The 450,454-nt window shown below is 72.4% G+C and carries 396 protein-coding genes, 1 tRNA gene and 14 pseudogenes; 231 read left to right on the top strand and 180 right to left on the bottom strand.

Annotated elements, in window-relative coordinates; translation table 11 throughout:
* Positions 1 to 305 precede the first annotated feature (305 nt).
* The 3 genes from QNO07_RS02055 to QNO07_RS02045 all read left to right on the top strand — a co-directional run bounded on the left by QNO07_RS02055 (position 306) and on the right by QNO07_RS02045 (position 3,719).
* Positions 306 to 1,754: an NCS2 family permease gene (locus QNO07_RS02055; protein WP_283989583.1), complete on the top strand. Its 1,449-nt coding sequence runs from the start codon at positions 306 to 308 to the stop codon at positions 1,752 to 1,754.
* 70 nt (positions 1,755 to 1,824) lie between these two features.
* A complete protein-coding gene (locus QNO07_RS02050; protein WP_283989582.1) occupies positions 1,825 to 2,964 on the top strand; it encodes an XdhC family protein in 1,140 nt (379 codons plus the stop codon).
* A gap of 161 nt (positions 2,965 to 3,125) precedes the next feature.
* A complete protein-coding gene (locus QNO07_RS02045) occupies positions 3,126 to 3,719 on the top strand; it encodes a lytic polysaccharide monooxygenase auxiliary activity family 9 protein (RefSeq protein ID WP_283989581.1) in 594 nt (197 codons plus the stop codon).
* A gap of 192 nt (positions 3,720 to 3,911) precedes the next feature.
* On the opposite strand, the gene QNO07_RS02040 is transcribed toward QNO07_RS02045, so the two are convergent.
* The 3 genes from QNO07_RS02040 to gcl all read right to left on the bottom strand — a co-directional run bounded on the left by QNO07_RS02040 (position 3,912) and on the right by gcl (position 8,382).
* On the bottom strand, positions 3,912 to 5,108 hold the full coding sequence (locus tag QNO07_RS02040; protein WP_283989579.1) for a MarP family serine protease: 1,197 nt from the start codon (positions 5,106 to 5,108) through the stop codon (positions 3,912 to 3,914).
* A 312-nt stretch (positions 5,109 to 5,420) separates the two neighbouring features.
* Complete coding sequence (locus tag QNO07_RS02035; RefSeq protein WP_283989578.1) at positions 5,421 to 6,428, bottom strand: endonuclease/exonuclease/phosphatase family protein; 1,008 nt, start codon at positions 6,426 to 6,428, stop codon at positions 5,421 to 5,423.
* A 175-nt stretch (positions 6,429 to 6,603) separates the two neighbouring features.
* Positions 6,604 to 8,382, bottom strand: a complete 1,779-nt coding sequence (gcl, locus tag QNO07_RS02030; protein WP_283989577.1) for a glyoxylate carboligase — start codon at positions 8,380 to 8,382, stop codon at positions 6,604 to 6,606.
* Between the two features lie 263 nt (positions 8,383 to 8,645).
* Between gcl and QNO07_RS02025 the strand changes: the two genes are divergently transcribed.
* Both QNO07_RS02025 and QNO07_RS02020 read left to right on the top strand, forming a co-directional pair.
* Complete coding sequence (locus QNO07_RS02025) at positions 8,646 to 9,131, top strand: MarR family winged helix-turn-helix transcriptional regulator (protein WP_283989612.1); 486 nt, start codon at positions 8,646 to 8,648, stop codon at positions 9,129 to 9,131.
* A 13-nt stretch (positions 9,132 to 9,144) separates the two neighbouring features.
* Positions 9,145 to 10,434 carry an MFS transporter gene (locus QNO07_RS02020; RefSeq protein ID WP_283989576.1) on the top strand — a complete coding sequence of 430 codons (1,290 nt, stop codon included), beginning with the start codon at positions 9,145 to 9,147 and terminating at the stop codon, positions 10,432 to 10,434.
* A 6-nt stretch (positions 10,435 to 10,440) separates the two neighbouring features.
* On the opposite strand, the gene QNO07_RS02015 is transcribed toward QNO07_RS02020, so the two are convergent.
* The 4 genes from QNO07_RS02015 to QNO07_RS02000 form a co-directional block, all read right to left on the bottom strand.
* On the bottom strand, positions 10,441 to 11,166 hold the full coding sequence (locus QNO07_RS02015) for a hypothetical protein (protein ID WP_283989575.1): 726 nt from the start codon (positions 11,164 to 11,166) through the stop codon (positions 10,441 to 10,443).
* 312 nt (positions 11,167 to 11,478) lie between these two features.
* Positions 11,479 to 12,948: a catalase gene (locus QNO07_RS02010; protein ID WP_283989574.1), complete on the bottom strand. Its 1,470-nt coding sequence runs from the start codon at positions 12,946 to 12,948 to the stop codon at positions 11,479 to 11,481.
* Positions 12,949 to 13,166: 218 nt separating this feature from the next.
* The gene (locus QNO07_RS02005; protein ID WP_283989573.1) at positions 13,167 to 14,090 is read right to left on the bottom strand and encodes a 2-hydroxy-3-oxopropionate reductase; all 924 of its coding nucleotides are present in this window, start codon (positions 14,088 to 14,090) and stop codon (positions 13,167 to 13,169) included.
* Positions 14,091 to 14,124: 34 nt separating this feature from the next.
* Positions 14,125 to 14,967 carry a TIM barrel protein gene (locus QNO07_RS02000; protein WP_283989611.1) on the bottom strand — a complete coding sequence of 281 codons (843 nt, stop codon included), beginning with the start codon at positions 14,965 to 14,967 and terminating at the stop codon, positions 14,125 to 14,127.
* Positions 14,968 to 15,143: 176 nt separating this feature from the next.
* Here QNO07_RS02000 and QNO07_RS01995 point away from each other — a divergent pair, with 176 nt between their 5' ends.
* From QNO07_RS01995 to QNO07_RS01970, 6 genes are all read left to right on the top strand, one after another.
* The gene (locus QNO07_RS01995) at positions 15,144 to 15,404 is read left to right on the top strand and encodes a YkoF family thiamine-binding protein (protein WP_283989572.1); all 261 of its coding nucleotides are present in this window, start codon (positions 15,144 to 15,146) and stop codon (positions 15,402 to 15,404) included.
* A complete protein-coding gene (locus QNO07_RS01990; RefSeq protein ID WP_283989571.1) occupies positions 15,401 to 15,781 on the top strand; it encodes a helix-turn-helix domain-containing protein in 381 nt (126 codons plus the stop codon). Before QNO07_RS01995 ends, QNO07_RS01990 begins: the two co-directional genes overlap by 4 nt.
* A 167-nt stretch (positions 15,782 to 15,948) precedes the next feature.
* Positions 15,949 to 16,455: a 2-oxo-4-hydroxy-4-carboxy-5-ureidoimidazoline decarboxylase gene (uraD, locus tag QNO07_RS01985; protein ID WP_283989570.1), complete on the top strand. Its 507-nt coding sequence runs from the start codon at positions 15,949 to 15,951 to the stop codon at positions 16,453 to 16,455.
* Positions 16,456 to 16,459: 4 nt separating this feature from the next.
* The gene (gene uraH / locus QNO07_RS01980) at positions 16,460 to 16,879 is read left to right on the top strand and encodes a hydroxyisourate hydrolase (RefSeq protein ID WP_283989569.1); all 420 of its coding nucleotides are present in this window, start codon (positions 16,460 to 16,462) and stop codon (positions 16,877 to 16,879) included.
* A gap of 5 nt (positions 16,880 to 16,884) precedes the next feature.
* Positions 16,885 to 17,856, top strand: a complete 972-nt coding sequence (gene pucL, locus QNO07_RS01975) for a factor-independent urate hydroxylase (protein ID WP_283989568.1) — start codon at positions 16,885 to 16,887, stop codon at positions 17,854 to 17,856.
* A 172-nt stretch (positions 17,857 to 18,028) separates the two neighbouring features.
* A complete protein-coding gene (locus QNO07_RS01970; RefSeq protein ID WP_283989567.1) occupies positions 18,029 to 19,432 on the top strand; it encodes an 8-oxoguanine deaminase in 1,404 nt (467 codons plus the stop codon).
* A 242-nt stretch (positions 19,433 to 19,674) separates the two neighbouring features.
* On the opposite strand, the gene QNO07_RS01965 is transcribed toward QNO07_RS01970, so the two are convergent.
* The 3 genes from QNO07_RS01965 to QNO07_RS01955 all read right to left on the bottom strand — a co-directional run bounded on the left by QNO07_RS01965 (position 19,675) and on the right by QNO07_RS01955 (position 23,185).
* On the bottom strand, positions 19,675 to 20,589 hold the full coding sequence (locus QNO07_RS01965; protein WP_283989566.1) for a DUF4184 family protein: 915 nt from the start codon (positions 20,587 to 20,589) through the stop codon (positions 19,675 to 19,677).
* Positions 20,590 to 20,664: 75 nt separating this feature from the next.
* The gene (gene aceB / locus QNO07_RS01960) at positions 20,665 to 22,287 is read right to left on the bottom strand and encodes a malate synthase A (protein ID WP_283989565.1); all 1,623 of its coding nucleotides are present in this window, start codon (positions 22,285 to 22,287) and stop codon (positions 20,665 to 20,667) included.
* A 262-nt stretch (positions 22,288 to 22,549) separates the two neighbouring features.
* A complete protein-coding gene (locus QNO07_RS01955) occupies positions 22,550 to 23,185 on the bottom strand; it encodes a nucleotidyltransferase family protein (protein WP_283989563.1) in 636 nt (211 codons plus the stop codon).
* Positions 23,186 to 23,555: 370 nt separating this feature from the next.
* On the opposite strand from QNO07_RS01955, the gene QNO07_RS01950 reads away from it, so the two are divergent.
* Positions 23,556 to 23,888, top strand: coding sequence for a DUF5955 family protein (locus QNO07_RS01950; protein ID WP_283989562.1), 333 nt, complete (start codon positions 23,556 to 23,558; stop codon positions 23,886 to 23,888).
* 59 nt (positions 23,889 to 23,947) lie between these two features.
* On the opposite strand, the gene QNO07_RS01945 is transcribed toward QNO07_RS01950, so the two are convergent.
* Entirely contained in the window at positions 23,948 to 24,748 is an 801-nt protein-coding gene (locus tag QNO07_RS01945; RefSeq protein ID WP_283989561.1) for an IclR family transcriptional regulator, read from the bottom strand.
* Positions 24,749 to 25,124: 376 nt separating this feature from the next.
* On the opposite strand from QNO07_RS01945, the gene allB reads away from it, so the two are divergent.
* A complete protein-coding gene (gene allB, locus QNO07_RS01940; RefSeq protein WP_283989610.1) occupies positions 25,125 to 26,477 on the top strand; it encodes an allantoinase AllB in 1,353 nt (450 codons plus the stop codon).
* Positions 26,474 to 27,595: an allantoicase gene (gene alc, locus QNO07_RS01935; RefSeq protein WP_283989560.1), complete on the top strand. Its 1,122-nt coding sequence runs from the start codon at positions 26,474 to 26,476 to the stop codon at positions 27,593 to 27,595. Before allB ends, alc begins: the two co-directional genes overlap by 4 nt.
* Before the next feature lie 94 nt (positions 27,596 to 27,689).
* Here the strand turns inward: alc and QNO07_RS01930 are convergent, their stop codons facing one another.
* On the bottom strand, positions 27,690 to 28,721 hold the full coding sequence (locus tag QNO07_RS01930) for a Gfo/Idh/MocA family protein (protein ID WP_283989559.1): 1,032 nt from the start codon (positions 28,719 to 28,721) through the stop codon (positions 27,690 to 27,692).
* Positions 28,722 to 28,820: 99 nt separating this feature from the next.
* Here QNO07_RS01930 and QNO07_RS01925 point away from each other — a divergent pair, with 99 nt between their 5' ends.
* The 6 genes from QNO07_RS01925 (at position 28,821) to QNO07_RS01900 (ending at position 34,467) form a co-directional block, all read left to right on the top strand.
* On the top strand, positions 28,821 to 29,576 hold the full coding sequence (locus tag QNO07_RS01925) for a GntR family transcriptional regulator (RefSeq protein ID WP_283989558.1): 756 nt from the start codon (positions 28,821 to 28,823) through the stop codon (positions 29,574 to 29,576).
* A 148-nt stretch (positions 29,577 to 29,724) separates the two neighbouring features.
* Positions 29,725 to 30,750, top strand: coding sequence for a sugar ABC transporter substrate-binding protein (locus QNO07_RS01920; RefSeq protein ID WP_502961748.1), 1,026 nt, complete (start codon positions 29,725 to 29,727; stop codon positions 30,748 to 30,750).
* A complete protein-coding gene (locus QNO07_RS01915) occupies positions 30,747 to 31,823 on the top strand; it encodes an ABC transporter permease (protein WP_283989556.1) in 1,077 nt (358 codons plus the stop codon). The genes QNO07_RS01920 and QNO07_RS01915 overlap by 4 nt, the downstream gene beginning before the upstream one ends.
* Positions 31,820 to 32,767 (top strand): ATP-binding cassette domain-containing protein, encoded by a 948-nt coding sequence (locus QNO07_RS01910; protein WP_283989554.1) that lies wholly within the window; start codon positions 31,820 to 31,822, stop codon positions 32,765 to 32,767. The genes QNO07_RS01915 and QNO07_RS01910 overlap by 4 nt, the downstream gene beginning before the upstream one ends.
* Positions 32,768 to 32,782: 15 nt before the next feature.
* Entirely contained in the window at positions 32,783 to 33,940 is a 1,158-nt protein-coding gene (locus tag QNO07_RS01905; RefSeq protein WP_283989552.1) for an ROK family glucokinase, read from the top strand.
* On the top strand, positions 33,937 to 34,467 hold the full coding sequence (locus QNO07_RS01900) for a hypothetical protein (RefSeq protein WP_283989551.1): 531 nt from the start codon (positions 33,937 to 33,939) through the stop codon (positions 34,465 to 34,467). Before QNO07_RS01905 ends, QNO07_RS01900 begins: the two co-directional genes overlap by 4 nt.
* Before the next feature lie 27 nt (positions 34,468 to 34,494).
* Here the strand turns inward: QNO07_RS01900 and QNO07_RS01895 are convergent, their stop codons facing one another.
* On the bottom strand, positions 34,495 to 35,154 hold the full coding sequence (locus tag QNO07_RS01895) for a maleylpyruvate isomerase family mycothiol-dependent enzyme (RefSeq protein ID WP_283989550.1): 660 nt from the start codon (positions 35,152 to 35,154) through the stop codon (positions 34,495 to 34,497).
* A gap of 100 nt (positions 35,155 to 35,254) precedes the next feature.
* Between QNO07_RS01895 and QNO07_RS01890 the strand changes: the two genes are divergently transcribed.
* The 5 genes from QNO07_RS01890 to QNO07_RS01870 all read left to right on the top strand — a co-directional run bounded on the left by QNO07_RS01890 (position 35,255) and on the right by QNO07_RS01870 (position 39,011).
* The gene (locus tag QNO07_RS01890) at positions 35,255 to 35,731 is read left to right on the top strand and encodes a MarR family winged helix-turn-helix transcriptional regulator (RefSeq protein ID WP_283989548.1); all 477 of its coding nucleotides are present in this window, start codon (positions 35,255 to 35,257) and stop codon (positions 35,729 to 35,731) included.
* A gap of 167 nt (positions 35,732 to 35,898) precedes the next feature.
* Positions 35,899 to 36,111, top strand: coding sequence for a hypothetical protein (locus QNO07_RS01885; protein ID WP_283989546.1), 213 nt, complete (start codon positions 35,899 to 35,901; stop codon positions 36,109 to 36,111).
* A gap of 146 nt (positions 36,112 to 36,257) precedes the next feature.
* Positions 36,258 to 37,535, top strand: coding sequence for a bifunctional 3-oxoadipate enol-lactonase/4-carboxymuconolactone decarboxylase PcaDC (gene pcaDC, locus QNO07_RS01880; RefSeq protein ID WP_283989545.1), 1,278 nt, complete (start codon positions 36,258 to 36,260; stop codon positions 37,533 to 37,535).
* 26 nt (positions 37,536 to 37,561) lie between these two features.
* The gene (locus tag QNO07_RS01875) at positions 37,562 to 38,209 is read left to right on the top strand and encodes an MBL fold metallo-hydrolase (protein ID WP_283989544.1); all 648 of its coding nucleotides are present in this window, start codon (positions 37,562 to 37,564) and stop codon (positions 38,207 to 38,209) included.
* 22 nt (positions 38,210 to 38,231) lie between these two features.
* The gene (locus QNO07_RS01870; protein ID WP_283989607.1) at positions 38,232 to 39,011 is read left to right on the top strand and encodes an exodeoxyribonuclease III; all 780 of its coding nucleotides are present in this window, start codon (positions 38,232 to 38,234) and stop codon (positions 39,009 to 39,011) included.
* Between the two features lie 49 nt (positions 39,012 to 39,060).
* Here QNO07_RS01870 and QNO07_RS01865 read toward each other — a convergent pair whose 3' ends face one another.
* Positions 39,061 to 40,920: an SGNH/GDSL hydrolase family protein gene (locus QNO07_RS01865; RefSeq protein ID WP_283989543.1), complete on the bottom strand. Its 1,860-nt coding sequence runs from the start codon at positions 40,918 to 40,920 to the stop codon at positions 39,061 to 39,063.
* Positions 40,921 to 41,075: 155 nt separating this feature from the next.
* On the opposite strand from QNO07_RS01865, the gene QNO07_RS01860 reads away from it, so the two are divergent.
* Positions 41,076 to 41,516 (top strand): DUF6278 family protein, encoded by a 441-nt coding sequence (locus QNO07_RS01860; RefSeq protein WP_283989542.1) that lies wholly within the window; start codon positions 41,076 to 41,078, stop codon positions 41,514 to 41,516.
* Here QNO07_RS01860 and QNO07_RS01855 read toward each other — a convergent pair.
* Both QNO07_RS01855 and QNO07_RS01850 read right to left on the bottom strand, forming a co-directional pair.
* On the bottom strand, positions 41,492 to 42,274 hold the full coding sequence (locus tag QNO07_RS01855) for a GntR family transcriptional regulator (RefSeq protein ID WP_283989541.1): 783 nt from the start codon (positions 42,272 to 42,274) through the stop codon (positions 41,492 to 41,494). The genes QNO07_RS01860 and QNO07_RS01855 overlap by 25 nt on opposite strands.
* A gap of 157 nt (positions 42,275 to 42,431) precedes the next feature.
* Positions 42,432 to 43,208 (bottom strand): hypothetical protein, encoded by a 777-nt coding sequence (locus QNO07_RS01850; protein WP_283989540.1) that lies wholly within the window; start codon positions 43,206 to 43,208, stop codon positions 42,432 to 42,434.
* 156 nt (positions 43,209 to 43,364) lie between these two features.
* Between QNO07_RS01850 and QNO07_RS01845 the strand changes: the two genes are divergently transcribed.
* The 14 genes from QNO07_RS01845 to QNO07_RS01780 all read left to right on the top strand — a co-directional run bounded on the left by QNO07_RS01845 (position 43,365) and on the right by QNO07_RS01780 (position 61,992).
* Positions 43,365 to 44,870 carry a hypothetical protein gene (locus QNO07_RS01845; RefSeq protein WP_283989539.1) on the top strand — a complete coding sequence of 502 codons (1,506 nt, stop codon included), beginning with the start codon at positions 43,365 to 43,367 and terminating at the stop codon, positions 44,868 to 44,870.
* Between the two features lie 130 nt (positions 44,871 to 45,000).
* Positions 45,001 to 45,843 (top strand): nitrilase-related carbon-nitrogen hydrolase, encoded by an 843-nt coding sequence (locus tag QNO07_RS01840; protein ID WP_283989538.1) that lies wholly within the window; start codon positions 45,001 to 45,003, stop codon positions 45,841 to 45,843.
* Complete coding sequence (locus QNO07_RS01835) at positions 45,840 to 47,171, top strand: aspartate aminotransferase family protein (RefSeq protein WP_283989536.1); 1,332 nt, start codon at positions 45,840 to 45,842, stop codon at positions 47,169 to 47,171. Before QNO07_RS01840 ends, QNO07_RS01835 begins: the two co-directional genes overlap by 4 nt.
* A gap of 5 nt (positions 47,172 to 47,176) precedes the next feature.
* On the top strand, positions 47,177 to 48,586 hold the full coding sequence (gene hydA, locus QNO07_RS01830) for a dihydropyrimidinase (protein WP_283989535.1): 1,410 nt from the start codon (positions 47,177 to 47,179) through the stop codon (positions 48,584 to 48,586).
* 139 nt (positions 48,587 to 48,725) lie between these two features.
* Positions 48,726 to 49,730: a TIGR03842 family LLM class F420-dependent oxidoreductase gene (locus QNO07_RS01825; protein WP_283989534.1), complete on the top strand. Its 1,005-nt coding sequence runs from the start codon at positions 48,726 to 48,728 to the stop codon at positions 49,728 to 49,730.
* A gap of 55 nt (positions 49,731 to 49,785) precedes the next feature.
* Positions 49,786 to 51,285, top strand: a complete 1,500-nt coding sequence (locus QNO07_RS01820; protein WP_283989533.1) for an NCS1 family nucleobase:cation symporter-1 — start codon at positions 49,786 to 49,788, stop codon at positions 51,283 to 51,285.
* A 102-nt stretch (positions 51,286 to 51,387) separates the two neighbouring features.
* Positions 51,388 to 51,924 carry a DinB family protein gene (locus QNO07_RS01815; protein WP_283989532.1) on the top strand — a complete coding sequence of 179 codons (537 nt, stop codon included), beginning with the start codon at positions 51,388 to 51,390 and terminating at the stop codon, positions 51,922 to 51,924.
* Between the two features lie 58 nt (positions 51,925 to 51,982).
* Positions 51,983 to 52,798 carry a nucleotidyltransferase domain-containing protein gene (locus QNO07_RS01810; RefSeq protein ID WP_283989531.1) on the top strand — a complete coding sequence of 272 codons (816 nt, stop codon included), beginning with the start codon at positions 51,983 to 51,985 and terminating at the stop codon, positions 52,796 to 52,798.
* A gap of 19 nt (positions 52,799 to 52,817) precedes the next feature.
* The gene (locus tag QNO07_RS01805) at positions 52,818 to 54,671 is read left to right on the top strand and encodes a gamma-glutamyltransferase family protein (RefSeq protein ID WP_283989529.1); all 1,854 of its coding nucleotides are present in this window, start codon (positions 52,818 to 52,820) and stop codon (positions 54,669 to 54,671) included.
* Between the two features lie 41 nt (positions 54,672 to 54,712).
* A complete protein-coding gene (locus tag QNO07_RS01800) occupies positions 54,713 to 55,534 on the top strand; it encodes an inositol monophosphatase family protein (protein WP_283989528.1) in 822 nt (273 codons plus the stop codon).
* Positions 55,535 to 55,560: 26 nt separating this feature from the next.
* Positions 55,561 to 56,976 (top strand): phytoene desaturase family protein, encoded by a 1,416-nt coding sequence (locus QNO07_RS01795; protein WP_283989527.1) that lies wholly within the window; start codon positions 55,561 to 55,563, stop codon positions 56,974 to 56,976.
* Between the two features lie 329 nt (positions 56,977 to 57,305).
* Positions 57,306 to 58,943, top strand: coding sequence for a CAP domain-containing protein (locus QNO07_RS01790; RefSeq protein ID WP_283989526.1), 1,638 nt, complete (start codon positions 57,306 to 57,308; stop codon positions 58,941 to 58,943).
* Between the two features lie 989 nt (positions 58,944 to 59,932).
* The gene (locus QNO07_RS01785; protein WP_283989525.1) at positions 59,933 to 60,631 is read left to right on the top strand and encodes a response regulator transcription factor; all 699 of its coding nucleotides are present in this window, start codon (positions 59,933 to 59,935) and stop codon (positions 60,629 to 60,631) included.
* Complete coding sequence (locus QNO07_RS01780) at positions 60,628 to 61,992, top strand: ATP-binding protein (protein ID WP_283989524.1); 1,365 nt, start codon at positions 60,628 to 60,630, stop codon at positions 61,990 to 61,992. The genes QNO07_RS01785 and QNO07_RS01780 overlap by 4 nt, the downstream gene beginning before the upstream one ends.
* 59 nt (positions 61,993 to 62,051) lie before the next feature.
* Here QNO07_RS01780 and QNO07_RS01775 read toward each other — a convergent pair whose 3' ends face one another.
* Positions 62,052 to 62,318, bottom strand: a complete 267-nt coding sequence (locus QNO07_RS01775; RefSeq protein WP_349636798.1) for a hypothetical protein — start codon at positions 62,316 to 62,318, stop codon at positions 62,052 to 62,054.
* Positions 62,315 to 62,584: a hypothetical protein gene (locus QNO07_RS01770; RefSeq protein WP_283989523.1), complete on the bottom strand. Its 270-nt coding sequence runs from the start codon at positions 62,582 to 62,584 to the stop codon at positions 62,315 to 62,317. The genes QNO07_RS01775 and QNO07_RS01770 overlap by 4 nt, the downstream gene beginning before the upstream one ends.
* A 207-nt stretch (positions 62,585 to 62,791) precedes the next feature.
* Between QNO07_RS01770 and QNO07_RS01765 the strand changes: the two are divergent.
* Positions 62,792 to 63,037 (top strand): annotated as a pseudogene (locus QNO07_RS01765) (helix-turn-helix domain-containing protein); the annotation flags it as partial.
* 4 nt (positions 63,038 to 63,041) lie between these two features.
* On the opposite strand, the pseudogene QNO07_RS01755 reads toward QNO07_RS01765, so the two are convergent.
* A pseudogene (locus QNO07_RS01755) lies at positions 63,042 to 63,829 on the bottom strand (winged helix-turn-helix domain-containing protein); the annotation flags it as partial.
* A gap of 285 nt (positions 63,830 to 64,114) precedes the next feature.
* On the opposite strand from QNO07_RS01755, the gene QNO07_RS01750 reads away from it, so the two are divergent.
* From QNO07_RS01750 to QNO07_RS01740, 3 genes are all read left to right on the top strand, one after another.
* On the top strand, positions 64,115 to 64,459 hold the full coding sequence (locus tag QNO07_RS01750) for a hypothetical protein (RefSeq protein WP_283989522.1): 345 nt from the start codon (positions 64,115 to 64,117) through the stop codon (positions 64,457 to 64,459).
* Between the two features lie 189 nt (positions 64,460 to 64,648).
* Positions 64,649 to 65,254, top strand: a complete 606-nt coding sequence (locus QNO07_RS01745; protein ID WP_283989521.1) for an ABC transporter ATP-binding protein — start codon at positions 64,649 to 64,651, stop codon at positions 65,252 to 65,254.
* The gene (locus QNO07_RS01740; protein ID WP_283989520.1) at positions 65,251 to 67,458 is read left to right on the top strand and encodes an ABC transporter permease; all 2,208 of its coding nucleotides are present in this window, start codon (positions 65,251 to 65,253) and stop codon (positions 67,456 to 67,458) included. Before QNO07_RS01745 ends, QNO07_RS01740 begins: the two co-directional genes overlap by 4 nt.
* Before the next feature lie 36 nt (positions 67,459 to 67,494).
* Here the strand turns inward: QNO07_RS01740 and QNO07_RS01735 are convergent, their stop codons facing one another.
* From QNO07_RS01735 to QNO07_RS01720, 3 genes are all read right to left on the bottom strand, one after another.
* The gene (locus QNO07_RS01735) at positions 67,495 to 67,770 is read right to left on the bottom strand and encodes a hypothetical protein (protein ID WP_283989519.1); all 276 of its coding nucleotides are present in this window, start codon (positions 67,768 to 67,770) and stop codon (positions 67,495 to 67,497) included.
* Between the two features lie 131 nt (positions 67,771 to 67,901).
* Complete coding sequence (locus QNO07_RS27645; RefSeq protein WP_502961747.1) at positions 67,902 to 68,513, bottom strand: Clp protease N-terminal domain-containing protein; 612 nt, start codon at positions 68,511 to 68,513, stop codon at positions 67,902 to 67,904.
* A 6-nt stretch (positions 68,514 to 68,519) separates the two neighbouring features.
* Positions 68,520 to 68,744, bottom strand: a complete 225-nt coding sequence (locus tag QNO07_RS01720; protein WP_283989518.1) for a hypothetical protein — start codon at positions 68,742 to 68,744, stop codon at positions 68,520 to 68,522.
* Positions 68,745 to 68,892: 148 nt separating this feature from the next.
* On the opposite strand from QNO07_RS01720, the gene QNO07_RS01715 reads away from it, so the two are divergent.
* Positions 68,893 to 70,053 carry a glycerate kinase gene (locus tag QNO07_RS01715; protein WP_283989517.1) on the top strand — a complete coding sequence of 387 codons (1,161 nt, stop codon included), beginning with the start codon at positions 68,893 to 68,895 and terminating at the stop codon, positions 70,051 to 70,053.
* A 130-nt stretch (positions 70,054 to 70,183) separates the two neighbouring features.
* Here QNO07_RS01715 and QNO07_RS01710 read toward each other — a convergent pair whose 3' ends face one another.
* Positions 70,184 to 71,389 carry a PucR family transcriptional regulator gene (locus QNO07_RS01710; RefSeq protein WP_283989516.1) on the bottom strand — a complete coding sequence of 402 codons (1,206 nt, stop codon included), beginning with the start codon at positions 71,387 to 71,389 and terminating at the stop codon, positions 70,184 to 70,186.
* Positions 71,390 to 71,586: 197 nt separating this feature from the next.
* On the opposite strand from QNO07_RS01710, the gene QNO07_RS01705 reads away from it, so the two are divergent.
* Genes QNO07_RS01705 through QNO07_RS01685 form a run of 5 tightly spaced genes read left to right on the top strand, consistent with a single transcriptional unit; the run spans position 71,587 to position 76,444 of the window.
* Complete coding sequence (locus QNO07_RS01705; RefSeq protein WP_283989515.1) at positions 71,587 to 72,393, top strand: ABC transporter ATP-binding protein; 807 nt, start codon at positions 71,587 to 71,589, stop codon at positions 72,391 to 72,393.
* On the top strand, positions 72,390 to 73,208 hold the full coding sequence (locus QNO07_RS01700; protein ID WP_502961746.1) for an ABC transporter ATP-binding protein: 819 nt from the start codon (positions 72,390 to 72,392) through the stop codon (positions 73,206 to 73,208). The genes QNO07_RS01705 and QNO07_RS01700 overlap by 4 nt, the downstream gene beginning before the upstream one ends.
* Positions 73,205 to 74,095: a branched-chain amino acid ABC transporter permease gene (locus tag QNO07_RS01695; protein ID WP_283989514.1), complete on the top strand. Its 891-nt coding sequence runs from the start codon at positions 73,205 to 73,207 to the stop codon at positions 74,093 to 74,095. Before QNO07_RS01700 ends, QNO07_RS01695 begins: the two co-directional genes overlap by 4 nt.
* Complete coding sequence (locus QNO07_RS01690; protein ID WP_283989513.1) at positions 74,088 to 75,182, top strand: branched-chain amino acid ABC transporter permease; 1,095 nt, start codon at positions 74,088 to 74,090, stop codon at positions 75,180 to 75,182. Before QNO07_RS01695 ends, QNO07_RS01690 begins: the two co-directional genes overlap by 8 nt.
* Positions 75,179 to 76,444 carry an ABC transporter substrate-binding protein gene (locus tag QNO07_RS01685; RefSeq protein WP_283989512.1) on the top strand — a complete coding sequence of 422 codons (1,266 nt, stop codon included), beginning with the start codon at positions 75,179 to 75,181 and terminating at the stop codon, positions 76,442 to 76,444. Before QNO07_RS01690 ends, QNO07_RS01685 begins: the two co-directional genes overlap by 4 nt.
* A 90-nt stretch (positions 76,445 to 76,534) precedes the next feature.
* On the opposite strand, the gene pssA is transcribed toward QNO07_RS01685, so the two are convergent.
* The 9 genes from pssA to QNO07_RS01640 form a co-directional block, all read right to left on the bottom strand.
* Positions 76,535 to 77,386, bottom strand: coding sequence for a CDP-diacylglycerol--serine O-phosphatidyltransferase (pssA, locus tag QNO07_RS01680; RefSeq protein WP_283989511.1), 852 nt, complete (start codon positions 77,384 to 77,386; stop codon positions 76,535 to 76,537).
* Positions 77,373 to 78,020, bottom strand: coding sequence for a phosphatidylserine decarboxylase (locus QNO07_RS01675; RefSeq protein ID WP_283989510.1), 648 nt, complete (start codon positions 78,018 to 78,020; stop codon positions 77,373 to 77,375). Before QNO07_RS01675 ends, pssA begins: the two co-directional genes overlap by 14 nt.
* A 171-nt stretch (positions 78,021 to 78,191) precedes the next feature.
* The gene (locus tag QNO07_RS01670; RefSeq protein ID WP_283989509.1) at positions 78,192 to 79,400 is read right to left on the bottom strand and encodes an acyl-CoA dehydrogenase family protein; all 1,209 of its coding nucleotides are present in this window, start codon (positions 79,398 to 79,400) and stop codon (positions 78,192 to 78,194) included.
* A 1-nt stretch (position 79,401) separates the two neighbouring features.
* Complete coding sequence (locus tag QNO07_RS01665) at positions 79,402 to 79,926, bottom strand: MaoC family dehydratase (protein WP_283989508.1); 525 nt, start codon at positions 79,924 to 79,926, stop codon at positions 79,402 to 79,404.
* 68 nt (positions 79,927 to 79,994) lie between these two features.
* Entirely contained in the window at positions 79,995 to 80,972 is a 978-nt protein-coding gene (locus QNO07_RS01660; RefSeq protein WP_283989507.1) for an HpcH/HpaI aldolase/citrate lyase family protein, read from the bottom strand.
* On the bottom strand, positions 80,969 to 82,981 hold the full coding sequence (locus tag QNO07_RS01655) for an ethylmalonyl-CoA mutase (protein ID WP_283989505.1): 2,013 nt from the start codon (positions 82,979 to 82,981) through the stop codon (positions 80,969 to 80,971). Before QNO07_RS01655 ends, QNO07_RS01660 begins: the two co-directional genes overlap by 4 nt.
* A gap of 11 nt (positions 82,982 to 82,992) precedes the next feature.
* A complete protein-coding gene (ccrA, locus tag QNO07_RS01650; RefSeq protein WP_283989504.1) occupies positions 82,993 to 84,330 on the bottom strand; it encodes a crotonyl-CoA carboxylase/reductase in 1,338 nt (445 codons plus the stop codon).
* Positions 84,331 to 84,746: 416 nt separating this feature from the next.
* Positions 84,747 to 85,520 carry a TetR family transcriptional regulator gene (locus tag QNO07_RS01645; protein WP_283989503.1) on the bottom strand — a complete coding sequence of 258 codons (774 nt, stop codon included), beginning with the start codon at positions 85,518 to 85,520 and terminating at the stop codon, positions 84,747 to 84,749.
* An 86-nt stretch (positions 85,521 to 85,606) separates the two neighbouring features.
* Positions 85,607 to 87,391: a 3-hydroxyacyl-CoA dehydrogenase family protein gene (locus QNO07_RS01640; RefSeq protein WP_283989502.1), complete on the bottom strand. Its 1,785-nt coding sequence runs from the start codon at positions 87,389 to 87,391 to the stop codon at positions 85,607 to 85,609.
* Between the two features lie 304 nt (positions 87,392 to 87,695).
* On the opposite strand from QNO07_RS01640, the gene QNO07_RS01635 reads away from it, so the two are divergent.
* Entirely contained in the window at positions 87,696 to 88,352 is a 657-nt protein-coding gene (locus QNO07_RS01635; protein WP_283989501.1) for a HEAT repeat domain-containing protein, read from the top strand.
* An 8-nt stretch (positions 88,353 to 88,360) separates the two neighbouring features.
* Here the strand turns inward: QNO07_RS01635 and QNO07_RS01630 are convergent, their stop codons facing one another.
* Both QNO07_RS01630 and QNO07_RS01625 read right to left on the bottom strand, forming a co-directional pair.
* The gene (locus tag QNO07_RS01630) at positions 88,361 to 89,344 is read right to left on the bottom strand and encodes an arsenic resistance protein (protein WP_283989500.1); all 984 of its coding nucleotides are present in this window, start codon (positions 89,342 to 89,344) and stop codon (positions 88,361 to 88,363) included.
* Positions 89,345 to 89,388: 44 nt separating this feature from the next.
* Positions 89,389 to 90,189 carry a MerR family transcriptional regulator gene (locus QNO07_RS01625; RefSeq protein ID WP_283989499.1) on the bottom strand — a complete coding sequence of 267 codons (801 nt, stop codon included), beginning with the start codon at positions 90,187 to 90,189 and terminating at the stop codon, positions 89,389 to 89,391.
* Positions 90,190 to 90,372: 183 nt separating this feature from the next.
* Here QNO07_RS01625 and QNO07_RS01620 point away from each other — a divergent pair, with 183 nt between their 5' ends.
* Positions 90,373 to 91,422 carry a sulfotransferase family protein gene (locus tag QNO07_RS01620; RefSeq protein WP_283989498.1) on the top strand — a complete coding sequence of 350 codons (1,050 nt, stop codon included), beginning with the start codon at positions 90,373 to 90,375 and terminating at the stop codon, positions 91,420 to 91,422.
* A gap of 245 nt (positions 91,423 to 91,667) precedes the next feature.
* Positions 91,668 to 93,260, top strand: a complete 1,593-nt coding sequence (locus QNO07_RS01615; protein ID WP_283989497.1) for a peptide chain release factor 3 — start codon at positions 91,668 to 91,670, stop codon at positions 93,258 to 93,260.
* 88 nt (positions 93,261 to 93,348) lie between these two features.
* On the opposite strand, the gene QNO07_RS01610 is transcribed toward QNO07_RS01615, so the two are convergent.
* The 3 genes from QNO07_RS01610 to QNO07_RS01600 all read right to left on the bottom strand — a co-directional run bounded on the left by QNO07_RS01610 (position 93,349) and on the right by QNO07_RS01600 (position 96,659).
* Positions 93,349 to 93,837 (bottom strand): GNAT family N-acetyltransferase, encoded by a 489-nt coding sequence (locus tag QNO07_RS01610; RefSeq protein ID WP_283989496.1) that lies wholly within the window; start codon positions 93,835 to 93,837, stop codon positions 93,349 to 93,351.
* 107 nt (positions 93,838 to 93,944) lie between these two features.
* A complete protein-coding gene (locus QNO07_RS01605) occupies positions 93,945 to 95,420 on the bottom strand; it encodes a glycoside hydrolase family 16 protein (RefSeq protein WP_283989495.1) in 1,476 nt (491 codons plus the stop codon).
* A 210-nt stretch (positions 95,421 to 95,630) separates the two neighbouring features.
* A complete protein-coding gene (locus QNO07_RS01600; RefSeq protein WP_283989494.1) occupies positions 95,631 to 96,659 on the bottom strand; it encodes an Rv2578c family radical SAM protein in 1,029 nt (342 codons plus the stop codon).
* Positions 96,660 to 96,798: 139 nt separating this feature from the next.
* Between QNO07_RS01600 and QNO07_RS01595 the strand changes: the two genes are divergently transcribed.
* The 6 genes from QNO07_RS01595 (at position 96,799) to QNO07_RS01570 (ending at position 105,082) form a co-directional block, all read left to right on the top strand.
* The gene (locus tag QNO07_RS01595) at positions 96,799 to 97,245 is read left to right on the top strand and encodes an SRPBCC family protein (RefSeq protein WP_283989492.1); all 447 of its coding nucleotides are present in this window, start codon (positions 96,799 to 96,801) and stop codon (positions 97,243 to 97,245) included.
* A gap of 265 nt (positions 97,246 to 97,510) precedes the next feature.
* Complete coding sequence (locus tag QNO07_RS01590) at positions 97,511 to 99,904, top strand: ATP-binding SpoIIE family protein phosphatase (protein WP_283989491.1); 2,394 nt, start codon at positions 97,511 to 97,513, stop codon at positions 99,902 to 99,904.
* 195 nt (positions 99,905 to 100,099) lie between these two features.
* Positions 100,100 to 100,822, top strand: a complete 723-nt coding sequence (locus QNO07_RS01585) for a class I SAM-dependent methyltransferase (RefSeq protein WP_283989490.1) — start codon at positions 100,100 to 100,102, stop codon at positions 100,820 to 100,822.
* Positions 100,823 to 100,896: 74 nt separating this feature from the next.
* Entirely contained in the window at positions 100,897 to 101,727 is an 831-nt protein-coding gene (locus tag QNO07_RS01580) for a M55 family metallopeptidase (RefSeq protein ID WP_283989489.1), read from the top strand.
* Complete coding sequence (locus QNO07_RS01575) at positions 101,720 to 103,054, top strand: M20/M25/M40 family metallo-hydrolase (RefSeq protein ID WP_283989488.1); 1,335 nt, start codon at positions 101,720 to 101,722, stop codon at positions 103,052 to 103,054. Before QNO07_RS01580 ends, QNO07_RS01575 begins: the two co-directional genes overlap by 8 nt.
* A 12-nt stretch (positions 103,055 to 103,066) precedes the next feature.
* Positions 103,067 to 105,082, top strand: a complete 2,016-nt coding sequence (locus QNO07_RS01570) for a prolyl oligopeptidase family serine peptidase (protein ID WP_283989487.1) — start codon at positions 103,067 to 103,069, stop codon at positions 105,080 to 105,082.
* 10 nt (positions 105,083 to 105,092) lie between these two features.
* Here the strand turns inward: QNO07_RS01570 and QNO07_RS01565 are convergent, their stop codons facing one another.
* Positions 105,093 to 105,509 (bottom strand): CBS domain-containing protein, encoded by a 417-nt coding sequence (locus QNO07_RS01565; RefSeq protein WP_283989486.1) that lies wholly within the window; start codon positions 105,507 to 105,509, stop codon positions 105,093 to 105,095.
* 209 nt (positions 105,510 to 105,718) lie between these two features.
* On the opposite strand from QNO07_RS01565, the gene QNO07_RS01560 reads away from it, so the two are divergent.
* Positions 105,719 to 106,642: an NADP-dependent oxidoreductase gene (locus tag QNO07_RS01560; protein WP_283989484.1), complete on the top strand. Its 924-nt coding sequence runs from the start codon at positions 105,719 to 105,721 to the stop codon at positions 106,640 to 106,642.
* An 86-nt stretch (positions 106,643 to 106,728) separates the two neighbouring features.
* Here QNO07_RS01560 and QNO07_RS01555 read toward each other — a convergent pair.
* From QNO07_RS01555 to QNO07_RS01535, 5 genes and pseudogenes are all read right to left on the bottom strand, one after another.
* Positions 106,729 to 107,105, bottom strand: a pseudogene (locus QNO07_RS01555) (VOC family protein).
* Positions 107,106 to 107,137: 32 nt separating this feature from the next.
* The gene (locus QNO07_RS01550; protein ID WP_283989483.1) at positions 107,138 to 107,947 is read right to left on the bottom strand and encodes a class I SAM-dependent methyltransferase; all 810 of its coding nucleotides are present in this window, start codon (positions 107,945 to 107,947) and stop codon (positions 107,138 to 107,140) included.
* Positions 107,948 to 108,083: 136 nt separating this feature from the next.
* Positions 108,084 to 109,544: a bifunctional phosphatase PAP2/diacylglycerol kinase family protein gene (locus QNO07_RS01545; RefSeq protein WP_283989481.1), complete on the bottom strand. Its 1,461-nt coding sequence runs from the start codon at positions 109,542 to 109,544 to the stop codon at positions 108,084 to 108,086.
* A gap of 52 nt (positions 109,545 to 109,596) precedes the next feature.
* Positions 109,597 to 110,016: a CBS domain-containing protein gene (locus QNO07_RS01540; protein ID WP_283989480.1), complete on the bottom strand. Its 420-nt coding sequence runs from the start codon at positions 110,014 to 110,016 to the stop codon at positions 109,597 to 109,599.
* A 121-nt stretch (positions 110,017 to 110,137) separates the two neighbouring features.
* Positions 110,138 to 111,334 (bottom strand): baeRF2 domain-containing protein, encoded by a 1,197-nt coding sequence (locus QNO07_RS01535; RefSeq protein ID WP_283989479.1) that lies wholly within the window; start codon positions 111,332 to 111,334, stop codon positions 110,138 to 110,140.
* Positions 111,335 to 112,087: 753 nt separating this feature from the next.
* Between QNO07_RS01535 and QNO07_RS01530 the strand changes: the two genes are divergently transcribed.
* Positions 112,088 to 112,927 carry a SigB/SigF/SigG family RNA polymerase sigma factor gene (locus QNO07_RS01530; protein WP_283989478.1) on the top strand — a complete coding sequence of 280 codons (840 nt, stop codon included), beginning with the start codon at positions 112,088 to 112,090 and terminating at the stop codon, positions 112,925 to 112,927.
* A gap of 15 nt (positions 112,928 to 112,942) precedes the next feature.
* On the opposite strand, the gene QNO07_RS01525 is transcribed toward QNO07_RS01530, so the two are convergent.
* Positions 112,943 to 113,965: a PAS domain-containing protein gene (locus tag QNO07_RS01525; protein WP_283989476.1), complete on the bottom strand. Its 1,023-nt coding sequence runs from the start codon at positions 113,963 to 113,965 to the stop codon at positions 112,943 to 112,945.
* A 178-nt stretch (positions 113,966 to 114,143) separates the two neighbouring features.
* Between QNO07_RS01525 and QNO07_RS01520 the strand changes: the two genes are divergently transcribed.
* The 3 genes from QNO07_RS01520 to QNO07_RS01510 all read left to right on the top strand — a co-directional run bounded on the left by QNO07_RS01520 (position 114,144) and on the right by QNO07_RS01510 (position 117,349).
* Positions 114,144 to 114,902, top strand: coding sequence for an ANTAR domain-containing protein (locus tag QNO07_RS01520; RefSeq protein WP_283989474.1), 759 nt, complete (start codon positions 114,144 to 114,146; stop codon positions 114,900 to 114,902).
* Between the two features lie 102 nt (positions 114,903 to 115,004).
* On the top strand, positions 115,005 to 116,183 hold the full coding sequence (locus QNO07_RS01515; protein WP_283989472.1) for an aminotransferase class I/II-fold pyridoxal phosphate-dependent enzyme: 1,179 nt from the start codon (positions 115,005 to 115,007) through the stop codon (positions 116,181 to 116,183).
* Positions 116,180 to 117,349, top strand: coding sequence for an MBL fold metallo-hydrolase (locus QNO07_RS01510; RefSeq protein WP_283989471.1), 1,170 nt, complete (start codon positions 116,180 to 116,182; stop codon positions 117,347 to 117,349). Before QNO07_RS01515 ends, QNO07_RS01510 begins: the two co-directional genes overlap by 4 nt.
* A 52-nt stretch (positions 117,350 to 117,401) precedes the next feature.
* Here the strand turns inward: QNO07_RS01510 and QNO07_RS01505 are convergent, their stop codons facing one another.
* Together QNO07_RS01505 and QNO07_RS01500 are read right to left on the bottom strand one after the other, a co-directional pair.
* A complete protein-coding gene (locus QNO07_RS01505) occupies positions 117,402 to 118,043 on the bottom strand; it encodes a DedA family protein (protein ID WP_283989604.1) in 642 nt (213 codons plus the stop codon).
* A gap of 47 nt (positions 118,044 to 118,090) precedes the next feature.
* On the bottom strand, positions 118,091 to 118,867 hold the full coding sequence (locus tag QNO07_RS01500; protein ID WP_283989470.1) for an MBL fold metallo-hydrolase: 777 nt from the start codon (positions 118,865 to 118,867) through the stop codon (positions 118,091 to 118,093).
* Positions 118,868 to 119,125: 258 nt separating this feature from the next.
* On the opposite strand from QNO07_RS01500, the gene QNO07_RS01495 reads away from it, so the two are divergent.
* Positions 119,126 to 121,060: an alkaline phosphatase family protein gene (locus QNO07_RS01495; RefSeq protein WP_502961752.1), complete on the top strand. Its 1,935-nt coding sequence runs from the start codon at positions 119,126 to 119,128 to the stop codon at positions 121,058 to 121,060.
* 17 nt (positions 121,061 to 121,077) lie between these two features.
* On the opposite strand, the gene QNO07_RS01490 is transcribed toward QNO07_RS01495, so the two are convergent.
* From QNO07_RS01490 to QNO07_RS01465, 6 genes are all read right to left on the bottom strand, one after another.
* Positions 121,078 to 121,869, bottom strand: a complete 792-nt coding sequence (locus tag QNO07_RS01490; protein WP_283989468.1) for a helix-turn-helix domain-containing protein — start codon at positions 121,867 to 121,869, stop codon at positions 121,078 to 121,080.
* A 129-nt stretch (positions 121,870 to 121,998) separates the two neighbouring features.
* Positions 121,999 to 123,156 (bottom strand): S1 family peptidase, encoded by a 1,158-nt coding sequence (locus QNO07_RS01485; protein ID WP_283989467.1) that lies wholly within the window; start codon positions 123,154 to 123,156, stop codon positions 121,999 to 122,001.
* A gap of 112 nt (positions 123,157 to 123,268) precedes the next feature.
* Positions 123,269 to 124,228 carry a LysR family transcriptional regulator gene (locus tag QNO07_RS01480; RefSeq protein WP_283989466.1) on the bottom strand — a complete coding sequence of 320 codons (960 nt, stop codon included), beginning with the start codon at positions 124,226 to 124,228 and terminating at the stop codon, positions 123,269 to 123,271.
* 151 nt (positions 124,229 to 124,379) lie between these two features.
* A complete protein-coding gene (locus tag QNO07_RS01475; RefSeq protein ID WP_283989465.1) occupies positions 124,380 to 125,033 on the bottom strand; it encodes a fasciclin domain-containing protein in 654 nt (217 codons plus the stop codon).
* Positions 125,034 to 125,113: 80 nt separating this feature from the next.
* Positions 125,114 to 126,730, bottom strand: a complete 1,617-nt coding sequence (locus QNO07_RS01470) for a molybdopterin-dependent oxidoreductase (protein WP_349636797.1) — start codon at positions 126,728 to 126,730, stop codon at positions 125,114 to 125,116.
* Between the two features lie 189 nt (positions 126,731 to 126,919).
* Positions 126,920 to 127,642, bottom strand: coding sequence for a siderophore-interacting protein (locus tag QNO07_RS01465; RefSeq protein ID WP_283989464.1), 723 nt, complete (start codon positions 127,640 to 127,642; stop codon positions 126,920 to 126,922).
* Positions 127,643 to 127,745: 103 nt separating this feature from the next.
* Between QNO07_RS01465 and QNO07_RS01460 the strand changes: the two genes are divergently transcribed.
* Positions 127,746 to 129,821, top strand: coding sequence for a penicillin acylase family protein (locus QNO07_RS01460; protein WP_283989463.1), 2,076 nt, complete (start codon positions 127,746 to 127,748; stop codon positions 129,819 to 129,821).
* A complete protein-coding gene (locus tag QNO07_RS01455) occupies positions 129,811 to 130,389 on the top strand; it encodes a GNAT family N-acetyltransferase (protein WP_283989462.1) in 579 nt (192 codons plus the stop codon). Before QNO07_RS01460 ends, QNO07_RS01455 begins: the two co-directional genes overlap by 11 nt.
* A gap of 63 nt (positions 130,390 to 130,452) precedes the next feature.
* Here the strand turns inward: QNO07_RS01455 and QNO07_RS01450 are convergent, their stop codons facing one another.
* The 5 genes from QNO07_RS01450 to QNO07_RS01430 form a co-directional block, all read right to left on the bottom strand.
* A complete protein-coding gene (locus QNO07_RS01450) occupies positions 130,453 to 131,820 on the bottom strand; it encodes a cryptochrome/photolyase family protein (RefSeq protein WP_283989461.1) in 1,368 nt (455 codons plus the stop codon).
* Between the two features lie 77 nt (positions 131,821 to 131,897).
* Positions 131,898 to 132,653 (bottom strand): anti-sigma factor, encoded by a 756-nt coding sequence (locus QNO07_RS01445; RefSeq protein ID WP_283989460.1) that lies wholly within the window; start codon positions 132,651 to 132,653, stop codon positions 131,898 to 131,900.
* Positions 132,650 to 133,234: a sigma-70 family RNA polymerase sigma factor gene (locus tag QNO07_RS01440; protein WP_283989459.1), complete on the bottom strand. Its 585-nt coding sequence runs from the start codon at positions 133,232 to 133,234 to the stop codon at positions 132,650 to 132,652. Before QNO07_RS01440 ends, QNO07_RS01445 begins: the two co-directional genes overlap by 4 nt.
* Before the next feature lie 236 nt (positions 133,235 to 133,470).
* Entirely contained in the window at positions 133,471 to 134,298 is an 828-nt protein-coding gene (locus QNO07_RS01435; RefSeq protein ID WP_283989458.1) for an aldo/keto reductase, read from the bottom strand.
* 118 nt (positions 134,299 to 134,416) lie between these two features.
* Entirely contained in the window at positions 134,417 to 136,243 is a 1,827-nt protein-coding gene (locus tag QNO07_RS01430) for an AMP-dependent synthetase/ligase (protein ID WP_283989457.1), read from the bottom strand.
* A 206-nt stretch (positions 136,244 to 136,449) separates the two neighbouring features.
* Between QNO07_RS01430 and QNO07_RS01425 the strand changes: the two genes are divergently transcribed.
* Positions 136,450 to 137,484, top strand: coding sequence for a bile acid:sodium symporter family protein (locus tag QNO07_RS01425; protein ID WP_283989456.1), 1,035 nt, complete (start codon positions 136,450 to 136,452; stop codon positions 137,482 to 137,484).
* A 35-nt stretch (positions 137,485 to 137,519) separates the two neighbouring features.
* Here the strand turns inward: QNO07_RS01425 and fdhD are convergent, their stop codons facing one another.
* Positions 137,520 to 138,368 (bottom strand): formate dehydrogenase accessory sulfurtransferase FdhD, encoded by an 849-nt coding sequence (gene fdhD, locus QNO07_RS01420; protein ID WP_283989455.1) that lies wholly within the window; start codon positions 138,366 to 138,368, stop codon positions 137,520 to 137,522.
* 184 nt (positions 138,369 to 138,552) lie between these two features.
* On the opposite strand from fdhD, the gene QNO07_RS01415 reads away from it, so the two are divergent.
* Positions 138,553 to 139,038: a phosphatase domain-containing protein gene (locus QNO07_RS01415; protein WP_283989454.1), complete on the top strand. Its 486-nt coding sequence runs from the start codon at positions 138,553 to 138,555 to the stop codon at positions 139,036 to 139,038.
* 155 nt (positions 139,039 to 139,193) lie between these two features.
* Here QNO07_RS01415 and QNO07_RS01410 read toward each other — a convergent pair whose 3' ends face one another.
* Positions 139,194 to 139,370 carry a hypothetical protein gene (locus QNO07_RS01410; protein WP_283989453.1) on the bottom strand — a complete coding sequence of 59 codons (177 nt, stop codon included), beginning with the start codon at positions 139,368 to 139,370 and terminating at the stop codon, positions 139,194 to 139,196.
* A gap of 334 nt (positions 139,371 to 139,704) precedes the next feature.
* Between QNO07_RS01410 and QNO07_RS01405 the strand changes: the two are divergent.
* The 19 genes and pseudogenes from QNO07_RS01405 to QNO07_RS01315 all read left to right on the top strand — a co-directional run.
* Positions 139,705 to 140,340 (top strand): annotated as a pseudogene (locus tag QNO07_RS01405) (DUF6879 family protein); the annotation flags it as partial.
* A 36-nt stretch (positions 140,341 to 140,376) separates the two neighbouring features.
* A pseudogene (locus QNO07_RS01400) lies at positions 140,377 to 140,609 on the top strand (Scr1 family TA system antitoxin-like transcriptional regulator); the annotation flags it as partial.
* Between the two features lie 315 nt (positions 140,610 to 140,924).
* Positions 140,925 to 142,106, top strand: a complete 1,182-nt coding sequence (locus tag QNO07_RS01395; RefSeq protein ID WP_283989451.1) for an ROK family transcriptional regulator — start codon at positions 140,925 to 140,927, stop codon at positions 142,104 to 142,106.
* A gap of 300 nt (positions 142,107 to 142,406) precedes the next feature.
* Complete coding sequence (locus QNO07_RS01390; RefSeq protein ID WP_283989449.1) at positions 142,407 to 143,948, top strand: sugar ABC transporter ATP-binding protein; 1,542 nt, start codon at positions 142,407 to 142,409, stop codon at positions 143,946 to 143,948.
* On the top strand, positions 143,945 to 144,970 hold the full coding sequence (locus QNO07_RS01385; protein WP_283989602.1) for an ABC transporter permease: 1,026 nt from the start codon (positions 143,945 to 143,947) through the stop codon (positions 144,968 to 144,970). The genes QNO07_RS01390 and QNO07_RS01385 overlap by 4 nt, the downstream gene beginning before the upstream one ends.
* A gap of 75 nt (positions 144,971 to 145,045) precedes the next feature.
* The gene (locus QNO07_RS01380) at positions 145,046 to 146,122 is read left to right on the top strand and encodes a substrate-binding domain-containing protein (RefSeq protein WP_283989448.1); all 1,077 of its coding nucleotides are present in this window, start codon (positions 145,046 to 145,048) and stop codon (positions 146,120 to 146,122) included.
* Positions 146,123 to 146,135: 13 nt separating this feature from the next.
* Complete coding sequence (locus QNO07_RS01375) at positions 146,136 to 147,329, top strand: Gfo/Idh/MocA family protein (RefSeq protein ID WP_283989446.1); 1,194 nt, start codon at positions 146,136 to 146,138, stop codon at positions 147,327 to 147,329.
* A 17-nt stretch (positions 147,330 to 147,346) separates the two neighbouring features.
* Positions 147,347 to 148,351: a sugar phosphate isomerase/epimerase family protein gene (locus tag QNO07_RS01370; RefSeq protein WP_283989445.1), complete on the top strand. Its 1,005-nt coding sequence runs from the start codon at positions 147,347 to 147,349 to the stop codon at positions 148,349 to 148,351.
* A 313-nt stretch (positions 148,352 to 148,664) separates the two neighbouring features.
* Entirely contained in the window at positions 148,665 to 151,217 is a 2,553-nt protein-coding gene (locus QNO07_RS01365) for a PQQ-dependent sugar dehydrogenase (protein ID WP_283989444.1), read from the top strand.
* Positions 151,218 to 151,245: 28 nt separating this feature from the next.
* Positions 151,246 to 152,652 carry a ThuA domain-containing protein gene (locus QNO07_RS01360; RefSeq protein ID WP_283989443.1) on the top strand — a complete coding sequence of 469 codons (1,407 nt, stop codon included), beginning with the start codon at positions 151,246 to 151,248 and terminating at the stop codon, positions 152,650 to 152,652.
* 116 nt (positions 152,653 to 152,768) lie between these two features.
* The gene (locus QNO07_RS01355; protein WP_283989442.1) at positions 152,769 to 153,926 is read left to right on the top strand and encodes an inositol-3-phosphate synthase; all 1,158 of its coding nucleotides are present in this window, start codon (positions 152,769 to 152,771) and stop codon (positions 153,924 to 153,926) included.
* Positions 153,923 to 154,816 carry an SCO3242 family prenyltransferase gene (locus QNO07_RS01350; RefSeq protein ID WP_283989441.1) on the top strand — a complete coding sequence of 298 codons (894 nt, stop codon included), beginning with the start codon at positions 153,923 to 153,925 and terminating at the stop codon, positions 154,814 to 154,816. Before QNO07_RS01355 ends, QNO07_RS01350 begins: the two co-directional genes overlap by 4 nt.
* Positions 154,813 to 155,727, top strand: coding sequence for a sugar phosphate isomerase/epimerase family protein (locus QNO07_RS01345; protein ID WP_283989440.1), 915 nt, complete (start codon positions 154,813 to 154,815; stop codon positions 155,725 to 155,727). Before QNO07_RS01350 ends, QNO07_RS01345 begins: the two co-directional genes overlap by 4 nt.
* Positions 155,721 to 156,311, top strand: coding sequence for an EboA domain-containing protein (locus QNO07_RS01340; RefSeq protein WP_283989439.1), 591 nt, complete (start codon positions 155,721 to 155,723; stop codon positions 156,309 to 156,311). The genes QNO07_RS01345 and QNO07_RS01340 overlap by 7 nt, the downstream gene beginning before the upstream one ends.
* Entirely contained in the window at positions 156,311 to 157,177 is an 867-nt protein-coding gene (locus QNO07_RS01335; protein ID WP_283989438.1) for a TatD family hydrolase, read from the top strand. Before QNO07_RS01340 ends, QNO07_RS01335 begins: the two co-directional genes overlap by 1 nt.
* Positions 157,178 to 157,180: 3 nt before the next feature.
* Positions 157,181 to 158,437, top strand: a complete 1,257-nt coding sequence (gene eboE, locus QNO07_RS01330; protein ID WP_283989436.1) for a metabolite traffic protein EboE — start codon at positions 157,181 to 157,183, stop codon at positions 158,435 to 158,437.
* Entirely contained in the window at positions 158,434 to 159,900 is a 1,467-nt protein-coding gene (locus tag QNO07_RS01325) for an alkaline phosphatase family protein (protein WP_283989435.1), read from the top strand. Before eboE ends, QNO07_RS01325 begins: the two co-directional genes overlap by 4 nt.
* An 89-nt stretch (positions 159,901 to 159,989) precedes the next feature.
* Complete coding sequence (locus tag QNO07_RS01320) at positions 159,990 to 161,045, top strand: sugar phosphate isomerase/epimerase family protein (protein ID WP_283989433.1); 1,056 nt, start codon at positions 159,990 to 159,992, stop codon at positions 161,043 to 161,045.
* A gap of 268 nt (positions 161,046 to 161,313) precedes the next feature.
* Positions 161,314 to 161,398 (top strand) — tRNA-Leu (locus QNO07_RS01315).
* 91 nt (positions 161,399 to 161,489) lie between these two features.
* Here QNO07_RS01315 and QNO07_RS01310 read toward each other — a convergent pair.
* Together QNO07_RS01310 and QNO07_RS01305 are read right to left on the bottom strand one after the other, a co-directional pair.
* Positions 161,490 to 162,323 (bottom strand): pentapeptide repeat-containing protein, encoded by an 834-nt coding sequence (locus QNO07_RS01310; RefSeq protein ID WP_283989432.1) that lies wholly within the window; start codon positions 162,321 to 162,323, stop codon positions 161,490 to 161,492.
* Between the two features lie 99 nt (positions 162,324 to 162,422).
* Positions 162,423 to 163,895: a membrane-associated oxidoreductase gene (locus tag QNO07_RS01305; RefSeq protein ID WP_283989429.1), complete on the bottom strand. Its 1,473-nt coding sequence runs from the start codon at positions 163,893 to 163,895 to the stop codon at positions 162,423 to 162,425.
* A gap of 168 nt (positions 163,896 to 164,063) precedes the next feature.
* Between QNO07_RS01305 and QNO07_RS01300 the strand changes: the two genes are divergently transcribed.
* Together QNO07_RS01300 and QNO07_RS01295 are read left to right on the top strand one after the other, a co-directional pair.
* Positions 164,064 to 165,041 (top strand): universal stress protein, encoded by a 978-nt coding sequence (locus tag QNO07_RS01300; protein ID WP_349636796.1) that lies wholly within the window; start codon positions 164,064 to 164,066, stop codon positions 165,039 to 165,041.
* A 75-nt stretch (positions 165,042 to 165,116) separates the two neighbouring features.
* The gene (locus QNO07_RS01295) at positions 165,117 to 165,728 is read left to right on the top strand and encodes a hypothetical protein (RefSeq protein ID WP_283989428.1); all 612 of its coding nucleotides are present in this window, start codon (positions 165,117 to 165,119) and stop codon (positions 165,726 to 165,728) included.
* 72 nt (positions 165,729 to 165,800) lie between these two features.
* On the opposite strand, the gene QNO07_RS01290 is transcribed toward QNO07_RS01295, so the two are convergent.
* The gene (locus QNO07_RS01290; protein ID WP_283989427.1) at positions 165,801 to 166,238 is read right to left on the bottom strand and encodes a (2Fe-2S) ferredoxin domain-containing protein; all 438 of its coding nucleotides are present in this window, start codon (positions 166,236 to 166,238) and stop codon (positions 165,801 to 165,803) included.
* A gap of 81 nt (positions 166,239 to 166,319) precedes the next feature.
* A complete protein-coding gene (locus QNO07_RS01285; RefSeq protein WP_283989426.1) occupies positions 166,320 to 167,186 on the bottom strand; it encodes an Fpg/Nei family DNA glycosylase in 867 nt (288 codons plus the stop codon).
* A gap of 267 nt (positions 167,187 to 167,453) precedes the next feature.
* On the opposite strand from QNO07_RS01285, the gene QNO07_RS01280 reads away from it, so the two are divergent.
* The gene (locus QNO07_RS01280) at positions 167,454 to 170,648 is read left to right on the top strand and encodes an ATP-binding protein (protein WP_283989425.1); all 3,195 of its coding nucleotides are present in this window, start codon (positions 167,454 to 167,456) and stop codon (positions 170,646 to 170,648) included.
* A 108-nt stretch (positions 170,649 to 170,756) separates the two neighbouring features.
* On the opposite strand, the gene QNO07_RS01275 is transcribed toward QNO07_RS01280, so the two are convergent.
* The 3 genes from QNO07_RS01275 to QNO07_RS01265 are packed head-to-tail and all read right to left on the bottom strand — an operon-like array spanning position 170,757 to position 173,232.
* Positions 170,757 to 171,605, bottom strand: a complete 849-nt coding sequence (locus QNO07_RS01275) for an ABC transporter permease (protein WP_283989424.1) — start codon at positions 171,603 to 171,605, stop codon at positions 170,757 to 170,759.
* Complete coding sequence (locus tag QNO07_RS01270) at positions 171,602 to 172,627, bottom strand: ATP-binding cassette domain-containing protein (protein WP_283989423.1); 1,026 nt, start codon at positions 172,625 to 172,627, stop codon at positions 171,602 to 171,604. The genes QNO07_RS01275 and QNO07_RS01270 overlap by 4 nt, the downstream gene beginning before the upstream one ends.
* A gap of 14 nt (positions 172,628 to 172,641) precedes the next feature.
* The gene (locus tag QNO07_RS01265) at positions 172,642 to 173,232 is read right to left on the bottom strand and encodes an NADPH-dependent FMN reductase (protein WP_283989422.1); all 591 of its coding nucleotides are present in this window, start codon (positions 173,230 to 173,232) and stop codon (positions 172,642 to 172,644) included.
* A gap of 186 nt (positions 173,233 to 173,418) precedes the next feature.
* Here QNO07_RS01265 and QNO07_RS01260 point away from each other — a divergent pair.
* Positions 173,419 to 173,729 (top strand): annotated as a pseudogene (locus QNO07_RS01260) (hypothetical protein); the annotation flags it as partial.
* Positions 173,730 to 173,736: 7 nt separating this feature from the next.
* On the opposite strand, the gene QNO07_RS01255 reads toward QNO07_RS01260, so the two are convergent.
* Positions 173,737 to 174,492, bottom strand: coding sequence for a hypothetical protein (locus QNO07_RS01255; protein ID WP_283989420.1), 756 nt, complete (start codon positions 174,490 to 174,492; stop codon positions 173,737 to 173,739).
* A gap of 443 nt (positions 174,493 to 174,935) precedes the next feature.
* Between QNO07_RS01255 and QNO07_RS01250 the strand changes: the two genes are divergently transcribed.
* The 3 genes from QNO07_RS01250 (at position 174,936) to QNO07_RS01240 (ending at position 176,879) form a co-directional block, all read left to right on the top strand.
* Positions 174,936 to 175,670, top strand: coding sequence for a GNAT family N-acetyltransferase (locus tag QNO07_RS01250; protein ID WP_283989600.1), 735 nt, complete (start codon positions 174,936 to 174,938; stop codon positions 175,668 to 175,670).
* Entirely contained in the window at positions 175,670 to 176,578 is a 909-nt protein-coding gene (locus tag QNO07_RS01245; protein ID WP_283989419.1) for a lysophospholipid acyltransferase family protein, read from the top strand. Before QNO07_RS01250 ends, QNO07_RS01245 begins: the two co-directional genes overlap by 1 nt.
* 91 nt (positions 176,579 to 176,669) lie before the next feature.
* Positions 176,670 to 176,879, top strand: coding sequence for a hypothetical protein (locus QNO07_RS01240; protein WP_283989418.1), 210 nt, complete (start codon positions 176,670 to 176,672; stop codon positions 176,877 to 176,879).
* Positions 176,880 to 176,934: 55 nt separating this feature from the next.
* Here the strand turns inward: QNO07_RS01240 and QNO07_RS01235 are convergent, their stop codons facing one another.
* Both QNO07_RS01235 and QNO07_RS01230 read right to left on the bottom strand, forming a co-directional pair.
* Complete coding sequence (locus QNO07_RS01235) at positions 176,935 to 177,609, bottom strand: YidC/Oxa1 family membrane protein insertase (RefSeq protein ID WP_283989417.1); 675 nt, start codon at positions 177,607 to 177,609, stop codon at positions 176,935 to 176,937.
* A gap of 133 nt (positions 177,610 to 177,742) precedes the next feature.
* Positions 177,743 to 178,057, bottom strand: a complete 315-nt coding sequence (locus QNO07_RS01230; protein WP_283989416.1) for a DUF6412 domain-containing protein — start codon at positions 178,055 to 178,057, stop codon at positions 177,743 to 177,745.
* 113 nt (positions 178,058 to 178,170) lie between these two features.
* Between QNO07_RS01230 and QNO07_RS01225 the strand changes: the two genes are divergently transcribed.
* Positions 178,171 to 178,890 carry a DUF1707 SHOCT-like domain-containing protein gene (locus tag QNO07_RS01225; protein WP_283989414.1) on the top strand — a complete coding sequence of 240 codons (720 nt, stop codon included), beginning with the start codon at positions 178,171 to 178,173 and terminating at the stop codon, positions 178,888 to 178,890.
* A gap of 260 nt (positions 178,891 to 179,150) precedes the next feature.
* Positions 179,151 to 180,197 carry a LacI family DNA-binding transcriptional regulator gene (locus tag QNO07_RS01220; RefSeq protein ID WP_283989413.1) on the top strand — a complete coding sequence of 349 codons (1,047 nt, stop codon included), beginning with the start codon at positions 179,151 to 179,153 and terminating at the stop codon, positions 180,195 to 180,197.
* A gap of 23 nt (positions 180,198 to 180,220) precedes the next feature.
* Here the strand turns inward: QNO07_RS01220 and QNO07_RS01215 are convergent, their stop codons facing one another.
* Genes QNO07_RS01215 through QNO07_RS01205 form a run of 3 tightly spaced genes read right to left on the bottom strand, consistent with a single transcriptional unit; the run spans position 180,221 to position 181,841 of the window.
* Positions 180,221 to 181,189: an NAD(P)-dependent alcohol dehydrogenase gene (locus QNO07_RS01215; protein ID WP_283989412.1), complete on the bottom strand. Its 969-nt coding sequence runs from the start codon at positions 181,187 to 181,189 to the stop codon at positions 180,221 to 180,223.
* The gene (locus tag QNO07_RS01210; RefSeq protein WP_283989599.1) at positions 181,186 to 181,512 is read right to left on the bottom strand and encodes a helix-turn-helix transcriptional regulator; all 327 of its coding nucleotides are present in this window, start codon (positions 181,510 to 181,512) and stop codon (positions 181,186 to 181,188) included. The genes QNO07_RS01215 and QNO07_RS01210 overlap by 4 nt, the downstream gene beginning before the upstream one ends.
* Positions 181,413 to 181,841 (bottom strand): hypothetical protein, encoded by a 429-nt coding sequence (locus tag QNO07_RS01205; RefSeq protein WP_283989411.1) that lies wholly within the window; start codon positions 181,839 to 181,841, stop codon positions 181,413 to 181,415. Before QNO07_RS01205 ends, QNO07_RS01210 begins: the two co-directional genes overlap by 100 nt.
* Positions 181,842 to 182,137: 296 nt before the next feature.
* Here QNO07_RS01205 and QNO07_RS01200 point away from each other — a divergent pair, with 296 nt between their 5' ends.
* From QNO07_RS01200 to QNO07_RS01180, 5 genes are all read left to right on the top strand, one after another.
* Positions 182,138 to 183,388: an extracellular solute-binding protein gene (locus tag QNO07_RS01200; protein WP_502961751.1), complete on the top strand. Its 1,251-nt coding sequence runs from the start codon at positions 182,138 to 182,140 to the stop codon at positions 183,386 to 183,388.
* Entirely contained in the window at positions 183,385 to 184,293 is a 909-nt protein-coding gene (locus QNO07_RS01195) for a carbohydrate ABC transporter permease (RefSeq protein ID WP_283989407.1), read from the top strand. Before QNO07_RS01200 ends, QNO07_RS01195 begins: the two co-directional genes overlap by 4 nt.
* The gene (locus QNO07_RS01190; protein ID WP_283989406.1) at positions 184,290 to 185,129 is read left to right on the top strand and encodes a carbohydrate ABC transporter permease; all 840 of its coding nucleotides are present in this window, start codon (positions 184,290 to 184,292) and stop codon (positions 185,127 to 185,129) included. Before QNO07_RS01195 ends, QNO07_RS01190 begins: the two co-directional genes overlap by 4 nt.
* Before the next feature lie 38 nt (positions 185,130 to 185,167).
* On the top strand, positions 185,168 to 187,426 hold the full coding sequence (locus QNO07_RS01185; RefSeq protein ID WP_283989405.1) for a beta-xylosidase/alpha-l-arabinosidase: 2,259 nt from the start codon (positions 185,168 to 185,170) through the stop codon (positions 187,424 to 187,426).
* 87 nt (positions 187,427 to 187,513) lie between these two features.
* Positions 187,514 to 187,759, top strand: a complete 246-nt coding sequence (locus QNO07_RS01180; RefSeq protein ID WP_283989404.1) for a hypothetical protein — start codon at positions 187,514 to 187,516, stop codon at positions 187,757 to 187,759.
* Positions 187,760 to 187,795: 36 nt separating this feature from the next.
* Here the strand turns inward: QNO07_RS01180 and QNO07_RS01175 are convergent, their stop codons facing one another.
* The 4 genes from QNO07_RS01175 to QNO07_RS01160 all read right to left on the bottom strand — a co-directional run bounded on the left by QNO07_RS01175 (position 187,796) and on the right by QNO07_RS01160 (position 192,496).
* The gene (locus QNO07_RS01175; RefSeq protein WP_283989403.1) at positions 187,796 to 189,598 is read right to left on the bottom strand and encodes an acyl-CoA dehydrogenase; all 1,803 of its coding nucleotides are present in this window, start codon (positions 189,596 to 189,598) and stop codon (positions 187,796 to 187,798) included.
* A 362-nt stretch (positions 189,599 to 189,960) separates the two neighbouring features.
* The gene (locus tag QNO07_RS01170) at positions 189,961 to 190,491 is read right to left on the bottom strand and encodes a hypothetical protein (RefSeq protein WP_283989402.1); all 531 of its coding nucleotides are present in this window, start codon (positions 190,489 to 190,491) and stop codon (positions 189,961 to 189,963) included.
* A gap of 126 nt (positions 190,492 to 190,617) precedes the next feature.
* A complete protein-coding gene (locus QNO07_RS01165; RefSeq protein ID WP_283989400.1) occupies positions 190,618 to 190,890 on the bottom strand; it encodes a hypothetical protein in 273 nt (90 codons plus the stop codon).
* Positions 190,891 to 191,095: 205 nt separating this feature from the next.
* Positions 191,096 to 192,496 (bottom strand): CoA transferase, encoded by a 1,401-nt coding sequence (locus tag QNO07_RS01160; RefSeq protein WP_283989399.1) that lies wholly within the window; start codon positions 192,494 to 192,496, stop codon positions 191,096 to 191,098.
* Between the two features lie 152 nt (positions 192,497 to 192,648).
* Between QNO07_RS01160 and QNO07_RS01155 the strand changes: the two genes are divergently transcribed.
* A complete protein-coding gene (locus tag QNO07_RS01155; RefSeq protein WP_283989398.1) occupies positions 192,649 to 193,365 on the top strand; it encodes an endonuclease V in 717 nt (238 codons plus the stop codon).
* A 61-nt stretch (positions 193,366 to 193,426) separates the two neighbouring features.
* On the top strand, positions 193,427 to 193,540 hold the full coding sequence (locus QNO07_RS27640) for a hypothetical protein (RefSeq protein WP_502961744.1): 114 nt from the start codon (positions 193,427 to 193,429) through the stop codon (positions 193,538 to 193,540).
* Here the strand turns inward: QNO07_RS27640 and QNO07_RS01150 are convergent.
* Positions 193,507 to 194,712, bottom strand: coding sequence for a saccharopine dehydrogenase family protein (locus QNO07_RS01150; protein ID WP_283989397.1), 1,206 nt, complete (start codon positions 194,710 to 194,712; stop codon positions 193,507 to 193,509). The two genes, QNO07_RS27640 and QNO07_RS01150, sit on opposite strands and share 34 nt — an antisense overlap.
* Positions 194,713 to 194,958: 246 nt before the next feature.
* Here QNO07_RS01150 and QNO07_RS01145 point away from each other — a divergent pair, with 246 nt between their 5' ends.
* From QNO07_RS01145 to QNO07_RS01130, 4 genes are all read left to right on the top strand, one after another.
* Positions 194,959 to 196,101 (top strand): CaiB/BaiF CoA transferase family protein, encoded by a 1,143-nt coding sequence (locus tag QNO07_RS01145; protein WP_283989396.1) that lies wholly within the window; start codon positions 194,959 to 194,961, stop codon positions 196,099 to 196,101.
* Between the two features lie 172 nt (positions 196,102 to 196,273).
* Complete coding sequence (locus QNO07_RS01140; protein ID WP_283989395.1) at positions 196,274 to 197,416, top strand: acyl-CoA dehydrogenase family protein; 1,143 nt, start codon at positions 196,274 to 196,276, stop codon at positions 197,414 to 197,416.
* 97 nt (positions 197,417 to 197,513) lie between these two features.
* Positions 197,514 to 198,728: an acetyl-CoA C-acetyltransferase gene (locus tag QNO07_RS01135; RefSeq protein ID WP_283989394.1), complete on the top strand. Its 1,215-nt coding sequence runs from the start codon at positions 197,514 to 197,516 to the stop codon at positions 198,726 to 198,728.
* 82 nt (positions 198,729 to 198,810) lie between these two features.
* Positions 198,811 to 200,982: a 3-hydroxyacyl-CoA dehydrogenase NAD-binding domain-containing protein gene (locus QNO07_RS01130; RefSeq protein ID WP_283989393.1), complete on the top strand. Its 2,172-nt coding sequence runs from the start codon at positions 198,811 to 198,813 to the stop codon at positions 200,980 to 200,982.
* Positions 200,983 to 201,037: 55 nt separating this feature from the next.
* On the opposite strand, the gene QNO07_RS01125 is transcribed toward QNO07_RS01130, so the two are convergent.
* Positions 201,038 to 201,787, bottom strand: coding sequence for a MerR family transcriptional regulator (locus QNO07_RS01125; RefSeq protein ID WP_283989391.1), 750 nt, complete (start codon positions 201,785 to 201,787; stop codon positions 201,038 to 201,040).
* A 305-nt stretch (positions 201,788 to 202,092) separates the two neighbouring features.
* Between QNO07_RS01125 and QNO07_RS01120 the strand changes: the two genes are divergently transcribed.
* Together QNO07_RS01120 and QNO07_RS01115 are read left to right on the top strand one after the other, a co-directional pair.
* Positions 202,093 to 202,704 carry a TetR/AcrR family transcriptional regulator gene (locus QNO07_RS01120; RefSeq protein WP_283989390.1) on the top strand — a complete coding sequence of 204 codons (612 nt, stop codon included), beginning with the start codon at positions 202,093 to 202,095 and terminating at the stop codon, positions 202,702 to 202,704.
* A 108-nt stretch (positions 202,705 to 202,812) separates the two neighbouring features.
* A complete protein-coding gene (locus tag QNO07_RS01115) occupies positions 202,813 to 205,053 on the top strand; it encodes an MMPL family transporter (protein ID WP_283989389.1) in 2,241 nt (746 codons plus the stop codon).
* Between the two features lie 88 nt (positions 205,054 to 205,141).
* On the opposite strand, the gene sph is transcribed toward QNO07_RS01115, so the two are convergent.
* Positions 205,142 to 206,137 carry a sphingomyelin phosphodiesterase gene (gene sph, locus QNO07_RS01110; RefSeq protein ID WP_283989387.1) on the bottom strand — a complete coding sequence of 332 codons (996 nt, stop codon included), beginning with the start codon at positions 206,135 to 206,137 and terminating at the stop codon, positions 205,142 to 205,144.
* A 411-nt stretch (positions 206,138 to 206,548) separates the two neighbouring features.
* On the opposite strand from sph, the gene QNO07_RS01105 reads away from it, so the two are divergent.
* The 7 genes from QNO07_RS01105 to QNO07_RS01075 all read left to right on the top strand — a co-directional run bounded on the left by QNO07_RS01105 (position 206,549) and on the right by QNO07_RS01075 (position 215,213).
* Positions 206,549 to 207,550 carry a LacI family DNA-binding transcriptional regulator gene (locus tag QNO07_RS01105; protein WP_283989386.1) on the top strand — a complete coding sequence of 334 codons (1,002 nt, stop codon included), beginning with the start codon at positions 206,549 to 206,551 and terminating at the stop codon, positions 207,548 to 207,550.
* A gap of 259 nt (positions 207,551 to 207,809) precedes the next feature.
* Positions 207,810 to 209,474, top strand: coding sequence for an ABC transporter substrate-binding protein (locus tag QNO07_RS01100; RefSeq protein WP_283989385.1), 1,665 nt, complete (start codon positions 207,810 to 207,812; stop codon positions 209,472 to 209,474).
* Between the two features lie 32 nt (positions 209,475 to 209,506).
* On the top strand, positions 209,507 to 210,592 hold the full coding sequence (locus QNO07_RS01095; RefSeq protein WP_283989384.1) for an ABC transporter ATP-binding protein: 1,086 nt from the start codon (positions 209,507 to 209,509) through the stop codon (positions 210,590 to 210,592).
* Positions 210,589 to 211,569: an ABC transporter permease gene (locus tag QNO07_RS01090; protein WP_283989383.1), complete on the top strand. Its 981-nt coding sequence runs from the start codon at positions 210,589 to 210,591 to the stop codon at positions 211,567 to 211,569. Before QNO07_RS01095 ends, QNO07_RS01090 begins: the two co-directional genes overlap by 4 nt.
* Positions 211,570 to 211,572: 3 nt before the next feature.
* A complete protein-coding gene (locus QNO07_RS01085) occupies positions 211,573 to 212,649 on the top strand; it encodes an ABC transporter permease (RefSeq protein ID WP_283989382.1) in 1,077 nt (358 codons plus the stop codon).
* A complete protein-coding gene (locus QNO07_RS01080; RefSeq protein ID WP_283989381.1) occupies positions 212,646 to 213,737 on the top strand; it encodes an ABC transporter ATP-binding protein in 1,092 nt (363 codons plus the stop codon). The genes QNO07_RS01085 and QNO07_RS01080 overlap by 4 nt, the downstream gene beginning before the upstream one ends.
* Before the next feature lie 60 nt (positions 213,738 to 213,797).
* Complete coding sequence (locus tag QNO07_RS01075) at positions 213,798 to 215,213, top strand: GH1 family beta-glucosidase (protein ID WP_283989379.1); 1,416 nt, start codon at positions 213,798 to 213,800, stop codon at positions 215,211 to 215,213.
* An 80-nt stretch (positions 215,214 to 215,293) separates the two neighbouring features.
* On the opposite strand, the gene QNO07_RS01070 is transcribed toward QNO07_RS01075, so the two are convergent.
* From QNO07_RS01070 to QNO07_RS01050, 5 genes are all read right to left on the bottom strand, one after another.
* Positions 215,294 to 216,601 carry an MDR family MFS transporter gene (locus QNO07_RS01070; protein WP_283989377.1) on the bottom strand — a complete coding sequence of 436 codons (1,308 nt, stop codon included), beginning with the start codon at positions 216,599 to 216,601 and terminating at the stop codon, positions 215,294 to 215,296.
* The gene (locus QNO07_RS01065; protein WP_283989375.1) at positions 216,598 to 218,454 is read right to left on the bottom strand and encodes an ABC transporter permease subunit; all 1,857 of its coding nucleotides are present in this window, start codon (positions 218,452 to 218,454) and stop codon (positions 216,598 to 216,600) included. Before QNO07_RS01065 ends, QNO07_RS01070 begins: the two co-directional genes overlap by 4 nt.
* Positions 218,455 to 218,459: 5 nt before the next feature.
* Positions 218,460 to 219,947 carry an ABC transporter substrate-binding protein gene (locus QNO07_RS01060; protein WP_283989374.1) on the bottom strand — a complete coding sequence of 496 codons (1,488 nt, stop codon included), beginning with the start codon at positions 219,945 to 219,947 and terminating at the stop codon, positions 218,460 to 218,462.
* A gap of 110 nt (positions 219,948 to 220,057) precedes the next feature.
* Entirely contained in the window at positions 220,058 to 220,606 is a 549-nt protein-coding gene (locus QNO07_RS01055) for a GNAT family N-acetyltransferase (RefSeq protein WP_283989373.1), read from the bottom strand.
* Between the two features lie 77 nt (positions 220,607 to 220,683).
* Entirely contained in the window at positions 220,684 to 221,058 is a 375-nt protein-coding gene (locus QNO07_RS01050; RefSeq protein WP_283989371.1) for an RNA-binding S4 domain-containing protein, read from the bottom strand.
* Between the two features lie 131 nt (positions 221,059 to 221,189).
* Between QNO07_RS01050 and QNO07_RS01045 the strand changes: the two genes are divergently transcribed.
* On the top strand, positions 221,190 to 221,852 hold the full coding sequence (locus QNO07_RS01045; protein WP_283989370.1) for a nitroreductase family protein: 663 nt from the start codon (positions 221,190 to 221,192) through the stop codon (positions 221,850 to 221,852).
* A 143-nt stretch (positions 221,853 to 221,995) separates the two neighbouring features.
* Here the strand turns inward: QNO07_RS01045 and QNO07_RS01040 are convergent, their stop codons facing one another.
* The 4 genes from QNO07_RS01040 to QNO07_RS01025 all read right to left on the bottom strand — a co-directional run bounded on the left by QNO07_RS01040 (position 221,996) and on the right by QNO07_RS01025 (position 227,397).
* Positions 221,996 to 222,967 (bottom strand): acyl-ACP desaturase, encoded by a 972-nt coding sequence (locus QNO07_RS01040; protein WP_283989369.1) that lies wholly within the window; start codon positions 222,965 to 222,967, stop codon positions 221,996 to 221,998.
* A 198-nt stretch (positions 222,968 to 223,165) separates the two neighbouring features.
* A complete protein-coding gene (locus QNO07_RS01035) occupies positions 223,166 to 225,595 on the bottom strand; it encodes a Tex family protein (RefSeq protein WP_283989368.1) in 2,430 nt (809 codons plus the stop codon).
* Between the two features lie 69 nt (positions 225,596 to 225,664).
* Positions 225,665 to 226,528 carry an SCO6745 family protein gene (locus tag QNO07_RS01030; protein ID WP_283989367.1) on the bottom strand — a complete coding sequence of 288 codons (864 nt, stop codon included), beginning with the start codon at positions 226,526 to 226,528 and terminating at the stop codon, positions 225,665 to 225,667.
* 98 nt (positions 226,529 to 226,626) lie between these two features.
* The gene (locus tag QNO07_RS01025; RefSeq protein WP_283989366.1) at positions 226,627 to 227,397 is read right to left on the bottom strand and encodes an enoyl-CoA hydratase/isomerase family protein; all 771 of its coding nucleotides are present in this window, start codon (positions 227,395 to 227,397) and stop codon (positions 226,627 to 226,629) included.
* Positions 227,398 to 227,533: 136 nt separating this feature from the next.
* On the opposite strand from QNO07_RS01025, the gene QNO07_RS01020 reads away from it, so the two are divergent.
* On the top strand, positions 227,534 to 228,238 hold the full coding sequence (locus QNO07_RS01020; RefSeq protein WP_283989365.1) for an HdeD family acid-resistance protein: 705 nt from the start codon (positions 227,534 to 227,536) through the stop codon (positions 228,236 to 228,238).
* 153 nt (positions 228,239 to 228,391) lie between these two features.
* Positions 228,392 to 228,889, top strand: coding sequence for an ATP-binding protein (locus QNO07_RS01015; RefSeq protein WP_283989364.1), 498 nt, complete (start codon positions 228,392 to 228,394; stop codon positions 228,887 to 228,889).
* Positions 228,890 to 228,898: 9 nt separating this feature from the next.
* Here the strand turns inward: QNO07_RS01015 and idi are convergent, their stop codons facing one another.
* Positions 228,899 to 229,459, bottom strand: coding sequence for an isopentenyl-diphosphate Delta-isomerase (gene idi, locus QNO07_RS01010; protein WP_283989363.1), 561 nt, complete (start codon positions 229,457 to 229,459; stop codon positions 228,899 to 228,901).
* A gap of 46 nt (positions 229,460 to 229,505) precedes the next feature.
* The gene (locus tag QNO07_RS01005) at positions 229,506 to 230,441 is read right to left on the bottom strand and encodes a cation diffusion facilitator family transporter (protein WP_283989362.1); all 936 of its coding nucleotides are present in this window, start codon (positions 230,439 to 230,441) and stop codon (positions 229,506 to 229,508) included.
* A gap of 425 nt (positions 230,442 to 230,866) precedes the next feature.
* On the opposite strand from QNO07_RS01005, the gene QNO07_RS01000 reads away from it, so the two are divergent.
* The 11 genes from QNO07_RS01000 to QNO07_RS00950 all read left to right on the top strand — a co-directional run bounded on the left by QNO07_RS01000 (position 230,867) and on the right by QNO07_RS00950 (position 242,541).
* Entirely contained in the window at positions 230,867 to 232,645 is a 1,779-nt protein-coding gene (locus QNO07_RS01000) for a DUF5941 domain-containing protein (protein WP_283989598.1), read from the top strand.
* Complete coding sequence (locus QNO07_RS00995) at positions 232,642 to 233,379, top strand: phosphocholine cytidylyltransferase family protein (protein WP_283989361.1); 738 nt, start codon at positions 232,642 to 232,644, stop codon at positions 233,377 to 233,379. The genes QNO07_RS01000 and QNO07_RS00995 overlap by 4 nt, the downstream gene beginning before the upstream one ends.
* A complete protein-coding gene (locus QNO07_RS00990) occupies positions 233,367 to 234,431 on the top strand; it encodes an iron-containing alcohol dehydrogenase family protein (RefSeq protein WP_283989360.1) in 1,065 nt (354 codons plus the stop codon). Before QNO07_RS00995 ends, QNO07_RS00990 begins: the two co-directional genes overlap by 13 nt.
* Entirely contained in the window at positions 234,409 to 235,194 is a 786-nt protein-coding gene (locus QNO07_RS00985; RefSeq protein ID WP_283989358.1) for a CDP-alcohol phosphatidyltransferase family protein, read from the top strand. The genes QNO07_RS00990 and QNO07_RS00985 overlap by 23 nt, the downstream gene beginning before the upstream one ends.
* 11 nt (positions 235,195 to 235,205) lie before the next feature.
* Positions 235,206 to 236,087, top strand: coding sequence for a glycosyltransferase family 2 protein (locus tag QNO07_RS00980; protein WP_283989597.1), 882 nt, complete (start codon positions 235,206 to 235,208; stop codon positions 236,085 to 236,087).
* 62 nt (positions 236,088 to 236,149) lie between these two features.
* Positions 236,150 to 237,088: an ABC transporter permease gene (locus QNO07_RS00975; protein ID WP_283989357.1), complete on the top strand. Its 939-nt coding sequence runs from the start codon at positions 236,150 to 236,152 to the stop codon at positions 237,086 to 237,088.
* A complete protein-coding gene (locus QNO07_RS00970) occupies positions 237,075 to 237,890 on the top strand; it encodes an ABC transporter ATP-binding protein (RefSeq protein ID WP_283989356.1) in 816 nt (271 codons plus the stop codon). The genes QNO07_RS00975 and QNO07_RS00970 overlap by 14 nt, the downstream gene beginning before the upstream one ends.
* 212 nt (positions 237,891 to 238,102) lie before the next feature.
* Positions 238,103 to 239,032 carry a squalene synthase HpnC gene (gene hpnC / locus QNO07_RS00965; RefSeq protein ID WP_283989355.1) on the top strand — a complete coding sequence of 310 codons (930 nt, stop codon included), beginning with the start codon at positions 238,103 to 238,105 and terminating at the stop codon, positions 239,030 to 239,032.
* Positions 239,029 to 239,976: a presqualene diphosphate synthase HpnD gene (gene hpnD, locus QNO07_RS00960; protein ID WP_283989354.1), complete on the top strand. Its 948-nt coding sequence runs from the start codon at positions 239,029 to 239,031 to the stop codon at positions 239,974 to 239,976. The genes hpnC and hpnD overlap by 4 nt, the downstream gene beginning before the upstream one ends.
* Entirely contained in the window at positions 239,973 to 241,388 is a 1,416-nt protein-coding gene (hpnE, locus tag QNO07_RS00955; protein ID WP_283989353.1) for a hydroxysqualene dehydroxylase HpnE, read from the top strand. Before hpnD ends, hpnE begins: the two co-directional genes overlap by 4 nt.
* 22 nt (positions 241,389 to 241,410) lie before the next feature.
* Positions 241,411 to 242,541: a polyprenyl synthetase family protein gene (locus QNO07_RS00950; RefSeq protein ID WP_283989352.1), complete on the top strand. Its 1,131-nt coding sequence runs from the start codon at positions 241,411 to 241,413 to the stop codon at positions 242,539 to 242,541.
* 63 nt (positions 242,542 to 242,604) lie between these two features.
* On the opposite strand, the gene QNO07_RS00945 is transcribed toward QNO07_RS00950, so the two are convergent.
* Complete coding sequence (locus QNO07_RS00945) at positions 242,605 to 243,417, bottom strand: tyrosine-protein phosphatase (protein ID WP_283989351.1); 813 nt, start codon at positions 243,415 to 243,417, stop codon at positions 242,605 to 242,607.
* Between the two features lie 115 nt (positions 243,418 to 243,532).
* Between QNO07_RS00945 and QNO07_RS00940 the strand changes: the two genes are divergently transcribed.
* The 6 genes from QNO07_RS00940 (at position 243,533) to QNO07_RS00915 (ending at position 248,177) form a co-directional block, all read left to right on the top strand.
* The gene (locus QNO07_RS00940; RefSeq protein ID WP_283989350.1) at positions 243,533 to 244,174 is read left to right on the top strand and encodes an alpha-ketoglutarate-dependent dioxygenase AlkB family protein; all 642 of its coding nucleotides are present in this window, start codon (positions 243,533 to 243,535) and stop codon (positions 244,172 to 244,174) included.
* A gap of 210 nt (positions 244,175 to 244,384) precedes the next feature.
* Positions 244,385 to 246,193 (top strand): sensor histidine kinase, encoded by a 1,809-nt coding sequence (locus tag QNO07_RS00935; protein ID WP_283989349.1) that lies wholly within the window; start codon positions 244,385 to 244,387, stop codon positions 246,191 to 246,193.
* Positions 246,194 to 246,260: 67 nt separating this feature from the next.
* Positions 246,261 to 246,677 carry a roadblock/LC7 domain-containing protein gene (locus QNO07_RS00930; RefSeq protein WP_283989348.1) on the top strand — a complete coding sequence of 139 codons (417 nt, stop codon included), beginning with the start codon at positions 246,261 to 246,263 and terminating at the stop codon, positions 246,675 to 246,677.
* A 4-nt stretch (positions 246,678 to 246,681) separates the two neighbouring features.
* Positions 246,682 to 247,056, top strand: a complete 375-nt coding sequence (locus QNO07_RS00925) for a DUF742 domain-containing protein (RefSeq protein ID WP_283989346.1) — start codon at positions 246,682 to 246,684, stop codon at positions 247,054 to 247,056.
* Positions 247,034 to 247,654, top strand: coding sequence for a GTP-binding protein (locus tag QNO07_RS00920; RefSeq protein WP_283989345.1), 621 nt, complete (start codon positions 247,034 to 247,036; stop codon positions 247,652 to 247,654). Before QNO07_RS00925 ends, QNO07_RS00920 begins: the two co-directional genes overlap by 23 nt.
* Entirely contained in the window at positions 247,605 to 248,177 is a 573-nt protein-coding gene (locus QNO07_RS00915) for a GAF domain-containing protein (protein WP_283989344.1), read from the top strand. The genes QNO07_RS00920 and QNO07_RS00915 overlap by 50 nt, the downstream gene beginning before the upstream one ends.
* 28 nt (positions 248,178 to 248,205) lie before the next feature.
* Here the strand turns inward: QNO07_RS00915 and QNO07_RS00910 are convergent, their stop codons facing one another.
* Positions 248,206 to 249,408 (bottom strand): acyl-CoA dehydrogenase family protein, encoded by a 1,203-nt coding sequence (locus QNO07_RS00910; RefSeq protein WP_283989342.1) that lies wholly within the window; start codon positions 249,406 to 249,408, stop codon positions 248,206 to 248,208.
* 402 nt (positions 249,409 to 249,810) lie between these two features.
* Here QNO07_RS00910 and QNO07_RS00905 point away from each other — a divergent pair, with 402 nt between their 5' ends.
* Positions 249,811 to 250,752: an alpha/beta fold hydrolase gene (locus tag QNO07_RS00905; protein ID WP_283989341.1), complete on the top strand. Its 942-nt coding sequence runs from the start codon at positions 249,811 to 249,813 to the stop codon at positions 250,750 to 250,752.
* A gap of 95 nt (positions 250,753 to 250,847) precedes the next feature.
* Here QNO07_RS00905 and QNO07_RS00900 read toward each other — a convergent pair whose 3' ends face one another.
* Together QNO07_RS00900 and QNO07_RS00895 are read right to left on the bottom strand one after the other, a co-directional pair.
* Positions 250,848 to 251,750 carry a transketolase family protein gene (locus tag QNO07_RS00900; protein ID WP_283989340.1) on the bottom strand — a complete coding sequence of 301 codons (903 nt, stop codon included), beginning with the start codon at positions 251,748 to 251,750 and terminating at the stop codon, positions 250,848 to 250,850.
* Between the two features lie 28 nt (positions 251,751 to 251,778).
* On the bottom strand, positions 251,779 to 252,546 hold the full coding sequence (locus QNO07_RS00895; RefSeq protein WP_502961743.1) for a thiamine pyrophosphate-binding protein: 768 nt from the start codon (positions 252,544 to 252,546) through the stop codon (positions 251,779 to 251,781).
* Between the two features lie 54 nt (positions 252,547 to 252,600).
* Here QNO07_RS00895 and soxR point away from each other — a divergent pair, with 54 nt between their 5' ends.
* Entirely contained in the window at positions 252,601 to 253,101 is a 501-nt protein-coding gene (gene soxR / locus QNO07_RS00890; RefSeq protein WP_283989339.1) for a redox-sensitive transcriptional activator SoxR, read from the top strand.
* 97 nt (positions 253,102 to 253,198) lie between these two features.
* Here soxR and QNO07_RS00885 read toward each other — a convergent pair whose 3' ends face one another.
* Both QNO07_RS00885 and QNO07_RS00880 read right to left on the bottom strand, forming a co-directional pair.
* Positions 253,199 to 255,379 (bottom strand): putative bifunctional diguanylate cyclase/phosphodiesterase, encoded by a 2,181-nt coding sequence (locus tag QNO07_RS00885; RefSeq protein WP_283989595.1) that lies wholly within the window; start codon positions 255,377 to 255,379, stop codon positions 253,199 to 253,201.
* A gap of 8 nt (positions 255,380 to 255,387) precedes the next feature.
* Positions 255,388 to 256,200 (bottom strand): SAM-dependent methyltransferase, encoded by an 813-nt coding sequence (locus QNO07_RS00880; RefSeq protein WP_283989338.1) that lies wholly within the window; start codon positions 256,198 to 256,200, stop codon positions 255,388 to 255,390.
* 200 nt (positions 256,201 to 256,400) lie between these two features.
* On the opposite strand from QNO07_RS00880, the gene QNO07_RS00875 reads away from it, so the two are divergent.
* From QNO07_RS00875 to QNO07_RS00855, 5 genes are all read left to right on the top strand, one after another.
* On the top strand, positions 256,401 to 256,760 hold the full coding sequence (locus tag QNO07_RS00875) for a DUF8129 domain-containing protein (protein WP_283989337.1): 360 nt from the start codon (positions 256,401 to 256,403) through the stop codon (positions 256,758 to 256,760).
* Positions 256,761 to 257,104: 344 nt separating this feature from the next.
* Positions 257,105 to 257,464, top strand: a complete 360-nt coding sequence (locus QNO07_RS00870; RefSeq protein ID WP_283989336.1) for a hypothetical protein — start codon at positions 257,105 to 257,107, stop codon at positions 257,462 to 257,464.
* Between the two features lie 340 nt (positions 257,465 to 257,804).
* Positions 257,805 to 258,122, top strand: coding sequence for a DUF6343 family protein (locus QNO07_RS00865; RefSeq protein WP_283989335.1), 318 nt, complete (start codon positions 257,805 to 257,807; stop codon positions 258,120 to 258,122).
* A gap of 26 nt (positions 258,123 to 258,148) precedes the next feature.
* Positions 258,149 to 259,333, top strand: a complete 1,185-nt coding sequence (locus QNO07_RS00860) for an anhydro-N-acetylmuramic acid kinase (RefSeq protein WP_283989334.1) — start codon at positions 258,149 to 258,151, stop codon at positions 259,331 to 259,333.
* Between the two features lie 69 nt (positions 259,334 to 259,402).
* Complete coding sequence (locus QNO07_RS00855) at positions 259,403 to 259,849, top strand: SRPBCC family protein (protein WP_283989333.1); 447 nt, start codon at positions 259,403 to 259,405, stop codon at positions 259,847 to 259,849.
* Positions 259,850 to 259,925: 76 nt separating this feature from the next.
* On the opposite strand, the gene QNO07_RS00850 is transcribed toward QNO07_RS00855, so the two are convergent.
* On the bottom strand, positions 259,926 to 261,185 hold the full coding sequence (locus tag QNO07_RS00850) for a transglycosylase family protein (RefSeq protein ID WP_283989332.1): 1,260 nt from the start codon (positions 261,183 to 261,185) through the stop codon (positions 259,926 to 259,928).
* A gap of 141 nt (positions 261,186 to 261,326) precedes the next feature.
* On the bottom strand, positions 261,327 to 262,190 hold the full coding sequence (locus QNO07_RS00845) for a DUF6227 family protein (RefSeq protein WP_283989331.1): 864 nt from the start codon (positions 262,188 to 262,190) through the stop codon (positions 261,327 to 261,329).
* 635 nt (positions 262,191 to 262,825) lie between these two features.
* On the opposite strand from QNO07_RS00845, the gene QNO07_RS00840 reads away from it, so the two are divergent.
* Positions 262,826 to 264,487 carry an ABC-F family ATP-binding cassette domain-containing protein gene (locus tag QNO07_RS00840; RefSeq protein ID WP_283989330.1) on the top strand — a complete coding sequence of 554 codons (1,662 nt, stop codon included), beginning with the start codon at positions 262,826 to 262,828 and terminating at the stop codon, positions 264,485 to 264,487.
* A gap of 136 nt (positions 264,488 to 264,623) precedes the next feature.
* Here the strand turns inward: QNO07_RS00840 and QNO07_RS00835 are convergent, their stop codons facing one another.
* From QNO07_RS00835 to QNO07_RS00820, 4 genes are all read right to left on the bottom strand, one after another.
* Positions 264,624 to 264,830, bottom strand: a complete 207-nt coding sequence (locus QNO07_RS00835) for a DUF2277 domain-containing protein (protein WP_283989329.1) — start codon at positions 264,828 to 264,830, stop codon at positions 264,624 to 264,626.
* 126 nt (positions 264,831 to 264,956) lie between these two features.
* On the bottom strand, positions 264,957 to 265,547 hold the full coding sequence (locus QNO07_RS00830) for a GrpB family protein (protein ID WP_283989328.1): 591 nt from the start codon (positions 265,545 to 265,547) through the stop codon (positions 264,957 to 264,959).
* 33 nt (positions 265,548 to 265,580) lie between these two features.
* Entirely contained in the window at positions 265,581 to 266,291 is a 711-nt protein-coding gene (locus QNO07_RS00825) for a (2Fe-2S)-binding protein (RefSeq protein ID WP_283989326.1), read from the bottom strand.
* A 332-nt stretch (positions 266,292 to 266,623) separates the two neighbouring features.
* Positions 266,624 to 266,857, bottom strand: coding sequence for a metallothionein (locus QNO07_RS00820; protein WP_283989325.1), 234 nt, complete (start codon positions 266,855 to 266,857; stop codon positions 266,624 to 266,626).
* Positions 266,858 to 267,162: 305 nt separating this feature from the next.
* Here QNO07_RS00820 and QNO07_RS00815 point away from each other — a divergent pair, with 305 nt between their 5' ends.
* Positions 267,163 to 267,624, top strand: a complete 462-nt coding sequence (locus tag QNO07_RS00815) for an HIT family protein (RefSeq protein ID WP_283989324.1) — start codon at positions 267,163 to 267,165, stop codon at positions 267,622 to 267,624.
* A gap of 18 nt (positions 267,625 to 267,642) precedes the next feature.
* On the opposite strand, the gene QNO07_RS00810 is transcribed toward QNO07_RS00815, so the two are convergent.
* Positions 267,643 to 268,263: a TetR/AcrR family transcriptional regulator gene (locus tag QNO07_RS00810; RefSeq protein WP_283989323.1), complete on the bottom strand. Its 621-nt coding sequence runs from the start codon at positions 268,261 to 268,263 to the stop codon at positions 267,643 to 267,645.
* A 142-nt stretch (positions 268,264 to 268,405) separates the two neighbouring features.
* On the opposite strand from QNO07_RS00810, the gene QNO07_RS00805 reads away from it, so the two are divergent.
* Positions 268,406 to 268,618 carry a DUF4287 domain-containing protein gene (locus QNO07_RS00805; RefSeq protein ID WP_283989322.1) on the top strand — a complete coding sequence of 71 codons (213 nt, stop codon included), beginning with the start codon at positions 268,406 to 268,408 and terminating at the stop codon, positions 268,616 to 268,618.
* 87 nt (positions 268,619 to 268,705) lie between these two features.
* Here the strand turns inward: QNO07_RS00805 and QNO07_RS00800 are convergent, their stop codons facing one another.
* Genes QNO07_RS00800 through QNO07_RS00790 form a run of 3 tightly spaced genes read right to left on the bottom strand, consistent with a single transcriptional unit; the run spans position 268,706 to position 272,027 of the window.
* The gene (locus tag QNO07_RS00800) at positions 268,706 to 270,241 is read right to left on the bottom strand and encodes an ATP-dependent DNA ligase (RefSeq protein ID WP_283989321.1); all 1,536 of its coding nucleotides are present in this window, start codon (positions 270,239 to 270,241) and stop codon (positions 268,706 to 268,708) included.
* A 54-nt stretch (positions 270,242 to 270,295) separates the two neighbouring features.
* Positions 270,296 to 271,066: an ABC transporter permease gene (locus QNO07_RS00795; RefSeq protein WP_283989320.1), complete on the bottom strand. Its 771-nt coding sequence runs from the start codon at positions 271,064 to 271,066 to the stop codon at positions 270,296 to 270,298.
* Positions 271,059 to 272,027 (bottom strand): ABC transporter ATP-binding protein, encoded by a 969-nt coding sequence (locus tag QNO07_RS00790; RefSeq protein ID WP_283989319.1) that lies wholly within the window; start codon positions 272,025 to 272,027, stop codon positions 271,059 to 271,061. Before QNO07_RS00790 ends, QNO07_RS00795 begins: the two co-directional genes overlap by 8 nt.
* A 137-nt stretch (positions 272,028 to 272,164) precedes the next feature.
* On the opposite strand from QNO07_RS00790, the gene QNO07_RS00785 reads away from it, so the two are divergent.
* Complete coding sequence (locus tag QNO07_RS00785; RefSeq protein WP_283989318.1) at positions 272,165 to 272,941, top strand: TetR/AcrR family transcriptional regulator; 777 nt, start codon at positions 272,165 to 272,167, stop codon at positions 272,939 to 272,941.
* On the top strand, positions 272,934 to 273,443 hold the full coding sequence (locus QNO07_RS00780; protein ID WP_283989317.1) for a DUF309 domain-containing protein: 510 nt from the start codon (positions 272,934 to 272,936) through the stop codon (positions 273,441 to 273,443). Before QNO07_RS00785 ends, QNO07_RS00780 begins: the two co-directional genes overlap by 8 nt.
* Positions 273,444 to 273,513: 70 nt before the next feature.
* On the opposite strand, the gene QNO07_RS00775 is transcribed toward QNO07_RS00780, so the two are convergent.
* On the bottom strand, positions 273,514 to 275,694 hold the full coding sequence (locus tag QNO07_RS00775) for a TerD family protein (RefSeq protein WP_349636795.1): 2,181 nt from the start codon (positions 275,692 to 275,694) through the stop codon (positions 273,514 to 273,516).
* Positions 275,695 to 276,381: 687 nt separating this feature from the next.
* Between QNO07_RS00775 and QNO07_RS00770 the strand changes: the two genes are divergently transcribed.
* The 4 genes from QNO07_RS00770 to QNO07_RS00755 all read left to right on the top strand — a co-directional run bounded on the left by QNO07_RS00770 (position 276,382) and on the right by QNO07_RS00755 (position 279,685).
* A complete protein-coding gene (locus QNO07_RS00770; RefSeq protein ID WP_283989315.1) occupies positions 276,382 to 276,954 on the top strand; it encodes an ImmA/IrrE family metallo-endopeptidase in 573 nt (190 codons plus the stop codon).
* The gene (locus QNO07_RS00765) at positions 276,951 to 278,156 is read left to right on the top strand and encodes an MAB_1171c family putative transporter (RefSeq protein WP_283989314.1); all 1,206 of its coding nucleotides are present in this window, start codon (positions 276,951 to 276,953) and stop codon (positions 278,154 to 278,156) included. The genes QNO07_RS00770 and QNO07_RS00765 overlap by 4 nt, the downstream gene beginning before the upstream one ends.
* Before the next feature lie 102 nt (positions 278,157 to 278,258).
* A complete protein-coding gene (locus QNO07_RS00760) occupies positions 278,259 to 279,212 on the top strand; it encodes an NsdA family TPR-like regulatory protein (protein ID WP_283989313.1) in 954 nt (317 codons plus the stop codon).
* Entirely contained in the window at positions 279,209 to 279,685 is a 477-nt protein-coding gene (locus QNO07_RS00755; protein ID WP_283989312.1) for a DUF3574 domain-containing protein, read from the top strand. Before QNO07_RS00760 ends, QNO07_RS00755 begins: the two co-directional genes overlap by 4 nt.
* A 54-nt stretch (positions 279,686 to 279,739) precedes the next feature.
* Here QNO07_RS00755 and QNO07_RS00750 read toward each other — a convergent pair whose 3' ends face one another.
* The 6 genes from QNO07_RS00750 to QNO07_RS00725 form a co-directional block, all read right to left on the bottom strand.
* Complete coding sequence (locus QNO07_RS00750) at positions 279,740 to 281,023, bottom strand: PP2C family protein-serine/threonine phosphatase (protein ID WP_283989311.1); 1,284 nt, start codon at positions 281,021 to 281,023, stop codon at positions 279,740 to 279,742.
* On the bottom strand, positions 281,020 to 282,069 hold the full coding sequence (locus QNO07_RS00745; protein ID WP_283989310.1) for a SpoIIE family protein phosphatase: 1,050 nt from the start codon (positions 282,067 to 282,069) through the stop codon (positions 281,020 to 281,022). Before QNO07_RS00745 ends, QNO07_RS00750 begins: the two co-directional genes overlap by 4 nt.
* Positions 282,054 to 282,602 carry an anti-sigma regulatory factor gene (locus QNO07_RS00740; protein ID WP_283989309.1) on the bottom strand — a complete coding sequence of 183 codons (549 nt, stop codon included), beginning with the start codon at positions 282,600 to 282,602 and terminating at the stop codon, positions 282,054 to 282,056. The genes QNO07_RS00745 and QNO07_RS00740 overlap by 16 nt, the downstream gene beginning before the upstream one ends.
* The gene (locus tag QNO07_RS00735) at positions 282,586 to 282,996 is read right to left on the bottom strand and encodes an STAS domain-containing protein (protein ID WP_283989308.1); all 411 of its coding nucleotides are present in this window, start codon (positions 282,994 to 282,996) and stop codon (positions 282,586 to 282,588) included. The genes QNO07_RS00740 and QNO07_RS00735 overlap by 17 nt, the downstream gene beginning before the upstream one ends.
* Positions 282,993 to 283,874, bottom strand: a complete 882-nt coding sequence (locus QNO07_RS00730) for an STAS domain-containing protein (RefSeq protein WP_283989307.1) — start codon at positions 283,872 to 283,874, stop codon at positions 282,993 to 282,995. Before QNO07_RS00730 ends, QNO07_RS00735 begins: the two co-directional genes overlap by 4 nt.
* A gap of 668 nt (positions 283,875 to 284,542) precedes the next feature.
* Positions 284,543 to 285,049, bottom strand: a complete 507-nt coding sequence (locus QNO07_RS00725; RefSeq protein ID WP_283989306.1) for a MarR family winged helix-turn-helix transcriptional regulator — start codon at positions 285,047 to 285,049, stop codon at positions 284,543 to 284,545.
* A 96-nt stretch (positions 285,050 to 285,145) separates the two neighbouring features.
* Here QNO07_RS00725 and QNO07_RS00720 point away from each other — a divergent pair, with 96 nt between their 5' ends.
* Positions 285,146 to 286,315 carry a PP2C family protein-serine/threonine phosphatase gene (locus QNO07_RS00720; protein ID WP_283989305.1) on the top strand — a complete coding sequence of 390 codons (1,170 nt, stop codon included), beginning with the start codon at positions 285,146 to 285,148 and terminating at the stop codon, positions 286,313 to 286,315.
* A gap of 73 nt (positions 286,316 to 286,388) precedes the next feature.
* Here QNO07_RS00720 and QNO07_RS00715 read toward each other — a convergent pair whose 3' ends face one another.
* The gene (locus tag QNO07_RS00715) at positions 286,389 to 287,150 is read right to left on the bottom strand and encodes a PIG-L family deacetylase (protein WP_283989304.1); all 762 of its coding nucleotides are present in this window, start codon (positions 287,148 to 287,150) and stop codon (positions 286,389 to 286,391) included.
* Entirely contained in the window at positions 287,147 to 288,400 is a 1,254-nt protein-coding gene (locus tag QNO07_RS00710) for an SAM-dependent methyltransferase (RefSeq protein WP_283989594.1), read from the bottom strand. Before QNO07_RS00710 ends, QNO07_RS00715 begins: the two co-directional genes overlap by 4 nt.
* 267 nt (positions 288,401 to 288,667) lie before the next feature.
* Between QNO07_RS00710 and QNO07_RS00705 the strand changes: the two genes are divergently transcribed.
* The 5 genes from QNO07_RS00705 to QNO07_RS00685 all read left to right on the top strand — a co-directional run bounded on the left by QNO07_RS00705 (position 288,668) and on the right by QNO07_RS00685 (position 292,880).
* Positions 288,668 to 289,525, top strand: coding sequence for an SAM-dependent methyltransferase (locus QNO07_RS00705; RefSeq protein ID WP_283989303.1), 858 nt, complete (start codon positions 288,668 to 288,670; stop codon positions 289,523 to 289,525).
* A 204-nt stretch (positions 289,526 to 289,729) separates the two neighbouring features.
* A complete protein-coding gene (locus QNO07_RS00700; RefSeq protein WP_283989302.1) occupies positions 289,730 to 290,116 on the top strand; it encodes a DoxX family protein in 387 nt (128 codons plus the stop codon).
* Between the two features lie 100 nt (positions 290,117 to 290,216).
* The gene (locus tag QNO07_RS00695; RefSeq protein WP_283989301.1) at positions 290,217 to 290,657 is read left to right on the top strand and encodes a YchJ family protein; all 441 of its coding nucleotides are present in this window, start codon (positions 290,217 to 290,219) and stop codon (positions 290,655 to 290,657) included.
* Positions 290,658 to 290,713: 56 nt separating this feature from the next.
* Entirely contained in the window at positions 290,714 to 291,631 is a 918-nt protein-coding gene (locus QNO07_RS00690; protein WP_283989593.1) for a ribokinase, read from the top strand.
* A 178-nt stretch (positions 291,632 to 291,809) separates the two neighbouring features.
* Positions 291,810 to 292,880 carry an iron-containing redox enzyme family protein gene (locus QNO07_RS00685; RefSeq protein WP_283989300.1) on the top strand — a complete coding sequence of 357 codons (1,071 nt, stop codon included), beginning with the start codon at positions 291,810 to 291,812 and terminating at the stop codon, positions 292,878 to 292,880.
* A gap of 103 nt (positions 292,881 to 292,983) precedes the next feature.
* Here QNO07_RS00685 and QNO07_RS00680 read toward each other — a convergent pair whose 3' ends face one another.
* The 7 genes from QNO07_RS00680 to QNO07_RS00650 form a co-directional block, all read right to left on the bottom strand.
* A complete protein-coding gene (locus QNO07_RS00680; protein ID WP_283989299.1) occupies positions 292,984 to 293,298 on the bottom strand; it encodes a CDGSH iron-sulfur domain-containing protein in 315 nt (104 codons plus the stop codon).
* A complete protein-coding gene (locus tag QNO07_RS00675; RefSeq protein WP_283989298.1) occupies positions 293,279 to 293,935 on the bottom strand; it encodes a HemK2/MTQ2 family protein methyltransferase in 657 nt (218 codons plus the stop codon). The genes QNO07_RS00680 and QNO07_RS00675 overlap by 20 nt, the downstream gene beginning before the upstream one ends.
* Positions 293,936 to 294,029: 94 nt before the next feature.
* Positions 294,030 to 294,353 carry a plasmid stabilization protein gene (locus QNO07_RS00670; RefSeq protein ID WP_283989297.1) on the bottom strand — a complete coding sequence of 108 codons (324 nt, stop codon included), beginning with the start codon at positions 294,351 to 294,353 and terminating at the stop codon, positions 294,030 to 294,032.
* A 121-nt stretch (positions 294,354 to 294,474) separates the two neighbouring features.
* On the bottom strand, positions 294,475 to 295,029 hold the full coding sequence (locus tag QNO07_RS00665) for a cysteine hydrolase family protein (protein ID WP_283989296.1): 555 nt from the start codon (positions 295,027 to 295,029) through the stop codon (positions 294,475 to 294,477).
* Between the two features lie 87 nt (positions 295,030 to 295,116).
* Positions 295,117 to 295,641 (bottom strand): HAD-IIIA family hydrolase, encoded by a 525-nt coding sequence (locus QNO07_RS00660; RefSeq protein WP_283989295.1) that lies wholly within the window; start codon positions 295,639 to 295,641, stop codon positions 295,117 to 295,119.
* Positions 295,642 to 296,014: 373 nt separating this feature from the next.
* The gene (locus QNO07_RS00655) at positions 296,015 to 297,172 is read right to left on the bottom strand and encodes an NAD-dependent epimerase/dehydratase family protein (RefSeq protein WP_283989293.1); all 1,158 of its coding nucleotides are present in this window, start codon (positions 297,170 to 297,172) and stop codon (positions 296,015 to 296,017) included.
* Between the two features lie 148 nt (positions 297,173 to 297,320).
* Positions 297,321 to 297,755 carry a DUF4383 domain-containing protein gene (locus QNO07_RS00650; protein ID WP_283989292.1) on the bottom strand — a complete coding sequence of 145 codons (435 nt, stop codon included), beginning with the start codon at positions 297,753 to 297,755 and terminating at the stop codon, positions 297,321 to 297,323.
* Between the two features lie 296 nt (positions 297,756 to 298,051).
* Here QNO07_RS00650 and QNO07_RS00645 point away from each other — a divergent pair, with 296 nt between their 5' ends.
* The 3 genes from QNO07_RS00645 to QNO07_RS00635 all read left to right on the top strand — a co-directional run bounded on the left by QNO07_RS00645 (position 298,052) and on the right by QNO07_RS00635 (position 302,392).
* Positions 298,052 to 298,891, top strand: a complete 840-nt coding sequence (locus QNO07_RS00645; protein ID WP_283989290.1) for a SigB/SigF/SigG family RNA polymerase sigma factor — start codon at positions 298,052 to 298,054, stop codon at positions 298,889 to 298,891.
* Between the two features lie 96 nt (positions 298,892 to 298,987).
* Positions 298,988 to 300,259, top strand: a complete 1,272-nt coding sequence (locus QNO07_RS00640) for an ATP-grasp domain-containing protein (RefSeq protein WP_283989289.1) — start codon at positions 298,988 to 298,990, stop codon at positions 300,257 to 300,259.
* Positions 300,260 to 300,358: 99 nt separating this feature from the next.
* Positions 300,359 to 302,392, top strand: a complete 2,034-nt coding sequence (locus QNO07_RS00635; RefSeq protein WP_283989288.1) for a CocE/NonD family hydrolase — start codon at positions 300,359 to 300,361, stop codon at positions 302,390 to 302,392.
* Positions 302,393 to 302,462: 70 nt separating this feature from the next.
* Here the strand turns inward: QNO07_RS00635 and QNO07_RS00630 are convergent, their stop codons facing one another.
* Positions 302,463 to 304,100: an FAD-dependent oxidoreductase gene (locus QNO07_RS00630; RefSeq protein ID WP_283989287.1), complete on the bottom strand. Its 1,638-nt coding sequence runs from the start codon at positions 304,098 to 304,100 to the stop codon at positions 302,463 to 302,465.
* A gap of 172 nt (positions 304,101 to 304,272) precedes the next feature.
* Between QNO07_RS00630 and QNO07_RS00625 the strand changes: the two genes are divergently transcribed.
* Positions 304,273 to 305,649 carry a cytochrome P450 gene (locus QNO07_RS00625; RefSeq protein WP_283989286.1) on the top strand — a complete coding sequence of 459 codons (1,377 nt, stop codon included), beginning with the start codon at positions 304,273 to 304,275 and terminating at the stop codon, positions 305,647 to 305,649.
* A gap of 46 nt (positions 305,650 to 305,695) precedes the next feature.
* On the opposite strand, the gene QNO07_RS00620 is transcribed toward QNO07_RS00625, so the two are convergent.
* The 3 genes from QNO07_RS00620 to QNO07_RS00610 form a co-directional block, all read right to left on the bottom strand.
* Positions 305,696 to 306,226 (bottom strand): hypothetical protein, encoded by a 531-nt coding sequence (locus QNO07_RS00620; RefSeq protein ID WP_283989285.1) that lies wholly within the window; start codon positions 306,224 to 306,226, stop codon positions 305,696 to 305,698.
* Between the two features lie 130 nt (positions 306,227 to 306,356).
* Positions 306,357 to 307,331, bottom strand: a complete 975-nt coding sequence (locus tag QNO07_RS00615) for a fibronectin type III domain-containing protein (protein WP_283989283.1) — start codon at positions 307,329 to 307,331, stop codon at positions 306,357 to 306,359.
* 88 nt (positions 307,332 to 307,419) lie between these two features.
* Positions 307,420 to 308,370, bottom strand: a complete 951-nt coding sequence (locus tag QNO07_RS00610; RefSeq protein WP_283989282.1) for a Ppx/GppA family phosphatase — start codon at positions 308,368 to 308,370, stop codon at positions 307,420 to 307,422.
* Between the two features lie 59 nt (positions 308,371 to 308,429).
* On the opposite strand from QNO07_RS00610, the pseudogene QNO07_RS00605 reads away from it, so the two are divergent.
* Positions 308,430 to 308,738: pseudogene (locus QNO07_RS00605) on the top strand (hypothetical protein); the annotation flags it as partial.
* Positions 308,739 to 308,923: 185 nt separating this feature from the next.
* Here QNO07_RS00605 and QNO07_RS00600 read toward each other — a convergent pair.
* Entirely contained in the window at positions 308,924 to 309,703 is a 780-nt protein-coding gene (locus tag QNO07_RS00600) for a VOC family protein (protein WP_283989281.1), read from the bottom strand.
* Positions 309,704 to 309,908: 205 nt separating this feature from the next.
* Between QNO07_RS00600 and QNO07_RS00595 the strand changes: the two genes are divergently transcribed.
* On the top strand, positions 309,909 to 310,325 hold the full coding sequence (locus QNO07_RS00595) for a CBS domain-containing protein (RefSeq protein ID WP_283989279.1): 417 nt from the start codon (positions 309,909 to 309,911) through the stop codon (positions 310,323 to 310,325).
* Between the two features lie 10 nt (positions 310,326 to 310,335).
* Positions 310,336 to 310,554, top strand: a complete 219-nt coding sequence (locus QNO07_RS00590) for a hypothetical protein (RefSeq protein WP_283989277.1) — start codon at positions 310,336 to 310,338, stop codon at positions 310,552 to 310,554.
* A 145-nt stretch (positions 310,555 to 310,699) separates the two neighbouring features.
* On the opposite strand, the gene QNO07_RS00585 is transcribed toward QNO07_RS00590, so the two are convergent.
* On the bottom strand, positions 310,700 to 311,548 hold the full coding sequence (locus QNO07_RS00585) for a DUF1206 domain-containing protein (RefSeq protein ID WP_283989276.1): 849 nt from the start codon (positions 311,546 to 311,548) through the stop codon (positions 310,700 to 310,702).
* Positions 311,549 to 311,799: 251 nt separating this feature from the next.
* Between QNO07_RS00585 and QNO07_RS00580 the strand changes: the two are divergent.
* The 5 genes and pseudogenes from QNO07_RS00580 to QNO07_RS00560 all read left to right on the top strand — a co-directional run bounded on the left by QNO07_RS00580 (position 311,800) and on the right by QNO07_RS00560 (position 315,471).
* Positions 311,800 to 312,713: pseudogene (locus tag QNO07_RS00580) on the top strand (D-alanyl-D-alanine carboxypeptidase family protein).
* A gap of 218 nt (positions 312,714 to 312,931) precedes the next feature.
* Positions 312,932 to 313,552 carry a hypothetical protein gene (locus QNO07_RS00575; RefSeq protein ID WP_283989275.1) on the top strand — a complete coding sequence of 207 codons (621 nt, stop codon included), beginning with the start codon at positions 312,932 to 312,934 and terminating at the stop codon, positions 313,550 to 313,552.
* The gene (locus QNO07_RS00570) at positions 313,549 to 314,169 is read left to right on the top strand and encodes a hypothetical protein (protein WP_283989274.1); all 621 of its coding nucleotides are present in this window, start codon (positions 313,549 to 313,551) and stop codon (positions 314,167 to 314,169) included. The genes QNO07_RS00575 and QNO07_RS00570 overlap by 4 nt, the downstream gene beginning before the upstream one ends.
* Positions 314,170 to 314,331: 162 nt before the next feature.
* Positions 314,332 to 315,033, top strand: coding sequence for a DUF4230 domain-containing protein (locus tag QNO07_RS00565; protein WP_283989273.1), 702 nt, complete (start codon positions 314,332 to 314,334; stop codon positions 315,031 to 315,033).
* Positions 315,034 to 315,201: 168 nt separating this feature from the next.
* Positions 315,202 to 315,471, top strand: a complete 270-nt coding sequence (locus QNO07_RS00560; RefSeq protein ID WP_283989272.1) for a GlsB/YeaQ/YmgE family stress response membrane protein — start codon at positions 315,202 to 315,204, stop codon at positions 315,469 to 315,471.
* A gap of 97 nt (positions 315,472 to 315,568) precedes the next feature.
* Here the strand turns inward: QNO07_RS00560 and QNO07_RS00555 are convergent, their stop codons facing one another.
* The 3 genes from QNO07_RS00555 to QNO07_RS00545 form a co-directional block, all read right to left on the bottom strand.
* Positions 315,569 to 316,249: an HAD family hydrolase gene (locus QNO07_RS00555; protein WP_283989270.1), complete on the bottom strand. Its 681-nt coding sequence runs from the start codon at positions 316,247 to 316,249 to the stop codon at positions 315,569 to 315,571.
* Between the two features lie 423 nt (positions 316,250 to 316,672).
* A complete protein-coding gene (ctaD, locus tag QNO07_RS00550) occupies positions 316,673 to 318,406 on the bottom strand; it encodes an aa3-type cytochrome oxidase subunit I (protein ID WP_502961742.1) in 1,734 nt (577 codons plus the stop codon).
* Between the two features lie 150 nt (positions 318,407 to 318,556).
* Positions 318,557 to 318,913 (bottom strand): STAS domain-containing protein, encoded by a 357-nt coding sequence (locus QNO07_RS00545; RefSeq protein ID WP_283989268.1) that lies wholly within the window; start codon positions 318,911 to 318,913, stop codon positions 318,557 to 318,559.
* A 356-nt stretch (positions 318,914 to 319,269) separates the two neighbouring features.
* On the opposite strand from QNO07_RS00545, the gene QNO07_RS00540 reads away from it, so the two are divergent.
* Positions 319,270 to 323,502 carry a SpoIIE family protein phosphatase gene (locus QNO07_RS00540; RefSeq protein WP_502961750.1) on the top strand — a complete coding sequence of 1,411 codons (4,233 nt, stop codon included), beginning with the start codon at positions 319,270 to 319,272 and terminating at the stop codon, positions 323,500 to 323,502.
* The gene (locus QNO07_RS00535; protein WP_283989267.1) at positions 323,502 to 323,834 is read left to right on the top strand and encodes an STAS domain-containing protein; all 333 of its coding nucleotides are present in this window, start codon (positions 323,502 to 323,504) and stop codon (positions 323,832 to 323,834) included. The genes QNO07_RS00540 and QNO07_RS00535 overlap by 1 nt, the downstream gene beginning before the upstream one ends.
* Here QNO07_RS00535 and QNO07_RS00530 read toward each other — a convergent pair.
* Complete coding sequence (locus QNO07_RS00530) at positions 323,824 to 324,855, bottom strand: helix-turn-helix transcriptional regulator (protein ID WP_283989266.1); 1,032 nt, start codon at positions 324,853 to 324,855, stop codon at positions 323,824 to 323,826. The two genes, QNO07_RS00535 and QNO07_RS00530, sit on opposite strands and share 11 nt — an antisense overlap.
* Positions 324,856 to 325,016: 161 nt before the next feature.
* On the opposite strand from QNO07_RS00530, the gene QNO07_RS00525 reads away from it, so the two are divergent.
* Both QNO07_RS00525 and QNO07_RS00520 read left to right on the top strand, forming a co-directional pair.
* On the top strand, positions 325,017 to 325,139 hold the full coding sequence (locus QNO07_RS00525; protein ID WP_283989265.1) for a hypothetical protein: 123 nt from the start codon (positions 325,017 to 325,019) through the stop codon (positions 325,137 to 325,139).
* Positions 325,136 to 326,236, top strand: coding sequence for a winged helix DNA-binding domain-containing protein (locus tag QNO07_RS00520; RefSeq protein WP_283989264.1), 1,101 nt, complete (start codon positions 325,136 to 325,138; stop codon positions 326,234 to 326,236). Before QNO07_RS00525 ends, QNO07_RS00520 begins: the two co-directional genes overlap by 4 nt.
* Positions 326,237 to 326,391: 155 nt before the next feature.
* Here the strand turns inward: QNO07_RS00520 and QNO07_RS00515 are convergent, their stop codons facing one another.
* Positions 326,392 to 327,807 (bottom strand): FAD-binding oxidoreductase, encoded by a 1,416-nt coding sequence (locus QNO07_RS00515; RefSeq protein WP_283989263.1) that lies wholly within the window; start codon positions 327,805 to 327,807, stop codon positions 326,392 to 326,394.
* An 87-nt stretch (positions 327,808 to 327,894) separates the two neighbouring features.
* Between QNO07_RS00515 and QNO07_RS00510 the strand changes: the two genes are divergently transcribed.
* The gene (locus tag QNO07_RS00510; protein WP_283989262.1) at positions 327,895 to 328,902 is read left to right on the top strand and encodes a helix-turn-helix transcriptional regulator; all 1,008 of its coding nucleotides are present in this window, start codon (positions 327,895 to 327,897) and stop codon (positions 328,900 to 328,902) included.
* On the opposite strand, the gene QNO07_RS00505 is transcribed toward QNO07_RS00510, so the two are convergent.
* On the bottom strand, positions 328,884 to 329,828 hold the full coding sequence (locus QNO07_RS00505; RefSeq protein ID WP_283989261.1) for a LysR family transcriptional regulator: 945 nt from the start codon (positions 329,826 to 329,828) through the stop codon (positions 328,884 to 328,886). The two genes, QNO07_RS00510 and QNO07_RS00505, sit on opposite strands and share 19 nt — an antisense overlap.
* Before the next feature lie 174 nt (positions 329,829 to 330,002).
* Between QNO07_RS00505 and QNO07_RS00500 the strand changes: the two genes are divergently transcribed.
* The 4 genes from QNO07_RS00500 (at position 330,003) to QNO07_RS00485 (ending at position 335,833) form a co-directional block, all read left to right on the top strand.
* Positions 330,003 to 330,848 (top strand): EamA family transporter, encoded by an 846-nt coding sequence (locus QNO07_RS00500; protein WP_283989591.1) that lies wholly within the window; start codon positions 330,003 to 330,005, stop codon positions 330,846 to 330,848.
* Between the two features lie 231 nt (positions 330,849 to 331,079).
* Entirely contained in the window at positions 331,080 to 332,210 is a 1,131-nt protein-coding gene (locus QNO07_RS00495) for a hypothetical protein (protein WP_283989260.1), read from the top strand.
* A gap of 201 nt (positions 332,211 to 332,411) precedes the next feature.
* On the top strand, positions 332,412 to 333,938 hold the full coding sequence (locus QNO07_RS00490; protein WP_283989259.1) for an ABC transporter substrate-binding protein: 1,527 nt from the start codon (positions 332,412 to 332,414) through the stop codon (positions 333,936 to 333,938).
* 20 nt (positions 333,939 to 333,958) lie between these two features.
* Complete coding sequence (locus tag QNO07_RS00485; RefSeq protein ID WP_283989258.1) at positions 333,959 to 335,833, top strand: ABC transporter permease subunit; 1,875 nt, start codon at positions 333,959 to 333,961, stop codon at positions 335,831 to 335,833.
* Here QNO07_RS00485 and QNO07_RS00480 read toward each other — a convergent pair.
* Together QNO07_RS00480 and QNO07_RS00475 are read right to left on the bottom strand one after the other, a co-directional pair.
* Positions 335,785 to 337,398: a glycoside hydrolase family 53 protein gene (locus QNO07_RS00480; RefSeq protein ID WP_283989257.1), complete on the bottom strand. Its 1,614-nt coding sequence runs from the start codon at positions 337,396 to 337,398 to the stop codon at positions 335,785 to 335,787. The two genes, QNO07_RS00485 and QNO07_RS00480, sit on opposite strands and share 49 nt — an antisense overlap.
* Positions 337,399 to 337,496: 98 nt before the next feature.
* A complete protein-coding gene (locus tag QNO07_RS00475; RefSeq protein WP_283989256.1) occupies positions 337,497 to 339,518 on the bottom strand; it encodes a beta-galactosidase in 2,022 nt (673 codons plus the stop codon).
* Positions 339,519 to 339,714: 196 nt separating this feature from the next.
* Between QNO07_RS00475 and QNO07_RS00470 the strand changes: the two genes are divergently transcribed.
* The 7 genes and pseudogenes from QNO07_RS00470 to QNO07_RS00440 all read left to right on the top strand — a co-directional run.
* Positions 339,715 to 341,025, top strand: a complete 1,311-nt coding sequence (locus tag QNO07_RS00470; RefSeq protein WP_283989255.1) for an ABC transporter substrate-binding protein — start codon at positions 339,715 to 339,717, stop codon at positions 341,023 to 341,025.
* A complete protein-coding gene (locus QNO07_RS00465; RefSeq protein WP_349636794.1) occupies positions 341,022 to 341,963 on the top strand; it encodes a carbohydrate ABC transporter permease in 942 nt (313 codons plus the stop codon). Before QNO07_RS00470 ends, QNO07_RS00465 begins: the two co-directional genes overlap by 4 nt.
* Entirely contained in the window at positions 341,960 to 342,877 is a 918-nt protein-coding gene (locus QNO07_RS00460) for a carbohydrate ABC transporter permease (RefSeq protein ID WP_283989254.1), read from the top strand. Before QNO07_RS00465 ends, QNO07_RS00460 begins: the two co-directional genes overlap by 4 nt.
* 27 nt (positions 342,878 to 342,904) lie before the next feature.
* Positions 342,905 to 343,933 carry a LacI family DNA-binding transcriptional regulator gene (locus QNO07_RS00455; RefSeq protein ID WP_283989253.1) on the top strand — a complete coding sequence of 343 codons (1,029 nt, stop codon included), beginning with the start codon at positions 342,905 to 342,907 and terminating at the stop codon, positions 343,931 to 343,933.
* A gap of 138 nt (positions 343,934 to 344,071) precedes the next feature.
* Entirely contained in the window at positions 344,072 to 344,938 is an 867-nt protein-coding gene (locus QNO07_RS00450) for a helix-turn-helix domain-containing protein (RefSeq protein ID WP_283989252.1), read from the top strand.
* Entirely contained in the window at positions 344,935 to 345,120 is a 186-nt protein-coding gene (locus QNO07_RS00445) for a DUF397 domain-containing protein (protein WP_283989251.1), read from the top strand. Before QNO07_RS00450 ends, QNO07_RS00445 begins: the two co-directional genes overlap by 4 nt.
* A gap of 210 nt (positions 345,121 to 345,330) precedes the next feature.
* Positions 345,331 to 345,837, top strand: a pseudogene (locus tag QNO07_RS00440) (GNAT family N-acetyltransferase); the annotation flags it as partial.
* A 24-nt stretch (positions 345,838 to 345,861) separates the two neighbouring features.
* Here QNO07_RS00440 and QNO07_RS00435 read toward each other — a convergent pair.
* Positions 345,862 to 346,869 (bottom strand): LacI family DNA-binding transcriptional regulator, encoded by a 1,008-nt coding sequence (locus QNO07_RS00435; protein ID WP_283989250.1) that lies wholly within the window; start codon positions 346,867 to 346,869, stop codon positions 345,862 to 345,864.
* Positions 346,870 to 346,972: 103 nt separating this feature from the next.
* Here QNO07_RS00435 and galT point away from each other — a divergent pair, with 103 nt between their 5' ends.
* The gene (galT, locus tag QNO07_RS00430) at positions 346,973 to 348,040 is read left to right on the top strand and encodes a galactose-1-phosphate uridylyltransferase (protein ID WP_283989249.1); all 1,068 of its coding nucleotides are present in this window, start codon (positions 346,973 to 346,975) and stop codon (positions 348,038 to 348,040) included.
* 17 nt (positions 348,041 to 348,057) lie between these two features.
* Complete coding sequence (gene galK, locus QNO07_RS00425) at positions 348,058 to 349,263, top strand: galactokinase (protein ID WP_502961749.1); 1,206 nt, start codon at positions 348,058 to 348,060, stop codon at positions 349,261 to 349,263.
* A gap of 102 nt (positions 349,264 to 349,365) precedes the next feature.
* Here galK and QNO07_RS00420 read toward each other — a convergent pair whose 3' ends face one another.
* The 4 genes from QNO07_RS00420 to tdh form a co-directional block, all read right to left on the bottom strand.
* On the bottom strand, positions 349,366 to 350,862 hold the full coding sequence (locus tag QNO07_RS00420) for a DUF1996 domain-containing protein (protein WP_283989247.1): 1,497 nt from the start codon (positions 350,860 to 350,862) through the stop codon (positions 349,366 to 349,368).
* A 291-nt stretch (positions 350,863 to 351,153) separates the two neighbouring features.
* On the bottom strand, positions 351,154 to 352,068 hold the full coding sequence (locus QNO07_RS00415) for a LysR family transcriptional regulator (RefSeq protein ID WP_283989246.1): 915 nt from the start codon (positions 352,066 to 352,068) through the stop codon (positions 351,154 to 351,156).
* 26 nt (positions 352,069 to 352,094) lie between these two features.
* Positions 352,095 to 353,297: a glycine C-acetyltransferase gene (locus QNO07_RS00410; protein WP_283989245.1), complete on the bottom strand. Its 1,203-nt coding sequence runs from the start codon at positions 353,295 to 353,297 to the stop codon at positions 352,095 to 352,097.
* 50 nt (positions 353,298 to 353,347) lie between these two features.
* Entirely contained in the window at positions 353,348 to 354,376 is a 1,029-nt protein-coding gene (gene tdh, locus QNO07_RS00405; RefSeq protein WP_283989244.1) for an L-threonine 3-dehydrogenase, read from the bottom strand.
* A 269-nt stretch (positions 354,377 to 354,645) separates the two neighbouring features.
* Between tdh and QNO07_RS00400 the strand changes: the two genes are divergently transcribed.
* On the top strand, positions 354,646 to 356,508 hold the full coding sequence (locus QNO07_RS00400) for a cellulase family glycosylhydrolase (protein ID WP_283989243.1): 1,863 nt from the start codon (positions 354,646 to 354,648) through the stop codon (positions 356,506 to 356,508).
* Positions 356,509 to 356,564: 56 nt separating this feature from the next.
* Here QNO07_RS00400 and QNO07_RS00395 read toward each other — a convergent pair whose 3' ends face one another.
* From QNO07_RS00395 to QNO07_RS00355, 9 genes are all read right to left on the bottom strand, one after another.
* On the bottom strand, positions 356,565 to 357,818 hold the full coding sequence (locus QNO07_RS00395; protein WP_283989589.1) for a YncE family protein: 1,254 nt from the start codon (positions 357,816 to 357,818) through the stop codon (positions 356,565 to 356,567).
* Positions 357,819 to 358,160: 342 nt separating this feature from the next.
* A complete protein-coding gene (locus QNO07_RS00390; protein WP_283989242.1) occupies positions 358,161 to 359,678 on the bottom strand; it encodes a glycoside hydrolase family 43 protein in 1,518 nt (505 codons plus the stop codon).
* A gap of 143 nt (positions 359,679 to 359,821) precedes the next feature.
* Entirely contained in the window at positions 359,822 to 361,048 is a 1,227-nt protein-coding gene (locus tag QNO07_RS00385) for a 4-hydroxybenzoate 3-monooxygenase (protein ID WP_283989241.1), read from the bottom strand.
* A gap of 6 nt (positions 361,049 to 361,054) precedes the next feature.
* Entirely contained in the window at positions 361,055 to 362,206 is a 1,152-nt protein-coding gene (gene pcaDC, locus QNO07_RS00380; protein ID WP_283989240.1) for a bifunctional 3-oxoadipate enol-lactonase/4-carboxymuconolactone decarboxylase PcaDC, read from the bottom strand.
* Complete coding sequence (pcaB, locus tag QNO07_RS00375; RefSeq protein WP_283989239.1) at positions 362,203 to 363,573, bottom strand: 3-carboxy-cis,cis-muconate cycloisomerase; 1,371 nt, start codon at positions 363,571 to 363,573, stop codon at positions 362,203 to 362,205. The genes pcaDC (QNO07_RS00380) and pcaB overlap by 4 nt, the downstream gene beginning before the upstream one ends.
* Positions 363,560 to 364,147, bottom strand: coding sequence for a protocatechuate 3,4-dioxygenase subunit alpha (gene pcaG, locus QNO07_RS00370; RefSeq protein WP_283989238.1), 588 nt, complete (start codon positions 364,145 to 364,147; stop codon positions 363,560 to 363,562). Before pcaG ends, pcaB begins: the two co-directional genes overlap by 14 nt.
* Positions 364,147 to 364,917: a protocatechuate 3,4-dioxygenase subunit beta gene (gene pcaH / locus QNO07_RS00365; RefSeq protein ID WP_283989237.1), complete on the bottom strand. Its 771-nt coding sequence runs from the start codon at positions 364,915 to 364,917 to the stop codon at positions 364,147 to 364,149. The genes pcaG and pcaH overlap by 1 nt, the downstream gene beginning before the upstream one ends.
* Before the next feature lie 87 nt (positions 364,918 to 365,004).
* On the bottom strand, positions 365,005 to 365,649 hold the full coding sequence (locus QNO07_RS00360; RefSeq protein WP_283989236.1) for a CoA transferase subunit B: 645 nt from the start codon (positions 365,647 to 365,649) through the stop codon (positions 365,005 to 365,007).
* A complete protein-coding gene (locus tag QNO07_RS00355; protein WP_283989235.1) occupies positions 365,649 to 366,413 on the bottom strand; it encodes a CoA transferase subunit A in 765 nt (254 codons plus the stop codon). The genes QNO07_RS00360 and QNO07_RS00355 overlap by 1 nt, the downstream gene beginning before the upstream one ends.
* A 129-nt stretch (positions 366,414 to 366,542) precedes the next feature.
* Between QNO07_RS00355 and QNO07_RS00350 the strand changes: the two genes are divergently transcribed.
* Positions 366,543 to 368,309, top strand: coding sequence for an IclR family transcriptional regulator domain-containing protein (locus QNO07_RS00350; RefSeq protein WP_283989234.1), 1,767 nt, complete (start codon positions 366,543 to 366,545; stop codon positions 368,307 to 368,309).
* A gap of 13 nt (positions 368,310 to 368,322) precedes the next feature.
* Here QNO07_RS00350 and QNO07_RS00345 read toward each other — a convergent pair whose 3' ends face one another.
* The 4 genes from QNO07_RS00345 to QNO07_RS00330 form a co-directional block, all read right to left on the bottom strand.
* On the bottom strand, positions 368,323 to 368,781 hold the full coding sequence (locus tag QNO07_RS00345) for a MaoC family dehydratase (protein WP_283989233.1): 459 nt from the start codon (positions 368,779 to 368,781) through the stop codon (positions 368,323 to 368,325).
* A 95-nt stretch (positions 368,782 to 368,876) separates the two neighbouring features.
* Entirely contained in the window at positions 368,877 to 370,379 is a 1,503-nt protein-coding gene (gene menE, locus QNO07_RS00340; protein ID WP_283989232.1) for an o-succinylbenzoate--CoA ligase, read from the bottom strand.
* A gap of 12 nt (positions 370,380 to 370,391) precedes the next feature.
* A complete protein-coding gene (locus QNO07_RS00335) occupies positions 370,392 to 371,279 on the bottom strand; it encodes an amidohydrolase family protein (RefSeq protein ID WP_283989231.1) in 888 nt (295 codons plus the stop codon).
* A gap of 5 nt (positions 371,280 to 371,284) precedes the next feature.
* Positions 371,285 to 372,208, bottom strand: coding sequence for an SDR family NAD(P)-dependent oxidoreductase (locus QNO07_RS00330; protein ID WP_283989230.1), 924 nt, complete (start codon positions 372,206 to 372,208; stop codon positions 371,285 to 371,287).
* 232 nt (positions 372,209 to 372,440) lie between these two features.
* Between QNO07_RS00330 and QNO07_RS00325 the strand changes: the two genes are divergently transcribed.
* Entirely contained in the window at positions 372,441 to 372,866 is a 426-nt protein-coding gene (locus QNO07_RS00325; protein WP_283989229.1) for a MarR family winged helix-turn-helix transcriptional regulator, read from the top strand.
* A gap of 3 nt (positions 372,867 to 372,869) precedes the next feature.
* On the top strand, positions 372,870 to 373,658 hold the full coding sequence (locus QNO07_RS00320; RefSeq protein ID WP_283989228.1) for an IclR family transcriptional regulator: 789 nt from the start codon (positions 372,870 to 372,872) through the stop codon (positions 373,656 to 373,658).
* 52 nt (positions 373,659 to 373,710) lie between these two features.
* On the opposite strand, the gene QNO07_RS00315 is transcribed toward QNO07_RS00320, so the two are convergent.
* Positions 373,711 to 374,817, bottom strand: coding sequence for an NAD(P)-dependent alcohol dehydrogenase (locus tag QNO07_RS00315; RefSeq protein WP_283989227.1), 1,107 nt, complete (start codon positions 374,815 to 374,817; stop codon positions 373,711 to 373,713).
* A gap of 29 nt (positions 374,818 to 374,846) precedes the next feature.
* Positions 374,847 to 376,307 (bottom strand): aldehyde dehydrogenase family protein, encoded by a 1,461-nt coding sequence (locus tag QNO07_RS00310; RefSeq protein WP_283989225.1) that lies wholly within the window; start codon positions 376,305 to 376,307, stop codon positions 374,847 to 374,849.
* A 201-nt stretch (positions 376,308 to 376,508) separates the two neighbouring features.
* Between QNO07_RS00310 and QNO07_RS00305 the strand changes: the two genes are divergently transcribed.
* The 4 genes from QNO07_RS00305 (at position 376,509) to QNO07_RS00290 (ending at position 379,331) form a co-directional block, all read left to right on the top strand.
* Entirely contained in the window at positions 376,509 to 376,994 is a 486-nt protein-coding gene (locus QNO07_RS00305; protein WP_283989224.1) for a MarR family winged helix-turn-helix transcriptional regulator, read from the top strand.
* Between the two features lie 110 nt (positions 376,995 to 377,104).
* The gene (locus QNO07_RS00300) at positions 377,105 to 378,199 is read left to right on the top strand and encodes an aromatic ring-hydroxylating dioxygenase subunit alpha (protein WP_283989223.1); all 1,095 of its coding nucleotides are present in this window, start codon (positions 377,105 to 377,107) and stop codon (positions 378,197 to 378,199) included.
* Complete coding sequence (locus QNO07_RS00295) at positions 378,196 to 378,375, top strand: hypothetical protein (RefSeq protein ID WP_283989221.1); 180 nt, start codon at positions 378,196 to 378,198, stop codon at positions 378,373 to 378,375. Before QNO07_RS00300 ends, QNO07_RS00295 begins: the two co-directional genes overlap by 4 nt.
* Positions 378,372 to 379,331, top strand: a complete 960-nt coding sequence (locus QNO07_RS00290) for a PDR/VanB family oxidoreductase (RefSeq protein ID WP_283989220.1) — start codon at positions 378,372 to 378,374, stop codon at positions 379,329 to 379,331. Before QNO07_RS00295 ends, QNO07_RS00290 begins: the two co-directional genes overlap by 4 nt.
* A 48-nt stretch (positions 379,332 to 379,379) precedes the next feature.
* On the opposite strand, the gene QNO07_RS00285 is transcribed toward QNO07_RS00290, so the two are convergent.
* From QNO07_RS00285 to QNO07_RS00270, 4 genes are read right to left on the bottom strand one after another with little or no spacing between them, the layout of a single operon-like run.
* Positions 379,380 to 380,213, bottom strand: coding sequence for an ABC transporter ATP-binding protein (locus QNO07_RS00285; RefSeq protein WP_283989219.1), 834 nt, complete (start codon positions 380,211 to 380,213; stop codon positions 379,380 to 379,382).
* 13 nt (positions 380,214 to 380,226) lie between these two features.
* On the bottom strand, positions 380,227 to 381,009 hold the full coding sequence (locus tag QNO07_RS00280; RefSeq protein WP_502961741.1) for an ABC transporter permease: 783 nt from the start codon (positions 381,007 to 381,009) through the stop codon (positions 380,227 to 380,229).
* Between the two features lie 4 nt (positions 381,010 to 381,013).
* Positions 381,014 to 381,910, bottom strand: a complete 897-nt coding sequence (locus QNO07_RS00275) for an ABC transporter permease (RefSeq protein WP_283989217.1) — start codon at positions 381,908 to 381,910, stop codon at positions 381,014 to 381,016.
* Positions 381,907 to 382,884 (bottom strand): ABC transporter substrate-binding protein, encoded by a 978-nt coding sequence (locus QNO07_RS00270; protein ID WP_283989215.1) that lies wholly within the window; start codon positions 382,882 to 382,884, stop codon positions 381,907 to 381,909. Before QNO07_RS00270 ends, QNO07_RS00275 begins: the two co-directional genes overlap by 4 nt.
* A 338-nt stretch (positions 382,885 to 383,222) precedes the next feature.
* Between QNO07_RS00270 and QNO07_RS00265 the strand changes: the two genes are divergently transcribed.
* Complete coding sequence (locus QNO07_RS00265; RefSeq protein WP_283989214.1) at positions 383,223 to 384,623, top strand: alpha/beta hydrolase family protein; 1,401 nt, start codon at positions 383,223 to 383,225, stop codon at positions 384,621 to 384,623.
* Positions 384,624 to 384,675: 52 nt separating this feature from the next.
* Positions 384,676 to 385,560: a PaaX family transcriptional regulator gene (locus tag QNO07_RS00260; protein ID WP_283989212.1), complete on the top strand. Its 885-nt coding sequence runs from the start codon at positions 384,676 to 384,678 to the stop codon at positions 385,558 to 385,560.
* Positions 385,561 to 386,056: 496 nt separating this feature from the next.
* Here QNO07_RS00260 and QNO07_RS00255 read toward each other — a convergent pair whose 3' ends face one another.
* Positions 386,057 to 386,452, bottom strand: coding sequence for a hypothetical protein (locus QNO07_RS00255; RefSeq protein WP_283989211.1), 396 nt, complete (start codon positions 386,450 to 386,452; stop codon positions 386,057 to 386,059).
* Positions 386,453 to 387,068: 616 nt separating this feature from the next.
* On the opposite strand from QNO07_RS00255, the gene QNO07_RS00250 reads away from it, so the two are divergent.
* Positions 387,069 to 387,893 carry an SAM-dependent methyltransferase gene (locus QNO07_RS00250; protein WP_283989210.1) on the top strand — a complete coding sequence of 275 codons (825 nt, stop codon included), beginning with the start codon at positions 387,069 to 387,071 and terminating at the stop codon, positions 387,891 to 387,893.
* Between the two features lie 228 nt (positions 387,894 to 388,121).
* Here QNO07_RS00250 and QNO07_RS00245 read toward each other — a convergent pair whose 3' ends face one another.
* Positions 388,122 to 389,339 (bottom strand): methyltransferase domain-containing protein, encoded by a 1,218-nt coding sequence (locus tag QNO07_RS00245; RefSeq protein WP_283989209.1) that lies wholly within the window; start codon positions 389,337 to 389,339, stop codon positions 388,122 to 388,124.
* A gap of 179 nt (positions 389,340 to 389,518) precedes the next feature.
* Here QNO07_RS00245 and rfbA point away from each other — a divergent pair, with 179 nt between their 5' ends.
* Positions 389,519 to 390,397: a glucose-1-phosphate thymidylyltransferase RfbA gene (gene rfbA, locus QNO07_RS00240; protein ID WP_283989208.1), complete on the top strand. Its 879-nt coding sequence runs from the start codon at positions 389,519 to 389,521 to the stop codon at positions 390,395 to 390,397.
* Positions 390,398 to 390,434: 37 nt separating this feature from the next.
* On the opposite strand, the pseudogene QNO07_RS00235 reads toward rfbA, so the two are convergent.
* Positions 390,435 to 390,871, bottom strand: a pseudogene (locus QNO07_RS00235) (transposase domain-containing protein).
* A gap of 295 nt (positions 390,872 to 391,166) precedes the next feature.
* Positions 391,167 to 392,264, bottom strand: a complete 1,098-nt coding sequence (locus QNO07_RS00230; RefSeq protein ID WP_283989207.1) for a winged helix DNA-binding domain-containing protein — start codon at positions 392,262 to 392,264, stop codon at positions 391,167 to 391,169.
* A 209-nt stretch (positions 392,265 to 392,473) separates the two neighbouring features.
* Here QNO07_RS00230 and QNO07_RS00225 point away from each other — a divergent pair, with 209 nt between their 5' ends.
* The 3 genes from QNO07_RS00225 to QNO07_RS00215 all read left to right on the top strand — a co-directional run bounded on the left by QNO07_RS00225 (position 392,474) and on the right by QNO07_RS00215 (position 395,300).
* A complete protein-coding gene (locus QNO07_RS00225; protein WP_283989206.1) occupies positions 392,474 to 393,076 on the top strand; it encodes a dTDP-4-dehydrorhamnose 3,5-epimerase family protein in 603 nt (200 codons plus the stop codon).
* An 84-nt stretch (positions 393,077 to 393,160) separates the two neighbouring features.
* Complete coding sequence (locus tag QNO07_RS00220; RefSeq protein ID WP_283989205.1) at positions 393,161 to 394,309, top strand: nucleotide disphospho-sugar-binding domain-containing protein; 1,149 nt, start codon at positions 393,161 to 393,163, stop codon at positions 394,307 to 394,309.
* A 4-nt stretch (positions 394,310 to 394,313) separates the two neighbouring features.
* Positions 394,314 to 395,300, top strand: coding sequence for an NAD-dependent epimerase/dehydratase family protein (locus QNO07_RS00215; protein WP_283989204.1), 987 nt, complete (start codon positions 394,314 to 394,316; stop codon positions 395,298 to 395,300).
* Positions 395,301 to 395,379: 79 nt separating this feature from the next.
* Here QNO07_RS00215 and QNO07_RS00210 read toward each other — a convergent pair whose 3' ends face one another.
* The 5 genes from QNO07_RS00210 to QNO07_RS00190 form a co-directional block, all read right to left on the bottom strand.
* A complete protein-coding gene (locus QNO07_RS00210) occupies positions 395,380 to 396,105 on the bottom strand; it encodes a class I SAM-dependent methyltransferase (RefSeq protein ID WP_283989203.1) in 726 nt (241 codons plus the stop codon).
* 5 nt (positions 396,106 to 396,110) lie between these two features.
* Entirely contained in the window at positions 396,111 to 397,334 is a 1,224-nt protein-coding gene (locus tag QNO07_RS00205; protein WP_283989202.1) for a cytochrome P450, read from the bottom strand.
* Positions 397,335 to 397,419: 85 nt separating this feature from the next.
* Complete coding sequence (locus tag QNO07_RS00200; RefSeq protein ID WP_283989201.1) at positions 397,420 to 398,667, bottom strand: FAD-dependent oxidoreductase; 1,248 nt, start codon at positions 398,665 to 398,667, stop codon at positions 397,420 to 397,422.
* On the bottom strand, positions 398,664 to 400,223 hold the full coding sequence (locus tag QNO07_RS00195) for an alpha/beta fold hydrolase (protein ID WP_283989200.1): 1,560 nt from the start codon (positions 400,221 to 400,223) through the stop codon (positions 398,664 to 398,666). The genes QNO07_RS00200 and QNO07_RS00195 overlap by 4 nt, the downstream gene beginning before the upstream one ends.
* On the bottom strand, positions 400,220 to 401,293 hold the full coding sequence (locus QNO07_RS00190) for a ketoacyl-ACP synthase III family protein (protein WP_283989199.1): 1,074 nt from the start codon (positions 401,291 to 401,293) through the stop codon (positions 400,220 to 400,222). The genes QNO07_RS00195 and QNO07_RS00190 overlap by 4 nt, the downstream gene beginning before the upstream one ends.
* A 197-nt stretch (positions 401,294 to 401,490) precedes the next feature.
* Here QNO07_RS00190 and QNO07_RS00185 point away from each other — a divergent pair, with 197 nt between their 5' ends.
* From QNO07_RS00185 to QNO07_RS00165, 5 genes and pseudogenes are all read left to right on the top strand, one after another.
* The gene (locus QNO07_RS00185) at positions 401,491 to 405,450 is read left to right on the top strand and encodes an acyltransferase domain-containing protein (RefSeq protein ID WP_283989198.1); all 3,960 of its coding nucleotides are present in this window, start codon (positions 401,491 to 401,493) and stop codon (positions 405,448 to 405,450) included.
* Positions 405,451 to 405,518: 68 nt separating this feature from the next.
* Positions 405,519 to 411,653 (top strand): annotated as a pseudogene (locus QNO07_RS00180) (type I polyketide synthase); the annotation flags it as partial.
* 90 nt (positions 411,654 to 411,743) lie between these two features.
* On the top strand, positions 411,744 to 412,679 hold the full coding sequence (locus QNO07_RS00175; protein WP_283989196.1) for an aromatase/cyclase: 936 nt from the start codon (positions 411,744 to 411,746) through the stop codon (positions 412,677 to 412,679).
* Between the two features lie 74 nt (positions 412,680 to 412,753).
* Positions 412,754 to 413,011: an acyl carrier protein gene (locus QNO07_RS00170; protein ID WP_283989195.1), complete on the top strand. Its 258-nt coding sequence runs from the start codon at positions 412,754 to 412,756 to the stop codon at positions 413,009 to 413,011.
* A gap of 26 nt (positions 413,012 to 413,037) precedes the next feature.
* The gene (locus tag QNO07_RS00165) at positions 413,038 to 414,195 is read left to right on the top strand and encodes an acyl-CoA dehydrogenase family protein (RefSeq protein ID WP_283989194.1); all 1,158 of its coding nucleotides are present in this window, start codon (positions 413,038 to 413,040) and stop codon (positions 414,193 to 414,195) included.
* A 30-nt stretch (positions 414,196 to 414,225) separates the two neighbouring features.
* Here QNO07_RS00165 and QNO07_RS00160 read toward each other — a convergent pair whose 3' ends face one another.
* Positions 414,226 to 415,443 carry a beta-ketoacyl synthase N-terminal-like domain-containing protein gene (locus tag QNO07_RS00160; protein ID WP_283989193.1) on the bottom strand — a complete coding sequence of 406 codons (1,218 nt, stop codon included), beginning with the start codon at positions 415,441 to 415,443 and terminating at the stop codon, positions 414,226 to 414,228.
* Positions 415,440 to 416,708: a beta-ketoacyl-[acyl-carrier-protein] synthase family protein gene (locus QNO07_RS00155; RefSeq protein ID WP_283989192.1), complete on the bottom strand. Its 1,269-nt coding sequence runs from the start codon at positions 416,706 to 416,708 to the stop codon at positions 415,440 to 415,442. Before QNO07_RS00155 ends, QNO07_RS00160 begins: the two co-directional genes overlap by 4 nt.
* A 193-nt stretch (positions 416,709 to 416,901) precedes the next feature.
* On the opposite strand from QNO07_RS00155, the gene QNO07_RS00150 reads away from it, so the two are divergent.
* The 3 genes from QNO07_RS00150 to QNO07_RS00140 all read left to right on the top strand — a co-directional run bounded on the left by QNO07_RS00150 (position 416,902) and on the right by QNO07_RS00140 (position 419,176).
* Complete coding sequence (locus QNO07_RS00150) at positions 416,902 to 417,372, top strand: SRPBCC domain-containing protein (RefSeq protein WP_283989191.1); 471 nt, start codon at positions 416,902 to 416,904, stop codon at positions 417,370 to 417,372.
* The gene (locus QNO07_RS00145; protein WP_283989190.1) at positions 417,369 to 418,334 is read left to right on the top strand and encodes an MBL fold metallo-hydrolase; all 966 of its coding nucleotides are present in this window, start codon (positions 417,369 to 417,371) and stop codon (positions 418,332 to 418,334) included. The genes QNO07_RS00150 and QNO07_RS00145 overlap by 4 nt, the downstream gene beginning before the upstream one ends.
* A 62-nt stretch (positions 418,335 to 418,396) precedes the next feature.
* Positions 418,397 to 419,176: an SDR family NAD(P)-dependent oxidoreductase gene (locus QNO07_RS00140; protein WP_164616399.1), complete on the top strand. Its 780-nt coding sequence runs from the start codon at positions 418,397 to 418,399 to the stop codon at positions 419,174 to 419,176.
* Here QNO07_RS00140 and QNO07_RS00135 read toward each other — a convergent pair.
* Positions 419,145 to 420,026, bottom strand: a complete 882-nt coding sequence (locus QNO07_RS00135) for an IS630 family transposase (RefSeq protein WP_283989588.1) — start codon at positions 420,024 to 420,026, stop codon at positions 419,145 to 419,147. The two genes, QNO07_RS00140 and QNO07_RS00135, sit on opposite strands and share 32 nt — an antisense overlap.
* Before the next feature lie 247 nt (positions 420,027 to 420,273).
* On the opposite strand from QNO07_RS00135, the gene QNO07_RS00130 reads away from it, so the two are divergent.
* The 3 genes from QNO07_RS00130 to QNO07_RS00120 all read left to right on the top strand — a co-directional run bounded on the left by QNO07_RS00130 (position 420,274) and on the right by QNO07_RS00120 (position 422,995).
* Positions 420,274 to 421,350, top strand: coding sequence for an IS630 family transposase (locus QNO07_RS00130; RefSeq protein ID WP_283989189.1), 1,077 nt, complete (start codon positions 420,274 to 420,276; stop codon positions 421,348 to 421,350).
* A 329-nt stretch (positions 421,351 to 421,679) separates the two neighbouring features.
* Entirely contained in the window at positions 421,680 to 422,585 is a 906-nt protein-coding gene (locus QNO07_RS00125) for an AfsR/SARP family transcriptional regulator (RefSeq protein ID WP_283989188.1), read from the top strand.
* Complete coding sequence (locus QNO07_RS00120; protein WP_164616401.1) at positions 422,573 to 422,995, top strand: nuclear transport factor 2 family protein; 423 nt, start codon at positions 422,573 to 422,575, stop codon at positions 422,993 to 422,995. The genes QNO07_RS00125 and QNO07_RS00120 overlap by 13 nt, the downstream gene beginning before the upstream one ends.
* Positions 422,996 to 423,033: 38 nt before the next feature.
* Here the strand turns inward: QNO07_RS00120 and QNO07_RS00115 are convergent, their stop codons facing one another.
* Positions 423,034 to 423,528, bottom strand: coding sequence for a hypothetical protein (locus QNO07_RS00115; protein WP_283989187.1), 495 nt, complete (start codon positions 423,526 to 423,528; stop codon positions 423,034 to 423,036).
* A gap of 395 nt (positions 423,529 to 423,923) precedes the next feature.
* Here QNO07_RS00115 and QNO07_RS00110 point away from each other — a divergent pair, with 395 nt between their 5' ends.
* The 3 genes from QNO07_RS00110 (at position 423,924) to QNO07_RS00100 (ending at position 426,959) form a co-directional block, all read left to right on the top strand.
* Positions 423,924 to 424,901: an ATP-binding cassette domain-containing protein gene (locus QNO07_RS00110; protein ID WP_283989186.1), complete on the top strand. Its 978-nt coding sequence runs from the start codon at positions 423,924 to 423,926 to the stop codon at positions 424,899 to 424,901.
* Positions 424,898 to 425,701, top strand: coding sequence for an ABC transporter permease (locus tag QNO07_RS00105; protein ID WP_283989185.1), 804 nt, complete (start codon positions 424,898 to 424,900; stop codon positions 425,699 to 425,701). The genes QNO07_RS00110 and QNO07_RS00105 overlap by 4 nt, the downstream gene beginning before the upstream one ends.
* Positions 425,702 to 425,816: 115 nt before the next feature.
* The gene (locus tag QNO07_RS00100; protein ID WP_283989184.1) at positions 425,817 to 426,959 is read left to right on the top strand and encodes a nucleotide disphospho-sugar-binding domain-containing protein; all 1,143 of its coding nucleotides are present in this window, start codon (positions 425,817 to 425,819) and stop codon (positions 426,957 to 426,959) included.
* A gap of 67 nt (positions 426,960 to 427,026) precedes the next feature.
* Here the strand turns inward: QNO07_RS00100 and QNO07_RS00095 are convergent, their stop codons facing one another.
* Both QNO07_RS00095 and QNO07_RS00090 read right to left on the bottom strand, forming a co-directional pair.
* Entirely contained in the window at positions 427,027 to 428,145 is a 1,119-nt protein-coding gene (locus QNO07_RS00095; RefSeq protein WP_283989183.1) for a DegT/DnrJ/EryC1/StrS family aminotransferase, read from the bottom strand.
* A 22-nt stretch (positions 428,146 to 428,167) separates the two neighbouring features.
* Positions 428,168 to 429,124 (bottom strand): NAD-dependent epimerase/dehydratase family protein, encoded by a 957-nt coding sequence (locus tag QNO07_RS00090; RefSeq protein ID WP_283989182.1) that lies wholly within the window; start codon positions 429,122 to 429,124, stop codon positions 428,168 to 428,170.
* Positions 429,125 to 429,284: 160 nt separating this feature from the next.
* On the opposite strand from QNO07_RS00090, the gene QNO07_RS00085 reads away from it, so the two are divergent.
* Both QNO07_RS00085 and QNO07_RS00080 read left to right on the top strand, forming a co-directional pair.
* Positions 429,285 to 429,998, top strand: a complete 714-nt coding sequence (locus QNO07_RS00085) for a methyltransferase domain-containing protein (RefSeq protein WP_283989181.1) — start codon at positions 429,285 to 429,287, stop codon at positions 429,996 to 429,998.
* 128 nt (positions 429,999 to 430,126) lie between these two features.
* Positions 430,127 to 430,777, top strand: a complete 651-nt coding sequence (locus QNO07_RS00080) for an FMN-dependent NADH-azoreductase (protein ID WP_283989180.1) — start codon at positions 430,127 to 430,129, stop codon at positions 430,775 to 430,777.
* Between the two features lie 84 nt (positions 430,778 to 430,861).
* Here the strand turns inward: QNO07_RS00080 and QNO07_RS00075 are convergent, their stop codons facing one another.
* Entirely contained in the window at positions 430,862 to 431,836 is a 975-nt protein-coding gene (locus QNO07_RS00075; protein ID WP_283989179.1) for a helix-turn-helix transcriptional regulator, read from the bottom strand.
* 79 nt (positions 431,837 to 431,915) lie between these two features.
* Between QNO07_RS00075 and QNO07_RS00070 the strand changes: the two genes are divergently transcribed.
* The 4 genes from QNO07_RS00070 to QNO07_RS00055 all read left to right on the top strand — a co-directional run bounded on the left by QNO07_RS00070 (position 431,916) and on the right by QNO07_RS00055 (position 437,133).
* Positions 431,916 to 432,740 (top strand): NmrA family NAD(P)-binding protein, encoded by an 825-nt coding sequence (locus QNO07_RS00070; RefSeq protein WP_283989178.1) that lies wholly within the window; start codon positions 431,916 to 431,918, stop codon positions 432,738 to 432,740.
* A 234-nt stretch (positions 432,741 to 432,974) separates the two neighbouring features.
* Positions 432,975 to 434,459, top strand: a complete 1,485-nt coding sequence (locus tag QNO07_RS00065; RefSeq protein WP_502961740.1) for an NDP-hexose 2,3-dehydratase family protein — start codon at positions 432,975 to 432,977, stop codon at positions 434,457 to 434,459.
* A gap of 11 nt (positions 434,460 to 434,470) precedes the next feature.
* On the top strand, positions 434,471 to 434,797 hold the full coding sequence (locus QNO07_RS00060; protein WP_283989177.1) for an antibiotic biosynthesis monooxygenase family protein: 327 nt from the start codon (positions 434,471 to 434,473) through the stop codon (positions 434,795 to 434,797).
* Between the two features lie 53 nt (positions 434,798 to 434,850).
* Positions 434,851 to 437,133, top strand: a complete 2,283-nt coding sequence (locus QNO07_RS00055) for an ATP-binding cassette domain-containing protein (RefSeq protein ID WP_283989176.1) — start codon at positions 434,851 to 434,853, stop codon at positions 437,131 to 437,133.
* Here the strand turns inward: QNO07_RS00055 and QNO07_RS00050 are convergent.
* Entirely contained in the window at positions 437,118 to 437,525 is a 408-nt protein-coding gene (locus tag QNO07_RS00050) for a hypothetical protein (RefSeq protein WP_283989175.1), read from the bottom strand. The genes QNO07_RS00055 and QNO07_RS00050 overlap by 16 nt on opposite strands.
* Before the next feature lie 238 nt (positions 437,526 to 437,763).
* Here QNO07_RS00050 and QNO07_RS00045 point away from each other — a divergent pair.
* Positions 437,764 to 438,658, top strand: a pseudogene (locus QNO07_RS00045) (DUF8832 domain-containing protein).
* Between the two features lie 341 nt (positions 438,659 to 438,999).
* A complete protein-coding gene (gene rfbB / locus QNO07_RS00040) occupies positions 439,000 to 440,016 on the top strand; it encodes a dTDP-glucose 4,6-dehydratase (RefSeq protein WP_283989174.1) in 1,017 nt (338 codons plus the stop codon).
* Between the two features lie 182 nt (positions 440,017 to 440,198).
* Here the strand turns inward: rfbB and QNO07_RS00035 are convergent.
* A pseudogene (locus QNO07_RS00035) lies at positions 440,199 to 441,015 on the bottom strand (YncE family protein); the annotation flags it as partial.
* A gap of 76 nt (positions 441,016 to 441,091) precedes the next feature.
* Here QNO07_RS00035 and QNO07_RS27635 point away from each other — a divergent pair.
* Positions 441,092 to 441,250, top strand: a pseudogene (locus tag QNO07_RS27635) (transposase); the annotation flags it as partial.
* Between the two features lie 10 nt (positions 441,251 to 441,260).
* Complete coding sequence (locus QNO07_RS00030; protein ID WP_283989173.1) at positions 441,261 to 441,443, top strand: hypothetical protein; 183 nt, start codon at positions 441,261 to 441,263, stop codon at positions 441,441 to 441,443.
* A 404-nt stretch (positions 441,444 to 441,847) separates the two neighbouring features.
* Here the strand turns inward: QNO07_RS00030 and QNO07_RS00025 are convergent, their stop codons facing one another.
* Both QNO07_RS00025 and QNO07_RS00020 read right to left on the bottom strand, forming a co-directional pair.
* The gene (locus tag QNO07_RS00025) at positions 441,848 to 442,294 is read right to left on the bottom strand and encodes a lipoprotein (RefSeq protein ID WP_283989172.1); all 447 of its coding nucleotides are present in this window, start codon (positions 442,292 to 442,294) and stop codon (positions 441,848 to 441,850) included.
* A 1-nt stretch (position 442,295) separates the two neighbouring features.
* Positions 442,296 to 444,785 carry a S1 family peptidase gene (locus QNO07_RS00020; protein WP_283989171.1) on the bottom strand — a complete coding sequence of 830 codons (2,490 nt, stop codon included), beginning with the start codon at positions 444,783 to 444,785 and terminating at the stop codon, positions 442,296 to 442,298.
* Between the two features lie 1,110 nt (positions 444,786 to 445,895).
* Here QNO07_RS00020 and QNO07_RS00015 point away from each other — a divergent pair.
* The 3 genes from QNO07_RS00015 to QNO07_RS00005 all read left to right on the top strand — a co-directional run bounded on the left by QNO07_RS00015 (position 445,896) and on the right by QNO07_RS00005 (position 450,300).
* Entirely contained in the window at positions 445,896 to 447,473 is a 1,578-nt protein-coding gene (locus QNO07_RS00015; RefSeq protein ID WP_283989586.1) for a tyrosine-type recombinase/integrase, read from the top strand.
* Positions 447,474 to 447,745: 272 nt separating this feature from the next.
* Positions 447,746 to 449,401, top strand: coding sequence for an AAA family ATPase (locus QNO07_RS00010; RefSeq protein WP_283989585.1), 1,656 nt, complete (start codon positions 447,746 to 447,748; stop codon positions 449,399 to 449,401).
* A gap of 110 nt (positions 449,402 to 449,511) precedes the next feature.
* Positions 449,512 to 450,300, top strand: coding sequence for an NUDIX domain-containing protein (locus QNO07_RS00005; protein WP_283989584.1), 789 nt, complete (start codon positions 449,512 to 449,514; stop codon positions 450,298 to 450,300).
* Positions 450,301 to 450,454: the final 154 nt, after the last annotated feature.

The following is a 450,454-nucleotide window of genomic DNA, read 5'->3' as shown; positions in this document are numbered from 1 at the left end:
CGCCCCGGACCACCTGATCCCCCCCCCCCACCCCCCTCCCCCAGCTCCCCCCCGCGAACCCCCCGCACCAGGCGCCATCCCGCACACGGTCGCGTGCCCCACCACCGCCCCCCGGGCGGTGCCGCACCACCCCGCGGCAGCGCGCGGACCTGCACCGTCTACCGTTCTCCGGTGGCCGGCAGCCCGCCGCACCGCACACCCATCCCACGTTCGTCTCGGGCCGTCCCCCGCGTCGTGCATCCCAAATCCCGCGTACAGGCGCAGCGCGCCGCGGGTGCCCCTGTGAACCTTGGGAGTTGGCACACATGGCACAGACAGAAACAGAAGCGACCCCGCCGGCCGAGGCGCCGCGCGGCGGCCCGGCACAGGCAGCCGGGCCGGGGCGGCTCGACCGCTACTTCCACATCACCCGGAGCGGGTCGACGATCGGTCGGGAGGTCCGCGGCGGCGTCACCACGTTCATGGCGATGGCGTACATCCTGCTGCTGAACCCCTTGCTGCTGAGCGTCCAGGACGTCAACGGCAACACGCTGAACGCCTCGGCCGTGGTCACGGCCACCGCCTTCGCCGCCGCGGTCACGACCCTGCTGATGGGCATCGTCGGAAAGGTCCCGCTGGCGCTCGCCGCGGGGCTGAGCGTCTCCGGCGTGCTCGCCACGCTGGTGGTCCCCAGCATGACCTGGCCGCAGGCCATGGGCATGTGTGTGATCTACGGCGTGGTGATCATGCTCCTGGTGATCACCGGGCTGCGCGAGAAGATCATGAACGCCATCCCGATGGGACTCAAACACGCCATCACCATCGGCATCGGCCTGTTCGTCGCGATGATCGGCCTGGAGAAGGCAGGCGTCGTCGGGCGCGGCGGGGAGGGCGGGCCCCCTGTGACGCTGGGCGTCGGCGGCGCCCTGGCGGGCTGGCCGGTCCTCGCGTTCTGCATCACCCTGCTGGCGATCTTCATGCTGCTGGCCCGCAACGTGCCCGGCGCGATCCTGATCGGCATCGGCGTCGGCACGGTGTTCTCCCTGGTCATCACCGGCGTTCTCGGGCTCGGCGACGAGGAGTGGGGCCTGTCCACGCCGCACATCCCCAGCGGCCTGGTCTCCTCACCGGACTTCAGCCTCTTCGGGCAGGTCGAGTTCGGCGGCTTCGGCCAGCTCGGCGCGACCACCGTCACGATGATCGTCTTCACCCTGGTGCTGGCCGGGTTCTTCGACGCGATGGCCACCATCATCGCCGTCGGCCAGGAGGCGAAGCTCGCCGACGAGAAGGGCCGCATGCCGGGCCTGAACAAGGCGCTGCTGATCGACGGCGCCGGCGGCGCCATCGGCGGCATGTCCAGCGCCTCCGGCCAGACGGTCTTCATCGAGTCCGCGTCCGGCGTGGGGGAGGGCGCGCGGACGGGCCTGTCGGCCACCGTCACCGGCCTGATCTTCGCCGCGATGCTGCTGTTCACCCCGCTGGCGGAGATCGTGCCCGGCCAGGTCGCCGCCGCGGCCCTGGTGGTCATCGGCGCGATGATGATGCAGAACGCCCGGCACGTGGACTGGCGGGACCGCGGCATCGCCATCCCGGTCTTCCTGACGATCATCCTCATGCCGTTCACCTTCTCCATCGTCAACGGCGTCGCCGCCGGCGTGATCGCCTACTCGACGATCAAGCTGGCCGAGGGCAAGTGGCGCGAACCGGGCCTGTTCATGTGGCTGCTGACCGCGCTGTTCGTCTTCAACTTCGCCTTCAACGACGTCGCTCACTGACGGCTGCACGACCGCGCTCGCCGCACCACCGCAGGGTTCCGTCCGGAACCCGAAAGGGAAGGAGACCACCATGCTGGACATCGCCGCAGAGCTCGACCGGTGGTGCGCGCAGGGCCGCGACTTCGCCGTGGCCACGGTCGTGGCGACGCACGGCAGCGCGCCCCGCAGGCCGGGGGCGGCGCTGGCCGTCGACGCCGACGGCACGGCGATCGGCTCGGTCTCCGGCGGCTGTGTGGAGGGCGCGGTCTACGAGCTGTGCCAGGAGGCGCTGCGGACCGGCCGAGCCGCCACCGAGAGTTTCGGCTACAGCGACGAGGACGCCTTCGCCGTCGGACTGACCTGCGGAGGCGTCCTCGACATCCTGGTGGTACCGGTCCGGGCGGGTGCCGGCGCCACCGCGTCGTCGTTGGCCGCCGCCGCCCGCGGCGAGGCGACGGCCCTGGTCCGGGTGGCCGCCGGCCCGTCGGCGCTCCTGGGCCAGGCCCTGCACGTGCGGGCCGACGGCACCGTCGCCGGCACGCTCGGCGGCGCCCCGGCACTGGACCGCACCGCCGCCGCCGAGGCGGTGGCACTGCTCGCCGCCGGGCGCACCGCCACGGTGGAGGCCGGCGCCGACGGCAGCCGCTGCGGCAGCCCGGTGACGCTGCTGGTCGAGGCCAGCGTGCCGCCGCCGAGGATGCTCGTCTTCGGGGCCATCGACTTCGCCTCGGCCCTGGTCCGCGTCGGCCGGTTCCTGGGCTTCCACGTCACGGTGTGCGACGCCCGGCCGGTCTTCGCCACCGCCGCCCGCTTCCCCGACGCCGACGAGGTCGTCGTGGACTGGCCGCACCGCTACCTGGACTCCCAGCAGCTCGACGGCCGGGCGGTGCTGTGCGTGCTCACCCACGACGCCAAGTTCGACGTGCCGCTGCTGGAGCGCGCGTTGCGGCTGCCGGTCGCCTACGTCGGCGCGATGGGGTCGCGGCGCACCCACGAGGACCGGCTGTGCCGGCTCCGCGAGGTGGGCCTGGGCGAACTGGAGCTGCACCGGCTGCGTTCGCCGATCGGCCTGGACCTGGGCGCCCGCACTCCGGAGGAGACGGCGCTGTCGATCGCCGCGGAGATCGTCGCGGCCCGGCACGGCGGCTCGGGTGTGCCGCTGACCGGGGCGCACACCCCGATCCACCACGAGCCGGGCCCGGCGGCCGGCCGGATCGGCTCGGTTGCCTGAGGCCGCGTCGGACCGCGGGTCCGAGGCCGTGCCGGAGCCGGGGTCCGGTGGGAGCGATGCCATTGGTCTGGACATGACCAAAACTCGGCGCTAACTTCGTAAGTGGTCTGGACCAGGCACGCTCTCCGAACTTCCCCAGGTTCTTCAGGCAGGAGCGAAGCATGCGCAAGAAGATCACGGCGGCGGCAGTCGCCATGGGTATCGCGGCGGCGACGGCCGTCGCCACCGGAGGATCGGCCGCGGCACACGGCTACACCACCTCCACCCCCAGCCGGCAGATGCACTGCGCGCAGGGCACGGTGAGCAACTGCGGCGGCATCCAGTGGGAGCCGCAGAGCGTCGAGGGCCCCAAGGGCTTCCCCGGCGCCGGACCGTCCGACGGGCGCATCTGCGCCGGCGGCAACACCCGGTTCTCCGAACTCGACCAGCCGCGCAGTGGCGCCTGGCCGGCCACGCAGCTCAGCAGTGGCGCCAACCACACCTTCACCTGGCGCAACACCGCCAGGCACCGCACCACCGACTACCGGTACTACATCACCAAGAACGGATGGGACGCCAACCGCACCCTGACCCGCGCCGACCTGGAGCCGGCCCCGTTCCTCACCGTACCGATGGGCGGGGTCCAGCCCGGTGCCACCCAGAGCCACACCGGGCGGCTGCCCTCGGGCAAGTCCGGGCGGCACCTGATCCTCGCGGTCTGGAACGTGTACGACACGGCGAACGCCTTCTACGCCTGCTCGGACGTCAGGTTCTGAGCGGGGGCCGGTGACCGGCCGGGGCCCGGCCTGCGCCCCGGGCCCCGGCCGGCACCGGCTTCGTCCCTGCCTGCCGCTCCCGCCCCGACCGGCCGCCCCTCCTGCCTCGGCCACCCGGCCGGGGTCGGGGACGCTCAAGCCCCCGGACCCGCCCGGCACGACGGCCGGGGGCGGGGGCGGATGCGGCGCTGCTCAGAGCGCCGAGCGGTTGCCCGTGCTCACCGGCTCGGTGGAGGCGTTGCCCTGCTCGGCGGCCTGGCGCACCGCCGCGTTGGTCAACGCGTAGCCCGTCTCCGGGTCGGTCGCCGACCGGGCGAAGATCACGCCGTACACCCGGCCGTCGGGGGTCAGCAGCGGCCCCCCGGAGTTGCCCGGCCGCACGAGCGTGCGCAGCGGGTGGATGTCGCGGGTCACCATGCTGCTGCCGTAGATGTCCTGGCCGCGGGCCGCCGTGCGGCCCGCCACGGTCGCCGCGCGCAGGTCCAGGCCGCCGTTCTCCGGGTAACCGGCGACCACGGCCTGCGCTCCGCGCTCCGGCCCGCCCGCGAACTCCAGCACCGGCGCCTCCAGGTCAGGCACCCGCAGCACCGCCACGTCGGTGTTCGGGTCGAAGTAGACCACGGTCGCCTCCAGCCGGGCCCCGACGCCGCCGACCCGCACCGTCGGGCGCTGCACCCCGGCCACCACGTGCGCGTTGGTCATCACCCGCTTGTCGGCGTACACGAACCCGCTGCCCTCCTGGCCCTGCCGCCCGCCGTCCACCGAGGCCACACCCTCGACCTTGACCGTGCTGCGCTGCGCCGCCTGGGCGGCGGCCTCGGTCACCGCGTCACCCGAGGGGGCGGCGACCCCGGTCACCGGCTCGTTCTCGAACGGGTTGAAGACCTGCGGGAACCCGGCGGTGGTGAGCGCGCCGGTCGCCCGGCTGAACCAGGTCGGGGCCTGCTCGGGCATGCGCTCGTGCACCGCGCCGAGCACGGCCGAACCGCGGATGGCCTGGTTCATCTCCGGGGAGGGCGCCGTGACCAGGGCGCTCGCCGCCACCCACGCCACCAGCAGCACCGCGACCGCGTTGGCCAGTGCGCCGCCGACCCCGTCGACCCAGCGGACCGGGGCCCAGCTCAGCTTGGAGCGGATGCGCCACGCGAGGCGGGTGGCGAAGGCGTGCCCTGCCGCTGCGGGCAGCAGCACCGTCAGCAGTCCCACCACGGTGGCCGAGGTGGTCCCCCGCTCGACGAGGTCCAGGGCGAACGGCAGCAGCCACACACCGACCACCGCGCCGCCGACGAAGCCGGCCAGCGCGATCACGCCCGCGACCAGGCCGCGGCGGTACCCCGAGACCGCAAAAACGGCCACCGCCAGCAGCAACAAGACATCGAGCAGGTTCACGAACGTCCCCTTTCGCCGTACATTCCCCCGATGCCCCGCGTGAGCGGCACTGATCCTGTAAAACGCCACCTGGCATGCGCACGGTTCCCGGATGTGACCTGCGGCATGGCCCGGACGGAGCCGGGCAGGGCGGACGGCGGTCCGGCGGCGATCGGGGACCGCCGGACCGCCGTCCGCTACTGCTCCCCTGTACGCGTCCGGAACCCGCACGACTCATCGCCGTCCGCAGATGTCCGGGCGCGGTCTGCGGGGAGGGGCGCCCGCAGGGATGCGTACCCGTCCTCGACCGCATTATGGCTGGTCCGGGCGGGGTCAGTGCACGGCGAGGTCGACCAGCAGGGCCCGGTGGTCGGTGCCGGGCAGGTCCAGGAACGAGACATGCCGCGGCACCAGCCCGGGACTCACCAGCACGTGGTCGATCTGCGCGCCCAGCGGCGGAGCGGTCGCGGCCGGCCAGGTGGGGGTCCGCGAGTGCCCCAGCAGCCGGGCACTGTCCCGCATGCCGGTGTCCAGCAGCCGGCGGAAGGCGGCGTGGTCCGCCGAGGCGTTGAAGTCCCCGGCGATCACGGTCCGGGTGTCGCCCCTGGCCGCGGCGACCTTGCGCAGCGACGCCAGCTCGGCCCGCCACGCCGTCATGGAGTCCGGCATCGGCGGCATGGGATGCGCCACCTGCACCCGCACGTCGACGTCGCCGACCCGGGCGAGCGCGCTCGGCATGGACAGCGACGCCGGGATCTCGCGCTCGTCCGAGAGCGGGTACACGCTCAGCAGGGCCGAGCCCTCCGCGGGCTCCCGGCCGGCGATCACCCGGTGCGGGTACGCGGCGACCACGTCAGGCTGCGACAGCGCCGCCGCGCACCGGCTGTCGCACTCCTGCACCGACACCAGGTGCGGGCGCTCCCGGCGCAGCGCCTCCAGCAGGGCGTCGGTGGCGTTGCCGAACTCCAGGTTGGCCGTCAGCACCCGCACCTCGGCAAGCGGCTGCCCGGGCGGCGTCTCCCGTCCCGGCCCGTACGGCTGCACGAACCATCCGGTGGCCGCCAGGACCGCCATCGACCACCCGACCAGCAGCAGCCGCCGCGCGAGGACCGCCGCCACCAGCGCCAGCCAGCCCGCGACCAGGAACCACGGCAGGAAGGCCAGCAGCTGAGGCAGCGGTGGCGGACCGTCCACGTCCGCGGCCCGCGCGGCAAGCGGCGCGGAGGTCAGGAGCAGCAGCACCACGGCGCACCACGCGGGCACCGGCCGCCGCGCCCGCCGCCGCTGCGGCGCCGGTGCGGGCTCCGGGCCGCGCTGCTGTCGGATCTCCTCCGTGTGCACCCGACCGATACTGCCCTATGGGCCGCCGGCCGCCGCGAAGGCCGCCCCGGCGGCGCCGCGCGGTCCCACCCGGGCAGCCGCGGCGCGCACCGACGGCCCGGCCCCGCGGCGAGCGGGACCGGGCCGTGGGCGGTGCGGTGGGGCAGGCGGGCAGGCGGGCAGGCGGACGGCGGCGTCAGGCCATCGGCACGACGGCGGTCGGGGCGTGCGCGGCCTCGGTGGCCAGCTCCTCGAACTCGTTGACCTTGTCGATGTCGCCGCCGCTCATGGAGATGTTGGTGACCCGTTCCAGGATGGCCTCGACGACGACCGGGACCCGGAACTCCGCGGCCAGCTTCTTCGCCTCCTCGAAGGCGGGCAGCAACTGGTCCGGCTCGGTCACCCGAAGCGCCTTGCACCCCAGGCCCTCGGCGACCCGCACGTGGTCGACGCCGTAGACGCCCAGTTCCGGCGCGTTGAGGTTCTCGAACGACAGCTGCACCTGGTAGTCCATCTCGAAGTTCCGCTGCGCCTGCCGGATCAGCCCCAGGTAGGAGTTGTTGACCAGCACGTGCACGTACGGGATGCGGAACTGGGCGCCGACGGCCAGCTCCTCGATCATGAACTGGAAGTCGTAGTCGCCGGAGAGCGCGACCACGGTCGCCTCGGGGTCGGCGGTGGCGACGCCGAGGGCGGCGGGGATCGTCCAGCCCAGCGGGCCGGCCTGGCCGCAGTTGATCCAGTGGCGCGGGCGGTAGACGTGCAGGAACTGGGTGCCGGCGATCTGCGAGAGGCCGATGGTGGAGACGTAGCGGGTCTCCGGCCCGAACGCCCGGTTCATCTCCTCGTAGACACGCTGCGGCTTGATCGGCACGTTGTCGAAGTGGGTGCGGCGCTGGAGCTGCGAGCGCCGCTGGCGGGTTGATTCCGCCCAGGCGCCGCGGTCGGGCAGCCGGCCGGCCTCCTTCAGTTCGCGGGCCACCTCGACGAACAGGGCCAGCGCGGCTCCGGCGTCCGAGACGATGCCGTAGTCCGGGGCGAACACCCGCCCGATCTGGGTGGGTTCGACGTCGACGTGGACGAACTTCCGCCCGGCGGTGTAGACGTCCAGGTTGCCGGTGTGGCGGTTGGCCCAGCGGTTGCCGATGCCCAGGACGAAGTCCGACTCCAGGAACGTCGCGTTGCCGTAGCGGTGCGAGGTCTGCAGGCCGACCATGCCGGCGTTCAGCGGGTGGTCGTCGGGGATGGTCCCCCAGCCCATCAGGGTGGGGATCACGGGAACGCCGGTCAGCTCGGCGAACTCCACCAGCAGTTCGTCCGCGTCGGCGTTGATGACGCCGCCGCCCGCGACGATCAGCGGGCGCTCGGACTCGGCCAGCATGGCCAGCGCCTTCTCGACCTGCCGTCGGCTGGCCGCGGGTCGGTGCACCGGCAGCGGCTCGTAGGTGTCCGGGTCGAACTCGATCTCGGTCAGCTGGACGTCGAGCGGCAGGTCGATCAGGACCGGCCCGGGCCGCCCGGAACGCATCAGGTGGAACGCCTGCTGGAACGCGCCGGGGACCTGCGCCGGTTCGAGCACGGTCATCGCCATCTTGGTGACCGGCTTGGCGATGGACTCGATGTCGACGGCCTGGAAGTCCTCCTTGTGCAGGCGGGCCGTGGGCGCCTGGCCGGTGATGCACAGGATCGGGATGGAGTCGCCGCTCGCGGAGTAGAGGCCGGTGATCATGTCGGTGCCGGCCGGCCCCGAAGTGCCGATGCACACGCCGATGTTGCCGGCCTTCGTGCGGGTGTAGCCCTCGGCCATGTGAGAGGCGCCCTCCACGTGGCGGGCGAGCTTGTGCTCGATGCCGCCGCTGGCGCGGAGCGCGGCGTAGAACGGGTTGATCGCGGCGCCCGGGACTCCGAACGCGATGTCGACGCCTTCGCGCTTGAGGATCTCCACTGCTGCGCGCGCTGCGGTCATTCGAGGCATGTGAGCACTCCTGGGTGGGCCGGGGAGACACGCTCTCCGCTGCTGGCCGACTGGCCGTTATTCCACAATGCGAAAGAAGCGTTCTGCTATATGGAAGTCAATGTAGGAGGGTGTCGCTGTGGAGTCAAGGGAGGGTCGCGGTGTGGAGGTCGAGGAAGGTGATGAAGCGGGTCCGCCCACTGGGGAGGTGTTGTGGTGGCCGTGCGGTGCACAGGTGCGGTGCCCGGTTGTCACAGCACTGTTATATTAGCGCTGTGACATCAATGGACCCCACCGTGCTCCCCGACCCCTGGCACACCCTGCACGAGCTGCTGGCCGCCATGGACGCCGAGATCGAGCAGGTCTACGTCGAGCGCGGAATCGAGGGCGTGCGGCCCCGGTTCGCCTATCCGCTGATCCGGCTCGCCCACACCGGGCCGCTGACCATTCGAGAGCTTGCGCAGTCCCTGGGCCGCTCGCACTCCGCGATCAGCCAGACCGTCGCCGCCATGCGGAAGGAGGGCCTGGTCACCTCCGAGCCGGGGCCCGACGCCCGCACCCGGCGGATCGACCTGACCGAGCGCGGCCGGTCGCTGGTGCCGTTCCTGGAGGCGGAGTGGCGCGCCACCCACCAGACGGTCGCCGAGCTGGACAGCGAGGTCCCGTACGCGATGACCACCGTCGTCGAGGAGGTGCGGCGGGCTCTGGAACGTCGGCCGATGCGAGAGCGCATCCTCCACCACCTTGCCGACTCCGACCCACCCCGATGAGGGGCCTACCCGGTTGCGTGTGCGGTTCCTCGACACCCGTCCGCTGCGTCACAGCCGGCCGTTCCGCGACCTGTGGATCGGCACCTCGGTCTCCCAGCTCGGCGGCCAGGTGGCCAACGTGGCGGTACTTGCCCAGGTCTGGGACCTGACCGGCAGCCCGGTGGGCACCGGCGCCATCGGGCTGGCCACCGGCCTGCCGGTAGTGCTGTTCGGGCTGCTCGGCGGCACGTTGGCCGACACCGTCGACCGCCGCGCACTGGTACGGGCCACCACGGCGGGGCAACTGCTGGCCGCCGCAGGGCTGTGCGCACAGTCCCTGGCGGGGAACCGGAACGTCCTGCTGCTGTTCGCGCTGGTCGCCGCGATGGCGGGCTGCGGCGCGCTCGGGGCTCCTGCCCGGCGCACCCTCCCGGTCCGGCTGCTGCCGGGCGACCAGCTCGCGGCCGGTCTCGCGCTGACCAACGTCTCCTTCCAGGCGGCGATGCTGGCCGGGCCCGCCCTGGCCGGGTTGCTCATCGCCCGCTGGGACCTGCCCGCCGCCTACGCGGTCCAGGCCGTGGCCATGGCGGCCGCCGTGCTCGCGGTGGTGCGCCTGCCGGCCGTGCCGCCGGAAGGTGCCGGCGCCGCAGGCGGCAGACGTCGGGCCAGGCGCGGCGGTTGGTGTGTCGTGCTGCGCCGCCCGACCCTTCGCGGGACGATGCTCACCGACCTGTCCGCGACGCTGCTCGCCATGCCCGTCGCGCTGTTCCCCGTGGTCAACGAGGTCCGCTTCGGAGGAGACCCGCGCACCCTGGGCCTGTTCCTCTCGGCGGTCGCGGTCGGGGGGATCACGGCCGGCCTGCTCTCGGGGACGGTGACCCGCCTGCGCCGCGCCGGACTCGTCCAGTTGGTGGCTGCCGCCGTCTGGGGCCTGGCGCTGGCCGGATTCGGCCTGGCCGGGCCCCTGTGGCTGGCACTGAGCTGCCTGGCGGCGGCGGGCGCCGCCGACACGGTGTCCGTGGTCACCCGCAACGCCCTGGTGCAACGGGTGACGCCGGACGCGTTCCGGGGGCGGGTCTCCTCGGTGGAACACGTCGTCGGTGTCGCGGGCCCCGAACTCGGCAACCTCCGCGGCGGCCTGGTGGCGTCGGCGACCTCTGCCACGTTCTCGCTGGTCACCGGCGGCCTGGCGGCGGCCCTCGCGGTCGCCGCCGTGGCCGCGACGCACGCACCGCTGCGCGCCCACCGTGCGCCGCCCACCGGCGACGAGCCGACCGCCCTGGGGGTCGCAGGCGCGGCGGCACCCCCCGGCAAGATGCCGTGAGCCGCCTCAGACGCCGATGCGGACGAGGTCGTCGGCGGCGCTGTTCACCGGTTGCGGGGTGCCCGTCAGGTCGAGCACGAACAGCGGCAGCGCCACCTCGTCGGCCCGGATGCGGGCCTCGCCGGTGTAGCCGGCCAGGGAGAAGCAGACCGCCACCGAGGACTCGTTGAGCCCGTTCAGCCACAGCGTCTCGACCGCGCGCAGCCCGGTGGGCGAGGTGGTCGGGTCGACCCGGGCCACCACCGTCGGTCCGCGCAGGTCCACGCCGGAGGCGGGCCTGCTCTCGGCGGCCCGCACCTTGCGGAAGCCCAGCCAGTGCAGGTACTGCCCGGCGGCGAGCACCGCGTCCCTGGCGGTCCGGATCGTCACCGGTCGGAACGCCGGGCGGCGCGGCGCCGGTGCGGGCTCGGGTGCGGGCGCCGGTGCGGGGGAGGGCGGTCCGGACGCGGCGGCCTCGGCAGCGTCGATCCGGGCCGAGTCCATCGGCAGCCACAGCAACGCGCCGCAGGGGCAGCCCAGTTCGGGCTGCGGCCACTCCTCGCGCCGGCCGCAGCTCTCACACCGCAATGCCACCCACGAGTTGGCCCAGGTGCGGGTGTGCACCTGGGCGGGAATCCCGTACCGCAGCACCGGCGGGGTGACCGGTGCGCCGCAGGGGCAGGGGTAGGTCGGTGGGGTGTACGCGTGCTCTCGCCGACATGCCGGGCAGCGCACCGGCACGTTCTCCGTCATCTCACCCGTCCTCGCCGTCCGCGGCGCCGGGCGGGGGGACCCGCGCGCCTGTGCCTCCCATCGTCCCCGATGCGGCGGGTCCCCGGGACGACTCCGGGCAATCAGTCGAACCGGGGTCCCGGGAACCGGCGTTGGACGCCCGACGGCGCGAGGCTGGGCGTGACAGGACGTTCGCGCCGCCGGGCGGACTGTGGGACCGGGGCAGCCGGCCGGTGGTGGGTACGGCTGCCCCGGAGAGTGTTCCCCCGCACCGCCGGCCACCCCTCATCTGCGGGCCGGCGGTGCGGGAGGTGCGCGGGAGCGACCTCCCCGTCAGCCCTCGCGCAGCTCGCGCACGGCTTCCTCGACGCGCCGGCCGTAGTCCGGGTCTGCGGCGTGGAAGTGTGCCAGGTTCCGCTCCACGACGTCGTCCCGGGAGACCTGGGACAGTCCGCCGGCGATGTTCGCCACCAGGCGCCGCTTCTCGTCCTCCGCCATCAGCCGGTACAGCTCGCCGGCCTGGAAGAAGTCGTCGTCCTTGGTGTGGGCGGGAGCCTCGTGGGTGCCGGTGTGCCCGCCGACGGCCAGCGGTGCGGACAGCGGTTGGCCGGTCTCCACCGGGCCGCCGTAGGAGTTCGGCTCGTAGTTCTTCGCCTGCCTGCCCTGCACGTTGACGGCCATCAGCCCGTCCCTGCCGTGGTTCTCGGCGGGGTTGCGCGGCGCGTTGACCGGGAGCTGGGTGTGGTTGACGCCCAGCCGGTAGCGGTGCGCGTCGGCGTAGGCGAACAGCCGGCCCTGGAGCATCTTGTCCGGGGACGGGCCGATGCCGGGAACGAAGTTGTTGGGCGAGAACGCGGCCTGCTCGACCTCGGCGAAGACGTTCTCCGGGTTGCGGTCGAGTACCAGGCGGCCGACCCGCTGGAGCGGGTAGTCCGCGTGCGGCCAGACCTTCGTCAGGTCGAACGGGTTGAACCGGTAGTCCGCCGCCTCGGCCGCGGGCATCACCTGCACGTGCAGGGTCCACGAGGGGTGCATGCCGCGCTCGATGGACTGCAGCAGGTCCGTCTGGTGGCTGCTGGCGTCCGCGCCGGCGGTCTCCGCGCCCTGCTCGCTGCTGAGGCAGCGCACGCCCTGGTTGGTCTTGAAGTGGTACTTGACGAAGAAGACCTCACCGTCGGCGTTGGTCCACTGGTACGTGTGGGAGCCGTAGCCGTTCATGTGGCGGTAGGAGGCCGGTATGCCCCGGTCGCCCATCAGCCAGGTGACCTGGTGGGTCGCCTCGGGGGAGTGGCCCCAGAAGTCCCAGACGTTGTCGGGCTCCTGGCGGCCGGTGAAGGGGTCGCGCTTCTGCGAGTGGATGAAGTCGGGGAACTTCAGCGGGTCCTTGATGAAGAACACCGGGGTGTTGTTGCCGACGAGGTCGTAGTTGCCCTCCTCGGTGTAGAACTTCAACGCGAACCCCCGCGGGTCGCGGACCGCGTCGGCACCGCCGAGGCTGTCCGCGACGGTCGAGAAGCGGGCGAACAGCTCGGTGCGCCTGCCGACCGCACCGAGGAACGCGGCCCGGGTCAGGTGCGTGACGTCGTCGGTCACCTCGAAGTAGCCGTACGCGCCGGAGCCCCGGGCGTGCACCACCCGCTCGGGGATGCGCTCGCGGTTGAACCGGGCGAGCTTCTCCAGGAGGTACTGGTCCTGGATCAGGAGCGGGCCGCCGACGCCGGCGGTGGCGGAGTTCTGGTTGTCTGCGACCGGGGCGCCGGACTCGGTGGTGAGTGTCCGCGCCGACTGCGGGGGCTTCGACATGGTGACCTTCCGTACGGGGCTGCGGAAGTCGAGTTCCGCGGATGGGAGCGTAGGGACGGCTGCGACAGCACGTCAACACTTTGTTGAAATTCCGGGTGGCGGCGCCTTGGGCGCGACAGGACAGTTGTCGGCGCCGCCACCCGGAAGTCGGGGCCGCGCGGGGCGCGGCGGGGGCACGGGCGCGCCGGGTGCGGGCGGGCCCGTGGGGACGGGGACGCTCAGGCGTCGACGCGGGTGCCGGACAGCCGCTCGACGCCGCGCAGCAGCGCCGAGTGGTCCAGGCCGCCGTCGCCCTGGGCGCGCAGAGAGGCCACCAGGTTGGCGACGACCGCGCCGACGGGCAGGGCCGCGCCGACGTTGCGGGCGGCGTCGGTGACGATCCCCATGTCCTTGTGGTGCAGGTCGATGCGGAACCCGGGCTTGAAGTCGCGCTTCTTGAAGTTGTCCTTCTTGCGGTCGAGCACGGTGGAGCCGGCCAGGCCCCCCGCGAGCACGTCCAGGGCGGCGTCCAGGTCGACGCCGGACTTCTCCAGGAAGACCACGGCCTCCGCGCACGCCTGGATGTTGACCGCCACGATGAGCTGGTTGGCGGCCTTCACCGTCTGGCCGGCGCCGTGCGGGCCGCACAGGATGACGGTCCTGCCGAGTGCGTCGAAGATCGGCTTCACCCGGTCGAAGTCGGCCTGCTCGCCGCCGACCATGATCGACAGCACGGCCTCGATCGCGCCCGCCTCGCCGCCGGAGACCGGGGCGTCGAGCACCTTGAGGTCCTTGTCAGCCGCCGCGGCGGCGGCCGCCACGGTCTCGGAGGTCTGCGGCGTGATGGAGGACATGTCGATCAGCGTGGTGCCGGGCCTGACGTGGGCGATGACGCCGTCCTCGCCCAGGATGACGGCCTTCACCTGCGCGTCGGCGGGAACCATGGTGATGACCACGTCCGCCTCGCGCACGGCCTCGGCGATCGAGGCGGCCGGAGTGCCGCCGTTGCGGGCCAGGCGGTCCAGCTTGTCCTGCTCCAGGGTGTGGCCGGTGACCCGGTAGCCGGCCTTGACCAGGTTCTCGGCCATCGGGGAGCCCATGATGCCCAGGCCGATCCAGGCGATGGACGGCAGCTGCGCGCCGGTGGATGCGGGGTTGCTCATGCGGGTGCCTTTCAGAGTGGCTTCCTGGGAAGAGTCAGCGGCCGGAGGCGCGCAGCGGTACGGGCAGCCACGCGAACGACTGCGGTCCTGGCGGGTCGCCGGGCTTGTACTCCAGTCCGACCCAGCCGTCGTAGCCGGCCTTGCGCAGCCGGGCCAGCAGGTCGGCGACGTCGAGCGAGCCGGTGCCGGGCGCGCCGCGGCCGGGGCTGTCGGCGATCTGCACATGGCCGGTGAGCGCGGTGTGTCGCTCGATGACCTCGGGCAGGTCCTCGCCGTTCATGGCGAGGTGGTACAGGTCCATCAGGAACCGGGCGTTGTCCAGCCCGGTCGCGGCGTTCACCCGCTGCACGACCTCCACCGCGGCCGGTGCGCTCACCAGCGGATAGTGCGGCGACTCGGGCTTGTTCAGCGCCTCGACCAGCAGGACCGCGCCGACGCGGTCGGCGGCCCGGGCTGCGTAGGTGAGGTTCTCCAGCGCCAGCCGGTCCTGCTCGACCGGGTCAGCGCCCTCGACCCGGTTGCCGTACAGCGCGTTGAGCGCCCGGCACTCCAGCGAGGCGGCGAAGTCGGCGGCGACGTCGATGTTGGCCCGGAAGCGGTCGGACTCCTCGCCCGGCACGGAGAGGGCGCCGCGGTCGGGTCCGGGCAACTGTCCGGCGTAGAAGTTGAGGCCGGTCAGCCGGGTACCCGCGTCCCGCAGGGCCCCGCGAAGGGCGTCCAGTTCGGCCGCCTCCGGGGTCGGTGTGTCGGGCCACGGCCACCAGAGCTCCACCGCGTCGAAGCCGGCCGCCGCCGCGGCGGCGGGGCGTTCCAGCAGCGGGAACTCGGTGAACAGGAGGGAGATGTTGACTGTGAAGCGCGTGTCCGGGGAGACCATGTCGACCATGAGGTCTGCACTCCTTCCGTATAGCGGAAGTTAACTTCTATCTGACGGAAGAGTGCAGTCGATTCGCGGTGGCTGTCAAGTGGTGGGTCCGCATTGCAGTGGTTCGTGCCTCTGCCGGTCGTCCCCGCAGGGATGGCGGCGCGGGCCCACCGGGGTACGTTGAGCGCGTGCGAGTGAGAGTGGAGTTCACGACCGAACCGTTCGATCTGGACGAGGCCCCGCGCCATGCGGTGGTCGCCCGTGAGGTGGTCCAGGCCGCCGGGCTGGACGCCGTCGACGTCGGCCCCTTCGGCAACACCGCCGAAGGTGGGGCCGAGCAGGTCATCGCCGCCGTGCAGGACCTGTTGCGCGACACGCTCAGGGCCGGCGCCACCCGGGTGTCCCTCCAGGTGAACGTGGTGCCCGCCGATGCGGAGGGCGAGGCGTGAGCGCGGACGCGGAGCACCCGTTCGCCGCCGCGGTCCGCCCCCTGGTCGATGCCATGGGCGGCGAGATGCTCGGCCCCGAGGCCGCCGAGGGCGACGACGTGGTGCTGACCTGGGAGGGCCGCCCGGTGCTCGCCGTCCGGCTCCCGCACCTGTCGGACTCGCTCGACCACCTGCTGGCCGACCTGGAGCGGCGCCACGGCAAGCCGCTGCGCGAGTTGGACCGCAAGACCAAGCAGTCCGTGGTGCGCATACTCGAGACCCGCGGCGCCTTCTCCGTGCGGCACGGCGTGGAGACCGTCGCGGGCGCGCTCGGCGTGAGCCGCTTCACCGTCTACAACTACCTGAACAGGGAGAACGCCGCCAAGAGCGACGGCTGACCCTGCTCGCCTCCGGAGTCCGCGACCCGCCGCCGCCCGCTCCGAGGACGGCGGCGGGTCGCGGTTTCCGGCACGAAAAGAATTTCAACAAAGTGTTGACGCGGTGTGGCCGGGGGGTTTAGCTATTCCCAACCCGAACAGCAGCACGGCCACGAAAGGCCCGACACGTGAGTTCCAGCTCCACGCCGGGTCTCACCCGGTTCAACACCGCCGAGGAGGGTGACGCCCGCGCGTCACTCCTGGAAGTCTGCGCCTCGACGACCTGGGCGGACAGGCTGCTCGCCAAGCGCCCCTACCCCGACGCGGCGGCCCTGTTCGCCGCAAGCGACTGCGCGATGGCCGAACTCGGCGAGCACGACCTCGCCGAGGCGATGGCCGGGCACCCGCCCATCGGCCGCCCCACCCCCGGCGACCCGACGTCCTCGCGCGAACAGCGCGGCATGGCCGGGGCGACGGAGGAACTGAAAGCCGAGATGCTCGAGCTGAACCTGGCCTACCAGGAGAGGTTCGGCCACGTCTTCCTGATCTGCGCCACCGGCCTGACGGCCGCCCACATGCGGGACGCCGTGAGGGAGCGGATCGGCAACACACCGGAGCGGGAGCGGGAGAACGTCCGCACCGAACTGGTCAAGATCAACCGCATCCGGCTGACCCGCCTCGCCGAAGGAGCCTGACACCATGAGCACCGAGCCGACGACCCCAGCGACCTCGGTGTCCACGCACATCCTGGACACCAGCATCGGACGCCCGGCCGCGGACGTCGCCGTCCGGCTCGCCACCCGCACCGGCGGCACCGGCGAGTGGACCGCGCACGGTGCCTCCGCGACCGACGCCGACGGCCGCTGCAAGGACCTGCCCGCCCTCCCGGCGGGCACCACCCACGTACGCCTCCACTTCGAGGTGGAGCCGTACTTCTCATCCCAGCAAGCCGAGGAACAGCAGGACGCCCCCCGCGCAAGGGACAGCGGCCCTGACCCCAGGGACCGTGGCAGCTTCTTCCCCGAGGTGGCGATCGTCTTCGCCGTCCACGAGGGCGAGCACTACCACGTACCGCTGCTGCTCAACCCGTTCGGCTACTCCGTGTACCGAGGGAGCTGACACCCATGACTGCTATTTCCCGTGCCGAGACGCCCCGTCCCGCCCGGCTGACCGTGCTGGGCCAGAACCAGTACGGCAAGGCCGAGAACCGTGTCGTCAAGATCACCCGCGACGGCGACACCCACCACATCAAGGACCTGAACGTCTCCGTCGCCCTCTCCGGCGACATGGACGAGGTGCACTACTCGGGTTCCAACGCCAACGTACTGCCCACCGACACCACCAAGAACACCGTGTTCGCCTTCGCCAAGGAGCACGGCATCGAGTCGGCCGAGCAGTTCGGCATCCACCTGGCCCGGCACTTCGTGGAGTCCCAGGAACCCATCAAGCAGGCCCGGATACGCATCGAGGAGTACGGCTGGGACCGGATCGCCGGCTCGGAGTCCCGCGCCCGCTTCATCGGCGCCGACCAGGTGCAGCACTCCTTCGTACGCAACGGCCAGGAGACCCGCACCGCCCAGGTCACCTACGACGGCGAGACCTGGCAGATCTTCTCCGGGCTGAAGGACCTCACCGTCATGAACTCCACCAACTCGGAGTTCTGGGGCTACGTCAAGGACCGGTACACCACGCTGAAGGAGGCCTACGACCGCATCCTCGCCACCTCGGTCACCTCCGTGTGGCGGCACAACTGGGTGAGCGACGAGCAGCGCATGCCGCAGTGGGACCGCAGCTACGCCCAGGCGAAGAAGCACATGCTCGACGCCTTCGCCGAGACGTACTCGCTCTCGCTCCAGCAGACGCTGTACCAGATGGGCTCCCGGGTGCTGAACAACCGCAGCGAGGTGGACGAGATCCGGTTCTCGCTGCCCAACAAGCACCACTTCCTCGCCGACCTGGAACCGTTCGGCCTGAAGAACGAGTCCGCCGACGGCGCGGTGTACTTCGCCGCGGACCGCCCCTACGGCCTGATCGAGGCGACCGTGCTGCGGGACGGCGCCGAGGCGCAGATCCCCGTCGACATGACGAACCTGTAGGACGGCCGCCACCCGGCGGCCCGCCGCAGCCCCGACGCCCGCGCCGGCGTGCACCACCCGGGGGAGAGCGGGGGCATCTGCGCACCGTTCACGGCGGATCCGGTCGGCACCCCGCTCGACCCCGGGCCGCAACTGTCGGCACTTCGGCACAACGAAACACGAGGTACATCCCATGGCTGGTTCGGCTGGACCGCAGACCGCGGCGGTCACGCGCACGGTCATCGAGAACTGCGCGATCGCCACCGTCGACGCGCACGGCACCGAGTACGCGTCGGGCCACGTGGTGGTCGCCGGCAACGTCATCGAGTCGGTCGGGCCCGGCGCGGCCCCGGAGAACCTGGCCGACGTGGTCCGCCGCGTCGACGGCACCGGCCACCTCGCCACCCCCGGGCTGGTCAACACCCACCACCACTTCTACCAGTGGATCACCCGCGGGCTGGCGCAGAACGCCAACCTGTTCGACTGGCTGGTGGCGCTCTACCCCACCTGGTCGCGCATCGACGAGCCGATGGTGCACGCGGCCGCGCAGGGCTCGCTGGCGATGATGGCCAAGGGCGGTGTCACCACCGCCATGGACCACCACTACGTCTTCCCCCGCGGCGCCGGCGACCTGCTGGGCGCCGAGATCCGCGCCGCCCGCGAACTGGGCGTGCGCTTCACCGCCGCCCGCGGCTCGATGGACCGCGGCGCGTCCGACGGCGGCCTGCCGCCGGACTTCGCGGTGGAGACCACCGAAGGCGCGCTGCTCGCCACCGAGCAGGCCGTCGACACCCACCACGACGCGTCGTTCGGCTCCATGCTGCACATCGCCGTCGCGCCCTGCTCACCCTTCTCCATCTCCACCGAACTGCTGCGGGAGGGTGCCGCGCTGGCCCGCCGCAAGGGCGTGCGCCTGCACACCCACGGCTCGGAGACGGTGGAGGAGGAGAAGTTCTGCCACGAGCTGTTCGGCATGGGCCCCACCGACTACTTCGAGTCCACCGGCTGGCTCGGCGAGGACGTGTGGATGGCGCACTGCGTCCACATGAACGACTCCGACATCGCCGCGTTCGCCCGCACCGGCACCGGCGTCGCCCACTGCCCCTCCTCCAACGCCCGTCTGGCAGCCGGCATCGCCCGCGTGCCCGACATGCTCGCCGCAGGCGTACCGGTCGGCCTCGGCGTGGACGGCACCGCCTCCAACGAGTCCGGCGAACTGCACACCGAACTGCGCAACGCGCTGCTCGTCAACCGGCTCGGCCCGCACCGCGAGAAGGCACTCGACGTGCGGCAGGCCCTCCGGCTGGGCACCTACGGCGGGGCCCAGGTCCTCGGCCGCACCGCCGAGATCGGCTCGCTGGAGGCCGGCAAGCTCGCCGACCTGGTGCTGTGGCGGCTCGACGGCCTCGGCCACTCCACGATCGCCGACCCGGTGGCCGCCCTGGTCCTCGGACCCCCGGCCCCGGTCACGCTGTCCCTGGTCAACGGCCGTCCGGTGGTCGAGGACAACCACCTCACCACCGTCGACGAGGAGGGCATCGCCCGCCAGGCCCGCGCGGAGGCGAAGCGCCTGGCCCGGATCGCCGCCGCCGGCTGATCCGCCGCGCCCCGGCACGCCCGGGGCGCACCACCCCAGACCCCGGCCGGGAGGGACGGCTCCCGGCCGGTGGCCCAGGACCCCAGCGGGGTCCTGGGCAGCAACCAGGACGGGGGCGTGACGCCACATGCGCACGCCCCCGTTCTGGCACCCCCGCCCGCGCGACCGGCCGGTCCGTCCCGCTGCCGTGCCCGCAGGCGCCGCCCGCCCCCTGGAGGAGCGGGCCATCGCCGGGGCTGCCGTCACCCGCCGCGACGCCCGCCGGCCACCGCACCGTCCCCGCGGTCACCGGCCGCCGTTGTCCCGGCGCCGCCCGACCGGGCGCTGCCCCCGGCCAGGCCTGCGGCCTCTCCGCTCCCGGAGCGCTGCGACCAGTGGACGACGGCCGCCAGTACCGGCAGCGCCACCGCGAGTCCGGCGCCCGCGCCGAACAGCGAGGTGGGCACCAGGTCCATCGGGGTCAGCGGGACGTCCACCACCGCAGCCCAGCGCAGGCACCGGTGCACGGCTCCGACCACCGCCGCACCGGCCAGCAGCGCCACCGCGTACCGCCTGCCCCTCGTGCTCAGACGCGGCACCGACGCCGGAGGACCACCGGCGGGGAGCGACCGCAGCGCGCGGAGCAGCCAGGGGCCGAGCACGGCCAGCGCGACCGCCGAACTGCCGTACTGCGCAACCGAGTAGGCCGGAACGCCCGCCACCGTCCCGTCCAGGAAGGGCACCGTGCGCACACCCCACCGTCCGGCGTGCGTGAAGAGGTCCCACACCACGTGGGTCAGTGCGCCGAGCGCCGCCGACACGGCGAACCACCCGGCGAGCGGCAGCAGCGGCCGCCCCCGCCACCGGCCCGGGCCGAGCAGCGTCCACACCCGGAGCTGGGCGCGGTCCGGCAGCAGCGCCACCACTGTGCCGCGCACCAGCAGCCACACCGCCACCAGGCCGGCGGCGGCCAGCACGTCCACGGTGACGACGCCCCACGCCGAGTGCGTGACCTGCCCGAGGCGCATGGCACCGGGCAGCAGGCTGTCGGCGAAGTACACCGCGTCCGGCGCCAACGTGCCCGCGACCAGCGCGGACGGCAGCAGCGGCCCGCGCCCGCGACCGTCACGGCGGATACCGGGCAGGGCGGCGACGGCATGACTCAAGGTGAACGGCATGCGGCCATTCTCACCCGCCGGTCCGGCAGCCCCCTCGGCGCCCCGGCTACCGCCCGGCGGACCGGTGACGCCGCGTCAGTCCAGCAGCTCGTAGGCGGGGAGGGTGAGGAACTCGGCGTAGTCCTCGTCCAGCGCGACGCGCAGCAGCAGGTCGTGGGCCTGCTGCCAGGCTCCGGCGGCGAACGCCTGCTCGCCCAGTTCCGCTCGGATCGCGGCCAGGTCCTCGGCGGCGACCCGGCGGACCAGATCGGCGGTGGCACGTTCGCCGTTCTCGAAGACGACGCCCGCGTCCACCCACTGCCAGATCTGCGAGCGGGAGATCTCAGCCGTGGCGGCGTCCTCCATCAGACCGAAGATGGCGACGGCGCCCAGACCCCTCAGCCACGCCTCGATGTACCGGACGCCGACCTGCACGGCGTCCTTGAGTCCCTGGTAGGTGGGGGCGGCGTCGAGCGAGTCGACGGCGATCAGGTCGGCGGCCTCGACGTGCACGTCCTCGCGCAGCCGGTCCTTCTGGTGCGGCCGGTCGCCGAGGACCGCGTCGAAGCACGCCCGGGCGATCGGCACCAGGTCCGGGTGCGCCACCCACGAGCCGTCGAACCCGTCGCCCGCCTCGCGGTCCTTGTCGCCCCTGACCTTGGTCATCGCCCGCTCGTTGGCCTCGGCGTCGCGCCGGTTGGGGATGAACGCGGCCATGCCGCCGATGGCGTGCGCGCCGCGCTTGTGGCAGGTGCGGACGAGTAGTTCGGTGTAGGCCCGCATGAACGGAGCCGTCATGGTGACCGCGTTGCGGTCCGGGAGCACGAACTTCGCGCCGCCGTCACGGAAGTTCTTGACGATCGAGAACAGGTAGTCCCAGCGGCCCGCGTTCAGCCCCGAGGCGTGGTCGCGGAGTTCATAGAGGATCTCGTCCATCTCGTAGGCCGCGGTGATCGTCTCGATCAGCACGGTGGCACGCACGGTGCCCTGCGGTACGCCGAGCCGGTCCTGTGCGAAGACGAACACGTCGTTCCACAGCCGTGCCTCGAGGTGCGACTCGGTCTTCGGCAGGTAGAAGTAAGGCCCCTTGCCCAGGTCGATGAGCCGCTGGGCGTTGTGGAAGAAGTACAGTCCGAAGTCGACGAGGGCGCCGGGGACGGGCCGCCCGTCGACGGTGAGGTGCCGCTCGTCCAGGTGCCAGCCGCGCGGACGCATCACGACGGTGGCCAACTCATCGGCGGGCCGCAGCGCATATGACTTGCCGCGGTCGTCGGTGAAGTCGATGCGCCGCTCGTAGGCGTCGGTCAGGTTCAGTTGGCCGCCGATGACGTTGTCCCAGGTGGGGGCGGAGGCGTCCTCGAAGTCCGCCAGCCAGACCCGGGCCCCGGAGTTGAGCGCGTTGACGGTCATCTTCCGGTCGGTCGGGCCGGTGATCTCCACCCGGCGGTCCCGCAGCGCCGGCGGGCACGGCGCCACCTGCCAGTCGCCCTCGCGGATGTGCGCGGTCTCGGCGAGGAAGTCCAGGCTGCTGGTCCTGGCGATCTCCGCGCGCCGCGCGGCTCGCCGGGCGAGCAGTTCGTCGCGGCGGGGCGTGAACCTGCGGTGGAGGGCGGCGACGAACTCCAGGGCCGCCTCGGTGAGCACCTCGTCCTGGCGGTCGGGTGCGCGCTCCGGGGCGACGTCGACGATGGCCAGCGGTGACGGCGCTGGTGCTGACATGGGCGGTCACTCCTTCGGGGGCGGTCACTGCCGTGGGTGGTGGCCCCCGGAGCGCCACCAGGATCACGTGCGGTGGTGCTGCGCACGTGCGGCACTGGGTGCCACACGTCTTCTGTGTTTCGGAGACTAGTTTTCTTATCGCGGAATTTCAACGGTCTGTTGATATCGAGATCGTTGATGTCGAGATACCTGCCCGAGGCGGGTGGTGTCCGAGGTACCCGGCTGGGCGTGGACGACCGGCGTCCGCTGCGGAACGACAGGTTCAGGCCAGTCGGGTGAGGTCCTGCGGGGTGTCGATGTCGGCGGGGTCGGCGATGTCCGCGCACTCCACCAGGGTGAGCGACGCTTCCCGGTTCCGCAGGTACGCGCGTGCTCCGCGATCCCCGGTCGCCGCCTCCGCCACGCCCTGCCAGTGCGCCGACCCCAGCAGTACCGGGTGGCCCCGCCGACCTTCATAGTCGGCCGTCGCGAGTGAACTCGGCGAGCGGTAGGCGGCCCGCACCCGGCCGACCGCGGTCGCCCCCACGCCCGGTTGGTCCACCAGGCAGACGAGCGCCGCGTCGGCGGGCTGCTCCCCGTCCGCCAGGGCGGCGAGGCCGGCCCGCAGCGAGGAGCCCATGCCCGAGGGCCAGTCCGGGTTGCCGACCACGCTGCATCCGGTCAACTCCGCCATGGCGCGCACCTCCTCGGCCGCGGCCCCGAGTACCACCGTCACCGTGTGGCACCCGCCCTCACGCAGCGCCCGCACCGCGTGCTCGACCAGGGGGCGGCCGTGGTGGGTGAGCAGGGCCTTCGGCCGGCCGCCCAGACGCCGCCCGCCGCCTGCGGCGAGCAGCAGCCCGGCGATGCGGGGCGGGTGCGGGGGCGTGCGCGAAGGCGGGCGCGGTGGTGCTGTCATGCGGCGAGCGTAAGGGGTGGTCCGAGCGTTCCGGTGGACTGCGCTTGTCCGGGACCCGTGCCGGCACCCGCGCTGAGACCCGCACCGGCGCGCGGCGCCGGGCGACGCCTGGTAAACGCCTGGAGAGCGCCTGCGACGGTGAGGAGCGACGCGGGCGGAGGCGCGTGAGGTTCGTCCGGCCGGTCGAACGGGCGGCGGTAGATCGGGAATCGGGGGTGCCGAATTTCGCCCTCCGTGTAGCGCGGACAGCGGAGAGTGGCGTTTACTGTCCAGACCCTCGCGGTCGACCACCGTCGGCGGAGGGGTGAAGCGTGCTCACGGGGCGAGGACAGCCGTCGGACGGGAAGCTTCTTGGTGGGGGAGTACCGCTGTGCGAGGCGAACGCAACGAGCAGGCGCTGGTGCGCCCGAGGCGCCCGGTCGCCGCGGAGGATGCGCGGGGTGAGCAGCTGCGCCTCGCGGTGCACGAGCTGCGCCGAGCGCTGGCCGGCTACCCTCCGGAACTGCCCGACCGTCAGATAGCCGACGAGGAACTCGCCGCGCTCGCTGCCATGGCCGCCGCCGGTGAGTGCGACGCCGGGCGGCTCCGCAGCTCGTTACTGCTGGTGGTGGGCGCGCTCGGATCGATCAGCGCGCTCGCCGGACCGCTCTTCCGGGTACGTGCCGCGGTGGGCCTGTTCGGGGTCCCCTCGGTCCGCCGCTGACGCACTCCCCGCAGGCTGACGCACTCCCCGCACGTAGGACTGTCCGCCCCGGTGGCTGCTCAGCCGCCGTTCACCGGTGCGGGGTTGGCGAGGGCCTCGGAGAGGTCGCGGGCGACCTCCTGGAGCAGTGGCACCATCTTCTCGGTGGCCGCGTCGGTCACCCGGCCGGCCGGGCCCGAGATGGAGATCGCCGCGGCCGTGGGGGAGTTGGGCACCGAGACGGCGATGCAGCGCACCCCCATCTCCTGCTCGTTGTCGTCGAGTGCGAAGCCGCGCTCGCGGGTGGTCTCCAGTGCCTCCAGGAAGGCGTCGGCGGTGCCGATGGTGCGTTCAGTTGCGGCCGGCATGCCGGTGCGGGCCAGCAGGGCGCGCACTTCCTCCGCCGGGTGGTGGGACAGCAGGGCCTTTCCCACGCCGGTGGAGTGCGGCAGTACGCGGCGGCCCACCTCGGTGAACATGCGCATCGAGTGCCGTGACGGAACCTGCGCCACGTAGACGACCTCGTCGCCGTCCAGCAGTGCCATGTTGGCCGTCTCGCCCGTCTCCTCGACAAGCCGGGCGAGGTAGGGCTTCGCCCAGGTGCCCAGCAGGCGGGAGGAGGTCTCCCCGAGGCGGATCAGCCGCGGGCCCAGCGCGTAACGGCGGTTGGGCTGCTGGCGCACGTAGCCGCAGGCGACCAGGGTGCGCATGAGTCGGTGAATGGTGGGCAGCGGCAGTCCGCTGCTGCCGGACAGCTCGCTCAGCCCGACCTCGCCGCCGGCGTCGGCCATCCGCTCCAGCAGGTCGAAGGCCCGCTCCAGGGACTGGACGCCTCCGGTCGCGGCGGGTGCGGCGGTGCTCTTGGGCTCGGACGACGGCACGTCGCGGTTCCTTTCGGGCGGATGGGGCGCATGCTACCGGCCCTGATGAGGGCGGGGGCCGGTCAGGCCGGGCGTTCCCGGAGTGTGGACGCGGGGTCGGAGGCGGAGCGGGCTGAGGGAAGGTCCATACCGGCATGCGGTAGGAAGTTTCCGTTTCGTGGAATCATACAAGCTTTGACCTGGCGCTGTCACGGCAAACGGTGAACCCTTGACGGAGTGGCCCCCCGGAGGAAGACTCGTTCAACAGAACGTTGAATTCTGCGGCGCCGCCGTCCGGACCTCCGGGTGCCGCCCCGGCTCCGCGCGGCCCGGTCTGCGCGCTGCTCCGCCCACAGCAGCGGCGTCCCGCAGGGAAGAGGAGAGTCGGTTGTCCGAGCTGCCCACCGCCGAAGCCGGCGGAGAACTGCTGCTCCGCTCCACGCGGGTCGTCACCCCCGAGGGGGAGCGGCCGGCCGCGGTGGCCGTCTCCGGCGGCACCATCACCGCCGTGCTGCCGCACGACGCGCCGGTACCGGCCGGGGCCCGCCTGGTGGAACTGGGTGAGGACGCGCTGCTGCCCGGCCTGGTCGACACCCACGTGCACGTCAACGATCCCGGGCGCACCGAGTGGGAGGGCTTCTGGACGGCGACGCAGGCCGCAGCGGCCGGCGGTGTGACGACCCTGCTCGACATGCCGCTGAACAGCCTGCCGCCCACCACCACCGCGGCCCACCTCGACACCAAGCGGGCTGTAGCCGCTCCCAAGGCCCACGTCGACACCGGCTTCTGGGGCGGTGCGATCCCCGGCAACCTCGCCGACCTGCGCCCGCTGCACGACGCGGGTGTGTTCGGCTTCAAGTGCTTCCTGTCGCCCTCCGGGGTGGAGGAGTTCCCCGAGCTGGACCCCACCGGGCTCGCCGCCGCGATGGCGGAGATCGCCGGGTTCGGCGGCCTGCTGATCGTGCACGCCGAGGACCCCGGCCACCTGGAGCTGGCACCGCCGGTCGAGGGACCCCGCTACGCCGACTTCCTGGCGTCCCGTCCGCGCGCCGCCGAGAACGACGCCATCGCGCTGCTGATCGACCTCGCCCGCCGCCTCGGCGCCCGGGTGCACGTGCTGCACCTGTCCTCCTGCGACGCCCTCCCGATGCTCGCGGAGGCTAAGGCGTCCGGGGTGGCCGTCACGGTCGAGACCTGCCCGCACTTCCTCACCCTGACCGCGGAGGAGGTGCCGGACGGGGCGACGGAGTTCAAGTGCTGCCCACCGATCCGCGAACGCGCCAACCAGGACGCCTTGTGGCAGGCCCTCGCGGACGGGGTCATCGACTGCGTCGTCTCCGACCACTCGCCGTGCACGGCCGACCTGAAGGTGCCCGACTTCGGCCGAGCCTGGGGCGGCATCTCCTCCCTTCAGCTGGGCCTGCCCGCGATCTGGACCGAGGCACGGCAGCGCGGTCACGGTCTCACGGACGTGGCCCGCTGGATGTCCACCGCACCGGCCGCGCTCGCCGGTCTCAGCCGCAAGGGAGCCATCGCGGCCGGCCGCGACGCGGACTTCGCCGTCGTCGCACCGGAGGAGACGTTCACCGTCGACCCGGCCGCACTCCACCACCGCAACCAGGTCACCGCCTACGCCGGACGGACGTTGCACGGCGTCGTGCGCTCCAGCTGGCTGCGGGGACAGCAGATCACCGACCACGGCCGCACCCTGCAACGGGTGGGCCGACTCATCGAGAGGACCACCGCATGACAGAGGCGACCCACCGACTGCCCCGCTTCACCGGCGATGCCCGGCCCTACGGCGGCGGCGACCCGTACGCCGACTACCGCACGGCCGACCTCCCGTTCGCGGCACTGGTGGACCTCGCCGACCGCAGGCTGGGCGCCTCCGTCATCGCCGCCAACGACGAGTTCTTCGCCCACCGGGAGAACCTGCTGCGGCCCCACCCGGCGGAGTTCGACCCCGAGCACTTCGGCCACAAGGGCAAGGTCATGGACGGCTGGGAGACCCGCCGCCGCCGGGGCGCGGACCAGGACCAGCCGCACCCCACCGACGCCGACCACGACTGGGCGCTCGTCCGGCTCGGCACGCCCGGCGTGATCCGCGGCATCGTGGTCGACACCGCCCACTTCCGCGGCAACTACCCGCAGGCGGTCTCCGTCGAGGCGACCTCGGCGCCCGCCACCGCCTTCCCCGAGGACCTGCTCGCCGCCGAGTGGACCCCGCTGGTGCCGCGCACCGCCGTCGGCGGCCACGCCGCCAACGGCTTCGCCGTCGACGTCGAGCGGCGCTTCACGCACCTGCGTGTCAACCAGCACCCGGACGGCGGCATCGCCCGGCTGCGTGTGTACGGGGAGGTGGTGCCCGACCCGGCGTGGCTGGCGGCGCTGGGCACCTTCGACGTGGTGGCGCTGGAGAACGGAGGGTCCGTCCAGGACGCCTCCGACCGCTTCTACTCCCCGGCCGTGCACACCATCCAGCCGGGGCGCTCGCAGAAGATGGACGACGGCTGGGAGACCCGCAGGCGGCGCGACAAGGGCAACGACTGGATCCGCTACACGCTGACCGGGCAGGCCCGCATCCGCGCGGTGGAGATCGACACCGCCTACCTCAAGGGCAACGCCGCCGGCTGGGCCGCGCTGGTCGGCCGGGACGGCGAGGACGGCGAGTGGACGCAGCTGCTGCCGCGCACCCGTCTCCAGCCCGACACCGTGCACCGCTTCCTGCTCGACGACGCTCCCGCCGTCGACCACGTGCGGCTGGACATCTTCCCCGACGGCGGGATCTCGCGGCTGCGCCTCTTCGGCTCGCTCACCGACACCGGCGCCGCTCGCCTGGCGGACCGCCACCGCGCGCTCGGCGGCTGATCCGGCGCGACTGGCGGCAGCGACCCGCAGCGGGTCAGCCGATCGGGTCAGCCGATCAGCAGGCAGACAGGCAGACAGGCCCCCGGCCAACAGGTCAGCCGGCCGGGGGGACGGCTGACGGGTCCGGGGCGGCCTGCTCGTCGAGTGCGACGGGCCGTCCGGTCAGCCGGGACTGCTCGCACGCCTCGGCGACCCGGAGGGCGTGCAGCGCCTCGCGGCCGTCGCAGGGGTTGGTGATCTCGTTCCTCGCCACCTGGAGGAACGCCGCCAGCTCCGCGGTGTACGCGGGTGCGAACCGGTCCATGAAGTCGTGCCAGGCCTCGCCCGTCCGGGCGGGGGCCGACGGCTCCACCGAGATGAGGGGGGTGCGGGAGTCCCAGCCGACCGCGATCTGGTCCCGCTCGCCCGCAAGTTCCATGCGAATGTCGTAGCCGGCCCCGTTCATCCGGGTGGCGGTGGCGGTGGCCAGCGTGCCGTCGTCCAGGGTGAGCAGCACCGCCGCCGTGTCCACGTCACCGGCTTCCGCGAACATGGGCGGTCCCGCGTCGGAGCCGGTGGCGTAGGCGCTGACCACCTCCCGGCCGGTGACCCAGCGCAGGATGTCGAAGTCGTGGACCAGGCAGTCCCGGATCAGTCCGCCGGACAGCGGCAGGAACGCCGCCGGCGGCGGCGCGGCGTCGGAGGTGACCGCGCGCACGGTGTGCAGACGGCCGAGACGCCCGGACCGCACGGCCTCCCTGGCGGCCCGGTAGCCGGCGTCGAACCGCCGCATGAAGCCGATCTGCAGTGTCGTGCCCGCCGCCTCCACCTCCCGGAGCACCGCGAGGGTGCCGGCCAGGTCGAGGGCGATGGGCTTCTCGCAGAAGGTCGGCAGTCCGGCCCTGGCCGCGGCGACGATCAGCTCCGGGTGCGAGGAGGTGGCCGAGGCGATCACCACCGCGTCGGGCGCGGCGTCCAGCAGCGCCTCGGGGTGAGGTGCCGAACGGGCGCCGACCTCGGCGGCCACCTGCGCCGCCCGCTCCGGATCGGCGTCGGCGACGATCAGCTCCGTCACGCCGGGGAGGGAGCGGAGGGTGCGTGCGTGGAAGGAGCCGATGCGGCCCGCTCCGATGAGTCCTATCTGCATGCCCCCACGCTCGACCGTGCCGACGATCCTGTCAATATTTTGTCCGGACAATCAAACGTTTGACTTCCCGCAGGGCGCGCGGGGCACTAGGCTCACCCCGTGGCGAAGAACGAAGTGGCTGACCTCCAGTTCAGTGTGGACCGCAGCAGTCCGGTGCCGCTGTACTTCCAGCTCTCCCAGCAGCTCGAAGCCGCCATCGAGAAGGGCAGGCTCTCCCCGGGCAGCCTGCTGGGCAACGAGATCGACCTCGCCGGGCGACTCGGCCTGTCCCGGCCCACCGTGCGCCAGGCGATACAGGCGCTCGTCGACAAGGGCCTGCTGGTGCGGCGCCGCGGCATCGGCACCCAGGTCGTGCACAGCCAGGTCAAGCGCCCACTGGAGCTGAGCAGCCTCTTCGACGACCTGGAGGCCGCCGGGCAGCGCCCGGCGACCCGCCTGCTGCGGCTGGAGACCGAGCAGGCCACCGCCGAGGTGGCCGCCGCCCTCGGCGTCGCCGAGGGCACCGAGGTGCGCCTGGTGGAGCGGCTGCGGCTGGCCCACGGGGAGCCCATGGCCTACCTGCGCAACCACATCCCGCAGGACCTGCTCACGCTGGACGGGGGCGTGCTGGAGACCACCGGCCTCTACCGCCTGATGCGCTCCGCCGGCATCACCCTGCACAGCGCCCGCCAGTCGGTGGGCGCCTGTGCCGCCGGCGCTGTCGAGGGCGAACTGCTCGGCGAGCCCGTCGGGGCGCCGCTGCTGACCATGCAGCGCACCACCTTCGACGACACCGGGCGGGCCGTCGAGTACGGCTCGCACATGTACCGGGCCTCGCGCTACTCCTTCGACTTCCAACTGCTCGTCCGCAGCTGAGGCTCGCGCAGCAGCCCCGCCCGGACCGCGCCGCCCACCCGGCCCCCGGCGTACCGCCGCGTGGTCGTGTCGGATACTTGTGCGGTCGGTCCGCGGAGATCCACCGCGGGCCGACGGCAGGTACGGGCAAGCGAGAGGGAACGACCCAGTGGCCGTCGTGAAGTGGTGGAGCGCCCGGGGACGCAAGCGGGCGGCGGTGATCGCCGCGGCTCTCGCGCTCGCCGTGCCGCTGGCCGGATGCAGCAGCACCGGCGGCAAACGCGCCGAGGAGGAGCGGGCCAAGAGCGCCGGCGGACGGTCGGCGGTGGACACCCCGCGGTGGAAGTTCGCCATGGTCACCCACTCGGGAGACGGCGACACCTTCTGGGACATCGTCAAGAACGGCGCCGAGCAGGCAGCCGTCAAGGACAACGTCGAGTTCCTGTACTCGCACGACAAGGAAGCCGGCAAGCAGGCCGAGCTGGTGCAGGCCCGCATCGACCAGAAGGTCGACGCACTGATCGTCACCCTCGCCAAGCCCGACGCGATGAAGAACGTCGTCGCCAAGGCAGTCAAGGCGGGCATCCCGGTGATCACCATCAACTCCGGCCAGGACCTGTCCAAGGACTTCGGCGCGCTCGCGCACATCGGCCAGGACGAGGTCACCGCCGGCGAGGCGGTGGGCGAGGAGCTCAACGAACGCGGCCGGAGCAAGGCGGTCTGCGTGCTCCACGAGCAGGGCAACATCGGCCACGAGCAGCGTTGCGACGGGGTGCGCGAGACCTTCGACGGCACCGTGCAGAACCTGTACGTGGACGGCACCAACATGCCCGGCGTGCAGTCCTCGCTGGAGGCCAAGCTGCAGTCCGACCGGTCGGTGGACGCCGTCGTCACGCTCGGCGCGCCCTTCGCCGCGACGGCGGTCAAGGCGGCCGGGCAGGCGGGGTCCGACGCGGAGGTGGCCACCTTCGACCTGAACGAGCAGGTCGCCCGAGGCCTCGCCGACGAGTCCCTGGCCTTCGCCGTCGACCAGCAGCCCTACCTCCAGGGCTACCAGGCCGTCGACCTGCTGTGGCTCTACCGCTACAACAACGACATGCTCGGCGGCGGCAAGCCGGTCCTGACCGGCCCGCAGATCCTGCGCAAGGACGACGCCGAGGCACTGCGCGAGTACACCGCACGGGGCACCCGATGACGGGCACCGCCACCGGGACCGACACCGGATCGGCGGAGGAGACGGCCGGCGGGACGGCCGACGGCCGGCTCGTCCGCCGGTCGCTGCCGCGCCGCGCGCTCAGCCGCCCCGAGCTGGGCGCGGTCGTCGGCGCCGTCGCGGTGTTCGTGTTCTTCGCCGCCACCGCCGACAGCTTCCTCCAGCTCTCAGGCCTGTCGACCATCCTGTACGCGTCGTCCACCATCGGGATCATGGCGGTGCCCGTGGCGCTGCTCATGATCGGCGGCGAGTTCGACCTGTCGACGGGCGTCATGGTCACCACCTCGGCGCTCGTCTCGTCGATGTTCAGCTACCAGATGACGGCCAACGTCTGGGTGGGCGTGGGGGTGTCCCTGCTGGTCACCCTGGCCCTGGGCTTCTTCAACGGATGGCTGCTCACCCGCACCGGCCTGCCCAGCTTCATCATCACGCTCGGCACCTTCCTCATGCTGACCGGCCTCAACCTGGGCTTCACCAAGCTGATCAGCGGCACGGTCTCCACCAAGAGCATCGCCGACATGGAGGGCTTCCCCTCCGCCCGCGTGCTCTTCGCCTCCCAGCTCACCCTGGGCGGCGCCACGCTCCAGGTCACCGTGGTGTGGTGGCTGGTGCTCGTCGCCGCGGCCACCTGGATCCTGCTGCGCACCCGCGCCGGCAACTGGATCTTCGCCGTCGGCGGCGGAGCGGACGCCGCCCGCGCGGTGGGCGTGCCGGTGGCCCGCACCAAGATCGGGCTGTACCTCGGCGTGGCGCTGTGCGCGTGGATCTCCGGCCAGCACCTGCTGTTCAACTACGAAGTGGTCCAGTCGGGCGAGGGCGTCGGCAACGAGCTGATCTTCATCGCCGCCGCGGTGATCGGCGGCTGCCTGCTCACCGGCGGCTACGGCTCGGCCGTGGGAGCCGCGGTCGGCGCGCTCATCTTCGGGATGACCAGCAAGGGCATCGTCTACGCCCAGTGGGACCCGGACTGGTTCAAGTTCTTCCTTGGCGCGATGCTGCTGCTCGCCACCCTGCTCAACCTGTGGATTCGCAAGCGTGCGGAGGCCAGCCGATGACAACCGCCGAACCTGCCGAGCCCGTCGGCGCCGACCCCGGCCCCGATGTCGAGGGCGCTGCCGAGGGCGATCCCGAGGGCGCTGCCGAGGGCGCTGCCGAGGGCGCGGCCGAGCCGCTGCTGGCGCTGGACGGCGTCAGCAAGTCCTACGGCAACGTGCGCGCGCTGGCGGACGTCTCCCTGGAGGTCCGGGCCGGCGCGGTCACCTGCGTGCTGGGGGACAACGGCGCCGGCAAGTCCACCCTGATCAAGATCATCGCCGGGCTGCACCAGCACGACGCCGGCAGCTACCGCATCGAGGGAGCCGAGACCCGCCTCGCCTCGCCGCGCGACGCCCTGGACCGGGGCATCGCCACCGTCTACCAGGACCTCGCGGTGGTGCCGCTGATGCCGGTGTGGCGCAACTTCTTCCTCGGTTCGGAACCGCGCACCGGCTGGGGCCCGCTGCGGCGCATGGACGTCGACCTGATGCGCCGCACCACCCGCACCGAACTGCTCCGCATGGGCATCGACCTGCGTGACGTCGACCAGCCCATCGGCACGCTGTCCGGTGGCGAGCGGCAGTGCGTGGCCATCGCCCGCGCGGTGCACTTCGGCGCCCGCGTGCTCGTCCTGGACGAACCCACCGCGGCGCTCGGCGTCAAGCAGTCCGGCACGGTGCTCAAGTACGTCGCCGCCGCCCGCGACGCCGGCCTCGGCGTGGTGCTCATCACCCACAACCCCCACCACGCCTACCTGGTCGGAGACCGCTTCGTCCTGCTCAAGCGCGGCGCGATGGCGGGCAGCCACCCGCGCGACGGCATCAGCCTCGACGAGCTGACCCGCCAGATGGCCGGCGGTAGCGAGCTGGAGCAGCTCAGCCACGAACTGGCCCGTGCGACGGCGGGCCCCGGCCCCGGGAACGCTCCCGGCGGCCCCGGGAACGCTCCCGGCGGCGCCGGGTAGGGCACAATCGAGCAGATGAGTACGTTCCCCGACCGCACGCCACGGAGCTCCGCACGGGCGACCGTGCTGCGGACCGTCGCTACTCGCGAGCGCAGCTCCCACCTGTCCGCGCCGCGGGTGCCGACCGTCGGCATCGACATCGGCGGTACGAAGGTGATGGCCGGGGTCGTCGACGCCGACGGCACCATCCTGGAGAAGGTCCGCGCTGAGACACCGGACAAGTCCAAGAGCCCCAAGGTCGTCGAGGACACCATCACCGAGCTGGTGCTCGACCTGTCCGACCGGCACGACGTGCACGCCGTCGGCATCGGCGCCGCCGGCTGGGTGGACGCCGACCGCTCCCGCATCCTCTTCGCGCCGCACCTGTCGTGGCGCGACGAGCCTCTGCGGGAGTCGCTGCAGGCCCGGCTGGCCGTGCCCGTGCTCATCGACAACGACGCGAACGCCGCCGCCTGGGGTGAGTGGCGGTTCGGCGCGGGCAAGGGCGAGGACCACCTCGTCATGATCACGCTCGGTACCGGCATCGGCGGCGCCATCCTGGAGGACGGCAAGGTCAAACGCGGCAAGTACGGCGTCGCGGGGGAGTTCGGCCACATGCAGGTGGTGCCGCAGGGGCACCGCTGCCCGTGCGGCAACCGCGGCTGCTGGGAGCAGTACAGCTCAGGCAACGCGCTGGTCCGCGAGGCCCGCGAGATGGCCGTGGCCGAGTCCCCGGTGGCCTACAACATCATCGAGCGGGTGGGCGGCAACGTCGCGGAGATCACCGGCCCGCTCATCACCGAGCTGGCCCGCGAGGGCGACGCGATGTGCGTCGAGCTGCTGGGCGACATCGGCCAGTGGCTCGGTATCGGCATCGCCAACCTCGCCGCGGCTCTCGACCCGTCGTGCTTCGTCATCGGCGGCGGCGTCAGCGCCGCCGACGAGCTGCTGATCGACCCGGCCCGCGACTCCTTCCGCCGCCACCTCACCGGTCGCGGCTACCGGCCCGAGGCCCGCATCGTCCGGGCCGAGCTGGGCCCGGAGGCCGGCATGGTCGGCGCCGCCGACCTGGCCCGGCTGGTGGCCCGCCGCTTCCGCCGCGCCAACCGCCGCAGACTGGAGCGGTACGAACGCTACGAGCGCGCCGCGGCGAACCTGCGGCTCGCGTCCCGAGGCCGGGCGGTGGGCAGTTGACCAGCCCTCCGCAACGCGCAACGTCCCGCTGGCTGCGGGCGGTCATCGTCGTGCTGCTGATCGCCGTCCCCGCCGGCTACCTGGTGCTGTCCGCACACCAGAGCCGCGACAGCGGCAAGGACAAGCAGGCCGTCGCCTCCGCGACGGGCCTGGTGTGGGAATGGCCCAGCAAGGCGACCCGGCGCATCTACGACGTGCCGATCCCGCTGAAGTCCACCTACGTCGGCTACTTCGAGACCAACTCCTGGCAGGAGAGCGCGCTCTACGTCCAGTTCCGCACCTCGCCCGAGAAGCTGGACGCGTTCCTCGCCGAGGTCGGGACCAGTCGGGCGGAGCTGCGCCACGGAGAGCGCACGGTGACCGACAGGCAGGCCGGCCTGGTGGGCTGGAACCTCGGCGTGTCGGGCCACGACTACGCCGGTACCACCGTCAGGCAGCCCGGCTACCGGCCCGACCTGTCGATCACCGTCGACCTCACCCGCCCCGAGCGCCCCCAGGTCTACGTCGTCTCCACCGCGAAGTTCTGACCCGCCCTTCCCCCGGCAGCGCCGTGCTCAGGGGGCAGTCCGCGACTGCGGGTCCACGGAGGTGCTGAGGCCGGGGCCGTGCAGATGCGGGCGCGCCGCCTGCTCCCTCCCCGTGAGCAGAAGCAGCAGGGCGGCGATCGGGCCGCGGATCTCGGGGCCTTCGCCGCGGTCCCACGCGACATCGGTCGCGGTCAGCCTGCGGCCGCCGAGCCGCCGCCTGACCTGGAACGGATAGCTCATGCGGTACACCCGGTCGGCGGCGTCGCAGGCGGCGTCGACCGGCATCGGCCGTTCCCGGCCCACGGCCAGAGCGATGTCCTGGCCGTGCACCAGGATGTCCAGGAGCGACTCGCGCCGGGTCGTGCCGAGGACCGGTCGGTGCCAACCGGCCAGGGCGCGCAGGTCGGCGGCGATCACCTCGGTCGGCCGGGTCGCCGCCTGGCAGGCGGTGTCGTGGATCATCCGGTCGAAGTCCCCGCGGGCGCGGACGATCTCGCGCAGGATCCGGCCGAGGCCGATGCGCGGGGCGAGCGTGAGGTGCGCGGCGACGTCCCGTACCCGCCAGCCGTCGCACTGGGTGGGGAGCTCCCACTCCGCAGGGCTCAGAGTGTCGAGCAGACCGGCCAGGCTGAGCCGTTCCCTGTCGACCGCCCGCCAGCGCTCCTCGCCGGTCAGTGTGCCGCTCATGGTCGTCACCGCCTCAAAAATGGTAAGCTCACCTGACCAAAGTAGTCAGATGCACTGACTAATGTCAAGCGGTGGATGTCAAGCGGTGGGGAGTCGGCGGATGTCAGGAGCGGGTGGCGGGGCCATAGGGGGAGGAGTACCGGAGGAGCGGGAGCTGAACGTGGGCCTGTTGCTGTTCCTCCCCTATCGGGCGATGGAGGACCGGATCTTCGCCGCCCTCGCCGAGGCGGGGTTCGACGACTTCACCGTCGCCCAGGCGCGGGTCATGCAGCGCATCGGCCCCGACGGCACCCGGCTCACGGATCTCGCCGAGCAGGCGCAGATCACCAAGCAGACGGCCGGCTTCCTGGTCGACCGCCTCGAACGCGCGGGATACGTCGAGCGGGTCCCCGACCCCCGGGACCGCCGCGCCCGGCTGGTGAGGATCGCCGCACGCGGTGCCGCGGCGATCCCGGTCGCCGAGGCCGTGGTCGCCGAGGTGGAGGCGGAGTGGACCGGCCACCTCGGCAGGCGCCGGATGGCGCAGTTGCGCGAGACGCTCACCCGGCTGCGAGAGATCACCGACCCGTACGCGTGAGGCAGTGGACCGCCGGGTCAGCCGAGCAGCCGCCTGCGACGGCCGCCGGGGCCTTCGAGCGCTCGCCACGTCCGGAGCCGGGGTCGAACTCCGTTGACTCCCATGGAGACTGATGGCAGGTCAGAGATTGACAAACTGTCCATTCTTCGGGCTGGGACAGCGTCAGCATGTCGGCCGTCGCCGCGGCGACCGAGGTGTCCCGGCCCTCGGTCTGCAAGGAGCTCGGCGACCGGGCGGGCCTCGGCCGTGCCCTGGTGCTCAGGGAAACCCGCGGCTTCCTGGAGGGCGTCGCCCGCACCCTCCACTCCGGGCTCCCCGACGCGGACCCGCGGCCCACCGCGCGACGTCTCTCCCTGATGACGCTGAAGGTGCTGCGGTAGCACCGGGAGCCGGGCCCGGGGCGGAAGCCCCACGGGGCGCCTGCTGCCTGACCGGCCCACCGCCGGGCGCCCTGATGCGCGGACGGGCGAGTGTTCGGTGGGGACCGGCCGTGTGAGATCCCGCGGGAGATGAGAGGGTCTGACGGGTGAGCGAGACACTACCGAACCCCCTGCAATACCGCGTGGATGGCCCTGCGGGTGCCCCGCTACTGGTACTCGGCCCCGCGCTCGGCACGACCTGGCACATGTGGGACAGGCAGATGCCCGAGCTCACCCGGAACTGGCGGGTGCTGCGCTACGACCTGCCCGGCCACGGCGGCGCCCCCGCCCACCCGGCGACCTCGGTGCACGAACTGGCGATGCGGCTGCTGGCCGCGCTGGAGTCCGTCGAGGGCAGTGAGCGCTTCGGCTACGCGGGGTGCTCGCTGGGCGGTGCCGTGGGCACGCAGCTCGCGCTCACCCACCCGCACCGGCTCACCTCGCTCGCCCTGGTGTCGGCGTCGCCGCGGCACGGCACGGCCGACGAGTGGCGGCAGACCGGCGTCGTGGTCCGCAGCCACGGGCTCGACCCGGTCGCCCGCAGCACTCCGGAACGCTGGTTCACGCCCGGCTTCACCACCGTGCAGACGGCCATCGTCGACTGGGCCGTGCAGATGGTGCGCACCACCGACCCCGGCTGCTACATCGCGGCCTGCGAGGCGCTGGCCGCCTTCGACGTCCGCGACGCGCTGCCCCGCCTCAACGTGCCGACCCTCGTGGTCGCCGGGGCTGAGGACCGGGTGTCGCCGCCCGCCGACGCGCGGGCCCTCGTCGCCGGGATACCGGACGCCCGCCTGGCGATGGTGCCGGGCGCGTCCCACCTGACGCCGGTGGAACGTCCCGGCGAGGTCACCGAGCTGCTGCTGAAGCACTTCTCGACGGTGTGGCAGGACAGCTCGGCGACCGGCGCGCACACCGCCGCGCCCGCGCCGCTGGTGGACTCCCCGCCGCCGCAGAGCGCGGCCATAGCGGAGCTGACGGCCGCCGACGCCCCGACGGGCCGCCCGGACCCGTACGACACGGGCATGCGGGTGCGCCGCGAGGTGCTCGGGGACGCCCACGTGGACCGGGCGGCGGCGAACGCCGACGACTTCACCGGCGACTTCCAGGACTTCCTCACCCGTTACGCCTGGGGCGAGGTGTGGTCCCGGCCGGGTCTTGACCGCCGCACCCGCTCGGTGGTGACGCTGACCGCGCTGGTCGCCCGCGGACACCTGGACGAGCTGGCCTTCCACACCCGGGCCGCGCTGCGCAACGGCCTCACCCCGGCGGAGATACGCGAGGTGCTGCTGCAGACCGCGGTGTACTGCGGCGTGCCGGCCGCGAACTCGGCCTTCGCAGTCGCCCAGCGGGTGGTGCGGGAGGAGACCACGCCACGCCAGTGAGGCCCGCACCGCTGCACAATGGGCACATGCGGTTGACGAAGAAGAGCCACGCCTGCGTGCGGCTGGAGAAGGACGGCCGCACGCTTGCCATCGACCCGGGCGGCTTCAGCGAGGAGGACGCGGCTGCGGGGGCCGACGCGGTGCTGGTCACCCACGAGCATCCGGACCACTTCGACGAGGGCCGGATCCGGACGGCTCTGGAGGCCAACCCGGCCGCCCAGGTGTGGGCGCCGCGGAGCGTCGCCGAGCAGGTCTCGGCCGCCTTCCCCGGCCGTGTCCACACCGTCGGGCACGGGGACACCATCCGGGCGGCGGGCTTCGAGGTGGCCGTGCACGGCGAGCTGCACGCGGTGATCCACCCCGACATCCCGCGGATCGCCAACGTCGGCTACCTCGTCGACGGTTCGGTGTTCCACCCAGGCGACGCGCTCACCGTCCCCGACCACCCGGTGGACACGCTGCTGCTGCCGCTGCAGGCGCCGTGGAGCAAGTTCTCCGAGATCGTCGACTACCTGCGGGAACTCCAGCCGCGGCAGGCCTTCGACGTGCACGACGGCCTGCTGTCGGAACTCGCCCCGCCGGTCTACGGCCGCATGCTCTCCCCGCAGGGCCCGGGCATCGGTGCCACCGAGCACCGCAGACTGCTGCCGGGCGAGTCCGCGCAGGTGCGTTAGCCGGTAGGTTTGCCCCATGGGTCTGCGAATCGCCACCTGGAACATCAACGGCATCAATCCGCGCCTCGACCGGCTGCTGGACTGGCTGGAGAGCAGCGGCACCGACGTGCTGTGCCTCCAGGAGCTGAAGTGCACCGCCGAGCAGTTCCCGGCGGAGGCGCTGGGGGAGCGCGGCTACGAGGCCGCGATCAACGCCGACGGACGGTGGAACGGCGTCGCCGTGCTGTCCCGGGTCGGGCTTGAGGAGCCGGTGGTCGGTCTCGCGGGCGGCCCCGCCTTCGAGGAGGTCGAGGAGCCGCGCGCGATCAGCGCCACCTGCGGCGGCGTACGGGTCTGGTCGGTGTACGTGCCCAACGGCCGGGAGGTCTCGCACCCCCACTACGCGTACAAGCTGCAGTGGCTGTCGGCCCTGCGGGTCGCGGTCGGCGCGGAGTCCGGCGGCGAGCGGCCCTTCGCGGTGCTGGGCGACTTCAACGTGGCGCCCACCGACCAGGACGTGTGGGACCTCGGCCAGTTCGAGGGCGCCACGCACGTGACCGAGGCCGAGCGGGTGGCGCTGACGGAGCTGGGCGAGGTGGGTCTGCAGGAGGTCTACCCCAGGGCGCTCAAGTACGACGTGCCGTTCACCTTCTGGGACTACCGGATGCTCGGCTTCCCGAAGAACAAGGGCATGCGCATCGACCTGGCCTTCGGCAACGACCCGTTCCGGGCGGCGGTCAAGGACGCCTACGTCGACCGCGAGGCCCGCAAGGGCAAGGGCGCCTCGGACCACGCCCCCGTCGTGGTGGACCTGGACTTCTGACCCGCCGGCCCACCGCCCGGGGGAAGAGGCGCCCCCGGGCCGGGGGCCGTCAACGCCGCGGGGCGCGCGGGACGAGAGCCGAAAGGTCGACGGAGTCCGCCAGCGCCCGCAGGCCTGCGTCGCCGGGGTGCAGGTGGTCGCCGCTGTCGTACTGCGGCAGCAGCCGCCGCGGGTCGCCGGGGTCGCGCAGCACCGCGTCGAAGTCGAGCACCGCGTCGAAGGTGCCGCCGTGGTCCCGGACGAAGGCGTTCACCTGCTGGCGCTGCCGCTCCACCTCCGCCGAGCAGTCGGGCCAGCCGCCGCAGGGCGCGACGGTCGCGCCCACCACCCGCAGCCCGCGCTGCCGGGACCGGTCCGCGAGCGCCCGCAGCCCCTCGATCACGCTCTGCGCCGAGTAGCCCCAGCGCACGTCGTTGACGCCCTGGAACAGCACCACCGTGCGCACCCCCGTCTGGCCCAGCACGTCCCGGTCCAGCCGGTGCACCGCGCTGACGCCGCCGGTGTCGCTGCTGACGCCGTCGCCGTCGTAGCGGTCGGACACCACGCGGTTCGCGGAGATGCCGTGGTTGAGCACGCCGTAGCGCGGCACGCCGCGGCCGTCGGCGCGCTGGAGGCGCCGGGCCAGCACGTCCGGCCACCGCCGGTTGGCGCCGGGGGTGGAGGCGACACCGTCGGTGATGGAGTCCCCGAGAGTGACCACCGAGCCGGGGCCGCCCCGGACGTCGACGCCGGTCAGGAACGGCCAGCCGCGCAGCTCGCCGCGGAAACCCTCGCCACCGGCCTGCCCGGTGCGGTCGCCGGCGTCCTCGGCGCTGACGTAGGAGGTCTGCACGGCCTCGCTGTGCACGGGCGCCGCCGTCACCGTGCCCGGCAGGTGCAGGCTGACCAGCAGGTCCGCGTCGGGCGGCACGTCCAGGCCCACCGGGTCGCTGACCAGTTGCGCGCCCGCCGGGACGCGGGCGGTGGTCTGCCGCCCGAAGGTCAGCTCCCGGGGCCGCCCCGCCGCGGCCGCGCCCGCCGCACGGACCGCCACGGTGGCCCGGCCGATGTGCAGCGGTGCGTCGGCGAAGGTGTTGGCGAACCGGACGCGGGCGCTGCTGCCGCCGGCGCTGGTGTGCACCACCAGCCGCAGCGTGCGGTCGGTCCAGGGGCCGACCCTCGCGTAGCCGCCGGTGCTCGCCGCCCAGGTGCCCGTCCAGCCGTCGGCCGGCTGCTGCAGCGCCACGTCGAAGACGTGCAGGTCGGCGGCGCGGCCCGGGTCGCGGGGGAGTTCCACCGAGGCGAGCGTCCGGCCGCGTGCCACCGGCACGGTGACCACGTACAGGCGGGGCCGCTCGGCGCGGGTACCTTCCGGCGTGTTCAGGTACGGCAGCGCGACGGCCTTGGTGGCGGTCGGGCCGCCCCGCCAGTCGCCGGCGGTCAGCGTGTACGCCGACCGGCCGCCGTCGAGGTAGTGCACCTGGCCCCGGGCCCGCATCTGCGTGCCCGGCGCTCCCGGCGAGCTGGCCGCGACCAGGAAGGACACCGCGTCCCCCCGGCCGCGTACCCGCACCCGCTGGCCGTCGGCGCGCACGTTGTCGGGCCGGCCGGGGGCCGCGGCGGGCACCCGGACGAGGGCGCCGTCCACCAGTAGGCGCCGTCCCGGTGTCCACCCGGCGCCAGCCAGGGCGTCGGCGGAGAAGGAGTTGCCGGCCCCGTCGAAGTCCGCCTCGCCCGGCCGGTCGTCACGGCTCGCCGCGCGGTTGTCGTACAGCCGCTCCAACGGCCGGGGCAGCGCGGCCCGGTCTGCTGCGGGGTGCCTCACCGACTCAGCCGACTCAGCCGGCACCGCCGACACCGCCGGCCCGGCCGGTACCGAGGCGGCGGTCAGGGTGAGAACGACGGCGGTGCCGTACGCACGGATACGCAACACGTGCCCTTTCGCTGAGGCCAACTGCCGGGTGTGCGATGCCGATCCGACCCGCATCCGGAGTCCTGGGGGAGTACGCCCGGAGGCGCGGGGGTGTACATCGAGTGCCGCGCGCCTGTGGCGGGACGGCAGTTGCGGATGCGACCCTGAAGGGTATGAACATCCCCTTCCTGGACAACTGGCGCAAGCGTCACGGCCCCTCCCGCGGCGTGGCGCTCCACGGCCCCGGTCCGGAGGACGCCGAAGGGGTGAACCAGCTGCTCTCCGAGTGCGAGGCGCTGCGCCAGCAGGCGCTGGCCACCGGCTTCGCGCTCGACGACTCGCCGGACTCCCTGGAGGCCCTCGACCAGATGGTGCCGCGCTGGCGCGACGACCCGGAGGCGCTGGCACCGCTGGCCACCGACGCGGGCCTGTACCTGGGCACCGTCATCGTGCGGACCGTGCGGGGCGCCTTCTGGGAGGTCTGGCCGAACGGCCGCCCGGTGATCCGGTTCGCCTCGGGCCGGCAGCTGGACGTCCTGGACGTCGGACGTGCCTGGGCCGACAGCGGCACCCCCGAACTTTCGCAGGTCTACGCCGAGGTGTCCGACGCCTGAACCGGCTGCGGGGAGAACGCGATGCCGTACTCCAGCCGCCAGCGGTCGGCGCGCACCACCGTGTCCGAGGTCTCCACCGGACGGCCGAGCGCGTCGTAGTGGGTGCGTTCGACGACCGTCACGCACTGCCCCGGTGAGCAGCCCAGCGCCTCCGACTCCGAGGTGGTGGCAGAGCGCGACCCGACCAGCTCGGCGGCGCGCACCACGCGGATGCCGATCGCGGCGAAGCGTCCGCGTACCCCGCGCCGGGCGTACGGGCCGCGTTCGGGGTGCACCACGTCCGTGCCACCGGTCAGCGCCAGCGGCTCCCAGCTGGTGGTCAGCTGGAGCGGCCGGCGGTCGGCCAGGTACTCGTAACTGGTGCACGTCACCGGCGCTCCCGTCTCCACCGCGAGCCGTTCGGCGACGGGGGCCGGGGCCGTGGTGCTGCTGGAGTGGGCCTCCCACATCAGGTCGCACGGCTCGTCTCCCGCACTGATCCGGGCCGCGAACGGCGAGTCGACGGCACTGGTGGTGCGCAGCAGCGTGCCCAGGGCCGCCCGGTCGGCGACGAAGACGCCCCGCCCGAACTGCCCCTCCGCGTAACCGGCGGCCTTCAGGACCCGTACCGCCCGGTCCACCGTCTGGTCGCTGGCCCGGTAGACCTGCTTCAGCTCGGAGCGGGGCGGTATGCGCGCGCCCACGGCGAGCGCGCCGTCGTCGATCTGGCGCCGCAGATCATCGGCGATCCGCTGGTAGACCGGCCTGGTGTCGTCCATGCGGGCTCCCTTCCCCGAATCGGCCAGGCTAGGTACGCAGGGAGGGCTGGGTACCTAGGTGGACGGTGTGTCCCGGCCCTCCCCTGGGGTGGGACCGGTGACCGTCCGGGGTGGCGCCGCCTTTGACGCTCACCCGTCCGAGTGAGGGCTGCGGCTCTCAACTCGCGCGATGCGCACCGCGCTTGTCGCTGGACGCCGCGGGCAGTGCGGGGGCCGGCGCGGGCGGCGGGTCGGACGCCGCCCGGGTCACGTCGGCGACCAGCTCGACCACGTCCGCGCCGTACGCGTCGGAGTTGGCCACCTTCAGCAGCAGGCAGAAGTTGCCGTTGATCCCGTGCTTGCGGGCCAACCGCGCCTGGTTGCGGGCCAGGTAGCGGGCGGCGGCCTGGCTGGTGACGGACCGCTGCCCGCACAGCAGGAACACCGGCCGCGCGTCCTGCCCCGCCGTGAGCCGGGCGAGCAGCACGTACTCCGCCACGCCGCTCTCCAGCCGGTACCGCTCGCTGCCCACGGTGAAGCAGCCGCGGTCCGGGCCCGGTTCGGAGGCGGTGTTGATCCGCACGCCCGGCAGCAGCGACTGGAGGTGCGCGGCCGTCCGCCGGTTGGAGACCGGACCGCCGACGCAGAACTCCGTCCGCTCCCCGAACCCCTGCCGCGCGGTGTCGGCGGAGACCACTTGCACATGGGAACGGCAGTCCTTCACCAGCGCGGACAGCTCCAGCAGCGCGAACACGTCGTTGCGTCCCACCGCGCCGTCCCCGCCCGCGTCGCGGTTCACCACCAGCAGGCACTCGGAGTTGTCCGGCAGCCCGAGGAAGCGCTGCCTGCGGCGGAGCTTGCGCCGCCACAGCAACGTCCGCACGCACCAGCCGATCCCGGCGCCGAGGGCGGCGGCGGCCAGCACCAGGATGAGGTCCCGCAACGAGTCGTCCATGGGGCGGGAGCCTAACGGCCGGGCGGTCACCCGTTCGAGCCCCGGGACCCGGCGGATCCCTTCGACCCGGAACCTGCGGAAGCCCGTGCGCGGACGAAAACTCGCTGTAGCCTTCGCGTAACCGGTTTCGTAACACGACGGGTGTGGGATGCGGTCATGACGGATGGGGCGAACCGCCGCCGACTGCCCGACGCCGTGGTCGGTTTCGCGTCGGAGCTGCGCGCGCTCCTCACCCTGCTCGATCCCGGGCACGGCTGGTACCGCGTCTTCCTCCAGCGCGACCCGGACGGCGTCAGGGCCTGCGCGGAGGGCAGCGAGGTCCCGCCCTGGGACGTCGTGGAGGCGCTGCTGCAGGACGTCCGCGGCGGGTACGGCCCCGAGGCCGCGGACCACTGGGAACGCGGGCTGCGGGAGGGCTATCCGGCAGCCGTCGCCGCGTACGACCGCGAACTGAGCGGCCGGGACGGCCTGGAGGAGCGCCTGGCGACGATGCTCGACGCCCGCGCCCACGCCCGCCGCCGGGTCGGTGAGCTGACCGCCGCGCTGTCCGGGGCACGGGAGGCGGGAGACGCGGCGGGAACCGACCGCCTCTCCGCCGACCTGGCCTGGGCGCGCGACGACCTGAGCCGGGCCGCCGCCCGCTGCCGGGAACTCACCGCCCGCCTGGACGCGCTGCCGCCGCCCGCACCGCACAGGCGCACGGCACCCCCGCCCGCACCCCCGGAACCGCCCGCACCCCCGGAACCTCACGCACGCCCGGAACCTCGCGCACCGCAGCAGGCCCCCGCGGCCAGGGTGCCCGCCCAGCGCCGCAAGCCGCGCGGCGCCCGCTTCGCCGGCCTCGACGAGCCGGCCGGCGCTCCCGCCGTACCGACGGACGCGTTCGGCAACGCCGTACCCACCGACCCGTTCGGCAACCCCGTACCCGCCGCCGACCCCCGCCGCGGCACCGCCCCGGCCTCCGGCCCCCGGGACGCCTCCGGCACCCACGCCCCGGGCATCCCGGCCGGCGCACCCGAGGCGTCCCGCTCCGGCAGCGCCGCAGCGTCCCCGCGCGGCGCGCGGTTCGCCGGTGCCAGGAACGACGAGGACACCCCGGTCCCCGGCGGTGCCCCGGCGGGCCTCGGGCCGGGCGAGGTGCCGCCGCAGGCGCGCCGGGAGGTGGCCGACGCCGTCGGCCGGCTCGGTCGGCTGCGCGCCGACGGGCGCGGCGGCGAGGCCCACGCCCTGCTGTGCGAGTCGGCCGGCTGGCCACCGGACCGGCTGCCGCTGCTGGCCGAGGAGCTGGAGCGCGGCGGGCTGAGCGCTGATGTGGCCGTACTGCTGTGGGAGGTGGCCTGCCTGCCGCCGCGCCGCCTCGCGGCGGCGGACGCACTGGTCACCGGCGGACGCGCGGAGGACTGCCGGCAACTGCTGCGGCAGAGTGTCTCGCGCCCCGTGCCCGAGGTCGCCGAGGCGGCGCTCGCGCTGTGCGAGACCTCCCGCCAGGCGCAGGCCACCGACCTGCTGGCGGCGCTCGTGCGGGCCCGTCCCGCCGAGGAGGCGGCGGCTGCGGCGGCCGTCGACCGCGAGGCGCTGCCCCCGCTGCTGCGGGCCGCGGCCCGGTCGGTCTCGCTCCAGCACGGCCGGGACATCGACGGCGTGCTGGCCCGCGAAACCTGACCGACCCAAGATCAAAACGGTGACGTAACGAAGATGGCCTTGCCACCGAGGGTGACGCGGATTACGGTCGCATCCTCGCGTGGATCTACACGCGTCATGCCTGGCTGATGCCCCGACAAAGGAGCAGCTCATGGCCGATGTTGTGCGCGCCGCCCTGGTGCAGGCGAGCTGGACCGGCGATACCGAATCGATGATTGCCAAGCACGAGGAGCACGCCCGGGAGGCCGCCCGGCAGGGCGCCCGGGTGATCGGCTTCCAGGAGGTGTTCAACGCCCCCTACTTCTGCCAGGTGCAGGAACCGGAGCACTACCGCTGGGCGGAGCCGGTGCCCGACGGGCCGACCGTGCGCCGCATGCAGGACCTCGCCCGGGAGACGGGCATGGTCATCGTGGTGCCGGTCTTCGAGATCGAGTCGCCCGGTTTCTACTACAACACCGCGGCAGTCATCGACGCCGACGGCACGGTCCTCGGGACCTACCGCAAGCACCACATCCCGCAGGTCAAGGGCTTCTGGGAGAAGTACTACTTCAAACCCGGCAACCTGGGCTGGCCGGTGTTCGACACCGCGGTCGGCAGGGTCGGCGTCTACATCTGCTACGACCGGCACTTCCCCGAGGGCTGGCGGGCCCTCGGCCTGGCGGGTGCACAGCTCGTCTACAACCCCTCGGCCACCTCGCGCGGACTCTCCGCCCACCTGTGGCAGCTGGAGCAGCCCGCCGCGGCCGTCGCCAACGAGTACTTCGTCGCCGCGATCAACCGGGTCGGCCGCGAGAGTTACGGCGACAACGACTTCTACGGCACCAGCTACTTCGTCGACCCGCGCGGCCAGTTCGTCGGCGACGTCGCCAGCGACAAGGAGGAGGAACTGGTCGTCCGCGACCTCGACTTCTCCCTGATCGACGACGTCCGCACCCAGTGGGCGTTCTACCGCGACCGGCGCCCCGACGCCTACGGGGGGCTGGTGCAGCCGTGAGCGACCCGACGAGCACCCACCGATCCCTGCACGACCGCCACGCGGACGTGCTGCCCGACTGGCTGTCGCTGTACTACGACCGCCCGCTGGAACTCACCCACGGCGAGGGCCGCCACGTCTGGGACGCCGACGGCAACCGCTACCTGGACTTCTTCGGCGGCATCCTGACCACCATGACCGCGCACGCGCTGCCCGAGGTCACCAAGGCCGTCAGCGAGCAGGCCGGGCGCATCATCCACACCTCCACGCTCTACCTCAGTCGGCCGATGGTGGAACTGGCCGAGCGGATCGCCGCGCTCTCCGGCATCCCCGACGCCCGCGTCTTCTTCACCACGTCCGGCACCGAGGCGAACGACGCCGCGCTGCTGCTGGCCACCTCCTACCGGCGCAGCAACCAGATCCTGGCGATGCGCAACAGCTACCACGGCCGCTCGTTCACCACCGTCGGCATCACCGGCAACCGCTCCTGGTCCCCGACCAGCCTGTCCCCGCTGCAGACGCTCTACCTGCACGGCGGCATCCGGCACAGCGGGCCCTTCGCGCACCTGAGTGACGCCGAGTTCGTCGACGCCTGCGTGGCCGACCTCAGGGACATGCTCAACCAGACGTCCCGCGGGGTCGCCGCCCTGATCGCCGAGCCGGTGCAGGGCGTCGGCGGGTTCACCGCGCCGCCCGACGGCCTCTACGCCGCGTTCCGCGAGGTGCTGCGCGAGCACGGCATCCTGTGGATCAGTGACGAGGTGCAGACCGGCTGGGGCCGCACAGGCGACCACTTCTGGGGCTGGCAGGCCCACGGCGGCAGCGGCGCCCCCGACATGCTGACCTTCGCCAAGGGCATCGGCAACGGCATGGCCATCGGTGGAGTCGTGGCCCGCGCCGAGGTGATGAACTGCCTCGACGCCAACTCCATCTCCACCTTCGGCGGCAGCCCCGTCACGATGGCCGCCGCCAACGCCAACCTCGCGTACCTGCTGGAGCACGACCTCCAGGGCAACGCCCGCCGGGTCGGCGGCCTGCTCATCGAGCGGCTGCGCGCCGCAACCGCCGGCCTGGACAGCGTGCGCGACGTCCGCGGACGCGGCCTGATGATCGGCATCGAACTGACCGACGCCGCCACCGCCGGACTGGTGCTGGAAGCCGCCCGGGAACGCGGCCTGCTCATCGGCAAGGGCGGCCTGGACGGCAACGTGCTGCGGATCGCGCCGCCGCTTTCCCTGACCGTCGCCGAAGCCGAGGAGGGCGCCGCCCTGCTGGAAGCCGCACTCCACCAGGCTCCGCCTCAGCCGTCCCGGCCGTCCCGGACGCCCCAGCCCGCAAGGGAGGTCTGACCGCCATGGCAGCAGCCTCACGCACCGTCATCCGCGGCGGCCTCGTCATCACCGCCACCGACGAGGTCGAGGCGGACGTCCTCATCGAGGGCGAGCAGATCGCCGCCCTCGCCGCCAGCGGAAGCGCCTGCGCGGAGGGCTGGACGGCCGAGCACACCATCGACGCCACCGGCCGCTACGTCGTGCCCGGCGGCGTCGACGCCCACACCCACCTCGACTTCCCGTTCGGCGGCACCTTCTCCGCCGACACCTTCGAGACCGGCACCCGCGCCGCCGCCTGGGGCGGCACCACCACCATCGTCGACTTCGCGGTGCAGAGCCGCGGCCAGGCGCTGCGGCAGGGCCTGGACACCTGGCACGCCAAGGCCGAGGCCCAGTGCGCGGTGGACTACGCCTTCCACATGATCCTCTCCGACGTCAACGACGGCACGCTCAAGGAGATGGACCAGCTGGTCGCGGAGGGCGTCACGTCCTTCAAGCTGTTCATGGCCTACCCCGGCGTGTTCTACAGCGACGACGGCCAGATCCTGCGGGCCATGCAGCGCGCCGCGGGCAACGGCGGGCTGATCATGATGCACGCCGAGAACGGCATCGCCATCGACGTGCTCGTGGAACAGGCGCTGGCCGCCGGGAAGACCGACCCGCGCTACCACGGCGAGGTCCGCCGCGCCCTGCTGGAGGCCGAGGCCACGCACCGCGCGGTGCAGCTCGCCCGCGTCGCCGGCGCCCCCCTGTACGTGGTGCACGTCTCCGCCGAGGAGGCCGTCGCCGAACTCGCCCAGGCCCGCGACAAGGACCTGCCGGTGTTCGGCGAGACCTGCCCGCAGTACCTGTTCCTGTCCACCGACAACCTCGCCGAGCCCGGCTTCGAGGGCGCCAAGTACGTCTGCTCGACCCCGTTGCGGCCCAGGGAGCACCAGGAGGCGCTGTGGCGGGCCCTGCGGACCCGCGACCTCCAGGTGGTCTCCACCGACCACTGCCCGTTCTGCTTCTCCGGGCAGAAGGAACTCGGCCGCGGCGACTTCTCCAAGATCCCCAACGGCATGCCCGGCATCGAGCACCGCATGGACCTGCTGCACCAGGGCGTCGTGGAGGGCCGCATCTCCCGGCGCCGCTGGATCGACATCGCCTGCACCACCCCGGCGCGTATGTTCGGCCTGGCAGGGCGCAAGGGCACGCTCGCCCCCGGGGCGGACGCCGACATCGTCGTCTACGACCCGCACGCCGAGCAGACGCTGTCCGTCACCACCCACCACATGAACGTCGACTACTCCGCCTACGAGGGCAAGCGCCTCACCGGCCAGGTGGAGACGGTGCTCTCCCGGGGCGAGACGGTGCTGGACCGCCGGACCTGGACGGGACGCGCCGGCCACGGCCGCTACGTCCCGCGCTCCACCTGCCAGTACCTCGACTGACGGCCCGCCCGCCGCACCGGCCCCCTGCCGTCCACCGGCCCCCGGCGGTGGCGGCGCCGCCGGACCCGTCCGCCTCCGCCGTGCCGCAGCGGCACCACCCGCGCAGACCGCGGCCCACCGCGAGAAATGAGAAGCGATCATGGACTTCGGACTCGTGCTCCAGACCGACCCGCCGGGATCGGCCACCGTGGGCCTCATGCGCCGCGCCGAACGCAACGGCTTCCGCTACGGCTGGACCTTCGACTCGGCGGTGCTGTGGCAGGAGCCCTACGTCATCCACAGCCGCATCCTGGAACACACCGACCGCCTCATCGTCGGGCCCATGGTGACCAATCCCGGCACCCGCACCTGGGAGGTCACCGCCTCCACCTTCGCCACCCTCAACGAGATGTACGGCAACCGCACGGTGTGCGGCATCGGCCGCGGCGACTCCGCGATGCGCGTCGCGGGCCGCGCCCCCAACACCCTCGCCAGGCTCGGGGAGGCCATCACCGCCATCCGCGACCTCGCCGAGGGACGCCAGGCCGTCGTGGACGGCACCGAACTGCGCCTGCCCTGGGTCCGCGACGGCAAGCTGCCGGTGTGGATGGCCGCCTACGGCCCCAAGGCGCTCGCCATGGCCGGGCGCCTCGCCGACGGCTTCATCCTGCAACTCGCCGACCCGTACCTGACCGAGTGGATGGTGAAGGCCGTCCGGCAGGCCGCCGCCGACGCCGGACGCGACCCGGACGACGTCACCGTGTGCGTCGCCGCACCCGCCTACGTCGGCGACGACCTGGCCCACGCCCGGGAGCAGTGCCGCTGGTTCGGCGGCATGGTCGGCAACCACGTCGCCGACCTCGTCGGCCGCTACGGCGAGCACTCCGGCATGGTCCCCGACGAGCTGACCGACTACATCAAGAACCGCACCGGCTACGACTACTCCCACCACGGCCGGGCCGGCAACCCCGACACCGCCTTCGTCCCGGACGAGATCGTCGACCGGTTCTGCCTGCTCGGACCGCCCGAGGCACACGTGGAGAAGCTGCGCGCCCTGCGCGCGCTCGGCGTCGACCAGTTCGCCGTCTACGCCATGCACGACGCCAAGGAGGCCACCATCGACGCCTACGGCGAATCCGTCATCCCCGCCCTCACCGCCACCTGACGCCCCCGCCGTGCCTACCGGAACCCACCAGCGGCGAGACGAAGGAGGTGCGCCGATGACCGGAACCGCCCCACCCGACGCCGACCAGCCACCCATAGCCGGCGACGACCGGTTCACCAACAGCGACCTCAGCCCCGTCCCGCAGTCCGAACGCCACTGGACGACCTACAACTTCGCCGCGCTGTGGATCGGCATGGCCGTCAACATCCCGTCCTGGACGCTCGCCTCCGGCCTGGTGGCGCTCGGCATGGACTGGAAGCAGGCCGTGCTCACCATCGCCCTGGGCAACGTCATCGTGCTGCTGCCGATGCTGCTCACCGGCCACGCGGGACCCAAGTACGGCATCCCGTTCCCCGTACTGGCCCGCGCCTCGTTCGGGGTGGTCGGCGCCAACCTGCCCGCGCTGCTGCGCGGCCTCGTCGCCTGCGCCTGGTTCGGCATCCAGACCTGGATCGGCGGCCAGGCCATCTACTTCCTCGGCGGCAAGGCGTTCGGCTCCTGGTGGGCCGAGGCCGGCACGGTCTTCTCCTATCCGTGGACGCAGTGGCTGTGCTTCCTGCTGTTCCTCGCCATCGAGATCGTGGTCATCGTGCGCGGCATGGACGCCGTCCGCCGCCTGGAGAACTGGGCGGCGCCGCTGATGCTGCTCGGCGCACTCGCGCTGCTGGTGTGGATCGCACAGAAGGCAGGCGGCTTCGGACCGCTGCTGGACCAGCCGTCCGCGCTGGGCTGGGGCGCCGACTTCTGGAAGGTCTTCTTCCCCGCTCTCATGGGCATGATCGGCTTCTGGTCGACGCTCGCCCTCAACATCCCCGACTTCACCCGCTTCGGTGCCGGCCAGCGCGCCCAGGTCTGGGGCCAGACCCTCGGACTGCCCACCACCATGGCCGCGTTCGCCCTGCTGTCGGTGCTGGTCACGTCCGGTTCGCAGGCCGTCTACGGCGAACCGATCTGGGATCCCAGCCAGCTCGCGGCCCGCATGGACAGCACCCTGGGCGTGCTGTTCGCGCTGTTCATCATCCTGCTGGCCACGCTCTCCACCAACATCGCCGCCAACCTGGTGAGTCCGGCCTACGACCTGTCCAACCTGGCGCCCCGGCACATCGACTTCCGCACCGGCGCACTCATCGCCTGCCTGGTCGGCGTGGTGATCTTCCCGTGGAAGCTGATCGAGAGCCCCAGCGTCTACATCTTCACCTGGCTCGGCACGGTCGGCGGCCTGCTGGGCACGGTCGCGGGCATCCTCATCGCCGACTACTGGCTGCTGCGCCGCACCCACCTGGAGGTCACCGACCTCTACCGGGCAGACGGCCAGTACTGGTACCGGTCCGGCTGGAACCCGGCGGCACTCGTCGCCTTCGCGGTGGGCGGCCTGCTCGCCGTCGGCGGCTCGCACTCCGCGCCGGGCGAGGGCCCGTTCCCCGAGAACGGGCTGATCCCGCTGCTGCGCCCGCTCGCCGACTACAGCTGGGCCGTCGGCCTGAGCACGTCGCTGGTGCTGTACCTGCTGCTGATGCGCCGCCGCACCGTGGACCGCGGACCCGCAGCCCGCTGACACCCCGCCCGGACCCGGTGCCCGGGTCCGGGCACCGGGGCCCGGGCGGGGTACCGCCAAAACCGGTACCGGGACCGGGCGCCGGTGTGGCAGGGTGCGCCGATGCACGCCTCACCCCGCCGCGACCTGCTGCGCGGCCAGTTCAACCTGACCTGGGCCCTCTTCGAGTACCACCTGGAGCGCCTGGAGCCGGAGGACTTCCTCCGCGAGCCCCCCGCCCTCTGCTGGACGCTCCACCCCACCGGCGACGGGCACTGGACGCCGGACTGGGCGGACACCGAACCCGACCCCGTACCGGTACCCACCATCGCCTGGCTGAGCTGGCACATCGGCTGGTGGTGGGGCGTCACGCTGGACCACGCCCTGGGCCGTCCCGCGCGTGAGCACACCGACGTGCACTGGCCCGGCCCGGGAGAGCCCGCCGTCACCTGGCTGCGCGACCACCGCACGCAGTGGCTGGCCGTGCTCGACGCCCACACCGAGACCACACTCGACGCGCCCGCCGCCTTCCCCTGGCAGGACGACCCGACCCGCACCGCCGCTGACACCGCGGCATGGGTCAACGCCGAACTGATGAAGAACGCCGCCGAGATCGGCCAGCTCCGCCTCCTCCACCACGCCGGCCCCCGGCCTGCCTGAGACGCCCGGCAGGGCCGGAACCGGGATGAACGGCCGGTCCCGCTGCGACAATGCCCGCATGCCGGCCGCGCACCCCGCCCCGTCCACTCCGCCACCGGCGGCCCCCGCCCCGTCTCCCGACGCCCACGTCGCCGTGGCGCGGGAGTTCGTCGGCGTGCGCTACCCGGAGGCGCTGGGGGCGGTGCTCGGCGGCTCGTGCGCGCAGGGGGGCGCCACCGAGCGCAGCGACCTCGACGTGAGCGTGCTGCTGCCCGCCGGAGCGACGAGCCGCCGCGAGACACACCGGCACGCGGGCAGGCCGGTGGAGGTCTTCCTGAACACCGTCGCAGACCTGCGGGAGGCGTTCGTGGAGAGCCGGGCCACCCGCCGGGCCACCGCGCTGTTCCTCTTCGCCGACTCGGTCGTGCTGCGCGACACCGACGGCTGCGCCCGGCGGCTGCGAGCCGAGGCGCGGCACCTGCTCGACACCGGCCCCGACCCGCTCACCCCCGACGAGCGGGACGCCGGGCGCTTCCTGCTGACCGACCTTGCGGACGACCTGGCCGACACCGCCTCCGCCGGAGACCGCCACGAGCAACTGGCCGTCGCCGACCGGCTGCTGAGGGAGAGCGCACACCTGCTTACCGCCCACCGCGGCGCGTGGAACGGTGCCGGGAAGTGGCTGCCCCGCCGCCTGCGGGCGGCCGATCCCGCACTCGCTCCCGCCCTGTTGGACGGCCACCTCGCCGTTGCCGAGCGGGCGGACCCCGGCCCGCTCGTGACCGCGGCCGGCCAGGTCCTGGACCTGCTGGGCGGCCCGCTGCGCGAGGGCTACCGCGAGGTCTCGCCCAGACAGGCCGCGAGGCAGGCCGCGAACGCCGCCCACCTGCCCTGAACCCGAACCGAGGAGGACGATGTTCACCACCCGGCCCACCCTGCAGGGCACGTTCGGCATGGCGTCCAGCACCCACTGGCTGGCCTCCGGCACGGCGACGGCCGTACTGGAGGACGGCGGCAACGCCTTCGACGCGGCCGTCGCCGGCGCCTTCGTGCTGCACGTCGTCGAACCGCACCTGAACGGGCCGGCCGGTGAGGTGCCGATCATCCTGGCGCCCGTCGGCGGCCCGGTGCGCGTGCTCTGCGGCCAGGGCGTCGCGCCCGCAGGCGCGACGCCCGCCCACTACACCGGCCTCGGCCTGGACCGCGTCCCCGGCACAGGACCGCTCGCCGCAGCCGTGCCCGGCGCCTTCGACGCCTGGATGCTGCTGCTGCGCGACCACGGCACCCTCACACTGGCCCGGGTCCTGGACCGTGCCATCGGCTACGCCGAGCACGGCCACCCGCCCGTGGAGCGGCTCGGCGAGACCGTCCGCACCGTCCGCGAGCTGTTCGAGACCGAGTGGCCCACGTCCGCGGCCGTCTACCTGCCCGGTGGCCGTCCGCCCGAGCCCGGACGGCTGTTCCGCAACCCGGCGCTCGCCGCCACCTGGCGCCGGCTGCTCGCCGAGGCCACCGCGGCCGGGCCGGGGCGTGAGGAGCAGATCGACGCCGCCCGCCGGGTGTGGCGGGAGGGCTTCGTCGCCGACGCCCTGGTCCGCGCCGCCGCCCGCCCCACCATGGACACCTCCGGGCGGCGGCACACCGGCACCCTCAGCGGCGACGACCTCGCCCGCTGGTCGGCCGACTACGAGGACCCGGTCCGCCTCGACTGGCAGGGCTGGACGGTCTGCAAGGCCGGACCGTGGTCGCAGGGCCCCAGCATGCTCCAGCAGCTCGCCCTGCTCGACGGCGACCCGGGCCTGGGCACCCCCGAGGGCGTGCACCGCCTCATCGAGGGCACCAAGCTCGCCATGGCCGACCGTGAGGCCTGGTACGGCGACGCTGACGGCCCGGACGCCGTACCCGTCGGCACGCTGCTCTCCGCCGCCTACAGCGGCGAGCGACGCGCCCTCATCGGCGACCGGGCGTCCCTGGAGCTGCGGCCCGGCAGCCCGGACGGCCGCACACCCCGCATCGCCCGCCACGCGCGGACGCCCGCCGCGACCGCCGCCGCGGCGGCCGGGCAGCCGCCGGGCGCCGGAGAGCCCACCGTCGGCGGCCGTGACGCCACAGGCGGCGGACCCGCCGAACCCGGGGACCTCCACGTGGGCGGCGACGGCGCGACCCGCGGCGACACCTGCCACCTGGACGTCGTCGACCGCTGGGGCAACATGGTCAGCGCCACGCCCAGCGGCGGCTGGCTCCAGTCCAACCCGGTCGTGCCCGAGCTCGGCTTTCCGCTCGGCACCCGCCTGCAGATGACCTGGCTCGACCCCGGCCTGCCCTCGACGCTGACCCCGGGCCGCCGTCCGCGCACCACGCTCAGCCCCTCGCTGGCGCTGCGTGGCGGTGAAGCCGTGCTCGCCTTCGGCACCCCCGGCGGCGACCAGCAGGACCAGTGGCAGACCCACTTCTTCCTCGGCGCCGCGCTGCGACCGCCCGTCCGCGGCGGCCTCGACCTCCAGGGCGCGATCGACGCGCCCAACTGGCACACCGACAGCTTCCCCGGCTCGTTCCATCCGCGCGGCATGCGGCCCGGCAGCGTCACCGTCGAGTCCCGTATCGGCGCCGACGTCCTCGCCGGGCTGCGCGAGCGCGGCCACCGGGTCACCGTCGGACCGCCCTGGTCCGAGGGCCGGCTGTGCGCGGTGGCCCGGGACCCCGAGACCGGGCTGCTCAGCGCGGCGGCCAACCCGCGCGGCATGCAGGGCTACGCCGCCGGTCGCTGACCAGCGCCCGCGCCACCCGCTCGGCGTGCTTCCATGGACATATGATCGATGACGAGCTTTCCGCCCACGTTGCAGACGCCCTCCGCAAGGCCGCAGCCGAGGAGGTCATGCCCCGCTGGCGGCAGCTCGCCGACCACGAGATCGACCAGAAGACGGGGCCGCACGACCTGGTCACGGTGGCCGACCGGCGCGCCGAGGAGCACCTCACCGCCGCGCTCACCGCCCTGCTGCCCGGTTCGGTGGTGGTCGGCGAGGAAGCCGTGCACGCCGACCCCGCCAGCTACGAGGCGCTGCACGGCGACGCCCCGGTGTGGATCGTCGATCCCGTCGACGGCACCCGACAGTTCGTCCGCGGCGACGACGGCTTCTGCACCCTGGTGGCGCTGGCCCGGCACGGTGAACTGCTCGCCTCATGGACCTTCGCCCCGGCCCGCGACCAGATGGCCACCGCCCGCCCCGGGCGCGGCGCGCTGCTCAACGGCGAACCCATCACGGCGGGCTCGCCCGAACCGGGCGGCACCCTGCACGTGCTCAGCTCCCACCCCGACTTCACCACCGAGCAGGAGAAGCGCACCCTGGTCGCCCTGCGCTCCGGCGAGGTGATCTCCCGCCCCTGCGGATCGGCGGGGCTGGGCTACCTCGCCGTCGCCATGGGCGAGGCCGACGCCACCGTCTTCTCCTGGGAGAAGGCCTGGGACCACGCAGCCGGCCTGCTGCTCGTCACCGAGGCCGGCGGTACCCACGCCACCGTCGCCGGGGAGCCGTTCCGGGTCACCGGCGGCAACGCCCTTCCCTTCACCGCCGCCCGGGACGAGACGACCGCGCGGCGTATCCTCTCCTTGCTGGCAGGCGCTGCCGGCTGATCCTCACCGCCGAGGAGTGTGCACAGGTGCCGACGACGCGTGACGCGGTCGTGGTGGGAGCCGGACCGAACGGGCTGACCGCGGCCGTGGAACTGGCCCGCCGCGGGTTCTCCGTCGAGGTCTTCGAAGCGCTCGGCACCGTGGGCGGCGGCGCCCGCACCGAGGAACTGACCCTGCCCGGGTTCCGACACGACCCCTGCTCGGCCGTGCACCCCATGGGCGTCGGCTCGCCCGCCTTCGGCGCGCTGCCGCTGGAACGCCACGGCCTGACCTGGCTGCACCCCGAGCTGCCGCTCGCCCACCCCTTCCCGGACGGCACCGCGGTGACCCTGGCCCGGTCGGTGGGGGAGACCGCGATGTCACTCGGCCCGCGCGACGCCGGCACCTACCGGCGCCTGATGGCGCCCTTCGTCGGGCGCTGGTCCACGCTGGCCGCCGACTTCCTCAAGGTGCCCTGGGACGGCCTGCCCAAGGACCCGCTGACCCTGGCCCGCTTCGGCGCCCTCGGCCTGCAACCCGTCAGCCTGCTCAGCCGTCGGTTCCGCGACGAACGCGCCCGCGGTCTGCTGGCCGGCCTCGCCGCGCACGTCATCTCGCCGCTGCGCACCAACTCCACCGCGGCCATCGCCCTGGTGTTCGCGCTCGCCGCCCACGAACGCGGCTGGCCGGTCGCCCGCGGCGGCTCCCAGGCCGTCTCCGACGCGCTCGCGGACCTGCTGCGCGCGAACGGCGGTGTCATCCACACCGGCGTCACCGTCCGGCGGCTCGACGAACTGCCGCCCGCCCGTGCCTACCTCTTCGACACCTCACCCACCGCGCTGGCCCGCATCGCGGGCCTCGGCAGCGCCTACCGCGGCTTCCGCTACGGCGCCGCCGCCTTCAAGGTCGACTACGCACTGGACGGCCCCGTCCCGTGGACCGCGCAGCAGGCCCGACGGGCGGGAACCGTCCACCTCGGCGCGACCACCGCCGACATCGACACGGCGCTGCGTGCCGCCGTCTCCGGGCACGCCCCGGAGAAGCCCTTCCTGATCACCTCGCAGCCGACGGTCGTCGACCCCGGTCGTGCCCCGGAGGGCAAGCACACCTTCTGGGTGTACGGACACGTGCCCAACGGCTGGGAGGGCGACCTGACCGACGCCGTCGAGCGGCAGATCGACCGGTTCGCCCCCGGCTTCCGCGACCTGGTGCTCGGTCGCGCCGTCGTCGGACCACCGCAACTCGCCGCCCGCAACGCCAACTACGTCGGCGGCGACATCGCCTGCGGTGCCTACAGCGGACTCCAGACCCTGCTGCGCCCCCACCTCGCCCGCGTCCCCTACGCCACCCGCCACCCGGCCGTCTTCCTGTGCTCCTCGGCCAGTTGGCCCGGCCCCGGCGTGCACGGCATGTCAGGCCACAACGCGGCCAAGGCGGTGTGGCGCCGCCTGCGCGCGCGGTGACGGCAACCTGCCTTCCTTGATCCGCGTCGTCCGCGAGATCGCCGGCGGCCACGTCGGCACGACACCCCAGGAACAGGGCCCCCGCGGCTCACGGGACAACTCCCGTGAGCCGCGGGGGCCCTGTGCGTGCGCCTGCCGAACTGCCGATCGCCCTGGCCCGATCCCCGCCCGGTCGACCAGCATCCTGATCCCTGGAAGTAGGGCTTCTTAGCGCAGCCTTAGGGCTTCCTAAGGGATCGCACGGGAAGGCACTCAGGGCTCTGAGCAGGGCTTACGTTGGCTGTCACCTCCCAACCCACCTCTGATCCCCACGGAATGGAGCCACAACTGTGACGGCCAAGAAGCAAAGAGGTCGACGGGCGCGCAGGCGATCGGCCGCTTTCAAGGCGGGTGCCTTCATAGCGACGGCCTGTGCGGTTGCCGGTACGGCGGTCGTCGTCCAGCCCGAAGCGGACGCGACCCCCGCACCCCGGGCCGAGGCGGCTCCCGCGCCGCTGCAACTGGACGGCGTGAAGGCCGGCAAGCTCGCCACACGGCTTGAGAACACCCTCGGCGAGGACGGGGCCGGCTCCTACTACGAGGTCAAGACGAAGAAGCTCGTCGTCAACGTGACGAACAGCGCGGACAAGCGCCGGGTCCTCAAGGCCGGCGCGGTCGCGAGGGTGGTGAAGCGCAGCACCGAGGACCTCACCGAGGTCACCTCCTCGCTGAACCGCACCACGCGCATCCCGGGTACCTCCTGGACAGTGGACCCCCGCAGCAACCAGGTCCTCGTCACCGCGGACGGGACCGTGACCGGCAAGAAGTGGCGCGCGCTCTCCAAGACGGTGGAGGCTCTGGGAGCCGGAGCCCGCCTCGAGAAGGTCGACGGCGAGTTCAAGCCGTTCGTCGCCGGTGGGGAGGCGATCACGACTGGGGGCTCGCGCTGCTCAGCCGGCTTCAACGCGGTGAAGGGCGACGAGTCCTTCCTCATCACCGCGGGACACTGCACCCGGGTGGGCGCCAACTGGAGCGGCGGTTCTCCCCGGCAGCCGATCGGACCGGCCGTGGCGAGCAGCTTCCCCGGAGACGACTACGCGGTCATCCGGTACGACAACGCCTCAGCGCCGCGCCCCTCCGAGGTCAACCTCCACAACGGCACCAGCCGGGCCATCAACAACGCGGGCGAGGCCTTCGTCGGCCAGAGGGTGCAGCGCAGCGGCAGCACCACAGGAACACACGGCGGCACGGTCACCAGCCTCAACGCCACCGTGAACTACCCGGAGGGCCGGGTCCACGGACTGATACGTACCAATGTCTGCGCCCAGCCCGGGGACAGCGGAGGCGCCCTGTTCTCCGGCAACACCGCTCTGGGTCTCACCTCCGGCGGAAGCGGGGACTGCCGGAGCGGCGGTGTCACCTTCTTCCAGCCGGTCACCGAAGTGATGCAGCGTTTCGGGCTGAGCGTCGGCGACAGCCGGCCGCCGAAGCCGGACGCGGAAGCGACCCCGCCCCGCCAGACGGCCCCTGCCACCCCGCCCACCCCCAGCGCACCGCCCACTCCCAGTGAGCCGCCGGCCTCCAGCACGCCTCCGGAGCAGAGCGGTTCCGTGGCGGCGCAGGTGCTGCGTCTGGCCAACAGCGAGCGGGCCAAGGCAGGTTGCGAGCCGTTGAAGTCGGAAGCCAGGCTGACGAGCGCGGCCCAGAAGCACACCGACCTCATGGCCCGCAGCGGAGTCCTCTCGCACACGGGCAGCGACGGCTCGACCCTCTCCTCCCGCGTCAAGGCCGCCGGCTACCCCTTCTCCGCGGTCGGCGAGAACATAGCCCGGGGCCAGCGGACCCCGGAGCAGGTGATGGACGGCTGGATGCGCAGCCCGGGGCACCGCGCGAACATCCTGAACTGCAACTTCCGTGACATCGGCATCGGTGTGTCGACCCAGGCCAACGGCCCGTGGTGGACGCAGAACTTCGGCCGGACCCGCTGACGTCCGCACAACGTGGGCAACGTGACACGCGGGCCCGTCCGCCGACAGCAGGCGGAAGCAGCGGCGAGGAGTAGTGGCAGTCAGCAGTAGTACCGGCCTGTGCACGTCTTAGTGACGTGTCGCCGCCCCGGTGGGGCAGCTCCCAAGAGGGCTGCCCCACCGGGTTCTTGATGTGTCCGAACTTATGCGGATCCCGGCGCCCGGGCGGATATCCGCTGGTATGCGGACGTCCGGGCTACAGTGCGGTCACTGCGATATATGTGAGGCGGTATAGCGGGAGTTCGTAGAGGAGCGCCCGTCAAGGCGCATAAGCGCGGCGGTGTGACGGCGTGTTCACCCGCGCACCTGCCGTATCGTCACCCTGTTTCCCGGCATGCTGGCGGTTATCTCTGATCTCGAACCGGTCTTGGCAAAAGTGACCGTGAGATCCTGCGGACCGGGCCGGCTCACGGTGACGACAAAACCGTCTGTGGGCACCGCGGACAATAGGCAGACGTTGCCCTCGCCGAATCGGATCGACGCTCTTCCCCCTGCCGTCTGGAACGTGCGTACGCCGGCTGCCCCCTCTCCGCAGTCAGCGCTCCGTCGAGGGCTCGGCGTCACGGGCTTGCTCGATGAGGGGGCCGGTGAGACCGTTGTCTCCGGGGCCACCGGAGTGGGCGCGGGCGTGGGCGTTTCCCGGGTCGGCGACGGTGTGGGGGTCGGTTTCGGCTTCACCGGGCTGCGTGAACCCTCAGTCGCGGAGAGTGTGGGAAGTCTCTCCGGAGTGTCACGGGCAATGGGTGGCATCGGCCGTGTCGAGCCGTCGACAAACCGAATTGTGACGTTCACGGCCGTCACGCTGAGAGTGGTGCAAACCAACCACAGTGCCACTCTGCGCAGATGTCGGGTGGCCACCCAGAACTGCACCGCCTCGGGCCGACTTTACGTATGATGGTGAAGTGCAACAACAAGACACTACACCGGCGACCAGGGTGACGTGACGAAGCATGGCAACTGTGCTTCTTGTCGAGGACGACCCCGCGATTCGCGCCAGACTCATTGAGGTACTGACCGGGAACGGGTATGCCGTACGCAGCTCGGGTCATGGATTCGAGGCCTTGCGGGAGGTCACCCAGCGGCCCCCCGACATCGTCGTGCTCGATCTCGGACTGCCCGATATCGACGGCACGGACGTACTGCGAATGCTGCGCGGAATATCCCAGATACCCGTCCTGGTCGCCACCGCACGCGACGACGAGGCCGAGATCATCCGCCTTCTCAACGCCGGCGCGGACGACTACCTGGTCAAGCCCTTCTCCGGTGGGCAACTGGCGGCACGGCTGGGGGCAGTCCTGCGGCGTTCCCAGGTCGCGGCGTCACCGTCCGCCGCGCCCGGGAGACCGCAGGAGGTCCGTGTGGGGGGACTCGTGGTGGACCCGGAGGCGCGCTCCGCGATCCTCGACGGACGGGAACTGCAGTTGACCCGACGCGAGTTCGACCTCCTGGCCTATCTCGCCGAGCGGGCCGGCCGGGTCGTCTCCCGCCGCCGCATCCTCGCCGACGTGTGGCGGGAGTCCTACGTGGAGGACCAGACGATCGACGTGCACGTGTCCTCGCTGCGCCGCAAACTCGGTGAACGGGCCGCGCAGCCACGCTACCTGCACACGGTACGCGGTGTCGGCATGAAGCTCGTGGCGCCCAGATGAGGCGGGCGCTGGCCGGGGTCGCGCTGGCGGTCACGTCCATGGTGGCTCTGTCCTTCCTGATCCCGCTGGCTCTCCTGGTCCAGTCGGAAGCGCGCTCGCGGGCCATCACCGTGGCCGAGCAGCGGGCCGCTGCCCTGGCGCCCGTACTGGCCCTGACCACGAACCCCGACGACGTCCAGCAAGCCGTGGCCGGGATCGACGCTGCTGCGCATCTCGGGGTGCATCTGCCCGACGGGCGCTTGATCGGAGTGGCACACGCCCGCGACAGGGACTGGAAGCGCGCGGCTCGGCAACGTCGGACCTTCTCCGTGGACACGGCCTCCGGGTGGGTGTTCGTGCAGCCGGTCATCCTCGCCAAGGACCAGGTGGCCGTCGTCGAGTCGTATGTCCCCCGGGCGGACCTGAGACGCGGTGTGACCCAGGCCTGGATCCTGATGTCGGTTCTGGCACTGGTCCTGGTGGCCGGATCAGTTGTCGTCGCCGACCGGCTGGGCACCCGCGTGGTCCGCGCGACAAAGGACCTCTCGCTCGCCGCACACGCGCTCGGAACCGGCGATCTGCAGTTCCGGGTGGAGCCGGGTGGCCCGCCGGAACTGTCCGAAGCGGGCGCGGCGTTCAACTCCATGGCCGACCGCATCGTGGACCTGCTCGTCAAGGAACGCGAGCTGGTCGCTGACCTCTCCCACCGCCTCAGAACCCCGCTCACGGCGTTGCACCTCGAATCCGAGCGCATATCCACCGTCCTGCGACGGCAGGAGGCAGACCGTCTCCAGACCGCCGTCACCCAGTTGGAGAGCGAGCTCAGCTCCATCATCGCGGCCACGCGGTCGCCGCTGTCGGTCGCCTCGGAGCAAGCCGCCTCGGCGGGCGGCGGGTGCGAAGCGGCAGCCGTCGTCGCGGCGAGAGGCGAGTTCTGGTCGGTTCTCGCCTCCCAGCAGGGCCGCAGGTGCACCATCACCACCACCCAGGAGCCCACCCCCGTGCTGCTGCCGGAGGACGACCTCGCCGCGGTCGTCGACGCCCTGGTGGGCAACGTCTTCCGCCACACCCCGCAGGGCACGGCGTTCGCCGTCGAGGTGCGCCGGACAGCTCACACGGTCGTCCTGAGCGTCGACGACGCCGGTCCGGGGATCAGCGACCCGGACCGCGCGCTGACACGGGGGGAGAGCGTCGACGGGTCCACGGGTCTCGGGCTCGACATCGCCCACCGGGCCGCCGGAACCGGTCAGGGCAGCATCCAGGTGCTCGCCCGGGGCCCCATGGGCGGCGCGAGCATCCAACTGGAGTTCGCACTGCCGCCCCCCGCGCCTTCCCAGCGGCGAAGAAAGCGCCGCGAGCGCCGCCGGCGCTTCTTCGCCTGAAGGGACCCGCACGGTGGAGTCCGCCGCCGCGCGGACCGCGCCGCGCTGGGTCCGATCCTTCACAGGGTGCGGCGGCTGCGGGCGTTGAGTTCGGCGAGCAGGGCACTCAGCAGCTCGGACTGGCCCATGGGACGCAGGTGGCACGCTTCGGCGTCCCATTCCCGGCCATCGGCGAGCGGACGCAGCCGGACGCGGCGTCCTTCGCGTCCCGTGACCCGTCCCACCCGGTCGGTGGCGATGTCGCGCACGGCGTCGCCCAGGGCGGTCACGTCCCCGACGCGGGCCGTGCGCTCGGGGCCGGACCGGGCGGCGTCGCGGGCGGTCACCGGACGGCCCCAAGCCTGATCACGTCGGCGAGTGCGTGGGCCACGGGAGCCGAGCACACGCCGAGTTGCACGAGCGCATACCGCGGTTCGCCCTCCCGCACGTCCACCCAGGGAGTGCGGATGTCCATGGCGGGAAGCTCGATGCCGGCATGGGAGAGGGCGCGGGCAAGCGCGTCGCGGGCGTCCAGGGCCTCCTGGACCTTGGGGGAGGGAGGGGGGACGGTGTCGGGGGTTGTCGGGCGCGGGTCTCGTGGCGTGATGTCCATGGGGGTGGTCTTCCTTCGGGGTGAGCTTGTGCTGTTCTCCTGAACCGGCTGCGCAGGGTGGATTACCGTGCGTAGCGCCGGTGTGACGAGAATGCGCCCGGCTGGGAACGACCGGCGTTGTGGGCGGGCTGTACTGCCGGTGGGTGTGGGGCCGGTTCCACACGTTCCACATCGACCGCCGACGCCAGAGGTACGAGGGGGAGCGGCATGCCGCAGCGACGCGTCATCACCGGCCGGAGTCAGGAACCACGCCAGCGGTTCGCGCCGGAGCTGCGCAGGCTGCGGCTCACGCGGGGGAGGACCCTGCGGCAGCTCGGCGAACGGCTGGGCTGGGACTGGTCGTTGTTCGGGAAGCTGGAGAAGGGCGAGACGCTGGGCAGCCCGGAGGTCGCCCAGGCACTCGACACCCACTACGAGACGCCGGGTCTGCTGCTGGCCCTGTGGGAACTGGCGGCCGGATGAGCACGATCGGGCCGCCGAGCTGCTGGTGGGCGGCGATCAGCAGGTCGCGGTAGCCGCGCCAGGAGAAGCTCTTGCGTCCCGTCACGTCGGCTCGTCGTCCCCGCGGGGCCGGTAGATCAGCCGGGATCGGTGGCCGGGTCTGTAGCAGGTCAGCGCGGCAATGGATACGCGTCTGCGGGAACGGCCCCGGACCTGCACCACCGGGGTCCGGCCGCGCTGTGACCAGGTCTTCGCCTGCGGCGGCGTCATGGAGAAGCCGGCTTCGTCCTCGAAGACCAGCCGGGATCCACGGGCCGCCGCGAGTCTTCCGCGCAGGGCCACACCTCCTTGACCCACCCGGCCACCGCGTCGTCCCGCTCCATCGCCCGTCGGGCCGGGACCTGGCAGGACCAGCCGTTGCGTACCAGCAGTTTCCGCACTCCCCGGATGGTGTAGGTCAGGTGGAAACGCCGGCCGATCACCGTCTTGATCCGCACGAGCGTCCATCGCTGGTCCTCCCAGCCGTGCGCGGCCGGCCCCCTGGCCAGCTCTGCCTCCAGTTGGGCGAACTGCTTCTCGCTCAGCCTCGGCAGCGATGCCGGGGCCCTGTGACCGCAGAGCCCGTAGACCGCCCTCGTCCCACATCCGCCGCCATCGCTGCACGGAACGGACGCTGACCCGCGGGCCCTTGGCGATCACCGAGCTCGCCTCGCCCTGGGCGAACCTCTCGGCCGCCTTCAGCCGTAACTCCTCGCGGAACTGATGCCGTTCGGCGGTCAGCCCGCCCCCTTGTGGATACCGCATGCCCCAGTGATGCCGCACGGGCGACGAGCTGTCAGCCCCTACGACTCCACGAGTTCAACCTCAGTAGTCAGCCTCTTCCGCCCTGCTGGGAACCTCACAGATCCAGTAGGCGGATTTCGGCCGACATCGCAAAGACAGTTGATCGATAGCGTGTAAATGTGTTGATCATGAGCACGACGCAGGGAGCGTCTGCGACGGTCCTGTGGCGTGCACCTAGTGGGTGCCGTGCTGGCCACGTCGCGCTCACATCGGCCCCGTTTCAGGGGTGGAGGGGACCTCGTAAGCATGAGTGCCAAGAAGAGAATGGCTGCACTGGCTATCACTGCGGTTGCCCTACTGGGTTCCTCGCCGGCGTTCGCAGGGGACATGATCGCAAGCAGGACGGGCGTGTCGGCCTGGAGTAAGGGCACCAACGGGCAGGTCGCGGTGAAGGACACGAAGGCTGACAGCAGGGCGGCCTACGCTAACTACCACCGGCGCTACAACGACAACCACGAACTGCGCAATCACAGTGGCAGCGGCACCACTGTGTACAGCGGCATTGACACCAAGAACTACGTGCGCGCGCTGCAGGCATGTGTAGCCATCAACTTTCAGCCGGACGACTGCACGACCTGGAAGTACCGCTAAGTGTGATGTGACATCCTGCCGCGAGTGAGTTCTCGGGGGCGGTGCACATGCACCGCCCCCGGGCGCGTCTATGAGTGGATGACGTAGAGGGAGAATTGGGTGGCAGCGGGGAGCGGCCCGGTGAGTGAGTCGGTGCTACGCATCGAAGGCTTGCGGCACAGCGTCGGGGGTAGGGAGCTGTTCGCGGCTGTGGATCTGGACGTGCAGGCCGGCCAGTCGGTTGCCATCACGGGGCCGAGTGGCTCGGGGAAGAGCACGCTGCTTTCCTGCGTGCTCGGCCTGGTGCGCCCGGAAGCTGGGAGCGTCAAAGTCGCCGGTGCGGAGATCGCTGAGCTGTCGGGACATCAGCTGGCCGAGCACCGCAGTGCGAACATCGGCATGGTGTTTCAGTTCGGAGAGCTGCTTCCTGAGCTCTCTCCGGTCGACAACGTTGCCTTGGCCGCACTGCTCGCCGGCGTCGACAAGGAGCAAGCATATGAACAGGCATCTGGGCTTCTGCAGCAGTTGGGCGTACCCGGAGCGGAGTCGTGCCAGCACCTGTCCGGAGGTGAACGGCAGCGAACAGCGGTGGCGCGGGCGTTGATCAACGAGCCGGCACTGCTGCTGGCCGACGAGCCGACGGGAGCCTTGGACGCCGGGACCCGCACGAAGGTCGCCGACGTGCTGTTCTCTACCCCGCTGCGGTACGGGTGTGGCCTCCTGCTGGTCACCCACGATGCCGCCGTCGCCGCCCGAGCGGATCATGTACTTGCGTTGCGTGACGGCGTGCTCTGCACGGAAGCGGTGACGCCGTGAGTCAGCACGGATTGGGCAGCCGTCTCCTGCGTATCGGGAGCCTGGCCGGACAGCGCGCGGAGGCAGGACGAATCCGTTTCATCGCGCTGGTCTTGGCTGCGGCTCTTCTGGCGCTGGCGTTCATCTCCATGGTGGCGGTCTACGCCACCTACCAAGGTCAGGCACAGCGTGGGTTGGAGCGCACACCAGTACTGCACGAGGACGCGCCCGAGCTGCCTGCGCAGGTTCTGTGGGACGTGACCAACGATTCGGTGGGGGGCAGCATGCCCTTCCCCGTCATCTACCTATCGCCATTGACCGACGACGCACCTTTACCTCCCGGGCTTGCGAAGTGGCCGGCAGCAGGCGAAACCGCGCTGTCCCCCGCGCTACGGGAGCAAGGAGGCGACGAGGGGATCGACACCCGGTACGGGCAGGCAACACAGGACATCACGGCGCAGGGCCTGCAGTCACCGGACGAACTCCTGGCCTACGTACGGCCGCAGCTGGACCTGCCTGCCGATGAGGCCAAGGCGATTGTCGGGTACGGCCCCGACACGGGACCGGTCTACTACCAGGTAGGTCAGACGGAATACGCCAAGCCTCAATGGAACTTCCAGGTACTTCCGACACTGCTGCTGCTGTTGCCGGCAGGGGTACTACTGGTGGTCGCCGCGCGGACCGGGTCGCATGCACGTGACCGGCGCACCACACTGATCGAGACACTCGGCGGAAAGCGCAGGCACCGGGCACTGATCGTGGTGGGAGAAGCAGGTCTGGCCGTCCTGTGCGGCGCGGCAGCCGCCTCAGCGGTGGCCGCGCTGTTCTGGACGATGAACCTGCGTCTCCCATGGACCGGGCACATCTTGATGGCTGCAGATATGCGTGCCTGGTGGTGGGCCACGCTGCTGGCGGTCGCCCTCGCTGCGGTCACGGTCCTGGCCGTAGCCGTGTGCACCGACCAAATGGGCCGTGCACGCCAAGCGAGCAACCGCCCCATGGGCACGCGTAAGCCGCCGACCCGCTGGGCCATCTTGTGCCCGGTGCTCCTGCTGGTTGCCGTCCGAGGCCCGGACTTCTTCGATCCGGGCACTACCCCCTACGTCATGACCAACTGGCTCGGAGCGGCAGGCGCCTTGGCTACCTTGCCCGCAGCCATCGCGGTTACCACGGCCCATGCTGGTCGGCTCATCACTCGGGCAGGGCGCCACACCGGCAGCCCCGGCCTCATCATCGCCGGACGCCGGGCAACTGCTCACCCGGGCCCTGTAGCACGTATGACAGCAGGTGTGGCAGTTGCTCTCGGACTACTTCTTCAGGTGGTCGCCTGGCAAGGCCAATTCGGCGAAGCAGCACAGCAGGCGCGAAGCACAATCGAACGCATCGGCCAAAGCGCGCTGGTCGTCAGGCCAGGCCCCGGGAGCACGACTGAACAACTACGGGCCTTCGAAGCAGCCGTGTCGCGCGAGGCCCTACCAGTAGCCTTCCACGCGCCGCCGGAGCGGAACACACTGATCATCGAGGGCGCCTGCCCGTCCCTGAAAGCCCTTTCCCTGAGCTGTCCCGCCTCCCCTTCCAATCTCAATGGTCCGCCGGCGGATCCCAGGCTGCGGGAACTTCTGGGCTGGTACGCCGGACCGGAGGGGAACGTGAGTGTACAGGTGGGAGATCCGGCCGGCCCTTCAGCCGCTGACGGCGCCTTCACTAGCACTGTCCTCGTCTCACACGGAGGACGAGACCTACCGGCTGGTGAAATCAAACAACTTGCTTACCGCACGTTTCCCATGGGAGCAGAGGTGGCGACTGCCGGAGGGGAGTGGCTCGCAGGTAGCCAAGTGAACGAGAACCAGGGGCGCTGGCTTACCTTCTTCGGCTTCCTGGGCATAACGATCCTCGCGCTTGCAGCGGGAACCACAGGCATGGCTGAGTCTCTGCGCAATGGACTTGCCCTCGCACCACTGACCGCACTGTCGGGCAACCGACGCGTCTACTGGACGACCTCCGCGGTCAGCATTCTCCTCCCCCTCACTCTCGCCGGTGCTCTCGGATGCCTGGTCGGCGTCTGGCTGGCCTTCCCCAAAACGGCAGGTGGGGCGTCCTACATCTCAGGCACCTTCCTAGTTGTGTGCATGGCGTCCGTAGCCGCCATCGCCACTCTCGCGTGGGTCTGGGCCTCGAAGGTCTCCCTACGCCAAGCCACTGCATGGCGGCCCCGCGGCGAATGAGCCCTGAGTGCTGCCGCCTTTGAGCTCGTAACACGATCATGTGCGGGTCTTCTTGAGGTTTCTGCAGCAGACAAGGCTGCAGGCCAGGGAGATGAAGGCGTCGTGGAGTTCGGTGCGGCGTTCCCTTCGTGTGGCGAGGCGCTTGAAGTGGCGGAGGAGGGCGAAGGTCTGCTCGACGACGTAGCGGAGCTTGCCCGTCGCTTCGATGTTCGGGCAGCCCTTGCGCGAGATGACAGCAACAGGTCCTGCGTCATGGGACTGGTCGAGGGCTACGAGGAACTTCTCGATTAGCAGGACGGTCGTATCGCGCACCAGAGGCCGGGGGAAATTCGGTCCGGTGACGCCGAGGTCCCGTCCGCCGGGACGTTGCCCGGTCGCTCGGTCCGTTAGCCCCTGCCCGTACAGGCATGCCGTGCCGGGGTCCGGAGCCGAGGGGTCGGTGCTCAGGCGGCCTTGCGGAGGTCGGCCAGGACGGCGGCCCGGGTCTCGCGGGGGTCGACGCCCAAGCGGCTGAAGAGGCCGGTGGTGATGGGGTCGTCGCTGCGCAGCAGGGCCAGGAGCAGGTGCTCGGAGCCGATGCGGCGGTCGTTGCGGGCGATGGCTTCGCGCAGTGACAGTTCCAGGGCCTTCTTGGCCCGCCCGGTGAAGGGGACGTGCCCGCCGGTCCGCTCGGCGCGGGAGCGGCGCAGGCCGAACAGTCTGGGACGTGAGTCCTTCCCGCCGGGGTCCCGGGGCGCGTCGAGCGCGCCCGGGCCGAACCGGCGGTCGGTGCGTCGGCGCACCTCGTCCAGGTCGATGCCGAAGGCACGCAGTGCCTCGGTGTCCCCGGCCTCGAAGCCGTCGCCGCCACCCGCGACCAGCGCGGTGACGGCCGCCCTGCAGGACTCCGCCGTCACGCCGTGGCGGACGAGGGCGGCGGTCCCGGGGGCCTGCGGTTCGGCGAGCAGGGCGAGCAGCAGGTGCTCGGTACCTACCCAGGAGTGCCGGATGTCGCGGGACACCTCCTGGGCCCCGATCACCGTGTTCCGTGCCTCTTTGCTGAAACGCTCGAACATCGCCGGTTACCTCCTTGAGTGCTTCTTGTGCACGGCCTGCCTGCTGACACCGAGGGCGGCCCCGATGTCCTCCCAGGACCATCCCTGGCTCCTGGCGCTGTCGACCTGCAGTGCTTCCAGTCGTTCGACCAGCCGCCGCAGCGCCGCGACGGCCCGCAACCCCACCGAGGGATCGCGGTCCATCGCGGCCTCGGCTGCGGCGACGGCTCCCTGTGCTTCCGATCCGGCCATGCGTCAACCATGGTTGACGTGAGTCGCCGTGTCAACCCCAGTTGACGCGCTCGTTCCGGCCGGTGGACGGGCCGTGGTCGTCGGCGGTGGAGGCGGATAGGGTCGACATGGCGCGACAGCACGTATCGACGAGTGAGGAACGACCTGTATGACGTCTACAGCGCGCGTGCTGATCGCCGCGGACAAGTTCAAGGGATCGCTCACGGCCGTGCAGGTGGCCGAGCACGTCACCACCGGTCTGCGCCGTGTCCTGCCCGACCTGGACGTGGTCCCGCTGCCCGTCGCCGACGGCGGTGACGGCACGGTCGCCGCGGCGGTCGCCGCCGGGTTCGAGCGCCGGGAGGCGCAGGTCACCGGCCCGCTGGGCACGCCCGTCACGGCGGCGTTCGCCCTGCGGGACGGGACGGCAGTGGTGGAGATGGCGGAGGCCTCCGGCCTGCAACTGCTGCCCGCCGGCACGTTCGCCCCGCTGACCGCCACCACCCGCGGCACCGGCGAACTTCTCCTGGCGGCTGCCGCTCTGGGTGCCCGCACGCTGGTGCTCGGAGTCGGCGGCTCCGCCACGACGGACGGCGGCGCGGGCATGCTGGCCGCGCTCGGCGCCCGCCTGCTGGACGCCGACGGCCGCGAGATCGGACCGGGCGGGGGCGGGCTGCGCGACCTGGCGGAGGCCGATCTCTCCGGTCTTGACCCGCGCCTGGCGGGCCTGGAGATCGTGCTCGCCAGCGATGTCGACAACCCGCTGACCGGCCCGAAGGGCGCCGCCGCGGTCTACGGGCCGCAGAAGGGCGCCACCGCGCAGGACGTGTCGACACTGGACGACGCGCTCGGCCACTTCGCCCGGGTGCTGGAACGCGCGGTCGGCCCCCGGGCCGCCGAGTGCGCCCAGGCGCCCGGCGCGGGCGCTGCGGGCGGTATCGGGTACGGGGCGCTGGTCGGGCTGGACGCCGCCTTCCGACCCGGTATCGAGGTGATGCTCGACGTGCTGGGCTTCGCCCCCGAGCTGGAGCGGGCCGACCTGGTCATCACCGGTGAGGGATCACTCGACGCGCAGACCCTGTACGGCAAGGCCCCGGCCGGGGTCGCCGCAGCCGCCCGCAAGGCAGGCAAGCCGGTCGTCGCGGTCTGCGGGCGACTCGCCATCGACGAGGCGTCGGTGCAGGCGGCGGGCATCAACGCCGTCTATCCGCTGACGGACCTCGAACCCGACCCGGCAGTCTGCATCGCGCAGGCCGGCCCGCTGCTGGAACGCGCCGCCGAACGCCTCGCCCGCGAACAGCTCCCAGCTGCCGGCGGCCCGGCGGCCTGACCAGCCTCGTCGCAGACCCGCCCGCCCGGCTTCCCGTGGCGGGCCACCGACCCCCCGTGTGGCCGGTGGCCCGCCACCGAACCGCACTGCCCCTCAGCCCGCTCCCGCCCTCCCTCGCTCCCGCCGCCTCTCACATCCCCGCCTCCGCGAGGCGGAAGGCGTCGAGGGCGAGGGTCATCTCGGTCAGGTCGCGGGGGTGGGACAGCGAGCGTGAGGTCAGCTGCTCCAGGCGGCGCAGCCGGTTGAAGACGGTGTTGCGGTGGCAGAACAGCCGGGTCGCGGCCCGCCCGGCGGACGCGCGGCTCTCCAGCCAGGCGTCCAGGGTCTCCAGCAGCAGCGCGCGGTCGGACGCCTCCAGCTCGAGCAGCGGCCCGAACACGTCGGCGACCAGCAACCCGGCCAGTTCCGGCTGGCTCACCACCAGCGCGGTAGGCAGCCGCTCGACGAGAGGGAGGCTGCGTTCGGTGTCGGGGCCGCAGGTCCGCAGCGCGACCTCCGCCAGGCGCCGGGCGCGGCCCAGCTCGTCCAGGCCGCCCACCACGGGGGAGATGCCGCCGGGCCCGGGGCAGCGTTCGGCCAGCACGGCGGCCAGTTCGTCCAGCCCGGCGGACTCGCCGAGCGCCACCACGGCGACCTCGTAGTCGGTGCGCATGCGCCAGGTGAACGCCATGCCGTCCGCCGCAGGGATGCGGTGGAACGGTGCCTGGCCCACGTGCCGTTCGGCGCGCAGCGCGACCACCGCGTACCGGCCCTGCTCCGGTAGGTCCAGGGCCGCCGACGCCCGCTGGACCAGGCCTGGCGCGGTCTGCCCGGCCAGGAGCGCGTCCAGCAGCGCCTGCACCCGCTCGTCGGTGCGGCGCAGCATCTCCTGCTCGGTGGCGCGGTAGGCGTCGGCCGCGGTGGCCGCCTGCCGGTCGACCGTCGCCCACATCGCGGTCGCCGCCCGGGTCACCGCGGACAGTGACTCCGGCCCCTGGCCCGTCGCGGTGTCCAGCAGCGCGTCCCAGGTCACGTAGCCGGCGTGCCGGTAGGCGTGCACCAGTAGGTCCAGCGGCAGGCCCTGCTCGGCCCGACGGCGGCCGGTGCGCTCGGCCAGTTCCAGGTCGTGCCGCGGGGCGTTGACCGGGTCGGCGAGCACGGCGATGCCCAGCCGCATCGCGTTGCTCACCGACTCCCACTGCTCGTCGGGCGCGATCACCTGGCAGTACATCGACGAGTGCTCGTTGAGGTCGGTCACCAGCTGGTCGGTGAGCTTGGGCACCTGCTCCAGCAGCGTGCGGGCCGCCCGGGCCACGAGCCGGCGCTCCTTCTGGGTACGGGGCTTGCGGACGCTCACGAACCACCTCCCGTTGACGCGGGCCGTCAGCATGCCAGCCTTTCCCGCCCGTGCCTGAGGACTTCCCGGGGGTCTGTGCCCGTGCACAACGGGTCGGCGTCGCCGCTGGTCACGGGTAGCGATTCGGCCGCCGCACGTGGACGGGGCCGCCCGGCCGGTGCTGTGGTGGCGCGGTATCCCGGTGGAAGGAGGAGCCGATGACGGCTTCGGCACTGGAGGTGCGGGCGGTCTCCGTGGGCTACGGTCCGGTGCGGGCGCTGAACGCAGTCTCCGTGGAAGTGCCCGAGGGCGCGGTGGTGACCGTGCTCGGCGGCAATGGGGCGGGAAAGTCGACACTGCTGCGGGCGATCTCCCGCACCCTGCGGTTCCACGGCGGGGTGACCGGCGAGGGGTCGGTGCACTTCGCCGGGCAGCGGCTGGACGGCATGTCACCGGCCCAGGTGGTCGCGGCCGGGGTGGTGCAGGTCCCCGAGGGGCGTCAGGTGTTCGCCCGGATGACGGTGGCCGACAACCTGCGGGCCGGGCACCTCGGTGCGAGCGGCGGGCGCCGTACGGCCGCCGCGGCCCTGGACCGGGTCCACGAGCTGTTCCCGGTGCTCAAGGAGCGTGCGCGGCAGCGCGCCGGGCTGCTCTCCGGCGGCGAGCAGCAGATGCTCGCCATCGGCCGGGCGCTGATGGCCGGGCCGAAGCTGCTGCTGCTGGACGAGCCGTCGCTGGGGCTGGCCCCCATGATGGCGGCCCGCATCGCCGACACCGTGCGGGACATCAACGCGCAGGGCACGTCGGTGCTGCTGGTCGAGCAGAACGCCGCCATGGCGCTGCGGCTGGCGTCGTCGGCGTACGTGCTGGAGGTGGGCGAGGTGGCCCTGTCGGGACCGGCGGCGGAACTCGCCGCCTCCGACGAGGTGCGGCGCCGCTACCTGGGTGTGGTCGACGAGGAGGCCGCGGCGGACGCGGCCCCCGAGCAGCGGCCCGCCATGACGCTCAGCAGGTGGGTGCCGTGACGGAGACGACCCTGTCGGCCCCCTCGGCCGCGCCCGGCCCGGACATCCCTCCGCTCCAGGTGCGGGACGTGACGGTGCGCTTCGCCGGACTCACCGCCCTGGACGCCGTCTCGTTCACCGTGGAGCCGGGCAGCGTGCACGCCGTCATCGGCCCCAACGGCGCCGGCAAGTCCACCTGCTTCAACGTGCTGTCCGGGGTGTACCGGGCCGCGTCGGGCAGCGTGCGGTTCGGCGACGCGGAACTCACCGCGCTGCCGCCGCACCGCATCGCCTCGCTCGGCGTCGCGCGCACCTTCCAGAACATCGTGCTCTCGCCGCACCTGACCGTCGCCGACGCCCTGATGCTGGGGCGGCACCGGCTGACGAGGGCAGGCTTCCTCGCGTCCGGGCTGCGGCTGCCGTCGGCCGTGCGCGAGGCGGCACGGCACCGCGAGCGGATCGAGGAGATCGCCGCGTTCGTCGGCCTGGAGGGCACGCTCGACCAGCCGGCCGGCGCACTGCCCTACGGGCTGCAGAAACTCGTCGAGCTGGGCCGCGCCCTGGCCATGGAGCCGCAGGTGCTGCTGCTCGACGAACCCGTCGCCGGCATGAGCGGCGACGACCGGCGGCGCACGGCCGCCGTCATCGCCGGGGTCCGCGAGAGCCTCGGCATCTCGATCGTCCTGGTGGAGCACGACATGGGGGTGGTGATGCGGCTCGCGGACGCGGTGACCGTACTCGACTTCGGACGGCGGATCGCGGACGGCGCTCCCGCCCAGGTGCAGAACGACCCGGCGGTCGTCCGGGCCTACCTCGGTGAGGAGGACGCGTCGTGACGACCTTCACCGAGCTGCTGCTCAACGGGATCTCCCTCGGATCGGTCTACGCACTGATCGCGCTCGGCTTCGTGATCATCTTCAAGGCGACCGAGGTGGTGAACTTCGCGCACGCCTCGCTGCTGCTCGTCGGTGGCTACCTGACCGCCGTGCTCCAGGACGACATCGGCTTCCTGATGGCGCTGCTGGCGGGTGTGCTGGGCGCTGCGACGGTCGGCGCGCTGGTGGAGTTCCTGGTGATCCGCCGCTACCGCGGCAAGGACCACAGCGTGCTCGCCATCGTGACCATCGGCGTGGACATCATCCTCATCACCGAACTCACCCGCCGGATCGGCTCCGACGTGTACGGGCTCAACGACCCGTGGGGCGACCGGGTGCTGACGATGGGCGCGATGACCGTGCCGCAGAGCCGGCTGGCCGCGTTCGTGGTCGCCGCCGTCCTCATCACCGCGTTCCTGCTGGCGTTCCGCTACACCTCGTGGGGCGTGTCGATGCGGGCCGCCGCCGAACACCCCGAGACGGCCGCGCTGATGGGCGTCCGGCTGGGCCGGGTGTCGATGTCGGCCTGGGCGGTGGCGGGCGGACTCGCCGCGGTCGCCGCGCTGTTCCTGTCGGTCTTCCCGACCCCGGGGCTCGAACGCGGAACCGCACTCGCGGCGTTCAAGGCGTTCCCCGCGGCGATCCTCGGTGGGCTCGACTCCACGACGGGCGCCCTGGTCGGCGGCCTGATCGTGGGCGTCACCGAGGCACTGGCCACCGGGTACCAGGGCGACCTGATCTTCCTGGGCCGCGGCATCGGCGAGATGGCGCCCTACGTGGTGATGATCCTCGTCCTGCTGGTGCGCCCGGCCGGGCTGTTCGGAACGAAGGAGCTGAGCCGTGTCTGAGCGCCGTGCGGGATACCTGTGGGCGGCCTGCGGTGTGGTGCTGCTCGCCCTGCCCTTCTACCTGGACCGGTTCTGGCTCCAGGCCGGACTGTTCGCCATGGCCGCGGCCATCGGCGCCATCGGGCTCACCATGCTCACCGGCGCCACCGGTCAACTCTCCCTGGGGCACGCCTTCTTCCTCGCCGTCGGCGCCTACGGCTACTGCGCGCTCGCCGGTGACGGGCAGGAGGGCGAACTGACGGGTCTGGGCCTGCCGCCGTGGCTGGCGGCGGTGCTGGCGGTGCTCATCGCAGGCGCCGCGGGCGGCATCTTCAGCCCCATCGCGGGCCGGCTGCGCGGCGCCTACCTGGGCATCGCCACCCTGGCGCTGATCTTCATCGGCCAGCACGTGCTGTTCAACGCCCATGACCTGACCGGTGGTTACAACGGCCGGGACGTGCCGGCGCTGTCGCTGTTCGGCTTCGCCTTCGACGACACCCGGGTGATGGTGGCGTCCGTGCCGTTCCAGGCGGCGGAGAAGCTCTGGTACGTCGGCCTGCTGCTGGTCGCGTGCTGTGCGCTGTTCGCCCGCGGGGTGCTGCGTGGGCGTCCCGGGCGGGCGATGAACGCCATCCGCGACCACCGCGTGGCGGCCGGGGTGATGGGCGTGCCGGTGGCCCGCTACCGCGGCGCGGTGTTCGTGCTGTCGTCGATGTACGCGGGGCTGGCCGGGGTGATGCTGGCGCTGGTCTTCCAGCGCACGGTGCCGGAGTACTTCGGCTTCATCCTGTCCCTGGAGTACCTGGCGATGATCGTCATCGGCGGCCTGGGGTCGGTGGCGGGAGCGGTGGTCGGCGCCGCCTTCGTGTCGCTGCTGCCGCAGATCCTCAACCGCTACAGCGACGCACTGCCACTGGTGTCGGCGCCCGGCACCGGCGGCGTCGCCCCGGGCGAGATGGCCCGCTACCTCTACGGCGCGGCCGTCGTCGTCATCGTGCTCTTCCTGCCCGGCGGGCTGGTGCGTCTCGCCACGACCGGCGGGCCGCTCGCCCGGTTCCTCAAGAAGACGAACCGGAAGACCCTCAAGAAGGACGAGGTACAGGTATGACAAGAACCAGCGTGCCCCGCACGGCCGCCGCAGCGGCCCTGGCCGTGGCGCTGCTCGCCACCGCCGCGTGCAGCAGCAAGTCCGCGGGCAGCGACGAGCCCACCGCCGGCACCGGCGGCGTGAAGACCGGCAACGGTGTCACGGACAAGACCATCCCGCTGGGCGCGCTCACCGACATGACCGGTGTCTACGCGTCGCTGGGCAAGAGCGTCACCCAGGCCCAGCAGCTGTACGTCAAGCGCATCAACGAGGACGGCGGCATCTGCGACCGGCAGCTGAAGCTGACGGTGCGCGACCACGGCTACGACGCGGGCAAGGCCATTCCCGCCTACACCGAGCTGGAGCCGGACGTGCTCGGCTTCGTGCAGTTCATCGGCTCGCCGTTCGTGGGCGCCACCAAGGGCCGCATCGCCAAGGACAAGGCGCTGGTGCTGCCGCAGGCGTGGGCCGCCTCGCTGCTGGGCAGCGAGTACATCCGGGTGATCGGCGCCAGCTACGACGTGGAGACGATCAACGCCGTCGACTTCCTGGTGGAGGACAAGGGCCTGAAGAAGGGCGACAAGGTCGGCCACGTCTACTTCGAGGGCGACTACGGCGAGAACGCGCTGCAGGGTGCCAAGCACGCCGCCGAGGGCGCGGGGCTGGAGATCGTCGAGCAGAAGATCAAGCCGACGGACGAGGACATGTCCGCTCAGGTGGCCGCGCTGAAGCGGGCGGGGGTGAAGGCGATGCTGATCAGCGCGGGCCCGCGGCAGGCGGCCTCCCTGGTGGGTGTCGCGGCGGCCGGCGGGCTGAACGTGCCCGTGGTGGGCAACAACTCCGCGTTCGCGCCGCAGCTGCTCCAGACGCAGGCCGGACCGGCCCTGATGAAGGACTTCTACGTCGCCACCTCGACGCTGCCGATCGGCTCCGAGGAGCCCGCGCCCAGCCGGCTCGCCAAGGCGTACAAGGACGAGTACCCCAAGGACGTGCTCGACAACGGCGTGGTGGCCGGCTGGAGCGCCGCGTCGGTGTTCGCCGAGGCGCTGAAGAAGGCCTGCGAGGACAAGGACCTCACCCGTGACGGTGTCGCCAAGGCGCTCGCCACGATGGAGTCCTACGACAACGGGTTCGGCATCAAGCACGACTTCTCCGACCCGGCCGCGCCGTCGACCCGGGAGAGCTACATCCTGAAGCCGGACGACTCGGTCCCCGGCGGCCTGAAGGTGGAGAAGGAGGGCGCCGCGGCGCCCGCCGCCGCCGACTTCACCCCGGGCGGCTGACCGCACGGTACACACCGCAAGGACGCCGCGGCCCCGGGAGACGAGCAGTCTCCCGGGGCCGCGGCGTGTGGTGCGTGGCGTACCGTGCGGTCAGCCCTGGGCGGCGGCCCTGGCCTCGCGCCGGTTGTCGCGGAAGGTGTTGACCCGGCGGGCGGTGGCGAACAGCGGGATCACCGCGCCCAGTACCAGCTGGAGTGCGCAGCCCGTCTGGAGCAGCAGCTCGCCGCCGGGGGCGTTGAAGGCCCAGGCGGCCAGCATGCCCATGGCCAGCACGATCCAGCTCAGCATGCCCACCGCGAGCACCCCGCGCGGCTTGGGGTACTCGACCCGGCTCACCATCAGCCACGCGACGCCGACGATGGCCAGCAGCGTCGGGATGAACGGCAGCTCCAGCAGCACGATGGAGACGACGGTCAGTGCGCCGAACGGGCTCGGCATGCCCTGGAAGATCCCGTCACGCAGGGTCACGCAGGAGAATCTGGCAAGCCGCAGCACCACCGCCAGCAGTACCACGATGGCGGCCAGCGCCGAGACGTGCTGGTGGGCGTCGCTGGCGACCATGCCCCAGACCAGCACGAAGTAGGCCGGTGCCAGGCCGAAGCTGATCAGGTCGGAGAGGTTGTCCAGCTCCGCGCCCATCGCCGAGCTGCGCAGCTTGCGGGCCACGATGCCGTCGAACAGGTCGAAGATCGAGGCGAGCAGCATGAGCATCACGGCCGTCGCGGCGCTGTGCCGCGCCATGCCGCTGTCCTCGGCGCCGGTGAGGTGCGGGATGAGCACACCCGTGGTCGTGAAGTAGACGGCCATGAAGCCGCACGTCGCGTTGCCCAGGGTGAGCGTGTCCGCTATCGACAGTCTTGTCGACAGCGGCATCTCGTCCTCGTCGTCCGCCTCGTCCTCAAGAGTCCAGGACGGAGAACCGTCGGGATCAATCACGGTCAAGTCGGGTCACCCCCGCGGTGGTGGTCTGGCCGACCTCGACGTCGACCTCGACACCCTCCGGGAGGTAGATGTCGACTCGAGAGCCGAACCGGATGAGTCCGATCCGCTCGCCCTGCTCGACCTTGCTGCCCTGCGGCACGTACGGCACGATGCGGCGCGCCACGGCGCCCGCGATCTGCACCATCTCGATGTCGCCGAGCTCGGTGTCGAAGTGCCACACCACCCGCTCGTTGTGCTCGCTCTCCTTGTTGAAGGCGGGCACGAAGCCACCGGGCACGTGCTCGACCGACGTCACGGTGCCGGCCAGCGGGGCGCGGTTGACGTGCACGTTGAGCGGGCTCATGAAGATCGCGACCCGGGTGCGGCCGTCCTTCCAGTTCATGATGGACTGGACGACGCCGTCGGCAGGGGAGATCACCCGTCCGGAGGTGATCTCCCGCTCCGGGTCCCGGAAGAACCACAGCATGCCGGCGGCGAGCGCGGTGGCGGGTACGGCCAGGGCCGCCGCCCGGCGCGAGTGCCGCGCGCGGGCGAGGCTGAGAGCGGCGGTGGCCACCGTCGGCAGGAGCCACGGCGACGCTCCGCGCGCGAGGCGGACTCGCCCGCTGGGGGCAGAAGAGGGGCTGTGGGACATGGAAGACCTTCGTAGCGGAGGGTGCCGCGCAGAGTAAGGGTGGACCACGGCTTTGACTGAATGGTATCGGCTCCAAGGGGCAACTGGGAAAGCCAGAGCCGGGATCGGCGTTGCCGACCCCGGCTCACGGCGTGCCGGGACCCCGTGGAACCGGGGTGCATACCGGGACATTCAGCCCTGGAGGCGGTACTCCTCGAGCAGTCGCCGTCCGATGATCATTTTCTGGATCTCGGCAGTACCTTCACCGATCAGGAGCATCGGTGCCTCCCGGTACAGGCGCTCGATCTCGTACTCCTTGGAGAAGCCGTAGCCGCCATGGATGCGGAAGGCGTCCTCGACGACCTCCTTGCAGTACTCCGAGGCCAGGTACTTCGCCATGCCGGCTTCCAGGTCGTTGCGCTGCCCGGCGTCCTTCTTGCGGGCGGCGCCCACCATCAGGGCGTGCGCGGCCTCGACCTTGGTGGCCATCTCGGCCAGCTTGAACTGGATGGCCTGGTGCTGGGCGATCGGCTTGCCGAAGGTGCTGCGCTGCTGGGCGTAGGAGACGCCCAGCTCGAAGGCGCGCTGGGCGACACCGCAGCCGCGGGCGGCGACGTTCACCCGGCCCACCTCGACGCCGTCCATCATCTGGTAGAAGCCGCGGCCCGTCGTGCCGCCGAGTACCCGGTCGGCCGGGACCCGCAGCCCGTCCATGATCATCTCGGTGGTGTCGACACCCTTGTAGCCCATCTTGTCGATCTTGCCGGGGATGGTCAGGCCCGGCTTGACCTCACCGAACCCCGGCTCCTTCTCGATCAGGAAGGTGGTCATCGACTTGTGCGGCGCGGTGCCCTCGGGGTGGCCCTCGTCGGTGCGGCACAGCACGGCGACCAGCGTGGACGTGCCGCCGTTGGTCAGCCACATCTTCTGGCCCGTGAGCAGGTAGTCGCCGGCTGCGTCGCGGACGCCCTTGGAGCTGATCGCGGAGACGTCCGAGCCCAGGGCCGGCTCCGACATCGAGAAGGCGCCCCGGACCTCGCCGGCGGCCATCTTCGGCAGGAAGTGGTCCTTCTGCTCCTGCGTGCCGTGCTGCTTGAGCATGTAGGCCACGATGAAGTGCGTGTTGATGATGCCCGACACGCTCATCCAGCCGCGGGCGATCTCCTCCACGCACAGCGCGTAGGTGAGCAGTGACTCACCGAGGCCGCCGTACTCCTCCGGGATCATCAGCCCGAACAGGCCCAGCTCCTTGAGGCCCTCGACGATCTCCGCCGGGTACTCGTCCTTGTGCTCCAGCTCCGTGGCGACCGGGATGATCTCCTTGTCGACGAAGCCGCGGACGGTGGCGAGGATCTCCCGCTGGATGTCGGTCAGGCCCTCGGTCTGCGCGAGACGTCCCATCTCACTTCGCTCCCGTCTGCCGCGGCGCGGCAGGCTCCGGGCGGCCGGGCTGCTCGCCGCCGCGCTCGTCGATGTAGGTGGCGGTGGGCACCATCACCTTGCGCCGGAAGACACACACCACGGTGCCGTCCTGCTTGTAGCCCTTGGTCTCCACGTAGACGATGCCGCGGTCCGACTTCGACTTCGACGGCGTCTTGTCCAGCACGGTCGTCTCGCCGTAGAGCGTGTCGCCGTGGAAGGTCGGCGCCACGTGGCGCAGCGACTCGATCTCCAGGTTGGCGATCGCCTTGCCCGACACGTCCGGGACCGACATGCCCAGCAGCAGCGAGTAGATGTAGTTGCCGACCACGACGTTCTGTCCGAAGTCGGTGGTCTTGCCCGCGTAGTTGGCGTCCATGTGCAGCGGGTGGTGGTTCATCGTCAGCAGGCAGAAGAGGTGGTCGTCGTACTCGGTGACCGTCTTGCCCGGCCAGTGCTTGTACACAGCACCGACCTCGAACTCCTCGTAGGTGCGGCCGAACTGCATGGTGTGACTCTCCGGAGGGTGGGAAACGGGCCCGGGCCCCTTCGCGGGGCCCGGGGGAGGGGCCGCGCTCAGGCCGTCGGCGGCTCGAAGACGGAGGTGCGCTTCATGCCGGCGGCCCGGCCCTTGCCGGAGATCACCAGCGCCATCTTGCGGCTGGCCTCGTCGATCATCTCGTCGCCGATCATCGCCGAGCCCTTCTTGCCGCCCTCCTCGGAGGTGAAGTACTCGTAGGCGTCCAGGATGAGTTCGGCGTGGTCGTAGTCCTCCTGCGAGGGGGAGAAGATCTCGTTGGACGCCTCCACCTGGCCGGGGTGCAGCACCCACTTGCCGTCGAAGCCCAGCGCGGCGGCGCGCTGCGCGACCTCGCGGTAGCCGTCCACGTTGCGGATCTGCAGGTAGGGGCCGTCGATCGCCTGGAGGTCGTTGGCGCGGGCCGCCATCAGGATCCGCATCAGGATGTAGTGGTAGGCGTCGGCCGGGTAGCCGGGCGGCTGCTCGCCGACGACCAGCGACTTCATGTTGATCGACGCCATGAAGTCGGCCGGGCCGAAGATGATGGTCTCCAGCCGGGGCGACGCGGCGGCGATCTCGTCGACGTTGACCAGGCCCTTGGCGTTCTCGATCTGCGCCTCGATGCCGATCCGGCCGATCTCGAAGCCCATCGTCTTCTCGATCTGCGTCAGCAGCATGTCCAGGGCGTGCACCTGCTGGGCGTCCTGCACCTTGGGCAGCATGATGCAGTCCAGGTTCGGTCCCGCACCCTCGACGACGGTGATCACGTCCCGGTAGGTCCAGTGCGTGGTCCAGTCGTTGACGCGCACCACGCGGGTCTTGCCGGTCCAGTCGCCCTCGTTGAGCGCCTTGACGATGGTGTCCCTGGCGCCCTCCTTGGCGAGCGGCGCGCAGGCGTCCTCCAGGTCCAGGAAGACCTGGTCGGCGGCGAGGCCCTGGGCCTTCTCCAGGAAGCGCGGGTTGCTGCCCGGCACGGCGAGGCAGGAGCGGCGGGGACGCAGCCGGTTGACCGCGGGTGCGGTGGGGGCAGTCATGCGGGGACCTCCAGGGGGTCGAGCTTGTTCGCTGTGCGGATCTCGTCGACGATACGGCCGATGATCTCCGTGATGCCGAAGTCCTTCGGCGTGAAGACCGCCGCGACTCCGGCGGCGCGCAGCGCCTCCGCGTCCGCTGCGGGAATGATGCCGCCGACGATGACGGGCACGTCGTCCGCGCCCGTCCGGCGGAGCCGGTTCAGTACGTCCGGGACCAACTCGGCGTGCGAGCCGGAGAGGATGGACAGGCCCACGCAGTGCACGTCCTCGGCGACGGCCGCGGACACGATCTGCTCGGGCGTGAGCCGGATGCCCTGGTAGACCACCTCGAAGCCGGCGTCACGGGCGCGCACCGCGATCTGCTCGGCGCCGTTGCTGTGCCCGTCCAGGCCCGGCTTGCCGACGAGCAACCGGAGCTTGCCGCAGCCCAGTTCGGCGGCGGTGGCGTCCACCTTGCGGCGTACCGCGGCGAGCGTGGAGCCGGCCTCGGCGGTGACGGCCACCGGCGCGCCGCCCACCCCGGTCGGGGCCCGGAACTCGCCGAACACGTCCCGCAGGGCCCACGCCCACTCGCCGGTGGTGACCCCGGCGCGGGCGCACTCGACGGTCGCCTCCATCAGGTTGGCGTCGCCGGCGGCGCCCTTCTTCAGCGCGGCAAGCGCGTCCTGGGCGCGCGCCTCGTCGCGCTGGTCGCGCCAGCGGCCCAGCGCCTCCACGACGCGGGCCTCGTTGGCGGGGTCGACCGTCATGATGGCGGTGTCCAGGTCGGCGGTGAGCGGGTTCGGCTCGGTGCCCTCGTGGACGTTGACGCCGACGATCTTCTCCTCGCCGGACTCGATGCGCGCCCGCCGCTCGGCGTGCGAGGCGACCAGCTGGGACTTCAGGTAGCCGGACTCGACGGCCGCCATGACGCCGCCCATCTGCTGGATGCGCTCGATCTCCGCTTCGCACTCGGTGACCAGCGAGGCGACCTTGGCCTCCACGACGTGGCTGCCGTCGAACAGGTCCTCGTACTCCAGCAGGTCGCTCTCCAGCGCCAGCACCTGCTGGATGCGCAGCGACCACTGCTGGTCCCAGGGCCGGGGCAGGCCCAGCGCCTCGTTCCAGGCCGGAAGCTGCACCGCGCGGGCGCGGGCGTCCTTCGACAGTGTGACGGCCAGCATCTCCAGCACGATGCGCTGCACGTTGTTCTCGGGCTGCGCCTCGGTCAGGCCGAGCGAGTTGACCTGCACGCCGTAGCGAAAGCGCCGCTGCTTGGTGTTCTCGATGCCGTAGCGCTCACGGGTGATCCGGTCCCAGATGCGGCCGAAGGCCCGCATCTTGCACATCTCCTCGACGAAGCGCACGCCGGCGTTGACGAAGAACGAGATCCGGGCGACCACGTCGCCCATGCGCTCCGGCGGCACCTGGCCGGAGTCGCGGACCGCGTCCAGCACCGCGATCGCGGTGGACATCGCGTAGGAGATCTCCTGGACCGGTGTCGCGCCGGCCTCCTGCAGGTGGTAGCTGCAGATGTTGATCGGGTTCCACTTGGGGATGCGGTTCACCGTGTAGGCGATCATGTCGGTGGTGAGCCGCAGCGACGGGACGGGCGGGAAGACGTGCGTCCCGCGTGAGAGGTACTCCTTGACGATGTCGTTCTGCGTGGTGCCCTGCAGCTTGCCGATTTCGGCGCCCTGCTCCTCGGCGACCACCTGGTACAGGGCCAGCGTCCACATCGCGGTGGCGTTGATGGTCATCGAGGTGTTCATCTGCTCCAGTGGAATGTCCTGGAACAGCCGCCGCATGTCACCGAGATGGGCGACCGGGACCCCGACCCGGCCGACCTCGCCGCGGGCGAGGACGTGGTCGGGGTCGTAGCCGGTCTGCGTCGGGAGGTCGAACGCGACCGACAGGCCGGTCTGGCCCTTGGCGAGGTTCCGCCGGTACAGCTCGTTTGACGCCTCCGCGGTGGAGTGCCCGGCGTAGGTCCGCATCAGCCACGGACGATCCTTCTGACGCTCAGTCATGAAGCTGTCCCTCAGACGTTCCGGAAGCGGTTGATGGCCTCGATGTGCTTCTCCCGCTTCTCCGGGTCGCGCACGCCCATGCCCTCCTCGGGGGCCAGGCACAGCACGCCGACCTTGCCCTGGTGGAGGTTGCGGTGCACGTCGTACGTGGCCTGCCCGGTCTCCTCCAGGGTGTACGTCTTCGACAGCGTGGGGTGGATCTTGCCCTTGGCGATGAGGCGGTTCGCCTCCCACGCCTCGCGGTAGTTCGCGAAGTGCGAGCCGATGATGCGCTTCAGCGACATCCACAGGTAGCGGTTGTCGTACTCGTGCATGTAGCCCGAGGTGGAGGCGCAGGTGGTGATGATGCCGCCCTTGCGGGTGACGTAGACGGAGGCGCCGAAGGTCTCACGGCCCGGGTGCTCGAAGACGATGTCGATGTCCTCACCGCCGGTGAGCTCCCGGATGCGCTTGCCGAAGCGCTTCCACTCCTTGGGGTCCTGGGTGTGCTCGTCCTTCCAGAACCTGTAGCCCTCGGCGTTGCGGTCGATGACCGCGTCGGCGCCCATGCGGCGGCAGATCTCCGCCTTCTGCTCGCTGGAGACGACGCAGATCGGGTTGGCACCGCCGGCCAGCGCCATCTGCGTGGCGTAGGAGCCGAGGCCGCCGCTGGCGCCCCAGATCAGCACGTTGTCGCCCTGCTTCATGCCGGCGCCGTTGCGGGAGACCAGCTGCCGGTAGGCGGTCGAGTTGACCAGGCCCGGTGAGGCGGCCTCCTCCCAGCTGAGGTGGTCCGGCTTGGGCATGAGCTGGTTGGACTTCACCAGGGCGATCTCGGCGAGGCCGCCGAAGTTGGTCTCGAAGCCCCAGATGCGCTGCTCGGGGTCGAGCATGGTGTCGTTGTGGCCGTCGGATGCCTCCAGTTCCACCGACAGGCAGTGCGCGACGACCTCGTCACCGGGCTGCCAGGCGTTGACGCCGGGGCCGGTGCGCAGCACGACGCCGGCCAGGTCGGAGCCGATGATGTGGTACGGGAGGTCGTGCCGCTTGGCCAGCGGGGAGGTGCGCCCGTAGCGCTCCAGGAACCCGAAGGTGGAGACCGGCTCGAAGATGGACGTCCACACCGAGTTGTAGTTCACCGAGCTGGCCATGACGGCCACCAGGGCCTCGCCCGGACCCAGCTCGGGGATCGGGACGTCGTCCAGGTGCAGCGACTTGCGGGGGTCCTTCTCCCGGGTCGTCAGGCCCTGGAACATCTCGGCGTCTTCCTTGTGCACGGTCACCGCGCGGTAGGACTCCGGGAGCGGAAGGCCGGCGAAGTCGGCCGAGGTGCTGTCTGTCGCGAGAATCGCGTCAAGGATGGGGTTCACGGTATGCCTCCGGCGAAGCGTGTTGCGGGAACGCTTGAGGGACGTCGGGTTGAGGCAGTGCCGTCGGTTCGGCGGGTACAGCGGCGGCGCGGGTGAGCGCGTGGTGCCTGTGACGCAGGCGGTCGGGCGGCACGGTCTGACCGTGGGGACAGTGCCCGACTGGGGTTCAAGGTATGACACCCAGTGCCATCGCACAAGACACTGGGTGCCAAGAATTTCTCTCAGTTGTCATCTGCGGTGCACGGATGAGCATGGCAGCCGTGCCCGCGCCACCCTGGCTGCCGCGCGGACACTGCCCGCATACGGCCCAGCGGCCGTCCCGGCGGCCAGGAAAGCGTACGACGGCCGGAGCCGCCATGGCAGGGGCGGCTCCGGCCGTCGTTACGGGTACGGGTCGGGAGGCGGGGCGCTGCGGCTCAGGCGCGGCGCAGGGTCAGCTCGATGCTGCGCATGATCTCCTCCAGCGGCGTGTCCGTACGGGCCACCGTCACCAGCACCTCACCCCGCTCCGACGTCCGGGCGGCGGGCGCCGCCGGGGCCGTGCCGTCGGTGCGGCTGGCACCGAAGCCGGTGCCGAAGGTCTGCCGCACGATGGCGAACGCCCGGTCCAGCTGCGCCTCCACGTCGCCCACCGCGCCGCCGCGCAGCCAGCGCCGCAGCACGTGGTTGTGCGCGGTGACGACCGCTGACGCGGCCACCTCGGCCAGCAGCGGGTCGTCGTCGCCGTCGTGGTGCGCGGCCTCGTCGAAGTGGCCCAGCAGGTAGCGGGTGAACAGCCGCTCGTAACGGGCCACCGAGGCGATCTCCCGCTCCCGCAGCGCCGGCACCTCGCGGGTCAGCCGGTAGCGCTCGACACTCACCGCCGGGGAGGCCGCGTACATCCGCATGACCTCCTTGATGCCCTGGCACACCGTGTCGAGCGGGTTCTCGTGGGCGGGCGCGGCGTCCAGCACCGCGCGGGCCCGCTCCAGGGTGTCGTCGTGGTCGGGGAAGATCGCCTCCTCCTTCGACCGGAAGTGGCGGAAGAAGGTGCGGCGGGCGACACCCGCCGCGGCGGCGATCTCGTCGACGGTCGTCTCCTCGTACCCCTTGGTCGCGAAGAGCTCCATCGCCGCCGCGGCCAGCTCGCGGCGCATCTTCAGACGTTGCGAGGACGCGGCGGTACGGGCGGGCTTGGCGGGCTGCGTCATGTGGGGAACGTTACACGGGGGCGTGCGCCCGGCAGGCGGGCCGCCCGTTCCCGGATCAAGCAGCCCGCCCCACCCCTGGGCGGCGCTCACCGCCTGGCGTACTCGCGGAAGCCGCGTCCCGTCTTCCGGCCCAGGCAGCCCGCCGCCACCAGGTGCTCCAGCAGCGGGGCCGGGGCCAGGCCCGGCTCGCGGAACTCGTCGTGCAGCACCTTCTGGATGGCCAGCGACACGTCCAGGCCGACCACGTCGAGCAGTTCGAACGGGCCCATCGGGTAACCGCCGCCCAGCTTCATCGCGGCGTCCACGTCGTCCAGCGAGGCGTAGTGCTCCTCGACCATGCGGATCGCGTTGTTCAAGTAGGGGAACAGCAGGGCGTTCACGATGAAACCGGCCCGGTCCCCGCAGTCCACCGGGTGCTTGCGGATGCGCCCGCAGACCTCGCGCACGGTGGCGTGCACGTCGTCACCGGTCAGCACGGTGCGCACCACCTCGACGAGCTTCATCGCCGGCGCCGGGTTGAAGAAGTGCATGCCCACGACGTCCTGCGGGCGGCCGGTGGCCTGCGCGCAGGCCACGACCGGCAGCGAGGAGGTGGTGGTGGCCAGGACCGCGCCCGGCTTGCACACCCGGTCCAGCGTCGCGAACAGCTCCTGCTTGACGGCGAGGTCCTCGGCGACGGCCTCCAGTGCCAGGTCCACGTCGGCCATCGCCTCCAGCGAGGCGGCCGGGGTGATCCGCTCCAGCACCGCCTGCCGGTCGTCCTCGCTCATCCGGCCCTTCTTCACCGACCGGGCCAGCGACCCGCCGACCCGGTCCTTCGCCGCCGCCGCCTTCTCCTCGCTGCGGGCGACCAGGACCACGGAGTAGCCGGCCTTGGCGAACACCTCGGCGATGCCGCTGGCCATCGTCCCCGAACCGGCGACGCCGACCCGCTCCACCGGGCGGGCCCCGGCAGGCTGGGCGTCCGGGTCCGGGGTGAGGGCGTCGGCCACCACCTCCGAGCTGCCGGGAGCCGCGTAGGTGTAGAAGCCGCGGCCCGCCTTGCGGCCGGTCAGCCCGGCCCGGCTGAGCTGGCCCAGGATCGGCGCCGGCGCGTGCAGCCGGTCCCTGGACTCCTGGTACATGCCCTCCAGCACGGTCCTGGCGGTGTCCACACCGATCAGGTCCAGCAGGGCCAGCGGGCCCATCGGCAGGCCGCAGCCCAGCTTCATCGCCGCGTCGATGTCCTCGCGGCTGGCGTACCGGGCCTCGTACATCGCGGCGGCCTGGTTCAGGTAGCCGAACAGCAGCCCGTCCGCGACGAATCCCGGCCGGTCGCCCACCGCGATCGGCGTCTTGCCCAGGTCCTCGGCCAGGGAGGTCACCGCGTCCACCGCGTCCGGCGAGGTCAGGACCGAGGACACCACCTCGACGAGCTTCATCGCCGGGGCCGGGTTGAAGAAGTGCATGCCGAGCACACGCTCGGGGTGCGCGGAGTCCGCCGCGAGGCGGGTGACGGACAGGGCGTTGGTGCCGGTCGCCAGGATCGCGGTCGGCTTCACCACGCCGTCCAGCGCGTGCAGCACCGCCTGCTTGGTGGGGTAGTCCTCGGTGACCACCTCGATGACCAGGTCCGCCTCGGCGGCGGCCTGGAGGTCGGTGAAGGTGCGGAACCGGGCGAGCACGTCCTGCCGCTCCTGCGGCGAGAGGCGCTCACGGGCCACGGCGCGGGCAGTGGAGCTCTCCAGGGAGACGACCGCCTGCCGGGCGGCTGCCTCGCTGACGTCGATGCCGATCACCTCGCGGCCCGCACGGGCCAGGACCTCGGCGATGCCGGTGCCCATCGTGCCGAGGCCGACGACGGCGACTGTGGTGAGGGAGGGACGGTCCATCACGGGACTCCTGAGGTGACGACTGCCGAATGAGTGTGTGCCCCGCGCACCGGGCCGCGCCGCAGAGGAAGCGAACGCGGGCAGGGGAGAAGGCGGGGGAAGCCGGGGCCGGCCCTGTCCCGGGGCCGGGCGCCGTACAGATACGTGCGTGTGCTGAACCGACTGACACTCTCGGCGGCTGCGTCACCAGGCCGCCTGAGCGGTGGTGCCGCTCTGTTGAGCAGGCTAACCGGTGGGTAACAAGAACACCAGGGGGCGCGCACGAGACGATATGTGGGACGGGCCACTCGACCGGGGGCGGGACATGGACTACACGAGCGGTATGGACGACGACGCCTATGCACGGCTCGACCTTCTCGCCCGGCGGCTTCCGGGCCCGGCGGAGCGCACCGAGGCCACCCGACTCGTCGGCCTGGTGCGCCAGGCCGACGAGGACGCCCGCCGGGCCGGTGGCGGCACCGGACCTGACGGGCCGCCGAGCGCGGCCCGCGAGGAACTGGCCGCGGTGCTCGCCGAACCGGGACGGCCGCTCTGGGCCCGCCGGCTCGTCTCCTACGCGCTCGCCCGCCTCGGCGACCGGCGCGCCTTCGAGACGCTCGTCTTCCTGCTCAACTACCGCGACCCCGCCTGCGGGGCCGTCGCCGCCGAGGCGCTGGTCCGCCTCGGCGACCCGAGGACCGCGCGGGCCGCCGCCGCCCTGGCCGCCAACGGCCTGCGCAGCGCCTACGCCCTGCACCCCGTCCGGCTGCTCGCCGAACTCGACGCGCCAGAGTCGGTCCCGGCCCTGATCGACACCCTGCGCCGGCTGCTGGCCGGGCCCGACCACCACTGGCCGGTCGCGCTCGCCTGCACCGAGGGACTGGGACGCCTGGGCGACCCGCGGGCCCGGGAGGTACTGCTGGAGGCCCGGGAGCACACCCGCCTGCGGAACGCCGCCGGCGCCGCCCTGCGCGGGCTCTGACCCGTCGGCTACGGAGCGGCTCGCGTCGCTGCCGGGTGCCGGACCCGCACCAGCTGCGCGATGACCGCCAGCAGCGGCAGCTCCAGCAGGGGCCCGGCGACCAGCGCGACGGCGATGAGCGGCCGGTCGGGGAAGGCCGCCACCGCCACGGCCAGCGCGATGGGGGAGTTGCGGGCGGTGACCGTCATGGTCAGGGTGACGCGCTGCGGCGCGGGCAGGCGCAGCATCCTGGACACGACGGTGGCGATCAGGGGCAGCAGGACGAAGAAGACGACCAGAGGCCCGATCAGCGAGACCAGGTCCGCGGCGTGCTCGACCACGGTGCGGGCCTGCCAGGCGAACATCGCCGCCACCGCCACGCACAGCAGCGGCACCACCAGGCGCCCGGCCGGGCCGGTGACGTACCGCCGGCGCCAGGCGGTGTTCCGGTCGCCCCGGCCGACCCAACCCGGCGCACGCCGCAGCAGCACGGCCAGCGTCAGCGGCACCAGGAGCACCAGCAGGACCGACCGGGTCAGGGTGGCGGCGTCGATCATCGCGGCCTGCCCGCCCAGCAGGAGCACGTACACCGGGAGCAGAGCGAGCTGGAGGACCAGGTTGACGGGCAGCAGGGCGGTGGCGATGCCGGTGTGACCGCGGGCGAGGGCGGTGAACACCAGGTACCAGTCCGTGCAGGGGGTCACGAGCAGCAGGAGCAGGCCGATCCGGAGATCCGGCTCGCCACCCAGCAGTCCGGCGCCCAGGGCCCAGGCAAGGGCCGGGGTGAGGACGAAGTTGAGGAACAGGCTGGCGGCGACGAGCGGCCTGGCCTGCCGGACCTCGCCCACGTGCGCGGCGTCCATCTGGACGAGGACGGCGGTGAGCATCAGCAGCAGGGCGGGCAGGACCAGGTGCCCGGCGGCCGGCCCGACGGGCCACAGCAGCCCGGCGCCGACGCCGGTCAGCGCGGCCAGAGCCACCAGCACGCTCTGCAGGCGTTCGGTCAGTGACATGGGAACAGATTCTGCTCCAGGGGTGGGGCGGGCGGTGCGGAGGGTCAGGCTGTGCCGGCGAACAGCTCGGCCAGCAGGGCGGCCCCCTCGGCCGGGGCGCGCACCTCCAGGTGCAACTGGGGACCGTCGAGGTGGAGACGGAAGTCGAAGAACGCGCAGCAGCGCTGTTCTGCCGTCGCGAGTGCCGCGACATCCGCCGTGCGAGAACTGGGCAGCGTCAGCCGCAGCCCGTCGGGGACGCCCTGGCGGCGGGCGCCGTGCAGGGCCCGCCGCCAGGCCGCCACGCGCTCGGTCAGCTGCTCACCGCCCAGCGAGCATGCCACCGGTGCGGTGCGCCACCGCTCGGTCCGCTGCTCCGCCGCACGGCGGCGGGGGGCGGACGCCACATCCACCGGCCCGGGACGGCGCCGGAACGGCGTCGCTCCCAGGCCCGTCCCGGCGGGGGAGAGGAAGCCGCACCCCGGGTCGCACCTGTCGCTCCGGTCAGGAAGAGCGTCCAGGCGCTCCAGCGCGGCCCGCAGCGCGGCGGTCAGCTCCGCCAGCTCCGCCGCACGGCTCTCGGCCGCCGCCAGACCGGCAGCGATCCTGGGCCGCAACTCGGCTCTCACCTCCCGGCAGGCCCCCGACTCCCACACGCGCAGCAGCTCCGCGACCCCTTTCAGCGGCAGGCCGAGGTGCTTGGCCGCGCCGATGAACGCCAGCCGTTCCACCGCGTCCTCCCCGTAGAGGCGGTAGCCGGAGGCGGTCCTGCCCGCGGGCAGGAGCCCGGAAGCCTCGTAGAACCGCAGCGTGGTCGCCGGAACACCGGTGCGCCCGGCGAGCTGGGAGATCCGCATCGTGCCCATACCGACGACCGTAGACCTTCGACAGGACTCGAAGGTCAAGCCCGCGCTGCCACCGGCCCGGCGCTCCGTCTCGTGCCGCCGCGCGGCAGGCACCCTTGCCCGGCGCACGCGCTCCGGCATCTACTGGACCACGCCGGTCCGTGTGCGGACCGGCAGCGGCAACCGAACGGCAGCGGAGGCACGTTGAGCGAACAGACCCTGACCTTCGTGGTGGGCACCGGACGCAGCGGATCCTCCGCGCTGTCGCGCATCCTGCGCGCCCACCCGGACGTGCTCAGCCTCAACGAGCTCCTCGCCTCCGTCGGCGCCGACCCCGGACGGGACCCGCTGCCCGCCCGCCCCCTCTCGGGAGTGGACTTCTGGTACCTGCTCACCGAGCCCAACGAGGTCTTCGACCGCATGATCCGCAGCGGTGCCCCGCTGCCCGAGTTCCTCTACCCGCGCCGCCCCGGCCGCTGGTCCGCCGAGCGCACCGGCATCCCGGCGCTGTGCCTGATGGTGCTGCCGCACCTCACCGACGACCCCGACGCGCTCCTGGACCGCCTGGAGCCGCAGGTCACCGAGTGGCCCACCCGCCCGGCCGCCGACCACTACCGTGCGCTGTTCCGCCTGCTGGGCGCCGAGCACGGCAGCCGCGCCGCGGTGGAGCGGTCCGGCTACTCGCTCGGCTGGGTGGCACGCCTGCACGCGGCCTTCCCCGACGCCCGCTTCGTCCACCTGCACCGCGACGGCCCGGACTGCGCGCTGTCGATGAGCAGCCACCCCGGCTACCGCATGATCATCCAGCTCCGGGAGATCGCCCGGTACAGCGGCGTCGCCACGCTCAGCGCCCTGACCGACGCCCACGTCGCGCGGCTGCCCCCGCACCTGGCCGGCCTGCTGCGGAACCGGTTCGACCCGGCGCTGGTGCTCGAGCGCACTCTGCCCGTCACCGACTTCGGCGCGCTGTGGGCGCAGCTCGTCGCCGAGGGCGTCGAGGCGCTCGACCGCGTCCCCGACGGCCTGCGCACCGCACTCGCCTACGAGGACCTCCTCGACCGGCCGCGGGAGGAGCTGGCCCGGCTGGCCGAGCACATCGGCGTCGCACCCGACCCGGCATGGCTGGCCGAGGGGGCCGCCGCGCTGGACGGCAGCCGTCGCGGTGCCGCGCTGCGCCTGCTGCCGGAGCAGCGGGCGGCGCTCGTCGAGGCGTGCGCGCCCGGCACCGCGGCGCTGCGCGCCGGGGCCCACTGAGCCCGCGCGGGCACCGGCACCCCCGCGGAACACGTACCGTCGTGTCGGACGTGCCCGCACCGGACCCGCTGGGTCGGGGCCGGCGCACGCGCACGCAGCAGCAGGTACGCGACGGACTGGTGACGACACATGTGCAGGATCTGGCAGCAAGACGACCCGCGGCCCGGCCCGCGCCGCGGCCCGGGAGGGGCCGCGGCGGGCTCCGGCCGGCGGCCGGTGGGCCCGGCGTGCGGCGGGGGTGCGCGATGAGCGGGAACCCGGCCGCGGAGGCGGCACGCCGGCGGACGTTCGCGGTGATCAGCCACCCTGACGCGGGTAAGTCGACGTTGACCGAGGCGCTGGCGTTGCACGCCCAGGCGATCACGTCGGCGGGCGCGGTGCACGGCAAGGGTGCGCGGCGCGGCGTCGCCTCGGACTGGATGGAGATGGAGCAGGCGCGCGGCATCTCGGTGACGTCCGCGGTGATGCAGTTCGAGCACCGCGGACAGGTGCTGAACCTGCTGGACACCCCCGGCCACTCGGACTTCTCCGAGGACACCTACCGGGTGCTGGCCGCGGTGGACTGCGCGATCATGCTGATCGACGCGGCCAAGGGCCTTGAGGAGCAGACCCGCAAGCTGTTCGACGTCTGCCGGCACCGGGGCGTCCCCGTCATCACCTTCGTCAACAAGTGGGACCGGCCCGGTCTGGAGGCGCTGGAGCTGCTGGACGAGATCGAGAGCGAGTTCCGGCTGCGGCCCACCCCGGTGACCTGGCCGGTGGGCATCGCCGGTGACCTGCGCGGCCTGGTGGACGTGCGTGAGCCGGGCCGGATGCTGCGCTACACCCGCACACCCGGCGGGTCGAAGGAGGCGCTGGAGGAGGTCGTCGACGCCGACCGGGCCGCCGCCGAGGAGGGCGAGGACTGGACCCGCGCCGCCGAGGAGCTGGCGCTGCTCTCGGAGACCGGCGGGGAGCACGAGCGGGAGCCGTTCGAGGCGGGCGTCAGCACCCCCGTCTTCTTCGGCGCCGCCCTGTCCAACATCGGTGTCCGGCTGCTGCTGGACGCGGTCGTCGACCTTGCGCCCGCGCCCGCGCCCCGCCCGCTGCGGGCGGGCGGGACCCGGCCGATCGACGCCCCCTTCTCCGGCCTGGTCTTCAAGGTGCAGGCGAACATGGACCGGGCGCACCGCGACCGGATCGCCTTCATGCGGGTCTGCTCGGGAGTCTTCGAGCGGGGCATGACGGTGACCCGCGCGGCGACGGGCCGCCCCTTCGCCACCAAGTACGCGCACAGCGTCTTCGGCCAGGACCGCACCTCGGTGGAGCTGGCCTACCCCGGAGACGTGGTGGGCCTGGTCAACGCCGCCGCACTGCGGGTGGGCGACACCCTCTACGCCGAGAAGTCGGCGGAGTTCCCGCCGATGCCCACCTTCGCGCCCGAGCACTTCGCGGTGGTGCGGCCGGCCGACATCGGCCGGACCAAGCAGTTCCGGCGGGGCATCGCCCAGCTCGACGAGGAGGGCGTGGTCCAGGTCCTCGTCTCCGACCGGCGCGGTGAGCAGGCACCCGTACTGGCCGCGGTCGGACCCATGCAGTTCGACGTGGTGCAGCACCGCATGGAGAACGAGTTCGGCGCGGCCGTGCGGCTGGAACCGCTCGGCTACAGCCTCGCGCGGGCCACCGACAAGGACGGCGCCGAGGCACTCAACCGCTCCCGCCTGGTGCACGGCGAGGCGATGGTGCGCATCCGCGACGGCGTGCACCTGGGTCTGTTCCCCAACCGCTGGCACACCAGCTCCTTCGAGCGGGAGTTCCCCGACTCGCCGCTGGAGCCGTTGATCGCCGCGCACGAGTAGCACCGCCGGGGCGGGCGGCCCGGTGGTAACCCCGGCCCGCCCGCACGCACGGCCCTTGTCGTGCGGGCGGGCAGCCGGCCGTGCCCCGTCAGAGCCTGCGGTACATGATGTGCAGGCCGACGTAGCCCTTCGCGGGGTGGTGGAACCCCTCCGGAAGCGTGGTCATGATCGTGAAGCCGAGCGACTGCCACAGTGCCACCGCCGCGGTGTTGGACTCCACGACCGCGTTGAACTGCATGGCCAGGTAACCGGCCGAGCGGGCCCACTCGAGCACGTGCTCGCCCAGGGCGCGGCCCGTGCCGCGCCCGCCGTGCCGCGGGTCGACCATGAAGCTGGCCGAGGCGATGTGCGCGGCGCCGCCCATGTGGTTCGGGTTCATCTTCGCGGTGCCGAGCACCGAGCCGTCGTCGTCGACGGCGACCACCGTCCGGCCGGGCGGCGACAGCATCCACAGGGCGCGGAGCTGCTCCTCGTCCAGGTCGCGGTCGTAGGTGTACGTCTCGCCCGCGGCGACGATCTCCCGCATGAACGGCCACAGCGCGGCCCAGTCCTGCTCGGTGGCTTCCCTGATCAGCATCTCCGCAGCCTAGCGAGCCGGCCGGGCGCCTCCTGCGGCACCCGGCAACCGGCACACCCGGCCCGGAGAGCGGAGTGCTCCCGGGCCGGGCTCCGGGTGGCACCCGGTCAGCCGAAGGGGATCCGTACGACGGACTGGTTGCCCACGCCCAGGGTGCTCGGGCCGTTGCCGATGGCGTTCCACACCTCCACCCGCACCCGGCCGCCGTTCATGTCGCCGTGGCTGCCGGTGCTGGACTTCAGCCCGCGGCTGTGGGTGTACCGCTCGTAACCGGGCACCGGATCGGTGGCGAAGTAGTGGTAGGTCTCCGTCCGGTCCCAGGTGCCGTTGGACGTGCGGTCGTAGGAGATGCGCACCTGCTGCCCGTTGCCGACCCGGGTGCCCGCGTCGACGAAGAGGTCGAAGGTCGTCGCGCCGCCGTTGTAGCGCCCGTTGACGCCGGAGACGGTGAACGTCTGCGGCTGGTGCGGGGAGCCGTCGTGGTTCGCCCCGCCCGCCGAGGGCAGCGTGGCGGTGCCCGCCGAGGACGCCGGGGTGCCCAGGGTGCCGCCGGAACGCAGGTGCAGCGGACCGGTGTTGCCCGGCGGGTCGGTCGGCGGGTCGGTGGGTCCGCCGCCGCGGGTCCACACCGCCACGTAGTCGACCACCATCGGCCGACCCGGCACGGTGGCGGCGACCGGGGTGGCACGGCCGGCGACGCCGTCGGGGAAGGCACCGCCCATGGCGACGTTCAGCAGCAGGAAGTACCCGGCGTGGTCGGTCATGTTGGACCAGGTCGTCGCGTCGAACCGGTTCTGACTGAGGCTGTGGTAGAGCTGGTCGTCGACGTACCAGCGCAGCTCGTTGGGCGAGACGCTGCGGTCCCACTCGAACCGGTAGGTGTGGAAGGCCGACTGGCAGGTGGCGCCGGGGCATGGGCGGCTCGCGCCGAGGCCCTGCGTCTCGTTGCAGGGGCCGCCGGGGTTGACGCCGCAGTGCAGCACCGCCCAGACGGAGTTGAGGCCGTTGACGTTCTCCATGATGTCGAACTCGCCGATCGCGGGCCAGTTCCAGTAGTTGCCGCGGTAGGGGGAGCCGAGCGCCCAGAACGCGGGCCAGTACCCCACGGCGGCCTCACCGGTGACGTTCGGCATCTGCAGCCGGCTCTCGATGCGCAGCACACCGCCTGCGGGGGCCTTGAAGTCCGCCCGGCGGGTCTCGATGCGTCCGGAGGTCCAGTTGCCCGCGCCGTCCCGCAGCGGGGTGATGCGCAGGTTGCCGCTGCCGTCCAGGCTGATGTTGTCCGGTGAGTCGGTGTAGCGCTGGATCTCGCCGGTGCCCCAGTTGGCCGGGCCTCCGGGGTAGCCGAACCCGGTGTCGATCTGCCACCGATCGGACGAGGGCAGCGAGCGGGCCGGGCCGTCGAAGTCGTCGCTCCACTGGAGCGTCCAGCCGGGGGCGGGCGGTACGGCACCCTGTGCGGACGGTGCGGTGAAGGCCGCGGCGACCAGGGCCAGGACCACCGCGACCGCCGCGAGGGCGGCTGCCGGGGCGGTACGGGGTCTGCGGCGGGTCGGGGGTGGCGCGATGCTGCTCGTGCTCATGCGGGAGCACCTCCTGCGGGTCGGGGAGGAGGGCGGCGCGACTGAGGTGCCAGGGCCGGCGCCTCGGTGGGGGGACGGGTCGCACTGCCGGTGTGAGAGCGCTCTCAGTCCTTATAGGGCGCATCCTCGCCCGGCGTCAATGTCGGTGACACGTCAAATTTTCCCCGGCAGGGGTGCCGTCCGGCCCGGCGGGGCCCGGCCCGGCGGGGGTCAGAGCAGCGTGAGCTGGACGCCGCCCGTGTGGTCCGCCGGTTCGGCGCACTGCTCGGCCGGCTCGGGGACGCGGCGCGGACGGGCGGGGCCGGACGGTCCGATGCCGTACTCGGCGGCCAGCTCGTGGACCTGCCGCGTGATGCGGCGCTGGTACCACTTGGGCGCGTAGGCGCCGTCCGCGTACAGCGCCTCGTAGTGCCGGACCAGGCCGGGGTGGTGCTCGGTGAGCCAGGCCGTGAACCACTCGCGGGCGCCCGGCCGCAGGTGCAGGGCGAGCGGGGTGACGGAGGTGGCTCCGGCGGCGGCGACGGCGCGGACTGTCTCGCGCAGCTGGGCGGGGGAGTCGCCGAGGAAGGGGATGACCGGCGCCATCAGAACGCCGCTGCCGATGCCGTGCTCGGTGAGCGTGCGCACCACGTCAAGGCGCCGCTCGGGTGCGGGTGTGCCCGGTTCGACGGTCCGCCACAGCTGCTCGTCGAGCGAGCCGACCGACACCGACACCCCCACGTCCGTCACCGCCGCCGCCGAGCGCAGCAGGTCGAGGTCGCGCAGTATCAGGGTGCCCTTGGTGAGGATGGAGAACGGGTTGGCGTGGTCGCGCAGCGCGGTGAGGATGCCCGGCATGAGCCGGTAGCGGCCCTCGCCGCGTTGGTAGCAGTCGACGTTCGTGCCCATCGCGATGTGCTCGCCCTGCCAGCGCCGCGAGGACAGCTCGCGGCGCAGCAGCTCGGCCGCGTTGGTCTTGACGACGATCTGGGAGTCGAAGCCGGTGCCGGTGTCCAGGTCGAGATAGCCGTGGGTGCGCCGGGCGAAGCAGTACACGCAGGCGTGGGTGCACCCGCGGTAGGGGTTGACCGTCCACTCGAACGGCATGCGCGAGGCGCCGGGGACCCGGTTCACGATCGACCGGGCGCGCACCTCGTGGAAGGTGATGCCGCGGAACTCCGGGGTGTCGAAGGTGCGGCTGACGACGTCGGCCCCGAACAGTGCGCCCGGGCCGTCGTCCCGCAGGTTGTCCCAGCGCATGGTGCCTCCTCGTCGTGCCGTCTCCAAATAGAACACCTGTTCCCTTCGTGGATGTCAACCTGGATTGTGGCGGGCGTGGCGCGGGTGATGGGATGGCGGGTACCGCGGCGGTCGGCCGCGGTTCACCACAGGAGGACTCATGGCGCAGGTCGAGGCCACCAGCCAGCGGGAGATCGCGGCGAAGCCGGAGACGGTCTTCGACGCCCTCGCTGACTACCGGGGAACACGCGAGAAGCTGCTGCCCGGGCACTTCAGCGAGTACGAGGTGCGGGAGGGCGGCGACGGCAAGGGAACTCTGGTGCACTGGAAGCTCCAGGCCACCAGTAAGCGCATCCGCGACTGCCTGCTCGACGTGGACGAGCCCGCCGAGGGCAGCCTGGTCGAGAAGGACCGCAACTCCTCGATGGTGACCACCTGGACGGTCACCCCCGGGAGCGCGGAGGGCACCTCGCGCGTCACCGTCACCACGGTGTGGAACGGTGCGGGCGGCGTCGGCGGCTTCTTCGAGAAGACCTTCGCGCCGCGCGGACTGGGCCGGATCTACGGCGAGATCCTGGACCGCCTCGCCGCCGAGACGGAGAAGTAGCCGCTGGCCGGTTCACCGTTTCGGGTGGTCCGGCCGCGGTGCGGCCGATCGGCACGGCCCCGGCACGGTTACGGCGACGGCGACGGAAGCAGCTTCCGTCGCCGTCGCATCGCCGTCGTGGAGACGGGGGCGTACCCCAGCGTGTGTTCGGCGTGCAAGGGGCGCACGGATGCGCGGGCGTGCGACCTTTTACCACATTGCCCGGTGCGATACGCCCCGGTGGTCGTACTGTGGTGGAGGCCGTCTCGGAAGGAGAGCCGGAACCGTGGAGCACGAGCAGCCCCGTGGCCATCCAGAGTTTCCCGTCTCCGCCGTCACCGGGCGCATTCCGCTGGCGGTCGTGGTGGCCGACGCCCACGGCGCGATCTCGCACTGGAGCGCCGGCGCGGTACGTCTCTTCGGCTGTGGACGTGAGCAGGCGCTCGGCGCCAGGGCCTCCGAACTCATGCCGGTCGGCGGCGCGTTCGGCGACCCCGGTTGGGATGCCGGGGTGCGCGGAGCCGCGTCGTACGCGACCTCCGGGCGGGCCAGGACGTCCGGCGGTGAAGGGCCGGGCGGCGACGTGCTGTGGTGGGCCTACCCACTGGTCGGGCCCGGGCCCGAGCGCCTGCTGGTGCTCGCCACCGGTGCGGCCGCGCTGTCGCTGCCCGACTCGGCCGAAGCGCAGGACAACGAGCGGGTGATGCCCGCCCTCGCCCTGCACACCGACTTCCCCGGTTCACGCGAACTGGCGGCCCGCTTACCGGAGATCCTGCCGAGCATGAGCCCGCAGGAGAGCACCCGCATCGTCTCCCAGGTGCTTGAACTGGGCTATCCCGTACTGGAGATCAGCCGCCACCACCGGGTCCCGGTGACACCCGACTGGGGCGTCCCGCGCCGGGTGGAGCGCCGGGCCCGGCGCTCGGCGGACGGTTCCGCCGAGCGGCCGGCGCCGGCCGCGGCGGACCCGGAGACGGACCTGGAGTACGCGGCGGTCCGGGAGCGCCTGGAGTTCCTGAACGAGGTCAGCGGGCGGATCGGCACCTCGCTCGACCTGGCCGCCACCATCCAGGAGGTGAGCGAGGCCGTCGTGCCGCGTTTCACCGACGTCGCCGGCACCTACCTGCGTGAGCAGGTCATCGCCGGTGAGGGATTTCCCGACGGGCCTCCGGACGCCACCACGCTGTGGCACCGGGTGGCCGTGGAGCACAACGACGAGCCCGGCCGCTGGGACGACGTGGTCCCCGTCGGCGAGTCCATGCCCTTTCCCGTGCACACGCCGTTCTTCCAGTGCATGACGAGCGGCGAACCGGTACTCGTGCCACGCATCAGCGAGGAGATGGGCAACGCCATCGCCGCGCAGTTCGAGAAGCGCGACATCCGGCCCCTGATCAACCACCGCTCGATGCTGGTCGTGCCGCTGAAGGCCCGCCAGGTCGTGCTGGGCTTCATGATCCTGCTGCGCCGTCGCGAGCGCGCCGAGTTCAACGACATGGACCGGGTCACCGGTGCGGAACTCGCCGCCCGTGCAGGCCTGGTGCTGGACAACGCCCGCATGTACACGTACCAGGAGAACGTCGCCGACACCCTCCAGGACAGCATGCTGCCCCGGATCGCGCCGCGCATGGCGGGCTGCGACACCGCCACCCGCTACCTGCCGGGGACGAGGCTCGGGCGGGTCGGCGGGGACTGGTTCGACACCGTGCAGCTGCCCGGCTCGCGGACCGCGCTGGTGGTCGGCGACGTGATGGGCCACGGCCTGAACTCCGCAGCGATGATGGGCCAGTTGCGCACCGCCGTGCAGACCATGGCAGGCCTGGACATGGAACCCGCACAGCTGCTCCGCAACCTCGACGACCTTGCGCAGCGGCTGGGCGAGAACTACCTCGCGACCTGTCTCTACGCGGTCTACGACCCGGTCGAGTCGCGGCTGCTGATCGCCAACGCCGGGCACATCCCGCCGGTGCTGGTCCGGGCCGCGGACGGCGGCAGCGAGCTGCTGGACCTGCCCACCGGTGCGCCGGTGGGCGTCGGGGGAGTCGCCTTCGAGACGGCCGTGGTGCCCGTCGCCCCCGGTGACCGGCTGGTGATGTGCACGGACGGTCTGGTGGAGGTGCGCGGCCAGGACATCGGCGCCGGGCTCGCCGCGCTGTGCGAGTCCGCCGCCCACCCGGCCGCGTCGATGGACGACGCCTGCGACACCGTCATCCGCTCGCTGGCAGCCGCCACCGGCGACCAGGACGGGCGCAAGGACGACGTGGCACTCCTGATGGCACGCCTCAACGGCATCCCCGAGGACGACGTCGCCCGCTGGGAACTGGACCTGGAACCGCAGGCCGCGGGCAGGGCCCGGCGGCTGGTGCGCGAGCGCCTCGCGGCCTGGGGCCTGGCGGCGGAGAGCGACACGGCCGAACTGCTGGTCAGCGAGGTCGTCACCAACGCCGTGCAGCACGCGCACAGCCGCCGTGTCGAGGTGCGCCTGGTGCGCACCGACGCGCTGCTGTGCGAGGTGTTCGACGACGACCACGAGCTGCCGCAACTGCTGCACGTCTCCGGGCTGCGCCCCTCCGGACGGGGCCTGCGGGTGGTCAGCCGCCTCGCACGCCGCTGGGGCACGAGCCGCACCGCCCGCGGCAAGACCGTGTGGTGGGAGCAGGCCCTGCCGCGCCGCCCGCGCTGACCCCCGGCCCCGCCCGCCCGCCGCCCATCGCCCACCGCACCGCACCGTGTCGCCGCACCGCGCCCGCCAGCAGAAGCACCGCCGACCGTCCGTCCGCCTCGCGACCGGCACCACAGGCCCCGCGACCGACGTCCAGCGCATCCACGCACTGCCCGCAGCCGGCCACCGCCGCATCCACCCACCCGGGGGGCACACATGGAGACGTCCAAGGAGCACCACGACGCATGGGAGTCGTTCTGGCGCGACGCGCCCGACAAGGCCGGGGAGGTCTTCTGGGACGCCCGGCCCGACCTCACCGCCGCCCGCCACCTCACCCTGTTCCGCGAGCACCTGCCCGCCGGGCTGCCGCTGGTGGACGTGGGCTGCGGCAACGGCACCCAGACCGTGTTCCTCGCCGCCCACTACCGCCCGGTGGTGGGCCTCGACCTGTCGGCGGCGGCCGTCGAACGTGCCCGGACGCTGCCCGGCGCGGACCGGGTCGACTTCCGGCAGGGCGACGCGGCCGACCCGGCCGCTGCCGAGCGCCTGCACGACGAACTGGGGGACGCCCACGTGTACGTGCGAGGCGTCCTGCACCAGAGCCCGGAACCGGCGCGGGCGGCCATCGCCGAATCCCTCGTCCACCTGCTGGGCGAACGCGGCCGGGCGTTCGTGCTCGAACCCGCCGCCGCTGCCAAGGACGTCCTCATGGGCCTCATGGCGCGTCCCGGCGGCCCGCCGCAGCGGCTCGCCGCGATATTCGGCCACGGCATAGCGCCGATGGAGATGCCCGACGACGCGGTGCCCCGCCTGTTCACCGCGGCCGGTCTCGGCGTGCTTGCCTCCGGGGCCACTCCGCTCACCACCACCGAGCCCGGCGCGGACGGCGCACCGGTGGAACTGCCCTCCAACTGGCTTGTCGTTGGGCGGAATGGCTGACTGCGGCGGAGGGCACGCGCCGCGACGTCCGGCGAGACCTCTGCGGCACCGGGCGAGCGCGTAACGTGCCGGGCATGAAGATCCTCGTCAGCGCCGACATGGAAGGTGCCACCGGGGTGACCTGGCCGGCCGACGTGCTGCCCGGCGCACCCCAGTGGGAACGCTGCCGCCCGATGTTCACCGGCGACGTCAACGCCGCCGTCGCCGGGTTCTTCGACGGCGGCGCCGACGAGGTGCTCGTCAACGAGGCGCACTGGACGATGCGCAACCTGCTGCTGGAGCAGCTGGACGACCGGGCGGTGCTGCTCACCGGCCGGCACAAGGCGCTGAGCATGGTCGAAGGTGTGCAGCACGGAGACGTCGACGGCGTCGCCTTCGTCGGGTACCACACCGGCGCGGGCAGCGAGGGTGTGCTGGCGCACACCTACCTGGCGAACTCCATCACCGGCGTGTGGGTGGACGGCGCCCGCGCCAGCGAGGGCCGGCTGAACGCGCTGGTGGCCGCGGAGTTCGGCGTGCCGGTGGTGCTCGTCACCGGGGACGACCTCACCTGCGAGGACGCCAAGGGGTACGCGCCGGCCGCCCGCACCTGCGCGGTCAAGGACCACGTCTCCCGGTACGCCGCGGTGTGCCGCACCCCGGCGGTCACCGCCGCGGGCATCCGCGCGGCGGCCCGGGACGCCGCCGCGCTCGCCGTGCGCGAGCAGCCGGCGAGCACCCCGCACGAGCTGGAGGTGGAGTTCGACGCGGAGCACCTGGCGGGCGCCGCGACCGTCGTCCCCGGAGTGCGCCGAACGGGTGAACGCCGGGTAGCGTACGGCTCGCCGGACATGTACGAAGCGATCCGCTGCTTCAAGGCCGTCACCACGGTCGTCTCGGCAGCGGTGGAGGAGACCTATGGCTGACCCCGCGCACATCGACCAGCAGGCCCTGGACGAGGCGGTGACGTTCACCAGCGACCTCATCCGGTACGACACCACCAACCGCGGCGGCGGCGACGGCCTGGAGCGGCCGGCAGCCGAGTACGTCGCCGAGCGGCTCGCCGACGCAGGCCTGGAGCCGCAGCTGCTGGAGAAGGCGCCGGGGCGCACCAACGTCGTCGCGCGGCTCGCCGGCAGCGACCCGTCCGCGGACGCGCTGCTCGTCCACGGCCACCTCGACGTGGTGCCCGCCGACGCCGCCGAGTGGACGGTGGCGCCCTTCTCCGGCGAGGTCCGCGACGGTGTGGTGTGGGGCCGCGGCGCGGTCGACATGAAGAGCACCGACGCCATGGTCCTGGCCGTGGTCCGCGCCTGGGCACGCGCGGGGGTACGGCCCCGGCGCGACGTGGTGCTGGCGTTCACCGCCGACGAGGAGGACAGCGCCGACTACGGGTCGGGCTTCCTGGCGCGCTCCCACCCGGAGCTGTTCGAGGGCTGCACCGAGGGCGTCAGCGAGTCCGGCGCGTACACCTTCCACGCCGACGGCGGCCGGCGGCTCTACCCGGTCGCCGCGGGTGAACGCGGCACGGCGTGGATGCGCCTCACCGCCCGCGGCCGGGCCGGCCACGGCTCGAAGACAAACCGGGAGAACGCCGTCAGCCGGCTCGCGGGTGCCGTGCACCGCATCGCCGAGCACCGCTGGCCGGTCCGGCTGGTGCCGACCGTGCGGGCCGCGCTGACCGAACTCGCCGCCGTCCACGGACTCGATCAACCCGACCTGGACGCCCCCGACTTCGACGCGGACGCGTTCCTCGACCGCCTGGGGCGGGCCGCGGCACTGGTCGCGCCGACCCTGCGCAACAGCACCAACCCGACGATGCTGGAAGCCGGTTACAAGACCAACGTCATCCCGAGCACCGCGACCGGGCACGTCGACGGCCGCATGCTGCCCGGCTACGAGGAGGAGTTCGTGGCGACCATGGACACCCTGGTGGGGCCGGACGTCGAATGGCAGTTCCAGCACCGCGAGATCCCGCTCCAGGCACCCGCCGACGCGCCCACGTTCGCCGTGCTGCGCGAGGCGCTTGAGCACTTCGACCCGCAGGCGCACGTCGTGCCGTACTGCATGTCGGGCGGCACCGACGCCAAGCAGTTCTCCCGGCTCGGCGTCACCGGCTACGGCTACGCCCCGCTGCGCCTCCCGGAGGGCTTCGACCACCAGGCGATGTTCCACGGGGTGGACGAACGGGTACCAGTTGACGCGCTGCACTTCGGTGTCCGGGTATTCGACCGCGCCCTGCGCGCGCTCTAGGAGGCGCACCCGATGGTGACCGTACAGGCCCCCTACGGCACCTGGCCGTCCCCGATCGACGCGGAACTGGTGGCCACGCACGACGGGCGCCCCGACCACCTCGGCGCGGTCGGCCAGGAGGTGTGGTGGACGGCGCCGCGCCCCGACGAGGGCGGCCGCCGGGCGTGGATGCGGTTCACGGCGGACGGCGCGGCCCCCGCACCGGCGCTGCCCGCGCCGTGGGACGTACGAAGCCGCGTGATCGAGTACGGGGGCTGCCCGTGGGCCGGGGCCGCCAGGCCGTCGGGCGGGCCGCTCATGGTCTTCGTGCACCACGCCGACCAGCGGCTGTACCGCTTCGAACCGGACCAGCCGGGCGCGTCGCCGCACCCGCTGACCCCGCTGTCGCCGCTCGGTCCGCCTTCGGCGGGCGGCGGGCTGCGCTGGGCGGACCCGGTGGTGCTGCCCGAGCGCGGCGAGGTGTGGTGCGTGCTGGAGGAGTTCACCGGCCCGGCGCCCACCGACGTCCGCCGCGTGCTTGCCGCCGTCCCCCTGGACGGCTCCGCCGCCCAGGACCGCGACGCAGTGCGCGAACTCACCCCCGACACGCACCACTTCGTGACCGGCCCGCGGATCTCGCCGGACGGACGGCACGCCGCCTGGCTGGCCTGGGACCACCCGCGCATGCCGTGGGACGGCACCGAGCTGCGGCTGGCCGAGGTCGGCGGCGACGGCTGGCTGGAGTCCGCCCGCACGGTGCTCGGCGGGCCGCGCGAGTCGGTCGCGCAGACCGAGTGGGCCGCGGACGGCAGCCTGCTGGCGGTCTCCGACCGCTCCGGATGGTGGAACCTCTACCGGGTCGACCCGGAGAACGGGCCGCCGCTGTCGCTGTGCCCCAGGGCCGAGGAGTTCGGCGACGCGCTGTGGCAGATCGGGCGGCGCTGGTTCGTGCCGCTGCCCACCGGGCCGCTGGCCGTGCTGCACGGCAGAGGGCCCAAGTCGCTCGGCATACTGGACCCGGAAGGCGGCGAACTGGTCGACGCGCCGGGGCCGTGGACGGAGTGGTCACCGTCGCTGGCCGCCGTCGGCAGCCGCGTGGTCGGCATCGCGGCGAGCCCGCGCAGCGGCTGCGAGATCGTCGAACTGGACACCTGCACCGGGCACAGCCGGGTGCTCGCCGAGCCCCACCGCGACCCGGTGGACCCGGCGTACTACCCGGAGCCGCTGATCCGGGCGTTCAACCGCCCCGACGGCCACAGCGTGCCCGTGCACGTCTACCCGCCGCACCACCCCGGCCGCACCGCGCCGGACGGCGAACTCCCGCCCTACGTCATCCGGGTGCACGGCGGGCCCACCGGCCGTTCACCGCTCGCCCTCGACCTGGAGACGGCCTACTTCACCTCACGTGGCATCGGCGTGGCGGACGTCGACTACGGCGGGTCGACCGGCTACGGGCGGGCCTATCGGGAACGGCTGCGCGAGCAGTGGGGCGTGGTGGACGTGGAGGACTGCGCCGCGGTGGCCCGCGCGCTGGCCGAGGAGGGCACCGCCGACCGGGCCCGCATCGCCGTCCGCGGCGGCAGCGCGGGCGGCTGGACGGCAGCGGTCTCGCTGGTCGCACCCGCCGCCGAGGGCGTGTACGCCTGCGCGGTGATCAGCTACCCCGTGCTGGACCTGGCGGGCTGGGCCGACAGCGGCACGCACGACTTCGAGTCGCGCTACCTGGAGTCCCTGGTGGGCCCGCGGCAGAGCCTGCCGGCCCGCAGCCGGGAGCGTTCACCCGTCCACGGCACCGACCGGATCTCGGTGCCGTTCCTGCTGATGCAGGGACTGGACGACGTGATCTGCCCGCCCGCGCAGAGCGAGCGGTTCATGCGGCTGATGCCGCCGGACGGTCCGGCCCACGCCTACCTCACCTTCGAGGGCGAGGGGCACGGCTTCCGCCGGGCGGAGACCATCGTGCGTGCCCTGGAGGCGGAGATGGCCCTCTACAGAACGGTGTTCGGCCTGGAACGACCCGACGTCGGCACGCTGCCGGCCGGCGGCTGAGACGGGGGAGCTAACCGGCGTAGACCCGCTCGACGAACGCGGCGATCTCGTGCTCCGACAGGTGCTGCGCCAGATCCGCCTCGCTGATCATGCCGACCAGCCGCTTGTTCTCGATCACCGGCAGACGGCGGATCTGGTGGCTCTGCATCTCCTCCAGCACCTCGGACACCTCAGCGTCCGCGTCGATCCAGCGCGGTGTGCCGTGCGCCAGGTCGCCGCAGGTGGTGCGGGCCGGGTCGTGGCCCATGGCCACGCACTCCACGACGATGTCGCGGTCGGTGAGGATGCCGCACAGCCGTTCGTCGGAGTCGCTGATGGGCAGCGCGCCCACGTTCAGCTCGCGCATCAGCTGCGCCGCCCGGTCCAGCGTCTCCGACGCGGGAATCCACTGGGCGCCCGCGTGCATGATGTCCTTGGCCGTGGTCATGGTGTGTACCTCCGTGCAGGACGGACCGGTGGCCGCCGGCCCCCGACGCGCAGGTGCCGCCGACCGGTTTCCTCCATCGTCCGTCCGGGGCACGGCACCGGCAACCGCACCTGCTCGGCCCTGCGCCGGCGCAGGGCCGAGCAGGTGCGGTTCGCCACAGTCGACCCCGTGTCCGGGACGATCCGACCGCACCGGGTACACGTACCGGCATGAAAGCCATCGCACTGAAGAACTACGGCGGCCCCGAGAACCTGGAGCTCACCGAACTCCCCGACCCGCGCGTCGGACCCGACACCGTGCTCGTCCGGGTGCGGACCGCGGGCGTCAACCCGGTCGACTGGAAGGTCGGCGCCGGCTACCTGGACGGGGCGATGTACGCCCACTTCCCGCTGGTGCCCGGCTGGGACGTGGCCGGGGTGGTCGAGCGGACCGGGGCGGACGTCAGCGAGTTCGCGGAGGGCGACGAGGTCATCGGCTACGTGCGGCGCGACGAGGTGCAGCACGGCACGTACGCAGAACTCGTGCCCGCCCCGGTGCGCACCCTGGCCCGGAAACCGGCCTCGCTCGACTGGGAGCAGGCCGGAGGACTGCCGCTCGTGGGCCTCACCGCCCTGCAGTGCCTGGACCGCCTGGCGGTAGGCAGCGGCGACACCGTGCTGGTGCACGCGGCCTCCGGCGGCGTCGGCTCGCTCGCGGTGCAGATCGCGGTCGCCCGGGGCGCCCGGGTGATCGGCACGGCCAGCGAGCGCAACCACGGATTCCTTCGGGATCTGGGCGCCGAACCGGTCGAGTACGGCGACGGCCTGGCCGAGCGGGTGCGCGAGCTGGCGCCCGACGGGATCGACGCCGCGCTGGACTTCGTGGGCGGCGGTGCGGTCGAGACCTCCCAGGAACTGCTGGCCGAACGCAGCCGCGTGGTGTCCGTGGTCGACGGGGAGGTGGCGGCCAAGGGCGGCCACTACCTGTTCGTCCGGCCCGACGCCGCGGACCTCGCCGTGCTGGCCGACCTGGCCGACACGGGCCGGCTCACCGTGCACGTGGACCGGACCCTGCCGCTGGCCGACGCGGCCGAGGCGTGGCGCCTCAGCCAGTCCGGCCGGACCCGCGGCAAGGTGGTGCTGACCGTCGGCTGAGCCGCCACCCCCGCACCGGCCGCCGCCGGCGCGGGCCCGCAGGCTTCGGCACTCGGACGGACGGTCGGCTCGTCCTTCCCGGGTGGTCAGCCCCTCGCTCCGGGGTGGTCAGTCCTTGCTCCCGGACGGTCGACGTATTCGAAGATCGAGCCGTCCGGATGGCGGGCCACCACACTCCGGCCGATCGGGGTGGCCTGCGGACCGGCGATGATGTCCGCGCCGACGGCCCGCAGCTCCGCCACAGCCGCGTCGGCGTCCCGCACCGCAAGCGTCGCGGTGATCCGGCGCAGCACGTCCAGGTGCTGGGCGGGTCCGGACATCAGCATGAACGGCCGACGGCCGCCGCCGACACCGGGCCGTTGCTGAACCGCTGCGCCTCGCACCGGGTCAGCCGCTCGAAGACGGGCACTGCGGCCTCCAGGTCGGGCACGCACACCCGCAGCGAGGTTCCGAGAATCTCCATGCCCGACAAGCTGGTTGGCACCCGGCCGGGCGTCAGGCGCGGCAGCGGATCTCGCCGTGCAGCACCGCGAACCAGGCCCCTTCCGCCACACCCCAGGACCGCCAGCCGGCTGCGACGCCCGCCAGTTCGGCCGCGGTGGCGTGGCCGCCCCGCACCGCGAGGTCGGCGTAGTCGGAGTGCACCGTACGGTCCGCCCACAGTCCGCTCCACCAGGCCCGCTCCTCCTCGGTGGCGAAGCACCACACGCCCGCGGACGGTGTCACCTCGGTGAAACCGGCCTGCTGCGCCCAGTGCAGCAGACGCCGGCCGGCGTCCGGTTCACCGCCTCCGGACCGCGCGACACGCTGGTACAGGTCGAGCCAGGCGTCCAGCGCGGGCAGCCGCGGGTACCAGGTCATCGCCGCGTAGTCGGCGTCCCTGACGGCCACCACGCCGCCGGGCCGGCAGACCCGCCGCATCTCCCGCAGCGCGGCCACCGGATCGGCGACGTGCTGGAGGACCTGGTGGGCGTGCACCACGTCGAAGGAGTCATCCTCGTGGTCGAGGCGGTGCACATCGCCCTGGACGAACTCCACGCCTCGCAGGCCCCGCCGGGCGGCCTCGCCGCGTGCCGCGTGCAGCGCGTCGGGAGCCGGGTCCAGCGCGACCACGCGGCCAGGGGCGACCCGCTCGGCCAGGTCGACGGTGATCGTGCCCGGCCCGCAGCCCACGTCCAGCAGGTCCAGGCCCGGCGCGAGGTCGGGAAGCAGGTAGGCGGCCGAGTTCGCCGCGGTGCGGCTGCGGTGCGAGCGCAGCACGGACTCGTGGTGGCCGTGGGTGTACACGGCGGAAGGCTCCGACATGCGCCGACCCTAACGCGGCGTCCGAATCGCGGGACGAATAGTCTCGCGATTCGGACCGGTGGATCAGGAGGGCCAGGCGGACCGGATGGACCGGGTGCGGGTCGGGTGGGGTGGGGCGGGTGGGGGTCGGGCGGTCCTACCGGGACAGCGGGCAGTACACGACCAGGGCCTCCTGCTGCTTGTCCAGCCGCAGTTTCCCGGGCGCCTCGGTGACCTCGCCGTCGAAGGCCATCTGCGTACCGGGCTGGATCCAGTCGATGCGCAACCGCCGCACCCGCGACATGCCGTGTACCGGGGAGTGCTCCAGGGTGCCGGCCAGCGCGGCGAGCAGCAGCCGGGTACGGGCCCACTGGCCGGCGTGCGCGACCCGCACGTCCAGCAGTCCGTCCGACAGGTCGGACCGTCGCTGCGGGGTCAGGCCCAGGCCGTCGTAGCGGCAGTTGCCCGCGAACAGCAGCCAGACCTGGTGCCGCTCGCCGTTCATCCTGATCTCGATCGGCCGGTAGTCGCGCAGCACCCGGAAGGCCGCCAGCACCCCGGCGGGCCAGCCGCCGATGCGCGGCGACCAGTGCTCGCGGATGCGCACCAGCTCGGGGTAGGCACCCAGCGCGAACGTGTTGAGGAACGACCCGTCGGTGCTGAACCGGCCCAGGTCGACCTTCACCGCCTCGCCGTCGTTCAACGCCGCCGCGGCGTCCTGCACCTCCTCGATGCCCAGGTCCAGCGCGAAGTGGTTCAGCGTCCCCCCTGGCAGCACCGCCAGCGGCACCCCGAACCGGACGGCCATGCGGGCCGCGGCGTTGACCGTGCCGTCCCCGCCGCACACCCCCAGCGCGCCCCGCAGCTCCGAGGCGCGCCGCGCCGCCTGCTCCAGTTCCTCCAGCAGCCGCCCGTCCGCCGGGTCGCAGTGCACGAAGTCGGCTCTGGGCATGGCCACCTCGGCCAGCGCCGAGGTGGCGGTGGCGGTGCCGGAGCCGGCGTTGACCACCACGACCAGGCCCTTGCCGTCCGGCAGCGCCGGCACGTCCACCGCGACCCGGGCACGCGGGGCGGCCAGGGTGCGCACCGGGAACAGCTTGCGCACCGCGTAGGCGGCACCCACGCCCAGCGCCGCGCCCGCGACCACGTCGCTGGGATAGTGCACGCCGGTGTACACCCGGGAGAACGCCACCGCACCGGCGACCGGCGCCAGCGCGGCCCCCAGGGTGCGGGACTCCATGGCCATGCCCGCCACGAACGCCGCAGCCGAGGCGGAGTGCCCGGACGGGAAGGAGGTGGTGATCGGCTGCCGCTTGAGCCGCCGCACCAGCGGGACCGTGTCCAGCAGCGGACGCGACCGGCGGACCGACCACTTGGCCACGGTGTTGACCGTGGCGGACGCCAGGGCCAGGGAGGCCGTGCCGCGGACCGCCGCGCGCCGGGCCTTGGGGTGCTTGCCGCGGGCCCACACCGCGACCGCGCCGGCCGCGGTCAGCCACAGCACGCCGTGGTTGGCGCTTCGGCTCAGCAGGGGGAGGGCCCGGTCCGCGCCGGGCAGGTGCCGGCGGGCCACCAGGTCGAAGACCGCCTGGTCGGCACTGCTCAGGGTGCTCGTCATCCCGACCTGATACCCGCGCCGGGGCGTCGCACGCCCCGCGGCGGACCGCCGCTCACGCACGGTAGGCCGCGCGGGCCAGCTCGGCGAGCAGCGACTCCGGATCCTGGTCCACGACGAGGTCGCCGAGTGAGACCAGGCCCAGCGGGCGGCCCGCCTCAGCCACCGGAAGCCGTCGCACGGCGTGCCGCCGCATCAGCCTCTCGGCCGTGGCCACGGTGTCGTCCAGACCGACGGTCACCGGTGCCGCGGTGCACACCGCGCCGCAGCTCAGGGTCAGCGTGTCGGCTCCGCCGGCCACCGCCCGCACCGTGATGTCGCGGTCCGTGAGCAGCCCTGTGAGCAGACCGTCCCGGGCCACGAGCACACAGCCGATGCCCTGGGCGTCCATCAGGCGGGCTGCCTCCCTCAGCGGGGTGTCGGGGTGCACGCAGGCCGCCGCCACGGTCATCACGTCCCGCACGTACTCGGACATCTCCCTGCCCTTCTCCTCCGGTCCTGCCGGTACCGGGAGCGTTCGAGGACTGCTCCCGGGCGCCTGCGGCCCCCCGCGACGGAGGCGGCGGACCCCGCCCGTCGCGGGGTCCGCCGAGTGGTCAGCTCTGCAGAGCCTCCTGCTGCTCATGGGCGCCGGCGCCGTACGGCCAGCGCAGCAGCGCACCCAGACCGCCCACCGGGAGGCCGCTGGGCTGCTCCGGTTCGTCGGTCAGCGCGCTCACCGACAGCGCGCCGGCTCCGGTGGCGGCGGCGGCGCGGATCAGCGCGTCGTCCGCACGGGCGGACATCGGCTCACCTGCGCCCAGCTCGCGCGCCTCGGTGCGGCGCATCGCGATCTGGGTGGGGTCTTCACCCACCCACACCTCGCGGTGCGCGTCCGGGCCGTCCGGCCGGAGCAGCAGGGTCGCGATCCGGTGCTCCCGGGCCGCCTCGACCAGCGCGGGCACGCCTTCGGCGGCGTCGATCCGGCCGTCGTCGGTGGGCACCCGGCCGGCCCGGAACCGGTCCATCACGCCGGCGGCCCGCTGGCGGACCCGCCAGGCCCGCGCGTCGGCGACCTCACCCACGAGCTTGCGCTCGCCGGCTTCCTCGTTGCTGCCGGGGGAGCGGGTGCCGTGCTCCGCTTCGACGGCGACGGCCCTCAGCTCGTGCGGCAACCGCTCCTTCACGGTGATGCACTGCCGGTGCTCGCCGCTCAGCACGATCATGTCGGCGTGTTCGCGTTCGGCGGTCTCCGTGATGCCCTCCGCGACGGCGGCGGCGTTGCGCTCCCAGGTGTTCTCGACGGAGTTCTGGAAGTGCCGCTCGGACCAGTCGGTGGTCGGGGTGCGGCGGATCGGCCAGTCGTCGCCGCCCAGGCGGCCCACCTCGCGGGTGCCCTCGGTGTCCCGCACCTCGAAGTCGGCACCGAGCCGGTCGATGCGGGCGATCAGGCAGCGCGGCCCGGCGTCGGCCAGGTCCAGCAGGGGAGCGGTGTGCGGCAGGGGAGCCCACGTCGCGTGCGGGCCGTCCCCGTCGGGGGCGACCGCCAGCGACGTCTCCAGCACCACTTCGCCGGAGGTGGCGAACAGCGCCCGCCCGGGCGGGTTGGGAGTGCGGGGCAGGGCCGTCAACGCGTCGTGGACGGCGCGGCAGGTCTGATCGTCGGCGCCTTGCTCGGCGAGCCGGTCGGCCGCCGCGCGGGCGTGCAGTTCCTGACGGGCGGCACCGTCCTCGGCGGGGAAGTCGGTGGCGAAGTAGACCGTGGCCCACGGGCCGGGACGGTCGTACAGGGGACTGAGGAATCCGAGATCCATGGTTCCCTCCTGGTAGACGGCAGTGCTGACGCAAAGGCCCGGGTACCCGGGATGCCGAGGCCGACACCGCCGCTGGCTCGCTGGCGCAACCGGACACCCCGGTACGGGCACCGGGCGCCGGTGTACGCACACCGGCGCCCGGCGAGCTGACCGCTCGCCGGGCGCCGGCCGTTTCCCGGGATGACGTCACCGCTCGTCACGTGCCCGGGACGCATGGGGACCGTGGCCGGGCTGCTGTCGGCAGGCCCCGGCCTCCGCTCCTCGCCTCGTGGTCGGCATCCGGGCCGAGCCGTCCCGGAGCCGGTGCCTTCCTCCGCGCAGCCGCGGTCCTTCGCTCCGCCCGACCGCGCGGCCGCCGCGGCGGGACGCGCACTGCCACGTCTGTGCTGCTCTTCGCCGTCAAGCTGACTCCATCGGTGGGCTACGGCCCGTGAGGGACACGGCGTGGAAGTCGGGGTGCGGGCGGCCCGGACTGCCCGCATCGGTCCTGGTCGGAGCCTCGCGGCACCCGCCCGAACCGGGGTGGTGCCGCTTCCCCGGGGATTCGGTCCGGTCAGTTCACCGGGTAACCGGGTGAAGGACGGGCAAAACCCTGTTTCGAGGTGTGAGGTCCGGGTAGGCGTCCCTTCGTGCTTCGGACTGGAGGCACATCCGTGGGAGCGGCGTCAGGCCGCCCCGGGTGCAGAATCCCGGTCCGACCTGTGTCTCCTCCCGCGATGATCACCGCAGTCTCCATTCGCGGGAGTGAATCCCATGACACCCGTCAACACGCGTGCCCGGCATGCCAGGCACCCCCACAACGACGCGCCGGACACCGGTGCGAGGTTCCAGCGCATGGCTGAACTCCCCGACGGCCCGGAACGCGATCGGATCCGTCAGGAGATCATCCAGGCATGGATCCCCATGGCGAAGCGGCTGGCCCGCAACTTCCGCAATCGCGGCGAGTCCCTGGAGGACCTGGAGCAGGTCGCCTCCCTGGGCCTCGTCAAGGCCGTCGGGCGGTACGACCCCGCACGCGGCAGCGCCTTCGAGAGCTTCGCCGTGCCGACCATCGTGGGCGAGGTCAAACGCCACTTCCGCGACCACCTGTGGGGCCTGCACGTGCCGCGCCGGGTGCAGGAGCTGCGCAACCGGGTCCGGACCGCCTACCGGCAGCTCAGCACCGGCCTGGACGGCCGTTCACCCGGGGTCGCCCAGCTCGCCGAGTACACCGGCCTCACCGAGGACGAGGTCCGCACCGGGCTGGAGGCGCTGGAGAGCTACAGCACGCTCTCACTCGACGCCGAGCTGCCCGGCGCCGAGGACGGGTACTCGCTGAGCGACACGCTCGGCGCGCCCGAGCCCGGCTTCGAGCTGGTGGTGGACCGCGAGGCCGCCGCGCCCCGGCTGCGGCAACTGCCGCAGCGTGAGCGGGAGATCCTCTACCTGCGGTTCTTCTGCGACATGACGCAGAGCCGGATCGCCGAGCACCTGGGCATCTCGCAGATGCACGTCTCCCGGCTCATCAGCCGCACCTGCCACAAGCTGAACGCCGAGATCCAGGAAGAGACGCCGGTCACCGAACGTGAACTGGCCCGGCCGGTCTCCGTCTGACCTCGGCGCCGCTGCTCAGCGACCGTCCAGGGCGAGCACCACATGGCGGGCGATGCGGTCAACCGCGCCCGCCTCGGCCAGCTCGAACGGCCGCCTGGCGCCGCAACGCAGCAGCGTGAGCGCCCCGATCACGGGAGCCTCGCGGCCGGCACGCAACGGCACGCAGAGCAGCGAGCTGACGTCGGCCCGTTCCAGCAGCGGGGTGCCGTCAGCCGTCCTGCCCAGGACGTCCGCGTTCTCCGGGTGGGCCTGGAGGGTCTCCGCGCCCTTGCGCATCGCGGTCTCGACGACGGGTGAGTCCTCGGGGCGCATCGACGCCACGGCGCGCCGCAGCTCCTCATGGCCGCCGCCGGTGAACACGGCCCTGCGCCCCGCGGAGTCCTGTTCCCGTCCGCCCGGCTGTGCGGCCAGGTCGACGATCACCCAGTCCGCAAGAGCGGGATGGAGGACCGCCCCGGCGCTGTCCACCACTCCGTCGGCGGACGGCGCGCTCAGCAGGGCGGCCGTCATGTCGTCGACCACGTCCATCATCTCCGTGTGCCGCGTGATCGAGCCGGCGGTGTCCGCCGCCGGCGACGCGGCCCGGGACGGAACCGGCGCCCGGCCCTCCGGCGAAGCCGAGGAGCCCTGCTGGAAGACGGCCACCACGGAGACGTGCGGTTCCCGTGGCGGACGCAGCGGTGTCAGCGTGGTGCGCAGCTCCAGCCCGGCCCAGTGCCGGGGCCCCGGCGGGCGCAGCAGCCGTACCGTCAGGCTGCGTCCGCCCTCGTCGCGGGCGACCGCGGCCACCTGGGAGCGGAACGCGGCACGTTCGGCGTGGGCCAGCGCGCCGGTGAGCCCGCGTCCCGACGCGTAGCCCTCCCGCATCCCGAACAGCCCGGCAGCCGCCTCGTTGAGTCGCCGCACGACGGCGTCGCGGTCCAGCAGCACCACCGGGAGGGGAAACCGCTGGAAGACCGCGCGCAGGAGTTCGTGGTCGGCTGAGCGGCTGCGGGAGCCGCCCGCCGACTCCACCGAGGTCTCTTTGGAATCGGCCATGCCCCCAACCTAGCGCCGCGCGGCGGCCGCCGGTTGCCCTCCCGCGCCATCCGGCCACGGGCCTGTGCCGCGCCGCCCGCACCGGACGGCCGAGAATCTGTTCGTTTTGTGTGTGAAGGGGAGGGCATATGTCACTCCGTCACCGAGCCCCCTCCCCACATACGAGGTAATCAGCAGAATGCCTGTCCACCGTCAGGGTGCACCGTCCGCGGACGCCGGCCGGGCCGGTGTAGACGAGCCCGAGGGCGGCTCCACGGCGCGCAGCCTCGCCCTGCTCGCCGAGCGCGTGGCCCAGGCGAGTGCGGACTGCTGGGCGGTGGCCGTGACGGTGTCCGACGGCACTGCGCAGGACGATCCGCTCGGCAACGAGAACGTCGCTCTCACCCACCCCGACCTCTCCGCGCTACTGGACGTCGAGCGCCGCGTCGGTGACGGGCCCGTCACCGACGCGCTGGCCACCGGAGAGCTGGTCGGTTCGAGCGACCTGCTGGAGGAGGAGCGCTGGGGCGCCTACCGGGCGCGGGCACTCGACCTCGGGCTGCGGTCCGTCGCCACCCTGCCCTGCGGCCGGGACGGCCTGGTGATCACACTCTCCCTGCACGGCGTCCGGCCGCGTGCGCCGCACGACGCCGTCGACGGCGTCATGGGGTTGCTCGGCGACCTGACCGTCAGCGAACTCATCCGCGACCACCGGCACCGGGAGCGCATCGCGCAGGTTGAGCAGCTGGACGCGGCGTTGCGCCGCAGGCCGGTCATCGACCAGGCCTGCGGCATCATCATGCACATCTCCGGGTGCGACGCAGGCGAGGCGTTCCTGCTGCTGCGCCGGCTCTCGCAGGCGTCCAACCGCAAGCTCTCCGAAGTGGCCGAAGGCGTGGTGCGCAGCCGCGGACGCGGCCTGGAGTCCCAGCTCCGCCGCCTGCACCGGATGCCGTAGCGCACACCGGTCGCGCTCGCCCGGGCGGGGCCGGACGGTCTCTGCCACAGTGGGAACCGGGAGGAACCGGACGGTTCGCCGCACGTGGACGGAGTGAGGCGCATGGAGGCCATCCGCCCGGAGCAGGCCGTGGCACACGAGGCCGGCGGATACTGGCGGCGGCGCGGCCTGCCCACCCGTCCCGAGCAGGTGGTGGCCGCGCCAGGGGCCGAAACGCTGCTGCTGGCGCTGCTCGCCGCCGCGACCGACACCCGCGGCGGGCTGCTGCTGCCCAGGCCGTGCGCGGCCTGGCACGCCGCCCCGGCCCGGCTGCTCGGCCGTCCCGTGCACTGCGTTCCCACCCCCGCCGAGTGCGGGGGTGTGCCCGACCCGTTCGCCCTGCTGGAGACGCTGCGCCGGGCCCGCCGTGACGGGCCGGGCCCCCGGGTGCTCCTGCTGTCCGTCGCGGACGACCCGACCGGCACCGCCGTGCCGCCCGAACTGCTGCACGAGGTGTGCGAGGCGGCGGCCGGCGAGGAACTGCTGATCCTCAGCGACGAGAGCTGGCGCGACACCTCACACCGGCCCCACGACACCGTCACCGTCAGCCCGGCCGAAATGCTGCACGGGCCCGCCGGCGACGCCGACCGGGTGTGCGTGCTGAACGGGCTGGAGGCCGCACTGCTCCCGGACGGCCCGGCCGCGGCCGTGGCCCGCCTCCCTGACACCGCCCGCGGCAAGCAGCTGACCGCCGCGGTACGGCGGGCACTCGACTGCCTCGGCACCGCGCTGGTGCCCGCGACAGCGGAGCGGGCCGCCGAGGCCCTGGCCGAGCCCCAGGCCGCCCGGCGGCGGCGCACCGCCGCCGCACGCGCGCACGGCACGGCCGCCGCCGCGCTGCGCCGGACGGTGGTCGAAGCCGGCGGCCTGTGCCGCCCGCCGCACGTCGGCCGCCACCTCTACGCCGACCTCGAACCGCTGCGCCCGTCGCTGGAGCAGCGGGGCGTGGAGGACGCGGCGACCCTGGAGGCCGCACTGCTGCTCAGGCTCGGGAACGTCGCATTGGGCGGCCACCACTTCGGCGACGACCCCGGGGCGCTGCGGGTCCGGCTCTCCACCACCTACACGGCGTACGCGGCCAACACGGCCAACACGCCTCACGACACCCCGGCCGGGTATGGGGACGGTGCTTCCGGGCAGACGGACGTGCCGGGAGGACTCTCCGCGTTCCTGCGGGACGCGGAGACGGCACCACCCCTCCCCATCGCACGGACGCACCACGAGCACCGGAGACGCGCATGACGGAACAGGCAGAGCAGGCGCAGGCGTACCGACCGGTCCACGCGGACGTCGACGTCCCGGACGAACCCGCCGTGCCCGACGCGTCCCCCGAGGCGCTGGCGCGGGTCGAGGCCCACGCCAACTCGGCGGGCCCGGCCGACGCCGGCCCCGCAGCGCCTCCGCCCGTCCCCTCCGGCTCCGAGCTCTCGGGCGGTCTGCGGCCCGTCGGGGAACTCCGTACCTGGCCAAGCAGTTTCGCCGACCGGCTCACCCAACCCCTCCCGGGCGTGCGGCAGTTCCTCCGGATGGCCAGGGAAGGGGGCATGCGTCCGAGCGCCGGGGCGCTGCGTGAGGTGTCCCGCCTGCCCTACGACCCGGGCCCGCTGCCCGACCCGGGCACCGCGACGGTGTCGGCGACCTGGGCCGGTCACGCCAGCTGGGTGCTGCGCGTCGGCGGGCTGACGGTGCTCACCGACCCGGTCTGGTCGCGCAAGATCCTCGGCACCCCGGCCCGCGTGACCCCGGTCGGAGTGGAGTGGCAGGCGCTGCCGCGGGTGGACGCCGTGGTGATCTCCCACAACCACTACGACCACCTCGACGCGCGCACCCTGCGCCGCCTGCCGCGCGACACGCCCCTGTTCGTGCCCGCCGGGCTGGGGGCCTGGTGCCGCCGCCGCAGGTTCACCCGCGTCACCGAACTCGACTGGTGGGAGTCGGCCGAACTGCCCTCCCCGGACGGCCCGGTCCGCTTCACCTTCGTACCCGCCCACCACTGGTCCCGGCGGACCCTCGGTGACACCTGCCGCTCGCTGTGGGGCGGCTGGGTGCTGGGCGCCCCACAGGGGCAGCAGGTGTACTTCGCCGGCGACACCGGTTACGGCCACTGGTTCGGCGAGATCGGCCGGCGCCTGCCCGGCATCGACCTGGCCCTGATGCCGATCGGGGCGTACGCGCCGCGCTGGTGGCTGCGCCCGGTCCACACCGACCCCGAGGAGGCCGTCCAGGCCTGCCTGGACCTCGGCGCCCGGCGCATGGCCCCCATGCACTGGGGCACGTTCCTGCTGTCGTCGGAACCCCCGCTGGAACCGCTGCACCGGGTACGGCGGGCATGGGCCGCGGCGGGCCGCCCGCGCGAGGACCTGTGGGACCTGCCCGTCGGCGGCTCCCGCACCCTCGACCCCGGCTGAGCGCCGTCCGCAGCCGACCCGACTCCGCCTCCCGCCGTGAGGCGCCCCGCCCTCAGCCGGGCGCCTCACCGCCGGGCGTGCGCCGCAGGTACCGGTACAGGCCGGGCCCGGCGGCGATCAGCAGCGCCAGCAGCACCGCGGCCATCAACCCCTGCCACGGCTCGGGGAACAGCGTCCCGCCGACGATGCCGACCACGCCGTACGCCAGCGCCCACGCCAGTCCGGCCGGGGCCGCACCCCGCGCGAACCGGGACAGCGGCAGCCCTCCCAGCAGGCAGGCCAGCATCACCGGGATCCGGCCCGCCGGCACCAGGCGGGACACCACCAGCACCGTCACCCCGTGCTCGTGCAGTCCGCGTCGGGCCCGCGCCAGCCGCTCCGGCGCCGCGCGGGCCCGCAGCGCGCCCAGCCACCGCGGCCCGCTGCCCCGCCCCCGCAGCCCGGCGCCGGCCAGCGCGTACAGCACCAGATCGCCGCAGAACGCCGCCAGCGCGCCGACCGCCAGCACGCCCAGCAGCGACAGCACCGGCGTGTCCGCGTGCACCGCCACCACCGCCGCGCCGCTCACCAGGGCGCCGGTGGGCACCACGGGAACCAGCGAGCCGAACAGGACCAGGACGAACAGCGACGGATAGCCGACCACCTCGGGGGCGCCGACGGACGACAGGCCCGGCAGCGCGTCCCACCCCGGCAGCCCGGCCGGTGCGGCGAGGGCGTGCACGACCGCGCTGGACGCCGCGCTCACCGCGCCGCCGCCAGACGTACCCGTTCACCGTGGCCGGGCGTGGCCACCCGCACCCGGCAGGCCAGCCGCGCCGCCCACCGGGCGAACTCGTCACCGGGGGAGTGGAACTCGTGCGGACGCACCGCGTCCATGCCGACGGGCCAGTACGTGCCGTAGTGCACCGGCACCGCGTGGGAGGGGCCGAGCCGCACCAGCGCCTCCGCCGCCCGGCGGGCGTCGAGGTGGCCGGGCCCGAGGAACGGGCCCCAGCCGCCGACCGGCAGCAGCGCCACGTCGACCGGCCCGACCTCCTCGGCCATCGTGTCGAACAGCGCGGTGTCACCCGCGAAGTACGTCCGGGCGGCGCCTTCCACCACGTAGCCCAGGGCGGGCACCCCGCGCGGGCCCCACGGCAGTCGGCGGCCGTCGTGCGCTGCGGGCACGGCCCGCAGCGCCACCGGCCCCAAGGCGACCCGGTCTCCCGGCGCGACCTCCCGCAGATCCAGCCGGGCGGCCAGCTCGCGCAGCCCCGCCACCCGGTCCGGCGCGCCGCGCGGCACCAGCAGCACGGTGCCCTCGGCCAGCCTCGCCAGCGACGGGAGGTGCAGGTGGTCGGCGTGCAGATGGGAGACGACCACCACGTCGGCCCGGACCGCCGCGTCGTCCGGCAGCGCGCCGCGCCTCCGCCGCAGGTGGGCCAACCGACGGGCGAACAGCGGATCGGTCAGCACCGTCACGCCGGAGTCGTGCACACTCGCCGTCGCATGCCCCCACCAGGTGATGTCCACCGGCACGTCGGTCCTCCGCTTCGTCGGCCGCTGCTCGAAAGCCTACGGCTGTCTCCCCGCGCACCGGCCGCGCGCACCGGCCCGCCGGGGGGCAAGGGCGGGGCGGTGACCGCTGTGCGAGGGTGAGGGCGAGGGGTGCGGGTGGCCACACGGCCGCCGAGGGGAGAGAGGAGCGCGCCGGTGCCGACGCGCAGACCGGCCTGGTGCCACCGCGGCGCCGCCGCACTGCGGGTGCTGGCCGTGTGGGGCGTCGCCACGGCGACGATGCTGCTGCTGGCCGCCGTGCTGCCCGACTTCCGCCTGCAGTCCGCCGCCGGGGACAGCGTCACCCGGATCGGGCTGACCGCGGCGCTGGGCGCCGGGGTGTTCGGCGTCCTGAGCGCGCTGGTGTGGCCTTTCGTCGTCCGGGCCCTGCTGCTCGTCCCGGCGCTGGTACTCGGCCTGCTGGTCTTCTTCCTCAACGGCTCTCTGCTGCTGGTCGCCCTGAGCGCCATCCCCGGGCGGGGCGAGGCCGATCCGCGCACCGCCGTGGTGGTGGCCGCGGTCATGTCTGCGGCGTCCTCCGCCACCAGCACCTTTCTCGCGGTCCGCGACGACGAGGCGTACCAGCGGCGCCTGGCGCGGCTGGCCGACCGGCGCCGCCGCCGCACGGGCCGCGAGTCGACCCGGCCCGGCCCCGGCACCGTCTTCCTCCAGCTCGACGGGGTCGGCCACCGCGTCCTGCGGGAGGCGCTCGCCGGGCCGGAACCGCTCATGCCGGCCGTCGCCGCGCTGCTCGGCAGCACCCACCGGCTGACCGCCTGGCACACCGACTGGAGCAGCCAGACCGCCGCCAGCCAGCTCGGCATCCTGCACGGCAGCTGCGCGGACGTGCCGGCGTTCCGCTGGTACGAGAAGCCGACCGGCGAGGTGGTCATCAGCAACCGGCCCTCCGCCGCGGCCGAGCTGCAGCGCCGGGCGCAGGCCAGGACCGGGCAGCGCGGGCTGCTCGCCGGGGACGGTGCCAGCCGCGGAAATTTGTTCAGCGGCGGGGCCGACCAGCTCGCGCTGGTGCTGTCGGTGGCCGCGCGCCGGGGACGGCACCAGCGTTCCCGGGCGGGGTACTTCGCTTACTTCAGCGACCCCGCCAACGCGACCCGCACCGCCGTGTCGTTCGTGGCGGAAGTGGTCAGGGAACTCTGCCAGTCCCTGCGCTCGCGGATCCGGGGAGACCGCCCCCGGGTGGGCAGGGGCGGCCTCTACCCGCTGATCCGGGCCTTCGCGACGGTCGTCGAGCGGGACGTGGTGGTCGCCGCGGTCATCGGCGACATGCTGTCCGGGCGGACGGCCGTCTACGCCGACCTCGTCGGCTACGACGAGGTGGCCCACCACTCCGGGCCGCGCAGCACCGACGCCCGGCAGGTCCTGGGCAGCCTGGACCGCTCGGTGGCGCTGCTGCTCGGCGCGGCCCGCCGGGCGCCGCGTCCTTACCGGGTGGTGCTGCTGTCCGACCACGGCCAGAGCACCGGGCCGACGTTCACCGGACGCTACGGCCTCACTCTGGAGGACCTGGTGCGGGCCGCGTCCGGGCTGCCGGTGCGGCGCCGCGCCCGGCACACGGCGAGCGACAGCGAGGCGCGGGCCGCCGCGCGCGCGGCGCTGCACCGGCCGGAGGACGGTCCCGGTGAGGAGACCCGGCACCCCCGCCCGCCCGGTCCGGTGGTGCTCGGCTCGGGCAACCTGGGGCTGGTCTCGTTCCCCGGCATCCCCGGCCGCGCCTGCCGGGAGGAGATCGACGCGCTGCACCCGGCGCTGCTCGCGGCCCTGGCCGACCATCCCGGTATCGGCTTCGTGCTCGTGGACAGTGCCGAGCACGGCCCGCTGGTGCTCGGGGCGCGGGGGGCCGAACACCGCCTGGCGACGGGCAAGGTCGTCGGTGACGACCCGCTGGCGCCCTTCGGCCCGCGCGCGGCGGCCGCCGTGCGACGCACGTCGGGCTTCGGCAACGCGGCCGACATCATGGTGAACTCGGCGGTCGACCCCGTCACCGGCGAGGTGCACGCCTTCGAGGAGCAGGTCGGCTCGCACGGCGGCCTCGGCGGGGAACAGTCCGAGGCGTTCCTGCTGTTCCCGCGGGAGCTGCCCGCCCCTGAGGCCGAGCCGGTCGGCGCCGAGGAGGTCCACCGCCTGCTGGCCCGCTGGCTGGACCGGTCGGGTTGAGCGGCTGCCGTCCGGCGTCAGCCGTCCCGCTCGGCGGCACGTGCGTGCAGTACGTCGGCGGTGGCCCGGTCGGCGGGCAGGAAGGTCTCGACCGCCAGTTCCGAGACGGTCACGTCGGCCGGGGTGTTGAACGTGGCGACGGTGGACAGGAACGACAGCGTCCGCCCGTCGTGATCCAGCAGCAGGGGCAGCGCGAACGCGGCCCGCTCGCCGGCCGGTTCGTCCCTGGGCAGGCCGGGCGGCGGCGGATAGCCGGCGACCTCCTCGTACAGTGCGGCCAGCGGGGGGTGCCGGACCAGGGCGAGCTGCCGTTCCATCTGGGAGAGCAGGTGCCCGCGCCACTGCCGGTGGTTGCGGATGCGCGGCGCCATGCCCCTGGGATGCAGGGTGAGCCGCATGGCGTTCAGCGGCGGGGTCAGCAGCTGCGGGTCCACGCCGTCCAGCAGCAGCGAGACGGCCCGGTTGGCGGCGACCACGGTGTAGGTGCCGTCCAGCACCACGGCCGGGTGCGGTTCGTGGCCGGCCACCATGCGCTCCAGGCCGTCGCGCAGGCCGTCCATCGCGGGGTCGTCCAGCGGGGTCTGCGGGTAGTGCGGCGCGTAACCGGCGGCCAGCAGCAGCGCGTTGCGTTCCCGTACCGGCACGTCGAGGTGGCCGGCGAGGCGCAGCAGCAGGTCGCGCCCCGGGCGGGCCCGCCCGGTCTCGACGAAGCTGAGGTGCCGGGCGGAGGAGTCGGCGCGCAGGGCCAGTTCCAGCTGGCTGATGCCCGCGCGCTGCCGCCACCCGCGCAGGAGTGATCCGACCGTCATGCCCCGACCCTAAGGGCTGCCCGGCGGAGTGTGGGCCCGGCCGCCGGGGCCCGTCGGCGCCCGGACGCGCCGGTGGCCCGTCGCGATCGGTGAGGATCGCGACGGGCCACCGGCCTTGGGCGGGGTGGGTCAGCCGGTCACGAGGGTGAGCCCGTACTGCGACAGGATCGGGTTGATCGGCTGGTAGAACGTGGTGCCACCGGTGCGGCAGTTGCCGGATCCACCGGAGGTCACGCCCTGGGCCTGGCGTCCGGAGATGTAGGAGCCGCCGGAGTCACCGGGCTCGGCGCACACACTGGTCCGGGTGACCCCGGAGATGGTGCCCTGCGGGTAGGTGACGCTGGTGTTGTGCTGCTGGATGGTTCCGCAGTGCCAGCCGGTGGTCGAGCCGGAACGGCACACCGAGGAGCCCACGGGCGCCTGGGTGGAGCCGGCCACCGTGGCGCTGGCGCCCTGGACGCGGGGAGTCGGGGTCCAGTTGCTGTTGACGGCGACCCAGGCCATGTCACGGCCGGGGAACCAGGAGGCCTGGAAGGTGCCCTGGGCGACCCGGTTGAAGCCCTGGGTGGCGTTGCCCGCCCGGCCGCAGTGGCCGGCCGTGGCGTAGCCCGGGGTGGTGCCGCGGCGGACCGAGAAGCCGATGGAGCAGCGGCCGGAGTTGTTGATGTAGTACGCCTGGCCGCCGACCAGGTCGTAGAAGGTGCGGTACTGCTCGTCGGACTTGACGATGCGCACCGCGTCGGCGTCGACGCCGCTGGCGGCGACCAGCTTCTCCGCCTTGGCGGGTGTCGCGGAGCGGACCACGACGCTGTTGGACTTGACGTCCACGTACCACAGCGAGGCGGCCTGGGAGTTCTGCTTCGCCGCGGCGCGGTCCAGCTTGGCTATCGCCGCGTCCAGCGACTTCAGGCTGTGGTCGACGACCTTGGCGGTGGCGCCACTGCGCTCGATGGCGGCGGCCTGGCCGCTGTCGGTGGTGGCGACGACGAGCTGTGCGGTCTCACCCGCTACCCAGGCGCCGCCGTAGCGGCTTCCGAGGTCCTTGGCGAGGGCGGGGGCCAGCTTGCCGGCCTTCGCCTCGTTGGCCACCCGGCTCTCGACCTGGGCCGGGGTGAGGCCGAGGTCGCGTTCCATGGCCTTGAGCATCTCGGCGGGCATCTTCGCCGTGGCCTTGGCTGCGGGTGCCTGCGGTGCCTCCAGCGCGCCCGCGGTGGCGGGCAGCGTGGTGATACCGAGTGCGGCGATCGCGACGGCTGCCGAGGCGATCACACTGCGTCTGTGGAGCATGGGGGTTCTCCTCAGTGTCGGGGGTGCAGGCCACAACCTAGCCACTCCGAGCGATGGCGTGTACCTGCCAGTTCACCCCTCTCGCGGTGTGATGGAACCGGATACCGGACAGTCAGCCGGCTGTCCCGTACCGCGCGTTCGCCTCCAGCCAGCGCACGTACCGGGGATTGCGCCGGGCCGCCTCCCCGTGGACCTGCCGCGAGTGCAGGGCGACCGTGGGGGCCCCGCCGGCGGCCGACGAGCCCGGGTGGTGCCCCACGAGGTGGCGCCAGCTGAGCGGCGTACCGGTGAGCGGCATGGTGACGATGCCCGGGGTCGGCGGGAAGGTGGCCCGGCACAGTCCCACCGCCCGTCCCACCTGCACCAGGTGCACACAGGAGGCGGTGTCGGTCTCGAAGACGCTCAGCGGGGTGAACCCGGCCCGGCTGCAGGCGGCGGTGAAGCAGTCCCCGAAGCAGCCGTCGCCCGGTGCGTTCGCCCAGCGCTCCTCCGCCAGCTTGCTCAGCTCCAGCTCGCCGTCGCCGGCGTGCGGGTGGCGCTCGGAGAGCATCACGAACACCGGGTCGCGCCCCACCGGCTGCCAGGCCAGTTGGTCGGCGGCCGGCGGTGAACTCTCGCCGCACACGCCGATGAGGGCGAAGTCCAGCCGTCCGGTGAGGACGAGGTCGCATATCTCCGACACCGACCAGGACGTGACGGTGCTCAGCGGCGCCTCCGGGTGGAGCTCCGATATGCGGTCCACCAGCGCGCCCAGCAGCGGGCCGTGGGTGCCGCCGATGCGGAACCGCAGACCCTCGCCCCAGGTCTGGGAGAAGCGCTGGGCGTCCTCCTGGAGCTGCCGCATCGCCGGCAGCAGCACCCTGGCCCGGTCCAGGACCAGTTCGCCGAGCGGGGTGGGCCGGGCGCCGCCCCGGTCCCGTACGAAGAGAGTGCCGCCCAGTACACGTTCGATCCTCTTGAGCTGGGCGCTGAGCGCGGACTGGGCAAGCCCCAGCGAAGTGGCCGCCCGGGTGAGGCTGCCCGCCTCGTCGATTGCCCGGATGACCTTCAGATGCCGCAACTCCAATTCCATGCAGCGAAATTACGGCGCCGTGCGCGGCTGAGCAATACACCTTTCACCCGGCCTTCGCCGGGACTTCTTCCCGACATGCCGCTGACACGGAGGCGACATGCCGAAGCACCGCACCGGGGAAGTGCCGGGTGCGGTGCCTCGGCGGACGGGGTCAGGACTTCGGCATCAGCACGGTGTCGACGATGTAGACGGTGGCGTTCGAGGTCTGCACGTTGCCGCAGACGATGTTGGACTCGTCGTTGACCTGGTACTCCTCGTCGGAGCCGGAGGTGGTGAGCTTGCTCGTCTCCAGGGTCTCGAACTCGCCGTCCTCCAGGTCGGACGGCGCCAGGCGCTCACCCACCACGTGGTAGGTGAGGACCTTGGTCAGCTCGTCCTTGTCCGCCAGCAGCGCCTTCAGGTCGTCCTCGGGCAGCTTGTCGAAGGCGTCGTTGGTCGGCGCGAAGACGGTGATGTCCTCGGAGTTGTTCAGCGTGTCGACCAGGTCGGCCTGATCCACGGCGTCGACCAGGGTGGACAGCTCGGGGTTGTTGGAGGCGGCGGTGGCGACCGGGTCCTCCGCCATGCCGTCGAAGCTGCCGTCGCCCTCCTCGGGTACGTCGGCACAGGCGGTGCCGAACGGCGCGTCGGCCTGGGTGGCGTCCTCGGTGGGCTCGGGCGTCGTGTCCTGCTCGTTGTTGACCGGGGCGGTCGCCTCGGTGGCGGCGGTGTCGGAGCTGTCCGACGAGCAGGCGGTGACGGCCAGCGGCAGCACGGCGGCGGCGGCGATGGCGACGATGCTGCGGCGGATGCGGTGGGCGTTCATGGTTCTTCTCCTGGGTGGGGTGGGGGCTCCGCTGCGGAGCCCCGCGGATCGGTGGGACGGACGGTGGGGGAGTCGGCGTGTCAGGCCACGTTGACCACCACCGAGTGCCACCCGGTCGCACCGTCGGGGATGGTCCCGACGCGCTCTGCGGTCTGTGTGCGGCCCTTGCCGTCAGTGGCGCGGACCTCCAGCCGGTGCCGCCCGGAGGTGGCCGGCCAGTCCCAGACCCACTGCCGCCAGGTGTCGGCGGAGTGCTCAGCGGCGAGCTCGGCGGCCCGCCAGGGCCCGTCGTCGACGCGGACCTCGACCCGGTCGACGCCGCGGTGCTGGGCCCATGCCACCCCGGCGACCCGCACGGTCCCGGGGGAGGGGGTGGCGAAGGGCTTGGGGGTGTCGATGCGCGACTGGGTCTTGACGGGGGCCTCACGGGCCCAGTTCCGCTTGACCCAGTACACGTCGTAGTCGTCGAACGTGGTCAGTTCCAACTCCGTGAGCCATTTGCAGGCAGAGACGTATCCGTACAGACCGGGCACGACCATGCGTACCGGAAATCCGTTGCGGAAGGGGAGCGGCTCGCCGTTCATACCCAAGGCGAGCAGCGCGTCCCTGCCGTCCAGCACCGTTTCCACGGGTGAACCGAAGGTCATGCCCTCCACCGATCGGGCCACCAGCTGGTCGGCCGGGCCGCCGGCGGACGGCGCCCGCACGCCCGCCTCACGCAGCAGGTCCGCCAGCGGCACGCCGATCCAGCGGGCGTTGCCCACGTAGGGGCCGCCGACCTCGTTGGAGACGCAGGTGAGCGTGATGTCCCGCTCGACCAGGTCGCGGCGCAGCAGGTCGTCGTAGGTCAGCTCCAGCTCGCGCCGCACACCGCGGCCGTGGATGCGCAGCTTCCAGGTGGTGGCGTCCACCTTCGGCACGACCAGTGCGGTGTCCACCCGGTAGAAGTCGGAGTTGGGGGTGGTGAACGGGCTGAGCCCGTCGATTTTGAGGTCCGCCCCGGCGGGCACCGCGCCGGCGGGTGAGGCGGGCCGGGGGAGCACGATGCCGGAGCGGGAAGCGGCTGCCTCGGCCCCGCTGGACGCGTTCAGGCGCCGACCCAGTACGCCTGCGCCCGCCGAGGCAGCCGCGGTGGCAGCGGCGGCGGCCACGAAGCCGCGCCGGTCGAAACCGGCTGCCGTCCGCTGCCTGTCCTTGGGTCCCCCGGTCTCCTCGGCGGCGGAGCCCGCGGTCAGGCGCCCGGCAAGGAGGTACAGGACCGCGGCGCCAGCCATGGCGCCGACCACCGAGGGGATCGCGTCGGTCGCGCTTCCGTCCGGCCGGCCCGCGGCAGCCACCGCGCCGACCACGCCGAACACCAGCACGCCCGCGGAGGCCGCCCGCCGGTACCGCAGGGCCAGCAGGCCCAGGGCGATGCCGAACAGGGCCAGGAGCACCAGGATGCCGCCCAGCAGCACCACCTTGTCGGCGCTGCCGAAGGTCTGCACGGCCCAGTCCTTCACCCCGGAGGGGGTCCGGTCGATGACCGCCCCGCCGACCGCGGTGACCGGGCCGGACTCGGGGCGCACCGCCGCGGAGACGAGTTCGGCGACGGCCAGAGAGGCGAACCCGGCGAGCAGGCCGCTCAGCGCGGCGGCGCAGGCCACCGGCCAGGACCTCGGCTTCGTGGGTGCTTTCTTTGCTGTCACACCCCCCATTCGTCGCTGACTGTTCGGCGGATTGCTCCTTCACCCGGAAGAATTAAATCCCCGTGGGAATCAACGAAATGTACGGCGCCCACCAATCCGCACGCCGATCCGCTCCGAATACCCGCCCCAGGTTTCGTATGCGCGTGCGCCGTCGCGCGGTGCGCCCGGAAAACGGGTGGGCGAACCGTGCCGGGGCCCTCAGGGCCGCCAGTAACCCAGGGCGTGCACCCGGTCCTTGGGTACGGCCGCCTCCTTGCGCAGGTGCGACGCCAGTGTCCGGGTGGTGGCGGTGTCGCAGGCGATCCAGAAGTAGGTGCCGTCCGTACCGGACGGGTCGTCGGCCAGGGCCGCTCGGAACTGCGACACCAGGTGCGCACCGCCGTCGCGGCGCGGCACCCACCGGACCTCGTGCCGTGCCGGGTCGGACCGCAGTGGCAGCTTCTCGTCGGCCGGGTGCGAGGCCTCCAGCCAGACCGTGGCCGGGACGGCGGGCGTGGCGTCGAGCAGAGAGTTGACGGCCGGGAGCGATGCCGCGTCACCCACCACGCAGAGCCGGGAGGGCGTAGGGGAGGGCACCGTGAAGCCCGTGCCCTGCACGGTCGCCTCGATGGTGTCGCCGGGCTTCGCCGTGCGCGCCCAGTCGCTGGCGCAGCCCTCGTGCAGGGCGAACTCCAGCCCGAAGGTGCCGTCCGAGGGGTCGGGGTCCACCAGGGTGTACGCGCGCTGGTGCGGCCGGCCCGCGTTGTCGAACCACAGCCGCACCCACATCGTGGGGTGCGTGCCGGTCGCCGCCAGCATGCCGCCGTCGGTCAGGCGCAGCCGCCGGTACCGCTCGCCGACATCCTCGTTCCTGGTCACCGTGCACACGAAGTCCTTGCCGCGCAGTAGTTTGAGTACCACGCCCTCCCAGCCGTGACCCATGCGCCGCTCTCCCCTCGTCGGTGGATCCGCCCCGGTCACGTTGCGCCCGGCGTCCGAATTCCATAAGTTAGGGCAGCCTAACCTAAAGATCTGCGGGGGACGTGTGAGCATCGAGGTCCACAGAGACGCCTGGGGGATTCCCCACCTGCGTGCCGGCAGCGCGCGTGAACTGGCCTACGCCCAGGGGCACAACGCCGCCGTCGACCGGGCGTGGCAGCTGGAGGTCGAACGCCACCGGGCACAGGGCACGACGGCCGCCTTCCTGGGACCCGAGGCGGTCGGCTGGGACCGGCTCGCCCGGCAGTCCCGCCTGGAGGACACCGCCCGGCGGTGCTTCCGCAGCCTCGACGAGGAGACCCGCGACTGGGTCACCGCCTACACCGACGGCGTCAACGCGGGCCTGCCCGAGGGCGCCGCCGCCGCGCCGGAGTTCGCCGCCACCGCGCTGACGCCCGGCACCTGGCAGCCGTGGACGCCGCTGGGTGTGTGGCTCGCCACGCACCTGCTGTTCGCCGGCTTCCCCACCAAGCTGTGGCGGGAGGAGGTGGTCAGGCGCCTGGGCCCCGACGCCGTCGAGCTGTTCGCCACCGACGGCCCCGGCACGACCGGCAGCAACGGCTGGCTGGTCACCGGGGAGCGCACCGCCACCGGCGCCCCGCTGCTCGCCGGCGACCCGCACCGCTTCATCGAGGACCCCGGTGTCTACCAGCAGGTCCACCTCGCCTGCCCGGAGTTCGACGTCGTCGGCCTGGCGGTGCCCGGAGTGCCCGGCATCGCCCACTTCGGCCACACCGGCCACGTCGCCTGGGCGATCACCAACGCGATGGCCGACTACCAGGACCTCTACCGTGAGCGGCTGCGCCGCCGCGGCGACCGACTGGAGGCGCTCGGGCCCGACGGCTGGCGTCCCGCCTCGCACCGCACCGAGACCATCGACGTGGCCGGCGCGGACGCGGTCACCGTGGACCTGGTGGAGACCGACCGCGGGCCGGTCGTCATCGGCGGCCCCGAGGACGCGGAGGCCATCAGCCTTCGCTGCCCGCCGCGCGTAAGGCACGACCTCGGCTTCGGCACCCTGCCCGCGCTGCTGCGCGCCACGACCGTCGACGACGTGGACCGGGCCGTGGACCAGTGGGTGGAGCCCGTCAACGTGGTGCAGGCCGCCGACACCCGGGGCGGCCTGCTGCACCGGGTCGCCGGGCGGGTGCCCGTGCGCTCCCGCGACAACCAGCTGCGGGTGGTCGACGCCTGGGAGGACGGGCACGCCTGGCGCGGATGGCACGGCCAGATGCCCAGGGAGGCCGTCCGCGGCGTCGCGGTGATGGCCAACCAGCGCGGCCTGGCCGCGCCGCTGGGCGTGGAGTTCGCACCGCCGCACCGAGCCACCCGCATCCGGGAACTCCTGGAGCGGTCCACGGTGTGGACGGCCGAGTCCGTCGCCGCCGTGCACACCGACACCCAGCTCGCCTCGGCCCGCCCGCTGCTCAACCTGCTCGACCGACTCTCCCGGCTGAGCCCGCCCGGCGCGGCCCTGCGGGAGCGGCTGCTGGCCTGGGACCGGCGGATGGACGCCGCCAGCACCGACGCCACCGCCTACGCCGAGCTGCGGGCCGCCGTGGTGCGTCGGTTCGCGGCCGAACCGTCGCTGGCACCGCTGGCCGGGCCCGTGGACCGGCCCGGTGTCTTCCAGCCGTGGCTGGCGCTGGGGCCGAGGGTGGCCTTCGCCCTGGAGAACCTGCTCACCACGGACCAGCTGCCCAACATCGACCGGCTCGACACCGTCCGGGCCGCCGTCGAGGAAGTGGCCGCCAGGGAAGGGGACTTCGAGCCGTGGGGCGAGGTGCACCGGCTGGCGCCCTGGCAGGCGCTGCCGCCCGGACCGGACGGCGAGCCGGGCGAAGCGGGTGAGCGGTGGCCCGGTCTCGGCGGCGACCTGGACTGCGTGCTGTCCACGTCGAGCGTGCCCGGTTACACCCACCGCAGTGCCCGCGGTCCCGCCGCCCGCTTCGTGTGGGACCTCGCCCGGCGGGACGACAGCCGCTGGATCGTCCCGCTCGGCGCCTCCGGCGTTCCCGGCCACCCCCACCACCGCGACCAGCTGCCGCTGTGGCTGCGGGGCGAACTCGTCCCCGTGTGCACCGACTGGCAGCACCTCACCAAGGAGAAGCATGACGACTGAGCCGACCACCCGGGCAGCCGTGTACCGCAACCACGTCGAGGGGTTCGGGACGGTGAGCATCGTGCCCGTCGACCCGGACGCCGACGCCGCGGTCATCCACCGCTGGGTGGGGCAGGACCGGGCCCGCTTCTGGGGCATGGGTGAGGCGGACCTCGACCGGGTCCGGGAGATCTACTCCTACCTGGACTCGCTCACCACCCACCACGCCTACCTGGTCCAGCGGGACGGCACGCCGGCGGCGCTGTTCCAGACCTACGAGCCCGAGGCCGACCCGGTGGGGGAGTGCTACGACGTGCAGCCCGGCGACTTCGGCGTGCACCTGATGATCGGCCCCGCCGACGGTGAGCCGCAGCCCGGCTACACCGCCGTGCTGCTGGGCGAGTTCGTCGCCTGGGTGCTGTCGGAACCGGGTCGGCTGCGTATCGTCGCCGAGCCCGACGCGCGCAACACCAAGGCGCTGGACCGCCTGGTGCGCACCGGCTTCGAACTCGGCCCGGAGATCGACCTGGAGGGCAAGCGGGCCAGGCTGGCGTTCCTACGCCGCGAGGTCGCGCTCGCCGGCCGCTGACCGCGGGGGAGCAGGAGCAGCCGCACCGGGACGGGTGCCGGGCCCGGCACCCGCCGGCCCCGCTCAGTCGATGCCGCGGGCCTGCTTGAACCGGGCCAGCCCGTCGGTGAGGGACACGATCGGGGCTGGGTAGTCCAGCGTCTCCCGATCGGGGCCGGTCAGCTTCCACGGCTCGTGGATCGACCCGCCCGGCAGGTCGGCCAGCTCCGGCACCCAACGGCGGACGTAGGCACCGTCCGGGTCGAAGCGGCGGGCCTGCGCCACCGGGTTGAGCACCCGGTTGGGGCGGGTGTCGGTGCCCGTACCCGCCATCCACTGCCAGTTCAGCTGGTTGTTGGCGATGTCCCCGTCGACCAGCCAGCGCAGGAAGTGCCGGGCGCCCACCCGCCAGTCGACGTACAGGGTCTTGGTCAGGAAGCCCGCCGTGAGCAGCCTGCCGCGGTTGTGCATCCAGCCCTCGTGCTTCAGCTGCCGCATCGCCGCGTCGACCACCGGATAGCCGGTCATGCCCTCCCGCCACGCCCGGACCTCGTCCTTGGCGTCGTCCTCAGACCGCCACCGGTCGTGCCGGGTGCGGTAGTCCTCGGCCGAGGCGTGGGGCCGGGCGGCCAGCACCTGGTGGTGGAAGTCCCGCCACGCCAGCTGCCGCACGAACGCCTGCGGGCCCGCACCACCCGCCTGCTGCGCCCGGTGCACCAGTTCGACCGGCGACAGGCAGCCGAAGTGCAGGAACGGCGAGAGCCGCGAGGTCGCGTCCCCCGGCAGGTCGTCGTGCCGGTCCTCGTAGGCGCCGACGCCGTCGGCCAGCCAGCGGCGCGCCCGCTCCCGGCCCGCCGTCTCCCCGCCGGGCGCCACCGCCGGGGAGGCGCCGGGCACGTCCCGGGACGGCAGCGGCCCGGACTCCACGTCCGGCACGGCCACCCTCGCCGGGGCCGCCAGCGGCTCGCGCACACCGGCCCCGGCCCATCGGCGGAAGTACGGCGTGAACACCGCGAAGTGGTCGTTGCCGGGCGGGGTGACGGCCCCCGGAGGCAGTGCCGTCACCACCGCGTCGTGCACCCGCAGCTCGCAGCCCGTGCCGGACAGCGCCGACCGCAGCCGCTCCTCACGCCGCTGGGCGTGGCCGCTGACCCCGGCCGCGAGGTGCACCCGCGTCGCGCCGGTCTCCCGTACCACGGCGGCGACCTGCGCGGACGGCTCACCCGAACGCACCACGAGCCGGCCACCGCGCTCGCGCAGCCCGGCGTCGAGGTCGGCGAGCGAGTCTGCGAGGAACGCGCGGCGGTTCGGTGCGTCGAAGCCGGCGGCGTGCACGCCCGTATCCAGGACGAACAGCGGGACCACCGCCTCCGCCTCGGACAGTGCGGCCCGCAGCGGCGGATGGTCGTGCACCCGCAGATCGGAGGTGAACAGCACGACGGACACTCTCACGGACTTGACTCCTGTGCTCGCTGGCGGTCGGTGCACCCCCGGCCCGTCCGGCGCGCCTGCCGGGCGCCGGACCTCGGTCAGGCGGCGGGGAACTCCATGACGGCCAGCGGCTGTGAGGTCGGCTGCGGCGAACCGCCCGCCGGCTCCACGGTGACGCCCATGCCCGAGGCGTCCCCCACCTTCCCTTCCAGCAGAACCGCCTCGCCGGATGCGGCCGACGGCATCAGACCTGCCGGGCGCATCGTGCCACCGTCGTCGAACCAGAGCTGGTAGACCTTGCCGCTCGGCGGCTCGGGCATGCCGGAGGCGAGGAACGCCGCCCGGTCGCGCTCGGCGGAGACGACCACCGTCACCGTCGCGCCGTCGGACAACCGGTCGCTGCGCATTCGGGCGTCCGGGGCGGCCAGCACGCCCGCCAGCTCCTCGGTGCGCTGCTCGGCCTGCCGCGCCTGCTGCCGGGCGTCCTGCGCCGACTGGTACTGCCAGGCGGCGACCCCGCCGAACGCCGCGGCCACCGCCAGGCACGCCGCCAGCAGGAAGCGCGGCACCGCACGGACCCGCCGTCCCGGCCCCACGGCGGACGCCCCGCCGGACGGCCGCGGCGGTTCCTGACGCACGGTGGTGACCTGCCGCAGCACCCGCTGCCGCAGCTCCGGTGGCGGCGCCACGGCGACCGCGCGGCCCAGCCGCTCAGCGGTCTCCGTCAGCTCGCCCACCTCCTGCGTGCAGGAGGTGCAGGCGGCCAGGTGGCGTTCGAACTCCTCCCGTTCCGATGTGGACAGCGCGTGCACCGCGTAGGCGCCCGTCAACGTGTGCAGGTCGGCGGTGTTCATGCGCTCACCCCCAAGCAGTCCCGAAGCCGAATGAGTCCGTCGCGCAGCCGGGTCTTGACCGTGCCCAGCGGGATCGCCAGCAGATCGGCGACCTCCCGGTACGTCAGACCTCGGTAGTACGCCAGCGTCACCGACTGGCGTTGGAGCTCGGTGAGGGTACGCAGGCAGCGGCGGACCTGTTCACGTTCCAGCTGCGCCTCCACCTGTTCGGTGACCTCGTCGAACGCCGGGGTGCGGTCCAGCAGCGCCGCACGGTGCTCCCGGTCGGTGGCCGCCTGCGCGGACCTGACCCGGTCCACCGCCCTGCGGTGCGCCAGCGTCATCACCCAGCCCATGGCGCTGCCCTTGTCGGGCTGGAAGTGCGCGGCGAGGCGCCAGACCTCCACCAGCACCTCCTGGGCGACCTCCTCGGCCTGCGCGGGGTCGCGCAGCACGCTGCGCACCAGGCCGAGCACCGGACCGCACACCCGGTCGTAGACCGACGCGAAGGCGTCGGCGTCACCCCGGGCGACCTGGGCCATGAGTTCCTGCAGGTCGGGCTCCGCTCCGGCGGGTCCCGTGATGTGCACGACCTCTCTCATCCGGCGCTGCCCCCGTCGGACGAGTGGGTCCAGGGCCCGCGCGGGCCCCGCGTACGGCCGCACACCATGTCTGCCTCCCGTTGCTTGCTTGCACGAGCAGTTCGTAACCCGGCGGCTGCCGGATTGGTCGCGCCTTGGATTTTCCACGCACGACGCGCCGCGTCCCCGGTTCGGGACGCGGCGCGTCGTGGTGGTCCGCGTCGGCGGACGGGAGGCATCAGCTCATGCGGACCGGCTCAGCCCATGGTGTCGGGGTCGGGGCCCAGACGGGTGCCGGTGTTCAGGGAGGACAGGGCGGACAGGTCGGTGGTGTCCAGCTCGAAGCCGAACACGTCGATGTTCTCCTTGATGCGCGACGGGGTCACCGACTTGGGGATGACCACGTTGCCCAGCTGGAGGTGCCAGCGAAGGATCACCTGCGCCGGGGTCCTGCCGTGCTTCTCGGCGACCGCGGTGACCTGCGGGTCGGTGAGGATGTCCTTGCCCTGCCCCAGCGGCGACCACGCCTCGGTGGCGATGCCGTGCGCCGAGTGGAAGGTGCGCAGCTGGTCCTGCTGGAGCTGGGGGTGCAGCTCGACCTGGTTGAGGGCCGGGACCACGGAGGTCTCGTCGAGCAGCCGCTGCAGGTGGGCGGGCTGGAAGTTGGAGACGCCGATGGCCTTGACCCGGCCGTCGGCGTAGAGCCGCTCGAAGGCCCGCCAGGTGTCGACGAAACGGTCCTGCGTCGGCAGCGGCCAGTGGATCAGGTAGAGGTCGACGTACTCCAGGCCGAGCCGCCCGAGGGAGGCGTCGAAGGCCCGCAGTGTGCTGTCGTAGCCCTGGTCGTCGTTCCACAGCTTGGTGGTGACGAACAGCTCTTCGCGCGGCAGCCCGGACTCGGCGACGGCCTTGCCGGTACCCGTCTCGTTGCCGTAGATGGACGCCGTGTCGATGCTGCGGTAGCCCGCTTCGATGGCCTGCCCGACGGCGGCGGTGGCCTCGTCGTCCGGCACCTGCCACACGCCGAAGCCGAGCTGCGGCATCGCCACACCGTTGTTGAGAGTGATGTTGGGGACGTTGCTCACGAGCGGAGGGTCCTAACGTCGTTCGCGGTCATGGGTTCCTTCAGCGTCAACGATCACGCCGTGGTACGCATTCCCACAAAGCCGTCCGGCAGCCGTCACGCGCGGTGACGGGCCACTCTCACGTGCGGTACAGCGCCTCGATCTCGGCGGAGTAGGCCTTCTCCACGGCCCGCCGCTTCAGCTTCAGCGAAGGGGTCAGCAGCCCCTGCTCCTCGGTGAAGCGCACGCCCAGTATCCGGAAGGTGCGGATGGCCTCCGCCTGGGACACCCGGGTGTTCGCGGCGACCACGGCACGCCGGATCTCCGCCTCCAGATCGGAGTCCCTGACCAGTTCCGACAGCGACAGCTCCGGCTTGTGGCGCATCGCGAGCCAGTGCTCCACCGCGTCGGAGTCCAGGGTGACCAGCGCCGCCACGTAGGGGCGGTCGTTGCCCACGACCAGGCACCGGTCCACCAGCGGATGGTCGCGGACCCGCTCCTCCAGGACGGTGGGGGAGAGGCTCTTGCCGCTCGACGTCACCAGGATCTCCTTCTTGCGCCCGGTGATCGTCAGATACCCGTCGTCGTCCAGTGCGCCCAGGTCGCCGGTGGCCAGCCAGCCGTCCCGCAGCACGTCCGCGGTCGCCGCCGGATGGTTGTGGTAGCCCTGGAACACCTGCCGGCCGCGCAGCCAGATCTCCCCGTCCTCCGCGATCCGCACCGCCGTCCCCGGGATCGGTCGCCCGACGGTGCCGAACCGCGGCTGCTCGGGCGGGTTGGCGACCGAGGCCGCCGTCGTCTCGGTCAGCCCGTAACCCTCGTGGATGCGCAGCCCGGCGCCGTCGAAGAACAGGCCCAGCCGGCGATCCATGGCCGAGCCGCCGGACATCGCGTAGCGGCACCGGCCGCCCATCGAGGCCCGCAGCCTGCCGTACACCAGCCGGTCGAACACCTGGTGCTGCACCCGCAGCGCGGGCCCCGGGCCGGGGCCGGTGCCGAACGCCCGGTCCTCCACCGCCTCGGCGTACCGCACCGCCACGTCCGCGGCCCGGTCGAAGGCCGCCAGCCGCCCCTCGGTCTCCGCCCGGCGGCGTGCGGCCTGGTAGATGCGCTCGAAGAGGTACGGCACGGCCAGCACGAACGTCGGCCGGAAGGTGGCGAAGTCCGGCAGCAGCGCCGTCGCCGTCATGTCCGGCTGGTGGCCCATCCGCACCCCGTGCCGCACACCCGCCACCTCAACCATGCGGCCGAAGACGTGCGCCAGCGGCAGGAACAGCAGCGTGCACGGCGGTTCCCCGCCGCCCGCCCGGAACACCGGCTGGTACCGCTCCACGATGTTGTCGCACTCGGCCATGAAGTTGGCGTGCGTCAGCACGCAGCCCTTGGGGCGGCCCAGGGTGCCCGAGGTGTAGACGATGGTGGCGACGCTGTCCGGGGTGATCGCCATCCGGTGCCTGTGCACCACGTCGTCGTCCACCTGCGCACCGGCCTGGACCAGCTGCCGCTCGGCCCCCGCGTCGAGCTGCCACAGCCGCTTCAGCAGCGGCAGCCGGTGGATCACCGAACCGACGGTCATCGCGTGGTCCTCGTGCTCCACCACCGCCGCCGAGACCTCGGAGTCCTGCAGCATCCACTGCACCTGTTCGGCGGACGCCGTCGGGTACACCGGCACGACCTGCGCGCCCACGGCCCACAGCGCGAAGTCGAACAGCGTCCACTCGTAACGGGTGCGCGACATGAGCGCGACCCGGTCGCCGAAGCGCACCCCCTCGGCCAGCAGCCCCCTGGCCAGCGCCAGCACCTCGTCGCGGAAACGGGCGGCCGTGACGTCCCGCCACACGCCGCCGTCGTCCTTCCGGGAGAGCACCACCCGGTCGGGCTCGGCCGTGCCGCGCTCGAAGACGGCGTCCGCCAGGCCACCCGCCTGGGGAGCCGTCACCAGTGCGGGGACGGTCAGTTCACGCAACAGCCGCCCCCTTCCGTGTGCCGTGTGCCGTGAGTGCGGCGCGCCTGACCCAGAGTGGCGACGCTACCCGATGCGGCGGGAGTTGAGGAAGGCGATCCGCCGCAGGTCAGTCAGCGGGCGACGGCGGCCGGGGGCGGCCGGGGGCGTGGCCGCCGTGGCGGGGGAGTGCCGCCGGGAGCGGTAAGCGGCCGTGATTCAGTGGGCCCATGCGCCGCCTCACCCGCTTCGTCGACCCGTTCCTGGTACTGCTCGTGGCGACGGTGGCACTGGCCGCGCTGCTGCCCGCGTCAGGTCCCGCCGCCGAGGCGGTCTCGGTGTCGTCGAAGATCGCCATCGGGCTGCTGTTCTTCCTCTACGGCGCCCGGCTCTCCACCCGGGAGACGGTTGACGGACTGCGGCACTGGCGGCTGCACCTGACCGTCGTGGCCTGCACGTTCCTCGTCTTCCCGCTGCTGGGCCTGGCCGCTCGCGGCCTGGTGCCGCACGTGCTGACCGAGGAGTTGTGGCACGGGCTGCTGTTCCTGTGCATCGTGCCGTCCACTGTGCAGTCGTCGATCGCGTTCACCTCGATGGCCCGAGGCAACGTCCCGGCGGCGATCTGTGCGGGCACCTACTCCAGTCTGCTGGGCATCGTGCTCACACCGCTGCTGGCCGGCCTGTTCATCGCCTCCGGCGCGGGCTTCTCCGCGGAGAGCCTGCTGGGGATCGGAAGCCAGCTGCTGCTGCCCTTCCTGGCCGGGCAACTGCTGCGGCGCTGGATCGGCGCCTTCGTCACCCGGCACCGCGCGGCGCTGTCGCTGGTGGACCGCGGCGCGATCCTGCTGGTGGTGTACACCGCGTTCAGCCAGGGCATGACGGAAGGCGTCTGGGAGCGGATCTCGCCGTGGCGCCTCGCCGGGCTGTTCGGTGCGGAGGCGGTGCTGCTGACCGTCATGCTGCTGCTCACCGCCTACGGGTCGCGGGCACTTCGCTTCGACCGCGCCGACCGGGTGACGGTGCTCTTCGCCGGGTCGAAGAAGTCCCTGGCCGCCGGGCTGCCGATGGCGGCGGTCCTGTTCGGCGCGCAGGCCTCGCTCGCCGTGCTGCCGCTGATGCTCTTCCACCAGATGCAGCTCATGGTGTGCGCGGTGATCGCCCGCCGCCTGGGCCGCCGCGCCGAGCGGGAGCAGGCCGCGGAGGAAGGGGAGGCGGGCGACGACCCGCAGGACCCGCCGCCCCGGGACGGCCCCGGCAGCACCTGACCCGCCCCCGTCCGCCGGCGGACGGCGGCCGGGCCTCAGCCCTCCGCGTCTGCCCCGGACAGGTCGAGGCGGTGCTCCCCGCTGTACACGTTCATCGACGCGCCGCGCAGGAATCCGACGAGGGTGAGGCCGGTCTCCGCCGCCAGGTCGACGGCGAGCGAGGACGGCGCGGAGACCGCAGCCAGCACCGGGATGCCCGCCGTCACCGCCTTCTGCGCCAACTCGAACGACGCCCGCCCCGACACCAGCAGCACGTGCCCGGCCAGCGGCAGCCGCCCCTGCTGGAGCGCTCGCCCCACCAGCTTGTCGACGGCGTTGTGCCGGCCCACGTCCTCCCGCACGTCCACCAGCTCGCCGTCGGGGGTGAACAGCGCCGCCGCGTGCAGGCCGCCGGTGCGGTCGAACACCCGCTGCGCCTCCCGCAGCCGGTCCGGCAGCGAGGTGAGCACCCGGGCGGTCACCGGCCGGGGGAAGTCGTGGGGCAGGGTCCAGCGTGCGGTGGCCCGGACCGCGTCCAGGCTGGCCTTGCCGCACAGGCCGCAGGACGAGGTGGTGTAGACGTGCCGTTCCAGCGAGATGTCCGGCACCGGCACGCCGTCGGCGAGGCGGACGTCCACCACGTTGTAGGAGTTGCCGCCGTCCTGCGTCGCACCGGCGCAGTAGGCGATGCCGGCCACCTCGTCCCTGGCACCCAGCACACCCTCGCTGACCAGGAACCCGGCCGCCAGAGCGAAGTCGTCACCCGGTGTGCGCATGGTGATGGCCAGCGGTCTGCCGTTGAGGCGGATCTCCAGCGGCTCCTCCGCGACCAGCGTGTCCGGCCGGGTGGTGACCACCCCGTCGCGGACCCGGATGACGCGGCGGCGGTCGGTGGCCCGTCCCATGTCCTCACTCCTGCGCGCTGTGGTGGTGCGGGGCGCGGGACACCGCACCACGGGGAGCCCCCGGCCGGTGGGCCGGGGTCCCGCCTGCCATTGTCCGCCACGCCGACCGGGGCCCGCGCACCCCGTGCACGCTGTGCACCCCGCGCACGCTGTGCGCGGACCGCGCCCGTCGTAGGCTGCCCGTATGGGAACAGCGACTCGGCCCATCGCGGTCTTCGACCTGGACGGCACGCTCAGCGACACCCGCCACCGGCTGCACCTGGTGGCGCCGGGCCGTAAGGACTGGGACGCGTTCTTCCGCGCCGCCCGCCAGGACCCGCCTCTCGCGGACGGAGTGGCCCTGGCGCAGCAGTGGGCGCACGAGTGCGACCTGGGGTACGTCACCGGCCGGCCCGAGCGGTGCCGTGCGGACACCGAGCTGTGGCTGGCCGAGCAGGGGCTGCCCTCCGGTGAGCTGTGGATGCGCCGGGAGGGGGACCGGCGGCCCGCCCGGGTGACGAAGCCGGCGCTGCTGGAAGGCCTGGCCGCCCGCCGCACGGTCGCGGTGGTCGTCGACGACGACCGCCTGGTGTGCGCGGAGTACCGCAAGGCCGGGTTCCAGGTGGTCGTCGCCGACTGGATGCCCGAAGCAGCCTCACTCCGCCAGGCCCAGCACGAAGGCCGCACCTGACGGCCCGCCCGCCGGCAGGTGCCGGCGACGAGCCGCTCACACCTGCTTGGGGTTCGATCCGGCTCGGTCTCCCTTCCGCAGGGATCGGACGGCTGGCTGACCGCTCCAGCACGGCATGAGTCCCCCGGCCGGTACGTGGGTGTCTCGTGTGCCGCCTATGCCTGGGCTTCGGACTCCACGGGTCGGACGCGCTCCAACGGCACGTCCCATTCGATGCCGCCGCCTTCCGGAACCATGAACGCCTGGCTCTTGTGCAGCTTGCCGTTCGACTTGAAGCACTCCTCGATCACGCCCACCAGCAGGCCTGTTCGCTTCGAGATCGTGTCCACCACGAGGGTTCCGCGAGGGTAGGGCAGCGCGCCGTGGCTGAGGGTCGTTGCTGCCTTTCCGTGCCCGCTCATTCTCTGCCCCCTCGCTGGAGTGCCTGAGCCAGGCGGGCGACTTCGACGGAGCGCACACGCCACAAGCTCAACGAGCCGCAGTCGAGGGAGATCCGGGTCGGTCCTCAGGGAAGGGCGGACGATTGCGGCTTCGGCAGGCGCTGCTCTCAGGGACCCGACGCCAACGAACGGGTCGACGTCCTGCTGTTCCGTGGCTCTCATGAACCGGACGCTAGAAGTGGGCAGTTACCCGGTGATATGCCGATTTCCATAGTTTGCTCGGTACGCACAACTCCAGCACTTCGGGCCTGGCGATGCAGTGGTGGCTGTGCCGCGCGAACTGCTCGTGAACTGGGGACCAAAGGAGATGGAGCGGGTGCCGGAGATCGTCGACCGGGCCGCCTTCCGGCGTCTCTTCGAGACCTTCAACCACACCGCCTGGCGACTGGAGACGCGGCGCGGCTACGCGTCCGACCGACAGGACCCCGACTTTCAGGCGTTCCTTGCCGCCGGATCGTCTCCGTACGATCCCAACGAGCCCTGGTTCGTCAACATCAAAGCCCAGAGGGGCGCGGGCAAGACCGTCGGACGTGTCCGCATCGCCGACAACCCGCCCACGACCGAACAGCGGTTTCAGCTCGACTACGCGCGGCACAACGCCACGGCTGGCGAGGACATCCGCTACCTGTGGCGCGAGGACGCCGATCGTGCCGCTCTGCCCGCTGAGGACTTCTGGATCTTCGACTCACGGATTGTGGCCCGTCTGCATTTCGACGACGAGGACAACATGCTCGACGTCGAGCTGATCACCGAACCGGCCGAGGTCGTTCGATGCGCCATCGTCCGCGACGCGGCGATGCACCACGCTGTGCCGTACGACCAGTTCGCCGCCCGGGTGGCGGGAACCGAAGAGCGTGCGTGACCGGTGAGCACTGACCATCAGCAGGCAAGGGCGGCGCTGGGCGTTCTTCCGTTCACGGCGCCGGTCAGGTCGTGCCTGCCAACGGCTTCTGGGTCCTTGAGAACCGCCTCGTCGTCGCGGAGGACTGGCACGCCGAGATGTGGTTGGACGACGCCGACAACATCGCCCTGTACTCGAAGGTGTGGAAGACCCTCCGCGAATCGGCTGTGTACGGGGCTGACGCCCACAACGTCATCAACTCGGCACGGCGTGCGCTGAAGCCGGGTTGACGACGCTGTGGGCGCGCCGGGGGCCAGTACCCCGAGCGCACCCCTCAACGATCAGGCACAGGGTCAGGAGCGCCCCCGAACACCCGTGGCCGCTCAGCCCCATAGGGGCCAGTCGGTGTGGGCCCCGCCCCCGCCGACCCGTCTTTGTCCTCGCTCAGGAAAAAGTCTGCCTCGAATGCTGCACAACTTCTTCCCACTCCGGCGGACCGCTGCTACGTTCCCGTGAAAGCCCAGGCATGGCTGGTTCTGCCGGGTGGTGAACAGCAACCGGTTCCCCGGTCTCGACCAGGGGGAGGGAGGGGCAGCGTGAGGCGCATGACGGCACGGCCCGCCAACGCGCACCAGGCACGGCTGCTCCGGCTGCTGCGCGACGGCGGCGCCAACTCCCGGGCCCAGCTCGGTGACCAGGTGGAACTGTCCCGTTCCAAACTCGCCGTGGAGATCGACCGCCTGCTGGAGACCGGCCTCGTGGTCGCCGACGGCCTCGCCGCGTCCCGTGGTGGCCGCCGCTCCCACAACGTCCGGCTCGCTCCGCAACTGCGCCTGCTGGGCGTGGACATCGGTGCGACGTCGATCGACGTGGCCGTCACCAACGGCGAGTTGGAGATTCTCGGCCATCTCAACCAGCCGATGGACGTACGCGAGGGACCCGTGGCGGTCTTCGAGCAGGTACTCGCGATGGCGGCCAAACTCAGGGCCACCGGCCTCGCCGAAGGCTTCGACGGCGCCGGCATCGGAGTGCCCGGCCCGGTGCGCTTCCCGGAAGGTGTGCCGGTGGCCCCACCGATCATGCCCGGCTGGGACGGCTTCCCGGTACGGGAGGCGCTCAGCCAGGAACTGGGCTGCCCGGTCATGGTCGACAACGACGTGAACCTGATGGCCATGGGCGAGCAGCAGGCCGGAGTGGCCCGCAGCGTCCGGGACTTCATCTGCGTCAAGATCGGCACCGGCATCGGCTGCGGCATCGTCGTGGGCGGTGAGGTGCACCGCGGGACCACCGGCAGCGCGGGCGACATCGGCCACATCCAGGTCGAACCCGACGGCCGGGACTGCCCCTGCGGCAACCGCGGCTGCCTGGAGGCGCACTTCAGCGGCGCCGCCCTGGCTCGGGACGCCGAGGCGGCGGCGGCCGACGGCCGCTCCGCCGAGCTGGCCGCCCGCCTGGAGGCGGCGGGCCGGCTCACCGGCGCCGACGTCGCCGCCGCCGCGGCGGCAGGCGACACCACCAGCCTGGAACTCATCCGGGCCGGCGGCACCCGGACCGGCCAGGTCATCGCGGGCCTGGTCAGCTTCTTCAACCCCGGCCTGGTGGTGATCGGCGGCGGGGTGACCGGCCTCGGCCACACCCTGCTGGCCAGCATCCGCACCCAGGTGTACCGCCAGTCGCTGCCGCTGGCGACCGGCAACCTGCCCATCGTCCTCGGAGAACTCGGCCCCGCGGCCGGCGTCACCGGCGCCGCCCGCCTGATCAGCGACCACCTCTTCTCACCGGCCTGACCCGCACCACTCCGCCCCGCACCACTCCGCCCCGCACCGGTTCGTCCCGCAGGGCCGGTGCCACCGCAAGGCCCGCAACGCCGCACGAGCCCCGCACCGCCGCAGCCGTACCGCCCGTACCGCAGCTCAGCCGTACCGCGCCGTACCGCAGTCGCGTCGCCGCACAGCGCCGCACCCGCTCGTTTCCGCATCCGCAGCCGAACCCGCTCCCGGACCTGGTTCCCGCACCCGCCGCACCCGCAGAGCCGTACCGGTGATCAGCCCTGCCCGCTCACCGGCGGCACGCCGAGGAGGCATGCCATGGCGTCCCCGCCCGACGCGCCCGTTCTCACCATGACCGGCATCACCAAGACCTTTCCCGGCGTCCGCGCCCTGGACGGTGTGGACCTCGACGTGCTTCCCGGCGAGGTGCACTGCCTGCTCGGCCAGAACGGCGCCGGCAAGTCCACCCTGATCAAGGTGCTCTCCGGCGCCCACCAGCCCGACGAGGGGCAGATCAGCTGGCTCGGCGAACCGGTCCGGCTCACCTCTCCGAGTACCGCCACGGCGCTGGGCGTTGCCACCATCTACCAGGAACTCGACCTGGTGGAGGGCCTGTCGGTCGCGGAGAACGTGCACCTGGGCCACGAACCGGCTGTCGGCGGCTTTGTGCGCAGCAGGCAACTACGCGCCTCGACAGTGCAGTTGCTGGCCAGGCTCGGACATCCCGAGATCGACCCGGGCCGCACGGCGGGTTCGCTCTCGGCGGCCGGGCGGCAGATCGTGTCGATGGCGAGAGCGCTCTCGCACGAGGTGCGCCTGATCGTCATGGACGAGCCGTCGGCGGTGCTCGACCCCGACGAGGTCGACAACCTGTTCCGCATCGTCACCGAACTCACCGCCGACGGCGTCGCCGTGGTCTACATCTCGCACCGCCTGGCGGAGATCCGCCGCATCGGCGACCGGGTGACGGTGCTCAAGGACGGACGCGCCGTGGCCCGGGGGCTGCCGGCCCGGACCACGCCGACCAGCGAGGTGGTGGCGCTGATGACGGGCCGGGACGTCGCCCAGACGTTCCCCGCCAGGCCCGCCGCGCCGCCCGCCGACCGGGAGCCCGTGCTGCGGGTCGAAGGACTCGCTCGCCGCGGCGAGTTCGAGCCGCTCGACCTGACCGTGCGGCCGGGGGAGATCGTCGGCCTCGCCGGGCTGGTCGGCTCCGGCCGCTCGGAGATCCTGGAGACCGTCTACGGCGCACGCCGACCCACCGCCGGACGGGTGCTCGTGGACGGCCGCGCCCTGCGCCCCGGCAGCGTCATCGCCGCCGTCCGGGCCGGGCTCGGCCTCGCGCCCGAGGAGCGCAAGGCGCAGGGGCTGCTCCTGCTGGAGTCCGTCACCCGCAACGTCACCGCCTCCTCGCTGCCGCGCTTCTCCCGGGGCGGCTGGCTCGACCGCGCCGCCGAGCGTGCCGCCGCGCACGCAGCCATCCGCGACCTGTCGCTGCACCCGGACGACCCGGACCGGCCGGTGCGCACCCTGTCCGGCGGCAACCAGCAGAAGGCCGTGCTGGCCCGCTGGCTGCTGCGGGGCTGCAAGGTGCTGCTGCTGGACGAGCCGACTCGCGGTGTGGACGTCGGCGCCCGCGCCGAGCTGTACACCCTGGTGCGGCGACTGGCAGCCGAGGGCGTGGCGGTGCTCCTGGTCTCCAGCGAGCTGCCCGAGGTCCTGGGCCTCGCCGACCGGGTGCTCGTCCTGCGGGAAGGCCGGGTGGTGCATACCGCGGACGCCGGCACGCTCACCGAGCACCGGGTGCTCGACCTCGTCATGGAAGGCTCCTCCGACCTGGAAGGCAGGTCCACGTGCTGAACTCGCCGCCCTCCCTCGCCAAGGCGGGACCGCCGGGACCGCCCGCCGGCGGTCGCGATCCGGCCCGCTCCAGCCCGCTCAGCCGGTTCGCCGACGTGCGCAACCTCTCGCTGCTGGGTGTGCTCGTCCTGCTGGCCGCCGTCGGCGCGCTCACCAAGCCGGAGCAGTTCCTGAGCACCGGCAACCTGCAACTCATCCTCACCCAGGCGTCGGTGATCGGTGTGGTCACCGTCGGCGTCACCTTCGTCATCATCGGCGGCGGCATCGACCTGTCGGTCGGGGCGATCGTCGCGCTGGCGTCGGTGTGGGCGACGACGGTCGCCACCCAGGAGTTCGGGCCGGCCGGCATCCTGATGTGCGCGGTGCTGGTCGGTGTCGGCTGCGGCCTGGTCAACGGCGTGCTCATCGCCTACGGCCCGATGGTGCCGTTCATCGCGACCCTGGCCATGCTGGCCGCCGCTCGCGGACTCGCCCTGCAACTCAGCGAGGGCAAGACCCAGATGGTCACCGTGCCGTCCGTGCTCTCGCTCGGCGAACGGGACTCCTACGTACTGGGCGTGCCGCCGCTGGTCCTGGTCTTCGCGGCGGTCACCGTCGGCGGCTGGCTGCTGCTGGGCCGCACCACGTTCGGGCGGCGCACCGTCGCCGTCGGCGGCAACGCCGAGGCGGCCCGGCTGGCCGGCATCGCCGTCAAGCGGCAGCGCCTGATGCTCTACCTGCTGTCCGGGCTGTGCTGCGGCATCGCGGCGTTCATGCTCATCGTGCTCACCGGCTCCGGGCAGAACACCAACGGCAACCTCTACGAGCTGGACGCCATCGCCGCCGCCATCATCGGCGGCACGCTGCTCAGCGGCGGCCGGGGCACCATCACCGGCTCGGTGCTCGGTGTGCTGGTGTTCACCACCATCACCAACCTCTTCGCCCTCAACAACCTGCAGAGCGCCTCCCAGCAGATCGCCAAGGGCGCCATCATCGTCGCCGCGGTGCTGCTCCAGCGCCGCTCGCGCGCCGACCACCCCTGACCCGCCCCCACGGGGCCGGCCAGCGGCCGGTCCCGACCCGCCATCAGTGCCACCTGCCACGAAGGGTCGTGTGCCGTGAAACCAGCCAACCCGGGAAACCCGGCGTCCGGACTGTCCCTGCCCAGCCGCCGAGGCCTGCTGCTCGGCTCAGCCGCCGCGTCCGCCGGCGTGCTGCTCGCCGGCTGCACCAGCAACGAGAGCAACGACACCAAGGCCGCTGAGTCCGGACAGGGTCAGGTCGCCGACGACAAGCCGGGCAAGAAGGTGACCATCGGCTTCGCCGGCCCGCAGGCCGACCACGGCTGGCTCAACGCCATCAACGAGCAGGCGAGGAAGCGGGCCGAGCGGTACCAGGACGTGACGCTGGAGATCACCGAGGGCTCCAACGACAACGCCCAGCAGATCGGCCAGATCGAGACCCTGATCAACAAGAAGGTCGACGTACTCGTGGTGCTGCCCTCCGACGGCAAGGCGCTCACCCAGGTGGGACTGAAGGCGATGCGGGCCGGGGTGCCGGTGGTGAACCTCGACCGGGTCTTCGACTCCCCGCAGGCGTACCGGTGCTGGATCGGCGGCGACAACTACGGCATGGGACTCAACGCCGGGCGCTACATCGGCGAGCAGCTGAAGGGCAAGGGCAACGCCCGGGTCGTGGAGCTGGCCGGCATGGACAACCTTGAACTGACCCAGGAGCGGACCCGCGGCTTCGACGACGCGCTGAAGAACTACCCCAACATCCGCAAGGTGGCCCGGCAGGCAGCCGAGTTCACCGTCGAGTCCGGCCAGGCGAAGATGTCGCAACTGCTGCGGGCCGCACCTGAGTTCGACGCGCTGTGGAACCACGACGACGACCAGGGTGTCGGCGCCGAGCGGGCGATCAAGCAGGCCGGCCGGGACGAGTTCCTGATGGTCGGCGGGGCGGGTTCCAAGCACGCGATGGACGCCATCAAGGCGGACAGCAGCGTGCTCAAGGCGACCGTGCTGTACCCGCCCACCATGGCGGCGTCCGCCATCGACCTGGCAAGGGCGCTCGCCCAGGGCAAGGGGGTCGGCGGCCTGGCGGAGTTCGAGATCCCTGCCTCGCTGACCCTGTACTCCGCCGTCGTGACCAAGGACAACGTCGACGAGTACCTGCCCACCGGCTTCAACTGACAGGGGGAGTTCCATGCCGCACGACACCTCCGCGCCGCCGCTCGGCGTGGGCATGGTCGGTTACGCCTTCATGGGGGCCGCCCACTCGCAGGGCTGGCGTACCGTCGGCCGCGTCTTCGACCTGCCACTGAGACCGGTGATGTCCGCCGTGTGCGGACGCGACCCCGCCGGGGTGCGCTCGGCCGCCGACCGGCTGGGCTGGGCCGCGGCCGAGACCGACTGGCGGCGGCTGGTCGACCGGGACGACGTGCAGGTGGTCGACATCTGCACACCCGGCGACAGCCACGCCGAGATCGCACTGGCGGCACTCGCCGCCGGCAAGCACGTGCTGTGCGAGAAACCGCTGGCCAACTCGGTGGCGGAAGCGGAGGCGATGGCCGAGGCCGCAGCCGTGGCCGAGGCCCGCGGACAGCTGGCGATGGTCGGCTTCAACTACCGGCGCACCCCGGCGCTCGCCCTGGCCAGGCGCATGGTCGCCGACGGCCGCCTGGGGACGTTGCGGCACGTGCGGGTCACCTACCTCCAGGACTGGACGGTGGACCCGCAGTTCCCCCTGGTGTGGCGGCTCCAGCGGGAGCACGCCGGCTCGGGCGCGCTCGGCGACCTGGGCGCGCACATCGTGGACCTGGCCCAGCACCTCGCCGGGGAGTGGCTGGCGGGTGTGTCCGGCCAGACCGAGACGTTCGTGCGGGAGCGGCCGCTGCCGCACGACCGGTCCCGGCACGGCGAGGTCACCGTTGACGACGCCGCGCTGTTCCACGGCCGGTTCGCCTCCGGCGCGCTGGCGTCCTTCGAGGTCAGCCGGGTGGCGGCCGGGCGGAAGAACTCGCTGCGGGTGGAGGTCAACGGCGAGCTGGGCTCACTGGCGTTCGACCTGGAACGGCTCAACGAACTCCAGTTCCACGACCACACCGAGGACGTCCGGTACGCGGGCTTCCGGCGGGTGCTCGTCACCGAGCAGGGCCATCCCTACCTGGAGGCGTGGTGGCCGCCCGGCCACGGCCTGGGGTACGAGCACACCTTCGTGCACCAGGCCAGGGACCTGGTGCACGCGGTGGCGGACGGTTCTCCGCCGCTGCCGTCCTTCGCCGACGGCCTCCAGGTGCAGCGGGTGCTCGCGGCGGTGGAGGAGAGCGCCGCGAAGAACTCCGCGTACACGCCCGTACCCGTCCGGCCCGCCGCCCCGCAGCCGGCCGGGCCCGCTTAGGAAGAGGAGACAGCCACATGCCCAGGTCCTTCACGCTCTTCACCGGACAGTGGGCGGACCTCCCGCTGGAGGAGGTCTGCCGCATCGCCCGCGACGCCGGCTACGACGGGCTCGAACTCGCCTGCTGGGGAGACCACTTCGAGGTGGACCGGGCACTGAGCGAGCCCGGGTATCTGGACGGTCGGCACCAACTCCTGCAGAAGTACGGCCTGTCCTGCTGGGCGGTGTCCAACCACCTGGTGGGCCAGGCCGTGTGCGACGCGATCATCGACGAACGGCACCGCGGCATCCTGCCTTCGCGCATCTGGGGCGACGGTGACGCGGAGGGCGTGCGGCGGCGGGCGGCGGCCGAGATGGCCGACACCGCCCGGGCCGCCGCCGCGTTCGGCGTGCGCACGGTGGTGGGCTTCACCGGCTCCGCCATCTGGCACCTGGTGGCGATGTTCCCGCCGGTGCCCGAGTCGATGATCGAACGCGGCTACACCGACTTCGCCGAACGGTGGAACCCGGTACTGGACGTGTTCGACGCCGAGGGGGTGCGGTTCGCCCACGAGGTGCACCCCGGTGAGATCGCCTACGACTACTGGACCACGCGCCGGGCACTGGAGGCCGTCGACCACCGCGGTGCGTTCGGGCTGAACTTCGACCCCAGCCACTTCGTGTGGCAGGACCTGGACCCGGCCGGGTTCCTCTACGACTTCCGGGACCGCATCTACCACGTCGACTGCAAGGAGGCCCGTAAACGGCTCGACGGCCGCAACGGCAGGCTCGGCTCTCACCTGCCGTGGGGCGACCCGAGGCGCGGCTGGGACTTCGTCTCGGCCGGGCACGGGGACGTGTCCTGGGAGGACGTCTTCCGCATGCTGGGCGCGATCGGCTACCAGGGCCCGGTCTCCGTGGAGTGGGAGGACGCGGGCATGGACCGGCTCGCCGGCGCACCCGAAGCCCTCGCCCGGCTGAAGGCGTTCGACTACGACCCGCCGACCGCGTCCTTCGACTCCGCCTTCGGCAGCGGGTCCTGAGGGGGCGGTGTCCGCCCGGTGGCCGGGGTGGCGGGACCCCGACCGCCGGGTCGGCCCGCCGTGCCCGGGGGCACCTTTGTCCCGGCAGAGGATGAAGGCGTTCCGGGCTTTGTCAAAGCTCTTTTCGAACCGGAAGAAGCCGGTTACGGTCCCTCAGGAGACCGGTCGGCCCACTCGCAACTCCCCCCACCAGCCGCACCGCTCACCGGTTTCCCCCTTGTCAGTCGCAACCCCTGGCACGACCCGGCACCCGACAGACTCCGGCGCGACGGCGCGCGCCTGTGTGACCCGCAACCTCAGTTGGAGGACACGCGTGCACAGGACCAGAACCCCCTACCGCACCACGCTTGCCGCGTTCGCAAGCGCTCTGCTGATCGGCGGCGCCCTCACCGTCGCCGCCTCCCCGACCGCCACCGCCGCCTCGGCCGGCGCCCATGAGGCCGACGCCAAGTTCCAGCAGGTCACCCTGGCCAAGGGCGTGCAGGAGACCGGCGAACCGATGACGCTGGCCGTCCTGCCGGACAGCTCCGTGCTGCACACCTCACGGGACGGCACCGTAAGGCTCACCGACTCCGGCGGCACCACCACCGTGGCCGGCCGCGTCCCGGTCTACAGCCACGACGAGGAGGGACTCCAGGGCGTCGGCGTGGACCCGGACTTCGCGGAGAACCGCCATGTCTACCTCTACTACGCGCCGCCCCTGGACACGCCGGCGGGCGGCGCGCCGGAGACCGGTTCGGCGGCCGACTTCGCACCCTTCGACGGCGTCAACCGGCTGTCCCGCTTCGTCCTGGACAAGAACGGCACTCTCGACACCGGCAGTGAGGAAACGATTCTCGACGTACCCGCCACCCGGGGCATCTGCTGCCACGTGGGCGGCGACATCGCCTTCGACGCGGACGGCAACCTGCTGCTTTCCACCGGTGACGACACCAACCCGTTCCAGTCCGACGGCTACACGCCGATCGACGAACGCCCCGACCGCAACCCGGCGTTCGACGCGCAGCGCACCTCAGGCAACACCAACGACCTGCGCGGCAAGATCCTGCGCGTCTCCGTCAACGCGGACGGCTCCTACGACATCCCCGACGGCAACCTCTTCGAGCCCGGCACCGACCGGACCCGCCCGGAGATCTACGCCATGGGCTTCCGCAACCCGTTCCGGATGAGCGTGGACAAGCCCACCGGCACGATCTACGTCGGAGACTACGGCCCGGACGCCGGAGCCGCGTCACCCGCCCGCGGCCCCTCCGGCCAGGTGGAGTTCAACCGGATCACCGCTCCTGGCAACTACGGCTGGCCCTACTGCCACGGCGACAACGACGCCTACGTGGACTTCGACTTCGCCGACCGCAGCTCCGGCGAGCCCTTCGACTGCGCCGCGCCCCGCAACAACTCACCGCACAACACCGGGCTCACCGAGCTGCCCGCCGCACAGCCCGGCTGGATCACCTACGACGACGGTTCCGTGCCCGAGTTCGGCACCGGCTCGGAGTCGCCGATGGGCGGACCCGTCTACCGCTACGACCCGGACCTGGAGTCGGAGGTGAAGTTCCCCGAGGCGTACGACGGCGACTTCTTCGCCGGCGAGTTCGGCCGCCGCTGGATCAAGCGTATCGAGCAGGACGACGAGGGGGCGGTCACCTCCATCAACAGCTTCCTGTGGGAGGGCACGCAGGTCATGGACATGGAGTTCGGGCCGGACGGCGCGCTCTACGTCCTGGACTACGGAACCGGCTTCTTCAACGGCGACCACAACTCGGCGCTGTACCGCATCGAGAACGCCACCGACGGCTACGCACCCATCGCCCGCGCCACCGCCGACACCACCAGCGGCCAGGCACCGCTGAGGGTCGCCTTCTCCTCCGACGGCAGCAGCGACGCCGACGGCGACCCGCTCAGCTACGCCTGGGACTTCGGCGACGGCGGGACCTCCACCGAGGCCGACCCCACCCACACCTACACCGAGGAGGGCCAGTACGTCGCCACCGTCACCGCCCGCGACCCGTCCGGCAAGACCGGCCAGGCCAGCGTGCACATCACCGTGGGGAACACCGCGCCGACCGTGGAGCTGAAACTGCCCGCCGACGGCCAGCTGTTCTCCTTCGGTGACAGCATCCCCTTCCGCGTGGAGGTCAGCGACCCCGAGGACGGCGAGGTGGACTGCTCCCGGGTGAAGGTGACGTACATCCTCGGCCACGACAGCCACGGCCACCCCGTCTCCTCGGCCGACGGCTGCGAGGGGTCCATCCAGACCGCCGCGGACGGTGAGCACGACCCGAACGCCAACATCTTCGGGGTGTTCGACGCCGAGTACACCGACCGGGGCGCGGGCGACCTGCCGCCGCTGACCACCCACGACCAGCACCGCCTGACCCCCAAGCACCGCCAGGCCGAGCACTTCGACACCACCGGCGGCGCCGAGGCGGTCGACAACGCGGCTGCCCGGGGCGGCCGGGCGGTGGGCCGGATCAACGACGGCGACTGGATCGCGTTCACGCCCTACGTGCTGGACAACGCGACGGCGTTCACCGCACGGGCAGCCGGCGGAACCGGTGGCGTGGAGGTCCGCAGCGGCGCCCCTGACGGCCCGCTGCTGGGCACCGCGGAGATCAACGCCGACGGCGACCGCACGCAGTTCGAGCGGTTCACCACCGCCCTGGCCCAGCCGCCCGCCAAGGACGGCAAACCCGGCAAGGGCAAGGGCAAGGGCAAGGGCGGCAAGGACGGCGAGGGCAAGCCCGGAAAGCCGGGCAAGGGAGGCCCGCCCCGGATCGGCACCACCACGCTCTACCTGGTGTTCACCGGCGACAGCACCGACGGCACGCTCTTCGAACTCGACGACTTCACCTTCACCACCGGCTGACCCGACCGCCCAGGACCAAGGAGCCGACATGAAACTCCCCACGCGCCTGGCGGCTGCCGCTGCCGTCCTCCTCCTGGGAGCGGCGGCGGCCCTGCCCGCGCACGCAGACCCCTCGGCCGCCGCCGTAACCGACCGGCATGCCGGCCCCGCAGCGGCGGACACCCGCATCCTGGTCTTCTCCAGGACCGCCGGGTACCGGCACGACTCCATCCCGCAGGGCGTCGCCGCCCTGCGCGAACTCGGCGCCGAGCACGGCTTCGGCGTCGACCACACCGAGGACTCCGCCGACTTCACCCCCGGCACGCTCGCCGGTTACGACGCCGTCGTCTTCCTGTCCACCACCGGCGACGTGCTCAACTCCGACCAGCAGCAGGCATTCGAGGGCTACATCGCCGACGGCGGCGGCTACGTCGGGGTGCACGCGGCGGCCGACACCGAGTACGACTGGCCGTTCTACGGCGGCCTGGTCGGCGCCTACTTCGCCTCCCACCCGCACATCCAGCCCGCCACCGTCGAGGTCGCCGACCACGCGCACCCCGCGACGGCGCACCTGGGCCGCATCTGGGAACGCACCGACGAGTGGTACGACTACCGCAGCAACCCGCGTGACCAGGCCCGGGTGCTCGCCACCCTCGACGAGACGTCCTACACCGGTGGCGCGATGGGTGAGGACCACCCGATCGCCTGGTGCCAGGAGTACGAGGGCGGCCGGGCCTTCTACACCGGTGGCGGACACACCGCCGAGTCCTACTCGGAGCCCGACTTCCGCGCCCACCTGCTCGGCGGCATCCGCTACGCCACCGGCGAGGCACACGCCGACTGCCGTCCCGAGAACGGCTACACACCGCTGTTCGACGGAACCGGCACCGACGGGTGGCAGCAGGCCGGACCGGGCGGCTTCACGCTCGACGAAGCCGCCGGAACGCTCACCTCGTCCGGCGGCATGGGCCTGTACTGGTACCAGGCCAAGGAGTTCGGCGCCTACTCGCTGAAACTCGACTGGCGTGTCACCGGAGACGACAACTCCGGGATCTTCGTGGGCTTTCCCGCCTCCGACGACCCCTGGTCGGCCGTGAACCGCGGCTACGAGATCCAGATCGACGCCACCGACAGCCCCGACCGCACCACCGGTGCCGTCTACGGCTTCCAGTCCGCCGACACCGCCGCACGCGACGCGGTGCTCAACCCGCCGGGGGAGTGGAACACCTACGAGATCCGGGTCGAACGCGACCGCATCCAGGTCTGGCTCAACGGGACCCGGATCAACGACTTCACCAGCACCGACCCGCAGCGCGACCTCACCGCCGGGCACATCGGCCTGCAGAACCACGGCGACGCCGACGAGGTGTCCTTCCGCGACATCCGCATCCAGGAACTGGCCTGCCCCGACCGGCACACCGACCAGCAGGACTGCCGACCGGTCCCGGCCGACTAGCCGGCCGGGCGCCGCCCGAGGGGGCGGCCCGCGGCCACGCGGCGGGGAGGAGAACGCCGACTCCTCCCCGCCCACCCCGCACCGCACCACCCCGCCAGTCACCCAGGGAGGAAGGCGTGACCGACTCCGTCCCCGAAGGCGCCACACCCGGCACCGCACCCCGTACCGCACCGCGCACCGGCGTCTGGCTCATCGGCGCCCGAGGCTCGGTAGCCACCACCGCGATCGCCGGCTGTGCCGCACTCACCGCCGGACTCCACCCGCCCGTCGGACTGGTCACCGAGACCCCGCTCTTCGCCGACAGCGCCCTGCCGCCGCTGGACTCCCTGGTCTTCGGCGGGCACGACACCAGCTGCGTGCCGCTCACCAAGCGCGCCGACGCCCTCGTGGCAGGCGGCGTGCTGCCGTACGGTCTGCCCGCCGCAGTACACCGCCACCTCACCGCCGCCGACGCGGAAATCCGCCCCGGCGGGCCGCTCAGCGGCGACACCCGCAGCGAGCAGGAACTGGTCGACGCCTTCGCCGCCGACCTGACCGCCTTCACCGCCCGCCACCACCTCGCCCGCACCGTCGTCGTCAACGTCGCCTCGACCGAAGCCGCGCCCGCCCCGGGCGACGACCGGCTGCCGCCCAGCTCGCTCTACGCAGCCGCCGCGCTCCGCGCCGGCTGCCCCTTCGTCGACTTCACCCCCGCCACCGGCCTGCGCCACCCCCGCCTGGCCGACGCCGCCCGCCGGTCGGGCCTGCCGCACGCCGGACGCGACGGCAAGACCGGCCAGACCCTGCTGCGGTCCGTGCTGGGCCCGATGTTCCACCACCGCGCCCTGGCGGTCCGCGCCTGGTCGGGCACCAACCTGCTGGGCGGCGGCGACGGCGCCGCCCTCGCCGACCCGGCCGCCGCCGCGGCCAAGAACGCAGGCAAGGAACGGGTGCTCGCCGAAACCCTCGGCACCGTCCCCGAGGGCCAGGTGCACATCGACGACGTGCCCTCCCTCGGCGACTGGAAGACCGCCTGGGACCACGTCGCCTTCGACGGCTTCCTCGGCTCCCGCATGGTCCTGCAGACCATCTGGCAGGGCTGCGACTCCGCACTCGCCGCCCCGCTCGTGCTCGACCTCACCCGCCTCACCGCCCGCGCCCACGCCGCCGGTCTGACCGGACCCGTGGACGGCCTCGGCTTCTACTTCAAGGACCCCGAGTCCGGCCCGGCCGACCTTCCCGGCCAGTGGCAGGCCCTCGTCGCCCTCGCCGAGCGGCTGGAGCCCGGCGCGTGACCGCCCGTGACTGGGCGGAGCTGCTGCGACTGCCCGCCTGGTGCAGCGTGCCCGGCGACACCCTGGCCGGCAGCGCGGCGGCCGGGCACCGGCCGGGGCCCGCCACGCTGCGCGCGGCAGCCGCCTCCCTCTGCCTGTACCAGGCGGGCATGGCGCTCAACGACTGGTCCGACCGCCACCTGGACGCCGTCGAGCGCCCCGAGCGCCCGCTGCCCTCGGGACGCGTCACCCCGGCATCCGCGCTCACCGCCGCCGCACTGCTGACCGCCGCCGGCGTCGGCCTCGCCGCCACCACCGGACGGGCCGCCGCCGTCACCGCCACCGCGCTCGCCACGACCGTCTGGGCCTACGACCTCACCCTCAAGCACACCCCGGCCGCACCCGCCGCAATGGCCGCCGCCCGGGGCCTCGACGTGCTGCTCGGCGCCGCCGCCGTGCCGCGCGGCGGCACCCGCCCGCCTCGAGCCGCTGCCGCCCTCCGGGCCGCCCTGCCCGCCGCCGGGCTGCTCGCCGCCCACACCGCAGCGGTCACCGCCGTCTCCCGCCGGGAGGCCACCGGCGGCGGCCCCGCCGCACCCGCAGCCGCGCTCGCAGCCACCTCCGCCGTCGCGCTCGCCGCCGGACCGGGACGCGCGTTCACCGACCCCGCCCGGCTCCCGCAGACCGCCGCGGCGGCGCTCTACGCCGCCGGCTGCCTCCGCCCCCTCACGCACGCCGCGCTCAACCCCTCGCCCCACTTCCTGCAGCAGGCCGTCGGCGGCGGCATCCGCGCCATGATCCCGTTGCAGGCCGCCCTCGCCGCCCGCGCCGGCGCCCCCGCCACCGGACTGTCCCTGCTCGCACTGCTGCCGCTGGCCCGGCGGTTGTCCCGAAAGGTCAGCCCCACATGAGCGGTTCACCCCTCCCGGCCGGCGGACTCCCGCTGCGCCTGGCCTACGGCACCAACGGCCTCACCGACCTCCGGCTCGACGACGCGCTCGCCCTGCTCGCCGACCTCGGCTACGACGGCGTCAGCCTCACCCTCGACCACATGCACCTCGACCCCCTCGGTCCCGGCCTCGCCGCCCGCACCTCCCGCGTCGCCGCCGCGCTCGCCCGGCACGGCCTCTCCGTCACCGTCGAGACCGGCGCCCGCTACGTGCTCGACCCGCGCCGCAAACACCACCCCACGCTGCTCGACCCCGACCCGCAGGCCCGCGCCGCCCGCACCACGCTGCTGCTCACCGCCGTCCGGGTCGCCGCCGACCTCGGCGCGCACGCCGTGCACTGCTTCAGCGGCACCCTGCCACCGGGCACCGGGCCCGGCGCGGGCTGGCAGCGACTCGGCGACGGCATCGGCCGGGTGCTGACCGCCGCCGACGCCACCGGGGTCCCGCTGGCCGTGGAACCCGAACCCGGACACCTGCTCGCCGACCTCGCCGGCTTCCACCGGCTGCGCACCGCGCTGGGCAGCCCCCCGGCGCTCGGGCTCACCCTCGACATCGGGCACTGCCAGTGCCTGGAACCCGAACCGCCCGCGCAGTGCGTGGCCGACAGCGCGCCGTGGCTGCGGCACGTCCAGATCGAGGACATGCGGCGCGGCGTGCACGAGCACCTGCCCCTGGGCGAAGGGGAGATCGACTTCCCGCCGGTGCTCGCCGCGCTGCGCGAGAGCGGCTACCGCGGCCTGGTCGGGGTGGAACTGCCGCGCGACTCCCACGCCGGCCCGCGACTCGCCGCCGAATCCCTGGAGTTCCTGCGCGCCGCCGAGAGGCGGGCAGCCAAGACCGGACCCCGCCCGGGAGAGGAGCACCCGTGCTGACCGAACTGCGACGGCGGCTGCACGAGCGGCTGGACTGCGACGCGGCCGACTGGCTCACCCGCGCCCTCGACGAACCCGCCCACCTGGAGGGCAACTTCGCCGCCGCAGGCCGGCACTGCGGGCGGGCCGCCGCGCACGACGCCCGCGTCCTGCTGCTGCACGCGGCGGCAGCCGACCCGCAGACCTGCGCCCTGCTCTACGGGCACGGCACCGCCGCCGAACGCCGCGCCGTGCTCGACGCGCTGCCGCACCTGCCCGTCGCCGAGCGGTGCCTGCCCCTGGTCGAGGACGCCCTGCGCACCCACGACCCGCGGCTGATCGCCACCGCGCTGGGCCCCTACGGCGCCCGGCACCTGCCACAACCGGCATGGCGCCAGGCGGTGCTGAAGTGCCTCTTCACCGGCGTCCCGCTCACCGCCGTGCACGGGCTGGCCGAACGCGCCGCCGGGGACGAGGAGTTCGCCCGAATGCTGCACGGCCAGGCTCGCGAACGCACCGCCGCCGGCCGGCCGGTGCCCGAGGACCTGCACCGCGCAGCCCGACTCGCCGCAGCCCCCCGCACGTCCGGCCCGAAGGAGCCCTGATGCGCATCTTCGACCCGCACATCCACATGACCTCCCGGACCACCGACGACTACGCACGCATGCACGCAGCCGGTGTGCGCGCCGTCGTCGAACCGGCCTTCTGGCTCGGCCAGCCGCGTACCTCGCCCGGCTCGTTCCACGACTACTTCGACGCGCTGCTCGGCTGGGAGCCGTTCCGCGCCTCCCAGTACGGCATCAGCCACCACTGCACGCTCGCGCTCAACCCCAAGGAGGCCGGCGACCCGCGCTGCGTGCCGGTGCTCGACGCGCTGCCGCGCTACCTCGACAAGGACGGCGTCGTCGCCGTCGGCGAGATCGGCTACGACTCCATGACCCCGGCCGAGGACACCGCCCTCGCCGCCCAGTTGCAACTCGCCGCCGACCACGGCCTGCCCGCCCTCGTCCACACCCCGCACCGCGACAAGGCCGAAGGCGTCCGGCGCACCCTCGACGTGCTGCGCGAGTCGGCGCTGCCACCCGAGCGCACCCTGCTGGACCACCTCAACGAGACCACCGTGCGCGCCGCCGCCGACAGCGGCTGCTGGCTGGGCTTCTCCGTCTACCCCGACACCAAGATGGACCCCGACCGGACGGTGGCCCTGCTGCGGGCGCACGGAACCAGCCGCGTCCTGGTCAACTCCGCCGCCGACTGGGGACACAGCGACCCGCTGAGCACCCGCCGGGTCGGCGACACGATGCTCGCCGCCGGCTTCACCGAGGACGACGTCGATCAGGTGCTGTGGCGCAACCCGGTCGCGTTCTACTCCCTCAGCGGCCGACTGGACACCGACCTCGACCCCCGCCCCGGCGGCACGGAGACACCCGCCACCCACGAGGGCAACTCCGTACTGCGCGGCGGGGAGTGAGCCGTGCGCTTCCGCCACCCCGACGGCTCCACCGTGCACCTCGCCTACTGCACCAACGTGCACCCGGCCGAAACCCTCGACGGCGTGCTCGCCCAGCTCCGCGACCACTGCGAGCCCGTCCGCCGCCGCACCGGCCGCGACCGGCTCGGCGTCGGCCTGTGGCTGGCCCGCGACGCCGCCCGTGAACTCGGCTCGGACCCTGCCGCGCTGCGCACCCTGCGCGCCTCGCTCGACCGGCGCGGACTCGAAGTGGTCACCCTCAACGGCTTTCCCTACCGCGGGTTCGGCGCCGGTCGGGTCAAGTACCGCGTCTACCGGCCCGACTGGACCGAGACCGAACGCCTGGACCACACCGCCGAACTGGCCCGGCTGCTCGCCGCGCTGCTGCCCGCCGACACCTCCGAAGGCACCGTCTCCACCCTGCCGCTGGGCTGGCGCACCGGCTTCGGCGCCGAGCAAGGCCGCCGGGCCGCCTCCGCACTGACCACACTCGCCCAGCGCCTCGACGCCCTGCACGAACTCACCGGCCGCAGCATCCGCGTCGGCCTCGAACCCGAACCCGGCTGCACGGTGGAGACCACGGCCCAGGCCGTCACCGCGCTCACCGGCCCCGACGCCCCGCCGGCCGGGCGGATCGGTGTGTGCCTGGACACCTGCCACCTCGCCACCGCCTTCGAGGACCCCGCAACGGCCGTCACCGCACTCCGGTCCGCCGGCGTGCCCCTGGTCAAGGCGCAGCTCTCCGCCGCACTGCACGCCGAGGACCCGGCCGACATCCGGGTGCGGGCCGCGCTCGCGGAGTACGTGGAGCCGCGCTTCCTGCACCAGACACGTGCCCGCACCCCCCAGGGGATCACCGGCACCGACGACCTGCACCAGGCCCTCGGAACCGCCGATCCCGATCCCGGCGACCCCCGCGACGCCGATGATCCCGCCGTCCCGGGCCTCGCGCCGGGGGCTGCCGCGGCGGGACCGCTCGCCACCACCGGCCCGTGGCGCGTGCACCTGCACGTCCCGCTGCACACCGCGCCGCAGCCCCCGCTCACCGCCACCACCGGCGTGCTGCGCGACACGCTCACCCACCTCGTCGGCGGACCCGCACCGATCACCCACCACCTCGAAGTGGAGACCTACACCTGGCAGGCCCTACCGCCCGCCCTGCGGCCCCGCACCCGGGACCAGCTGGCCGACGGCATCGCCGCCGAACTAGCCCTGGCCCGCGACCTGCTGGCCGACCTGGGCCTCAAGGAGCTGCCGTGAACGACACCGGCACACCCGCCGCACCCGCTGCCGCCGCACCGCACGACCCGGACCGCCCCCGCCCGCTGCTCGTCGTGGACGTCGTCGGCCTCACCCCCAGGCTGCTCGCGGCCATGCCGCACCTGTCCGCGCTCGCGGCGAACGGTACGCAGCAGCCGCTGGAGACCGTGCTGCCCGCCGTCACCTGCACCGTGCAGTCCACGCTGCTCACCGGTGCCCTGCCCGCCGAGCACGGCGTCGTCGGCAACGGCTGGTACTTCAGGGACCTCGGCGAGGTCCTGCTGTGGCGGCAGCACAACGCGCTCGTCGGCGGCGAGAAGGTCTGGGACGCCGCCCGCTCCCGCCGGCCCGGCTACACGGTGGCCAACATCTGCTGGTGGTACGCGATGGGAGCGGACACCGACTGGACCGTGACGCCCCGGCCCGTCTACTACGCCGACGGCCGCAAGGAGCCCGACTGCTACACCCGGCCACCCGAACTCCACGACGAACTCGTATCCGAACTCGGCGAGTTCCCGCTGTTCAGCTACTGGGGCCCGCGGGCCGGCATCGCCTCCTCCCGCTGGATCACCGGAGCGACCCGCCATGTGCTGCGCACCCGGCGCCCCGACCTCACGCTCGCCTACCTCCCGCACCTCGACTACGACCTCCAGCGCCACGGCCCCGACGACCCGCGCGCGTTCGCCGCCGCCACCGCGCTGGACACGGAACTCGCCCCGCTGCTGGACGACGCCCGCGACGCGGGCGTGGCCGTCGTGGTGCTCTCCGAGTACGGCATCACCCGGGCCGACCGGCCGGTGGACGTCAACCGCGCGCTGCGGCGGGCCGGGCTGCTGGAGGTCCACACCCAGGACGGAATGGAGTACCTCGACCCGGCCGCCTCCCGGGCGTTCGCCGTCGCCGACCACCAGATCGCGCACGTCTACGTGCGCCGCCCCGAGGACGTCGAAGCGGCCCGCGCGGTCCTCGCCGACCTGCCCGGCGTGGACCTGCTGCTGGACGAGGCCGGACGCAAGGAGCACGGCCTGGACCACGCGAGGGCCGGTGAGCTGGTCGCCGTCGCCGAACCCGGGGCCTGGTTCACCTACTACTACTGGCTGGACGACGCCCGCGCACCGGACTTCGCGCAGCTCGTCGAGATCCACCGCAAACCCGGCTACGACCCGGCCGAACTCTTCATGGACCCCCGCGACCCCTATGTGCGGGTCCGGGCGGCGACGGCGCTGGCCCGCAAGAAGGCGGGCCTGCGCTACCGGATGGCCGTCGTGCCGCTCGACCCGTCCCCGGTCAGCGGCAGCCACGGCCGGCTGCCCGCCCACCCCGACGACGGGCCGGTGCTGCTGTGCTCGCTGCCCGGAGCCGCCGACGGGCCCGTGCCAGCCACGGCCGTCAAGAACCTGCTGCTCGACCTCTCCCTCGGCCCGCCCGCCGACGCCTCGTCCAGTGGCGCCCCGTCCGCGTGATCCGCCGACCGCGCCCGGCTCCGCCAGTCGCCCCGGCCGTTCCCGAGGCCGGCCAGGAACCGCCCACCCACGAACCAGGAGACCCGTCCATGGCCAGACACGAAGAACTCCGCCACGCCCTGAGCCGCCGCGGCATGCTCGGCGTCGCCGCCGGCGCGGGCGCCGCGGCGATGCTGGGCACCGCCGGCTCGGCCACCGCGCACGCCGCCCCCGTCCCGGGCGCGGACGCCGCCGCCCGGCCGGGTCGGGGCCGCTCGCCGATCGTGCCGCCCGGCCGCCTCGGCATCCAGCTGTACACCCTGCGCGACCAGGTGGCGCGACTCGGCTTCGGCCCGGTCTTCGAGGAGTTGCGCCGCTACGGTTACGAGGAGGTCGAGTTCGCGGGCTACACCCAGGGCACGGGGCCCATCACGCTGGGCGCGCTGAAGCGGCTGCTGCGCGACAACGGCCTGCGGGCCGTGGGCAGCCACGTCGGCTACCACTCCGGCGACCCCGCCGCGTACACCTTCGCCACCCAGCTGGAACGGGTGCTCGACGACGCCGCCGAGCTGGGCCTGCCCCACGTCGGCACTCCCAACTCGCCGGCCCGCTACGGCAACTCCGTGGACGCCTGGAAGCGGGCCGCAGCCGAGTTCAACACCTACGGCGCGGCGGCCCGCGCACGCGGCCTGAAGTTCTACCAGCACAACCACGCCGAGGAGTTCGGCTTCGCCACCGACCGCCCCGAGCAGCGGCTGTACGACCTGATGATGGCCGAGACCGACCCCTCCCTCGTCTACCTGGAACTGGACGTCTACTGGGCGTACTCCGCCCGGCACCGGTTCAGCACCCGGCCCGACGGCACCCCCGACCCGCTCGACCCGCTGGAGTACGTCAAGCGCGCGCCCGAGCGGTTCCCGCTGTTCCACGTCAAGGACGGCGAGCACGACGAGGCGCACCGCGACGGCTACCGCATGACGGACGTCGGCGACGGCGACATCGACTACCGAAGCTTCGTCACCGCCCTCGCCCGCGGCAACCGCCGGAAGTACCACCACTGGCTGGTGGAACGCGACGACGCCCCCGACGCCGTCGCCAACCCCGCGGGCTCCTTCCGCACCGCTCGCGCCTCCGCGGCGCACCTGCGCGGCGGAGGCGGCTGCTGACGGGCGGCCCCGGGCTGCCGACGCGCGGGCGCGGGGCTGCCGGGGCAGGCACCGGCTCTGTCCCGAGCCGGTGCCTGCCCCCGCCGCGCCGGGACGACCAGCTGCCGTGCACCCCTGACCTGCGCGGCAGCCGGGCTCCCCGGGGCCGGTCACCTTCCGTGACGTCCCCTGCGCGGTGCCGCGTCCCGCCGGTTACCGAGGTGAGAAGCACCGGCAAACCTTGGTATTGTTGTGCACGTCGCCGCGGCCACGGCCGCGACGCTCACCGGTCCGGGTGGCGGAATGGCAGACGCGCTAGCTTGAGGTGCTAGTGCCCTTTATCGGGCGTGGGGGTTCAAGTCCCCCCTCGGACACACACCACGCGGGAGCCCCCGGCACAGCCGGGGGCTCCCGCGCGTTCGGCAGTCCACGCACCCGATGCGGGTCGTGTGGGGCACCCGGTGGTCACCAGTGCGCCGGATGCCTCAGGTGGGCGGGCAGGCGCGTCGCCGGGTCGCCCTTCGCCGCGTCGAGCTGGGGTTGGGTGAGGAACAGCGCGCCGGTCAGGTCGGCGCCGCTGAGGTCCGCGTCGCGAAGGTCGGCGCCTATGAGGTCGGCGCGGCTCAGGTCGGCCCCCGTCAGGTCCGCGGCTATCAGGCAGGCCCCCCGGAGGCTGGCGCCCCGCAGTCGGGCGCCTCTCAGCCGCGCCCCGGCGAGGTCCGCTCCGCGGTGGTCGGCCTTGCGCCCCGGCACCTCCGCCCGGGCCAGCTCGCCGGCCCGCAGCAGCAGCGGGTTCACCGCCTGCCGCACGGCGGTGACATCGAGGCGCGCGAGCGCGTCGGCGCTGCCCCGGGTGAGCCGGTCGGTGTCCGCGAGCGCCCGGCGGAGTTGCGCGCGGACCGGGCCCGCCTGCGGCAGGTCGACGGCCTCCGTCAGGTACACCAGGAGCTCGTGCAGTTGCCGCATCACCGGGAACGCGTCGAACATCGGGCGGGCGTCGGCCGGGGACCGCCGCCAGTCCCGCCCTTCGAAGGTCAGTTGCGAGACCTTCTGCCCCGCCCCGAAGCAGTCGTACACGGTGCAGCCGGGATAGCCGCTGTCCCGCAGCCGGTCGTGGATGCGGCAGCGGAAGCCGCCACCGAGGTTGCCGCACGGCGTCCCTGCGGCCTTGTCGACCGCGAAGCCGGACGAGGCGGCGAAGGGGAGGGCGACGCAGCACAGTCCGAAGCAGTTCGAGCAGTCCGAGACGAGGTCGGGCGACTGCCGCCCGGCGGTCGGACCGGAAGGCGTGCGGGACATCGGTCGGGTCTCCTGTCGCTGGCTCACCGGCGCCACCACGTCTGCCGGGAGCGACCGATTCTCGCAGACGCGGGTGTCACACCGGCGGGCCGGGCGTGCTCAGTTGCGGCTCAGGGCGCGGGTGACGCCCGCGGCGACGGTGGTGGCCAGCACCCACCCGGTCACGATCAGCGCGTACGACAGGCCCTGCCGCCAGCCCTGCGAGGTGAAGGCGCCCTCCTGGCCGAATCCCACCACCGGCAGCAGCAGGTCGAGGGTGTAGAAGAAGGCGCTGAACGCGGGAGCCTCGTCGTCCTTCAGCGGACGGGGGCGTTCCGAGGCGAACGCCGCGGTGCCGACGGCCAGGAGCGCCGTCAACCAGCCCGCCGCCCGCAGCGGCTTGAAGCCGTACCCCACCGCCGCGTCCTGGATGTGGCCCCAGATGCGCGCGTACCAGGGCAGCGTGCCGCGGTGCCGGCGCTGCTTGGCCAACTGCACGGTGCGGGCGCCGTGGTCGTCGCCGATGCGGCGGTAGGCGGCGGTCAACTGCTCGTAAGCGAAGGGGACATAGCCGTCCCGGTCCCGTTCGAGCACCGGCAGGCGCTGCTCGGCCGGCTCGTGCGGGACCAGCGTCGTGTAGCTGAGCGCGTCGAACTGCACGGCCTCCGGCCACGTCTGCGGGGCGACGTGCAGCACCTCCACCACCGACCGCCGCAGGTTGACCAGCCCGACGACCGGTTCGGCCTCCCGCAGCCACAGCTCCCCGACGGTGCAGCTGCTCGCCCGCAGCGCCACGTCCCCGGGGTTGGCCAGCCGGGCGTGCGACAGGTTCAGCTGGCCCGGCACCCGGCAGCCGCGGATGTTGACCCGCCCGTCGACCCGTAGGTGCATCGCGTGGATGTCGGCGCCGACGGCCAGCCGCTCGGCCTGCAGCGCGGTGTCGCCCGGCGCCCGCAGCCGCGCCCGGTGGAGGAAGACCGACCCGGAGATCGACGCCCCCGACAGCCGCAGCTGGCCGTTCACGGTGAGCCGGTCGGCCCGCAGGTCGTGCGCTATCTCCATCTGGTTCAGCTGGAGCACCGGCTCGCGGTGCGGGGTGTCCGGCTCCGTGCCGATGGTCGCGCCGTCCACCATCAGTGCGCCGCTGACCTGCGCGCCGCCGAGTTTCACCATGCCGTGGATACGGCAGTCCGACAGCCGCAGCGTGCCGTCGACCCGGGCCGCGGCAGCGGTCAGCCCGGGCAGGTGGGAGCCGCGGAAGCTGAGCAGCCGCAGCCGGGTCGAGTACAGCTTCGGGGCGCGTTCGAAGTAGCAGTCGCGGAACCGGACGGCGACGTCCACGTCGCTGTACTTCAGTTCCAGCTGCCCGCTGACCCGCGCCCCCACCACGCCGAGTGAGGCGATCGCGCCGTCCGCGGCTGGAACACTCAGCAGCAGTGTGCGCAGGACCGTCGCGCGCAGGGTGCGCTCCGGGCCCCAGCCGGCGCCCTCCTCCGGCCGCTCACCGGGGGAGGAGCGGAAGTCCACCATGTCGCCGTGCGGGAAGGCCCGCCACACGCGGCGCTCGGCGGGAGTCAACTCGTCGGTCTCCACCGCGGTGACTCTGTCCGCCCAGGGGCGGCACGTCAAGATCACTATTCGGACAGCGGAGGCCGATCGTCAACGGGTACGGCCTGAGGGGCCGGACGGGCGCGGCGTGCCCCACCCGGCCCTCGCGCGGGTGGCCCCCGGACTGCACCCTGGAAGCAGCACCATCCGGCTGTGACGTCCGTGAGAGAGGACTGGTGGGACATGAACGCGCTTCCGGTGATCGCCGCAGTGGACGGGTCGGAGCACAGCCTGCGCGGCCTGCAATGGGCGATGGACGTGGCCCGTCAGCGCGGTGCGGAGGTGCTGGCGGTCCACGTCTGGCCCTGGCCGCCCAACACGCACGGGGTGCCGGAGCCCATGCCTGAACCCCCCGCCCCCGGCCAGGACCCGGTGCTGGACTGGATCAACGAGCAACTGGAGGGGCACCGCGACGAACCGCAGGTGCGCTTCACCACCGTCAGCGGCGTGCCCGCGGCCGTACTGCCCGAGATGGGAGTGCGCGGCCAGCTGATGGTGCTGGGCTCACGCGGCCGGGGCGGCTTCGCCAGCCTGCTGCTGGGCTCCAACGGCCGGGCCGCCGCCGCACACGCCGGCTGCCCTGTCGTGGTGGTGCCGCACCTGGAGCGCGGGCGAGGCGCACTGGAGGAGCCGTACGGCCGGGTCGTCCTCGGGCTCGACGTGGAGGAGACGGATGACGCGGTGGTCGACTTCGCCCTCCAGGAGGCCGCCCGCAGGCAGTCCCGCCTCCAGGTGATCACCACGCACCCGGTGCCGTTCACCACGCTGACCCTGCTGGGTGACGCCCCGGAGATCGCCGACCCGGACGGCCCGCAGATCACCCGGGAGACCGCCCGGCTGCAGCGGGACCGACTTCGAAGGTTCACCGAGGACCTGTACCCGCAGGTGCCGGTCGACTTCACGACCGTGCCAGGGGACGCGGCGGGGCGGCTGGTGGCCGCCTCGGAGTCCAGCGACCTGGTGGTGGTGGGCCGCCACCGCAGGAGGCGCCGCCCGACCAGCCTGGTCGTCGGCTCGGTCACCAACGCCGTCCTGCTTCACGCCCGCTGCCCCATCGCCGTGGTACCGCCCGGGGCGGCGGCCGGCCCGTCCGGCGGCGGGCGGGATGCGGCGTCGGAACCGCGCGTCTAGCGTGGGCGGTGACGGAGCGTGGCGGGTCCGTCGCCCGTCGGTCGGCGGTCGCGCTCCAGGAGTGGAGGCACGGCCGTGCGTCGAGTCGCTTCCCTGTCCGTGCCGGTGGTTCTCGCCGCGCTGCTGCTGCCCGGCGGCACCGCCCACGCGGCGGACGCCGACGCGCTGCCCCGGCGGGTCGCACCGGGCGACCGGCTGACCGTGGCCGTGCACTGCGAACCGCTGGACGGCCCGGCCCCCGCCAGCATCACCGCCGACTCCGCGGCGTTCCCCCGGGGCACCGCACGCCTCACGCGCGTCAGGGAGCACGACGGCAGCGACACCACCACCGGGCCCGGCTACCGGGGTACCGTCCGCATCGCCCGCGCCGACCGGCTGCTGCCGGGCGCCGCGCACAGCGCCCGGGACGCCGGCCGCAGCAGTGACGCCGACCGGCTGTACGACCCGTCCGCCGTGTGGGGCGTGGACGGCCACTGCCCCGGCGGCCAGCAGTGGACCGCCGCCTTCCGCCTGGACCTCGACGCCGTGCACGGCCCGGTGCGCCACGGCGGCCGGGAGGCCGCCCCCGGTGGGCTCACCGAGGAGGTGTACCCCGCCGCGGTGACCGGTGGGGCGGTGCTGCTGCTCGCCACCGCGGCCGGGGCCCTCTACCTGCGGCGTCGGGGCGGCGCGGTCCGGGCCGACTGACTTCCGCAGCCCGCCCGCCTCCGGCCGGCCCCTTGGCACGTCGTCGCCCGCCCCGGCCGGGAGCCCGCCCGCTCAGCGGCGCTTGCCGCGGCCCTTGCGCGCGGCGCGGGCCCGGGGGGCCGCCGGGGAGTCCCGGGGCGGGTCGACGAACTGCAGGGCCAGCGTCGCCGGGGGCTCGGCCAGGCCGGGGCCGCCGGCGTCGGCCCAGTCGATGATCTCCTCCGTGCAGTCGTCGCCCATCACCCAGCCGATCCACGCCGCCCGCCCACCGTGCCGGCGGCCCGCCGCCGACGGCCTGACCACCACGATGTTCGCCTGACCGCACGGACCGAGGCAGTCCGTCGTGCGCACCGCCACCCGGCCGCCCGAGGAGGCCGCCGCCGCCCGCAGCCGGTCGAGCTGCCAGACGTGGTCGGTGCGCGGGTGCTTGCGGGCGTCACCGCAGCAGCAGCCGCGGCAGACGACGATGGTGCAGGGCGAGCCGGCGGGCTGGATGATCGATGCGGTCACCCGGGCAGCCTAAGCGCTGCCCGTCCGTCCCCGGGAAGGCGGACCGGAGACGGCCGTAGCCGCGCGAAGATCCTGGCCGGGTCACTTCAGGAGGCGGGACATCCTGCGGTCGGCCAGCTGCCTGCCGCCGGTCTGGCAGCGCGGGCAGTACTGCAACGACGAGTCGTGGAAGCTGACCTCGCGAACCGTGTCCCCGCAGACCGGACACGGTTCGCCCGTCCTGCCGTGCACCCGCATCCCGGACCGCTTCTCCGCCTTCAGCCCGGCCGCCGGCAGTCCGGCCGAGCGCTCCACTGCGTCGAGCAGCGTGCCGCGCAGCGCCTCGTGCAGCACCTCCACCTCGTGCTCGGTCAGGTCGGCTGCCAGCCGGTAGGGGGACATCCGGGCCACGTGCAGGATCTCGTCCGAGTAGGCGTTGCCGATACCGGCGAGCACGCTCTGGTCGCGCAGCACCCCCTTGATGCGGTGCCGCCTGCCGCGCAGCAGCTCGGCGAGCGCGACGACGGTGAAGTCCTCCGCGAGCGGTTCGCGGCCGAGCCGGGCGATACCGGGCACCTCCAGGGGGTCGTGCACGCAGTACACGGCGAGGCGCTTCTGGGTGCCCGCCTCGGTCAGGTCGAAGCCGCCGCCCTCGGGCGGGGCCAGGCGCAGCCGCAGCGCCAGCGGACCGCGTCCCGGCCGTGGCGGGGCGGACGGCTCCCGGTCGGACCAGCGAAGCCACCCGGCCCGCGCCAGATGCACGGCCAGCCACGGCCCGTCCGTGCGCATCAGCAGGAACTTGCCGCGCCGGCCCACCTCGGTGACCGTCCGCCCCTCCAGCGCGCCGAGCGGCGGATCGTACGTCTTCAGCACGCTCACCGCGACCGGCAGCACACTCTCCACCCGCCGCCCGGTCAGGCGGTCGGCGAGGAACACGCGCAGCGCTTCCACTTCCGGCAACTCGGGCATGCCACCAGTGTGGCCCGGTCCTGCCCGGCCCGCAGTCCGGCCACCCGGACCGGGGCCGCCCGCGTCCGCCCGGGGCCGCCCGCGTCCGCCCGGGGCCGGACGGGCCGGGTCCGGCTCCGGGCGCGGCCCGTTGTCAGAGGGGCGCCGTAGTATGGCGCACCCGGACTGCACAGTCCGAGTGGGGTGCAAGCTGCCGCAACATCCCAGCTCAGGAGCAGTGCTGCCGGAAGCCGGCTTTGTCGACCACCCGAAAGACGACAGCACCACATGAGAGCTGAGCTGATCGGACGCGACCACCCCGCTGCCCTGCTGCGCGCCGACATCGCGCGTGCCGCGGACAGCCACGGCGGTCTGGTGCTGGTCACCGGCGAACCGGGGATCGGCAAGACCGCGCTCGCCACCGAGGCGGCGGACGACGCCCGGCGGCGCGGGGCGCTGGTGCTGAGCGGCTCCTGCTGGGACTCCGACAGCGCGCCCGGCTACTGGCCCTGGACGCAGGTCGTCCGCGGTCTGCGGCGCGGCGTGACACCCGAGGAGTGGGCGGCCGCCGAGTCCGCGTCCGGCAGCTCCCTGCCGGTGCTGCTCGGCGAGAGCGGCGGCACCGCCGAACCCGAGGCGTTCCGCCTGTTCGACGCGGTGACGGCGGCCCTCGTCTCGGTCTCGCACAGCCGCCCCGTCGTGGTCGTGCTCGACGACCTGCACTGGGCCGACCCGGCCTCGGTGCGGCTGCTCGAATTCGCCGCCCAGCACACCTGGTTCGAGCGGCTGCTGCTCATCGGCACCTGCCGGGACGCGGAGGTGGAAGCGGACGGGCATCCGCTGCGCCCGCTCATGGCGTCGCTGGTCGCCAAGGCGACGACACTCACGCTGACCGGCCTCGACGAGGAGGGCGTCGGCACGCTGATGGCCCGCACGGTCGGCACCCGCCCCGCCGACGCCCTCGTGGCGGAGGTCCACCGCCGCACCGGCGGCAACCCGTTCTTCGTCGAGCAGACGGCCCGGTTGTGGCACAGCGGCGGCCCGCTCGACGCCGTCGCGCCCGGAGTGCGGGACGCGCTGGAACGCCGGCTGTCGCAGCTGCCCCAGCCGGTGCTGGGTCTGCTGTCGGCAGCGGCAGCGCTCGGCCAGGAGTTCCACCGCCGGCTGCTCGCCGCCACGGCGGCGCTTCCGGTGGCCGAGGCCGACCGGCTGATCGAGCTCGGGCTCACCGCCCGGCTACTCGTCTCCCGCGGCGGCGGCCGCTTCGCCTTCGTCCACGACCTGGTCCGCGAGACGCTCTACGGCCAACTCGGCGAGCAGTCCCGCCACATGCACGCCGCCGTGGTGCACGCGGCGGACCGGGACGCCTCGCTCGCCGACCAGACCATCGCCGCCGACCTCGCCCGGCACGCTTACCTGGCGGGCGCCGAAATCCCCGCAGAACGGGCCTCCGTGCTGCTGGAGGCCGCCGCGGAGGAGGCCAGTGCCCGGATGGCGTTCGAGGAGGCCGCCGTGCACTACCGGCGGGCGATCGAGCGCTGCCGGGACAGCGTGGGCCGCCAGGGCGGCCCAGACCGCGCGGACACCGTCCGCAGGGACGTCCTGCTCACCCTGGAACTCGCCCACACGCTGCGGCACAGCGGCATCGACCCGGAGGAGAGCCGCGAGCTGCACGCCCGAGCCGCCGCCGTCGCCCGTGCGGAAGGCGATCCCGAACTACTGGCCCGGACCGCACTCGGCGTGCTGGGCGCCCTCGACGACGAACCGGACCCGCTGGCCGAGGAGTTGGTCCGCGAGGCGCACCGGGCACTGGTCGGGGAGAAGGAAGGCACGGGTCAGGAGGGCAAGAGCCTCACCCGGCTGGCCCAGGAACTCACCCTGCGCACCATGGTGGTCGCCCGCCGGGAGGAGGACGACGAGGCGCTCGGCTTCAGCCTGCTGACCCGGCACAACTCCATCTGGGGCCCCGGCACGGCCGAGGAACGGGTCGCACTCACCGAGGAGATGGTCACCGTGGGCCGCCGCAGCGGCGACCGGGGGATGGAGTACTTCGCCACCTCGCTGCGGTGGGTCGCGCTGCTGGAGCGCGGCGACCCGCGCTACCTCGACGCCTTCCACGCCTTCGTCACGTTGGCCCGGCGGTCCGCGCAGCCGCGCTTCCACCTCTACGCGGCTGTGGACCAGAGCATCATCAGTGCGCTGCGCGGCCGTTTCACGGAGGCGGAGCACTGCCTCGAACAGGCAGCCGGGGAGGCCGCCGAGGACCACCCCGGCTACCGGTTCCTGCGCCTCCAGCTGTGGTGGTCGCTCCGCCTGCTCCAGGGCCGGTTCGACGAGGCCGACGAGCTGCTCGCAGCCATCAGGGAGGGGGATCACCCCCAGCCGGACCTGCTGGCCGGCATCACCGCGCTGCAACGCGGCGACCACACCACCGGGGTCCGGCTGCTCGCCGCCCGGCTGGAGCGTGACGAGCCCTGTCCCAGAGCCTTCGAGCCGCTGTGGCTCAGGTTCCAGGCGCAGGCGGCGGCGGCCTCGCGGGACCCCCACCTGTGCGAACAGGCCAGGTCCGCGCTCGCGCCCTACGTCGGCGAGTGGGCGGTGTCGGTGTTCGGATGCGACGTCGCCGGCCCGATGAGCCTCTGGGCGGGGTTGCTCGACGCCGCGCAGGAACGCTGGGACGACGCCGCCGCGGCGCTCACCGCCGCCCGGGAGTCGGCAGACCAGCTCCAGGCCCCCACCTGGTCGCTGGAGGCGCGCTCCCACCTCGCCGGAGTGCTGTCGCGCCGCGCGGCCCCCGGTGACGCGGTGGAGGTGGAACGGCTGCTGGCGGAGTGCGGGACGGAGGCCGAGTCACTCGGCATGCGGCACATCACCGACCGGGTACGCCGGCTCCGGGAGGAGCGCGAGGCGATGGGCGAACGGCGGGCCGCCGCACCCGACGGCGAGTTCCGTCGCGAAGGGGCGGTGTGGACGCTCTCCTTCCAGGGCCGCACGGTCCGTGTGCCCGACGCCAAGGGGCTGAGGGACCTGCACATCCTGCTGGCGAGTCCCGGAGCGCACCTGGCCGCGGTCCGGCTGCTCGAACCCGCCGGTGGTGAGGTGGTGGTCGCGGCCCGCGGCCTCGGCGGGGACGCCGTGCTCGACGAGGAGGCCAAGCAGCGCTACCGGCGGCGGCTGAGCCACCTCGATGAGGAGATCGACCAGGCACTGGACCGCGGCGACGACCGGCGTGCCGCGGAGCTCGACGCCGAACGCCAGGCGCTCCTGGAGGAGTTGCGCGCCGCCGCCGGACTCGGCGGTCGGACCAGGCGGCTCGGTGACGAGTCCGAACGGGCACGCAAGGCCGTCACCGCCCGCATCCGCGACACCCTGCGCAAGCTGGACTCCCGCCACGCCGAGCTGGCGGGGCACCTGCGGGAGGCCGTCTCCACCGGCACCACCTGCTGCTACCAGCCGCAGACCCCCGTCACCTGGCGGCTGTGAGAACGGCCGGGTGTTGCGGCGTCCGGTCTCGGGGGCGGACGCCCTGACGCAGGCGCGCGGATGCCCGCACCCCCGGCGGGGGTGCGGGCATCCGCGGGTCGGCGATTCCTACTTGCGGTTGTACAGCCGCATGGTCACGGTGCCGAAGACCACGAGCAGCACCCCGCTCCAGCCCAGCGACCAGGCGATGTCCGTCGCCGGCCACTGACCCTCCATCAGCCCGCGCACCGACGAGGCGAGGTGGGTGATGGGGCTGTTGTTGACGAACGCCTGCAACCAGCCCGGCATGGTGCTCGGGTCGACGAAGATGTTGCTCAGGAACATCAGGGGGAACAGCACCATCATGCTGACGCTCATGACGGACTTCTCGCTGCGCAGCAGCAGCCCGAACATCGTCCACACCCAGGAGAAGCAGAACGAGAAGACCAGCAGCAGCGCCACCCCCGCGAGCACTCCAAGCACGCCTCCGCCGGGGCGGAAGCCCAGCACGAGCCCGATGGCCAGCATCACCGCCGAGGCGAGGATGTAGCGCAACATGTCGCCCAGCAGGTAGCCGACCATGGGGGAGGGCCGCCAGATCGGCAGCGTGCGGAAGCGGTCGAACACCCCCTTCTCGATGTCGGTGTTGACCGAGACGCCGGTGTACATGGTGATCATGACGACGCTCATCACCAGGATGCCCGGCAGCAGGAACTGCAGGTAGTCCGTGGTGGAACCGGCCAGCGCACCTCCGAAGAGGTACGTGTACATCAGCACCATCATGATCGGGAAAGCGGTCACGTCGAAGAGCTGCTCGGGCACGTGCTTGATCTTCAGCATGGCCCGCCAGCCGAACGTCAACGACGCCGACCACGGGGTGGGCCTGGGCGGTCGCACACCGGTGGCGAGCACCGCACTCAGGCTCTCCGCGGTGACCGGCGCCAGGTCCTCGGACCGGTTCTCCGTCGCGGTACTCATGCCACTGCCTCCTTCTGCTCCGGGGTGCTGCTCTGCTCGGGGGTGGCCGGCCGGTCCGTGAGGGCGAGGAAGACTTCGTCCAGACTCGGCTGGCCCAGTGAGAAGTTGTCCACGGTGATGCGGGCGCCGGCCAGTTCGGACAGTGCGCGGGCGGCCTGCTCGGCGGCCCCCTGGCCGTTGCCCGCGCCCACCCGTGCGGTGAGCGCCACCGGGTCGGCATCGAGCTGCACCTCGGCGTCCAGGACCCGCATCAGCACCTGCCTGGCCTCCTCGCGCTGCTCGGCGTCACGCAGCCGAAGGTGCACCGAGCCGGCGCCCACGGACGCCTTCAGCTCCCCCTTGGTGCCCTCGGCGATGACCTGGCCGCGGTCGATGACCGCGATCCGCGCGGCGAGCTGGTCGGCCTCGTCGAGGTACTGGGTGGTGAGCAGCACCGTGGTGCCCTGCGCAACGATGGCCCGCACGATGTCCCACACCTGGTTGCGGCTGCGCGGGTCGAGTCCGGTGGTCGGCTCGTCGAGGAACAGCAGGTCCGGGGTGTTGAGAATGCTGGCCGCGATGTCGACGCGCCGCCGCATGCCGCCGGAGTAGTTCTTGACCTGGCGGTCGGCGGCGTCGGTCAGGCCGAACGCCTCCAGCAGCTGCGCGGACCGCTCCCGCGCGGCGGGCTTGCGGTGCCCCAGCAGCCTGCCGAGCAGCACCAGGTTCTCCGCGCCGGTCAGGTCCTCGTCCACGGAGGCGTACTGGCCGGTGAGGCTGACCCGGCCGCGGACCGCGTCCGCCTCGCGCAGCACGTCGTGGCCGAACACCCGGGCCTCGCCGCCGTCGGGTTTGAGCAGCGTCGCCAGCATCTTCACCGCGGTCGTCTTGCCAGCCCCGTTGGGGCCGAGCACGCCGTAGACGGTGCCGGTCGGCACCGTCAGGTCGATGCCGTCCACCGCCCGGGTCTCGCCGAACACCTTGACGAGCCCCGATGTCTCGATCGCCGGGCCGGAGTACCGGTCCCTGCGCTGGTCTTCCATGAGATGAGCCCTCTCTATGCGACGTACGGGCGGACCGCGCGGGCCTCACGCAGTGCCAGGCCCCACCAGGTGAGCTGGTCGAGCATGCAGTCCACCGCCGGCCCGTCGTCGTCGCTCGTCGTATCCATGATGTTCACGTTCACGCTGTTCCGCAGCGTTACGGTGTGAAGCTCGGTGAACACGGTGCGCAACTGCTCCACCGCGTACCGGCCTTCGGAGCGGTGGCCGTAGGAGACGAAGCACACCGGTTTGGCGTGCCACTCGTCGTACGCGTAGTCGATGGCCTGCTTCAGCGAGGCCGGATAGCCCCGGTTGTACTCGGGCGTGACCACCACGAACGCCTCGGCCCGCGCCACCCGGCTGGTGAACTCGGCCATCGGTCCGGTCGCCTCCCGGGGGTAGTGCCCGGGGAAGTCGAAGCAGGCCAGGTCCACCACGTCCAGGTCGACGCCGTCGTGCCGGGCCGCCCGCTCGACGAACCAGCCGCCGACGCGGTCGCCCCGGCGGCCCTGCCGGGTGCTGCCGATGATCACGGCAGTCCGGATCGGCGCGGTGCCGTTGCCGTCCGCGGACACCGGACGCGCCCGCGTCTGCGGTGCGGTCATCGCTACCTCCCGGCCTGCCCGGCGGCCTGAGCGCCGCCTCACCCCACAGGCGCCAGACGGCGTCCGCGGTCCGCCAGACCGGATCTGGCATCCGCGCGGCGACGCTCTCAGCCCGCGGAGACCGGGCGCCGCACACCTCTTGACGGCGGTGGTCGAGCGGGCGGCACCGTGCAGGCGCTCCATCGGTGGGGCCGCTCGGCCGACGGCCGCGAGTGGACCTTCGCGCAGGAACCGCTGGTCCGCCCGCGGCAGGTCGGTGTCGTCAACCTCAGCGGCCCGCACTGCTGTACCGCACGGCAGCACCTACGTCGTCCACCACACCGACAGGGGCAGCGGCGGCAACATCCTCATCACCGAGTTTCGGCACCGACCGGGGCGTGGAGTACACGGTCTACGAGGCGGGGGAGCGGCTCACCGGCCCCATCGCCCTCGCCCCGTCCCGCACCCTCGTGGGCTGCCGGCGCACGGGTGATCACCAGCGGGACGCGGAACGGTGAAGGGGCCCTATCCGGCGCGGTACTTGGCGAACTGGTGCAGGGTCGCCTGGGCGAACGCCACCCGGCGGTCGAGGCGTTCGTCGTGCCACAGGTACTGCACCCGCAGATACCGGAAGTCCAGAGCCGCCCGCCGCTCCCCGCGCCGCCGCCACACCGTGCGGCGCGGGCAGCCCCAGACGATCAACTCCGTGGTGTCGCCCAGCGTGACCAGGGTGATGAGTAGCGACACCACGAAGAACACACACCACAGCGGCAGCAGCAGCACGAAGCCCAACCAGCCCGGCAGCGTGCCCTTGTGCCCGGTCAGAGGGGCGCTGCCGTCGGCCGGGTCGATCCGCCAGTACGCTCGGCGGGTCAGCGCCGACCGGCCTCGGCTGATGTGGCACAGCGGCCTCTCCTCGCCGTCCACCACGGTGAACCGCCGGGGCTCACCGCCCGCAGGCGCGGGCTCCGGCCGGACCGCGCACCACACCTCGTCCAACGCGGCTGGGTCGTGCAGCACCAGCACCGGGTGGTCCTCGTGCTCGGTGCCCAGGGTCTCGGTGCGCTGCTCGACCTCGGCAACGGTGGTTTGCGGGGCCGCCGCCGTCCAGCGGGCCGGCCCCAGCGGGGCGTCCGCCTTGACCAGCGACACCCGGGTCAGCGCGGCCTCCGCGCGGTGCTCGCCGTCGGGAAGCAGGATGAAGCACTCGCCCTCCGGCCACAGCCCCGCGTGCGAGCCCGACGTTCCGCTCACCTCGACGGTGAAGTCCGTGCGCGCCATCTGCCTCTCCCCGTCCGCCGTGACCGATCCCGCCGCAGATTGTGCCAAGTCACCGCCGCGCTGGGCAGAGCGCGTCCCCCCGACCGGTCCGTCCGGCGGACCGGCACGGGGCGGACCACCGCGGGCCGTACCGCGCACACCGCCGTGGACGGCCCACCCGCCCGGCCCGGCCCGGCGAAGCCGGGCGCGGCGCCTGCTGCGGCGCCCCTGCGGCACCTGTTAAGGCATCGCACATCCGGCCTCCCCTCCGCGGTCACGTCACGTCCAGCGGGCCCGGACAAGAAAGGGGTGCAGGCCCCCGGCCACCGCCGGGACCCAGCTCCAGCCGCGAACAGGAGAACACCGTGACGACGCCCCTGGCACCCGCACCCACCCCCGTTCCCGCCCCGGCCCCCGCCCCTGTCTCCGCCCTCGTCTCCGCGCCGCCCGCTGCCCGCCCGAGCGTGCCCGCCGCCCGCTACACCGTCTCCCTCGCCCGCAGCGAGAGCGAGGTCCGCGCCGCCCAGCGGCTGCGCCACGACGTGTTCGCCGGTGAACTCGGCGCCCTGCTCACCGGGCCCGAGCCCGGCCTGGACACCGACGCCTTCGACGCCTACTGCGACCACCTGCTGGTTCGGGAGAGCAGCACCGGCCAGGTCGTCGGCACCTACCGGCTGCTGCCGCCCGAGCGGGCCCGAGTCGCCGGACGCCTCTACGCGGAGACCGAGTTCGACCTGACGGCACACCGCGACCTGCACCCCGACCTGGTCGAGCTGGGGCGCTCCTGCGTCCACCCCGACCACCGCGACGGCGCCGTCATCGCCCTGATGTGGGCGGGCATCGCCCGCTACCTCACCCGCACCGGCCACAACTGGCTGGCCGGCTGCTGCTCGGTGCCGCTCGCCGACGGCGGGCTCCTCGCCCAGGGCGTGCGTGCCCGGGTCGCCGAACGCCACCTCGCCCCCGCGCACCTGCGCGTCACCCCGCGCACCCCTTGGCAGTCCGCGCAGCCGGCCGCCGACGGGCCGCGCACCGAACTGCCGCCGCTGCTGCGCGGATACCTGCGGCTGGGCGCCAAGGTGTGCGGTGAGCCCGCCCACGACCCCGAGTTCGGCGTTGCCGACTTCTACGTCCTGCTCTCGCTCAGGGACATCCACGCCCGGTACCTGCGCCACTTCCTCTCCCTCGTGCCCGCCTGATGACCGGCCGCCCGCCCTGGCTGCCCGCGGCGCCCTGCACCACCGAGCGCTGCCTGCCCGCCGAAGTACCCACCGTGGGGGCCTGCCGGCAGGCGCTCCGGCTCGTCGCGGCCCTGGCCGTGCTGCTCTGCGGCGTGCTCGCCGTCCCCTTCGTCCGGCGCCTGCCGTCCATCCGACGGGAACACCTGGTGCGGCGCTGGGTCCTCACGTTGACGACGGCCCTGGGGGTGCGGGTCCACCTGACCGGCAGTGCGGCACCCGGGCCGGTGCTGGTCGTCGCCAACCACATCTCCTGGCTGGACGTGCCGCTGCTCGCCGCCGTCAAACCGGGCCGAACCCTGGCCAAGGCCGAGGTGTCCCGCTACCCGGTGCTCGGCTCGCTGGCGCGCCTCGGCGGCACCCTGTTCATCGACCGTGAGCGCCTGCGCGCCCTGCCGCACACCGTGTCCGAACTGTCCGCGGCGCTGCGGGACGGCTCCACGGTGGTCGCCTTTCCCGAGGCGGGCACCTGGTGCGGACGCGGACTGGGCCGGTTCCGCCCGGCCGTGTTCCAGGCGGCGCTGGACGCCGGGACGGCCGTGCAGCCGGTCCGCATCCGCTACCGACTGCTCTCGACGGCCCCCACCACGGTCTCCGCCGTGCTGTGCGGCCCGCCCCTCCCCACCACCGTCGCCGCGTTCGTCGGCGAGGACACGCTCGCGGCCTCCGTGCGGCGTGTGGTGTCCGCGCGCGGACTCGTCGCCGAGGTGAGCGTGCTGCCCGCCCTGCCGAGCGGCAGCCACCCCGACCGGCGGGCGCTGGCCGGGGCGGTGCAGGGCGCCGTGACCTGGCCCGGCGCGGAGGTCGGGCCGCCGCACCGGGCCGAAGGGCGACGGATTACGCTCCAGAGCCATGACGGCACTCGGTGAGGAACCAACGACATCCCCGCGCCAACCGGGCCGGCGGTCGGCGCTGACGCCACGTCAGGCACGGCTCGTCCGTGCGGTCGCCGCTGCGGTCGTGACGGCCGCGGTCGCGGTGGTGATGGTGGTGCGCCTCGCCCTGGAACCCTCCCTGCTGACCGTCGGTCTCTACGGTGTGGCGCTGGTGCTCTCCGGAACGGCGCTGGTGCTGAGCCGGCGCGGCCGCACCCGGCTGGCCACCGCGGTGCTGGCCTGCGGGATCGGTGTGGTCGCGCTCGCCGAGCCGCTGCTGCGCGCCGGCACCTGAGCAACCGGACCGGGCCCCTGCCGCCGGCCCCGAGGGCCCGCCGCGCCGCGCGCCGTCACAGCAGCAGCGCCCGTTCGGCCGTGGTCCAGGCGGTGCTGGTGGCCAGGTAGAGACCGGCGGCCAGCGGTACCACGGCGGCCGTCACCATGGTCCCGTACGACAGCAGCGGCAGCAGCCGCAGCACACCCTGCGGCTGCGTGCCCGTCAGCCGCGCCCGGCGCCGGGCCTGGAGGAACGACCAGGTGCCGACGGCGGCGAGCACGGCGAACAGGGCCAGATGGACGAGGCCCGCCGGGCCCAGCAGGCCCCCGTCGGCGAGAGCCGCCGCGAAGCCGTCCCCGAGCGGCGCGCCGAGCAGCGTGTGGTCCAGCAGCTCCGATCCGTCGCGGGTGAACAGCTGGTAGAGCACCAGGAACACCGGGAGTTGCAGCAGCGTCGGCAGGCACCCCGCCAGTGGTGAGGAGCCGGACTCGGCGTAGAGCGCGGCCGTCGCGCGCTGTATGCGCTGCGGATCGCCGCGGTGCCGGTCGTGGATCTTCGCCAGCTGGGGTGCCAGCGCTGCCCGGGCGCGTTCGCCGCGGGCCGCCGCCCGGGCCAGGGGATGCAGCAGCAGCCGCACCGCGAGGGTCATGGCGACCACGGCGGCAGCCGTCGCCGAGCCGCCGAACAGCGGCCTCAGCAGGTCGGAGAGGTGCGTCAGCAGCGCACTCAGGGAATCAAGAACGGACATGGTCGGTCCTCCGCACAACGCGTGTCCAGCCGGAAGGGTGGGTTCCGGGGGTCGGGAGCGGTGCGGCGAGTCGCGCGGGTGCGCGGACCGGCCGGGCGGCGAGCGGATCGCTCGCCGGAGCGGGCCGGTGCGGTTACGCGACCGCCGGGAGGCGGAGTCCGGGAGCACGCGGGCGGGGACGGCCCGCCGCGTCCGGGTCGCGCTGGGGGAGGAAGGCACAGCGGACCGCGCGGTCCCGCAGCGTGGTCCGTACCCGGGCCGGGACGTTCGCAGCCGCCCGGTGCCCGGCGAGTGCCGCGCACAGCAGCGGCAGGGCCGCCAGTGCCGCGGCGGCCAGCGCGACGGCTCCGGCCAGGCCCACCGGGCCGACGAGCACGTCGGTGAGCAGGAGGAGCAGCACGAGAATGTGCGCGGTGAGGGCGGCGAGCCTGCGTGCCGGTGCGGACACGGCTGCCTCCCCCCTGTGCGGTCCGGTCCCGTGGCCGGGCTGTGCGACGAGGCTAGCGCATGCCGCGCGACACGGGGTTCGCAGCGAAGGGGCGCGCTGCGTAGTCTTCCCGCATGACGAGTGAGCTGCCCGAGATGCGGGCCTCGGACGCCGAACGTGATCAGGTGGCGGAGGCGTTGCGGGAGGCCTTCGCCGAAGGGCGCCTCAACACCGCTGAATTCGAGGAGCGCCTGGAGGCGGTCTACGGCGCGCGGACCCGCGGCGAGTTGACGCCGCTGGTGCGGGACCTGCCCCCGTCCGGCACGGTTCCGGCCGGCCCGGCCGCCCCCGCCGAGCGGTCGCCGGTACGGAGCGGCACCGCCGCCTGGGCGGACCGATTCGGTGGCACGGCTTCCTCCAGGGGCGGGGTGGCCGTCATGAGCGGCTTCGTCCGCAAGGGGCGCTGGACGGCGCCCCGGGCCTTCACCTGCCTGGCCTTCTGGGGCGGCGCGTCGATCGACCTGCGGCAGGCCCGCTTCGAGGACCGGGAGATCGTCATCCGTGCGACCGCCGTCATGGGCGGGGTGGAGGTCCTCGTGCCGGAGGACGCCGAGGTCGTCGTGGAGGGCATCGGGATCATGGGCGGCTTCGACCAGTCGGCGACCGGCGACGGCGTTCCCGGGGCGGTGCGTGTCCGGGTGACCGGCTTCGCCTTCTGGGGCGGGGTGAGCGTCGAACGCAAGCCGCTCGGCGGCTCGGGGAAGCGCGGGCGAGAGGACGGGCCCGGCAACCTGCCGGGCCGCAGCGGCCACGGTCGGCTGCACGGTGACGGGGGCCGCGGGGAACTGGGCTGAGCCGGTTCCGGGCCGGGCGCGGGCAGCGGTTCCGTGGCGCGGGCAGCGGTTCCACGGCGCGCCCGGCCGGGGCGGCTGCCGGTACGGCCGTCCTTCCGGAAGAATGGCGAGAAGTTCCGGTCCTGGGGGAGACTCGTCCGGTCCGGGAGCGCTTCCCGTGCCGGGACCCGCCAGCCACCTGTGTGGTTGACGCGGACGGCCGGCGGGGGAGCGGGCAGGGCCGGACAGCGGTCGAGGCACACGGAAAGAGGCAGCAGCGCATGGCAGACGGCGGGACGGGCGGCACGGTCGAGCAGGCAGCCGAGCAGCGGGTCACCATCGCGGCGATCGCCCAGGAGGCCGGGGTCTCGGTGCCCACGGTCTCGCGTGTGGTGAACAACCGGACCGACGTCGCGCCGGCGACGCGCGCCCGGGTCGAGGAACTGCTGCAGCGGCACGGCTACCGGCGCCGCTCACCGGCCACCGCCGACCGGGCGGCGCTGATCGACCTGGTGTTCAACGACCTCGACAGCCCGTGGGCGGTGGAGATCATCCGCGGGGTGGAGGAGACCACGCACAACGCCGGCTGCGGCACGGTCGTCTCGGCCATCCACGACCGGGAGGGCTCGGCCCGCACCTGGATGCGGAACCTGCGGGCCAGGGCGTCCGGCGGGGTGATCCTGGTGACGTCGGTGCTGGAACCCGTGCTGCACGAGGAACTGCACCGCCTGGGCGTACCGCTGGTCGTGGTGGACCCGGCCGGGGCGCCGCTGCTGGCCGCGCCCACGGTGGGCGCGACCAACTGGGCCGGCGGCATGGCGGCCACCGAGCACCTGCTGCGACTGGGCCACCGGCGTATCGGGTTCGTCGCCGGTCCGGCCCGGCTGCTGTGCAGCCGGGCCCGGCTGGACGGCTACCGGGCCGCACTGGAGGCGGCCGGCACGGCGGTGGACGACCGGCTGGTGGTGGACGGCGACTTCTACCACGAGTCCGGGTTCGTCGGCTGCGGACGCCTGATGGACCTCGACGAGCCGCCCACCGCGATCTTCGCCTCCAGCGACCAGATGGCGCTGGGCGCCATCGAGGCGCTGCGGCGGCGCGGCATGCGGGTTCCGGAGGACGTGAGCATCGTCGGATTCGACGACCTGCCCGAGGTGCGCTGGTCGGCGCCGCCGCTCACCACGGTCCGGCAACCTCTGGTGGAGATGGGCAAGGTGGCGGCGCGCACGGTGCTGCGGCTGGCCGGGGGCGAGGAGATCGACTCGCCGCGGGTCGAACTCGCCACCGAACTGGTCGTTCGGTCCAGCACCGCGCCGCCCCGCCGCTGAGGGCGGGGGCGGTGGCAGGGGCCCTACACGGTCAGCACCACCTTGCCGCGGGCCCGGCCCCGCGCCACCTGGCGGACGGCGTCCGCCGCGTCGTCGAGCGCGTAGGTCCGCTCGATGACCGGGCGCAGGCTGCCGGCCTCGACGAGCGCGCTGAGGGCTTCCAGGTCGGCGCTGTTCTCGGAGGAGACGAGCGGGCACAGCCGCTGCCCGACAAGCGGGTTCAGCAGCAGCGCCCTGAGCTGCCGGTCCAGGCCGCCCAGCCACCGCCCGCCGCCCTCGGCCCCGACGATGACCAGCGTGCCCCTCGGGGTGAGGACGCGGCGCAGCCGACCCAGCGGGAGCGCGCTCGCGGTGTCCACGATCGTGTCGTGGCGACGGCCGGAGGCCGTGAAGTCCTCGCGGGTGCGGTCGACGACGTGGTCCGCGCCCAGCGAGGCGACGAGGTCCGTCGCGTCGGTGCTGCACACGCCGGTGACCTCCGCGCCGAGCGCCTTGGCGATCTGCACCGCGTAGCTGCCGACGCCGCCCGCCGCACCGACGACCAGCACCCGACGGCCGTCGCACGCCCCTCCCTTGTCACGTACGCCCTGCAGGGCGGTGAGGCCGGAGATCGCCAGCGCCGCGGCCTGCGCGGGTGTCAACGACGGTGGTCTGATGGCGAGTTTGCCCTGTTCGGCGCACGCGTACTCGGCGAAGGTGCCCTTGCCGATGCCGAACACCTCGTCGCCCGGCCGGAACCGGGTGACGCCCGCGCCGACCGCCTCGACGCGCCCGGCGACGTCCATACCGGGGCGGGTGCGGGGCCGGCGCAGTCCGTAGCCGGCCAGGCGCAGCGGATAGGGCAGGCCGGTCATCAGGTGCACCACGCCGGGGTCGACACCCGCGGCGGCGACCCGAAGCAGCACCTCGCCGTCCCCGGGCTCGGGCCGCTCCACCTCGCACAACCGTAGGACGTCGGCGGTTCCGTAACTGTCCTGCACGATGGCTCTCATCGGGCGTCTTCCTCGCTGTCGGGGTAGTGGAACACGTCGGTGAGCGGCACGCCGAACACGCCGGCGATCTGGAAGGCCATCTCCAGTGAGGGCGAGTAGCGGCCCCGCTCGACGGCGATCACGGTCTGCCGGGTCACGCCGACCCGTTCGGCCAGCTCGGCCTGGGTCATGCCGCCGTGGGTGAAGCGGAGGGCCTTGATGGAGTTGGTGACGCGGGTCGGTTTCAGCACGTCGGGGAGCCCTGGCGGTAGGCGGCGACCTTCGCGGTCGCGCCGGTGACCGCGGAGAGCACGAAGGCGAGGAAGAGAGCGTTGGCGATCCAGAAGTGCGCCACCTCGGCCATCGCCAGGACCAGCCCGGCGATCCCGCCGACCACGAGCATCGACTGCCCGGTGTACTCGCCGAACCGGTGGATCTCCCGGTCGCGTTCGTCCGGCCGCTCGGTCCGGGCGGGTGAGTCCACACCGAGCACCACGTTCAGCACGATCGCCGCGGCGACCGACGCGCCGATCGTCCACAGCAGCGCCGCCGCGTAGGACGCCTCGGCCAGTGGGCCACCCGCCGCCCCGCCCAGGACCACCGCGAGGTACGCCGCGTAGGCGGCGACCGTCACCGCGAGCATGATCCACGCCCGCTTCTCCTCAGCTGCCATCACATCTCCCATGTAAAACAAACTTGACACTCGGAAAGTAAAGCAGAGCAGACACGATGTCAAGGTTTCTTTACATCACCCGGAGTGGGGCCGTAATGGGCCGGGTGGCGGGGGCCGCTTTTTGTCAGAGCCGTTGACACGTCCGCCTCGGCTCCGTAACTTCCACGCATCAGACCGAGAGTTATCGGAAAGCTTCCGGAAGGTGTGCCATGCAGAGAGCAGTGCGGAGTCCTCACTCGCCAACACGCGGCCGGCGGACCCGCCGTACCGTGCTCACCTGGACGGCCGCCGCGGTGATGGCCGTCGCGACCCTCGGCGCCTGCGGCAGCGGCGGACCGGGTGAGGAGTCCGCCGGGGACCTGGAGGTGTGGGTCTACCAGGACGCCTCGACGGCCGTGCAGCGCAAGGCAGTCGAGCGCTTCAACGAGACGTCCGACATCAAGGCGAAGCTTGTCGAGGTGCCCGGCGAGGGCTACCAGGACAAGATGCGCAGCGCGATGGGCACGCCCAACGCGCCTGACGTCTTCTTCAACTGGGGCGGCGGCAGCATCAGCGACTTCGTGGCCAAGGACATGCTCGTCGATCTCACCCCGGTGCTGGAGAAGGACAGCAAGCTCAAGCAGGCGTTCGTGCCGTCCATCCTGGACTCCGGTCGTGTCGAGGGCCGTTACTACGGCACCCCGATGCGCGGCATGCAGCCCGTGGTGCTGTTCCACAACAAGGAGGTCTTCGACAAGGCCGGGGCGGAGCCGCCCACTTCGTGGCAGGACCTGCTGGACCTGGTCGACACCTTCAAGGACGAGGGCGTCACCCCGTTCGCGCTGGCCGGCTCCGACGCCTGGACCGAACTGATGTGGCTGGAGTACCTGCTGGACCGCACCGGCGGTGACGAGGTCTTCCGGCGCATCCAGGACGGCGACTCCGGCGCCTGGGACGACCCGGCGGTCCTCAAGGCCGCCGGACTGGTCAGGGAACTGGTGGACCGGGGGGCGTTCGGCACCAACTACAAGTCCGTCAACTACACCGCCGACGGCGCCTCCACTCTCTTCGCCAAAGGCCGCGCGGCCATGCACCTGATGGGCAGCTGGGAGTACTCCAACCAGAAGGCCAACCAGCCGGAGTTCGCCGAGAAGGGCCTGGGCTGGTCCACCTTCCCCGAGGTGCCCGGCGGCACCGGGGACCCGGCCAACGTCGTCGGCAACCCGACCAACTACTGGTCGGTCAACTCCCGGGTGACCGGCGAACGCCGCGAGGCGGCCCTTGAGTTCCTGCGGCTCGCCGGCACCGACTGGTACGCGGAGCAGCTGGTCGACAACGGGGACGTCCCGGCCACGGCGGGTGCGGAGAAGCTGCTCGGCAAGCACAGCGCACCCGAGTACGCCCGCTTCCAGTACACGATGGTCACCGACGCCCCCGCCTTCACCCTCTCCTGGGACCAGGCCCTGCCCAGCCGCCAGGCCGCCCCGATGCTCGACAACATCCAGAAACTGTTCAACGGACAGCTCGAGCCGCAGGCCTTCGTCGACGCCATGAAGGCAGGCAAGTGAAGCAGCGCTCCACCGCCGCCGCCGTCCGCGCGGGCCGCCCGAGCGTGCTCTGGGCGGCCCCCGGCGTGCTGTTCTTCCTGCTCTTCGCCGTCGGCCCCATGCTGCTCGTCGGCTATCTCTCCTTCACCGACTGGGACGGCCTCGGCGGCTTCCCCGGCTGGAGCGGCACGCAGAACTGGGAACGCCTGTGGGGCGACCCCACGATGCGCCAGGCCGTCGGGCTGAGCCTCGCGCTCACCGCCGTCAGCTGGCTCGTGCAGACCCCCGTGGCTCTGCTGCTCGGCGTGTGGGCGGCCGGACGGCAGCGCCACCGGGCCGTGCTCACCGCGGTCTTCTTCCTGCCCCTGCTCGCCTCGTCCGTCGCCCTGGCGCTGCTGTGGAAGTCGCTGCTCGACCCCAACTTCGGCCTCATCGCGGAGATCGGGCCGTGGATCGGCTTCGGCGACGGCAACCTGCTGGGCAGCTCGCGCGGCGCGTTCGCCGCCGTCGCGTTCGTCGCCGCCTGGCAGTTCATCCCGTTCCACACCCTGCTCTACCAGGGCGGCGCCCGGCAGATCCCGCGCTCGCTCTACGACGCCGCCGCCATCGACGGGGCCGGCACCGTACGGCAGTTCTTCGCGATCACCTTGCCGCAGCTGCGCAACACCCTCGTCACCTCCTCGGTGCTGATGGTGGTCGGCGCGCTCACCTTCTTCGACACCGTGCTCATCCTCACCGAGGGCGGACCCGGAACGGACACCACCATCGTGCCCTACCTCATGTACAAGACCGGTTTCCAGGCCTACGACATGGGCTACGCCAGCGCCGTCGCCACCACCCTGGTCGGCGTCGCCACGGCCGTGTCCCTGGTCCTGGTCCGGCTCACCGGCTTCAGCGCCATGCGCAGCACAAGGGAGGGCATGTGACCCGGCCGCCCGGTGCCCCGCGGCGCCGCCACAACCTGCCCGCCGGTGTCGCCGCCGGACTCTGGCTGGTCGTCGTCGGGCTGCCGCTGTACGTGCTCGTCGCGTCCACCTTCCAGGAGCGCGACGCCTACTTCGACCACGGCCCGCTGTCGCTGCCGACCGAACCCACCCTGGACAACTACCGGCGGGTGCTGGCCAGCGACTTCCTGACGTACCTGCTCAACACCGCTCTGGTGACCGCTGGTTGCGCCGCGCTGGTGGTGGTTCTCGCGGTCAGCGTCGGCTACACCGTGGTCCGCACCCTCAACCGCTCCTCGCAGCAGGTGTTCCGGTTCTTCCTGCTCGGACTCGCCATCCCCGCCCAGGCCGTGATCATCCCGGTGTACCTGCTCATCACCCAACTCCACCTCTACGACAGCCTGTGGGCGATCGTGCTGCCCACCGCGGCGTTCGCGCTGCCGGTGAGCGTGCTCATCCTCTCCGGCACGATGCGCGACATCGACGAGGAGCTGTACGAGTCGATGACGCTGGAGGGAGCAGGACAGCTGCGGGTGCTGCTGCGACTCGTCCTGCCGCTGTCCCGGGCCGGCATCGCCACCGTCGCCGTCTTCTCCGCGCTCCAGGCGTGGAACAACTTCCTCTTCCCGCTGATCCTCACCCAGTCCCGCAGCAGCCGGGTGCTGACCCTCGGCCTGTACGACTACGTCGGCGAGTTCCGGGTCGACATCCCCGCGCTGCTCGCCGCCGTGGTGCTGTCCATCGTGCCGATCTTCGTGGTGTACCTCTTCGCCCGACGCCAACTGGTCAGCGGACTCATGGGCGTCGGCGGGCGCTGAACCGCCCGACGACAACCCGCCGCACCCTTAGGAGACCCATGCCCCACCCCTGGCAGGACCCGACCCGGACACCCGAGGAACGCGCGGCCGACCTGCTCACCCGGATGAGCCTGGAGGAGAAACTCGCCCAGCTCTCCGGCGTCTGGCCCGGTTCCGACGCCGGTACCGAGGACGTCGCCCCGCTCCAGCACGAGATCACCACCGCCGCCGACCCGGACGCCCTGCTGCCCATCGGCCTGGGCCAGCTCACCCGGCCCTTCGGCACCCTGCCGGTGGAACCAGCCGAGGGCGCACGGGCGCTCGCCAGGCTCCAGCAGCGGACGGCCGACGCCAACCGGTTCGGGATTCCGGCGCTCGCCCACGAGGAGTGCCTGACCGGCTTCACCGCCTGGCAGGCCACCGTCTTCCCCACCCCCCTGGCCTGGGGCGCGTCGTTCGACCCGGGACTGGTGCGGGAGTGCGCCGCCGCGATCGGCACCACGATGCGGTCCGTGGGCGTGCACCAGGGGCTGTCACCCGTGCTGGACGTGGTGCGCGACCCGCGCTGGGGACGCACCGAGGAGACCATCGGCGAGGACCCCTATCTGGTCGGAACCATCGGCACCGCCTACGTCGCGGGTCTGGAGTCGACGGGCGTCGTAGCCACGCTCAAGCACTTCGCGGGCTACGCCGCCTCCCGCGGCGCCCGCAACCACGCCCCCGTGGAGATCGGGCCGCGCGAGCTGGCCGACGTGGTCCTGCCGCCCTTCGAGATGGCGCTGCGCGACGGCGGTGCCCGCTCGGTCATGCACGCCTACAACGACCTGGACGGCATCCCCGCCGCCGCGCACACCGAACTGCTCACCGGCCTGCTGCGCGACCGCTGGGGGTTCACCGGCACCGTCGTCGCCGACTACTTCGGCGTCTCCTTCCTCGAACTCAGCCACCGCGTCGCCGAGTCGCCCGCCCACGCCGCGGCCCTCGCGCTGGCCGCGGGGGTGGACGTGGAGCTGCCCGCCCGCCGCTGCTTCGGCGAACCGCTGCTGAAGGCCGTCCGTTCGGGCGACGTTCCCGAGCGGCTCGTCGACCGCGCAGCCGAACGTGTCCTGCGCCAGAAGGCCGAACTGGGCCTGCTCGACGGCGAGGGCGCGGCCACCGGGTGGAAGGGCGGCCCCGTGGACCTGGACCCGCCCGGCGCGCGCGCCCTGGCCCGGCGGCTGGCCGAGGAGTCGGTGGTCGTCCTCACCAACCGCGACGGCGTGCTGCCGCTGGCGGAGACCGCCCGGGTGGCCGTGACCGGGCCGTTCGCCGACGACCCGGCCGGCATGCTCGGCTGCTACACCTTCCCCCGGCACGTCGGCGTCGAGCACCCCGACCTGCCGATGGGCGTGCACGTGCCCGGACTGCTGACCGCCCTGCGCGCCGAACTCCCCTCGGAACGCCTCACGGACGACGTGGCGGACGCCGACCTGGTGGTCGCCGTGGTCGGCGACCGCTCCGGCCTGTTCGGCCGCGGCACCTCGGGCGAGGGCTGCGACGCGGAGGACCTGACGCTGCCCGACGGCCAGGCCGACTGGCTGGACGACCTGCTCGCCGACACCGGGGTGCCCGTGGTCCTGGTCCTGCTCACCGGACGGCCCTACGCGCTGGGCCGCTGGGCGGACCGGCTGGCCGCCGCGGTGCAGGCGTTCTTCCCCGGGGAGGAGGGCGGACCGGCCGTCGCGGGTGTGCTCACCGGAAGGGTCGAGCCGTCCGGCCGCCTCCCGGTGAGCGTGCCGCGCCGGCCGGGCGGCCAGCCGTGGACCTACCTGCAGCCGCCGCTCGGCCTCGCCGGTGACGCCAGCAGCATCGACCCGACCCCGCTGCACCCCTTCGGGCACGGCCTGTCCTACACCACCTTCGCCTGGGGGTCCGCGTCCGCCGACACCCCGGAGGTACCCGTCGACGGCGGCACCCGGATACGGGTCACCGTGCGCAACACCGGATCACGGCCGGGTACCGAGGTGGTCCAGCTCTACCTGCACGACCCGGTGGCGCTCACCGTCCGCCCGGTGCGGCGCCTGATCGGCTACGCCCGGGTGGCGCTGGAACCGGGGCAGGCCGCAGAGGTCTGCTTCGCCTTCCACGCCGACCTCACGGCGTACAGCCTCAGTGCGGATCGGCGGGTCGTCGAACCAGGCGCCGTGGAACTGCTGCTGGGCGCCTCCAGTGCAGACATCCGGCACCGGGTCCCGCTGACCCTGACCGGTGCACTGCGGGACGTCGGCCACGACCGCACGCTCACCTGCCCGGCGCACACCGCGCCGCTGCCCGGCTGACCGCCGCCCGGGCTGCCCCTCCGTGGCGGGACGGGGCGGGAGCCGGGTGACGTCCATAGATGCGTGGCCGGCGGGTACCCGGACCGTATGTCTCACGGCGCACTACGCATGCGAATGATCGGCACCGGCCTTGTCCTGGGCGGTGTCATGACGTGGTTCCAGCACGGTGTCCTGGACAGGTCCTGGCCGGTCGCGCTGGTTCTCGGCCTGCTCTTCGTGCCGCTGGCCACCGCGGCAGGGCTGCTCGCCGTCCGTCGCCGCCCCGGCCCGTCCGGACCCGGACGCCCCGCCGGACGGACCGGGTCCATCCGGCGTGCGCCACTCGGCCGGTGACCGTCCGACAGCGGTCCGGTCACGGGCGTTGGGCCGTCAGAGCCAGTCGGGGTCGGTGTCGAGCACGGTACGGTCCAGCGCCGCCACCAGCGTGAACTGCTGCTCGGTCTTCGGTAGTTCATAGCGGAAGAAGTAGTGGCAGGCCTGGCGCTTCCCGCGGTGGAAGGCGTCGTCGGCCTCCCCGGTGGCCAGCGCCATGTCCAGCCAGATCCAGGCGAGCACCACATGGCCCACCGCCTCCAGATAGGCGGAGGCGTTGGCCAGCGCGCGCGTGGGGTCGCCCGTCGACCAGGCAGCCGCGGTCACCTCCGGCACCCGCCGCCAGGCCGCGCGCAACTCCTCCCCGTGCGCGGCGAACCCGCCGCCCCAGGCCACCGCCCGGGACGCGGTCGCCTCGACCTCCTCGCCGAGCGCCGCCAGCCCCGCGCCGCCGTCAGCCACGGCCCGGCGGCCCAGCAGGTCGACGCCCTGGATGCCGTGCGTGCCCTCGTGGATCGGGTTCAGCCGGTTGTCGCGGTAGTGCTGCTCCACGTCGTACTCGCGGGTGTATCCGTAACCGCCGTGGACCTGCACAGCCAGGTCGTTCGCCGTCACACACCACTGCGACGGCCAGCTCTTCGCGATCGGTGTCAGCACGTCCAGCAACTTCCCCGCACGGGCCCGGTCCTGCTCGGTCGGGGCGGACCGCTGCTCGTCGACCAGCCGCGCGCAGTACAGGATCAGGGCCAACGCGCCCTCGCTGTAGGACTTCTGGGCCAACAGCATGCGGCGCACGTCGGCGTGCTCGACGATCGGCACGGGCGGCGCGGCGGGGTCGCGGTCCGCGACGGGACGGCCCTGCTGCCTGGTCCGCGCGTAGTCCAGGGACTTCAGGTAGGCGGTGCAGCCGAGCGCCGCCGCTCCCGCGCCCACGCCGATGCGTGCCTCGTTCATCATGTGGAACATGTACGACAGCCCGCGGTTCGCCTCGCCCACGAGCTGGCCGACGGCGCCCGGTTCGCCGCCCGGCCGGTGCTGTCCCTCACCGAAGTTGAGCAGCGTGTTGGTGGTGCCGCGATAGCCCATCTTGTGGTTGAGCCCGGCCAGCACCACGTCGTTGCGTTCACCGAGTGTGCCGTCGGCCTGGACCAGGTGCTTGGGTACCACGAAGAGGGACAGTCCGCGGACGCCGGGCGGGCTCCCGGGGATGCGGGCCAGTACGAGGTGGACGATGTTCTCTGCCAGTTCGTGGTCCCCGCCGGAGATCCACATCTTGTTGCCGAACAGCCGGTAACCGCCGTCCGGCCGGGGCTCGGCGCGGGTCGCCACGTCGGCGAGTGAGGAGCCGGCCTGCGGCTCGGAGAGGCACATCGTGCCCAGGAAGCGCCCGGCCAGCATCGGCCGCACGAAGGTGTCCACCTGCTCGGGCGTGCCGTGCGCGCACAGCAGGTTGGCGTTGCCCAGCGTGAGGAACGGATAGGCGGAGGTACCGATGTTCGCGGCCTGGAAGTAGGCGAAGCACGCCGTGGACACCACGTGCGGCAGTTGCATCCCGCCCAGCTCGGCGTCCATGGACGCGGCCAGCAGGTCGGACGCGGCGAAGGCGTCCAGGGCCTCCTTCACGTCGGGGATCATCACGACCTTCTCGCCGTCGAACTGCGGCTCCTCCTGGTCGCTGCGCTTGTTGTGCGGGGCGAACCAGCGCTCCGCCAGCTGCTCGCTCAGGTCCAGCACGCCGTCGACGGTCTCCCGTGAGTGCTCCGCGTAGCGGGAACGCTCGATCAACGCGTCCGTGTCCAGCCAGGTGTGCAGCAGGAAGTCGAGATCACGCCGGGAGAGCAGGAAGGACGGCTTCGCCATGGTGCGGTCCCCATTCGCGAGTCAGTGGACGGGCTGGGTACACCATGCCTTACTAAGCGCTTGCTCAGCTACCCCGGGAGTGGAGGCGCGTGCCGGGATCGGGCATCGCGGCTGGGGGTGGGGTGCGGCCATGGCTGCGGCGTGGGAAGGGTTCGGTCGCCGGTTGGCTGCCGTGCCCAAGGCCCTCGCCGGGCGGTTGTGGCTTCTCCTGAGTCGGGTCCTGCTCGCCGCTCTGGCAGGGGGCGCAGAAGCTCATGCCGCAACCGTGGTCCGCGGCCGTGTATCCCGTCGCGCTGTCGCTGTCTCGCCGCCCAGGCCGCAGGGACGGGCGCGATCCAACCTGAACGGGAGGTGTCGAGGCCTCAGGTGTGCGCGCAGGCTCTGGCCTCGAACTCCGCCGTGGTCACGGTGGCCGTGGTTTCCTCGCCGGTGTCGGAGAAGGCGTGGTAGCGGACCATTCCCGGGGTGAGGGTTTCCAGGTCAGCGGGGGCGAAGGACACGCTCCTCGCCGACCACGAGTTGTCCCTCGTCCAGCCGTAGAGGGTGTAGGTGGTCGTGGCGGTGAGCGGAGTGAGAGGTGTGTCGGCGGTCCAGCCGGCGGACGGTGGATCAAGGGTCCAGGTGGTGAGGCCGGGACTGATAGGGCGGTCGGCCGACCATGCCCCGACCGTCACGGCCTTGTCCACGTCGCCGCTGTCGACGTAGAGGGTCGCGCCGTCGATCCGATGACCGCAGACCATCATGACGCCGAGCAGGTGGCCGTCGGAGGTCACGGAGATGCCCGCGACGCCATCGACCGGGACCGAGCACCCCGAGCTGGCCGTCAGCGTGAGGCAGGCCGCAATGCCGCCCGCAAGGCGCCGGAACACCGGCCGTGAGATGGTCTGCCGCACGAGGCCCCCTGTCCGGGGCGCGTGGGCCCCGCCCCGGATGTTAGGCCAACGGCATCTCGGCCGGTGGCCGCGCCCCCGGTGAGTAGGGGCGCGGCCACCGGCCGAGGCGGTAGCGGCGGGTTCAGATCACCTGCTGTTGACCACGGCGCCGAGGACCATGCCGCCGACCAGGCCGACGGCACTGACCACGATGGCGGCTGTGGCGAGCCGCTCGTGCCGGACCATCTTGGCGATGATGGCCAGCACGATGCCGATCGGGCCGAAGATGATCGGCAGGAAGATGAGCGCGATCACGCCCAGCACCATCGCGATGATGCTCAACATGTTGCCGGTCGACGCGCTCTGCGGTGCGCCGTGGGGCTGCTGTCCGGTCGGCTGGTTGCCGTGCTGCGTCGTCATCTGCCACTCCTTCGGGGACGATCACCCTGCGGCTCGACCCTGTGGTGGGCCGGCCCATAACCCCGTGTGCCCGCAACTCCGCCACCCACACCGCGACTTGGACTGCCCGGTCGAGAGAGCCGTCCGCGGGGTCGGACTCGCGCGCCCCAACGGTCCGGCTGGCGCCTCGTCAGTGCGCCCGGCTTCGACGTGCTGCCCCCGGACGTCAGGCGCCCGGTGTGCCGGCCTCCCAGACCGGTCGGTCCGCGCCCAGGGGTCCCGGTGGCCGGGGCCAGTCGTCGGGGCCTCCCACGTAGCGCACCGGTGAAGGCGCGTACCGCAGCAGGCCCAGAGCGCTGTCCCGCTGCCGTAGCCGGTGCCGCCGCCCTGCTTCGGCCGGCTCCCGCGGCACGTCAAGGGCGGTGTCCGGTGGTACTCCGTCCAGCAGCCATGAGGCGGTGCCGGCAAGCGAGGCCTGGATCAGGCGGCTGCCCGGGGCGGCCAGGCGCCTGGCGGTGAGCGCGCGCAGCACGCCCGCGGCCAGCAGGTAGCCGGTGCCGTGGTCCAGCGCCTGCGCGGGCAGCGCGCCCGGCCGGCCCCCGTCGCCCTCCACGAGCGCGATGCCGGTCGCGGCCTGCACCAGGCTGTCGAACCCCCGCCGGTCCGCCCACGGCCCGGTCGTGCCCCACGCGTCGAGCCGCGCCACCACCAGACCGGGCCGCCGCGCCGCCAGCTCCCGCGGGGCGAGCCCGAACCGGTCCAGTGCGCCCGGCCGGTAGCCGGTGACGATCACATGTGCCTGCCGCAGCAGGTCCTCGAACTCCGCGCGGTCGGCGTGCCGTCCGAGATCCAGCTGTGTGGACCGTTTGCCGAAGCCCGTGTCGGCGTGTGCTCCCTCGCTCTCCGGAAGCCGGGGCGCGTCGACACGCAGCACGTCGGCCCCCAGCAGTGCCAGGGTCCTGGTCGCCACCGGTCCGGCGATCACCCGGGTCAGGTCCAGAACCCGCAGCCCCGACGGTTGCGGCGGCACCTCGTCGCCGACCGCGTCGTCCAGGCGGGTGAGCTCCGGCAGCGGGCGTGTCGCCGCCGCCGCACCCTGGGGCGAGGCCGCCCACTCGGCGCGGTCCCGTACGGCCACCGCGAGGCCGCCGGCCGCCTGCACCTCCTCCTCCACCTCCCGGCCGTGCCGGCCGGCGAGTGCGGCACCCACCGCGGCGACCGCAGCCTCCTCGTCGCCGGTGTCGGGCACGCCGAGCGATGCGAGCAACCTGGCCCGGTGGTGCGGGTAGTTGGCGTGGGTGCGCAGCCATCCGTCGGACGTCGCCCAGAACCGGGACAGCGGCGCGAACGTGGTGGGTGCGCGCCCGTCGACCCGCAGGTGCCGCTCGCTGGTGAACGCCGTGGCGATCGTGTCGTCGTCCACCCGCACCGCGGCGCCGGGCCGGTGGAACTCGGCCGCGGCCAGCGCGCACACCGTCACACATGTCCGGGCCAGCCCCGCGACCGGCAGTCGTGCGGGCAACCCGGGAGTTCCGCAGCGCTCGACCGGGCCGAGCGGTGGCCCGGTGGCCGACGCGGGCCCTGTGGCGCCGAGAGCCGTCCACGCCCGGGTGGTGGCACTGTCCATCCCGTCATTGTGCCCGCGTCCCGACCCGCCGCCCCGCCCTGCGCGGACCTGCCTGCCGACCGCCGTCCCGTGCGGTCCGCCTGCCGACGGCTGGATCCGGCGTCGGCGCACCCGGGCCGGGGCGGACTGACGGGAGCGGATAGCGTGGGTGCGTGCGGCTCCCCGAAGACCTGCCCCGGCACCTCACCCCGCGCGGCGAAGCCGAAGCCGTCGCCGTGCAGCAGCGGTTGCGCCCGCTGGTACGGGTGGAGGACACCGGCCCGCCCGTGGGTGCGGCCGGAACCCTGCTGGCGGGCGTGGACGTGGCCTACGACGACAACCGCGGGGTGGTCGCTGCGGCGGCCGTGCTGCTGGACGGCGGCACGCTGGAGGTGGTCGAGCAGGCGACCGCCGCCGGACCGGTGCCGTTCCCGTATGTTCCCGGTCTGCTGGCCTTCCGTGAACTCCCCGCCGTGCTGGACGCGTTGGCTGCGCTCCGGCACACCCCCGACCTGGTGGTGTGCGACGGCTACGGCCTCGCCCACCCCCGGCGGTTCGGTCTGGCCTGCCACCTGGGAGTGCTCACCGGCCTGCCCGCGATCGGCGTCGCCAAGAACCCCTTCCGATTCCGGCACGCCCCGCCGGCCGCCGAACGCGGCTCCCGCACGCCGCTCACGGACGGTGGGCCGGACGGGACGGAGGAGACCGTCGGCGCGGCGCTGCGGACCCGGACCGGGGCGAAGCCGGTCTACGTCTCCGTCGGGCACCGCACCACGCTCGACACCGCCTGCGCCCACACCCTGCGGCTGGCCCGCGAGCACCGCCAGCCCGAGACCACCCGGCACGCCGACCGCCTGTGCCGCCTGACCCTTGCGGAGTACACCGACTGAGTACGCCGACTGAGTACCCGCACCGATGCCGGCCGCCCCGGCAACGGGGCAGAGTCGGGGCATGGACACGACGAACCGACGGATGGCCGCCTGCCTCACCCTCGCCGGACTGCTGGCACTGAGCTGGCTGGCCGCGACCGTCTATGTGGTCGGCGGCTGGGTACTCGCCGGCTGATCCTCCGTACGCACCAGGCGGAAACGCACACCGGCCCGCTGCAGCCTGGCGGTGAGCGCGTCGCCCATGGCGACCGCCGTGGTCACCTGGCCGGCGGTGGCGGGCAGGTCGTCGAAGGCCAGGCACAGCGCCGACTCGGCCAGCATCTTCGCCGTCTCCCCGTACCCGGGGTCACCGCCGGACACCTCGGTGTACACCCGCCGCCCACCGCCCTCGCCGATGAAACGCACCCAGAACCAGTTCCGGGCCCGCTGCTCCGCGTCCGGCCCCTGCCCGGCGGGCAGCCGGCCTGAGAGCGCCCGGCGTGCCGCCGGGAGTTGGGCGAGCGCCGCCACGGCGGCCACCGCGGCCGATCCGGCCAGCGCCACCGGCAGGCGGCGTACCGCCGCCGCGTGGCGGTAGTGGAAGTCGGGGCCGTAGCGGTCGAGTGCGGCTGCCGAGCGGATCACGATGCGCGGATCGATGGTGGGCAGCGGCACCGCCCAGGACCGCAGGACACCGACCCGGCGCAGCGGGCCCGGCGCGGAGGACAGGCGCCGCCCCTCGGGCTGCTGCTCGGCCCGCCGTCGGGCCTTCGCGGCCCGAGCGGTCTGCGGCCCGCGGCTGAAGGCGTCCAGGGCCGACGCGAGCGTGCCGCCGGAGAACGTGCCCTGGGCCCTGACGTGGCCGTCGACGCGCAGCGGTACACCCTCCGGCAGGTGCCGCACGGTGTACAGCACCCCGAGGTCGTGCGGCACCGCGTCAAAACCGCAGGCGTGCACGAGGCGGGCGCCCGTCTGGCGTGCCCGCTCGTGGTGCCGCAGGTAGACCGTGTCGACGAACTCCGGCTCCCCGGTGAGATCGGCGTAGTCGGTGCCCTCCTCCGCGCAGGCCGCCACCAGCGGCCCGCCGTACTGCCGGTACGGGCCGACGGTGGTGGCCACCACCCGCGTGTCGGCGGCCAGGCGGCGCAGCGCCGGGCCGTCCGAGGCGTCCACGCACAGCAGCGGCAGTTCGGCGCACTCGGGCCGGATCGCTGCGAGCCTCCTGCGCACGTCCTCCAGCTTCTCCATGCTGCGTCCGGCCAGTGCCCAGCGGCAGTCCGCCGGGGCGTGGGCGGCCAGGTACTCGGCGGTGAGGCGCCCGGTGAAGCCGGTGGCGCCGAAGAGGACAAGATCGTGGGTTCGGGACACACCTGCTCCTCGTGCGGGGACAAGGGACGCCGTCGACGAAGGGCCCGTCTCCGGGTGCTGCGGTCGCTGCGGGTCGCTGCGGGTCGCTGCGGGTCGCTGCGGTCCGATGAGGCCGCTGGTGCGGACCGTCACCGGTGCACCCACCGTACCGTCGGGTAATGCACTCCTGAGGGGGCTTGTGGAAAGCAGAACTCGTTCTTAGCATCATTGGTGTTACATCAGTTGTGTCACACGGGCGGGGATCGCATGACGGATCGGACGACGGCGGCGGGCGCACGCGCCTCCGGGCCGCTCGCGGGGCTGCGGGTGGTCGAGCTGGCGGGCATCGGCCCGGGCCCGTTCGCCGGCATGCTCCTCGCCGATCTGGGGGCCGACGTGGTGCGCGTGGAGCGCCCCGGCGGCGCCGGGCTGGGCATCGACCCTCGGTGCGACGTCACCAACCGCGGCAAGCGGTCCGTGCTCGTCGACCTCAAGGCGCCCGGCGGTGCCGCCCGCGTGCTCGACCTGGCGGAGCGGGCCGACGTGCTCATCGAGGGCTGGCGCCCCGGCGTCGCGGAGCGCCTCGGGGTGGGCCCCGAGCCGTGCCTCGACCGCAACCCGGCCCTGGTCTACGGCCGGATGACGGGTTGGGGCCAGGACGGCCCGCTCGCCGCAAGTGCCGGGCACGACATCGGCTACACCGCCGTGACCGGAGCGCTGGGGATGATCGGCCCCGCCGACGGCCCGCCCTCGGTCCCGGCCAACCTGCTCGGCGACTACGCCGGCGGCTCGCTCTACCTCGTCGTGGGCGTGCTCGCCGCACTGCGGCACGCCGCTCTGCACGGCAGCGGCCAGGTGGTGGACGCGGCCATCGTGGACGGCACCAGCCACCTCACCGCGATGATCCACGGCATGCTCGCGGCAGGCAGTTGGCAGGACCGGCGCGGCGCCAACCTGCTCGACGGCGGCTGCCCCTTCTACGGCGTCTACGAGACCTCGGACGGCGGCCACATGGCGGTCGGCGCGCTGGAGGACCGGTTCTACGCGGAGTTCGTGCGCCTGCTCGGGCTCCGCCAGCCGCCCGAGCAGCACGACCTCGCCGCCTGGGGCGCGCTGCGCGAGGCCGTCGCGGACCGCTTCGCCTCCGCGACCCGCTCCCACTGGACGCGGGTCTTCGAGGGCAGCGACGCCTGTGTGGCTCCGGTGCTGTCTCTGAGCGAGGCGCCGCACCACCCGCACCTTGCCGCCCGCGGCACCTATCTGACCCATGAGGGCATCACCCAGCCGGCGCCCGCGCCGCGCTTCTCCGCCACCCCCACCCGGGTGCGCTCCGGGCCCGCCCTGCCCGGCGTGCACACCGCGGAGGTGGCCCGCGACTGGGCCCTGGAACAGCCCGCCACGCCTGACTGACCACCGGGGCCGCCAGGGCCGCCGGTTCCCGCCGGGGCCGCCGGTTCCGGCACCCGGCGCGGGGCTGCGCGGCAGAGGCAGCGCACCTCCCGCCCGCACAGGAACAGCACACGGGCCCGTCTCCGACGAGGCTGACAGGGCCCACCAGGGCCGAACAGGAGGGTGACGGGGAATGCAGCGGCAGATCTACACCGACGACCACGAGGCCTTCCGGCAGACGGTGCGTGCCTTCCTGGAGAAGGAGGTCGTACCCCACCACGAGCAGTGGGAGCGGGACGGCATCGTCAGCCGGGACGCCTGGCTCGCGGCCGGGCGCCAGGGCCTGCTCGGTCTCGCCGTGCCCGAGGAGTACGGCGGCGGGGGCACCGGCGACTTCCGCTTCAGCGCCGTGCTCATGGAGGAGTTCACCCGCGCCGGGGCTTCCGGCATGGCCGTCGGGCTGCACAACGACATCGTCGGCCCCTACCTGCTGGCGCTCTCCACCGAGGAGCAGAAGCGCAGGTGGCTGCCCGGCTTCTGCAGCGGCGAGTGCATCACCGCGATCGCCATGACCGAACCGGGCGCCGGCTCCGACCTCCAGGGCATCACGACCACCGCCCAGGACCGCGGCGACCACTGGCTGCTCAACGGGTCCAAGACCTTCATCTCCAACGGCATCCTGGCCGACTTGGTGGTCGTCGTCGCCCGCACCTCACCCGAGGGCGGCGCCAAGGGGCTGAGTCTGCTGGTCGTCGAACGCGGCATGCCCGGTTTCGAGCGGGGCCGCAACCTCGACAAGATCGGGCAGAAGGCGCAGGACACGGCCGAGCTGTTCTTCCACGATGTCCGGGTGCCCAAGGACAACCTGCTGGGGGAGCGGGACGGCGCCTTCGTGCACCTGATGACGCACCTCGCGCAGGAGCGCATGAGCATCGCCGTGGCCGCCGTCACCGCCGCCGAACAACTGCTCGACCTGACCCGCGGCTACGTCAAGGAACGCGAGGCGTTCGGGCGTCCGCTGTCCAAGCTGCAGCACGTCCGCTTCGAGGTGGCCGAGATGGCTACCGAGTGCGCCGTCACCCGAACCTTCGTCGACCGCTGCATCAGCGACCACACGGTGGGCACACTGGACGCGGTGCACGCGTCGATGGCCAAGTGGTGGGCGACGGAGCTGCAGAAGCGGGTCGCCGACCGATGCCTCCAGTTGCACGGAGGCTACGGCTACATGAGCGAGTACCCGGTCGCCAAGGCGTTCACCGACGGCCGCATACAGACGATCTACGGCGGTACGACCGAGATCATGAAGGAGATCATCGGCCGGTCCCTGCTCGGGTGATCCCGCACCCGCCCGTTCCCGCCGGTCCGTTCCCGCCCGTCCGTTCCATGAAGCCTCCGGCGATGTCGGAGCCCTCCGCACCGAAAGGCCGCAGACCTTGAGCACCGAAGCGTTCGTCTACGACGCCGTCCGCACCCCGCGCGGACGCGGCAAGGCCGCCGGAGCCCTGCACGGCACCAAGCCCATCGACCTCGTGGTGGGCCTCATCCACGAGATCCGCCGCCGTTTCCCCGAGCTCGACCCGTCCGCCGTGGACGACGTGGTGCTGGGCGTGGTCAGCCCGCACAGCGACCAGGGCTCCGACATCGCCAAGATCGCCGCGATCGCCGCCGGGCTGCCCGACACCGTGGCGGGCGTGCAGCTCAACCGCTTCTGCGCCTCCGGCCTGGAGGCCGTGAACATGGCCGCGGCCAAGGTCCGCAGCGGCTGGGAGGACCTGGTGCTGGCGGGCGGCGTCGAGTCCATGTCGCGGGTCCCGCTCGGCAGCGACGGCGGGGCCTGGGCCATGGACCCGATGACCAGCTTCGAGACGGGCTTCGTCCCGCAGGGCATCGGTGCGGACCTCATCGCCACCGTCGAGGGCTTCAGCAGGGCCGACGTCGACGGCTACGCGGCCCTGTCCCAGGAACGCGCCGCGCAGGCATGGAAGGAGGACCGGTTCGCCCGGTCCGTCGTCCCGGTGAGGGACCGCAGCGGCCTGACGGTGCTGGACCGGGACGAGCACCTGCGCCCCGGGACCACGGCCGAGTCACTGGCCTCGCTGAAACCGTCGTTCGCCGACATCGGCGAACTGGGCGGCTTCGACGCGGTGGCGCTGCAGAAGTACCACCACGTCGAGCGCATCGACCACGTGCACCACGCGGGCAACTCCTCCGGCATCGTCGACGGCGCCGCCCTGGTGGCCGTGGGCAACGCGGAGGTGGGCCGTCGCCACGGCCTGCAGCCCCGTGCCCGCATCCTGTCCGCCGCGGTCTCCGGGGCCGACCCGACGATCATGCTCACCGGGCCCGCCCCGGCGGCCCGCAAGGCACTCGCCAAGGCCGGGCTGACCATCGCCGACATCGACCTGGTTGAGATCAACGAGGCCTTCGCAGCCGTCGTCCTACGCTTCGTGCGGGACATGGGCCTGTCCCTGGACCAGGTCAACGTCAACGGCGGCGCCATCGCGATGGGGCATCCGCTCGGTGCCACCGGAGCCATGATCCTGGGCACGCTGCTCGACGAACTGGAGCGCCGCGACCAGCGCCGGGGCCTGGCCACGCTCTGCGTCGGCGGTGGCATGGGCATCGCCACCGTGATCGAACGCCTCTGACGCCGCGCCCGGCCGCAGCCCGCCGCTCGCGGCAGGCGCCCGCTTCCCCCGTGCCCGACAGAACCCGCCTGGAGACCACCACATGTCTGAGCCCACGGCGATCCGCTGGGATCGTGACGCCGACGACGTCATCACGCTCACCCTCGACGACCCCGAGCAGTCCGCCAACACCATGAACGAGGCGTTCCGGACCTCCCTGACGGCGGTCGCCGACCGGCTGGAGGCCGAGCGCGACACGATCCGCGGAGTCATCGTCACCTCGGCGAAGAAGACCTTCTTCGCCGGCGGTGACCTGCGGCTCATGATCAGGGCCACGCCCGCCGACGCGCAGCAGGTCTTCGACGCCGGGATGCGGATCAAGCGGGACCTGCGCCGGATCGAGACACTCGGCAAGCCCGTGGTGGCCGCGATCAACGGCGCCGCCCTCGGCGGCGGCCTGGAGATCGCTCTCGCCTGCCACCACCGGGTCGCCCTGGACGCGCGCGGCTCACGCATCGGCCTGCCCGAGGCCACCCTGGGGCTGCTGCCCGCAGGCGGCGGCGTCACCAGGACGGTCCGCCTGCTGGGCATCACCGACGCCCTGATGAACGTACTGCTCCAGGGCCAGCGCCTCGTACCGCAGAAGGCCAGGGAGAAGGGCCTGGTGCACGAGGTGGTGGAGACCACCGAGGAGATGACCGAGCGGGCTCGTGCCTTCATCGACGCCCACCCCGAGTCCCGCCAGCCGTGGGACGAACCCGGCTACCGCATCCCCGGCGGGACCCCCGCCCACCCGAAGTTCGCCGCGAACCTGCCCGCGTTCCCCGCCAACCTCCGCAAGCAGACCGGCGGCGCGCCCTACCCGGCCCAGCGCAACATCCTGGCGGCGGCCGTCGAGGGCGCCCAGGTCGACTTCGCGAACGCCGAGGTGATCGAGGCCCGCTACTTCGTCGAACTGGTCACCGGGCAGATCTCGAAGAACATGATCCAGGCGTTCTTCTTCGACCTCCAGGCAGTGAACGCGGGCCTCAGCCGCCCGGCGGGCCACGAGCAGAGCACAGTCCGCAGGGTCGCGGTCCTGGGCGCGGGCATGATGGGCGCCGGCATCGCCTACGCCTGTGCGCGGGCCGGGATCGAGGTGGTACTCAAGGACGTCTCCCAGGAGGCGGCGGACAAGGGCAAGGCCTACTCGGCCGGTCTGCTGGACTCCGCGCTGGCCAAGGGCCGCACCACGGCCGAGAAGCGCGACGCCCTGCTCGCCCGGATCACCCCGACCGCCGATCCGGCGCAGCTCGCCGGATGCGACGCGGTCATCGAGGCCGTCTTCGAGGACCCGGCCCTCAAGCACAAGGTCTTCCAGGAGATCCAGGACGTCGTCGCGCCCGACGCGCTGCTTTGCTCCAACACCTCCACCCTGCCGATCACCTCGCTCGCCGAAGGCGTCGCCCGGTCCGAGGACTTCGTCGGCCTGCACTTCTTCTCGCCGGTGGACCGGATGCCGCTGGTGGAGATCGTGCGCGGCGCCGCCACCGGCGACGAGGCGCTGGCGCGGGCGTTCGACCTGGTCCGGCAGATCGACAAGACGCCCATCGTGGTCAACGACTCCCGCGGCTTCTTCACCTCGCGCGTCATCGGGCAGTTCCTCAACGAGGGCATCGCGCTGGTGGGGGAGGGCGTCGAGCCGGCCTCCGTGGAGCAGGCCGCCGCGCAGGCCGGATATCCGGCGAAGGTGCTCTCCCTGATGGACGAGCTGACCCTCACCCTGCCGCGTCGCATCCGCGAGGAGACCCGGCGCGCGGTGGAGGCCGAAGGCGGCGAGTGGCCCGGCCACCCGGCCGACGCGGTGGTGGACCGGCTGGTCGACGAGTTCGGCCGGACGGGCCGCAGCGCCGGAGCGGGCTTCTACGAGTACGAGGACGGCCGCCGCACCCGCCTGTGGCCGGGCCTGCGGGAGCACTTCACCCGACCGGACGCCGACGTGCCGTTCGAGGACATGAAGGAGCGCATGCTCTTCGCCGAGGCGCTGGACAGCGTGCGCTGCCTGGAGGAGGGAGTGCTGACGTCGGTGGCGGACGCCAACATCGGTTCGATCATGGGCATCGGCTTCCCGCCGTGGACGGGCGGTGTGCTGCAGTACGTCAACGGCTATCCGGGCGGCCTGTCCGGTTTCGTCGCCCGTGCCGAGGAGTTGCAGCAGCGCTACGGCGACCGTTTCGCCCCGCCCGCACTGCTGCGTGAGAAGGCTGCCCGGGGCGAGACCTTCACCGACGCCTGACCACCGCACGGGCACGCCCGCCGCCCCTCCCGCCCCCGGCGTGGGGGAGGGGCGGTCAGTGCCCCAAGCGGGGAGGGTGTTCCTGCGGGAACGTGTGCCGCAGCTCCTTCTTGAGCGAGCGCTGGAAGGTGGTCAGCAGCGCCTGCACCACCAGCGGCTGCATGTGGGCCGAGAGTGACTTCATGTGCTCCACCTGCTCGGGCGCCGGGTCCTGTTCCCGGTAGGGCTCCCAGACTTCGTCCCGGAACAGCCGGCTCAGCTCGCGGGCCGCCTGCGTGGTGTGTTCCAGCAGCACCCGGCGGGCGGCAAGGATGGACTCCAGCGAGATCGGCACGTCCAGCAGGCGCACGCCCAGCGGCAGCAGCCCCGGGTCGACGAGGAAGACCTCCGGATCGTCGGTGGGCTCCACCACGCTCATCGCCCGCAGCCGCTCGACGTCGTCGTCCGCGAGGTCGCGTCCGCAGCGGCGGCGCAGTTGCTCCCGTGTCACCTGGTCGGCGCTGTCGGGCATCCAGGACGCCACCAGGGCCCGGTGGATGGCCAGTTCGTGGCTGGTCAGGTCCTCGGGCAGGTGCTGCACATAGCGCTCGATGGCGGCCAGCGTCATGCCCTGGCTCTGCAACTCCTCGATGAGCGCCAAGCGGGAGAGGTGGTCGGGACCGTAGCGGCCGACCCGCCGGGGGCCGATCTGCGGGGGCGGCAGCAGCCCCCGGGTGCTGTAGAAGCGGATGGTGCGCACGGTGACACCCGCCCGGGCGGCCAGCTCGTCCACGGTCAGGTCCGTGCTCTCCGCCTGCTGCGTCATCCGTACCGTCCTCTCCCTCTGCCGCACCTGTGCCTCCGGTGTTGGACAGTATTGCTGTCTCACCGGGACGGTGAAACCTCCCGGCGCTGTGACGTGCGTGTTCGAAGGAGGTGGCGGGCCGGTAGCGCAGCCCGGGTGCGCGGTCCCGCGCGCTGCCGACCCCTTCGGGAACGTGAACATATCGATACGCCTTCGGATCGATACGCAGTAGTATCGATCCGCTTGCGTTTCGATGGGGCGCCTGGTTACTCTCATCGAGACGAAACCGTTTCGATGATCCGGCGAACCCGTGAGGCGCACATCCGATGACCGCACCGACCGCTGACGGGACCGCCCGCCGGGGCAGCCGCAGCAAGCTCACCCCGGAACGCGAGCAGGAGCTGTACGAGGCCGTGCTCGACCTGCTCAGGGACGTGGGGTACGAGGCGCTCACCATGGACGCCGTGGCCGCGCGGACCAGGTCCAGCAAGGCGACGCTCTACCGGCAGTGGGGAGGCAAGCCCCAACTGGTCGCCGCCGCGCTGGGCGGTTGCGGCTCGCCGCCCCCGCCCCTCGCCGACCTGGACACCGGAAGCCTCGCCGAGGACCTGCGCATGCTGGCTCGCTGGGCCGCGCGGGACGCCGTGCAGGACACCGCGCTGCTGCGTGCCCTCGGGCACGCCATGCAGGGCGACGCCGAACTGGCCCGCATCATCCGCGAGTCGCTGGTGGAGCCCGAACTCGTCGAGTTCCGGGCGCTGCTGCGGCGCTCGGTCGAGCGCGGCGAGATGGACGACGTCCCGCCGGCCGCCGAGTACCTGCCGCACATGTTCTTCGGTGTGCTGCTCGCCCGCCCGATCATCGACGCGGAGGAAGCCGACGAGGACTTCCTCGTGCGGTTCGTCGACACCGTGGTCCTGCCGATGCTGGGCCTCTGACCCCGGCGGCCGCCCCGGGCCGCCACCACCCCACCGTCCGCACCGCCCGACCCGGCCGCCGCTCAGCCGCCGGGGCGGTCCGTCACGCCTATCGACGGGAGTCACTTCGTGGCCTCGCTCCTCCAGTCACTCGGCCGTTTCGCCTTCGTGCGACGACGGCTTGTCACCCTGATATGGGTGGCCCTGCTCGCGGTTGTCGGCCTGGGGGCCGCCACAGCCGCCTCCACTCCCGGCATGTCCGCCTCCATCCCGGGCACCGAGGCCCAGCGGGCGTTCGACCTGCTGGACGAGCGCTACCCGGGCATGCAGGCCGACGGGGCCAGCGCCCGCATCGTCCTGCGTACCACCGACGGCTCGCCCCTCACCGAGGGCGAGGCCAAGGCCGCGGTGGAACGGACCGTGGAACGCCTGGGCCGCGACCCGGAAGTCACCGAGGTGATCGACCCGTTCACCTCGAAGGCGGTCAGTCAGGACGGCTCGACCGGCTTCGCCACGGTCAACTTCGGTGTGCCGCTCGGTGAGGTCAGCGAGGAGTCGCAGGACGCGCTGCTGTCCGCCACCGACTACGCCCGCGACAACGGACTTCAGGCGGAGGCGGGCGGGACCGCTCTCGAAGCCGAACCGCAGACCGGCAGCGGCGAGGTCATCGGCGTGTTCGTGGCCGCGCTGGTCCTCGTCATCACCCTGGGATCGCTGGTCGCCGCCGGTCTGCCGCTGGTCACCGCGCTTGTCGGCCTGGGTATCGGTGTGGGCGGCATCGTGGCACTGGCGCCCGTCCTGGAACTGTCGGGTGTCACCTCCGTCCTGGCCGCCATGATCGGGCTCGCGGTCGGTATCGACTACGCCCTCTTCATCGTGTCCCGCTACCGCGCCGAACGGGCGGAGGGCCACGGGGGCGAGGAGGCCGCCGGGCGGGCCGTGGGCACCGCCGGTTCCGCTGTGGTGTTCGCCGGACTGACGGTGCTCATCGCACTGGCCGGGCTGTCGGTCGTCGGCGTGCCGCTGCTCACCAAGATGGGCCTGGCCGCCGCCGCCACCGTCGGTGTCGCGGTGCTCGTGGCGATCTCGCTGGTGCCGGCGCTGCTCGGGTTCGCCGGAGACCGTGTGCTGGGGAAGGCCTTCCGCAAGACGGCCGCCTCCGCCGGTACCGGGGCCGCCGATCCGGCGGTGAAGGACGGGAGCGCCACGCCGGCCGGCAAGCCGAGCGCGGGCACCCGCTGGGCGCGTCTGGTGCTGCGCCGCCCGGTGATGGTGCTCGTGGTCGCGGTGCTCGGACTCGGTGTGGTCGCACTGCCGGCCACCCAGCTGGAGCTGGGCATGCCCGACGAGGGCTCGCGCTCCACGGAGAGCACGCAGCGCAAGGCCTACGACATGGTGTCCGAGAGCTTCGGCCCCGGTCTCAACGGCCCGCTGCTCGTCGTGGTCGACGCCCGGCAGAGCGACAACCCCGAGGCTGCGGCGGAACGTGTCGGCAAGCAGCTCGCCGGACTGGACGACGTCGCCCAGGTGACGCCGCCGCAGTTCAACGAGGCGGGGAACACCGCGATGATCACCGTCGTGCCGGCGAGCGACCCCGGCAGCGTCGAGACCGAGCAGCTGGTCCACGACATCCGCGACACCGCGGACGACACCCGGAACGCCACCGGAGCCGACACGCTGGTCACCGGTGCCACCGCCATGAACGTCGACTTCTCCACGAAGCTCAACGACGCCCTGGTGCCCTACCTGGCCCTGGTCGTGGGTCTCGCCTTCCTGCTGCTGATGATCGTCTTCCGCTCGATCCTGGTTCCGCTCAAGGCGGCCCTGGGCTTCCTGCTCTCGGTGGTCGCCGCGTTCGGCGCCGTGGTGGCGGTCTTCCAGTGGGGCTGGCTCGGCGGGCTGCTGGGCGTGGAGCAGACCGGCCCGGTGGTCAGCATGGCGCCGATCTTCCTGGTCGGCGTGGTCTTCGGACTGGCCATGGACTACGAGGTCTTCCTGGTGACGCGGATGCGGGAGGCGTTCGTGCACGGCGAGGAGCCCCGCGAGGCCATCGTCACCGGATTCACCCACGGGGCCCGGGTGGTCTCGGCTGCCGCCGTCATCATGATCAGCGTGTTCGCGGGCTTCGTCGGCTCCAACGACCCGATGGTGAAGATGATGGGCTTCGGATTGGCCATCGCGGTCTTCTTCGACGCCTTCGTGGTGCGCATGGCGATCGTGCCGGCGGTGCTCGCCCTGCTCGGCCGGTCCGCCTGGTGGCTGCCGCGGTGGCTGGACCGGGTGCTGCCGTCCGTCGACATCGAGGGTGAGCGGCTGACGCCCGCGCCTGCGGGCGCCCGCGCTCCGGAGGTGGAGCACAGCCGCGCCTGACGGCCGTCCGTGCCTCGTTCACGCGAAACCGACGGCTGCCGCCCCGCCCACCGGCGGGGCGGCAGCCGTCGTGCCGTGACCGGGCCGGTCAGCGACCGATCACCGGGTAGTGGTCGGAGAGGTTGCGGTACGTGTAGGACGTGCCCCAACTGGTCACCGTCCAGGGCGCCGAGCGCTCGTCGACGACGTGGTTGTCCCAGCCGGCCGGCCGCGCGTGCCCGGAGCGGTACAGGACATGGTCCAGGTTCTCCCGCGGGTCGGTCGGATAGCGCTCCGCCGCGACGGAGTTGTCGCGGGTGTCGAAGGAGTGGGGCAGGCCGGAACGGCTGTCGGTGTCGGCAAGGCCGGCGTCGGCGAGCATCGAGGCGTACTCGTCGCTGTGCGAGTCGACGTTGAAGTCCCCGGCGACCACGACCTGTTCGGACGCGGGGATGTTCTTGGCCCGCAGGAAGCCGTCGAGTTGGCGGAACTGGGAGCTGCGCACCCGGCGGGCCTCACCGGCCGCGCATCCGGGGTCGGTGGACTGCGCGTGGGTGCCCACCACATGCACCCGGGTGCCCGCGACGTCCAACACCGCGTACACGAAGCCCTTGTTGGAGAACCAGTCCGATCCGCACCCGTCCTTGTAGACGAACTGCTCCTTGCGGACGATGGGCCACTTGCTGAGCACCGCCACCCCGCCGTCCTCCGGGGTCAGCGAGGAGTAGGAGCCGTGTGTGGCGTCCCAGCCGCTCCTGGACCGGCCCAGTACGCCGGTCCGGTGCGGGTAGCGGTCGGCCGCGTTGCGCATCAGGGCGTCCGAGGTGCCGTTGTCGAACGCCTCCTGGAGTACCACCACGTCGTGGCCGGAGAACCACTCGGCCCGCGGGATCTCCCGGGCGCGGTGGTCCTGGCCCCAGTTCGGGTAGAGCGACTTGCTGAACAGGAAGGCGTTGTAACTCAGCACCTGGAGGCGGGGCTCGGACGCGGTGGCGGAAGTGGCTCCGGCCGGTGCGGCGGAGAGGGCGACGGCGGCCAGCGCGGCGGCGACCGCGGTGGCGATCACGGTTCTTCGGGCAGCGCGAGGCGGGGACAGCTGCGGCACGGGGACTCCCTGCGGGGGGTGAGGTGGGGGCCGACGCCCACATCAAAGCAGCCGCGGTTACTTGTGGGTATCCCCGCGGCGTAGGGAACATGCACGCTGCTCGTCGGGTGCGCGACCCCGCCGCAGTCGGCTGTGGCCGCGGGGCCAAGTGGGGTGTCCCGGCGGCGAGGTGACCCGCTCGCCGCGTGTGCTGATTCGGGAGCAGGGCTGCGACATCGGGGAATTCGGTTGCTCTAACCATTCAAGGAATGAAGCAATATCACCTCACCAGGCAGAATGAGAACGCTCTCAAGCAACTTCGGTGTGAAGTGTTGACGCCCCTGTGGCGGGCCGGTTAACTCCCGCTCTGACGCCGGTACCGGTTCCGGTACCGGTACCGGCATGGACCCCACACCGCCGCGGGAGGCCCTCATGCGCGTGACCATCGCGGATGTCGCACGTGCGGCGGGAGTCAGCAAGACCACGGTCTCCCGGGTGCTGAACACCAAGGCGGAAGTGGACCGGGCGACGGCCGCCCGCGTTCGTGAGGTGATCGATGAACTCGGCTACGTGCCCAGCTCCCGCGCGGTGGGACTCGCCCGCGGGCGCAGCCGCACGGTGGGCATGCTGGTGCCGTCCCTCACCTGGCCGTGGATGGGTGAGGTCCTCCAGGGAGTGGTGGACACCGTCGAGGCGGCCGGTTACGGGCTGCTGCTCTTCACCTGCAACCGGGGGGTGGAATCCGTCGAGTGGTTCACCGGCCAGGTGTCAGCCCGGGCGTTCGACGGGCTGCTCGTGGTGGAGCCGGAGAACACCCTGGCCGCCATCACGCTGCTGCACCGCAAGGGCCTGCCGGCCGTCCTGATCGATGACCGCGGCCACCACCCCGAGTTCCCCTCCGTGGTCACCACCAATCACGACGGAGGCGCGTCCGCCGCCCGCCACCTGCTGGTCACCGGACGCACCAGGCCGCTGGTCGTCACCGGGCCGCTGCGTTTCGGCTGTGCGCGGGAACGGCTCGCCGGCTTCCGCACCACCTACGCCGAGCACGGCGTGGAGATCCCCTCGGAGATGGTCATCGAGGGCGACTTCACCGAACGCTCAGGCAGCCTTGCCGTGCAGCAACTGATGCGGCACGGAACAGGGTTCGACGCGGTCTTCGCCCACAACGACCTCAGCGCCGCCGGTGCGCTGCGCGCCGTGCGGGCGGCCGGGCGGAACGTGCCGGACGACGTGGCCGTGGTCGGCTTCGACGACATCCCGATGGCCCGGCACACCGAGCCCCCGCTCACCACCGTGCGTCAGCCCATGCGGCTGATGGGCGAGTCCGCGGCGCGGCTGCTGCTGGAACACCTCGGCGGCGCGCCGCCCGCCGCAGGCCCGACGATCCTGCCCACCGAACTTGTGGTCCGCCGCTCGGCGCCGGGCCCGTAACCCGCAGCCCGAGGCGTCCCACACCCCTCGCCGCACCCCACCCGCCCTGCGGTACTCCACCGCCCCGCCCGCCTCCGCGTCGTGACCGCGCTCCCCGCGACGTGCCGATCCGGCCTGCCCGCGTCCGGGCCCACCGGCCGCTCCGCCGTACCCCGCCGTTCCCGCCCGGGACCCCGGCAACCAGTCCCGTCCGCCCCCAGGGACGACCCCCGCCAACCACGCCCCAGGCCACCACCCGCTCGCATCCCAAGGAGTCGACATGTCCCCCAGGCCCACCCTCCGGATGATCGCCGCAGCCACCGCGGTGACCGCCCTCGCAGCCGGCTGCTCCTCGCCCACCACGTCGGGCGCGGGCAACTCCGCCACCGGAGCGCTGTCGATCGGCATGCCCAACGGGCCGCAGACCAACAACAGCAACCCGTTCCTGGGAACCTCCGCCGGGGCCTCGCTCGGCTACCGCTACATGATCTACGAGCCCCTGGTGATGACCAACGGCATCCGGCCGGACGAGAAGGGCAAGCCCTGGCTCGCGTCGGAGTGGAAGTGGGAGGACAACTTCACCCGAGTCTCCTTCACCATCGACAGCAAGGCCAAGTGGTCCGACGGCGAGCCGCTCACCGCCGAGGACGTCGCCTTCACCTTCGGACTGGTCAAGAAGCACAAGGCGCTGAACGGCCACGCCATCGCCTACGACGGCATCACCGCCGAGGGCGACACCGTCACCCTCACCTTCAAGGAGTCGCAGTTCGTCAACCAGAACAAGATCGTCACGACGTTCGTCGTACCCGAGCACATCTGGGCCGACGTCGAGGACCCGGCGACCTGGCCCAACCGCGAGCCGGTCGGCTCGGGCCCGTACGAGCTGAAGACCTTCACGCCGCAGACCACGACGCTCACCGCCACCGCCGACTACTGGAAGGGCGAGACGAAGGTCAAGGAGCTGCGCTACACCTCCTACAACGACAACAACGCCCAGACCACAGCCCTGGCGAACGGCAAGACCGAGTGGTCGTTCGTGTTCATGCCCGACTACAAGCAGCTCTACGTCGCCAAGGACCCCGAGCACAACAAGCTCTGGTTCCCCTCCGGCCTGGGCATCCACGGCCTGTGGTTCAACACCGCCAGGCAGCCGCTGGACGACCCGGCGCTGCGCAGGGCCATCGCGATGGTCGTCGACCGGCGGGCCATCCACGTTCAGGCGCAGGCCACGCTCTACCCCGAGATCACCAACCCCACCGGCATCCCGCTGCCGGCCGGTGAGCCGTTCCTCGCACCGGAGTACAAGGACGCCACGACGAAGGTCGACGTCGAGGGTGCCAAGAAGCTGCTCAAGGACGCCGGCTTCACGCTCAGCGGCGGCACGCTCAAGGACCCCGGCGGCAAGCCGGTGACGATGACGCTGACCGACCCGGCCGGCTGGAACGACTACATCACCGGGCTGTCGATCATCAAGGACAACGTCAAGAAGATCGGCATCGAGGCGAAGGTCAAGACGCAGACCGCTGAGGCGTGGACCTCGGACGTCTCCAACGGCGAGTTCGACGCCACCCTCCACTGGACCAACAGCGGTGCCACGCCCTACGACATGTACCAGAACATCATGGACGGCGAGCTGCTCCAACCGATCGGCAAGAGCGCCCCGCTCGGCAACTTCGGCCGCTTCGACAGCAAGGAGGCGACGAAGGCGCTGAAGGAGTACGCCAACGCCACCACCGACGACGTGCGCACCGAGGCGCTGAACACCCTCCAGAAGATCATGGTGGAGGAGGCGCCCATGGTGCCGACCGCGGCGGCGCCCATCGGCGCGGAGTACTCCACGAAGAACTGGACCGGCTGGCCGACCGAGGCGAACCCCTACGCACCGCCGCAGCCCACGCAGCCCAACGCGCTCGACGTGGTGCTGAACCTCAAGCCCGCCTCCTGACCGCCGCCCACCGCCAGATGAGGAACCCGGCCATGCTCGCCGAAGCCGCCCCCCGTGACCCGCACGACCCGCACCCGCCCGACGCCTCCGGCGACCAGGAGGTCGTGCTCGAAGCCCGCGCCGTCACCAAGCACTTCCCCGTACGCCGCGGCCTGCGGGACGTGCTCGCCCGCCGCCGCCGCGTCGTACACGCCGTGGACGACGTCTCGATCGTCCTCCGCCGGGGCAGCGTCACCGCCCTGGTCGGCGAGTCGGGCTCGGGCAAGTCCACCGTCGCCCGGCTGCTGGCGCAGCTGCACCCCCTCACCGGCGGGGAGATACGCCTCGCCGGCAACCCGGTCAGGGCGGGGCGCGGGCGGGCCTTCCGCGCCTACGTACGCGAGGTGCAGCTGATCTTCCAGGACCCGTTCGCCTCGCTCAACCCGGTGCACACCGTGCGCTACCACCTCACCCGGGCACTGCGCATCCACGGCCGCGCCGGCTCCGGCGACGCCGAACTGCGGGAGAACCTGGCGGCGTTGCTGCGGCAGGTGCAACTGACGCCGCCGGAGCGGTTCCTGGACAAGTTCCCGCACGAACTCTCCGGCGGCCAGCGCCAGCGGGTCGCCATCGCCCGCGCACTGGGCGCGGACCCTTCGGTGCTGCTCGCCGACGAGCCGGTGTCGATGCTGGACGTGTCGATCCGTCTCGGCGTGCTCAACCTGCTGCGCGACCTCAAGGAGCGGCTGCGGCTGGCCGTCCTGTACATCACCCACGACATCGCCTCCGCCCGGTACTTCGCCGACACCACCCTGGTGATGTACGCCGGCCGGGTCGTCGAGGGCGGTGACAGCGAGACCGTCACCCAGCGGCCGGCCCACCCCTACACGCAGCTGCTGATCGCCTCCGCGCCCGACCCGGACCGGGTGGCGGACGAACAGGACCAGCAGGAGAGCGGCAGCGGCGAACCGCCCTCGCTGATCGACCCCCCGTCCGGCTGCCGCTTCCACCCCCGCTGCCCCAAGGCCATGGCACGCTGCCGCACCGAACTGCCGCCCCGGTTCACGCTCGAACACGGGCAGTGGGCCGCCTGCTGGCTGTACGACACGTCCTCCGGCGGGAACGAGGCTGGCCGGTGAAGTACCTGCTGCAGCGGCTCACCTTCTACCTCGCCACCGCGTGGGCCGCCATCACCATCAACTTCCTGATCCCCCGCCTCATGCCGGGCGACCCCGTGCAGGCCCTCATCGCCCGCTTCCAGGGACAGCTCGACACCAAGGCCGTCGAGTCGCTGCGCGCGCTCTTCGGCCTCGACCGCGACGCCTCCCTGTGGCAGCAGTACACCGACTACTGGTCCCACCTGCTGCGCGGCGACCTCGGCCTGTCCTTCACCTTCTTCCCGACTCCCGTCGGGGAGGTCATCTCCCAGTCCCTTCCGTGGACCCTCGCCCTCGTGGGGACCACCACGGCGCTCAGCTTCCTGCTGGGCACCGGCCTGGGCATCATCAGCGGCTGGCGCCGCGGCTCGTGGCTGGACGGCATGCTCCCGGTCACCACCTTCATCTCGGCCATCCCCTACTTCTGGCTCGGCCTCATCGCCATCGCCCTGTTCGCCGTCAAGTGGCCGCTGTTCCCGGCCGCCGGCGGATACGACAGCGCACTCGTCCCCGGCTTCACGGCCGAGTTCATCGGCAGCGCGCTCTACCACGCGGTGCTGCCCGGCATCACCGTGGTGCTCTCCGCCATGGCCGGCTGGGTGCTCGGTATGCGGAACATGATGGTGACCGTCTCCTCCGAGGACTACGTGACGGTCGCCCAGGCCAAGGGGCTGTCCGAGCGCCGGGTGATGTTCTCCTACGCGGCCCGCAACGCCATCCTGCCCAACATCTCCGGCTTCGCCCTGTCGCTGGGCTTCATCGTCGGCGGCACGCTGCTGGTGGAGATGGTCTTCTCCTACCCGGGCATCGGCTACCAGTTGTTCCAGGCCGTCGGCGCCAAGGACTACCCGCTCATGCAGGGCGTGTTCCTCATCATCACGCTGTCCGTACTGGTCGCCAACCTGCTCGCGGACGTCGTCTACCTGCTCCTCGACCCCCGCACCCGAAGGGAGGCCTGAGCTGTGGCAGTCCTCACCGCCTCCACCGCCGCGGAGACCGGCGACGCGTCCGAGGCCCCCGCAGGCCGGCAGCGGCTGCGCTTCCTGCGCGGCGGCAAGACCCGCGTCGGTCTGGCGATCCTCGGCTTCTTCATCCTGATGGCCGTCGCCGGACCCTGGCTCGCGCCCTACGATCCGGACCAGATGAGCGACGACATCCTCCAGCCGCCCTCGGGCGCCCACTGGTTCGGCACCACCCAGACCGGCCAGGACGTGTTCTCCCAGATCCTGGTCGGCACCCGGGGCGTGCTCGTCGTCGGCTTCACCGCCGCCTTCTTCGCCACCCTGCTCGCGGTGGCGATCGGCGTCAGCGCGGGTTTCCTCGGCGGCGTCGCCGACGAGGTGCTGTCCGCTCTCAGCAACGTCTTCCTCGTCATCCCCGGCCTGCCGCTGATCATCATCATCGCCAGCTTCGTCGAGGACGCGAGCGACCTGCTGATCGCGCTGGTCATCTCGCTGACCGCCTGGGCCTGGGGGGCCCGAGTGCTGCGCGCCCAGACGATGTCGCTGCGCCGCCGCGACTACGTCGAGGCCGCCCGCGCCACCGGCGAACCCACCTGGCGGATCATCGTCTTCGAGGTCATGCCCAACCTCACCGCCGTCATCGCCTCCGGCTTCGTAGGCACGGTCATCTTCGCTGTGCTGCTGGAGATCACCCTCGCCTTCATCGGCGTCGCCGACATCTCCAACTGGAACTGGGGCACGGTGCTGTTCTGGGCCCAGTCCAACCAGGCACTCGCCCAGGGCGCCTGGTGGTGGTTCGTACCCGCCGGACTGTGCATCGCCCTGCTGGGCACCGCGCTGTCCCTCATCAACTTCGGCATCGACGAGTTCGTCAACCCCCGGCTGCGCACCGAGACCGGTGCCGCTCGCGGCGTCCGCATGCGCGTCGGCTTCACCCCCGTCGTCCGCACCGCCACACCCGCCCCGGACCCCGCCGAACCGGCGGCACCGCGCGCCGAAGCGCCGCCGCACCAGGCCGAAGCGCCGCCGGACCGCTCCGGTCCCGGCGGCCCGCAGCGGAAGGAGCCGCGCCCATGACCGGTCAGCCAGTCCTCACCATCAGCGGCCTGCACGTCGACTACGGCACCGGCCCCACGGCCGTGCAGGCGCTGCGCGACATCAACCTGACCCTGCACCGCGGCGAGGTGCTGGGCCTGGCCGGCGAGTCCGGCTCGGGCAAGTCCACGCTGGCCTACGCGGTGACCCGGCTGCTCGCCCCGCCAGGAGTCATCACGGCCGGCGAGGTCGCCTACACGCCTCAGGACGGGCGGGCGGTCGACCTGCTCACCCTGACCCCCGAGCAACTGCGGGCCTTCCGCTGGCAGGAGCTGTCCATCGTCTTCCAGGGCGCGATGAACTCGCTCAACCCGGTGCACACCGTGCACAGCCAGCTGACCGACGTGCTGCGCGCCCACCGCCCGCAGACCTCGAAGGCGCAGCGCATCCGACGTGCGACCGAACTGCTGTCCCTGGTCGGCATCTCCGCCGACCGGCTCGCCGCCTACCCGCACCAGCTGTCCGGCGGCATGCGGCAGCGCGTGATGATCGCGATGGCGCTGGCCCTGGAGCCGGAGATCGTCATCATGGACGAGCCGACCACCGCACTGGACGTGGTGATGCAGCGGCAGATCCTGCGGCAGCTGGTCAGGTTGCGCGAGGAGCTGAGCTTCTCGGTCGTCTTCATCACACACGACATCTCGCTGCTGGTGGAGTTCTCCGACCGGATCGCCATCATGTACGGCGGGCGGATCGTCGAGGAGGCCGGCGCCGACGCGCTCTACCGCGACGCGCGCCACCCCTACAGCCACGGACTGCTGCACTCCTTCCCGTCCCTGCACGGTCCGCGCCGGGAACTCACCGGCATCGCCGGCTCGCCGCCCCACCTCACGGCGATGCCTTCCGGCTGCGCCTTCCGCCCGCGGTGCGCCCGTGCCTTCGAACCGTGCGCAGGCCACGTGCCGCAGCTGCTGCCCGCAGCGGAGGACGACGCCCGCAGCGTCGCCTGCTGGCTGCACCACGCCGCGCCCGGCGCGCCCGCCCCCGGGCGGCTGGCGGAGGCCGCCCCCGGACCCGCCCCCGGACCCGTCCCGGCGCCCGCCGCGAACACGACCGGATTCACCCGCTGACCCGCCCGTCCCCCTCCACGCCACCCCGCCCCGGCGTCCCGCTCCCCGACCAGGAGACCCATGAGCATCATCAGCAACGCGCAACCCGCCCCGGCCGTGCGGGCGCTCACCGGCCTGCCCGCCGACTTCCGCTTCGGCGTGGCGACCTCCGCCTACCAGATCGAGGGCGCCGTCGGCGAGGACGGCAGGACGCCGTCCATCTGGGACACCTTCTGCCGGGTCCCCGGAGCGGTCTCCGGCGGGGAGAACGGCGACACCGCCTGCGACCACTACCACCGCATGCCGCAGGACGTGGACCTGATCGCCTCCCTCGGAGTCGACACCTACCGCTTCTCCCTGGCCTGGCCCCGTGTCCAGCCGCACGGCAGCGGCCCGGCCAACCAGAAGGGCCTGGACTTCTACCGCCGCCTCACCGACCGGCTCCTCGACCGCGGCATCACCCCCTGGATCACGCTCTACCACTGGGACCTGCCGCAGGAGCTGGAGGACGCCGGCGGCTGGCCGGCCCGCGACACCGCCCTGCGCTTCGCCGACTACGCGGCGCTCGCCCACGAGGCGCTCGGCGACCGGGTGACGCACTGGACGACGCTCAACGAGCCGTGGTGCTCGGCGATGCTCGGCTACGCGTGGGGGCAGCACGCCCCCGGACGGCGGGACTTCGGCGACGCCATGCACGCCGTGCACCACCTGCTGCTGGGCCACGGCCTCGCGGCCCGCCGCCTGCGCGAGGCTGCCGGGGACAACCCGCTGGAAGTGGGCATCACCCTCAACCTGGGCACCGCGGACCCGGCGACCGACAGCCCCGCCGACCAGGACGCCTGCCGCCGTGCCGACGGCCTGGGCACCCGCCTCTACCTCGACCCGCTGGTGCACGGCCGGTACCCGCAGGACGTGCTCGCCGATCTCTCCGCGCGCGGAGTCGAGATGCCGGTCCGCGACGGCGACCTGGAGAGCGTCGCCGCACCGCTCGACGTGCTCGGCGTCAACTTCTACCAGGGCCTGCAGTTCTCCGGCACCGCCGAGGACGGCTCCACGCTGGACGAGGAGGGACAGCCCGTGACGCGGGTGGTGCCGCGCGGGCTGCCGACCACGGCGATGGACTGGGAGATCATCCCGGCCAGCCTCACCGAGCTGCTGCTGCGCCTCGAGCGGGACTACGCGGTGCCGACCGTGGTCACCGAGAACGGGGCCGCCTTCCACGACACCGCCGACGCCGACGGGCGGGTGCGGGACGCCGACCGCACCGCCTACCTGGCCGACCACCTGGCCGCGGTCAGCGCCGCCCGCGCCCGGGGAGCCGACGTGCGCGGCTACTTCGCGTGGTCGCTGATGGACAACTTCGAGTGGGCTTACGGCTACGGCAAGCGGTTCGGCATCGTCCGCGTCGACTACGACACCCAGCAGCGCACGCTCAAGGACAGCGCGCTGTGGTACCGCGACACCATCGCGCTCACCCGGGGCGAGCCGCGCCCCTGACGCGTCCCCGCCCGGCTCTCGTGCCCCTCTCCCGACCGGCCCTCGCCGCTCAGCGGACGCTGTCGGTACCGACAGCGTCCTCAGCGCGGCGGGGGCTCGCGGCGCGGCACCAGGGCCAGCGCGACCAGCGGCACGGCCGCCAGGGCCGCCCAGGCGACGGCAGGGGGCAGGGCGTCGAGCAGCGCACCGGCGGCGGCGCTGCCGCCGAGCACCACCAGGCCGGACAGCGAGGACAGGGCCCCCGTGTAGAGGCCGAGCCGCCCCTCCTGGGCGAGGTCCGGCAGCCAGGCGCGGGCCGCGGGCACCAGCAGCATCTGGCCCACCGTCAGCAGCACGACGAAGGCCGCCGCCGGGAGCAGGCCGACCGGGCCGCCGGGTGACCAGCCCTGGCTCGCCGCCACCACGGCGAAGCCGCAGGCGATGGTCAGCAGCCCCGCGGTCATGGACCTCCGCAGCCCCCATCGGTCGGACGCCCACCGGGTCAGCGGCAACTGCACGGTGACCACCAGCAGGGAGGAGAGCGCGAAGAGGTACGCCAGCGCCACCTGAGGGTGAGCGGTGCGGTCGATCTCGGCCGGCAGCGCCAGGTACAGCTGGTTGTACGCCAGCAGGTAGGCGCTGTACGCACCGCACAGGGCGAGGAACGGGCGGTTGCGCAGCAGCGCGCGCAGCGCGCCGCGCCCGCGCACCGGGTGTCGGCCGGGGATGTGCTGCGGCAGCAGCACCACGTGGCCGGCCAGCACCGCGACGAACACCGCCGCGCCCGCCAGGCACACCGCGCGGAAGTCGACGGTCAGCAGCAGGGCGCCGAGCAGCGGGCCGAGGAAGGCGCCGGCCTGGCCGGCGACGGTGAACAGGGCGAGCACGCCGGTGCGCGGGCCGCCGCCGTCCTGCTCCCAGCAGACGGCCTGGCGGGCGATCTCGGACTCCACCGCGGGGGAGAACAGAGCCGCGGCGAAGCCGATCAGGAGGACCGCGCCGACCACCGTCCAGGTCTGCTCGGCCCAGCCGAGCCACACGAAGCCCGCGATGCGCAGCACGCACCCGGTGAGCACCACCGGGCGGACGCCGACGCGGTCGGTGAGCGCGCCGCCGACGACGAACAGGCCCTGCTGGCTGAAGGTGCGAAGGCCGAGAACGAGCCCGACCAGTGCGCCGGTCATGCCGAGTGTGCCGCCCAGGTACGCCGCCAGGTACGGCAGGACCAGGAAGAACCCGATGTTGAAGGCGAGTTGGGTGGCGATCAGCAGGCGCAGCAGCGGCGGCAGCCGGCGCCAGGTCGCCCGGCCGGTGCGGGCCGCGGCGAGCCTGCCGGCCTTGCCGGCCCTGCTGGGTTCGTCAGCCTTGCCGGCGGGCCGCCCGGTGGTGCGGTGGGGGGAGGCGGTCATACGGGTTCTCCCACTCTGGTGTCCGGCTTGCCGGCCGGGGGGCCGGCGGAGAGTCCGGGGTGGCCGGGCAGCGCTCCGGTGCCGGGACCGCCGAGGCCTGTGGGGCCGGAGCGGTGGCGGCGGCCGGGGGTGAGGGTGGACAGGCCCACCGACAGCACACCGAGCAGTACCAGCGCGGCGGTGGGCACCAGGACGGCCCAGGGGGCGCGTTCGGCGTAGGGATGGCCTTCGGCGATCAGCAGCCCCCACTCGGGCGCGGGCGGTTGGGTGCCCAGCCCGAGGAAGCTGAGCGCGGCGAGGGCGAGGGCGACGGACGGCACACGCAGCAGCGCGTGTCGGACCACCGGCGGCAGCACGGCGGGCAGCACGTGACGGCGCAGCAGGTGCCCGCGTCCCGCGCCGAGCGCGGCCGAGGCGGTCAGGTGGGTGGCCGCGCGTTCCTGGGTGAGCAGCGCGGTGGTGTGCGCGGCGAGCGGCGCCCAGGCCACGACGGCCACGGCGATCACGGCGGTGTGCTGCCCGCGGCCGAGTACGCCCGTCACCAGGAGCCCGGCGAGCACCGCGGGCACCGCGTTGACGGTCTCCACCAGCCCGGCGGAGAACCGGGGGAACAGGCCCAGCGCCACTCCCACGACCAGGGCGACCGCGCTGAGCGTGACCGCCAGCAGCAGCGTGTCCAGGCCGCCGTGCGCGACGCGGGCCAGCAGGTCCCGTCCGAGCGCGTCGGTGCCCAGCGGATGCGCCCGGCTCGGCGCCTCCAGCCGCACGGAGGTGTCCACGGCCAGGGGGTCGCGGAGCAGCCCGGCCGCTGTCGTCACCAGCAGTGCGGCGCCGCACAGCAGCGGCAGCACCGGCCACCGGCGGTCGGCGCGCGGGGCGGGCCGCAGGCTCTGCAGCGCGCCCGCCTCCAACGCGGGCCCGAGGAGCAGCCGCCCGGCCAGCCGGGCCAGCACACCCGCGGCGGCGGCGAGCGCCACCAGGGCCAGCGCGCCGGTCTGCAGGACGGGCAGGTCCTGAGCCACCGCCGCCTGCAGGGTCAGACGGCCCAGGCCCGGGATGTCGAAGATCTGCTCCACGGCCACCGAACCGCCGGTGAGCCCGACCACGAACAGGCCCGCGTTGGGCAGCACACCGGGCACGCAGCGGCGCACCGCGTGGCGGGCGACGCGCCGGCCGGGCACGCCGTGCGCCGCTGCGGTGCGCGCCCACGGTTCGGCGAAGGCGCCCGGCAGTGCGTCGTCGAGCATCCGGCCCAGGAACGCGCCCGCCGGCAGGCCCAGCGACAGGGCGGGCAGCACCATCCACTGCGGCCCGTACCAGCCCAGCGCCGGCAGCCATCCCCACGTCACGCCGACGACCACGGCGAGGACCGAGGCGGTGAGGAACTCCGGCACCGCGGCCAGCACGGCGGCGGTGCCGCCGCGCTGCGGCCGGGGCCCGCGCCGGGTGGCGCCCCGCCAGAGGGTGCGGGCGCTGACCGCGCCCGCGACGCAGGCGGCGACGGCCAGCGCGCCGGCCACCAGCAGCAGTGAGGCGCCGGCGGCCTGGACGACCTCGGGCAGCACCTCGCCGCCGGAGATCCACGAGCTGCCGGCGTCACCGCGCAGCAGACCGCCGAACCACTGCGCGAGCAGCGGGAAGGGCCCGGCGTCGAGGCCGAGTTCCCGCCGGATCGCGGCGAGCGCCTCGGGGTCCGGATCGCGTTCCAGCGTCCGGGCCCGCAGCACGGTCAGGGCCGGGTCGGTGCGGGACAGCCAGGGCAGCAGCGCGATGCCGCACAGCAGCAGTCCCGCGAGCCCGACACGCCACAGCGCGGCGACCGTCCCCGCGGTGCGGGCGGTGAGGGGTCTCACGTCGCTCAGCGGCGGGTGCCGAGCCCGACGAGGGTGCGCTCGTACGGGTCGAGCACCGCTCCGCTGACCGCGCCGTCCACGCCGTGCACGAGGCGCTGGTGGGCGAGTGGCACGAACGCGTCGGTGCCCAGCAGCACCGCCTCGGCGCCGAGTGCGGCCTTCCGGCGGGCGGCCTGGTCGTCTGTGCCCGCCGCGGCCTCGACCTTGCGGTCCAGGCCGCGGTCGCACAGCAGCGACAGGTTGTAGCTGCCGTCGCAGCCGAAGTCGCTGCGCAGGATCGAGACCGGGTCCCCGGTGTCGAGCATGGTGCTGCGGGTGGACACGAAGGCGTCGAACCGGCCCTCCAGCACGTCGCTCTCGATCCGCGAGTACTCGCGGACCTCCAGCTTCACGGTGAACCCGGCCTTCTCCAACTGCTGCTGGACGACCTGGGCGATCTCCGGCAGCTCCGGCCGGTTGTCGTAGGTGGCCAGGGTGAGGGTGCCCTTCGGCGGCTTCACGGCCTTCGCCCGGCCGGTCGGCTCGGGGCGCTCGCCGCGGGTCCAGCTCAGAGCGGGCCCGTAGAGGCCGCGTCCGGCGTCGGCGTGGCCCTCGTAGACGTCTTCGGCCAGGGCGGACGGGTCCACCGCGGCGCGGGCCGCGGCGCGGACGCCCGCGTCGGCGAAGACGCCCTTGTCGGAGTTGAGGTACAGCGCGGTGGTGCGGGCGGTGGGCACCTCGCGGGCGACGCCCTTCTTGAGGGAGCCCGCCTGGGCGAACGGAACGGACTCGGCGATGTCCACCTCGCCGCTGCGCAGGGCGTTGGTGCGCGCCTGACCGTCGGCGACGAACCGGGCGTCGACTCCGGCGGCGAGCGCGCGTCCGCCCCAGTGGCCGTCGAACCGGTCCAGGGTGGCGCGGGTGCCCGACTGCTGGGATATCTCGAACGGGCCGGTGGCGGTGCCGACGGGCGAGGGCCGTTCCGGCTTCTTGTAGGCCTTGGGGGAGAGCACCACGAGCGCGGGGCTGGACAGGCGCTGCGGGAGTACGGGGTCGGGGCTGTCGGTGGTGACGCGCACCTCGCCGTTCCCGGTCGCCTCGGCGGTGAGCTTCACCCCGGCCAGCGCGGCCGGGACGGGCTCCGCCGCGGCGGCCCGGGTCAGCGCGCCGGCCACGGCCTTGGGGGTGACGTCGCCGCCGTCCTGGAAGCGGGCCTCGCGCAGCGAGAACACCCAGCTGCGGTCGTTCTCCCGGTGCCAGGACTCCGCCAGCGCCGGGGCGGCCGTGCCGTTGGCGTCGAGCCGGGTGAGCCCTTCGGTGACGCCGAGCCGGGTGAGCAGCGTGGCGTCGTCGCTGTAGGGCGAGAGCCCAGCGGTGGGCGGGAAGGCGAGCGCGACCCTGAGCCGGGCGTCGTCTTCCGCGGAGTCGTCGCCGCCCGGGTCGGAGGACGCGAAGCAGCCGGCGAGCAGGGGGGTGAGCAGCAGGGCGGCTGTGAGCCGGCGAATCGGTGGCATGGCTGTCGTTCTCCGGGCGTTCAGGTGAGAGGCGGCGCAGATCGCGGAAAGACTACATGACAATCATTATCGATAAATCGGTGCCGATGTCGGTCGGGGGTGCCGACCGGTCACGGCCAGGGCACCTCGAAGTGCACGACGCTCGACGGGACGGCCTCCTCGCGCTCGTCGCACATGACCTTGCCCGTCGACCGCCAGAACGCCTCCGCTCCAGGGACCGAGGGGTCGGTGTGCAGGTACACCGCGCGATAGCCGCCCTCGGCCGCGGCGAACGCGAGCAACTCGTCCACCAGTCGGCGGGCCAGGCCGCGCCGGCGGTGACCGGGGCGCACGTAGACCCGGCGCAGCTGCGCGGTGGTGCCGGAGGGGTAGCGCTCGGCGAGCCAGCGCGGGTTGGGCGGGTGCGCGGGGCCGCGGGAGTCGAGCGCGGCGGTCGCGGCCACCTCGCCCTCCGGCCCGTCGGGCCCTTCGGGCAGTTCCACCGCGATCAGCAGCGTGTGCCGGGCCGGATGCAGGTAGAAGCCGCCCGGGTCGACGATGTCGGCGTGCCAGTGCGGCACGTACCCGGTACCGAAGTCGCGGTACACGGTGTCCAGCATCACGCTGCGCGCGGCGTCCAGGTCGGCGTCGGCCGCCACCCTGATGCGGTACTCACTCACCTGCGAAGGATATGCAACAACTCCGGGCAAGGCACGGGCGCCCCCACCGAGGGGCGCCCGTAGCGGTGCGGGGCTGCTCAGTCGCCGCGCAGTTTCTCCAGATCGCGGCGGTCCCGCTTGGTGGGGCGGCCGGTACCGCGGTCGCGGCGGCCGGCCGGGGCGACCGCCTGCGGCGGCGGGGGAGGAGGGCTGTGGTCGACGAAGCACTGCACCGCGACCGGTGCGCCCACCCGCTTGCGCACGATCCGGGAGACCACCGCGACGCGCTCCACCCCGCCCTGCCGCAAGCGCACCTCGTCGCCTGCGCGCACCGGCCGGGCGGGCTTGACCCGCTCGCCGTTGACCCGCACATGCCCTGCGCGGCAGGCCGCGGTGGCCTGGGAGCGGGTCTTGACGAGCCGGACCGACCAGATCCACGTGTCGACCCTGGCGGATTCCTCGTCTGCTGCCATGAGCCGACCTTAAGGGCTGTCCCACCCGCCGCGGGCGGCCCGGCCGCCCGGTCCGTGCGGATACGCGGCGACGGGAGCCGGGGCGGTCGGCGGTCTTCCGCCGCACCGGGTGTCCGTGCTGTGCTGCGGGCATGGTCGACACCACGGCACATCCCACCGTCCCGCACCGCAGGATGGTCGTCCCCGCCCACGAGGCGGCCGACCGCGCGCGGGAGTTCCACGCCACGATGGCCCAGCGCCGCACGGTCCGCGACTTCTCCCCGCAGCCGATCCCCGACGGCGTGGTGGAGTGGGCGGTACGCACTGCGGCCACCGCTCCCAGCGGCGCCCACGTCCAGCCCTGGCGCTACGTCGTGCTCACGGACCCGGACCGCAAGCGGCGGCTGCGTGAGGCCGCCGAGGCGGAGGAGCGCGAGTTCTACCGGCGCCGGGCCTCCGCCGAGTGGCTGGACGCGCTCGCCCCGCTGGGCACCGACTGGCGCAAGCCCTTCCTGGAGACAGCCCCGGTGGTCATCGTCGTCTTCGAGGTCCACCGCGGACCGCAGACGCCGCGGCCCTACTACACCAAGGAGTCGGTGGGCATCTCGGTCGGCCTGCTGCTCGCGACGCTGCACCAGGCCGGGCTGGCGACGCTCACCCACACGCCCAGCCCGATGCGCTTCCTCAACGAGGTCTGCGACCGCCCGCCGGAGGAGCGGGCGGCCTACGTCGTCCCGGTCGGCTACCCGGCGCCCGACGCGCGGGTGCCGGACCTGCGGCGCAAGGAACTCGACGAGGTGATGGTCCGGTTGTAGGGCCGCAGCCCCGCCGGACCACCGGGTGACGCCGTCCGTGCCGCGCGGCCTCCAGCCGCTCAGCCCCCAGCCGCGCGGCCACCGGGAGGCTCAGCGACCGGGAGGCTCAGCGACTGTGCCGCTCAGCTGCCGTCAGGGCCGGCTCAGGCGCCGGCGCGGGCGGCGCGGCGGGCCTCACGGGCGGCGAGGCGCTCGTCGAACTTGCGCGCCTCGCTGTCCAGGCCGCCCATGTACATCCCCAGCTCCTCCTGGGCCTTGAGGCCCTCGGGGCCCAGGCCGCCGATCTCCAGCACCTTCAGGTGGCGCAGCACGGGCTGGAGCACGTCGTCGTGGTGGATGCGCAGGTTGTAGATGCCGCCGATGGCCATGCGGGCCGCGGCGCGCTCGAACCCGGGCATGCCGTGGCCGGGCATGCGGAAGTTGACGACCACGTCGCGCACCGCGCACATCGTCAGGTCCGGAGCCAGCTCGAACGCGGAACGCAGCAGGTTCCGGTAGAAGATCATGTGCAGGTTCTCGTCGGTGGCGATCCGCGCCAGCATGCGGTCGCAGACCGGGTCACCCGACTGGTGTCCGGTGTTGCGGTGCGAGATGCGGGTGGCGAGTTCCTGGAAGGCGACGTACGCCACCGAGTGCAGCATCGAGTGCCGGTTGTCCGACTCGAAGCCCTCGGACATGTGGACCATCCGGAAGTTCTCCAGCTCCACCGGGTCCACCGCGCGGGAGGTGAGCAGGTAGTCGCGCATCACGATGCCGTGCCGGCCCTCCTCCGCGGTCCAGCGGTGCACCCAGGTCCCCCAGGCGCCGTCCCGGCCGAACAGCGAGGCGATCTCGTGGTGGTAGCTCGGCAGGTTGTCCTCGGTGAGCAGGTTCACCACCAGCGCGATCCGGCCGATGTCGGTGACCTTGGAGTCCTCGGGAGCCCACGGCTCGCCGCCCAGCGGTCCGTCGAAGTTGCGGCCGTCGCTCCACGGCACGTACTCGTGCGGCATCCAGTCCTTGGCGACGTTCAGGTGCCGGTTGAGCTCCTTCTCGACGACCTCTTCCAGCGCGTACAGCAGCCGGGCATCGGTCCACTGGTCCGGTGCGGCGTTGTGGGCGGTGGTGAGCGTCACAGGTTCTCCAAGCTTGTCCGAGTGCACTTACGGGTCCGTAGGTTACGAAACCGTAAGTTACACCTCGCCCCGATGGCAAGGCCGGTCTCACAGGGCTTCTTCCCCGTGACGTTCGGTGAAGGCCTCGGGACGGAAAAAGGCGCGGGACCAGGGACGATGCCCGGTACCCGCGCCTTTCGCCCGTCAGTGTGACCTTCGCTACCCGCGGCCCCCGCCGGGGTCGGTGAGACCCGCCCGGCGCAGCGCGTCGGCCATCGCGCTGTTCGCCGGAGGCGCCGCCCGCCGCTGGTCCGCACCGGCGCCCGTGCGGCGCTCACCCTGCTGCCGTCCGCCGCCCGAGCCCGTCTGCCGCTCGCCCTGCCGCGGGCGCGGCGGCCGGCCGCCCTGCGCTTCGCGGGCCCCGCCCGCCTCGCGCCCGCCGCGCGGGGCGCGCGTCCCGCCCTCGGGGTCGTCGAGGCGCAGCGTCAGCGAGATCCGCTTGCGCGGCACGTCGACCTCGAGCACCTTGACCCGCACGATGTCGCCGGGCTTGACGACGTCCCGGGGGTCCTTCACGAACGTCTTCGACATCGCCGAGACGTGCACCAGTCCGTCCTGGTGCACACCGACGTCCACGAACGCGCCGAACGCGGCGACGTTGGTCACCACGCCCTCCAGCACCATCTCCGGGGCGAGGTCGCCGATCTTCTCCACGCCCTCCTTGAACTCCGCGGTGCGGAACGCCGGGCGCGGGTCGCGGCCCGGCTTCTCCAGCTCGCGCAGGATGTCGGTGACGGTCGGCAGGCCGAAGCCGTCCCGCACGAACTCCTGCGGCTTCAGGGCCCGCAGCGTCCGCGTGTCGCCGATCAGCGAGGACACGTCGCCGCCGCCGGCCCTGACCATGTCGCGCACCACCGGGTAGGCCTCCGGGTGCACGCTGGAGGCGTCCAGCGGGTCGTCGCCGCCCCGGATGCGCAGGAAGCCGGCGCACTGCTCGTACGCCTTCGGGCCCAGCCTGGGCACCGCCTTGAGCGCCGCCCGGCTGCGGAACCGCCCGTTGCCGTCCCGGTACGCCACGATGTTCTCGGCCAGCGTGCCGCCGATGCCCGACACCCGCGAAAGCAGGGGTGCCGACGCGGTGTTGACGTCCACGCCGACGCCGTTGACGCAGTCCTCCACCACCGCGTCGAGGGACCGCGACAGCTTCACCTCGGAGAGGTCGTGCTGGTACTGGCCCACGCCGATCGACCTGGGGTCGATCTTCACGAGTTCGGCCAGCGGGTCCTGCAGCCGCCGGGCGATGGAGACCGCGCCGCGCAGCGACACGTCCAGGTCCGGCAGTTCCTGGGTGGCGAACGCGGACGCCGAGTACACCGAGGCGCCGGCCTCGGAGACCATCACCTTCGTCAGCCCCAGCTCGGGCCGCGCGGCGATGAGGTCGGCTGCCAGCTTGTCCGTCTCCCGGGACGCCGTGCCGTTGCCGATCGCCACCAGCTCCACCCGGTGCTCGGCGGCGAGGCGGCCCAGTGCCTGAAGGGAGTCCTGCCACTGCTTGCGAGGCGCGTGCGGGTAGATCGTCGCGGTGGCCGCGACCTTGCCGGTACCGTCGACCACCGCCACCTTCACGCCGGTCCGCAGGCCCGGGTCCAGCCCCATCGTGGGCCGGGAACCGGCCGGAGCGGCCAGCAGCAGGTCACGCAGGTTCGAGGCGAACACCTCCACGGCGGACTCCTCGGCCGCCTGCCGCAGGCGCACCCGCAGGTCGATGCCCAGGTGGACGAGCAGGCGTGTGCGCCACGCCCAGCGCACGGTCTCCGCCAGCCAGCGGTCGGCGGGCCGGCCCCGGTCGGCGATGCCGAAGCGCGCGGCCACCGCCCGCTCGTAGTCGGACGGGCCGGGACGCTCCTCGTCGTCCGGCTCGGGCGAGAGCACCAGGTCGAGGACCTCCTCCTTCTCGCCGCGCAGCATCGCCAGCACCCGGTGGGAGGGCAGTGTGGTGAACGGCTCGGAGAAGGCGAAGTAGTCGGCGAACTTCGCGCCCTGCTCCTCCTTGCCCTCGCGGACCCGCGCCACCACCCGGCCGCGCCGCCACATGCGCTCACGCAGCTCGCCGATGAGGTCGGCGTCCTCGCCGAAGCGCTCGGTCAGCACGGCACGCGCGCCGTCGAGCGCCGCACCGGCGTCGGCCACGCCGCGCTCGCTGTCGACAAAGGAGGCTGCCGCGGCGGCCGGGTCGGTGCCGGGCTCGGCCAGCAGCGTGTCGGCCAGCGGCTCCAGACCCGCCTCGCGGGCGATCTGGGCCTTGGTCCGCCGCTTCGGCTTGAAGGGCAGGTAGATGTCCTCCAGCCGGGCCTTGGAGTCCGCCGCCCGGATCCGCGCCTCCAGGGCGTCGTCCAGCTTGCCCTGGCCGCGGATCGACTCCAGTACGGAGGACCGCCGGTCCTCCAGCTCCCGCAGGTAGCGCAGGCGCTCCTCAAGGGTCCGCAGCTGGGCGTCGTCGAGCGTGCCGGTGGCCTCCTTGCGGTAGCGGGCGACGAACGGCACGGTGGAGCCGCTGTCGAGCAGATCGACGGCGGCCTTCACCTGCCACTCCGATACGCCGAGTTGCTCGGCGATCCTGGCTTCGATGGACACAGTTGTTGCGGTCACGCCCCGCATTCTGGCAGGTGGACCACCGGCGGCGGCCGGTCGCCGTGCGGCGCGGCGGGTGGCGCCCGCTCAGCCCTTGCCGAGCAGGCCGCGCGGGAAGGCGCCCGCTTCGGCCGCGGCGAGGGCGAGCAGTCCGCCCAGTTCCGTCAGGCGCTCCACTCCGGCTGCGCCCAGGTGCTCGTAGGGTGCGCGGTCCAGCCGGTCGGTGGCGCTCTCGATCTCCCGGCGCAGGGCCACGCCGTCCTCGGTCAGTTCACCGTGCGCGTCCAGGATCTCCCGGTCGCGCAGCAGGGCCTCCGCCTCGTCCCACTCCTCGGCGGTGAAGCCGCGCGAACCGAGCACCCACCGCCGGCTCATTCCCTTGCCGGTGGCGGTGTGGCTGACCTGCGCCTGCAAGCCGCTCAGCCCGGCGTCGAGCAGTACCGCGAGGTGGGCGTCGCCGCGGTGCTCGCGCAGCAGGGTCGCCGCGTGCCACAGCCGCAGATGCGGCTGCTCGGGCACGGGCAGGTCAGCGTGGGCGGCGTAGAGCGGCCGGGCGCCGCGCTCGCACGCCTCGGTGGCCCGCAGCGCCAGCTCGGCCGCCTCGGCGACCTCCTTGGAGCCGGCGGCCTCCTCGCCCAGCAGGCGGCGCAGGGCCCGGTCGGCGGCGCGCAGCCGGGCGTCGAGTACCGCCTGCGGTTCCGCGGTGCGCCAGACGGCGGGCACGCACCGGCTGATCAGGCGGTGGCTGAAGCTGTAGAACGTCGCCGTGACGGTGCCCGGGCCCACCGCGCCCATGGCCGCGGCACGGCTGGCGAAGTAGGCGGCGGACGGGTCGTCCACGCCGATGGCGGCGAACTCCTCGCCCAGTTCGGGCGAGAAGTAGACCGCCGAGTGGAGGGGGTTCACGACGTTGTGGCAGCGGCGTCCGGCACGCTCCGGCAGTGTGGTCATGGACTCCAGGTTACTGATCGGTCGCTTAGTTCAGAAGGGTCGGGAGCAGCCGAATCCCCATCGGGCGAGGAGGGGCCGGGCAGCAGCCCTTCCGCTTCTCATCCCTCCCAGGTGAAGCGAGGCGGGCGCCGTTCCAGGAACGCCGCCGCGCCCTCGGCCGCCTCCCCGCTGTTGCGGGCCTGCCGCACCCAGTGCGCGGAGCGGGTCGGGTCCGGCGGGCCGTCGACGTACTCCTTCGCCGCGCACTGGCTGAGCAGCGACCGGGTGCCCAGGGTGCGGGTGAACTCCGCCACCCGTGCGTCGAGCAGTGTGCCGCTTTCCAGCACCTCGTCCACCAGCCCCACCCGCAGCGCCCGCTCGGCGTCGATCAGCTCGGCCGAGAACAGCAGGTGCTTCGCCGCCGACGGCCCCACCAGCCGCACCAGACGACCGGTGGAGGTCGCCGGATAGACCACGCCCAGTCGGGCCGGGGTGACGCCGAACACCGCGTCCGCGGTGGCGAACCGCAGGTCGCAGGCGGCTGCCAGCTGGCAGCCGCCCCCGACGCAGTGGCCGCGCACCGCCGCCAGAGTGGGGCGCGGGAAGGCGGCCAGCGCCTCCTCGGCGGCGACCGCGAGCCGCTGCGGGCCGTCCTCCGCGTCCGGATCGCCGTGCAGGGTGGAGATGTCGGCGCCGGCGCAGAAGGTCTCCCCGCTGCCGGTGAGCACCAGCGCCCGCACCGACGGCGCCTCCGCGAGTCCGCCCAGCAGCTCGGTCAGCCGCCGCCACATCGGCGCGGTCATCGCGTTTCGCTTGGCGGGGTGGTGCAGCGTCACGGTCGCCACCCCGTCGGAGGTGACGCAGCCGATCGAGGGCTCTGGAGGATTCATGGACGGTGATGTTAGGGCGTGCCCCGTCAGGGCCGCCGGGGCACCCTTCGTCGGGCCGGACCCGGATGGCTCAGCCCGGGGAGCGGGTACACGGCAGGGGAGGCAGGCTGGCTCGGAGGAACACTGGAGGTGTCGCATGGTCGGCAGCAAGGGCAAGCGCAAGGCCGTCCCCAGGTCGGAGGTCGGGCTCACCCGCAGCCTGAACCTGCTGACGGTGCTCGGCGCCGTGCTGGTGCTGGGCGGCCTGATCGGCCTGGTCTACGTGGGCGTGGCGACGATCACCACGGTGCTGATCTTCGGCTGGCTGCTGCTCGTCAGCGGAGTGGTCGCGCTGATCCACGCCGTGCAGTCGCGCAAGTCGAACTTCTTCTGGTTGGGCCTCATCGTGGCCGCGCTCTACATCGCGGCCGGCATCGTGGTCATCCTCAATCCGGAGACGAGCGCCGCCGGGCTCACCCTGTTCGCTGCGCTGCTCTTCCTCACCGGTGGCGTGTTCCGCCTGGTGGGCGGCGTCGTCGCGCGCGGGCCGCAGATGATCTGGACGGTCGCCCAGGGCGCGTTCGGAGTGCTGCTGGGTGTGCTGGTGCTGGGCGACTGGCCGCAGAGCACGCTCTACACGCTCGGCACGTTCTTCTCGCTGGCACTCCTGTTCGACGGCCTCGGCCTGCTGGCCACCGGCATCACCGGCCGCCAGGTGGCGGGACAGGTGGCGCGCGGCCGGGACGAGGCGGACCGGACGGCGGCGTCGAAGGACGAACCGCACTGGAGAACCGGTTCTGCGGATCGGGACGAGCCCGCGCCGGGGGATGAGACAACCAGCGACAAGAGACGTCCGAAGTAGGTCGACCGTCGAGCAACAGCGTTCCTGATACGGCAAATACCGGTCAGTTCGGGTCAGGTGCACTTCCCGTCCCGGTATGTACCAACACTCGTAGGGGTATGCGGTCTCCGTGCGGACACTGCGACGACCACGAGAGGGTGGGTGTCGGACATCATGGACAGCCTCGGGAGCGCTCCGCCCCAGCCGTCCGCCGCGGAACCTCCGGGACCACCGGCCTACGCCGGAGCCTGGCGCTTCACCGCTCCCGCCCTCGACTCCTCCGTGCCGCAGGTGCGGCACGCCGTACGCGACCTGATCCGGCGGCAGCGCGCCCCGGTGAACGACGAGCTCATGCAGTCCCTGCTGCTCATCGTCTCCGAACTGGTCACCAACTCGGTGCGGCACGCCGCACTGCTCTCCCCCGAGGTGGGCGTGGAGGTGTCGCTGGGCGGCGGCTGGGTGCGGGTGGCGGTGGAGGACGGCCACCCCTACCGGCCCAAGGCGCTGGCCGCCGAACCCGACCACGAGCTGACCGGCGGACGCGGCCTGCTGCTGGTGAAGGCCTACGTCACCGAGGGCGGCGGCACCTGCGACGTGGAGCAGACGGCCGCGGGTGGCAAGGTCGTCTGGGCCGCGCTCCCGCTGCAAGTCCAGCGGACCCCGCCGCCGTGAAACGTTCCCTCACCAGCCGGCGGCAGTGCCGGTGACCTTCCGGATGCCGGGCCGGGCCGCGTCGAGCACCGTCATGAACCAGGCGGAGAACACACCCTCCGCGTGCCGTTCCTTCAGCTCCTGCGGAGTGACGAACACCGTCTCGGTGACCTCCGACGGGTCCGGCCGCAGGGGCGAGGCGACGACACCGGCGAACAGGTGGTTGAACTCCTGCTCCACCAGGCCCGAGGCCGGGTCGGGGTGGTTGTAGCGGACGGTGCCGGCCTCCGCCATCAGCGCGGGGGCGACACCCAGTTCCTCGCCCACGCGCCGCGCCGCGGCGGCGAACGGCGGCTCACCCGGGTAGGGGTGCCCGCAGCAGGTGTTCGACCACACGCCGGGGGAGTGGTACTTCTCCAGGGCGCGGCGCTGCAGCAGCAGTCGGCCGCCGGTGTCGAAGAGGAAGACCGAGAAGGCGCGGTGCAACCGCCCGGGCGCCTGGTGGGCGGAGAGCTTCTCCGCGGTGCCGATCGTCACTCCGTGCTCGTCGACCAGTTCGAGCATGATCGGACCCGCAGGGTTGTTCGCCATGTTCCTCCTCGGTTGCGACTGAATGCACCAGTGTGCCGTACCGGGATCAGTGGCAGAGCCCTGCCTCGTGCGCCGCATGTCCGTGCGGTTCCAGCTGGAAGGTGCAGTGCTCGACGTCGAAGTGGTCACCCAGGCAGTCCTGGAGCGCGTGCAGTATCCGCTCGTGCCCCACGCCGTCCAGCGCCTCCCGGTCCACCACGACGTGCACCGACAGCACGGGCATGCCCGAGGTGATCGTCCACACGTGGAGGTCGTGCAGGTCCTCCACACCCGGCACCTCCAGGATGTGCTGCCTGACCTCGTCGAGGTCCACGTCGCGCGGAGCCGTCTCCAGCAGCACGTCCACGGCCTCCTTCGCCAGTTTCAGGGTGCGCGGGACGATCATCAGTGCGATGGCCAGCGAGGCGATCGGGTCGGCCTGCCGCCAGCCGGTCAGCATGATCACCAGTGCGGCGACCACCACCGCCACCGAACCGAGCGCGTCCGCCAGCACCTCCAGGAACGCGCCGCGCACGTTCAGGCTCTCCTTCTGCCCCCGCATCAGCAGCGACAGCGAGATGCCGTTCAGCACCAGGCCCACCAGGCCGAAGACGATGGTCAGCCCGCCGGGCACCTCGGCCGGGTCGCGCAGGCGTGCGATCGCCTCGACGAGGATGTAGCCGCCGACCCCCAGGAGCAGCAGGCAGTTCAGCAGCGCCGCCAGGATCTCGATCCGGGCGAAGCCGAACGTGCGGCGCGCACTCGTCGGCCGGTTCGCGAAGTGGATGGCGGTCAACGCCATGCCGATGCCGATGACGTCCGTCGCCACGTGGCCGGCGTCGGCGAGCAGGGCCAGCGAACCCGTCAGCCACGCGCCGACGGCCTCGGTGACGAGCAGCGTGCACGCGATGGCCAGCGTGATGCGCAGCCGCCCCCGGTAGGCCGCCGCCGCGGTCCCGGTGGTTCCTGGCGGCGGACCGCCGTGATCGTGCCCCGCACCCATGGAAGAAGCCTCTCGCAACCGTTGGGGACAACCGCCGCTGCGGTGTCCGGACCGCCTCAGTGAACTACGGGTGGGGGGTATGTGCAACGCGGCACTGAACACCGTTGTCGTATCCCCTGAGCTGGGCGTTCTCCCCGCAGGTCAGCGAAGTGCGACAGCTCCGGCCGCACCCGGCCCGGCGTGTCCCGCGCTCGGCGCCGGCGCCGGTTTGCCCGCCCCCCGCATGATCGACAATGCTGTGCCGCGCAGGCGCAAGCGGACCGCGGTGAATGCGCGGTGAACGGTCGTCCCCACCGATCCGATAGCCTCTGCCGACGTGCGACCGCCCCTCCAACGGGTGAAGGCGCACCTCTCCCGCTGTCCTGCCCGCGAACCGTCCGGGCTGCGGGGACGACCCGTCGCAAGGCGCCAAGGAGTGAGTTCGTCTGTCGACCGCCATCCTCACCGGAACGCCGGCCGCCGGTTCGCCACTGGAGAGCGACCTGCGCGCCCTCGGCTTCGCCGTGCTCACGGCGGCGGACGGCACCGAGGCCGCCTCCCTGCTGGCCGCCCTGCCGGCAGCGGAGCGGACCGCGCTGGTCGACGCGCACTTCGTCGGGCACCGGCAGAGCCTGCGCCTGGCCCTGACCGACCCGCGCTTCGCCGCGGCGGCCGTCCCCGGCGCCCTCACCGCCGCACCCGCGGCGCTCACCGCGGCGCTGGCCGGCGCCGACGCTGCCTCTGACGGGCCGGTCCCGCTGCCCGACCGGGCCACAGCCGCCCTGGAGGCCTCCGGCAGCGACGTCCACCGGCCGGAACTCGGCGTGCTCGTCGCCACGGTGCCCGCGGGGGAGAGCGAACGCGCCGACGCGCAGGCCGCGGTGGCCGCCGTGGACGACGAAGCCGTCCGGCTGCGCACGGCGGTCAAGTCGCGCGACGGCTTCTTCACCACCTTCTGCGTCAGCCCCTACTCGCGCCACCTCGCCCGCTGGTGCGCGCGCCGCGGCCTCACCCCCAACCAGGTCACCACCGCTTCCCTGCTGACGGCGCTGGTCGCGGCCGGTTGCGCCGCCACCGGCACCCGCGGCGGCTTCGTCGCCGCCGGCGTACTGCTGCTGCTGTCCTTCGTCCTGGACTGCACCGACGGGCAACTCGCCCGCTACGCGCTGAAGTACTCCACACTCGGCGCCTGGCTGGACGCGACGTTCGACCGCGCGAAGGAGTACGCCTACTACGCCGGCCTGGCACTCGGCGCTGCTCGCGGCGGTGACGACGTCTGGGCGCTCGCGCTGGGCGCGATGGTGCTGCAGACGGTCCGCCACGTCGTCGACTTCTCGTTCAACGAGGCCGACCGGCCCGAGGACGGCCAGTCGGGCGGCAGCCCGGCGGCAGTGCTCTCCGAACGCCTCAACAGCGTCGGCTGGACCGTGTGGGCGCGCCGCATGATCGTGCTGCCCATCGGCGAACGCTGGGCGCTGATCGCGGTACTGACCGCGCTGACCACACCGCGAGTCACGCTCACCGTGCTGCTCGCCGGCTGTGCGCTCGCCGCCTGCTACACCACCGCCGGACGCGTCCTGCGGTCCGTCAACCGCCGGACCCGCAACGGCCCCCGGGCCGCCGCAGCCCTCGCCGACCTGACCGACACCGGGCCGCTGGCGGCAGCCGCCGCACGGGTGCTGCCCGGCGGCCTCGCGCCGCTGACCGCGGCCCTGGGCGCCGCACTGGTGGTGGGCACCGCGCTGGCCGCACCCGCCGGGAGCTGGTGGCCGGTCCCGGCCGCCGCCGGGTACGCGCTGCTGGCCGGCTCCGCCGTGGCCAGGCCGCTGGACGGCCCGCTGGACTGGCTGGTCCCGCCGCTGTTCCGCGCCGCCGAGTACACCACCGTGCTGGTGCTCGCCGCCCGGTCCGAGGTGAACGGCGCCTTGCCGGCTGCTTTCGGCCTGGTGGCCGCGGTCGCCTACCATCACTACGACACGGTGTACCGCATCCGCGGTGGCACCGGGGCGCCCCCGCGCCGCCTGGTGCGGGCGATCGGCGGACACGAAGGACGGACCCTCGCGGTGACGGCTGCCGCCGCCGCCTGGTCCGGCACAGCAGGTCTCACCATCGCGCTGACGGCCCTCGCGGGGGTCCTGGCGCTGGTGGTGCTGGCGGAGAGCATCCGCTTCTGGGCGTCCTCCGGGGCGCCCGCCGTACACGACGAAACAGGAGAACCCGCATGATCGGCCTCGTGCTGGCCGCCGGCGCCGGACGGCGTCTGCGTCCCTACACCGACACCCTGCCCAAGGCACTGGTGCCGGTGGACGGCGACATCACCGTGCTCGACCTCACCCTGGGCAACTTCAGGGACGTGGGCATCACCGACGTCGCCATCGTCGTGGGCTACCGCAAGGAGGCCGTCTACGAGCGCAAGGCCGCCCTGGAGGAGAAGTACGGCCTCAAGCTCACCCTGATCGACAACGACAAGGCCGAGGAGTGGAACAACGCCTACTCCCTGTGGTGCGCGCGTGACGCGATCAAGCACAGCGTGATCCTCGCCAACGGCGACACCGTGCACCCGGTCTCCGTCGAGCGCACCCTGCTCGCCGCCCGCGGCGACGGCAAGAAGATCATCCTGGCGCTGGACACCGTCAAGAAGCTCGCCGACGAGGAGATGAAGGTCGTCGCCGAGCCGGGCAAGGGCGTGCGCCGCATCACCAAGCTGATGGACCCCGCCGAGGCGACGGGCGAGTACATCGGCGTCACCCTCATCGAGGGCGAGGCCGCCGCCGAACTGGCCGACGCGCTGAAGACCACCTTCGAGCGCGACCCCGACCTCTACTACGAGGACGGCTACCAGGAGCTGGTCAACCGCGGCTTCACCGTGGACGTCGAACCCATCGGCGACATCAGCTGGGTCGAGATCGACAACCACGACGACCTCGCCAAGGGCAGGGAGATCGCGTGCCGGTACTGACCCGACTGATCCCGTCCCCGCTGACGGTCGACATCCGGGCCGGAGCACTGGACGACCTGGCCACGATCCTCGCCGACCAGCGGATCTCGCCCGCCGGCAAGCTGGCCATCGCCATCAGCGGCGGCTCCGGACAGGCGCTCCGCGACCGCGTGGCCCCCGCCCTGCCGGGCGCCACCTGGTTCGACTGCGCCGACGGCACCATCGACGGCGCCGTGCGGCTGGCCGACGAGATCAAGCGGTCCGGACGGTACGACGCGGTGGTCGGCCTCGGCGGCGGCAAGGTCATCGACTCCGCCAAGTACGCGGCGGCCCGCGTCGGCCTGCCCATGGTCTCGGTGGCCACCAACCTCGCCAACGACGGCCTGTGCTCGCCGGTGTCGACCCTCGACAACGACGCCGGCCGCGGCTCCTACGGTGTGCCGAACCCGATCGCCATCGTCATCGACCTGGACGTCATCCGAGAGGCCCCGGTGCGCTACGTGCGGGCCGGGATCGGCGACGCGATGAGCAACCTGTCCGCCGTCGCGGACTGGGAGCTGTCCCACCGCGAGACCGGGGAGCCCTTCGAGGGCCTGGCCGCCGCCATGGCCCGCAGCGCCGGCGACTCCGTGCTGCGCCACCCCGGCGGTGTCGGCGACGACGACTTCCTCGTCATCCTCGCCGAGGCGCTGGTGCTCACCGGCATCTCCATGTCCATCGCCGGCGACAGCCGCCCGGCCTCGGGGGCCTGCCACGAGATCTGCCACTCGCTGGACCTGCTCTTCCCCAAGCGCTCCGCGCTGCACGGCGAGCAGTGCGGCCTCGGCGCCGCGTTCGCCATGCACCTGCGCGGCGCGCACGCCGAGTCCGCGCTGATGGCCGAGGTGCTGCGCCGCCACGGGCTGCCCGTGCTGCCCGGCGAGATCGGGTTCAGCGACGAGGAGTTCGTCACGGCCCTGGAGTACGCGCCGCAGACCCGCCCCGGGCGCTACACCATCCTGGAACACCTGGACCTGTCCACCGACCAGATCAGGGACGCGTACGCCGACTATGCAAAAGCCGTCAGTAGCTGAACTCCGGCCGGTCGTCCACCCGGAGGGCGTCAAGGACCGGCGCAGCGGTGAACACTGGGCCGGTCGCCTGTACATGCGGGAGATCTCGCTGCGGTGCGACCGGTACCTGGTGAACACCCGGATCACGCCGAACCAGTTGACCTACCTCATGGTGGTCGCCGGGTTCGCCGCCGGCGCGGCGCTGCTCATCCCGGGGCTCACCGGCGCGCTGCTGGCCGCGGTGCTGATCCAGCTGTACCTGCTGCTGGACTGCGTCGACGGCGAGATCGCCCGCTGGCGCAAGCAGACGTCCATCACCGGCGTCTACCTCGACCGGGTCGGCCACTACCTGTGCGAGGCGGCACTGCTCGTCGGCTTCGGCCTGCGGGCCGCCGACCTGTTCCACCAGGAGGGCGCCACCACCCAGTGGATGTGGGCGTTCCTGGGCACACTGGCGGCGCTCGGCGCGATCCTGATCAAGGCCGAGACCGACCTGGTGGACGTGGCCAGGGGCCGCAGCGGACTGGCCGCGGTCACCGACGAGGCCGCAGTGCCGCGCTCCTCCGGCCTGGCGGTGGCCCGGCGGGCCGCGGCGGCGCTGAAGTTCCACCGCCTCGTCGGCGGCGTCGAGGCCTCGCTGTTCATCCTGGCCGTCGCGATCGCTGATTTCTTCGCCGGCGGGCTGTTCTTCACCCGGCTCGGCGTGGTCGTCCTGGCCGCCGTGGCGGTGCTGCAGACCGTGCTGCACCTGGTGTCCATCCTCGCCTCCAGCAGGCTGCGATGACCGCCCCCGCGATGCGCCTCGGCGCGGTCGTGCTCACCATGGGCAACCGGCCCGAGGAACTGCGCGCCCTGCTCGACTCGGTCGCCAGGCAGGAGGGCGACCCGGTCGAGGTGGTCGTCGTCGGCAACGGCGCCCCGCTGCCCGAACTGCCCTCGCCGCCCGGCGGCCTGCGTACCGTCGAACTGCCCGAGAACCTGGGCATCCCCGGCGGGCGCAACGTCGGCGTCGAGGCGTTCGGCCCGGACGGGCGGGACGTCGACGCGGTGCTGTTCCTCGACGACGACGGCCTGCTGCCCGGTACCGACACCGCCCAGCTGTGCCGGCAGGCGTTCGCCGACGACCCGCGGCTGGGCATCATCAGCTTCCGCATCGCCGACCCCGACACCGGAGCCACCCAGCGGCGGCACGTGCCGCGGCTGCGCGCCGCCGACCCGATGCGCTCCTCGAAGGCCACCACCTTCCTGGGCGGCGCCAGCGCGGTCCGCACCGAGGTGCTGGCCGAGGTCGGCGCACTGCCCGCCGAGTTCTTCTACGCGCACGAGGAGACCGACCTGGCCTGGCGGGCGCTGGACGCCGGCTGGAACATCGACTACCGGGCCGACATGGTGCTGCACCACCCCACCACGTCACCGGCCCGGCACGCCGTCTACCACCGCATGGTGGCCCGCAACCGGGTCTGGCTGGCCCGCCGCAACCTCCCCCTCCCGCTGGTCCCCGTCTACCTCGGGGTGTGGCTGCTGCTCACGTTGCTGCGCCGCCCGTCCCGCCCCGCGCTGCGCGCCTGGCTGGGCGGTTTCCGCGAGGGCTGGGCGACGCCGTGCGGTCCTCGCCGCCCGATGAAGTGGCGTACGGTGTGGCGCATGGCCCGCCTGGGCCGCCCTCCGGTCATCTGACACGCCTGGGTCTGAGAGCATCGGACTTCACGCCCCTGCAGAGTGAGGACGAAAGTTTCAACGTGAGCGAGTCCACGCACGACGGTGCGGTCGCTGAGAACGCGCAGAACTCCCCCGACGACGGTCTGTCCCCGACCGAGCTCGCGGCGAAGTACGGCCTGACGGTGAGCGGGGCCCGGCCCTCGCTGGCCGCGTACGTGCGCCAGCTGTGGAGCCGTCGGCACTTCATCCTGACCTTCTCCCGCGCGAAGCTGCACGCCCAGTACAGCCAGGCCAAGCTCGGTCAGATGTGGCAGGTGATGACGCCGCTGCTCAACGCGGGCGTCTACTTCCTCATCTTCGGCCTGATCCTTCGTGCTGGGCGCGGCATGCCGATCACCGACTACATCCCGTTCCTGGTGATCGGGGTGTTCGTCTTCACCTTCACGCAGAGTTCCGCGCTGTCGGGGGTGCGGGCCATCTCCGGCAACCTCGGGCTGGTGAGGGCGCTGCACTTCCCACGTGCCTCGCTGCCGATCTCCTTCGCGCTCCAGCAGCTCCAGCAGCTGCTGTACTCGATGGCGATCGTGTTCGTCTTCGTGGTGTCGTTCGGCAACTACCCGAGACTGTCCTGGCTGCTGGTCCTGCCGGTCCTGGTGCTGCAGTTCGTCTTCAACGTCGGGCTGTCGCTGATCCTGGCCAGGATGGGCGCGAAGACCCCCGACCTCGCCCAACTGATGCCGTTCGTGCTGCGCACCTGGATGTACGCCTCCGGTGTGCTGTTCAGCATCCCGCTGATGCTGAAGGACCGGGAGAACGTCCCCACCTGGGTCGCCGACGTGCTGATGTGGAACCCGGCGGCCGTCTACATGGACCTGATCAGGTTCGCCCTGATCGACGGCTACGGAGCCGAGTACCTGCCGCCGCACGTCTGGGCGCTCGCGGTCGGCTGGGCCCTGGTGGTGGCCGTGCTCGGCTTTGTGTACTTCTGGAAGGCGGAGGAGCGTTATGGCCGTGGCTGAGTCGACGAGCCCCCCGAGCGAGACCGCGGACCGCCCAGAGGCCGGGCGCGTCCCCACCGTCATCTGCGACGACCTGCACATCGTGTACCGGGTCTACGGCGGTACCCGCGGCAAGGGCAGCGCCACCTCCGCGCTCAGCCGCATCGTGCGCCGCAAGCCGGGCGGCGGCGTGCGGGAGGTGCACGCCGTGAAGGGCGTCAGCTTCACCGCCTACCGGGGTGAGGCGATCGGACTCATCGGCTCCAACGGCTCGGGCAAGTCCACCCTGCTGCGGGCCGTCGCCGGGCTGCTGCCGGCCGAGCGCGGCCGGGTCTACACCGACGGCCAGCCCTCGCTGCTGGGCGTGAACGCCGCGCTGATGAACGACCTCACCGGCGAGCGCAACGTGGTGCTCGGCGGGCTCGCCATGGGCATGAGCCGCGATCAGGTGCGGGAGCGGTTCGACGGCATCGTCGAGTTCTCCGGCATCAACGACAAGGGCGACTTCATCAGCCTGCCGATGCGCACGTACTCGTCAGGCATGTCCGCCCGGCTGCGGTTCTCCATCGCGGCGGCCAAGGACCACGACGTGCTGATGATCGACGAGGCGCTGGCCACCGGCGACAAGAAGTTCCAGAAGCGCTCAGAGGCACGCATCCGCGAGCTGCGGGCCGAGGCCGGCACGGTCTTCCTGGTCAGCCACAACAACAAGTCCATCCGGGACACCTGCGAACGGGTGCTGTGGCTGGAGAGCGGGACGCTGCGCATGGACGGTCCCACCGAGGACGTGCTCAAGGAGTACGAGAAGTTCACCAACAGGTGAGCGGCGTACACCGACAGTAACCCTATCGAGGCCCCCGCCTGGCGGGGGCCTCCCTCGTGTGCCGGACACCACAGGCGGGCCTTCCATCACCGGGGGAACCGGACACGTAGACTTGACGAGTGTCTGATTAGTCACTTTCTGTCACGAATGTGACTGCTCGGGATCCGACGGAGAGACGGAAGAGTGACAGCGATGGCATCGGGCAGCACACGATGAGCGCGCCGGCACAGCCGCAGTCCCAGCCGCAGGTCGACTCGGTGCTCGACCAGGCCGCACGGGAGAACTTCCCCGTGGCGCCGCGCTTCCTCCCCGAAGCCTGGCGCGACGGCCTGATGGCCGTCTACGGCTACGCCCGGCTGGTCGACGACATCGGTGACGGCGACCTCGCGCCCGGCGGCGGCGACGCCCGCGCCCTGGGTGTCGCACCGGAGCACGCCGAGGACCGCCTCGCACTGCTCGACGCGCTGGAGTCCGACCTGCACCGGGTCTTCCGCGTGGCAGGGACCCCCGGCCACGGCCGCCCCGACGCCTCCGGCCCCGGCCACCCGCTGCTCGCGGCGCTCGTCCCGGTCGTCGCCCGCCACGGACTCACCGAGCAGCCCTTCCACGCGCTGATCGAGGCCAACCGGCAGGACCAGCGGGTCACCCGCTACGCCACCTGGGAGGACCTGCTCGGCTACTGCGAGCTGTCCGCCAACCCGGTGGGCCGACTGGTACTGGCCGTCACCGGCACCACCAGCCCGGAGCGGGTACGCCGCTCCGACGCGATCTGCACCGCGCTGCAGATCGTCGAGCACCTCCAGGACGTTGCCGAGGACCGCGCCCGCGACCGCGTCTACCTGCCCGCCGAGGACATGGCGCGCTTCCACGTCCGCGAGGCCGACCTCGACGCGCCGACGGCCTCCGCGTCCCTGCGGGCCCTGGTCGCCTGGGAGACCGAGCGGGCCCGCGTGCTGCTCGACGAGGGCGCCCCGCTCGTCCGCAGCGTCCCCGGACGGCTGCGCCTGCTGCTGGCGGGCTTCGTCGGCGGAGGGCGGGCCGCGGCCGACGCGATCGCCGCTGCCGGCTTCGACGTCCTCGCCGGCCCGCCCAGGGCCGGCCGGCTCACCCGCCTGCGCCAGACCGGGGCGGCACTTCGATGAGAGGAACGACCCGCACCGTGCCCCGCACCCCGTCCCTGTCGCCCCCGGTACTCGCCGCCTACCGCTACTGCGAGTCCGTCACCTCCCAGCAGGCCCGCAACTTCGCCTACGGCATCCGCCTGCTGTCCGGCCCCGAGCGCCGCGCCCTCTGCGCGCTGTACGCCTTCGCCCGGCGGGTGGACGACATCGGCGACGGCGACCTCCCGCCGGACGCCAAGCAGCACCGGCTCACCGAGACCCGCGCACTGCTCGGCCAGATCCGTGACGGCGCAGTGGCCGAGGACGCCACCGACCCCGTCGCCGTCGCCCTCGCCGACACCGCGACCCGCTACCCGGTGCCGCTGGACGCCCTCGACGAGCTGATCGACGGTGTCCTGATGGACGTGCACGGCCGCGAGTACCGCACCTGGGAGGACCTGCGCGAGTACTGCCACTGCGTGGCGGGCACCATCGGCCGTCTCTCCCTGGGAGTCTTCGGTACCGTGCCCGGCGCCGTCGGAGCCGCACGCGCCCCCGAGTACGCCGACACGCTCGGGCTGGCGCTCCAGCTCACCAACATCCTGCGCGACCTGCGCGAGGACGCCGAGAGCGGCCGCAGCTACCTGCCGCGCGAGGACCTGGAGAAGTTCGGCTGCGAAGCGGGCTTCCGGCACGAGACCCCGCCCGCCGGCGGCGACTTCACCGGTCTGGTCCGCCACCAGGCGCAGCGCGCCCGGGCACTGTTCGAGGAGGGCTACCGGCTGCTGCCGCTGCTCGACCGCCGGTCCGGGGCCTGCGTCGCCGCCATGGCGGGCATCTACCGGCGGCTCCTGGACCGCATCGACGCCGAGCCCGAGGCGGTACTCGCCGGCCGGGTGGCGCTGCCCGCCGGTCAGAAGGCGCTGGTGGCCGTACGCGGACTCTCCGGCCTGGACACCCGGGCAGCCCGCAGGGCCGCGAGGTGAGCGAAGACCAGCGAGCCGTCGTCATCGGCGGCGGCCTGGCCGGAGCGACCGCCGCGCTGCGGCTCGCCGACGCCGGCCTGCGCACCGAACTCGTCGAATCCCGGCCCCGGCTGGGCGGCCTGGCGTTCTCCTTCCCGCGCGCCTCGCCGGTCGGTGAGCTGGCCGTGGACAACGGCCAGCACGTGTACCTGCGGTGCTGCGACGCCTACCGCTGGTTCCTCGACCGCGTCGACGGCACCGCCCTGGCGCCGCTGCAACGGCGCCTCGACGTACCCGTGCTGGACGCGGCCAGCGGCCGGCTCGGCCGCCTGCGGCGCACCGCGGCGCCGGTGCCGCTGCACCTGGCCGCCGGCCTCGCCCGCTACCCGCACCTGTCTCCCCTGGAGCGGCTCCGCGCCGGGCGGGCCGCACTGGCCCTGCGCCGCCTGGACCTCACCGACCCGGCGCTGGACGAGGTCGACTTCGGCAGCTGGCTGCGCCGCCACGGGCAGTCGTCCCGGGCCGTCGAGGCGCTGTGGGACCTCGTCGGCGTCGCCACGCTCAACGCCCGCGCGGACGACGTGTCACTGGCACTCGCCGCCAAGGTGTTCCGCACCGGTCTGCTCACCGCACCGGGCGCCGCCGACATCGGCTGGGCCGAGGTCCCGCTCGGCGAACTGCACGACACCCGCACCAGGGCCGCGCTTGACCGCGCCGGAGTACGGGTGCGCACCTCCGCGCGCGCCAAGGCCCTGCACGCCGCCCCGGACGGCACCTGGCGGGTGACGGTGGCCGGCGGCCCCGAGCGGCAGGAGACGCTGGAGGCCGGCACGGTGGTACTGGCGGTGCCGCAGGACACCGCGGCCCGGCTGCTGCCGGACGGCGCACTGGACGGCCGCGAGGCGCTGCGCGGGATCGGCGCCGCGCCGATCCTCAACGTGCACGTGGTCTACGACCGCACGGTCCTCGACCGGCCGCTGCTCGCCGCCCTGGGCACCCCGGTCCAGTGGATCTTCGACCGCACCCGGGCGTCCGGGCTGTCCGCGCTGCCCGGGGCGGGACGAAGCCAGTACCTGGCGCTCTCCCAGTCGGCCGCCCAGGACGACATCGACCGGCCCGTCGCCGAGCTGCGCGCCCGCTACCTCCCCGAACTGGAACGGCTGCTGCCGGCCGCCCGGACCGCCGAGGTGCGGGACTTCTTCGTCACCCGGGAGCGGACGGCGACCTTCGCCCCCACTCCCGGCGTCGGCCGCCTGCGGCCCAATTCGTGCACGCGTGCGCCGGGTCTCTATCTGGCGGGCTCGTGGATTGCCACCGGCTGGCCAGCGACCATGGAGGGCGCGGTCCGCAGCGGGCTGACCGCGGCCCGGGAAGCCCTGGCCCGGCTCGGGCGGACGCACGACGACGATCTCCAGGAGACGGCGTGGGCCTGATCACCGAACAAGAGGAGACCATGTGAACCCGGTGCAACCGGCAGACGTCGGCATCGACACGGCCGGCGTGACCGCGCTGCTCGATCGCGGACGTACGCTCGCCATGCCGGAGCTGCGCGCTGCGGTAGGCCGCCTCGCAGCGCCGATGGACACCGTCGCCGCCTACCACTTCGGCTGGATCGACGCCGCCGGCCGTCCCGCCGACGGTGACGGCGGCAAGGCGGTGCGCCCGGCGCTGGCGCTGCTGTCCGCGGAGGTGGCCGGCGCACCCGCGGAGACCGGTATCCCGGGTGCCGTCGCGGTGGAGCTGGTGCACAACTTCTCGCTGCTGCACGACGACCTGATGGACGGCGACGAGCAGCGGCGGCACCGGGACACCGTCTGGAAGGTGCACGGCCCGGCCCAGGCCATCCTGGTGGGCGACGCGCTGTTCGCGCTCGCCAACGAACTGCTGCTGGAACTGGGCACGGTCGAGGCCGGGCGCGCGGCCCGCCGCCTCGCGGTCGCCAGCCGCAAGCTGATCGACGGCCAGGCGCAGGACATCTCCTTCGAGCACCGCGAGCGGGTGACCGTCGCCGAGTGCCTGGAGATGGAGGGCAACAAGACGGGGGCGCTGCTGGCCTGCGCGGTGTCCGTCGGCGCGGTGCTCGGCGGGGCGGACGACCGCACGGCCGACGCGCTGGAGGCCTACGGGCACCACCTGGGCCTGGCGTTCCAGGCGGTCGACGACCTGCTGGGCATCTGGGGTGACCCGCAGTCCACCGGCAAGCAGACCTGGAGTGACCTGCGGCAGCGCAAGAAGTCCCTGCCGGTGGTGGCCGCGCTGGCAGCGGGCGGCCCGGCCGCCGACCGGCTGGGCGAGCTGCTGGCCGCCGACGCCAAGGAGCAGGTGCGGCGTGACGAGGCCCAGGCCGCGGGCGCGGGGCCGGACGGCAGCACACCGGACCAGGCCTTCGACGCCGCCTTCGGCGAGGAGGACTTCGCCGCCCGGGCCGTGCTGATCGAGCAGGCCGGCGGCCGGGAGTGGACCGAGCAGGAGGCGCGGCGGCAGCACGCCACGGCGATCGCGGCGCTCGACGGCATCAGCATGCCGGAGCACGTCCGCCGCCAGCTGGTGGCGGTGGCCGGCTTCGTGGTCGAGCGCAGCCGTTGAACCCCGCGGCGCCGGCCCTCGGCGGGGCCGGCGCCGCAGGTCACGGTGCGGGGCCGGCAGGGCTCAGTCCAGGAACCGGTCGCGCAGCCGTTCCCGAGTGGTGTCGGCCAGGCCCAGCCCGCTGCGCAGGTAGGTGTCCACGTCGCCCCAGGCGTCGGTGATCGTCTCGTAGGCGGCGGCCAGGTAGGCGGCTCGGGCGTCGAACAGCGGCGACAGCAGTTCCCGCACCTCGGGGTCGATGCCGTTCCGCTCGGCCGGGTTGCCGCGGTGCACCCGGTACCGCCGGTGCGGGTCGTTGGAGAGCAGGTAGTCGGCCTCGATGGCGTCCCGCTCGACGCCGAGGGCGAGCAGGGTGACGGCCACCGTCAGCCCGGCCCGGTCCTTGCCCGCGGCGCAGTGCATCAGCGCGGGAACACTGCCCTTCGCGAGGTCGTGCAGCACGCGGCTGTGCTCGCCGGTGCGGCCCTTGATGATCTCCCGGTAGGCGGTGACCATGCGCCCGGCCGCCTGTCCGCCGGCCAGTGCGGTGCGCAGCTGCGCGACGTCACCGTCGCGGACCATCTGCCAGAACTCCGCGCCGTCTGCCGGGTCGGTGAGGGGTATGTTGACGTTGCGCACGCCCGGCAGCGGCACGTCCGGCCCTTCCAGCGCCTGGTCGGCGGCGTTGCGGAAGTCGTAGACGGTGTGGAGCCCCAGGCCGCTGAGGAACGCGGTGTCCTGCTCGGTCGCGTGGGCCAGGTGGCCGCTGCGGAAGAGTACTCCGGGCCGGACCCGCCGACCGTCGGTCGTCGGCAGACCGCCGACGTCACGGAAGTTGCGCACCCCGGCCAGTACGGGTTCCACGGTCTCGGACGTCACGGGCACTCCTCCATGCATACGGCAGCCGACGGTGTCGACGATACGACAAAGGTGCCCGGGTCAATCATGTGGCGGGGGAGCGCGGGGATGCGCTACCCGGTCGGGACGTGCGCCGGGTACCTACCCTGGTGTGGTGAGCGAGGGACTCTTTCCGCCGCAAGCGGTCGAGGTGGCGCCGGGGGCGGTGCACCTTCCCGGGCTGCTGGACCGGGCGGCGCAGCGCCGCCTGCTGGCGGCGTGCCGCGAGTGGGCCCGCCCGCCCGCGGGCCTGCGGACCGTGCGGATGCCGCGCGGTGGCGAGATGTCGGTGCGGCAGCTGAGCCTGGGCTGGCACTGGTTCCCCTACGGCTACGCGCGCACGGTGGTGGACGGGGACGGCGCTCCGGTGAAACCGTTCCCGGCCTGGCTGGGGGAGTGGGCGCGGGCTGCCCTGCAGGAGGCGTACGGCGAGGTGCCGCACGCTGTCGACTACGACATCGCGCTGGTCAACTTCTATGGCGAAGGCGCCCGCATGGGTATGCACCGGGACAGTGACGAACGCTCCCATGCCCCGGTGGTGTCCTACAGCCTCGGCGATAGGTGTGTATTCCGTTTCGGCCATTCCCAGGGTCGCGGTCGCCCGTGGACGGATATCGAACTCGCCAGCGGTGACGGATTTGTCTTCGGTGGGAGCGCTCGCCTGGCCTACCACGGAGTGCCCCGCACGCTTCCGGGAACCTCGCCTTCTTGGCTTGATCTGCGCGGCCGACTCAACGTGACCGTTCGGGAACGGTAACTTCCGCCTGACGAACGAGAGTTGTGTCCCGCGACGCAGGATCACACGTGCGTGCGAAGGATTCACTCGAATGGGGCTGGCGAGGGGTGGCGAATAAGTCAACTGTGCCCGCGATCCCTTCCTACGGCTACTAGCGTGACGACCGCGCTGAGAGTCGGCGTGTGCTGCTCAAGCCGCGAAGAAGACCTCACAACTTTTTTGAGGACTGCGATGCCTGAATCCCCGAGCTATGCGGTGCCCAAGGGCAGGGAACCGTCCACACCCGGGCCTGCCGCCCCCGCCCTCGGTGGCCGTTCCGCCCTCGACACCGCCGAGACCTCCGAGGCGGGCGGGCGGAGGCGGGGCAAGGCCGCCCCGGCCGGCCGGGAGGGTGCTCGCCACGGCCGGGCACCCGCCCGCGAGTCCGGCGCCGACGCGGCGGTCCGCCGTCGCCTGATGCGCCTGGCGGTGCTGCCCGCCGGACTGGTGGCGGTCATCTCGGCCGCGGTGGTCGGGTACGTGCTGCGGGTCCGCGGCGGTGCGGACTCCGCCGGCATCGCCGCCGACTCCGCCACCCTGTGGGGCGTGCTCGCCGGCGCGCTGCTGCTGTGCTGCGCCACCGTCGTGGGCGCCGCCCTGGTGGCCTCCTCGGAGGGCCGCACCACCGTGGAGCGCTACGCGGCCCTGCGGCGCAACGCCGCCCGCACGCAGTCGGAGATCCACACCCTGCTGCGGCGCCTGGAGCAGGGCGAACGGCCCCGGCGCCCGACGCACGGCCCGATGCCCGAGCCGGGCGACGACGCCCTCGGCCTGCTCGCCCACGACGTCACCGCGGCCCAGCGCACCGCCGAGGCCGCCGTCGTCGAGGCCGCCGCGCTGGTCCGCAGCACCGCCAGCGGCAGCGAGGAGAAGGTGGAGGTCTTCGTGAACCTCGCCCGCCGCCTCCAGTCGCTGGTGCACCGCGAGATCGAACTGCTCGACGAGCTGGAGAACGAGGTCGAGGACCCGGACCTGCTGAAGGGCCTGTTCCACGTCGACCACCTGGCCACCCGGATGCGCCGCCACGCCGAGAACCTCGCCGTGCTCGGCGGTGCGGTCTCCCGCCGCCAGTGGACGCGCCCGGTCACCCTGACCGAGGTGCTGCGCTCCTCCATCGCCGAGGTCGAGCAGTACCCCCGGGTCAAGCTGGTCCCGCCGATCGAGGGCACGCTGCGCGGCCACGCCGTGGCCGACGTCATCCACCTGCTGGCCGAGCTGGTGGAGAACGCCACCGTCTACTCCGCGCCCCAGACCCAGGTGCTGATGAAGGCCCAGTACGTGACGGCCGGCCTCGCCGTGGAGGTCGAGGACCGCGGCCTGGGCATGGCGCCGGACGAGCAGAACCGGATGAACGCGCTGCTGGCCGACCCCGAGCAGATCCAGGTCGGCGAACTCCTCCAGGACGGCCGCATCGGCCTCTTCGTGGTCTCCCAGCTCGCCCGCCGCCACGGCATCGTCGTCCAGCTCCAGAGCAACATCTACGGCGGCATCCAGGCCGTGCTGATCCTGCCCCACGCCCTCCTGGGCGAGGGCCCGGGTCCCGTCCGCGAGGCGGGCCGCGCCGAGCGGCCCGAGCCCGCCGCTGTTCGCGGCGCCGAGCGTACGGCGATCCCGCCGTCCCACCCGACCCCACCGCCCCGCCCGGCCCCGCAGCCCGCGGAGATGCCGTCGCCGGTGCCCGTCCAGCGTGCCGCGGAGCCGCCGCACGTCCGCCAGGTGCCGGCCGAGGGCCCCCCGCCGCCGCCCGTGCACACCGACCTCACGCACACCCCCGTGACGGCACGGCCCTCCGCCCACCACGAGTCGGACCGGCCGCAGCTCCCGCGCCGAAGGCGCCAGGAACACCTGGTGCCGGAGCTGCGCGACCCGCCACCCGCACCCCGTCCCACCGACGAACCGGAGCCGCAGCACGACCCCGGGCTGATGGCCGCGTTCCGGCGCGGTACCAGCCTCGCGGAGGACGATCCCTCGGGAGCGGACTCCGCACCCAGTTCCCGCTAGTCACCAGCCGGCCCCTGGCAGGGGACGCCCGTGCCCGGCCCCCACCTCGAAGGAGAACAACGCGATCATGGTTGGCGAAGCGTCCATCGGTCACAGCACGGACCTGTCCTGGCTGCTGACCGGACTCGTCCAGCGCGTACCGCACTCCCGCAGCGCCCTGCTCCTGTCCTCCGACGGCCTTGTGAAGGCCGCCCACGGGCTGGAGACGGACACCGCGGACCACCTCGCGGCACTCGCCTCCGGTCTGTACTCGCTCGCGCGCAGCGCCGGCATGCGCTTCGGGGACGGCGGTGAGGTCCGGCAGGTCGTAGTGGAGCTGGACACCACGCTGCTCTTCGTGTCCACCGCGGGCCAGGGCGCCTGCCTGGCGGTACTGGCCGACCGGGACGCCGACGCGGCGGTCCTGGGCTACGAGATGGCGATGCTGGTGAAGAGCGTGCGCCCCTACCTCGCCACTCCGGCCCGGCACCCCGCGGGGCACTGAGCCCATGGCGGAACGCGAGAGGGGACCCTGGCTCGACGACGCGGCCGGACGGCTGATCCGGCCGTACACCGTCAGCAACGGCCGCACCCGGCCGTCAGCGAAGTTCGACCTGCTCACGATGGTGATGGCCACCGGAACGCGGGCCCAGAGCCACCTGGGCCCCGACCACGTGCAGGTGCTGGGCCTGTGCCACGGGCCCACCTCGGTGGCGGAGATCGCCGCCCACATAAGGCTGCCCGCGGTGGTGACGAAGGTCCTGCTCTCCGACCTCGTCGACTGCGGCGCACTGACCGCGAAGGCGCCCGCCCGGCTGGGCGCCGACTCGACCGACCGCGACCTGCTGGAGGCGGTGCTGCATGGACTCCGTGCACGGCTCTGACCCGTTCCCGACCGCTGTGAAGATCCTCATCGCGGGAGGGTTCGGCGTCGGCAAGACGACCTTCGTGGGAGCGGTCAGCGAGATCGAACCGCTCAGCACCGAGGAACTGCTCACCCAGGTGAGCGCCGCCACGGACAGCCTGGAGGGCGTCGAGTCCAAGACCACCACCACCGTGGCGATGGACTTCGGTCGCATCACCCTCAGCGACCGCCATGTGCTCTACCTGTTCGGCACCCCCGGGCAGGAGCGCTTCTGGTTCATGTGGAACGAACTGTGCACGGGCGCGCTCGGGGCGGTGGTCCTGGCCGACACCAGGCGCCTGGAGCACTGCTTCTCGGCGGTGGACTTCTTCGAGCGGCGCGGCATGGGGTTCATCGTCGCCGTCAACGAGTTCGACGGTGCGCACCGCTACACCACCGACGAGGTCCGCAGCGCCATAGACCTCAAACCCGAGGTCCCGGTGGTGATGTGCGACGCCCGGCACGCGAGTGCCACCACGCAGGTCCTTGTTTCCCTCGTCCAGCACTTGATCGACACCAGGAGCACGCATGCCGCACGCGTCGTACGACCCCACGAGTCATCTGCTCCTCACGCCTGAGGACGCGGAGGCGCCCGCCCGCGTGGTGCGGCTGCGCGAACTGGGCATCGGCGACTCGCCGGTACCCGAGTTCGACGACTTCGCCCGCAACCTCGCCCGGGTCACCGGCGCTCCCTACGCGATGGTCAACTTCATCGACGAGCACCGGCAGTACTTCGCCGGGCTGTACACGCCGGGCGCCGAGCGGGCGGTGGAGCTGGGGCCCGCCCCGGCGACGGCCCAGCCGGGACGGGTGATGGCCAGGGACCACGGCTACTGCCCGCACGTCATCGTGCGGCGCAAGGCCCTGGTCCTGGAGGACGTCTGCGACTACCCGCGGTTCGCCGGCAATCCCGTCGTCGACGAGATCGGTATCCGCTCCTATCTGGGGGCGCCGCTGATCGACCGCACCGGCATGGCGCTCGGCACGGTCTGCGTGGTGGACCAGGAACCGCGCCCATGGGGCCGCCAGGGGCTGGAGACCATCAAGTCGATGGCCGCCGAACTGGTGGACCAGATCCACCGGCGGGAGCACGGAGCCTGAGTCGGGCGGGCGGCAGGGGGCCGCGGCCTCAGCCGACGGGTTCGGGCTCCCTCCGCACCACGTCGGTGAGCTTCCGCGACCACTCGCCCTTGGCGGTGCCGAGGGCGACCTCGCCCAGCCGCAGCCGCTGGACGTCGGAGGTGCCGGCGGGCGCGAAGATGTGGTGTGCGTCGCGCAGGTACCGCTCGACGGGCCGGTCGGTGAACAGCCCGGACGCCGCGTGGATCTCCATGGCGTCGCGCGCCGAGTCGAGCGCGTACTCGACGTTCACCAGCTTCGCGTTCATCAGCTCCGCGTCGCACGGCTCGCCCTCGTCCAGCAGGTGGACCGCGTGGTAGGCGGCCAACCGGGCCGTCATCAGCCGGGAGTTCATCTGCCCGATCTTCATCTTGACCGAGCCGAGCTGCGCCAGCGGCGCGTCGTAGCGGCGCCGCTCGGTGGCGAAGCGCACGGTCTCCTCCAGGATCGCCTGGTGGATGCCGAGGGAGACCGCGGTGAGGTTGGCCCGGCCGTAGAGCACGCTGGAGGAGTACGCGACGGCCAGCCCCTCGCCCTCCCGCCCGAGCCGGTTCGCGGCGGGCACCCGGCAGTTGTCGAACCGCAACTCGCCGAAGCTGAATCCGTGCAGGCCCATGGCGGGCTGCTGGGGGCCGAGCGAGAAGCCGGGGCGGTCGGATTCCACCAGGAACGCGGTCAGCCCGCCGGAACCCGGCCCGGTGCGCATCACCACGCCGTGCAGGTCCCCGACATGGCTGTTGCCGACGTAGACCTTGCGCCCGTTGAGCAGGTAGTCGTCCCCGTCCCGCACCGCGCTGCCGTTCATCCCCAGCACGTGGCCGCCGGACTCCGGCTCGGTGACGGCGATGGTCGGCAGGCAGTCGCCGGAGGCGACCGCGGGCAGCCAGTGCTTCTTCTGCTCCTCGTCGCCGAAGTGGATGATCTTGGCCACGCCGAGCTGGGAGGCCTGGACCATGGCGCCCATCGCCCCGCTGACGCGCGACAGTTCCTCGATGATGACGGTCTTGGCAAGGTGGCCTTCTCCCATTCCGCCGTAGGCGCGGGGCACGGTGACCCCGATCCAGCCCTGACGCGCGATCAACCGGGAGAGCTCGTGCGCGGTGGTGCGCTCGGCCTCCATCCCGGCTATCCGCGGGCGGACCTCCTGTTCCGCGAAATGGCGTACTCGCGCGCGCAGTTCCTGGTGTCGTCGGTCGGTGAAGCAGCGATCCATGACGAGCCCTTCCGAGTGGCGCTCCCCACATGCCTGCCAGGTGGGGGTCGTACGTCGGCGGCCCCCGTCCCACCGGCCGACTTGAACATCGTCTTCATCACGTCGCCCGTTCAAACCGGCGCTCGGGAGTTTGACCGAAAGCCGTTTCCCTTCGACTCGATGATGATCCGATGCGCGGTCCGACAGGAGGGGGTATGAAGTTGTCCGTTTCGGCGCGGGGGGTGGTTTCCCGCAGCAATACCCAGTGGCATAGCCCGGTGACCCCAGTAATCGGCTCACAGGACCCACGCGGGCGCAAGAGGGGGCGCGAACGGGGGGCGCGCGCGCCCCGCGCTGGCCTGGTGACTTGTCCTCGTCAGTGGCCGAAGTGACGTGAGTGACCCCCGAGAAGCAGGAGGACAGATGAGAGAACCGGACACCTACACCCGCGCTGCCGACAACACCGCGGTCGCCACCTACACCTGGCTGCCCGACGGCCCGCCGCGGGCGCTGGTGCAGATCGCGCACGGAGCCGCGGAGCACGCCGGGCGCTACGACCGCTTCGCGCGGCACCTCACCCGGCACGGCTACGCGGTGGTCGCCTCCGACCACCGCGGCCACGGAGCCACCGCGGCCGGAACCGGTGGCCCGGGCGTCGTCGGTGAGAGCGGCTGGCGGGCCGTCGTCGACGACCTCCGGACCGTCGCCGACCGCGCGTTGGCCGCCCTGCCCGAACCCGTGCCGCACTTCCTGTTCGGCCACAGCATGGGCAGCCAGCTGGCCCGCGACTACGCCCAGGAGTACGGGGCCCAACTCTCCGGGCTGCTGCTCTCCGGCACCTTCAGGTCCCTGCCCGGGTGCGAGACCGAGACGGCCGTGCGGCGGCTCAACGAGGAGATCGACGCCCACGGGCGGGCGGCACCCTCCTCGTTCGTGCCCGAGCTGTTCGGCTCGCTCAACGACGCGTTCGAGCACCGCACCGGCTTCGAGTGGCTCTCCCGGGACAGCGCGGAAGTGGACCGGTACGTCGCCGACAAGCGCTGCGGGTTCCCGTTCAGCGCCGGACTCGCGCTGGACTGGGTGCTCGGGGTGCGCAAGGCCAACGCACCATACGCGCTCGCCCGCGTCCCGCGCGACCTGCCGGTGCACGTGGCGGTCGGCGACCAGGACCCGTGCCACCAGGGCATGACACTCGTCTACGAACTACTGGAGGACTTCCGCTACCTGGGTCTGACCGACCTCACCTGGCGCGCCTACGCCGGCGCCCGCCACGAGATCCTCAACGAGACCCACCGCGACCAGGTCCACGCCGACCTGACGGCGTGGCTGGACCACCGGACACCGCCCGCCGGGGCGATCCGGTAGTGACGGGGGTGCGGGCGTGACGGGGTCCTGCCATGGCGGGGTCCTGTCGTGACGGGGTCCTGCCATGACGGGGGGCGGGCGGTTGCCGGGGAAGGTCACCCGGTGAAGGCGGTGATCCGCTCCCGCAGCCCGGCGGCGTCCAGCCCGTGCGCCGCCTCGTGCTCCTGAGGGGTGCCGTAGCGCCGCAGCTCCCGCCGTCCCACACCCAGACCCAGCACCCGGTGCGGCAGATCGGCCAGGGCCTGACCTGCCGCACCTGCGGAGGTGCCCGCCAGGTAGGGCTCCACGAGCACCACCCCGGCCTCCGGGGCGGGCAGGGCCGCCCGCAGCCCGGCCGCGTCGAAGGGCCGCACGGTGGCCGCGTACAGCACGGTCACGTCCAGCCCCCGCGTCGCGGCCAGCACGTTGTCCAGCAGTGGGCCGACGGCCACCGCCACCGGCGCCCGCGGCCCGCCGCGCCGTTCCACCCGCATGCCCGGTCCGTCCACCGGCCGCGGGGCGGCGTTGGACCGCTCGGAGAGCCGCACGTACACCCGGTCGTCGCCCGCCGCGGCGGCCCGGCGCAGTAGCGACTCCGCCTCGTCCGGGTGACCGGGCACGTGCACCGTCCAGCCGTCCAGCGTGTCGAGCAGTGCCACGTCGCCGGGAGCCATGTGGGTGAAGCCGCCGGCCGGCCAGTCGTAGGAGCCGGCGGCGCTCACCAGGACGCCTCCCACGCCCTGGTGGCCGAAGTCCAGCTTCACCTGCTCGAAGGGCCGCTCGACGAGGAAGGAGGCGAAGGTGTGGAGGATCGGCCGCATGCCGGTGAGGGCCAGTCCGCCGCCCACACCGACCAGCAGCTGCTCGCGGATGCCGACGTTGATCACCCGGTCGGGGTGCCGGCGCCCGGCGGCGGCGAATCCGTCGGCGCTGATCTCGGCGAGCACCACCGCCAGCCGGGGGTCCTCGTCGAGCAGGTCGGTGACGACGGCGGTGAAGCGGTCCCGCATGGTCTCCATCAAGGGCTCCTTGGGAAGTTCCGCTGTCTCAGGGGTGCTTGGCGGCGACGCGCACCACCACGACGTGCGGCCGGCCCGGGTGCGGGCGGGTGGCGGCGGCGTGCAGTTCGGAGTGCAGCGCCGCCGTGGGGCTGGTCGGTGGCCTGCGTCCGTCGACGCAGGCCACCGACCAGCCCGACGCCTCGAACCGCTTGCGCAGCCAGGCGGACCCGGTGTGGCGGGCGGACGCGTTGTCGATCACGACCGCGTGCAGCACGTCGACGCCCTCCGCGCCCGCGAAGTCGATCGCCTCGTGGTTGCTGCCCTCGTCCAACTCGGCGTCGCCGGTGAGCACCCACACCCGTGCCGCGCTCCGGCCCCGTGCACGCAGGCCCAGCGCGGTGCCGACGGCCAGCGGCAGCCCGTGGCCGAGGGAACCGCTGCCGATCTCCACGCCTGGTACCAGCAGCCGGTCCGGGTGGTGGCCCAGCGGGGAGTCGAAGCCGCCGAAACCGGGCAGCCACTCCACCGGCAGGAAGCCCTTCGCGGCGAGCACGGCGTAGTAGGCCATCGGACCGTGGCCCTTGGAGAGCAGGAACCGGTCCCGGTCCGGATCGTCGGCCGACTCCGGGGCGACCCGCAGCACCCGGTCGTAGAGCACCCACAGCGCGTCCAGCGTGGAGGTGGCGGCCGGGCCGTGCTTCTCGGCGCCCGTCATCAGTGCCATCAGGCGGGGGAGATCGCCGTAGCCGTAGCCGCCGGAGGCGGTCGACGGCGTGGTGCGGACCGCCGGCAGCGGCGGGAGTCGAGTGGTCATGGAGAGAAGCGTGCAACCTCAAGTGAGCTTGAGGTCAAGGGCTAGAATCGGGGCATGACCGCGAACCGTGGACACCTGGCCATCGGCGAACTCGCCGCGCGCAGCGGGCTCGCGCCGTCCGCCCTGCGCTACTACGAGGAGATCGGCCTGATCAGCTCGGAGCGGACCGCGGGCGGGCAGCGCCGGTTCCCGCGCGCCATGCTGCGCCGGGTGGCGTTCGTCCGGGCCGCGCAGCAGGTGGGGCTGTCGCTGGAGGAGGCGGGCGAGGCACTTGCCAGGCTGCCGCAGGACCGGGCGCCGAGCGCCACCGAGTGGAACCGGGTGGCACGCACCTGGGAGCGCCGCATCGACGAGCAGATCGCCGGTCTGCAGCGGCTGCGCGGCAGGCTGGGCGGATGCATCGGATGCGGCTGCCTGAGCCTGCGCACCTGCGGGCTCTACAACGTCGACGACCACGCCGCGCAGCGCGGCGCCGGGGCGCGCTACCTGCTCGGGGACAGCGCCCCGCAACCCCCCGGTGGGACGCCGCGAGACGGTGCGCGGGACGAGGAGTGAACGTGCCGCCGGCCGGCCGGAAGGACGGCTCCGGTCGGTCGGGGGAGACGTCGGGGGCAGCCGGCCGCCTCGTGGTGCCGGACGGCGCCCGACGGGGCTACTGTCCGGCCGCCAGGGGCAGCAGACCGGTGGAGAACTGCTCGGGGGGCCCGGGGCGGGCGTAGAACCAGCCCTGGGCGGCGTCACATCCCAGCGCCTTCAGGTGCTGTGCCTGCGCCGCCGTCTCGACCCCCTCCACGGTCACCGAGAGGTCGAGCACGTGGGCCAGCGAGACGATGCCCTCCACCACCTTCAGGTCGACCGGATCGGCCGGGAGGTGCTGGAGGCCCTGCGTGAACGAGCGGTCCAGCTTCAGCGTGCTCGCCGGGAGGCGCCGCAGGCTCGCCAGGTTGGAGTAGCCGGTACCGAAGTCGTCCAGAGCTATGCCCACTCCCAGGTCCGCCAGTTGGCGCAACGGCTTCAGCTCCTCCTCGTCCGCGCGGATCAGCGCAGTCTCGGTGACCTCAAGGCAGAGCGACTCGGCGGGCAGTCCCGCGTCGCGCAGCACGGCCACCGTGTCCGAGACGAGGTCCGGGTGGTGCAGCTGCCGGGGGGAGAGGTTGACGTTGACCCGCAGCGGACGGGTGCCGCCGATACCGCGGACCTGCCACTCGCAGGCCTGCCGCACCGCCTCCTGGAGGACCCAGCGCCCCAGCGGCACGATCAGCCCGGTGTGCTCGGCGAGCGGGATGAACCGGTCCGGGCCCAGCACGCCGTGCCGCGGATGGTCCCACCGCACCAGCGCCTCGGCGCCCTCCACGCTGCCGTCCTCCATGCGCACCAGCGGCTGGTACTCGATGAAGAACTCGCCGCCCTCCAGGGCGGTGGGCAGCCGGTTGGTGAGGCTGTGGCGGCTGATGGCGAGCGCGTCGGAGTCGGGGTCGGCGAGCTCGTACCGGTTGCCGCCCCGGGACTTGGCGCGGTACATGGTGATGTCGGCGCTGCGCAGCACCTCGGCGGGCGTGCGGTCGGTGGTCGGGCCCTCGACGATGCCGATGCTCACCCGCACGGTCAGCTCCCGGCCGTCGACGACGACGGGGGTCGACAGCGCCTCCAGCGCCCGGTCCGCCAGGGCGACCACCTCGGCCCGGGTGGCGGTGCCGCTCACCAGCGCCACGAACTCGTCGCCGCCGATCCGGGCCACCAGCTCACCGGGGGAGTTCACGCAGGACTGCAGGCGCTCGGCGACGGCCAGCAGCAACTGGTCGCCGACCGCGTGCCCCAGGCTGTCGTTGACCGTCTTGAACCCGTCGATGTCCAGGTAGCACAGACCGAACCGGCTGCCCTGGGCGGACTGCGCGAGTGTCTGCTCCAGCCGCTCGAAGAACAGAGTGCGGTTCGGCAGCTCGGTGAGCGCGTCGTGGGTCGCCTCGTACCGCAGCCGGAGGTTGAGCAGGCGGCGCTCGGTGACGTCCTCCATCAGCGCCAGCATGTAGCGCGGTTCACCGCCGGCGTCGCGCAGCAGGGACACCGTCAGGTTCGTCCACAGCACCGTGCCGTCCGGCCGGTGGTAGGGCTTCTCCGTCTGGAACGCCTCCCGCTCGCCGCTCACCAGCTCGCGGTAGAGCCGCCACACGCTGGGGCCGTCGTCCGGGTGTACCCAGGAGGTCACCTTGCGGTTGCGCAGCATCTGCTCGGACCCGCCGAACATGCGCGTGAGGGCCGCGTTGACGTTGATGACCGTGCCGTCGAGCGTGGCGATGCCGATCCCCATCGTGGCGCCCTCGAAGACGGCCCGGAACCGGGTCTCGCTGTCGTACAGGGCCTTCTCGATCTCCGCCTGGGCGGCGAGCGCCGCCCTGGACAGCGACTCCTGCTCGCTGCGGGTCCGCTCCTGCAGGGCGCGTGCGAAGCCCGCCGCGAGGGCGTGCTGCAGACGCGCACAGCGGGCCCGGCCCTCCTCCCCGGGCAGCACGTCCCGGTCGGCGCAGTAGAGCAGCAGGTAGGCGTCCAGCACGCCCAGGATCTGCGGCAGCGCGTCGGGTGAGGTGCAGTGCGCGGCGACCAGCGCGGACCCCACATCCCGCGCCGGCGCGGGGTTGAACGGATGGGCGTGCAGGGCGTCGCTGAGCCGCCGGGCGAGCGGCAGCAGGTGCTGCTCGAACTCGGTGCGGGTCATGCAGGTGGCCGTGGTGGGGTAGACCGCACGGCTCCAGATCGTGGCGAAGCGCCGCACTCCGTCGGGTTGCCGGTGGGGGTCGGCCGGGCCGGTGTCGGCCGGCCCGGCGGACCCCCTCAAGGGCGCGTTCACGCCTTGCGTCCCACCCCGGCGAATCCGGTGAAGACCACCGGGTCCTCCTGCCCCAGGGGCGCGTCCGGCCGCCAGCGCGGCATCGGGACGATCCCGGGCTCGAGGATCTCGAACCCGTCGAAGAAGCGGGTGACGTCCTGCTTGGAGCGCATCAGCAGCCGGGATCCGGCGTTGCGGTAGACGCCGGACACCTGCTCGCCCTCCTCGGTGGTGCGCGGGCCCCCCTCGGTTGAGGCATGCGTGAGGATCAGCAGCGAGCCGGGGGCGAGCGCGTCACGCAGCTCCCCGATCGTGCTCCACGGGTCCTCCTCGTCGGTGACGAAGTGCAGCAGCGCCACCAGCAGCAGGGCCACCGGCCGGTCCAGGTCGATCAGCCGGCGGACCTCGGGGGACTGGAGGATCTGCTCGGGTGATCTGAAGTCGGCGGATGTGATGCTCGCCTGCTCGGTGCCCTCCAGGACCGCGCGGCTGTGTGCGACGGCAACCGGGTCGTTGTCGACATAGGCGATGCGGGCCTCGGGGCTGGCCGCGAGCGCCACCTCGTGCACGTTGCCGAAGGTCGGGATGCCGGAGCCGATGTCCAGGAACTGGGTGACGCCCTCGTCCACCGCGAAGCGCACCGCCCGCCGCATGAACGCGCGGTTCGCCTGCATGATCTTGGGGAGCCCGGGGAACGCGTCGATGGCCTTCCGGGCCGCCTCCCGGTCGACCTCGAAGTTGTGCGATCCGCCGAGGTAGTAGTCGTATATCCGCGACACGCTCGGCTGGGAAAGGTCGATTCCCTGCGGTGCCCAGGAGGGACGTTCCATCAAGATCTCCTCATCACGATCGTCTGCGCATTGACGTTCGAGGGATGAGGCTACTGACCACATGTGCGCGGGAGTAAGTAAACGGAGACTCAACCTCCCGATACTGTCCTACTGTTGAGGTTTATGCCCGTTTCGCGGACCAGGAATCCTGCGTGCGACCGGTGGTGTTTCCGCTGCCCGCAGGTGGTTACCCGCATCGGATGAACACTTCGGACAGCGATTCTCACGTTGCACTGCCCCTGCCCGACTACGACAGCCTGACCGTGGGCGAGCTGGAGCACCGCATCCGCGCCCTGGAGGCACCCGACGTGGAGCGGCTGCTGGAGCACGAACGCGGACACGCCGACCGGGTGGCCGTGCGCACGCTGCTGGCCACCCGTTTGGAGCGACTGGAGGCCGGGGCCGAGCCGTCCCCCGGAGGCTCGCCGCGGCCCGGCCGCGCGGACGCGACCCGCTCGGGCTCGCCCGTCGGCCCCGGCACCGAGCCCGAGCCGGTGCACGCACCGCCGCACGGCTCGCCGCACCAGCGCGGCAAGCCCAAGGCCGACCGCCGCCCCTGAGCGCGTCCCGCGGGCACTCCGGCGCACAAATGCGCCGGAGTGGTGGGGCGGGCGGTGTTTCCGTGGCCGCAGGGCGGTAACCCGGCAGGCAACCCAGACAGGTTCGGGAGTCTTCGGTGGTTCACCGGGGCTCCCGCGGACGGATCGGACCCGCCGCACCCGTTACGCGGCGGCCGTTGCCGCCTCGGGGTGTGCCGACCGACGGACTGCTCGCCGTCCGGCAACGCCCGGGCGCGGCTCCCGCCGATGCCGACCACGGACCGGCAGCCCCGGCCGCCGGGTCCCGCCGCGCAGCCGCCGGCGGTACCCGGCCGGGGCGCACCCGCGGGAAGGAGAACCCATCGATGCTGGCGACCGCCCTGGCCGTGCTGCTGGCGTACCTTGTGATGACCCTGCTGACCGCCCGGGTCGGATACGGCATCGAACGCAGCCGGTTCATCCGCGACGAGGGGCGCCGCCGTCCCGAGTGCGACCCGCTGGAACGCTTCCGCCGGGTGGGCCACAACCCGGCGGCCGTCCAGTCCTTCGTCTACGGCCTGGCATGGCCGCTGGTGGTCCCCTCCTACTGCCTGTACCGCTGCGCGTCGGTGGTGATCACGGCGCATCCGCCGTGTACCGAGTACGAGCGGGTGCGCCGCGCCGAGGCGGTCGACGCACGGATCAGGGAGCTGGAGCGCTCCCTGCGCCGCTACGACACCACCTGAGGCCTCTCCCACGCCCCGTCAGGCCTCCGCAGGCGGCCCCGGGGGCCTCCTGGCGCTGTCGGGGCCGCCTGCCGCCCCAGAGGGCAGGGGCGCACCCCGGCGGCGGGCTCCACCGCCGCGCGGGATCGCCCCGAGCGCCCCACCATGGGCGGTAGCGGAACCGCCGCACCGGCAGCCGACGCCCGATGGCCGGGCTCCCGTTGCGGAGTGTGCCACCGCTGACCGGCGGCCCGGCTGGGCGGTCCGTACCGCGACCGTCCTGCGCCGCCCCGCGAGCGGCCCGAGCGCCGCCGCAGCCCCGCGAGACCGCCGCCGCATTCCGGCGAGAGAGGTGAGCACCATGTCCGACCGACGCCCCGACCCCGACCGCGAGGGCATCCTGGGCCGTCTGCTGCCGCGTACCGGCACCGAGCCCGTGACGGCCCGCAGCCCGCTGCGCATCCGGCTGATCCTCGCGCTGATGTTCACCCCGCTCTTCGTCGCCGGTGCCCTGCTGTTCTGGATGTGGAGCGGTCAGGCCGGGCCGGGCGACACCCCCCACCCCGACTCGCTGCGCACCCTGGCGTGGATCAGCACCGCGCTGGCCGTCTTCGCCCTGGTCGACCTGTTCGTGGTGCTGCGCCGCATCAGCCGCGCCCGCCGCGCCGCGTCGCGGTGAGCGGCTGAGGGCCGGACAATGCCGGCATGCGGGTCATCGGCATGCTCAGCGGCACCTCACACGACGCGGTCGACACCGCACTGGCCGAGTTGTCCTTCACCACCAGCCCGGCCGGTACCCCGGGTGACACGTTGCTGCTGCGACCGATGGGTCTGCTCAGCACCCCGTTTCCCGAGCAGCTCCGCCAGGAGCTGGTGTCCTCGCTGCCGCCCGCGGCCACCACGATGGAGCAGGTCTGCCGACTGGACACGGAACTCGGCCGTCTCTTCGGCCGGGCCGCGCACCGCGCCCTCACCGAGCTTGCCCACGGGTACGCCGACCTGGTGGTCTCGCACGGCCAGACCTGCTTCCACCGGGTCGAGGGCCGGCGCACCCTCGGCACGCTGCAACTGGGCGCGGCCGGCTATGTCGCGCAGGCGACCGGCCTGCCCGTCGTCTCCGACCTGCGGACCCGCGACGTCGCCTGCGGGGGCGGCGGCGCGCCCCTGTCCGCGACGCTCGACGCGCTGCTGCTGCCCGGCACCGGGCGCCACGCGGCGCTGAACCTGGGCGGCATCGCCAACCTGACGGTCCGCGACGGCACCCGGATTCGCGCCTACGACCTGGGCCCGGCCAACGCCCTCATCGACGCGGCGACCCGCTGGGCCAGCGGCGGAGCCGAGCACCAGGACACCGGCGGCGCCCGGGCCCGCCGCGGAACCGTGGACCGGCGACTGCTTGCGCGTCTGCGGGCGGAGCCCTACTACCGGCTGCCCGCGCCGAAGACCTGCGGCAAGGAGCGCTTCCACGTCGACTACCTGCTCGCCCACCTGGACGGGCGGCGCGTGGACCCGGACGCGGTGATCACCACCGTGACGGAGCTGACCGCCCTCCTCGTCGCCGACGCCTGCCGCGCCCATCGGCCCACCACGCTGACGGTCTCCGGCGGCGGCGTGCGCAACCCGGTGCTGATGTCCCGCATCCGCGCGCTGGCGGCTCCCTCGGAGATCCGGGACAGTGCGGTGCTGGGGTTGCCCGCGCAGGCCAAGGAGGCCTACCTGTTCGCGCTGCTCGGCTTCCTGACGGTCCACGGGCTGCCGGGTTCGTTGCCCGCCGCCACCGGCGCGCGCCGGCCCGCGCTGCTGGGCTCGCTCACCCCCGGGGACGGGCCGCTGCGTCTGCCCGAGCCCGCGGCGAACATGCCCCGAATGCTGCGGGTATCGCAGGAGTGACCGGGATGTGCTCGGGTACCCGGACCTCCGCAAGGCAGCCATGGGCTGCGCCCGAGAACAGGAGGAACCGTGTCGCACATCGAGGAGTCCGTCGAGGTCGACGTGCCGGTCACCACCGCGTACAACCAGTGGACCCAGTTCGAGGAGTTCCCCCACTTCATGGACGGAGTGGAGCGCGTCGACCAGCTCACCCCGACCAGCACCCACTGGGTGACGAAGATCGCCGGCGTCGAGCGCGAGTTCGACGCGGACATCACCGAGCAGATCCCCGACGAGCGCGTGGCGTGGACCAGCGTCAACGGACCCAAGCAGGCCGGTGTGGTCACCTTCCACCGCCTGGACGACCGGCGTTCGAAGGTCATGCTGCAACTGGAGTACGCCCCGGAGTTCTTCGCCGACACGGTGGCCGACAAGCTCGGCCTGGTGCGGCGCACGGCCAAGGGCGACATGGAGCGCTTCAAGAAGTTCATCGAGGAGCGCGGCGCCGAGTCCGGCGCCTGGCGCGGCGAGGTCTGACCCGCCCGACAGGACGAGCGGCCGACGTGTGGGGCCGCCCCGCCGCCGTGCGGCGGCCGGGCAGGCCCCCGCCGCGTCAGACGGTGACGCCGTTCTGCCGCAGATAGGCCAGCGGGTTGATGTCGGAGCCGTACCCCGGCCCGGTGCGCACCTCGAAGTGCAGGTGCGGCCCGGTGCTGTTCCCGGTACTGCCGGCCCGTCCCACGGGCTGACCGGTCGTCACGCGCTGCCCGGCCCGAACCGAGATGGCCGACAGGTGCGCGTACTGGCTGAAGCGGCCGTCGTCGTGGCGCAGTACCACCTGGTAGCCGTAGGCGTCCGCCCAACCGGCGGAGACGACGCGTGCGTTGGTGACCGCCTTCACCGCGGTCCCCGTGGCCACGGGGAAGTCCACCCCCGTGTGGTAGCCGGACGACCAGGCCGCTCCCGAGGCGCGGTACGCGGTGCTGGGCGAGACGCCGCTGACCGGGGCGGTGTAGCCGGCGACGGCAGGCTTGGACCGGCTGGCCGCCGGAGCCTTGCGCTCCGGCGCCTTCGCTGCCTGGGCCTTCGGCTTCTGCGCCTCCGGCTTCTGCGCTGCCGGCTTCTTCGGGGCCGCAGCGGGCGGCTGCGCCGGCTTCTGGGTGCCCGTCCGAGACCCGGCCAGCACCAGGCGCTGACCGGGAATGATCAGGTCCGGGTCGCCGCCCACCGTCTGCCGGTTCCGCTCGTACAGGGCCTGCCAGCCGCCGCCCACCCGCTGCGTGCGGGCGATGCCGTCAAGAGTGTCGCCGTCGTCCACCCGGTAGGTGCGGCTGCCCCGCATGTCCTCCTGCGACGGGGGAGCGGTGCGGGTCTTCGGCGCCGAGGACTGCTTGGGCACGGTCGCCGTCCGGCTGGAACCGTCACCGGTGGGGGAGGAGGCGGTCGGCCGGGCCGGTCGTTCCGGGGCCGACCTGGTTGCCGGGGGCTGCGCCATGTCGCGGGTCAGGCCCGCCCGGGCCGAGCAGCTCGGCCACGCCCCGGGGCCCTGGCCCTTCAGCACGCGCTCGGCGACGGCTATCTGCTGGCCCTTGCTCGCGAGGTCGGCGCGCGTTGCGAAGGCCGTACCGCCGAACTCCTGCCAGGTGGACTGCTTGAACTGCAGCCCGCCGAAGTAGCCGTTTCCGGTGTTGATGCTCCAGTTGTTGCTGCTCTCGCACGCGGCGACCTTGTCCCACGTCTCCACGGGTGCGGCCTGCGCGTGGCTGATGCCCACGAAGGGCAGCGCGAGTCCGGCTCCACCGGCGGTGACCGTGAGGGAGGCGCGTGACACCGTGCTCGGCTTGTAGCGGCGGTGGCGTCCACGGGCGGCCATGGGTTTTCCTCCCCGTACCTTCGTGCTTCGGGCGGTCAGTTCAATGGAGTTCCGCCGAACCGGAGTTGGCGTCTGACAAAGCGTGTCGGCACGCTGACCCAAAGTAGAGGCGGAAAACCGGCCACGGCAAGCGGTTCGGCCTTATTCGCCTGTGCCGCCCGCCGCCCGGTAGGTCAGCGCGTGCAGTTCCGCGGCCCGCCCGGCGGACGTCTCGTCCGGGTAGACCTCGCAGACCAGAAGCCGTCCGGGCGTGAAGTCGTGCTCCAGCTCGAAGAGTGTGACCTCACGGTTCCCGGTCAGCAGAAAGGTGTGCGCGTAGACCGAGCAGAAGGCGCGGTGACCCGCGGTGCCCAGCGGCTGCGCGGCCCGCGCTATGCGGTGCCCGCGGGCCTGGGACAGCAGGCGCAGGGTCTCCTGGCCCGGCCGGTCGGCGTTGCGCGCCCGGCGCAGCAGTCGCCTGGCGTGGTCGGGTGAGTCCTGGGCGTCGTGGGGAGTGCCGGCCCGGTCGTCGCCTCCGCCGTCACTGTCCGCGGCCCCGTCGCAGGACCGGGTCACAGGCAGCGGCGCGGGCGGCGGGGGATGCAGGGGCGCGCCCGGCTCATGCGGTACGGGGGCGGCGGACCCGGCGCAGGACTCACAGGCCAGTTCCGGCTGTTCGCCCATCCGCCCGTGGACGCGGCGCTCCGCTGCCCGCAGCGAGTACGGGTCGGTGTAGAGCTCGTGGGCGAGCCGTCCGTCCGCCTCGGTGTCGTGCTCCACCTCCCACAGCACCAGATGGCTGCGGTCGCTGAGAGTGAAGGTGTGCCGGTAGGTGCGGCACTCGGTCTGCGGTGGCGGCGAGTTGTGCCGCCGCCACGACTTGAGCTGCACCTCGTAGGCGACGGCTGTCGCGAGCCGGGCGGTGAGTTCGTCGCCCACCTCGAACGGGTTGTGCGCGCGGGCCAGTAGAAGCTCCAGGTGTTCACCCGGGAGGGCGCTGCCCGTGCTCTGTGGGGGATTGCGCATCGGGCACCTCCTTACGTCGTGTCACCGCCCTGCACTGTGAATACCCACCGTAACCAAGGTGGTACCGTCAGAGATGAGATTGGCTGACTTTCTTGCCTGGTGGGAGGGCATGGCGTGCAGTACGTCCGGCAAACGCCACGTCGGAACACTCGTTACTCAGAGTTAATAAGAGGGGGAATCGGCCACCGGGGGCGAAATCACGCCCGTCACGGATGCGTCGTCCGCCCCACTCACCGGCGGCGGGCCGCCCCCGGCAGGCCACCGCCTGCGCCTGTCCGCGCCCTCCGGCCGCCCCTGCGAGCGCGGTTGCGACGGCGGTTGCGGGCCGCCGCCCAGAAAACCATCCGACAAGCAGACGCCCCGCGAGGTACGCTCGGCAGGTCCTGTTGTCGCCGATTGAGGTGGACGTTGCGTATCTGAGGTCCGCGAACACCGCGCGGTACGGCTGAACCCGTACCCCGTCACGTTGCCGCCGGTACACCCGGCCCGCAGTGACGCCCGCGCGGATGCGACCTCGGTGCACAGGATGTCCCCTGATCGAAGGACACGGCACCTCTTTCCCCTCCGGCCGGTCGCCGCGTGGTGCTCGCACACGATGCCCCCGTTTCCCCGTGCTGCGGACTGCGAGAGACACCATGCCCACCGAGAACACCCCCGAGATCGCCCTGACCTGCTCCGACCTGGGGTTCCGTTGGCCTGACGGCACACCTGTGCTCGACGGGCTCTCCCTCAGCGCCGGACGGGGCCGCACCGGCCTCGTCGGCTCCAACGGAACCGGCAAGTCCACCCTGCTCCGCCTGCTGGCCGGTGAACTCCGCCCCACCCGGGGGTCGGTGACCGTGCACGGCACGCTGGCCTACCTGCCGCAGGACGTCACCCTCGACACCGCGCTCCGCGTCGACCAGGCGCTCGGTATCGCCCGGCAGCGACGCGCGCTGCGCGCCATCGAGGCGGGCGACGTCGCCGTGGCGCACTTCGACGCCGTCGGCGACGACTGGGACGTCGAGGAACGTGCCCTCGCCACGCTGGGCTCCCTCGGCCTCGGCGGCGTCGAGCTCGATCGCACCGTCGGCCGGCTCTCCGGCGGCGAGACGGTGCTGCTGCGCCTCGCCGCCCTGCTCCTGGAACGCCCCGACGTCCTGCTGCTCGACGAACCCACGAACAACCTCGACCTGGTCGCCCGCCGACGCCTCCGCGAGGCCGTCGACACCTGGCGGTCCGGGGCGCTCGTGGTCGTCAGCCACGACCGGGAACTCCTGGAACGTGTCGACCGCATCGCCGAACTGCGCTCCGGCGCGGTCACCTGGTACGGCGGCGGCTGGTCCGCCTACCGGGACGCCCTCGCCACGCAGCAGGAGGCAGCCGAGCGCCGGCTGCGGGCCACCGAGACGGACGTACGCCGGCAGAAGCGCGAACTGGAGGAGAGCCGGGTCAAACTGGCACGCCGTCAGCGGCAGAGCAGGAAGATGGACGTCGAAAGGCGGGCACCGCGCATCGTCGCCGGTGCGAAGAAGCGGGCCGCGCAGGAATCGGCGGGCAAGCTGCGCGGCCTGCACGAGGACCGGCTCCAGGAGGCACGCGAACGCCGCGAGCAGGCCGCCGAAGCGGTCCGGGACGACGCGGAGATCCGCGTGGACCTGCCCGCCACCGAGGTCCCGGCGGGACGCGCCGTGCTCAGCCTCACCGACCTGCACCTCCCGCACGGGCGGCTGCGCAACGGCCGTCTGCACGTCCACGGCCCCGAGCGGGTGGCCCTGGTCGGCCGCAACGGCGCCGGCAAGACCACCCTGCTGCGCGCTCTCACCGGCGATCTCACCCCGCTCTCCGGCGAGGTCCGGGCGCATGTGCCGACGCGGTTCCTGCCGCAGCGACTCGACGTCCTGGACGACCGTCTCAGCGTTGCCGACAACGTGGCGCGGACGGCCCCCGGTGTCAGCGACAACCACCTGCGCGCGCAGCTCGCCCGGTTCCTCTTCAAGGGGGCCCGAGCCGAACAGCTCGCCGGGACTCTCTCCGGAGGGGAGCGTTTCCGCGCCGCCCTGGCGGCGATGATGCTCGCCTCGCCCGCACCGCAACTTCTGGTACTCGACGAGCCGACCAACAGCCTCGACGCCGCCAGTGTGCGCCAGCTCAGCAGCGCGCTCGACTCCTACCGGGGCGCACTGCTCATCGCCAGCCACGACCTGGAGTTCCTGGAGTCGGTGGGTATGACCCGGTGGCTGCTGGCCGGGGAGGAGCTGACGGAGACGACCCCCGAGGAGGTCAGGAACCTCCACAGCGGACCGGGCGCCGCCTGACGTCCCGGCCGCCCGCCACCCCCGCCCGGGAGCGGCGTTGTGCCGCCGGACGCGCTGGCGGGCGGCCGGGCGGCGGCTGTGCGGCCGGGCACGGTGACGGGAGGGGCACACTGACGGCCGGGTGCCTGCGCGGTGCTCAGCCGCGGACGACCAGCGACGCGAGCAACCGGTCGGTGGCAGCCGCGACCTCCTCCACCGCCCGGGTGAAGGCGGCCTCGTTGTGGGCGGCCGGCTGGCGGAACCCGGACACCTTGCGGACGTACTGGAGGGCGGCGGCGCGCACGTCCTCCTCGGTCACCTCGTCGGCGTACGGCGGACGCAGGGTCTTGATGCTTCGGCACATGCTCCGACGGTACCCATCGCGTGCGCCGCCGGCGCGCGTCCGAGTGGAAGCATCGCCGGGACCCGCCCGGAAGCGTGGCCGGAACGCCGCCCGAGCCCCTGCGGAAGCGAGCCCGGCCCGTCGGCGTCAGCGGTGTCCGGCCCGGTGGAGGATCTCGTCCACCACGGCCGACTTGGCGTCGGCGTACTGCTGGAGGTAGGTCCACTCCCGCGCGGCGAGCTCGTACTTGGTGCGGGCGTACAGCTCCCGGTCCGCGTCGTCCGCGCGCAACCGGTCACGGAAGCGCACCATCCGCTCGGTCTCCGGACAGCTCTCGGGGAAGACGTGCAGATTGGCCGTGTGCTCCGGTTCGAAACGCTTCAGCACCCGGTGCTCGTACCAGTCCGGCTCCCGGATGCTCAGCCGGAAGCCCAGCGCGGTGGCAGCCGGCACGTAGGCGTCCTCGTCGGCCGGGTCCGGGACCTCCAGCAGCATGTCGACGACCGGTTTCGCGTCCAGGCCGGGCACCGACGTCGAGCCCACGTGCTCCAGCCGCCGCGCCGTGCCGCCCAGCGCGGCCCGCAGCTCACGTGCCCAGGTGGCGTAGCGCACCGGCCAGCGGGCGTCGTAGGCGCAGAGGACCACGTCGCCGCCCTGCGGGTGGGCGCCGCCCACCTGCACCCGTTGGATCTCCTCCTCGTCCATCGGGGCTCTGTCAGGGCGTACCTGCTCCGTCATGTGCCGTCCATCCGTCGTCGGGAGTGCCGCAGTTCAGGGAGCCGGGGACCGGGACGGGGGAGTGGCGAACACGCAGTCGCCGCAGAGGCCGCCCCCGGGAGCACGGTAGTAGAGGCAGCACGTACGGCGGCGGAAGGCGCCGCCGTGCAGAGTGCCGGTGCCGCTGAGCTCCGGTGCGGCCAGCAGGTCGGCGGCCAGGCGGACGGCCGTCGCCGGCGGGTCCGCGATCCCGCGCTCCCGGCACCAGACCGACAGCTGGGACACCGCACCTGCGAGCGCGGAGGCGGCGTTGCCCCACAGCAGTCGCTCGGCGACCGGTACGACTCCGCGTACCGCCGACACCAGCGGCGTGAGGTGTGCCGCCAGCACGGTGTGGCGCAACGGGTGCGCCGGGCCGAAGCCCGGCGGCGGCGAGGAGTCGGGCAGCCACAGGTCCGACCCCGGGGCCGCCGCCGGATCCCAGTGCAGACGCGCGGGCCGCAGATCGGGCAGGGCGTCGCCGAAGGCGGGAGCGACAAGCGACACCGACCACAGCCGCGCGGCAAGCCCCAGGAAGGCGATCGACGCGCCGACCCGCGGCTCGGTGACCCGCAGGCGGTGGTTCACGGCGGCGATCCGCTCCCGCAACGCCGGACTGCCGCCCTCGTACACACGGGCCAGCGGAACCGCGGCAGCAGGCGGCGGACCTGTCCGCAGCGCGAAGAATCCCTCGTCGGGCCGGTCCCTGTCCGCTGCGGTGTCCACCACCGCAGCCTAGAGCCGTCCCGCGATTCCCGGCGGGCGCAGGGATGGCGGGACAGCCCTTGGGGAACACCTTCTTCCTATGGCGAGGTTGGGGCCACTGCCGGCTCCTGTGCGTCCGTCCACCCGGCGGTGTTCGAGTACGACTCTCGACTTCCGCTCCCCGCCCGGTCGGGGTAGAGACGTCGGCGGCACCACCCGCCGACGGAAGGGATACCGCCCGCAGTCGTCCGGCACCGGCCGCTCAACGAGATCCGTCCTGAAGCACTGCCCGGCGGCCCGTGGCCCGGTGGTCAGGCGGCCCGGTGGTCAGGCATGGCGCGGGGTGTGCACGGTCAGGCGTGGTCGACCAGCTCCGCGTGCCCTTGGACGCGGGCGCAGTGCGCACAGCAGAAGAAGCGGCCTGCGGACTCGACTCCGTGACCGAGGATGCGGCACTGGCAGTTCTCGCAGATCGGGGCCATCCGCTGCGCGGCGCACTCCAGACTGTCGAAGACGTGCACAAACCCTGCAGCGTGCACCTCGAAGGACATCTCGTAGTCGTTGCTGCACACCTCGCACACCGCCATGGACCCTCACTCCTCGCCAGTGGTGGGCAGCGGCCCCGACCGGGCCCTGCTCCACCGGTCAGGATGGGCCCGGGCGGCTCGACGGGCGCGCAACCCCCTGGCACGCCGCCGTGCGCTCACCCGCACGGCGCAGGCGAATAGGCCGAGTGAGTACCGAGCGGCGCACGCACGGCGACGGCGACGGATACGGCAAACGGTGTGACGGCAACGACGCTGGTGGTTGCCGGTACCGGTGCCGGTGCTGTCCGAGTGGACGGTAGGCGCGTCCGCGGAGCTCCGGACGCACGGCGTAGTTCACTGAGGGCGTGGACTGCCTCTTCTGCTCGATCGTCGCCGGTGGCGAACCGGCCCACCTGGTCTTCGGCGACGCCCTGGCGGTGGGCTTCCTCGACACCCGTCCTCTGTTCGCCGGTCACGTCCTGGTGGTGCCGCGACGCCACGTGCGTACGCTGACGGACCTGCCCGCCGGCGACGTGGGCCCCTACTTCGAGCGGGTGCAGCGGGTCGCCGCAGGAGTGGAGCGGGCGATGGACGCGGCCGGGTCGTTCGTGGCCCTCAACAACCGGGTCAGCCAGTCCGTGCCGCACCTCCACACCCATGTGGTGCCGCGCAACCCCAAGGACGGGCTCCGCGGCTTCTTCTGGCCCCGCACCCGCTACCGGGACGCCGCCCACGCGGAGCAGACGGCCGACCTGCTGCGTGCGGAGCTGGACGGCAGCGCCGGCAGCGAGTCCCGGGGCGGGCCGCCCGTCGCTCCGGGGGAGTAGCCGGGTCGGCCGGGCGGGTCAACCGTAGGCGGCGAGGAAGGTGCGTACCCCGGCTGTCGCCAGGTGTTCGCACTCGGCCGGTTCGAAGGCCGTGCCGCCGGTGAACATGGCCCGGTTCACCGGGATCCACAGCAGAAGTCCGGCGAAGTGCTGCGCGGCGAGCAGCGGTTCGCGGACCTGGAGCAGGCCGTGCTCGGTCAGGCGCGCGAAGGTGGCTGCCAGGGTTGCCAGGACCCGCTCGAATCCCTGCTCGTACCAGGCCGTGCCCAGTTCGGGAAAGGTGTCAGCGCTGGCGATGACGAGGCGCCGCAACCGGAGAACCTGCGGCTGGGTGAGCGCGGTGAGGAACTCGCGGGCGAGCCGGACCAGGTTCGCCTCCAGGGCGGCCGCGTCGAGGGGGACGTCGGCGACCAGGTCGATCATGGCGTCCACCCGGGAGGTGGTGGCCAGTACGACCTCGGTGAACAGTCCGTCCTTGTCGGTGAAGTGCTTGTAGACGGTCTGCTTGGAGACGGCGGCCAGCCTCGCCACATCGTCCATGCTGGTTCCCGCATACCCCTTGCTCAGGAACACCTGCGTCGCGGCCTCCGTGATGGCCCGGCGCTTGCGTGCCGAACGCCCCTCGTCCTGTGTTTCCATGCCGCCTCCAGTCTGCTTCACGGATAGTACTGGACAGTCCAGTTCTGATCTGAGTACTGTACCGTCCAGTACTCAACCTGTGACTGGATCGCGAGCTGCGTGCAGGAGCAGTGGCACGCGCCGATACGAAGGAGGCGGACTGATGGCCGAACCGGTGAAGGGTCCCGCCAGCTACTTCCCGTCGATCGAGAAGAAGTACGGTCGCCCGGTGGCGGAGTGGAAGGAGCTGATCCGGTCCTCGCCGCTGGCCAGGCACGGAGAGCTCGTCTCCTGGCTGAAGGCCGAGCACGGCCTCGGGCACGGCCACGCCAACGCCCTCGTCGCGCACACGCTCGCCGAGGACAGGGCAAGCTGAAGTACGACGACGGCCTCAAGGACGGCGTCAGCGTCGGCACTGCGACGGGCGCGAGGGGGCGGTGCGCCCAGAGGGCGCCTGTGCGGCTCAGACGCGCAGGGCCACGACTGATTCCACCGTGTCCGCTTCGGCGGCGTCCTTGTCCTCCCGGTAGCGGACCACCCGGGCGAAGCGCAGCGTCACCCCCGCCGGGTATCGGGTCGAGCGCTGAACGCCGTCGAAGGCGATCTCCACGACCAGCTCGGGCCGGACGGTGACTCCCCAGTCATGCGTGGCGGTCGTCAGCTCCTGCAGCCGTTCGGTCTGCCATTCCAGTACGGCGTCGGTGAGGCCCTTGAAGGTCTTGCCGAGCATGGCGAACGAGCCGTCCGGGCGGCGGGCCCCCAGGTGGAGGTTGGAGAGCTTGCCGGTGCGCCGCCCGTGACCCCACTCGGCGGCGAGCACGACCAGGTCGAGCGTGTGCACGGGCTTCACCTTCAGCCATGACGAGCCCCTGCGGCCTGCCCGGTACTCCGCGTCCAGAGCCTTCACCACCACTCCCTCGTGGCCGCGCTGCCGCACGGCTGCGGTGAACTCGCGTGCCGCTGAACGCTGCTCGGGATCCATCGGGTCCGTGACGACCAGGCGCCGCACCCGCTGGGTCTCCGGCACCACTCGGGCCAGCCGGGCGTGGCGGTCCGCGGTGGTGAGGTCGAGCACGTCCTCACCGTCCACGGCGAGTAGGTCGAAGAAGACCACGGAGAGCGGCAACGACGCCTGGGCCGCCGACACATCGACCCTGGAGCCGACCCGGCCCGCCACGTCCTGGAAGGCTCGCGGGCGGCCCTGTTCGTCCAGGGCGATGACCTCGCCGTCGACCACCGCCTGCTCGGCGGCGAAGCCGAGTGCCGCGGAACGCACCTCGGGCAGCCGGTCGGTGATCTCGTCCAGTGTGCGGGTCCACACCCGCACACTGTCGCCGTCGAGGTGGACCTGCACCCGGATACCGTCCAGCTTCTCCTCCACTGCGCAGGGCCCCAACCGGCCCACAGCCTCGTCGACGTCCTTGGCCGAGTGCGCGAGCATCGGCTGGACCGGACGGCCCACGGTCAGCCGGTACTCGGCGAGGGCCTCGGGGCCGCGGGCCAGTAGCGCCTCTGCGACCGAGCCCAGCGAGCCGCCGAGCATCACTGCCCGGCGCACCTCGGCCGGATCGGCGTCCGCGGCGGCGGCCAGTCCCTCCACGGCCAGGGCGTCCAGTGCGCCCTGGCGCAGTTCCCCGCTGATGAGTCGGACCAGGAACTGCTGCTCCTCCTCCGTGGCCGCGGTCATCAGGGTCGCGAGCAGTTCCCGGCGCTGCTGCACCGCGCCTTTGCCACTGACCGCCGCTATCCGCTCCAAAACGGAGTGCACCTCGGCGACGGTGAGCAGTCCGGTCGGGGCTGGTGAGTGCCGCTCGGTCAGCGTGCGCCAGCCCACGCCGATCCGGCGCTGGGGCAGTCGTCCCGCCAGGTAGGTGACGGCGATCGGCGCCTCGGACGGTTCGGCTGTCGCGAACAGCCGCGCCAGCAGGGCGACCTTCTGCGAGCGGGCGGAGGTGGCCGTCACCTGTTGGGAAGTTCGAGCGAGGTCAGCCAGCAGCATTCCTCCATGTTCACCTCTACCGGGCTCCCGCGCAGCACGGCCGGCCGGCGCGTCTCAGCGGAAGCGCCGCTGGAACAAGGGGCCGGCGGCGGCGATCGATATGAGCGCGGCTCCGGAGCACCAGGCGAGTGCCACCCACGGTGTTCCGCCCACCGGTTCGGCCAGCAGCAGGCCACGGAGCGACTCGATCAGCGGCGTGACCGGCTGGTGCTCGGCGAATCCGTGCAACCAGCCGGGCATGGTGTCCACCGGAACGAACGCACTGCTGGGGTAGGGCAGGAACAGCACGGTGAAGGTGAAGGCGCCCGCACCCTCGGGTGAGCGAGCGACCAGGCCCACACAGGCGGCCAGCCAGGACATCGCCAGCACGTAGGCCAGTAGCAGCGCCAGTGCCGCCATCCACGCGGCCGGGCCGGCCTGGGGCCGGAACCCGATCGCGAAGGCGACCGCGAACACCGCTGCGGTCGCCACGACGTTGCGGACCGCTCCGGCCGTGACGTGCCCGAACAGCAGGGAGAAGCCGCTCACGTCAAGAGACCGGAAGCGGTCGACGGCACCGCTGGTGAGGTCCGCGCTGACGCTGACGGCGGCCTGCGAAGCGCCGTACCCCGCGCACAGCACCAGCACGCCGGGCACGACGTAGGACACGTAGGCCGTGCCGGTCTCTATGGCGCCACCGAAGAAGTAGACGAAGACCAGCATCAGCAGCACCGGCAGGACCAGGGAGACCAGGACGGCTTCGGCGTTGCGGGTACCGAACCGGAGACTGCGCCCGGTCAGGGTGAGGGCGTGAAAGGCCGGCCGGGGCAGGGCGAACTCAGACATGGGCTGGCCGTTCGTCGGTGAGGGAGAGGAACACGTCGTCGAGGGTGGCGTCGCGGACGGTGAACCGGGCCACGTCCACGCGGTGCGGATCCACGGCGTCGAGCAGCGCGCGCACGCCGTCGGCGCCGCCGCCGGTGGCCACGGTTATCGAGAGCCGCTCGGGGTCAGGCTGCGCGGCGTGGTCGTCCAGGGCGCCCAGCACCCGGGTGTAGGCCGCGTTGTCGGTGAGAGTGAGGTCGAGTCGCTGACCGGCGATGCGCTGCTTCAAATCAGCCACCGTGCCCTCGGCGATGATCCGGCCGCCGTCCAGTACGGCGATGCGGTCCGCGAGCCGTTCGGCCTCCTCCAGGTACTGCGTGGTGAGCAGGACGGTGGCCCCGGAGGCGGCGAGCTCCTCGACGAGGTGCCACATGGTGCGGCGGCTGCGCGGGTCGAGGCCCGTCGTCGGCTCGTCGAGGAACAGCACCCGCACGGGGGTGACCAGGCCGGCGGCGATGTCCAGCCGCCTGCGCATGCCGCCCGAGTAGGTGGCCACCCGCCGGCCGCCGGCCTCGGCGAGCGCGAACTGATCCAGCAGGGAACGGGCGCGGGAACGGGCCGCCGCCCGGGGCAGCCCGCGCAGGCGAGCGACGGTCCGCAGGTTCTCCTCACCTGTCAGAAGTTCGTCGACGGCCGCGAACTGGCCGGTGAGGCTGATGTGCCTGCGCACCTGACGCCGCTCACGGACGACATCGTGGCCGGCGACGCGCGCCGTGCCCGCGTCGGCGCGCAGCAGGGTGGCCAGGATGCGGACGGTGGTGGTCTTGCCCGCGCCGTTGGGGCCGAGCAGGCAGAACACGCTCCCGGCAGCCACCGACAGGTCCAGCCCGGACAGCACCTCCGTCCGCCCGTAGCGCTTGGTCAGCCCCCGCACCTCGATCGCCGCGGCCTCGTCTGCCGTCGCCCGTTTCGTCGCCCTCATGTGCACGCCCCCGCTTCCTCGTCGCCGGACTCTGCTCGCGCTGCTCCCGGCGCGCCCCTCCGGGCGTCGCCAATGCGTACGTGGCACGCTGTTCTGTGTATGCCGTACACCTCTGTGTGTATGTTATACACGAACCCATGGTGAGCAACAACACCCCGGCGGCCCGCAGCGCGACGGGCCTGCCGCCGGGAGTCGAGGCGGCCTGGGGACTGCGGGAGCGGCAGGGCAAGGGACGAAAACCCGGCCTGAGCATCGAGCGCATCGTGCGGGCGGCGCTGGACGTGACGGCCGCCGAAGGACTGCCCGCGGTCACCATGGGCAGGGTTGCGGCGGAGCTGGGCGTGTCGACGATGGCGCTGTACCGGTACGTCTCCTCCAAGGACGACCTGCTTGTCCTGATGGAGGACGCAGCCGCGGCCGGCCCTCCGGCGGACCCGCCGGAGGGCGAGAGCTGGCGTGACGGGCTCACCCGGTGGGCGTGGGCCTACCGGGAGCTGCTGCACCGCAACCTGTGGATACTCCGCATCCCGGTCAGCACGCCGCCGGTCACGCCCAACTCGGTGGCCTGGATGGAGCAGGGGCTGCGCTGCCTCGCGGCGTCCGGGCTGGCGCCCGGCGCGCGGCTGGGAGTGCTGAACCTGGTCAGCGGGTACGTGCGCAGCGAGGCGTCACTGACGGCCGACCTGGAGGACGGCGCCCGCTCGTCGGGCCTGACCCTGGTCGAGGCGACAGCCGCCTACGGCCTGCTGCTGGGGCGGCTGACCGGCGGCGGACGTTACCCGGCAGTGTCCGAGGTGCTCGACTCGGGGGTGCTCGGTGAGCCGTTCGGGCCCGAGGAGGACTTCGCGTTCGGCCTCGGGCTGCTTCTGGACGGTGTGGAGGTGCACGTGACGAAGGGGCAGCAACATGGGTGACCGCGACCGTGACGAGGAGGGTCGGGCCCGCAACGCCCGCCCCCGCGACGCCCTGGGGCGTCCCCTGCCGCACGGCGCGCCGGGGGTGGAGCGCCAGCCGGAGGGGGTGCGGCGGTCGGCGGACCAGACCCTCGCCGAAGCGCAGCGACTGCTGGACGCGGGCCGCCCCTTCCACGCCCACGAGGTCTTCGAGGACGCCTGGAAGACGGGCCCGCCGCAGGAGGAACCGCTGTGGCGGGCCCTGGCGCAGCTGGCGGTGGGCGTCACCCACGCGGCCCGGGGCAATCCGGACGGCGGCGCGGCGCTGCTGCGGCGCGGCGCGACGGGGATCGCCCCCTTCGCAGGCGATCCGCCGCACGGGCTCGACGTGCCGGGGCTGCTCGACTGGGCCCGTTCACTGGCAGCCCGGCTGGCCGGTGAGCCGGGTGGTGAGCCCGCAGACCGGCCGTTCACCGGCGATCCGCCCGACGCGGCGTCCCTGGCCCCCCGCCTCCGCGGCTGACCGCGGGCCCTGGCGTGGTGGTCCTCGCCGTGCCCCGGGCCGGCCGCGAGGGCCCGGGGTACGGTGAAGCTCAGACGACGGCTGTCACCGGCTTGAGACGGCTCACCACTTCGTCGAGGAAGCGGTCGACGGCGGTGTTCACGCTGCGGATGAAACCGGTCTCCTCCGTGCCGCGCCTGGTCCCCAGAGTGCTCGGCAGGGTGAGTCGGAACGAGGTGATCTCCTCGCCCGCGTCGGGTACCAGCAGGCCGGGTTCCTGTCGGAGCATCCGCAGCAGCTCGCAGGGCCCCGCACCCGGTCGGCCGGTCACGGCCTCCACCCGTACCTCGGCCGGTGCCTCGGCGAGCTGCCGCAGCAACCACTGGACACGTGACAGCTGACGGGCGCGTTCGGCGGAGGCCACCTCGACGGTGGTCTCCAGCCGGCCGGTGCGCAGGTCGGCCTCCAGCAACAGCGTCCCCGGCGTGCCGGGGATCCGCAGCCCGGTGCTGAGCCGGCCCGTCTCGACAAGCGCGGCCACCGTCTCCGCGCGCCGGGTGGCCGCGTCGCCGCCGCGTCGGCCCCGGGACACCGGCGCCACGGTCACGCCGCGACTGCCGCCGAGCCTCAGGCAGAGCTGGCGGGTCAGCTTCTCCCAGTTCTCCGCGACGTGCATCGCGGGGCGGTCGGTCGCCCTCAGGGTGCCCTCGGTGATGGCGGTGCGGACCGGGACCCACGACGCGCCCATGTTCTGGAAACCCTGGCAGCCCGCGTTGTCGTGCCGCAGGTAGTGCAGCAGTTCGTTGAGCAGCCAGGCGTGGGCCGGATTGGCCAACCCGTCGTGGTGGCACAGCAGGTGGGCCTCGTGCGTGACCTCCGCCCAGGAGAGGTGCCGCAGCGCGACCTTGCGCAGCCGCCGCTTGTCCACCGGGACCGGGTGCTCGCCGTCCAGCGCCAGGTCGTTGGAGAGCGTGATGACCGTCTCGTAACCGTGCTTGCCGGCCAGATCCACGTACCGCTGCACCTGGTCGGGCTTGAGCGGGTTGCCGCCGGTCTTGGTCTCGACGAGGGCGGTCCAGATGCGGCCCGCTCTGGCGACGCGGATGACCCCGTCGGGCCGGAGGGTGGCGTCACCGTGCCGGAACGACGCCTCCGCGAAGGTCTGCACCGTTCCCGCGGGCGCGTTGAACTTGGCGGTGAGACGGCGTCCGAACTCCGGCACATGGGCCATCGCGGCGAGCAGGGTCGAGGTGGCCCGGGTCTCGCGTTCCTGGTCGTTGCGGAGCCCGGAGGCGGAGAACAGCCGGGCGGCCCGCCAGTTGGGGTGGTCGGACAGGTCCACCTTGGGGGCCCTGGGGAGGGTGGAGCGGCGCTTCGCCGTGCGCACCGGGCGCCTGGCGGCCTTGGAAGTGGCGGTCGGCGGCGCCAGGGCGGGAGCCGCTGCGACCTGCGTCGGAACGCTGTCCGCAGTGACGGTGACGGCGGGACCGGGGGCGAGCAGGACCGTGCCGGGTGCGTGCGGCTGCGTGCCCTCGCCGTCCGGCGCGAGAGCGCCGGCTGCCAAGACACCGGAGTTCTCGGCAGCGGCGGTTGCGGGCACGGGCACGGGGTTCACCGCCTCATCCGGCGTCTGCGCCTGCACGGGCACAACCACCGTCTCGTGCCCGGTTGTCGCAGCCCCTTCAGGAGAGTCCGACGTCTCGCACCCGCTGTCCTGCTCTGCCTCCTCCGTCTCGTCCTGGGCCACGTCGATGCCGAAGTCAGTGGCCAGCCCCGCCAGCCCGGAACGGTACCCCTGGCCCACCGCGCGGAACTTCCAGACTCCCGACCGCCGGTACAGCTCTCCGAAGACGAACGCCGTCTCGACGCTCGCGTCGGTGATGTCGAACGAGAGCAGCGTCTCGCCGGTGTGATCCGACAGCAGCAGCTTCAGGTCCGCGAGTGCGCCGAACGTCGCGCCGGCGTAGCGGCTGGCGGCCACCACCAGCCGTTCCGCAACGGCGGGCACGGCGCCCAGGTCCACCAGTACCCGGTCCTCGGTTCCCGAGCCGGTGGGTGACTTGCCCAGCATCTGCACCGAACCGTTCTCGTCGGTCGGGTTGTTGTAGAAGTAGAAGTCCTCGTCCCGGGAGACCTTGCCGTCGGGGCCAAGCAGCAGGACCGAGATGTCCGCGTCGCCCTCGCCGGTGGGATCGGACCAGGACAGCGTCAGCACCACCGAGGCGACGTCATCCTTGAGCTCTGTCAGCGCGACGTTTCCGCCTTTGGACATCCGGTGCATGCGGCCCCCCACGGGTTGTCTCTCGAACAGCGCACGACTCAGCGGTGTGACCTGGCTCACCCCGAGTGTGTGGAGGAAACGCTAGTGGCTCGCAGGGCCCGGGGCAGGCCGAACCGTGGATCGTCGAAGCTCGTCACCCGGCTGTGACAGATGGCGGGTGTCGGGTGAGGGGGCGTTGACCGGGCGCGTCACCGGCCCGGGTGTGGGCGGGGAGAGGGGCGTGGTGTGGCAGGGCGGCGGGAATCGCGCCGGGCCGGGGGTGTTTTCCGGCCATCCGGGGGCGGTGGCCCGGGAGACGGCGTGGCCCGTGGAACGGGCTGCCTCATCTGTGCCGCCACGACGAGTAGTCCACCAGGACCGCCCACTCGTGGTCGGTGCGTCCTGGTACGGACCGGTTCTGCTCCGTCCACTGGCGAACCAGCTCGGCATAGATGGGGGTCTGCTGCGGAACCGTTTCGGCGGGCCTGGTGCGCTGCGTCGGCGACGCCCGCCCGACTGATGTGGTGGTCACCCGTGTTCAACGGACGACGCGGCTCCCGGTAACGCGCACGTGGCCGGAGAGCAGCCGGCTGGCTCGTAAACGGGGTGCCAGCCGAGGCGGTGCGCGCACTACTGTGAAAGCGGCCCGGCTCCCCTCCCGTGCAGCCGGGAGGGCGCGGACACGGAAAGGCGAGAGGCGTGGCATCCACCCGGCGGCGCGAGCGCCACGAGCAGGCCCACCGGCTTGCCGGGCTGCGCCGTACCTGCGAGGAACTGCTCCACGGCCTGGACGACGCCGACGACGTCCAGGCGCTCTGCGCGCACGTCGGCAGGCGCCGCGGGCGCACGATCCGGCCGCTCGCCATGGACCTGCGCGCCACCGGCCTGCACGGCCTGTGGATCGCCACCGACACCGAGGACTTCGTGGTCTACGAGGCGCGCACCAGCAGGCCCCACCAGGAGCACATCATCGCCCACGAACTGGCCCACATCCTGTGCGGCCACCACAGCGGGGAGCGCCTGGACGACTCGATGGCCCGTGTGCTGTTCCCCAGCCTCGACCCCGGCACGGTGCGCGGGGTGCTGGGGCGGTGCGGCTACCAGGAGGGAGCAGAGCAGGAGGCGGAGACCATGGCCACGCTGCTGCTGACCAGGGTGCGGGCGGCACCCGCCGAGCCCGTCGCGCCCGCGCCCGCCGAGGCGGCCGACACCCTGGCACGCATCGAGCTGGCACTGGGCGCCGGCACCCCGCAGCGCCACCACGGCTCATGATCTACCAGGTCCTGTCCTGGAGCTGCGCGCTGGGCGGTCTCGCGGCCTTCCTCTACAAGGCGCCTGCGGCGCTGCGGCAGCGCACCGATCCGGCGCTGATCGCGCTGTGCCTCTACTTCCTCTGTTCCAGCCTCAGTTTTGTCGTCGAACTGGACCAGATCCGCACCCACATCAACGCGCTGCTCCACCACCCCAACATCACCACCCTGCTCTGCCAGGCGCTGGTGGTGGTGCTGACCGCAGCCCAGCAGGTGGTCCTGGTCCACTGGTCCCACCCGCCGCCGCGCGCCCGGCTGCTGGCACGGCGGCGCATGCTCGGCTTCGGCGCGGCGCTTGCGGTGCTGGCGGTGCTGTTCTTCTTCGTCAACACGCCCACCCGGGAGGGCACGGCGGAGGTCACCGTCGCGCTCAACATGGAGAACCCGCGCTACGCCCTGTACTTCGCGCTGTACCTCGCCGTCTGCGCGGTCGGCCAGATCGGCGCGGTCCGGATGTCGCTGCGCTACGCGCGGATCGCGCACCGGCCGTGGCTGCGCCGCGGCATGCGCGCCGTCACCGCGGGCGGCACCCTGATCCTCGGCTACTGCCTGGTCCGCTACGTCGAGATCGCCGGCATGCGTCTGGGCTTCGACAACCCGTGGAGCTGGCTGTACTGGACGACGGGCAGCGTCGGCTCGCTGCTCCAGGTGTTCGGCTGGACGGTCCCGTCCTGGGGCCCGAAGCTGTCGGCGGCTGCGCGCTGGTGGGGCGAGTACCGCGCGTACCGGCAGCTGGCCCCGCTGTGGTGGGCCCTGTACCGAGCCAGCCCGCAGATCGCGCTGGCCGCACCGCCGTCGCGCTGGGCGGACGTGCTGCCGCCGCGTGACCTGCGCTACCGGCTGTACCGGCGGGTGATCGAGATCCGCGACGGCCAGCTGGCGCTGCGCCCCTGGCTCGACCCGGACGCGGCGGGCCGCGAGGCCGCCCGTACCGGGGTGGCCTCGGAGGGGCCGTCCACCGCCTACGAGGCGCTGCTGCTGCGGCATGCCCTGCGGGCCCGCAGGGACGGCGCCCCGGCCGTGGGGGAGGACGCCTCGTTCGCCCACGCGGAACACCGCGACCTGGACGCGGAGATCCGCTGGCTCACGGAGGTCGCACGATGCTTCGTCGCGCCCCGCGCGCCGACCCCGCTGCCGGAGCGCCCCCCGCCCCTGCCCCGCTGAACACACCGCGCCCCGGCCCGCACCACGCCCCCGCATCCCCACCACGAGCACACGTGCCGGGAACAGCCTCGCACCGTGCGTACCCACCGACAGGAGCCGGAGATGAACGCCCAGCCCCCCACCGGCCCGCAGGACCGCGCGGCGGCCCTCGGGGCGCTCGCGGCGCGGCTGCTCGCCCGGGACCGGACGGCAGGTGCCGTCGCCGCAGCCCCGGCGGCCCGGCGGGCCGCCCGGCACTGCGCGGACGCCGCCCGCGCGGACGGCAGCGCCGAGGTCCTGGCGGTTTCGGCGCACCTGCTGTCCGCCGCCGGGTGGATCCTGTTCGACGCCGGGGCCCGGCAGCCGGCCGGGTGGGTCAACCGGCAGGCCCTGCAACTGGCGGACCAGGCGGGCGACCGGGCCACCGCGCACCTGGTCGTCGCCACCCTCAGCATGCGCGAGGCCCACCACGGACGTCCCGCCGCCGCCTGCGCCTGGGCCGAGGCGGCTCTGGAATCCGGCCCGCTACCGCCGCGGACGGCGGCCGTGCTGCGCCTGCGCACGGCGAGGGCCCACGCCGACGCGGGCGGGCGGCAGCGCGCGCTGGTGGAGGCCGACCGGGCCCGCTCGCTCTTCCTGGACGGTCCCGGAGCGCGCGACCCGGAGTGGACGTGGTGGGTCGACGAGCAGGAGCTCCAGGGCCACCGCGGCCTGGTCCTGGCGGCTCTGGGGGACCGGGAACGGGCCGCCGCCCACCTGCGCCTTGCGACCGCCGGCCCCGCCGGTCCCTCCTACCGGTCGCTGTTCGCGGCCGAGTTGCTGTCCGTGCTGGTGGCGGCGGGAGCCTGGCGGGAGGCGGAGCAGCAAGCCGTCGCACTGCACGCGTCGCGCGGGGCGGTCGCGGGCGGCGGCTCGGCCCGCACGGCGGCCGTGCTGCGCACGGCGCTGCGGCAGGTCCGGCGGCACCCGCGGGCGCCCGCCGGGCTGCGCGACGCCGTGCAGGAGATCGGCATCCGAACCCCCGGTGCGCGACCGCGTACCGGGGGCCACCCCGACACCCCGAGGAGCCCCACGTGAAGGTGCAGCTGCGGTCCGCCGTCCTCGTCGCACTCGCCGGCCTGCTCGTCCTGCTGGCGGCGGGCGCGTTCGCCGCACGTCCCGCTCCCTTCGGGGGCGCGGCCGCCCCGCCCGTCCCGGCGGCTGCGGAGGCCGGACGCGGTGAACGGTACAGCGAGACCCGCCTGTTCTTCGGCACGGGCCGGCACGGCGGCGAACCGCCCATCACGGACGCGGAGTTCCGCGCGTTCCTCGACCGGGAGATCACCCCCAGGTTCCCCGCCGGACTGACCCTGCAGGAGGGGTACGGCCAGTGGCGGGACCGCACCGGCACCATCAACGGTGAGCGTTCCTACGAGCTGATCCTGCTCTACCCGGCGACCGAGAACGCGGAGCGGGACGCCGACATCGAGGCCATCCGCGACGCGTACACCACCAAGTACGAGCTGGAGTCCGTCGGCCGGGTCGACGCCGCCGTGCGCGCCGACTTCTGAACCGGCCCGCCCTGCCCGCGCCGCCCGCCCGGTCGGCGCGGGCAGGTGGCCGGGTCAGCCGCGTCGGGCGGGCGGCACGGGGTCCGCCGAGAGGGCGGGCCCGTCCCGGCGTACGGCGAGCGCCAGCGTGTCGTCCGCGTGGAGTATGACGGTGTGCATGTCGGCTGCGACGGCGCCTGGAATCTCGGCCGCCGGGCGGTGCCGGTGGCGGCGCGCGCTCTCGACGAGCCGCGCTTCGCCCTCCGCCGGGTCCCGGCGGCTCTCGGTGAGTCCGTCGGTGTACAGCAGCAGCAGGTCACCCGGGTCGAGACGGGTGGCCAGCAGCCTCTCACTGCCCGGCAGCGGGAAGCCGATGCCCCTGCCCCGGACCTCCAGGTACTCCGACGAGCCGTCGGCCCGCGTGACGAGGGCCGGAGGGTGACTGCCGTTGGCCAGCCGCACGTCGCCGGTGGCCGGGTCGAGCCGGGCCAGCAGCACGCTGGCCATGAGGTCCCCGTCGAACGGCATCAGGATCTCGTCGGTGCGGGCGATGATCGACTGGAGCGGGTGCCCCTCCAGGGCGAGGGTGCGCACCGCATGGGTGACGTTCAGCGCGCTGCGGGTGCTGCGGACACCGTGCCCGAGGGCGTCGACGACGGTGATGTGCACGGACCCGTCCGGCAGGGTGAACCAGTCGTACAGGTCACCGCCGGTCGGTGCGTCCTTGTCGGCCGGGGCGTAGTGGACGCCCAGTTCCAGGCCCTCCGCCGCCACCGGAGGCGGGCGCAGGGCGTCCTCCAGCTCGCGCAGCGTCTGGCCGTGGGCGCTGCGCAGCCGCTCGTCGCGTTCCTCCAACTGCACGTACAGCGCCAGCACTCCGCTGTTGGTCTCGGCCAGTTCGTGCTTCAGGCGGTGGTGTTCGGCGGCGAGGGAGTCGGCGCGGGCGAGCGCCGCCCGCAGCTCCTCCTCCAGTACGTCCACTTCGGACGGCTCCGGCGCGCCGTCGCCCCGGTGCCGAGGCAGGGCGGGGCGGCGCTCCGCCTGGGCGGGGACCGGCAGCCGCCACATGGCGCTTCGAGCTGCCCCCGGCTGGGCGGGCAGCGGCAGGCCCGCCGTGTCCAGCGGACCGGGCGCCTGCGGCGAACGCAACGTGACGGCGAGCGTGACGTGGGCGTCGGGGCCCGGCTCCTGACGGGTGGACAGGGTGACTCCGCGCCCGGCCTTCAGCTGGGCGCCGGCCAGCGCGGTCACCGACAGCACCAGCCGGGCGCGCAGTTCGGCGGGCAGCTGGTGGGTCTCGGCGAGTCGGCGTACCGCGCGCCGCAGTGGGGGCAGCGAGCGGAACTCGGTCTCTGTCACGGACGGCTCCGCGGGGTCTGTGGGGTAGGGGGGACATGCCGGGGGCGCACCGTGAGCACGGTGGCGTCGTCCCGGGTGCGGCGGTGCCCGTGGGCGACGGCTGCGGCGAGCAGCGAGGGCGGAAGCCGCAGGAGGAAGGGCGAGGGGAGATGCGCCCAGCGCGGGCAGATGCCGTCGCTGTGCAGCACGGCGGTGGAGTCCGGGGTGAGCGGTATGCGGTGCACGCGGGGGGCCGGCATGGTGAGGCCCAGCACTCCGGGCTGGCCGGTGAGCCGGTGGCGCGCCTCGGTGCGGGTGAGGACGAGAGCCCGGACGTTGCCGATGCCCGCGTACTCGGCCTGGCCGGCTCGCAGCCGCAGCACACCGGCGGCGGCGCCGCGGGTGTGCCGCAGCGACCGGTGCACGGTGGTGAGGATGTCCGGAAGGGTGCTCTCCGGCACCCGGTGGAAGGCACGCAGCGCGCACTGGGCGGCCTCGGCGGCCTGCGGGCCGTGTCCGAGGCCGTCGACGACGATGACCGTGCGGGAGTCCCCGGTGTCGGCGGCAGCGCAGGCGTCGCCGCAGTGCTCCTCGGCCTCGGCGGGCAGACACACCGCTCCCAGCTCCTGCCGGGCGGCCGCGGCCTGCTCGGGCGGGCTGAGGCGGGCGCAGGCCAGGGTGCCGGTGCCGCTCTCGGTGCGGAGGGTGAAGTCCGTCGCCATCCGCCGGATCGCGCCCAGGCCGGAACCGAGGGTCGCGGTGGTGGTGTAGCCGTCGGTGAAGGCCGCCGCCACATCGGGGATGCCGGGGCCCCGGTCGACGGCGGTGATCTCCAGGCCCCCGCCGAGCGGCAGCCGCCGGAGGTAGAGCGTGCCGTCCTTGGCGTGCTTGTCGATGTTGGTGGCCAGCTCCGAGGCCAGGACCGCGGCCTTGTGGGGCAGCGCGCCGGGAAGCGCGCACCGCTCGGCGAGTGCGCGCGCCGCCGAGGCGGCCACGTGCACGGCGCTGGAGTGGTCGATGCGCACCTGGACGGTCGGCGAGGTGGTGCGGGTCAACGGCTGGTCCATCTGGTGGCGCGGATCGTGGTCCCCTTCCCGGGGACAGAGTGGATCTCGAACTCGTCCATCAGCCGGCGTACTCCGCCGAGGCCGTGGCCGAGGCCGGCGCCGGTCGTGTAGCCGTCGGTGAGGGCCGCCGCGACGTCCGGGATGCCGGGGCCGTCGTCGCTTGTCGTCATGCGCAGGCCGCGATGCCCGGGCTGCTCCAGCTGCTCCAGCGTGAGGGTGCCGCCGCCGCCGTGGATGTAGGCGTTGCGGGCCAGTTCGCTGGCCGCGGTGACCACACGGGTCTGGTCGACGATGCCGAAGCCGACCCGGAGCGCGGCGTTGCGCACGGCGTGACGGACCGTCAGCAGGTCCTCCTCGCTGCGCACCGCGTGGGTGGCCGTCCTGCCGGTGCCGGCGGTGCTGCCGGCCTGTGCGCTGCCTCGGCCCGGTCCTGCCGCGGCCGTGATCGTGCGGGTACCGGTGGTGGTGCGGGAGTGTGCTGCGGTGTCGGCGTCGCGGGTGAAACCTGCCGTGTTCTCATCTGGGTTCTTCACGTCGCACCCCTTCCGGGGGCTGTGGGCTCTGATGCCAACCCAGTGCGGCCATGCCCTGTTCCGCGTTCAGCGCGGTCTCCACGCCCGGCAGCCGGAGTCCCAGCTCCACCAGGGTGATGGCGACGGGTGGCCGCATGCCGGCCACCACCACGCGGGCGCCCAGCAGGCGTGCCACGGTGGTCAGTTCCATCAGGGTTCGGGCCACGAAGGAGTCGATGATCTCGAGCCGGGTGATGTCGATCAGTACGCCCCGTGCTCCGTCCGCGGTGATGCGTTCGGTGAGCTCTTCGGTGAAGGCCATGGCGGTCTTGTCGTCGAGTTCGTTGAGCAGGCCGGTGACCAGTACGTCGCCCAGCCGGAGAATCGGTACTCCGGTGGACGCCTGGGCGCTCACGAACCCGCCAGGGCTTCGGAGGCCTCGGGGGAGACGTTGCCGGTCAGCTTCACCGCTGTCCTGAGGGCGTCGGCGAGCGTGGCCTTGGTCAGGATGGTCGACAGGTCGATGCCCAGCTGCGCGATCGTCTGCGCGATCGGCGGCCTGATGCCGCTGATCACGCAGTCGGCGCCCATCAGGCGCACCGCGTTGACGGTCTGCATCAGGTGCTGGGCCACGGCGGTGTCCACGGTGGGCACCCCGGTGATGTCGATGATGGCGACCAGCGCCTCGTGCTCCTGGATGGCCTGAAGCAGGTTCTCCATGACCACCTGGGTGCGGGCGGTGTCGAGCGTGCCGACGAGCGGGACTGCGAGGACCTGCTGCCACAGCCGCACCACCGGAGTGGAGGCCTCGAGCAGTTGGCTGCTCTGCCGACGGATGATCTCCTCCCGACCGCCGACGTAGGTCTCGAAGGTGAGGGCTCCGGCCGCGTCGAGCAGCCGGTTGACCAGCAGGGCTGCCTCGAACAGGTCGCCGTCCTCGCCGGCGGTGTCCTGGACGGCCTCCAGGACGGCCTCCTTGAGGGCGAGCAGCGCGAGTGCGGTGGCGGTCGGTGTCGTGCCGCCCCTTGCCCGCCGCAGGGAGAACTCGGTAACCGACCGGTGCAGCTCACGATCGGCCGTCACCACCCGCTCGACCGGCGCGCCGTTGTCCAGAGCGGTGGTGAGCGTGCCGACCAACGCGTCGGCCTCCTCGCGGTGTTCACTCTCGCTGATGCCGCCTCCGAAGGGGGTCTGCTGCGTCTGCAACTGGACCCAGCGGTCGGCGATCTGGTCAGCGCGTTCGCGCAGCGCGCTGAGAACGCGCTCCCGTGCTGTGGATTCGCCGGTGCTCAAGCCGAGACCCTTTCGCTGTCGACGGCCGGCCTGCGGTGCCGCTGCCCCGGACCCGTCGGTGCGGGTGGGGGGAGTTGGTCCCTGGCCGGCCTTTTTGTTGTCGTCCGACAAATGTTAGCGACCCTCTCCATCTGAGGGAAGTCCGGCCCAGCCGAGGCCGCTTGCGAGCGGGGCGGTCGGTGTGGCCGCGTGGGCCGCGCCGACGGGCGGAGTCGGAATTCAGGACGGGTGCCCGCCGCCGGGAGAGGTAAACACTCCCTGTGCGTACGGGCCCGAGTGGCCGCAGGCGCCACGTCCAAGGTGCCACGCCGCCGCCGCCGGCGGCGCGTGCGTTCGGCGCGGCGGGTGAGATGAGTGCGGCGGGAGGTGCCGTGCTTCCGTGCCGTGCGTCTGCCGGCCGGTCCGGGGGAAGCGGTGAGGGGTGTGGGGCGGGGGAGGTCCTGCGGGGTCACCGGGTGGAAGATCCACGGGGGAGAAGCCGTGTGCCCGAGTGAGGTGCGTGCAATGTTTCCGGTTGACAACTGTCCCGGCATGGCAAGATTCTTTGCCAGGCGGTGCGAGCCGCTGCGCGGTGAACGACTCGGGCATCGCCGAGGGCGTGCGGGATGCGGCGAGCGGGGAGTGCAGTGGTGGGAACGAACGCGGTGCGCCGGGGTACGGAAGTCCGGTCACGCCGTCCGGGAAGAACGCTCGGAACGGCCCGGCACCCGGATCGGAGGGGCCTCCTCCACCGCGGACCGGAAACTGGCCAGGCCCTCGATCAACGCCGTGCGTGCCGACGCGGGCATGCCGTCTATCGCGTTCAGCAGCGCCACCTCGCGCCGCGACCGCAGGTCCCGCAGGTATGCCTTGCCCCGGGCGGTCAGCCGCAGCTGCAGTTCCCGGCGGCTGACCTGGCTGGGCGACCGCTCGACGAACCCCAGCGCGTGCAGTCGGTCACACAGCCTGCTCACCGAGGAGGGCGCGGCGCCCAGCACCTCGCCCAGCGTGCGCAGGTTGATGCCCTCGTCGCGGTCGAGGATGTACATCACCCTCAGCTGCGAGGACGACACCGGGGCGGATGAGACGGCGTCCCGGCCCCGCTCCCACAGCACCTCGAGCAGCTCGATGACCTCGCGCGACGCATGAGCGGCGTCCTGAGCCCTTCGGTGCGAGGCGGCGGAATTCACGCCCATACTGTGACACTCCGAATCGGCCTTGTCAGCCCCCGGCGGACTGACTGGTGCTTTGCTCCTTCTGAATGGCGTTCTTCGAGAAAGCGGTCAACAACGGTGGACAGATTCGCGGCTGTGGAGCGCGCCTTGCGCAGTGCCGCACCTCATGAACTGCCGGAGGCGGTTCGTCACGCACTGATCAAGCACTTCGCAGCCACCACGGTGGAGCTGTTGATGGCCGACTACGCGATGACCATACTTCAGCCCGTCGACGCACTGCCCTACACCGCAGTGCCCCTCTCCGTCCACAGCAGCGCGTCCGGAAGGGCCTTCGGAGCCCAGCAACCATATATCCGCTCGGACGACTGCCCCGACAGCGTCACCGCACACCTCCCCGTGTCGGTCCGGGGAGACCGGCTTGGCGTGCTGGCGGTGACCGTGCCCGCTGACGTCTACTCCGAGGACATGGTCAACCAGCTGGTGGACGTCGCCGAGGTCCTCGGCCACGAGATCGTCGTCGCCGAGCGCGACACCGACCTGTACCTCCAGGCCCGGCGGGCCGAGCGGCTCACGCTCGCCGCCGAGATGCAGTGGCAGCTGCTGCCCGGCCGGTCCTGCACCCGCCCCGAGTACGAACTCGGAGCGCAGTTGGAACCCGCCTACGCCATCCACGGCGACAACTTCGACTGGTCCACGTCGGGCCAGGACCTCACCCTGACCGTCAGCAACGGCATGGGGGAGGGCATCGAGGCGGCGCTGCTCACCAACCTGGCCGTCAACGCGCTCCGCAACGCCCGCCGGGCCGGGCTGGACCTCGTCGGGCAGGCCTGCCTCGCCGACCAGGCGATCTACGGCCAGCACCGGGGCGCCGCGCATGTGTCGGTGCTGCTGCTGCGTTTCGACCTGGCCACCGGCGAGGTGCAGATCGTGGACGCGGGCTCACCGAAGGTCTGGCGGCTGCGCGACGGCGTGGTGGAACCCGTGGAGCTGGAGGCCCAGCTGCCGCTTGGGATGTTCGAGGACACCGTGTACACGGTGCAGAACCTGACCGTCGAGCGTGGTGACCGGCTGCTGTTCGTCAGCGACGGCGTCTACGACGTGGCGTCGCCCGCCGGGGAGCGCTACAGCGAACGGGCCCTCGCCCGCGCGGTGACCAACTCCCGCCTGCTGCCCCCCTCGCAGGTGCCCCGCGCCGTGCTGCGCGAACTCACCGGCTACCGGGGGGAGCCGCAGTCCCAGGACGACGCGATGGTGGTCTGCCTCGACTGGCGCGGCCGCCAGGGCTGAGACGCGGGGCCGACCCCGGCCGGAGGCGCACGCGGTCGGCGAGCCCGCCGACCGCGTGCGCCTCCGGCCGGGGTCACAGCAGCGGCCAGACGGCCTCCGCGTGCAGCGGCCCCTCGCGGCTGAGGAAGCACCCGTGGCCCTGGCCGAGCGCGGCGAGCTGCGAGGCGTGGCAGCACACCGCGGCCCGCTTCCGCGCCCACTGCCCGTCGTCCAGACGGAGCAGGCGCACCGGTCCGATCCGGTGCGTCTGGGACAGCTCGCGGAACGCCGGGCCGAAGTCGGTGCTGGCCCGCAGCGACTCCTCCAGTCGGCCGCCCGGCTCGGTGCCCCAGCCGGGCAGGTGCCCGGTGTAGGGCAGGTCGGCGTAGACGGACACCGCCGGCCGACGGCCGGACGGCAACCCGGAGAGCGTGCGCAGGCACTCGCGGCGGACGCGTGCGTGGTCGGGCTGGTTGGTACCGAGCGGCAGCAGCACCCTGGCGTCGGCGGACGCCCGGCGCAGCAGCGGGACCAGGGAGGGGAAGCCCCTTTCCGCGTCCCGGTAGGGCCCGTCCGGCTCGTCCAGCGGCACGGGCCGGGCACCGAGCAGAGCGCAGGCCTCGGCGTCCTCGGCGACGCGCACCCGGTGGGCCTCCGCGGCGGTGGAGAAACCGCACTCCCGGTCCCACCAGGAGGTCTCCGCGCCCGGCGGCGGCGCGCCACCGTGCACGGTGACCACCACGGCGGGCCGGGGCAGCAGCGGCAGCAACCCGCCCAGGGACAGCGCGGCGTCGTCGAAGTGCGGTGAGACGACCACCGTGCGCCAGCTCTCCGCGTCCGGTTCGGGCGCGGTCACCGGGAGGCCAGGAGTACGCCGGTGCTGCCGCGCTTGCCCAGGTAGGCGCGTCCCTCGCACACCGCTTCCAGTCGCGGTGCGACCAGTCGGGTGCGCTCGGCCTCGTACCAGCGGGGGGAGGTTTCCAGCCAAGGTGCCAGGACGGCGTCGAGGGTTTCCGGGGCCAGCGCCACGAACAGCAGGTCGCCGGTCAACCCGTCCAGCAGGTGCGGCGGTTGGCCGTAGTAGAGCATCTCCACCAGCAGTACGGCGCTGCCCCGCGGTCCCCGGCCCGCGGCGAGCGCGGCGAGGTCCAGCCGGTGCACGGTGATGCCGGGGGCGTCCGCCGCGGCGAGGCGCGTGTGGAAGGCGGGATTGGGCTCGGTGGCATGCACGGTGAAGCCCTTGCCGGCCAGTCGGGTTGTCAACGCGCCCTCGCAGGCGCCCAGTTCTACCAGCGGTCCGTCGTCCGGCGTGCGGTGCCGGGCGATCCAGGCCGCGGTGGCGTCCAACCGCTCGGCCTCGTAGGCGGAGGTGCCGAACTCCCAGGGGTCGGCGACCGAGGCGGCCTCGTCGCCGAGGCTGCCCAGCAGCGCGAAGAGGCGGTCGCGCTCCTCGGCTCGGGCGGCGAAGAAGCGCTCGGCGGCCGGTACCCGTGCGGTGTCCACGACGTACTCCGCGGCCCCGGGGGAGGAGGCCTCGGCGAGTAACAGGCCGGAGCAGAAGCGGTTGACGAAGTCGGTCTTGGCGGCGGCCTGCCGCCTGCAAAGCGGAACGTCGCGGTCGCTCACCACCTGCAGGTAAGGCGAGTGGCCCACCGCGTGGCTCACCGGCAGGCCGTGGCCGGCCGCCGCCAGGTCGCGGCCCAGGCGCCCCCGGGTGCGCCTGTTGTCCGCCGGGGAGTGCGTCCACAGGCGTGCCGGGCGGCCGTCGGCCGCGCGCAGGACGGCGGCCGCCAGGGCGTCCGGGCCCGGCGAGGACGGCACGGGCGACGACGGCACGGGTGAGGACGGTCCCGGCGAGGACACGGCGGGTGCGTCGTCAGGGTGGTCTGCGGGCAGTGGGCGGACGTGGGCACCGAGCAGTTCCAGCCGTTCGGCCAGGGCGGCACCGGCGGGGAGCGGCACGAAGATCCCCCGGTCGGCCCGGTCGGCCCGGTCGGCCCGGTCGGCGATCAGTACCCCCGCGTCACCTCCGTCCGTCGCGGCCAGTACGGAGAGGAAGTCCAGCACGGCGTCCTCGGCTCGGAGCACCACTATGAGGTCGATCACCACGGTCCTGTCGTCGGCGCGGCCGGTCGGCGGCACCGCACGCGGTGCGCGGCGCCGTGCCAGGACCTTAACCACTGGCGCCCCAACTGGTCCAGACCACTGGGCGGTTCGGTCGGCCCCCGCCTCCCGCTCCGGTGCCGCCGCGCTGACCGGCCGACGGCGACGACGGGATTCGGCCAGGTCGACGCGGCAAGGTACCTGTCACGGCGACCGCTTGGGCTTACGTTGGTGCCGGTACAGGCGCGCCACGTACGACAGGAGATGCTCATGACCTCGGGCTCCGACCACTCCGAAGACTCCGACCAGGTGTTGTCCCGGATCGACTCGACCGTGCCGCACTCGGCCCGGATGTGGAACCACTGGCTGGGCGGCAAGGACAACTACGAGGTGGACCGCGCCGCCGGCGACCAGATCCGCCAGCTCCACCCGGGCATCCTCGACTACGCCCGCGCCGACCGGGCCTTCCTCGGGCGTGCCGTGCGCCACCTGGGGCAGGACGCCGGCATCCGGCAGTTCCTCGACATCGGCACCGGCCTGCCCACCGCGGACAACACGCACGAGGTGGCCCAGCGGGTGGCTCCGGAGTCGCGCATCGTCTACGTCGACAACGACCCCCTGGTACTGACCCACGCCAGGGCGCTGCTCACCAGCACATCCGAGGGCGCCACAGACTACGTCGAGGCCGACCTGCACGACCCGGAGTCCATCCTGCGGGAGGCGACGCGCACGCTCGACCTCGGAAAGCCGACCGCGATCATGCTGCTGGGCATCGTCATGTTCGTCGCCGACACCGACCGGGCCCGGTCGATCATCCGGACCCTGGTCGACGCGGTGCCGTCCGGCAGCTACCTGGTGCTGTCGCACACCATCACCGCGCCCGGCCTCACCGACGTGGACGAGGCGGTCAGGTTCTGGAACTCGGTGGGCACGCCCAAGCTGCACCAGCGGACCCCGGAGGAGGTCGCGACGTTCTTCGACGGCATGGACCTGCTGGAGCCCGGGGTCGTCTCCTGCTCGCGCTGGCGCCCCGAGCCGTCGCCGTTCGGCGGTGAGCCGGAAGAGCCGGAAGAGCCGGAAGAGCCGGAAGAGGTGGCCTTCTACTGCGGCGTGGCCCGCAAGCCGTAGCAGACCTCGTGGCAAGGCCCCGCGACCGTGCCACCGCCACCGCGCCGCGTGCCCCCGCCGCCTCCGCCCGGCACGGACCTCTGTCCGGGGTGGCGGAGGTCCGTTGCCGGTTCGGAACCGGCGGCCCCTGTCGCCGGCGGTTACCCCACGGTAAGAATGGGCTCGCCCCCTCGCACCGCCGTACCGCAGCCCCTGGGAGAGCCCGTGACCCCCACCGACCGATCCGCGCGGCTGCTGGTCGGCCTGCTGGCCACCGCCGGAGTGGCGCACTTCGCCGTGCCGCGCCCCTTCGACGCGATCGTGCCGTCGTCCCTTCCCGGCAGTGCCCGGACCTGGACCCGGGTGAGCGGCGTCGCCGAGCTGCTGCTGGCCGCGGCCGTCGCGGTGCCTCGCACCCGCCGCGTCGGCGCGCTCGCCACGGCGGCCTTCTTCGTCGCGGTACTCCCGGCCAACGTCAAGATGGCCCGGGACTGGCGGAACCGGCCGCTGCCGGTGCGGGCCGCGATGTACGGCCGGGTGCCGCTCCAGGTACCGCTGGTGCTGTGGGCGCGCAGCGTCGCGCGCGACGCCCCGGCCCGCAGCGGTCGCTGAACCGCCGCTGAGGCCCCCTCCCGGCGGTGGGCCGCGCGCGGAACAGCGCGCGGCCCACCGGCGGCAGCTCGGGGCGGGGCCGTTCCGCCACACTGGTCGTATGGCCCGACGCACCCCGCCCCCACCCCGTGACGTTCCCACCCGGCGCACCCCGAAGCCGCTCGACGGCTGCCCCTGCGGCCTGCCCGCCGGCTACGCGGACTGCTGTTGCCCGCTGCACCGGGGCGAGGCCGCCGCGCCCTCACCCGTGCGGCTGATGCGCTCGCGCTACGCGGCGTTCGCCGTCCGCGACGAGGCGTACCTGCTGCGCAGCTGGCACCCCGCCACCCGGCCCGGCCACCTCGGTCTCGACGCCGGCACACGCTGGACGGGCCTCGATGTGCTGGCCGAGAGCGGCGGGACCGCGTTCCACCAGGAGGGGACCGTCGAGTTCCGGGCGCACTTCACCGAGAAGGGCCGGGCCGGCGCGCTGCACGAGCGGAGCCGATTCGTGCGGCATGAGGGCGCCTGGGTCTACGTGGACGGCGAGATCCTGCCGTGAGCCCGTCGAGGGAGCAGGGCCCGGCTGCCGTCGGCCCCGCCGCGCCGGGGCAGGGCCTGGACCTGCTGGTCGTCGGGTCGGCGAACGTCGACCTCACCACGGCGGTCGAGCGGCGGCCCGGGCCGGGGGAGACCGTGCTCGGCGGTGACCTGGTGACGAGCCCCGGCGGCAAGGGCGCGAACCAGGCGGTGGCCGCCGCCCGGCTCGGCGCGCGAGTGGCCCTACTGGCCCGCGTCGGAGACGACGCGCACGGCCGGCTGGTCGCCGCCTCGCTGGCGGAGGCCGGGGTGCGCACCGACGCGCTGCTGACCGGGGCCGGGCCCACCGGTGTCGCGCTGATCACGGTGGACTGCGAGGGCGACAACAGCATCGTGGTCGCGCCGGGGGCGAACGCCCGGCTGACCCCGGACGACGTGCACGCCGCCGGTCCGCTGTTCGAAGCCGCCCGGGTGGTCTCGCTGCAGCGGGAGATCCCGCCGGAGACGGTGCGCGCCGCGGCGGGCGCCGCGACCGCGGCCGGGGCCCGGGTGGTCCTGAATCCCTCTCCGCCGGGGGGCGTGCCGCCCGAGGTGCTGGCCGTCTGCGATCCGCTGGTCTGCAACGAGCACGAGGCGCGGACCCTGCTGGCGGACGGTCCGGGTGACGCTGCGGAGCCCGCGCAGAGCCCCGACGCGCACGAGTGGGCGACGGCGCTGCTGGGACGCGGACCCCGCTCGGTGGTGGTGACCCGCGGCGCGGCGGGAGCGGTGCTGGCGACACCTGACGGCGTGCGGAGCGTGCCCAGCCCGCAGGTGACCGCGGTGGACACCACCGGCGCCGGAGACGCGTTCACCGGCGCCCTGGCCTGGCGGCTGTCCGTCGGCGACCCGCTGCCGGACGCCGTGCGCCACGCGGTACGGGTGGGAGCGGCGGCGACAACCCGCGCGGGAGCCCAGGCGACCGGGCCGCTGCCCGACGCCCCGCCGGCCGACTGACCTGCGGGCACGCCCAGCTCATCCTCAGGCGCGGTGATCACCCGCTGGTTTGCTGCCCGGGGCGCCGGGAACCCGGTGACGGCCGCGCGCCGCACCCCCGCATTGGACGGGCGGCATCCCAGCGGCCGTCCGAGGAGGCGCGTCCCCAAGGCGTCCTCGCCCAGTGAAGGAGCACCCGATGCCGTCGGCCACCCCCGACACCCTGCCGGCCCGGCCGGAGCCGCCCCGGCAGATCGCCGCCACCGGCCCCGCCCTTCCCCCCGGCAGAGGAGAGCTGTCGGACGCCGTGATCCGCGCGCTGTCCGGCCCGCCCGGCGGCGCCCGGCTGCTGCCCGAGCGGTCCGCCGGCGCCCCCGACCCGGTGCAGGCGGCCGACCCGTACGGCGACGACCTGCAACTGGCGCTCTACCTCTGCTACGAGCTGCACTACGCCTCCTTCGCACAGGTCAGCGGTGACTGGGAGTGGGACCCGGAACTGCTGCGGCTGCGGGCCGCCCTGGAGGGCCGCTTCCTCGGCGCGCTGCGCGAGGACGCCACCCGGCACACCGCGGTGGCCGACGCGATGGCGGGCCTGCTCGTGGAGCCCGTCGACGGCGACGGTGTGTCGCACTTCCTGGCGAGCGAGCGCGGAGAGCTGTGGCAGGTGCGGGAGTACGCCGCCCAGCGTTCGCTCTACCACCTGAAGGAGGCCGATCCGCACGCCTGGGTCATTCCCCGGCTGCGCGGACAGGCGAAGGCCGCCATGGTCGCCGTGGAGTTCGACGAGTTCGGCGCCGGGCGCGGCGACCGGGTGCACGCCGAGCTGTTCGCCGCGCTGCTGGCGGACCTGGGACTGGACCCGGCCTACGGAGCCCATCTGGACGCCGCGCCGGCGCCGATGCTCACCCTGGTCAACCTGATGTCGCTGTTCGGCCTGCACCGCACCCTGCGCGGCGCGCTCGTCGGCCACTTCGCGGCGGTCGAGATCACCTCCTCGCCCGCCTCCCGGCGTCTGGCGCAGGCCATGGAGCGGCTGGATGCGGGGGAGGCCGCCGCGCACTTCTACCGGGAGCACGTGGAGGCCGACGCGGTGCACGAGCAGATCGTGCGGAGGGACGTGGTGGCGGACCTGCTCCGCCAGGAGCCCGGGCTGGAGGCGGACGTGGCCTTCGGCATGGACGCGACGGAGTTCACCGAGCAGGCACTCGCGGACCACCTGCTGACGTGCTGGCGAGCCGGCCGCTCCTCCCTGCGCGTCCCGTTGCGGTAGCCGTGCCTCCCGCAGCGGGCCTGCGAAGGCAGCCGGCCGGCTGCGGGAGCGTGCGGTGGGGGAGGTCCGGGGGCGGGGCGACGGCTGCCCGCCCGCCCGAGGCTCAGCTCCGGGACGGGCCCTCGGCCGCCGGGGATGCGTCGCCGTCTCCGGGGGATTCGCCGGTCCCGCCGGGCCCGTCGGCCCCGGCGCCACGGTCGCTGCCGCTCCGCTCGTTGCCGCCCGTGCGGCGGCGGTGGCTGGTGTCGCACCAGGGGTAGCTGCGGCTGCGGCGGCAGGTGCACAGCGCCACCACGAACCGGTCGGACCGCTCCGTCCGGCCGTCGGGCAGCACCACTTCCACGGGGCCCTCGATCAGCACCGGGCCGCCCGGCTCCGTCGTGACCCGGCGGGCCGGCTCAGTCCTGTCGTCGGGCACGGACCACCACCAACTCCTCCTTGTCGGCGCCGGGCGCGATCAGGCCGCGCTCGGTCAGCCAGGACGCACGCGACCGCATCACCGGACCGAACGGCACGAAGCGCCGCTCGGTGACCGATGCCGCCATGCCGGCCCGGCCCAGCAGTTCCACCGTCTGCTCGGCGCCGCACAGCGCCGAGTGCACCATCAGCAGCACCCCGCCCGGGGCGAGCAGGTCGGTGGCGCCCCGGCAGATCCGGTCGATGAACACCCGGCCGTCGGGCCCCGCGTCCCACGCCCGTGCCGGACCGCGGCGCGGCAGGCGCACGCCGGGAGAGGGCACGTAGGGCGGGTTGGCCAGGACGAGATCGAACCCGTCGGCGCCGTCAGGCGGCACCAGGTCTCCGCGGACGACCCGTACCCGCAGGCCGTTGAGGCGTGCGTTCAGCCGGGCGGTGAGCACCGCCCGGGCGGACGCGTCCGTAGCGGTGACCCGGCCGGCTCCGGACCGGGCCGCCGCCATGGCGAGCGCGCCCGTGCCGGTGCCCATGTCGAGCACTCTCGACTGCGGACCGAGCCGCTCGTTGCGCAGCGACTCGACGAGGAGGTCGGTGTCCTCCTGCGTGGCGTACACCCCAGGGGGTTTCAGGATCAGCACGGCGGTCGGGTAGCCCGTGATCAGCGGTGCAAACCCGTGTCCTTGCTGGTCGTGAAGCTGCCGAACGCTCCGGCCACCCGCTGGGCCGGTCGGCTCAGCGCCCGAGCGCCCTGGCGAGTTCGTCCTTCCTCATGGAGGAGCGGCCCTTGATGTCGCGGCGCTGCGCCTCCGCGTAGAGCTGGTCGTACGTCGGGCCGGCCGCGCCGGAGTGCGACCGCTGACCGCCGCGCCGGGACGACGACATGTCCTCGGTCGAGACGCGGCTGGCGGTGCGGCTCTCGCCGGAGCGGGCCCGCTCCTTGTTCACGGTGCGTGCGGCGATCTCCTTGGCGCGCTCAGTGCTGCCGCCCCGCTCCTCGACGCTCTCCTTGATGTGCTCGTACTGCCGTTCCCGCTTGGGTGAGGAACCGCTCGGCATGGGATCGACCTCCTCGGTGACGCGGTGGTGGGTGGTCGGGCGGGTACCCGATGGGCCGGAGCACAAGCCAGTGCACGCGGGTCGTCCTCCCGGCCGCCCCCCAGGGGGTCGCTCCGGCGGGTCACTCCCGCGCGGCGTCGGCGAACCCGACGTCGCCCGCCGAGCAGACGGTGGCGCCCATGTTGCGCTCCATCATCTCCAGCGCCGCGTCGGCCAACTCGGAGTGGATGTGGGCGACCGCGTCCCGGGGGACGGTGACCTCGAGGTGGCGGATGTGGGCATCCAGCGCGGAGTACAGCACGCACTGCTCGGTGACCTGTCCGCACAGCACCAGGTGGCGCGCACCGAGGTCGGCGAGCAGGTACTCCAGCGGCGTCTGGTAGAAGATCGAGTGACGCGCCTTGATCACGAACAGCGAGCTGTCGTCCGGGCGGACCGGTTCGACCAGTTCGCGGTGCGGACCCTCCAGAGCGGTGTTGATCAGCTCGTCGTGATGGGAGCGCCACCGGCCGAAGTTGTCGTTGAAGTAGACGACCTCGGTGCCCGAGCGCCGGGCCGCGTCGATCAGCCGGCGGATCTCGGGCAGCGCCTTCTCCACGGAGGGCCGCAGCAGCTCCGCGTCCGGGTGGTCGTAGGTGTTGATCATGTCGATGACCACAAGGGCCGTGTCGCCCATGGCGGTCCTCCTCGTCTCCGTGCCGTTCCCGGCCGCGTCCGTCGGGTCCTGCCTGCCCCACCGGGGCGCAGGCGCCGACCGGAGCCCTCAAGCCGAGCCGCTCAGGACCTTGTCGGTGGCGTCCAGCAGGTCCATCGCTACCAGCGGAGCGTCCCGGATCGCCTTGACGGGGGTACGCGCGGTCGGCACCAGCACACCCCTGGCGCCCGCCGCCCGGGCCGCAGCCATGTCGGACCCGATGTCGCCCACCACCACGCAGTGGCGTGGCTGCACACCCAGCCCCAGCGCCGACCGGTGCACCAGGCCGGGCGCGGGCTTGCGGCAGCCGCACCCCGCGTCCCGGCGGTGCGGGCACACACTCCACATGTCGAACCGGCCGACCAGCTCCTCCACCCGGTCGTGGACGAGCAGCAGCTCCTCCCACAGGACCAGCCCCTCGTCGACCACCGGCTGGTTGGTCACCACCCCGACCCGCACCCCGTGCGCCCGCAGCCGGCGCAGCGCTTCCCGGGCCCCCGGCATGGGCTGGACCAGTTCCGGGTCGCGGTTGGCCGGGCGGTCCACGATCAGCGTGTCGTCCCGGTCGAACAGCACGGCGCGTGCGGGGATCACTGCTCGCTCCGAGCCGTGGCCCCCCGGTGGCGCAGCCGCCCGAGCGGGCGGTGCTTCGCTCTCGGGGATTCGTTGATGCCGAGGAGGTGCATGGGGTTCTCCGTGCAGAGGGAGGGCGAGCACGCGGGCGCGGGCCCAGCTGGTTTCCGCAGTTGCCGGGGGCCGGGATATGAAACACAAGCCCACCTGGCCGTCACTCGGACGGAGCAGCAGCGCGCCGGGCTCACCACGTGAACGACGCGAACCACGTGAACGACGCGAACGACGCGAACGACGCGAACGACGTGAACGACGCGAACCTCGCGAACCACGGGATGGGGGTGCCTCGGTGCTTCCCGCCGTTCGCCGGACCGCCCGCCGGGCGCCCGCGGGTTCAGGGACGGGAGCCGGCGCCGGTGGCCAGCTCGGCCGCCCGGCCGCCCGTCAGGCGGGACGCCAGCGGAGGCGTCGGACCGCCCGCTCCCTCCCGCATACCGGCCAGCAGCTCCGCCACGGCCTCAGGACCGGACCGCAGCGGCTGCCAGCCCAGCTCCCGCCGGGCCCGCCCGCTGTCGAGCAGCGGCAGGTGCATCAGCGCGTCGAACAGGTCGGGCGAGGCGGGTACCAGCCGCAGCCGCCACGCGGCGGCCAGCGCCGCGCGCAACGGTGCCGGCGGCAGCCGCACCGGGTGGCGCGCGCCCAGCAGGCCGGCGAGCACCGCGGTGTCCACCGGCGGTTCCGACGCCAGGTTGAAGGCGCCGCTGACCGGGCTGGTCACCGCACGCCGGAAGGCGTCGGCCGCGTCGTCGGTGTGCAGCGCCTGGAAGCGCAGCCCGGCCACGCCCGGCAGCACCGGCAGCACCCCGGGCCGCAGCAGGCGGTTCGGGAGGAGCGGGCCGGCGAACAGCCGCCGCTGCTCCATCGCGGACTCCCGCTTGAACAGGAAACCGGGCCGCATGCGCACCACCCGCACGCCGGGGTGGTCGCGGGCGAAGACGTCCAGCACCCGCTCGTTGTACGCCTTCTCCCGCGAGTAGGCCGCAGCCGGCCAGCCGTGCGTGGGCCAGCTCTCGTCGACCCGCCGCCCGGTGTCGTGACGCGGCCCGGGGGAGTAGGCGGCCACCGACGAGGAGTACACCACCGTCGCCACCCCCGCCGCCGCGGCGGCTCGCAGCACCCGCACGGTGCCGAGCACGTTGGTGCGCCAGGTGGTGAGCGGCGACCGGCTCGGCTGCAGCAGCCAGGCGAGGTGCACCACTGCGTCGGCGCCCTGGAAGTGGCCGGTGAGCACGTCCTCGCTGCCGTCCTCGCCGACGTCTGCGGCGGCCCACTCGGTCTTCGGCGGAGCCCGGTGGGGGAGGCGCCGGGCAAGACCGAGGACCGAGCCGATGCGCGGGTCCTCGCCCAGCGCCGCGAGCACGCTGGTGCCCAGGTTGCCCGTCGCTCCCGTCACCACCACCCGCAGCGGCGCGGACTCCGGTTCGACTCCTGCGGCCGGGTCCGGGGCCGGGGCCCCGGCGGGCTGTTCGCTGCTGCCGCCTCGCTCGGGCATGCGCTGCTCCCTTCCGCTCCGCGGCCGGAGGGCCGCGGGCGCGGAGTACCCCTCGACCGGGTTCGGAAACGGCCCCCGGTCCAGCGGCGGGGCCGCTCCCGCAGGGTGTTCTGCCCGGTGGCGTGGGCCGGGCCGCGGCCGTGCTGCCTCACTTCCTGCGGGGCAGCACCAGGCCGAGGGCGACCATGCCGACACCGAGGACGAGGTGCAGCCAGTCGTCGGCGGTGTTCAGCGGCACGAAGTTCGCGTGGCTGCCCTTGTCGATCACCAGGCCGTAGACCCACAGCACCAGGTACACGGCACCGCCACCGATCAGGTAGGCGCGGGCCAGCGAGGCGGTGCGGGACATGGCGACACCTGCGAGGCCGAACACGAAGTGCACCAGGTTGTGCAGCACGGAGACCTGGAAGACACCCAGCAGCTCGGCTTCGGACTCGTGGCCCGCGAACGTGATGCCGTCCAAATTGGTGGTGATGCCCGGGATGAAGCCCAGCAGACCCACCACCAGGAAGACCACCCCGACCACCAGGGCGGCGAGAGCCACCGGTGAACGGCGGGGGGAGACGGGCGGGGGGTTGGTCATGGCGTTCTCCTGACATGTTCCGGACCGGAAGTGAGGGCCACCGGGTCTCCCCGCCGCACTCCGCGAAACCTCGGCGGGAGGGTGGCGCGTACCCGGTCGCGCGGTCCGTCGGCACACAGGAGGAGAACTTTCCGTTTGCCGCCGGACTGGGCGGGAAGCCGCCGAATGATGCTTCGGACCGGAGGCACAACCACTGGGGGAGACTTTTGCCCGCAGCCGGCTGTCTCCGCTCTTGTCGGTGTGTTCTCCCCCGGTGACCGCTCTCATCGCAATCCGCGTTCACTGGAGAGGCCACCATGACCTTGCAGAGCCCCACGCCCATGAGTGCGCACCGCGCTCGCCGCCCGCACAACGACGCACCCGACACCGACGCCGATTTCCGGCGGCTGTGCGCCATGGACGAGGGTGCCGAAAAGGATCTGCTGCAGCAGCGGATCGCCGAAGCATGGCTGCCGATGGCACATCGGCTGGCGCTGCGGTTCCGCAACCGGGGGGAGTCCCTGGAGGACCTCCAGCAGGTGGCGGCCCTGGGTCTGGTGAAGGCGGTGAGCCGCTACGACCCGGACCGCGGCAGCGCCTTCGAGAGCTTCGCCGTGCCCACGGTGGTCGGGGAGATCAAGCGCCACTTCCGCGACCACCTGTGGGACCTGCACGTGCCGCGCAGAGTGCAGGAACTCCGCAACCGGGTGCGCACGTCCATCCGGGACCTGACCCTCCAGCCCGGAACGGACAGTCCCACCGTCGCCCAGGTGGCCCGGCACAGCGGCCTCACCGAGGAGGAGGTGCTCGACGGCCTCGAAGCGCTGGAGAGCTACCGCACGCTGTCCCTGGACGCCCAGCTGACCGGCGCCGAGGACGGCTATTCCCTGGCCGACACGCTGGGTTCGGCAGAACCGGGTTTTGATCAGGTGGTCCAGCGGGAAGCCGTCAAGCCGGAACTCCAGAAACTTCCCGAGCGGGAACGCCGCATCCTCTACATGCGCTTTTTCCAAGGAATGACCCAGAGTCGTATCGCGGAGGAGCTGGGTATTTCGCAGATGCACGTGTCGCGGCTGCTCAGTCGGACTTTCGAAGCCATCCGCCAGGGGGTCGAGACGAGCGAGGAGCGAACATGTCACACACGCGTCGCTGCTTGAGAACCGCGTAGCTGGAAAGAAGAGCTCCGCAGAAGAAACCACACACGCCTTTTCACGTGCGTTGCCTCGTGAGGCCAACAGGGGAGGAACTCACGCATGAGTCGTTCCAATGTGTTCGTCATCGGTCTGGACGAGGGGAACCTGGACACGCTCCGGGAGGTTCCGGAAGCGCAGGAATGCACGTTTCATTCACTGCTGAGTATCGAGGAGCTACAGCACGGCGAAATCGACCCGGAAGAACTCCTGAAGAAGGCCCAGGTCAAGCTGGACGCCTTCGAGGGGTCCGTCGACGCGATCGTCGGCTACTGGGACTTCCCCGTCAGCACGCTGGTGCCGATGCTCTGCAGCCGCTACGGCCTGCGCAGCACCAGCCTGGAGGCGGTGGTCAAGTGCGAGCACAAGTTCTGGAGCCGGCTGGAGCAGGGCAAGGTCATCGAGGAGATACCCCGCTTCGGCATCGTCGACCTGAAGGGTGAGGCGAAGGTCCCGGAGGGGATGTCGTTCCCCATGTGGCTCAAGCCGGTGAATTCGTACTCCTCCGAACTCGCCTACGGGGTCGCCGACGAGCAGGAGTTCCACGAGGCCGTCGACCGCATCCGTGAGGGCGTCTCCCGCATCGGCCGCCCCTTCCAGTACGTGCTCGACCAGATCGAGCTGCCCCAGGAGGTCGAGGCGGCCGGCGGTGAGGCCTGCCTGGCCGAGGAGCAGATCACCGGTGAGCAGGTCGCCGCCGAGGGCTACGTGTACAACGGCGAGGTCACCGTCTACGGCGTGCTCGACTCGCACAACTACCCCGACAGCTCCTGCTTCCTGCGCCACCAGTACCCCTCGTCGCTGCCGGACGAGGTCACCGGGCGCATCAAGGACATCTCCCGGCGGGTGATGGAGCAGATCGGCATGGACTCGGCGACCTTCAGCATCGAGTTCTTCTACGACCGCGCCACCGACCGGGTGAGGCTGCTGGAGATCAACCCGCGCCACTCCCAGTCCCACGCCGAGCTGTTCGAGTTCGTCGACGGAGTGCCCAACCACCATGCGATGGTGAGCCTCGCACTCGGCCACGACCCGCGGATGCCCGACGACCAGGGCCGCTTCAAGGTCTCCGGCAAGTGGTACTACCGTCGGTTCGAGGACGGGGTCGCCCGGCGGGTGCCCACCGGCGAGGAGGTCGCGGCCCTCATGGAGAAGGAGCCGGGTGTGAAGATCGAGATCGTGCCCGAGCAGGGCCAGCGACTGTCCGAGATGCCCGGCCAGGACAGCTACAGCTTCGAACTCGCGCACCTGTACATCGGGGCGGACAGCGAGGAGGAGCTGTGTGCCGCCTACGACCGGTGCACCGCGGCGCTGGACTTCCAGTTCGACGAGTGACCCACCGGGGGCGCCGGCCCGGACCCCGCCCGGGGCCGGGCCGGCGCCCCCGCCCGTCCCGACCGACAGAACGAGCCACTCCGGGAGGAGAACCGGTACATGCGCGTGGTGAGCAGTTTCCCGTACGCCATCCAGCAGGAGGAGCACGTCTGGATCACCGTCTCCGACGGCACCCGCCTGTCGGCCCGCATCTGGCGGCCGACCTGCGCCGACGACGAGCCGGTGCCGGCGGTTCTGGAGTACATCCCCTACCGCAAGCGCGACCTCACCTCGGTGCGCGACTCCGTCCATCACCCCTACCTCGCCGGGCACGGCTACGCCTGCGTCCGGGTGGACCTGCGCGGTACGGGCGAGTCGGAGGGCGTGCTGTGCGACGAGTACCTGGAACGGGAGCAGCAGGACGCGGAGGACGTGCTCGCCTGGATCGCCGACCAGCCGTGGTGCGACGGGCGCACCGGCATGATGGGCCTGTCCTGGGGCGCGTTCAGCGCACTGCAGGTCGCGGCCCGGCGCCCGCCGAGCCTGCGGGCCATCGCCATCGCGTCGTTCACCGACGACCGGTACGCGGACGACATGCACTACATGGGCGGCTGCCTGCTCTCCGACAACCTGGCCGAGGCCGGCACCATGTTCGCCTACGCGACGCTGCCGCCCGATCCGGCCCTGGTCGGTGAGCGCTGGCGGGAGATGTGGCACGAGCGGCTGGAGAGCAGCGGCCCCTGGGTCGCCGAGTGGCTGCGCCACCAGCGCCGGGACGACTACTGGCGGCACGCCTCGGTGTGCGAGGACTACGAGGCCGTCCAGGTGCCCGTGCTCGCGTCGAGCGGCTGGGCCGACGGCTACTCCAACGCGGTCACCAGGCTGCTGGAGAACCTGAAGGTGCCCGCGAAGGGCCTCATCGGCCCCTGGTCGCACAAGTTCCCCCACCTGGGTGAGCCGGGCCCGGCCATCGGGTACCTCCAGGAACTGGTCCGCTGGTGGGACCACTGGCTGAAGGACCGGGACAACGGTGTGATGGACGGTCCCGTGCTGCAGGCGTGGATGCAGGAGAGCGTGCCGCCCTCCACCTCCTACGAGGAGCGCCCCGGCCGCTGGGTGAGCGAGGAGGACTGGCCCTCGCCGCGCATCGAACCCACCGCGCACCCGCTCAGCAGGCACCGCGTCTGCGCGCCCCACGAGAAGCCGGAGGACGAGGCGCTGACCATCCAGTCGCCGCTCTCCGTGGGGCAGTTCGCGGGCAAGTGGGCCTCCTACAACGCGCCGCCCGACCTGCCCTACGACCAGAGGGAGGAGGACGGTGGCTCGCTGGTCTTCGACAGCGACGTGCTCACCCACCGGCTGGAGATCCTCGGTGTGCCGTCGGTGGAGTTCGAGTTCACGGTGAGCGAGCCCGTCGCGATGATCGCCGCCCGGCTGTCGGACGTGGCGCCGGACGGCAGCGCGACCCGCGTCAGCTACGGCCTGCTCAACCTCAACCGGGTCGACGAGGCCGGAGCGGGCGGCGGCGAGCCCGAGCCCCTGGAACCCGGTCGGCGGTACCGGGCGGTGGTCCGCCTCAACGGCGTGGCACAGGCGTTCCCGCCGGGCCACCGGGTGCGGCTGTCGCTGTCGACGTCGTACTGGCCGCTGGCCTGGCCGCCGCCGCGCCCGGTGCTGCTGGGCGTGCACGCGGGCGCGTCCACGCTGACGCTGCCGGTGCGCCCGGCGGACGGCACCGAACCGGCCGCGCCGGGCTTCGCGGAGCCCGAGGGCGCCGAGCCGCTGGCCAGCAGCCGGACCCGGCCTCCCGAGCAGAGCTGGAAGGTCTCCCGTGACCTCGTCGACTACCGCTCGGCGCTGGAGATCGTGAAGGACGCCGGTGTCGTGCACTTCGACGACATCGACCTCGACGTGGGCCGCCGGGCGTACGAGCGCTACGACTCGATCGCCGACCAGTTCGACTCGGCACGTGGCGAGTCCGCGTGGACGATGACGTTCCGGCGCGGGGACTGGCACGTGCGCACCGAGACCCGGACCGTGCTGAGCTGCACCCCGGAGGAGTTCCTGGTGGACGCCACGCTGGACGGCTACGAGGGCGAGCGGCGGGTGTTCTCCCGCACCTGGAACCTCACCCTGCCCCGCGACCACCTCTGAGCCGCACATCCCCGAACACGGCACTGCCCCGCAAGCGCGCGCTTGCGGGGCAGCGTCCGTGTCCGCCGGCTCACTCCCGGCGGTCGTGGCCCCCGCCCGGCCCGGCTCCGTCCTCGCCCGGCCCGGCTCCGTCCTCCGCGCCGCTCCCGGCGGCACCGGGCCCGTCCGCGGCCATGCCGCCCTCGGCCACCTTGCGGGCCTGGAGCGGAGAGGTCGCCGGGCCCTGGATGACGCTGCCGTCGACCCCGAAGCGGGAACCGTGGCAGGGGCAGTCCCAGGTGGTCTCGGCGTCGTTGAACTGCACCAGGCACCCCAGGTGCGTGCAGCGGGCCGACACGGCCTGCAGCGTGCCGTCGTGGTCGCGGTGGACCGCGCAGCGCCTGCCGTCGATGCGCACGATGGCACCGTCACCCGGGGCGATCTCGGTCACGGAGTCCGCGTGCGGGGTGCGTACCCGGTCGCCGATGAAGTGCCGGGCCACCGACGCCTGGAACTTCACCAGCTTCTGGGCGGCGCGCAGCCGCGGCACCCGGCGGGGGTCGTAGATCTTCGCCCACGGCGGTGAGTCCGTCCCGGTGACGGCTGCCGCGAGCAGCGTCCCGGCCAGCACCCCGCTGCTCATGCCCCAGCCGCCGAACCCGGTGGCCACCCACACGTGGCGGGCTCCCGGATGGAAAAGCCCGATGTAGGGCAGGGAGTCCTCGGTGTCGTTGTCCTGGGTCGCCCACCGGTAGTCGAGGGACACCCGCGGGAAGTGCTCGCGGGCCCACCGGCTGAGGCGGTCGAACCGCTCGGCGACACCCTCGTCTCCCGGCGTGAACGACTCCCCGGTGACCAGCAGCAGGCGCCGGTCGTTGCTCAGCGGCGCGGTCCGCACGGAACGTGTGCGGTGCTCGGGCGTGATGAACATGCCTGCCGGGTCGTCCTCTGCGGGGATCGCCCCTGCCACCACCAGCTCGCGGCGCGGCTTCAGCCGGGCGAACATCACCGCCCGGTCGAACACCGGGTAGTGCGTGGCCACCACCACGTCGCCGGCCGTCACCTGCGCCCCGTACTCGGTGGTCAGCCGGCACGGCGAGCCTTCCTTGAGTTCGACCACCCGGGTGCGCTCGTGGATCACCGCGCCGTGCTCCAGCATGTCGCGGGCGAGCCCCAGCAGGTACTTGCGGGGGTGGAACTGCATCTGGTCGTCGACCCGCACCGCTCCCGCCACGGGGAACGGCAGCGTGGTGTACGTGACGAAGGACGCCGCCAGCCCCGCCTCGCGGGCGGCGTCCGCCTCCTCCCGGATCTTCTCCACGCCCTTCTCGGACTCGGCGTAGACGAACGCGGGCGCGCGCTCCAGGTCGACGGCGAGCCCCAGATCGGCACAGACACCGACGACGTGCTGCACGGCGTGCGACTGGGCCTGCGCGTGCAGTGCGGCCGTCCCGGCGTCGTGCGCCCTGCGCACCGCCGAGTAGGTGAGGCCGTGCAGGGCGGACAGCTTCGCCGTGGTGTGGCCGGTCACGCCGGCGGCGATCCGGTCCGCCTCCAGCACGGCGACCTTGCGGCCGCGGCGGGCCAGTTCCCAGGCGGTGCTGAGCCCCGCGATGCCGCCGCCGATCACGGCGACGTCCACCTCCAGCGCGCCGGTGAGCGGCGGATGGGAGGTGGTCTCGGTCGATTCCATCCAGTACGAGCCGTGCACGGTGCCATCAAGAGCCATGGGGACGCGGTTTCCCCGCGCGGCCCGAACGTAACGGTCCCGGGCCGACCGGTTGCGCCGGCGCCGTCCGCGCCGTTTCAGGGACCGCCCGCGCAGGTACCCGGACACCTCACCCGAACACCGCAGACCACCGTCGCAGACCACGGACCACACCCGAATCGGAGCGCCCTTGATGAAGCCCCTGAACGGCACGCCCTCCACCCACGGCCGCCTGGCCCGCCCGGACGCCAGGGAGCGCATGCAGGTGCTGCGGTACGTGCTGCTGCCCGCCGTCGCCGGCGGCGCGATCATCCGCCGCCCCGGGAACCTGGCGACGGCCGCCCGGCGGGACTGGGACGGCAAGGGAGTGCAGGTGTCGGAGCGACTGCACGAGCGGTACGGCGCCGGGCCGCTGATGCTGCTCGGCCGGGGACGGCCCGCGGCCCTGGTCCTGGACCCCGGCGACAGCACCCGGCTGCTGGAGGGCACCCCCGAGCCGTTCAGCGCGGCCCCGTGGGAGAAGCACGCCGCGCTGAGCCAGTTCCAGCCGCACGGTGTGCTGATCAGCGAGGGCAGGGAGCGCACCGCGCGCCGCCACCTCAACGAGCAGGTCCTCGACACCGGGAAGGCCGTGCACAGCCTCGCCGACCGCCTGACGCGGATCGTGCGGGAGGAGGCCGGTGACCTGGTGGAGGCCCGCGAGGCGGGCAGCGTGGTGGGCTGGGAGGAATTCGACGCCGCCTGGTGGCGCGCGGTCCGGCGCATCACCCTCGGGGACGCGGCCCGCCACGACACCGTCATCACCGACCAGCTGAACAAGCTGCGTGCGGCCGGCAACTGGGCGATGCTGAGCCCCCGCCGCCGGCTGCTGCGCGCCGCGTTCTCGCGCCGCCTGGCCGCCTACGCCGACCGGGCCGAGCACGGCACGCTGATCGCCCGCGCCCGTGCGGAGGGACTGCCGGACGGGACGGACCCGGTCGGCCAGGTCCCGCACTGGCTGTTCGCCTACGACGCGGCGGGCTGGGCCACGTGGCGGACCTTCGCGCTGCTCGCCACCCACCCGGCGGAGGCCACCCGCGCCCGGCAGGAGGCAGAGCAGGCCCGGAGGGACGGCTCCCCGATGCTGCCCTTCCTCCGGGCCTGTGCCATGGAGTCGGTGCGGCTGTGGCCGACCACGCCGCTCATCCTGCGCGAGAGCAGGGAGGAGACGCAGTGGCACGGCAGGACGGTGCCTGCCGGCACGCTCTTCGTCATCTACGCGCCCTACCTGCACCGCTCCGCCACGGCCGGTGACGCGCGGGACCGCTTCGCACCGCAGAGCTGGCTCGAGGGCGCCGCGCCCACCAACCCCGCTCTGCTGCCGTTCAGCGCGGGCCCGGCGGGCTGCCCCGGCCAGGACCTGGTGCTGCTCACGATGAGCGCCTGGCTGGCGGAGTCACTGGCCGGGCACTCCTGGTCGCTGGAGTCCTCCTCGCCGCCTGCGGACCTCGGCCCCGACCGGCCGCTGCCGGCCGGGATCAACCACTACGGCCTGGAGTTCGCCGTCCACCCGGCCGGTGACGGGGCCTGACCCCCGGACCCGGCGGGCCCGGGGGCTGTCGGCGGCAGCGGCGGGTTCAGACGGCGGGTGCGGGGCGGAAGACCTCGTCGGCGGCGCGCAGCCGGAGCCGTTCGAGCAGGTCGACCTGCGCTTCGGCGCGGAACCGCAGCTCCTCCAGCCGGTCCGCGTCGAGCCGCCCGGGGGCGTCGGCGAGCCCCGCGAGCAGCCGCCACAGCAGAATCCTGGCCTGCACAGCCAGCAGCATCCCCTCCAGCTCCACGACGGTCCGCAGCGGTGAGGAGGTGGTGAGGCGGCCGTTGGTCTTGAGGCGGCCGGCCCTCTCACCCAGCCAGGCGGCCACCAGGCGTGGACGGCTCACCGGTACGCCGAGCGAGCGCATCACGGCCAGCAGCGCGGCACGGTCCTGCTCGGCCTCCGCCGCCAGCCGTTCCAGGTCGACGGCCATGGCCGTCTCGGTGTGTCCGTCGCGGAGCCGGTGGGCGAGTTCCACGCTCGCGGTGGCGGCGGTGAGGTGGTCGTTGAGGTAGATGCGGAGCATCTTCGTTTCCTGCCCGCCCTTCTCGGCGGCGGTGTAGGAGTGGGACATCGGTGCGCTCCCGGGTCGTCGTGGCACGGTCCGCGTCCGGGTGCCCACTCGGGGCCGGGGCCGAACCGGCGCCCGTCCCGGCCCCTGGGACGGCCCGGAGACGGCCCCGGGGGCGCTCACGGCGCGGAGTTCAGCCGCGTGCGCCGGTGGTGACCGTGCGTTCGGCGGAGAAGCGGCCCCAGGTGCCGTCCGGGAGCCGGGCCCGCAGCTTCACCCGGTGGGTGGTGCCCTCGCGGTCGCTGATGAAGAAGCTGTGCGCGGCTTCGCGGTCCGGCGCCCTGTCCCCCCAGGACAGCGTGGTGGCGAACTCGCCGTCGAGGTGGATCTCGTACTCGGCCACCTCACCGCCGGTCCTCGGCGGCGTCCAGGTCAGCTCCAGGTCCCAGCCGCCCTCGGTACGGCTGCTGGTGGCGGTGAAGTCCGCGGGTGCGGTGCTGGCGCCGCCCCCGGGACCGGTGGCGGTGGTGAGCTCCACCGCGTTGCTGGCGGGCGAGGCGTTGTCCGCGGTGTCCCGGGCCCGGACGGTGAACACGTAGTCGGTGCCGGGACGCAGACCGGTCACCAGCGTCGACGTCTCGTCGCCGGGAACGCTGTGGATACGGGTGTCGCCCTGGTGGATGTCGTAGCTGGCGACGCCCAGGTTGTCCTCGGACTTCTTCCAGGTGAGCGTGGCCGCCCGCGCGCCCTCCGCGCGACCGGTGAGGCCGGTGGGTGCGGTCGGCGGCTCCTCGTCGTCGGTGTCGGCGGACAGCATGGTCACCGGCACCTTCCGGCTCGGCCGGGAGAGGTTGCCGGCGGCGTCCTTGGCGCGCACGGTGAAGGTGTACTCCGCCGACGGCTCCAGCCCGGCCACGTCCACCATGTACCGGTCGCCCGGCACCTCCTCGACCTTCTCCTCGTCCCGGTACACCTCGTAGCCGGTGACCCCGACGTCGTCCGTGGACTTGTTCCACATCACGTGTGCCGAGGTGGAACTGCTGGCCTGCACGGTGAGTCCGGCCGGCGGCGTGGGGGGCCGGCCGTCGGAGTCACCGAGAAGTCCGCAGCCGGTCAGCGGCAGGCACACGGCAGCGGCGAGCGCCAGCGGGCCGGGTATGCGTCGCACGGGATGCCTTCCCATCGGAGCAATGGTCTAGACATATATGGCACAGCTGCCGCCGCACATCAAGGGATCGCACCACCGGGCCCGGTGGTCAGCAGCCGCCCATCGGCTCCAGTCGCTGCCACGGGCCCGCCGGACCGGGCCGGTCGGCCGTCTCCACCCGGTGCAGGATCACTCCCTCCCGGACCGCCCACGGGCACACCCGGACGCTCTCCAGGCCGAGTTGCCGCATCGCCTCGTGGGCGACGACCGCGCCCGCCAGGGCCTGCCCGGAACGGGCGGTGGAGATGCCCGGCAGCTTCGCGCGCTCCGGCGCGGGCAGGGCGGCGAGCTGCTCCACCGCACGGCCGAGGTCGTCGACCCCCAGCACCCTCGGCACCCGGGGTCCGGCGCGTCGCGGCGCCGCCCCGCACAGGCGCGCCAGCTGCTGGAAGGTGCGGGAGGTGACGACGGTGGTGGACGGCCCCGAGTCGTGTATCCGCCGTACCGCGTCGGCCAGCTCGCCCTGCACGTGCAGGCGCAGGCGCTCCAGTACCTCCGGCTCGGGCGGGTCCTGCCCGGCGAACCACTCCCGGGTGAGGCGGCCGGCACCCAGCGGCAGGCTCATCGCGAAGTCCGGACGGCCGTCCCCGGCGGCCACCTCCAGGCGGCTGCCGCCGATGTCCAGCAGCGTCAGCGGCCCGGCCCTGCGGCCCGCCCAGCGCCGGGCGGCCAGGAACGCCATCTCGGCCTTGCGGCCGGGCGGCAGCACCGGCAGCCGGACGCCGGTGCGCTCCTTCACCGTCCGCTGCAGCTCCGCGCGGTCGGGCGCCTCCCGCACCACGGCGGTCGCGTACACCATCAGCTCCTCGGCCCCCGCCTCGCGGGCCCGGTCACGGCACTCGGCCACCGCGTCCGCGATCCGGTCGGCGGCGGCCTTCCCCAGCCGCCCGTCCCGACCGGCCAGCTGGGCGAGGCGAAGCCGCCGCCGGGCCGAGTCGACGGGTTCCAGCACACCCTTGACCGAGTCGGCCACCAGAAGTGACGCCGACTGCGATCCCACGTCCAGAACACCTCTACGCATCTGAGCGAAGTACCCCCATAAAAAGAAGCCATTCTGTCATGAGCACCTTCCGGCCGTCCCGGAGGGCCGCTCTAACCCGTCAGCGCGGCGGCGTTCACCCGCCGTCCGACCGGTTACCCCGACGCCCGGCGGCCATCCGCCGACCGGCCGGTCGGGCGGACGGAGCACCCACGGCAGGTACCGCAGGCACCACGCGCCCGGCCGGCCCACAGCAGGCCCGCCCCCCGACAGGCTGCCCGGGCTCATGCTCGGCGTGGGCCCCGGCGGTTCTGTGGGACGGACTGTTCCACACCGTCACCTGGCCGGCGGTGCTATTCGGCCTGGCCCTGCTCCACCAGCGCTTCACGCACCACCGGCGACGGGTGCGGGCGTCCCGCAGCCTGCGGGGCTGGGTGCTCGTCGGCCTCCCGCGCGGTGGCGGGCGCCGCCGTGACGCTGAGCGGGCCCGGTACCCGGCCCGGCGGCCCGGTCGCGAACCGACCGGTGCCAGTGCCCGCCCGGCCGCTGTCCTGCGGCTGCGGGGCGCCGCTGATCAGTCGGTGTCCTCCCGGACCAGGTGGAACAGCCCGCCCTCGCGGTCCCGGCACGCGGCCACCGTTCCGGCGGGACCCCGGTGCGGGGGAGTGACCAGGCTGCCGCCCGCCTCCTGGACCCGGCGCACGGCCCGTGGCACGTCCGCAACCTGGAAGTGCACGTGCCACTGCGGCCAGCTGTGCCGGGTGGCGGCGGAGCGGTCGGCGCCGCCGGAGATCTGCGCCACCCGGCGTCCGGCGATCCGCAGCACCACGCGGTCGTCCTCGAAGCGGATGTCGAAGCGCTCGGAGTGCTGCGTGTCCCATCCGAACACCCCGCCGTAGAACAGGGCGGAGGCGAACGGATCACGGGTGCGCAGTTCCAGCCACGCCGTGGAGCCGCTTCGGCCGCCCACCTCCCAGCGCCGTGTCACCTCGCCCTGCCAGATACCGAACACCGCCTCGTCCGGCCCGGCTGCCCACGCGGCACGGCCGCCGTCGAACTGCATCGGCCCCACGGCGACGGTCCCGCCGCGCTCCCGGATGCGGGCGGCGGTCTCGTCCGCGTCGTCGGCCGCCAGGTACGGCGTCCAGGCCACCGGGAAGTGCGTCTCCCGGGCCATGGTTCCCAGCCCCGCCACCGGCACGTCGTCGATGAGCGCCACGGTCCGGCCACCCGGCTTGTGCAGCCCGGCGGTGTACTGCCAGCCGAAGACGGCGGCGTAGAAGTCCTGCGCGGCCTCAAGGTCGCGTGCCATCAGGCTGACCCAGCAGGGCGCGCCCTGGAGGGCCTGCACCATGACCGGCAAGGTGCTCGCCTCCCTTCCGTGGGGACGGTCGTTGCGTTCCACCCTCGGTCCCGGCGGCGTCACACGCCACCGGAGCCAACGCCGTGCACCTCCACGGGTTAGCCCCTGGGGCAACGGGAAACCCGGCTCGGGCCGGCACCTGCCGGCGGACGACGCAGGCCAACGACAGAACGACTAAACGACTAGAGGAGGCGGCATGACCACGGCACGAGACATCATGACTCCGGGCGCCGAGTGCGTCGGAGCCGAGGACACCGTGCTGAGGGCGGCGCAGCGGATGACGGAACTGGGCGTCGGCGCGCTGCCGATCTGCGGCACCGACGACAAGCTGAAGGGCGTCGTCACCGACCGAGACGTGGTGGTGAAGGTACTCGGCGCGGGCAAGGACCCCGCCGACGTGAAGGTCGGCGACCTCGCTCAGGGGGAGGTCGTCACCATCGGCGCCGACGACGGCGCCGAGGAGATCATGGTCACCATGACCCAGCACAGGGTGCGTCGCCTCCCGGTCATCGACGGGCACCGCCTGGTGGGCATGGTCGCCCAGGCGGATGTCGCCAGGGCGCTGCCCGACCCGCAGGTGGGCGACCTCGTCGAAGCCCTGTCGGTGGACTGAGGTGCCGCGGATGTGGACCGGGACGGAGGAGCGGCGGCCCACGGGCACGCCGCGCCTGATGGTGCGCACCGGCCCCGAGGGCCTGGAGCGCGTCCGGCACCGCGAAGGCGAGTGCGCCACCCTGCTGCCGCTGCTGCGCCGGGCCGCGGGCACCAGGGGCCGGGTGGCCCGCCTGGGCGGGCTCACCCGCCGCGAGGCGCGGGCCGCGCTGCGTGCGCTGGAGGACTGAGCAGCCGCGGGCGCCAAGCCGCGGCGGGCACGGCGCCAAGACGCGGCGAGGGGCCGCACCACACGCGATCCACGCGCTGTGTGGTGCGGCCCCTCGGCGTTCGGTCCGGCAATCCGCCGGGCGGCCCGGTCAGACCCTGCAGTGGTCAGACCTTGCGGTAGCGGGCCATGGCCAGGGAGAAGGCACCGAAGAGGACGAGCCCGGTGGCGACCACCACCAGCAGCCACGGGCCTGCGGGAGTCTCGGCGAAGGAGCGCAGGGTGTTGTCCAGCCCCTCCGCCTCGTCCGGGTCGTACTGGACGGCGGCCTGGACGACGAAGACACCCACCGCGGCGAACACCACGCCGCGCGCGGTGCCGCCGCCCACACCCAGCACGTCGACGATCCGCCGGACCGTCGCGGACATCTCGCCCAGCTTCAGCTCGTCGTGGTACTTGCGCATCAGCGCCTTGCCCGCGGTCCACACCCCGGCCGCGGCGATGGCGACACCGGCGGCGCCCACCAGCCACTGGCCCGCGGGCAGGTCCAGCACCTGGGTGGTGGCGTCCTTGGACTGCTTGTCGCTGGAGTTGGACCCGCTGCTCTTCGCGCCCGCGGCGACGGCGAGCACGGAGTACGTGATGACGGCGTAGGCGAGACCGCGGAATCCGGAGACCACCCGCTTGGAAGCCTTGTGCCCGTCGGGCCCGGCGACGCCCACCGCCGCCTCGGAGAGCCGCCACAGCGCCATACCGGCAAGGCCGATGCCCACCGCCCAGACCAGGTAGGCGCCGAAGGGCCGGGAGGCGAGTTCCTGGAGGGCGCCGCCCCGGTCGGCCTCCTGGCTCTCGCCGCCGAAGGCGATGCGCAGCGCGATGGCGCCCATCAGCAGGTAGATCACCCCTCGGGACGCGAGTCCCCAGCGGGCTGCCACGCCCATGGCGCGGCTGTTGGCGGCCCTGCGCGCGCCGCGTTCGGCGTGGTTCCGGCCGCGTGTGACCGATGGTGCGTTCATCCTCAAGCCTCCTTGGTCCCGACTCCCCGGGTCGGGCCCTGACCCGCTTGCCCGGCGAACCGCGGCAGAAACGAGCATCCGGCCGCACCGGGGACGGCTTTCGGCCATCGCGTGTGCGGGGCGCGTCCCCGTACAACCATTCGGGTGGCTGGATGGTCCGTGTGCACGTGCCCGCGCGTCGCGCGGGACGCGTGGGTCCGCTGCGGCGGCCCGCGCCTCGGGGAGTGACAGACGGAGGTCCAGTGAGACTCATCAGGAGACGGATCGGCAGGTCGGCCGCTGTCGCGGTCACGGCCGGCGCGGTGCTCGCGGCAGGGCCGCTGGTCGTGCCCGCGCAGGCCGCGACCGGGCCGTCCGGCATCCAGGCCAAGGGCGCCTTCCTGCTCGACAGCGGCCCCAACAAGACCCTCTGGGGCAAGGGTGCCGACACGAAGCGCCAGATGGCGAGCACCACCAAGATCATGACGGCTGCCGTGGTGGTCAGCACCAAGAACGCCGACCTGGACCGCAAGATCACGGTCAAGCAGGCGTACCGGGACTACGTGGCGAAGAAGGGCGGGAGCACCGCCGACCTGCGCACCGGCGACAAGCTGACCGCGCGCCAGCTGCTGTACGGCCTGATGCTGCCTCCGGCTGCGACGCGGCGTACGCCCTGGCGGACGCCTACGGCACCGGTTCGACCACGGCGGCGCGCACCAAGTCCTTCATCGCCAAGATGAACAAGAAGGCCGCCGACCTGGGTATGAAGAACACCCGGTTCGACTCCTTCGACGGCATCTCCCAGTCCGGCTCCAACTACTCCACGCCGCGGGACATGGCCAAGCTGGGCCGGTACGCGCTCGCCAGCAAGAACATACAGACGGTGGCGAAGTCCACCAAGACCGTGCAGAAGGCCACCAACGGCCGCACCTACACCTGGTACAACACCAACCAGCTGCTCGGCTCCTACCAGGGTGTCGTCGGCATCAAGACCGGCACCGGCAGCACCGCCGGGCCCTGCCTCGTCTTCGCGGCGACCCGGAACGGGCGGACGGTGGTCGGCGTGATCCTCAACAGCCAGTCGCGCTACCCGGACGCGACCCGGATGCTCGACTGGGCGTTCCAGCAGAAGGCGGCGTCAAAGGTCACGCTGCGCCAGCTTCCGGCCGGTGCGGAACGCGACTGACGCCGGGACCGCACGGGACGCGGGGACGGGCGGCGCCACAGCTGGCGCAGCCCGTCCCCGTGTCCGTCGGCGGGGCTCTGCGGGGGTGTGCCGGGCGCGTGGTTCCGGGGTGCGGGCAGGTCCCGCGGGCGGCGGAGAGTTTACCGATCGTATTCGCGGCAAAACGAGCGGGGACAGTCCAAAACCCTCCAACAGCAGAGAGCCGGGGGTACCACGTCATGTCCACAGTCGTGATCATCGTATTGGTCGCGGTGCTGGTCCTCGCTGTCGCTGCCGTCGGTCTGTACGCCGTACGGGCCAAGGGCGGCGGGCGCAACCTGAAGCACCGCTTCGGACCCGAGTACGACCGGGTCCTCGCCCGCCACAACGGGGACACCCGCGCAGCCGACGAAGAACTCGGCGCCCGCCTCGACCGGCACGGTTCGCTGGAGACCCGCGAACTGCCGCCCGAGTCGCGGCAGCAGTACACCGACCACTGGGCCGCCGTCCAGGAACGGTTCGTGGACTCCCCGCAGCAGGCCGTCGCCGAGGCCGAGCAGCTGCTCGGCCGCCTCGCCGAGGACGTCGGCTACCCGGCCTCCCAGCACTACGACGACCAGACCGACGCGCTGTCCGTGCACCACGCCGAGCACGTCGAGGGGTACCGCAAGGTGCACTCCGCCGCCCGGGGTGAGGCCGGCACCGAGCACATGCGCGAAGCCCTGGTCGAGGGCCGTGCCCTGTTCGACGCGCTGATGGGCGGCCCGAACGGCGACGACCGGCAGGGGCCGGCCGCCACGGACAGCCGGGCGCCGCAGATCAGCGGACGGCACCAGACGAAGGGAAGTGACACCGCATGACGACCGACAACGCACGCGGCACGAACCAGGAGCGGGACGCCCGAGCCGAAGGCGGCGCACCGGTGGGTACCGACGTCGGTGCCACGCGCCCCGGTGACCCGGCGTCCGAAGGGCACGCGGCGCCCGGCCGCCCCGACGCCGGCTCCCCGGCCGAAGGCCCCGGCCGGGCCCGCACCCCGGCCGCCGCTCCGGCGGCGACCGGCACAGGCGACAACCGTTCCGGAGCCCGTGACACCGGGCTGCTCGACCAGCCGGGCGGCTCCGTCTCCTCCGACCGCTCCCCGACCGCCGCCGGAACGCCGGACCACGGTGCCCGCGACGACGGGCCGCGGCACCGCGGCGACGAGGAGAGCCTGGTGCCGCACGGTGAGCGGGACAAGCTGACCGAGCGCCTGCACACGGCCACGACGAACTTCGTCGACAGCCCGCGCGAGGCCGTGCAGGAGGCCGACCAGGTGCTGGAGGAGACGCTGCGGCAGCTCAACGACTCCCTCTCCGAGCGGCACCGTCTGCTGAAGGCGGCCCTGCGCGGTTCGGAGGACCGCAGCGAGACCGAGGACCTGCGGCTGGCACTTCGGCAGTACCGCGAACTGACCGAGCGGCTGCTGCACGTGTGAGCCGCCGGTACCACTGGTGCGGGGCGGGAGCCGGGAACGCCGGCTCCCGCCCCGCACCGTTGTGTCTGCTTCAACCACCCTTGCCCGAAGGGGGTCTGACAGGCCGTCGGGTGGGCATGCGGTGTGCAGGAGGGGAGCGCCCTCCGGCAGGAGGACACAGCGATGGATCGGGACACCCGAACCGACCGTGACCGTACCGACGACCCGCGGGCCGCCCGGCCGCGCGCCTTGCCGTGGTGGGCGAAGCTGCTGATCGGGCTCGCCGTGGCGGTGACCGCACTCGCCCTGGTGGCGCGCTTCAGCCTGATCCCCGGGGTGCAGGACCTCTTCGGCGAGGAGACCCGGGACCGCACCGGGCCGACACTGCTGCAGTCCATCCAGGACATGAGCCGCTTCCAGGCGGCCTCGGGCAACTTCCAGGTCGTCGTCGACCTGGAGAAGGACGCGAAGTTCCTGCCCGACGCGATCCGCGGCTCCCGCACGCTGTACATCGGCGCCGGCAGCGTCGACGCCTACGTGGACCTGGGATCCGTCGGTGAGGACCAGGTGAGCGTCAACGAGGAGCGCACCGCGGCCACGCTCGTCCTGCCGCGTGCCGAACTCGGCAGGCCCTCGCTCGATCCGGACCGCTCGTACGCGGTGAGCAAGCAGCGCGGCCTGCTCGACCGGCTGGGCGACTTCTTCTCCGACAACCCCGGCGACGAACGGGCCGTGCAGAAACTGGCCGCCCGGCACATCGGGGACGCCGCGAAGGACAGCGAGCTGACCGACCGGGCGGAGAAGAACACCACCAGCATGCTCAAGGGCCTGCTCGGCTCCCTCGGGTTCGAGCAGGTCACCGTCCGCTACGGAAAGGAGGAGTAGCCAGAACCACGGGAACCCCGGTGGCCCCGCCCGCCCCTGACCCGTGTCCCTCCCGGCTCCCACAGCCACCCGCACACGTCCCCACCAGCGACAACGGGGTTTGCCGCGTCCTGCTGAGGGAAGTCGGGCTTACGAATCGGATGTCGTGTTCACACCCTGGAGATTGTCATGACCATCATTGGCTGGATTCTGCTCGGCCTGATCGCCGGTGCCATCGCCAAGGCCCTCATGCCTGGCAAGGACCCCGGCGGCTGCGTCATCACGATGCTTCTCGGCATCGTCGGCGCGCTGCTCGGCGGCTGGCTGGGCCGGGTCGTGTTCGGGATCGAATCGGTGGACGGCTTCTTCCAGCTCTCCACGTGGATCGCGGCGATCGTCGGTTCCGTGATCCTCCTGATCATCTACCGGGTGGTCACCGGGGGACGAGCGCGGGGGTGACCGCGCGGACACACGGCTGACCCACGGGCACCCACGGCAGGGGCGCGGTACCGCGAGGCGGTACCGCGCCCCTGCCGTTCCGCGGCTCAGGGCCCGGTCACTCCCTGACGGTGCGGTCGCCCAGCATGCTGGAGTCCAGCCGGTCGAGCAGGTCCTGCGGGTCCCGGTACACCTCCACCGCACCGGCCCGGGTCAGTTCCGCCTCGTCGTAGGGGCCGCTCGCCACCCCGATGCAGGGCACACCGGCCTCCCTGCAGGCTTCGACGTCCCACACGGTGTCGCCGACGAACAGCGCCTCCTCCGGCCGGGCGCCGCCCAGTTCCAGTGCCCGTTCCACCAGGTCCGGGGCGGGCTTGCTGGCCTTCACGTCGTCGGCGGTGGTGGCCGCCGCGATCACCTTGTCGGCGTCCAGCGCCGACCGCATCCAGTCCAGTTCGGGTCCGGCCGCCGAACTGGCCAGGACCACCGTCCAGCCGATGCGCGCGCAGCTGCGCAGCAGCTCCGAGGCGCCGGGCAGCGGGGCGAGACGTGCCTCGTACTCGGCGTAGAGCGCGGAGTGCGCACGGACCATGCCGTCGTCCGAGTCCCGGTCGCGGTCGTCGTCGAGGAGGTGGTCGAGGAGCTTGTCCGACCCCATGCCGACCGCGCGGTGCACGCACTTCATCGGAACCGTGTGGCCGGCCTGCCGGAACGCCTCCCACCACGTCACCGCGTGCAGGTAGGTGCTGTCCACCAGGGTGCCGTCCACGTCGAACAGCACGGCCTTCCGCCGGATCATCGCCCGACCGCCCGGCGGTCGCGGCGGCACGTGCTGTGCCCGCCGGGGACGGGCGCGGTGCGCGTCGGCCGGCCGGGGCTGTCGTCCCGGGCCGGTGCGCGGCCCGCCGGTGGCGGGAGGAGTGGGTCAGTGGCCATCGGGCACCTCCGTGGTTCTGCGGCCTTCCGGCCGTGCTGTCACGCTGTCGTACCGCGAACCGGCCGTCCGGGTGCCCCGACGCGGCGGAGGCGGCGCCCACCGGGTGGCGGGATGCCCCGTCCGGCGGTCAGCCGCGGCCACCGCCGGGGATCGGCTCCGGTGGCGGGCACGGTGCGTCCCGCGTGCCCGCCACAGCCCGCCCCAACCACCTCGGGCAGCCCCCGGCGCCAGGTGTGGCGCCTCTCACCGGGGCGCCTTGCGGCGCCGGGGACGCCCGCCCGCCGCTCAGCGGTCGCCGGGAGGCTCCTCCAGCGGATCCGCGACACCCTTGCCCGGTTCGACCACGTCCTTGCGGCCCGCGTTCTGCTCCCGGTCCATCGCGGCGATCCGCGGGTGGTGCAGGTCGAACGCGGGGGAGTCGGACCTGATCTGCGGCAGCGCGTGGAAGTTGTGGCGCGGCGGCGGGCAGGACGTCGCCCACTCCAGCGAGCGGCCGAAGCCCCACGGGTCGTCCACCGTGACCCGCTCGCCCCGCTTGGCGGTCTTCCACACGTTGTACAGGAACGGCAGCGTCGACAGGCCGAGCAGGAAGGCGCCGATCGAGGACAGCGTGTTGAGCGCGGTGAACCCGTCCGCGTGCAGGTAGTCGGCGTAGCGGCGCGGCATGCCCTCGGCCCCCAGCCAGTGGTGGACGAGGAAGGTGAGGTGGAAGCCGACGAACAGTGTCCAGAAGTGGATCTTCCCGAGCCGTTCGTCGAGCATCAGCCCGGTGAGCTTGGGCCACCAGAAGTGGAAACCCCCGAACATCGCGAACACGATCGTCCCGAACAGCACGTAGTGGAAGTGCCCCACGACGAAGTAGCTGTCGTGCGCGTGCCAGTCCAGCGGCGGCGAGGCCAGGAGGACGCCGGTCAGGCCGCCGAAGAGGAAGGTGACGAGGAAGCCGACGGACCACAGCATCGGTGTCTCGAAGGAGAGCGAGGCCTTCCACATGGTGCCGATCCAGTTGAAGAACTTCACCCCCGTGGGCACGGCGATGAGGAACGTCATGAAGGAGAAGAACGGCATCAGTACCGCGCCGGTGGCGAACATGTGGTGCGCCCACACCGCAACCGACAGGCCGGTGATGGCGATGGTGGCGCCGACCAGCCCGATGTAGCCGAAGATCGGGCGCCGGGAGAACACCGGGATGATCTCCGTGATCATGCCGAAGAACGGCAGCGCCAGGATGTAGACCTCCGGGTGGCCGAAGAACCAGAACAGGTGCTGCCACAGCAGCGCGCCGCCGTTCTCGGGGGCGAAGACCTGCGAACCGAACCGCCGGTCGGCCTCCAGCGCCATGAGGGCGGCGGCCAGCACGGGGAAGGCGAGCAGCACCAGGACGGACGTGAAGAGCACGTTCCAGGTGAAGATCGGCATCCGGAACATCGTCATGCCGGGCGCGCGCATGCAGATGATGGTGGTGATGAAGTTGACCGCGCCCAGGATGGTGCCGAAACCCGACAGCACCAGACCCATGATCCACAGGTCCGGCCCCAGGCCGGGACTGCGCTCCTCCCGGCTCAGCGGTGTGTACGCCGTCCAGCCGAAGTCGGGCGGGCCGCTGACGGTCAGCATGCTGCCGACCACCATGAGGCCGCCGAACAGGAACAGCCAGTAGGACAGCATGTTCAGCCGGGGGAACGCCACGTCCGGGGAGCCGATCTGAAGCGGCATCACGGCGTTGGCGAAGCCGGCGAACGTCGGGGTGGCGAACAGCAGCAGCATCACGGTGCCGTGCATGGTGAACGACTGGTTGTACTGGGTGTTGGTGATGAGCTGCAGCCCCGGACGGGCCAGCTCGGCCCGCATCAGCAGGGCCGCCACGCCGCCGATCAGGAAGAACACGAAGGACGTCGCCAGGTAGAGGTTGCCGATCTTCTTGTGATCGGTGGTCGTCATCCAGTCGACCGCCACCTGCCCCGGACTCCGAGGCGTGCTGAACCCCGTACCGGGCGGGGAGGAGGCGGTCGTCACCATGGGCGTTCCCTCGGGGCTTGAGCAACCAGGTCGCGCAGCGGTGTACCCGGCGCCGAAACCGGCAAACCGGCGCTTCCTCCCGGTGGGTGACGTGCCGTCGGGCGGTTGACGCGGTGACGGATCCGGCCCGCCCGGGGGCCGGCCCGCGGCTCAGCTCCGCAGTGCGTCGAGCGCCTGCTCGGTGGAGGGCCGGAAGTCGAAGACCTGGTCGAGACCGACGATCTGCAGCACCCGCAGCAGGTCGGGGCCGGTGCCGGCGAGCAGCAGGCGGCAGCCCGTCTCCTCGGCCCGCCGGTAGGCGGTGACCAGCACGGTGATGCCGGTGGAGTCGCAGTAGGACACCCCCGCCAGGTCGAGCACCACGGGCGTGCCGGGCCCGAACGGGGTCTCCGCGAGGGCGTCGGCGAAGCGGGGCGCGGTGTGGTGGTCGAGTTCACCTGCCACGGTAAGCACCGTCGCTCCGGCAGAGTGGTTGCGGCTGGTGACTGTGATGGCGCGGTGGGGCACCGGTTCTCCTGTACGGGTCGGAGGGCTGTGCGGGGCAGGTCGGACGATGAGGGCTGCGCAGGCGGTCCTTCCCTCCTTCTCCCGAGTCGGCGACACATGCCTGGGCCGACCGGATCGCCTGTCCGCCCACCGGTGGGCCCGGCGGACAACCGGTCGCGGCACCGCCTCATCCTACGGACCGCGGGCCCGGCGCGCGGGGATGCCGCATGCGGGCGCGGGTGAGATCGCGCAGCGCGATCGTGAGGTGTGCGGGCGGCGGTGCGGGGAACGAGTCGCAAGGCGTACCCCGCGGACCACCGCGACGCGGCCGGACGCGCATCGGCCGCGGGTGATCGACAGGAGCGTGCGGGGTGGCAGTGACAGGTCCCGAGGGCAGCGGCCGCCGGGCGGAGCCCGGAGCCGGAACGGACGTGTTCGCCGCCGACGGCGACATCGGCCGCGACCTGGCGGCGGTCGACTGGCTGGCGACGCCCCTGGGCGCCCCCTCCGACTGGCCGCAGAGCCTGCGGACGGCGGTCAGCATCCTGCTGTCGTCCCGCTTCTCGATGTGGATGGCGTGGGGGCCGGAGCTGACGTTCTTCTGCAACGCCGCCTACCGCAAGGACACCCTGGGCCGGAAGTACCCCTGGGCGCTGGGCCGGTCGGCGAGTGAGGTGTGGTCCGAGATCTGGGACGACATCGGTCCGCGCATCGACACCGTACTGTCCACGGGCCGAGCCACCTGGGACGAGGCGCTGCTGCTCTTCCTGGGGCGTTCGGGCTATCCGGAGGAGACGTACCACACGTTCTCCTACAGCCCGCTGCGGGACGACTCCGGCGAGGTCGTGGGCATGCTGTGCGTGGTCCGCGAGGACACCGAGCGGGTCATCGGGGAGCGCCGCATGGCCACCCTGCGCGACCTGGGCTCAGACCCCAGCGTGGTGCGCACCGAGGAGGAGACGCTGGCGTTCGCCGGGCGGCAGCTCGGCCGCAACCTGCGCGACCTGCCGTTCAGCCTCACCTACCTGTTCCAGGACGACGGCAGCGCACGGCTGGCGGGAGCGACCGGCATTCCCGCCGGGCACCCGGCCGCTCCCGAGCTGCCGGCCGACGGGGAGAGCGGCGTGTGGCCCGCCGCCGCGCTGGAGCGGGGCGAACCGGTCCTGGTGGATCTCGACCCAGCCGCCCTGCCCACCGGGGACTGGGCCGAGCCCCCGGACCAGGCCCTCCTGGTGCCGCTGCTGCGGCAGGGCAGCTCGCCGTACGGCTTCCTGGTGGCCGCACTCAACAAGTACCGGCCGCTGGACGAGGGCTACCGGGGCTTTCTGGACCTGGTCGCCGGGCACATCGCGGCGGGTATCGCCAGCGCCCGCAGCTACCGGGCCCAGCAGCAGCGCGCCGACGAACTCGCCGAACTCGACCGTGCCAAGACCACGTTCTTCTCCAACGTCAGCCACGAGTTCCGCACCCCGCTCACCCTGATCATGGGCCCGGTGGAGGAGCTGCGGGGCCGCCTCGCCGGGGCCGACGAACGGGTGCGGCAGGAACTGGAGGCCATCCACCGCAACGGGCTGCGCCTGAGCAAGCTGGTCAACACGCTGCTGGACTTCTCCCGGATCGAAGCCGGCCGGATGCAGGCCCGCTTCACCCCGGTCGACCTGGCCGCCGTGCTGACGGAACTGGCCAGCGTCTTCCGCTCCGCGGTGGACGGCGCCGGCCTCACCTTCGACGTCGACTGCCCGCCGCTGCCCGAGCCGGTCCACATCGACCCCGGCATGTGGGAGAAGGTGATACTGAACCTGCTCAGCAACGCCCTGAAGTTCACCTTCGACGGCTCGATCCGGGTAGCGGTGCGCGCCGAGGGCAGCCATGCGGTGGTCACCGTCGCCGACACCGGCACCGGTGTTCCCGCCGACGAGATGCCCCGGCTCTTCGAGCGGTTCCACCGCATCGAGAACGCCCGCTCGCGCTCCAACGAGGGCAGCGGCATCGGGCTCGCCCTGGTCAAGGAACTCGTCGCCCTGCACGGCGGCACGATCAGCGCCGACAGCACCGAGGGCGAGGGCACCCGCTTCACCGTCCGCCTGCCGTTCGGCTCCGACCATCTCCCCGCCGGAACACCCGAGCCCGCCGACGGCACGGCGACCGCGTCCGCCGCCCCCTACGTGCAGGAGGCGCAACGGTGGCTGCCGTCGGACGACCCCCTGGCACCCGCGCTGCACGCCGCCGTCGACCCGGCCGGGGCCACCGTTCCCGCGGCGGCCTCCGGGCCCGTACCGTCCGCCCCGGCACGGGTACTGGTAGCCGACGACAACGCCGACATGCGCGAGTACCTCTCCCGTATCCTGCGGGACGCCGGCTACCGGGTCAGCACCGCCCACGACGGCCAGGAAGCCCTGGAAGCCGTCCGCTCCGACGCCCCCGACCTGGTGGTCAGCGACGTGATGATGCCGCGCCGGGACGGGCTGTCGCTCGTGGGAGCGCTGCGTGCCGACCCGCGCACCGCCGCCTTGCCCGTGCTGCTGCTGTCCGCGAAGGCCGGTCAGGAGGCGTCGATCGAAGGCCTCCAGGCCGGTGCCGACGACTACCTGGTCAAGCCCTTCGCCGCCGCCGAACTGCTGGCCCGGGTACGGGCCAACGCGGAACTGGCCCGGCTGCGCAGCCATCACGCCCGCTGGCGCACCGCGCTGGTGGACTCGATGCAGGAGGCCTTCTTCGTCTGCGACGAGGCGGGCGCCGTCATCGAGATCAACACCGCGTTCACCGACATCCTCGGCCACCGCCCCGACGAGCTGCCCTTCGCCGCGCTGCACCCCTGGTGGCCGGACGCCGAGGCCGACCCCGAGGCCCACCGCGAGATGGCCGCGGCGTTCGACACCCTGCTCAGGGAGGGGCAGGGCCGGTTCACCGTGCCGGTCACCCATCGCGACGGGCACCGGCTGTGGATCAGCGTCGCCTACAACCGAGCCCGGGACCCCGACACCGGACGGCGCGTCACCGTAGGCACCTTCCGGGACGTCACCGCCGAGCACTACGCCGTCCAGCGCCAGCAGGCCCTCGCCTCGCTGAGCACCGTCCTGGCCCAGGCAACCAGCCTGCCCGAGGCGCTGGCGGGGGCGCTGGGGGAACTGCGGGAGATGTGGCGCGCCGACCGGGTGCTCTCGGCGGTCTTCGTCCCGCACGGCGACCCCGCCCTCACCGTCAGCAGCACCGCCCCCGGCCCCGAGACCCCCGGCCGCACCGGCACCGGCTGTGACCCCGGCACCGGCTCCGGAGCGGCGACCGGCACCTGGCGCGACCTGCCGGAGGAGCGCCGTCGTGTCCTGACCGGCCTGAGCGAGCGCCCCCTGCTCACCCCGACGACCACCCGCACCGGCGCCGGCGTCCTGCTGGAGCACCCGGACGGCCCGATGGCGCTGTGGATCGACCTGGGCGACCACCGCCCGTTCAGCGAGGAGGACCAGCTGCTGCTGTCCCTGCTGGCCGGACGGCTCGCGCAGGGACTGGTACGGGCCCACCAGATCGACCAGCAGCGCGACACGGCCGTCGCCCTGCAGCGCGCCATCCTCGGCCCCGCGCAGCTCCCCGACGGGTTCGCGGTCCGCTACGAACCCGCCGGCCGGCCCCTGGAGGTGGGCGGCGACTGGTACGACACCTTCGCGCTGACGGACGGCCGCATCGGCATCGTCGTCGGCGACTGCGTGGGCCGCGGCCTGGAGGCCGCCACCGTCATGGGGCAGCTGCGCAGCGCGTGCCGTGCCCTGCTGCTCCAGGACGCCAGCCCCGCCCGGACCCTGATGGCGCTCGACCACTTCGCGGCCGGCATTCCCGGGGCCGTGTGCACCACCGTCTTCTGCGGCGTGCTGGTTCCCGAGACCGGGCAGCTGACCTACTCCAGCGCCGGGCACCCGCCCGGCATCCTGGTGACCGCCGACGGCGAGACGCACCTGCTCGACGGGGGCCGGTCCGTGCCGCTGGCCGTCCGGCCCGGACGGCCGCGGCCCGAGGGCCGGAACACCCTGCCCGCCCGCGCCACACTCATGCTCTACACCGACGGGCTCGTCGAACGCCGCCGCCGCTCGCTGGACGTGGGCATCGAACAGGCCGGGGAGGCGGTACGGGAGGGCCGGGACGTCGCCGTCGACGACCTCGCCGACCGCGTCATGGTCCGCCTCGCCCCCGCAGACGGCTACGACGACGACGTCGCGCTGCTGCTCTACCGGCACCCGGCCCCCCTGGACGTCGCCTTCCCGGCGCACTCCGCCGAGCTGGCACCGGTCCGCCAGGCACTGCGCGGCTGGCTCAGCCAGTGCCAGGTCCCGTCGCGGACCGCCCAGGGCGTGCTGGTGGCCGCCGGTGAGGCGTGCGCCAACGCCATCGAGCACGGCCACCGCGACGCGCCCGGCGGAACCGTCCGGCTGCGGGCGGAGGCCTTCGCCGACAACCTGCGCCTCACCGTCTCCGACACCGGCTCCTGGCAGCCGCCGCAGCCCGCGGAGAACTCCCACCGGGGGCGGGGAGTGGGGCTGATGCGCGCCCTGATGCAACACGTCACCATCACACGCGGTGCCACTGGGACCACCGTCGACATGCACACGAGGATCTCCTGATGACCACCGAGCTGACCGTCACTCCCGGGCAGCGTCCCGACGGCACCGCCCTGCTCGCGGTGGCCGGCGAGATCGACATGAGCAACGCGGACGCCTTCGCCGAAGCCCTCGACGGCACGCGGGGCCGTCTCGTCGTGGATCTGACCGCCGTGGGGTACCTGGACAGCGCGGGCCTGAGCGTGCTGTTCGCCCATGCGGACCGCATCGAGGTGATCGCCGCCCCGTCCGTCGCGCCCGTGCTGGCCGTCTCCGGCCTCGCCGAGCTCACCGCCGTGCACGAGTCCGGCCCCGGCCACGACACCGGTGCCGGCTCTCCTCCGGTCACTCCGTAGCCCCGGCTGTCCCCGCCGCACCAACCGGAGGGGAGCCGGCCGCCCGGGTGCAGCGGTCCGCCAGGTGGGCGAACGCGTCCCTCAGCTCGGGCGGGCCGACCACCTCGATGTCCGCGTCGAACCGTGCGATGAAGCCGGCCAGCCCGTGCCACGACCAGGAGCCCAGGACAAGGCGGCAGCGGTCCGCGCCCAGTTCCTCGACCATGCCGTCCCGTGTGTACCGCGACACGGCGGCGGCGGGCAGACCGAGGATCACCTCGCCCCGGCAGAGCTGCTCGCCCGCGTCGTTCGAACCGTGGAACCTGCGGGCGACGAACGCCGCCACGTCACCGCCCGGCACCTCGCGCGGAGTGAAGCGGGGGCCGGTCGGGATTCGCGGGGTGATCCGGTCCGCCCGGAAAGTGCGCCAGTCCTCGCGGTCGAGGTCCCAGGCGACCAGGTACCAGCGCCCGCCCCAGGTGACGAGGTGGTGCGGCTCGGCCCGGCGCGGCGGGGCAGCCGCGTCGTCGTCCCGGCCGCCACCGGAGGGGGCGCCGGAGGCGTAGTCGAAGCGCAGCACCTCGCGGGCGTGGGCGGCCGCGCTGAGCGCCACCAGCACCGAGGCGCCGACCCGCTGGTCCGGCGTGGCCACCGGCCGCTCCACGGCGGTGAACCGGAGGGAGTCGATGCGCCGGCGCAGCCGGGCGGGCATCACCTGCCGGACGGTGTTCAGCGCGCGGGCGGCGGCCTCCTCGATGCCGGCGCCCGTTCCGGTGGCGAGTTGGAGCGCCACCGCGAGGGCCACCGCCTGCTCGTCGTCGAAGACGAGTGGCGGCAGCTCGGTCCCGGCAGCGAGCCGGTAGCCGCCCTCCGGGCCCTTCGTCGCCTGGACGGGGTAGCCCAGTTCACGCAGCCGCTCGACGTCCCGGCGCACCGTACGGGGGCTGACGTCCAGCCGCTCGGCCAGCAGCGCCCCCGGCCAGTCGCGGCGTGCCTGGAGCATCGAGAGCAGCGACAGCAGTCGCGACGAGGTCTTCTGCATGGCTCCCATGGTGCCGCGGAAGCGGTCAGGAACAGACCGCTTCCGCTGCCACAGTGGACGAGCCGACCCGGGCCGCCGGACCGGCCGGACCCGTTCGGGGGCCGGCCGTCGCCGGGAGGTGCGAGTCGAGGACGTCGTCCACGAGAGGCAGGGAACCGAGCATGACCGTCAACGCCGACCCGGAGGTGGCGGCGCACGCGCCGGACCGGACCGGCCGCAGCGCACCCGCCGGGGTACCGCCCCGGCGGCGTCCCGCCGGCGCACGACCGGCGGTGGCCCGGTGACCGTGCTGTGCGCCCGCGCCCTCAACCGGGCGACGCTCGCCCGGCAGCTGTTGCTCGACCGCGTCGCCGTCCCCGTGCACGACGCCGTCGCCCACCTCGGCGGACTCCAGGCGCAGGAGCCGCAGGAGCCGTTCGTCGGGCTCTGGTCGCGTCTGCGCGCGTTCGACCCGGCGGCGCTCGACGACCTGCTGGTGTCGCGTGACCTGGTGCGGACCCACCTCATGCGGCGGACCGTGCACCTCGTCACCGCCGGCGACGCCCTGGCCTGGCGGGCCCGGCACGACGCCATGCTGCGCCAGCGCACGGTCGGCGCCTACCGCCGCGAGCTCGCCGCCGTCGACCTCGACGCCCTCGCAGCGGCCGGTCGGCGTGTCATGGGCGACGGCACACCCCGCACGATGGCCGAGCTGGCCCGCGCGCTTGCCGACCGCTGGCCGACTCCCGGCCCGCGGGTGCTCGGCGAGGTGCTGGCCGCCGCCCTCGTCCCGATGGTCCAGCTGCCTCCGCGCGGCCTGTGGCGTACGAAGGCGGGCGTGCGGTACGTGCCGCTCGCCACATGGCTGGGCCGTGACGTCGACCCGCTCGTCCCGGACGGTTCCGACCCGGTCGGCCAGGCTCTGGCCAGGCGCTACCTGGCCGCGTACGGCCCCGCCGCCTCGGCCGACCTCCGCGCCTGGTGCGGTCTCAGCGGTCTGCCCGCGGCGGTCACCGCGCTGCGGGAGGAGCTGGTCTGCTTCCGCGACGAGCGCGGCCGGGAACTTCTGGACCTGCCCGACGCACCCCGCCCCGACCCCGACACCCCCGCACCCGTGCGGTTCCTCCCAGCGTTCGACAACGCGATCCTCGGCTTCGACGACCGCACCCGCGTCATCGACGACGCCCACCGCGGCCTGTCGGTGGCCGGAGCCCGCGTGGTGCTGGTCGACGGCCGGGTCTCGGCGACGTGGACCGTCGAGGCCGACACGGTGGTCGTCAGCCCTCTCGGCCGTCTCTCCCGGGCCGACCGCACAGCCGTCCAGGAGGAAGGGCAGTCCGTCGCGGTCTTCCTCTCCGAAGGAGAGAGCGACCGCGCCCGCCTCGCCGCGTCTGCCGCCTGAACGCAACGTCCGGGAGGAACCGTTCCCCGTCCGGGCGGCTCCGACCGTTCGCTGTACGGGGCCTGCGGACGTGAACGCGTGCGCATGTGCGCGGGCCGTGGTCGACCAGGACGGATGCCGTACCTGGTCGACCACGGCCGGTGGCGACCTACACGTCAGCGCTCGCGGATGCGGCCTGGCACGGGGGCAGTTGCGTCGGCGGTGGTCGGCGGGATGTTGTAGTTGAGGCGGTACAGGTTCTGCGGGTCGTGGACGGCCTTCAGCCGCGCCAGCCGTTCCAGGTCGGGCGGCGTGTAGGCGGCGCGGACCCGGTCCTCGCCGGCGTTGGCGCCGAAACCGAGGAAGTTGAGGCGGGCGCCCGAGGAGTACGGCTCAAGCGCCTTGAGGAGTTGCCGGTACACCGGACGGGTGCCCTCGACGGTGCCTCCGAACAGCAGAGTGACCACGGACAGCAGGAACGGGGCGTCCCGGTGCGCCACCGAGTTCGCACGCTCGGGCGGTTCGGCCGCGGCACCGCCGAGGTGGCGCAGCTCCACCACGCACGGAACCGGCGCCTGCGGACCCGCGTGCTTCAGCAGCGCCCTCAGCACGTCGTCGCCGGCCTCCCGCAGCAGGGCGCTCTCCCGCTGGAAGGGGACCGGGAACGGCGGCTCGTCGTGGATGGAGGCGCTCTCCGCGTAAGGCATGTCCCGCAGTGCCTCCAGCAGAACGGGCCCGGCCTCCCGCAGCGGCGCGACCAGCCCCTCGCCCTCCTCGGCGCCGGCGGTGCAGGCGATCCGCACGTGGTAAACGTGCCGGCCCCGCATCGGCTCGGGCACCTCCGGGCCGTCGGGCATGGGGATCAGCGCGACCGAGGAGTTCATCTCCCTGGGCATGTCCCTCGCCCATCGCACATAGGCGTGCAGAACGCCGGGCGCGGCTTCGGCGTCGAAGAACAGGCCTCCGCCGTACAACCGGGACACCGGCACCAGATCCATGTCCAACCGGGTCACGATCCCGAAGTTGTCGCGGCCCCCCACCACCGCCCAGTACAGGTCCGGGTCGTCGTCCGCTGTGACCGTGCGCAGATCCCCGTCGGCGGTCACCAGCTCCAGCCTGCGCACCCGGTCCGAGGCGTAGCCGTAGGTACGCACCAGCAGGCCCACGCCGCCGCCGAGCACGTAGGAGACGACGCCGACATGCGGGGCCGAGCCGTTCAGAGGTGCCAGCCCGTACCGTGCCGCCGCGGGAACGACGTGCTCGAAGCGGACGCCCGCCTGGACGCTCACCGTCCGCCGGTCCGGATCGATCTCGACGCCTGTCATGCGGCCCGTGGTGATGAGCAGTCCGCCCCGCGCAGCGACGGAATAGCCGTGCCCGGTGCACTGCACGGCGACCGGCAGGCCCCGGCGCGAGGCGAAGCGGACCGCCTCCTGGACGTCCTCGGCCCGTGTGGCTCCGACGATCACCTCGGGCTCGTGGCGGACAGCGAGGTTCGCCCCCGTGCGCTCCTGGTCGTACCCCTCGTCGTGGGGCAGCAGTACGGGCCCCGCAACGCGGGAGGCGAGCGTCCGGATATCGGTGTGCTTCACAGGTTTCTCCGTTCGACTGGTACCGGTGCGCGCCATCGTGGGGCCGAAACCTGACACCGCCCGTCAGGTATGGGCGAGACTCGGAAGGTGAAATTCGACCGGCTGCTGTCCATCCTCCTGCTGCTGCAGCAGCGGGAGCGAGTGCCGGCGACGGAGCTGGCCCGGCGCCTGGAGGTCTCGGTGCGCACGGTCTACCGGGACGTCGAGGCTCTGTCGGCGGCGGGCATCCCCGTCTACGCCGAACGAGGGCGGTACGGAGGTGTCCGGTTGCTGCCCGGATTCCGCACCAATGTGACGGGGTTGACGCGGGACGAGGCGCGAGCCCTGTTCGTCCTCGTCGGGCAGAGCGCGCACTCCGCGCTCGGGCTGGACCGGGCGCTGGGCTCGGCGCTGCGCAAGGTCATGGCCGCGCTGCCGGCGCCGCACCGGCCGGCCGCCGAGCTGACGAGCCGGAGACTGCTGATCGACCCCGACGGCTGGCTCGGCGGGCCACACGACCAACTCCTGGTGGACGAGCTGTACGACGCAGTCCTCGCCGACCGCCGGCTGCGGATCGTCTACCGGCACAGTGGCCGCGCCGCCGCCGACGTGTACGGGGTCGACCCGTACGGCCTCGTCTGCAAGGCAGGTACGTGGTACCTCGTTGCTGACCGGGCAGGGCGCCCCCGGCTCTTCCGCGCCGACCGGCTGCACGACGTCGCTGTCACCTCGGAGCCGGTAGCCCGCCGGGCTGAAGTGGAACTCGGGGACGTCTGGGAGGAGTTGCGCCGGGAGGTCGAGCACCGCGGCGGGGAAGTCGTCGTCAGGGCACGGGTGCGTCGGCGCCGACTGGACATGCTCCGCCGGCTCACCCGCCCGCACTTCCTCCGGGAGGTCGGGGCGGACTCGTCGGAGGCGGAGAAGCCGGCGGACGGGAGACACCTGCTGACCGATGACGCCTGGCTGACGGTGGAGTTGGAGTACCCGGTGCCGGTGGCAGCTCGCCAACTGCTCCAGTTCGGCACGGACGTGGAGGTACTCGGCCCGCCCGAGGCCGTCCGGGAGGTCTCGCGCGCCGCCGCCGCCCTGGTCGAGCTCTACTCCCGCCCCGGTTGAACGCTCCTGCCCCGATGACCCGACCGTTCACCCCGGCCCGGTGGTGGCGGGCCCCCGCGGTAGAGCGCGCCGGCCAGGGCGATGGCCGTGTGGGTGGCGGGGTGGGAGTCGTGGGTACGCCAGATGAGGTGCACGGACACGGGCGGCGCGTCGCGCAGGGGGCGGTAGGTGATGCCGTCCCGGCGGTACTGGGCGGCGGTCGCCTGCGCGGTGAGGCCGACGCAGCGGCCGGTGGCGATGACGGCGAGCCAGTCGTCGACGTCCTGGGTGTACTCCAGGACCGGCTGCTCGTGGGAGGGCCACAGGTCGAGGGTGGTGGTGCCGGTGCGGCGGTCGACGGCCAGGGTGCGGCGGGAGACCTCGCTCAGGCGGATGCTGCGGCGACGTGCCCAGGGGTCGTCGGAGGCCATGGCGACATAGCGGGCTTCGTGGCCGACCAACGCGTGTGACCAGGGCCGCAGGTCGAGAGGGGCGCGAATGACGGCAAGGTCGCACAGCCCTTCGGCGAGGCCGCCGGTGGGTGTGTTGTGACGGATGAGGCGCAGTTCGGTCTCGGGGTGCTGAGCCTGCCAGCGGCGCTGGAACTCCGTGGTGTGCTGGCCGAACGCTGACCAGGCGTGTCCGATGTGGAGACGGCTCTGGCCGGTGGTGGCCTCACGGACGAGTTCGTCGGCGCCGGCGAGCAGGACGCGGGCACGGGCGAGTACCTGCACCCCGGCGGTGGTGGGCGCAACGCTGCGGCTGGTGCGGTGCAGCAGACGCACCCCGAGGAGCTTTTCGAGGGCGGCCAGTGTGCGGGAGACCGCAGCCTGCGAGGTGCCCAGATGGAGCGCTGCGTCAGTGAAGCTGCCGGTGTCGATGATGGCGACCAGGCACCGCAGGTGTCGCAGTTCCAGCACCGCCGTGTTCTCCTGCCTCGCTCCCATACGCTCAGCGTATAGGTGGCCGCGCCCATGCATTTTGCGTATCGAGGCCCGGCTTCCATCGTGAGCGGTATGCGCCTCGGCACCTCCCCTTCTCCGGCGGCCGTCCCCCGCGCCGCACCGGCCACCGGCCCTGCCGCCTCACATCAGCCGGGACGGTGGGGCGGGACGGCTCTGATGCTGGGCAGCGGCCTGTCCAACCAGACGGGGGCCTCGATCGCGGCGCTGGCGTTCCCGGTGCTCGGCCCGGTCGGCGTGGTGGCCGTCCGCCAGTGGGTGGCAGCGGTCGCCCTGGGCGTCCTGGGCAGGCCGCGGTTGCGGCACTTCACCGCGAGGCAGTGGCGCCTGGTGCTGGGACTGGCGCTGGTGTTCGCCGGGATGAACCTGTCCCTCTACTCGGCGATCGACCGGATCGGGCTCGGCCTGGCGGTCACTCTGGAGTTCCTCGGCCCGCTGGCAGTGGCCCTGGCCGGTTCCCGGCGCCGCCTCGACCTGCTCTGCGCGGCGGCTGCCACGGGCGCGGTGGTGGTGCTGATGCGGCCCTCGTCCTCCACCGACTACCTTGGCATGGCCCTGGGGCTGCTGGCCGCTGTGTGCTGGGGCTGCTACATCCTGCTCAACCGGGCCGTCGGGTCCCAGCTCCCCGGGGTGGAGGGCACCGCTGCGGCTGCCGGGGTCTCCGGCGCCCTCTACCTGCCGGTCGGTGGGTGGGTGCTGTGGCAGCACCCACCCACGGCCGCGGCGCTGGGCTGCGCGCTGGCGGCCGGTGTGCTGTCGTCCGCGGTGCCGTTCCTGGCCGACCTGCTGGCCCTGCGCCGCATACCGGCGCACCTGTTCGGCGTGTTCATGAGTGTCAACCCGGTCTTCGCCGCTCTCGCCGGCCTCGTGGTGCTCGGCCAACGTCTGGACATGCTCGCCTGGTTCTCGATCGCCGTGATCGTCGCTGCGAACACCGCCGCCCTGGTCGCCGCACCCCGTCCCGCCGCGCAGGAACGCGCACCGTCAACCGACGTCGTCCCGTGAGGAGTCGACAGGGCTGGCTGCGCCACGGTCCTTGGTGATGCCTGCCGTGCACCTTTGCGGAAGCCGGCCGGGGCCGGTGCTTGTGCCTGTACCCGGCGGCTTGGTCACAGGGCTATTCGGGTGGGGAATCGGGTGCGGAACACGGGTAACGGCGTGTCCGGCGGCACCGCCCGGAGAGAGTTCGTGCAGCGCGAGACGCACGGCCCTGACGAGAAGGCGGGAACACCGACGATGCCCACACGGAGAGACCTCCTCGGCGGCGCCTCAGCCGCAGGCGCGGTGACGTTGCTGAGCAGCCCCCCGTCGGTGTCGGCCGCGCCCGCGAGTGCCGGCGCGGCCGACGCGGGCTCGGCAGGTGCCGAACTGCGGGCGCGCGACGCGATGCGTGCCGCAAACTCCGGGATGCGCACGCACTACGCCGCTCTCAAGTCCGCGCTCATGAGTCGGCTGAGTCCCGTCATCGTCGTCCAGAACGATGCGAAGGGCGGCAGGTTCACCCTCATCCACGACCGGAGGCAGCAGGAGTCCGTCCATCCCGTGCCCGAGGTCTTCGAGTTGGCGAAGGCGATCAGCCATGTGCCTCAGGGGGTCTTCTCGATCATCGCCCCCTACCTGAGCGACCGGGTCCCCGGCCTCCCCCACGCCGACCGCATCGACCCGCACGACCTGGGGATGGTCGCCTTCGAGGGGCCCCGGTCCAGGGGCTGGATCGGGCCGCTCCGGGACTACGCCGCCACGCTCACGGAGACCCGTCAGCAGCTCGGTGCGGCCGGCCTGCCGCAGGAGCTGGAGGACTCCTGCGGGGAACTCCTCGATCAGGCACTGCACTTCATCGGTGACTCCGTGGGCAGCGGAACACTCGACCCGGCGTCGTTCACCGACTTCACGGGCAGGGCGTACCCCAGCATCCGCACGAACATGACCCACGCGGCCCAGGCGCAGATCTCCGGGGTGGAAGGGCTCATGCGGCGGTGGCGCGGCCGGATCGGCGAGGAGGCGTGGAAGGACCTGTACACCGTGGTGCTGTCCATCTGGACCACCTCCGAGCTGAACCAGGCGTCGGTCATCATCAGGCGCTGCATGAACCGGGCGAAGGTCGCCACTCACCTGATCGACCTGCCGACCGCCGAAGTCCCCGACGACCCGGTCCTCGTCGCTCTCGACAACCTCGCCCGGATCGTGCAGGACAACGTGGCGGCCGAACTGGTCTTCCCCACCGATCCGGTGACCGCGGACGCCTTCAAGGGCAGGCAGGACCTGGTCTCCGGCGAGATCCTGCACCAGCTCGGGAGGGCAGGCTCGGCGTGCGCCGCGGCAGTGGCGTCCGCCTGTCCGGTGCGGAAGGAGAAGGCGCGGGGATGACGGTGCGACCGGGCGGGCGGCCGGTGCCCGCAGGGGCCGGTGCCGCGAGTGGTCTCAGTAGTTGAGACTTCACCTACCTGCTGTGGGTTCGGTAAGGCTTGCCTTATATGCTGACGTGCCCCTGGCACCGCGTGGCACTCACGGCACCCGTGACCCACGTGTGCAGGGATGCGACCCCACTCCCGCACGTCAGGACCAACCATGCGCTCCACCAACCCCCGCGTCCTCTTCGCGGCGCTCGTTCTCAGTCCGCTGCTGACCGGCTGCTTCGTGTCGGGTGAGGACAGCTCCGGCAAGGGCGCCGTACCGGGAGCGGGGGACCGCCTGCGGATCGCCCTCGCGGTACCGCCGGTCCAGGCGCTGTCTCCCTACAGCAACGACGCCACCGTGCTGAGCAAGCTCTCCGTGGCCGAGGGCCTCACGGCGCTCGACGGGGACGGGGCCGCAGCGCCCGCGCTCGCGAAGTCCTGGTCGCAGGTCGACGCCACCACCTGGACCTTCGAGCTGCGCGAGGCCACGTTCCAGGACGGCACCGAGGTCACCGCCGAGTCCGTCGTCAACGCGCTGGACCAGGCGAACAAGGCCGAGACCAAGCCCCGCGTCCTCAGCGACGTGACGCTCACCGCCAAGGCCGAGGACGCCGGCACCGTGACGATCCGCACCGAGGCCGCCGACCCGGTGCTCCCGCTGCGGCTGGCCAGCCCCGCGCTGGGTGTGCTCTCCCCGAAGGCCTACGCCGCGGACGGCACCGTCAGCCCGGTCGGCACCGGCACCGGCCCCTTCGAGATCAAGAAGCTCACCGGCAAGAGCAAGGCCACCCTCGACCGCTTCGACGCGTACTGGGGCGGCACGGCCAAGGCGGCCGGCATCGACGTGACCTGGATCGCCGACGGCACCGCCCGCGCCAACGCCCTGCGCAGCGGCGACGTCGACGTGGCCGAGTGGATCCCCACCGCCCAGGCGCAGTTGCTGAAGGAGGACACCCGGCACGAGGTGCCCTCCGTGCGGACCGACAGCCTCGTCCTCAACACCGCGCGCGGCCTCCTCACCGACGCCCCGCTGCGCGCCGCCGCCCGCGAGGCCGTGGACGGCGGCGCCCTGGTCGACTCGGTGTTCGGCGGCTACGCCGACCCCGGGCAGGGCCTGTTCGGGCCCGCCGTGCCCTGGGCGGCCGACCACCGGGTGCGGGTGACCGGCCGGGCCAAGGCCGCGACCACCGCCCAGGTCAGGTCGGAGACCAAGGGCAAGGTGCTGCGCCTGGCCACGTACACCAATCGCGCCGAACTCCCCGAAGCCGCCACCGTCCTCCAGCAGCAGCTGGAGAAGGCCGGATTCACGGTGAAGCAGGACGTGCGCGAGTACACGCAGATGGAAGCCGACCTGCTCGCCGGCAGGTACGACGCACTCGTCTTCTCCCGGGTGACGCTGCTCGACACCGGTGACGCCGTCGCGTACCTCGCGAGCGACTACACCGGCGACGGCGTCTACAACATCGCCGGACTGAAGGACTCCGGGGTCGACCGGGCGATCAGGGCCGCCGCCGAGGAAGGCGACGCGGAACGGCGGCAGCAGAAGATCATGCGGGCCGAGGCGGAGATCCTTCGCACCGACGCCGTGGTCCCGCTGGTGCACGAGAAGGTCGTCCAGGGCATCCGGCCCGAGGTCGAGGGTGTGCTGCTCGACCCCCGCGAGCGTTCCCTGGTCGACGTCGGCACCCGGGTGAAGTAGCGGCGGGGGCGCAGCATCTGATGAGCGTCACCTCGGCCGGTGCCCGCGCCGGTGAGTCGGCCCGCGCCGGTGTGCGCCCGGGACGGTGGGGCGCGGCAGCCGGCCGGGTCGCCGCGGGGGCCGTGCTGCTCGCGGTCGTCGCCGCGCTGCCCTGGCTGTCGGGGACCGACCCCGCCCTGACGGTGCTGCGGGCCCGCTCCGGCGACCAGGACCCCACCCGAGCCCAGCTGGCCGCCGTCCGGGAGCAACTCGACTTCGAAGAGGGGCCGTTCACCCACCTCGTCCACTGGCTGGCCGGACTGCCGCGAGGTGACGCGGGCACCTCCTGGGTGTCGGGCGAACCGGTCATGCCCGAGGTGGCCACCGCCTTCGCGGTCTCGGTCACACTGATGCTCGGCGCCCTCGCGGTCACGGTCGTGGTGGCCGCACTGGTCTGCGCCCGTACCCTGCACCACGGCTCCCGGCGACGGCTGCGACCGGGTCGGGCCGGCGTCGGAGCCGCGGTTCTCGCCGCGCTGCCCAAGTTCCTGCTCGCCTCCCTGCTCGCCACGGTGTTCGGAGTGTGGCTGGGCTGGTTCCCGTCGAGCGGATGGGAGGGGCCGCGGTCGATGGTGCTGCCCGCGCTCGCCCTCGGCGTGCCGTCCGGAGCGATGATCGGCGGCCTGCTCGACCAGTCCCTGCCCGCCGCCCTCAACGAGCCGTGGGCCCGGACGTGGCACGCCTGCGGACTCCCGCCCCGGCACCTCGCCCGGCACGCCCTGCGCCGCAGCGCGGCGGGTGTGCTTCCGCAGCTGCTGCCGACCGTGGTGGCGCTGGTCGGCGGCGCCGTCGCGGTGGAGAAGATCTTCAACATCCCCGGGCTCGGCCGGCTCGCCCTGGACTCCGCGGTGGCCCAGGACCTGCCGCTGCTGCAGACCGCCACCCTCGTCCTCGTCCTGCTCGGTGTCGCCGCCGGCGTCCTCCTCCAGGCCCTGCGTCGCACGCTCCTCGGCCCCGCCCTGCGAGAGCGCGCCCTGCCCACCCTGCACCTGCCGCGCCTCCCGGGACGGCGCTCCACGCGCTGGATCGCCGGAGCCTGCGCCGTCGCACTGCTCGGCCTGGTCGTGTCCGGACTGCTGCGCGACCCCCTGCACGTGGACACCGCGGCCCGGCTGCTGCCGCCCTCGGCCGCTCACCCCCTGGGCACGGACGCTCTCGGCCGGGACCTGCTGGCCCGGCTGGGCCACGGCGCGCTGCGCACGTCGGGCGTGGCCCTCACGGTGACGGCGGTCAGCGTCGTCACCGGTCTGGTGCTGGGCGTGGCCGCCCGGGCGACCGCGGGCCTGAGCGAAGTGGTGTCCACGCTGCCGGCCGTCCTCGCCGGACTGCTGACCACCGCGGTGACCGGACCGTCGGTCTGGGGTGCGGCGGGCGCGGTGTGCCTGGTCGCCTGGACCCCCTACGCGGCGCAGACGGCGGCGCTGCTGGAACAGGAGCGGGCGAGCGGCCACCTGCTCGCGTCGACCTCGTTCGGTGCCGGCCCGCTCCATCTGCTGCGGCGGCACCTGCTGCCCGCGATCGTTCCCCCGATCCTGCGCAACGCGCTGCTCCGGCTGCCCACCACCGTGCTCGTCCTGGCCTCCCTCGGGTTCCTGGGACTGGGCGAGCAACCGCCCACCCCGGAGTGGGGCCGCCTGCTGTCGGAGAACCAGCCCTACGCGGAACTGGCGCCCTGGATCGTCCTCGCCCCGGCCTGCGCGCTGATCCTGCTCTCCGTCCTGGCCGTGTCCGCCTCGGCGGCGGTGCACGGCGCACGCAAGGGGGCGGGCCCCGGGAAGCCCGGGCCCGCCCCCAGCGGGACGTCGGGTCAGCGGTGGCTGAACCACTTCGCCGCGGGCAGCAGCCGGTTGTCGTAGTCGAACAGGGCCTGGTTCTCCCAGCCGTTGCCGGAGGACGGGTCGGTCGGGTCCCAGCCGTTGCCGGTGACGGCCGTCCAGGTCGGCTCCCAGTAGACGACACCCAGACCGCGGCCGTTCGGAACGGCCTCGACGACGTTCATCACGTCACGCAGCCAGGCCTCCTGGCCCGCGGGGCTGGCCGGGTAGCCGGGGATCAGCTCGTCGGTGCGGTCGATGATGTTCTCGTGGTCGTCCTTGCTGTCCAGCCGGAAGGCGTACGCGGTCTCCACGACGAGTACCGGCTTGCCGTAGCGGGAGGCGAGGTTGTCGAGGTTGGTCTGGAGTCCGGACAGCGGACCGTCCCAGTAGCCGTAGAAGGACAGGGCGACGACGTCGAACTCCACACCCTGCGCGACGGCGTTGTCGAACCAGGAGCGGGCGCTCGCGTGGTCGCCGCCCTTCGCCAGGTGCAGGGCGACGCGGGTGGAGGAGGAGACGGCCTTCGTGGCGGAGACGCCGGACCTGAGCAGCCCGCCGAGCTGGGTCCAGTTGGAGGTGGAGCCCTCCGGCCAGAGCATGCCGCCGTTGATCTCGTTGCCGATCTGCACCATGTCGGCGGTGGTGCCCTGCGCCTTGAGCGCGTTGAGCACGTCGTAGGTGTGGTCGTGGACGGCCGTTCGGAGCCGGCTGTAGGAGTACGAGGACCAGGCGGCCGGCTTGGCCTGGGCGCCCGGGTCGGCCCAGGTGTCGGAGTAGTGGAAGTCGATCAGCAGCTTCATGCCGCGGGCCTTGGCTCGCTGGGCCATCTGGAGCACCCGGGCCTTGTTGTTGTAGCCGTCGGCCGGGTTCACCCACACCTTCAGCCGCGCGTAGTTGGCGCCCGCGGAGGAGAGGATGGCCAGCCCGTCCCCGGTGGTGCCGTCGGCAGAGCGGTAGGTGCCGCCGAAGTCCTCGCTCTTCTTCAGCGTGGAGACGTCGACGCCCTTTACCGGCAGGCTTGTTGAGCCCTGCGTGAAGCTGACGTCGTCGACGTTGATCCAGTTGCCGGCCCGTGCGTCGGAGTTGATGCTGACCGTGCACTGGCCGCCGGTGACCCGGACGGAGGTCACCACGCGTATCCACTCCGCCTGCCGGGTGGTCGGCAGGTCGGTGCGCTGCTCGGCCGAGCCGCAGTTGCGCAGTGCGAGGTACGCCGCGTGCTGGCCGCCGCTGGAGCGCACCCAGGCGCTGACGGTGTGGTCGCCGTTCGGCAGTCCGGTCAGGTACTGGAACGTCTCGACCTTGTAGGCGGATGACGACCAGTGGGTGAGGCGGCTGGAGCCGGTGCGTCCGCCCGCCTCGGCGAAGGAGGCGGCGTCCTGGCCGGTGGGGGAGTAGGCGGACCATCCGGTGGTGCCGGACTCGAAGCCGGTGTTGGTGAGGGTCGAGGCGGCGCCGGCCTGCGGACCCGGGAGTGCGGTGACCAGCAGGGCGGCGAGCGCGGGCACGGCCGCGGCACGCAGCAGCCTGCGGAGGCCGCCTCTCGGGGATGCGGGGGTGGGGGATGCGTGGGTCGGGAACGGGGGCGTCGGGGGTGCGTGCATCGTCGATGTCCCTTTCGACGGCGGCGGGCGGGGGAGGTGGTGCGGGCGGACCCGGGGACGGCCGATGCGCCGGCCGCCCCCGGGAGTTCGCGGGGCGGTCAGCGGTCGAGCCGGACGACCCTGACCCCGCCGGCCGGCACGGTGAGCTGTCCGGCGGTGTGCTCGCCGGTGAGCAGCTCGGTGCCGGAGGTCTCCAGCGGCACCTTCGTGTCGTGCGCGGTGTGGTTGACGGCGAAGAGGAAGTCCCCGCCGTCACCTGCGCGGCGCACCACCTCGACGTCGTGCGGGAGTTCGCCGCGCGGCGGCAGGTCGGCGTCCTCGCAGGCGGCGCCGAGGACCGTGTCCAGCGCGGCGGGATCCAGCCGGGAGGAGACGTACCAGGCGGTGCCCCGGCCCAGGCGGTGCCGGGTGACGGCCGGCCGTCCCTCGGCCGGCCCGTCCGCATAGCTCCAGACCGTCTCCGCGCCGTGCGGCACCACGAACTCCGTCCACACGTCGGCGGTGAGGCGGGCCCCCGAGGCGTCGGTGAGCGCGACCGTCTCGGCCGCTCCGAGCGGTGACCACTCCTCGACGGTCAGCCCGAGCACGTCGCGCAGGGCGCCGGGGTAGGCGCCGGGGTGGACGGCGTCGTGCTCGTCGACGATCCCGGAGAAGTAGGAGACGACCAGCGTCCCGCCGTTCTCCACGTAGCGGCGCAGGTTGGCCCCGGCGTCCTGCGTCGTGAGGTACAGGGCGGGGGCGACGACCAGCGGGTACGCCGACAGGTCTGCCTCCGGGTGGGCGAAGTCGACGGTCAGGTGCCGGTCGTAGAGCGTCTCGTAGAAGCTGTCCGCGCGCTCGCGGGCGTCGTGGTCCGCACTGGGCCGCCACTCCAGGGTCTGCGCCCACCAGGACTGCCAGTCCCACAGCATGGCCGCGTCGGGCACGGTCCTGGTGCCGCGCAGCGCGGCCAGCGCGTCGATGTCGGCGCCCAGGCGGACCACCTCGCGCCAGATCCGGGAGTCGGTGCCGGCGTGCGGCAGCATCGACGAGTGGAACTTCTCCGCGCCGCGCCGGGACTGGCGCCACTGGAAGAACATCGCCCCCTCCGAACCGCGCGCCACATGGGCGAGGGAGTTGCGCGCCATCTCCCCGGGGCGCTTTGCCGGGTTGCGGGGCTGCCAGTTGACGCCGCTGGTGGAGTGCTCCAGCAGCAGCCAGGGAGCGCCGCCCGCGACGGACCGGGTGAGGTCGGCGGCCATGGCCAGGTTGACGTGGGTGCGGCGCCCGTCGGTGATGAGGTAGTGGTCGTTGCTGACCAGGTCGACATCCCGGCCCCAGGCCCAGTAGTCGACGGAGTCGCACTGGCTGAGCGCCGTCATGAAGTTGGTCGTGACGGGGACGCCCGGGGCGAGCCGGTGCAGGATGTCGCGCTCGCTGACGAAGTTCTCGCGCATGGTGGCGTCGGCGAAGCGGCGGTAGTCGAGCTGCTGAGCCGGGTTGCCGACGGTGGGCGTCAGCCGGGGCGGGTCGATCTGCTCCAGGGAGGAGTAGCGCTGGCCCCAGAAGGCGGTGCCCCAGGCCTCGTTGACGGCGTCCACGGTGCGGTACCGGTCTGCCAGCCAGCGGCGGAAGTGGCGGGCGCAGTTGTCGCAGTAGCAGGCGCTGACCGGCACGCCGTACTCGTTGTGGACGTGCCACATGGCGAGTGCGGGATGCCCGGCGTAACGCCGGGCGAGCGCGGTGGTGATCCGGGCGGCCGCCTCCCGGTAGGCCGCGCTGCTGTGGCAGATCGCGCCGCGGGAGCCGAACGCGAGGCGCACGCCCTCCCGGCTGACCGGCAGCGCCTCGGGGTGGGCGCGGTAGAACCAGGCCGGTGGCGCCACGGTGGGCGTCGCCAGGTCGGCGCGGATCCCGTGCTCGTGCAGCAGGTCCAGCACCCGGTCCAGCCAGCCGAAGTCGTGGGCGCCGGGCTCCGGTTCGAGCAGTGCCCAGGAGAAGATCCCGACGCTGACCATGGTGACCCCGGCTTCGCGCATCAGCTGCACGTCCTCCTGCCACACGCTCTCCGGCCACTGCTCGGGGTTGTAGTCCCCGCCGAAGGCGAGGCGGCGCAGTCCCTGGGGAGCGGTGTCCGGCATGAATCTCTCCTGAAGTGTCGAGAACCCGAAGGTGTGTGAACGTACACACACGCCGTTCGAGGCGATGAGGCTACGTAACCGCATGGGTACAACCATTGACAAGTGTCCAGGACGTTTCTCTACTGTGAACGCTCACAGACGCAGGGCCGGCCTCACCGGATGACCGGGAGGCCCTTTCGGTCAGGGAGATTCGCCCATGCACCATCCGCTGAACCGCCGCATCGCGGCCACCGTCACCGCCGTCGCTCTCGGCGCGACCGCGCTCACCGCCTGTGGGGCGTCCGACAGCGACGACGCGGCCGAGTCCGGCCCTGTGTCGCTCACCTACTGGGCCTGGGCGCCCGGGATGGACAAGGTCGCCGACCTCTGGAACAAGAAGAACCCGGACATCAAGGTCACCGTGCAGAAGCAGGCCTCCGGCGACGACCTGGTCACGAAGATCATCACCGCCTCCAAGGCCAAGCAGGCGCCCGACCTGGTCCAGGCCGAGTACCAGGCGCTGCCCACGTTGGTCAGCAACGACGCGCTCGCCGACATAGCCGACGAGGTCGGCGACGCCGAGGACGAGTTCGCCCCCGGCGTCTGGCAGCAGACCACCCTGGGCACCGACGCCGTCTACGCGGTGCCCCAGGACTCCGGACCGATGATGTTCTTCTACCGGGAGGACCTGTTCGAGCAGTACGGGCTCGATGTGCCCGAGACCTGGGAGGAGTTCGGCGACACCGCCCGCGCGCTGAAGAAGCAGGCCCCCGACAGGTCCCTGACCACCTTCTCCGCCAACGACTCCGGTCTCTTCGCCGGCCTCGCCCAGCAGGCCGGCGCGAAGTGGTGGACCATCGACGGCGACAAGTGGAAGGTCGACATCAACGACGAACCCACCGCGAAGGTAGCCGAGTTCTGGGGCGGCCTCGTCGAGGAAGGGGCCGTCGACAACCAGCCCATGTACACACCCGCCTGGAACAAGGCGCTGAACACCGGCAAGCAGATCGCCTGGGTCAGTGCCGTCTGGGCGCCCGGCACACTCACCACCGCCGCACCCGACACCAAGGGCAAGTGGGCCATGGCGCCCCTCCCGCAGTGGTCGAAGGGCGACAACGCCACCGGCAGCTGGGGCGGCTCCACCACCGCCGTCACCACCGACTCCCGGCACAAGGCCGCAGCCGCGAAGTTCGCCACCTGGCTGAACACCGACCCCGAGGCCCTGGCCGCCCTGGTCAAGGAGAGCGGCATCTACCCGGCCGCCACCGCCGCCCAGACCAGCGGCGCACTCGCCCAGGCACCCGCGTTCTTCTCCAACCAGCCCGAGTTCTACACCCAGGCCGCCGAGATCGCACACACCACCGCCCCCGCCGCCTGGGGACCCAACGTCAACGTCGCCTACTCCGCGTTCAAGAACAAGTTCGGGCAGGCCGCCAAGAAGAAGTCGGGCTTCGGCACGGCACTCACCGGCGTGCAGGAGGCCACCGTCGCGGACCTCAAGAAGCAGGGCTTCGAGGTCGCTCCGTGAGTACGGCCCTCCGCAAGGTGCGAGGCCGCGGGCAGGTGTACGGGGTGAAGTCCGCCCCGTACGCCTTCCTCCTCCCGGCCGTCGTGCTCTTCGCCCTGTTCTTCGCTCTGCCCATCGGGTACGCCCTCTGGCTCAGCCTGCACAAGGTCGAGGTCGTCGGCCTCGGCCTGGGCAAGGGCGCCCGCGAGCAGGTCTGGGCGGGCCTGGGCAACTACGCCGCCGCGCTCACCGACCCCGAGCTGGGCGTCGGAACCCTGCGGGTCCTCGGCTACGGCGCGATCGTCATTCCGGTGATGCTCGGCCTGGCGCTGCTGTTCGCGCTGCTGCTGGACAACGAGCAGGCCCGCGCCCGCTCCTTCTCCCGCCTCGCGATCTTCCTTCCCTACGCCATCCCCGGCGTGGTCGCGGCCCTGCTCTGGGGCTTCCTCTACCTGCCGGACGTCAGCCCCTTCCACTTCCTGCTGGAAAGACTGGGGCTGCCGCAACCGGACCTGCTCGACGGAGGCCCGCTCTTCCTGTCGCTGGCCAACATCGCGGTGTGGGGCGGCGCCGGCTTCAACATGATCGTCATCTACACCGCACTGCGGTCCATCCCCGCCGAGGTCTACGAGGCCGCCAAGCTGGACGGCGCCACCCCGGTCCAGATCGCACTCCGCATCAAGGTCCCGATGGTGGCGCCCTCGCTGGTGCTGACCTTCTTCTTCTCGGTGATCGCCACCCTGCAGGTCTTCAGCGAGCCGACGACGCTTCGGCCGCTGACCAACGGCATCCCGACCACCTGGAGCCCGCTGATGAAGGTCTACGACGACGCCTTCGTCGGCGGCGACGTGTACGCGGCCTCGGCGACCGCCGTCGTCCTCGCGGCCGCCACCTTCGTCCTGTCCTTCGCCCTGCTCAGGATCTCCAGCTCCCGCATGACGCACCGAGGAAGCCGATGAGCACGCTCACCACACCGGCGTCGCCGCGCAAGGCCGCACCGGCCGCCGGCACCACCCCGGGCACCTCCGACGCGCCACCGGCACCGCGCCGGTTCGCCCTGCTGCCCACCGCCGCCCTGGTGTTCGGGGCGCTCTACTGCCTGATGCCGGTCGCCTGGGTGCTGGTCGCCTCCACCAAGTCCGGCTCGGAGCTGTTCTCCACCTTCACCTTCCTGCCCGGCACCGGCCTCGCCGAGAACGTCTCCGATCTCAGCGCCTACCGGGACGGCATCTACTGGCGGTGGATGGCCAACTCCGGCCTGTACGCCGGTGTGGGCGCCGTGCTGTCGACGGTGGTCTCGGCCTTCTCCGGCTACGCGCTCGCCCTCTACCGCTTCCGCGGCCGGGAGGCCCTCTTCAACGTCATCCTCGCCGGTGTGCTCATGCCCCCGGTCATCCTCGCCATCCCGCAGTACCTGCTGATGGCCGAGGCCGGCATGACGGACACCTACCTGTCCGTGATGCTGCCGCTGATCCTCTCCCCGTACGGCGTCTACCTCGGGCGGATCTACGCGCAGGCCGCCGTCCCCGCGGAGCTCGTCGAGGCGGCCCGGGTGGACGGGGCCGGCGAGTGGCGGATCTTCCTGCGGATCGCCGTGCCCATGATGTCGCCCGGCCTGGTGACGATCTTCCTCTTCCAGTTCGTCGCCATCTGGAACAACTTCCTGCTGCCGTACATCATGCTCGGCGACGATGAGAAGTTCCCCATGACGGTCGGCCTGTTCACGCTGCTCGCCCAGGGAGCCAGCACCCCCGCCCTGTACACCCTGGTGATCACCGGGGCCCTGCTGGCGATCGTCCCGCTCATCGCCCTGTTCCTCGTCGTTCAGCGGTTCTGGAGCCTTGACCTGCTCTCCGGGGCCGTAAAGTCCTGAGCGCAGGGGAAGGCGAGGGGAAGAACCATGAACCGCGGCACAGACGGCAAGCGCCGGTCCGTGACGATCCACGACGTGGCGCGTGAGGCGGGCGTCTCACGCGGCACCGTCTCCCGGGTGCTCAACGGTGGGCACTACGTCAGCCCGTCGGCGCAGACGGCCGTCAACAACGCCATCCGCCGCACCGGCTACGTCGTCAACCGGCACGCCCGCTCGCTCATCACCGGCAAGTCCGACTCGGTGGCGTTCCTGCTCACCGAGCCGCAGGAGCGCTTCTTCGAGGACCCCAACTTCAACGTGCTGCTGCGGTCCTGCACCCAGGCGCTCGCCGCCCAGGACATCCCGCTGCTGCTCATGATCGCGGGCACCGAGGCGGAACGGCGACGCAACCTGCGGTACATCGAGGCCGGGCACGTCGACGGCGTGCTGCTGGTCTCCAGCCACTCCGGCGACTCGGTGGTGCGCGACCTGGAGGCGGCCGGCGTCCCGCTGGTCGCCTGTGGCAAACCGCTCGGCCAGAGCACCAGCGTCAGCTACGTCGCGGCGGACGACCGGGACGGCGCCCGGCAGATGGTCCGCTACCTGCACGCCTCGGGACGGCGCCGGATCGCCACCGTCAGCGGCCCGTCGGACACGCCCGGCGGCGTGGAACGCCTCGCGGGCTACCGGGAGACCCTGGCCGAGTGCGGGCTGCCCGCCGACGAGTCGCTGATCGTCTCCGGCGACTACAGCCGGGCCAGCGGCGAGACGGCGGCGGAACTGCTCCTGCGGCAGGCCCCCGACGTGGACGCCGTCTTCGTTGCCTCCGACCTGATGGCCCAGGGTGTGACGGACGCGCTGGCACGGGCGGGCCGCCGGGTACCCGAGGACGTGGCCGTCGGCGGCTTCGACGACTCACCGGCCGCCCTGTCCGCACGCCCCCCGCTCACCACCATCCGGCAGCCGTGGGACCGGATCAGCAACGAGATGGTGCGCATGCTGCTCGCCCGCATAGCGGGTGAGCAGCATGCCGCCGTAATCCTCCCCACCGACCTCGTCCGCCGCGAGTCGGCCTGATCGCCTGGGATGGGTGGTTTCCCGGTCCGTACGCTCGGTCAGCGTACGGACACGTTGAGTGGAAGGATGGCCGCTGGTGCCGTCACGCTGGAGGGCCTCAGCCCGAGTCCGCGGGCCTAGGAACCGGAGGGGCCGCACATGACCACGGACGACACCGAAGCGGACGCGTGCGCGACAGCAGGCGACTGCGAACGAGAACCGGGGCCGTCGGACAGCCTGCGGACCTTCGGCGCGGTTGTCCAGGCGCTGCGCGAACACGCCGGACTCAGCCGGGTTGAGTTCGGCATGTGCGTCAGCTTCTCCAAACACACTGTTGAATCCGTGGAGTTGGGGCGGCGAATGCCCGACGGGGCGTTCGTCGAACGCGCCGAGGAGGCGCTCGGCAACACAGGAGCACTGCGTAGGGCGGCCAGACACCTCACCCGAGTCCACCCCGGGCTCGCCGCTTGGTTCCGTCAGTGGGCACGCCTGGAGCGGATGGCGGTCAGCCTCAGCACTTACGAATGCCGCCTGGTTCCGGGCCTGTTGCAGACGGAAGGCTACGCGCGTGCGGTCTTCAGCAACGCGATCCCGTTGCTGACCGACGAACAGATGGAGTCGCAGGTCGCCTCACGCCTCGAACGCCAGCAGATGCTTGGTGAACGTGTGACCGTCCCCTTCAGCTTCATCGTGGAGGAGTCCGTCTTCCGAAGCAGGCTCGGCGGGACGGCGGTGATGCGCGAGCAACTCGACAGCGTGCTGTGGTCCCTTTCCGCCCGCCACGTGACGTTGCAGGTGATGCCGACTGACACCGAGGCACATGCCTGCCTGGACGGACCACTGCGGCTGATCGAGACCGCTGACGGTCGCCGATTCGCCTATTCCGAGGGGCAACAGAACGGACGGCTGATCAGTGACGCGAATGAGGCGAGGCTACTCCAACTGCGTTATGACACACTGCGGTCGCAAGCCCTGAACCCCCAGGAGTCCCGGTCCCTGGTGGAGCGACTGCGAGGAGCGCTATGAGTAGGGACGAACTCGCCTGGTTCAAGTCCAGCCACAGTGGAACCCAGGGCGACGACTGCGTCGAGGTTGCGGTCGCCAAGGTCAGCGTGCACGTGCGGGACTCCAAGGACGTGGCGCGTCCCGGCTTCGCTGTCGGACGCGACGGCTGGGCGCGGTTCTTGCAGCACCTGGCGCACGGCTGAGTCCCGCTCGCCCCGTCTCGTCGGAACTTTGCATCGCGGCCTTCGACGACGGCCAGGCAGTCTCCCTGCGCCGTGTGCCGCGAGCTTGATCTGCTGTCCAGCAGCTCAACGGACGTGAAGGCGGCTCAGCTTCGCGGAGGCGGAGGCCGACAGTTCCCTCAGCCTGCGTGCGGATGATGCAGAGGCGGACGCCTGTGCGAGGACCGCGATATGGCCGATCTACGCTTCCGTCTCGCTGATGACGCCGATGTCGGCGCTGTGGTACGTCTGCGCGACAACGCTGCCCGTTGGATGCTTGCCCAAGGCGTCACTGGTCAGTGGCGGCCTGGCGAGCTGGGCGGGGATCACTTTCGAACGGTCATGGCGCGTGGGGAGGTGTGGCTCGCGGAGGCCGCCGATCGTGTGGTCGGGGCCTTCGAGCTGTGGTGGGAGGACGAGGACGCGTGGGGACCGCAGCCGCCGACGGCCGGCTATGCACACCGGCTGATGGTGGACCACGGAAGTGTCCAGCCCGGAACAGGGCGGCACCTTCTGCGAGTCGCGGAGCGCCGCGTAGCCGAGGCGGGCCGAGAGATGGTGCGGCTGGACTGTCTGGCCGGCAACACGCGTCTGAAGGCGTACCACCTCAACGCCGGCTACCGGGTTGTCGGCAGCGAGGAAGGCAAACCGCAGCCGAGCGGTTCGCCCAAGTCGTTCACGCTCCTTGGGAAGGCCGTCCCGCCCTCCGCCCGATCCGGCCGCTCACCCTCGGCCGCGCGTGCTCTCGCGCTCGATGAGCGCGTAGCCGGCCTCCAGGTACTCCGCGGCCCGTTCCTCACCGTTGAGGCGGGACAGGAGCGAGGTGACGGCCATCCGCGCGATGGCCGCCTTGTCCGGTGAGATGGAGGTGAGGGTCACCGCGCCGAACCGACCCTCCACGACGTCGTCGAAGCCCACCACCGCCACCTGCTCCGGCACCCGGAGGCCGCGCTCGGAGAGTACGCGCATCGCCCCGATGGCGATCAGGTCGTTGTAGGCGAACACCGCGTCGGGCCGTTCGCCGGTGTCGAGCAGTGCTGCCATCGCCGCGGCGCCGTCCGCGTGGCCCCAGCCGTCGGTGGGGCCGACCAGCGAGTCGTCGGCGGGCAGCCCCCGCGCTGCGAGTTCCTCCCGCCAGCCCTGCAGGCGCAGTTGCGCCGGACGATTGTGACCGCGGCGGGCGCCCAGAAAGGCGATCCTGCGCCGTCCCGCCTCGCACAGGTGCCGCACCGCCGTCCGGGCGGCGGCCACGTTGTCCACGGCGATGTGGTCGTAGGGCGCCTCGTAGCGGCGCTCGCCCAGCAGCACGAGCGGTACCTGCTCCGCACGGTCCGCCAGGTCCTCTGCCTCCAGCTCGATGGGGCTGAGGATCAGGCCGTCGATCACCCGCGCGCGGAATCCCTGGCTGACCAGCAGCTCACGTTCGCGCCGGCCGCCGGTGTGGTCGAGCAGCACCGTGTAGTCGTGCTCGGCCGCCGCGTCGATCACCGCGGTCGCCAGTTCGGCGAAGTACGGGTTGCCCAGCTCCGGCAGCGCCAGGGCGATGGTCCCGGTGCGCCCCTTCCGCAGGTGCCGGGCCGTGAGGTTCGGGCGGTAGCCCAGCTCGTCGATCGACGCCTGCACCCGGGCGCGCATGCCGGGGGTGACGTGCGCGTAGTCGTTCACCACGTTCGACACGGTCTTGATCGACACGCCCGCGTGTGCCGCGACGTCCTTGAGGCTGACCCGCACGACGCTCCCTCCGCCCCGGTATCTCTCCGAGGGCTGATTTACAACGATGTACAAAGTACCGTCCCCTGTGCTTGGCTGGATACAGCCGGAAGGGGATACCAAGGTGCACAAGACGCCGATCAGGCTGGCCGACGGCCGTGAACTGTTCTACTACGACCTGCGCGACGACGCCGAGCGGGGTGCCGTCGACCGTCGGCCGCTGGACAAGGTGGCGACCGCCTCGCAGGTCCGCCGGGACCCGCTGCTCGGTGACAGCGTCTGCGTCGCCTCGCACCGGCAGGACCGCACCTACCATCCTCCGGCCGACGAGTGCCCGCTCTGCCCGTCCACCAAGGACAGGCTCAGCGAGATCCCGGCCGACGACTACGCGGTGGTGGTGTTCGAGAACCGCTTCCCCTCGCTCGCGGGGGACTCCGGTCGCTGCGAGGTGGTCTGCTTCACCGCCGACCACCAGGCCTCGTTCGCCGACCTCACCGAGGAGCAGGTCGCCCTGGTGCTCGGCGCCTGGACCGACCGCACCGCCGAGCTGGCCCGGCTGCCGCAGGTCGCGCAGGTGTTCTGCTTCGAGAACCGGGGCGCCGAGATCGGCGTGACGCTCGGCCATCCGCACGGCCAGATCTACGCCTACCCCTTCGTCACGCCGCGCACCGAGCGCATGCTGCGCACCGCGGGGGAGTACGGCCGCCGCACCGGTGGACGCAACCTCTTCGACGACGTGGTCAGCCGTGAACTGGCCGACTCGCGGGTGGTGTGGGAGAGCGAGCACTGGGTGGCGTTCGTGCCCTACGCCGCCCACTGGCCGTACGAGGTGCACCTCTACCCCCGCCGCCGCGTCCCCGACCTGCGCGCCCTCGACGCCCCGGCACGGGCGGAGTTCCCCCGGGCCTACCTGGAGCTGCTGCGCAGGTTCGACCGGGTCTTCGGCCCCGGGCAGCCGCCCACGCCGTACATCTCCGCCTGGCACCAGGCGCCCTTCGGCCGCCCCGATAGCGAGCCGGCGGTCGGGTACGCGCCTCGGGAGGAGTTCGCGCTGCACCTGGAGCTGTTCACCGTCCGGCGCACGCCCGGCAAGCTGAAGTTCCTCGCCGGTTCCGAGTCCGGCATGGACGTGTTCATCAACGACGTGCCCCCGGAGACCGCTGCCCAGCGCCTGCGCGAGGTGGCGAGCTGATGCCGACGCCACGCCCGATGCGGGAGCAGACCGCCAGCGCCAGCGCCACCCCTCCCGTGCCCGCCGCCGAGGTGGCTGCCGGGGATGTGGCCGCCGCCTTCGCCGCCCTGTACGGGCGGATGCCCGAAGGTGTCTGGGCCGCACCGGGACGGGTCAACCTGATCGGCGAGTACACCGACTTCAACAACGGCTTCGTCATGCCGCTCGCACTGCCGCACACCACGGTGGCGGCTGCCTCCCGCCGCGCGGACGGGATTCTGCGGCTGCACTCGGCGGACACCGGCGGCGAGGTGGTCCGCCTGCACGTCGACGACCTCGACCCGGCAGCCGACCTCGGCTGGGCCGCCTACCCGGCGGGGGTCGCGTGGGCTCTGCGCGAGGCCGGCCACCGGATCGGCGGTGCGGACGTGCATCTCGCCTCGACGGTGCCGTCCGGTGCGGGGCTGTCCTCCTCCGCCGCGCTGGAGGTGGTCACCGCGCTCGCACTCAACGACCTGTTCGGGCTCGGCCTGCCGCCCGTCGAGACGGCGAGGCTCAGCCAGCGGGCTGAGAACGCCTTCGTCGGTGTGCCCTGCGGCGCCATGGACCAGATCGCCTCCACCTGCTGCACCGCGGGCCATCTGCTGCACCTGGACACGCGGGACCTGACCTACCGCCATGTCCCGTTCGACCCGGGGGCTTTCGGACTGCGCCTGCTCGTCGTCGACACCCAGGTCAAGCACGCCCTGGGCGACGGCGCCTACGCCGAGCGCCGAAGCGGCTGCGAGCGGGGGGCCCGACTGCTCGGCGTCCGCTCGCTGCGCGACCTCACCCCCGACGGGCTCGACCACGCGCTGGACCGGCTCGACGACGGGACCGTCCGCGCCTACGTCCGGCACGTGGTGACGGAGAACCAGCGGGTTGGGCAGGTCGTCGACAATCTCGCCGACGGTGACGTCCGGGCGGTCGGGCCGGTGCTCACCGCAGGACACGCCTCGCTGCGGGACGACATGCGGGTCTCCTGCCCCGAGCTGGACCTGGTGGTCGCGACCGCCAACGCCGCCGGGGCGCTGGGGGCACGGATGACCGGAGGCGGCTTCGGCGGCTCGGCGATCGTCCTGACCGAGGACCGCGACGTGCCCGCGGTGACGCAGGCGGTGCAGCAGGCCTTCACCGCGGCGGGCCACCGCCTTCCCCGCGTCTTCCCCGCAGAGCCGTCGGCCGGCGCCCGCAGAGTCAGCTGACCGGCCCGGACTCCACAGCGCGCAGGCGCCGGGCGTACCTACCGCCCGGCGCCTGTGCCGTACCTGACCCGCACCCGGATCCGGCGCGGTTCCCCCTGATGCTCAGCCGCAGCGGCGACCGGTGTTGATGCAGTTCACCGCCTTCTCCATCAACTCGTCGGACATGGCGTTGATGAAGTCACCGTGGTCGGTGACGGGCTTGTGGAAGGCCTCGGGGAAGCTGTCCAGAGCGAAGCTGGTGCTGCCGGCCAGGCCGTTGTAGGTGACGCGCTGCACGAGTTGCGGGACGGCGCGGAAACCGTCGGGGCAGTTGCCCTGGCGGTCGGCGAAGGCCACATGGTCGCGGTGGTTGGCGCTGTCGGTGTTGCGGCCGTCCCAGCAGCTCTGGAACTTCGCGATCCGCACGACCTTGCTGCCCTGCGGGCAGATCGGGTACTTGTCCGTCAGCTCCACCCGGGACTCGAAACCCGTGCAGCTCCAGCGGGCGTTGGCGTTCGCTCCACCGTTGGCGTTGGCCCTGGCGTCACCGGTGATGATGCGCAGGAACCGGGGCATGGCCTCGACCTTGGTGCGCGGGCTTCCGACGAACTTCAGCTGGACCGTGGCGGGGGTGAGGATCCGGCCGACGTTGCCGTCGGCGCCTCCGCCCGGCTGCGCGGCGTCGGACTCCTGCACACCGTCGCGGTCCCGCAGCACCGGCCAGTAGTAGGTGGACTGGTCACCGTTGGTGCAGGTCGTGCGGCTGACTGCCAGCGACTCGTCGGTGGTGAACGCGTCGACACCCTCGGCACCCACGTAGTCGTGGGTGTGGTGCGCGCCGTTGTCGACGCCGGGGGCCACGATGACGTTGTCGGAGTTGAACTGCCCCTGCTCGTTCACGCCGCACCGGGACTGGAAGCTGCCGTTGGAGGCGTCCTGGTTCCTGCGGGGGCGCTCCACGTTCGGCGCCACGGTGGTGATGTCGACGAAGTCCTCAGGCACGGGCCCGTTGCCGCCGTCCTGCCCGCCGTCCTGCCTCTCCTGTCGGCTGCCCTGGTCCTGCCCGTCCTGGCCGGTGCCGTCCTGTCCGCCGTCGCCCTGCTCCTGACCGCCCTGCTCCTGACCGCCCTGGCTCTGGGACTCGCCCGCGCCCTGCTCACCGCCGTCTTCTGCGGCTGCGGGTGCGCCCGCCTGGCCTGCGACCCGGCAGACAGCCAGACTCTGAAGATCGCGCGGCCGTTCCGCACCGGTCCGCTCGACGGCGATCTCGATCCGCTCCAGTACGGCTGCGCGCTTCGACGCCAGCGGACCGAGGACGATGTTGGACACCTCGGCGGTTCCGCCCTTCACCGACGGCATGCGCGCGTCGGCCTCTCTGACCTGCTGCCGCATCAGTTCGAGGCTGCGGTCCACCTCGGCGCGCGCCCCGGCGGGCACGTTCGTGAGCCTGCCCTCCACCGCGGGGCAGGCGACCGCACCGGTCGACGCCTGCTGCTTGCCCGAGTCGCTGGCGTTGGCACCGGCGTTGACGGCCACCAGGCCGCCTCCGCCCAGTACCAGCCCGACCACAGCGAACACCGCCTTCCTGCGTGTCCGGCTCACCTTGTGTCGCTGCTGCACGATGGTCCTCACTTTCCGGACGTCCGCTCAGTGCGACGCCTGTTGTCCTCGGCCATCCCCCCGGCCGGTCACCCGGCTCCGACACTGCGGGTGGTGATCGGTCGCCGCTGACTCTCGCACCTCAACCTCCCCCCTTGTCACGCACGTTGGAGGCGCGTCACAGAGTCGTAAGTTCTTCACGGGCCACGCACGGGCCACCGGCGGGGTACGACGGGCCACCCACGGCCCACGGGCCGCAGGGCGGGGCGCCCTCGCATGTTCCTGCCGGTCCGGGCCGCGCCAGTACGGCTGTCAGCCCGTGGACAGCCCCGACGCCGTGTGGGCGAGGGCGTCGAGGACCGGCCGGATCAGGGGGTGCGTCTCCGCGCCGCGGCGCACCGCGGCGAAGACGCGCCGGGTCGCCTCCGGGCCTGACACCGGCCGGACCACGGTGCCGCGCAGCTCCATTCCGCGCAGCGCGGAACGCGGCACCAGCGCGACGCCCGCACCGGCTCCCGCCAGTGCGACGACGGCACGGAAGTCGTCCGACTGATGCACGAGCCGGGGCTGGAAACCGGCCAGCTCGCAGGCGAGCAGCACCATGTCGTGGCAGGGGTTGCCCGGATAGGGGCCGATCCAGTCGCTGTCGTCGAGCCCGGCGAGTTCGACCCGCTCGCGGTCCGCCAGCGGGTGGTCGGCGCGCAGCACGGCGTCGAACGGCTCCGCGTACAGCGGTACCCGGTGGAGCCGGCGGTCGTCAGCGCCCGGCGCGCCCCGGTACTCGACGGCGACCGCGAGGTCGGCCTCGCCGTCGAGGACGAGCGGCAGGCTCTCGTCGCCCTCGGCGTCCCGGACGCGCACCCGGATACCCGGGTGGGTCTGCGAAAGTGCTCCCAGCGCCGGTGCGACCACCTCGGCGATGCCGGTGGCGAACGCGGCGACGCTGACCTCGCCCGCGGCTCCGCCCGCGTACGCGGCGAGCTCCGCCTCCGCCCGCTCGACCTGGGCGAGCATCGCGTGGGTGTGGGCGAGGAGGATCTCTCCCGCCGCGGTCAGGGTCACGCCCTTGCCGCTGCGGATCAGCAGGGTGTGGCCGGTCTCCTTCTCCAGCGCGTTGAGCTGCTGGGAGACGGCGGAAGGGGTGAGGTACAGCGCGGCGGCCGCGGCGGTCACCGTACGGTGATCCGCCACGGCCCGCAGGGCGCGAAGCCGTCGAGGGTCGAACACGCGTCCATCCTGCCAGGTGGCGCCGGTCAGCCGCGTGCGCCCTCCAGCGCACGGCGGGCGTCGGTGAAGGCGGCGACGGCTTGCTCGACGTCCTCGGTGGAGTGGGCCGCGGACAGCTGGACGCGAATCCGCGCCTGGCCCATCGGGACGACCGGGTAGGAGAAGCCGATGACGTAGACGCCGCGCTCCAGCAGCAGCTCGGCCATCCGGCCCGCCTCCGCCGCGTCGCCGATCATGACCGGCACGATCGCGTGGTCGCCGGGCAGGATCTCGAAGCCGGCGTCCGCCATCCTCGTACGGAACAGCTCGGTGTTGGCGGCGACCTTGTCCCGCAGGTCACCGGCCGACTCCAGCAGGTCGAGGACCTTCAGGGAGGCGGCGGCGATCACCGGGGCGAGGGAGTTGGAGAAGAGGTACGGGCGGGAGCGCTGGCGCAGCAGCTCGACGATCTCGGCGCGGGCGGCGACGTATCCGCCGGAGGCGCCGCCGAGGGCCTTGCCGAGGGTGCCGGTGAGGATGTCGACGCGGTCCATCACCCCGTGCAGTTCGGGGGTGCCGCGCCCGCCGGGGCCGACGAAGCCGACGGCGTGCGAGTCGTCGACCATGACCATGGCGTCGTAGCGGTCGGCCAGGTCGCAGATCTCGCGCAGCGGGGCCAGGTAGCCGTCCATGGAGAAGACGCCGTCGGTGACGATGAGGCGGCGGCGCGCGTCCCGGGTCTCCTTGAGCTGCTTCTCCAGGTCGGCCATGTCCCGGTTGGCGTAGCGGTGGCGGCGCGCCTTGGACAGCCGGATGCCGTCGATGATCGAGGCGTGGTTGAGGGCGTCGGAGATGACGGCGTCCTCCGGGCCGAGCAGGGTCTCGAAGACGCCGCCGTTGGCGTCGAAGCAGGAGGAGTACAGGATGGTGTCCTGCTGGCCGAGGAAGGCCGAGAGCCGCTGCTCCAGCTCCTTGTGGATCTCCTGGGTGCCGCAGATGAAGCGCACGGAGGCCATGCCGTAGCCCCAGCGGTCGAGCGCCTCCTTGGCCGCGGCGACGACCTCGGGGTGGTCGGAGAGTCCGAGGTAGTTGTTGGCGCAGAAGTTGAGCACCTCGGTGGACGCGGCACCGGCCGTCACCGCGACGGAGGCGTTCTGGGGGGTGCTGATGACGCGCTCGGGCTTGTGGAGGCCGGCGTCGCGGATCTCGTCGAGGGTGGCGCGGAGGTCTTCGCGGACGGACGCGTACATGGGAGTTCTCCTTGGAAGGCGCGGGGCGGGGGCCGGGCGGGGCGCGGGGGTCAGGCGGTCCAGTCGAGGATGATCTTGCCGCTGCGGGCGGTGGCGGCCTCGTCGAAGGCCGCGTCGAAGTCCTGGTAGCCGTAGCTGCCGGTGATCACAGGACTGAGGTCGAGCCCGCCCTCCAGCAGCACCGACATCGCGTACCAGGTCTCGAACATCTCCCGGCCGTAGATGCCCTTGATCGTGATCATCGAGGTCACGATCTTCGACCAGTCGAGGGCGAACTCCTCCGCGGGCAGGCCCAGCATCGCGATGCGGCCGCCGTGCGTCATGTTGTCGACCATGTCGCGTACGGCCTCGGGGCGGCCGGACATCTCCAGGCCGATGTCGAAGCCCTCCTTCAGGCCGAGCTGCCGCTGGGCTGCGGCGATGTCGCTCTCGGCCACGTTCACGGCGAGCGTCGCGCCCGCCTTGCGGGCGAGGGCCAGCCGGGTCTCGCTGACGTCGGTGATCACCACGTTGCGCGCGCCGGCGTGCCGGGCGACGGCCGCGGCCATGATGCCGATCGGCCCCGCACCCGTGATGAGCACGTCCTCGCCGACGAGCGGGAAGGACAGCGCGGTGTGCACGGCGTTGCCGAAGGGGTCGAAGATCGCGGCGACGTCCAGGTCGACCTTGGTGCGGTGCACCCACACGTTGGAGGCGGGCAGCGCGACGTACTCGGCGAACGCGCCGTCACGGCCCACGCCGAGGCCGAGGGTGCTCCGGCACAGGTGGCGGCGGCCCGCCAGGCAGTTGCGGCACTTCCCGCACACCAGGTGGCCCTCTCCGCTCACCACGTCGCCGACCGCGATGTCCGCGACGTCCGGGCCGACCGCCGCGACCTCACCGACGAACTCGTGCCCGAGGACGCGGGGTGTGCTGACGGCCTGCTGCGCCCACCCGTCCCACGACCTGATGTGCAGGTCGGTGCCGCAGATGCCGGTGCGCAGCACCTTGATCAGCACGTCCGAGGGGCCGGTCACGGGCTCGGGCACGTCCATGAGCCAGAGGCCGGGCTCGGCGTGCTGCTTGACAAGTGCCTTCATCGGTGCGGCTCCAAACAGGGGTGACGGGACCGATCGACTACCGAACAGCGGTTCCGGTCTGCGGACGCGCACCAATCTGCCCAGTCCGCAGGGCCGCGTCCATCGACGCTTTCTTAAGCGGGTCCACAGTCCAGCTTCACGCCCGGTGAACGCCGGGCCCCCGGGGGAGCGCGGCCACTCACGGAAACGATTACCTGTTCGCCGGTCGGAGACCCTTGACGACCGCCCGGCCCGTTGGGACGGTGCAGGCCATGCTGAATGTTGCGGACATGCCAAGAAAGCGCCTGTGTCTGCTCGGTGTCCTCCTACTCCTCACCGGCTACCTGAGCACGGCGGGTGCCCAGCCCGCCCGTGCCCTGCCCGACGAACTCTGGTTCGACGCCCCGGCCGCGGCCACCCTCACCGTCGAGGACGGCCGCTTCAAGGACGGCCTCGGTCGCGAGGTGGTCCTGCGCGGCTACAACGTCTCCGGCACGACCAAACTCAAGGAGCACCGCGGCCTGCCCTTCGCCTCGGTCGCCGACGCCCGGAAGTCCGCGCGGGCACTGCGCGCGCTCGGCGGCGGCAACTCCGTCCGCTTCCTGCTCCACTGGGCGTACGCGGAGCCGGTGCGCGGACAGGTGGACACCGCCTACCTCGCCGCCGCGACCGCGCAGATGGGCGCGTTCCTCGACGCCGGGATACGCGTCTACCCCGACTTCCACCAGGACCTCTACTCCCGCTGGCTGTTCGGCGCGAACAGCTGGTACACCGGCGACGGCGCTCCCCGGTGGGCGGTGGACCTCGGCGGCTACCCGGACGAGTTCTGCGGGATCTGCCTCTTCTGGGGCCAGAACATCACCCAGAACGAGGCCGTGAAGCGGGCGACGTACGACTTCTGGCACAACAGGCACGGCGTCCAGGACGCCTTCCTCACCACCGCCGAGAAGACCATGACCTACCTGCGGCAGCACCTCACCCCCGCCCAGTTCGCAGGTGTCGTCGGCTTCGACCCCTGGAACGAGCCGCACTCCGGCGTCCTCGACCCGGGCCAGACCAGCCGCACCTGGGAGAAGGACGTCCTGTGGCCGTTCTACGAGCGGTTCCGCGCCCGCATGGACGCGGCAGGCTGGCAGGCCAAGCCCGCCTTCGTCGAACCGACGCTCTTCTGGAACGCCAACATCGGCTTCCAGAAGGAGGAGGGCGGGTTCCTCGACGTGGGCCGGCTCGGTCCGCGGTACGTCTTCAACACGCACTTCTACGACCAGAAGGCGATCTCGGGCATCTTCATGTGGGGCAAGGCGGCGGACGGCCAGTACGTCACCGACTTCGGCACGGTCCGCGACCGGGCCGCCGCCACCGGAACGGCCGCGGTCATCAGCGAGTTCGGCCACCCGCTGTCCGGCGGGGTCTCCGACAAGGCGCCCACGGTCCTCAAGGCGATGTACCAGGCCATGGACTCCCGTGTACGGGGCTCCGGTTGGTGGACGAACCCGTCCGGCTCCGGCCCGGTCCTCTCCGGCCAGCAGTGGCAGTGGGACATCTACAACGGACGGCACCGCGAGCTGATGAACGACAACCCCGGCAAGGTGCAGACCGAGGGTGACGCCTGGAACGACGAGGACCTGTCCGCCGTCCGCCTCGACGACTCGGGCACACCCGTGCTGCGCCAGGACGCACGGCTACTCGACCGGGTCTACCCCAGCGCCACCGCGGGCAGCGCGGTCGCGTTCACCTACGAGGACCGCTCGCGGGACGGGGCGACGACGCTGACGTGGAACGAGGTGCCGCGCTCCCTGCCGGCCGTCCGGCAACTTGTGGGTTCCGGCCAGTACGCCCTGCTGGTCTGGCGCTCGGACGGCAGCGCGGAACCCACGGAACTGCATCTTCCGGCGTCCTTCCCGACCTCCGCGACGACCGTGGTCTCCGACCTCGGCGTCACCGTCTCCCCACCCGCGTACACGAGGGCCACGCCCGTCGCGGTCGCGAGCGAACCGGGCGGCACCGGAAGCCGCCGCCTCCTTCTCACGGACGCCGACTCGGGCACCCTGCACTACGCCCTGGTCACCAACGGCGCGACAGCCCCGCCGGCGACGCTGCTCGACGCGGCGCGGACGGAGCTGTCGACGTGGACGGTGGCGCAGTTCGGCTAGCGGGCGGGTCAGCCGACTGACGGGCCTGCCGGTTGACGGGTCAGCCAGCGGACGAGTCAGCCGGCGGACGGGCCGGTCCAGTCGGCGGGCACCTGAGCCAGCCGAACTCGCTGGGGGTGGTCGCCGACCGGGACCGAGACGATCTTCTGCCCGGTGGCGAAGTCGATCGCCGTGACCCGGTCCGCGCCGGCCTCGGAGACCACGCATGCCCTGCCGTCACCGCTGACAGTCGCCCAGTACGGCTTGATGGCGGTGACGAGCGGGCCCTCCTGGAGGGTCGAGCGGTCGACCACGGTCGCGTAGTCGTCCATCGTGCCCGCGACGCACAGCTTGGTGCCGTCCGGCTTCATCGAAATGCCGTGATGGCGTGAGTCGTTGACCCAGGTGGTGCGGTCCGGGTCGGTCTCGGGGTTCTTCGGAAGCGTCTTCACCCGGGTGATCCTGTCGGTCGCGATGTCGTACTCCAGGAAGCCGTGGAAGAACGACACCTGGAAGTACAGCTTCGACTCGTCGGGGCTGAACACCGCCGGGCGGACCGCGTCCGAGTAGTCCCTGAGGCCGATCGCGTCCAACCGGTCCCGCATGTCGATGACCCTGACCTGCTCGAAGGTCCGCGCGTCGGCGACCGTGATCCTGCGGTCGCCCTTCGTCCAGTCCAGCCAGGGCGCGTCCAGCGCGGTGTTGACCTCGCCGATGGACATGTTCCAGATGTACCTGCCGTCGCTGGTGAAGATGTTCTCGTGCGGCTTGTCGCCGGTCCGGAACGAACCGGCCTGCTCGCCGGTGTTGATGTCCAGTACGTGCACGGTGTTCGAGGTCGAGGCCGAGACGGCCACCCGGGTGCCGTCGGGGGACACGGCCATGTGGTCGGCGCGGAAACCCGACACGGGGAAGCGCCAGTTGATCTTCCCGCTGGCCAGGTCGATGGAGACCACGTCGGCGAAGCTCGGCCGGGAGACGACCATCGACCGCCCGTCCGGAGTGGAGTACATGTCGTCCACGAACTGGTCGTTGCCCTCGCCCACGGTGTTGCGGATGGTCATGAAGGCGATCCACCGGATCGGGTTGGCGTTGATCTCCGCCATCCGCTGCTTCCTGTCCGGGATGACGTTGATCCGGCCGATCTTCGAGAAGTCGCCACTGGACCTGATCACGTCCGCGGTGCCCTCCCAGTTGTTGCCGACGAACATCACCTCCCGCAGCTCGGCGGCGGAGGGCTGTGCGGTGGCGGAGGGTTGTGCGGTGGCCGCGGAGGCGGTCCCGCCGGCGGTGAGCGCGAGAGCGGCGCCCACGGCGGCGAGGCGCCGCATACCGGCCCGTCGGGTGCGGCCGGCCGGGGACGCGGGGGAGGGGAGTGCGGCGGTCGATCCGGGAGCGGGCATGGACGTTACCTCCTGCATGGTGGGGGCATGACAATCGAGGAGCGGGTGCGGCGTGCTGAGCAAGCACGGACGGTCCGGTGAGCAGCCGCGTCGGAAGCGGGCCTGATCGAGCCGGACCCACCGAACCGGACCTACTGGAAAGTAGGGAAGGGCGCGGCCCTCCACAAGGCCGCGGACACAATCAAATCCGCGGACGGAACGAACGGGCGAGATGATGCCCCGCCCCTCGTGGCCCGCGGCAGCCAGGCGATTGAGCCCGCCTCGCCTGCCTCAGCGCTCGACGGGTACGTACTCGAACCAGTCGAAGTGGACAGCGCCCATCGAGGCGAACATCCCGAGGACCCGGCCGGTGAAGCCTCCGGCGACCTCCGTGGACAGGTACCGACCGTCCAGCGAGGTGAGTTCGACGAACGTGCCGTCCGGCTCCTCGATGCCGACGCGGATGGTGTCGGGGCCGGTGCGGGCATCGTCCACCGACTGCACTTCGGCCACCTCGATCCGGAGCACCACGGGACCGGCCGGCGTCGGCCGGGACGCCACGACGGCGTGCAACGGCCCGACACGGGCGCGCACGCGGACCTCCCCGGGCGAGGCCTCGACGTCGTAGTGGTGCTGCTCGTCGAGGCGGACGGCCAAGCCCCCGCGTCCCTGTGCCGTATCGACCAGGGCGCGTACCCGGCAGGACAGGTGCTCCTGCCGCCGTCCGACGAACGTGGCGTCGGTGTCATCGAGTGACCCGCCACGGGCGTTGAGGGTCAGCCAGCCGGGCCGCATCCCGGTGGTGCAGTCCTCCGGGGGGCGGTGGCGCAGCGATACCCAGTGCGGGGCCAACCCGTCCGAGTCGAAGTCGTCCAACGCCGGTACGGCGGGTGGGGGATACAGCTGCCAGGGGGGTGCGGGCATGTCGGTCGACAGCTCGCCGACGACCGGCCAGCCGTCCACCCAGTCGACCGGCACCAGGAGCGTCTCCCGGCCGAGTACGTGCCAGCCCGGACTGCCCCCGCGCGGCCGCACACCGAGCAGCACCATCCACCACGACGCGTCGGGCGCCTGCACCAGGTCCGCGTGACCGGTGTTCTGAAGGGGATGGTCGGTGCCCCGGTGGGTCAGGACCGGATTGTCGGGGCACGGCTCGAACGGACCTGTCGGCATGCGGCCGCGGGCGATCGAAACGCCGTGGCAGCGTTCGGTGCCGCCCTCGGCGATCAGCAGGTACCAGTAGTCGCCGATCCGGTACAGGTGCGGCGCCTCCGGCGCCTTGGCGCCCGGCGTGCCGGACCAGAGCCGGCGCGAGGGGCCGAAGGCCTCCCCGGTACGGGGATCGATCCGGACCTGGCCGACACCGGCCGTGGTGCACCAGCAGTTCCCGTCGTCATCCCAGGCCAGGTCCGGGTCGATGCCGTGCACACCGGGCAACCGGATCGGGTCGGACCACGGGCCGGCCGGGTCGGTCGCCGTGAAGAGCACGTTGCCGTCGCTGCTCACGTTCGTGACGATCAGCCAGAAGCGGCCGTCGTGGTGTCGCAGCGTGGGCGCGTAGATCCCTCCCGAAGCGGGCGCCCCCGGCGGCAGGCGCAGCTGGCCCGGCCTGTCGAGGGCGTTGCCGATCTGCGTCCAGTGCACCAGGTCCCGACTGTGGAACAGGGGAACACCGGGGAAGTACTCGAAGCTGGAACAGGCCAGGTAGTAGTCATCGCCCACCCGGCATACGGACGGGTCCGGGTGGAAGCCGGGTATGACGGGGTTGCTGAAGCCGCTGCCCGTCCTGTGCCCGCTCGACTCCCTCATCGAGTCCCTTCACGTTTCGACGCGCCGGCGCGACACCGGCGACCGGCTGCGGGGCATGCGCTGTCCAGCAAGGCCGGCCTCCCGAAGGCTACCGGGGACCTGTGGGGTGCTGTCAGCCGGTTCGCCTGGCTCAGGGGCCCGCATCACGTGGACAGGTACCCCACCGGGGGCGCCGCCGGTGCCTGTGCGACCGCTGTGCCCGTGTAGTTGTGCGCGAGTTCGGCCGACGCGTGGTGTGAGGTGGCCACGCGGTCCAGCTGGGCGAGCTGGAGACGGGTGTCGAAGGAGGACTGGTTGCCGGAGGTGTGGAAGGTGGTGGTCATGAAGTGCGAGAAGTGCACGGCTCGCCATACACGGCGAAGGCAGGTGTCGGAGTAGGCGTCGAGGAGGTCGTGGGAGCCGCTGTCGTAGAGGCCGGTGAGGGCGCGGGCCAGGACGGTGACGTCGGAGACGGCGAGGTTGAGGCCCTTGGCGCCGGTGGGCGGGACGATGTGGGCGGCGTCACCGGCGAGAAGGAGGCGGCCGTGGCGCATCGGTTCGGTGACCGAACTGCGCATGGGGAGCACTGACCTGGCCGTGATCGGACCCCGTTGGAGCCGCCAACCGGCGTCGGCACCGAGCCGGAGGTCCAGCTCGTCCCAGATCCTGTCCTCCGGCCAGGAGGCCGGGTCCTCGCCGTTGGGCACCTGGAGGTAGAGGCGGCTGACCGAGGGGGAGCGCATGCTGGCGAGGGCGAACCCGCGTGCGGAGTGGGCGTAGACCAGCTCGTCGTAGACGGGCGGGGCGTCAGCGAGGATGCCCAGCCAGGAGTAGGGGTAGGCCCGTTCGTGGACCTGCGTGACGTGGTCGGGTACCGCCTTGCGGACGACGCCGTGGTAGCCGTCGCAGCCGATGACGTAGTCGCAGGTGAGGGTGTGGTCCTGCCCGTCGTGGGTGTAGTGCACGGTGCAGCGGTCGGTGTCGGCGCCCTCGACCGCGTGGACCGGCGCGTCGAAGTACAGCGGCGCGCCGTCCTCCAGCTGAAGGGCTATGAGGTCCTTGACGACCTCGGTCTGGGCGTAGACCCAGACGCGGCGGTTGTCGGTGAGGGCCGGGAAGTCGATGCGGTGGCGGCGGTTCTCGAAGCGTAGCTCGATCCCCTCGTGCGGGATGCCCTCGCGTTCGAGCCGGTCGGCCGCTCCGGAGTGGCGGAGGATGTCGACGGTGCTCTGTTCGAGGATTCCGGCGCGTTGGCGTTGTTCGACGTAGGAGCGGTCGCGGCTCTCCAGGACGGCACAGTCGATTCCTGCCCGGTGCAGCAATCGGGCGAGGAGCAGGCCGGCCGGGCCGGCGCCGACGATGGCGACGCGGGTGTGACGGGGGTGGTTCACGCGAGGTCACTCCTTGCTGAGGGCGTCGTCCAGGACTCGCTGGGCGACGGCGAAGGCGGAGTTGGCGGCCGGTACGCCGCAGTAGACGGCGGTCTGCAGCAGCACCTCGCCGATCTCGTCCGGCGTCAGGCCGTTGGTGAGTGCGGCGCGGACGTGCAGGGCCAGCTCGTCGTGGTGGCCGTGGGCGACCAGCGCGGTCAGGGTGACGCAGCTGCGGGTGCGCCGGTCGAGGCCGGGGCGGGACCAGATCTCGCCCCAGGCGTAGCGGGTGATGAAGTCCTGGAAGGCGGCGGAGAACGCGGTGGTGCGGGCGGTGGCCCGGTCGACGTGGGCGCTGCCGAGCACGGCCCTCCGCACCGCTGTTCCCGCCGTGCGGGTCTCTCCGCAGCCGAAGTGGCTCAGCAGGGCGGAAGCGAGGGCCTCGGGCCGCTCGATGCCGGCCAGATGTGCGGCTCCGGCGATTTCGGTGAGACCGGCGCCGGGGATGAGGTCGGCGAGCTCCCGGGCGTGGGAAGGAGGGGTGGCCGGGTCGTCGCGGCCGGCCACCACCAGGGTGGGTGTGGTGGTCCGGCCCAGTCGGTCGCGCAGATCGTAGGAGGCGAGCGCGTCGCAGCAAGCGGCGTAGGCGCTCGGGTCGGCGGCGGCGAGATCGGCCAGCAGCGCCTTTCCGGCGAGGCTCCCGGCGGTCTCCGCGTCGGCGAACCAGCGCCTCGCGGTGGCCTCCAGAAGCGGCCGGGTGCCGTGGGCGCGTACCTGGCCGGCGCGCTCCTGCCAGGCGGCCGGCTCGCCGAAGTGGGCGGAGGAGCAGACCAGCGCGAGCGAGGAGACGCGTTGAGGGCGGTGCACGGCGAGGTGGGCACCGATGGCACCGCCCAGCGAGACGCCCGCGTAGTGGAAGGTGTCCCAGCCGTGGTGGTCGGCGAGGTCGAGTACGAGGGAGGCCAGGTCGCCGACCGTGGTGGCGCCCGGCGCACGTCCGCCGAGGAGGGCGGTCGGGGATGAGCCGTGTCCTGGCAGGTCGTAGCGCAGCACGCGGTGGTGGCGGGTGAGGGCGGGGAGCTGGGGCTCCCACACCGCGAGCGAGGTGCCGAGCGACGGGCCCAGGATCAGCGGCGTGCCGTGGGCCTGGCCGTCGAGCCGGTGGTTGAGCAGGGTCACGGGCTTTCCTGACGGGTGTCGGCGAGGGCGAGGTCGACGAGCGCGGGGGCGCAGCCCAGGTAGTGAGCGGGGTCGCCGAGGTCGCGCCAGATGTCCTCGGGCACGTCGGCGAGTTCGGGCAGGCCGCGCAGCAGGTCGGTGAGGGAGGCGTCCGTGCGGGCGGACTCGGTGGCGGCAGCCGTGACGAGCGAGCGTGCCTGGGCCTGCCCCGCGTAGGGCGCGAGAGCGATCGCGACGCGTTCCGAGACGATCAGCTGGCCGATGCGGTCGAGGTTCGCGCGCATGCGGACGGGGTCCGGTCGCAGGCCCGCCGCCAGTTCGGTGGCGCACCGGGCGGCGCCTCCGGTCAGTCGCAGGGCCTCGCGCAGGGTCTGCCACTCCGCGTGCCAGGCACCGGCCGGGCGTTCGTCCTCGGCGGCGAGCGACCCGAACAGGACCGCGGAGAGGGACGGGACCTGGCGGGCGGCAGCCGCGATGAGCGTCGCCGCCACCGGATTGGCCTTGTGCGGCATGGCGGACGAGGGACCGCAGGACGCTTCCTGTACCTCGCCGATCTCGGTGCGGGCCATGACGAGGACGTCGGCCGCGATCTTCCCGAGCGCGCCGGCTGTGAAGGCGAGCGCCCCGCCGAGGTCTGCCACGGGCGTGCGCAAGGTGTGCCAGGGCAGGGCCCGTTCGGCGAGACGGACCTCTTCGGCGAAGGCGGTGCGCAGTTCCAGGGCGGAGGCGGCGCCGGGCTGTTCGGCGAAGGCGGCGAGCGTGCCGGCGGCGCCGCCGAGCTGGGCCGGCAGGCCGTCCAGCACGGCGGCGAGTCTGTGCCGGGCGTCCCGGACCAGTGTGTACCAGCCCGCCGCCTTGAGGCCGAACGTGGTCGGGACCGCGTGCTGGGTGAGCGTGCGGCCGCTCACGGGGGTGTCCCGGTGCGCGTCCGCCAGCGCCGCCAGTGCTTCCGCGCTCCGGTCCAGGTCGGTGAGGACGATTTCGAGGGTCCGGCGGGCGACCAGCATCACCGCGGTGTCGAGGATGTCCTGGCTGGTGGCACCCCGGTGCACGTGGCCCGCCGCGGTGGGGCCGACCGCTGCTCTGAGCGCGGCGACGAGCGGGATCACCGGGTTGCCGCCGCAACGGGCTCGGATCGCGAGGTCCCTGAGGTCGTAGCGCGAGGCGTCCGCCGCCTCGGTGACCGCCGTCGCGGCGGACGCGGGCGCGAGCCCCAGACGGGCCTGGGCCCGGGTGAGAGCCGCTTCGGCGTCCAGCATGGCCTGGAGGAACGCGAGGTCCCCGGTGGCGGCCTCCGCGGCTGATCCCGCCCGTACGGGGGAGAGCAGCCCGACGTCGGCGCAGTCGAAGGTGTCAGCGGAAGTCAAGGAACACCGTCTCTCCGTCGCCCTGGAGGCGGATGTCGAACCGGTGGACCCGGTCCTCCTCCTGCCGGGCGAGCAGGGTGGCGAGGCGCTGCTCCGGCAGGGAACCCAGCACCGGGTCGGCCGCCAGGCCGGCGGCGTGCTCGGGCAGGTAGCAGCGGGTGTGCAGGTGGTGCAGCAGGCCACGGGCGAAGACGACGAGCGCCAGATACGGCACGGCGCCCTCCCGGTGCGGCCCCGGCGCCAGGGTGCGGGCCGCCCAGTGGCCGTCGGCATCCGTCGCCACGCGGCCGAAACCGGTGAACCGGATGCCGTCACGGCCGATGACCGCACCCGTGACGGGGTCGTGGCGCAGTGACCCGGGCGCTCCGGCGGTCGAGCCGTCCGGGGCGGCCTGCCAGGTCTCGATGATCGCGTCGGGCACCGGCGCCCCGGCGCCGTCGTACACGTGACCGTGGAGGGTGACGGTGTCGCGGTGGCCGGCGGGGGCGATGTCACCGCCGCCGGCGAACGGCAGGGCGTACCCGTAGAAGGGCCCGACCGTCTGTGACGGGGTGGGCGGCAGGAGGGTGCTCATCAGTCGCGTCCTTCCTCGCACCAGGTTGCGGCCGGTCCGTCGAGGACGATGTCCCAGCGGTAGCCGAGTGACCACTCGGGTGCGGACAGGTCGTGGTCGTAGGCGGCGACCAGGCGTTCGCGGGCGGACTGCTCGGTGACGGCCTGGAGGACCGGGTCGTAGCGGAACAGCGGATCACCCGGGAAGTACATCTGGGTCACCAGGCGTTGGGTGAACGCCTCGCCGAAGAGGGAGAAGTGGATGTGCGCGGGCCGCCAGGCGTTCACGTGGTTGCGCCAGGGGTAGGCGCCGGGCTTGATGGTGGTGAAGGTGTAGCGGCCTTCCTGGTCGGTCAGGCAGCGGCCGAAGCCGGTGAAGTTGGGGTCGAGCGGTGCCGGGTGCTGGTCGAGCTGGTGGGCGTAGCGTCCGGAGGCGTTGGCCTGCCAGATCTCCACCAACTGGCCCCGGACAGCTCGCCCCTGGCGGTCAAGGACGCGGCCGGTGACGGTGATGCGCTCACCCAGCGGTTCGGCGGGATGCCGCCTGGTCAGGTCCCGGTCCAGGGCGGTGACGTCGGTGACGCCGAAGGCGGGGCCGGTCAGTTCGACGGCCTCGGGGTCGCGCAGCGGTATCGGTTGCTGCTTCGGGTGGCGCAGCGCGCTGCTGCGGTAGGGCGGGAAGTCACGCAGCGGGTGATGCGGCGAGGACCCGGCCGCTCGGGCCTGGGCTGCGGCGATTGCGGTGTTGATGTCGTCCTGGTGCAGGGCCTCGGGGAGAGCGTGTGTCGTCATGTCGGCCGTGGCTTTCGTGGGGCGGGGGTCGGCGTTCGGGGGCGGGGATGACGCCTTGGCCGGCGTCGACGCGGACGGTCCGCGTGGTCACCTCACCTCCTCGGGCACGTGGACCTCCGCGGCGGTGGCGGTCAGGACCTCGTCGACGCCCACACCGGGGGCGCGTTCGACGAGGGTCAGGCCGTGCGCGGCGACGTCGAGGACGGCGAGATCGGTGATGACACGGTGGACGCAGGCCCGCCCCGTGAGTGGGAGGGTGCATGCGCGCACGATCTTCGGGCTGCCGTCCTTCGCGGTGTGGGCCATCGTCACGATGACCTTGCGCGCTCCGTGGACGAGGTCCATCGCGCCGCCGACGCCCGTGACGAGTCGGCCCGGCACGGCCCAGTTGGCGAGGTCACCCTGTTCGGAGACCTGCATGGCCCCCAGTACGGCGGTGTCGATGTGGCCGCCCCGGATCATCGCGAAGGACAGGGCGGAGTCGAAGAAGGAGGCCCCCGGCAGTACGGTGACGGTCTCCTTGCCGGCGTTGATCAGGTCGGGGTCGACCTCGTCCTCGTACGGGTAGGGCCCGGTGCCCATGATGCCGTTCTCGGACTGGAGCACCACGTGCACACCCTCGGGCAGGTGGTCGGGGATCAGGGTCGGCAGCCCGATGCCGAGGTTGACGTACTCGCCGTCACGCAGTTCGCGCGCCGCGCGGGCCGCGATCTGGTCGCGGGTCCAGGCCATCAGCTCTGCGCCTTCCTGGTCGTGCGCTTCTCGACGCTCTTCGCGGCCGCCTGTTCGGGGGAGAGCGGGACCACGCGCTGGACGAAGACGCCGGGGAGGTGGACCTCGTCCGGGCCGATGGCGCCGGGTTCGACCAGTTCCTCGACCTCGGCCACGGTGACGCGGCCGGCCATCGCGGCGAGGGGGTTGAAGTTCCTGGACGACTTGCCGAAGACCAGGTTGCCGTGCCGGTCCCCCCGGGCCGCGCGCACGAGCGCGAAGTCCGTGCGGATGCCCTCCTCCAGGACGTACTCCTCAGTGCCGAACACCCGGACCTCCTTGGGCGGGGAGGAGACGGCGACACCGCCGTCTCCGTCGTAGCGCCACGGCATGCCGCCGTCGGCGACGAGGGTGCCCACCCCGGCGGGGGTGTAGAAGGCGGGGATTCCCGCGCCGCCGGCCCGCAGCCTCTCGGCCAGGGTGCCTTGCGGGATCAGTTCGAGTTCGATCTCACCAGCGAGGTACTGGCGGGAGAACTCCTTGTTGCTGCCGATGTAGCTGCCGGTGACGCGGGCGATCCGCCCGGCGGAGAGCAGGACGGCCAGTCCGCTGTCCATCGCGCCGCAGTTGTTGGAGACCACGCCGAGCCCGGTCGCTCCCGAGGCGTGCAGCGCCTCGATGAGCGCGGTCGGCACTCCGCTCAGTCCGAAGCCGCCGACCGCGAGCGTGGCGCCGTGCCGGATGTCCGCCACCGCCTCTGCGGCCGTGGCCACCACCTTGTCCATAGCGCCCGCCCTCCCGTGTTCGCAGAATGAATTATCATTCACTTTTGATCGCGCGTAGAGTTTGGCCCCGCCCCCGACCCCTGTCAATGGCGCTGCCGCGCTCGATTCCGTCGCCCGACTGGAGCCTCCATGCCTCGTACCGCGACCACGACGGCGCGAGCCGCCGTACCGGGTGGTGAGGCGGTCGCCACGCTGGAACGCGGGCTGACCGTCGTACGGCTACTGGCCGCCGAGCGCTCCGGCCGCCTGAGCCGGGCGGACCTGGTGCGGGCCACCGGGCTGGCACGGTCCTCCCTGGACCGGGTCGCCGCCACCCTGCGCCACCTCGGATATCTGCGTGCCGAGGGGCAGGACCTCCTGCCCGCCCCGCGCCTGATGGAGTTCGGCAACGCCTATCTCGCCGCGAGCCGCATACCCGCGCTGCTCGGCCCGCTCGCACACCGGCTCGCCGACCGGCTCGACGAGTCGGTGTCGATCAGCGTCCCCGACCGGGACGGCGCGCGCTTCGTCGTGCAGTGCCCCCGGCGGCGTGCCATGGCGGTCACCTTCCAGGTCGGTGATCTGCTGCCCGCCGAACGGTGCGCCCCGGGTGCCCTGTTCGCCGCCGACTGGGACGAGGAGCAGTGGGCCCACTGGCGTCGGCGGCTGCGCACCGACCCGCTCGCCGCCGGCTTCCTCGTCGTGCCGCCCCATCGCGGCGCGCTGCCCGGCGCGGCGGACTTCGAGTCGCGTGCCCGGCGGGCCGGGCAGTCGGGGCTGGCCGTCGACGACCAGCTCGTCGAGCCCGGACTGGTCGCCGTGGCGCTTCCCGTGACCGGCCCGGACGGTGCGATCGTGTGCGCTCTCAGCGTCGTCAGCCACACCAGCCGGCACACGGCGGACAGCCTGAGGAAGCTGGCACTGCCGCTGCTGCGCACGTCGGCCGGGGCCATGGAGCGGGCCCTGGCCGACCCGTCCGGTGCCGACCTGGCCGCGGAACCGCCCGCGGTCGGGCCCGCGGTCCGGGGAGCAGCTCAACTGCGCGCCGCCAAGGATGAGATCGGCCCGGAGTTCCTCCAGTCCCTTGCCCGCGGCCTCTCCGTACTGACCTCGCTCCGCACCCCCGGCGGGCTGACTCTGACGGAGGCCGCACAGGCCACCGGTCTGGCCCGCGCGACGGCCCGCCGCGCCCTGCTCGCCCTGTGCGACCTCGGCTATGCGAGCGGCGGCTCGGACATGCGCCGGTTCACCCTCCAGCCGCGTGTCCTGGAACTCGGCTATGCGGCACAGGCGGGCCTGACCTTCGAGCGGCTGGCCACCCCGTACCTGGCCGACCTTGTCCGACGCGTCCACGACTCGTCGTCCGTCGCCGTACTCGACGGGGTGGACATCCGGTACGTGGCGCGGGTCGCCACCACACGCGTGATGGGCGTGGACCTGGCCGTGGGTACGCGGCTTCCCGCATCCGCCACAGCGATGGGCCGGGTCCTCCTCGCGGGTATGCCCAGCGGGCAGGCCGCCGACCTGCTCGCCCGGTCGGCGCGCGAGCCGCTCAACGGGCGCACACTCACCGAACTGCCCGATCTCCTCGCCGCCTTGGACCGAGCCCGTACGGACGGCTTCGCCCTCGTCGACCAGGAGCTGGAAGCAGGCCTGCGCTCCCTCGCGGTCCCCGTGCACGATCGCGCCGGTGATGTGGTCGCGGCGTTGAACGTGGCCGTGCACGCGGCGCACCGGACCAGCGACGACCTGCGTACTCACGTGCTGCCCGAACTGGCGGCGACGGCGCGTCTGATCGAGGACGACCTGGCGGCGGCCACGGAGTGGCTCTCCTCGGCGGCACCGCTCGGCAGGCCGGCGATCCCAGCCCCGGACGGCACGTCAGGTGAGGAGTCGGACCTCCGAGCGGTGCGATGACCTGGAGCAACGGTCAGGCGTAGTGGCGGTAGACCGCCTGGGCCACGCAGGCGGGCTTGTCGCTGCCCTGGACCTCCACGGTGAAGGTCAGCGGCATCTGCACACCGTTGCCCCTCACCTCCTCCACCGTGCCGACCGTGCCGTGGAGGCGGATCTTCGCGCCGACCGGGACGGGGCTGGGAAACCGGACCTTGTCCAGGCCGTAGTTGACGCTCATGGAGACGCCGGTGATCTCCAGCAGCTCACCGAAGAGCGGGATGATGAGGGACAGGGTCAGGTAGCCGTGGGCGATGGGGCCGCCGAAGGGCCCGTCCTCGGCCTTCTGCGGGTCGGTGTGGATCCACTGGTGGTCGTCGGTGGCGTCGGCGAAGGTGTTCACCCGCTCCTGGGTGATCTCGCGCCAGTCGGTGCGGCCGAGGTCGGCTCCGCTCAGGGACTTCAGCTCGTCGAGGCCGTTGGCAGTGGCAGTCATGGGGTTCCTCGTGCGTGAGTGGGCGGTTCCAGCGGCTCATGAGCGAGCCGCTGGTCTGTCGGCGTGCGTCGGGCTCGGGCTCGTCGTCCCCGCTGTCAGCCGGCGCCGTACTGGCGGCGTACGTGGGTCTTGAGGAGCTTGCCGGAGGCGGTGCGGGGCAGTTCCCGTGCCGCGACGAGAGACTTGGGGATCTTGTACTTGGCGAGTCGGCCCGACAGCGAGGCCAGCACCTCGTCCGGGTCGATCGTCGCGTCCGCACGGGCCACGACGACCGCGCGGCCGACCTCGCCCCAGGTGGCGTCGGGTACGCCGATGACGGCGCACTCGGTGATGTCGGGGTGCGCGAGCAGCGCGTCCTCCACCTCGGCCGGGTAGATGTTCTCCCCACCCGAGATGATCATGTCCTTGAGCCGGTCGACGATGGTGACGTAGCCGTCCGCGTCGACCCGGGCGGCGTCGCCGGTACGGAACCAGCCGTCGGTGAAGGCGGCCTCGGACTCCTGGGGCAGCCCCCAGTACCCGGGCATGACGTGCGGCCCGCGTACCAGGATCTCGCCGGTCTCCTCCACCCCGGCCGGTGTCAGATCGGGCCGAGCGACCCGGACGTCGCTGAAGAAGTGCGGCACACCGGCTGATCCCGCCTTGCTGACCGCGTGTTCGGCGTCCAGGAAGAGGGTGCCGGGTGCCGCTTCGGTCATCCCGTATCCCTGCATGAAGGTGAGGCCGCGGCCCTGGTAGGTGGTGATGAGCGAGGTCGGCACGGGCGAGCCGCCGCAGGAGAGCATGCGCAGGGACGACAGGTCAGACGCCTGCCAGCGCGGGTGGCGGGCGATCTGGTCGAACATCGCCGGCACCCCGAACATGAAGGTGACCCGGTGGCGTTCGATCAGGTCGAAGGTGCCGCCCGGGTCGAACGCCTCCGCCAGGACGCACGAGCCGCCCTTGAGGAGTACCGGGAGCGTCAGCATGTTCAGCCCGGCGGTGTGGAAGAGCGGCGCGGAGACCAGCGCGACCTCGTCGGCCGTGAGGTCCTGGTCGATGAGCACGTTCACGGCGTTCCAGGTGAGGTTGCCGTGGGTGAGTATCGCGCCCTTGGGGCGGCCCGTCGTCCCGGAGGTGTACATGATGGTGCAGACGTCGTCGAGACCGACCACCTCGTCGATCGGTTCGGTGGAGGCGCCGGCGAGCAGTTGCTCGTAGTCCGGGCCGACGGCGACGCGGGTCCGGACGTCGGTCCTCCCGCAGGCCTCCTCCACCAGGGCCCCGTGCGAGGCCGCGTGGATCACTACCCCGGCCCCGGAGTCCGCCAGCTGGTAGGCGATCTCGGGTCCGGTCAGCCGGGTGTTGAGCGGGACGAAGACCGCCCCCAGCAGACCGGTGGCGAACAGGGTCTCCAGGTAGGAGGGGTGGTTGGCGCCCAGATAGGCGATCCGGTCGCCGCGGCGGACCCCGGCCGCCCGGAGGGCGTGGGCGAGCCGGGTGGTGCGCTCGTGCAGAGCGGCATAACTGACCACCGTGGACCGGTGGATCAGAGCGGTGCGGTGCGGGGTCTTGCGGGCCCGGCGTGCGGGCCATGATCCCAGTCCCTCGTTGCGCATCGTCGCGCCCTTTCAAGCAGGGGTGAGCCCGAGCAGCCGGGCAGCGTTCTCCTTGAGTATTTTCGGGCGCACCTCGTCCTTGATGGGCAGTTTGTCGAAGTCTGCGAGCCATCTGTCGGGGGTCAGGACGGGGTAGTCGGAACCGAAGAGGACCTTGTCCTTGAGCAGGGTGTTGGCGTACTGCACCAGCTGCGGCGGGAAGTACTTCGGCGACCAGCCGGACAGGTCGATGTGGACGCCCGGCTTGTGGGTGGCCACGGCGAGCGCCTCGTCCTGCCAGGGGAAGGACGGATGCGCCAGGATGATCTTCATGTGGGGGAAGTCGGCGGCCACGTCGTCGATGTGCAGCGGGTTGGAGTACTTCAGCCGGATGCCGCCGCCGCCCGGGACGCCGGCGCCGATGCCGGTCTGTCCGGTGTGGAACAGGGCGATGGTGCCGGTCTCCTCGATGACCTCGTACAACTCGTAGGCGACCGCGCGGTCGTGGGGGAAGAAACCCTGGATGCTGGGGTGGAACTTGAAGCCCCGCACCCCGTACTCCTCCACGAGGCGGCGGGCCCGCTTCACTCCGGCCCGGCCCCGGAAGGGGTCGATGGAGGCGAAGGGGATCAGTACGTCCGCGTTGGCGGCGGCGGCCTCGGCGACCTCCTCGTTGGGTACGGGCTCGGTGCCGGTGGCCGACTCGGCGTCCACCGTGAAGATCACCGCGGCCATCCTGCGCTCCCGGTAGTAGGCGGCGGTCTCCTCCAGGGTCGGCTTCCGCTTTCCCTCGACCTTGAAGTAGGCGCTGGACGCCTCGTGCAGGCCGTCGTCCAGGGAGGAGTGGCCTTTGGAGGAGACCTCGGCGTGGGTGTGGACGTCGATGGCGACCAGGTCGTCGACGTTGATGGTGGTGCCCATGGGGGTCAGGCTCCCGGGATCTTGGGGGCGGGGATGCCGACGCTCTGCGGTTCGCTGCCGACGGAGGTGTGCCAGGTGGCCGCGATGGTCTCGGCCGTCCAGCCGCCGTCGGCGTAAGCGACCCTGGTCTCCTGCGGGTGCGACCACAGCGCGAGCCTGTCGCCGCCGATGCCGATGCACTGGCCGGTGACGTCGCGGGCCGCCGCGGAGGCGAGGAAGGGGACGAGGGCGGCGCAGTCCTCCGCGGTACCGAAGCCCTCGCCCTTGCGGAGGAAGTCCGGCAGCGGCTCGCCGCCCCGGTGCGCCTCGACGTACGGCGCGAAGGCGGGGATGGTCTCGGTCATGGCGGTGGCGGCGACCGGGACGATCGCGTTTACCGTGACACCGGCCCGGGCCAGCTCCATGGACCAGGTGCGGACGAAGGCCGCGATGCCGGCCTTGGCGGCGGAGTAGTTGGTCTGACCGAAGTTGCCGCGCTGGCCGGCGGGGGAGCCGACGAGGATCAGGCTGCCGCCCTCGCCCTGCTCGCGCATCTGCACGGCGGCGGCCCGGGCGAGCGTGAAGGTGCCCTTGAGATGGACGGCGACGACCGTGTCGAAGTCGTCGTCGGTCATCTTCCACAGCACCTTGTCGCGCAGGACACCGGCGTTGGTGACCACGATGTCCAGTCGCCCGAACGCGGAGACGGCACGGGCGACCAGGCGCTCGGCGGCCTCGGTGGTGCCGACGGCGACCGCTTCGGCGACGGCCTGGCCCCCGGCTTCGGTGAGGGACTTGGCTGCCTGCTCGGCCGTCGCCTCGTCGACGTCGTTGACGACCACGCAGGCGCCCGCTGCGGCCAGTGCGGTGGCGTAGGCCAGGCCGAGGCCGCGTCCGCTGCCGGTGACGATGGCGACCTTGCCGGTCAGGTCGGTGGAAACGTTCGACACGGCGTTGTGTCCCTTCGTTTGGGGGAGGGGGCAGCGCTGCCGGGGGAGCGGGGGTGGCATCCCGGCCCGGGCCGGCTGACCAAAACAGAAGCTATGACCAATCATTGTTCTCGTCAATAGTTGTCTGGAGCCTCGGTGCGAGGCATGCTGATGGCGGTACACGTCGAAGACCCCGGCACGGGCCCTGACCCAGGAGCAAGACATCACCGAGCCAGAGACGGACGCGCCCTGGATGCGCGCCCTGCACGCCGACACCGGCTATCTCCTCTACCGCCTCGGCCTGCGGTCGGGGCAGTTGTTCAACGCCGCGCTGGAGAAGTACGGCCTGCGGCTGCGGCACTACGCGCTGCTGCGCTACCTGGCGACCGTCGAGGGCGCGCAGCAGCGGGAGCTGAGCGACCGGCTGGGCTACGATCCGAGCGCCATCGTGAGCCTCGTGGACGACCTGCAGAAGCTCGGCTTCGCCACGCGCCGACCCCTGCCGGGAGACCGGCGCAGCCGCGTCGTCGTCCTGACCGATGAGGGCCGGGACGCGCTGCGCGACACCGACCAGGCCAGCCGCCAGGTGACCGACGAACTGCTCGGCCCCCTGGACACCGAGGAGCGTCAGGCCCTGCACACGCTGTTGCGGCGGGTGTCCGACCAGGACCGGGGCTGAGCGGTGCCGTCCGGCCCGGTCCCGAGGTCTGCCGCCGACCGGCTGCTGGACGTCCTGGCCGCCTTCGACCTGCGGCATCCGGCGCTCTCCCTGACCGAGATCAGCCAACGTGCCGACCTGCCGCTGGCCACCGCCCACCGGCTGGTCGGCACACTCGCCCGCTGGGGCGCCCTGGAGCGCGACGAGTCCGGCGGCTACCACATAGGCCTGCGGCTGTGGGAGGTCGCGGCGCTCGCCCCCCGCGGGCTGGCACTGCGGCAGGCGGCGCTGCCGTTCCTGGAGGACCTGTACGAGAGCACCCACGAGAACGTCCACCTCGCGGTCCGCGACGGCCTGGAAGTGGTCTACACCGAACGCATCTCGGGACGCTCGGCGGTCGGTGTGCTCAGCCAGGTCGGCGCCCGCTGGCCGCTGCACGCGACAGGGGTCGGCCTGGTGCTCCTCGCGCACGGCGCCGCCGCCCTGCAGGAGCAGGTCTGCGGGGGGCCACTGGCCTCCTTCACCCCGTACACCGTGACCGACCCGGCCGTGCTGCGCCGGATCCTCGCGGAGGTGCGCCGGGCCGGCTGCGCCGTCAGCGACCGCCAGATCACCGAGGACGCCCTGTCGGTGGCCGCACCCGTGCGGGGACCGCGCGGCGAGGTGGTCGCCGCGGTGTCGGTCGTCGTCCACGCCGAGGACGCCCGTACACCGGCGTTGATCCCCGCGGTGCGGGTCGCCGCACGCGGCATCTCCCGCACCCTGGGCTGGCAGCCGGGCTCCGGGGCCGCGGCGGCCCCTGGCCCCGCCTGACGGGCCCGTCACGCACCTGTCCGGAAGACCTGCCTCGGTGCCAGGACCTGCCTCAGAACCGCAGGACCGGCTTGATGGTGTCGCCGGAGACCACGTCCGCGACCGCCCGCTGGATCTCCTCGAACGTGTAGTGCCTGATGAGCCGGTCGACCGGCATCCGTCCGGAGGCCACCAGGCTCACCAGGACCGGGACGAGTGCCTCGATCTCGCTGTCGCCGAGCGTCAGGCCCACCACGCTGCGGCCCGGCAGCATGAAGTTGACGTCCACCGGGACGGTCGCGCCGAACGCCGGAGCTCCCACCAGCACCGCGGTACCGCGGACGGCCAGGGTGCCGACGGCGGCGCCCGCCACCTCGGTGCTGCCCGTCGTCTCGACCACGCCGTCCGCCCCTGTGCCGTCGGTGAGTTCGGCGACCGCTGCGGCGAGGTCGGCGGAGGTGGTGTCGACGGTGTGGGTGGCGCCGAGTTCGCGCGCGAGTTCCAGCCGGGCAGGCACCCGGTCGACCGCGATGATGCGGGTGGCCGGGGTCAGCCGGGCCGCCATCACCGCGGACAGGCCGACCGCGCCGGCGCCGGTGACGACGATGCTCGACCCGGGACGCGGCTTCAGCACGTTCCACACCGCACCGGCGCCGGTCTGCACTCCGCAGCCGAGCGGTGCCAGCAGTTCCAGCGGTGCGTCGGCCGGGACCTTGACCAGGCTGCGTTCGTCGACCAGGGCATGGCGGGCGAAGGAGGACTGGCCGAAGAAGTGGCCGCCGAGGTCCGCACCGCCCCGGGTCACGGTGGCCGAGCCGTCGGCGCGGGCGCCACCGAGGAGGTTGAGCGGCAGCCACGTCGCGCAGTAAGCCGGGTGTCCGTCACGGCAGTTGGCGCATCTGCCGCAGGAGGTGAAGGACATCAGCACCTGGTCGCCCGGGCTGACCCGGGTGACCGAGGAGCCGACCGCCTCGACGACGCCCGCCCCCTCGTGGCCGAGCACCCCGGGCAGCGGGAACGGAAGCGCGCCGGCGGCGACGCCCAGATCGGTGTGGCAGACCCCGGCGGCGACCATCCGGACGAGTACCTCGTCCGGGCGCGGCTCGGCGAGTTCGACCTCGGTCAGCGCGAACCCGGCACCGGCGGACTCGACAACGGCGGCGGCAGTGGTGGTGGTCATCGGAGCTCCTTGCGTGGGCGGTGGCGCGGTCAGGCGAGGGAGATGATCACGGACTTGACCTTGGTGTAGGCCTCCAGCGCCTCGGGGCCGTACTCGCGTCCGTAACCGGACTGCTTGACGCCGCCGAACGGCATCGCGGGGTCGAGCATCGCCCAGTCGTTGACCCAGACGATGCCTGCCTGGAGCCGAGCCGCGACCCGGTGGGCGCGGCTCAGGTCAGTGGTGTGGAGCCCGGAGGCCAGGCCGTACGGAGTGCTGTTGGCGAGTGCGACAGCCTCGTCCTCGGTCTCGAAGCGCTGCACGGTCAGCACCGGCCCGAAGATCTCCTCCTGCACCGCGCGGGATTCGTTGCCCAGGTCGGCGATGACGGTCGGCCGGTAGTAGAAGCCGCCGTCCAGCTCGAGCCGCTCGCCGCCCACGACGACGCGGCCGCCCTCGTCCCGGGCGATGCGTACGTACTCCTCGACCTTCGCCAGGTGCCGCTCGCCCGCCATCGGGCCGACGACGGTCTCCGGGTCGAAGGGGTCGCCGACCGGTACCCCGGCGACCGCTCCAGCGAGGACCTCCAGGACGGTCTCGTACAGCGAACTGTGCACGAGCAGTCGGGGGCCGCCCATGCAGAACTGACCGGTGTTGAAGACGAACCCCTTGACGGCCGCACCGACGGCCTTGTCCAGATCGGCGTCCTCGAAGACGATCTGCGCGGCGTTGCCGCCCAGCTCCATGGTGACGGGCTTGAGTGCCTGGCCCGCCGTGCTCGCCGGGTGCCGGCCGGTCCTCGTCGAGCCGGTGAAGGCGATCTTGTCGACACCCCGGTGCTGCAGCAGCGCCTCACCGACCACCGAGCCGCCGCCGGTGACCACGTTGAGCACGCCGTCCGGCACTCCGGCCTCGGCCAGGATCTCCGCCATCAGCAGGGCGCTGAGCGGGGCCTCCTCGGCCGGCTTGTGGACCACCGTGTTGCCGGCCGCCAGAGCGGGGGCGATCTTCGAACTGCTGAGCACGAGAGGGAAGTTGAAGGGGGTGATCGCGCCGACCACGCCCAGCGGTTCACGGCGGGTGTAGGCGTGCGAGGGAATGGGGAGCTGCCGGGTCGCGCCGTCGACGCTCTGCGCCATCGCCGAGTAGTACTCGTACTCCTCGGCGGCCGTGGCCACGTCGACCGCCCGGCACAGGGACACGGGCTTGCCGACGTCCGCGCTCTCGACCGCGACGAGCTCGTCCTCCCGGCGCCGGATGATGTCGGCGACGCGGTGCAGGACGCGGGCCCGAACGCGACCCGGGGTGTGCGCCCACGGCCCCGCGTCGAACGCCTCGCGCGCCGCGGTCACCGCGGCGTCGACGTCTCCGGTGCCCGCCTCGGCAACGCTGGTGATCACCTTCCCGCTGGAGGGATCCACGATGTTCCGGCGGTCCTTGGTGAGCGCCTCGCGCCATTCACCGCCGATGAACAGTCTGCCCGGCTCGATATGCGGTCGGTTCACGCTCATGGCCCGCTCGCCTTCCCGGTACGGTTGCCCGCCGCACCGCGTTGATGTCGGCCACACCACTGGGACCAACAGGTTTCCTGATGATTGCCCCCTCGGCCCGCAGAATGCAAGAGGTAGGGGATAATCAGGAAACCTGAACGTCTACAGGGGCCGGGCCGGCAACCGGACGTCAGAGAACGGCGAGAGGTGGAGGGGGTCCCCATGGCACACCCGACGGGTGACGACAACGACGGCAGCCCTGCCGGAACCGGCGACGGTCCGCACCCGTCCCTGCTCTACGCCGTCAAGCAGGTCGAGCTGGCGGCACGCGCCCACATCGACGAACTCGTCAAGCCTGCCGGTATCACCGCCCTGCAGTACACCGCGCTGACAGTGCTGCGCCGCCGTGACGGACTCAGCTCCGCCCAGCTGGCCCGCAACTCCTTCGTCACCGCGCAGTCCATGGCGGACATGGTCACCGCCGTGGAGCGGCGCGGGCTGATATCCCGCCGCCGCGACCCGGACAACCGGCGGGTGCTCCTGATCAGCCTGACCGACACCGGCCGTGAGCTGCTGGCCGCGTTCGACGAGGCGGTGGACGCGCTGGAGGAACGGATGGTCTCCGCTCTGACAGCGGCCCAGCGACGCAACCTCGAGGACTACCTCAACCGGTGCCGTGCCGCGCTGTCCGACCAGGAGCCGCACTAGAGCGCCCCTTCCTCCCTTCCGTCAGGCGGAAGGAGCGTTGCCGCGGTGTGTCACCTCTCCCGATGGTGTGCCCAAAGACTGTCCCGCCCGCAGTACCGGAGGGGTAAACCATGACCGCATGGGCCAGGAACCAGTGGTACGTCGCTGCCTACGGCCGGGAGGTCGGTCGTGAACTGCTGGCACGGACGATCCTCAACGAGCCGATCGTCCTCTACCGCGCCGTAGGCGACAGCACCGACATGCGCGGGGAGGTCGCCGCGCTCGCCGACCGCTGCGTACACCGCCGCTTCCCGCTGTCAGCCGGCCGCCTGGACGGCGACAAGGTGGTCTGCGGATACCACGGCTTCACGTATGACACCACCGGCAGCTGCGTGTCCGTGCCCGGCCAGAAGCGCGTGCCCCGCACCGCGCGCGTCAACGCCTACCCCGTGGTGGAGCAGGACTCCTTCGTCTGGGTGTGGATCGGGGACCCCGCGCTCGCCGATCCAGCCGCCATCCCGCGCGCCCGCCACCTCGCCGATCCCCACTGGACGACCGTCGGCGGCATGGAACCGATCGACGCCGACTACGGGCTGCTCGTGGACAACCTGTTGGACCTCTCCCACGAGACCTACCTGCACGGCGGCTACATCGGCACGCCGGAGGTGGCCGAGACGCCGATATCCACCGAGGTCGACGAGGGCGCCGGGATCGTGCGGGTCAGCCGGCACATGGACGACGCCGAGTGCCCGCCCTTCTACGCCCGCTCCACCGGCATCGACGGCCGCATCACCCGCTGGCAGGACATCGAGTACCACGCGCCCTGCCTGTACCTGCTGCACAGCAGGGTCGCGCCGGTCGGCGTACTGCCCCGCCCCGACGGCACCGACCCGGACGCCTTCCACGTCGAGATCACCTACGCCATCACCCCGTCCACCGACCACCACGTGTACGACTTCTGGGCGGTCTCCCGCGACTTCGGCCAGGGGGACGAGGAGATGTCCACCTTCCTGCACGACTTCAACCGCGAGGTCGTCATGCAGGACGTCGACGCGCTCAACCTGCTCCAGAAGGCTCTGGACACCGAGCCCGACGGGTACCAGGAGCTGAGCATCAACATCGACACCGGCGGGCTCGCCGCCCGCCGAATCCTCGCCCGCCTCGCCGCCGAAGGCGAGGACTCGGCGGGCGGCGAGCCCGCCCCCGTCCCGACCGCAGCCCGATGAGCGTCCCGGCGAGCAGGGCGCCCAGCGCCGAGGTCTACCGCGTCGACTGGGTCCCGGGCACCGACCTCCTGCACGGCGTCTGCCACTGCGGAGCGGAACACGAAGCCCAGGACCCGATCGTGCTGTGGGAGTGGATGCTCGCCCATCCCGTGGGCCACGAAAGGGAGCGGTCATGAGCGCCCGGCAGGGGGAGTACGAGTGCGAGCTGGTCGTCGCCGCACGCGCCGAAGAGGCGGACGGGGTCATCTCCCTGACCTTGCGTCACCCCGCGGGGGAGGAACTCCCCGCCTGGGAACCGGGCGCACACATCGACCTCGACCTTGCCGACGGCATGGTGCGTCAGTACTCCCTGTGCGGCCGCCCCGACGACCGCACGGCCTGGCAGATCGCGGTGCTGCGGGAGTCAGCCGGCCGCGGAGGTTCGGCCTACGTCCACAGCGGACTCACCCGGGGCACCCCCGTACGGGTCCGGGGCCCGCGCAACAACTTCCCGCTCACCCTCGCCCCCCATCACCTGTTCGTCGCCGGCGGCATCGGGATCACCCCGATCCTGCCGATGCTGCGCGCCGCTGAGACGGCGGGCGCCGAGTGGACCCTGCTGTACGGCGGGCGCACCCGCGCCTCCATGGCCTTCGCGCAGCGGCTGGGAGAGTACGGGGCCAAGGTCCGCATCGTGCCCGAGGACGAGTGCGGACTGCTCGACCTCGCCGGCTACCTCGCGGGTGCCGGTCCCGGCACGCTGGTCTACTGCTGCGGCCCGCAACCGCTGCTGGCCGCGGTCGAGGAACGATGCCGCACGTGGCCTGCCGGCACCCTGCACGTCGAGCGGTTCCAGGCCAGGGACACCGACCCGCGAACGCCGTCCCGCTCCTTCGAGCTGGAGCTGCGGCAGTCCGGGCTGACTCTCACCGTGGCACCGCACCGCAGCATCCTGCAGACCGTCGAAGCCGCCGGTGTCCAGGTGCTCTCCTCCTGCACCCAGGGCACCTGCGGCACCTGCGAGACCGACATCATCGAGGGTGAGGCGGACCACCGCGACTCGCTGCTCACCGCCGAGGAGCAGGCGGCCCACGAGACGATGATGATCTGCGTGTCACGCAGCCGGGGGGCGCGACTGGTCCTCGACCTGTGACGGCTCAGCGGTGGCCGGGCGTCGAGGTCCAGCCACCGGTGCGCCACCTCAGGGCTCGGTCTTCTGCAGGGTCGGCCCCTGCTCCCGGGCGGGGGCGGGCGTGCCCGTGTCGGCGCTGCGGTGCTTGGCTCGCTGGATCTGCTCGTAGACGTGGGCGCGCAGCTCGGCGAAGCGCGTGCTGGAGCGGGTGTGCAACTGGTCCCGTTCGTCGGGGAGGTCGATGGCCAGGTCCTCCAGGACGACGGTCGGTGACTTCGACAGGATGAGGGTGCGCTGGCCGAGGTAGACGGCTTCGTCGATGTCGTGGGTGACGAACAGGACGGTGACGCCCAACTCGTGCCACAGGCGTCGGATGAGGTCCTCCAGCTCTGCGCGGGTCTGCGCGTCGACCGCCGCGAAGGGCTCGTCCATGAGCAGGACCTTCGGTTCGAAGGCGACGGCACGGGCGATGGCGACGCGTTGCTGCATCCCTCCGGAGAGCTGCCAGGGATAGGCCCGGTGGGTGTCGCCGAGACCGACCACCTCAAGGGCGCGGTCCACCAGTTGCTTCTCGCGGGCCTTGCCGAGCTTCTTGCGGCGCAGCGGCAGGGCGACGTTGTCGCGCACGTTCATCCAGGCGAACAAGGAGCGGCCGTACTCCTGGAACACCACCGCCATGCCCGGCGGGGGCCCGGTGACCGGGCGGTCCTCCAGGAGGACCTCTCCCTGAGTGGGGGCGAGCAGTCCCGCCATGCACTTGAGCAGTGTGGTCTTGCCGCAGCCCGAGGGCCCGACCAGGCAGACGAGTTCACCCGCGCCGATGTGGAAGGAGAGGCTGCGCAGGGCTTCGACGCTCCGGTGCCGGCCGGTGTAGGTCTTCTGCAGGTCTCGTACGTCGAGCATCGACGTCTCCTTGTCAGAGGTTGCGCTGGGCGCGGCCCAGGCCGTGGTACCAGGCCAGCACCCGGTTCTCGGCGAGCCGGAAGAGGAGGGACAGGGCGAATCCGAGCAGGCCGAGCAGGAGGACACCGCTCCACATCTCGGGGATGGCGAAGGAACGCTGGAACTGCACGATGGTGAAGCCCAACCCGTTGCTGGCCGCGAACATCTCACTGATGACCATGAGGATGATCCCGATCGACAGGGCCTGCCGCATGCCCGTGACGATCTGCGGGCTCGCCGACCGCAGCACCAGATGCCACAGTCGCGCGGGTCCGCTGATGCCGTAGGAGCGGCAGGTGTCGCTGAGAACCTCGTCGACGGCGCGGGCGCCCTCCACCGTGTTGAGGAGGATCGGCCACATGCAGCCGCTGACGATGACGAGCACCTTCATCGTGTCGCCGATGCCCGCGAACAGCATGATCACCGGTACCAGCACCGGTGGCGGGATGGCCCGGAAGAGTTCCAGGACGGGCTCCAGCACATCCCGAACGACGCGGTTCGTACCGACCGCCAGACCCAGCCCGACGCCGACGATCGCAGCGAGGAGAAAGCCCACCGCGAGCCGGAGCAGGCTGGGGCCGACGTCCGACAGCAGCCGGTCGGCCGTCCAGGTCTCCGCGAAGGCGGTCAGGATGCGGGACAGGGGCGGGACGTAGAAGTTGGTGCTGCCGGCGGTGGCGAACCACCACACGGCGAACAGGGCCGAGGGCAGACCCAGAACCAGCAGGACCCTCCGGGTCATGGTGCGGACGGTCATCCGACTACGCCTCCCTGCGCATCGACGTGTGCCAGTGCAGCGCCCGCCGCTCCACCGCCCGGGCCACCAGGTTGATCGCCACTCCGAGGAGCCCGGTGACCAGGACCAGGGCGTAGACCTGCGGCACGGCACCGGAGGTCTGTGCGACGGCGAGCTCATGGCCCAGGCCTGGCGAGCCGATGACAAGTTCGGCGGTGATCGTCAGGACCAGCGCCACGGTGGCGGCCAGCCGTACGCCGGTCATCACGTACGGCAGCGCGGTGGGCCACATGACATACCGCACCCGGGCCCAACGGCCCAGCCGGTAACTGCGGGCGGTGTCGTCGGCGACCGGGTCGACGTCGTGCATTCCGGCGAGTACCTGGACGAGCACCTGCCAGAAGGCGGCGTAGACCACGAGCAGCAGCTTCGAGCGCAGGTCGGTTCCGTAGAGCAGCACCGCGACCGGGATCAGGGCCACGGAGGGGATCGGCCGAAGGAACTCGATGGTGGAGGCGGTCAGCGCCCGCAGCACCGGAGTGGAGCCGATCACGACACCGGCCACCACACCCGCCGCGACGGCGATGGCCAGCCCCAGTCCCCACCCGGTCAGGGTGTCGGCGAGCGCGGTCCAGAACGTGTCCTCGGCGAGCATCCGCCCCAGGGCGCGCAAGGTCTCCGAGGCCGGGGGGAGGTAGTCGGCGGACACCAGGCCGGTGTGCGGCAGCACTTCCAGCAGTGCCACCAGCCCGGCCAGTCCGGCCAGCCCGCGCAGCGGGGTCGAGGCGCCGCCGAGGCCGCGCCGGGTCCGGGAACCGCCGTGACCAGGTCCGCCGGTGCCGGTGCCGGTACTGGCACCGGCGGGCCCGGCGTTGGTCCCGGCGGCCTGCGTCGAGACGGCGGTGACCTCGGGGGGTGTCATGAGAACAGAGCGTCCAGGTCCGGCTTGTCGCCGCCGAAGATGCCGTCCTGCTCGCCGAGCGAGGCCAGCTTCTCCACGGAGTCCATGTCGACATCCGTCGGCCACGTGGGCAGCGTCAGGTCCTTCAGCACATCACCGCTGATCTTGGTGTACGTGGTGAGGATCTCGCGCGCCTCCTCCGGGTGTGCGGAGGCGTACTCAAGCGACTCGGTCATCGCCTCGGTGAACTTCTCCACCAGGTCAGGCTTCTCCTGGATCAGCTTGGCCGAGGTGAAGTAGGTGGCCAGGGTGAGCTTGGGGTGGGTCTCGGCGAACGGCGAGGTCACGACGCGTGCGCCCTGGGACTTGGCGATGGTCAGTGCCGGCTCGCCCACCCACGCGGCGTCCACCTGGCCGCCGTCCAGGGCGGCCGGCATCTGGTCGAAGGCCATCTCCACGAACTTGACCTTCTTGGGGTCGCCCCCGGCCTTGCGCACAGATTCGCGCACCGTGGTGTCCCCGATGTTCTGCAGGGTGTTCACCGCCACCGTCTGCCCGGCGAGGTCCTTGGCCGTCTTGATCGTGCTGTCCTTCCTGACGGCCACCCCGCTGATGTCGGTTTCGGTGTTTCCGGTGGTGGCCGACCCGTTGACCACGGACTTGATCGGCACCCCCTTGGTCTGCGCGAGCATCAACGAGGTGACGTTGCTGAACCCGATCTCGAACTGCCCGCTCAGCACGCCCGGAATGATCGCCGCGCCCCCCTGGGCGCTCTCCATCTTCAGGTCGATGCCGCGGCTGCTGAAGAATCCCTTCTTCTGCCCCAGGTAGAGCGGCGCCACATCCACGATGGGGATGATTCCGACGCTGACCTGCGTGGATTCACCCTCCCCCGGGGAGGGCGAGCCACCGTTCGCGGCGGGCGAGGATCCGCATCCGGCCACGACGGCGACCGTCAACAGTGCTGTGCCAAGCCCGAGAATGCGCCTTTGCATGGGCCCCTCCTGACGGGGACGAAGGTGTGCGCGTGGCGCAAAGAGGTGCGTCGTTCGCACGAGTTGGCCGTGACGCTAGGGCGCTGCCCAGGGGGCGTCAACGGGCTGCACCGAACTTTGTGCAGAATATTGACGGCAGTCATAGTCACGCCTACCTTCGCGATGTCGCACCCGGACCGCACCACCTGACCGTCCGACCCACCGCACGTCGGCGACCGTCAGCGGAACACCCGCCCCGGGGCTGCCCGGCCGCTCGGTCACCTCGCCCAAGGCACCGCCACCCGCGGAGGCGCGCACCGCCGGAGCCACCGTCGTCCACCACGTCAGGAGTTCGCCGCGTGAAGTCCCGAACCCGCACCAGAAGCCGCACGCTCGTCTGCGTGGCGGCCCTGCTGCTCGCCGCCCCCCTCGCCCCGACCGCCCAGGCCGCCGGCACCGACACCCGTCTCGAAGGCACCCTGCCTTCCGGTGCGACGTATCTGATGGACGTTCCGGCCCGGTTCAACGGCACCGTGCTGCTCTACAGCCACGGCTACCGTCCGACCAGCGCCCCCACCAACCCCGCGATGAACGCCCCGGACGACGCGACGAAGGAACTGCTCCTGGACCGCGGCTACGCCCTCATCGGCTCCTCGTACGCGACCAAGGGATGGGCGGTGACCGATGCCGTGCCCGATCAGCTCGCCACCCTCGACGAGTTCACCGGCCGATTCGGTCCCGCCCGCCGCACCATCGCCTGGGGGACGTCCTACGGCGGCCTCGTCACGACCGCCATCGCCGAACGCCACGCGGACCGCATCGACGGCTCACTGTCCACCTGCGGTCTGCTCCAGGGCGGCGTCGCCAACTGGAACAGCACCCTGGACCCGGTCTTCGCCCTGAAGGCCCTGCTCGCCCCCGGCTCCGGCATCCCCCTGGCCGGCCTGGAAAGCGAGGCCGCCGCCGCCGACGCGGCGAACGCCATGAGGGGAGTCGTCACCGAGGCGCAGGGGACGGCCGAGGGCCGGGCCCGCACAGCCCTGGCTGCCGCCCTGCACAACATCCCCGGCTGGAACGACCCCGCCCAGCCCCGACCCGGGCCGGACGACTGGGACGCCCAGCAGGCCAACCAGTACCAGGCCGTGATGGGCCTCGTCTCCTTGCCGGCCTTCACCTGGCGGCATGAGGCCGAGAGCCGGGTCGGCGGCAACATGTCCTGGAACACCAGGGTCGACTACACCGCGATGCTCGGCCGCTCGCCCCTCCACAAGGAGGTCAGCGAGCTCTACGCCAAGGCCGGCCTGTCTCTGAGATCCGACCTCAACACCCTGAAGCGGGCCCCGCGGATCAGCGCTGACGCTGACGCCGTCGCACGCATGGCCGGTACCAGCTCCTTCACCGGCCGACTGGCCAAGCCGCAACTGGACATCCACACCACGGGCGACGCCCTGATCCCCGTACAGGCTGCGAGCGCCCACCGCCGGGCGGTCACCGCCGCGGGCTCCGCGTCCCTGCTGCGTCAGGCGTACGTCGAGAACGCCGGGCACTGTACCTTCACCCGCGCCGAGATCGCCGCCGCCCTGCACACCCTGGAGGACCGCGTCGCCACCGGGCGCTGGCGGGGCACCGACCCAGGCGCCCTCAACGCCCGCGCCAACAAGGCCGACTCCTCCGCACCTGCACGCTACGTCTCCTACCGCCCGACGCCCTACCCGCGCCCCTACGACCTGGCCCATCCCGCTGACCGACACCGCCGCTGACCACCCCGCCGCCGCCCGCCGCCCCCCGGTGGGCGGCCTTACCCTTGCCGACGTGAACGACGTGAACGAGCTGAAGGACGAGGACCCGCGGGCCCTCACGGACACCCCGGGCGGACCGCAACCTCGCCCCCAGTCGCTGCTGCTTGCCTTCTTCGGCGGCTACGTCCTGGACGAAGGCCCCCTGTACGTGTACTCGGGCAGCATCATCGACGTCCTCGCCCGTGCCGGAGTGGGGGAGCAGGCTGTGCGCTCCACCCTCACCCGCATGGTGAACCGGGGCCTACTGCAACGCCAACGGCAGGGGCGCCGCATGTACTTCGGCCTGACCGCGGAAGCGACACACGTCCTTCAGGACGGAGGGAATCGGCTCTGGGAGGACAGCGCCGTCAACGAGGACTGGGACGGCATCTGGACTCTGTTCGGCTTCTCCCTTCCCGAGTCCTGGCAACGCCAGCGGCACGACCTGCGCTCACGGCTCACCTGGTCCGGTTTCGGCCCCCTGTACAGCGGACTGTGGATCGCTCCAGGAGACGTCGATGTCTCCGGCATCGTCTCCGAACTCGGTCTGGCCGCCCACGTCAAGATCTTCCATGCCCGCGCTGACGTTGCCACCGACATCGACGTGATGATCCGCGAGGCCTGGGACCTGGAGAGCATCGCGGCCCGCTACGCCTGCTTCGACAAGCGCTGGACCCCGCACCTCGGCACGTGCTCCGGTGACCCCATCGGAACCCGCCTGCGCCTGGTCAGCGAATGGCTCGGCATCATCCGCACGGACCCTCGCCTCCCCGCCCTGCACCTGCCCCCCGACTGGCCCGCGCGCGCAGCGCAGCGAACCTTCCGCGACATCGCGGACCGCACCGAGGCCCCGGCCCGCCGGATGGCCGCCGAACTCCTCCAGACCGTGTCCGTGCAGCCCCCTGAGTCCAGCCCGTGAGTCCCAGCCCCTGAGTCCTAGGGGAGGTCGGCGATACCTCGGTGTGGAGAAGACAACCCCGCCGACACCCGGATTTCACCTCAGTAATTGCTCAAGAAATTGATGCCTCCAACTGTGGACCCAATCGATCCCAAAGCGAAGGCAATGGCACCGAATGCGCGTACCGTTCGTGGCCCAGTACCTCCATTCGCTTCCATGTAGCTCTCGATGCGAAAGTGTAGCGAGTCCGCCAGCCCTTTGAAATTGAACGTCACGGCACCTCCGGTTATCGCTGTGATCAGCGGGAGAATGAATAGATAGAGAGATCCATCGTAGCCTACGCTTTGTTCGACAGTAGCGGTGATTCCCTGACCCACTCGTCCCACTCCTATTCGGTTCCAGTACCGTCTTCAGATGCTGACGTCAGGTCGTCACTCACGCTTGCATACCCTCCACTGTAGTAACTCCGAAGTCCGACACCTGCTTCGGCATTGCCGCTTCGGAAGTCACAGGCTCGCTATTCGGGGCAGTTGTTGGCGGGGTCGGCTGTGTACTCCGTTGCGCCCTCGTCGAGTCCGGTAGTCGCTGCCCCGATGGGGCCGATGGCTTTCAGGCCGTTGGCAAGGCGGTTGTCGACGGTGTCGGTGCCGCCGGTGGAGCAGTTGATCATGATGTAGTAACCAGCCTCTTCGGTGAGGCCTTCGGCGACGTGGTCGAAGACGGGGCGGAGCCGATTGGTGCTGTCGACCTCGACGATGACGGTGCGTTGGTTGCCGCTGTCGTCGTGCTGGACGGTGGTGTACTCAGGGGCGGAAGTGTCGCCCTTGGCGTCGGTGCTGGTTTCGGTGCTGCATGCAGTGAGGGCGAGTGTGGCAACGGCGGTTGCCACCACGAGGGCGGTGCGGCTACGCATGGTGTCCCCTTCGTTGTGGTGCGTGTGCGGATGACTGCTGAGGGCCCTGGACGGTTGCGCTACCGTCCGGCCTTGTCTCTGAAGTCCGTCTGCTGCTCGGGCGCCGTCCTGCTGACTTTCCTGGTTGCGGCTCGCAGCTACGGCAGGCTTGATGGGATGCCCCGGGGTTGGCCGAGCTCGGTCTGGTTCCTGGCCCCGTTGGGGTGGGGAAGGCTGCGTTGCAAGCTGACGGCGACCAGCTTTCCCGGGTCAGCTCGGGTGGGAGTCTGCTCCACCACGTAGCGGAGACTGTCCATGCTGGGAGGTTCGCGCAGCCCTCGCGGGCGGAGACAGGCAGGGCCGGTGCCAGGTCCTCAAGAGTGATCTTGTAGGCGGGATCGCCAGGTCGATCCGAGGGCAGTGTGGGGTCGCTGATGGTCCCGGCTGGTTCGGCGGAGGTCTGTGGCGATGTTGGCATGGTCATGCGCGCAGGTCAGAACGATGTCAAGCCGCATCGGAGCGGCTACTGTGGCGACAGTAGCGCCTGACGGTCGGAGAGATCACCAAACTGCTTACGGGGCACCGTCATTAGGGCTACGTTGTGTGATATCACCAGGCGTGACGGCGGGAGTATTCCATGGCAGAGGACCGGCGCAACCCTGACCTGGACACGGCGTTGTCCAAGGTCGACACTACGGTGCCGCAGTCGGCGCGGATCTGGAACTACTGGCTGGGCGGTAAGGACAACTACGAGGTCGACCGCGCGGCCGGTGATCAGTTCTCCGCTCTCTACCCGGACATCGAGTACGTCGCCCGGGTCTCCCGTGACTTCCTCGGGCGGGCCGTCCGCCACCTGGCCGGAGAGGTCGGTGTCCGGCAGTTCCTGGACATCGGCACGGGGCTGCCCACCGTGGAGAACACCCATGAGATCGCTCAGCGTGTGGCGCCCCAGGCGCGGATCGTCTACGCGGACAACGACCCCATGGTGCTCGCCCATGCTCGTGCCCTGCTGACCAGCACTCCCGAGGGGCTGACTCGCTACATCGACTCCGACCTGCGCGAGCCGGAGACGATCCTGGCCGCGGCGCGGGAGTTCCTGGACTTCGAGCGGCCCATCGCGCTGATGCTGCTGAATATCCTCGGTCACATCCCCGACTACGAGGAGGCCCGCTCGATCGTGAGCCGCTTGGTGGAGGCCCTGCCGTCCGGCAGCTACCTGGTCACGGCCGACGGCACCAACGTGCTCGACGGGAGTGCGTTCGAGGCCGCCATCGCTACCTGGAACGACGCCAGCGACACCCCGTACCACCTCCGCAGCCCTGAGCAGATCTCTCGTTTCCTTGACGGGCTGGAGCTGCTGGAGCCCGGAGTCGTGTCGTGTCCGCTGTGGCGGCCGGACGCCCCGGACGTCGGCACCATCCGGCAGGTGGACGAATTCGGCGCGGTCGGGCGCAAGCCGTAGCGCGCTGTGCGGCCTGGCCGCGTATGGCGTCAGCTCAGGAACGCCACAGCGCGCGGCGCACGAAGTCGACCACCGTGTCCAGGATCTCCTCCAGCTTCGGGAAGCACCCCATGCCGACGGCCGTCCGCGTGCCGCACGGCGCAGTCGGCTCGCGGGTCCGTGCACGCCGTCCCCCTATGGTGGGGGAGGGCGCGCACGGACGGGCATCGGTGACCGTCAGCCGTCCGGTCAGATGATCTTCACCTCGGGGACGTACACGATCCACTTCCCGCCCCGGGCGCGGAACTCCTGCTCCTTGGCGATGATCTCGTCCGCGTGGTTCCACGCGAAGAGCAGCGCGTAGTCGGGGTACGGAGCGGAGAACTCCTCCATCGGCCGGACCGGGATATGCGTCCCGGGTGTGAGCCGGCCCTGCTTGGCCGCCGTCGAGTCGAAGACCGCCGGAACGAGGTCCGGGCCGATGTCGCAGTAGTTGGCGACGGTCGCGCTCTTCGCCGTCGCGCCGTACGCGGCGACCGTTTGGCCCTGCTCGCGCAACTGGGCCAGCAGCGTGGTGAGCGCCTCGCAGTTCCGCTTCACCTCGACCGCGAAGTTCTCCAGGATCGTGATGTCGACGATCTGGCGCTTGCGCTCCTCGGCGATCAGTGCGTCGACGGCCGCTGCGGGCTCCCGACGCCCCTCGCGGCCGATGGTGTAGCGCACCTCGCCGCCGTGCACCGGGAGGCGCTCGACGTCGACGAGCTCGAATCCGAACCTGCGCGCGGTGGCCCGTACGGACGAGGCCGAGAACAGGTAGAAGTGCTCGTCGTAGATCTGGTCGAAGCTGGTGCGCTCGACGATGTCCCCGAGGTAGGGGTCCTCGAACACGAAGATGCCGTCGGGGGCCAGCAGGGCGTCGACCCCGCGGAACACCGAGTCCAGGTAGGGGATGTGGCAGATGGTGTTCGCCGCGTAGATCACGTCGGCGGGTCCGTCGGTCGCGCGGATGGCGGTGGCCGTCGACTCCTGGAAGAAGTCGATCTTCACTCGGACGCCCTTGCCGGCGGCCAGCTCGGCCACATCCCGGGACGGGTCCACGCCCAGGTGCCGGACTCCCTGTTCGGCGACGGTCCTGAGCATGACCCCGTCGTTGCAGCCGATCTCCACCACGAAGGGGTCCTCACCCTGCCCGCCCGCCGCGAGCAGTTGGTGGGCGGTGCGGGTGAAGTGGTCCCGCATCACCGAGGACATCGAGGAGTGGTACGGGTAGTCCGCGCGGAACATCCGTTCGCGGGGCACCTCTTCCATCAGCTGAACCATGGTGCACTGTTCGCAGACGCCCACGGCGAGCCGGTAGAAGAACTCCTCCGAGCTGTCCTCGGGCCTGCGGAAGGCGTCGGAGAGAGGCTGTCGGCCGAAGTCGAAGAACTCCTGCACCACGCCTTGGCAGATACGGCATGAAGTCATGGCGGTGACCGTAGGTGCGGGTTCTCGAAAATTGCTCGACAGGAACTTGACGGGGTGCCACGCCCGCTCACTCGAGAAGGACCCCGGATTCGAGCGCACATCGAGACCGGCTCGAATGTCCCATGGTGCACTGATCGCCCTGCGGCGTTGTGCAACCAGTGATCGAGAGGTGTCACCCGGTGAAGGGGATTATTCTTGCGGGCGGATCCGGAACCAGACTCCAGCCCGTGACCATCGCCGTTTCCAAGCAGCTACTGCCGGTCGGCGACAAACCGATGATCTACTACCCACTGAGCATTCTGATGCTGGCCGGCATCCGGGAGATCCTGGTCATCTCGACCCCCGATGATCTCCCGCAGTTCCGGCGGCTGCTGGGCGACGGATCACATCTCGGGCTTCAGATCGAATACGCCGAACAGATCGAGGCCAACGGACTCGCGGAAGCATTCGTGATCGGCGCCGACCATATCGGTGACAGCTCGGTCGCCCTGATTCTGGGTGACAACATCTTTCACGGGCACAGGTTCTATTCCGTGCTCACGGAGAACAGCCGGGACGTGTCCGGATGCGTCCTGTTCGGCTATCCGGTGAACGATCCCGAGCGCTACGGTGTGGGCGAGGTCGACGCCGACGGCCGGCTCGTGTCCATCGAGGAGAAGCCCACGCACCCGCGGTCCAACCGGGCCATCACCGGGCTGTACTTCTACGACAACTCCGTTGTGGACGTCGCCAAGAACGTCCGGCCGTCGGCGCGCGGCGAACTGGAGATCACTGATGTGAACCGCTGGTACCTGGAGCGCGGGCGCGCCAGGCTGGTCGACCTCGGCCGGGGCTTCGCCTGGCTGGACACCGGTACCCCCGAGTCGCTGTTGATGGCCGGACAGTACGTCGGGACGCTGGAGGAGCGGCAAGGCGTTCGCATCGCCTGCGTGGAGGAGGTCGCCCTGCGCATGGGCTACATCACCAGCGACGAGTGCCACAGCCTCGGCGTCCGGCTCTCCAAGTCCCGTTACGGGCAGTACGTCATGGCCATCGCCAAGGAGCTCGCCGACATCTAGGGGCTACGCCGTTCAGTCAGGGCGGGGCTGGGTGCTGTCACGTGGCGGCCGATGACTCCGGCCCACCGGTGGTGGCCGGACCGAACACGGCCCCGATCACCGAGCGGGTCCCGCAGGCCACCAGAGCGACCACGCTCAGTCCCCGCCACCGCCCGGCGGCAGCGGTCGTGGCCGCAGGGCCGCTCACCAGGTTGAACAGTGCTTTCATCGGTGCCGGCCCCAGCCGCTGACGGGCTTGGCGCAGGGCACTGGCGCTGGGCCGGACAGGTCCCAGGCCCGCGAGTCCGGCGCACAACCGGTCGAAGACCTGCCGATAGCCCGGCGAAGAGCGCCGGTCAGCAGCAAGTACACCGTGACCCGCGTCGGCACGAGCCGGACCCTGCGCTGCACCGCACCGGTCTCCGCCAGCACCTCATCGACCATCTCGAACGGGACGTTCCGAGTCAGTTCACCGATATGACCAGGCGCGAACACCCCGGCCGCTACCCCGGCCGTCCCTGCTATGGCAGCCCGTTCCAACAGCGGAGCTCCTGTAGTGAGGATGTCTTGGAGGACAGACCTCTTCTACCGCAGCTCCGCTGCCTTGTTCACCGGTCTTGGCGAACAGCCCGCACGCCTGACTGAACGGCGTTGCCTCCAGGGGCCGACCCCGTCATCCCCGGTGGGCGCACGACGGGGTCGGCCCCTCGGCGTGCTCATCCGGTGGGGGGACTCCCCCCACCGGATGATCCGCGCGACCGCCCCCCGGCGGTCGCCCGCAGGGGGCCGGTCAGGCGCTTCTGTCCACCGGCCGGAACTCGATGTCGTGGCGCTCGGCCTTGTCCGCGGCGAAGCGCAGCAGACGCCCGCCCTCCTCCATGACGGACTCCTCCTCGGTTCCCGTCAACGGCCGGAACAGTTTGACGACCAGCGTCGCCCCGGCCTTCTCCTGCCGGATGTGCCAGAGTCCCTGCACGAAGCCGTCCACGGTCACCGCCGCCTCGACGACGATGTGCTTGCGCACCACCTCGTCCATCATCCGGGACCGGTCGAAGTGACTGAGGACCACGTTGTCGAGCGCGGCGAGGAACCGGACCGGCGCCGGGGTGTCCGGGTCGGGCAGTGGGGCGTCGGGGAGGTCGTACAGATCCTGGCCGGCCTCGTTGCGGTGGAGCCGCAGTTGCGATCCCAGGCCGTCCACCACCTCGCGCAGCCGTGTCATTCCGCTCCAGGCCTGGACGTCCTTCACCGTGGCCGGGCCGAACGCGGCCAAGTAGCGCAGGACCAGCTTGCGGGCCGCCTGCTCCTCGACGGCCGGACTCCGGCCGAGCCAGTGGTCGGCGAGCGCGATGGGCGTGGCCCCCCGCTTGCCCCAGGTGCCGTCCGGCGGCGGGTGCACCACCGGCAGCAGTCCCTGCACCGACCGGGCCATGCCGACCTTGTCGGTGCCGGGCCACCGCTCCACCAGGGCCCGGCCCAACTCCACCCGGGTCACCGTGCCCTCACCGATGAACTCCCGGGAGAACGCCGCGATCTCGGCCAGGTCGAGCCCGGCGGTGAACTTGCCGAAGGCCCCCTTCTGCCACCGGTCCAGCATCGACTGCAGGAGCGGCCGGACCCACAGGTAGTCCTCGGTGCTCAGCAGGTGCTGGGTCCCCCGGAACAGCGTCGCGCGCACCACCCGGCGCTCGTACAGCAGCCGGGTCAGATCGTCGAGGCGGAAGTCCTCCACCCGGCTCCACAGGCCGATGTAGGGCGGATCGGGGTCCTGCGCCTGTAGTCCGACGAGGCGTTCCGTCACCTCCAACGCCGAGAGGCCGGTCCGCTCCAGCAGCATCTGCCGTTGCGAGGTGGCCCTGTTCAGGCTCCGGCGGGTGAGCAGTGCCATGGTGTCCTTCCTACGGAGCGCACGCGAGGCTGGGAACTGTGCCGGACGATAGCCGGGATCGCGGTCATCCACTGTCCGCGATCACCTCGGCGAGCCCCCGGTGAACGCCTCCAGTGATTCCCCACCCGCGCTCCAGACAGCGGACCCAGCATCTGCGCGGGCACGACCGTCGCCCGACCGGCTCACGGGGGAACGCGGAGGAACGGCTCATGGAAGCCAAGGAACTGGGTGTAGTCGGCGCGCACGTCTTCACCCCGCAGGTGTTCGCGGACCCACGCGGCGCGTTCGTGTCGCCTTTCCAGGAGGAGGCGTTCGTCCGGCAGACCGGGCATCGGCTGTTCCCGGTGGAGCAGATCAGCCACAGCCGCTCCCGCCGGGGCGTCGTCCGCGGGGTGCACTTCACCCGCACCCCGCCGGGTATGGCGAAGTACGTCTACTGCCCCCGGGGCCGGGCGCTCGACATCATCGTGGACCTGCGGCGTGGCTCGCCGACCTTCGGCCGCCACGCCACCGTCGTCCTCGACCCGGTGGACTTCCGGGCGGTGTACTTCCCCGTCGGTCTGGGCCACGCCTTCGTCGCGCTGGAGGACGACACGGTGATGGCCTACACCCTGTCCCTGGCCTACTCCCCGGAGAACGAACTGGCGTTGTCGGTGGACGACCCCGACCTGGCGCTGTCCTTGCCCGAGGACATCGAACCGGTCGTCTCGGAACGCGACCGGGTGGCCCAGAGCCTCGCACAGGCCCTGGAGTCGGGGGTGCTGCCCGACTACGAACAGTGCCTGGAGCTGGATGCCCGACTCGCCCGCTGAGACGGTACGCCGGCGGCGCGCGGCCCCGGCCGCGACCAGCCGGATTCGAGCGGGAATCAGGCACCGGCTCCTAGGTTCCGGAACATGAAGATTCTCGTGGCCACAGGGCCTGCCCACCCGCTGTACTTCCCGGTCGTGCCCATCGCCTGGGCGCTGCGCGCCGCCGGTCACGAGGTGCTCGTGACGGTCCCCGAAAGCTTCGAATCCGCCGTGCGCGGCTCCGGTCTCGCCATGACGCCGGTGCACGGCCCCCTGGACATGGGCGAGGTGATGGCCCTGGACCGGGAGGGCCGGCCGGTCCGCGTCCCCGACAACGACGCCGACATGGCCGCGGGCGTCGGTGCCGGCTTCGGCCGGCTGGCCGCGCGGACCGTCGACGCCACCGTCGAGCTCGTCGGGCGCTGGCGGCCCGACCTCGTGATCACCGACTCGTACTCCTTCGCGGCCCCGGCCATCGCCGCCGGGATTCACGGCGTCCCATGGGTCAAGCACATCGTCGGCCCCGGCGATCTGCCTGTCGCCGACGCGGTGGAGCGGGAAATGGCCCCGGAACTGGAGCGCCTGGGGCTGGACAGGCTGCCCCCGCCCGCCCTGGTCCTCGACAACTGCCCCCCGGCGCTCGGCGATCCGGCGCCCGGGGCGCAGCCCGTACGGTATGTCCCCTTCGGTGAGCCGGGTGCCGTGCCCGGCTGGGTCCACGAGCCCCGCAACCGGCCCCGGCTGCTGGTAACCCTGGGGTCCGTCCAGCCGCAGATCGGTGGCATCCCGATGCTCGGCCAGATGATCCAGGCCCTCGCGTCCCTGGACGCGGAGCTGGTCGTCGCGGTCGCCGACCACCTGGTCGACAAGCTCGGCACGCTCCCGGACAAGGTCGTCGCCGCGGGTTGGATCTCGCTGACCTCCGTGCTGCCCGGCTGCGACGCGGCCGTCCACCACGGCGGCCCCGGCACCATGATGGCCTGCCTCGCCCAGGGCATCCCCCAGGTCGTCGTCCCCGGCCGCGGTAAGCCCCTGGAGGCCATCGCCCGGCTGGCCGACCTCGGTGCGGTGCGCCACCTGCCGCCCGCCGACCTGACCCCGCAGAGCCTGCTGGACTCCTGCCGCACCCTGCTGGAGGACACCGGCTACGCCAAGCGGGCCAAGGAGGTGCGCGAGGAGATCGCCCGGCAGCCCTCGCCCGGCGCGGTCGTGCCGGTCCTCGAGGACCTCGTCCTGCGGTACAGGACGGCCTAGGGCCGTGCCCACGCCCCGACCGGGCGCGCCCGGCGCACTCCGGACGGCCGTCCTCGGCGGCACCGGCTGGCTCGGCAGACACGTCTGCGAGCTGGCCGCCCGGCGCGGCCACTACGTCCTCGCCGTAGCCCGTCGGCCCCGACCTCACGTCGCCACCCACCGGTTCGTCGGGCTCGACCTCGCCCGCGCCTCGCCCGAGAGCATCGGCCGGCTGCTGCGCGAGCACCGGGTGGACGTCGTGGTCAACGCCACCGACGCGGCGAACGCCACCGACGGCTGGGCCAGGACCGACGAGGACCTGGCGGACCTGAACCTCGGTCTGGTCTGCCGCCTCCTCGCGGCCCTGGGCACCGTGGAGGGACGCGTCCGCCTCGTCCACATCGGCACGATGCACGAGTACGGCGAGGTCTCCGCGGGCACCGTCATGGACGAGGCGCTCCATCCGCGCCCGGTGACCCCGTACACCCGGAGCAAACTGGCCGGTTCGCAGGCGGTGCTGGCAGCCGCCCGGACCGGTGCGGCGGACGGGCTGGTCCTGCGGGTCGCCAACGTCAGCGGCCCCCACCCGTCGCCCGAGAGCTTTCCCGGCAAGCTCGTCGCCCTGTTGCGTGAGGCGGTGGCCACCGGTGACCGGATGCCGGTCACCCTGGGCGACGCGCGGCGCGACTTCGTGGACGTACGCGATGTCGCCGAAGCGGTCCTCAAGGCCGCCGAGTCGACGGCGACCGGCCAGGCCGTGAACATCGGCAGCGGGACGGCCGTGGACATGCCCACCCTGGTGCGGCTGTTCGTCACCGCCGCCGGCTTCCCGGCCGAGATCCTCGACGAACGGGCCCAGGAGGTCCGCAGCCTCGGCGGCGCCTGGACCCGGGCCGACATCCAACGCGCCGCGCAACTGCTCGAATGGCGGCCCCGGACCACCCTCGCCGTCTCCCTGCGGGACATGTGGCGGATGGACCGGGCGGAGCACCGGCCGGTGGTCGGCCGGTAGGCGGATCAGCGGGAGGAACGAGGAAGGGGGTCCGGGCCAGGTGGCCCGGACCCCCTTCGTCCGCTTCAGAGCGGCGCTCTCACTTCAGCACGCCGACGAACAGCCCGCAGCCGAACCGGTCGGTCCGGACGTACTCGACCGAGCAGCCCGCCCCCTCGAAGGCCCGTTCGTAGGTCTCACGAGTGAACAACCGCATCCGGTGCACGTCCGTGAAGTGCCGGATCCCGCCGTCCTTCAGCGCGTCCAGGTAGTGGACGACGATCGGGACCCGGTCGCCCTCGCGGGTGGAGTGCGAGATCCGCACCGTGACCCGACCGTCGGACCGCACGAGGTCCTCCGCGATGTACCCGGGGAGGAACGCGTCCGGAAAGTACCAGGGTTCGAGCACGATGACCCCGCCGGGCGTCAGGTGGCGGGCCATGCTGCTCAGGGAGGCCTCCAACTGCTCGGGGGTTTCCATGTACCCGATGGAGCTGAACATGCAGATGACCGCGTCGTAGGACCGCTCCAGCGAGAAGTCCCGCATGTCGCCCGCGTGCACCGGAATGCCGGGCATGCTCTCCCCGGCCTTGACGATCATGTGCTCGGAGAGTTCGAGCCCCTCCACCACGTCGAAGGTCTCCCGCAGGAAGGCCATGTGGCCGCCCGTCCCGCAGGCCACGTCGAGCAGCGTGCTCGCGTCCGGCCTCCGGGCCCGCACATGGGCGGCCACCTCGGCGGACTCCGCCGGGTAGTCCTTGCCGCGGCCGGCGTAGATGAGCTCGTAGATCTCCGCGAGTCCGGAGCCGTACACCTCTTCGACCATGGCCCTTACACGTCCCAGGTGACGGGCAGCTCGTGAACGCCGTACACGATCGCGCCCTCCTTGCGGGGCACCTCATCCAACGGCTTGACCAGCCGCAGCGAAGGGATCCGGCGGAACAGCGTCGTCCAGACGACCTGCATCTCCAACCGGGCCAGCTCCGCGCCGATGCACAGGTGCGCCCCGTACCCGAACCCGACCTGCTTGCGGCTGCCCCGGCTCAGGATCAGCTCGTCGGGGTCGGGGAAGACCTCGGGGTCCCGGTTGGCGGTGAGCAGCAGGCACAGGATCCCGTCGCCGGCCGGGATGACCGTGCCGTCGATCTCGATGTCCTCCAACGCGACCCGGGGCACCCCCACGTCGCCGATCGTCACCACGCGCAGCAGTTCCTCGGTGGCCGGACCGATCATCTTCTCCGGGTCGGCCAGCAGCTCCGCCAGCTGTTCCGGGTGCTCCAGCAGGGCGGCAGTGCCGAAGGAGATCATGCTCGCGGTGGTCTCGTGACCGCCGTTCATCAGCATCCGGACCATGTTGACCAGATCGCGTTCCGTGTACTCCTCGCCCGACTCCTCGTACGCCGCGATGGCCATGCTGATGACGTCCTCGCCGGGCGTCTCCGTCTTGAGCCGCACCAGCTTCTCGACGTAGGCGTTGACCTCGATGATCGCGGCCCGCCGCTGCTCGGGCGTACTGCGGCCGCCGAACATGTTGTTGCTGTGCTCGATGATGAAGTCGTGGTCGTCCTGCGGGACGCCCAGCATCTCGCAGATCACCGTCGTCGGCAGCGACAGCGAGAACAGCCGGTGGAAGTCGACCGGCGGGGCCAGGCCGAGCATCCGGTCGATGTGTTCGTCGACGACCTCCTGGATGCGCCCGCGCATCTTCTGCACCCGCTGGTACGTGAACGCGGCGGCGACCTTGCCCCGCGCCCGGGTGTGCTCCGGCGCGTCGTACCCGATGAAGGAGGTCTCCGTGCGGAACTCCGGCGGCGCGATGAAGTAGAAGGGGAAGCCGGGCAGTCTGCGCGAGGCGCTCACCCGGGGGTCCGTCAGCAGACTGCGGATGTTGGCGTAGCCGGTCACCGTCCAGACCCGCAGGCCCGACTGGGCGAGTGTCACCTGCGTGACACCCTTCTCGATCATTTCCGGGTACTGCGCGGGCGCGGTGAACGGCCCCTGGCGCGCGTAGGGGAAGGGGGTGTGGGCGACGGGGCAACGGGATTCGGTCGTCATCGTGCGATCTCCTTGGCTGTCCGGCCCTTCTCGGGGGCGCGGGGGCGGTCACGGCCAGAGGCCCCGGGGTGTCCGGGGTGTCCGGTCATCCCTGGGTGCGTAGCCCCGATCCGGGCCCGGTGGCGGCGACCCCGTCCACGGCCGGCTCCTTGGCGTCCCAGTCGATGTGATGGCTCATCATCCAGGTGGGGTCGCCCTTGCCCGCGGTCCCGCGGAAGGCTCTGGAGATGAAGTAGTTGCGCAGCAGACGGCCCGCCGGGCCGCGCCGGATATTGCCCTCGTTGTTGTACTTCCCCTGCGCGACGATGTCCTCGACGCGCTTGCGCCTCGCCGCCTCGTAGCTGACGAATCCCTGCTCGTGCGAGGGCGCGTCGCGCAGGCACTTGGCCAGCACGACCCCGTCCTCCATGGCCACCGCGCAGCCCTGGCCCGCCGTGGGGGACACCGCGTGCGCCGCGTCACCGATCACGATCATCCGGTCGCGGTGCCAGCGGGGCACCGGCGGCAGGTCGTACGTCGGGGACGGCGGTGCGAGGTCCCGGGTCGCCCCGATGATGGCGGCCGCCGGAGTGCGGTCGCCCTCGAACAGGCGCAGCAGGTCCCCGCGCCAGGTCGCCGTCCTGAGCCGCAACAGCTCCTGGTCCGGCTCCTCGGCGCGCGGCGGGTTGGCGAACCACCAGAGGCTGCCGTCGGGGTGCTTGGTATAGCTGAAGAAGCTCCGCTTGCCGAAGAACATCCGGATGACGCCCGGAGGGCCCTCCAACTGGAGCCCCTCGGCGCGGCCGAAGGCGTTGAGCACCCCCAGATAGCGCGGCGAGGGAGCCGAGGGGTCGATGATCCGGCGGACCTGCGAGCGCAGACCGTCCGCCCCCACCAGAAGATCGCCCTCGGCGTGCGTCCCGTCCTCGAAGACCGCCCGCACCCGGTCGCCGTCGGCGCTCGCGTCCACGATCCGCTTGCCGAACTCGATGGGGATCCCGCGCCGCGCCGCCTCGTCCCGCAGCCCGACGTAGAGGTCGGAGCGGCGGATCGTCTGGATGATCTGGCCCCGGTCCGCCAGTCGGTCGGTGGCGACGTCGCCGGTCAGCGCCCGGCCGGTGTCGCTGTAGAACGCGATGGCGGGCGTGTCGAAGCCCTTGTCCCGGACCAGGTGGCCCAGGCCGATGCTGTCCAGGGCGTCGATGCCGTTCGGGCCGATGTTGACGAAGTTGCCGATGCCGTCGGCGGTGTGGTCGAAGGCCTCGTAGAGGGTGGGCTCGAAGCCCGCCTTCTGGAGGGCGATGGCGCAGACGGCCCCGGCGATCCCGCCGCCGATGACGAGCACGCGAGTCATGATTCCTTCCTCTGTTCACGGGGGGTTGAGCCGGCGTCGCCGTCCGCCGGAACGTCCGGGCGGCTCACCGTGCTCGGGCAGGACGTGTCGTCGGGCAGGAAGCCGTCGACGAAGTAGCCCTCGACGAGCCTGTCCACGTCCGGGTTGCGGACGAAGCCATAGATCTCGTGCTGGCCCGAGTCGGCGACCGTGATCAGCCGGTGCCCGAGCCGGGCGGCCATCGCGACCCCGCCCTCGTAGTGGTCGGTCGGGTCGCCCTCGGCGTGCACGACCAGCCCGGCCGGGTAGCCGCGGGCGGACAGTTCCACGGGCCGCTCCGGCGGGGTGAACGTACGGAACGCCCCCACCCAGGTCTGGGCGCGCATCACGCCGTAGCCGTACGGGAAGTGTTCCCGGTAGCGGCGCATGTCCTCGTAGTAGACCTCCAGGTCCGTCGGCCAGTCCTTCTCGACCGTCACCGCGTCGAGCACCCCGCACCGGGTCTCGCCCTCGGTCTCGCTCGGCGGCCACACCTTCTCGTTCGCGAGCCACTTCCCGGCCGCCTCGGCGCCGCCCGTCCGGACGTCGGCCACCAGGTCCGCCAGCTCCCGCCACTTCGAGCGGTCGGCCGAGCGGGACCCCATCGCCCCGTCGAACAGCGAGCGCAGCGGGACGGCGCCCGGGGTGGTGGTGATCGCGGCGGCGGCCGCCTCGACCGCGGCGAGCACCTGCTCGCCGGAGGTCCCGAGCCCGAAGTGGCCCTCGCGCCGCGCGGTCCAGGCGGCCCAGGCCTCCACGTTGTCCCGGTTGGCGCGCCCCTGGGCCATGGCCTGCTCGCGCCAGGACCAGTCGGGATGCACACAGGAGTCCAGGACGCTGCGGTCCAGCCGGTCGGGGAACAGCGCTCCGTAGACCGCGCCGAGGTAGGTGCCGTAGGTGTAGCCAAGGTAGTTGAGGCTGTCCTCGCCGAGCACCGCGCGGATCACGTCCATATCCCGGGCGGTGTTGGGCGTGTTGACGTGCGGACGCAGCTCGCCGCCCGCCCGCAGGTTGCCTTCCTCGCGGATGCGGAAGTCCTCGGAGATCACCGCGAAGGCGGAGTCCGGGGGGCGTGAGTCGAACGGCGCGGCCGTCGGGGTGATCTCGCCGCGCAGTGGCGTGGAGTCCCCGGTACCGCGCGGGTCGAAGCCGATCAGGTCGTAGACCTCGGTGAGCCGGGTGTGCGCCAGCGCGGCGGGAAAGCCCCGACCGAGCCCGAAGTAGCCCCCGGGGCCTCCGTTGACCAGCAGCAGGATGCCGCGACGCCGCTCCGGGTCCTTGGCCCGGAGCCGGCTGACGGCGATCGAGAGCCTGCGGCCCGCGGGGTCCGTGTAGTCCATCGGCACCTCCACCACCGCGTGCTCGACGGGTGCGTGGGTCGGTGCGGCCGCCGGAAGCCAGGCCGAGGCGGCACCGCCACCGGCAGGCGCCGGGGCCCACTGAGGCCGTTGCTCGTGGAACGCCGTCAGCGCGTTCTCGCCCGGGGCGTTCGAGCTCGGGTCGGGCCCGGTGTCGGGCGGGGTTTCACGGGTTGTCATGACGATGCGCTCGACTTCCTTGTCTCAGGGGCAGAAGGGGAGGGCGTCCCGGCTGTCGGGAGGCCGACGATCTCCAGGACCGCCACCGACCAGGCGAAACCTCCGCCGGCGCTGACGAGGGCGCAGAACTGTCCGGGGGCCAGGGCGCCGGTCCGCACCAGATGGGCCAGCCCCCCGAAGGGATCGCCCGCACCTAGGTGCCCCACCCCGGACCCCCACGACCAGGTGCTCCGGTCGGGGTCGATGTCCAGTGCGTCGAAGAACTGGAAGTCCATCTTCGGGCGGCCCAGATGGGGCAACACGAACCAGGCGATGCCGTCGGCCTTCACGTCCGCGTCCGCCAACGCCCGCTCGAACGCCTCACGTTGCCCGACCTGAAGGCGGTCGATGAGCTCGCCCATGCCGAGTTGCTCGACCAGTCGCGCCCGGTGCCCGGCCACACTGACCGGGGAGCGGACGCCCAGCGGCGTCGTACCGAACGGGTCGTCGCCCCGGCCCATCGACTCCAGCGTCGGATCGGAGACCGTCACCAGGCTGCGCAGGCGGGCGAAGCCGTCGGCGGTGGACAGGACGGCCGCCGTTCCGCCGTCCCCGCACACCGTCCCCGGGTCGGTCTCCCAGCGGTCGAACCCGGGCAGGGCGAACCGGTCGCCCGTGGTGATCAGAACACTGTGCGGAGCCCGGCCGGACAGCAGCGCGGCGACCGCCAACTCCATCGCCGCCATACCGCCGTTGGATAGCTGCCCGACGTCCATCGCCGGGCAGGAGCCGCCCACCGCCTCCCGCTGGACATAGGAGGCGGGCGCCCAGAGGTCGTGCCCCTGGTAGTACGTACTGGCGTGCAGGACCAGGCCGATGTCCTCCCGGTCGGCTCCCGCCGAGCGCAACGCCTCCCGGGCCGCTCGAACCGCCATCTCGGGCCCCGACTCCTCGCCGACGCACACCGAACGCATCCGGCTGCGCCGGATCGTCCGCTCGTCCGCGAGACCCTGCCGCGCCACCTCGGCGACGGGCAGGGCACGCGGCAGATGAAGCCCGACCCCGGAAATGAACACGTCCGTGACGTTCACCGGATCCTCCCTCGTGCACCCTCGGCCGGATCGTCGCTGGCGGGTGAAGCCGGATACGGCCCCCGGGCCCGGAGTCTGTGGCGGCGACGTCAAAACCGGCTCAAGGCCGGATGGAGCCCCTGCGGTTCGAACCGTTCTCAGGCGCGGCTCGAACGCCGGGACGCACGGTGTGGCCGAATCCCAGGAAAGGTACGTGGATGCCGCTCTTGCCCCCGACCACCCGGCCCGTCGCCCTGATGTTCGCCGGACAGGGCGCCCAGCACCCCAGGATGGCGGCGGGCCTCTACGGCCACGACGAGTCGTTCACCGCCTGGATGGACCGCGCCTTCACGCTGTACGAGGACGCCGGACCCGCGCTGCGGTCCGAGTGGCTGGCCGAGCGCCCCTCACCCCTGTACGACGACGTGTCGGTGGCCCAGCCCCTGCTGTACGCGGTGAACCACGCGCTCGGCCGGATGCTGCTGGAGCGCGGCGTGCGCCCGGTGGCCCTGATCGGACACAGCGTCGGGGAACTCGCGGCCGCCACCCTGGCCGGAGTGCTCGACTTCACCGACGGGGTCCGGCTGTTGCGCGACCGCGTCCGGCAGTTCGCCGACACCCCACCGGGCGGGATGCTCGCCGTGGCGGCCTCGGAGGCCGACGTCGCCGACCTCCTGAACGCTGATGTGCACCTGGCGGCGGTCAACGCCCCCCGGCAACTGCTGCTGGCCGGCGCGGAGAACCCGCTGGCGCAGGCAGCTCGGACGCTGGAGGAACGGGGGCTGATCTGCCGCAAGGTACGCGCCCGGCAGGCGTTCCACAGCCCCCTGGTCGCCGAGGCGGTGACGGCCTCCCTGCCGGACTGGCGGGCCACCGGACTGCGGCCCCCGCAACTGCCCCTGTACTCCGCCTACACCCGGGGCCTGCTCACCGACCAGGACGCGGTGGACCCGGACTTCTGGGCCGGGCAGGCCGCCGCGACCGTCCATTTCGCCCCCACACTCACCGGGCTGCTGGCCGACCACGACTGTCTGTTGGTCGAGGCCGGACCGGGCAACAGCCTCAGCGTCCTGGCCCGCAGACAGCCGTCCGTGGTCGCCCGCCGCAGCTCCGTGCTGCCGCTGCTGCCCGACCGGTGCCGGGGCGACGAGGCCGACCGCCGGGAGGCCGCAGCGGCCGTGGAGCGGCTGTTCGCGCCGCTGGAAGCGCCCGCGCGCACGCTGACACCGCCCGCCCGACCGTCGAATCCGGAGGAGACCGTGTCCCAGAACCCGACCCGACGACCCACGCCCCGGCAGCAGGAACCCGTCGCGGTGGTCGGCATGTCCTGCCGGTTCCCCGGCGCCGACGGCCTCGACGCGTTCTGGCGGCTGTTGATCTCCGGCAGCGAGGCCATCGGCCCGGCCGGGAGCCGGCGGACCGGGCGCCGCGACGGCGGCTACCTCGACGGCGTCGAGCTCTTCGACGCCGAGTTCTTCCAGATGCCCGCGCCGGAGGCCGCCGCGACGGATCCCCAGCAGCGGTTGCTCCTCGAACTGGCCTGGCACGCCCTGGAGGACGCCCGGACCGCCCCCGACACCCTGTCCCGGGAGCCTGTCGGCGTCTTCGTCGGCAACTGCGCCGACGACTACTCCCTGATGGGCCGGGCCGCCGGGATCGCCACCGCCTACACGATGACCGGGACCGGCCGGGCGTTCCTGGCCAACCGCCTCTCCCACTTCCTCGGATTCGCCGGCCCCAGCCTGACCGTCGACACCGGGCAGTCCTCGTCGCTCAGCGCCCTCCACCAAGCGCTGCGGTCGCTGGAGGCGGGGGAGTGCTCGGCGGCCCTCGTCGCAGGGGTGCAGCTCAACCTCGCCGCCGAGGGCGACGACGCCGTCCAGGCGCTCGGCGCCCTCTCGCCCCGGGGGCGGTGCCACACGTTCGACTCCCGGGCCGACGGGATCGTCCGGGGCGAGGGGGCCGGCGTCCTGCTCCTCAAGCCGCTGGAGCGAGCGCTCGCCGACGGCGACCGGATCTACTGCACCGTGCTGGGCAGCGCCATGAACAGCGACGGCGGACGGACCGGCCTCACCGCGCCCAGCAGCGAGGCCCAGCAGTCGGTGCTCACCGCCGCCTGCCGGCGCGCGGGCGTCGCGCCCGAAGACGTCTCCTACGTCGAACTGCACGGTACGGGCACGGCGTTGGGCGACCCGGTCGAGGCGTCCGCGCTGGGCGCGGTGCACGGCTCCGGGCGGCCGTCGGACTTCCCCCTGTGGGTCGGCTCGGTCAAGACGAACATCGGCCACCTGGAGGGCGCGGCGGGCATCGCGGGCTTCATCAAGACCGCGCTCGGCCTGCACCACGGCGAGCTGCCGGCCAGCCTCAACTACCGTGAGCCCAACCCGGCGATCGACCTCGACGCGAACCGGCTGCGGGTGTGCGCGGCCCGTGGAGCGTGGCCTCGACGGCCGGAGCCGTCCATCGCCGGTGTCTCCTCGTTCGGCCTCGGCGGCACCAACTGCCATGTGGTGCTGGGTGAACACCCCGCCGGGACCGTCCCTGCGAGCCCGGAGGCGGGTGCCGCCGTCCCTGTGCCCGTCCTGGTGTCCGGCCGCAGCGACCCGGCGATGCGCCGGCACGCGGCCGCCTTCGCCGACGCCCTCGACCCCGCGCGCCGGGACCCGGCAGCGGACCCGGTGTCCCTGGCCGACATCGGTCTCTCCTCCGTCACCACCCGGGCATTCCTGCACCACCGGGGCGCGGTCGTCGCGAGCGACCTCGACGAGCTGGTCGCCCGGCTTCGGGTGCTCGCTGACGGCCCGCACCCCGACGCCCCCGGCGTCGTCGAGGGAACCCGCGGCGAGGGCCTCACCGCCTACCTCTTCCCCGGGCAGGGGGCGCAGCAGCCCGGCATGGGCCAGCGGCTCCACAAGGAGTTCGAGGTGTTCGCCCGCACCTTCGACGCGGCATGCGCCGCGATGGAGCCGGCCCTCGGCGCGAGCCTGGCCGACATCCTGTGGGGCCGCGACGACCTGCCCGACCGGCGCCACCACGCCCAGCCCGCGCTGTTCGCCCTGGAGGCCGCCCTCTACCGGCTGTTCGAGTCCTGGGGCATGGCGCCGGACCTGCTGCTCGGCCACTCCCAGGGCGAGATCACCGCCGCGCACGTGGCGGGCGTCCTGTCCCTGGAGGACGCGGCGCTGTTCGTCGCGCGCCGCAGCCGGCTCATCAACACCCTGCCGCCCGGCGGCGCGATGATGGCCGTACAGGCCGCGGAGAGGGAGGCGCGGGACCTGCTCGGCCCCGAGCCCGGACCGGTCTCCGTCGCTGCCGTCAACAGCCCGCAGTCCCTCGTGCTCTCCGGCGAGGAGAAGGCCACCCTCGCGGCTGCGGCCCACTTCGAGCAGCTGGGCCGCCGCACCCGCCGACTGCGGATCGCCGTCGCCGGGCACTCTCCGCTGATGGAACCGATCCAGGACGAACTGCTCGCCCTGGCCGAGGGGCTCACCTGGCATCCGCCCACCGGCCCGCGCATCGTCTCGGCGGTCACCGGCCGGCCGGTGATCCCCGGGGAGATCGACCGCCCGGAACACTGGCCGCACCACCTGCGCGCCACCGTGCGGTTCGGGCCCGCGCTGCGCACCGCGCACGACCTCGGCGCCCGGTTCTTCGTCGAGATCGGTCCCGGGCGGGGCCTGGTGAACATGGCGGCGGAGACCGTGGACCTGGGCGAGGCCCTCTTCAGTGCGCCGATGGCCACCCGGGACGAGGTGGCGGGCGTCGCCGGGACCGCCGCCGCGACCTACGTCTTCGGCGCGCCGATCGATCCGGGGGCCGTCCACGGCCCGCACGCCCGCCGCACCGACCTGCCGCCCTACCCCTTCCGTCGCGAGCCGTTCTGGCTCGACACCGTGCCGCCCACCGCGCCGCTGCCCGCCGAACCCTCCGCGCAGTGGTCCGGCGACCCCTACGAACTGGTCGTCAGCAGCACCCTGAGCACCCTCGGGCTGTCCCCGACCACCGAACTCGACCTGCACGAGAACTTCAACGCGCTCGGCCTGGACTCCCGGATGGCCGTCACCCTGCGCACGGTGCTCACCCGCGCCACCGGGCGGTCCATGCCCACCACCCTGCTGTTCGACCACCCCACCCCGGGGGCCCTGATCGAGGCCCTGGGGAGCGACGCGCCGCTGTAGCCCCGTCCGCCCCGGCCCCACCTTCCACGCGACGAAAGGCCTTGAGCACCATGACCCAGGAAATACCTGCTCCCCACGAGGGCCAGGAACCGATCGCCATCGTGTCCATGGGCTGCCGGTATCCGGGAGGCGTACGGTCCCCGGAGGACCTCTGGCGGCTCGTCGCGTCCGGCGGCGACGCCATCTCCCCGTTCCCCGGCAACCGCGGCTGGGACCTGTCCGATGCCGACGGCCGCTCCAGCACGCGGCACGGTGGGTTCGTCCACGACGCGGACCTGTTCGACGCCAAGTTCTTCGGCATCTCACCCCGCGAGGCCGCCGGGATGGACCCGCAGCAGCGGCTGCTCCTCGAAGTGGCCTGGGAGACCTTCGAACGGGCCGGCCTCGACAAGGACGCGCTGGCCGGCAGCGACACCGGCGTGTTCGTCGGCGCGATGGCCCAGGAGTACGGGCCCCGGCTGCACGAGGACAACGAGGACGCGGGCGGCTACCGGATCACCGGCAGCACCACCAGCGTCGCGTCGGGCCGCATCGCCTACTGGTTCGGCCTGCGCGGCCCCGCACTCACCGTCGACACCGCCTGCTCCTCCTCGCTGGTCGCCCTGCACCTCGCCGTACAGGCGCTGCGCCAGGGCGAGTGCGACCGCGCGCTGGCCGGCGGGGTCGCGGTGATGCCGACCCCCGGCATGTTCATCGACTTCAGCCGCCAGGGCGGACTGTCCCCGGACGGACGCTGCCGCTCCTACTCCGACGACGCCAACGGCACCGCCTGGTCGGAGGGCGCCGGCCTGCTCCTGCTGGAGCGGCAGTCGGACGCCCTCGCCCACGGCCACGAGATCCTCGCCCTGATCCGGGGCAGCGCCACCAACCAGGACGGTGCGAGCAACGGGCTGACCGCGCCCAGCAAGTCCGCCCAGGAGAAGGTCATCTCGCTCGCCCTGGACCGGGCGGGGCTCCACCCGCACACCGTCGACCTGGTGGAGGGGCACGGCACCGGCACCGAACTGGGCGACCCGATCGAAGCCCGCGCGCTGGCGGCGGCCTACGGCTCGGGCCGTACCGCGGAGCGCCCGCTGTGGCTCGGCTCGCTGAAGTCCAATCTGGGACACGCGCAGGCCGCCGCCGGCGTGGGCGGCGTGATCAAGGTCGTGCAAGCGATGCGCGCCGGGGTCATGCCCGCCACCCTGCACACGGGCACCCCGAGTCGGCACGTGGACTGGGCGAGCAGCGGTCTCGCCCTGCTGCACGAGGCCCGTGACTGGAACCGGGCGGAGGAAGGCCCCCGGCGTGCCGGGGTCTCCTCCTTCGGCATCAGCGGAAGCAACGCCCACGTGGTCCTGGAGGAGGCCGTCCGGGCCCCCGTGTCGGAGTCGACGGAGGACGCCCCCGCCGAAGGCCCCCACGTCTGGCAGCTGTCCGCCCCGAGCCCCGACGCCCTGCGCACCCAGGCGGCGGCCCTCGGCGCATTCCTCACCGACGCCCCGGACACCGCGCCCGAGGACGTCTCCCGGGTGCTCCGCTCCCGTACCCGCTTCGCCCACCGGGCCGCGGTGGTCGCCGACGACGCCGCTGACCTCGCCCGCGGACTCGGCCAGTTGGCCTCGGGGACCTACGCCCCCACCTCGCCCGGCCGCTACCGATCGCCGACCGTGCTGAGTGGCGAGGCCCGGCAGGGCTCCGCCGGACCGGTGTTCGTCTTCCCCGGCCAGGGGTCGCAGTGGCGGGGGATGGGCCGGGAGCTGATGGACCGGTCCGAGCCGTTCCGCCGCAGCGTCGAGGCGTGCGAACGGGCCCTGGAGCCGTATGTCGACTGGCGGCTGTCCGACGCGCTGCGCGGCGAGGACCTGGACCGCGTCGACGTCGTCCAGCCCGCGCTGTTCGCGGTGATGGTGTCGCTGGCCCGGATGTGGGAGGCGGCCAGGGTGCGGCCCGCGGCCGTCGTCGGCCACTCGCAGGGTGAGATCGCCGCAGCGCACGTGGCCGGGGTGCTCACCCTCGACGACGCGTGCCGAATCGTCGCCCTGCGGAGCAAGGCCCTGCACACGGTGGCGGGCAGCGGCGGAATGGTCTCCGTGCCGCTGGGCGCGGAAGCGACCCAGGGACTGCTGGACGCGGCGGACGGCACGAACGGGAAGGCCGGGATCGCCGCGCTCAACGGGCCTTCCAGCACGGTCGTGGCGGGCGGTGTCCAGGCGTTGGAGGACCTGCTGGCCGCCTGCGAGGCGCGCGGGATCGACGCCCGGCGCATCGAGGTCGACTACGCCTCGCACACCGAGGCCATGGACGTCCTGCGCGAACCGCTGGCCGAGGGCCTGGCCGGCATCGCCCCGGGCCCCGGGACCGTGCCGGTGTATTCGACGCTGACCGGCGAGCCGATCGAGGCCTTGGCCATGGACGCCTCGTACTGGTTCGAGAACCTGCGCAATCCCGTGCGCTTCCAGGCGGCCGTCCAGCGGCTCGTGGACCGCAGACACCGGGTGTTCGTCGAGGTCAGCCCGCATCCGGTCCTCACCTTCGGTCTGCAGGCGATCCTGGAGGCCGCGGGAGTGCGCGGCTCGGTCCTGGACACCGTCCGGCGCGGCAGCGGAGGCCCCGGGCAGTTCCTCGCCTCGGCCGCCGCCGCCCAGGCCGTCGGCGTCCCCGTGGACCTCGGCCCGCTCCAGCCGCCAGGCCGGCGGGCCGTGCTGCCGACCTACGCCTTCGACCGCAGCCGCTACTGGGCGAGTGCCCCGGAAGCCGTACCCGCCTCCGAAGCCCGCCCGGACACGGGCGACTTCGCGTTGCGGTCACTCGAACTGCCGACGGGAGCGACGGTGTTCGCCGCGCGTCTCGACCCGGCGCGTCACCCCTGGCTCGCCGACCACCGGGTGCGCGGCACCGCGCTCGTCCCGGCAACGGCCTTCCTGGCGCTGCTCGCCGAGGCGGGACGGGCGGCCGGGCTGCCCGTCGTCCAGGAGCTGACCCTGGGCGTTCCGCTGATCTCCCCCGAGGACACCGCGGCCGATCTCCGCGTGCTGCTGGAACCGGCGGACGCCGCGGGCCACCGCCGTCTCACCGTCCACGCCCGCCCCGCCGACGCGGAAGCCTGGACGGCCCACGCCTCCGGCGTGCTGGCCCCTGGGAGCCCGCAGGCGGACACGGCGCCCTCGGTCGCCTGGCCGCCCGCCGACGCCTCCCGCATCGACCTGAGCGACGCCTACCTTCGGCTGGCCGCGCGCGGTTACGGCTATGGTCCGGCCTTCGCCGGGCTGCGCCGGATGTGGGTGCGCGGCTCCGACATCTTCGCCGAGGTGACCCTGCCCGACGGGACTGCGGAGGGCTCCGGAGCCACCGCGCACCCGGCGCTGCTCGACGCCGCCCTGCACGCCGCGATCCTCCAGAGCGGCGGCGAACTGGTGGTCCCCTTCGCCTGGCGGGACGTCACCCTCGTGCCTTCCACGACCCGTGACCTGCGGGTGCGCATCAGCACCGAGGGCGACGAGGTCACCGTGCACTGTGCCGACACGCTGGGCCGGACCGTCGCCACCGTCGCCTCGCTCACGATGCGCCCCCTCGCGGAGGAAGCGGCGCCCGGCGGCCTCGACGAGGAGGGAGCGGGGTTCGCCCTGCACTGGGCCCCGGTCCCGGAGACCCCCGACGCGCTCGCCCCGGACGCCTGGGCGGCGCTGTCCACCCCTGGACTGGGCGCGGCGCACGACTTCCCCGGGCTCGACGGGGTCGCCCGGCCCGCGCCCGCGGTCCTCGTCGCCGCTCTCGGCGGCGACGGGAGCGAGGACACGCTGACGGCCGATGTGGACGCGCTCGCCGGGGAGACGACCGACCTGCTCCAGAGCTGGCTGGCGGACCCCGGGTTCGCCTCGGCACGCCTGGCCGTGCTCACGAGGGGCGCGCAGTCCGCCGTCGACCGCGAACCGGTGCGCCACCTGGCCTCCTCGGTGATCACCGGGCTGGTCAGGTCCGCCCAGGCGGAACACCCCGACGCCTTCCAGCTGATCGACATCGACGACGACCCGGCGTCCCTCCGGGCGCTGCCGCGTGCTCTGGCCACCGGCGAACCGGAGGTGGCGGTCCGGGCCGGGGTACTGCTCCGCCCCCGACTGCGGATGCCGTCCGGCGGCACGCTCCGGGAGCCGGACGGCCACCGCGCCTGGCGGCTCGACGTGACCAGCAAGGGGACCCTCGACCACCTCGCCCTGCTGCCCCACCCGGAGGCGGAGGCCCCCCTCGGTCCCCGGGAGGTCCGCATCGAGGTCCGCGCGGCCGGGCTCAACTTCCGCGACATCGCGGTAGGCCTCGGTCTGGTGGCCAGCGAGAAGACCATGGGCAGCGAAGGATCGGGCGTCGTCGTCGAAACCGGCGTCGACGTCACCCGGTTCGTCGCCGGGGACCAGGTGTTCGGCGTCTTCGAACGCTCCCTGGGCCCGCTCGCGGTCGCCGACGAGCGCATGGTCAAACCGCTCCCGGCCGGGTGGAGCCACGCCCAGGCCGCGAGCGTGCCGATCGTGTTCATCACCGCCTACCAGTGCCTGGTCGAGGTGGCCGACGTCCGCCCCGGCGAGTCGGTGCTCATCCACACCGCCACCGGTGGCGTCGGACTCGCCGCGATTCAACTGGTGCGTCACCTGGGCGGCGAGGTGTTCGCCACCGCGAGCGCCGGCAAGCAGGACACCCTGCGCGCCTGGGGCGTGCCCGAGGATCACATCGCCTCCTCCCGTGACCTGGACTTCGCCGACGCCTTCCGCGCCGTCACCGGTGGACGCGGCGTGGACGTCGTCCTCAACTCCCTCGCCAAGGAAGCGATCGACGCCTCGCTGGGGCTGCTCGCCCCGGGCGGACGGTTCGCGGAGATGGGGAAGACCGACATCCGCGACATCGGGCGGACCGAGGCCGACCACCCGGGCATCACCTACCGGGCCTACAACATCCTGGGGATCTCCCCCGACCGCATCGGCGAGGTGCTGGACGAGCTGATCGCCCTGTTCGAGAGCGGCGCCCTGGCTCATCTGCCGCTACGCACCTGGGACGTCCACGAGGGCCGGACGCCGTTGCGGATGCTGAGCCGAGCCAAGCAGCGCGGCAAGCTCGTCCTGACCATGCCGCGCGCCGTCGACCCGAACCGGCCCGCACTCGTCACCGGCGGTACCGACGGGCTGGGCGCCCAGGTGGCCCGCCACCTCGTCGCCGCGCACGGCGCCCGCAGGTTGCTGTTGCTGAGCCGCCGCGGCCCGGACACCCCGGGAGCGACGGAACTGCGGGCCGAACTGGCCGCGTCCGGGGCGGAGGCGACCGTGGTGGCCTGCGACGTCACCGACCGGGCCGCGCTTGCCAAGGTGATCGCCGAGAACCCGCCCGGCAGCGTCTTCCACACCGCGGGGGTGCTCGCCGACGCACCGCTCACCCAGCTCACACCCGCCCGGCTCCGCGCGGTGGCGGCTCCCAAGGCACACGGCGCCTGGCACCTCCACGACCTCACCCGCGATCTCGACCTGTCGGCATTCGTCCTGTTCTCCTCGGCGTCCGGAGTGATCGGCAGTCCGGGCCAGGCCAACTACACGGCGGCCAACACCTTCCTCGACGCGCTCGCCCAGCACCGGCGGGCCCAGGGCCTGGAGGCCACCTCGGTGGCCTGGGGGCTGTGGGCGGAGCAGACCGGGATGACCTCGCACCTGTCCGAGCGGGCCGTCGGCGCCCTGGCCGGTATCGGGATCGCGCCCATCGCCACGGACCGCGCGCTGCGGCTGCTGGACGAGGCGCTCGCCTCGGCGGGATCGCTCCGGGTGGCGCTTCGGCCCGCGCTCACCGGCATCCGGCCGGGCAGCAGGGCCGCCCGCCTGTTCGAGGAACTGACCGGCCCGGACGACGCACCCGGCCCGACCGGGAGCCGCGACCTCCCCGCCCCTGGGCCGCGGGAGGCGGGGCAGGCACGGCAGACCGGGGCGCTTCCCACGGAACAGCCCTCCGAAGAGGCGTTCCTGACGCTCGTCCGCTCCCACGCCGCCGACGTGCTCGGCTACGGTGACGCCTCCGCGGTCGGGACGGACGAGGCCTTCCGGGACCTCGGCTTCGACTCGCTGCTCAGCGTCGACCTGCGCAACCGGCTCAACGCGGCCACCGGGCTGCGGCTGCCGGCCGACGTGGTCCTGAAGAACCCGACGCCGCGCGCACTGGTCGAGTCCATGATCAAGGCGCTCGGCGAGGCGTGAGGGGCCGCTGGATCACCACTGTAGGGCCGCTCGACGTGGCCCTGCCAGATTCCCCGTACCGCGTTCGCGGACCGGGAGGAAGGGTTCGAGATGAGCAAGACCGAGGTGACCCACACGATCACTGTGCCCGCCGGGGCGGACGCCGTTTACCGCGTCGTGTCCGACGTCGGGCTGTGGCCGCTGTACTTCCCGCCCACGCTCCGGGCCGAGCGGGTGTCGGGGGACGACCGTGAGGAACGCATCCGGATCTGGGCCATGGCCAACGACGAGATCCGCACCTGGGAGTCCCGTCGCCGGCTGCGGCCCGAGGAGCACCGGGTCGACTTCGAGCAGGCCACTCCCACCGACCCGGTCGCCGCGATGGGCGGCGCGTGGTCGGTGACGGAGCACGGCGACGGGACCAGCACGGTCGTCCTCGACCACTTCTACCGCGCCACCGGCGACGACCCGGACCAACTCGCCCGTATCGCACGGGCGGTGGAGGACAACAGCACATCCGAACTGGAGCACCTGCGCCGGGCGGTCGAGCGGGGTGAGAGCGAGCGGGAACTCCTGCTGGACTTTTCCGACTCGCTGACCATCCGCGGCTCCCTGAAGGACACGTACGACTTCCTGTACGACGTGCGGCACTGGCCGGACCGTATCCCGCACGTGCTGCGCATCGGACTCCGCGAGGACGCCGAGGGTCTCCAGCACATGGAGATGGACACCCGCTCACCGGACGGCTCGGTCCACACGACCGTCTCGGGCCGGGTCTGCGAGCCGCAGCGGCGCATCGTCTACAAGCAGGTGAAGCTGCCGCCCGCGCTCCAGGCGCACAACGGCGAATGGCTGCTCACCTCGCCCGCCGACGGTGTGGTCGAGGTGACCTCCCGGCACCGGGTGATCCTCGACCCCGAGGGCATCGCGGCGCTGCCCAACCCGCCCGCGTCACTCGAAGCGGCCCGCAAGGCCGTACGCGACTCCCTGGGCGCGAACAGCCGGGCGACGCTGGCCAGGGCCCAGGAGTACGTCGAGGCCCGCTGAACCACACCCGCAGTCCGCACCGACCGCACTCCCGCACCGACCGCAGTCACACCCGACGAGAAAGGCGACCCGCCATGGCCGAACTGACGATCGACGAGCTGAGGACGTTCCTGAAGAGCGCGATGGGGGAGGACGAGACGATCGACCTCTCCGGGGACATCCTGGACACCCGACTGACCGACCTGGGCTTCGACTCGCTCGCCGTCATCGCGACCACGAGCAGCCTGGAGCGGCACTTCAAGCTCAAGCTCCCGGAGGACGGGATATCGGAGATCGAGACGCCCAGGGACTTCCTCGACGTCTTCAACCAGCAGCTCTCCCAGGCGGCGTGAGCGGCGACGACGGCCGGGAGGCTCCGATGACGGACGGTCTGCTGGAGCGGGTACGGACCTTCGTGCACGCGGAGGTCCTGCCCCGGACGGACCATCTCGACAGCCTCCCGGAGGCGCCCACCCGGGAGTCGGCCCGGCTGCACGAGGCCGGTCTGGCCAACTGGTGGATCCCCGCCGCCTACGGGGGGCAGGGGGTCCCGTTGGTGGACAGCGTCGACGTCGTCTCCGAACTCGCCTACGGAGACGCCGGGTTCGCCTTCGGTTCGTTTCTCTCCATCCTCGGCACCACCATGCTCCAGCTCTGCGGCGACGACGAGCTGGTGCGCGAGCCGCTGGAGCGGCTGGCCCGCGACGGCGGCCTCTGCGCGATCCTCGCCAGCGAGGAGGAGGCCGGGAGCGAACTCGCCCGGATCAGCACCACGTTCCGGCGCGACGGCGATCGACTGGTCCTCGACGGTGACAAGTTCTTCTCCACCAACGCGGACGCGGCCGGGCTGCTGCTGGTGGTGGCCCGCGACGCCGAGGACGCGGCCGACTTCCGGGTGCTGCTGGTCCCGCGCGACACCCCCGGGGTGGAGATCGTCAAGCGCTGGGACATGGTCGGTATGCGGGGCTCGGCCACCTACCGGGTCCGGCTCCAGGACTGTTCGGTGCCCGCCGCACACACCCTGCGCGGCAACGGGCTGCGCAACCTGGAGATGGGGCTCAACGCCAGCCGGATCCTGATCGCCTCCACCGCGATCGGGGTGTCCCGCCGGGTCCGCGATCTCTGTATGGAGTACGCGGCGGTGAAGCAGGTCAAGGGCGCCCGGCTGGCGGACAACGCCGTGTTCGCCGGGAAGCTCGGCCAGATCGAAATGCTCATCGACGTGATGCGCCACCAGTGCCGCGCGGCCGCGGCGGAGTTCGACCGGTACCTGTCGGGCGCCGAACCGGCCTCCGCCCTGTACCGGACCGGCACGCTGCGCTCGGCGCTGGCCGCGAAGATGTACTGCGGCCAGGCTGGCTGGCAGGTGGCCACCACGGGGTCCGAGATGTTCGGCGGTCTCGGCTACACCCACGACCACCCGGTCGAGAAGCTGGTGCGCGACCTGCGGTACGTCGGTCTGGTGGAGGGCGGGGACGACGTCGTCCGCGATCTGCTGTACACGCGCTTCGTGGTGCCGGCGGGCAAGCGGCGCTGACCGGTACGGGACGGCCGCGCCGCCTCCGGCTCACGGAGCGGTGAGGACCATCGCCGAGGCGAAACCGCCGTGCCCCCGGGCCAGCACCAGCGCACAACGCAGGCTCGCGGTGCGCGGCTCTCCGACGACCAGGTCGATCCTGGGGTCGACGAGATCGCGCACCGTGCCGGGCACCGCCGGTACGACCCCGTCACGCAGGCTCAGCAGCGCGGTGACGACATCGAGGGCGGAACCGCCGGATATCAGTCGGCCCACCAGCGACTTGGGTGCGCTGACCGGCACCCGCCGCGCCCCGAACAGCCGCTCGATCGCCGCCGCCTCGGCCCGGTCGAGTGGAACGCTGCCGGACGCGTCGGCGAACACCACGTCGACGTCGTCCGGGGTGAGCCCAGCGTCCGAGAGCGCCGCACGGGCCGCCCGCAGCAGACCGTCGCCCCCGGACCCGGCCACATCCGGGTCGAACGCGGCCCCATGCCCGGCCACCACCCCGTACACCGTCTCCGCACCGCGCTCCTCGGCGGCCGTGCGGGGCTCCAGGACCAGCACCGCGCCGCCCTCGCCCGGCACGAAGCCGGTGGAGTCCGCGCGGAAGGGCAGATACGCCCGGTCCGGGTCGGTGCTGCCGCTGACCCCGGGCGCCGCCGAAACGGTGGAGATCCCGTACGGGCACAGCAGGCCGTCGAAGCCGCCTGTCGTCATCACCTGCGTCCCCTTGCGGACCCGCCTGCGGGCGAAGGCCATCGAGTCCAGGCCGCCGGCCTGCTCCGAGACCACGACCCCGCCCGGCCCCCGCATGCCGCTCCTGATGGAGATCTGGCCGGTGTTGACCGCGTAGTACCAGGCGAAGGACATGTACGGGCTGACCGACTCCCAGCCGGTTCCCCACAGTTGCTGAAGCTGCTGCTGGCCGAACTCCAGGCCGCCCGTGGAGCTGGAGACGGCCACGCCGACCGCGTACTCGGGCAGCGCGGCGGGATCGACCCCGGCGTCGGACAGGGCGCCCTCGGCGCAGAGCAGGGCGAGCCGCGTCAGCCGGTCCGTTTGCGGCGTCAGTTTTTTGGGGAAGGTCAACTCCGCCTCGAAAACGGGTATCTCGGCGGCCAGCCGTACGGGGTAGCCCTCGGCGTCGAACCGGCCGATCGGCCGGATCGCCGACACGCCCTTGAGGGTCGCTTCCCAGTAGGCTTCGAGTCCAGCCCCGTTGGGCGCGATCACATCGACGCCGGTGACGACGACATCCTGATTCATGAGGCGCTCCGCTCCAGGTTCTTGAGTACCATCGCGCTCTGGAATCCGCCGAAACCGCTGCCGACGGTGAGGACCGCGCCGAGCTCGCGCTCGCGGGCGGTGTTCGGCACGTAGTCCAGATCGCACTCGGGATCGGCCTCGTGCAGGTTGGCCGTGGGGACGACCACGCCGTGGCGCATGGACAACGCGCAGGCCGCGATCTCGATGGAGCCGATCGCCCCCAGGGAATGGCCGACGCTCGCCTTGATGCCGCTCATCGGCGTGCGGTAGGCATGGTCCCCGAGGCTGAGCTTGACCGCGGCCGTCTCGTGCCGGTCGTTCTGCTTGGTGCCCGAGCCGTGGGCGTTGACGTAGTCGATGGCGGTCGGGTCGAGCCTCGCGTCGCCCAGAGCCAGGTCGATCGCCTCGGACATCTCCTTGCCGTCCGCCTTGAGCCCGGTCATGTGGAAGGCGTTGCACCGGGACGCGTAGCCGGCAACCTCGGCGTAGATCGTGGCGCCGCGCCGCCGCGCGTGCTCGTACTCCTCCAGCACCAGTACCGCCGAGCCCTCGCCGAGGATCAGCCCGGTCCTGGTCCGGTCGAACGGCCGGCAGGCGGTCGCCGGGTCGTCGTTGCGGGCGGAGGTGGCCTTGATGACGTCGAAGCACGTCAGAGTGATGGGGGAGATCGGTGCGTCGGTGGCACCGGTGACCATGACGTCCGCGGTGCCGTCCCGGACCAGCTCGGCCGCGTACCCCACGGAGTCGATGCCCGAGGTGCAGCCCGTGGAGATCACCGCCGCGGGTCCCAACGCACCGGTCGTCAGGGCGACTTCCGAGGCGATCGAGCTCGGAAGGAAATAGTCGTACAGATGGGGCGGGGCGAAGGAGGGGTCGACGACCCAGTCCTTGCCGCCGTTCGACAGCACGGCGTACTCCCGCTCCATCGTCGTGGTGCCGCCGACGGCGCTGCCGATGGCCACCCCGGTGCGCTCGGCGAGCTCGCCGTCGAGTTCCAGACCGCTGTCCGCGAGGGCCTCCCCGGCCGCCACCATGGCCAGTTGCGACACCCGGTCGGTGCGCCGGGCCTGCTGGCGGGTCAGTCCCAGCGAGAGCGGGTCGAAGTCGCACTCGGCGGCGACCCGGCACCGGTGCTCGCTCGCATCGAACTGGGTGATCGTCCTGGTCGCGGTTCTGCCGCTGGTCAGGAGCTGCCAGAACGGCTCCCTCCCGATTCCGCTCGGCGCGACGACGCCGATACCGGTGATGACTGCCCTGCGGGCCATGTGTTCCCTCCGTGACGGATGACCGGCCGGGTAGGGGTCCGGCCTGGCTCGCAGAGTGCGGGCCGCTCCTTGACTCGCGATCCAGGCGCGTTGGAGACCCGGGGGCCGTCCGGGGAGGTCGAGCGGTGCTCCGCGCGGGGTCGAGCCCGCCGGACGAGGGTGGCCGAAACCCGGCAATCGTGTGGGAGGAACCATGGGAGATCAGCTGATTCCAGATGTCAGGAAGACGGTGGTCGTCGCGGCGTCCCCGGAGCGCTGCTTCGAGACGTTCACCGAGCGGATGGCCGAGTGGTGGCCGCCGTCGCACGTGCTGCTGCGCACGCCGCGCGTCGGTCTGGCCATGGACCCGAAGGTCGACGGCCGCTACTACGAGTGGGACGCCGAGGGCAACGAGATCGACTGGGGGAAGGTTCTGGAATGGGACCCGCCGCGGCGGCTGCGGCTGACCTGGCGGATCGACGGCCGCTGGCAGTCGATCCCCGACGACGAGCGCGCCAGCGAGATCGAGGTCGTCTTCACCCCGCTGGAGGACGGTTCCACCCAGGTGGAGCTGGCGCACGTCCGCTTGGACAAGCACGGTGCGGACGGCCGGCGGATCTTCCAGGCGCTGGACGGCCCGAGTCCGGGGGAGACCCTGGAACTGTTCGCGCGGGCCGTGCGATGAGCGCTCCCGGCCGGCCGGCCGGGAGCGGCCTGGCCGCACCGGCCCCCGACCCGGTGCGCGCGCCCTTCCCCCGGCTGCGGGAGATCGCCGAGGGCGTGCACGTCTACGAGCAGCTTCCCGGCGGGTGGTGCCTCAACAACGCGGGGCTCGTCGCCGGGGAGGACCGGTCCCTGGTCGTGGACACCGTCGCGACCCGGGCGCGGGCACTGCACCTGCGGGACGAGACACGGCGGGTGGTGCCGGGAGGGCCCGACTTCGTGGTCAACACCCACTTCCACGGCGATCACGTCTTCGGCAACGAGCACTTCGTTCCCCGCGCGGCGGTGATCAGCCATGAGCAGACCCGGTCCGACATCGAGGAGGCGGGACTCGGCCTCTGCCACCTGTGGCCGGGCGTCGACTGGGGCGAGCCCCGGCTCACCCTGCCCGACGTCACCTTCCGGGAGGCCATGACCCTGCGCCTGGGCGGACTCACCGTCGAACTGCTGGAGATCGGCCCGGCGCACACGGCCGCCGACGTCGCCGCCTGGGTGCCGGAGCGCAGGGTGCTGTTCACCGGGGACGTGATCTGGTCGGGCGTCACCCCGTTCCTCCTGATGGGTTCGGTCGAAGGGTCGCTCGCGGCGGTCGAGCGGCTGCGCGCCCTCGGGCCGGAGCTCGTGGTCCCGGGCCACGGCGCGGTGGCGGGCACCGACGCGCTGGACGCGACCGAGGCCTACGTCCGCTGGCTCCGCGGGATCGCCGAGGACGGACTGCGCGCGGGCCTGTCCCCACTGCGGGCGGCCCGGGAGGCTGACCCCGGCCCGTTCGCTGCCCTCGTCGACCCCGAGCGGCTCGCGGGCAATCTGCACCGCGCCTACGCCGAACTGGAGGGCCTGCCTCCGGGGGACCGGATCGATGTGGCCGCCGGGTTCCGGGACATGGTCGAGTTCCACGGCGGCCTGCCCTTCAGCGCGGCCTGACCCCCGCCGTCCCCGGGCGGCCCCTCTCCGCTTCCCGTCCGTACTTCCCAGGGAGAACTACCATGACGAGCCCGAAAATCGCCTTCATCACCGGTGTCAGCAGTGGAATCGGCCTGGCCACCGCGCGGACCCTCGCGCAGCAGGGCGTCACCGTGTTCGGCTGCGCGCGCGACGAGAAGAACGTCACCGCCACCGTGGACGAACTGCGTGCCGCCGGCCACCGCGCCGACGGTGTCTCCTGCGACGTCACCTCCACCGAGCAGGTACAGGCCGCTGTGCGCACGGCGGTGGACCGCTTCGGCCGCATCGACATTCTGGTGAACAACGCCGGGCGCGGGGGTGGTGGAGAGACGGCGAAACTCGACGAGTCGCTCTGGCTCGATGTAATGGACACCAATCTCAACAGCGTTTTCCGGGTCACGAGGGAGGTGCTGGCCAATGGCGGTATGGCCGACGCCGGGTGGGGGCGCGTCATCAACATCGCCTCGACCGCAGGCAAACAGGGTGTCATGCTGGCGGCACCGTACACGGCGTCCAAGCACGGGATCATCGGCTTCACCAAGTCGGTCGGCTTCGAGCTGGCGACCAGCGGCATCACTGTGAATGCCGTCTGTCCCGGCTATGTGGAGACGCCGATGGCCGTTCGCGTCAGGCAGGGGTACGCGGATTACTGGGGCATTACCGAGGGGCAGGTACTTGAAAGGTTTAACAGCAAGATTCCACTGGGGCGCTACTCGACGCCCGAGGAGGTGGCTGGACTTGTCGGTTACCTGACCAGCGACGCGGCGGCATCGATCACCGCTCAGGCCCTCAACGTCTGCGGCGGCCTGGGCAACTACTAGTGTCCTGAGTCGTTAGTTCGTGTGCAGTATGCGGCGAGGGTGTCGAGGATGTCGTCGGCGGGTTTCGTCCAGGTGAACGGATTCGGGTTCTTGTTTCCACACGTTGATCCAGCTGCGGATGTCCCGTTCGAGTTCGAGGACGCTGCGGTGGATCGAGCGGCGGAGTTCGCGGCACGTCAGCTCGGCGAACCAGCGTTCCGACGAGGTTGCGCCAGGACGCGGAGGTGAAGTGAAGGCGGAAGCGGGGGCGTCGCATCAGCCGTTTCTTGACCGGCTCGGTCCTGTGGGTGGCGTAGTCGTCCGGGATCAGGTGGAGTTCGAGGTCTTTGGGGACGGCGGCGTCGATGACTTTCAGGAAGCGGAGGAACTCCTGGTGGCGGTGGCGGCGGTAGTGCTGGGCGATGACGGAGCCGGAGGTGATGTCCAGGGCGGCGAACAGGCTGGTCGTGCCGTGCCGGACGTAGCCGGAGGTCATCTTCGCCCGGCGTGGTCGGCGCCATCGGCAGCACCGGCTGGGTTCGGTCCAGGGCCGGCATCTGCGACCTCTCGCCACCGTCAGGACCTGGGCGTACTCCGGCGGTGACAGGTAGATGCCCACCACGTCGCGGACCTTGGCCACGAACTGGGGATCGGTCGACAGCTTCCACGTCTCCACGATGTGCGGCTTGAGGCCGAACGCCCGCCAGATCCGCGAGACAGTCGACTGTGACATGCCCTCCGCCCCGGTCATCGAACGCCTTGACCAGTGCGAATCACCCGACGGAGGCGGCTGGCCGAGCGTCCTGGCGACCAGGGCCTCAACCTGCTCCTCCGTGATCTGCCGCGGCGCACCCGAACGCGGCCGGTCCACCAGGCGTGCGACCGGCCCTCCGCACACGCCAGCACGATCCTCGACCGCAGCACCAGCGCCTGCGAAGCGGTCTGCTTACGCAACCAGCCCCGCATCACCCGGCGTTCATGATCGGCAGCTCCAGCGGCAACGGCTTCGGACCAGGCATCACCCCACCCTGCAACTGCAAACGAACTAACGACTCAGGACACTGGTGCCATGTGAATGACGTCCTTGGGCGGTGTCTTGGGGTGCGGTTGAATGGCATATGCCTGCCGCCCTGCCATTGGCCGTGTCCGATGCGGACCGTGAGGTTCTGCGTTCGTGGGTCCGCTCGCCGTCGTCCCCGTCGGGACTGGTGACGCGGGCGCGGGTCGTGCTCCTCGCCTCGGAAGGCACGTCGAACACCGAGATCGCGCGGCGGCTCGAGCTGTCCCGGCAGACGGTGGTGACCTGGCGTGGCCGGTACCGCTCGGCCGGCCTGGCCGGGCTTCAGGACCGGCCGCGCGCGGGCCGGCCCGGCACCGTGGACGAGGCCGAGGTGGTGGTGCGGACCCTGGAGGGCCCGCCGGAAAGACTGGGTGTGACCCACTGGTCCTCCCGGCTGCTCGCCGCCGAACTGCACCTTTCCAACGTCGCGGTGGCCAAGGTCTGGCGCAAGTGGAAGATCCAGCCCTGGCGGAGCGAGACGTTCACGTTCTCCACCGACCCGGAACTCAAGGCCGAGGTTCGCGACGTGGTCGGGCTGTACCTGGCCCCGCCGAAGAAGGCGGTGGTGGTCTGCGTCGATGAGCAGCCGCAGATCCAGGCGCGGGACCGGACCGCCCCGATGCTGCCGGTCCGGCAGGACCTGGCGAAGCGGCGCACCCACGACCACGTCCGCCACGGCACCACCACCTTGTTCGCCGCCCTGGACGTCGCCACTGGGAAGATCACCGCCGACGCCTGCCACGACCGGCATCGCCACGACGAGTTCCTGCGCTTCCTCAAGCAGGTCGCCAGGGCCCACCCCGGAGTGAAGCTTCACGTGGTCGTCGACGACTACGCCACCCACAAGCACCCCCGCGTGAAAGCGTGGCTGGCGAAGCACCCGAGGATCACCCTGCACTTCACCCCGACCTCCTGCTCCTGGCTGAACCTGGTGGAGATCTTCTTCGGCATCATCACCCGCCAGGCCATACGCCGAGGCACCTTCCCCTCGGTCGCCGACCTCACCGACGCCATCCGCCGCTACATCGACGCCCACAACGACCGCTGCCCGCCGTTCACCTGGACCAAGACCGCCGACGAAGTCCTCGAACACGCCACACCCAAACGTCCAAGGACTTCGTTCACGCGACACTAGCTGTCACCCGCGTGGCGCGATGTCAGTTTCGGGGTGAAGGGCGAGGTCACAGCTTCGTACTGTGGCCTCGTCGGCCGTAAGGGGCTTCTGTTTTGCGCCGGTTCCAGGCAGACTCAAGTGCTCCGGACAACGATGCGGCCAGAGGTGGGGGCTTGACTGACTGGCTGCCGGATTCTTACGGTGGGAAAGGTTGAAGGCTGGATAGTCCGGTTTTGGCGGAAGCGTTAAATCTTCAGTGTGGAAGAAGCCTCGACCAAGATTCCTGCTTTAAGGATTCTTTGCACGTCCTGGGATTGCACTGGTGGCCATTGCGCTCCATAGGGGGACTCGTGAGCATACGTTTACTAGGGGAACTGGACGCCAACCTGAACGAGCAGTCGGTCACTCCGACTGCGGCGAAACCACGTCAAGTTTTGGCGCTGCTGGCCCTGAATGCGGGCCGTATCGTATCAGTGCCCACACTCATCGAAGAACTGTGGGGGGACCACCCACCGATGAGCGTACGTACAACGCTGCAGACGTACATTCTGCAGTTGCGCAAGCTGATTGACTCAGCGCTCACGGCCAAGAACCGCGGTCGGGCCAAGGGAATCCTCGTCACCCGCTTCGACGGCTACCTCCTCGACATCGACCCGGAGAGCGTGGACGTACGCGTCTACGAGCGCTTCGTCGAGGCCGGCAACCGGGCGATCGAGCACTCCGACGACGAGGCCGTGTCCCAGTACCTGGGCAGGGCACTGGCCGAATGGCGGGGCCGCGCGCTGGCCGACGTACGGATCGGGATGCCGCTGAGCATAGAGGTCGCCCGGCTGGAGGAGAGCCGGCTCAACGTGCTGGAGAGCCGGATCGGCGCCGACATCCGGCTCGGCCGACACCACGCGGTTCTCAGTGAACTCACCGTGCTGACCGCCCAGCACCCGATGCACGAGAACCTCTGTGCGCACTACATGGTCTCCCTGTACCGGGCAGGCCGGCAGTCGCAGGCACTCCAGTCGTTCCGGACCCTGCGCGACACCCTGAACAGGGAACTCGGAGTGGAGCCGTCCATCCGGCTGCAGAAACTGCAGCGGGCCGTGCTTCGCTCCGCCCTCGACCTGGAAGTCCAACTGCAACCTGACTCGCCGCCGTTGAACGCAGAGGCATGGGACACCCGGAACATCGGCCGACCGTCCGACCGATCAGACACCCGAAGGCTTCTCGCCACGACGAATGGGGGCGCCGCATGGCAGCGGTAAGCACGGACCAGTACGTCGACATCCTCCGGTTCTACGCACATCAGATGAGCCTGCTGGACGCGCAGGACGTCAAGGCCTACGTGAAGACGTTCACCGAGGACGGTGTGACCCACCACGTCCACCGGGGGCAGTCGCTCGACGGCAGGGCGGCGATGCTCGCCCACGCCGAGCAGGCGCTGCCGAGGTACCGGACTGTCGTGGTTCGGCACTGGAACGACCACTACCTGATGGACCGCGCCGAGGACGGCAGCATCGCCGTCTCCTACGGGTCGCTCGTCACCCTCACCGGGGCGGAAGGGGTCACCCGGTTCGAGTCGAGCTACGCGGTCAGCGACGTCCTTGTCCGGGAGGGCGGCGAACTGCTGGTCAAGTCGAGGTCGCTCGTCCGCGACGAGCCCGCCGAGGGCTGAGCGGGCCTGCCGGTGGATCTGGCCGGCAGGCCCTGGCGTCAGGGGCAACTCGGCGTCGGCGCCTGCTGGGTCCGCTGCATCGAGCTGCTGGTGGCGAACGTGGCCAGAACGTTGCCGGCCGGGTCGTAGTACGAGGCCTTGCCCACCGTGGTGAAGGCGTTCGCCCCCTGCAGGGTCGCCCGGTGCGTGGCACGCAGGGACGCGACGGTCGCTCCCGAACCGTCGAAGAAGCGCTCCGTGACCCGGAAGGAGAATGTGGCCGGTCCCGTCCGTGTCCACCTCCCGCTGCCCTCGGCCCCACCGTCGGGGCCGGGCGGCGGCTCCACCAAGCAGACGGTCCCGTTCGGGTGGAAGGAAATGGTGACCTCCACCGTTCCGTCCGGGACGGCCACGGTGCCTGTCCACACGCCGGCGGCCTTCGCCCGGATCTGATGAGCTGCCACGGTCTCCGGGGTGGAGGCCGCCGCGGGTGCGGTGGTCAGGGCGGCGCCGAGGGCGACGGCGATGGCGAGAGGGCCGAGAATCCGTTTCATCTGCTGGCTCCGTTTTCGGTCGGCTGTGGACCGCTTCGACGACAACTGGTGGGGACGCCGGGGGCCGGACGCCGGGGGCGCTCCGGTCACCGCGCGATTGGCTCGGTGCCAGGGTGCGAGCCATCACTCAGGGAAGTCTGGATTCCGCCTTGATCTCACAACTTGCGTGCTACTCACGCTGCTTGACAAGCCGACAGTCAGGATAGGGAGTGCCTTCCGGTCTGCTTCCGACGTGTCTGCGGGACACCTTCGGCCGGAAACCGTCCCACCGTGCCGGCCCGGAGAATCGGGGACCGAAGCTGGCCGCGATCGTTCCTACGTTGGGTCCGGCCCGCCGGGAGACCACCGGCCGGCCGCTGCGATCACACCGCGCAGCTACCGCTCATGGAGGACCAATGACCAACGCGATCGTCGCCGAGGGGCTCAGAAAGAAGTTCGGCACCCATACCGCCCTGGACGGGGTGGACCTGACCGTCCCCGAAGGATCCGTGCTGGGACTTCTCGGGCCGAACGGCTCCGGCAAGACCACGACCGTGCGCGTCCTCGCCACCCTCCTGCGCGCCGACGCTGGACGGGCGACCGTCGCGGGCCTGGACGTGCGGAGCGACGCGGTCCAGCTCCGCCGCAAGATCGGCCTCTCCGGCCAGTACGCGGCGGTCGACGAGGACCTCACCGCCCGGGAGAACCTCCGGATGATCGGCAGGCTCTACCACCTCGGCGTCACCGAGAGCAGCAGGCGTGCCGACGAACTGGTGGAGCGCTTCGACCTCACCGAGAACGCCGACCGCCAGGTCAAGGGCTACTCCGGGGGGATGCGCCGCCGCGTGGACCTCGCCTGCGCGGTGGTCTCCAAGCCCGAGGTGCTCTTCCTCGACGAGCCGACGACCGGGCTTGACGTCCGCAGCCGGATGGCCGTCTGGGAGGTGATCGGCGAGCTGGTGAGCGGTGGCAGCACTCTGCTGCTCACGACCCAGTACCTGGAGGAGGCCGACCAGCTGGCCGACCGGATCACCGTGATCGACCGAGGCCGGGTGATCGCCGAAGGCACCCCCGACGTACTCAAGGACCGGGTCGGCGGAGAGCGCATCGAACTGACCACGGGCAGCGCCGAGGACGCCCGGCACGCCGCTGCCCTCCTCGCCGAACTCGCCTCGGGCGAGCCCACGGTGGAGGAGGCGGACAAGCGGGTGATCGTGCCGGTCAGCGACGGCCCGGCCACGCTGGTCTCCGCGATCCGGCTGCTCGATCAGCAGAACATCCGGCTGGCGGGAGTCACCCTGCGCCGGCCCAGCATGGACGAGGTCTTCCTCGCCCTGACCGAGAACTCCGACACGGCGGCGGCCGGCGGCAAGATCGAGGAGCAGGTCCGTTGAGCGCCTTCACCCAGGCCGTCGAGGACGGCCTCGTCCTCACCAAGCGCAACGTTCTCAAGAACCTTCGCAACCCCGACATCGTGGTGTTCACCAGCGCCGCTCCCATCGCCTTCGCGCTTCTCTTCGGGTTCGTGTTCGGCAGCGCGATCGACGTGCACGGCTCGAACTACCGCGAGTTCATGATCATCGGAATCCTGACCCAGACGATGCTGCTGACCGCCTCCAACACCGGCGTGGGCATCGCTCACGACATGAAGCTCGGCCTCGTGGACCGGTTTCGGTCGCTGCCCATCTCGCAGTCCGCGGTGTTGGTCGGCCGGACCAGCGGCGACGCGGTGAACAACGTTCTCGTCATTATTCTGATGTCGCTGACCGGTCTGCTGATGGGCTGGCGCATCCGGTCCGACTTCCTGGACGCCGCGCTCGCCTTCCTGCTGCTGTTCCTCTTCGCCTACGCGGCCTCCTGGATCACCGCGGCGATCGGTCTGACCGCGAAGTCGCCCGAGGTGCTGGGCAACGTGATGCTCATGGTGCTGCTGCCGCTCACCTTCATCTCGAACTCGTTCGTGCCGAGTGAGGGGCTGCCCAAGGTCCTCCAGGTCGTCGCCAACTGGAACCCGGTGTCCGCGGTCGTCGAGGCGTGCCGGCAGCTGTTCGGCAACATCCCGGCCGGCCGGCCGGAGCCGGAGGTGTGGCCGCTTCAATACCCCGTTCTCTCGGCCTTCCTGTGGGTGGCGCTGATCCTCGTGATCTTCGTACCGCTGTCCATCCGCCGCTACGCGAAGGCCGTGGGCCGTTAGGGACTCTTGCCCGGATCAGGCCGGGCTCGACCCGGACGAAAGAACCTGACCCCGGGTCCGACGGGTGCGCTGGACGCCCGGGGCCCCTGTCCCAGATGAACGAAGGAGATCCATCGTGCGGTTCCTGTTTGTCGTCGGAGGCGGTTCGGCTCCCGTCCACGCCAGCGTGCCCCTCGCCTGGGCGGCCCGTGCCGCGGGGCACGAGGTCCTGGTCGCCTCACCCGAGGAGAACCTCGACCTCGTCACCGGCCTCGGGCTGCCCGCCCGCGGCGTGACCGACCTGGGCATGGGCGACGCCATGCTCAAGGACCGGCAGGGCAACTGGCTGCCCATGCCCACCAGCGAGAGCACCGAGATGGACTTCGCGGGCCGGGGCTTCGCACGGCTCTCGGCGGCCAGCTACCGGGGCACCGAGGAGCTCGCCGAGGCCTGGCGGCCCGACGTGGTGATCGGCGGGGAGTACAACCACGCCGCCCCGCTGATAGCCCACAAGTTCTCCATCCCTCTGGTGAGCCACACCTGGGCCATCTACGACCGCACCGACATCGACTGGCAGGGGGCGACCGACGAACTCAAGCCGGAACTGGCCGCGTTCGGACTGGACGCGATACCGGAACCCGCCCTCTTCGTCGACATCACGCCGCCGACGGTACGGCCCCGGCACGCCGAGCCCGCGCAGCCGATGCGCTGGGCCCCCGGTAACCCGCAGATCGCGCTGGAGCCGTGGATGTACGCCAAGGGCGACCGCCCCCGCGTGGTCATCACCTCGGGGTCGCGCAGCGTCTTCATCCCGGCCCTCGGGCTCGACTTCTTCCGCCCGCTGCTCGGCGGACCCGTCCTGGGCGGGGGCGACGTAGAGGTGATAGTCGCCGCCCCGGAGCCGGTCGCCGCCCAACTGCGCGCCGAGTTCCCGGACGTGAGGGCCGGCTTCGTCCCGCTGGACGTGGTCGCCCCGACGGCGGACCTGGTGCTGCACCACGGGGGCGGGGTCACCGTGATGACGCTGCTCAACGCGGGCACCCCACAGCTGGTCCTGCCGGAGATCCTCGCCTCCGCGATACCGATGCGCCCGGTGGACGAGTTCGGGGCATCCATCACGCTCCCCTCGCACACCGTGCCCGTGGAGGACACCGAGGCCGCGGTGTCGAAGATCCTCAACGACACCTCCTACCGCGCGAAGGCCGGCGAACTCGCCGCGGAGATCGCCTCAATGCCCTCCCAGGCCGAGGTCGTGAAGGTCATCGAGGGACTCGTCTGACCCTGGGCCCGCACGAGGAGGAGGGCCACCCCGCGACCGCGGGGTGGCCCTCCTCCTCGTGTACGGCTCAGAACGAGAGCACCACCTCGCGCACCGCGGAGATCACCTTCTCCTGGAGCTCGACCGGCAGCGACGGATACATCGGCAGCGAGAAGATCTCCTTCGCCAGACGTTCCGTCACCGGCAACGAGCCCTCCCCGTAGCCGAGTTTCGCGAAGCCCGACATGGTGTGCACCGGCCACGGATAGCTGATGTTGAGGGTGATCCCGTAGCCCTTGAGGGCATCGATGATCTCGTCCCGGCGCGGGTGGCGGGCCACGTAGACGTAATAGACGTGCTCGTTGCCCTCGTTCACCGACGGCAGGAGCAAGCCCTTCTCGGCGAGATCGCCGAGCCCCTCCTCGTACCGCCTCGCCACCGCCCGGCGGCCCTCCACATAGGTGTCCAGCCGCGTCAGCTTCCGGCGCAGGATCTCCGCCTGAACCGCGTCCAACCGACTGTTGTAGCCGGGAGTCTCCACCACGTAGTAGGTCTTCTCCATGCCGTAGTAGCGCAGTCGCCGCAGCGAGGCATCCACCGCCTCGTCGTCCGTGACGACCGCGCCGCCGTCCCCGTACGCGCCCAGCACCTTCGTCGGGTAGAAGGAGAACGCCGCGGCCCTGCCCATGGTCCCGGCCAGCCTCCCGTGGTGCCGGGCGCCGTGCGCCTGCGCGCAGTCCTCCAGCACCGCCAGGCCGTGCCGGTCCGCCAGGTCGTTGATCGCGCCCATGTCCACGCACTGCCCGTACAGATGCACCGGCAACAGGGCCCTGGTACGGGGGGTGATCGCGGCGGCCACCTGGTCGATGTCGATCAGATAGTCCTCCTCGCGGATGTCCACGAACACCGGGGTGGCGCCGACGCCGTCGATCGCCACCACGGTGGGCGCCGCGGTGTTCGACACCGTGATCACCTCGTCGCCGGGGCCCACCCCCACCGCGTGGAGCCCGAGCCGCACCGCGTTGGTCCCGTTGTCCACGCCCGTGCAGTGCGCCAGCCCGTGGTAGTCCGCGAACTCGCGCTCGAAGCCGTCGACACTCGGCCCGAGCACCAGTTGACCGGAGCTGAACACCGTGTCGACCGCCTCCAGCAACTCCTCCCTCTCCCGCTCGTACTCCGGCAGGTAGTCCCAGACATACGCAGTCATCGCGGATGGTTCTCCGTTTCGTTTAGGGGTGGTGTTCGTCCCGCGGGCCTTGGCGCTCGACGAACTCGAGCCAGAATCCGTCCACCGCCTCGGCGAGGGACCGACGGGAGCGCCAGCCGAGCAGGTGCTCGGCCGGCGCGGTGTTCACGAGCGACCATTCCTCGGCGGAGTGCTGGATCCCCACGTCCGACCGCTCCCGTACCGACGCGGGCAGGCCGCTGCGCTCGATGAGCATGTCGACCAGCGTGCGGACGGAGGTGCTGTGGCCGCTGCCGATGTCGACGATCTCGCCGGAGACCTTCGAGTCCACGGCCGCCACGACCGCGTCGGCGACGTCGCGTACGTCCACGTAGTCCCGGTGGGCCAGCAACGGATCCAGTTCCACCGCCGCCGGCTGCCCGCCCGCCGCCCACAACTGGCCGGCCACCCGGCCCAGCAGGCTGACGTCGGGGCTGCGGGGGCCCGCCAGATTGGCGATGCGCAATACCATGCCCTCCAGCTCACCCGCCCCGATCCGCTCCAGCACGGCCCGGGTCGCCGCTAGCTTCGCCCGGCCGTACGCGCTGGTCGGACGTGCGGGCGCGGCGACGTCCGACGCTGTCCCGACCCGCATCCGGCCGTACTCCAGTACCGAACCCAGGTGCACCAGCCGTGGCCGGCTCTCCATCAGCGCGAGGATGTCCAGCAGCCGCAGGGTCGGGGCGGCTGCGGCCTCCCACATCTGCGCGTCGGTGTTGCCCCAGATGCTGCCGGTGGAGTTGACGACGGCGAACGGCGCCAGGGCGTCCAGCCGCTCGGCGGACTCCCGCGCCGGCCGCCGCGCGAGGTCGAGGGCGAGGAACGGGCCCGCGACCTCGTGATCGGGCGGCCTGCGGGCCACGACGGCCACCTCCGTGCCGCGGCACTCCAACGCCGCGCACACGTGCCGTCCGACGAACCCCGTGCCGCCCAGGACGACGACCCTGCCATTCGCGGACATGCTGTCCCTTTCTTCGCTGAGAACAGGCCCTGCACAGCGAAGACTGGTACGTGGCGATCGGGATTCACTCAAGCCCCGGCCGGGTTCCAGCGGCGCTCGACGGGCTGGGGCGACCCTGTGGGCGCCGCACCCCCACCTGCCCGGCCAACGGAGGAGTCCCATGTACGGCGCCGACTCAGCGAAGTTCTACCACGCACAGCACACCGCACGGGGCAAGGACTACAGAGCGGAGGCGGAGACGGTCGTCGAGCAGATCCATGCGCGCCTGCCCGGGGCGGCCTCGGTGCTGGACGTCGCCTGCGGCACCGGCGGGCACCTCCCCGCCTTCGTCGAACTGATCGGGCACACGGAGGGCATCGACCTCTCCGAACCGATGCTCGACATCGCCCGCACCGACCTGCCGCATGTGCCGCTGCACGTCGGCGACATGCGCTCCTTCGACCTGGGCCGCACCTTCGACGCCGTCACCTGCCTGTTCGCCTCGATCGGCTATGTGTCCTCCCGTGCGGAGTTGCACGAGACGGTCCGACGCCTCGCGCTGCACACCAACCCGTCCGGGGTGGTCGTCGTCGAGCCCTGGTGGTTCCCGGAGACCTTCATAGACCGCTGGGTCTCCAGCGACGTCATCGAGTGGGAGGACACCACTGTCGCCCGCGCCACCCACACCGTCCGCGAGGGCGACACGTCCCGCATGGAGGTCCACTACCTCCAGGCGTCCCCGACCGGCGGCGTCCGCTACTTCACCGAGGTGCACCGCGCCATGCTCTTCAGCCGCGAGGAGTACGTGGAGGCATTCGAGGAGGCCGGGCTGCGGCCGGAGTACGTCCCCGAAGTGCAGTCGAGGCGCGGCCTGTTCATAGGCACCCGCCGCTGATCCACCGGGCCGCCGCACCTGGTCGGGCACGCAAGCGCTGCTCCGACCAAGTTCGAGCGACGCCCGCCAGCATGCGGTCACGGGCGTTCATCACCGGCGTTCGCCGTCGCACACGAGAGGCACACCCCATGGCCCACCTGCTGCACATCGACACGTCGCCCTCGCCGTACTCCGTGTCCCGCAAGTTGGCGGCCTCCTTCCGCGAGGTGTGGAACGAGGCACAGCCCCAGAGCACGGTGACCTACCGCGATCTGGCCGCCGAGCCCGTTCCGCACCTGGGGGGCGACGGGGCCGCGACCCTCATGGCGGAGCCGCAGACCGATGGGCAGCGCACAGCGGCGGCACTGCACAACGAGCTCGTCGAGGAGATCCTCGCCGCCGACGCCCTGCTCATCAGCGTGCCGATGCACAACTGGACGATCCCCTCCAATCTGAAGGCATGGCTGGACCAGTCCCTCATCCTGGGCCGCACGCTGCCCTACGACCCGCGCGCCAACCCGCTCGCCGGGCGTCCGGCGACCATCGTGCTGGCCCACGGCGGCGACTACACTCCCGGCTCCGAAGATGCGGCCATGGACCACTGCGGCCCGTATCTGCGCACCGTGGTGCAGCAGGTCCTCGGCTACCAGCTGGAGTTGATCACCGCTTCGCACACGGTCACCCCGTTTACCTCCGAGGACCCGGTGGAGCTGGAGAAGGCGGCCGCCTCGCTCCGGGCCGCCGAGGCCGCGACCGTGGAGCGGGCGCGGGCGGTGGCCAACAAGCTGGTGCGGCCCTGACCACGGCGGAACCGCGGACGGCGGCGGCCGGAGCGGGCACCCGAGGTGCCCGCTCCGGCCGCCGCCGTCCGTCGTCCGTGCGGCTCAGCCCCGCGCGCCGTCCTGGGCCCAGGCCGCACGGTGCAGCCGGCAGCTGAGAGTCCGCAGGTGCTCCACCAGCTCGGGCGGCTCCTGCACCTCGAAGTCGAAGCCGAACGCGGCCACCCACACCGCGAGGTGGTCCAGGCTGGTGGAGCCGATGCGGAGCACGCATGTGTGGTCGTCGACCGGCTCCACCACGCCCAGTGACGGAGGCACTTCCAGGGCCACCTCGCCGGCCGAGCCGTGCATGGTGATCACCGCGCGGTAGCGGTACTGGCCGCTGGTGACCGCCGACGCCACATAGGAGGCCATGTCCTCCGAGGGCAGGGGCTTCGGGGTGAACCGCGGCCCGTTGGGGATCCGCAGCGCCATCCGGTCCACCCGGAAGCTGCGCCAGTCCTCCTTGTGGGTGTCCCAGGCCACCAGATACCACCGCTGCCCGTCGTGGACCAGCCGGTACGGCTCCACATCACGCACGGTCGCCGATCCGTCGCGCGCGGTGTAGTCGAATCGCAGCCGCTCGTAGTCCCGCACCGCCGACGCGATGGCGGTCAGCATCGTCGGATCGACCGTGGGGGCGAGCGTCGGCATGGTCACCAGCGCCGCGCTGAGCGCGTTGACCTGATAGCGCAGCCGGGAGGGCAGCACCTGGTCCAGCTTGGCCAGGGTCCGCACGGAGATCTCGGCGATGCCGGTGATCGCGCCGCCGGCCGCGGTGCGCAGCCCGACCGCCACCGCGACCGCCTCCTCGTCGTCCAGCAGCAGCGGCGGCAACGACGCTCCGGCGGCCAGCTGGTAGCCGCCGCCCACTCCTCCCATCGCGTTGATCGGGTATCCGAGGACCCGCAGCTTGTCGACATCACGCCGGACGGTCCGGGGGCTCACCTTGAGGCGGTCGGCCAGATCGGGCCCCGACCATTCCCGATGGACCTGGAACAACGCCAGCAAACGCAGCAGCCGAGCCGAGGTTTCCAACATGGACCGACCTTCTCATCAACCGAGGACAGGAGGTGACCGCGAATGCTCTTAGTGTGGCCATCAGACCGAAGGAGATCTCATGACCATTCTCATCGCCGGTGCCACCGGAAACGTCGGACGCCCCCTGGTGGAGCAGCTGCTCGCCGCCGGACACCCGGTGCGCGCGCTCACCCGCAACCCCGCCAAGGCGAACCTGCCCGCGGGCGCCGAAGTGATCGCGGGGAACCTCTCCGACACGAGCTCCCTGGTCGAGGCCTTCAAGGGGGTCACGGCCGCCCACCTGATCAGCTTCAACGGTGAGGACTTCTCCCCGCTGGAGAACGGCCCGGAGATCGTCAAGCTCGCCAAGGAGTCCGGCGTCCGCAAGGTGACCGTGCTCAAGGGCGACGTCACCAAGAGCCCCCTGGAGGAGGCGGTAGAAGCCGGCGGCCTGGAGTGGACCTTCCTCTCGCCGGTGGAGTTCATGTCCAACGCCCTGGAGTGGACCGAGTCGATCAAGAACGAGGGCGTCGTCCGCGAGGCGTTCGCCCAGGCGAAGAGCGCGATGGTGCACGACGCGGACATCGCCGCCGTCGCCGCCGCCGCCCTTACCTCGGACGGACACGCGGGCCAGGAGTACTGGATCACCGGCCCGCAGGCGCTGACCCCGCCGGAGAAGGTACGCGCGATCAGCGAGGCGCTGGGCCGCGAGGTGAAGTACGTCGAGCTGAGCCAGGACGAGATCGTCGCCGAGTGGCGCCAGACCGGCTACTCCGACGAGGACGTCGAGTTCTTCCTCACGATGCGCACCAACCCGCCGGAGGCCGGCTACACGGTGCAGGACACGGTGGAGCGGGTCACCGGCAAGCCCCCGCGGACCTTCGTCCAGTGGGTCAAGGAGAACGCCGCGGCCTTCACCGCCTGACACCCCACGAACGGGAGCCGAGCGGGCCACCCCCGTCTCGCTCGGCTCCTCCCCTCCCGGAGCGGCCTGACCAACGGCCCTCCCGGCCGGCGCGCACCCCGACCGGGCCCCGGGGGTGCGCGACCCGGCACTGCCCGCACCCCTGCCTGTGACCGTTCGAGCGCGATTGCAGGCGGTATCGAGCCCGGGAATCGATCGTGGGCGGGTCGTCGACCGCAACTCCCGGGGGCTGCCTTGACCACTCGTTCGCGGACGCCCCGGGCAGGGACGGCGGCGCCCCACGACCCCGCTCACCTGCGGATCGCGAGATCCGTGGTGGCGGACACCGGGGCCGGCGCCGCGGGCCGGTTCCACCGGTGGCTCGCTGCACAGAAGCAGCACACTGACATGCTCGTCCGGCAGGTCGCGCTGGAGGACCTCGCCGGCTGGCACGCCGACCCCGGCACCGGGAACCTCGTCCACGAGACGGGCCGTTTCTACTCCGTCGAGGGCCTCGACGTCCACCTGCCCGGCGCCCCTGTCGAACGGTGGCAGCAGCCGATCATCAACCAGCCGGAGGTGGGCATCCTGGGCATCCTGGTCAAGGAGTTCGACGGTGTCCTCCACTGCCTGATGCAGGCGAAGATCGAACCGGGCAACCACAACGGGCTCCAGCTGTCGCCGACCGTCCAGGCCACCCGCAGCAACTACACACGGGTGCACAAGGGGGCCGAGGTCCCCTATCTGTCCTACTTCCGCGACACCTCGCGTCACCAGGTGCTCGCCGACGTACGCCAGTCCGAACAGGGCGCCTGGTTCTTCCGGAAACGCAATCGCAACATAGTGGTCCAGGTGACCGAGGACGTCGAAGTACGTGAGGGATTCAGGTGGTTGACGCTGCGTCAGTTGCATGCGCTGCTCGCGTTGGACGACCTGGTGAACATGGACGCCCGATCGGTCCTGGCCTGCCTGCCCTTCACCGGGCCCGGCCTGCCGCATGTCCTCGGCGCGCCGGCGGACGACTTCACGGCCGCGCTCGTCCGCTCCTGCGACGAGCGTGCCGACGTGCCCGAGAACCTGGCCGACGTGCTGCACTGGATCACCGACGTCCGCACCCGCCGGGACGTCGTCGCCGAGCGGGTCCCGCTGCGGGCGCTGGCGGGCTGGAGTTGGGACGACGGCCGGATCGCGCACGAGAGCGGCCGGTTCTTCCGGGTGGCAGGGGTCGATGTCGCGGCCACCGGACGCGAGGTCCGCGCCTGGGCCCAGCCCATGATCGAGCCCTGCGGCGAGGGCGTGATCGCCTTCCTGGCCCGCAGGATCGACGGCGTCCTGCACCTGCTCGTCCACGCAGCCACGGAACCGGGGTACGCGGACGTCGTCGAACTGGCCCCGACGGTCCAGTGCACTCCGGCGGGCCTCGACGCACTGCCCGCCGGGGCGCGCCCGCCCCACCTGGACGCGGTGCTGAACGCCGCCCCCGAGCGGATCCGCTTCGACGCGGTGCACTCGGAGGAGGGCGGCCGCTTCTACCATGCACGCAACCGCTACCTGATCGTGGAGACGGACGAGGACCACGGGGTCGGCGCCCCGGATCACCGCTGGCTCACCGTGGCCCAGCTGGTGGCCCTGATGCGACACAGCCACTACGTGAACGTCCAGGCGCGCTGCCTGCTCGCCTGCCTCCACAGCCTGACCGCCCGGTCCGGCCCCGTACAGCCTTCCGTCGCCCTGTCGTAAAGGAGAGCACCATGACCCAGCAGGACACTCCGCAGCCCCAGGTCACCTTCGTGAACAGGTTCACGGTGTCCGGGAGCCCGCAGGAGTTCGAGGACGCCTTCGCGCGTATCGCGGCCTTCATGAAGGAGCAGCCGGGCATCATCGGCTACACCCTGTCCCAGGACGTGAAGGACCCCCAGCGGTACGTGAACATCGCCCGTTGGGAGCACGCCGGGGCGCTGCGCGCGGCCGTCGGTCACCCGGACTTCCAGAGCCACGTCAAGGAGCTGCGACAGCTCGCACAGAGCGAGTCCGAGCTGTACGCAGAACGGCACCGCTATCTCGACCGCACCGCGTGAACCACATCCGGTTCGGTAATCCCCTCCCGAAGAACACGTGAACAGGCCCTGAAATGACAGAAGTCGAGCGCAACGACAACAACGCCCAGTACATCCGCATCGCGGGTGCGCGCGAGCACAACCTGAAGGACGTGTCGCTGCGGATCCCGAAGAACAGGATCACGGTGTTCACCGGCGTCTCCGGGTCGGGGAAGTCGTCGATCGTGTTCGACACCCTGGCCGTGGAGGCGCAGCGGCAGCTCAACAGCACCTACGACTGGTTCATCCGCAACCAGTTGCCGAAGTACCAGCGCCCCCACGCGGACGTCATCGAGAACCTGACCGCTCCGGTGGTCGTCGACCAGAAGCCGGTCGGCGGCAACGCGCGGTCGACGGTCGGCACGATGACGGACCTCTACTCGTCGCTGCGTGTGCTGTTCTCGCGCCTGGGCACGCCGTACAACCCGCCCTCGGCGTACTCCTTCAACAACCCGCAGGGCATGTGTCCGGACTGCGACGGCCTCGGCCGGATGCGCCGGGTGGACGTCGACCGGCTGCTCGACCGGACGAAGTCGCTCGACGGGGGCGCGATCCAGCTCAGCACGCACAAGCCCGGTGCGATGGACTGGCAGATGTACGCGAAGTCCGGGCACTTCGACACCGCGAAGGTGCTGAGCGACTACACCGATGCCGAGTGGGAGATGCTCCTGCACGGCAGCGGCGGCACCGTGAAGGTGTCCACGACCAACACCACGGCGACCCTCAAGTACGAGGGCGTCGTGGCCCGTTTCGCCCGGACCAACCTCAAGCGCGACCTCGGCTCGCTCAGCGAGCGCGGCCGGGCCAACATCGAGCGGTTCATCACGCTGGGGGAGTGCACGGGCTGCGGCGGCACCCGGCTGAACCCCACCGCGCTCGCCACGACCATCGCCGGCCGCACCATCGCCGACTGGACGCGGATGGAGATCAGTGACCTGATCAAGCTCCTCGACGGGATCGACGACCCGGTCGCCACCCCTATCGCCGCGGGGATCCGCACCGGCTTCGAGCGCATCGAGGGCATCGGCCTCGGCTATCTCTCGCTGGACCGGGAGACCCTGTCGCTCTCCGGCGGCGAGGCCCAGCGGCTGAAGACCGTGCGCCACCTCAGCAGCAGTCTGGTCGGCATGACGTTCATCTTCGACGAGCCCAGCACGGGCCTGCACCCGCGCGACGTGGGCCGCCTCAACGGCCTGCTGCGGGAGCTGCGGGACATGGGCAACACGGTGATCGTCGTCGAGCACGATTCGGACGTCATCGAGATCGCCGACCATGTGGTCGACGTGGGCCCCCGAGCGGGCGACCACGGCGGGGAGATCGTCTTCGAGGGCAGTTTCCCGGAGCTGAAGCGGGCCGACACGCTCACCGCCGTCTGTCTGCGCCGCACCGCGGACGTGAAGGCGGACGTCCGCCGCCCGACGGGGAAGCTCGCGGTGGAGAACGCCGACCTCCACAACCTCCGCAACGTCTCGGTCAGCATCCCGACCGGAGTCCTCACGGCGGTCACCGGGGTCGCCGGATCCGGAAAGAGTTCGCTGATCACCGGAACGTTCCTGGACGCCTACCCGGACACGATCCTGGTCGACCAGACGGCCATCAGGGCTTCCGCGCGGTCCACGCCCGCCAGCCACCTCGACATGATGGACACGATCCGCAAGCTCTTCGCCAAGGCCAACGGCGTGCCGGTGAGCCTGTTCAGCTTCAACTCGGCGGGCGCCTGCGACGAGTGCAACGGGCGCGGTGAACTCGTCGTGGAACTCGCCTACATGGACCCCGTCCGAACCCGGTGCGAAGTCTGTGAGGGCCGACGGTTCAAGGAGGAGGTCCTGGCCTACGAGCTGCGCGGGAAGTCCGTCGCCGATGTGCTCGACCTGTCCGCCGAGAGCGCCGTCGAGTTCTTCACCGAGCGCGAGGTCCTGGACAAGCTGACCGGCCTGACGGACGTCGGCCTCGGCTATCTCACCCTCGGGCAGCCGCTGAGCACGCTCTCGGGCGGCGAGCGCCAGCGCCTGAAGCTCGCGGGCCGGCTGCACGGCTCCAAGTCCGTGTACGTCCTCGACGAGCCGACGACGGGCCTGCACATGTCCGACGTCGACACCATCGTCGGGCTGATGAACAGCCTGGTGGACCGGGGCAACACGGTCATCGTCATCGAGCACAACCTGGATGTCGTCCGGCAGGCCGACTGGGTGATCGATCTCGGGCCCGGCGGCGGCAAGCACGGTGGCCAGGTCGTCTTCAGCGGCACGCCGAAGGAGCTGTTGGAGGCGGACGGCACCGCCACCGGGGAGTACCTCCGCCGCTACCGGTCCGCCTGAGCAGGGCACTTGACGCAGGAGGAGCGGGTCCACCGACCGGTGGACCCGCCCCTCGGCGTGGGCCGGGCCAGATCGCCGCTGTCGGCCATCCTCCGCAGTCCCGTGTACTGAAGCGCGGTGTAGACCGCCACGATCAGCGCGCCGATCAGCAGGAACACCACCCCGAACCCGTCGAGCGGCACGAAGCCGGTGAAAGCCGTCACCACACACCCGACCGCGCACAGGGCGTTCACCGCGACCACGGTCCTGGCCAGGGCGGGCGGGATCACCGGACAGCCCGCGATCAGGGCGAGGCAGCCCGCCCCGCCGACCTGGAAGCCCCCGAAGGCCACGGCGAAGGCCACCGGCACCCCGGTCGCGGAACCGAGCGGCACGGCGGCCGCGACCAGCACGACCCATCACGGCGGTGCTCACGCTGTCGACGCGCAGCACCAGACGAAGAATCCGGGCGGCGTCCCGTGCGGGGGCCACCTCTGCGGACGGAGCGAGGGCGTACGTCATCTCGGATCTGCTTCGGCCGGCGGGTCGATGACACCGTGCCACGAGGCAGGGGCCGGACTCCATGACCTCCTGGGTCATGCACTCCTGCCCGGCCTTGGCGACCCGGCCTTCACGACCCGGGATCCATGGATACGGGGAGGTCATGGAGATCGAAGAGCCGCCCCGCGTGGGCCCGTTGCTCCGCACCTGGCGTCGTCGCCGCAAGCTCAGCCAGCTCGACCTGGCCCTGAAGGCTGGCTCCTCGACCCGGCGCCTCTCCTGCGTGGAGACGGGCCGGGTCGAGGAGCCAGCCGAGCCGGAGATGGGCCTTCGGCTCGCCGAGCACGTCGACGTCCCGCTGCGGGACCGCAACGGCACATTGCTGGCGGCCGGTTACGCCCCCGCGTACCGGGAGTCGCCGCTCGACAGCGAGCGGATGGCCATGGTCCGCTCCGCGACCTCACCACCTACCGGCATCTGCACCCCGAGCGGGCCGCCGACGGCAACTGGTCCGCCCCCGTCGAGCTTCCGGAGGCCGGCGGCTACCGGGTCTTCGCCGACTTCGCCCCCCGACGTGAAGAACGCCGAGGGCGTCACCCTCGGCGCGGATCTCGCCGTATCGGGCGAAGCGCGCCCCGAGCCGCTTCCGGAGGCCGAGCGGACGGTGACCGTCGACGGATACGAGGTGACGCTCGACGGATCGCTGCGCCCGGGAGCTCAAGCTGGGGGTCGAGAAGTACGGCAAGCCGGTCACCGACCGCCAGCCCTACCTCGGCGCGTACGGCCACCTCGTCGCGCTCCGCGCCGGCGACCTGGCGTACCCCGGTCGTCCACCCGAACGGCGAACCGGGCGACGGGCGGACGGAGCCGGGACCGGAGGTCTCCTTCACCGCGACCGCCCCGAGCAAGGGGGCCTACCGCCTCTTCCTCGACTTCCGGTACGAGGGGAAGGTCCCGTACGGCCGCCTTCACCGTGCACGCCGGGGGAGCGGCACCTGAGGGATCCGTGCCTGAGGGCGGGGAGTCCGCCGGGCACGGGCACTGACGCGCGGGGTTCGCCGCTCGGCGGCCCGTAAGGCGGCCGGTGACGCGCAACCGGTGGTCGACGGGAGGTGTACACACGTGCCATCTCGCTGGAGTTCTCGTGAAGTTCAGACGGCTCGGTCCAGGCACCTCCGAACGGACGGAACCATCCGATGTCGGCTTGTGGGAAAGGATGTTGATGGTGCGGCAGGCGGGTAAGCGCCTCTGCCGAGGGGGTGCGGCACTACTTCCGAACCGCGCTCCTTGCAGGCCCTGTCATGGCGGACGAGCGCGTCTCGGGGGCCGGTCGAATCCCGCTCGACCTCGGACAAGGACCCCGCCCCGGGACACTAGCCTGCGGCCATGACCTCGATACTCGTCACGGGCGCGGCAGGCTTCATCGGATCGCACTTCGTCCGGCACTGGTTGCGCCGGTACCCCGATGACACCGTGGTCGCCCTCGATGCGCTCACCTACGCCGGCTCGCTCTCCAACTTGGAGGACCTCGCCGACCGTGTGGTCTTCGTCCAGGGGGACATCGGGGACGAAGCGCTCGTACGTGAACTCCTCGCCGAGCACCGGACCGAGAAGGTCGTCAACTTCGCCGCGGAGTCGCACAACAGCCTTGCCGTACTGGACCCCGGGCGCTTCTTCCGCGCTAACGTCCTCGGTACGCAGGGGTTGTTGGAGGCGTGCCGAGCGGTGGGCATCGAACGCTTCCACCACATATCCACTTGCGAGGTGTACGGAGACCTCGCCCTCGACTCCGACGAGATGTTCACCGAGACGAGCCCCTACCGCCCCCGCACCCCCTACAACGCCAGCAAGGCCGGGGCCGACCATGTGGTCCGGGCCTACCACGAGACGTACGGCCTGCCCGTGACGATCACCAACTGCGCCAACAACTACGGCAGTCACCAGTTCCCCGAGAAGGTCATCCCCCTGTTCACGACCCGGGCGCTCGACGGTCGGCGTCTGCCCGTGTACGCCTCCAGTGGCAACCGCAGGGAGTGGATCCACGTCCAGGACCACTGCGCGGCCGTGGAGACCGTCCTCCTGAAGGGAACGCCCGGCGAGATCTACCACGTCGGCACGGGTGTGGAGGCCAGCGTCGATGAACTCGCCGACCTCGTGCTCGACGAACTCGGCCTGCCGCGGTCTCTGAAGGAGACCGTGCCCGACCGCCCCGGCCATGATCGCCGCTACCTCCTCGACTCCAGCCGTATCCGGCGCGAACTCGGCTGGGAGCCGCGGATCCCCTTCGCGGCCGGAATCCGGGAGACCGTCCGCTGGTACTCCGAGCACCGTTCCTGGTGGCTTCCGCTCATCGGCCGCAGCCCGGTCGTCGAGAACGACTGGAGCGCGGCCGGATCCCGTTAGCCGGAAGCCGGCTCCGGCGCGCCGCGCCGGCAACGCGCGAACCCCCTGGCGGGCGGTGTGCCCGGCCAGGGGGTTCGCATGGGGTCAGAACGCGCCGTCCGTGCGCCTCCTGGCGCGTCGGTGGACCAACAGTCCGACACCAACGAGCGCCGCTGCCACGAGAGGTACCGACATCACGGTGATATGGTGCCGCCGCCCGGCTCGACGGCGAGCCAGGCCGCTCCGGACTGGGAGTGGTTGCCAAGCAGCGACGGGTCCTGCGCGGCCGGGGCGAAGTCCTCGGTGCCGTAGACGGTCAGCGTGCCGTAGTTGTCGTTGGCCGCTTCGGAGAGGTCCCCGCCGTCCTGCCAGACGACGAAGGCCCGGCCGCTCGCCGTGTCGAAGGCGGCGTCGCGCGCCAGATCCTTGCCGACGAGCGTCTTGACCAGTGTGCCCGCGGCGTCGAAGACCAGCACGGACCGGTTGACCCCGACCCACACCGCGCCGCCGGCCGGGTCCGTCTCGGTGAATCCGGCCATGCCCTGCGCACCGGGCAGGTCGAAGGAGCTTCAGCACGTGCAGCCCGCGCTCGTCCACGTCGGCGGTGTCGGGGAGGTTGTCCGCACCGACGTACAGCTTCTTCGAGTCGGGGTGCAGCAGCAGATCCAGCGGCTTGCCGGCCGAGGTGAAGTCGGCGGCGGCCTTGTACGAGACCGCCCCCGCGGGCACGTCGACGCCCTCGCCGCCCGGTTCGCCGGGCTCCTGGCCCGCGACGGGTATGCGGACGTCCTGCGTACGCTCGCCGGCGGCGCGGTGGTCGGCGCGCGTCACGAGGGAACAGGACACTTCGGCGCAGTAGAGACCGTCGCCCATCACCGTGATCTCGATCTCCACGTCGAAGGATCCGCCGGGTCCGGAGGCCTGGGCGAGTTCGCCCTCGTAGGGGTCGCCCGAGGGCACGATCCACTGCGAGGTCTTCGAACCGCCGCTCATGTCCGTGCCGCGGAGGCAGGGGGAGGGTGGACTTGATTCGCTTTGACGGACATCGGAGATCAGGGGCTTCGGTCCCGGAAGGATGATGTCCATCATGGAGAGCATGGGGAAGACGAAGCCTCGCCCTCGCCGCTCGTTCACGACGGAGTTCAAGGCCGAGATTGTCGAGCTGTGCCGACGTGGTGACCGTTCCGTCGGTCAGATCGCCAAGGACTTCGACCTGACCGAGACCGCGGTGCGGGACTGGGTGAAGCACGCTGAGGTCGACGCGGGTGAACGGGAAGGCCTGGGCAGCGGCGGCGCTGCGGCGGGAGGACCGCAGACTGCGGGAGGACGTGGAGATCCTCAAGCGTGCGACGGCTTTCTTCGCGAACGAGTTGCTCGGCGTCGGGGTCCTGAACGCCGACGAGTTCCGGCTCAACCAGCTCATGGGCAACGCGGGCGGCTCGGCTTAGGGGAGCGGCGCGGCGGCGCACGGCGCGGGCTCGATGCCGCTGCACAACCCCAAGTTCGGCTCGGTGCTGGTGCAATTCGGCCTGGACGTGCGGGTGGCGAACCGGGTGCGCACCTCGCGTACGGAGGTGGCGGTACGCGAGGTGACGCTGCCGCGCCCGGTGATTATCCGCATGCCCCTCCCGGCCGCCGGTCGCCTCCTGGCCACCCATCCCACGGCAGTCACGGATCCGGGCGACCACCTGGGACTGAGGCTGGCGCCGCCGTCCCCGACGGGGCCCTGGAGACGGGCGCTGAGCCCGTACGAACAGAACCGGGCTCGCCGAAGGACCGCCCCCACCGATAGGTCGGCGAGGGCGGTCCGTCATACGGCGGTCTCCGTCATGAGGAGGTCGGTTCCGTGCCGTTACTTCCCCTGGAGGGAAAGGCCCTCTGGGGAGACCAGGCCCTTGACCGGGTCGGCGCGGAAGGTGGCGACCCAGGCCACAGGATCGCAGCCCTTGCCGTTGGGGTGTTCCTCGGTCAGCTGGGCCTGCTTGGTGTCCTTGACCGGGCTGCCGCCCTTCACCGGAGTCACGGTCAGTTCGACCGGCAGCTTCTTCGCCCCGATGTCCTGCGGAAGCCGCACCGACAGCCGTCCGATCGGATCGCTCGGGTTGCCGGACGCGCGCTCCTCGCACGAGCCGTCCACGCAGGCCCGGATCATCGCCCCGCCGGAGCCCTCGAAGTCGGCCGGGCGCCAGACGACGGAGACCTCCGAATCCATGTCGGCGAGCGTGCAGTTTCCGCTCTGCCCCGATGCGCACCCGGCCAGCGCGGCGACTGCCACCAGTGAGAGGAATACCTTGCGCATGTCAGCCCCTCGCCACCGTGCCGGGGAGCGCCGAGTGGGCGAGCCCGATGTCGGTGAAGACGAGGTGGCAGGGGTCGAGGAGGCCGCCGCTCTTGTCGCCTCCGCCTCCACCGCCGCCGGAGATGATGCCCTTCGCATACGCCCTGCCCTTTCCCTCGACTGTATAGACGGGCCCGCCCGAATCACCCTTCCTGACGCACGCGCTTTCGGTCTTCTTCGCCACCACCATGTTCCTTGCGACGGTTCCTGATTCGTACTTCACGGTGGCCTGCGTTCCCGTCACCTTCCAGCCACACCGTTCCCCGGTGACCATGCCGCCGGTGCAGACCTTGTCGCCCTTCTGGGCCCAGCGCTTCCACCGGTCGTGCACGACCCGCGACTTCGTCGACCGTTCGCCGCCACGGAAGATGCGCGCGGCGGCCTTCTCGGGACCCAGCACCCGGTAGAGAGCGAGATTGCCGGCGAAGTACTTATGCCCGGCCAGCTTGACGGTGCCCTTGCTGTTGTTCCAGTTGTCGCGGACCACGGGACCGATGTAGTCCTTCTCACTGGGGTTCACGATGGCGCCGTTGCCGGTGGTGCAGTGGCCCGCGGTGAGCATGTACCACTCGCCGTCGCTACGCCAGGGGAAGCCGGCCGTGCACCAGGTGGTCTTCGACGTCGTCAGGTAGGACTTGATCCGGGCCCCTCCGTAGTACGGGGAGGTGTCGGAGTACCGGTCGACCGGCTCGATCGTCTCGACGCCCGCGGTGAGGTGGACGGCCACCGTGTCGGTGCCGTACCGCTCGCCCAGGGCGGTGACGAGTGCGCTCCCCGCATCGGGGGTCTGCACCACGACGCGGTTGCTCTCGGCGTCCACGAAGGCCGCGTGCAGCCCCGTCACACCGGGCAGCTCCGCCTCCGTGAGTAGGAGCACCTCGTCCCGTACCGACTCCAGCGCCTCGACACTGCGCTCCACGATTTCGGCCCTCGGCGCGACCTGCTGGGTCACCGTAGGGGCCGACGGGTCGGGGGTCTGCGGCGTGTCGTCGTCCTCCATCTCGTACGACTCCTCGCCCGTGGTCTCCTCGTCCTCGTCCGCCGGGAGCGCGGGGACCTCTTCGGGGGCGTCGCTCTCCTCCTCCGGCGCGGCGGGCTCGGGGAGTTCCTCGCCCGGGGCGTCCGTGCCCTCATCGGCCGGTGCCTGCCGCACATCGATCGGTACGGTCGCCTGTGCGACGGCCGAGGGGTCGGCCACGGGAGCGATCAGGTCGCCCGAGGTCTGGTCGATGTACGGCGGCGCGAAGTCCGCGGGCGCCGCCGCGGCGCGGGCCTGGGCCAACTCCAGGGCGTACGCCTGGGCCGGAGTGGACTCCTCGCTGCCGTCCCCGAACCCGCCGTCGATGATCTCGACGCGGTCCACGACCACCGCGACCGGCTCGGCCTCCGGCGGGGTGGGGGTGCCCTCGAAGCGTGCGCCCACCTGCCGGCTGCCCTTGCCGGCCAGGGACGAGGTGTCCCACACCAGCTTCGGAGCCACACCACCGGTGAGCGGCACCGGCCAGGTGACCGCGGTGCCTTCGGCGGGGTAGGTCACCTGGGCGGCCGGTATGACCTCCCACGGATCGGCGGCCGAGGCGCGCTGGAGGAAGGTGACGTTCTTGAGGGACGCCGGAGCGGTGACCCCGAGATCGACCGAGCCGACGAGGACTTCACCGTTGGCCGGAGCCGTGACCGCGGCGGTGCCCACGTGGAAGCGGCGCTCGCGGGGGGCCGAGACGTTCCCGGCCCGGTCGGTCGTGGTGACGAGGAGGGTGTGGCTGCCCGCCGTGGCGGGGGTGATCCTCAGGTCGGTCGACCCGCCGTTGATGGCGACGGAACGCGGTGTGCCGTCGCCGAGCGTGTAGGAGAAGCTGACGGAGTCCGTGCCGTCAGGAAGGACGGTGAACGTGCCGGCCTGACCCGGTGCGCCGGACCAGGCGTCGGCCGGGTAGTCCGTCGAGCCGACGGTCGGAGCCCCGGGCGGGGTGGTGTCGACGGTGCAGCGGAAGTGGGCGGTCGGGCCGCCCTTGCCGGCGCTGTCGATACCGCGGACGTGCAGGTACCAGACGCCCTCACCACGCGTTGCCGTGTGCGTGGTACCGGTCGTCTCGGGCTGGGTGTCCGGCACGGTGCCGGGGTGCTGGTCAACGACGATGCTGTAGCCGTTCTCGGCTCCGGCGGCCAGGGCGGTCCAGGAGGCGGACAGGGCGCCGCCCCGGTAGGCGCTGGTCTGGTCGGGGTGGGAGGACGAGCTGATCACCGGGGTGGGGGGCAGGGTCCGGTCGACCGTGAAGGCCCGATGGGCGGCGGTGGAGGACCAGTTGCCCGCCTTGTCCTTGGCCCGTACGTGGAGGTACCACGTGCCGTCGGAATCGACCGTGACCGTCCGGGAGGTCTCCGTCTGCACGGTGCCGGCGGTCGGCGGAAGGGTCCCGGGGCTGCGGTCCAGGGTCACCGCGTATCCGGCCACGCCGGAGACGTCGGTGGGCGCCGACCAGCTGAAGGACGCCGTCTGGCTCCCGTAGGGGCTGTCCGGGACCGGATGCGTGGTCGACTGGAGGTTGCCCGGTGCGCCGGGCGCGGTGGTGTCGACGTTGAAGCTCAGATGCTTGGTGGCGGACTGTCCGGACCGTGCCCCGCGCGGTCTTCCCCGGCCCGATGTCGCGCACGGTCGCGGTCTCGTTGGCCATGGCTCCGCCGTCGTCGCTCATGAAGGTGATGATGACAATGTAAGTCAGGCTCTCCGGGCCCTCGTTGGTGACCTCGAAGTCGTCGCTGGCCCACGCGTCCGGGACGAGGCGATCAGCGGAGACCGCGTATTCGTGGCTGGGCGAGGTCGAGGCGGAGGCTGACGGGAGGGTCAGCGAAGTGATCCGTACGCCGTCCTTCCCCGGATCGTCGACCTGCGTGGAGGACGACGATCCGGCCGCCTCGGGAGCCTCCGCGCCTCCGGTGCCCCCGACACCCGCGCGCTCCGTCCCGCAGGCCGTGAGCAGCAGGGCGGTCACGGCGAGGGTCCCCAGGAAGGGGGCGGTCCGGGCCAGTGCCCGAAGGATCTCGGTGCGAAGCCCGAGACGGCGGCGATCTGCACGGTCACCTACGAGGGGCTCACGGGTGGAGTGGGATGTGTCCATCGGGGGAGAAGGGCTGGTCGGACAATGTCGTGAAGTACCAGGCACGGCCTCGCCAGGGTCTCCTCACCCGCGACGGCCTGGCGCACGTGATGTTCGGGAACAACTCCAGCGCCGGCGGCCAGCTCGCGGAGGGGCGGGTACGTCATTTGCCGGTAGGTTCGCCCGCGACCGATGCGCCGAGCCCTCCGCAGTACCAGCGCCACCGTCACCCGTCTGAAGGGGTAGGCGGACCTTCGACTGCGGCCTGCCAGCGTCTCGGGTGGACCGTCGCCGCGGTCCGGCATCGAGGTCGCCAGGGGAGTGCACTTGTCGCCACGACAGGGGATCGTTGCAGGTCAGGTGCCTGGTCGGGGGTGGGTGGTCGCGTGGTGGTCGCAGGGTTTCACGCGGAGTGAGGGACACGGGAGGTGTTCGTCCACCGTTCAGGTTCGCAGGAAGTGATCGTGATGCGCTCCGCTACCGGGCGGGGGCGTGTCTACCGCCGCTGTGGCTGCCGGGACGCCGAGCGCCGGCAGCTGGGTGCGCGCTGCTCCCGCCTCGCCGTCGACCCTGAGCACGGTTCGTGGACGTTCGCCGTTGACGTCCCTGATCCCGAGCGCGCTCGCTCCACCGTGCGGCGCGGCGGCTTCTCCAGCCGTGATGACGCGCACGCGGCACTGGTCCGGTTTCTTCAGGGCGCGGACGCCGGCTTCAACGCCGACCCGAACCAGACCGTCGCCGGCTACCTCACCGCATGGCTCCAGGCCAAGCAGCTCACCCTGAAGCCGACCACGCTCGTCCGCTACCAGGACTACGTCGTGCACGACCTCATCCCCGCGCTCGGGCACGTACGTCTGGACGAGCTGGGCTACGCGCACATCGCCGCATTCACACGGCGCCAACTCGCCGACGGCCGGGGAAAGGTGACCGTTCACCGCTGCCTGGCAACGCTGTCCAGCGCGCTTGGTGATGCCGTCCGTCACCACCGCATTCCCGACAACCCCGCACGCCCCACCGCCATCCGCCGCCCGCAGGCAGCCGAACGCCGCATCTGGACCGTCCAGGAGGCGGTCACCTTCCTGGACTTCTGCCACGTCCGCGACCCGCTGTTCGCCGACCTCGTCGAGGTGCTCATCGGCACCGGCATCCGCAAGGGCGAGGCTCTCGGCCTCCAATGGAACGACGTCCACCTGTCCCAGCGCGTCCTCTACATCCGCCGCACACTCTCCGCCATCAACAACAACCAACTCCTGCTGACCGCGCCCAAGACCCGTAGCAGCAAGAACTGGGTCGCCATCTCCCCTCGCGTCGCACGCGCACTCCGCCACCAGGCAACAAGCCGGACACGGGAGCCCGGCGGACACTGCGAGTTCGTCTTCCACAGAGACGACGGGCGGCCTGTGCACCCCGAGTACGCCCTCAACCACTTCCACCACCTCTGCCGGCAAGCCGGAGTGCGCCGCGTCACCCTCCACGACCTACGCCACCTCTCAGCGACCATCTCGATCACCGCGGGCATCCCCCTGGCCGTCGTCTCCAAGACCCTGCGGCACTCCACCCTCTCCACCACCGTCAACATCTACGCCCACCTCACCACCCAAGCAGCCCGCCAAGCCGTCGACGCCATCAACCACACCCTCGACCACGCCACACCCCCGACCGCCACACCGGCCCCGCCCGCGACCACCGACCAGGAAGCCCTCAACGAAGCACAACCAGCCGACCAGCGGCGCATCCCCACCGCACACCCGCACCACTCACCCCGGCGCTCGAGGGCGCGACCACCATGCGACCACCACACCCGCACAAACGGGAAAGGCCGCCCCCGCATTACTGCGGAGACGGCCTACGACCTGCGTAAAAGCTGGTCGGGACGACAGGATTTGAACCTGCGACCCCTTGACCCCCAGTCAGGCCGAAGCTACTGGCTTCCAGCATCGCCCTATGCTCCAGGCAAGGTCAACCGTGCACTCGCGTCCGCAGGCGTCCAGCGGTGCACGTACCCGTTGTCGCTCAGTTGGTCGCTCAAGGGAGCTGTCGTATGAGCAGCCCCTCACGTCAAGGCGAGGGCAACATCGATTCGGGCAACCTACATGACCCTGAGCTGAACGATCTTCTGCAGGTGACAGGCGGAAGGCCGTTAGACTGATCAGATTCGATGAGAGAAGAGCGCTGCTGGGCGTGCTGGGGTGACCGCTGACCCTTGCTATATGGCTAGCAGGTTGCTGTGACGGAGTGAGGCCGCGTGGCGTTTTCCTTTGGGGTGTCTGAGCTGACGTTGGCTGACGGGACTATTGTAAGACCTCCATTGGATGGAATGACCCTCTTCACGGGGCCGAACAATAGTGGCAAGAGCCTGCTACTCCGCGAGCTTCTCACCTTGCTGAGCAATTACCCCGGAAGGTTTGAGCCGCGTCACTGGGTAAGGGGGATCGAAATCTATAAGGAGGGGTCAGGGCAAGAGTTTATTTCATGGCTTAATGGGCGGGGTTATGGTGCTCGACTGAATAGGGCTCGAGGGCAACATGTTCTGCCAGCTCACCCTGATGGTGAGGAATCGGGACTCGAAGTGTCCGAAGCCATGAGGGAATGGGAGGCATCAAGGCTTAGCTCGATCTCGTATCTTCTGGTCAAAAAGTTCTGGACGGAAACGCGCCTCGGTAATCAGACCGACAGTGCGTACTGGGACCAGACAAACCCGCCCAGTCATCCGACGCAGCGCCTATGGGAATCGAAAGATCTACAAGCTCGATTTTCTGCTCTTTTTGAGCAGGCTTTCGGTGAAGCAATCGCGATCAATCGATACGTGCCTTCTATTCGACTGCAAGTAGGGGATCCGGGTCAGGAAGATTGCCCGCCACCGGCGCCTCCCTCGCTCCGAGAAGCGTACGAGTCTCTCCCATTCCTTAATCAACAAGGTGATGGCGTCAGGGCATTCTCCAATATTCTGCTCCACTCGTTCGTGTCGCCTGTGCCAATAATTGTTATCGATGAACCAGAAGCATTTCTGCACCCCCCGCAGGCGCGACTGCTCGGCAGGTATCTAGCCCTCCACATCCCGTCGCCCTGTCAGATTTTCGTTGCGACGCATAGCGCGGATTTCTTGAGTGGCGTTCTTGAAGGCAAGACTGCTACGAGTAGTCCAGCGCGGCCCTTGGTGCTCGTTCGCATGTCGCGAGCGGGACGCACCTCTGCAGCACGAACCTTGGATGCTGAAACAGTAACGGAAATCCTAGACACGCCTCTGCTTCGGTACTCCAACATCGTCTCTGGACTATTTCATGATGGTGTTGTGCTGAGCGAATCAGAAGGGGATTGTCAATTCTACGCAGCAACGTTCGACGTGGTGCACGCCGATGGGCGACACAAGAATTTGACGTATCTGCACGTGAATGGGAAAGCGCGTCTTACGGAAGCGGCCCAAAAACTGCGCACGTGTGGAATCCCTGTCGCCGTAGTCACGGACTTCGATTTTCTTAACGATGTATCGAATATCAAGAAGGCGTTGCGGCATCTCGGCGGTCGCTGGGAAGAAGTCAAAGATGACGTCCTAAATCTCCAGGCGTATGTGCAGTCGTCCGTTGTTACCAGGCCAGCAGTTATCATCAAGGATAACATTACAAGAATCATCGGAAGCGTCTCAGGGAATGTGCTTCTAAGTCAACGACAGATTGACGAAATTGCCTCGGAGCTGCGGTTGGCAAACGGTTGGAAAACGCTCAAACTGGGAGGTTTGAACGCGCTTTCAGGTGACCCGTATAATGCCGCGCTTCGACTGGTTGAATATTTTCAGAACCTAGGGCTCTTCATTGTTCCGGTGGGGGAGCTTGAGTGCTGGGTCAGGGAAGTTCCTGGAGCCAACAAGAAAGCGTGGCTCACTCAGGTTTTCGACGGGGGGTCCTATAAGAGCCCGAGTTTGGAATTGCGAACCTTCGTGATCAGAATCTCCGACTACCTTACGAGTCCGACGTAAGATGTGCCTAGCCAGGCAGCAGCAGGTGCCCTCCCGGCATCCGCAGACGCGGCATGGCATCCGCAGCCGCTATGCTGGCCACACCCTGTGGAATGGAGAGTGCTTCGCTAATGGGGCCGAAGACGACCAAGGTCTACAACACGCTTCGAGAGCGCCTCGCTTCAGGGCAATATGCCCCTGGCGACAGATTTCCCTCGGAGCGTACTTTGGCAGAGGAATTGGGCATCGGTCGGACAGCGCTAAGGCAGGTGCTTGTCCGACTCGTGTCTGAGGGGGCGCTGGAGGTTCGGGGTAGGAGTTCATATCGCGTTCCGGGCCCGATGAGTGTGCAGTCTCCTCAGGGGCTAGAGCCGTGGCGCATCCATGGTGAGCGAGACGTCTATGACAATCGTTGGGTCAAGCTCCAGCTATGGGACGTGGAGCCGCCCGGCGTTAAGCGCTTTGAACACCACGTCGTCAAGCTTCAGCACGTCGCCATCACGGCGGTCTTGGACGATCGGGATCGTGTCCTGATGATGTGGCGGTACCGCTTTGTCCCGCAGCAGTTCGGTTGGGAACTTCCGGGCGGCATAGTGGACGAGGGTGAGGAGCCAGCGGACACGGCGTTGCGGGAAGTTGTGGAGGAGACTGGCTGGCGGCCGAAGTCAGTGGAGCATGTGATCAGCTATCAGCCGATGGTGGGGATGGTGGACTCCCCGCATGACGTCTTCGTCGGGCATGGTGCGGAGCACGTGGGGTCACCGACCGATGTTGAGGAAGCGGGGCACGTTGAGTGGGTTCCGCTGTCTGACATCCCGGGCCTGATGGCTCGCGGTGAGCTGATGGGTTCCGGCACTCTCGTCGCGCTGCTTCACATCCTGGCGAACCGCGGTAGGGCTGGCACTACAGCCGGGCACTGAGGAGATCGATACGGCGGCGCTGCCGCACCGAACCGGTGCGGCCGGCCAGCAAGCGTGCCTGCCTCAAGTGGGTGTTCGCGTCGTCGTATTCAGTGGACGTTAAGTCCGTTTCTGATAGCGGCCTCGTCCGGGTTGGGTGAGGAAGCCTTGGCGG

It is taken from the genome of Streptomyces sp. 549, from assembly GCF_030124175.1.
Taxonomy (GTDB): Bacteria; Actinomycetota; Actinomycetes; order Streptomycetales; family Streptomycetaceae; genus Streptomyces.
Note: the sequence above shows the minus strand (reverse complement) of the source record. Positions and strands in the feature narration are given on the sequence as shown.

Bases quoted from the DNA above. Each gene is read 5' to 3' on its own strand.
- QNO07_RS02055 (WP_283989583.1), top strand. From the start codon at position 306: ATGGCACAGACAGAAACAGAAGCGACCCCGCCGGCCGAGGCGCCGCGC.
- QNO07_RS02050 (WP_283989582.1), top strand. From the start codon at position 1,825: ATGCTGGACATCGCCGCAGAGCTCGACCGGTGGTGCGCGCAGGGCCGC.
- QNO07_RS02045 (WP_283989581.1), top strand. From the start codon at position 3,126: ATGCGCAAGAAGATCACGGCGGCGGCAGTCGCCATGGGTATCGCGGCG.
- gcl (WP_283989577.1), bottom strand. From the start codon at position 8,382: ATGCCTCGAATGACCGCAGCGCGCGCAGCAGTGGAGATCCTCAAGCGC.
- QNO07_RS02025 (WP_283989612.1), top strand. From the start codon at position 8,646: ATGGACCCCACCGTGCTCCCCGACCCCTGGCACACCCTGCACGAGCTG.
- QNO07_RS02015 (WP_283989575.1), bottom strand. From the start codon at position 11,166: ATGACGGAGAACGTGCCGGTGCGCTGCCCGGCATGTCGGCGAGAGCAC.
- QNO07_RS02010 (WP_283989574.1), bottom strand. From the start codon at position 12,948: ATGTCGAAGCCCCCGCAGTCGGCGCGGACACTCACCACCGAGTCCGGC.
- QNO07_RS02005 (WP_283989573.1), bottom strand. From the start codon at position 14,090: ATGAGCAACCCCGCATCCACCGGCGCGCAGCTGCCGTCCATCGCCTGG.
- QNO07_RS02000 (WP_283989611.1), bottom strand. From the start codon at position 14,967: ATGGTCTCCCCGGACACGCGCTTCACAGTCAACATCTCCCTCCTGTTC.
- uraH (WP_283989569.1), top strand. From the start codon at position 16,460: ATGAGCACCGAGCCGACGACCCCAGCGACCTCGGTGTCCACGCACATC.
- pucL (WP_283989568.1), top strand. From the start codon at position 16,885: ATGACTGCTATTTCCCGTGCCGAGACGCCCCGTCCCGCCCGGCTGACC.
- QNO07_RS01970 (WP_283989567.1), top strand. From the start codon at position 18,029: ATGGCTGGTTCGGCTGGACCGCAGACCGCGGCGGTCACGCGCACGGTC.
- QNO07_RS01965 (WP_283989566.1), bottom strand. From the start codon at position 20,589: ATGCCGTTCACCTTGAGTCATGCCGTCGCCGCCCTGCCCGGTATCCGC.
- aceB (WP_283989565.1), bottom strand. From the start codon at position 22,287: ATGTCAGCACCAGCGCCGTCACCGCTGGCCATCGTCGACGTCGCCCCG.
- QNO07_RS01955 (WP_283989563.1), bottom strand. From the start codon at position 23,185: ATGACAGCACCACCGCGCCCGCCTTCGCGCACGCCCCCGCACCCGCCC.
- alc (WP_283989560.1), top strand. From the start codon at position 26,474: ATGACAGAGGCGACCCACCGACTGCCCCGCTTCACCGGCGATGCCCGG.
- QNO07_RS01930 (WP_283989559.1), bottom strand. From the start codon at position 28,721: ATGCAGATAGGACTCATCGGAGCGGGCCGCATCGGCTCCTTCCACGCA.
- QNO07_RS01915 (WP_283989556.1), top strand. From the start codon at position 30,747: ATGACGGGCACCGCCACCGGGACCGACACCGGATCGGCGGAGGAGACG.
- QNO07_RS01910 (WP_283989554.1), top strand. From the start codon at position 31,820: ATGACAACCGCCGAACCTGCCGAGCCCGTCGGCGCCGACCCCGGCCCC.
- QNO07_RS01905 (WP_283989552.1), top strand. From the start codon at position 32,783: ATGAGTACGTTCCCCGACCGCACGCCACGGAGCTCCGCACGGGCGACC.
- QNO07_RS01895 (WP_283989550.1), bottom strand. From the start codon at position 35,154: ATGAGCGGCACACTGACCGGCGAGGAGCGCTGGCGGGCGGTCGACAGG.
- QNO07_RS01890 (WP_283989548.1), top strand. From the start codon at position 35,255: ATGTCAGGAGCGGGTGGCGGGGCCATAGGGGGAGGAGTACCGGAGGAG.
- QNO07_RS01885 (WP_283989546.1), top strand. From the start codon at position 35,899: ATGTCGGCCGTCGCCGCGGCGACCGAGGTGTCCCGGCCCTCGGTCTGC.
- QNO07_RS01875 (WP_283989544.1), top strand. From the start codon at position 37,562: ATGCGGTTGACGAAGAAGAGCCACGCCTGCGTGCGGCTGGAGAAGGAC.
- QNO07_RS01860 (WP_283989542.1), top strand. From the start codon at position 41,076: ATGAACATCCCCTTCCTGGACAACTGGCGCAAGCGTCACGGCCCCTCC.
- QNO07_RS01855 (WP_283989541.1), bottom strand. From the start codon at position 42,274: ATGGACGACACCAGGCCGGTCTACCAGCGGATCGCCGATGATCTGCGG.
- QNO07_RS01850 (WP_283989540.1), bottom strand. From the start codon at position 43,208: ATGGACGACTCGTTGCGGGACCTCATCCTGGTGCTGGCCGCCGCCGCC.
- QNO07_RS01845 (WP_283989539.1), top strand. From the start codon at position 43,365: ATGACGGATGGGGCGAACCGCCGCCGACTGCCCGACGCCGTGGTCGGT.
- QNO07_RS01840 (WP_283989538.1), top strand. From the start codon at position 45,001: ATGGCCGATGTTGTGCGCGCCGCCCTGGTGCAGGCGAGCTGGACCGGC.
- hydA (WP_283989535.1), top strand. From the start codon at position 47,177: ATGGCAGCAGCCTCACGCACCGTCATCCGCGGCGGCCTCGTCATCACC.
- QNO07_RS01825 (WP_283989534.1), top strand. From the start codon at position 48,726: ATGGACTTCGGACTCGTGCTCCAGACCGACCCGCCGGGATCGGCCACC.
- QNO07_RS01820 (WP_283989533.1), top strand. From the start codon at position 49,786: ATGACCGGAACCGCCCCACCCGACGCCGACCAGCCACCCATAGCCGGC.
- QNO07_RS01815 (WP_283989532.1), top strand. From the start codon at position 51,388: ATGCACGCCTCACCCCGCCGCGACCTGCTGCGCGGCCAGTTCAACCTG.
- QNO07_RS01810 (WP_283989531.1), top strand. From the start codon at position 51,983: ATGCCGGCCGCGCACCCCGCCCCGTCCACTCCGCCACCGGCGGCCCCC.
- QNO07_RS01805 (WP_283989529.1), top strand. From the start codon at position 52,818: ATGTTCACCACCCGGCCCACCCTGCAGGGCACGTTCGGCATGGCGTCC.
- QNO07_RS01800 (WP_283989528.1), top strand. From the start codon at position 54,713: ATGATCGATGACGAGCTTTCCGCCCACGTTGCAGACGCCCTCCGCAAG.
- QNO07_RS01785 (WP_283989525.1), top strand. From the start codon at position 59,933: ATGGCAACTGTGCTTCTTGTCGAGGACGACCCCGCGATTCGCGCCAGA.
- QNO07_RS01780 (WP_283989524.1), top strand. From the start codon at position 60,628: ATGAGGCGGGCGCTGGCCGGGGTCGCGCTGGCGGTCACGTCCATGGTG.
- QNO07_RS01770 (WP_283989523.1), bottom strand. From the start codon at position 62,584: ATGGACATCACGCCACGAGACCCGCGCCCGACAACCCCCGACACCGTC.
- QNO07_RS01750 (WP_283989522.1), top strand. From the start codon at position 64,115: ATGAGTGCCAAGAAGAGAATGGCTGCACTGGCTATCACTGCGGTTGCC.
- QNO07_RS27645 (WP_502961747.1), bottom strand. From the start codon at position 68,513: ATGTTCGAGCGTTTCAGCAAAGAGGCACGGAACACGGTGATCGGGGCC.
- QNO07_RS01720 (WP_283989518.1), bottom strand. From the start codon at position 68,744: ATGGCCGGATCGGAAGCACAGGGAGCCGTCGCCGCAGCCGAGGCCGCG.
- QNO07_RS01715 (WP_283989517.1), top strand. From the start codon at position 68,893: ATGACGTCTACAGCGCGCGTGCTGATCGCCGCGGACAAGTTCAAGGGA.
- QNO07_RS01705 (WP_283989515.1), top strand. From the start codon at position 71,587: ATGACGGCTTCGGCACTGGAGGTGCGGGCGGTCTCCGTGGGCTACGGT.
- QNO07_RS01685 (WP_283989512.1), top strand. From the start codon at position 75,179: ATGACAAGAACCAGCGTGCCCCGCACGGCCGCCGCAGCGGCCCTGGCC.
- QNO07_RS01675 (WP_283989510.1), bottom strand. From the start codon at position 78,020: ATGTCCCACAGCCCCTCTTCTGCCCCCAGCGGGCGAGTCCGCCTCGCG.
- QNO07_RS01670 (WP_283989509.1), bottom strand. From the start codon at position 79,400: ATGGGACGTCTCGCGCAGACCGAGGGCCTGACCGACATCCAGCGGGAG.
- QNO07_RS01665 (WP_283989508.1), bottom strand. From the start codon at position 79,926: ATGCAGTTCGGCCGCACCTACGAGGAGTTCGAGGTCGGTGCTGTGTAC.
- QNO07_RS01660 (WP_283989507.1), bottom strand. From the start codon at position 80,972: ATGACTGCCCCCACCGCACCCGCGGTCAACCGGCTGCGTCCCCGCCGC.
- QNO07_RS01655 (WP_283989505.1), bottom strand. From the start codon at position 82,981: ATGACTGAGCGTCAGAAGGATCGTCCGTGGCTGATGCGGACCTACGCC.
- QNO07_RS01645 (WP_283989503.1), bottom strand. From the start codon at position 85,520: ATGACGCAGCCCGCCAAGCCCGCCCGTACCGCCGCGTCCTCGCAACGT.
- QNO07_RS01640 (WP_283989502.1), bottom strand. From the start codon at position 87,391: ATGGACCGTCCCTCCCTCACCACAGTCGCCGTCGTCGGCCTCGGCACG.
- QNO07_RS01635 (WP_283989501.1), top strand. From the start codon at position 87,696: ATGGACTACACGAGCGGTATGGACGACGACGCCTATGCACGGCTCGAC.
- QNO07_RS01630 (WP_283989500.1), bottom strand. From the start codon at position 89,344: ATGTCACTGACCGAACGCCTGCAGAGCGTGCTGGTGGCTCTGGCCGCG.
- QNO07_RS01625 (WP_283989499.1), bottom strand. From the start codon at position 90,189: ATGGGCACGATGCGGATCTCCCAGCTCGCCGGGCGCACCGGTGTTCCG.
- QNO07_RS01615 (WP_283989497.1), top strand. From the start codon at position 91,668: ATGAGCGGGAACCCGGCCGCGGAGGCGGCACGCCGGCGGACGTTCGCG.
- QNO07_RS01610 (WP_283989496.1), bottom strand. From the start codon at position 93,837: ATGCTGATCAGGGAAGCCACCGAGCAGGACTGGGCCGCGCTGTGGCCG.
- QNO07_RS01605 (WP_283989495.1), bottom strand. From the start codon at position 95,420: ATGAGCACGAGCAGCATCGCGCCACCCCCGACCCGCCGCAGACCCCGT.
- QNO07_RS01600 (WP_283989494.1), bottom strand. From the start codon at position 96,659: ATGCGCTGGGACAACCTGCGGGACGACGGCCCGGGCGCACTGTTCGGG.
- QNO07_RS01595 (WP_283989492.1), top strand. From the start codon at position 96,799: ATGGCGCAGGTCGAGGCCACCAGCCAGCGGGAGATCGCGGCGAAGCCG.
- QNO07_RS01585 (WP_283989490.1), top strand. From the start codon at position 100,100: ATGGAGACGTCCAAGGAGCACCACGACGCATGGGAGTCGTTCTGGCGC.
- QNO07_RS01580 (WP_283989489.1), top strand. From the start codon at position 100,897: ATGAAGATCCTCGTCAGCGCCGACATGGAAGGTGCCACCGGGGTGACC.
- QNO07_RS01575 (WP_283989488.1), top strand. From the start codon at position 101,720: ATGGCTGACCCCGCGCACATCGACCAGCAGGCCCTGGACGAGGCGGTG.
- QNO07_RS01570 (WP_283989487.1), top strand. From the start codon at position 103,067: ATGGTGACCGTACAGGCCCCCTACGGCACCTGGCCGTCCCCGATCGAC.
- QNO07_RS01565 (WP_283989486.1), bottom strand. From the start codon at position 105,509: ATGACCACGGCCAAGGACATCATGCACGCGGGCGCCCAGTGGATTCCC.
- QNO07_RS01560 (WP_283989484.1), top strand. From the start codon at position 105,719: ATGAAAGCCATCGCACTGAAGAACTACGGCGGCCCCGAGAACCTGGAG.
- QNO07_RS01550 (WP_283989483.1), bottom strand. From the start codon at position 107,947: ATGTCGGAGCCTTCCGCCGTGTACACCCACGGCCACCACGAGTCCGTG.
- QNO07_RS01545 (WP_283989481.1), bottom strand. From the start codon at position 109,544: ATGACGAGCACCCTGAGCAGTGCCGACCAGGCGGTCTTCGACCTGGTG.
- QNO07_RS01540 (WP_283989480.1), bottom strand. From the start codon at position 110,016: ATGTCCGAGTACGTGCGGGACGTGATGACCGTGGCGGCGGCCTGCGTG.
- QNO07_RS01535 (WP_283989479.1), bottom strand. From the start codon at position 111,334: ATGGATCTCGGATTCCTCAGTCCCCTGTACGACCGTCCCGGCCCGTGG.
- QNO07_RS01530 (WP_283989478.1), top strand. From the start codon at position 112,088: ATGACACCCGTCAACACGCGTGCCCGGCATGCCAGGCACCCCCACAAC.
- QNO07_RS01525 (WP_283989476.1), bottom strand. From the start codon at position 113,965: ATGGCCGATTCCAAAGAGACCTCGGTGGAGTCGGCGGGCGGCTCCCGC.
- QNO07_RS01520 (WP_283989474.1), top strand. From the start codon at position 114,144: ATGCCTGTCCACCGTCAGGGTGCACCGTCCGCGGACGCCGGCCGGGCC.
- QNO07_RS01515 (WP_283989472.1), top strand. From the start codon at position 115,005: ATGGAGGCCATCCGCCCGGAGCAGGCCGTGGCACACGAGGCCGGCGGA.
- QNO07_RS01510 (WP_283989471.1), top strand. From the start codon at position 116,180: ATGACGGAACAGGCAGAGCAGGCGCAGGCGTACCGACCGGTCCACGCG.
- QNO07_RS01495 (WP_502961752.1), top strand. From the start codon at position 119,126: ATGCTGCTGCTGGCCGCCGTGCTGCCCGACTTCCGCCTGCAGTCCGCC.
- QNO07_RS01490 (WP_283989468.1), bottom strand. From the start codon at position 121,869: ATGACGGTCGGATCACTCCTGCGCGGGTGGCGGCAGCGCGCGGGCATC.
- QNO07_RS01485 (WP_283989467.1), bottom strand. From the start codon at position 123,156: ATGCTCCACAGACGCAGTGTGATCGCCTCGGCAGCCGTCGCGATCGCC.
- QNO07_RS01480 (WP_283989466.1), bottom strand. From the start codon at position 124,228: ATGGAATTGGAGTTGCGGCATCTGAAGGTCATCCGGGCAATCGACGAG.
- QNO07_RS01475 (WP_283989465.1), bottom strand. From the start codon at position 125,033: ATGAACGCCCACCGCATCCGCCGCAGCATCGTCGCCATCGCCGCCGCC.
- QNO07_RS01470 (WP_349636797.1), bottom strand. From the start codon at position 126,730: ATGGGGGGTGTGACAGCAAAGAAAGCACCCACGAAGCCGAGGTCCTGG.
- QNO07_RS01465 (WP_283989464.1), bottom strand. From the start codon at position 127,642: ATGGGTCACGGCTGGGAGGGCGTGGTACTCAAACTACTGCGCGGCAAG.
- QNO07_RS01455 (WP_283989462.1), top strand. From the start codon at position 129,811: ATGACGACTGAGCCGACCACCCGGGCAGCCGTGTACCGCAACCACGTC.
- QNO07_RS01445 (WP_283989460.1), bottom strand. From the start codon at position 132,653: ATGAACACCGCCGACCTGCACACGTTGACGGGCGCCTACGCGGTGCAC.
- QNO07_RS01440 (WP_283989459.1), bottom strand. From the start codon at position 133,234: ATGAGAGAGGTCGTGCACATCACGGGACCCGCCGGAGCGGAGCCCGAC.
- QNO07_RS01425 (WP_283989456.1), top strand. From the start codon at position 136,450: ATGCGCCGCCTCACCCGCTTCGTCGACCCGTTCCTGGTACTGCTCGTG.
- fdhD (WP_283989455.1), bottom strand. From the start codon at position 138,368: ATGGGACGGGCCACCGACCGCCGCCGCGTCATCCGGGTCCGCGACGGG.
- QNO07_RS01415 (WP_283989454.1), top strand. From the start codon at position 138,553: ATGGGAACAGCGACTCGGCCCATCGCGGTCTTCGACCTGGACGGCACG.
- QNO07_RS01395 (WP_283989451.1), top strand. From the start codon at position 140,925: ATGACGGCACGGCCCGCCAACGCGCACCAGGCACGGCTGCTCCGGCTG.
- QNO07_RS01390 (WP_283989449.1), top strand. From the start codon at position 142,407: ATGGCGTCCCCGCCCGACGCGCCCGTTCTCACCATGACCGGCATCACC.
- QNO07_RS01375 (WP_283989446.1), top strand. From the start codon at position 146,136: ATGCCGCACGACACCTCCGCGCCGCCGCTCGGCGTGGGCATGGTCGGT.
- QNO07_RS01370 (WP_283989445.1), top strand. From the start codon at position 147,347: ATGCCCAGGTCCTTCACGCTCTTCACCGGACAGTGGGCGGACCTCCCG.
- QNO07_RS01360 (WP_283989443.1), top strand. From the start codon at position 151,246: ATGAAACTCCCCACGCGCCTGGCGGCTGCCGCTGCCGTCCTCCTCCTG.
- QNO07_RS01345 (WP_283989440.1), top strand. From the start codon at position 154,813: ATGAGCGGTTCACCCCTCCCGGCCGGCGGACTCCCGCTGCGCCTGGCC.
- QNO07_RS01335 (WP_283989438.1), top strand. From the start codon at position 156,311: ATGCGCATCTTCGACCCGCACATCCACATGACCTCCCGGACCACCGAC.
- QNO07_RS01320 (WP_283989433.1), top strand. From the start codon at position 159,990: ATGGCCAGACACGAAGAACTCCGCCACGCCCTGAGCCGCCGCGGCATG.
- QNO07_RS01310 (WP_283989432.1), bottom strand. From the start codon at position 162,323: ATGTCCCGCACGCCTTCCGGTCCGACCGCCGGGCGGCAGTCGCCCGAC.
- QNO07_RS01285 (WP_283989426.1), bottom strand. From the start codon at position 167,186: ATGCCCGAGTTGCCGGAAGTGGAAGCGCTGCGCGTGTTCCTCGCCGAC.
- QNO07_RS01280 (WP_283989425.1), top strand. From the start codon at position 167,454: ATGAGAGCTGAGCTGATCGGACGCGACCACCCCGCTGCCCTGCTGCGC.
- QNO07_RS01275 (WP_283989424.1), bottom strand. From the start codon at position 171,605: ATGAGTACCGCGACGGAGAACCGGTCCGAGGACCTGGCGCCGGTCACC.
- QNO07_RS01270 (WP_283989423.1), bottom strand. From the start codon at position 172,627: ATGGAAGACCAGCGCAGGGACCGGTACTCCGGCCCGGCGATCGAGACA.
- QNO07_RS01265 (WP_283989422.1), bottom strand. From the start codon at position 173,232: ATGACCGCACCGCAGACGCGGGCGCGTCCGGTGTCCGCGGACGGCAAC.
- QNO07_RS01255 (WP_283989420.1), bottom strand. From the start codon at position 174,492: ATGGCGCGCACGGACTTCACCGTCGAGGTGAGCGGAACGTCGGGCTCG.
- QNO07_RS01245 (WP_283989419.1), top strand. From the start codon at position 175,670: ATGACCGGCCGCCCGCCCTGGCTGCCCGCGGCGCCCTGCACCACCGAG.
- QNO07_RS01235 (WP_283989417.1), bottom strand. From the start codon at position 177,609: ATGTCCGTTCTTGATTCCCTGAGTGCGCTGCTGACGCACCTCTCCGAC.
- QNO07_RS01225 (WP_283989414.1), top strand. From the start codon at position 178,171: ATGACGAGTGAGCTGCCCGAGATGCGGGCCTCGGACGCCGAACGTGAT.
- QNO07_RS01220 (WP_283989413.1), top strand. From the start codon at position 179,151: ATGGCAGACGGCGGGACGGGCGGCACGGTCGAGCAGGCAGCCGAGCAG.
- QNO07_RS01215 (WP_283989412.1), bottom strand. From the start codon at position 181,189: ATGAGAGCCATCGTGCAGGACAGTTACGGAACCGCCGACGTCCTACGG.
- QNO07_RS01205 (WP_283989411.1), bottom strand. From the start codon at position 181,841: ATGGCAGCTGAGGAGAAGCGGGCGTGGATCATGCTCGCGGTGACGGTC.
- QNO07_RS01200 (WP_502961751.1), top strand. From the start codon at position 182,138: ATGGCCGTCGCGACCCTCGGCGCCTGCGGCAGCGGCGGACCGGGTGAG.
- QNO07_RS01185 (WP_283989405.1), top strand. From the start codon at position 185,168: ATGCCCCACCCCTGGCAGGACCCGACCCGGACACCCGAGGAACGCGCG.
- QNO07_RS01180 (WP_283989404.1), top strand. From the start codon at position 187,514: ATGTCTCACGGCGCACTACGCATGCGAATGATCGGCACCGGCCTTGTC.
- QNO07_RS01175 (WP_283989403.1), bottom strand. From the start codon at position 189,598: ATGGCGAAGCCGTCCTTCCTGCTCTCCCGGCGTGATCTCGACTTCCTG.
- QNO07_RS01165 (WP_283989400.1), bottom strand. From the start codon at position 190,890: ATGACGACGCAGCACGGCAACCAGCCGACCGGACAGCAGCCCCACGGC.
- QNO07_RS01160 (WP_283989399.1), bottom strand. From the start codon at position 192,496: ATGGACAGTGCCACCACCCGGGCGTGGACGGCTCTCGGCGCCACAGGG.
- QNO07_RS27640 (WP_502961744.1), top strand. From the start codon at position 193,427: ATGGACACGACGAACCGACGGATGGCCGCCTGCCTCACCCTCGCCGGA.
- QNO07_RS01145 (WP_283989396.1), top strand. From the start codon at position 194,959: ATGACGGATCGGACGACGGCGGCGGGCGCACGCGCCTCCGGGCCGCTC.
- QNO07_RS01140 (WP_283989395.1), top strand. From the start codon at position 196,274: ATGCAGCGGCAGATCTACACCGACGACCACGAGGCCTTCCGGCAGACG.
- QNO07_RS01130 (WP_283989393.1), top strand. From the start codon at position 198,811: ATGTCTGAGCCCACGGCGATCCGCTGGGATCGTGACGCCGACGACGTC.
- QNO07_RS01125 (WP_283989391.1), bottom strand. From the start codon at position 201,787: ATGACGCAGCAGGCGGAGAGCACGGACCTGACCGTGGACGAGCTGGCC.
- QNO07_RS01120 (WP_283989390.1), top strand. From the start codon at position 202,093: ATGACCGCACCGACCGCTGACGGGACCGCCCGCCGGGGCAGCCGCAGC.
- QNO07_RS01105 (WP_283989386.1), top strand. From the start codon at position 206,549: ATGCGCGTGACCATCGCGGATGTCGCACGTGCGGCGGGAGTCAGCAAG.
- QNO07_RS01100 (WP_283989385.1), top strand. From the start codon at position 207,810: ATGTCCCCCAGGCCCACCCTCCGGATGATCGCCGCAGCCACCGCGGTG.
- QNO07_RS01095 (WP_283989384.1), top strand. From the start codon at position 209,507: ATGCTCGCCGAAGCCGCCCCCCGTGACCCGCACGACCCGCACCCGCCC.
- QNO07_RS01080 (WP_283989381.1), top strand. From the start codon at position 212,646: ATGACCGGTCAGCCAGTCCTCACCATCAGCGGCCTGCACGTCGACTAC.
- QNO07_RS01075 (WP_283989379.1), top strand. From the start codon at position 213,798: ATGAGCATCATCAGCAACGCGCAACCCGCCCCGGCCGTGCGGGCGCTC.
- QNO07_RS01070 (WP_283989377.1), bottom strand. From the start codon at position 216,601: ATGACCGCCTCCCCCCACCGCACCACCGGGCGGCCCGCCGGCAAGGCT.
- QNO07_RS01060 (WP_283989374.1), bottom strand. From the start codon at position 219,947: ATGCCACCGATTCGCCGGCTCACAGCCGCCCTGCTGCTCACCCCCCTG.
- QNO07_RS01050 (WP_283989371.1), bottom strand. From the start codon at position 221,058: ATGGCAGCAGACGAGGAATCCGCCAGGGTCGACACGTGGATCTGGTCG.
- QNO07_RS01045 (WP_283989370.1), top strand. From the start codon at position 221,190: ATGGTCGACACCACGGCACATCCCACCGTCCCGCACCGCAGGATGGTC.
- QNO07_RS01030 (WP_283989367.1), bottom strand. From the start codon at position 226,528: ATGACCACACTGCCGGAGCGTGCCGGACGCCGCTGCCACAACGTCGTG.
- QNO07_RS01025 (WP_283989366.1), bottom strand. From the start codon at position 227,397: ATGAATCCTCCAGAGCCCTCGATCGGCTGCGTCACCTCCGACGGGGTG.
- QNO07_RS01020 (WP_283989365.1), top strand. From the start codon at position 227,534: ATGGTCGGCAGCAAGGGCAAGCGCAAGGCCGTCCCCAGGTCGGAGGTC.
- QNO07_RS01015 (WP_283989364.1), top strand. From the start codon at position 228,392: ATGGACAGCCTCGGGAGCGCTCCGCCCCAGCCGTCCGCCGCGGAACCT.
- idi (WP_283989363.1), bottom strand. From the start codon at position 229,459: ATGGCGAACAACCCTGCGGGTCCGATCATGCTCGAACTGGTCGACGAG.
- QNO07_RS01005 (WP_283989362.1), bottom strand. From the start codon at position 230,441: ATGGGTGCGGGGCACGATCACGGCGGTCCGCCGCCAGGAACCACCGGG.
- QNO07_RS00995 (WP_283989361.1), top strand. From the start codon at position 232,642: ATGATCGGCCTCGTGCTGGCCGCCGGCGCCGGACGGCGTCTGCGTCCC.
- QNO07_RS00985 (WP_283989358.1), top strand. From the start codon at position 234,409: ATGCAAAAGCCGTCAGTAGCTGAACTCCGGCCGGTCGTCCACCCGGAG.
- QNO07_RS00980 (WP_283989597.1), top strand. From the start codon at position 235,206: ATGCGCCTCGGCGCGGTCGTGCTCACCATGGGCAACCGGCCCGAGGAA.
- QNO07_RS00970 (WP_283989356.1), top strand. From the start codon at position 237,075: ATGGCCGTGGCTGAGTCGACGAGCCCCCCGAGCGAGACCGCGGACCGC.
- hpnC (WP_283989355.1), top strand. From the start codon at position 238,103: ATGAGCGCGCCGGCACAGCCGCAGTCCCAGCCGCAGGTCGACTCGGTG.
- hpnD (WP_283989354.1), top strand. From the start codon at position 239,029: ATGAGAGGAACGACCCGCACCGTGCCCCGCACCCCGTCCCTGTCGCCC.
- QNO07_RS00945 (WP_283989351.1), bottom strand. From the start codon at position 243,417: ATGCATGGAGGAGTGCCCGTGACGTCCGAGACCGTGGAACCCGTACTG.
- QNO07_RS00935 (WP_283989349.1), top strand. From the start codon at position 244,385: ATGCCTGAATCCCCGAGCTATGCGGTGCCCAAGGGCAGGGAACCGTCC.
- QNO07_RS00930 (WP_283989348.1), top strand. From the start codon at position 246,261: ATGGTTGGCGAAGCGTCCATCGGTCACAGCACGGACCTGTCCTGGCTG.
- QNO07_RS00925 (WP_283989346.1), top strand. From the start codon at position 246,682: ATGGCGGAACGCGAGAGGGGACCCTGGCTCGACGACGCGGCCGGACGG.
- QNO07_RS00920 (WP_283989345.1), top strand. From the start codon at position 247,034: ATGGACTCCGTGCACGGCTCTGACCCGTTCCCGACCGCTGTGAAGATC.
- QNO07_RS00915 (WP_283989344.1), top strand. From the start codon at position 247,605: ATGCCGCACGCGTCGTACGACCCCACGAGTCATCTGCTCCTCACGCCT.
- QNO07_RS00910 (WP_283989342.1), bottom strand. From the start codon at position 249,408: ATGGATCGCTGCTTCACCGACCGACGACACCAGGAACTGCGCGCGCGA.
- QNO07_RS00905 (WP_283989341.1), top strand. From the start codon at position 249,811: ATGAGAGAACCGGACACCTACACCCGCGCTGCCGACAACACCGCGGTC.
- QNO07_RS00900 (WP_283989340.1), bottom strand. From the start codon at position 251,750: ATGGAGACCATGCGGGACCGCTTCACCGCCGTCGTCACCGACCTGCTC.
- QNO07_RS00895 (WP_502961743.1), bottom strand. From the start codon at position 252,546: ATGACCACTCGACTCCCGCCGCTGCCGGCGGTCCGCACCACGCCGTCG.
- soxR (WP_283989339.1), top strand. From the start codon at position 252,601: ATGACCGCGAACCGTGGACACCTGGCCATCGGCGAACTCGCCGCGCGC.
- QNO07_RS00880 (WP_283989338.1), bottom strand. From the start codon at position 256,200: ATGGAACGTCCCTCCTGGGCACCGCAGGGAATCGACCTTTCCCAGCCG.
- QNO07_RS00875 (WP_283989337.1), top strand. From the start codon at position 256,401: ATGAACACTTCGGACAGCGATTCTCACGTTGCACTGCCCCTGCCCGAC.
- QNO07_RS00870 (WP_283989336.1), top strand. From the start codon at position 257,105: ATGCTGGCGACCGCCCTGGCCGTGCTGCTGGCGTACCTTGTGATGACC.
- QNO07_RS00865 (WP_283989335.1), top strand. From the start codon at position 257,805: ATGTCCGACCGACGCCCCGACCCCGACCGCGAGGGCATCCTGGGCCGT.
- QNO07_RS00860 (WP_283989334.1), top strand. From the start codon at position 258,149: ATGCGGGTCATCGGCATGCTCAGCGGCACCTCACACGACGCGGTCGAC.
- QNO07_RS00850 (WP_283989332.1), bottom strand. From the start codon at position 261,185: ATGGCCGCCCGTGGACGCCACCGCCGCTACAAGCCGAGCACGGTGTCA.
- QNO07_RS00845 (WP_283989331.1), bottom strand. From the start codon at position 262,190: ATGCGCAATCCCCCACAGAGCACGGGCAGCGCCCTCCCGGGTGAACAC.
- QNO07_RS00840 (WP_283989330.1), top strand. From the start codon at position 262,826: ATGCCCACCGAGAACACCCCCGAGATCGCCCTGACCTGCTCCGACCTG.
- QNO07_RS00835 (WP_283989329.1), bottom strand. From the start codon at position 264,830: ATGTGCCGAAGCATCAAGACCCTGCGTCCGCCGTACGCCGACGAGGTG.
- QNO07_RS00830 (WP_283989328.1), bottom strand. From the start codon at position 265,547: ATGACGGAGCAGGTACGCCCTGACAGAGCCCCGATGGACGAGGAGGAG.
- QNO07_RS00820 (WP_283989325.1), bottom strand. From the start codon at position 266,857: ATGGCGGTGTGCGAGGTGTGCAGCAACGACTACGAGATGTCCTTCGAG.
- QNO07_RS00810 (WP_283989323.1), bottom strand. From the start codon at position 268,263: ATGGAAACACAGGACGAGGGGCGTTCGGCACGCAAGCGCCGGGCCATC.
- QNO07_RS00805 (WP_283989322.1), top strand. From the start codon at position 268,406: ATGGCCGAACCGGTGAAGGGTCCCGCCAGCTACTTCCCGTCGATCGAG.
- QNO07_RS00800 (WP_283989321.1), bottom strand. From the start codon at position 270,241: ATGCTGCTGGCTGACCTCGCTCGAACTTCCCAACAGGTGACGGCCACC.
- QNO07_RS00795 (WP_283989320.1), bottom strand. From the start codon at position 271,066: ATGTCTGAGTTCGCCCTGCCCCGGCCGGCCTTTCACGCCCTCACCCTG.
- QNO07_RS00790 (WP_283989319.1), bottom strand. From the start codon at position 272,027: ATGAGGGCGACGAAACGGGCGACGGCAGACGAGGCCGCGGCGATCGAG.
- QNO07_RS00785 (WP_283989318.1), top strand. From the start codon at position 272,165: ATGGTGAGCAACAACACCCCGGCGGCCCGCAGCGCGACGGGCCTGCCG.
- QNO07_RS00780 (WP_283989317.1), top strand. From the start codon at position 272,934: ATGGGTGACCGCGACCGTGACGAGGAGGGTCGGGCCCGCAACGCCCGC.
- QNO07_RS00775 (WP_349636795.1), bottom strand. From the start codon at position 275,694: ATGTCCAAAGGCGGAAACGTCGCGCTGACAGAGCTCAAGGATGACGTC.
- QNO07_RS00765 (WP_283989314.1), top strand. From the start codon at position 276,951: ATGATCTACCAGGTCCTGTCCTGGAGCTGCGCGCTGGGCGGTCTCGCG.
- QNO07_RS00760 (WP_283989313.1), top strand. From the start codon at position 278,259: ATGAACGCCCAGCCCCCCACCGGCCCGCAGGACCGCGCGGCGGCCCTC.
- QNO07_RS00745 (WP_283989310.1), bottom strand. From the start codon at position 282,069: ATGGACCAGCCGTTGACCCGCACCACCTCGCCGACCGTCCAGGTGCGC.
- QNO07_RS00725 (WP_283989306.1), bottom strand. From the start codon at position 285,049: ATGGGCGTGAATTCCGCCGCCTCGCACCGAAGGGCTCAGGACGCCGCT.
- QNO07_RS00705 (WP_283989303.1), top strand. From the start codon at position 288,668: ATGACCTCGGGCTCCGACCACTCCGAAGACTCCGACCAGGTGTTGTCC.
- QNO07_RS00695 (WP_283989301.1), top strand. From the start codon at position 290,217: ATGGCCCGACGCACCCCGCCCCCACCCCGTGACGTTCCCACCCGGCGC.
- QNO07_RS00685 (WP_283989300.1), top strand. From the start codon at position 291,810: ATGCCGTCGGCCACCCCCGACACCCTGCCGGCCCGGCCGGAGCCGCCC.
- QNO07_RS00670 (WP_283989297.1), bottom strand. From the start codon at position 294,353: ATGCCGAGCGGTTCCTCACCCAAGCGGGAACGGCAGTACGAGCACATC.
- QNO07_RS00665 (WP_283989296.1), bottom strand. From the start codon at position 295,029: ATGGGCGACACGGCCCTTGTGGTCATCGACATGATCAACACCTACGAC.
- QNO07_RS00655 (WP_283989293.1), bottom strand. From the start codon at position 297,172: ATGCCCGAGCGAGGCGGCAGCAGCGAACAGCCCGCCGGGGCCCCGGCC.
- QNO07_RS00650 (WP_283989292.1), bottom strand. From the start codon at position 297,755: ATGACCAACCCCCCGCCCGTCTCCCCCCGCCGTTCACCGGTGGCTCTC.
- QNO07_RS00645 (WP_283989290.1), top strand. From the start codon at position 298,052: ATGACCTTGCAGAGCCCCACGCCCATGAGTGCGCACCGCGCTCGCCGC.
- QNO07_RS00640 (WP_283989289.1), top strand. From the start codon at position 298,988: ATGAGTCGTTCCAATGTGTTCGTCATCGGTCTGGACGAGGGGAACCTG.
- QNO07_RS00635 (WP_283989288.1), top strand. From the start codon at position 300,359: ATGCGCGTGGTGAGCAGTTTCCCGTACGCCATCCAGCAGGAGGAGCAC.
- QNO07_RS00630 (WP_283989287.1), bottom strand. From the start codon at position 304,100: ATGGCTCTTGATGGCACCGTGCACGGCTCGTACTGGATGGAATCGACC.
- QNO07_RS00625 (WP_283989286.1), top strand. From the start codon at position 304,273: ATGAAGCCCCTGAACGGCACGCCCTCCACCCACGGCCGCCTGGCCCGC.
- QNO07_RS00620 (WP_283989285.1), bottom strand. From the start codon at position 306,226: ATGTCCCACTCCTACACCGCCGCCGAGAAGGGCGGGCAGGAAACGAAG.
- QNO07_RS00600 (WP_283989281.1), bottom strand. From the start codon at position 309,703: ATGGTGCAGGCCCTCCAGGGCGCGCCCTGCTGGGTCAGCCTGATGGCA.
- QNO07_RS00595 (WP_283989279.1), top strand. From the start codon at position 309,909: ATGACCACGGCACGAGACATCATGACTCCGGGCGCCGAGTGCGTCGGA.
- QNO07_RS00590 (WP_283989277.1), top strand. From the start codon at position 310,336: ATGTGGACCGGGACGGAGGAGCGGCGGCCCACGGGCACGCCGCGCCTG.
- QNO07_RS00585 (WP_283989276.1), bottom strand. From the start codon at position 311,548: ATGAACGCACCATCGGTCACACGCGGCCGGAACCACGCCGAACGCGGC.
- QNO07_RS00575 (WP_283989275.1), top strand. From the start codon at position 312,932: ATGTCCACAGTCGTGATCATCGTATTGGTCGCGGTGCTGGTCCTCGCT.
- QNO07_RS00570 (WP_283989274.1), top strand. From the start codon at position 313,549: ATGACGACCGACAACGCACGCGGCACGAACCAGGAGCGGGACGCCCGA.
- QNO07_RS00565 (WP_283989273.1), top strand. From the start codon at position 314,332: ATGGATCGGGACACCCGAACCGACCGTGACCGTACCGACGACCCGCGG.
- QNO07_RS00560 (WP_283989272.1), top strand. From the start codon at position 315,202: ATGACCATCATTGGCTGGATTCTGCTCGGCCTGATCGCCGGTGCCATC.
- QNO07_RS00555 (WP_283989270.1), bottom strand. From the start codon at position 316,249: ATGATCCGGCGGAAGGCCGTGCTGTTCGACGTGGACGGCACCCTGGTG.
- ctaD (WP_502961742.1), bottom strand. From the start codon at position 318,406: ATGGTGACGACCGCCTCCTCCCCGCCCGGTACGGGGTTCAGCACGCCT.
- QNO07_RS00535 (WP_283989267.1), top strand. From the start codon at position 323,502: ATGACCACCGAGCTGACCGTCACTCCCGGGCAGCGTCCCGACGGCACC.
- QNO07_RS00530 (WP_283989266.1), bottom strand. From the start codon at position 324,855: ATGCAGAAGACCTCGTCGCGACTGCTGTCGCTGCTCTCGATGCTCCAG.
- QNO07_RS00525 (WP_283989265.1), top strand. From the start codon at position 325,017: ATGACCGTCAACGCCGACCCGGAGGTGGCGGCGCACGCGCCGGACCGG.
- QNO07_RS00505 (WP_283989261.1), bottom strand. From the start codon at position 329,828: ATGGGAGCGAGGCAGGAGAACACGGCGGTGCTGGAACTGCGACACCTG.
- QNO07_RS00500 (WP_283989591.1), top strand. From the start codon at position 330,003: ATGCTGGGCAGCGGCCTGTCCAACCAGACGGGGGCCTCGATCGCGGCG.
- QNO07_RS00495 (WP_283989260.1), top strand. From the start codon at position 331,080: ATGCCCACACGGAGAGACCTCCTCGGCGGCGCCTCAGCCGCAGGCGCG.
- QNO07_RS00490 (WP_283989259.1), top strand. From the start codon at position 332,412: ATGCGCTCCACCAACCCCCGCGTCCTCTTCGCGGCGCTCGTTCTCAGT.
- QNO07_RS00485 (WP_283989258.1), top strand. From the start codon at position 333,959: ATGAGCGTCACCTCGGCCGGTGCCCGCGCCGGTGAGTCGGCCCGCGCC.
- QNO07_RS00480 (WP_283989257.1), bottom strand. From the start codon at position 337,398: ATGCACGCACCCCCGACGCCCCCGTTCCCGACCCACGCATCCCCCACC.
- QNO07_RS00475 (WP_283989256.1), bottom strand. From the start codon at position 339,518: ATGCCGGACACCGCTCCCCAGGGACTGCGCCGCCTCGCCTTCGGCGGG.
- QNO07_RS00470 (WP_283989255.1), top strand. From the start codon at position 339,715: ATGCACCATCCGCTGAACCGCCGCATCGCGGCCACCGTCACCGCCGTC.
- QNO07_RS00460 (WP_283989254.1), top strand. From the start codon at position 341,960: ATGAGCACGCTCACCACACCGGCGTCGCCGCGCAAGGCCGCACCGGCC.
- QNO07_RS00455 (WP_283989253.1), top strand. From the start codon at position 342,905: ATGAACCGCGGCACAGACGGCAAGCGCCGGTCCGTGACGATCCACGAC.
- QNO07_RS00450 (WP_283989252.1), top strand. From the start codon at position 344,072: ATGACCACGGACGACACCGAAGCGGACGCGTGCGCGACAGCAGGCGAC.
- QNO07_RS00445 (WP_283989251.1), top strand. From the start codon at position 344,935: ATGAGTAGGGACGAACTCGCCTGGTTCAAGTCCAGCCACAGTGGAACC.
- galK (WP_502961749.1), top strand. From the start codon at position 348,058: ATGCGGGAGCAGACCGCCAGCGCCAGCGCCACCCCTCCCGTGCCCGCC.
- QNO07_RS00410 (WP_283989245.1), bottom strand. From the start codon at position 353,297: ATGTACGCGTCCGTCCGCGAAGACCTCCGCGCCACCCTCGACGAGATC.
- tdh (WP_283989244.1), bottom strand. From the start codon at position 354,376: ATGAAGGCACTTGTCAAGCAGCACGCCGAGCCCGGCCTCTGGCTCATG.
- QNO07_RS00400 (WP_283989243.1), top strand. From the start codon at position 354,646: ATGCCAAGAAAGCGCCTGTGTCTGCTCGGTGTCCTCCTACTCCTCACC.
- QNO07_RS00395 (WP_283989589.1), bottom strand. From the start codon at position 357,818: ATGCGGCGCCTCGCCGCCGTGGGCGCCGCTCTCGCGCTCACCGCCGGC.
- QNO07_RS00390 (WP_283989242.1), bottom strand. From the start codon at position 359,678: ATGAGGGAGTCGAGCGGGCACAGGACGGGCAGCGGCTTCAGCAACCCC.
- pcaG (WP_283989238.1), bottom strand. From the start codon at position 364,147: ATGAGCACCCTCCTGCCGCCCACCCCGTCACAGACGGTCGGGCCCTTC.
- pcaH (WP_283989237.1), bottom strand. From the start codon at position 364,917: ATGACGACACACGCTCTCCCCGAGGCCCTGCACCAGGACGACATCAAC.
- QNO07_RS00360 (WP_283989236.1), bottom strand. From the start codon at position 365,649: ATGGCCTGGACCCGCGACCAGATCGCGGCCCGCGCGGCGCGCGAACTG.
- QNO07_RS00355 (WP_283989235.1), bottom strand. From the start codon at position 366,413: ATGGACAAGGTGGTGGCCACGGCCGCAGAGGCGGTGGCGGACATCCGG.
- QNO07_RS00350 (WP_283989234.1), top strand. From the start codon at position 366,543: ATGCCTCGTACCGCGACCACGACGGCGCGAGCCGCCGTACCGGGTGGT.
- QNO07_RS00345 (WP_283989233.1), bottom strand. From the start codon at position 368,781: ATGACTGCCACTGCCAACGGCCTCGACGAGCTGAAGTCCCTGAGCGGA.
- menE (WP_283989232.1), bottom strand. From the start codon at position 370,379: ATGCGCAACGAGGGACTGGGATCATGGCCCGCACGCCGGGCCCGCAAG.
- QNO07_RS00335 (WP_283989231.1), bottom strand. From the start codon at position 371,279: ATGGGCACCACCATCAACGTCGACGACCTGGTCGCCATCGACGTCCAC.
- QNO07_RS00325 (WP_283989229.1), top strand. From the start codon at position 372,441: ATGCGCGCCCTGCACGCCGACACCGGCTATCTCCTCTACCGCCTCGGC.
- QNO07_RS00315 (WP_283989227.1), bottom strand. From the start codon at position 374,817: ATGACCACCACCACTGCCGCCGCCGTTGTCGAGTCCGCCGGTGCCGGG.
- QNO07_RS00310 (WP_283989225.1), bottom strand. From the start codon at position 376,307: ATGAGCGTGAACCGACCGCATATCGAGCCGGGCAGACTGTTCATCGGC.
- QNO07_RS00305 (WP_283989224.1), top strand. From the start codon at position 376,509: ATGGCACACCCGACGGGTGACGACAACGACGGCAGCCCTGCCGGAACC.
- QNO07_RS00300 (WP_283989223.1), top strand. From the start codon at position 377,105: ATGACCGCATGGGCCAGGAACCAGTGGTACGTCGCTGCCTACGGCCGG.
- QNO07_RS00295 (WP_283989221.1), top strand. From the start codon at position 378,196: ATGAGCGTCCCGGCGAGCAGGGCGCCCAGCGCCGAGGTCTACCGCGTC.
- QNO07_RS00290 (WP_283989220.1), top strand. From the start codon at position 378,372: ATGAGCGCCCGGCAGGGGGAGTACGAGTGCGAGCTGGTCGTCGCCGCA.
- QNO07_RS00285 (WP_283989219.1), bottom strand. From the start codon at position 380,213: ATGCTCGACGTACGAGACCTGCAGAAGACCTACACCGGCCGGCACCGG.
- QNO07_RS00280 (WP_502961741.1), bottom strand. From the start codon at position 381,009: ATGACCGTCCGCACCATGACCCGGAGGGTCCTGCTGGTTCTGGGTCTG.
- QNO07_RS00275 (WP_283989217.1), bottom strand. From the start codon at position 381,910: ATGACACCCCCCGAGGTCACCGCCGTCTCGACGCAGGCCGCCGGGACC.
- QNO07_RS00270 (WP_283989215.1), bottom strand. From the start codon at position 382,884: ATGCAAAGGCGCATTCTCGGGCTTGGCACAGCACTGTTGACGGTCGCC.
- QNO07_RS00255 (WP_283989211.1), bottom strand. From the start codon at position 386,452: ATGCGTAGCCGCACCGCCCTCGTGGTGGCAACCGCCGTTGCCACACTC.
- QNO07_RS00250 (WP_283989210.1), top strand. From the start codon at position 387,069: ATGGCAGAGGACCGGCGCAACCCTGACCTGGACACGGCGTTGTCCAAG.
- QNO07_RS00245 (WP_283989209.1), bottom strand. From the start codon at position 389,339: ATGACTTCATGCCGTATCTGCCAAGGCGTGGTGCAGGAGTTCTTCGAC.
- QNO07_RS00230 (WP_283989207.1), bottom strand. From the start codon at position 392,264: ATGGCACTGCTCACCCGCCGGAGCCTGAACAGGGCCACCTCGCAACGG.
- QNO07_RS00225 (WP_283989206.1), top strand. From the start codon at position 392,474: ATGGAAGCCAAGGAACTGGGTGTAGTCGGCGCGCACGTCTTCACCCCG.
- QNO07_RS00220 (WP_283989205.1), top strand. From the start codon at position 393,161: ATGAAGATTCTCGTGGCCACAGGGCCTGCCCACCCGCTGTACTTCCCG.
- QNO07_RS00210 (WP_283989203.1), bottom strand. From the start codon at position 396,105: ATGGTCGAAGAGGTGTACGGCTCCGGACTCGCGGAGATCTACGAGCTC.
- QNO07_RS00205 (WP_283989202.1), bottom strand. From the start codon at position 397,334: ATGACGACCGAATCCCGTTGCCCCGTCGCCCACACCCCCTTCCCCTAC.
- QNO07_RS00200 (WP_283989201.1), bottom strand. From the start codon at position 398,667: ATGACTCGCGTGCTCGTCATCGGCGGCGGGATCGCCGGGGCCGTCTGC.
- QNO07_RS00195 (WP_283989200.1), bottom strand. From the start codon at position 400,223: ATGACAACCCGTGAAACCCCGCCCGACACCGGGCCCGACCCGAGCTCG.
- QNO07_RS00185 (WP_283989198.1), top strand. From the start codon at position 401,491: ATGCCGCTCTTGCCCCCGACCACCCGGCCCGTCGCCCTGATGTTCGCC.
- QNO07_RS00175 (WP_283989196.1), top strand. From the start codon at position 411,744: ATGAGCAAGACCGAGGTGACCCACACGATCACTGTGCCCGCCGGGGCG.
- QNO07_RS00170 (WP_283989195.1), top strand. From the start codon at position 412,754: ATGGCCGAACTGACGATCGACGAGCTGAGGACGTTCCTGAAGAGCGCG.
- QNO07_RS00165 (WP_283989194.1), top strand. From the start codon at position 413,038: ATGACGGACGGTCTGCTGGAGCGGGTACGGACCTTCGTGCACGCGGAG.
- QNO07_RS00160 (WP_283989193.1), bottom strand. From the start codon at position 415,443: ATGAATCAGGATGTCGTCGTCACCGGCGTCGATGTGATCGCGCCCAAC.
- QNO07_RS00155 (WP_283989192.1), bottom strand. From the start codon at position 416,708: ATGGCCCGCAGGGCAGTCATCACCGGTATCGGCGTCGTCGCGCCGAGC.
- QNO07_RS00150 (WP_283989191.1), top strand. From the start codon at position 416,902: ATGGGAGATCAGCTGATTCCAGATGTCAGGAAGACGGTGGTCGTCGCG.
- QNO07_RS00145 (WP_283989190.1), top strand. From the start codon at position 417,369: ATGAGCGCTCCCGGCCGGCCGGCCGGGAGCGGCCTGGCCGCACCGGCC.
- QNO07_RS00140 (WP_164616399.1), top strand. From the start codon at position 418,397: ATGACGAGCCCGAAAATCGCCTTCATCACCGGTGTCAGCAGTGGAATC.
- QNO07_RS00130 (WP_283989189.1), top strand. From the start codon at position 420,274: ATGCCTGCCGCCCTGCCATTGGCCGTGTCCGATGCGGACCGTGAGGTT.
- QNO07_RS00120 (WP_164616401.1), top strand. From the start codon at position 422,573: ATGGCAGCGGTAAGCACGGACCAGTACGTCGACATCCTCCGGTTCTAC.
- QNO07_RS00115 (WP_283989187.1), bottom strand. From the start codon at position 423,528: ATGAAACGGATTCTCGGCCCTCTCGCCATCGCCGTCGCCCTCGGCGCC.
- QNO07_RS00110 (WP_283989186.1), top strand. From the start codon at position 423,924: ATGACCAACGCGATCGTCGCCGAGGGGCTCAGAAAGAAGTTCGGCACC.
- QNO07_RS00095 (WP_283989183.1), bottom strand. From the start codon at position 428,145: ATGACTGCGTATGTCTGGGACTACCTGCCGGAGTACGAGCGGGAGAGG.
- QNO07_RS00090 (WP_283989182.1), bottom strand. From the start codon at position 429,124: ATGTCCGCGAATGGCAGGGTCGTCGTCCTGGGCGGCACGGGGTTCGTC.
- QNO07_RS00085 (WP_283989181.1), top strand. From the start codon at position 429,285: ATGTACGGCGCCGACTCAGCGAAGTTCTACCACGCACAGCACACCGCA.
- QNO07_RS00080 (WP_283989180.1), top strand. From the start codon at position 430,127: ATGGCCCACCTGCTGCACATCGACACGTCGCCCTCGCCGTACTCCGTG.
- QNO07_RS00075 (WP_283989179.1), bottom strand. From the start codon at position 431,836: ATGTTGGAAACCTCGGCTCGGCTGCTGCGTTTGCTGGCGTTGTTCCAG.
- QNO07_RS00070 (WP_283989178.1), top strand. From the start codon at position 431,916: ATGACCATTCTCATCGCCGGTGCCACCGGAAACGTCGGACGCCCCCTG.
- QNO07_RS00060 (WP_283989177.1), top strand. From the start codon at position 434,471: ATGACCCAGCAGGACACTCCGCAGCCCCAGGTCACCTTCGTGAACAGG.
- QNO07_RS00055 (WP_283989176.1), top strand. From the start codon at position 434,851: ATGACAGAAGTCGAGCGCAACGACAACAACGCCCAGTACATCCGCATC.
- rfbB (WP_283989174.1), top strand. From the start codon at position 439,000: ATGACCTCGATACTCGTCACGGGCGCGGCAGGCTTCATCGGATCGCAC.
- QNO07_RS00025 (WP_283989172.1), bottom strand. From the start codon at position 442,294: ATGCGCAAGGTATTCCTCTCACTGGTGGCAGTCGCCGCGCTGGCCGGG.
- QNO07_RS00015 (WP_283989586.1), top strand. From the start codon at position 445,896: ATGCGCTCCGCTACCGGGCGGGGGCGTGTCTACCGCCGCTGTGGCTGC.
- QNO07_RS00010 (WP_283989585.1), top strand. From the start codon at position 447,746: ATGACCCTCTTCACGGGGCCGAACAATAGTGGCAAGAGCCTGCTACTC.
- QNO07_RS00005 (WP_283989584.1), top strand. From the start codon at position 449,512: ATGGGGCCGAAGACGACCAAGGTCTACAACACGCTTCGAGAGCGCCTC.